The 461,373-nt window shown below is 36.8% G+C and carries 417 protein-coding genes, 3 tRNA genes and 6 pseudogenes (2 of these 426 running past the window's edge); 206 read left to right on the forward strand and 220 right to left on the reverse strand.

Annotated elements, in window-relative coordinates; all coding sequences use genetic code 11:
* The 14 genes from pheS to F1325_RS08425 form a co-directional block, all read left to right on the forward strand.
* A protein-coding gene (gene pheS / locus F1325_RS08360; protein WP_023582383.1) for a phenylalanine--tRNA ligase subunit alpha crosses the window boundary here: on the forward strand, positions 1–140 show its end. Its footprint begins 844 nt before the window's first position; only the last 140 of its 984 coding nucleotides appear in the window; its start codon lies off the left edge, out of view; its stop codon occupies positions 138–140.
* 14 nt (positions 141–154) lie between these two features.
* A complete protein-coding gene (gene pheT, locus F1325_RS08365) occupies positions 155–2,542 on the forward strand; it encodes a phenylalanine--tRNA ligase subunit beta (protein WP_109372455.1) in 2,388 nt (795 codons plus the stop codon).
* A gap of 4 nt (positions 2,543–2,546) precedes the next feature.
* Positions 2,547–2,843, forward strand: a complete 297-nt coding sequence (gene ihfA, locus F1325_RS08370; RefSeq protein ID WP_023582381.1) for an integration host factor subunit alpha — start codon at positions 2,547–2,549, stop codon at positions 2,841–2,843.
* A 380-nt stretch (positions 2,844–3,223) separates the two neighbouring features.
* Positions 3,224–4,234 carry a vitamin B12 ABC transporter permease BtuC gene (gene btuC / locus F1325_RS08375; protein ID WP_109372454.1) on the forward strand — a complete coding sequence of 337 codons (1,011 nt, stop codon included), beginning with the start codon at positions 3,224–3,226 and terminating at the stop codon, positions 4,232–4,234.
* 1 nt (position 4,235) lies between these two features.
* The gene (locus tag F1325_RS08380; RefSeq protein WP_109372453.1) at positions 4,236–4,985 is read left to right on the forward strand and encodes a vitamin B12 ABC transporter ATP-binding protein BtuD; all 750 of its coding nucleotides are present in this window, start codon (positions 4,236–4,238) and stop codon (positions 4,983–4,985) included.
* A gap of 133 nt (positions 4,986–5,118) precedes the next feature.
* The gene (gene arnB, locus F1325_RS08385) at positions 5,119–6,264 is read left to right on the forward strand and encodes a UDP-4-amino-4-deoxy-L-arabinose aminotransferase (RefSeq protein ID WP_109372452.1); all 1,146 of its coding nucleotides are present in this window, start codon (positions 5,119–5,121) and stop codon (positions 6,262–6,264) included.
* Positions 6,265–7,245 carry an undecaprenyl-phosphate 4-deoxy-4-formamido-L-arabinose transferase gene (arnC, locus tag F1325_RS08390; protein ID WP_109372451.1) on the forward strand — a complete coding sequence of 327 codons (981 nt, stop codon included), beginning with the start codon at positions 6,265–6,267 and terminating at the stop codon, positions 7,243–7,245.
* Positions 7,245–9,227: a bifunctional UDP-4-amino-4-deoxy-L-arabinose formyltransferase/UDP-glucuronic acid oxidase ArnA gene (gene arnA / locus F1325_RS08395; protein ID WP_109372450.1), complete on the forward strand. Its 1,983-nt coding sequence runs from the start codon at positions 7,245–7,247 to the stop codon at positions 9,225–9,227. Before arnC ends, arnA begins: the two co-directional genes overlap by 1 nt.
* A 9-nt stretch (positions 9,228–9,236) precedes the next feature.
* Positions 9,237–10,130, forward strand: coding sequence for a 4-deoxy-4-formamido-L-arabinose-phosphoundecaprenol deformylase (gene arnD / locus F1325_RS08400; RefSeq protein WP_109372449.1), 894 nt, complete (start codon positions 9,237–9,239; stop codon positions 10,128–10,130).
* Between the two features lie 7 nt (positions 10,131–10,137).
* A complete protein-coding gene (gene arnT, locus F1325_RS08405) occupies positions 10,138–11,802 on the forward strand; it encodes a lipid IV(A) 4-amino-4-deoxy-L-arabinosyltransferase (protein WP_160230314.1) in 1,665 nt (554 codons plus the stop codon).
* Positions 11,802–12,143, forward strand: a complete 342-nt coding sequence (arnE, locus tag F1325_RS08410) for a 4-amino-4-deoxy-L-arabinose-phosphoundecaprenol flippase subunit ArnE (RefSeq protein ID WP_160230315.1) — start codon at positions 11,802–11,804, stop codon at positions 12,141–12,143. The genes arnT and arnE overlap by 1 nt, the downstream gene beginning before the upstream one ends.
* Positions 12,140–12,538: a 4-amino-4-deoxy-L-arabinose-phosphoundecaprenol flippase subunit ArnF gene (arnF, locus tag F1325_RS08415; protein ID WP_160230316.1), complete on the forward strand. Its 399-nt coding sequence runs from the start codon at positions 12,140–12,142 to the stop codon at positions 12,536–12,538. Before arnE ends, arnF begins: the two co-directional genes overlap by 4 nt.
* Before the next feature lie 149 nt (positions 12,539–12,687).
* Positions 12,688–13,179, forward strand: coding sequence for a C40 family peptidase (locus F1325_RS08420; RefSeq protein ID WP_036937364.1), 492 nt, complete (start codon positions 12,688–12,690; stop codon positions 13,177–13,179).
* Positions 13,180–13,256: 77 nt separating this feature from the next.
* The gene (locus F1325_RS08425) at positions 13,257–14,276 is read left to right on the forward strand and encodes a lipoate--protein ligase A (protein ID WP_109372445.1); all 1,020 of its coding nucleotides are present in this window, start codon (positions 13,257–13,259) and stop codon (positions 14,274–14,276) included.
* Positions 14,277–14,370: 94 nt separating this feature from the next.
* Here F1325_RS08425 and F1325_RS08430 read toward each other — a convergent pair whose 3' ends face one another.
* From F1325_RS08430 to ppsR, 10 genes are all read right to left on the reverse strand, one after another.
* Positions 14,371–14,739 carry a helix-turn-helix domain-containing protein gene (locus F1325_RS08430; protein WP_069369334.1) on the reverse strand — a complete coding sequence of 123 codons (369 nt, stop codon included), beginning with the start codon at positions 14,737–14,739 and terminating at the stop codon, positions 14,371–14,373.
* A 527-nt stretch (positions 14,740–15,266) separates the two neighbouring features.
* Complete coding sequence (locus F1325_RS08435; protein WP_109372443.1) at positions 15,267–16,061, reverse strand: heme ABC transporter ATP-binding protein; 795 nt, start codon at positions 16,059–16,061, stop codon at positions 15,267–15,269.
* Positions 16,058–17,062 carry a FecCD family ABC transporter permease gene (locus F1325_RS08440; protein WP_109372442.1) on the reverse strand — a complete coding sequence of 335 codons (1,005 nt, stop codon included), beginning with the start codon at positions 17,060–17,062 and terminating at the stop codon, positions 16,058–16,060. The genes F1325_RS08435 and F1325_RS08440 overlap by 4 nt, the downstream gene beginning before the upstream one ends.
* Entirely contained in the window at positions 17,062–17,877 is an 816-nt protein-coding gene (locus tag F1325_RS08445; RefSeq protein ID WP_109372441.1) for a heme/hemin ABC transporter substrate-binding protein, read from the reverse strand. The genes F1325_RS08440 and F1325_RS08445 overlap by 1 nt, the downstream gene beginning before the upstream one ends.
* Positions 17,878–17,892: 15 nt before the next feature.
* A complete protein-coding gene (locus F1325_RS08450; RefSeq protein ID WP_160230317.1) occupies positions 17,893–18,942 on the reverse strand; it encodes a hemin-degrading factor in 1,050 nt (349 codons plus the stop codon).
* Between the two features lie 35 nt (positions 18,943–18,977).
* The gene (locus tag F1325_RS08455) at positions 18,978–21,005 is read right to left on the reverse strand and encodes a TonB-dependent hemoglobin/transferrin/lactoferrin family receptor (RefSeq protein WP_160230318.1); all 2,028 of its coding nucleotides are present in this window, start codon (positions 21,003–21,005) and stop codon (positions 18,978–18,980) included.
* 71 nt (positions 21,006–21,076) lie between these two features.
* Positions 21,077–23,251 (reverse strand): TonB-dependent receptor domain-containing protein, encoded by a 2,175-nt coding sequence (locus tag F1325_RS08460; RefSeq protein WP_160230319.1) that lies wholly within the window; start codon positions 23,249–23,251, stop codon positions 21,077–21,079.
* Between the two features lie 81 nt (positions 23,252–23,332).
* Positions 23,333–23,515: a hemin uptake protein HemP gene (hemP, locus tag F1325_RS08465; protein WP_109372437.1), complete on the reverse strand. Its 183-nt coding sequence runs from the start codon at positions 23,513–23,515 to the stop codon at positions 23,333–23,335.
* Positions 23,516–23,775: 260 nt separating this feature from the next.
* Positions 23,776–24,825, reverse strand: coding sequence for a 3-deoxy-7-phosphoheptulonate synthase (locus tag F1325_RS08470; RefSeq protein ID WP_109372436.1), 1,050 nt, complete (start codon positions 24,823–24,825; stop codon positions 23,776–23,778).
* A 121-nt stretch (positions 24,826–24,946) separates the two neighbouring features.
* Positions 24,947–25,813 carry a posphoenolpyruvate synthetase regulatory kinase/phosphorylase PpsR gene (gene ppsR, locus F1325_RS08475; protein ID WP_109372435.1) on the reverse strand — a complete coding sequence of 289 codons (867 nt, stop codon included), beginning with the start codon at positions 25,811–25,813 and terminating at the stop codon, positions 24,947–24,949.
* Positions 25,814–26,031: 218 nt separating this feature from the next.
* Between ppsR and ppsA the strand changes: the two genes are divergently transcribed.
* A complete protein-coding gene (ppsA, locus tag F1325_RS08480) occupies positions 26,032–28,404 on the forward strand; it encodes a phosphoenolpyruvate synthase (RefSeq protein WP_109372434.1) in 2,373 nt (790 codons plus the stop codon).
* Between the two features lie 455 nt (positions 28,405–28,859).
* Here the strand turns inward: ppsA and ydiK are convergent, their stop codons facing one another.
* Positions 28,860–29,972 (reverse strand): AI-2E family transporter YdiK, encoded by a 1,113-nt coding sequence (gene ydiK / locus F1325_RS08485; RefSeq protein ID WP_109372433.1) that lies wholly within the window; start codon positions 29,970–29,972, stop codon positions 28,860–28,862.
* Positions 29,973–30,188: 216 nt separating this feature from the next.
* Between ydiK and ydiJ the strand changes: the two genes are divergently transcribed.
* From ydiJ to F1325_RS08540, 11 genes are all read left to right on the forward strand, one after another.
* A complete protein-coding gene (gene ydiJ / locus F1325_RS08490; RefSeq protein ID WP_109372432.1) occupies positions 30,189–33,245 on the forward strand; it encodes a D-2-hydroxyglutarate dehydrogenase YdiJ in 3,057 nt (1,018 codons plus the stop codon).
* Entirely contained in the window at positions 33,242–33,655 is a 414-nt protein-coding gene (gene menI, locus F1325_RS08495; protein ID WP_109372431.1) for a 1,4-dihydroxy-2-naphthoyl-CoA hydrolase, read from the forward strand. Before ydiJ ends, menI begins: the two co-directional genes overlap by 4 nt.
* Positions 33,656–33,829: 174 nt before the next feature.
* Positions 33,830–34,450, forward strand: coding sequence for a hypothetical protein (locus F1325_RS08500; protein WP_109372430.1), 621 nt, complete (start codon positions 33,830–33,832; stop codon positions 34,448–34,450).
* 418 nt (positions 34,451–34,868) lie between these two features.
* Positions 34,869–35,237 (forward strand): Fe-S cluster assembly scaffold SufA, encoded by a 369-nt coding sequence (gene sufA, locus F1325_RS08505; protein WP_036913225.1) that lies wholly within the window; start codon positions 34,869–34,871, stop codon positions 35,235–35,237.
* A gap of 17 nt (positions 35,238–35,254) precedes the next feature.
* Positions 35,255–36,757, forward strand: coding sequence for a Fe-S cluster assembly protein SufB (gene sufB / locus F1325_RS08510; RefSeq protein WP_109372429.1), 1,503 nt, complete (start codon positions 35,255–35,257; stop codon positions 36,755–36,757).
* A gap of 44 nt (positions 36,758–36,801) precedes the next feature.
* Positions 36,802–37,548 (forward strand): Fe-S cluster assembly ATPase SufC, encoded by a 747-nt coding sequence (gene sufC, locus F1325_RS08515; protein ID WP_023582353.1) that lies wholly within the window; start codon positions 36,802–36,804, stop codon positions 37,546–37,548.
* Positions 37,523–38,830 (forward strand): Fe-S cluster assembly protein SufD, encoded by a 1,308-nt coding sequence (sufD, locus tag F1325_RS08520; RefSeq protein WP_109372428.1) that lies wholly within the window; start codon positions 37,523–37,525, stop codon positions 38,828–38,830. The genes sufC and sufD overlap by 26 nt, the downstream gene beginning before the upstream one ends.
* A gap of 11 nt (positions 38,831–38,841) precedes the next feature.
* Positions 38,842–40,080 (forward strand): cysteine desulfurase SufS, encoded by a 1,239-nt coding sequence (sufS, locus tag F1325_RS08525; RefSeq protein WP_167392476.1) that lies wholly within the window; start codon positions 38,842–38,844, stop codon positions 40,078–40,080.
* 21 nt (positions 40,081–40,101) lie between these two features.
* On the forward strand, positions 40,102–40,530 hold the full coding sequence (gene sufE, locus F1325_RS08530) for a cysteine desulfuration protein SufE (RefSeq protein ID WP_109372426.1): 429 nt from the start codon (positions 40,102–40,104) through the stop codon (positions 40,528–40,530).
* 117 nt (positions 40,531–40,647) lie between these two features.
* Positions 40,648–41,565, forward strand: coding sequence for a L,D-transpeptidase family protein (locus F1325_RS08535; protein WP_109372425.1), 918 nt, complete (start codon positions 40,648–40,650; stop codon positions 41,563–41,565).
* Between the two features lie 106 nt (positions 41,566–41,671).
* On the forward strand, positions 41,672–42,193 hold the full coding sequence (locus tag F1325_RS08540) for a hypothetical protein (RefSeq protein ID WP_160230320.1): 522 nt from the start codon (positions 41,672–41,674) through the stop codon (positions 42,191–42,193).
* A gap of 89 nt (positions 42,194–42,282) precedes the next feature.
* Here F1325_RS08540 and F1325_RS08545 read toward each other — a convergent pair whose 3' ends face one another.
* On the reverse strand, positions 42,283–42,522 hold the full coding sequence (locus F1325_RS08545) for an Lpp/OprI family alanine-zipper lipoprotein (RefSeq protein WP_036913221.1): 240 nt from the start codon (positions 42,520–42,522) through the stop codon (positions 42,283–42,285).
* A gap of 265 nt (positions 42,523–42,787) precedes the next feature.
* Positions 42,788–43,846 carry a linear amide C-N hydrolase gene (locus F1325_RS08550; protein ID WP_160230321.1) on the reverse strand — a complete coding sequence of 353 codons (1,059 nt, stop codon included), beginning with the start codon at positions 43,844–43,846 and terminating at the stop codon, positions 42,788–42,790.
* A 444-nt stretch (positions 43,847–44,290) separates the two neighbouring features.
* On the opposite strand from F1325_RS08550, the gene F1325_RS08555 reads away from it, so the two are divergent.
* Complete coding sequence (locus tag F1325_RS08555) at positions 44,291–45,682, forward strand: glutamate decarboxylase (protein WP_109372422.1); 1,392 nt, start codon at positions 44,291–44,293, stop codon at positions 45,680–45,682.
* A gap of 103 nt (positions 45,683–45,785) precedes the next feature.
* On the forward strand, positions 45,786–47,342 hold the full coding sequence (gadC, locus tag F1325_RS08560; protein ID WP_109372421.1) for a glutamate:gamma-aminobutyrate antiporter: 1,557 nt from the start codon (positions 45,786–45,788) through the stop codon (positions 47,340–47,342).
* A gap of 114 nt (positions 47,343–47,456) precedes the next feature.
* Here the strand turns inward: gadC and pykF are convergent, their stop codons facing one another.
* The 4 genes from pykF to F1325_RS08580 all read right to left on the reverse strand — a co-directional run bounded on the left by pykF (position 47,457) and on the right by F1325_RS08580 (position 51,044).
* Complete coding sequence (gene pykF / locus F1325_RS08565) at positions 47,457–48,869, reverse strand: pyruvate kinase PykF (RefSeq protein ID WP_109372420.1); 1,413 nt, start codon at positions 48,867–48,869, stop codon at positions 47,457–47,459.
* Between the two features lie 470 nt (positions 48,870–49,339).
* Positions 49,340–49,416, reverse strand: a tRNA-Val gene (locus tag F1325_RS08570).
* 29 nt (positions 49,417–49,445) lie between these two features.
* Positions 49,446–49,522, reverse strand: a tRNA-Val gene (locus tag F1325_RS08575).
* Between the two features lie 148 nt (positions 49,523–49,670).
* The gene (locus F1325_RS08580; protein ID WP_160230322.1) at positions 49,671–51,044 is read right to left on the reverse strand and encodes an MATE family efflux transporter; all 1,374 of its coding nucleotides are present in this window, start codon (positions 51,042–51,044) and stop codon (positions 49,671–49,673) included.
* 308 nt (positions 51,045–51,352) lie between these two features.
* Between F1325_RS08580 and F1325_RS08585 the strand changes: the two genes are divergently transcribed.
* Positions 51,353–52,024: a riboflavin synthase subunit alpha gene (locus F1325_RS08585; protein ID WP_109372418.1), complete on the forward strand. Its 672-nt coding sequence runs from the start codon at positions 51,353–51,355 to the stop codon at positions 52,022–52,024.
* Between the two features lie 87 nt (positions 52,025–52,111).
* Here F1325_RS08585 and cfa read toward each other — a convergent pair whose 3' ends face one another.
* A complete protein-coding gene (cfa, locus tag F1325_RS08590; RefSeq protein ID WP_160230323.1) occupies positions 52,112–53,266 on the reverse strand; it encodes a cyclopropane fatty acyl phospholipid synthase in 1,155 nt (384 codons plus the stop codon).
* Positions 53,267–53,571: 305 nt separating this feature from the next.
* Positions 53,572–54,789, reverse strand: coding sequence for a purine nucleoside transporter PunC (gene punC / locus F1325_RS08595; RefSeq protein WP_109372416.1), 1,218 nt, complete (start codon positions 54,787–54,789; stop codon positions 53,572–53,574).
* A 118-nt stretch (positions 54,790–54,907) separates the two neighbouring features.
* Here punC and punR point away from each other — a divergent pair, with 118 nt between their 5' ends.
* Positions 54,908–55,810 (forward strand): DNA-binding transcriptional activator PunR, encoded by a 903-nt coding sequence (gene punR / locus F1325_RS08600; RefSeq protein WP_109372415.1) that lies wholly within the window; start codon positions 54,908–54,910, stop codon positions 55,808–55,810.
* Between the two features lie 26 nt (positions 55,811–55,836).
* Here punR and purR read toward each other — a convergent pair whose 3' ends face one another.
* On the reverse strand, positions 55,837–56,862 hold the full coding sequence (gene purR / locus F1325_RS08605; RefSeq protein WP_023582340.1) for an HTH-type transcriptional repressor PurR: 1,026 nt from the start codon (positions 56,860–56,862) through the stop codon (positions 55,837–55,839).
* A gap of 268 nt (positions 56,863–57,130) precedes the next feature.
* Here purR and F1325_RS19560 point away from each other — a divergent pair, with 268 nt between their 5' ends.
* On the forward strand, positions 57,131–57,214 hold the full coding sequence (locus tag F1325_RS19560; RefSeq protein ID WP_103004765.1) for a YnhF family membrane protein: 84 nt from the start codon (positions 57,131–57,133) through the stop codon (positions 57,212–57,214).
* A 137-nt stretch (positions 57,215–57,351) separates the two neighbouring features.
* Here F1325_RS19560 and sodB read toward each other — a convergent pair whose 3' ends face one another.
* Positions 57,352–57,930 (reverse strand): superoxide dismutase [Fe], encoded by a 579-nt coding sequence (sodB, locus tag F1325_RS08615; RefSeq protein WP_109372414.1) that lies wholly within the window; start codon positions 57,928–57,930, stop codon positions 57,352–57,354.
* A 284-nt stretch (positions 57,931–58,214) separates the two neighbouring features.
* Positions 58,215–59,030, reverse strand: coding sequence for a sulfite exporter TauE/SafE family protein (locus tag F1325_RS08620; protein ID WP_109372413.1), 816 nt, complete (start codon positions 59,028–59,030; stop codon positions 58,215–58,217).
* Positions 59,031–59,533: 503 nt separating this feature from the next.
* Between F1325_RS08620 and F1325_RS08625 the strand changes: the two genes are divergently transcribed.
* Positions 59,534–59,875, forward strand: coding sequence for a Grx4 family monothiol glutaredoxin (locus tag F1325_RS08625; RefSeq protein ID WP_006537039.1), 342 nt, complete (start codon positions 59,534–59,536; stop codon positions 59,873–59,875).
* Positions 59,876–59,997: 122 nt separating this feature from the next.
* Here the strand turns inward: F1325_RS08625 and rnt are convergent, their stop codons facing one another.
* Positions 59,998–60,636, reverse strand: a complete 639-nt coding sequence (gene rnt, locus F1325_RS08630) for a ribonuclease T (RefSeq protein WP_075673239.1) — start codon at positions 60,634–60,636, stop codon at positions 59,998–60,000.
* Positions 60,637–60,731: 95 nt separating this feature from the next.
* Positions 60,732–61,139, reverse strand: a complete 408-nt coding sequence (gloA, locus tag F1325_RS08635; RefSeq protein ID WP_036937247.1) for a lactoylglutathione lyase — start codon at positions 61,137–61,139, stop codon at positions 60,732–60,734.
* A 185-nt stretch (positions 61,140–61,324) separates the two neighbouring features.
* Between gloA and F1325_RS08640 the strand changes: the two genes are divergently transcribed.
* Together F1325_RS08640 and slyA are read left to right on the forward strand one after the other, a co-directional pair.
* The gene (locus F1325_RS08640) at positions 61,325–61,564 is read left to right on the forward strand and encodes a DUF1289 domain-containing protein (protein ID WP_109372412.1); all 240 of its coding nucleotides are present in this window, start codon (positions 61,325–61,327) and stop codon (positions 61,562–61,564) included.
* Positions 61,565–62,015: 451 nt separating this feature from the next.
* On the forward strand, positions 62,016–62,444 hold the full coding sequence (gene slyA, locus F1325_RS08645) for a transcriptional regulator SlyA (RefSeq protein WP_109372411.1): 429 nt from the start codon (positions 62,016–62,018) through the stop codon (positions 62,442–62,444).
* A 310-nt stretch (positions 62,445–62,754) separates the two neighbouring features.
* Here slyA and F1325_RS08650 read toward each other — a convergent pair whose 3' ends face one another.
* Positions 62,755–63,222, reverse strand: a complete 468-nt coding sequence (locus F1325_RS08650) for a glycine zipper 2TM domain-containing protein (RefSeq protein WP_075672187.1) — start codon at positions 63,220–63,222, stop codon at positions 62,755–62,757.
* 221 nt (positions 63,223–63,443) lie between these two features.
* Here F1325_RS08650 and anmK point away from each other — a divergent pair, with 221 nt between their 5' ends.
* From anmK to pdxY, 4 genes are all read left to right on the forward strand, one after another.
* Positions 63,444–64,556 (forward strand): anhydro-N-acetylmuramic acid kinase, encoded by a 1,113-nt coding sequence (gene anmK / locus F1325_RS08655; RefSeq protein ID WP_109372410.1) that lies wholly within the window; start codon positions 63,444–63,446, stop codon positions 64,554–64,556.
* Positions 64,557–64,599: 43 nt separating this feature from the next.
* Positions 64,600–65,253: a pyridoxamine 5'-phosphate oxidase gene (pdxH, locus tag F1325_RS08660; protein ID WP_109372409.1), complete on the forward strand. Its 654-nt coding sequence runs from the start codon at positions 64,600–64,602 to the stop codon at positions 65,251–65,253.
* 132 nt (positions 65,254–65,385) lie between these two features.
* Positions 65,386–66,660, forward strand: coding sequence for a tyrosine--tRNA ligase (gene tyrS, locus F1325_RS08665; protein WP_036913193.1), 1,275 nt, complete (start codon positions 65,386–65,388; stop codon positions 66,658–66,660).
* Positions 66,661–66,782: 122 nt separating this feature from the next.
* The gene (gene pdxY / locus F1325_RS08670; RefSeq protein WP_160230324.1) at positions 66,783–67,652 is read left to right on the forward strand and encodes a pyridoxal kinase PdxY; all 870 of its coding nucleotides are present in this window, start codon (positions 66,783–66,785) and stop codon (positions 67,650–67,652) included.
* Between the two features lie 90 nt (positions 67,653–67,742).
* Here pdxY and gstA read toward each other — a convergent pair whose 3' ends face one another.
* The 9 genes from gstA to pspF all read right to left on the reverse strand — a co-directional run bounded on the left by gstA (position 67,743) and on the right by pspF (position 77,076).
* On the reverse strand, positions 67,743–68,354 hold the full coding sequence (gene gstA, locus F1325_RS08675; protein ID WP_109372407.1) for a glutathione transferase GstA: 612 nt from the start codon (positions 68,352–68,354) through the stop codon (positions 67,743–67,745).
* Positions 68,355–68,567: 213 nt separating this feature from the next.
* The gene (locus F1325_RS08680; protein WP_109372406.1) at positions 68,568–69,272 is read right to left on the reverse strand and encodes a DUF3592 domain-containing protein; all 705 of its coding nucleotides are present in this window, start codon (positions 69,270–69,272) and stop codon (positions 68,568–68,570) included.
* A gap of 181 nt (positions 69,273–69,453) precedes the next feature.
* Positions 69,454–70,242: an enoyl-ACP reductase FabI gene (gene fabI / locus F1325_RS08685; protein ID WP_072067955.1), complete on the reverse strand. Its 789-nt coding sequence runs from the start codon at positions 70,240–70,242 to the stop codon at positions 69,454–69,456.
* Between the two features lie 207 nt (positions 70,243–70,449).
* Positions 70,450–71,259: a putrescine export ABC transporter ATP-binding protein SapF gene (sapF, locus tag F1325_RS08690; protein WP_023582326.1), complete on the reverse strand. Its 810-nt coding sequence runs from the start codon at positions 71,257–71,259 to the stop codon at positions 70,450–70,452.
* The gene (sapD, locus tag F1325_RS08695; RefSeq protein WP_088495738.1) at positions 71,249–72,250 is read right to left on the reverse strand and encodes a putrescine export ABC transporter ATP-binding protein SapD; all 1,002 of its coding nucleotides are present in this window, start codon (positions 72,248–72,250) and stop codon (positions 71,249–71,251) included. The genes sapF and sapD overlap by 11 nt, the downstream gene beginning before the upstream one ends.
* Positions 72,250–73,143, reverse strand: coding sequence for a putrescine export ABC transporter permease SapC (sapC, locus tag F1325_RS08700; protein ID WP_023582324.1), 894 nt, complete (start codon positions 73,141–73,143; stop codon positions 72,250–72,252). The genes sapD and sapC overlap by 1 nt, the downstream gene beginning before the upstream one ends.
* Positions 73,130–74,095 (reverse strand): putrescine export ABC transporter permease SapB, encoded by a 966-nt coding sequence (gene sapB / locus F1325_RS08705; protein ID WP_088496042.1) that lies wholly within the window; start codon positions 74,093–74,095, stop codon positions 73,130–73,132. Before sapB ends, sapC begins: the two co-directional genes overlap by 14 nt.
* Before the next feature lie 3 nt (positions 74,096–74,098).
* Entirely contained in the window at positions 74,099–75,784 is a 1,686-nt protein-coding gene (gene sapA / locus F1325_RS08710; protein WP_109372405.1) for an ABC transporter substrate-binding protein SapA, read from the reverse strand.
* A gap of 296 nt (positions 75,785–76,080) precedes the next feature.
* Entirely contained in the window at positions 76,081–77,076 is a 996-nt protein-coding gene (gene pspF, locus F1325_RS08715; RefSeq protein ID WP_109372404.1) for a phage shock protein operon transcriptional activator, read from the reverse strand.
* Between the two features lie 214 nt (positions 77,077–77,290).
* Here pspF and pspA point away from each other — a divergent pair, with 214 nt between their 5' ends.
* From pspA to tyrR, 8 genes are all read left to right on the forward strand, one after another.
* On the forward strand, positions 77,291–77,959 hold the full coding sequence (gene pspA / locus F1325_RS08720) for a phage shock protein PspA (protein WP_109372403.1): 669 nt from the start codon (positions 77,291–77,293) through the stop codon (positions 77,957–77,959).
* A gap of 36 nt (positions 77,960–77,995) precedes the next feature.
* Positions 77,996–78,229, forward strand: a complete 234-nt coding sequence (gene pspB, locus F1325_RS08725; RefSeq protein ID WP_023582319.1) for an envelope stress response membrane protein PspB — start codon at positions 77,996–77,998, stop codon at positions 78,227–78,229.
* Positions 78,226–78,582: an envelope stress response membrane protein PspC gene (gene pspC, locus F1325_RS08730; RefSeq protein ID WP_109372402.1), complete on the forward strand. Its 357-nt coding sequence runs from the start codon at positions 78,226–78,228 to the stop codon at positions 78,580–78,582. Before pspB ends, pspC begins: the two co-directional genes overlap by 4 nt.
* Before the next feature lie 119 nt (positions 78,583–78,701).
* Positions 78,702–78,956 (forward strand): phage shock protein PspD, encoded by a 255-nt coding sequence (locus F1325_RS08735; protein WP_109372401.1) that lies wholly within the window; start codon positions 78,702–78,704, stop codon positions 78,954–78,956.
* Positions 78,937–80,331 (forward strand): YcjX family protein, encoded by a 1,395-nt coding sequence (locus F1325_RS08740; RefSeq protein WP_160230325.1) that lies wholly within the window; start codon positions 78,937–78,939, stop codon positions 80,329–80,331. Before F1325_RS08735 ends, F1325_RS08740 begins: the two co-directional genes overlap by 20 nt.
* Positions 80,328–81,371, forward strand: coding sequence for a YcjF family protein (locus F1325_RS08745; protein ID WP_109372399.1), 1,044 nt, complete (start codon positions 80,328–80,330; stop codon positions 81,369–81,371). Before F1325_RS08740 ends, F1325_RS08745 begins: the two co-directional genes overlap by 4 nt.
* Positions 81,372–81,906: 535 nt before the next feature.
* Entirely contained in the window at positions 81,907–82,326 is a 420-nt protein-coding gene (locus F1325_RS08750) for a hypothetical protein (protein ID WP_244313560.1), read from the forward strand.
* A 153-nt stretch (positions 82,327–82,479) separates the two neighbouring features.
* Positions 82,480–84,045 carry a transcriptional regulator TyrR gene (tyrR, locus tag F1325_RS08755; RefSeq protein ID WP_109372398.1) on the forward strand — a complete coding sequence of 522 codons (1,566 nt, stop codon included), beginning with the start codon at positions 82,480–82,482 and terminating at the stop codon, positions 84,043–84,045.
* Between the two features lie 68 nt (positions 84,046–84,113).
* Here tyrR and tpx read toward each other — a convergent pair whose 3' ends face one another.
* Positions 84,114–84,617: a thiol peroxidase gene (gene tpx, locus F1325_RS08760; protein WP_109372397.1), complete on the reverse strand. Its 504-nt coding sequence runs from the start codon at positions 84,615–84,617 to the stop codon at positions 84,114–84,116.
* Positions 84,618–84,840: 223 nt separating this feature from the next.
* Between tpx and F1325_RS08765 the strand changes: the two genes are divergently transcribed.
* Positions 84,841–86,460 (forward strand): peptide ABC transporter substrate-binding protein, encoded by a 1,620-nt coding sequence (locus F1325_RS08765; RefSeq protein ID WP_109372396.1) that lies wholly within the window; start codon positions 84,841–84,843, stop codon positions 86,458–86,460.
* A gap of 567 nt (positions 86,461–87,027) precedes the next feature.
* Here the strand turns inward: F1325_RS08765 and F1325_RS08770 are convergent.
* Positions 87,028–87,588, reverse strand: coding sequence for an Ail/Lom family outer membrane beta-barrel protein (locus F1325_RS08770; RefSeq protein WP_109372395.1), 561 nt, complete (start codon positions 87,586–87,588; stop codon positions 87,028–87,030).
* Between the two features lie 304 nt (positions 87,589–87,892).
* Positions 87,893–88,234, reverse strand: coding sequence for a DUF4377 domain-containing protein (locus F1325_RS08775; protein ID WP_109372394.1), 342 nt, complete (start codon positions 88,232–88,234; stop codon positions 87,893–87,895).
* A 378-nt stretch (positions 88,235–88,612) separates the two neighbouring features.
* Here F1325_RS08775 and zntB point away from each other — a divergent pair, with 378 nt between their 5' ends.
* Positions 88,613–89,596 (forward strand): zinc transporter ZntB, encoded by a 984-nt coding sequence (zntB, locus tag F1325_RS08780; RefSeq protein WP_160230326.1) that lies wholly within the window; start codon positions 88,613–88,615, stop codon positions 89,594–89,596.
* Between the two features lie 307 nt (positions 89,597–89,903).
* Here zntB and ttcA read toward each other — a convergent pair whose 3' ends face one another.
* The 3 genes from ttcA to leuE (F1325_RS08795) form a co-directional block, all read right to left on the reverse strand.
* On the reverse strand, positions 89,904–90,827 hold the full coding sequence (ttcA, locus tag F1325_RS08785) for a tRNA 2-thiocytidine(32) synthetase TtcA (RefSeq protein WP_109372392.1): 924 nt from the start codon (positions 90,825–90,827) through the stop codon (positions 89,904–89,906).
* Positions 90,828–91,150: 323 nt separating this feature from the next.
* Positions 91,151–91,699, reverse strand: coding sequence for a 4Fe-4S dicluster domain-containing protein (locus F1325_RS08790; RefSeq protein ID WP_109372391.1), 549 nt, complete (start codon positions 91,697–91,699; stop codon positions 91,151–91,153).
* A gap of 271 nt (positions 91,700–91,970) precedes the next feature.
* A complete protein-coding gene (gene leuE / locus F1325_RS08795; RefSeq protein ID WP_232799478.1) occupies positions 91,971–92,561 on the reverse strand; it encodes a leucine efflux protein LeuE in 591 nt (196 codons plus the stop codon).
* Between the two features lie 349 nt (positions 92,562–92,910).
* Here leuE (F1325_RS08795) and F1325_RS08800 point away from each other — a divergent pair, with 349 nt between their 5' ends.
* The 6 genes from F1325_RS08800 (at position 92,911) to F1325_RS08825 (ending at position 96,337) form a co-directional block, all read left to right on the forward strand.
* A complete protein-coding gene (locus F1325_RS08800) occupies positions 92,911–93,207 on the forward strand; it encodes a putative quinol monooxygenase (RefSeq protein ID WP_109372389.1) in 297 nt (98 codons plus the stop codon).
* A gap of 68 nt (positions 93,208–93,275) precedes the next feature.
* Positions 93,276–93,593: a hypothetical protein gene (locus tag F1325_RS08805; RefSeq protein ID WP_109372388.1), complete on the forward strand. Its 318-nt coding sequence runs from the start codon at positions 93,276–93,278 to the stop codon at positions 93,591–93,593.
* A 483-nt stretch (positions 93,594–94,076) separates the two neighbouring features.
* Positions 94,077–94,613 (forward strand): Ail/Lom family outer membrane beta-barrel protein, encoded by a 537-nt coding sequence (locus F1325_RS08810; protein WP_109372387.1) that lies wholly within the window; start codon positions 94,077–94,079, stop codon positions 94,611–94,613.
* Between the two features lie 197 nt (positions 94,614–94,810).
* Positions 94,811–95,266 (forward strand): GNAT family N-acetyltransferase, encoded by a 456-nt coding sequence (locus F1325_RS08815; RefSeq protein WP_109372386.1) that lies wholly within the window; start codon positions 94,811–94,813, stop codon positions 95,264–95,266.
* 171 nt (positions 95,267–95,437) lie between these two features.
* Positions 95,438–95,719 (forward strand): hypothetical protein, encoded by a 282-nt coding sequence (locus F1325_RS08820; protein WP_109372385.1) that lies wholly within the window; start codon positions 95,438–95,440, stop codon positions 95,717–95,719.
* A 186-nt stretch (positions 95,720–95,905) separates the two neighbouring features.
* Positions 95,906–96,337, forward strand: a complete 432-nt coding sequence (locus tag F1325_RS08825; RefSeq protein WP_109372384.1) for a carboxymuconolactone decarboxylase family protein — start codon at positions 95,906–95,908, stop codon at positions 96,335–96,337.
* 347 nt (positions 96,338–96,684) lie between these two features.
* Here the strand turns inward: F1325_RS08825 and F1325_RS08830 are convergent, their stop codons facing one another.
* Together F1325_RS08830 and cls are read right to left on the reverse strand one after the other, a co-directional pair.
* Positions 96,685–97,014 carry an HI1450 family dsDNA-mimic protein gene (locus F1325_RS08830; protein ID WP_375165166.1) on the reverse strand — a complete coding sequence of 110 codons (330 nt, stop codon included), beginning with the start codon at positions 97,012–97,014 and terminating at the stop codon, positions 96,685–96,687.
* A gap of 95 nt (positions 97,015–97,109) precedes the next feature.
* Positions 97,110–98,570 carry a cardiolipin synthase gene (cls, locus tag F1325_RS08835; protein ID WP_109372382.1) on the reverse strand — a complete coding sequence of 487 codons (1,461 nt, stop codon included), beginning with the start codon at positions 98,568–98,570 and terminating at the stop codon, positions 97,110–97,112.
* 305 nt (positions 98,571–98,875) lie between these two features.
* Here cls and F1325_RS08840 point away from each other — a divergent pair, with 305 nt between their 5' ends.
* Both F1325_RS08840 and tonB read left to right on the forward strand, forming a co-directional pair.
* Positions 98,876–99,058, forward strand: coding sequence for a YciY family protein (locus tag F1325_RS08840; protein WP_036913581.1), 183 nt, complete (start codon positions 98,876–98,878; stop codon positions 99,056–99,058).
* Positions 99,059–99,170: 112 nt separating this feature from the next.
* The gene (gene tonB / locus F1325_RS08845) at positions 99,171–99,884 is read left to right on the forward strand and encodes a TonB system transport protein TonB (RefSeq protein WP_160230327.1); all 714 of its coding nucleotides are present in this window, start codon (positions 99,171–99,173) and stop codon (positions 99,882–99,884) included.
* Positions 99,885–100,030: 146 nt separating this feature from the next.
* On the opposite strand, the gene yciA is transcribed toward tonB, so the two are convergent.
* Both yciA and F1325_RS08855 read right to left on the reverse strand, forming a co-directional pair.
* The gene (gene yciA, locus F1325_RS08850) at positions 100,031–100,462 is read right to left on the reverse strand and encodes an acyl-CoA thioester hydrolase YciA (protein ID WP_006536988.1); all 432 of its coding nucleotides are present in this window, start codon (positions 100,460–100,462) and stop codon (positions 100,031–100,033) included.
* Between the two features lie 424 nt (positions 100,463–100,886).
* Positions 100,887–101,435, reverse strand: a pseudogene (locus F1325_RS08855) (septation protein A); the annotation flags it as partial.
* A 309-nt stretch (positions 101,436–101,744) separates the two neighbouring features.
* Here F1325_RS08855 and F1325_RS08860 point away from each other — a divergent pair.
* Positions 101,745–103,550: a SulP family inorganic anion transporter gene (locus tag F1325_RS08860; RefSeq protein WP_167392474.1), complete on the forward strand. Its 1,806-nt coding sequence runs from the start codon at positions 101,745–101,747 to the stop codon at positions 103,548–103,550.
* 107 nt (positions 103,551–103,657) lie between these two features.
* On the opposite strand, the gene F1325_RS08865 is transcribed toward F1325_RS08860, so the two are convergent.
* Positions 103,658–104,428, reverse strand: coding sequence for a YciC family protein (locus F1325_RS08865; RefSeq protein WP_160230328.1), 771 nt, complete (start codon positions 104,426–104,428; stop codon positions 103,658–103,660).
* Positions 104,429–104,861: 433 nt separating this feature from the next.
* Here F1325_RS08865 and ompW point away from each other — a divergent pair, with 433 nt between their 5' ends.
* Positions 104,862–105,509, forward strand: coding sequence for an outer membrane protein OmpW (ompW, locus tag F1325_RS08870; RefSeq protein WP_109372377.1), 648 nt, complete (start codon positions 104,862–104,864; stop codon positions 105,507–105,509).
* Between the two features lie 674 nt (positions 105,510–106,183).
* Here ompW and F1325_RS08875 read toward each other — a convergent pair.
* The 6 genes and pseudogenes from F1325_RS08875 to F1325_RS08905 form a co-directional block, all read right to left on the reverse strand.
* On the reverse strand, positions 106,184–106,498 hold the full coding sequence (locus F1325_RS08875; RefSeq protein WP_109372376.1) for a BON domain-containing protein: 315 nt from the start codon (positions 106,496–106,498) through the stop codon (positions 106,184–106,186).
* Between the two features lie 274 nt (positions 106,499–106,772).
* A complete protein-coding gene (gene trpA, locus F1325_RS08880) occupies positions 106,773–107,579 on the reverse strand; it encodes a tryptophan synthase subunit alpha (RefSeq protein ID WP_160230329.1) in 807 nt (268 codons plus the stop codon).
* Positions 107,579–108,769 (reverse strand): tryptophan synthase subunit beta, encoded by a 1,191-nt coding sequence (trpB, locus tag F1325_RS08885; protein ID WP_036937130.1) that lies wholly within the window; start codon positions 108,767–108,769, stop codon positions 107,579–107,581. The genes trpA and trpB overlap by 1 nt, the downstream gene beginning before the upstream one ends.
* Positions 108,770–108,808: 39 nt before the next feature.
* A complete protein-coding gene (gene trpCF / locus F1325_RS08890; protein ID WP_109372374.1) occupies positions 108,809–110,164 on the reverse strand; it encodes a bifunctional indole-3-glycerol-phosphate synthase TrpC/phosphoribosylanthranilate isomerase TrpF in 1,356 nt (451 codons plus the stop codon).
* A 4-nt stretch (positions 110,165–110,168) separates the two neighbouring features.
* Positions 110,169–111,762: pseudogene (trpD, locus tag F1325_RS19350) on the reverse strand (bifunctional anthranilate synthase glutamate amidotransferase component TrpG/anthranilate phosphoribosyltransferase TrpD).
* On the reverse strand, positions 111,762–113,339 hold the full coding sequence (locus tag F1325_RS08905) for an anthranilate synthase component 1 (RefSeq protein WP_160230330.1): 1,578 nt from the start codon (positions 113,337–113,339) through the stop codon (positions 111,762–111,764). The pseudogene trpD and the gene F1325_RS08905 overlap by 1 nt, the downstream one beginning before the upstream one ends.
* 306 nt (positions 113,340–113,645) lie before the next feature.
* Between F1325_RS08905 and rnm the strand changes: the two genes are divergently transcribed.
* From rnm to F1325_RS08925, 4 genes are all read left to right on the forward strand, one after another.
* The gene (gene rnm, locus F1325_RS08910; RefSeq protein ID WP_160230331.1) at positions 113,646–114,506 is read left to right on the forward strand and encodes an RNase RNM; all 861 of its coding nucleotides are present in this window, start codon (positions 113,646–113,648) and stop codon (positions 114,504–114,506) included.
* Positions 114,507–114,530: 24 nt separating this feature from the next.
* Positions 114,531–115,151, forward strand: a complete 621-nt coding sequence (locus F1325_RS08915) for an L-threonylcarbamoyladenylate synthase (RefSeq protein WP_023582284.1) — start codon at positions 114,531–114,533, stop codon at positions 115,149–115,151.
* A 434-nt stretch (positions 115,152–115,585) separates the two neighbouring features.
* On the forward strand, positions 115,586–116,509 hold the full coding sequence (gene rluB, locus F1325_RS08920; protein ID WP_088495702.1) for a 23S rRNA pseudouridine(2605) synthase RluB: 924 nt from the start codon (positions 115,586–115,588) through the stop codon (positions 116,507–116,509).
* Between the two features lie 219 nt (positions 116,510–116,728).
* Positions 116,729–117,640: a hypothetical protein gene (locus tag F1325_RS08925; RefSeq protein WP_244185017.1), complete on the forward strand. Its 912-nt coding sequence runs from the start codon at positions 116,729–116,731 to the stop codon at positions 117,638–117,640.
* A gap of 32 nt (positions 117,641–117,672) precedes the next feature.
* Here F1325_RS08925 and cobO read toward each other — a convergent pair whose 3' ends face one another.
* Both cobO and F1325_RS08935 read right to left on the reverse strand, forming a co-directional pair.
* The gene (gene cobO / locus F1325_RS08930; protein WP_109372368.1) at positions 117,673–118,263 is read right to left on the reverse strand and encodes a cob(I)yrinic acid a,c-diamide adenosyltransferase; all 591 of its coding nucleotides are present in this window, start codon (positions 118,261–118,263) and stop codon (positions 117,673–117,675) included.
* A 25-nt stretch (positions 118,264–118,288) separates the two neighbouring features.
* A complete protein-coding gene (locus F1325_RS08935; protein ID WP_196564231.1) occupies positions 118,289–119,050 on the reverse strand; it encodes a YciK family oxidoreductase in 762 nt (253 codons plus the stop codon).
* Between the two features lie 213 nt (positions 119,051–119,263).
* Here F1325_RS08935 and sohB point away from each other — a divergent pair, with 213 nt between their 5' ends.
* Complete coding sequence (sohB, locus tag F1325_RS08940) at positions 119,264–120,310, forward strand: protease SohB (protein ID WP_109372366.1); 1,047 nt, start codon at positions 119,264–119,266, stop codon at positions 120,308–120,310.
* Positions 120,311–120,805: 495 nt separating this feature from the next.
* Here sohB and F1325_RS08945 read toward each other — a convergent pair whose 3' ends face one another.
* The gene (locus F1325_RS08945) at positions 120,806–121,054 is read right to left on the reverse strand and encodes a YciN family protein (protein ID WP_069369238.1); all 249 of its coding nucleotides are present in this window, start codon (positions 121,052–121,054) and stop codon (positions 120,806–120,808) included.
* A gap of 307 nt (positions 121,055–121,361) precedes the next feature.
* Here F1325_RS08945 and topA point away from each other — a divergent pair, with 307 nt between their 5' ends.
* Positions 121,362–123,959: a type I DNA topoisomerase gene (gene topA, locus F1325_RS08950; RefSeq protein WP_109372365.1), complete on the forward strand. Its 2,598-nt coding sequence runs from the start codon at positions 121,362–121,364 to the stop codon at positions 123,957–123,959.
* Between the two features lie 364 nt (positions 123,960–124,323).
* Positions 124,324–125,298 (forward strand): HTH-type transcriptional regulator CysB, encoded by a 975-nt coding sequence (gene cysB / locus F1325_RS08955; RefSeq protein ID WP_109372364.1) that lies wholly within the window; start codon positions 124,324–124,326, stop codon positions 125,296–125,298.
* Positions 125,299–125,359: 61 nt separating this feature from the next.
* On the opposite strand, the gene F1325_RS08960 is transcribed toward cysB, so the two are convergent.
* Positions 125,360–126,190 (reverse strand): hypothetical protein, encoded by an 831-nt coding sequence (locus F1325_RS08960; RefSeq protein WP_109372363.1) that lies wholly within the window; start codon positions 126,188–126,190, stop codon positions 125,360–125,362.
* 218 nt (positions 126,191–126,408) lie between these two features.
* Between F1325_RS08960 and acnA the strand changes: the two genes are divergently transcribed.
* On the forward strand, positions 126,409–129,081 hold the full coding sequence (gene acnA / locus F1325_RS08965; protein WP_109372362.1) for an aconitate hydratase AcnA: 2,673 nt from the start codon (positions 126,409–126,411) through the stop codon (positions 129,079–129,081).
* Between the two features lie 83 nt (positions 129,082–129,164).
* On the opposite strand, the gene F1325_RS08970 is transcribed toward acnA, so the two are convergent.
* Together F1325_RS08970 and ribA are read right to left on the reverse strand one after the other, a co-directional pair.
* Positions 129,165–129,980 carry a MetQ/NlpA family lipoprotein gene (locus F1325_RS08970; protein WP_109372361.1) on the reverse strand — a complete coding sequence of 272 codons (816 nt, stop codon included), beginning with the start codon at positions 129,978–129,980 and terminating at the stop codon, positions 129,165–129,167.
* 247 nt (positions 129,981–130,227) lie between these two features.
* Positions 130,228–130,827: a GTP cyclohydrolase II gene (gene ribA / locus F1325_RS08975; protein WP_109372360.1), complete on the reverse strand. Its 600-nt coding sequence runs from the start codon at positions 130,825–130,827 to the stop codon at positions 130,228–130,230.
* A gap of 265 nt (positions 130,828–131,092) precedes the next feature.
* On the opposite strand from ribA, the gene pgpB reads away from it, so the two are divergent.
* From pgpB to F1325_RS09005, 6 genes are all read left to right on the forward strand, one after another.
* A complete protein-coding gene (gene pgpB, locus F1325_RS08980) occupies positions 131,093–131,812 on the forward strand; it encodes a phosphatidylglycerophosphatase B (protein WP_109372359.1) in 720 nt (239 codons plus the stop codon).
* 219 nt (positions 131,813–132,031) lie between these two features.
* Entirely contained in the window at positions 132,032–132,289 is a 258-nt protein-coding gene (locus tag F1325_RS08985; RefSeq protein WP_232797478.1) for a LapA family protein, read from the forward strand.
* Positions 132,290–132,301: 12 nt separating this feature from the next.
* Complete coding sequence (lapB, locus tag F1325_RS08990; RefSeq protein ID WP_109372357.1) at positions 132,302–133,474, forward strand: lipopolysaccharide assembly protein LapB; 1,173 nt, start codon at positions 132,302–132,304, stop codon at positions 133,472–133,474.
* A 45-nt stretch (positions 133,475–133,519) separates the two neighbouring features.
* Entirely contained in the window at positions 133,520–134,254 is a 735-nt protein-coding gene (pyrF, locus tag F1325_RS08995; RefSeq protein WP_109372356.1) for an orotidine-5'-phosphate decarboxylase, read from the forward strand.
* The gene (gene yciH / locus F1325_RS09000; RefSeq protein ID WP_006536941.1) at positions 134,255–134,578 is read left to right on the forward strand and encodes a stress response translation initiation inhibitor YciH; all 324 of its coding nucleotides are present in this window, start codon (positions 134,255–134,257) and stop codon (positions 134,576–134,578) included.
* A gap of 105 nt (positions 134,579–134,683) precedes the next feature.
* Complete coding sequence (locus F1325_RS09005; RefSeq protein WP_160230333.1) at positions 134,684–135,094, forward strand: hypothetical protein; 411 nt, start codon at positions 134,684–134,686, stop codon at positions 135,092–135,094.
* Between the two features lie 72 nt (positions 135,095–135,166).
* On the opposite strand, the gene F1325_RS09010 is transcribed toward F1325_RS09005, so the two are convergent.
* The 10 genes and pseudogenes from F1325_RS09010 to F1325_RS09055 all read right to left on the reverse strand — a co-directional run bounded on the left by F1325_RS09010 (position 135,167) and on the right by F1325_RS09055 (position 144,848).
* Positions 135,167–135,715 (reverse strand): RNA 2'-phosphotransferase, encoded by a 549-nt coding sequence (locus tag F1325_RS09010; RefSeq protein ID WP_109372354.1) that lies wholly within the window; start codon positions 135,713–135,715, stop codon positions 135,167–135,169.
* A 186-nt stretch (positions 135,716–135,901) separates the two neighbouring features.
* On the reverse strand, positions 135,902–137,848 hold the full coding sequence (locus F1325_RS09015; protein WP_109372353.1) for an exoribonuclease II: 1,947 nt from the start codon (positions 137,846–137,848) through the stop codon (positions 135,902–135,904).
* A gap of 113 nt (positions 137,849–137,961) precedes the next feature.
* Entirely contained in the window at positions 137,962–138,600 is a 639-nt protein-coding gene (gene nth / locus F1325_RS09020) for an endonuclease III (RefSeq protein WP_109372352.1), read from the reverse strand.
* Between the two features lie 12 nt (positions 138,601–138,612).
* Entirely contained in the window at positions 138,613–139,317 is a 705-nt protein-coding gene (locus F1325_RS09025; RefSeq protein ID WP_109372351.1) for an electron transport complex subunit E, read from the reverse strand.
* Between the two features lies 1 nt (position 139,318).
* Positions 139,319–139,945, reverse strand: a complete 627-nt coding sequence (gene rsxG, locus F1325_RS09030; protein WP_109372350.1) for an electron transport complex subunit RsxG — start codon at positions 139,943–139,945, stop codon at positions 139,319–139,321.
* A gap of 15 nt (positions 139,946–139,960) precedes the next feature.
* On the reverse strand, positions 139,961–141,037 hold the full coding sequence (gene rsxD / locus F1325_RS09035) for an electron transport complex subunit RsxD (protein WP_160230334.1): 1,077 nt from the start codon (positions 141,035–141,037) through the stop codon (positions 139,961–139,963).
* A 27-nt stretch (positions 141,038–141,064) separates the two neighbouring features.
* A pseudogene (gene rsxC / locus F1325_RS09040) lies at positions 141,065–143,086 on the reverse strand (electron transport complex subunit RsxC); the annotation flags it as partial.
* Positions 143,079–143,705 carry an electron transport complex subunit RsxB gene (rsxB, locus tag F1325_RS09045; protein WP_109373996.1) on the reverse strand — a complete coding sequence of 209 codons (627 nt, stop codon included), beginning with the start codon at positions 143,703–143,705 and terminating at the stop codon, positions 143,079–143,081. The gene rsxB and the pseudogene rsxC, both read right to left, overlap by 8 nt.
* The gene (gene rsxA, locus F1325_RS09050) at positions 143,705–144,286 is read right to left on the reverse strand and encodes an electron transport complex subunit RsxA (RefSeq protein ID WP_006536930.1); all 582 of its coding nucleotides are present in this window, start codon (positions 144,284–144,286) and stop codon (positions 143,705–143,707) included. The genes rsxB and rsxA overlap by 1 nt, the downstream gene beginning before the upstream one ends.
* 94 nt (positions 144,287–144,380) lie before the next feature.
* On the reverse strand, positions 144,381–144,848 hold the full coding sequence (locus tag F1325_RS09055; protein ID WP_109373997.1) for a DUF2569 domain-containing protein: 468 nt from the start codon (positions 144,846–144,848) through the stop codon (positions 144,381–144,383).
* A 131-nt stretch (positions 144,849–144,979) separates the two neighbouring features.
* Here F1325_RS09055 and F1325_RS09060 point away from each other — a divergent pair, with 131 nt between their 5' ends.
* The gene (locus F1325_RS09060; protein WP_160230336.1) at positions 144,980–146,023 is read left to right on the forward strand and encodes an oxidoreductase; all 1,044 of its coding nucleotides are present in this window, start codon (positions 144,980–144,982) and stop codon (positions 146,021–146,023) included.
* Between the two features lie 22 nt (positions 146,024–146,045).
* Positions 146,046–147,035: a bile acid:sodium symporter family protein gene (locus tag F1325_RS09065; RefSeq protein ID WP_109373999.1), complete on the forward strand. Its 990-nt coding sequence runs from the start codon at positions 146,046–146,048 to the stop codon at positions 147,033–147,035.
* 102 nt (positions 147,036–147,137) lie between these two features.
* Here F1325_RS09065 and F1325_RS09070 read toward each other — a convergent pair whose 3' ends face one another.
* Together F1325_RS09070 and add (F1325_RS09075) are read right to left on the reverse strand one after the other, a co-directional pair.
* A complete protein-coding gene (locus F1325_RS09070; RefSeq protein ID WP_109374000.1) occupies positions 147,138–147,569 on the reverse strand; it encodes a hypothetical protein in 432 nt (143 codons plus the stop codon).
* A 134-nt stretch (positions 147,570–147,703) separates the two neighbouring features.
* Positions 147,704–148,705, reverse strand: coding sequence for an adenosine deaminase (gene add, locus F1325_RS09075; protein WP_109374001.1), 1,002 nt, complete (start codon positions 148,703–148,705; stop codon positions 147,704–147,706).
* Positions 148,706–149,374: 669 nt separating this feature from the next.
* On the opposite strand from add (F1325_RS09075), the gene F1325_RS09080 reads away from it, so the two are divergent.
* Entirely contained in the window at positions 149,375–150,343 is a 969-nt protein-coding gene (locus tag F1325_RS09080; RefSeq protein WP_109374002.1) for a VWA domain-containing protein, read from the forward strand.
* Positions 150,344–150,470: 127 nt separating this feature from the next.
* Here the strand turns inward: F1325_RS09080 and F1325_RS09085 are convergent, their stop codons facing one another.
* Positions 150,471–152,156: a YdgA family protein gene (locus F1325_RS09085; RefSeq protein ID WP_160230337.1), complete on the reverse strand. Its 1,686-nt coding sequence runs from the start codon at positions 152,154–152,156 to the stop codon at positions 150,471–150,473.
* Between the two features lie 581 nt (positions 152,157–152,737).
* Between F1325_RS09085 and fumC the strand changes: the two genes are divergently transcribed.
* Positions 152,738–154,135, forward strand: a complete 1,398-nt coding sequence (gene fumC, locus F1325_RS09090) for a class II fumarate hydratase (protein WP_075673810.1) — start codon at positions 152,738–152,740, stop codon at positions 154,133–154,135.
* Between the two features lie 75 nt (positions 154,136–154,210).
* Complete coding sequence (locus F1325_RS09095; RefSeq protein ID WP_109374004.1) at positions 154,211–154,570, forward strand: hypothetical protein; 360 nt, start codon at positions 154,211–154,213, stop codon at positions 154,568–154,570.
* Between the two features lie 8 nt (positions 154,571–154,578).
* Here the strand turns inward: F1325_RS09095 and tus are convergent, their stop codons facing one another.
* From tus to F1325_RS09110, 3 genes are all read right to left on the reverse strand, one after another.
* Positions 154,579–155,508: a DNA replication terminus site-binding protein gene (gene tus, locus F1325_RS09100; RefSeq protein WP_109374005.1), complete on the reverse strand. Its 930-nt coding sequence runs from the start codon at positions 155,506–155,508 to the stop codon at positions 154,579–154,581.
* A 176-nt stretch (positions 155,509–155,684) separates the two neighbouring features.
* Positions 155,685–155,855 (reverse strand): hypothetical protein, encoded by a 171-nt coding sequence (locus tag F1325_RS09105; protein WP_160230338.1) that lies wholly within the window; start codon positions 155,853–155,855, stop codon positions 155,685–155,687.
* A gap of 109 nt (positions 155,856–155,964) precedes the next feature.
* A complete protein-coding gene (locus F1325_RS09110) occupies positions 155,965–157,248 on the reverse strand; it encodes an MFS transporter (RefSeq protein WP_109374006.1) in 1,284 nt (427 codons plus the stop codon).
* 125 nt (positions 157,249–157,373) lie between these two features.
* On the opposite strand from F1325_RS09110, the gene F1325_RS09115 reads away from it, so the two are divergent.
* The 3 genes from F1325_RS09115 to bioD all read left to right on the forward strand — a co-directional run bounded on the left by F1325_RS09115 (position 157,374) and on the right by bioD (position 160,496).
* Positions 157,374–158,288, forward strand: coding sequence for a LysR family transcriptional regulator (locus tag F1325_RS09115; RefSeq protein WP_109374007.1), 915 nt, complete (start codon positions 157,374–157,376; stop codon positions 158,286–158,288).
* 128 nt (positions 158,289–158,416) lie between these two features.
* Positions 158,417–159,628: a sugar metabolism global transcriptional regulator Mlc gene (mlc, locus tag F1325_RS09120; protein WP_109374008.1), complete on the forward strand. Its 1,212-nt coding sequence runs from the start codon at positions 158,417–158,419 to the stop codon at positions 159,626–159,628.
* 196 nt (positions 159,629–159,824) lie between these two features.
* Positions 159,825–160,496 carry a dethiobiotin synthase gene (gene bioD / locus F1325_RS09125; RefSeq protein ID WP_072068031.1) on the forward strand — a complete coding sequence of 224 codons (672 nt, stop codon included), beginning with the start codon at positions 159,825–159,827 and terminating at the stop codon, positions 160,494–160,496.
* A gap of 280 nt (positions 160,497–160,776) precedes the next feature.
* Here bioD and F1325_RS09130 read toward each other — a convergent pair whose 3' ends face one another.
* The 4 genes from F1325_RS09130 to osmB all read right to left on the reverse strand — a co-directional run bounded on the left by F1325_RS09130 (position 160,777) and on the right by osmB (position 162,750).
* The gene (locus F1325_RS09130; RefSeq protein WP_099075341.1) at positions 160,777–161,013 is read right to left on the reverse strand and encodes a DUF1161 domain-containing protein; all 237 of its coding nucleotides are present in this window, start codon (positions 161,011–161,013) and stop codon (positions 160,777–160,779) included.
* Positions 161,014–161,066: 53 nt separating this feature from the next.
* Positions 161,067–161,384, reverse strand: coding sequence for a DUF1283 family protein (locus F1325_RS09135; RefSeq protein ID WP_244185080.1), 318 nt, complete (start codon positions 161,382–161,384; stop codon positions 161,067–161,069).
* A 139-nt stretch (positions 161,385–161,523) separates the two neighbouring features.
* A complete protein-coding gene (gene ydfG, locus F1325_RS09140) occupies positions 161,524–162,273 on the reverse strand; it encodes a bifunctional NADP-dependent 3-hydroxy acid dehydrogenase/3-hydroxypropionate dehydrogenase YdfG (protein WP_109374010.1) in 750 nt (249 codons plus the stop codon).
* A gap of 255 nt (positions 162,274–162,528) precedes the next feature.
* Entirely contained in the window at positions 162,529–162,750 is a 222-nt protein-coding gene (osmB, locus tag F1325_RS09145) for an osmotically-inducible lipoprotein OsmB (protein WP_109374011.1), read from the reverse strand.
* 239 nt (positions 162,751–162,989) lie between these two features.
* Between osmB and tehA the strand changes: the two genes are divergently transcribed.
* Positions 162,990–163,967, forward strand: coding sequence for a dicarboxylate transporter/tellurite-resistance protein TehA (gene tehA, locus F1325_RS09150; RefSeq protein ID WP_244313561.1), 978 nt, complete (start codon positions 162,990–162,992; stop codon positions 163,965–163,967).
* Positions 163,968–164,068: 101 nt separating this feature from the next.
* On the opposite strand, the gene F1325_RS09155 is transcribed toward tehA, so the two are convergent.
* Positions 164,069–164,362: a hypothetical protein gene (locus tag F1325_RS09155; protein ID WP_109374013.1), complete on the reverse strand. Its 294-nt coding sequence runs from the start codon at positions 164,360–164,362 to the stop codon at positions 164,069–164,071.
* 712 nt (positions 164,363–165,074) lie between these two features.
* Between F1325_RS09155 and F1325_RS09160 the strand changes: the two genes are divergently transcribed.
* The 3 genes from F1325_RS09160 (at position 165,075) to arsC (ending at position 167,210) form a co-directional block, all read left to right on the forward strand.
* The gene (locus F1325_RS09160; protein WP_109374015.1) at positions 165,075–165,410 is read left to right on the forward strand and encodes a metalloregulator ArsR/SmtB family transcription factor; all 336 of its coding nucleotides are present in this window, start codon (positions 165,075–165,077) and stop codon (positions 165,408–165,410) included.
* A 74-nt stretch (positions 165,411–165,484) separates the two neighbouring features.
* A complete protein-coding gene (locus F1325_RS09165) occupies positions 165,485–166,774 on the forward strand; it encodes an arsenic transporter (RefSeq protein ID WP_160230340.1) in 1,290 nt (429 codons plus the stop codon).
* 10 nt (positions 166,775–166,784) lie between these two features.
* Positions 166,785–167,210 carry a glutaredoxin-dependent arsenate reductase gene (gene arsC / locus F1325_RS09170; RefSeq protein ID WP_109374017.1) on the forward strand — a complete coding sequence of 142 codons (426 nt, stop codon included), beginning with the start codon at positions 166,785–166,787 and terminating at the stop codon, positions 167,208–167,210.
* A gap of 181 nt (positions 167,211–167,391) precedes the next feature.
* Here the strand turns inward: arsC and F1325_RS09175 are convergent.
* Positions 167,392–167,898, reverse strand: a pseudogene (locus tag F1325_RS09175) (winged helix domain-containing protein); the annotation flags it as partial.
* Positions 167,899–168,378: 480 nt separating this feature from the next.
* Complete coding sequence (add, locus tag F1325_RS09180) at positions 168,379–169,362, reverse strand: adenosine deaminase (protein ID WP_160230341.1); 984 nt, start codon at positions 169,360–169,362, stop codon at positions 168,379–168,381.
* A gap of 136 nt (positions 169,363–169,498) precedes the next feature.
* Here add (F1325_RS09180) and F1325_RS09185 point away from each other — a divergent pair, with 136 nt between their 5' ends.
* The 4 genes from F1325_RS09185 to F1325_RS09200 all read left to right on the forward strand — a co-directional run bounded on the left by F1325_RS09185 (position 169,499) and on the right by F1325_RS09200 (position 174,438).
* Entirely contained in the window at positions 169,499–170,179 is a 681-nt protein-coding gene (locus tag F1325_RS09185; protein ID WP_109374020.1) for a Crp/Fnr family transcriptional regulator, read from the forward strand.
* A 277-nt stretch (positions 170,180–170,456) separates the two neighbouring features.
* A complete protein-coding gene (locus F1325_RS09190) occupies positions 170,457–172,325 on the forward strand; it encodes an amidohydrolase (RefSeq protein ID WP_160230342.1) in 1,869 nt (622 codons plus the stop codon).
* Between the two features lie 64 nt (positions 172,326–172,389).
* Complete coding sequence (locus F1325_RS09195; RefSeq protein ID WP_109374022.1) at positions 172,390–173,988, forward strand: MFS transporter; 1,599 nt, start codon at positions 172,390–172,392, stop codon at positions 173,986–173,988.
* 159 nt (positions 173,989–174,147) lie between these two features.
* Complete coding sequence (locus tag F1325_RS09200) at positions 174,148–174,438, forward strand: VF530 family DNA-binding protein (RefSeq protein WP_040133173.1); 291 nt, start codon at positions 174,148–174,150, stop codon at positions 174,436–174,438.
* A 31-nt stretch (positions 174,439–174,469) separates the two neighbouring features.
* Here the strand turns inward: F1325_RS09200 and F1325_RS09205 are convergent, their stop codons facing one another.
* Positions 174,470–175,636 (reverse strand): XylR family transcriptional regulator, encoded by a 1,167-nt coding sequence (locus tag F1325_RS09205; protein WP_040133172.1) that lies wholly within the window; start codon positions 175,634–175,636, stop codon positions 174,470–174,472.
* Positions 175,637–175,824: 188 nt separating this feature from the next.
* On the opposite strand from F1325_RS09205, the gene F1325_RS09210 reads away from it, so the two are divergent.
* The 4 genes from F1325_RS09210 (at position 175,825) to xylB (ending at position 181,330) form a co-directional block, all read left to right on the forward strand.
* Complete coding sequence (locus F1325_RS09210; RefSeq protein WP_109374023.1) at positions 175,825–176,994, forward strand: MalY/PatB family protein; 1,170 nt, start codon at positions 175,825–175,827, stop codon at positions 176,992–176,994.
* Positions 176,995–177,000: 6 nt separating this feature from the next.
* Positions 177,001–178,476: a Na+/H+ antiporter NhaC gene (gene nhaC / locus F1325_RS09215; RefSeq protein WP_160230343.1), complete on the forward strand. Its 1,476-nt coding sequence runs from the start codon at positions 177,001–177,003 to the stop codon at positions 178,474–178,476.
* 10 nt (positions 178,477–178,486) lie between these two features.
* Positions 178,487–179,803, forward strand: coding sequence for a xylose isomerase (gene xylA, locus F1325_RS09220; RefSeq protein WP_109374025.1), 1,317 nt, complete (start codon positions 178,487–178,489; stop codon positions 179,801–179,803).
* 72 nt (positions 179,804–179,875) lie between these two features.
* The gene (gene xylB, locus F1325_RS09225; protein WP_160230344.1) at positions 179,876–181,330 is read left to right on the forward strand and encodes a xylulokinase; all 1,455 of its coding nucleotides are present in this window, start codon (positions 179,876–179,878) and stop codon (positions 181,328–181,330) included.
* Positions 181,331–181,456: 126 nt separating this feature from the next.
* Here xylB and F1325_RS09230 read toward each other — a convergent pair whose 3' ends face one another.
* From F1325_RS09230 to F1325_RS09245, 4 genes are all read right to left on the reverse strand, one after another.
* Positions 181,457–181,720 carry a DUF3811 domain-containing protein gene (locus tag F1325_RS09230; RefSeq protein ID WP_040133167.1) on the reverse strand — a complete coding sequence of 88 codons (264 nt, stop codon included), beginning with the start codon at positions 181,718–181,720 and terminating at the stop codon, positions 181,457–181,459.
* A 160-nt stretch (positions 181,721–181,880) separates the two neighbouring features.
* Positions 181,881–182,906: a threonine aldolase family protein gene (locus F1325_RS09235; RefSeq protein WP_160230345.1), complete on the reverse strand. Its 1,026-nt coding sequence runs from the start codon at positions 182,904–182,906 to the stop codon at positions 181,881–181,883.
* Between the two features lie 140 nt (positions 182,907–183,046).
* Positions 183,047–184,399, reverse strand: a complete 1,353-nt coding sequence (gene yegD, locus F1325_RS09240; protein ID WP_160230346.1) for a molecular chaperone — start codon at positions 184,397–184,399, stop codon at positions 183,047–183,049.
* Positions 184,400–184,525: 126 nt separating this feature from the next.
* Entirely contained in the window at positions 184,526–184,933 is a 408-nt protein-coding gene (locus F1325_RS09245) for a DUF6122 family protein (RefSeq protein ID WP_109374029.1), read from the reverse strand.
* Positions 184,934–185,018: 85 nt separating this feature from the next.
* On the opposite strand from F1325_RS09245, the gene mnmH reads away from it, so the two are divergent.
* Positions 185,019–186,104, forward strand: coding sequence for a tRNA 2-selenouridine(34) synthase MnmH (gene mnmH, locus F1325_RS09250; RefSeq protein ID WP_109374030.1), 1,086 nt, complete (start codon positions 185,019–185,021; stop codon positions 186,102–186,104).
* Positions 186,105–186,202: 98 nt separating this feature from the next.
* Here mnmH and F1325_RS09255 read toward each other — a convergent pair whose 3' ends face one another.
* Positions 186,203–186,946, reverse strand: coding sequence for a DUF4184 family protein (locus F1325_RS09255; protein ID WP_160230347.1), 744 nt, complete (start codon positions 186,944–186,946; stop codon positions 186,203–186,205).
* A gap of 294 nt (positions 186,947–187,240) precedes the next feature.
* Between F1325_RS09255 and F1325_RS09260 the strand changes: the two genes are divergently transcribed.
* Positions 187,241–188,413 carry an MFS transporter gene (locus tag F1325_RS09260; RefSeq protein WP_109374032.1) on the forward strand — a complete coding sequence of 391 codons (1,173 nt, stop codon included), beginning with the start codon at positions 187,241–187,243 and terminating at the stop codon, positions 188,411–188,413.
* Positions 188,406–189,380 (forward strand): HTH-type transcriptional regulator YidZ, encoded by a 975-nt coding sequence (gene yidZ, locus F1325_RS09265; protein ID WP_167514941.1) that lies wholly within the window; start codon positions 188,406–188,408, stop codon positions 189,378–189,380. Before F1325_RS09260 ends, yidZ begins: the two co-directional genes overlap by 8 nt.
* An 89-nt stretch (positions 189,381–189,469) precedes the next feature.
* Here yidZ and F1325_RS09270 read toward each other — a convergent pair whose 3' ends face one another.
* The 4 genes from F1325_RS09270 to F1325_RS09285 form a co-directional block, all read right to left on the reverse strand.
* Positions 189,470–191,116 carry a DUF4139 domain-containing protein gene (locus F1325_RS09270; protein WP_160230349.1) on the reverse strand — a complete coding sequence of 549 codons (1,647 nt, stop codon included), beginning with the start codon at positions 191,114–191,116 and terminating at the stop codon, positions 189,470–189,472.
* A gap of 352 nt (positions 191,117–191,468) precedes the next feature.
* Entirely contained in the window at positions 191,469–192,869 is a 1,401-nt protein-coding gene (locus F1325_RS09275; protein ID WP_109374035.1) for an amidohydrolase, read from the reverse strand.
* 139 nt (positions 192,870–193,008) lie between these two features.
* Positions 193,009–193,464 carry a YaiI/YqxD family protein gene (locus F1325_RS09280; RefSeq protein WP_109374036.1) on the reverse strand — a complete coding sequence of 152 codons (456 nt, stop codon included), beginning with the start codon at positions 193,462–193,464 and terminating at the stop codon, positions 193,009–193,011.
* Positions 193,465–193,535: 71 nt separating this feature from the next.
* Positions 193,536–194,411, reverse strand: a complete 876-nt coding sequence (locus F1325_RS09285; protein WP_109374037.1) for an EamA family transporter — start codon at positions 194,409–194,411, stop codon at positions 193,536–193,538.
* A gap of 99 nt (positions 194,412–194,510) precedes the next feature.
* On the opposite strand from F1325_RS09285, the gene F1325_RS09290 reads away from it, so the two are divergent.
* From F1325_RS09290 to F1325_RS09320, 7 genes are all read left to right on the forward strand, one after another.
* The gene (locus F1325_RS09290; RefSeq protein WP_109374038.1) at positions 194,511–194,993 is read left to right on the forward strand and encodes a MarR family winged helix-turn-helix transcriptional regulator; all 483 of its coding nucleotides are present in this window, start codon (positions 194,511–194,513) and stop codon (positions 194,991–194,993) included.
* A gap of 279 nt (positions 194,994–195,272) precedes the next feature.
* Entirely contained in the window at positions 195,273–197,411 is a 2,139-nt protein-coding gene (locus F1325_RS09295) for a TonB-dependent receptor plug domain-containing protein (protein WP_160230350.1), read from the forward strand.
* A gap of 2 nt (positions 197,412–197,413) precedes the next feature.
* Positions 197,414–198,292, forward strand: coding sequence for a heme/hemin ABC transporter substrate-binding protein (locus tag F1325_RS09300; protein WP_196574343.1), 879 nt, complete (start codon positions 197,414–197,416; stop codon positions 198,290–198,292).
* Positions 198,293–198,305: 13 nt separating this feature from the next.
* On the forward strand, positions 198,306–199,652 hold the full coding sequence (gene hutW / locus F1325_RS09305; protein WP_109374041.1) for a heme anaerobic degradation radical SAM methyltransferase ChuW/HutW: 1,347 nt from the start codon (positions 198,306–198,308) through the stop codon (positions 199,650–199,652).
* Between the two features lie 42 nt (positions 199,653–199,694).
* Positions 199,695–200,183, forward strand: a complete 489-nt coding sequence (gene hutX, locus F1325_RS09310; protein ID WP_406588706.1) for a heme utilization cystosolic carrier protein HutX — start codon at positions 199,695–199,697, stop codon at positions 200,181–200,183.
* 6 nt (positions 200,184–200,189) lie between these two features.
* The gene (locus F1325_RS09315) at positions 200,190–200,816 is read left to right on the forward strand and encodes an NAD(P)H-binding protein (RefSeq protein ID WP_109374043.1); all 627 of its coding nucleotides are present in this window, start codon (positions 200,190–200,192) and stop codon (positions 200,814–200,816) included.
* A 227-nt stretch (positions 200,817–201,043) separates the two neighbouring features.
* Positions 201,044–202,642: an ABC-F family ATPase gene (locus F1325_RS09320; RefSeq protein ID WP_151435120.1), complete on the forward strand. Its 1,599-nt coding sequence runs from the start codon at positions 201,044–201,046 to the stop codon at positions 202,640–202,642.
* A gap of 88 nt (positions 202,643–202,730) precedes the next feature.
* On the opposite strand, the gene F1325_RS09325 is transcribed toward F1325_RS09320, so the two are convergent.
* Entirely contained in the window at positions 202,731–205,355 is a 2,625-nt protein-coding gene (locus F1325_RS09325; protein WP_160230351.1) for a hypothetical protein, read from the reverse strand.
* Between the two features lie 469 nt (positions 205,356–205,824).
* Here F1325_RS09325 and F1325_RS09330 point away from each other — a divergent pair, with 469 nt between their 5' ends.
* From F1325_RS09330 to F1325_RS09355, 6 genes are all read left to right on the forward strand, one after another.
* Positions 205,825–206,037 (forward strand): hypothetical protein, encoded by a 213-nt coding sequence (locus F1325_RS09330; RefSeq protein ID WP_160230352.1) that lies wholly within the window; start codon positions 205,825–205,827, stop codon positions 206,035–206,037.
* Between the two features lie 165 nt (positions 206,038–206,202).
* Positions 206,203–208,287, forward strand: coding sequence for a TonB-dependent siderophore receptor (locus tag F1325_RS09335; RefSeq protein ID WP_160230353.1), 2,085 nt, complete (start codon positions 206,203–206,205; stop codon positions 208,285–208,287).
* A gap of 74 nt (positions 208,288–208,361) precedes the next feature.
* Positions 208,362–209,144, forward strand: a complete 783-nt coding sequence (locus tag F1325_RS09340; protein ID WP_109374048.1) for an ABC transporter ATP-binding protein — start codon at positions 208,362–208,364, stop codon at positions 209,142–209,144.
* Positions 209,135–210,055: an iron-siderophore ABC transporter substrate-binding protein gene (locus F1325_RS09345; RefSeq protein WP_109374049.1), complete on the forward strand. Its 921-nt coding sequence runs from the start codon at positions 209,135–209,137 to the stop codon at positions 210,053–210,055. Before F1325_RS09340 ends, F1325_RS09345 begins: the two co-directional genes overlap by 10 nt.
* Positions 210,045–212,012 (forward strand): Fe(3+)-hydroxamate ABC transporter permease FhuB, encoded by a 1,968-nt coding sequence (gene fhuB / locus F1325_RS09350; protein ID WP_160230354.1) that lies wholly within the window; start codon positions 210,045–210,047, stop codon positions 212,010–212,012. Before F1325_RS09345 ends, fhuB begins: the two co-directional genes overlap by 11 nt.
* A 240-nt stretch (positions 212,013–212,252) precedes the next feature.
* Complete coding sequence (locus tag F1325_RS09355; RefSeq protein WP_109374051.1) at positions 212,253–212,480, forward strand: hypothetical protein; 228 nt, start codon at positions 212,253–212,255, stop codon at positions 212,478–212,480.
* Between the two features lie 46 nt (positions 212,481–212,526).
* On the opposite strand, the gene F1325_RS09360 is transcribed toward F1325_RS09355, so the two are convergent.
* Complete coding sequence (locus F1325_RS09360; protein WP_109374052.1) at positions 212,527–213,123, reverse strand: TetR/AcrR family transcriptional regulator; 597 nt, start codon at positions 213,121–213,123, stop codon at positions 212,527–212,529.
* Positions 213,124–213,275: 152 nt separating this feature from the next.
* Here F1325_RS09360 and F1325_RS09365 point away from each other — a divergent pair, with 152 nt between their 5' ends.
* Complete coding sequence (locus F1325_RS09365) at positions 213,276–214,778, forward strand: MFS transporter (RefSeq protein WP_109374053.1); 1,503 nt, start codon at positions 213,276–213,278, stop codon at positions 214,776–214,778.
* Between the two features lie 3 nt (positions 214,779–214,781).
* On the opposite strand, the gene F1325_RS09370 is transcribed toward F1325_RS09365, so the two are convergent.
* Both F1325_RS09370 and accA read right to left on the reverse strand, forming a co-directional pair.
* Positions 214,782–215,669: a LysR family transcriptional regulator gene (locus F1325_RS09370; RefSeq protein WP_160230872.1), complete on the reverse strand. Its 888-nt coding sequence runs from the start codon at positions 215,667–215,669 to the stop codon at positions 214,782–214,784.
* A gap of 78 nt (positions 215,670–215,747) precedes the next feature.
* Complete coding sequence (gene accA, locus F1325_RS09375) at positions 215,748–216,710, reverse strand: acetyl-CoA carboxylase carboxyl transferase subunit alpha (RefSeq protein ID WP_100158242.1); 963 nt, start codon at positions 216,708–216,710, stop codon at positions 215,748–215,750.
* Positions 216,711–217,015: 305 nt separating this feature from the next.
* Between accA and ydeE the strand changes: the two genes are divergently transcribed.
* Complete coding sequence (ydeE, locus tag F1325_RS09380) at positions 217,016–218,203, forward strand: efflux MFS transporter YdeE (protein ID WP_160230355.1); 1,188 nt, start codon at positions 217,016–217,018, stop codon at positions 218,201–218,203.
* A 76-nt stretch (positions 218,204–218,279) separates the two neighbouring features.
* Here the strand turns inward: ydeE and nifJ are convergent, their stop codons facing one another.
* From nifJ to F1325_RS09395, 3 genes are all read right to left on the reverse strand, one after another.
* The gene (gene nifJ / locus F1325_RS09385; RefSeq protein ID WP_160230356.1) at positions 218,280–221,834 is read right to left on the reverse strand and encodes a pyruvate:ferredoxin (flavodoxin) oxidoreductase; all 3,555 of its coding nucleotides are present in this window, start codon (positions 221,832–221,834) and stop codon (positions 218,280–218,282) included.
* A 188-nt stretch (positions 221,835–222,022) separates the two neighbouring features.
* Positions 222,023–222,559 carry a metallophosphoesterase gene (locus F1325_RS09390; RefSeq protein WP_109372336.1) on the reverse strand — a complete coding sequence of 179 codons (537 nt, stop codon included), beginning with the start codon at positions 222,557–222,559 and terminating at the stop codon, positions 222,023–222,025.
* Between the two features lie 131 nt (positions 222,560–222,690).
* Positions 222,691–223,536, reverse strand: a complete 846-nt coding sequence (locus F1325_RS09395) for a helix-turn-helix domain-containing protein (RefSeq protein WP_109372335.1) — start codon at positions 223,534–223,536, stop codon at positions 222,691–222,693.
* Between the two features lie 221 nt (positions 223,537–223,757).
* Here F1325_RS09395 and F1325_RS09400 point away from each other — a divergent pair, with 221 nt between their 5' ends.
* The gene (locus F1325_RS09400; protein ID WP_109372334.1) at positions 223,758–224,315 is read left to right on the forward strand and encodes a GNAT family N-acetyltransferase; all 558 of its coding nucleotides are present in this window, start codon (positions 223,758–223,760) and stop codon (positions 224,313–224,315) included.
* A 65-nt stretch (positions 224,316–224,380) separates the two neighbouring features.
* On the opposite strand, the gene F1325_RS09405 is transcribed toward F1325_RS09400, so the two are convergent.
* The 4 genes from F1325_RS09405 to F1325_RS09420 all read right to left on the reverse strand — a co-directional run bounded on the left by F1325_RS09405 (position 224,381) and on the right by F1325_RS09420 (position 228,094).
* Positions 224,381–225,664: a cystathionine gamma-synthase family protein gene (locus tag F1325_RS09405; protein ID WP_160230357.1), complete on the reverse strand. Its 1,284-nt coding sequence runs from the start codon at positions 225,662–225,664 to the stop codon at positions 224,381–224,383.
* Between the two features lie 283 nt (positions 225,665–225,947).
* The gene (locus tag F1325_RS09410) at positions 225,948–226,748 is read right to left on the reverse strand and encodes a MetQ/NlpA family lipoprotein (protein WP_109372332.1); all 801 of its coding nucleotides are present in this window, start codon (positions 226,746–226,748) and stop codon (positions 225,948–225,950) included.
* A 217-nt stretch (positions 226,749–226,965) separates the two neighbouring features.
* Positions 226,966–227,499, reverse strand: coding sequence for a carbapenem self-resistance protein CarG family protein (locus F1325_RS09415; protein WP_109372331.1), 534 nt, complete (start codon positions 227,497–227,499; stop codon positions 226,966–226,968).
* 217 nt (positions 227,500–227,716) lie between these two features.
* Positions 227,717–228,094 carry a lysozyme inhibitor LprI family protein gene (locus F1325_RS09420; protein WP_244185016.1) on the reverse strand — a complete coding sequence of 126 codons (378 nt, stop codon included), beginning with the start codon at positions 228,092–228,094 and terminating at the stop codon, positions 227,717–227,719.
* Positions 228,095–228,644: 550 nt separating this feature from the next.
* On the opposite strand from F1325_RS09420, the gene F1325_RS09425 reads away from it, so the two are divergent.
* The gene (locus F1325_RS09425; RefSeq protein WP_160230358.1) at positions 228,645–229,733 is read left to right on the forward strand and encodes an alpha/beta hydrolase family protein; all 1,089 of its coding nucleotides are present in this window, start codon (positions 228,645–228,647) and stop codon (positions 229,731–229,733) included.
* A gap of 58 nt (positions 229,734–229,791) precedes the next feature.
* Here the strand turns inward: F1325_RS09425 and F1325_RS09430 are convergent, their stop codons facing one another.
* Positions 229,792–230,058 (reverse strand): hypothetical protein, encoded by a 267-nt coding sequence (locus F1325_RS09430; protein ID WP_167514934.1) that lies wholly within the window; start codon positions 230,056–230,058, stop codon positions 229,792–229,794.
* 62 nt (positions 230,059–230,120) lie between these two features.
* On the opposite strand from F1325_RS09430, the pseudogene F1325_RS09435 reads away from it, so the two are divergent.
* A pseudogene (locus tag F1325_RS09435) lies at positions 230,121–230,687 on the forward strand (DMT family transporter); the annotation flags it as partial.
* 48 nt (positions 230,688–230,735) lie between these two features.
* Here F1325_RS09435 and F1325_RS09440 read toward each other — a convergent pair.
* Together F1325_RS09440 and ddlA are read right to left on the reverse strand one after the other, a co-directional pair.
* Positions 230,736–231,122, reverse strand: coding sequence for a VOC family protein (locus F1325_RS09440; RefSeq protein WP_102086718.1), 387 nt, complete (start codon positions 231,120–231,122; stop codon positions 230,736–230,738).
* A 25-nt stretch (positions 231,123–231,147) separates the two neighbouring features.
* Positions 231,148–232,248, reverse strand: coding sequence for a D-alanine--D-alanine ligase (gene ddlA / locus F1325_RS09445; RefSeq protein ID WP_109372326.1), 1,101 nt, complete (start codon positions 232,246–232,248; stop codon positions 231,148–231,150).
* Positions 232,249–232,712: 464 nt separating this feature from the next.
* Between ddlA and F1325_RS09450 the strand changes: the two genes are divergently transcribed.
* Complete coding sequence (locus F1325_RS09450; RefSeq protein ID WP_160230360.1) at positions 232,713–234,461, forward strand: ABC-F family ATP-binding cassette domain-containing protein; 1,749 nt, start codon at positions 232,713–232,715, stop codon at positions 234,459–234,461.
* A 59-nt stretch (positions 234,462–234,520) separates the two neighbouring features.
* Here the strand turns inward: F1325_RS09450 and yqfB are convergent, their stop codons facing one another.
* The 3 genes from yqfB to F1325_RS09465 all read right to left on the reverse strand — a co-directional run bounded on the left by yqfB (position 234,521) and on the right by F1325_RS09465 (position 236,437).
* Positions 234,521–234,841 carry a N(4)-acetylcytidine aminohydrolase gene (gene yqfB / locus F1325_RS09455; RefSeq protein ID WP_109372324.1) on the reverse strand — a complete coding sequence of 107 codons (321 nt, stop codon included), beginning with the start codon at positions 234,839–234,841 and terminating at the stop codon, positions 234,521–234,523.
* Positions 234,842–234,902: 61 nt separating this feature from the next.
* Positions 234,903–235,751, reverse strand: coding sequence for a bifunctional DNA-binding transcriptional regulator/O6-methylguanine-DNA methyltransferase Ada (ada, locus tag F1325_RS09460; protein WP_160230361.1), 849 nt, complete (start codon positions 235,749–235,751; stop codon positions 234,903–234,905).
* Between the two features lie 77 nt (positions 235,752–235,828).
* On the reverse strand, positions 235,829–236,437 hold the full coding sequence (locus F1325_RS09465; RefSeq protein WP_160230362.1) for a DNA-3-methyladenine glycosylase family protein: 609 nt from the start codon (positions 236,435–236,437) through the stop codon (positions 235,829–235,831).
* Between the two features lie 243 nt (positions 236,438–236,680).
* Here F1325_RS09465 and F1325_RS09470 point away from each other — a divergent pair, with 243 nt between their 5' ends.
* Positions 236,681–237,700 carry a methyltransferase gene (locus F1325_RS09470; protein WP_244185015.1) on the forward strand — a complete coding sequence of 340 codons (1,020 nt, stop codon included), beginning with the start codon at positions 236,681–236,683 and terminating at the stop codon, positions 237,698–237,700.
* 67 nt (positions 237,701–237,767) lie between these two features.
* On the opposite strand, the gene leuE (F1325_RS09475) is transcribed toward F1325_RS09470, so the two are convergent.
* Positions 237,768–238,415, reverse strand: coding sequence for a leucine efflux protein LeuE (leuE, locus tag F1325_RS09475; RefSeq protein ID WP_109372321.1), 648 nt, complete (start codon positions 238,413–238,415; stop codon positions 237,768–237,770).
* 898 nt (positions 238,416–239,313) lie between these two features.
* Between leuE (F1325_RS09475) and F1325_RS09480 the strand changes: the two genes are divergently transcribed.
* Positions 239,314–240,081 (forward strand): GNAT family N-acetyltransferase, encoded by a 768-nt coding sequence (locus F1325_RS09480; RefSeq protein ID WP_109372320.1) that lies wholly within the window; start codon positions 239,314–239,316, stop codon positions 240,079–240,081.
* 53 nt (positions 240,082–240,134) lie between these two features.
* Here the strand turns inward: F1325_RS09480 and F1325_RS09485 are convergent, their stop codons facing one another.
* Together F1325_RS09485 and F1325_RS09490 are read right to left on the reverse strand one after the other, a co-directional pair.
* Positions 240,135–240,734 (reverse strand): sugar O-acetyltransferase, encoded by a 600-nt coding sequence (locus F1325_RS09485; RefSeq protein ID WP_109372319.1) that lies wholly within the window; start codon positions 240,732–240,734, stop codon positions 240,135–240,137.
* Between the two features lie 124 nt (positions 240,735–240,858).
* Positions 240,859–241,584, reverse strand: a complete 726-nt coding sequence (locus F1325_RS09490; RefSeq protein ID WP_167392471.1) for a sulfite exporter TauE/SafE family protein — start codon at positions 241,582–241,584, stop codon at positions 240,859–240,861.
* 143 nt (positions 241,585–241,727) lie between these two features.
* Between F1325_RS09490 and F1325_RS09495 the strand changes: the two genes are divergently transcribed.
* From F1325_RS09495 to F1325_RS09540, 10 genes and pseudogenes are all read left to right on the forward strand, one after another.
* On the forward strand, positions 241,728–242,609 hold the full coding sequence (locus F1325_RS09495) for a LysR substrate-binding domain-containing protein (protein WP_102086704.1): 882 nt from the start codon (positions 241,728–241,730) through the stop codon (positions 242,607–242,609).
* A gap of 364 nt (positions 242,610–242,973) precedes the next feature.
* Positions 242,974–245,157, forward strand: a complete 2,184-nt coding sequence (gene glgB / locus F1325_RS09500; protein WP_160230363.1) for a 1,4-alpha-glucan branching protein GlgB — start codon at positions 242,974–242,976, stop codon at positions 245,155–245,157.
* Position 245,158: 1 nt separating this feature from the next.
* Entirely contained in the window at positions 245,159–247,228 is a 2,070-nt protein-coding gene (gene glgX, locus F1325_RS09505) for a glycogen debranching protein GlgX (protein ID WP_109372316.1), read from the forward strand.
* Between the two features lie 21 nt (positions 247,229–247,249).
* Positions 247,250–248,599 carry a glucose-1-phosphate adenylyltransferase gene (glgC, locus tag F1325_RS09510; protein WP_109372315.1) on the forward strand — a complete coding sequence of 450 codons (1,350 nt, stop codon included), beginning with the start codon at positions 247,250–247,252 and terminating at the stop codon, positions 248,597–248,599.
* Complete coding sequence (gene glgA, locus F1325_RS09515) at positions 248,596–250,029, forward strand: glycogen synthase GlgA (protein ID WP_109372314.1); 1,434 nt, start codon at positions 248,596–248,598, stop codon at positions 250,027–250,029. The genes glgC and glgA overlap by 4 nt, the downstream gene beginning before the upstream one ends.
* A gap of 45 nt (positions 250,030–250,074) precedes the next feature.
* Complete coding sequence (glgP, locus tag F1325_RS09520; RefSeq protein ID WP_109372313.1) at positions 250,075–252,525, forward strand: glycogen/starch/alpha-glucan family phosphorylase; 2,451 nt, start codon at positions 250,075–250,077, stop codon at positions 252,523–252,525.
* 49 nt (positions 252,526–252,574) lie between these two features.
* Positions 252,575–252,940, forward strand: a pseudogene (gene tnpA, locus F1325_RS09525) (IS200/IS605 family transposase); the annotation flags it as partial.
* 195 nt (positions 252,941–253,135) lie between these two features.
* Positions 253,136–253,906: a hypothetical protein gene (locus F1325_RS09530; RefSeq protein WP_160230364.1), complete on the forward strand. Its 771-nt coding sequence runs from the start codon at positions 253,136–253,138 to the stop codon at positions 253,904–253,906.
* A gap of 84 nt (positions 253,907–253,990) precedes the next feature.
* On the forward strand, positions 253,991–254,380 hold the full coding sequence (locus F1325_RS09535) for a RidA family protein (RefSeq protein WP_109372311.1): 390 nt from the start codon (positions 253,991–253,993) through the stop codon (positions 254,378–254,380).
* A gap of 4 nt (positions 254,381–254,384) precedes the next feature.
* Positions 254,385–255,353: a threo-3-hydroxy-L-aspartate ammonia-lyase gene (locus tag F1325_RS09540; RefSeq protein WP_109372310.1), complete on the forward strand. Its 969-nt coding sequence runs from the start codon at positions 254,385–254,387 to the stop codon at positions 255,351–255,353.
* 110 nt (positions 255,354–255,463) lie between these two features.
* Here F1325_RS09540 and F1325_RS09545 read toward each other — a convergent pair whose 3' ends face one another.
* From F1325_RS09545 to F1325_RS09605, 13 genes are all read right to left on the reverse strand, one after another.
* Entirely contained in the window at positions 255,464–256,375 is a 912-nt protein-coding gene (locus F1325_RS09545) for a dihydrodipicolinate synthase family protein (protein WP_160230365.1), read from the reverse strand.
* A gap of 18 nt (positions 256,376–256,393) precedes the next feature.
* Positions 256,394–256,999 carry a dihydroxyacetone kinase subunit L gene (locus tag F1325_RS09550; protein ID WP_241726463.1) on the reverse strand — a complete coding sequence of 202 codons (606 nt, stop codon included), beginning with the start codon at positions 256,997–256,999 and terminating at the stop codon, positions 256,394–256,396.
* 2 nt (positions 257,000–257,001) lie between these two features.
* Positions 257,002–257,997 carry a dihydroxyacetone kinase subunit DhaK gene (locus F1325_RS09555; RefSeq protein ID WP_109372308.1) on the reverse strand — a complete coding sequence of 332 codons (996 nt, stop codon included), beginning with the start codon at positions 257,995–257,997 and terminating at the stop codon, positions 257,002–257,004.
* 134 nt (positions 257,998–258,131) lie between these two features.
* The gene (locus F1325_RS09560; RefSeq protein ID WP_109372307.1) at positions 258,132–259,622 is read right to left on the reverse strand and encodes a tripartite tricarboxylate transporter permease; all 1,491 of its coding nucleotides are present in this window, start codon (positions 259,620–259,622) and stop codon (positions 258,132–258,134) included.
* 18 nt (positions 259,623–259,640) lie between these two features.
* Positions 259,641–260,075: a tripartite tricarboxylate transporter TctB family protein gene (locus tag F1325_RS09565; RefSeq protein WP_109372306.1), complete on the reverse strand. Its 435-nt coding sequence runs from the start codon at positions 260,073–260,075 to the stop codon at positions 259,641–259,643.
* Positions 260,076–260,106: 31 nt separating this feature from the next.
* Positions 260,107–261,051 (reverse strand): tripartite tricarboxylate transporter substrate binding protein, encoded by a 945-nt coding sequence (locus F1325_RS09570; RefSeq protein ID WP_102086691.1) that lies wholly within the window; start codon positions 261,049–261,051, stop codon positions 260,107–260,109.
* A complete protein-coding gene (locus tag F1325_RS09575) occupies positions 261,051–262,295 on the reverse strand; it encodes a PfkB family carbohydrate kinase (RefSeq protein WP_109372305.1) in 1,245 nt (414 codons plus the stop codon). The genes F1325_RS09570 and F1325_RS09575 overlap by 1 nt, the downstream gene beginning before the upstream one ends.
* A gap of 313 nt (positions 262,296–262,608) precedes the next feature.
* Entirely contained in the window at positions 262,609–262,923 is a 315-nt protein-coding gene (locus tag F1325_RS09580; protein ID WP_075673103.1) for an AzlD domain-containing protein, read from the reverse strand.
* Positions 262,920–263,633 carry an AzlC family ABC transporter permease gene (locus F1325_RS09585; RefSeq protein ID WP_244185013.1) on the reverse strand — a complete coding sequence of 238 codons (714 nt, stop codon included), beginning with the start codon at positions 263,631–263,633 and terminating at the stop codon, positions 262,920–262,922. Before F1325_RS09585 ends, F1325_RS09580 begins: the two co-directional genes overlap by 4 nt.
* Before the next feature lie 98 nt (positions 263,634–263,731).
* The gene (locus F1325_RS09590; protein ID WP_109372304.1) at positions 263,732–264,586 is read right to left on the reverse strand and encodes an AraC family transcriptional regulator; all 855 of its coding nucleotides are present in this window, start codon (positions 264,584–264,586) and stop codon (positions 263,732–263,734) included.
* A gap of 82 nt (positions 264,587–264,668) precedes the next feature.
* Positions 264,669–265,679, reverse strand: coding sequence for a substrate-binding domain-containing protein (locus tag F1325_RS09595; protein ID WP_109372303.1), 1,011 nt, complete (start codon positions 265,677–265,679; stop codon positions 264,669–264,671).
* A 63-nt stretch (positions 265,680–265,742) separates the two neighbouring features.
* Entirely contained in the window at positions 265,743–267,149 is a 1,407-nt protein-coding gene (locus F1325_RS09600) for a sucrose-6-phosphate hydrolase (RefSeq protein ID WP_109372302.1), read from the reverse strand.
* Positions 267,150–268,520, reverse strand: a complete 1,371-nt coding sequence (locus tag F1325_RS09605; protein WP_102086687.1) for a sucrose-specific PTS transporter subunit IIBC — start codon at positions 268,518–268,520, stop codon at positions 267,150–267,152.
* 655 nt (positions 268,521–269,175) lie between these two features.
* On the opposite strand from F1325_RS09605, the gene dmsA reads away from it, so the two are divergent.
* From dmsA to dmsD, 4 genes are all read left to right on the forward strand, one after another.
* The gene (dmsA, locus tag F1325_RS09610) at positions 269,176–271,614 is read left to right on the forward strand and encodes a dimethylsulfoxide reductase subunit A (RefSeq protein WP_160230366.1); all 2,439 of its coding nucleotides are present in this window, start codon (positions 269,176–269,178) and stop codon (positions 271,612–271,614) included.
* 11 nt (positions 271,615–271,625) lie between these two features.
* Complete coding sequence (locus F1325_RS09615) at positions 271,626–272,243, forward strand: DMSO/selenate family reductase complex B subunit (protein ID WP_023582154.1); 618 nt, start codon at positions 271,626–271,628, stop codon at positions 272,241–272,243.
* Position 272,244: 1 nt separating this feature from the next.
* Positions 272,245–273,102, forward strand: a complete 858-nt coding sequence (locus F1325_RS09620) for a DmsC/YnfH family molybdoenzyme membrane anchor subunit (RefSeq protein ID WP_160230367.1) — start codon at positions 272,245–272,247, stop codon at positions 273,100–273,102.
* A gap of 175 nt (positions 273,103–273,277) precedes the next feature.
* Positions 273,278–273,889 (forward strand): Tat proofreading chaperone DmsD, encoded by a 612-nt coding sequence (gene dmsD, locus F1325_RS09625; protein WP_160230368.1) that lies wholly within the window; start codon positions 273,278–273,280, stop codon positions 273,887–273,889.
* 54 nt (positions 273,890–273,943) lie between these two features.
* On the opposite strand, the gene F1325_RS09630 is transcribed toward dmsD, so the two are convergent.
* Both F1325_RS09630 and F1325_RS09635 read right to left on the reverse strand, forming a co-directional pair.
* Positions 273,944–274,924, reverse strand: coding sequence for a macro domain-containing protein (locus F1325_RS09630; protein WP_109372299.1), 981 nt, complete (start codon positions 274,922–274,924; stop codon positions 273,944–273,946).
* Complete coding sequence (locus F1325_RS09635) at positions 274,921–275,508, reverse strand: DarT ssDNA thymidine ADP-ribosyltransferase family protein (protein ID WP_109372298.1); 588 nt, start codon at positions 275,506–275,508, stop codon at positions 274,921–274,923. The genes F1325_RS09630 and F1325_RS09635 overlap by 4 nt, the downstream gene beginning before the upstream one ends.
* A 410-nt stretch (positions 275,509–275,918) precedes the next feature.
* On the opposite strand from F1325_RS09635, the gene kdpA reads away from it, so the two are divergent.
* Genes kdpA through kdpE form a run of 5 tightly spaced genes read left to right on the forward strand, consistent with a single transcriptional unit; the run spans position 275,919 to position 283,700 of the window.
* The gene (kdpA, locus tag F1325_RS09640; RefSeq protein ID WP_160230369.1) at positions 275,919–277,622 is read left to right on the forward strand and encodes a potassium-transporting ATPase subunit KdpA; all 1,704 of its coding nucleotides are present in this window, start codon (positions 275,919–275,921) and stop codon (positions 277,620–277,622) included.
* 11 nt (positions 277,623–277,633) lie between these two features.
* Entirely contained in the window at positions 277,634–279,691 is a 2,058-nt protein-coding gene (gene kdpB / locus F1325_RS09645; RefSeq protein WP_160230371.1) for a potassium-transporting ATPase subunit KdpB, read from the forward strand.
* Positions 279,692–279,701: 10 nt separating this feature from the next.
* The gene (kdpC, locus tag F1325_RS09650; RefSeq protein ID WP_160230372.1) at positions 279,702–280,298 is read left to right on the forward strand and encodes a potassium-transporting ATPase subunit KdpC; all 597 of its coding nucleotides are present in this window, start codon (positions 279,702–279,704) and stop codon (positions 280,296–280,298) included.
* A 1-nt stretch (position 280,299) separates the two neighbouring features.
* Entirely contained in the window at positions 280,300–283,020 is a 2,721-nt protein-coding gene (gene kdpD, locus F1325_RS09655; RefSeq protein ID WP_160230373.1) for a two-component system sensor histidine kinase KdpD, read from the forward strand.
* Complete coding sequence (gene kdpE / locus F1325_RS09660) at positions 283,017–283,700, forward strand: two-component system response regulator KdpE (RefSeq protein WP_109372293.1); 684 nt, start codon at positions 283,017–283,019, stop codon at positions 283,698–283,700. Before kdpD ends, kdpE begins: the two co-directional genes overlap by 4 nt.
* 115 nt (positions 283,701–283,815) lie before the next feature.
* Here kdpE and F1325_RS09665 read toward each other — a convergent pair whose 3' ends face one another.
* From F1325_RS09665 to F1325_RS09690, 5 genes are all read right to left on the reverse strand, one after another.
* Positions 283,816–284,118, reverse strand: a complete 303-nt coding sequence (locus F1325_RS09665; protein WP_100158295.1) for a hypothetical protein — start codon at positions 284,116–284,118, stop codon at positions 283,816–283,818.
* Between the two features lie 11 nt (positions 284,119–284,129).
* The gene (locus F1325_RS09670; RefSeq protein WP_160230374.1) at positions 284,130–285,434 is read right to left on the reverse strand and encodes an insecticidal delta-endotoxin Cry8Ea1 family protein; all 1,305 of its coding nucleotides are present in this window, start codon (positions 285,432–285,434) and stop codon (positions 284,130–284,132) included.
* Between the two features lie 894 nt (positions 285,435–286,328).
* On the reverse strand, positions 286,329–287,456 hold the full coding sequence (locus F1325_RS09680; protein ID WP_109372291.1) for an ABC transporter permease: 1,128 nt from the start codon (positions 287,454–287,456) through the stop codon (positions 286,329–286,331).
* Positions 287,457–290,213 (reverse strand): ribosome-associated ATPase/putative transporter RbbA, encoded by a 2,757-nt coding sequence (rbbA, locus tag F1325_RS09685; RefSeq protein WP_196564148.1) that lies wholly within the window; start codon positions 290,211–290,213, stop codon positions 287,457–287,459.
* Between the two features lie 8 nt (positions 290,214–290,221).
* Positions 290,222–291,295, reverse strand: coding sequence for an HlyD family secretion protein (locus tag F1325_RS09690; protein ID WP_160230376.1), 1,074 nt, complete (start codon positions 291,293–291,295; stop codon positions 290,222–290,224).
* 862 nt (positions 291,296–292,157) lie between these two features.
* On the opposite strand from F1325_RS09690, the gene F1325_RS09695 reads away from it, so the two are divergent.
* Together F1325_RS09695 and F1325_RS09700 are read left to right on the forward strand one after the other, a co-directional pair.
* Positions 292,158–293,192 carry an isoaspartyl peptidase/L-asparaginase family protein gene (locus tag F1325_RS09695; RefSeq protein WP_109372288.1) on the forward strand — a complete coding sequence of 345 codons (1,035 nt, stop codon included), beginning with the start codon at positions 292,158–292,160 and terminating at the stop codon, positions 293,190–293,192.
* Between the two features lie 343 nt (positions 293,193–293,535).
* A complete protein-coding gene (locus F1325_RS09700) occupies positions 293,536–294,528 on the forward strand; it encodes a tyrosine-type recombinase/integrase (protein WP_160230377.1) in 993 nt (330 codons plus the stop codon).
* An 87-nt stretch (positions 294,529–294,615) separates the two neighbouring features.
* On the opposite strand, the gene F1325_RS09705 is transcribed toward F1325_RS09700, so the two are convergent.
* The 4 genes from F1325_RS09705 to F1325_RS09720 all read right to left on the reverse strand — a co-directional run bounded on the left by F1325_RS09705 (position 294,616) and on the right by F1325_RS09720 (position 299,137).
* Positions 294,616–296,067 carry an AMP nucleosidase gene (locus tag F1325_RS09705; RefSeq protein ID WP_160230378.1) on the reverse strand — a complete coding sequence of 484 codons (1,452 nt, stop codon included), beginning with the start codon at positions 296,065–296,067 and terminating at the stop codon, positions 294,616–294,618.
* 64 nt (positions 296,068–296,131) lie between these two features.
* On the reverse strand, positions 296,132–297,427 hold the full coding sequence (locus F1325_RS09710; protein WP_160230379.1) for a hypothetical protein: 1,296 nt from the start codon (positions 297,425–297,427) through the stop codon (positions 296,132–296,134).
* 124 nt (positions 297,428–297,551) lie between these two features.
* Positions 297,552–298,460: an AEC family transporter gene (locus F1325_RS09715; RefSeq protein WP_160230380.1), complete on the reverse strand. Its 909-nt coding sequence runs from the start codon at positions 298,458–298,460 to the stop codon at positions 297,552–297,554.
* Between the two features lie 191 nt (positions 298,461–298,651).
* Positions 298,652–299,137 carry a GNAT family N-acetyltransferase gene (locus tag F1325_RS09720; RefSeq protein ID WP_109372345.1) on the reverse strand — a complete coding sequence of 162 codons (486 nt, stop codon included), beginning with the start codon at positions 299,135–299,137 and terminating at the stop codon, positions 298,652–298,654.
* Between the two features lie 143 nt (positions 299,138–299,280).
* On the opposite strand from F1325_RS09720, the gene F1325_RS09725 reads away from it, so the two are divergent.
* The 3 genes from F1325_RS09725 to F1325_RS09735 are packed head-to-tail and all read left to right on the forward strand — an operon-like array spanning position 299,281 to position 303,753.
* Entirely contained in the window at positions 299,281–300,381 is a 1,101-nt protein-coding gene (locus tag F1325_RS09725) for a glycerol acyltransferase (protein ID WP_160230381.1), read from the forward strand.
* Positions 300,375–301,256 carry a phosphatase PAP2 family protein gene (locus tag F1325_RS09730; RefSeq protein WP_160230382.1) on the forward strand — a complete coding sequence of 294 codons (882 nt, stop codon included), beginning with the start codon at positions 300,375–300,377 and terminating at the stop codon, positions 301,254–301,256. The genes F1325_RS09725 and F1325_RS09730 overlap by 7 nt, the downstream gene beginning before the upstream one ends.
* On the forward strand, positions 301,240–303,753 hold the full coding sequence (locus F1325_RS09735) for a PEP/pyruvate-binding domain-containing protein (RefSeq protein ID WP_109372281.1): 2,514 nt from the start codon (positions 301,240–301,242) through the stop codon (positions 303,751–303,753). Before F1325_RS09730 ends, F1325_RS09735 begins: the two co-directional genes overlap by 17 nt.
* A 74-nt stretch (positions 303,754–303,827) precedes the next feature.
* On the opposite strand, the gene F1325_RS09740 is transcribed toward F1325_RS09735, so the two are convergent.
* From F1325_RS09740 to F1325_RS09760, 5 genes are all read right to left on the reverse strand, one after another.
* Entirely contained in the window at positions 303,828–304,307 is a 480-nt protein-coding gene (locus F1325_RS09740; RefSeq protein WP_109372280.1) for a hypothetical protein, read from the reverse strand.
* Positions 304,308–304,488: 181 nt separating this feature from the next.
* A complete protein-coding gene (locus F1325_RS09745) occupies positions 304,489–305,481 on the reverse strand; it encodes an alpha/beta hydrolase family protein (RefSeq protein ID WP_160230383.1) in 993 nt (330 codons plus the stop codon).
* Positions 305,482–305,645: 164 nt separating this feature from the next.
* Complete coding sequence (gene ahpF / locus F1325_RS09750) at positions 305,646–307,211, reverse strand: alkyl hydroperoxide reductase subunit F (RefSeq protein WP_160230384.1); 1,566 nt, start codon at positions 307,209–307,211, stop codon at positions 305,646–305,648.
* A 69-nt stretch (positions 307,212–307,280) separates the two neighbouring features.
* Positions 307,281–307,844, reverse strand: coding sequence for an alkyl hydroperoxide reductase subunit C (ahpC, locus tag F1325_RS09755; RefSeq protein ID WP_006536680.1), 564 nt, complete (start codon positions 307,842–307,844; stop codon positions 307,281–307,283).
* Between the two features lie 294 nt (positions 307,845–308,138).
* Positions 308,139–308,795 (reverse strand): hypothetical protein, encoded by a 657-nt coding sequence (locus F1325_RS09760; RefSeq protein ID WP_244185012.1) that lies wholly within the window; start codon positions 308,793–308,795, stop codon positions 308,139–308,141.
* 251 nt (positions 308,796–309,046) lie between these two features.
* Here F1325_RS09760 and F1325_RS19355 point away from each other — a divergent pair, with 251 nt between their 5' ends.
* Positions 309,047–309,268 carry a hypothetical protein gene (locus F1325_RS19355; protein ID WP_244185011.1) on the forward strand — a complete coding sequence of 74 codons (222 nt, stop codon included), beginning with the start codon at positions 309,047–309,049 and terminating at the stop codon, positions 309,266–309,268.
* A gap of 49 nt (positions 309,269–309,317) precedes the next feature.
* Positions 309,318–309,398, forward strand: a complete 81-nt coding sequence (locus F1325_RS19500) for a hypothetical protein (RefSeq protein ID WP_348272622.1) — start codon at positions 309,318–309,320, stop codon at positions 309,396–309,398.
* Positions 309,399–309,522: 124 nt separating this feature from the next.
* Here the strand turns inward: F1325_RS19500 and F1325_RS09770 are convergent, their stop codons facing one another.
* The 7 genes from F1325_RS09770 to F1325_RS09795 all read right to left on the reverse strand — a co-directional run bounded on the left by F1325_RS09770 (position 309,523) and on the right by F1325_RS09795 (position 318,017).
* On the reverse strand, positions 309,523–311,034 hold the full coding sequence (locus tag F1325_RS09770; RefSeq protein ID WP_109372277.1) for a carbohydrate porin: 1,512 nt from the start codon (positions 311,032–311,034) through the stop codon (positions 309,523–309,525).
* A 658-nt stretch (positions 311,035–311,692) separates the two neighbouring features.
* Positions 311,693–311,848 carry a hypothetical protein gene (locus F1325_RS19175; RefSeq protein ID WP_164996164.1) on the reverse strand — a complete coding sequence of 52 codons (156 nt, stop codon included), beginning with the start codon at positions 311,846–311,848 and terminating at the stop codon, positions 311,693–311,695.
* Positions 311,841–312,647 carry a PadR family transcriptional regulator gene (locus F1325_RS09775; RefSeq protein ID WP_160230385.1) on the reverse strand — a complete coding sequence of 269 codons (807 nt, stop codon included), beginning with the start codon at positions 312,645–312,647 and terminating at the stop codon, positions 311,841–311,843. Before F1325_RS09775 ends, F1325_RS19175 begins: the two co-directional genes overlap by 8 nt.
* A gap of 420 nt (positions 312,648–313,067) precedes the next feature.
* Positions 313,068–314,762: a tyrosine decarboxylase gene (locus tag F1325_RS09780; RefSeq protein WP_244313562.1), complete on the reverse strand. Its 1,695-nt coding sequence runs from the start codon at positions 314,760–314,762 to the stop codon at positions 313,068–313,070.
* 656 nt (positions 314,763–315,418) lie between these two features.
* Positions 315,419–316,444 (reverse strand): NAD(P)H-quinone oxidoreductase, encoded by a 1,026-nt coding sequence (locus tag F1325_RS09785; RefSeq protein ID WP_109372274.1) that lies wholly within the window; start codon positions 316,442–316,444, stop codon positions 315,419–315,421.
* A gap of 128 nt (positions 316,445–316,572) precedes the next feature.
* Positions 316,573–317,457: a 4Fe-4S binding protein gene (locus F1325_RS09790; RefSeq protein ID WP_160230386.1), complete on the reverse strand. Its 885-nt coding sequence runs from the start codon at positions 317,455–317,457 to the stop codon at positions 316,573–316,575.
* 14 nt (positions 317,458–317,471) lie between these two features.
* Positions 317,472–318,017 carry a hypothetical protein gene (locus F1325_RS09795; RefSeq protein WP_244313563.1) on the reverse strand — a complete coding sequence of 182 codons (546 nt, stop codon included), beginning with the start codon at positions 318,015–318,017 and terminating at the stop codon, positions 317,472–317,474.
* 573 nt (positions 318,018–318,590) lie between these two features.
* Here F1325_RS09795 and F1325_RS09800 point away from each other — a divergent pair.
* Together F1325_RS09800 and uspE are read left to right on the forward strand one after the other, a co-directional pair.
* Entirely contained in the window at positions 318,591–319,349 is a 759-nt protein-coding gene (locus F1325_RS09800) for an FNR family transcription factor (protein WP_036912995.1), read from the forward strand.
* Positions 319,350–319,490: 141 nt separating this feature from the next.
* A complete protein-coding gene (uspE, locus tag F1325_RS09805) occupies positions 319,491–320,441 on the forward strand; it encodes a universal stress protein UspE (RefSeq protein WP_109372272.1) in 951 nt (316 codons plus the stop codon).
* A gap of 72 nt (positions 320,442–320,513) precedes the next feature.
* On the opposite strand, the gene pntB is transcribed toward uspE, so the two are convergent.
* Positions 320,514–321,902 (reverse strand): Re/Si-specific NAD(P)(+) transhydrogenase subunit beta, encoded by a 1,389-nt coding sequence (gene pntB, locus F1325_RS09810; RefSeq protein WP_160230387.1) that lies wholly within the window; start codon positions 321,900–321,902, stop codon positions 320,514–320,516.
* 11 nt (positions 321,903–321,913) lie between these two features.
* Positions 321,914–323,443 carry a Re/Si-specific NAD(P)(+) transhydrogenase subunit alpha gene (gene pntA, locus F1325_RS09815; RefSeq protein WP_109372270.1) on the reverse strand — a complete coding sequence of 510 codons (1,530 nt, stop codon included), beginning with the start codon at positions 323,441–323,443 and terminating at the stop codon, positions 321,914–321,916.
* Between the two features lie 386 nt (positions 323,444–323,829).
* Between pntA and ydgH the strand changes: the two genes are divergently transcribed.
* Together ydgH and F1325_RS09825 are read left to right on the forward strand one after the other, a co-directional pair.
* On the forward strand, positions 323,830–324,783 hold the full coding sequence (gene ydgH / locus F1325_RS09820) for a DUF1471 family protein YdgH (protein ID WP_100158325.1): 954 nt from the start codon (positions 323,830–323,832) through the stop codon (positions 324,781–324,783).
* Between the two features lie 263 nt (positions 324,784–325,046).
* Positions 325,047–326,441 (forward strand): basic amino acid/polyamine antiporter, encoded by a 1,395-nt coding sequence (locus F1325_RS09825; RefSeq protein ID WP_109372269.1) that lies wholly within the window; start codon positions 325,047–325,049, stop codon positions 326,439–326,441.
* 252 nt (positions 326,442–326,693) lie between these two features.
* Here F1325_RS09825 and hrpA read toward each other — a convergent pair whose 3' ends face one another.
* On the reverse strand, positions 326,694–330,590 hold the full coding sequence (hrpA, locus tag F1325_RS09830; protein ID WP_160230388.1) for an ATP-dependent RNA helicase HrpA: 3,897 nt from the start codon (positions 330,588–330,590) through the stop codon (positions 326,694–326,696).
* A 233-nt stretch (positions 330,591–330,823) separates the two neighbouring features.
* On the opposite strand from hrpA, the gene F1325_RS09835 reads away from it, so the two are divergent.
* From F1325_RS09835 to F1325_RS09855, 5 genes are all read left to right on the forward strand, one after another.
* Positions 330,824–331,447, forward strand: coding sequence for an FMN-dependent NADH-azoreductase (locus F1325_RS09835; protein WP_109372267.1), 624 nt, complete (start codon positions 330,824–330,826; stop codon positions 331,445–331,447).
* 350 nt (positions 331,448–331,797) lie between these two features.
* Positions 331,798–332,346 carry a fimbrial protein gene (locus F1325_RS09840; protein ID WP_160230389.1) on the forward strand — a complete coding sequence of 183 codons (549 nt, stop codon included), beginning with the start codon at positions 331,798–331,800 and terminating at the stop codon, positions 332,344–332,346.
* Between the two features lie 93 nt (positions 332,347–332,439).
* Positions 332,440–333,141 (forward strand): fimbrial biogenesis chaperone, encoded by a 702-nt coding sequence (locus F1325_RS09845; RefSeq protein ID WP_109372265.1) that lies wholly within the window; start codon positions 332,440–332,442, stop codon positions 333,139–333,141.
* Positions 333,131–335,500 (forward strand): fimbria/pilus outer membrane usher protein, encoded by a 2,370-nt coding sequence (locus F1325_RS09850; protein ID WP_160230390.1) that lies wholly within the window; start codon positions 333,131–333,133, stop codon positions 335,498–335,500. The genes F1325_RS09845 and F1325_RS09850 overlap by 11 nt, the downstream gene beginning before the upstream one ends.
* Positions 335,501–335,522: 22 nt before the next feature.
* On the forward strand, positions 335,523–336,086 hold the full coding sequence (locus F1325_RS09855) for a fimbrial protein (protein ID WP_109372263.1): 564 nt from the start codon (positions 335,523–335,525) through the stop codon (positions 336,084–336,086).
* A 99-nt stretch (positions 336,087–336,185) separates the two neighbouring features.
* Here the strand turns inward: F1325_RS09855 and F1325_RS09860 are convergent, their stop codons facing one another.
* Genes F1325_RS09860 through F1325_RS09870 form a run of 3 tightly spaced genes read right to left on the reverse strand, consistent with a single transcriptional unit; the run spans position 336,186 to position 339,368 of the window.
* The gene (locus F1325_RS09860; protein WP_109372262.1) at positions 336,186–336,518 is read right to left on the reverse strand and encodes a YdbL family protein; all 333 of its coding nucleotides are present in this window, start codon (positions 336,516–336,518) and stop codon (positions 336,186–336,188) included.
* A 10-nt stretch (positions 336,519–336,528) separates the two neighbouring features.
* Complete coding sequence (locus tag F1325_RS09865) at positions 336,529–336,735, reverse strand: YnbE family lipoprotein (protein WP_100159376.1); 207 nt, start codon at positions 336,733–336,735, stop codon at positions 336,529–336,531.
* Entirely contained in the window at positions 336,732–339,368 is a 2,637-nt protein-coding gene (locus F1325_RS09870) for a YdbH family protein (RefSeq protein ID WP_109372261.1), read from the reverse strand. Before F1325_RS09870 ends, F1325_RS09865 begins: the two co-directional genes overlap by 4 nt.
* Positions 339,369–339,517: 149 nt before the next feature.
* Here F1325_RS09870 and F1325_RS09875 point away from each other — a divergent pair, with 149 nt between their 5' ends.
* Positions 339,518–340,516: a 2-hydroxyacid dehydrogenase gene (locus tag F1325_RS09875; RefSeq protein WP_109372260.1), complete on the forward strand. Its 999-nt coding sequence runs from the start codon at positions 339,518–339,520 to the stop codon at positions 340,514–340,516.
* An 89-nt stretch (positions 340,517–340,605) separates the two neighbouring features.
* On the opposite strand, the gene F1325_RS09880 is transcribed toward F1325_RS09875, so the two are convergent.
* The 3 genes from F1325_RS09880 to F1325_RS09890 all read right to left on the reverse strand — a co-directional run bounded on the left by F1325_RS09880 (position 340,606) and on the right by F1325_RS09890 (position 343,888).
* Positions 340,606–342,204 carry a methyl-accepting chemotaxis protein gene (locus F1325_RS09880; RefSeq protein WP_160230391.1) on the reverse strand — a complete coding sequence of 533 codons (1,599 nt, stop codon included), beginning with the start codon at positions 342,202–342,204 and terminating at the stop codon, positions 340,606–340,608.
* Positions 342,205–342,724: 520 nt separating this feature from the next.
* A complete protein-coding gene (locus F1325_RS09885) occupies positions 342,725–343,201 on the reverse strand; it encodes an NUDIX hydrolase (protein WP_160230392.1) in 477 nt (158 codons plus the stop codon).
* Between the two features lie 66 nt (positions 343,202–343,267).
* Positions 343,268–343,888 carry a TetR family transcriptional regulator gene (locus F1325_RS09890; protein ID WP_109372257.1) on the reverse strand — a complete coding sequence of 207 codons (621 nt, stop codon included), beginning with the start codon at positions 343,886–343,888 and terminating at the stop codon, positions 343,268–343,270.
* A gap of 90 nt (positions 343,889–343,978) precedes the next feature.
* Between F1325_RS09890 and F1325_RS19480 the strand changes: the two genes are divergently transcribed.
* The 4 genes from F1325_RS19480 (at position 343,979) to fetB (ending at position 347,615) form a co-directional block, all read left to right on the forward strand.
* Positions 343,979–344,893: a helix-turn-helix domain-containing protein gene (locus F1325_RS19480; protein ID WP_109372256.1), complete on the forward strand. Its 915-nt coding sequence runs from the start codon at positions 343,979–343,981 to the stop codon at positions 344,891–344,893.
* 182 nt (positions 344,894–345,075) lie between these two features.
* Positions 345,076–345,996 (forward strand): alpha/beta hydrolase family protein, encoded by a 921-nt coding sequence (locus F1325_RS09900; RefSeq protein WP_109372255.1) that lies wholly within the window; start codon positions 345,076–345,078, stop codon positions 345,994–345,996.
* A 144-nt stretch (positions 345,997–346,140) separates the two neighbouring features.
* Entirely contained in the window at positions 346,141–346,791 is a 651-nt protein-coding gene (gene fetA, locus F1325_RS09905; RefSeq protein WP_160230393.1) for an iron efflux ABC transporter ATP-binding subunit FetA, read from the forward strand.
* A gap of 50 nt (positions 346,792–346,841) precedes the next feature.
* Entirely contained in the window at positions 346,842–347,615 is a 774-nt protein-coding gene (fetB, locus tag F1325_RS09910) for an iron efflux ABC transporter permease subunit FetB (protein ID WP_109372253.1), read from the forward strand.
* Between the two features lie 83 nt (positions 347,616–347,698).
* On the opposite strand, the gene F1325_RS09915 is transcribed toward fetB, so the two are convergent.
* From F1325_RS09915 to F1325_RS09935, 5 genes are all read right to left on the reverse strand, one after another.
* Complete coding sequence (locus tag F1325_RS09915) at positions 347,699–348,430, reverse strand: DNA/RNA non-specific endonuclease (RefSeq protein ID WP_232797488.1); 732 nt, start codon at positions 348,428–348,430, stop codon at positions 347,699–347,701.
* 620 nt (positions 348,431–349,050) lie between these two features.
* Entirely contained in the window at positions 349,051–349,494 is a 444-nt protein-coding gene (locus F1325_RS09920) for a YcgN family cysteine cluster protein (protein ID WP_088495473.1), read from the reverse strand.
* A 36-nt stretch (positions 349,495–349,530) separates the two neighbouring features.
* On the reverse strand, positions 349,531–350,187 hold the full coding sequence (locus F1325_RS09925; RefSeq protein ID WP_100159367.1) for a fumarylacetoacetate hydrolase family protein: 657 nt from the start codon (positions 350,185–350,187) through the stop codon (positions 349,531–349,533).
* A gap of 53 nt (positions 350,188–350,240) precedes the next feature.
* Positions 350,241–351,368 (reverse strand): lytic murein transglycosylase, encoded by a 1,128-nt coding sequence (locus F1325_RS09930; RefSeq protein ID WP_109372251.1) that lies wholly within the window; start codon positions 351,366–351,368, stop codon positions 350,241–350,243.
* A gap of 24 nt (positions 351,369–351,392) precedes the next feature.
* Positions 351,393–351,680: a YcgL domain-containing protein gene (locus tag F1325_RS09935; protein WP_069369136.1), complete on the reverse strand. Its 288-nt coding sequence runs from the start codon at positions 351,678–351,680 to the stop codon at positions 351,393–351,395.
* A gap of 133 nt (positions 351,681–351,813) precedes the next feature.
* Between F1325_RS09935 and minC the strand changes: the two genes are divergently transcribed.
* The 3 genes from minC to minE are packed head-to-tail and all read left to right on the forward strand — an operon-like array spanning position 351,814 to position 353,623.
* Positions 351,814–352,515, forward strand: a complete 702-nt coding sequence (gene minC / locus F1325_RS09940; RefSeq protein WP_109372250.1) for a septum site-determining protein MinC — start codon at positions 351,814–351,816, stop codon at positions 352,513–352,515.
* A gap of 22 nt (positions 352,516–352,537) precedes the next feature.
* On the forward strand, positions 352,538–353,350 hold the full coding sequence (gene minD / locus F1325_RS09945) for a septum site-determining protein MinD (protein WP_109372249.1): 813 nt from the start codon (positions 352,538–352,540) through the stop codon (positions 353,348–353,350).
* Between the two features lie 3 nt (positions 353,351–353,353).
* Positions 353,354–353,623: a cell division topological specificity factor MinE gene (gene minE, locus F1325_RS09950; protein ID WP_023582089.1), complete on the forward strand. Its 270-nt coding sequence runs from the start codon at positions 353,354–353,356 to the stop codon at positions 353,621–353,623.
* A 356-nt stretch (positions 353,624–353,979) separates the two neighbouring features.
* On the opposite strand, the gene rnd is transcribed toward minE, so the two are convergent.
* From rnd to F1325_RS09975, 5 genes are all read right to left on the reverse strand, one after another.
* Positions 353,980–355,098 (reverse strand): ribonuclease D, encoded by a 1,119-nt coding sequence (gene rnd / locus F1325_RS09955; RefSeq protein WP_109372248.1) that lies wholly within the window; start codon positions 355,096–355,098, stop codon positions 353,980–353,982.
* A gap of 98 nt (positions 355,099–355,196) precedes the next feature.
* The gene (fadD, locus tag F1325_RS09960; protein WP_109372247.1) at positions 355,197–356,885 is read right to left on the reverse strand and encodes a long-chain-fatty-acid--CoA ligase FadD; all 1,689 of its coding nucleotides are present in this window, start codon (positions 356,883–356,885) and stop codon (positions 355,197–355,199) included.
* A 300-nt stretch (positions 356,886–357,185) separates the two neighbouring features.
* Positions 357,186–357,782, reverse strand: coding sequence for a Slp family lipoprotein (locus F1325_RS09965; protein ID WP_109372246.1), 597 nt, complete (start codon positions 357,780–357,782; stop codon positions 357,186–357,188).
* A gap of 87 nt (positions 357,783–357,869) precedes the next feature.
* On the reverse strand, positions 357,870–358,571 hold the full coding sequence (gene tsaB, locus F1325_RS09970) for a tRNA (adenosine(37)-N6)-threonylcarbamoyltransferase complex dimerization subunit type 1 TsaB (RefSeq protein WP_109372245.1): 702 nt from the start codon (positions 358,569–358,571) through the stop codon (positions 357,870–357,872).
* Positions 358,572–358,663: 92 nt separating this feature from the next.
* Entirely contained in the window at positions 358,664–360,607 is a 1,944-nt protein-coding gene (locus tag F1325_RS09975; protein ID WP_109372244.1) for an ATP-dependent DNA helicase, read from the reverse strand.
* A gap of 85 nt (positions 360,608–360,692) precedes the next feature.
* On the opposite strand from F1325_RS09975, the gene F1325_RS09980 reads away from it, so the two are divergent.
* Positions 360,693–361,037: a RidA family protein gene (locus F1325_RS09980; RefSeq protein ID WP_109372243.1), complete on the forward strand. Its 345-nt coding sequence runs from the start codon at positions 360,693–360,695 to the stop codon at positions 361,035–361,037.
* A gap of 138 nt (positions 361,038–361,175) precedes the next feature.
* Here the strand turns inward: F1325_RS09980 and mdtI are convergent, their stop codons facing one another.
* From mdtI to zwf, 3 genes are all read right to left on the reverse strand, one after another.
* The gene (gene mdtI / locus F1325_RS09985; protein ID WP_023582084.1) at positions 361,176–361,508 is read right to left on the reverse strand and encodes a multidrug/spermidine efflux SMR transporter subunit MdtI; all 333 of its coding nucleotides are present in this window, start codon (positions 361,506–361,508) and stop codon (positions 361,176–361,178) included.
* A gap of 2 nt (positions 361,509–361,510) precedes the next feature.
* Complete coding sequence (mdtJ, locus tag F1325_RS09990; RefSeq protein ID WP_075671146.1) at positions 361,511–361,951, reverse strand: multidrug/spermidine efflux SMR transporter subunit MdtJ; 441 nt, start codon at positions 361,949–361,951, stop codon at positions 361,511–361,513.
* Between the two features lie 567 nt (positions 361,952–362,518).
* Entirely contained in the window at positions 362,519–363,994 is a 1,476-nt protein-coding gene (zwf, locus tag F1325_RS09995) for a glucose-6-phosphate dehydrogenase (RefSeq protein ID WP_088495462.1), read from the reverse strand.
* Between the two features lie 351 nt (positions 363,995–364,345).
* Between zwf and F1325_RS10000 the strand changes: the two genes are divergently transcribed.
* Both F1325_RS10000 and pyk read left to right on the forward strand, forming a co-directional pair.
* The gene (locus F1325_RS10000) at positions 364,346–365,188 is read left to right on the forward strand and encodes a MurR/RpiR family transcriptional regulator (protein ID WP_099075468.1); all 843 of its coding nucleotides are present in this window, start codon (positions 364,346–364,348) and stop codon (positions 365,186–365,188) included.
* A 231-nt stretch (positions 365,189–365,419) separates the two neighbouring features.
* Positions 365,420–366,862 (forward strand): pyruvate kinase, encoded by a 1,443-nt coding sequence (gene pyk, locus F1325_RS10005; RefSeq protein WP_088495460.1) that lies wholly within the window; start codon positions 365,420–365,422, stop codon positions 366,860–366,862.
* 80 nt (positions 366,863–366,942) lie between these two features.
* Here the strand turns inward: pyk and lpxM are convergent, their stop codons facing one another.
* From lpxM to znuA, 3 genes are all read right to left on the reverse strand, one after another.
* A complete protein-coding gene (lpxM, locus tag F1325_RS10010; RefSeq protein WP_109372240.1) occupies positions 366,943–367,917 on the reverse strand; it encodes a lauroyl-Kdo(2)-lipid IV(A) myristoyltransferase in 975 nt (324 codons plus the stop codon).
* 105 nt (positions 367,918–368,022) lie between these two features.
* Entirely contained in the window at positions 368,023–369,348 is a 1,326-nt protein-coding gene (gene mepM, locus F1325_RS10015) for a murein DD-endopeptidase MepM (RefSeq protein ID WP_109372239.1), read from the reverse strand.
* A 12-nt stretch (positions 369,349–369,360) separates the two neighbouring features.
* Complete coding sequence (znuA, locus tag F1325_RS10020; RefSeq protein ID WP_160230394.1) at positions 369,361–370,305, reverse strand: zinc ABC transporter substrate-binding protein ZnuA; 945 nt, start codon at positions 370,303–370,305, stop codon at positions 369,361–369,363.
* Between the two features lie 74 nt (positions 370,306–370,379).
* Between znuA and znuC the strand changes: the two genes are divergently transcribed.
* Together znuC and znuB are read left to right on the forward strand one after the other, a co-directional pair.
* Entirely contained in the window at positions 370,380–371,105 is a 726-nt protein-coding gene (gene znuC / locus F1325_RS10025) for a zinc ABC transporter ATP-binding protein ZnuC (protein WP_109372237.1), read from the forward strand.
* Positions 371,098–371,883, forward strand: a complete 786-nt coding sequence (znuB, locus tag F1325_RS10030; RefSeq protein ID WP_160230395.1) for a zinc ABC transporter permease subunit ZnuB — start codon at positions 371,098–371,100, stop codon at positions 371,881–371,883. Before znuC ends, znuB begins: the two co-directional genes overlap by 8 nt.
* Positions 371,884–371,977: 94 nt before the next feature.
* Here the strand turns inward: znuB and ruvB are convergent, their stop codons facing one another.
* From ruvB to aspS, 6 genes are all read right to left on the reverse strand, one after another.
* Positions 371,978–372,985: a Holliday junction branch migration DNA helicase RuvB gene (ruvB, locus tag F1325_RS10035; protein ID WP_099075472.1), complete on the reverse strand. Its 1,008-nt coding sequence runs from the start codon at positions 372,983–372,985 to the stop codon at positions 371,978–371,980.
* A gap of 12 nt (positions 372,986–372,997) precedes the next feature.
* The gene (gene ruvA, locus F1325_RS10040; protein WP_075671063.1) at positions 372,998–373,618 is read right to left on the reverse strand and encodes a Holliday junction branch migration protein RuvA; all 621 of its coding nucleotides are present in this window, start codon (positions 373,616–373,618) and stop codon (positions 372,998–373,000) included.
* Between the two features lie 103 nt (positions 373,619–373,721).
* Positions 373,722–374,243: a crossover junction endodeoxyribonuclease RuvC gene (ruvC, locus tag F1325_RS10045; RefSeq protein ID WP_006536599.1), complete on the reverse strand. Its 522-nt coding sequence runs from the start codon at positions 374,241–374,243 to the stop codon at positions 373,722–373,724.
* 124 nt (positions 374,244–374,367) lie between these two features.
* The gene (locus tag F1325_RS10050) at positions 374,368–375,123 is read right to left on the reverse strand and encodes a YebC/PmpR family DNA-binding transcriptional regulator (protein ID WP_023582074.1); all 756 of its coding nucleotides are present in this window, start codon (positions 375,121–375,123) and stop codon (positions 374,368–374,370) included.
* A gap of 27 nt (positions 375,124–375,150) precedes the next feature.
* A complete protein-coding gene (gene nudB, locus F1325_RS10055) occupies positions 375,151–375,585 on the reverse strand; it encodes a dihydroneopterin triphosphate diphosphatase (protein WP_160230874.1) in 435 nt (144 codons plus the stop codon).
* Positions 375,586–375,588: 3 nt separating this feature from the next.
* On the reverse strand, positions 375,589–377,373 hold the full coding sequence (gene aspS / locus F1325_RS10060) for an aspartate--tRNA ligase (RefSeq protein WP_109372234.1): 1,785 nt from the start codon (positions 377,371–377,373) through the stop codon (positions 375,589–375,591).
* Positions 377,374–377,639: 266 nt separating this feature from the next.
* On the opposite strand from aspS, the gene F1325_RS10065 reads away from it, so the two are divergent.
* The 5 genes from F1325_RS10065 (at position 377,640) to F1325_RS10085 (ending at position 382,704) form a co-directional block, all read left to right on the forward strand.
* Positions 377,640–378,038, forward strand: a complete 399-nt coding sequence (locus F1325_RS10065; protein ID WP_109372233.1) for an MAPEG family protein — start codon at positions 377,640–377,642, stop codon at positions 378,036–378,038.
* A gap of 187 nt (positions 378,039–378,225) precedes the next feature.
* Positions 378,226–378,978 carry a carboxy-S-adenosyl-L-methionine synthase CmoA gene (gene cmoA, locus F1325_RS10070; RefSeq protein WP_109372342.1) on the forward strand — a complete coding sequence of 251 codons (753 nt, stop codon included), beginning with the start codon at positions 378,226–378,228 and terminating at the stop codon, positions 378,976–378,978.
* Positions 378,978–379,952: a tRNA 5-methoxyuridine(34)/uridine 5-oxyacetic acid(34) synthase CmoB gene (gene cmoB / locus F1325_RS10075; protein WP_109372232.1), complete on the forward strand. Its 975-nt coding sequence runs from the start codon at positions 378,978–378,980 to the stop codon at positions 379,950–379,952. The genes cmoA and cmoB overlap by 1 nt, the downstream gene beginning before the upstream one ends.
* 126 nt (positions 379,953–380,078) lie before the next feature.
* Positions 380,079–380,894, forward strand: coding sequence for a hypothetical protein (locus F1325_RS10080; RefSeq protein WP_109372231.1), 816 nt, complete (start codon positions 380,079–380,081; stop codon positions 380,892–380,894).
* A 235-nt stretch (positions 380,895–381,129) separates the two neighbouring features.
* Positions 381,130–382,704, forward strand: coding sequence for an ATP-binding cassette domain-containing protein (locus F1325_RS10085; RefSeq protein ID WP_160230875.1), 1,575 nt, complete (start codon positions 381,130–381,132; stop codon positions 382,702–382,704).
* 50 nt (positions 382,705–382,754) lie between these two features.
* On the opposite strand, the gene cutC is transcribed toward F1325_RS10085, so the two are convergent.
* Together cutC and F1325_RS10095 are read right to left on the reverse strand one after the other, a co-directional pair.
* On the reverse strand, positions 382,755–383,507 hold the full coding sequence (cutC, locus tag F1325_RS10090) for a copper homeostasis protein CutC (RefSeq protein ID WP_109372229.1): 753 nt from the start codon (positions 383,505–383,507) through the stop codon (positions 382,755–382,757).
* A 91-nt stretch (positions 383,508–383,598) separates the two neighbouring features.
* A complete protein-coding gene (locus F1325_RS10095; RefSeq protein ID WP_160230396.1) occupies positions 383,599–384,216 on the reverse strand; it encodes a VOC family protein in 618 nt (205 codons plus the stop codon).
* Between the two features lie 172 nt (positions 384,217–384,388).
* Between F1325_RS10095 and argS the strand changes: the two genes are divergently transcribed.
* A complete protein-coding gene (gene argS, locus F1325_RS10100; protein ID WP_160230397.1) occupies positions 384,389–386,119 on the forward strand; it encodes an arginine--tRNA ligase in 1,731 nt (576 codons plus the stop codon).
* A 142-nt stretch (positions 386,120–386,261) separates the two neighbouring features.
* Here argS and F1325_RS10105 read toward each other — a convergent pair whose 3' ends face one another.
* The 3 genes from F1325_RS10105 to F1325_RS10115 all read right to left on the reverse strand — a co-directional run bounded on the left by F1325_RS10105 (position 386,262) and on the right by F1325_RS10115 (position 389,835).
* Positions 386,262–386,534 carry a hypothetical protein gene (locus F1325_RS10105; RefSeq protein WP_109372226.1) on the reverse strand — a complete coding sequence of 91 codons (273 nt, stop codon included), beginning with the start codon at positions 386,532–386,534 and terminating at the stop codon, positions 386,262–386,264.
* A 1,024-nt stretch (positions 386,535–387,558) separates the two neighbouring features.
* On the reverse strand, positions 387,559–389,094 hold the full coding sequence (gene murJ / locus F1325_RS10110; protein WP_109372225.1) for a murein biosynthesis integral membrane protein MurJ: 1,536 nt from the start codon (positions 389,092–389,094) through the stop codon (positions 387,559–387,561).
* 144 nt (positions 389,095–389,238) lie between these two features.
* Positions 389,239–389,835 carry a TetR/AcrR family transcriptional regulator gene (locus tag F1325_RS10115; RefSeq protein ID WP_109372224.1) on the reverse strand — a complete coding sequence of 199 codons (597 nt, stop codon included), beginning with the start codon at positions 389,833–389,835 and terminating at the stop codon, positions 389,239–389,241.
* 104 nt (positions 389,836–389,939) lie between these two features.
* Here F1325_RS10115 and F1325_RS10120 point away from each other — a divergent pair, with 104 nt between their 5' ends.
* Positions 389,940–390,587, forward strand: a complete 648-nt coding sequence (locus tag F1325_RS10120; RefSeq protein ID WP_109372223.1) for a GNAT family N-acetyltransferase — start codon at positions 389,940–389,942, stop codon at positions 390,585–390,587.
* 95 nt (positions 390,588–390,682) lie between these two features.
* Here the strand turns inward: F1325_RS10120 and rimJ are convergent, their stop codons facing one another.
* Entirely contained in the window at positions 390,683–391,264 is a 582-nt protein-coding gene (gene rimJ, locus F1325_RS10125; RefSeq protein ID WP_160230398.1) for a ribosomal protein S5-alanine N-acetyltransferase, read from the reverse strand.
* A gap of 197 nt (positions 391,265–391,461) precedes the next feature.
* On the opposite strand from rimJ, the gene mdtH reads away from it, so the two are divergent.
* Entirely contained in the window at positions 391,462–392,664 is a 1,203-nt protein-coding gene (gene mdtH, locus F1325_RS10130) for a multidrug efflux MFS transporter MdtH (protein ID WP_109372221.1), read from the forward strand.
* Between the two features lie 42 nt (positions 392,665–392,706).
* Positions 392,707–393,261, forward strand: a complete 555-nt coding sequence (locus F1325_RS10135; RefSeq protein WP_100160210.1) for a lipoprotein — start codon at positions 392,707–392,709, stop codon at positions 393,259–393,261.
* 109 nt (positions 393,262–393,370) lie between these two features.
* On the opposite strand, the gene F1325_RS10140 is transcribed toward F1325_RS10135, so the two are convergent.
* The 4 genes from F1325_RS10140 to ghrA all read right to left on the reverse strand — a co-directional run bounded on the left by F1325_RS10140 (position 393,371) and on the right by ghrA (position 399,047).
* Positions 393,371–393,943 (reverse strand): TorD/DmsD family molecular chaperone, encoded by a 573-nt coding sequence (locus F1325_RS10140; protein ID WP_109372220.1) that lies wholly within the window; start codon positions 393,941–393,943, stop codon positions 393,371–393,373.
* A gap of 215 nt (positions 393,944–394,158) precedes the next feature.
* Positions 394,159–394,767 (reverse strand): 2OG-Fe(II) oxygenase, encoded by a 609-nt coding sequence (locus F1325_RS10145; RefSeq protein ID WP_109372219.1) that lies wholly within the window; start codon positions 394,765–394,767, stop codon positions 394,159–394,161.
* A 237-nt stretch (positions 394,768–395,004) separates the two neighbouring features.
* A complete protein-coding gene (locus F1325_RS10150) occupies positions 395,005–397,908 on the reverse strand; it encodes a hypothetical protein (RefSeq protein ID WP_160230399.1) in 2,904 nt (967 codons plus the stop codon).
* Between the two features lie 197 nt (positions 397,909–398,105).
* Positions 398,106–399,047, reverse strand: a complete 942-nt coding sequence (ghrA, locus tag F1325_RS10155) for a glyoxylate/hydroxypyruvate reductase GhrA (protein WP_109372217.1) — start codon at positions 399,045–399,047, stop codon at positions 398,106–398,108.
* A 317-nt stretch (positions 399,048–399,364) separates the two neighbouring features.
* Between ghrA and F1325_RS10160 the strand changes: the two genes are divergently transcribed.
* Positions 399,365–399,452: transfer RNA gene (locus tag F1325_RS10160), tRNA-Ser, on the forward strand.
* A 578-nt stretch (positions 399,453–400,030) separates the two neighbouring features.
* Positions 400,031–401,731 carry a C4-dicarboxylic acid transporter DauA gene (gene dauA, locus F1325_RS10165; RefSeq protein ID WP_109372216.1) on the forward strand — a complete coding sequence of 567 codons (1,701 nt, stop codon included), beginning with the start codon at positions 400,031–400,033 and terminating at the stop codon, positions 401,729–401,731.
* A 133-nt stretch (positions 401,732–401,864) separates the two neighbouring features.
* Here dauA and F1325_RS10170 read toward each other — a convergent pair whose 3' ends face one another.
* Genes F1325_RS10170 through hemA form a run of 6 tightly spaced genes read right to left on the reverse strand, consistent with a single transcriptional unit; the run spans position 401,865 to position 407,723 of the window.
* Positions 401,865–402,788, reverse strand: a complete 924-nt coding sequence (locus F1325_RS10170) for a TIGR01212 family radical SAM protein (RefSeq protein WP_109372215.1) — start codon at positions 402,786–402,788, stop codon at positions 401,865–401,867.
* A gap of 8 nt (positions 402,789–402,796) precedes the next feature.
* Positions 402,797–403,651 carry a 3-deoxy-8-phosphooctulonate synthase gene (kdsA, locus tag F1325_RS10175; RefSeq protein WP_109372214.1) on the reverse strand — a complete coding sequence of 285 codons (855 nt, stop codon included), beginning with the start codon at positions 403,649–403,651 and terminating at the stop codon, positions 402,797–402,799.
* Between the two features lie 57 nt (positions 403,652–403,708).
* Entirely contained in the window at positions 403,709–404,518 is an 810-nt protein-coding gene (gene sirB1 / locus F1325_RS10180; RefSeq protein WP_167392472.1) for an invasion regulator SirB1, read from the reverse strand.
* Entirely contained in the window at positions 404,502–405,350 is an 849-nt protein-coding gene (gene prmC, locus F1325_RS10185; protein ID WP_109372212.1) for a peptide chain release factor N(5)-glutamine methyltransferase, read from the reverse strand. The genes sirB1 and prmC overlap by 17 nt, the downstream gene beginning before the upstream one ends.
* The gene (prfA, locus tag F1325_RS10190) at positions 405,350–406,432 is read right to left on the reverse strand and encodes a peptide chain release factor 1 (RefSeq protein WP_109372211.1); all 1,083 of its coding nucleotides are present in this window, start codon (positions 406,430–406,432) and stop codon (positions 405,350–405,352) included. The genes prmC and prfA overlap by 1 nt, the downstream gene beginning before the upstream one ends.
* A 28-nt stretch (positions 406,433–406,460) precedes the next feature.
* The gene (hemA, locus tag F1325_RS10195; RefSeq protein ID WP_109372210.1) at positions 406,461–407,723 is read right to left on the reverse strand and encodes a glutamyl-tRNA reductase; all 1,263 of its coding nucleotides are present in this window, start codon (positions 407,721–407,723) and stop codon (positions 406,461–406,463) included.
* Positions 407,724–407,963: 240 nt separating this feature from the next.
* Here hemA and lolB point away from each other — a divergent pair, with 240 nt between their 5' ends.
* The 3 genes from lolB to prs all read left to right on the forward strand — a co-directional run bounded on the left by lolB (position 407,964) and on the right by prs (position 410,509).
* Positions 407,964–408,602, forward strand: coding sequence for a lipoprotein insertase outer membrane protein LolB (lolB, locus tag F1325_RS10200; RefSeq protein WP_109372209.1), 639 nt, complete (start codon positions 407,964–407,966; stop codon positions 408,600–408,602).
* The gene (ispE, locus tag F1325_RS10205; protein ID WP_109372208.1) at positions 408,599–409,474 is read left to right on the forward strand and encodes a 4-(cytidine 5'-diphospho)-2-C-methyl-D-erythritol kinase; all 876 of its coding nucleotides are present in this window, start codon (positions 408,599–408,601) and stop codon (positions 409,472–409,474) included. The genes lolB and ispE overlap by 4 nt, the downstream gene beginning before the upstream one ends.
* Positions 409,475–409,561: 87 nt before the next feature.
* Entirely contained in the window at positions 409,562–410,509 is a 948-nt protein-coding gene (prs, locus tag F1325_RS10210) for a ribose-phosphate diphosphokinase (RefSeq protein WP_036912921.1), read from the forward strand.
* Positions 410,510–410,747: 238 nt separating this feature from the next.
* On the opposite strand, the gene ychH is transcribed toward prs, so the two are convergent.
* Positions 410,748–411,026, reverse strand: a complete 279-nt coding sequence (gene ychH, locus F1325_RS10215) for a stress-induced protein YchH (RefSeq protein WP_072068239.1) — start codon at positions 411,024–411,026, stop codon at positions 410,748–410,750.
* A gap of 344 nt (positions 411,027–411,370) precedes the next feature.
* Here ychH and pth point away from each other — a divergent pair, with 344 nt between their 5' ends.
* Entirely contained in the window at positions 411,371–411,955 is a 585-nt protein-coding gene (pth, locus tag F1325_RS10220; protein ID WP_109372207.1) for an aminoacyl-tRNA hydrolase, read from the forward strand.
* A 183-nt stretch (positions 411,956–412,138) separates the two neighbouring features.
* Positions 412,139–413,230 (forward strand): redox-regulated ATPase YchF, encoded by a 1,092-nt coding sequence (gene ychF, locus F1325_RS10225; RefSeq protein ID WP_023582042.1) that lies wholly within the window; start codon positions 412,139–412,141, stop codon positions 413,228–413,230.
* Between the two features lie 94 nt (positions 413,231–413,324).
* On the opposite strand, the gene F1325_RS10230 is transcribed toward ychF, so the two are convergent.
* Positions 413,325–415,133, reverse strand: a complete 1,809-nt coding sequence (locus F1325_RS10230; protein ID WP_160230400.1) for a pentapeptide repeat-containing protein — start codon at positions 415,131–415,133, stop codon at positions 413,325–413,327.
* A 295-nt stretch (positions 415,134–415,428) separates the two neighbouring features.
* Between F1325_RS10230 and budA the strand changes: the two genes are divergently transcribed.
* Positions 415,429–416,232 (forward strand): acetolactate decarboxylase, encoded by an 804-nt coding sequence (gene budA, locus F1325_RS10235; protein WP_406588709.1) that lies wholly within the window; start codon positions 415,429–415,431, stop codon positions 416,230–416,232.
* A 67-nt stretch (positions 416,233–416,299) separates the two neighbouring features.
* Positions 416,300–417,979 (forward strand): acetolactate synthase AlsS, encoded by a 1,680-nt coding sequence (gene alsS / locus F1325_RS10240; protein WP_160230402.1) that lies wholly within the window; start codon positions 416,300–416,302, stop codon positions 417,977–417,979.
* A gap of 225 nt (positions 417,980–418,204) precedes the next feature.
* On the opposite strand, the gene F1325_RS10245 is transcribed toward alsS, so the two are convergent.
* Positions 418,205–419,278 carry a hypothetical protein gene (locus F1325_RS10245; protein WP_160230403.1) on the reverse strand — a complete coding sequence of 358 codons (1,074 nt, stop codon included), beginning with the start codon at positions 419,276–419,278 and terminating at the stop codon, positions 418,205–418,207.
* Between the two features lie 558 nt (positions 419,279–419,836).
* On the opposite strand from F1325_RS10245, the gene F1325_RS10250 reads away from it, so the two are divergent.
* From F1325_RS10250 to lhgO, 10 genes are all read left to right on the forward strand, one after another.
* The gene (locus F1325_RS10250) at positions 419,837–420,265 is read left to right on the forward strand and encodes a PPC domain-containing DNA-binding protein (protein WP_160230404.1); all 429 of its coding nucleotides are present in this window, start codon (positions 419,837–419,839) and stop codon (positions 420,263–420,265) included.
* Positions 420,266–420,342: 77 nt separating this feature from the next.
* The gene (locus F1325_RS10255; protein ID WP_109372201.1) at positions 420,343–420,924 is read left to right on the forward strand and encodes an ECF transporter S component; all 582 of its coding nucleotides are present in this window, start codon (positions 420,343–420,345) and stop codon (positions 420,922–420,924) included.
* 2 nt (positions 420,925–420,926) lie between these two features.
* Positions 420,927–421,628, forward strand: a complete 702-nt coding sequence (locus tag F1325_RS10260) for an energy-coupling factor transporter transmembrane component T (protein WP_167392470.1) — start codon at positions 420,927–420,929, stop codon at positions 421,626–421,628.
* Positions 421,622–422,464, forward strand: coding sequence for an energy-coupling factor ABC transporter ATP-binding protein (locus F1325_RS10265; RefSeq protein ID WP_109372200.1), 843 nt, complete (start codon positions 421,622–421,624; stop codon positions 422,462–422,464). The genes F1325_RS10260 and F1325_RS10265 overlap by 7 nt, the downstream gene beginning before the upstream one ends.
* The gene (locus F1325_RS10270) at positions 422,451–423,251 is read left to right on the forward strand and encodes an energy-coupling factor ABC transporter ATP-binding protein (RefSeq protein ID WP_160230405.1); all 801 of its coding nucleotides are present in this window, start codon (positions 422,451–422,453) and stop codon (positions 423,249–423,251) included. Before F1325_RS10265 ends, F1325_RS10270 begins: the two co-directional genes overlap by 14 nt.
* Positions 423,252–423,329: 78 nt before the next feature.
* On the forward strand, positions 423,330–423,842 hold the full coding sequence (locus tag F1325_RS10275) for a DedA family protein (protein ID WP_109372197.1): 513 nt from the start codon (positions 423,330–423,332) through the stop codon (positions 423,840–423,842).
* Positions 423,843–424,229: 387 nt separating this feature from the next.
* Positions 424,230–425,264: a TAXI family TRAP transporter solute-binding subunit gene (locus tag F1325_RS10280; RefSeq protein WP_109372195.1), complete on the forward strand. Its 1,035-nt coding sequence runs from the start codon at positions 424,230–424,232 to the stop codon at positions 425,262–425,264.
* A 12-nt stretch (positions 425,265–425,276) separates the two neighbouring features.
* Positions 425,277–427,244: a TRAP transporter permease gene (locus F1325_RS10285; protein ID WP_109372193.1), complete on the forward strand. Its 1,968-nt coding sequence runs from the start codon at positions 425,277–425,279 to the stop codon at positions 427,242–427,244.
* Positions 427,245–427,958 (forward strand): FadR/GntR family transcriptional regulator, encoded by a 714-nt coding sequence (locus F1325_RS10290; protein WP_109372191.1) that lies wholly within the window; start codon positions 427,245–427,247, stop codon positions 427,956–427,958. It abuts the gene before it with no gap.
* Between the two features lie 15 nt (positions 427,959–427,973).
* Positions 427,974–429,176 carry an L-2-hydroxyglutarate oxidase gene (lhgO, locus tag F1325_RS10295; RefSeq protein ID WP_109372189.1) on the forward strand — a complete coding sequence of 401 codons (1,203 nt, stop codon included), beginning with the start codon at positions 427,974–427,976 and terminating at the stop codon, positions 429,174–429,176.
* A gap of 69 nt (positions 429,177–429,245) precedes the next feature.
* On the opposite strand, the gene F1325_RS10300 is transcribed toward lhgO, so the two are convergent.
* Positions 429,246–430,124, reverse strand: coding sequence for a LysR substrate-binding domain-containing protein (locus F1325_RS10300; RefSeq protein WP_160230406.1), 879 nt, complete (start codon positions 430,122–430,124; stop codon positions 429,246–429,248).
* A 172-nt stretch (positions 430,125–430,296) separates the two neighbouring features.
* Between F1325_RS10300 and bla the strand changes: the two genes are divergently transcribed.
* Both bla and F1325_RS10310 read left to right on the forward strand, forming a co-directional pair.
* A complete protein-coding gene (gene bla, locus F1325_RS10305; RefSeq protein WP_109372340.1) occupies positions 430,297–431,193 on the forward strand; it encodes a class A beta-lactamase in 897 nt (298 codons plus the stop codon).
* A gap of 179 nt (positions 431,194–431,372) precedes the next feature.
* The gene (locus F1325_RS10310) at positions 431,373–431,597 is read left to right on the forward strand and encodes a hypothetical protein (protein ID WP_160230407.1); all 225 of its coding nucleotides are present in this window, start codon (positions 431,373–431,375) and stop codon (positions 431,595–431,597) included.
* 103 nt (positions 431,598–431,700) lie between these two features.
* Here F1325_RS10310 and F1325_RS10315 read toward each other — a convergent pair whose 3' ends face one another.
* Positions 431,701–432,165, reverse strand: a complete 465-nt coding sequence (locus F1325_RS10315) for an Lrp/AsnC family transcriptional regulator (protein WP_023582027.1) — start codon at positions 432,163–432,165, stop codon at positions 431,701–431,703.
* Between the two features lie 161 nt (positions 432,166–432,326).
* On the opposite strand from F1325_RS10315, the gene F1325_RS10320 reads away from it, so the two are divergent.
* Positions 432,327–432,938 (forward strand): LysE family translocator, encoded by a 612-nt coding sequence (locus F1325_RS10320; protein ID WP_109372185.1) that lies wholly within the window; start codon positions 432,327–432,329, stop codon positions 432,936–432,938.
* Between the two features lie 56 nt (positions 432,939–432,994).
* Here F1325_RS10320 and F1325_RS10325 read toward each other — a convergent pair whose 3' ends face one another.
* Both F1325_RS10325 and F1325_RS10330 read right to left on the reverse strand, forming a co-directional pair.
* Entirely contained in the window at positions 432,995–433,564 is a 570-nt protein-coding gene (locus F1325_RS10325) for a HutD/Ves family protein (RefSeq protein WP_109372183.1), read from the reverse strand.
* Between the two features lie 114 nt (positions 433,565–433,678).
* Positions 433,679–435,094, reverse strand: coding sequence for a PLP-dependent aminotransferase family protein (locus F1325_RS10330; protein ID WP_109372182.1), 1,416 nt, complete (start codon positions 435,092–435,094; stop codon positions 433,679–433,681).
* Positions 435,095–435,230: 136 nt separating this feature from the next.
* Here F1325_RS10330 and F1325_RS10335 point away from each other — a divergent pair, with 136 nt between their 5' ends.
* From F1325_RS10335 to F1325_RS10355, 5 genes are all read left to right on the forward strand, one after another.
* A complete protein-coding gene (locus F1325_RS10335; protein WP_160230408.1) occupies positions 435,231–436,565 on the forward strand; it encodes a cytochrome ubiquinol oxidase subunit I in 1,335 nt (444 codons plus the stop codon).
* On the forward strand, positions 436,555–437,562 hold the full coding sequence (gene cydB / locus F1325_RS10340) for a cytochrome d ubiquinol oxidase subunit II (RefSeq protein ID WP_160230409.1): 1,008 nt from the start codon (positions 436,555–436,557) through the stop codon (positions 437,560–437,562). The genes F1325_RS10335 and cydB overlap by 11 nt, the downstream gene beginning before the upstream one ends.
* Positions 437,543–437,704 (forward strand): DUF2474 domain-containing protein, encoded by a 162-nt coding sequence (locus tag F1325_RS10345; RefSeq protein ID WP_109372179.1) that lies wholly within the window; start codon positions 437,543–437,545, stop codon positions 437,702–437,704. Before cydB ends, F1325_RS10345 begins: the two co-directional genes overlap by 20 nt.
* 672 nt (positions 437,705–438,376) lie before the next feature.
* A complete protein-coding gene (locus tag F1325_RS10350) occupies positions 438,377–438,760 on the forward strand; it encodes a DUF805 domain-containing protein (protein ID WP_109372178.1) in 384 nt (127 codons plus the stop codon).
* Positions 438,761–439,151: 391 nt separating this feature from the next.
* Positions 439,152–439,997 carry a siderophore-interacting protein gene (locus F1325_RS10355; RefSeq protein ID WP_109372177.1) on the forward strand — a complete coding sequence of 282 codons (846 nt, stop codon included), beginning with the start codon at positions 439,152–439,154 and terminating at the stop codon, positions 439,995–439,997.
* An 88-nt stretch (positions 439,998–440,085) separates the two neighbouring features.
* On the opposite strand, the gene F1325_RS10360 is transcribed toward F1325_RS10355, so the two are convergent.
* The 7 genes from F1325_RS10360 to phoH form a co-directional block, all read right to left on the reverse strand.
* On the reverse strand, positions 440,086–440,778 hold the full coding sequence (locus F1325_RS10360; protein WP_244313511.1) for a fimbrial biogenesis chaperone: 693 nt from the start codon (positions 440,776–440,778) through the stop codon (positions 440,086–440,088).
* Positions 440,779–440,803: 25 nt separating this feature from the next.
* On the reverse strand, positions 440,804–441,142 hold the full coding sequence (locus F1325_RS19370) for a fimbrial protein (protein ID WP_244313512.1): 339 nt from the start codon (positions 441,140–441,142) through the stop codon (positions 440,804–440,806).
* A gap of 46 nt (positions 441,143–441,188) precedes the next feature.
* A complete protein-coding gene (locus F1325_RS19375) occupies positions 441,189–441,893 on the reverse strand; it encodes a fimbrial protein (protein ID WP_244313513.1) in 705 nt (234 codons plus the stop codon).
* A gap of 11 nt (positions 441,894–441,904) precedes the next feature.
* Complete coding sequence (locus tag F1325_RS10370; RefSeq protein ID WP_244185008.1) at positions 441,905–444,418, reverse strand: fimbria/pilus outer membrane usher protein; 2,514 nt, start codon at positions 444,416–444,418, stop codon at positions 441,905–441,907.
* 13 nt (positions 444,419–444,431) lie between these two features.
* Positions 444,432–445,124, reverse strand: coding sequence for a fimbrial biogenesis chaperone (locus F1325_RS10375; RefSeq protein ID WP_109372171.1), 693 nt, complete (start codon positions 445,122–445,124; stop codon positions 444,432–444,434).
* A 50-nt stretch (positions 445,125–445,174) separates the two neighbouring features.
* The gene (locus F1325_RS10380; RefSeq protein WP_100160253.1) at positions 445,175–445,765 is read right to left on the reverse strand and encodes a fimbrial protein; all 591 of its coding nucleotides are present in this window, start codon (positions 445,763–445,765) and stop codon (positions 445,175–445,177) included.
* Between the two features lie 448 nt (positions 445,766–446,213).
* A complete protein-coding gene (gene phoH, locus F1325_RS10385) occupies positions 446,214–446,999 on the reverse strand; it encodes a phosphate starvation-inducible protein PhoH (RefSeq protein WP_109372169.1) in 786 nt (261 codons plus the stop codon).
* Between the two features lie 352 nt (positions 447,000–447,351).
* Here phoH and F1325_RS10390 point away from each other — a divergent pair, with 352 nt between their 5' ends.
* Positions 447,352–447,795: a methyltransferase family protein gene (locus F1325_RS10390; RefSeq protein WP_160230411.1), complete on the forward strand. Its 444-nt coding sequence runs from the start codon at positions 447,352–447,354 to the stop codon at positions 447,793–447,795.
* Between the two features lie 15 nt (positions 447,796–447,810).
* Here the strand turns inward: F1325_RS10390 and F1325_RS10395 are convergent, their stop codons facing one another.
* The gene (locus F1325_RS10395; RefSeq protein ID WP_109372165.1) at positions 447,811–448,794 is read right to left on the reverse strand and encodes an endonuclease; all 984 of its coding nucleotides are present in this window, start codon (positions 448,792–448,794) and stop codon (positions 447,811–447,813) included.
* Between the two features lie 253 nt (positions 448,795–449,047).
* Between F1325_RS10395 and F1325_RS10400 the strand changes: the two genes are divergently transcribed.
* Positions 449,048–449,230, forward strand: coding sequence for a hypothetical protein (locus F1325_RS10400; RefSeq protein WP_064720096.1), 183 nt, complete (start codon positions 449,048–449,050; stop codon positions 449,228–449,230).
* 4 nt (positions 449,231–449,234) lie between these two features.
* Here the strand turns inward: F1325_RS10400 and F1325_RS10405 are convergent, their stop codons facing one another.
* The 7 genes from F1325_RS10405 to F1325_RS10435 all read right to left on the reverse strand — a co-directional run bounded on the left by F1325_RS10405 (position 449,235) and on the right by F1325_RS10435 (position 453,844).
* Complete coding sequence (locus F1325_RS10405) at positions 449,235–449,708, reverse strand: threonine/serine exporter (protein ID WP_196564138.1); 474 nt, start codon at positions 449,706–449,708, stop codon at positions 449,235–449,237.
* Positions 449,699–450,502: a threonine/serine ThrE exporter family protein gene (locus F1325_RS10410; RefSeq protein ID WP_109372161.1), complete on the reverse strand. Its 804-nt coding sequence runs from the start codon at positions 450,500–450,502 to the stop codon at positions 449,699–449,701. Before F1325_RS10410 ends, F1325_RS10405 begins: the two co-directional genes overlap by 10 nt.
* Before the next feature lie 301 nt (positions 450,503–450,803).
* On the reverse strand, positions 450,804–451,217 hold the full coding sequence (locus tag F1325_RS10415) for a hypothetical protein (RefSeq protein ID WP_109372159.1): 414 nt from the start codon (positions 451,215–451,217) through the stop codon (positions 450,804–450,806).
* A gap of 210 nt (positions 451,218–451,427) precedes the next feature.
* A complete protein-coding gene (locus F1325_RS10420; RefSeq protein WP_023582008.1) occupies positions 451,428–451,865 on the reverse strand; it encodes a universal stress protein in 438 nt (145 codons plus the stop codon).
* 66 nt (positions 451,866–451,931) lie between these two features.
* Positions 451,932–452,270 carry a hypothetical protein gene (locus tag F1325_RS10425; protein WP_072064066.1) on the reverse strand — a complete coding sequence of 113 codons (339 nt, stop codon included), beginning with the start codon at positions 452,268–452,270 and terminating at the stop codon, positions 451,932–451,934.
* A gap of 118 nt (positions 452,271–452,388) precedes the next feature.
* A complete protein-coding gene (locus tag F1325_RS10430) occupies positions 452,389–452,817 on the reverse strand; it encodes a universal stress protein (protein ID WP_036912874.1) in 429 nt (142 codons plus the stop codon).
* 142 nt (positions 452,818–452,959) lie between these two features.
* Positions 452,960–453,844, reverse strand: a complete 885-nt coding sequence (locus tag F1325_RS10435; RefSeq protein ID WP_109372157.1) for an NAD(P)H-hydrate dehydratase — start codon at positions 453,842–453,844, stop codon at positions 452,960–452,962.
* 271 nt (positions 453,845–454,115) lie between these two features.
* Between F1325_RS10435 and F1325_RS10440 the strand changes: the two genes are divergently transcribed.
* The 4 genes from F1325_RS10440 to F1325_RS10455 all read left to right on the forward strand — a co-directional run bounded on the left by F1325_RS10440 (position 454,116) and on the right by F1325_RS10455 (position 457,257).
* The gene (locus F1325_RS10440) at positions 454,116–454,337 is read left to right on the forward strand and encodes a DUF2594 family protein (protein ID WP_006536484.1); all 222 of its coding nucleotides are present in this window, start codon (positions 454,116–454,118) and stop codon (positions 454,335–454,337) included.
* A gap of 742 nt (positions 454,338–455,079) precedes the next feature.
* Positions 455,080–455,442, forward strand: a complete 363-nt coding sequence (locus F1325_RS10445) for a hypothetical protein (RefSeq protein ID WP_023582004.1) — start codon at positions 455,080–455,082, stop codon at positions 455,440–455,442.
* A 310-nt stretch (positions 455,443–455,752) separates the two neighbouring features.
* Complete coding sequence (gene hemB / locus F1325_RS10450) at positions 455,753–456,730, forward strand: porphobilinogen synthase (protein WP_072064069.1); 978 nt, start codon at positions 455,753–455,755, stop codon at positions 456,728–456,730.
* A 65-nt stretch (positions 456,731–456,795) separates the two neighbouring features.
* Positions 456,796–457,257 carry an HIT family protein gene (locus tag F1325_RS10455; protein WP_109372155.1) on the forward strand — a complete coding sequence of 154 codons (462 nt, stop codon included), beginning with the start codon at positions 456,796–456,798 and terminating at the stop codon, positions 457,255–457,257.
* A 117-nt stretch (positions 457,258–457,374) separates the two neighbouring features.
* On the opposite strand, the gene F1325_RS10460 is transcribed toward F1325_RS10455, so the two are convergent.
* The 5 genes from F1325_RS10460 to F1325_RS10480 all read right to left on the reverse strand — a co-directional run.
* Positions 457,375–457,722 carry a low molecular weight protein tyrosine phosphatase family protein gene (locus F1325_RS10460; RefSeq protein WP_244313514.1) on the reverse strand — a complete coding sequence of 116 codons (348 nt, stop codon included), beginning with the start codon at positions 457,720–457,722 and terminating at the stop codon, positions 457,375–457,377.
* Positions 457,722–457,940 (reverse strand): hypothetical protein, encoded by a 219-nt coding sequence (locus tag F1325_RS10465; protein WP_109372151.1) that lies wholly within the window; start codon positions 457,938–457,940, stop codon positions 457,722–457,724. The genes F1325_RS10460 and F1325_RS10465 overlap by 1 nt, the downstream gene beginning before the upstream one ends.
* 257 nt (positions 457,941–458,197) lie before the next feature.
* Positions 458,198–459,475, reverse strand: coding sequence for a cytosine deaminase (locus F1325_RS10470; RefSeq protein ID WP_109372149.1), 1,278 nt, complete (start codon positions 459,473–459,475; stop codon positions 458,198–458,200).
* Positions 459,465–460,715, reverse strand: coding sequence for a cytosine permease (codB, locus tag F1325_RS10475; RefSeq protein WP_109372147.1), 1,251 nt, complete (start codon positions 460,713–460,715; stop codon positions 459,465–459,467). The genes F1325_RS10470 and codB overlap by 11 nt, the downstream gene beginning before the upstream one ends.
* 292 nt (positions 460,716–461,007) lie before the next feature.
* On the reverse strand, positions 461,008–461,373 hold the 3' portion of the coding sequence (locus F1325_RS10480) for a TrkH family potassium uptake protein (RefSeq protein WP_109372145.1). The gene runs 1,095 nt beyond the window's last position; the window shows 366 of its 1,461 coding nt (coding positions 1,096–1,461); its start codon lies off the right edge, out of view; the stop codon is at positions 461,008–461,010.

The following is a 461,373-nucleotide window of genomic DNA, read 5'->3' on the forward strand; positions in this document are numbered from 1 at the left end:
ATGTAGGTATCGATCCTGAAGTTTATTCAGGTTTTGCGTTCGGTATGGGTATGGAACGTCTGACTATGTTACGTTACGGTGTCACCGATTTGCGTTCATTCTTCGAAAATGATCTTCGTTTCCTCAAACAGTTTAAATAAGGTGGGATTATCTCATGAAATTCAGTGAACTTTGGTTACGTGAGTGGGTAAACCCAGCGATTAGTAGCGAGGCGCTTTCTGAACAACTGACAATGGCTGGCCTTGAAGTTGACGGCGTTGAAGCTGTTGCCGGTGATTTTCACGGTGTGTTTGTAGGTGAAGTTGTTGAATGTGGACAACACCCTAATGCCGATAAATTGCGTGTAACGAAAGTTAACGTAGGCGGTGACAGATTACTCGATATCGTTTGTGGTGCACCTAACTGCCGACAAGGCCTAAAAGTTGCAGTTGCAACTGTTGGGGCTGTATTACCAGGCGATTTCAAAATTAAAGCAGCAAAACTACGTGGTGAACCTTCTGAAGGTATGCTGTGCTCATTTTCTGAATTAGCTATTTCAGAAAATCATGAAGGTATTATTGAATTACCTGCTGATGCACCTATTGGCATGGATATTCGTGAATACTTAAAATTAAATGATAATGCGATTGAAATTAGCATTACACCAAATCGTGCGGATTGCTTAGGCATTTTAGGTGTTGCTCGTGACATCGCTGTTATCAACAAAATGGAATGCCAAGTACCTGATATGTCGCCTGTTGCGGCAACTTCTTCAGCAACATTCCCTGTGCGTGTTGAAGCGCCAGAAGCGTGTCCACGTTATTTAGGTCGTGTTTTCACTAATATGAATGTGAAAGCAAAAACACCTTTATGGATGCAAGAAAAGTTACGTCGTGGTGGCATTCGCTCTATTGACCCAATTGTTGATATCACCAACTTAATCCTACTTGAAATGGGTCAACCGCTACATGCGTTCGATCTTGATCGCGTTGAAGGTGCTGTTGTTGTTCGTATGGGTAAAGAAGGTGAAAAACTGACTTTACTTGATGGCAATGAAATTACATTAAAAGAAGATGTATTAGTTATTGCTGACGAAAAACAAGCATTAGGTATGGCTGGTATTTTCGGTGGTGAATCATCAGGTGTTAATGAAGAAACGAAAAATGTTTTCTTAGAGTGTGCATTCTTCTCTCCATTATCCATCACAGGCCGTGCACGTCGTTATGGCTTGCATACTGATGCCTCTCATCGTTTTGAGCGTGGTGTTGATTTTGAGCTGCAATACAACGCAATTGAGCGCGCAACTAAGTTACTGTTAGAAATTTGCGGTGGTGAAGTTGGTGAAGTGATTGATGTAACCAATAAAGCACATTTACCAAATATTGCACCAGTTAAATTAACACGTAAAAAATTAGACCGTTTATTAGGTCACGTAATTGATGATGCACAAGTTCTGGATTCATTAACTCGCTTAGGTTTCAACGTTTCTGTTGAAAATGATGGCTGGTTAGCAACAGTTCCTTCTTGGCGTTTTGATGTTCAAATCGAAGAAGATTTGATTGAAGAAGTTGCTCGTATTTATGGTTACAACAATATTCCAGATGTACCATTACGCGCTGATTTGGTGATGACTAATCATCGCGAAGCGAACTTGTCATTAAAACGCGTTAAAACAATGCTAGTAGACAACGGCTTCCAAGAAGCAATTACTTATAGTTTTGTTGATCCTAAGATCCAATCTTTACTACATCCAAATGAAGAAGCATTAATTCTGCCTAATCCAATTTCAGCGGATATGTCAGCAATGAGACTGTCTTTATTAACCGGATTATTGACTACGACTGTATATAATCAGAACCGTCAACAATCTAGAGTTAGGTTATTTGAAGCAGGTCTGCGTTTTGTTCCTGATAATCAAGCAGAATATGGAATACGTCAGGAACTTATGTTAGCTGGTGTGATCGCGGGCAACCGTAATGAAGAACATTGGGGTTTAGAGAAGCAAACTGTTGATTTCTTTGATTTGAAAGGTAATATTGAATCAATTCTGGAATTGACAGGCCAGCTAGATGAAATTACATTTAAACCAGCTAATCATTCAGCACTTCATCCGGGACAAAGTGCTGGGATTTATCTGAGAAATGAATATATTGGCTGTATTGGCGTTGTTCATCCAGAGCTTGAACGTAAACTTGACTTAAACGGTCGTACGGTAGTATTCGAAATACGTTGGAATGCAATTGCAAATCGCAGTTTACCACAAGCAAAAGCAATTTCTCGTTACCCTTCGAATCGTAGAGATATCGCTGTAGTTGTTCCGAATGATGTTGCTGCAGAGGATATTTTAGCCGAATGTAAGAAAGTTGGCGGAAATCAAATAGTTGGCATAAACTTATTTGACGTGTATTGTGGTAAGGGAGTAGCAGAGGGCTATAAAAGCCTCGCTATTAGCATAATCTTGCAGGATATCGAGCATACACTGGAAGAAGATGAGATTGCTGCAACAGTGAGTAACTGTGTAGCAGCATTGAAACAGCGATTCCAAGCATCCTTGAGGGACTAGACCTATGGCGCTTACAAAAGCTGAAATGGCAGAAAATCTGTTTGAAAAACTTGGTGTTAGCAAACGCGATGCAAAAGACCTTGTAGAATCCTTTTTTGAGGAAGTGCGTCGTTCTCTTGAAAATGGAGAACAGGTGAAGCTGTCTGGATTCGGAAACTTTGACCTGCGTGATAAAAATCAGCGCCCAGGTCGTAATCCGAAAACTGGGGAAGACATTCCTATTACAGCTCGCCGTGTTGTTACTTTCCGCCCAGGACAAAAGTTAAAAAGCCGGGTTGAGAGCGCAACACCAAAAGAATAAGATTTAAAAAACATCCAAAACGGCTTTCTTTGAAAGCCGTTTTTTTATCATTATTGTCTGTATTTAATTTTGATGATAAACGCATTAGGATGTTTATATTTATCGATATAGTCTGAATGGATATTTCTATTTGGATGGAAGGTTTTTATTTTTTAGTTATCTTTCTTTTTATTCTCATTTCTTATTTTGACTCTTTCTTTTCATCTCTTGCCTATATCAACACTGTGATAGTTAATCCCAATTTTTTCTTTATTATTAGAGGCTGGCTTACATGTTCTAAATTTAGTTTTTCATCATTGAATACGAACATGTTATGTTGCTAAAAAATTATTTTATAAATAAAAACAGTAAGAGCCGTTGTTGCATGGATAGGGAATGAAATGAATAAAGAAATAAATCCTCTGATTAAATTTACTAAAAGACAACGCATTGACGACAGAAAAAAGCTGTTTCTAATGGCATTTGTATTATGTTTCTTGTTTGTTTTTTCCCTCTCTGTTGGTGAGATTACGTTATTTCCACATCAATGGTTAACAGATGAAGCCCATTTATTTGTTTGGCAGATCCGTTTACCAAGAATACTTGCAGTAGTGACTATTGGTGCCAGCCTAGCAATTGCAGGCGCTATTATGCAGGCACTATTCCAAAATCCACTCGCAGAGCCAGGATTACTAGGAGTAAGCAGTGGTGCGGGAGTGTGTGTTGTATTAATCATTGTTTTACAAATTGGTTTAAGTCCTTGGTTAATAAGTAGTGCGGCGATACTCGGTGCATTAGGGATCACTCTCTTATTAATGTTTTTTACCCGTATAAGAAAGCTGTCTAATGCTCAGTTATTATTAATTGGCGTGGCATTAGGTGTTATGGCAAGCGCGATAATGACTTGGTTGGTTTATTTCAGTTCAGCTTTGGATTTAAGACAATTAATGTATTGGTTGATGGGGAGTTTTAGTGGCATTGATTGGCGTCATCAAATCTTATTTTGGGCTCTTATCCCTATTGTCTTAATTCTTATTCTACAAGCTGATGTTCTTAATTATTTATCTTTGGGGTCATTCAGGGCAAAGCAATTAGGTATATCCGTTAATCAATGGCGAAATTGGTTTATTTTAGCCGTTGGGATATTGATAGGGCTGAGCGTTGCTTTAGCGGGCGCTATAAGCTTTGTAGGGCTTGTTGTACCGCATTTATTAAGACTATGTGGAATAACCCATTATAAAACGTTATTACCCGCGTGCGCGCTTGCTGGTGGTGGATTGTTATTGCTTGCTGATCTGCTATCTCGCTTGATTTTAAATGGTGCAGAAGTTCCGATAGGAGTGATTACAGCAACGCTTGGTGCCCCTTTATTTATCTGGTTATTGGCAACAAAAGAGATGGGGCGTTTGTAATATGGCGTTACTTAAACTTGATAATTTAAGTGTTAATGATCGACTTAACGCATTTACAGAACAAGTAAATTATGGCGAACGTGTTCACTTAATTGGCGCAAATGGCGCAGGAAAGAGCACACTTTTAATGGCAATCGCAGGAGAGCTTCCATTTAATGGTGAAATCATTCTAAACGAAACTTCAATAAGACATTATAAATATGATGATCTTTCTAGAATGCAGAGCATTGTTATACAACAATTGGAAGCTTTGTCATTTATGCCTGTTTTTCATTATCTCTCGCTATATCATAAATTGTCGAAAATGGATGTTCAACAATTAAATATGCTGTTAAATGATTTTAAAATTGACAAATTATTGTCAAAAAACATTCATCATTTATCAGGAGGCGAATGGCAGAGGGTTAGAATTGTTGGCGCATTTATCCAATTATGGTCAAGTTATGATTTAAAAGGAAAATTAATGTTACTTGATGAACCAACGAATAATTTAGATGTCGTACAGTTGGCAATTTTGGATAAATGGGTTGATAAATTTTGCCAACAAGGTGGTGCCGTTATTATGAGTACACATAATTTAAATCATTCTTATCAAAAAGCAGGCAGAGTTTGGCTCATAAAAAATGGATATTTGGTTAATTCTGGCGCATCTGCACTCTTATTGGACGAAAAATTATTATCAACTACATTTAATTCAAATATCAAGTGCATCAATGATGTTGATCATATTGATTGGCGGGTTTTGCAATAATATGGCTATTGTTAAGCTTATCCCCAAGTAATTATTAAGGGTTTTTTAATATTTTCTTAATAAGACGGATGTCGGCGAACAATAGTTTGTATATAATTGTTTTTTATTCATTCATTAACTAGGCTACATTTTTATGAGTCACTTCCTTCCTTTCTCTCGCCCTGCGATTGGCGATGAAGAAATCAAAGCCGTTGAGGATGTACTGCGTTCAGGTTGGATTACAACAGGCCCTCAAAATCATCAATTAGAGCAAGATTTTTGTGAAAAATTTGGTAGCAAACATGCTATCGCAATTTGCTCTGCCACTGCGGGTATGCATGTTGTTTTAATGGCGATGGGAATTGGCGCTGGTGATGAAGTTATCACACCATCACAAACTTGGGTTTCGACGATGAACATCATTACATTACTTGGTGCAGAGCCAGTGATGATTGATGTTGACCGTGATACTTTGATGGTGAGTGCAGAAGACGTCAAAAAAGCGATTACACCTAGAACGAAAGCAATTATTCCGGTTCATTATGCGGGGGCACCTTGCGATCTTGATGCATTAAGAAAAGTTGCACAAGATGCAGGCATTCCTCTTATTGAAGATGCAGCGCATGCTATTGGTACTCGCTATAAAAATGAATGGATTGGTGAAAAAGGAACCTCCATTTTTTCTTTTCACGCGATTAAGAATGTAACTTGTGCAGAAGGCGGATTAGTTGTTACTGATAATGACGAATTAGCCAATAGAGTACGTTGCTTAAAATTCCACGGTTTAGGGGTAGATGCCTTTGATAGACAAATTCAAGGTCGTAAACCTCAAGCAGAAGTTGTTGAACCTGGCTATAAATACAACTTATCTGATATTCATGCGGCGATTGCTGTGGTGCAATTAGGGCGTTTAGATGAAATGAATGCTAAACGTGCTGAGTTGGTTGCACTGTATCGTGAAAAACTCAAAGATTCTCCATTAGAAATGTTGAGTGTCCCTGAATATTCACATTTACATGCAAATCACCTGTTTATGGTGAGAGTTGATAAAAATGCCTGTGGTATCGATCGTGATGCTTTTATGGAGAAATTGAAGCAAAAAGATATTGGTACAGGGCTTCATTTCCGCGCAGCGCACACCCAAAAATATTATCGTGAGCGCTATCCTTCTTTATCCCTTCCTCAATCAGAATGGAACTCTGCAACGTTATGCTCGCTGCCGCTGTTTCCTGATATGAGTAATGAAGATGTTATTCGCGTTGTAGATGCGATCAATGAAATTCTTTCGGAGCATATTTAAGTGTCAACATTTGATAAAATCAAGAAAGTATCGGTTGTAATCCCCGTTTATAACGAGGAAGAGAGCCTTCCTCAGCTTTTAGAACGTACAATTAAAAGCTGTAAACAATTAGAACAAGAATATGAACTGATCCTTGTTGATGATGGTAGTAGTGACAATTCAGCTAAGATGTTAGAAGAAGCGGCTGCCATTGAAGAAAATCACGTTATTGCAATTATTTTAAACCGTAATTACGGCCAACACTCCGCAATTATGGCTGGTTTTAATCAGGCTGATGGTGATTTAGTGATCACATTGGATGCTGATTTACAAAATCCACCTGAAGAGATCCCAAGACTTGTGGCGACTGCTGAAGAAGGGTATGACGTTGTCGGAACTCGTCGTCGTAACCGCCAAGATTCATGGTTTCGCAAAACCGCTTCAAAAATGATCAACTCAATGATCACTAAAGCAACGGGTCGCTCTATGGGAGACTACGGTTGTATGTTGCGTGCTTATCGTCGCCATATTGTTGAAGCGATGTTACAGTGTCACGAAAGAAGTACATTTATTCCAATTCTTGCGAACACATTCGCTCGTCGTACTATTGAAATTGATGTTGCACACGCAGAGCGTGAATATGGCGATTCAAAATACAGTTTTTTAAAGCTGATTAATTTAATGTACGACCTATTAACTTGTCTAACCACGGCACCATTACGTTTATTAAGCATTGTCGGCAGTGTGATCGCTGTATCTGGCTTTGTCTTAGCCTTACTGTTGATTATTTTACGTATTATTTTCGGTGCAATGTGGGCTGCTGAAGGTGTATTCACACTTTTTGCAATCTTATTTATGTTTATCGGTGCGCAGTTCGTTGCAATGGGCTTATTAGGTGAGTATATAGGCCGAATTTATAATGATGTAAGAGCGCGTCCTCGGTATTTTATCCAAAAAGTGGTTGGTATTAATAAACCCAACGAAGATCAGGAAAAAGACTAATGAAAGCAATAGTATTTGCCTATCATGATATTGGCTGTGTTGGTTTAAAAGCACTTGAAAAAGCAGGTTATGATATTCAGGCTGTATTTACCCACACTGACGATCCTAATGAAAATCATTTCTTCTCATCTGTTGCTCGTGTGAGTGCAGAAATGGGATTGACAGTATTTGCACCTGAAAATGTCAATCACCCATTGTGGATTGAACGTATTCGTGAAATGAAACCTGATGTCATTTTTTCTTTCTATTATCGTCACATGTTAAGTGATGAGATCCTGAATTTGGCACCAAAAGGCGCGTTTAATTTACACGGTTCTTTATTACCAAAATATCGCGGCCGCGCACCAATTAATTGGGCGATTGTGAACGGTGAAACAGAAACGGGTGTTACTCTGCATAAAATGACAGCGAAAGCTGATGCAGGTGATATCGTTGCTCAAGAAAAAGTCACTATTGCAGATAATGATACTTCTCTGATTTTACATGAAAAAGTAAGAGAAGCCGCTGATAAGTTACTTTCTAGTGCGTTGCCACATATCGCATCAGGTGATTATTCAACAACTGCACAAGATGAAAGCCAAGCAACTTATTTTGGCCGTCGTTGCGCTGATGATGGTTTAATCGACTGGAATGCAGATGCAAAAACAGTCCACAACTTAGTACGTGCTGTTACAGAACCATATCCAGGTGCATTTACTTTCTTAGGTGAACGCAAAATGATTATCTGGCGTTCACGCGCTATTGCTGATAATCAAGGCAAACGTCCTGGTACTGTCATTTCAACAGAACCTTTAGTGATTGCGTGTGCGAAAGGTGCAATCGAAGTTGTTACTGGTCAAAGTGAAAATGGTCTTTATGTTCAAGGAAGTCGTTTAGCGGCAGAAATGGGCATTGTGACTGATGTTCGCGTTGGACCCAAAGCAACGGCACAAGTAAAACGTCGTAAACGTGTTCTGATTTTAGGTGTGAATGGCTTTATTGGTAACCATTTAACAGAGCGTCTATTGAAAGATGATAACTATGATATTTATGGTATGGATATCGGTTCTTCTGCAATTGAGCGCTTTATTGGTAATCCACGTTTCCACTTTATTGAAGGTGATGTGAGCATTCATACAGAATGGATTGAATACCACATTAAAAAATGTGATGTTATTCTGCCATTAGTGGCTATTGCAACACCAATTGAATATACCCGAAATCCATTACGTGTATTTGAATTAGACTTTGAAGAAAACTTAAAAATTGTACGTTATTGTGTTAAATATAATAAGCGTATTATTTTTCCATCCACATCAGAAGTTTATGGTATGTGTGATGATAAAGAGTTTGACGAAGATAATTCACGTCTGATTGTTGGCCCAATCAATAAACAACGTTGGATTTACTCTGTATCTAAACAGTTATTAGACCGAGTTATTTGGGCTTATGGTGCCAAAGAAGGTTTGAAATTTACGTTATTCCGTCCATTTAACTGGATGGGACCTCGTTTAGATAACTTAAATTCAGCACGTATTGGTAGCTCTCGTGCAATCACACAATTAATTCTGAACTTGGTTGAAGGTTCTCCAATTAAATTGGTTGATGGTGGTGAGCAAAAACGTTGTTTCACTGATATCAATGACGGTATTGAAGCTTTATTCCGTATTATTGAAAACCGTGATAACAAATGTGACGGCCAAATTATCAATATCGGTAATCCAACTAACGAAGCAAGTATTCGAGAATTAGCAGAAATGCTGTTAGATTGCTTTGAAAAACATGAGTTACGTGGTCACTTTCCTCCATTTGCAGGCTTCAAGAAAATTGAAAGTAGCAGTTACTATGGTAAAGGCTACCAAGATGTTGAACACCGTAAGCCGAGCATTAAAAACGCAGAGCGTTTATTGGATTGGAAACCAAGTATTGAAACTCGCCAAACAGTAGAAGAAACATTAGATTTCTTCTTACGTGGCGCAGTTGAAGAATTAGGCACTAAATAGGAATAAATAATGAAGAAAGTTGGTTTGAGAGTTGATGTGGATACTTATCAAGGAACGAAACAAGGTATTCCACAACTGCTGGATGTATTTGCCAGACATAACATTCATGCCAGCTTCTTCTTTAGTGTGGGTCCAGATAATATGGGGCGCCATTTATGGCGCCTTTTAAAGCCTAAATTTTTATGGAAAATGCTGAGATCTAATGCTGCATCACTGTACGGCTTAGATATTTTATTAGCAGGAACAGCATGGCCGGGTAAAAAAATTGCTAAAAATTTAGGTTATTTGATGAAAGAAACCCAAGATGCGGGACATGAAGTTGGATTGCATTCATGGGATCATCAAGGCTGGCAAGCAAAAGTCGGGCGCTGGTCAACAGAAGAATTAATGCAACAAGTTCGTTTAGGTGTTGAAGCACTGGAAAAAGCACTTGAAAACCCTGTAAAATGTTCGGCAGTTGCTGGATGGCGAGCAGATGAACGCGTATTAACAGTGAAAGAAACTTTTCAATTCGATTACAATAGTGATTGTCGAGGAACGCATCCTTTTAGACCCATTTTAGAAAATGGTTCTATCGGTACGGTGCAAATTCCAGTAACATTACCAACTTATGATGAAGTTGTTGGTACAAAGGTAAAGGATGAAGATTTTAATCAATTTATTATTGATGAAATCAAAAAAGACAGTGGAATACCTGTTTATACTATTCATACCGAAGTTGAAGGAATGTCAAAAGCCGCTCAATTTGAGCAGTTACTGGCAATGATTGCAAATGAAGGCATCGAATTCTGTCCGTTAAGCGATTTATTACCACTAGATAAAGAAACGCTTCCGATGGGTAAAGTTGTTCGATCTGACTTTCCAGGTCGAGAAGGCTGGTTAGGGTGCCAACAAGAGGTCTAACGAAACTATGTTGAATAACCGGGCGAGTAAAATCGGGGCCATCCTCTTGGCTCTTTTTTTTGTTCTTACCTACTTATTTCCATTGAACAGCCGGTTATTATGGCAACCAGATGAAACCCGTTATGCGGAAATTAGCCGTGAAATGGTGGTGAGCGGGAACTGGATTGTTCCTCATATGCTCGATATTCGCTATTTTGAGAAGCCCGTAGCAGGTTATTGGATCAATAATGTTAGCCAATTAATTTTTGGCCACACCAATTTTGCTGTACGTTTTGGCTCAGTTATTTCTATTCTCTTAAGCACATTACTTGTCTATTTATTGGCAAGAATGATGTGGCGTAACCGCCAAGTCGCTTTTGTTTCTAGTTTAATCTATTTATCCATGTTCTTAGTGTTTAGCGTAGGTACTTACAGTGTATTAGATCCTATGCTGGCACTTTGGGTTACCGCGAGTATGGTTTGCTGTTTTTGGGCGCTTAAAGCTACCACAGTAAAAACACGAATATTGGCGTGGATAACATTAGGGCTTGCATGTGGTATGGCATTTATGACCAAAGGATTTTTAGCGTTAGCTATTCCGGTCATTGTTATGATACCTATCACGCTGTATCAAAAACAATTTACGCAAATGTTGCTCTATGGCTTACTTGCCGTATTTAGTGCAGCATTAATTAGTTTGCCGTGGGCATTGGCTATTGCTAAGGCAGAGCCAGATTATTGGCACTACTTCTTCTGGGTTGAACATATTCAGCGTTTTTCGGGTGAAGATGCTCAACATAGTTCTCCATTTTGGTACTACATTCCTGTTGTATTACTCGGCGTTATACCGTGGCTTGGTCTATTGCCTGGAGCATTAACTAGCGCATGGAAGAAAAGACGTAAGCGTCCTGAATTATTTTTCTTATTATGCTGGTTTGTCGTTCCATTCTTATTTTTTAGTATTGCGAAAGGTAAGCTACCGACGTATATGCTGCCGTTTATGGCGCCGCTAGCAATGCTAATGGCGAAATATGGCGTAGATTGTGCACGCAAATTTAGAATGAAAGCGCTGCGTATAAATGGTTATATCAATATCTTTATTGGTGTTGCTGTTGTTATCGCTATTTTAATTATCCAACTCGCTTCTTCAAAACCTATATATATGCCATATGAATGGTCTAAATGGGTATTAGCTATAGTGGCATTTTCATTATGGGGCATTATTGGTTATCTTTGCTCTACACTTAATGGAAAACACTGGTTATGGGCGGCGTCTTGTTCGCTAGGTGTTAGCTTATGTATCGGTCAGGCAATACCAAATAGCAGCGTAGATGGAAAGTTACCTCAAGAATTTATTCGCCAAAATATAGAGACATTAAACGCAAGCAAATACATTGTGAGCAATAGTGTTGGTATCGGTGCGGGATTAGCGTGGGAATTACAGCGTAGCGATATTTACCTTTATGAAAGAACAGGCGAATTAACTTATGGTGTTGAAGAGTACCCTGATTCACAGCATAAATTAATTAAACCTGATAATTTTGCTCAGTGGTTAGAAGAAGCAAGAAAAGAGGGGAATGTTTCAGTTGTTATTACCTTTAAAGATCCTAAGAAACTAGCACAATTACCAAGACCTGAAGAGCTGGTGACAAACCATCGAGTTGCTATTTTAACTTATGAGAAGCGTAATTAATGTCATTTGTTTTATTGCTGATCGTGAGCTTTTTGACCTGCATAGGGCAAGTTTGTCAAAAGCAAGCGGTGGTTAGCTGGCAAAGTGACTCATTAACAAAAGCCAGAAAAACGATTTTCTGGCTTTTTATTGCCATTGTAATGCTTGGTTTGGGGATGTTGTTTTGGTTACGGTTATTGCAAATTCTGCCTCTTAGTATTGCTTATCCTATGTTAAGTATTAACTTTATTGTGGTGACGTTAATTGGCCAGTTTGTTTATAAAGAGCCCGTTAATGTAAAACATTGGATTGGTATCGCGTCAATTATGGTTGGTATTATATTGATGAGTATACAAGTATGAAAGGCTATCTATGGGCAATTGGAAGCGCATTATTAGTGACAGCGGCTCAATTGTTGCTAAAGTTTGGTATGTCTGAATTACCAGCTTTACAGCTAGAAAAACAGTGGGTTGATTTCTCATGGTTGTGGGTCAATGTAACGCCACTCGCTATCGTGTTTGTTGGCCTTGTCGGTTATGTTCTTTCTATGGTTTGCTGGCTATTCACTTTACGTACCATTCCTTTAAATAAAGCCTATCCGCTGATCAGCTTGAGTTATGTGTTTGTTTATATTCTTGCAGTGATATTGCCTTGGTTTCAAGAAACACCATCATGGACAAAAACAGCGGGTGTAGCATTTATCATGGTCGGAGTGTGGTTAATAAGCCAAAAAACGAAAGAAGCACAATCACACTAACTTAATGATTGCAGAATTTATTTTCTGATCCCTGTTGTTAATTGTGCGATTTATTCTACCAATCATCACTCATTTATCTTCAATAACTTGTTTTTGCTTAAAAAAGCAGATAGATTTTAAAATCTATGGTAATAACAATGGTGGATGCAATGAGAAAGTCCGTTTTTTATCCTTTCTTACTCTGTATTATTCTGCTGGCTGGGTGTTCATCTAGTCCATCTAAGCGTATTCCACCTGCGCCTCCCTTAAAAACACAACTTTCCGATCCCATCATGGTGATAGTGCAATTAAAATCGCAACTTGAGCAATGGTATGGTACGCCTTACAGCTATGGTGGAATGACGCCTTCTGGTATTGATTGTTCAGGCTTCGTGTATAAAACTTACAGTGATCGTTTTGATATAAAACTTCCTCGAATGACCATTGATCAAACCAAATATGGTACACAAATCAGTAAAAGTGATTTAATGCCTGGTGATTTGGTTTTCTTCAAAACGGGCGGTGGTGAAAATGGGCTTCATGTCGGTATTTATGATACTGATAATACATTTATTCATGCATCAACTAGCAAAGGGGTAACTCGTTCATCCCTTGATAATGTCTATTGGAAAAAGACATTTTGGCAGGCTCGCCGATTGTAGTTTCGTGCCATTTAACAGCCTAATATATTGAGAGTTATGGTATCGTATACCTTATTTTCTTCATATAGGTATTCCTTATGTCAGGCAAATTGCGTCTGTTAATTTCCGAGTCTTATGATCCTTGGTTTAACCTTGCTGTTGAAGAGTGTATTTTTAGACAAATGCCCGCTGATCAACGCGTACTTTTTCTTTGGCGTAACGATAATACGGTAGTTATTGGTCGAGCACAGAATCCATGGAAAGAGTGTAACACCCGTAAAATGGATGAAGATGGTGTGAAATTAGCTCGCCGTTCAAGTGGTGGTGGGGCTGTTTTCCATGATCTTGGCAATACCTGTTTTACCTTTATGGCAGGAAAGCCAGAATATAATAAAACAATTTCAACTCAAATTATTCTTGATGGATTATTAAAAGCAGGCATTAATGCTACGGCATCAGGACGTAACGATTTGGTGGTTCCTCAAGATGATGGTGAAAGAAAGGTTTCTGGATCAGCCTATAAAGAGACTAAAGATCGTGGTTTTCATCATGGTACATTATTAATAAATGCTAACTTATCTAGATTAGCTAATTACCTCAATCCAGATCCGAAAAAACTTCAAGCTAAAGGTATCACGTCTGTTCGCTCTCGAGTGGCTAATTTGATCGAGCTTCAACCTAATATTACCCATGAAAAACTTTGTGAAACTATCACTGAAAGCTTTTTTGAATACTATGGTGAACGAGTAGAAGCAGAGATTATTTCACCGCAAAAATTACCTGATTTACCCGGTTTTGAAGAAACTTTCACTAAACAAAGTAGTTGGGAGTGGAATTTTGGACAAGCACCTGCGTTTTCACATCTTTTAGATAATCGTTTTAAATGGGGGGGCGTTGAGCTACATTTTGATATCGAGCGTGGCAACGTTATTAGAAGTCAAATATATACAGACAGTTTAGATCCTGCGCCATTAGAAGCATTATCAGAGATGTTGGTAGGGCAACGTTACACACCCGAGTCTCTAAAAGCGCTTATTGAGCAACTCACTCAGCGATATCCTAATAATAAAATAGAGCTTAACGAGCTTCAAGAATGGCTTGTGACAGCGATAGCGTAATTTTTATCAACGTTAGAAAACGATAAACAATAAGCATAAAAAAACCAGCTAAAAAGCTGGTTTTTTTATGAAGAATAATGTGATGCGAAATTGATTAGTGATTTTCACATGACATAAAGCAATGAGTGTCTGGCATTTTGCCATTTTCTCTAAATTTAGCGGGTGTAGTATTGAAATGCTTTTTAAAGATACGTGTAAATGTTGCTTGAGAGCTAAAACCATACATTAAAGCGATATCTAAAATAGACATATCTTTTTCTTGTAATGATTTAGCAGCTTCTAATAAGCGACGTTTGCGAACATATTCGCCTAATGTGCAGCCTTTAAAATCTTTAAAAATGCGTTGCAAGTGCCACTTAGAGTAGCCACTTTTATTTGCAATCGTATCGATTTTTATACCTTCGTTACGTTGTAACTGGGTTTCTAACCATTTCAGAATATCATTAACGACATTTTCAGCCATAAAACCTCCCACAAAAATGGTGGGGACACAGTGCCCAAGTAAATAGAATAGTAACGTATGTTATTTATAACCTATTTTAAGCATGAGGAAAATAACAGGTAGGCAAAAAGTGCTTTTCGTGATTGATAATCATTATCACAACGATAGGTGTGACTTATATAGTTTAAGTAAGGTTCAGTTTGCTGAATATTTCTGATTAAAAGTGATATTTTGTATGACTTTTACTTTGTTGAATTTATTGATTTATTTTTTTAGTTTAATAGTTCTGTTATACCTTTTATTTTTCGCTCTGTTATGCTTTTTGGTGCGAAATACAAGCTAATCATTGATTAAGGTGTATTTGAAATTCAATTTATTTGACTGAGTATCGAAAAATTAAAATAAGATTTATTAATCAATCGATGTGATATTACCTTCACCATTTTATTTTCAATTGCTAAGTTTATTGATAATAAATTAACTAAGCCACCTATTAGAAAGTAATGCTAAAAGGTGGCTTGGTAATAAAAATTTAGGTAGTGCTCTTTTTAGGGGCGTAGAAAAACTTGAGGATATATATGTTCTGGATGAGTATTAACACTCACATCTGCACCATACCATTTTTGTATATTTTCTGTTGTGAGTACGCTGTGTGGTGTACCTTCACAAACTAACTTTCCTTGATGCAGTAATAAAATTCTATCAGCATAAAGAGACGCTAAATTAAGATCATGCAAAACACAACACACCATAAGATTTTGTGTTTTTGCCAATTTTTTTAATAAACGTAAGCTGTGTTGCTGGTGGTAAAGATCAAGTGCGGAGGTTGGTTCATCAAGGAACAATACGGCTTCTTGTGGTGTAGGGTGCCATAATTGCGCTAACACTCTAGCAAGTTGTACTCGCTGTTGTTCTCCCCCCGATAATTGACGATAGTCTCTATCTTTAAATTTTAAACAGTCTGTTTGGAGTAGTGCGGTTTCAATTGCCATTTTTTTATGTTGTTGCCCATGAGGTGTTCTTCCCATAGCAACCACTTCTTCGACTGAAAATGAAAATGAGAGCTGACTATTTTGTCGCATAACAGCACGGTTTTGCGCTAATTGCTGGCTATTCCATTGTGAATAGTTTTTTTGTTTAAAATAACATTGACCTTGTGTTGGTGTTGTATAGCCTGTTAATAAGCGTAATAGCGATGATTTTCCTGCGCCATTAGGGCCAATAATGGTAACTAATTCCCCAGCATTAAACGAAAGCGACACATCATCAATAATGGTCTTATTGCCGATTCGGTAAGTTAAATTATTTCCATAGAGTAATGGCGTGTTTTGTTTTTCAATCATGACATTCTTCCTGCGGGTTGTCGTAAGATCAGCCAAAGGAAATAAGGACCACCAATTAATCCTGTAATGAGCCCCACAGGGATTTCTGCTGGAGATACCAATGTTCGTGATAATGTGTCAGCAGCGAGTAATAGTGTCGCACCACCTAAAATAGTGGCAGGTAATAGCCATACATGATTACTCCCAATGCGCATACGAATAAGGTGCGGAACAACAAGTCCAATAAATCCAATAACACCACTCAGTGCGACAGCACAGCCAATTAAAATGGCGCTAAGAAGTAACAAAATAAATTTGGTTCTTCTTACATTTAGCCCTAAGTAATGCGCTTCTTCATCACCAAGTTGTAATAGGTTTAATTTATGGCTTTGCCAACATGCCAAAATGCTAACAGGAATGATCACAAGGGTTGCAATAGATAAGGTTTTCCAGTCAATCTGGCTTAATGAACCCATCATCCAAAGTGAGAATTGACGTAACTGTTGGTCGGTACTGATGTAACTTAATACACCAATAAAAGACATACATAGCGCATTGATAGCAATACCGGCAAGCAATAACCGCGCTAAATTACCATCACTTAATTGATGCAATGAGAAGATAATCATTGCCACAATTAAACCGCCAATAAAGGCGGCAACAATATGACTGTAAAATGCAAAGGCTGGTGAAAAAGAGAACGGTAGAATAATCACAATGGCAACCATTAGTGCTGCACCGCTACTAATACCAAGTAGACCAGGATCAGCTAATGAGTTTCTAAATAATCCCTGCATTATCGCGCCTGATATTGCTAAAGCTCCTCCAACAAGAATGGCTAATAATACGCGAGGTAGACGGATATCTAGCCAAATTTGCCATTCCATATCATCAAAAGAGCTATTCCATAATGTATGAAACGAAAGGGCTAATGCACCGCTATTCACAGAAATTAATGTAACCGTAGTGAGTAAAAAGAGTAAAACTAAAATACTCATCCACGGTGAACGAAAACGAGACATTATTGCTCCAATGCTTGACGAATTTGATGCATGACTTCTGGTGTTGAAAGGGTAAAGCCTAATAATCCCATATCATCAACAATAACATAATGCTTGTTTTTACCCGCTGGTGTGTATTTTATGCCAGGTAACTCCCATAGTTTTTCAATTCCGCCAATACCTTTAATACCTTCTTTGGTTACTAGCAAAATATCAGGTTGGCTTGCAATAACACCTTCTTGAGAAAGTGGGCGATAGCTTGTAAACCCTTGCATGGCATTTTTACCGCCAACCAGTGAAATAATGGTATCCGCAGCTGTATTTTGACCCGCAGCCATTGGAACAACACCACCATGACTCATGATATAAATGACTTTCTTATCGATAGGAGTGGTTGAAATTTGCTTAATAGAGAGGGCGAGTTTCTCTTTTAGTTGATTGCCTTCTTGTTCTTTATTTAAAACTGTCGCAATGGTGTCTATTTTTTCATTAATGGCTTCTAATGAATGTGTACCTGTAATCGTTTTAACAGCAACTCCAGCCTCTTTAATACGACGTAATGCTAAAGAAGGGCGAGCGAGTTCACTGGTAATGATCAACGTTGGTTTGACAGATAAAATTCCTTCTGGGTTTAGCATTCGCATATAACCCACATCAGGAAGTGTTTTCACTTGTTCAGGAACTAAACTGGTGCTGTCTCTTGCAATAACTTGCTCACCTGCACCTAATGCGAAAACAATTTCTGTAATATCGCCACCAATAGTAACGATACGTTCATTGGCCGAAGTGATGGACGATATGACGCTACACAGGATCAAAAGAAGCCATTTTTTCATTAAATCATTCTCCGATTAGGCGATTTTAGTGAGGGTATTCACTTGTTCACGCCACTGTAGTTGCTCAGCAGTACCTTCAGTGCGTTGTCCGTAGAGTTGAGCAATTTGCTGCCCCTTGTTATCAAAGATTTCAAGGCTGGTAACAAACCCATCTTGAGTAGGTTTACGTGTTACCCAACTCTCTGCAATTTCACTTTCAATTAAATGAAGTGTAAAAGCAGGATTGAAAACGTTGATCCAAACTTGCTCACTATTTTCAAATTGATGCGGTACTAGACGATCAATTTGGCCTGTAAAAATTTGTACACAGCCACGGCTACCGACAAATATCATGATCTCGTTTTGCGCTTCTTTAGCGAGCTCTAATAAGGTTTTCAGTGCGTTGTTATCAACTTGATAAGCAAGGTCATCAGGAACCGCTTTGAATGCTTGTTGACGACTTAAGTTATTTTCTTTTAGTAATTTGAAGAATTGGTGAACGTCAGTCATTGAACGCCATTGTTGTTCAAGTTGTTCCGCTAATTCATTACTAACAGGTGTGTTTGAGTATGGTTCAACAGGAGTGATATCTAAAACGGGGTTTTCTTCAGATAAAAATGCTTGAATAAGTGCATTCCATTCATCCATATTCGTGTTATCTGTTGCATAGACTTTATGTAATGCATCACCATGCATATCAAAGAATTGAATGCTATAACGCGTTCCTTTTGATGTTTCTTCGGCAAGTGCAAAAATACTTGACCAATAAGCGAAGAAAAAGCGTAAATCCATTGCACGCGGATTTAAGATTAACCCTGCGTGATCGTTAAAACGGGCATTTGTGTATTCACCAAGGTGTTCATGAACGGCAATATCATTACGAGTAATCGCTTTGACTTCACCTACTTTACTCAATGCTTTTAATAATTCTTGTACATCATTGCGTAGACGCTTTGCATCGTGTCCTACACGGGCATGAGTGAGTTCGGCTTCACTGACATTTAAGTAAGTAGCGAGATCTCGTGCATATGATGCTTTTTTGTCCGCTTTAGCTTGCAGGTAGCTCTCATAAAGAGGTTTATTCACAGAAACTCCTATTATATCGTTGATTTTATTGTTAATTACCACTGATAACTCACAAGTACTTTTGCATTTCGTCCTTCTTGAGGAATACCTGCAGAAGAGTAATACGTTTTATCAAATGCGTTACCCAGTACAAATGAGGTTGTTAATCCTTTTAATGAGGCATTACCTTCATAACGAAGGTAGAAATCATTAACGCCATAACCTGCTTGTTGGCGATTGGTTGGGCGATTAAAACGGTCATGCTTGGTAAAGTCCGTTTTTTTGGTAAATTGACCGACCCAACCCACAGAAAAATCGGTACTTGGTACAGGAACATCAAAGCGACTGGTTAATGTATCTGGCTCAATTGAGGTAATTGAGGCATTTGTCGCATTATCTTTTCCTTTGGTATGGTTATAAGCTAAATCCCAATTAAAGAATTTTGATTGATAGCTCATCGAAACATCCCATCCCCAAATAGTTGCTCTTGGAATATTTGTTGACTGTGTATATCCCTGAAAAATAGCAACATCTGCATCAATATAATCTTTTGCGCGAGTATTGAAATGGGCAGCTTTAATTTTCAGATTATCATTATTAGATAATAAGTCGTCGAATTGAAAACCTAACCCATATTCAGTAGTTGAATTGGTTTCAGGCTTTAAATTAGGGTTTGGACGCCAATAGTTTGTTGGCGCGCCAGGGAAAGGTGCATCAAAATGTTTTGCATCGTTATACATCTCACCTAAAGTTGGCGCTCTAAATGCTTGTGAGTAAGAGGTATACAGCATTGACCAGTCAGTTGGTGTGATACTGATTGCCCCTTTTGATGACCATTTATCCGCAGTAATGTCATCATAACGATCGTTTTGGCTCTTATATTTGTCAAAACGTGTTCCTAAAATTAGGGAGACAGGTAAATCACGTAAAGTGACTTCATCTTGTACCCAACTGGACATAAAACGGATATCGGCTTGTGGGAAGCTTTCTGCATTTTGGCTTGGTGATTGTTTTTGTTTATAAACCTCGCCACCATAAGTCAATCCATGTGATGCAAAGCTGTACGTACCCACTTGTGAGCGGTTTTCGAGTTTTACGCCATAGGTTTTTTGCTCTCGACCTTCAAATCCTTTTTGTACCGTTTTGGCATTGATATCAACTTCACTGTAATAAGCCTGTGTTTTCAAATTAATCCATTGTGAATCTGAAGGATCAAATTGATAGGTTAACTGAACATCTTTTTGTGTTGTGGTGCGATCAGTTTCTACGTTTGCAGGTGTTGGGCCACTGGCAACTTGAGGGTTTTTAGGTTGATTTGTATTGTTATGGTAATAGCGGAATTGTCCACTTAATGTGTTGCTATCATCAATTAGCCAGCGCCCTTTGGAAAGTAGATTGATAATGGTTTCATCATTTTGAGCACGATAACCCCCACCGTAACGAGTATCACCTTTATCACGGGCTGAGAATGCGACGAGTCCATCAAGGTTATCGTGTCGGCCAAAAGCCGTAACACCCATACCTTGACTGTGCTGGGCGGTATTACCAAGACCAGTAACACGTACGCCACCTTGTTCGTGTTTTGAAAGCAGATCGCTTGCATCAACCGTATCGTAAGCGATAACACCGCCAAGGGCACCGCTACCATATAACAGAGCAGAAGGACCTCGAATAACTTCAACTTGTTTTATAAGCAGAGGATCAACAAAAATACTGTCGATATGACCGGTGTCTGTTCCTTGGCGAACGCCATCTACAAGTGTCAGTATTCCATTTTTACTGTATCCTCGCATACTGATGGTTTCACCATTAGTACGACCTGCGCCTGAAATTGAAATGCCAGGCACATGGCGAAGTAATTCAGAAGCACTTCCTGCTGTTTCTGACAACGCATTGTTATTTTTTATAACTGTTGACATCATCGGTAATGTAAAGCTATCACGCTCATTACCCGTCGCATAAACTGTAAGCACTTCTGTTTTTTTCTTCTCATTAGTTTGCGTCTTCTCTTGTGCAGATACACAAGCAGAAGAAACTGCAATTGCCAGCAAACTGAATTTAATCAATAGGGATGACTGAGACATGCAGATGGATCTCCGTTATTTAATGGGCTGTTAAAATACAGCCCTTTGTTATGTAAATTATTGCTCCTCATCTACCAGCGATAACTGATGGACATTTTGATATTTCGACCTTCTTGTGGCACACCTAATGCCGAGAAATGTTCTCGATTAAACGCATTGGCGAGCACTAACGCGGCTTGAATATCTTTATTGTTTTGAGATTGATAACTAATTGAAAAATCGTGAATACCATAGCCCGGATATTGGGTAATAAGTTCTTGCATTCGATTTGTAGTTTTGCCTTTTACATGAGGCGCTTGTCCTCGATGTGTGCCTTTATTCGCGGTAGTACCAGCGAATTTTCCTGACCACCCTAATGAGAATGGGGTTTTAGTAACAGGAAGTTGAATAAAGGTCGTCAGTATTTCAGGGCGAACAGGCGAAATGGTTTCATGTGTGGTTAACTCAAGGGTATGAGTACGGTTATAACTTAAACCTAGAGAAATTAATGGGTGTGAATAACGCAGACTAAGATCAATACCTTCAATCATTGCTTCGGGAATATTAAATGCTTGGAGATTTAATTTACCCGCAAATGAACTTGAATGCCAAGGACCATAAGTAATGTAATCCTTTGATTTAGTATCAAAATAAGCTGCTTTTAAAATGAGTTTATCTTGTTGTGATAAAAGCTGTTTAAATGAGAAATCAGCGCCATATTCCCAAGTGCTATTTCTTTCAGGTTTTAAGTTTGGATTAGGCACCCAATGCGCATTAAAAAAACCCGCTTTAAAATGGAATGAATCATTAAACATTTCATTTAAAGTTGGCGCGCGAAACGCAGTTGAATAGGTAGAATAAAGTTGTAACCAACGTGTTGGTGTGAATGTTAACGTGATATTTTCAGTTGTTCCTCGATAACTCGATGTATGTTTTTCTGCTTGTAATGTTTTAGCCGAAAATTTACTGAAGAAAGGATCAAGCCCTTCACCAGGTATATTTTTGTAATAGTGATAACGTATACCCGTTGTGAGTGTGAGAGGGAGTGATGGTGTACTGAGAGAACTTTGCAACCAACCTGCGATATAATTCATTTTCGCTAAAGGAAAGTTTTTTGCTTCTTCATTTGATTGCATTTTCTGCTGATAAGCTTCTGTACCAATAATCACAGATTGATTGAATGTGTCAAACCAATTGATACTGGCATTATCTTCAAATTTAAGCCCGTAAGTCGATTGTGTACGTGCTTCGTATTTACCTATTTTACCTTGGATATTTTTTTTTAAATCTGACGTTGTTAATTTAGTATCCGTTAAAAAAGTTTGGTTAATATCAAACTGTGAATAGTAAAGATAAGTGGTTAAATCTAACCATGAGTTTGTATCAGAAACATAGTGGTGAGTGAGCGCATAATTTTTTTGCTGAGTGTCGCGCTGCATCTGGTTACTTTCATTCTTGCCAAATCCGCCCATTCGATGCAAAACTTCTCGTTGTTCACCTGAATTATCATAATGGCGAGCTGAAATAATAAGCGTTTGATTTTCAGTTGGATAAAAATAAGCTTTTGCAAAGAAATTTTTAATATGCTCGTGATTTTCTAATTTATCACCATTAGCAAGACGAATAGGACCACGTTGACGTTGGCTATACGCAAATAAACCTTCTACAATATCGTGTCTTGCTGCAATAATGCCACCATAAGAAAAATGGCGATCTGCTGATGAAACTGAGCTAAATAGTTTTGCGCCTAATTTTTTATCCGTACCTAATATGGAACGAGGATCAAGAGTATTAAACGCGACAACTCCTCCCATAGCACCTGCACCATGCAAAGTGGATGCGGAGCCATGTTTTACATCAACACGTCTAATTAAAGAGGGATCAAGAAAGATACCACCTAAATTATTTATGGTGTTCTCTAGTGGTTGATGAATTCCATCAACGAGGATCTTGATACCTTTTTGGTCGTATCCTCGCATCAAAATATTCGAGCCATTCGTGATACCCGTTCCTGATAACGTCACACCAGCAACATCTTTTAATATTTCACCAGTAGTTGATGCGGTTTGTGTTTTAGCCGAAGAAGTATCAATAACAGAGTGAAAGTCTGAGGATCGATCGTCGTTATAGCCAATAACAGTAAGAGAGTCCGTTCCTGTATTTTCAGGGTGTGCAGAGGCAATAGGGGAATACAACAGACAAAGTGCTGTTGCTATACCTGAATATTTGAAATGTTTTTTCAGCATACACATACCATAAATATCCATAAAAAGTCCTTGTATATGGAGTTATTTAGCTGGCTGCCTAGCTGAGTTGATAGGTGGCTTGCACGTTATTGTCAAAAAAGATTATTTAGTCAGGATAAGTTTTCCTGCTTTAGTTTGGCGTAGTTGGTACAACTCTCCGTTATGTTGAATGTAAACCATGCCATCTTTACCTAATAACTCAATACTATTAATCGATTGAATTATTGAAGAATGAGAATTCTGCTTAGTTAAAGAACTATCCAAATTATTAGCTTTTTTATTCATAATACACTAAGAGTAATAAGCGTTATCATTATGATAATCATTATCGTTAACAAAAGTGTTTAGACAAGCTTTTTTTAACGTAAATAAGTAAATTTAAGTCATATTGTGAGTAATAGAGAGGTAGGTGATGAAATTTAAAACAATGGAATAAAATAGGCTGATATTTTACCTGAATATAAAGTCAGGAAGAGGGAAAATCAGGAGGAACATAATGAATATAAAAGATAAAAGGGGATAAGGATATCCCCTTAAAAAAAAGACTATTGAAATCGGCTCTCAACGGCTTGTGCTAATAACTCAAGAAGTTGTTCTGTATCATTCCAGCTTAAACAAGGATCAGTGATTGATTGCCCATAATTAAGAGGTTTATTTTGCACAACTTTTTGGGAGCCTTCTTGTAAAAAGCTTTCAGCCATCACGCCAACAATCGCTTGTGAGCCATCTTTAATTTGTTGACCAACATTTCTGGCTACTTCTAATTGACGACGATGAATTTTTTCACAGTTGCCATGGCTAAAATCGATAATAAGATGCTCTGGTAAATCCACTTGTTTTAGTGCATCAACCGCGTCAGCGATATCGCTTGCGTGATAATTAGGTTTTTTACCTCCGCGCAGAATAATATGACCATACGGATTACCACTGGTTTGGTAAATTGTCATACGACCATTTTTATCTGGCGATAAGAAGGTGTGACCAACACGAGAAGCACGAATAGCGTCAATCGCAATACGGGTATTACCATCAGTGCCATTTTTAAAGCCAACAGGGCAAGAAAGCGCGGAAGCCATTTCACGATGAACTTGGCTTTCAGTCGTTCTAGCACCAATGGCACCCCAACTAATTAAATCTGCAATATATTGGCCTGTGACCATATCGAGAAATTCAGTTGCAGTGGGTAAACCTAACGCATTTATTTCAATTAATAGCTTTCTTGCAAGGCGAATACCTTCGTTGACGTTACAAGAGTTATCGAGGTAAGGATCAGAGATTAAACCTTTCCAGCCAATGACCGTACGTGGCTTTTCAAAGTAGGTTCTCATGACGATTTCTAAGCGGTCATGATAACGTTCTTTTAGCTGATTAAGCTTAGTGGCGTACTCTTTGGCAGCTTTAGGATCATGAATAGAGCAAGGCCCTACAATCACTAATAGTCGCTTGTCTTCTCCGGTAAGGATCGCTTCAATGCGTTTACGTGCTGATGTGATATTTTGGATTATCTCATCAGAAATGGGGAACTCTTTTGCTAAGGTTTCTGGTGTTACCAGACTGTCTAAAGCCTTAGTCCGTAGTTCGTCTGTCTTTAACATAATTCATCTCAATAAATATACAGGGTAAGTCTACCCAGTGATTAAGATCACAATAAACGAAATTCAGCTAATTTCAACAGCGTTCACAGAGAAAAACGAATAAAAAAGTCGCTATAAAGGGTTAAAACATTCTTCTTGCTAATCCCATAGAATCAATTACCTTGGTTGAAATTTCTTCAACAGAATAATTCGTGGTGTTGAGATAAGGGATATTGTTTTTTCTAAAAAGCGCTTCTACTTCGGACAATTCAATTCTGCATTGACGAATAGAGGCATAACGGCTATTTTCGCGGCGTTCACCACGAATAGCGGCAAGACGTTCTGGCGCAATGGTTAAGCCAAATAATTTATGCTGATATTCTTTTAGTTCTGCGGGGAGTTTTAGGAAATCCATATCATCCGCAGTAAATGGATAGTTAGCTGCTTGAATACCAAATTGCATTGCTAAATAGAGGCTGGTGGGTGTTTTCCCGCAACGAGAAACACCAATTAAGATCACTTGTGCTTGATCGAGATTACGTAATGATATGCCATCATCATGGGAAAGAGTGTATTCGATGGCGGCAATACGAGCATCGTATTTACTAAGATTTTTTTCAGTCAGTCCATGAGTTTTATTTAATTTTGGCGATGCCTGGATCCCTACTTCTTTTTCAAGTGGTATTACGAGAGATTGCACAATATCCTGACAAAAACCTTCACTGCTATTTATTATCTGTTTAACTTCAGGGCTGATAATAGAATAAAAAACAAGGGGCTTAGCGCCACTCTTTTTATAAATTTCAGAGATTTTCTGTTTTATTTCTTCAGCTCTTTCCACAGTAGAAACAAAAGGTAGTGTATAACTTTTCATTTTTAATGGAAATTGAGAAAGTACCGCATGGCCTAATACCTCAGCCGTAATCGCTGTACCATCAGAGATAAAAAAGACTGTTCTATCAATGGGTTCATTATTATCACAATTAATAGAATTCAAGCTTAATATCATAACGCTCACCTTTTTTTAGCTGAATTAGCAAATCAAACAATATTATCTAAAGCATTTTTAGTGATTATAAAGGATAAAAAAATAAAGTTTTCTGGTTGATCGATTCACCTTTCTATATTCAGCATCACATTGTGATACGCTTATTTCAGTTGTCGTTTTGACAGCGGGTTTTTCTTTTTTTCTCTCTCTCATAATTGTTTAAAAAAGGATTGTTCTCAATGTCCAGCAATAGCCTCACCCCGTGCAATGTGCTTTGGTATAACCAATTAGGTATGAATGACGTTGATCGTGTTGGTGGGAAAAATGCTTCCCTCGGTGAAATGATCACAAACCTAGCGGAACTGGGTGTTTCTGTTCCTAATGGGTTTGCTACCACAGCGCAAGCGTTTAATGATTTTCTGGAACAGAGCGGTATCAATCAGCGTATTTATGAATTGCTTGATAGCGTTGATGTTGATGATGTTAATCAACTGGCTCAAGCAGGAAATCAAATTCGCCAGTGGGTAATTGATACACCTTTTACGCCTCAGTTTGAAAAAGATATTCGCGATGCTTATCTCACATTAAGTGAAGGTGAATCTGAAGCTTCATTTGCCGTTCGTTCATCTGCGACTGCAGAAGATATGCCTGATGCTTCTTTTGCAGGTCAACAAGAGACGTTTTTAAACGTTCAAGGTATTGATGCCATACTCGTTGCAATCAAACATGTATTTGCCTCGTTATTTAACGATCGAGCAATCTCTTATCGTGTTCACCAAGGTTACGATCATCGTGGTGTTGCATTATCTGCGGGTGTTCAACGTATGGTGCGTTCTGATCTTGCTTCTTCAGGTGTGATGTTTACTATCGATACTGAATCTGGCTTTGATCAAGTTGTCTTTATTACATCAGCTTATGGTTTAGGTGAAATGGTAGTACAGGGTGCTGTTAACCCAGATGAGTTCTATGTACACAAGCCAACTTTAGCAAAAGGTTTACCTTCTATTGTTCGTCGTAATCTTGGCTCTAAAAAGATCCAAATGGTTTACGCGGATAGTGTTGAACATGGTAAACAAGTTCGTATCGAAGATACACCAGAGTCACTGCGCAATCGTTTCTCTTTGACTGATCATGAAGTTCAAGAGCTGGCTAAACAAGCTGTATTGATTGAACGTCACTATGGTCGTCCAATGGATATCGAATGGGCTAAAGATGGACATAATGGTCGTTTATACATTGTTCAGGCACGTCCAGAAACAGTTCGTTCTAACCAACAAGTTATGGAGCGCTATCAGTTAAATGAAAGTGGCTCTGTTATTATTGAAGGTCGTGCTATTGGTCATCGTATTGGTACAGGTGCCGTTAAAGTTATTCATAACTTAAGTGAGATGGATAGAATTGAAGCGGGTGATGTGCTGGTTACTGACATGACAGACCCAGATTGGGAACCTATCATGAAAAAAGCCTCTGCGATTGTAACTAACCGTGGTGGTAGAACATGTCACGCTGCAATTATTGCCCGTGAATTGGGTATTCCAGCTGTTGTAGGTTGTGGTGATGCAACAGAATGTATTGCTGAAGGACAAGTTGTAACCGTTTCTTGTGCTGAAGGTGACACAGGATTTGTTTACGATGGCAAACTGAATTTTTCTATTCAAAGCTCCGCAATCGATAATATGCCTGAATTAGGGCTCAAAATTATGATGAACGTCGGCAATCCTGATCGTGCATTCGATTTTGCGGGCCTACCAAATGATGGTGTCGGTCTTGCGCGTTTAGAATTTATTATTAACCGCATGATTGGTGTGCATCCTCGTGCATTATTAGAGTATGACGACCAAACTGAAGCACTGAAAGCCGAAATCAATGAAATGATGGCGGGCTATGACTCTCCAGTTGAGTATTACATCAGTAAACTAACGGAAGGGATTGCAACATTAGCAGCGGCATTCTGGCCTAAACGCGTTATTGTTCGTTTATCTGACTTTAAATCTAACGAATATGCCAACTTAGTAGGAGGCGATCGTTATGAGCCAGATGAAGAGAACCCAATGCTAGGATTCCGTGGTGCGGGTCGTTATGTTTCTGACGATTTCCGTCGCTGCTTCTCCCTTGAGTGTGAAGCAGTAAAACGTGTTCGTAATGATATGGGCTTAGAAAATGTTGAAGTCATGATCCCATTTGTTCGTACTGTACGCCAAGCTGAAGAGGTGATTGACGAATTAGCGGCAAACGGTTTGAAACGAGGTGAGAACGGCTTAAAAGTCATTATGATGTGTGAAATTCCATCAAATGCCTTATTAGCGGATAAATTCTTAGAACACTTTGATGGTTTTTCTATCGGCTCTAACGACATGACCCAATTAACATTAGGTCTTGACCGCGATTCTGGTGTGGTTTCTGCACTGTTTGATGAACGCAATGATGCAGTGAAAGCCTTATTATCAATGGCAATCCAAGCCGCAAAACGTAATGGAAAATATGTGGGTATTTGTGGTCAAGGACCTTCTGATCATGAAGATTTCGCACAATGGCTAATGGAAGAGGGAATTGATAGTTTATCGTTAAACCCAGATACCGTAATTAAAACTTGGGTAAAATTAGCACAATAGAATTAATATCATCGTTATAAATAAAAAGCTCACAATATTACGTGAGCTTTTTTTATACAATTATTAAATAATAGGCAAAAAAAAAGCCTATCATGGGCTGACAGGCAAAGACTACACACAGCAATATTTTATATTCTTTAATCCCGCCAATTAATCTATTAATATGAACGGCGAAATTATTAATTCGATGAAACATTTGTTTCGTTGATATTTATATTAAGAGAAATGCGTTAATTATGCTCTAAGAATTATCTCAATAAAAAGAATATTGGTTTATTTAAAATTGAATATAACTTGCTGGTAACAAACAGGTTTAAAAAAATGTAATTTGTTTCAAGATGTAAGTTTTAATATAGAAATATAATGATTTATTCCTAAATTGATAATCTTTATTAAACTTTGCTCTGTTATTTTTAGAGCATGTAAGTAGCTACACTTACATGCTCCATTATTATTTATTCTTTTTCGATAAAGTTTTTATTCATAAATTCTACTGTTTCAGTTAAATCAGGATTAGGTTTTGGTACTTCATTAATCCATGCATTTAATAAACTATGTGCAACAGCGAGAACAACAGGACCAATAAATAAACCAATCATACCTAATGTTAAAATCCCACCAATAACGCCTGTGAGAATTAATACCATAGGCAAATCGGCACCCATCTTGATTAAATAAGGTCGTAATACACCATCCATTGTTGCAACAGCACCACCCCAAATCACCATGACAATGCCCCAAGTGGTATCACCCGTCCAAAATAGCCATAAAATTGAAGGGATCAATACTAATAAAGGACCTAATTGAGCAAGGCAGCAAATAAACATAAGGACGGTTAATACCGTAGCATAAGGTACGCCAGATACAGCAAGGCCGATACCACCAACAATAGCCTGAATTAAGGCAGTTAAAACCACACCTAATGCAACGGCGCGAATAGACATAGATGCAAGTAAGATTGCGGCATCACCGCGTTGGCCTGCTAAGCGAATAGCAAAATGACGCAACCAAGATACGACATTTTCACCTTGTAAAAACAGTAAGCCGGAAAATAACAACATCACCCCCAAATGTAGGGCAAATCGACCAATATTTAAGGCTTGAGCAAAAAACCAGTTTGCAGCTTGCCCAACATAAGGTTGGATTTTTGAGATTAACGCATTACCCCCTGAGACAAGAATAGAGTGCCATGTATCATAAAGCTTACTCCCTATCATAGGGATATCGTTAAGCCATAATAATTGCGGTGGCTGAATATTCGACGGTGATTTCGCTAATTCAATTAAGGGGGCACTATTATCAATGACGCTACTAATTAATAAGATAATAGGGATAACGAAGATCAGTAATATCAAAATCATCATTATCATGGTTGATAGCCAACGATATTTTACCCGTTTTTCAATAATAAGAAGTAAAGGCCACGTTGCTACAACAATCATTCCAGCCCAAATAAAACCCACAATAAAGGGATTTAGTATCCAAAAACTGGCGATAATAAAAAAAGAAATAAAAAGAACAGTGAATAAAACTTTGGGTATATCTGTATGGATCTGCGGTTTTTCCATGGTTTTAAATCCCTACACGAATAAAAATGCTAGAAGCAGATGAATAAACATTGCAAATATCACGTTGTTTATATCACTACGCAATTTGCCAGAATTGTATGATAAGGTGAACAGGTATCGGTCTGAAAGTACAAAATGAGGCAAAGTACCTCTTAGCATACATTTCAACATCTAAAATTAAGCAATGTGGACTATTAGATTAAAGAGCTATAACAAATGATCCCACGTATATCGCAAGCACCGCAAGTCAGTGAACTCACAACAGAATTTCTTGATACCCTTCGAAAAAACGGTTTTACCGGTGATGTCTCCAGCAGTTACGCTGACAGACTCACTATGGCAACAGATAATAGTATTTACCAGTTATTGCCACAGGCGGTTGTTTTTCCTCGCTCAACAGCCGATGTAACTATTATTGCTCGCTTAGTTGATGAGCCTCGATTTCATTCTCTTTCTCTGACTCCAAGAGGAGGAGGAACAGGGACTAATGGACAGGCTTTAACAGATGGCATTGTTGTTGATTTATCTCGCTATATGAAACGTATTATCGAGATAAACCCAGAAGAACGTTGGGTAAAAGTGGAAGCTGGTGTCATTAAAGATGAATTAAACCTCTTTTTAAAACCGTATGGCTTCTTTTTTGCACCTGAGCTATCTACCAGTAACCGCGCCACATTAGGCGGAATGATAAATACTGATGCATCAGGGCAAGGTTCAATGGTTTATGGTAAAACCTCTGATCACGTTCTCGGTGTTAGAGCGGTTTTATTAGGTGGTGAACTGCTTGAAACGCGGGCTATGGATACCGCGTTAGCAGAAAATATTGCCCAAGAGAGCTCTGCAATCGGTAAAGTTTATCGTACTGTTTTATCTCGTTGCAAAGAGCAGCGAAAGCTTATTCTTGAAAAATTTCCTAAATTAAATCGCTTTTTAACTGGGTATGATTTACGTCATGTCTTTAGTGATGACATGAAAAGATTTGATTTAACACGAATTTTAACAGGCTCAGAAGGAACACTTGCGTTTATTACTGAGGCAACGCTGGATATCACGCCAATTCCTAAACAGCGCAGTCTAGTCAATGTAAAATACGATTCTTTTGACTCAGCATTACGTAATGCACCTTTCTTAGTTAAAGCGAATGCACTTTCTGTTGAAACTGTTGATTCCAAAGTATTAAATCTCGCTCGTGAAGATATTGTGTGGCACTCCGTTAAAGAGTTGATCACTGATATCCCTGATAAAGATATGCAAGGCCTTAATATTGTTGAATTTGCGGGTGATGATGAAAATCTTATCGCTTCACAAGTCGCATCATTATGCCAACGCTTAGATTTATTAATGAAAGAAGGTCAGGGTGGTGTTATCGGTTATCAAGTCTGTGAAGATCTGGCAGATATAAACCGTATTTATGCCATGCGTAAAAAAGCGGTTGGTTTATTAGGTAATGCAAAAGGGCAAGCAAAGCCAATTCCTTTTGTAGAAGATACCTGTGTGCCACCAGAGCATCTTGCTGATTATATTACAGAATTTAGAGCATTACTTGATAGCCATCAGCTCAATTATGGCATGTTTGGACATGTTGACGCAGGCGTATTGCACGTAAGACCTGCGCTTGATATGTGTGATCCACAACAAGAATTATTGATGAAATCCATCTCAGATGACATTGTCATGTTAACAGCCAAATATGGTGGGTTACTCTGGGGTGAACATGGAAAAGGCTTTAGAGCGCAATACAGCCCCGAATTTTTCGGTGAAACGCTCTATCATGAACTGCGTCAAATCAAAACGGTGTTCGATCCTCGAAATAGACTGAATCCTGGGAAAATATGCCCTCCATTAGAGGTCGATGAACCTATGAAGCAGGTTGATACTATCAAACGAGGTACTTTTGATCGCACAATTCCTTTATCTGTGCGTCAAGATTTCAAAGGTGCATTAGATTGTAATGGTAATGGACTTTGCTTTAACTTTGATGCCAAAAGCCCCATGTGTCCTTCAATGAAAATCAGCGGACAACGCATCCATTCACCCAAAGGACGAGCTGCACTTGTAAGAGAGTGGCTACGCTTATTAACAGAGCAAGGCGTTAGCCCAAAACAACTTGAATCTAGCCTTGAAAATAATAAACCTAGCTTAAGAGGTTTAATTGAGAAAACACGTAATACTTGGAAAGCCAAACGTGGCGAATATGACTTTTCTCATGAAGTTAAAGCAGCAATGAACGGTTGTTTGGCTTGTAAAGCTTGTTCAACGCAATGTCCGATTAAAATTGATGTGCCATCGTTTCGTTCTAAGTTTACTGAGCTTTATCACCAGCGCTATTTACGTCCGTTAAAAGATCATATTGTCGCTAATGTTGAGTTAACTACGCCGATTATGGCAAAAGCACCGGGATTCTTTAACTTTTTTATGAAACAACCGTTGGTGCAATCGTTAAGTAAACACGCTATTGGTATGGTCGATTTACCTTTATTGTCATCACCGACATTAAAACAGCAATTGGCTGGGCATAAAGCGTTAGATATGACGTTAGAAGACTTAGAGCGGTTATCTGAAAAGCAACGTAGTCATCATGTGCTGGTGGTTCAAGATCCTTTCACCAGTTATTACGATGCGAAAGTCGTCGCTGATTTTATCAAACTGATTGAAAAAATTGGATTTAAGCCTGTTTTATTGCCATTCTCACCTAACGGTAAAGCACAGCATATTAAAGGTTTTTTACAGCAATTTAGTAAAACGGCGCAAAAAACCTCAACCATGCTTAATCGTGTTGCAAAATTAGGTATCCCTATGGTGGGAGTCGATCCTGCATTAGTGCTTTGTTATCGTGATGAATATCGTGAAATACTGGGTGATAAACGTGGGGATTTTAATGTTCAACTTGTTCATGAATGGCTAAGTAAATTGGTATCTGAGCCAATAGCAGTTCGCGATGATGCTGAAAAATGGTATCTTTTTGGGCACTGTACAGAAGTGACGGCACTACCACAAAGTATGAAACAGTGGCAGGTTATTTTCCAACGTTATGGGCAGCAACTCGAATTTGTGAGCACTGGATGTTGTGGAATGGCAGGTACTTATGGACATGAACTAAATAATTATGAAAACTCGTTGGGCATTTATCAACTCTCATGGGGTAATGCATTAAAAACGTTACCAACAATGCGTTGTTTAAGCACCGGTTACTCTTGTCGTAGTCAAGTGAAACGTATTGATAATATTGAGCTAAAACACCCACTACAGGCACTTTTGGAGATTATGCCATGATATGGAAACGTGAAACGACACTTGAGCATCTTAATCATATTGGGCAAAATAATATGATGAGTCATCTAGGTATTGAATTGACCTGCCTTGGTGATGATTATCTTGAAGGAACAATGCCGGTTGATCATCGTACTAAGCAGCCTTTGGGGCTTTTGCATGGTGGTGCTTCTGTTGTTTTAGCTGAAACATTGGGCTCTGTTGCGGGTTATCTTTGTACTGAAGGCGAACAGAAAATTGTGGGTTTAGAAATTAACGCTAACCACATTCGTTCTGCTAGAGACGGTAAGGTAAGAGGTGTATGCAAACCTATTCATTTAGGGCGCTCACACCAAGTTTGGTCAATAGAAATATTTGATGATGAAGGTCGTCAAGTGTGTATTTCTAGATTAACAACATCTGTTATTTCTTAAAGAATAAAAAAGACATATGCACAAAGTGAAATACTCGCTTTGTGCGTTTTTTTATGTTTATAGATAATGTCAAAAAGAATAAAAATAGAGAGAGAAAATAGAATTATTTCTTTATTTAGATTTTATTTTTAATGATAATCATTATCTTCATAATAAAAGATAAGACGATCAATAATGTTAACTATTTATAAATTCAACACTACAGTATTATTAATTGCAGGTTTATTAATCAGCGGATGCGATAATAATTCTACCTCTGAAACGAGTAATGATATAAGTAATATTCCAGTACAAACTGTTTCTGGCTTTAATATGGCTTATCCCACTTCATTTACAATGAGCAGAGAAGATACTGAAAATTATTTTAAATCATTACCAGATAATATTCAGGACGTCACAACAGAAATGATGGTTTATAAATCAGAGCCTATTTGTGATTTGACAGAAGTTCGTCTGGTTTATTTTAAAATGATTGATGCAATGAGTTACGATGTGGATGCGGGAGCACAAGGCATAGTTGATAATATTGCGGTAATAGATGGTATGAATGAAATATCCACATTGATAAAACCATTAACTATCCCAAATGTGGAAAGCCGACATGTCTTTTTTGAAGGGAAATACGCAAAAGAGAATGTGAGCTATGAAGGTGTTTTAGCGGCTGATCTTAAAACGAACCGAGTATGGCAACTACAATTGATTAGCAACTTCAATAGCCAATCGAACAAACAAAAAAACAGTCAAATCCTTGAATGTACAAACAAATATATTCAAACCATCACTATCAGTAAATAAGTTCAAAGAGCACACAATCCAATAAGAGGTCATCGCATAAGTGGTGCTATCTTATCCTTCATAATAAGCATAAAAGTGAATGTAAACAGAGCTAATAGGCTGTAATGTAAAAATACATTTTTATGCTTTTTTCTCTAAATTTCAGTGATAACATATAAAGTGTATTTATATTGCAACTTATGTGCGTATTGTGCGAAATATAAGAAAAATTAAAAGTTTTATTTTTTGTAATGAAAGAGCGGAAAAGTGTTATATTACATTGCGTTAACATTAATTGTTAACAAGGTAACCCTAAAAATAGAACAAAAAATACACATTTATAGAATATCCTTTCAAAAGACATGGTTGAAGTGATAAGGGTTATCATTACCATTAGTGTCAGGAAAGATATCAATCTCCTTTCGAAATGAGGTCAGAAATGACAAACAACGTTGAAACTTTTTCTCTTAATGACACAGCTTGGCAAGGCATTGTATTAACGGATAATGCAGCAAAGCATATCTGCCATTTAGTTGAGAAAAACCCAGAAAAACAAGGGCTTTCCTTAAGTATTAAACCCTCTGGTTGTACAGGGTATGGTTATGTTATTGAACTCGCTACTGCCCCAAATGATGATGATCTTGTTTATGAACATAATGGAGCAAAACTCTTTGTCTCATTAAAAGCAATGCCATTTATCGATGGGTTGGTTGTTGATTATGTTCGTGAAGGACTTAATCAAATGTTTAAATTTAATAATCCTAAAGCTCAAAACGTCTGCGGATGTGGTGAGAGCTTCGGGGTATAACATAGTGAAGTCAGATTATGTCTCAGAGCAATGTTGAAATTGGTGATGAAGTTCAGGGATGGCTAAGCGATCACCACTATAAAGAAGGTTTTTATACCGATATCTCAACCGATACCTTAGAAAAAGGATTAAACGAAGCGGTTGTACGTGCAATATCGGCAAAAAGAAACGAACCAGAGTGGATGCTGGAATTTCGTTTAGATGCTTATCGCCATTGGTTAGAAATGGAAGAGCCTCATTGGCTAAAAGCAGATTATCCATCGCTTAATTATCAAGATTATAGCTATTATTCAGCGCCATCTTGTAGTTCATGTTGTGCTAATGGCAGTTGTGCTGGTGGCTCGAATGAAGCTGTTATGAGTGATAAACAAGCCACGCAAGATTATTTAACCAAAGAAGTTGAAGATGCTTTTAACCAACTCGGTGTACCTGTAAGAGAAGGGCAAGCCGTTGCTGTTGATGCTATTTTTGATTCTGTTTCCGTTTCAACAACATATCGTGAAGAGCTTGCTGAACATGGCATTATTTTCTGTTCATTTAGCGAAGCTATTCAAGAATATCCTGATTTAGTGCGCCAATATTTAGGCACCGTTGTATCAAGCCATGATAACTACTTTGCTGCATTAAACGCTGCGGTCGCATCTGATGGTACTTTTGTCTATATTCCAAAAGGGGTTCGTTGCCCAATGGAATTATCGACTTATTTTCGTATTAATGCGGCTCAAACAGGTCAATTTGAACGAACTATTTTGGTTGCTGATGAAGGTAGTTACGTCAGTTATATCGAAGGTTGTTCAGCACCTGTTCGTGATAGCTATCAGCTTCATGCCGCTGTGGTTGAAGTTATTATCCATAAAGATGCCGAAGTAAAATACTCTACTGTGCAAAACTGGTTCTCTGGTGGCGATAGTGAAGGCGGCATTCTTAATTTTGTGACTAAACGTGCTATTTGCGAAGGCGAAAACGCCAAAATGTCATGGACGCAATCAGAAACCGGTTCTGCGATCACATGGAAATATCCAAGTGTGATTTTAAAAGGGGATAATTCAAGCGCTGAATTTTTCTCTGTTGCCTTAACCAATGGCAATCAACAAGCAGATACGGGCACTAAGATGATCCATATCGGCAAAAATACCAAATCAACCATTATCTCTAAAGGTATTTCTGCAGGTAAAAGCCAAAACAGTTACCGTGGACTCGTAAAAGTACTCCCTAGTGCGCAAAATGCCCGTAACTTTACCCAATGTGATTCCATGTTAATTGGTACGCAGTGCGGTGCGCATACTTTCCCTTATGTTGAAGTAATGAACAACTCAGCACAGCTTGAACACGAAGCGACAACGTCACGTATTGGTGAGGATCAGTTGTTCTATTGTCGTCAGCGTGGATTAAGCGAAGATGATGCAATCTCAATGATTGTAAACGGGTTTTGTAAAGATGTGTTCTCAGAATTACCGCTGGAATTTGCTGTGGAAGCACAAAAATTATTAGCAATCAGCTTAGAACATAGCGTCGGTTAACTATTAACCAAATTCTGAGTATAAAGATACCGAAGGCATATATTATGTTAGAGATTAAAAATTTACATGTCAGTGTTGAAGGCAACGAGATCCTAAAAGGATTAGATTTGCAGGTTCGTGCAGGTGAAGTTCACGCGATTATGGGGCCAAATGGCTCGGGTAAAAGTACCTTATCAGCAACACTTGCTGGTCGTGATGAATATGAAGTCGATGAAGGTTCAATCACCTTTAAAAATAAAGATTTATTGGAATTAGAACCAGAAGATCGCGCAGGTGAAGGCATCTTTATGGCATTTCAATATCCTGTTGAAATACCCGGTGTCAGCAATCAATTTTTCTTACAATCTTCTGTAAATGCAGTGAGAGAATATCGTGGTCAAGAGCCATTAGATCGCTTTGATTTTGAAGATTTTATTGAAGATAAAATTAAATTGCTAGATATGCCACAAGATTTGTTAACACGCTCAGTTAACGTGGGATTTTCTGGTGGTGAAAAAAAACGTAACGATATTTTGCAAATGGCTGCGTTAGAGCCTGAATTATGTATTTTAGATGAAACAGACTCAGGACTTGATATCGACGCATTAAAAATCGTTTCTAATGGTGTTAATAGCTTACGTGATGGTAAACGTGCTTTTATTGTTGTAACACATTACCAACGCATTCTTGACTATATTAAACCTGATTTTGTACATGTGCTTTATCAGGGAAAAATCATTAAATCTGGTGATTTTTCATTGGCGCAAAAATTGGAGGAACAAGGTTATGGCTGGCTTATTGACCCTCAATGAAAAGCGTGAAAAACAGCGCCAAGTTGAACTGCGTAATCAACAAGCATTAAAAACGTTTTCAACGTTATATCATCAACGTAAAGGTGACGAAAATCTGAATGCACGTAATCACTGGTTACAAGTTGAAAAAATAGGCTTTCCCGCTTATCGTCATGAAGATTGGCACTATACGCCATTAGAAGAAACGTTAAGCCAAAGTTATCAACAATTGCCGCCTTTTGATGTGCAAAGCTTAATAGCTAAACAAGCTTTATCTTTTGATTGCTATCGTATTGTAATGGTGAATGGCTCATTCTCACCGACAGAAAGCAGTAAAGATTTTGGTCCTTATCAAGTGACGTTACTTGATAATCAAAGTGAATTACCTAAAGCGGTAAATGGTGAAATTTTCCTGCATTTAGTTGAAAGCTTAGCGCCACATCCTTTGTTGATTACCCTGAAAACGGGTGTTATTGCGGATAAACCACTTTATATCCTCAATATTACTCAAGGTGATCAAAGCGCAGAGGTAAATAGTGCAAATTATCGTTTTCACCTTGATGTTGGTGCAAATACTCAGATGCAAGTGGTAGAGCACTATATTAGCAGTGACAACGAAAACCGTCATTTTACAGGGGCAAGATTAACCGCAGCGATTGGTGATAATGCCTTTTTTAACCATATCAAATTAAGTTTTGAGAATGGCGTAAGTCAGCATTTTGCTCATAACGATCTGACAATAGGTCGTGATGCTCGTGTCAATAGTTATGCTTTCTTATTAGGCGCTAAACTTAGTCGTCATCACACGAGTTCGGCACTAAAAGGTGAAAATACAGAGCTTTCAATGAATAGCGTTGTATTACCTAAAGCAGGCGAAATAGCGGACACCCGTACATGGCTGGTTCATAGTGAGAAAAATTGCCAGAGTCGTCAACTGCATAAAAGTATTGCGATGGATGCGGGGAAAGCTGTATTTAACGGTATGATCACGGTGACACCTCAAGCCTTAAAAACAGATGGTCAAATGACTAATAATAATCTGTTGCTGGGTGAGAAAGCGCAAATCGATACTAAACCACAGCTTGAAATCTATGCTGATGATGTGAAATGTAGTCATGGAGCCACTGTGGGGCGAATTGATGATGAGCAACTATTTTATTTGCGTTCACGCGGTATTTCTTTAAGTAACGCCCGTAAAATGATCATCCATGCATTTGCGGCTGAATTAACTGAATCGCTAGAAAATAGTGTGATCAAGGCGCATGTATTAGACAGAATTAATCAGCGCTTATTAGAGGTATAAAATAGGGCATTATGACGCACTCCATTGAAAAAGCGCGAGATGATTTTCCAATTCTTTCACAGCAAGTGAAAGGAAAACCTCTGGTTTATCTCGACAGTGCCGCAAGTGCTCAAAAACCGGCTTGCGTCATTGAACATGAAAAACAATTTGCCTTAACACAATATGCCGCGGTTCACCGCGGCATTCATACCTTGAGTGCAAATGCGACAACCTTAGTTGAAAATGTCCGTAAAAAAGCCAGTGATTTTTTAGGTGCCAATAGCGAAGACGAGATTGTTTTTGTTAAAGGAACAACCGAAGGCATTAACTTAATTGCGAATGTTTATAGCCAACGATTTTTGAATGATGGTGACAATATCATCATCACAGAAATGGAACATCATGCAAATATTGTTCCTTGGTATATGTTGGCAAAACAGTATGGTTTTAATGTTCGTGTGTTACCGCTATTACAAGACGGCACGCTCGATTTAGCTCAATTACCTCGCTTAATCGACGAACGAACTAAATTATTCAGCCTTACGCACCAATCAAATGTATTGGGCACAGTGAATCCTATCGCTCAAATTATTCGTGATGCTCGCCAATATGCTATTGATCAAGGAGGGGAGTTACATATATTGGTTGATGGGGCGCAAAGTGCCATGCATCAAACAATTAATGTTTCACAACTTGATTGTGACTTTTTTGTTTGTAGCGGCCATAAACTTTATGGACCTACTGGCATTGGTTTGCTGTATGGTAAAAAAGCGATACTGGATGAATTACCGCCTTGGGAAGGCGGTGGCGCAATGATAAAACATGTTCATATTAATGGTGATATTACCTACGCAGATGCACCTTGGCGCTTTGAAGCGGGAACACCTAATATAATGGGAATGATTGGCTTAGGTGCTGCATTAGATTATCTTTCACAGTTAGGTATGAATAATATTGCTGAGTATGAAAATAGTATAATGAAGTATGCCCAAGAGCAGTTGCAAAAAGTAAAATCTTTAACGCTTTATGGCAATGATTCTCGACAAGGTGTGATAGCGTTTAATTTAGGTAAACACCATGCTTATGATGTTGGGGCATTTCTTGATAATTATGGTATTGCGATTCGTACAGGGCATCATTGTGCAATGCCAATTATGGATTATTACCAAGTTCCTGCAATGTGTCGTGCATCTCTTGGTTTATATACCAATAAAAATGATATCGATGCGTTGGTTAATGCGCTATTACGTGTTGAAATGTTATTAGGTTAAAGATTAAAAAAGAGGTTATTCATGGCAGTGGCCAATTTGCCAGATGAAGCAAAATTATTACGCAATTTCTCTCGTTGTCAGGATTGGGAACAACGTTATCTCTATATGATGGAGTTGGGCGAGCGCCTTCCACCATTAACAGATGAACAACGCACTTCAGCTAATTTTATTGAGGGTTGCCAAAGTCAAGTGTGGATCGCTGTTGCTCTTAATGAGAATAAGCAACTCATTCTCGCTGGTGATAGCGATGCAGGTATTGTCAAAGGCCTTGTTGCCTTGGTAATTATCTTATTTCAGGGGAAGACGCTCGAACAAGCATTAGCCACAGATGTAAAACAGTATTTTTCATCACTAGCGCTAGAAAGCCACTTAACACCTTCTCGAACTCAAGGCTTGCATGCGATGGTCACGACACTGATTAAGCGTTTTTCAGAATACGCTGTAGCATAAATGTTACCTAATCCCACATTAATGTTCTAAACTGACTTATTATATGAATGGCATAACAATGATAATGTTATCATCATAATAGTCAGTTTATTTTATTTCTAACACACGGGATAAATGATGAATAAATGGTTAACCCTATTGGGAGTATCGCTGTTAGGGATGAACAGCCACTTATCTTATGCGACAGAATACCTGTTACCCACTGATGGTCAGCGTATTATCGGCGAGAATGTTTCGTATATCGTGCCGGATGATAAGCGTTCACTAGAAGCTATTGCGTCTGAATATCAAGTGGGATTGCTTAATATGATGGAAGCAAATCCTGGTATTGATCCGCTTTTACCTGATGCAGGTAAAACATTAAATATTCCATTGCAGATGATTTTGCCTGATACGGTACATAAAGGTATTGTCATCAATCTTGCCGAATTGCGTCTTTATTATTACCCGAAAGAGGGTAGCACCGTTGATGTTTATCCTATCGGCATTGGTCAATTAGGACGAGAAACGCCTGAAATGGTGACGTCCATTTCTCAGTTGATTAAAGATCCTACATGGACTCCGACAGCAAATATTCGTAAAAACTATGCAGCAAAAGGGATCTCGCTCCCTGCGGTCGTTCCTGCTGGCCCTGAAAATCCAATGGGAGCTTATGCATTAAGATTGGCTCATAGTCGTGGCGAATATTTAATTCACGGTACAAATGCAGATTTTGGTATTGGATTAAGAGTGAGTTCAGGCTGTATTCGTTTAAGACCCAATGATATTGAGACGTTATTTAACGTAGTGCCTAAAGGTAGCCGTGTTCAGGTTATCAATAAGCCGATTAAATTTACTGAAACTGCGGATGGTAGACAGTTTATTGAAGTTCATCAGCCATTATCACGTAATGAAAATGACGATCCACAAACCATGCCTCTTACATTCACGAAGCAATTTAATACTTGGTATGAAAGTGGCAAAGTCGATAAAAATAAAGTCGATGCAGAGCTTATTCGTCGTTCTGGTATTCCTGTAGAGGTTACAGCCTACTAAGTTTGGATGATATTTTATAAATAGCAAAAGACCTCTTTATAAAATCAATAGCGTTAAAGATACCTTACTATAAGTCATATTATTTTACTGATAATAAGGAAATTTAGTGAGAGTTGCAGTTAATAATGAAAATCTGATAAAGAGAAATAACACTATCACGCCTAGCATGGCGGATAATTCTGGTTTGCTATTTAATAAGTTATCTCAGGCGAGAAATAGCTGTAAAACGTTTTTAATTGGGGATAAAAAGCTAAAAAGTGAAAATATTCAATTAATGTGCGAGGAGCTTCTTCAACGAGTCATTCCTAAAGAGGGATGCAGAGAATATGAGTTAATTGAAATAGAAACTTTGCCTGATCTGGTTAGCTCAAGAGTATCTTACTCAAAGTATTCAAAGTCAGTGACAGAGTTATTTAATATTCTAGAGAATGAATTAAAAAAAGTCAGTGGCATGGAATATTTTGTACTGACGAGATCTCAACAAAAAAATGTTGATAAAATTAAGGATACATTCAGTCAGATATCTACTCAAACAGATAAAAACATCAGATATAACTCATACCTAGCAACGAATCTTAATTTAAATGAGCGTATAAAAACCCTTGGTATCGACACACTTAACAATTAATAACCTTATAAAAACCAAAGCCCTAACAATGTTAGGGCTTTGTGATTAATGCTTACCTAAAGCTGTTTTCAGCCTATCAGTGAGTCAAATTACTTTTTATAAGTAGTGACTTGGTTATCTAAACGCTGATTTGCGCGAGCTGCTTCGTCGTAAGCTGATTTAGCTTCAGCGCGAGCAGATTGTACATCACCACTTAGTTGCTGAACTTGAGTATTCAGGCGGCTTACATCAGAAGAGATTTGATCTAATTGTGCATTATTACTAGAAGAACAACCCGCTAATAAGCCTGAAGCCAGAATCACCGCACCTAGTACAAGTTTCGCTTTCATAGTTACAACCTCTATTATTAGTTTGTGTAAAGGAACAAGTAGCATTTATATGAAACCATTAATAAGTATGGCACATATATAGGAAAATGCTGGATTTATTTATCACATTCTACGGAGCTATTAGTTGAACAATAGAAAAAATAACACCTAAAACGCAAATATTCAGTACAAAAAATGCGTGTTATTTCACAAAAGATTTTTATTCATAAAAGTCTGATAGAAAAACATTTTATCTACATTGTTCTATTGTTACTTATATTTATAGCTATAAAGCACCACCTAAATTTACTTTTATGAAAATGGGTTCTACTTCATTTCTAAACGATTCAAGTGTAAATTTTTGGAAGTTGAGATCGTTGTATCCCCTAAAGAAGAGTATTCCGCGTTCTAAATCCGTTAGTGTTGTCCATACTGAAAATTCACTAGTATGAAGTGCTTTTAACGTATCGTGACCTAATAGGGGATCAATAGTGGCGTTTTTAGGTCGATCGAATCTATTCATGATATGTGCTAATTCAACTAACTGTGTATCCGGATCAGACACCTTGTGATAGTAGGTTGTGTAGTAAACAGCACGAATAAATCTATCTACAGAAGTGTCAGAATTGGGCAACGAGGCTAAAGCAATTCCACTGTCAGGTTGTTTTATTTTCATATTTCCTAATGTGCTGGTGGAAATATTAACATTCGAAAGATGGGTGTAATTATTTAAATTGGTTAAATGCCATGGAAATAACGGACCATTGGTCATGCAATAAGTAGGATTATCATAAATATGTAATTTTCCATCAGAAACTTCAATAACAATACAAGCTCCTGTTTTGTCATAAAATGCATAATGGAAAGGGCTGGGTAAGTTACGTAAAAGGAGTAGTTTTTGTGACCAAAATACCGTTTTAGGGATCGCGAGTTTTAATTCTTCAACGGTTTTATATTGTGCTAACGCCCATTCACCAATTGCCGCGATAGGCACTGAAGTTGCGTAATCTTGTGGGCTAATATCATCGAGATTTGAATCGGGTAACATATTTAAGCTAAAAGAGAGTCCCTGAGAATTAACACCTTCAAGTACGTCTTTTGTGCCTTCTAAATTGATTGGCGCAACGATCGCCATAAAAGGATATTTGACAGTATATTTTAATCCAAGGGTGCCATCAGGGGCCTTTTGCTGGAAAGTATGTTCTTTAGGATAATATGCAAATATTGAAGCAGGCTTGTCTACTGAAAATTCCATTGTTCTACCATGATAAATACGATTTTTCTTATCTTTAATCGCGAGGGTAGTGCAAGCGAATACTCTACTATCAATGTTATTTTCTGGCATAGTTTATTCCTAATAGAATTAATTCAGTATTTGTAATACATAGTATTGGATATAGCCATTTATATAAGATATTTTTTATATTTGTTTAATATAGCGTTACTTTTGTATTAGACCAAACATAAATCTCATAGGGTAAAAAATAATAATAAGTACTAGATGAGGGCATTTTACTCAGTAAAATGGCGCTGTTTTTTTATGATGTTAATGTTGTTTTTATGATAATGAAATGTTTTTATGATAGGTGTTTGTACTTATAATTTTTGTTATTTCAATGTTTTACATTGAAGTTTGATTTTTTTTTAAAACAAAATCTCGCATTAATTGTAAAGTTCAAAAATTAAATTTGAATTTTATTTCTCACTTTTTATATTGTTGACTATCTTTAATAAATAAGCATTAAGCTTATTCCATGTCTTATAATATTTATTATTGTAGGGTAATAATATGAAAAACAAATCATCAAATTATAATGACCTAGATGATGTATATGCATCTCTCGATCTCTCTCAATCCTTACCTAAAACAAAAATTCCACAGAAAGAAAATAATCCACGTAACGTTTTTGATGCTGTTCGTGATGAATTAATGTTAGATGGAAACTCAAGACAAAATTTAGCGACATTTTGTCAAACTTGGGTTGATGATGAAATACGCGATTTAATGGATCTTTCTATCGATAAGAACATGATAGATAAAGATGAATATCCGCAAACAGCTGAAATTGAAAATCGTTGTGTTCATATGTTGGCTGATTTGTGGTGTTCGCCTGATGCATTAAATACATTAGGTTGTTCTACTATCGGTTCATCCGAAGCCGCAATGTTAGGCGGGTTAGCATTAAAATGGCAATGGCGTAAAAAACGTATTGCACAGGGAAAACCGACTGATAAACCGAACTTGATTTGTGGTCCTGTTCAAATTTGTTGGCATAAATTCGCTCGTTATTTTGATGTGGAATTAAGAGAGATCCCTTTAGAAGGTGATCGTTTAATGATGAGCCCAGAAGAAGTCATTAAGCGTGTGGATGAAAATACCATTGGGGTAGTTCCAACATTAGGCGTTACTTTTACCTGTACCTATGAGCCTGTTAAAGCGGTTCATGACGCATTAGATAAACTTCAAAAAGAAACGGGATTAGATATTCCAATTCACGTTGATGGTGCAAGTGGGGGCTTTTTAGCACCATTTTGCGCACCTGATATTGAATGGGATTTCCGTTTACCACGAGTAAAATCTATTAATGCCTCGGGGCATAAATTTGGTTTAGCACCATTAGGTGCGGGTTGGGTTATTTGGCGTGAAGCAAAAGATCTTCCTGAAGAGCTTATTTTTAATGTGAACTATTTAGGCGGCAATATGCCTACTTTTGCGCTGAATTTCTCACGTCCTGGTGGTCAAATTATCGCTCAATATTATAACTTCTTACGCTTAGGCCGAGAAGGATATGCAAAAATTCATAATGCTTGCTACTCAACAGCACAATATTTAGCAAGGGAAATTGAAAAGTTAGGCCCTTTTGAAATGATATTTAGTGGTGACTGTAAAGAAGGTATCCCCGCATTAGCATGGAAACTAAAAAAAGGGGCTAAAGTCACTTACTCTTTATACGATGTTGCAGATAAATTACGTAGTCGTGGTTGGCAGGTTCCCGCTTACTCTATGCCAGCCAATCGGGAGGATTTAGTGATCCAGCGTATTTTAGTTCGCCATGGTGTAAGTCTAGATCTTGCTTCATTACTAGTGGATGATTTCAAACGTACGCTAGAGTATTTTGATAAGCATCCTGTCTGCAATCCTCTATCAGCAGAAGATGGTAGAGGTTTTAACCATAGCTAAATTCTGTTCGTTTTGAGGTTGAGGATCTTTATCTATTCTCAACCTCTTTCTCGATAATAATTAGACTGTAATTATTTTTCTGAATAAAGTTCAGGAGGATTGTATGACTACATCATCAACAAATTCAGCACCAAAACAACTTACATTAGTTGGTTTTTTTGCTATTACCGCTTCGATGGTTATGGCGGTATATGAATATCCGACTTTTGCCACATCTGGTTTTAGCCTTGTTTTCTTCTTACTTTTAGGTGGATTGCTGTGGTTTATTCCTGTTGCGTTATGTGCAGCTGAAATGGCTACCGTAGAAGGCTGGCAAGAAGGGGGAATATTTGCTTGGGTATCGAATACATTAGGAGAACGCTGGGGGTTTGCCGCCATCTCTTTTGGTTATCTACAAATTGCTATTGGTTTTATTCCTATGCTTTACTTCGTCTTAGGCGCGCTTTCTTATATTCTCAATTGGCCTGAATTAAATACCGATCCAGTAATTAAAACAGTCGCAGCTTTAATTATTCTTTGGGTATTAGCATTTACGCAATTTGGCGGTACAAAATATACGGCATCTATTGCCAAACTTGGTTTTTTTGCAGGTATTTTATTACCTGCTTTAATTTTAATTATTTTAGCTGTTAGCTATTTAATGAGTGGAGCACCATTAGCGATTGAAATAAGCGCAAAAACCTTTTTCCCTGATTTTACCCAAATTGGAACATTAGTGGTTTTTGTTGCATTCATTTTAAGTTATATGGGCGTAGAAGCTTCAGCAACTCATGTTAATGAGATGAAAAATCCTGGACGAGATTACCCCATCGCCATGTTTTTACTCATGATAGTGGCAATTTGTTTAAGCTCTATTGGGGGATTATCTGTTGCAGCAGTGATACCTAATAATGAAATTAATTTATCAGCAGGCGTGGTACAAACGTTCAGTGTTTTAGTCTCCCATTTCAGTAGTACACTTGATTGGACGGTTAGGATTATTGCTACGTTATTATTGCTAGGAGTTTTAGCTGAGATAGCTTCTTGGATTGTAGGGCCTTCTCGTGGCATGTATGTTGCCGCTGAAAAAGGAATTTTACCGAAAGCGTTGGCGAAGGTGAATAAAAACGGAGTACCTGTTGCTTTAGTGATTTCTCAATTATTGATAACAAGTATTGCGATCATTATTCTGACTAACACTGGTGGTGGCGGTAATATGTCATTCTTGATTGCTTTAGCCTTAACGGTCGTTATTTATCTTTGTAGTTATTTCATGCTTTTCTTAGGGTATATGCAACTTACTTGTAAGCAAGTAGATAAAAAACGGGCATTTAGTATTCCTGGTGGTAAAAACGTTAAACTTATTGTTGCAATGGCTGGTTTATTACTCTCTATTATTGCGTTTGTGGTTTCTTTTTTCCCACCAAGCTCTTTGCCAAACGCAAGTAGTGATAAAACGTATGTGACCTTACTGATAGTCGGCTTCTTTGTTATCTTTGCTTTACCCTTTATTGTTTACGCGTGTCGTTCTAAACAAGGTAAAACACTCAGCAACGTGTCTTTAGTTCACATTAAAAGCCATAATGCGCCAGCAGGGCACTTTTTTATTCATCCTCGTGCTCGTGCAACACATTATCTGTTATTAGAAAATAAAGAAGAGACAAATAAGAATAACGTGTAATAAAAAGACGAACAGGTAAAGGAAATTGTCACTAATAAATAAAGCATTAAAAAAACACCACTTCAAATATTGAAGTGGTGTTTTAAATTGTAAAGCGACTAAATGAATAAAGAATTACAGAACGTGAACAGATGAAGTATTTGTTGTACCGCTATCAACTAATGCGCCAGTTACCATAACAACACGGTCACCTGAATGAGCTAAACCACTTGCTAATGCCGCTTCTTTACCAATACGGTAGAAGTCATCAGTAGAAGAGATTTCGTTAACTAATTGTGTTGTTACACCTTTAACTAACAGTAACTGACGAGCTGTTTCTTCGTTGTTTGTTAATGCTAAGATTGGTGCAGTTGGGAAGTATTTACGGATAGAACGAGCTGATTTACCACCGAAAGTTGCAACAACAATCAGAGGTGCATCTAAGTTTTCAGCCATTTCTACCGCACCGCGACAAACTGCTTCAGTTACGCGTAATTTCGCAGCTGTTTGTTTGTAATCAAGGCGAGATTGCATGATACGGTCTGTACGCTCACAGATAGTTGCCATGATAGTCACAGCTTCTACTGGGTATTTACCTTTAGCACTTTCACCTGACAACATAACAGCATCAGTACCATCTAAGATAGCATTCGCAACGTCACCCGCTTCAGCACGAGTAGGGCGTGGGTTTTTGATCATTGAATCTAACATTTGCGTTGCAGTGATAACCACTTTACGCGCAGCGTTACATTTTTCGATCATCATTTTTTGTGCAAAGATAACTTCTTCAACTGGGATTTCAACACCTAAGTCACCACGAGCAACCATGATGCCGTCAGAGGCTTCTAAGATCTCATCAAAATTGTTTAAACCTTCTTGGTTTTCAATTTTTGAGATGATCATAATGTTTTCGCCACCGTGTGCATTTAAGTGAGCACGCATTTCTTCAACGTCAGAACGTTTACGAATAAATGATGCAGCAACGAAATCAACGCCTTGCTCGCAACCAAAGATAAGATCTTGTTTATCTTTTTCAGCTAATGCAGGTAAACCGATAGAAACGCCAGGTAAGTTAACACCTTTGTTTTCACCTAAGTCACCGTTGTTTAAAACTTCACAAACAACTTCTGTATCAGTTACAGCCGTTACTTTCATGCCGATAAGACCATCATCAACTAAAACAGTGTTACCAACAGTTAAGTCTTTAGCGAAACCTTCGTAAGTTACAGCAACGCGGTCTTTGTTACCCACAACAGTTTTGTCTGTGGTGAAAGTGAAAGTTTGACCTGCAACTAAAGTAACATCATTACCACCTTCTAATTTGATGGTACGGATTTCTGGGCCTTTAGTATCTAATAAGATAGCGGCTTTTTTGCCTGTTTTAGCGCAAACGTTACGCAGGTTTTTGATACGGTTGCCATGCTCTTCATAGTCACCGTGAGAGAAGTTTAGACGCATAACGTTCATGCCTGCGTCTAGTAATTGATTCAGTTTTTCTTCAGATTCGGTTTTTGGCCCGATGGTGCAAACAATTTTTGTCTTTTTCATGGCAGTCTATTTAATGGTTGTATTGTAATGGATGAATAAGGATTAATGTCGCCGTTTTCTATTAACTGTATCAACGGTGCAAAACAGGATGTACATACTTATCTCTAATGGAGTAAGTTGCGCAACATGTTAATGGTTCAGCAACATCATAAAAATCTTGTCACTATTTTGTTTCAAGGGTTGGTAGACATCTTACATTATAGTCTATCACGATTCATTTGTTCTGTTTTCTAAAGATGCCCGTAAATCAATACGCTGAAACCTTTCAACAAAATTATGTTTCGTATTATAGAGGTTAATTTCTATGAAGAAAATCGAAAAAAGGTAAATTTAAGTGATGTGATCAAAATACAGCGCTGACTGCTTGTTTTTTAAACAATTTGTTGCGCAATAAAATATTGCAAGCTAGATTAATTATTTTGTAGGGTAGGTAAGATGAACAAAAATAAGAAAATATAGAGAAAGAGAAATGGTGCGTCCAAGTGGACTCGAACCACCGACCCCCACCATGTCAAGGTGGTGCTCTAACCAACTGAGCTATGGACGCACTGTATTGAGATGTTGCCGAAAAATAAATGGTGCGTCCAAGTGGACTCGAACCACCGACCCCCACCATGTCAAGGTGGTGCTCTAACCAACTGAGCTATGGACGCATTATCTATTGGGTGACAACGGGGACGAATATTAACGAGATGATTCGATTCTGGCAAGAGGAAAAACACAAATTTATATTCAACTGCTCGTATTTAAAGCTATTTGTTGATATTTGTGTCATTCCCTTGCCTAAATAACCGTTTATCTTTAACGCTCAGAGCGTAATAACACCACTTCATCAGATTGGCGTTGGATCCACCAAATACGGGAACCCATCATAATTGCTGAGGCAGTTAAACCTAGAATAAAGCCAATCCAGAAACCAGCAGGTCCCATCGCTTCAACAACGTAATTAGTACGCCCTAAGATATAACCAGAAGGCAATCCGATTACCCAGTAGGCAATAAAGGTAATAAAGAAGATAGAGCGGGTATCTTTATAACCTCGTAATACACCTGAACCAATAACTTGCACAGAATCTGATAACTGATAAAGCGCAGCGAATAACATAAGATGAGATGCTAATGTCACCACTTCAATATCATCGTTATACATTAATGCGATTTTTTCTCTAAAGATGATAGAGAAAATCGCAGTACAACTTGCCAACATTAGCCCAACAGCAAGTGCTGTAATGGCTGAAGTGCGGGCTTGTTCTGTGGAGCGTTGTCCTAAGTTATGACCAACACGGATTGTTGCCGCTATTCCCAATGACAGAGGGAACATAAACATCAGGGAACTAAAGTTAAGTGCTATTTGATGACTAGCAACCGCAGTAACGCCTAAAGGTGAAACTAATAATGCAACAACAGCAAAGAGTGTTACTTCAAAGAATAAGGCTAAACCAACGGGTAATCCTAAAAATGTAATACGTTTTATTGTGTGGAAATCAGGACTTACTAAACGTTTCTTTGGCATAACATCACGTTGTGTCGGTGCACGACGCACGTAATAACGCATCATTAAGAACATAGCCCAGAAAACAGAGGCCGTTGCAACACCGCAACCAATACCCCCTAATTGTGGTGCGCCAAATTTACCGTAAATAAACGCATAGTTAACAGGGATATTAATTAATAAGCCAATAAAACCAATTATCATGCCGGGTTTTGTTTTAGATAATCCCTCACATTGGCTTCTTAGTACCTGATAGTAAAGGCAACCTGGCGCACCCCACATAATGGCGTGAATAAATCCAATGGCCTTTTCGGCTAATTCCGGTTCGATATCATGTTGCGCTTCAATAATAAAACGGCTGTTATAAAGAATAGCAATTACCATGATTGATAAGAAAGTGGCGAGCCAAAAACCTTGCTGTGTACGATTAGCAATGTGTTTTCGTTGTCCTGAACCATTTAATTGTGCAACGATTGGGGTTAATGCCATTAATATGCCTTGGCCTAACAAAATCGTTGGTAACCAAATAGACGTACCTACTGCCACTGCCGACATTTCTGTGGCATTTACAGCACCCGCCATGACAGTATCAACTACACCCATTGCTGTCTGGGAAAATTGCGCGATGATAACGGGGATACCGAGAGCAAGTAAGCTACGCGCTTCTCTTATGTACTTCTGCACGCATACACCTTTATTTATTATAAGAAAATGAAAGGAAGAGAACAAACGTCGTATTGTTAAAATGACGTAAAGAGATCCTCAAGACCGCTTATTCTAATGATAAAAGTTTAATTAGCAACGAAAGAAGTTTAGCTTTTCAAGCACAGAATTTTGATAATTTATTAGGTGTTTTTACGTTATATTTAACGGCAATAATCGATAAGGAATAAATGCGATAATTGTTCCTTTGTATTAATACGAGCTATGTTATCCTTAATAGCATAAACATAAATTGAGTTTACCAGTTTATCGATCCAAGGAGATGTAAGATGTTTACAGGTATTGTTCAGGGAAAAGGGCGGGTTATTGCTATCGAAGATAAAGGCGATTTTCGTACCCATATCATTGAATTACCCAGCGAGTTAGTCGGCAATTTAGAAACAGGTGCTTCTGTTGCAAATAATGGTTGCTGTTTAACGGTCACTAAAATTGAAGGTACACATATTAGCTTTGATTTGGTGAAAGAGACATTACGTTTAACTAACCTTGGTGAATTAAAAGTCGGCTCCGAAGTAAATATTGAACGTGCGGCTAAGTATGGTGATGAAATTGGCGGGCATGTGATGTCTGGTCATATTGTAACAACTGCCGAAGTTGCCAAAATCATTACCTCAGAAAATAATCTACAAATATGGTTTCGTATCTTTGATAAAGCATTAATGAAGTATATTTTACACAAAGGTTTTATTGGTATTGATGGAATAAGCTTAACTGTGGGCGATGTGGTGAATAACCGTTTTTGTGTCCATTTAATTCCAGAAACTCGAGATAGAACAACATTAGGTCGTAAGCGCCTTGGTGATAAAGTCAATATTGAGCTTGATCCTCAAACTCAAGCGATTGTCGATACAGTAGAGCGCGTTATGGCACAACAAGCACAGCAACAAGCTTTATTTGCAACACAACAAATTGAAAATAAAGAACAAGCTTCACACAATTAATGATTAATGTTGTTGTTCTTAAAAGAGAACCAAAGAAAAAGCCAGTTTATCAATCAAACTGGCTTTTCTCTTGTTATAAAAAAATAATTAACGAGGGATCTGTAAACCGCCAATATGGCCTTTAGGGCTTAGTACTATTTGCCATAACTGAATATCTCTGGCACGAAATGCGCCAGCACAGGCATTAAGATAATAGCTAAACATACGTTTAAAACGCGGTGTGTAGTTAGATTCAATATTCGGCCAACACGCTAAAAAACGCTGATACCATGCCATTAATGTTTTATCGTAATCAGCGCCAAAGTTATGCCAATCTTCCATCACAAATTTATTGTCCATTGCATGAGCAATTTTTTGAATAGACGGTAAACACCCATTAGGAAAGATATATTTGCTTATCCAGCTATCTACATTCACTTTATCGCGGTTAGAACCAATGGTGTGCAATAAAAACAGACCATCTTCTTTTAAATTATGACGAACTACATCAAAATAAGTTGCATAATTTTTAGGCCCAACGTGTTCGAACATCCCCACTGAAACTATGCGATCAAATTTTTCATGTAAATCACGATAGTCTTCTAAAATAATATTAACATCAAGTCCTTGGCATCGAGCTTGTGCTAGTTTTTGTTGCTCAACAGAAATGGTGACACCCGTAACAGATACGCCAAAGTATTTGGCTGCGTAGCCTGCTAGTCCACCCCAGCCACAGCCAATATCCAATAAGGTCATACCTGGCTTTAAATCTAATTTTCGGCAAATTAAATCTAATTTATGCTCTTGGGCTTGGGCTAAATTATCTGCATTTTTCCAGTAACCACAGGAATATTGCATATTAGGATCAAGCATGGCGGTAAATAGATCATTACCAAGATCGTAATGCTCTTTACCTACCATCCATGCGCGTTTTTGTGTTTGCAGATTAAAAAGGCGGGCTGTCGCAATCTTGAAAATATCACGTAGATTTTGTGGGAGCTTATTTTCAAGACCAGCACGTAAGACTTTATGAAAGAATATATCCAGCCGCTCACAATCCCACCAACCATCCATATAACTTTCGCCGAGACCTAATGAGCCTTGCTGTAATACTCTTTTATAAAAATTCTGATTATGAACCTGAATATCATAAGGTTCTGAACCATTAATTCGAATATCTGTGTGAGCTAACAGTTCTATTACGATCTTTTCATAAGGATCGTTGGAGGTCTTTCGGCCTTCTTCTACACAAGATGTACTCATATACTCTCCGCGTAAACTAAGCGGGTTTTGAAACATAAAGCTAAGAAAGGATGTGTACAGATTGATAGTATTAAAATGGTATTGTGTTCATTATGAATTGAACGAATAGAATTAATAAAACAACTAATCTGACATAATCAGCAAATAATCTGTTTAATGTCTCAAAATCCGAAAGAAAAATAAACAAAACGCTATTACAGCGTATAGGTAAGTATAGAGACGTAGCATATTTTTCTCTAGAAAAGAAAAAGGCCATTTTTTATAAAATGGCCTTTTTAAGATGATTCTTAAAATAAGGAGAGCGATTATTCTGCGGTTTGAATCGTGTGCTTGGTAACAGATTTATTGCGCTGAATAAAGTAGCCAACCGCCATTGGAATTGCTGTTAACGCCATAATTGCAGTGGTGTTAATCAGAGGTTGTTGGCTGATAAATGCGGACACAATAAAACTTGCTAAGCTACAAAGACCCAGTTGAAGTGCATTTTGTAATGCAGCTGCTTTACCACTAATTTCAGGGTAAGCAGATAAAGCATTAGATACTGCGATTGGATATGATGCACCATTCATTGCAGCCATAATACAGAATGGAATTAAAATAGTCGTTAATGTTGGCTCAGTAAATTTAGCAACAAGGTATAACGCAGTCATACTGACAGCATAACCAATTAACAACAGTGGCAGTAGCGTTTTACCTGTCATTTTTGACAGTAAAATACGACAGCCATAACCACCTACCATAAATGCAATAGTTTGTGGAATATAACTTAAACCGATATCCTGTGGAGAGTAGCCCATCTTTTCAAGAATGATTGGTGAGCCAGCTAACCAAGCAAAGAAACCTGCACTACAAGAAGCGTAAACTAATACGTTACCTGTGTAGAGAGGGGATTTTAGTAAAGTCGTAAATGAAGCGGTAGATTGGTTTTCATCAGTGACTGATTTTTGTTTAATGTTTTTTAGCATTAATGTCGGTAACATTAGAACTAATGTTACAGCCATTAACACCATGAAAATCATACGCCAGCCACCGTGATTTAATAACGAAGCACCGATTAAAGGTGCAAGTGCTGGTGATAATGCAACCAGTGGCATAATTAAAGCAAAAACGTGCTGAGCGCGAGATTCATCAAAACGGTCGATGACAAGAGCTTGCCAAATAACAGCGGCAGAGCAAACGCCGAAAGCTTGTAGGAAGCGCATAGCAAGTAAGCCAGTTGCACTCTCAACCCACAGCATACCAAGACAGCCTAAAGAGAAAAGGCTTAAACCAATAAGTAGAATAGGCTTACGACCGACTTTGTCAGAAAGAGGTCCCCAAAGTAATTGAGCAACAGCAAAGCCAAATAAAAAGATACTTAAGCTATTACTAATAGCACCTTCGCTGATAGAGAGTTCACGCTGCATCATACCAAATGCAGGTAAGTACATATCAATAGCTAAGTAACCTAGCATACTCAAACCCGCTAGGTACACCATAAAGCTCATAGGTGTTTTTGATTGTGTGGAAGTTTTAGAATTCATTTTATTTTCTATGCTATGTGATGTAGAACATTTTATGTATTGTAACTAAGACCTATTTTACTTGTGAAACGGGAATATTTGGTTAATGCTGTGAAAAATTTTCAAAGGAATAAACTCTATGTGGTCAGAATACTCTTTAGAAGTTGTTGATGCAGTTGCAAGAACAGGAAGTTTTAGCTCCGCTGCTCAAGAATTGCACAGAGTGCCATCCGCCGTTAGTTACACTGTTCGGCAATTAGAGGAATGGCTTGCCGTTCCTTTGTTTGAGCGCCGTCACCGTGATGTAGAATTAACCGATGCAGGTAAAATTTTCATCAAAGAAGCACGATCTGTTATCAAAAAAATGAATGACACTCGGCATCTTTGTCAACAAGTTTCTAATGGGTGGCGCGGTCAATTTAGTATAGCAGTTGATTGCATTGTTAAACCTGAAAGAACACAACAACTTATTCTCGATTTCTACCGCCATTTTCCTGATATTGAGCTGTATGTCTACCCTGAAGTGTTTAATGGCGTATGGGACTCCTTAGTTAATGGTCGTGTTGATTTAGCGATTGGTGCAACAAGAGCCTCACCAATTGGTGAACGTTATAGTTTTAGAGATATGGGATTTATGCCTTGGCGCTGTGTTTGTCATGTTGATCACCCTTTAGCGAAAGCACAACATCCATTAACGGATGATGAGATGCGACCTTATCCAAGTTTATGCTTAGAAGATACTTCACGCAGTTTACCAAAGCGTGACACTTGGGCGCTAAATAATCAGCGTAGAATGGTTGTTCCGACATGGGATATGGGGCTTGAATGCTTGTTAGCGGGATTATGCGTAGGAATGGTGCCTTGGCATCGTGCTGAACCTTTAATTGAACAAGGTAAGCTGGTTACTTTACAACTGGCACAACCATTGCCAGACAGCCCATGCTGCCTGACGTGGGTCGATAAAAGTGAATCACCCGCTTTGACATGGTTGTTAGATTATCTTGGAGATAGCCAAACCTTAAATGAGGAATGGCTTCGCTAGAAATCAGATAGCCGAATAAATCTGAATTAACGACGGTAGTCAATAAAAGGACCGTCAGCAACTGAACGGCGCTCAACTAATCGTGGATGAACTTCGATTGTTTGGGCGTCTTCGCGTTTGTTGACGATGCGATCAAGCAACATTGACAAAGCCATTTGACCTAAACGCTCTTTTGGCTGGTGGACTGTGGTTAATGCTGGCGTAAAATAACGCGCATTACGAATATTGTCGTAACCCACAATGGAAATATCGAAAGGAACACGTAAACCTAGCTCATCAGCGGCACAAATTGCGCCCATTGCCATCACATCACCACCACAAAAAACAGCAGTAGGGCGATGTTTTTGATTTAGCATCTGATACATGGCTTTATAACCAGATTCTGGCTCAAAGTCGCCTTGTACAATCCACTCATCTTTTACTGTGATTTTTGCTTCTTCCATGGCTTTTAAGAAACCTTGTAAGCGACCACCACCGGTATTACGTTCTAATGGACCAGGGATAATACCAATATCACGATGACCACGTTCAATAAGGTAACGACCCGCAATATAGCCACCATGAAAAGCATTATCGATAATCGTATCGGTAAAGTCACCACGCGCCTTACCCCAATCCATGACAACCATTGGAATATTACGATAGCCTTCTAACAGTGTCAGAAGGTGATCGGGGTATTCAGAACACATGACTAATAACCCATCAACACGTTTTTGTGCCAGCATCGCTAAATAGGCTTTTTGTTTATCGAGGTTATTATGTGAATTACATAAAATCAGTGTGTAGCCTTTGCTATAACAACTATTTTCAACAGCTTCAATCACTTCAGCAAAGTAAGGAGCTTCACTGGACGTGGCTAACAGGCCAATAGATTTGGTGTGATTGACTTTTAAACTACGCGCAACGGCACTAGGCGAATAATTTAATTCTTTTATAGCGGCCCAAACTGCTGCCCGTGTGTTCTCAGCAACAAAACGTGTTTTGTTGATCACATGAGAAACAGTCGTGGTTGATACGCCTGCGCGTTTTGCCACGTCTTTTATTGTTGCCATGGTGTGGAAAACTCCTGACCTTCATTGGTCTCTTTTATCTAATTTTATGGTTTAACTGCCAGTATAGTCATACATAGGGCAAACACTGGCAATAATTTAGCGATTAGCTGTGAATTTTGTATGATCTAGCTCAAAAGTGAAAGTATTAATCAATGTTATAAATTGTGCACTAGTCGCTATTTTAGCAAATTTTGATATGTGATAATAATTAACCATGACAAGGTTATGGTTAAAAAAGTGTATTATAATCATTTTGAGGGAGAAATAGATGGATACGGATCTGAAATTTGGTTTGAGTACAGCAGTAGCAGCGCTTGTTATGATTGTTTTATTTTCGACTATGTTGTTCTAATCACTGCTTTATAGAATATCCGATCAATTTAAATAATAGATTATCGAATATCTGAATATAACAAAGGGCTCAAGGCCCTTTGTTATTTTGTCACCAAAAATGAATCTCAATCACTCACCTTTGATTATCAAGCTCAATTAAGCAAGGTTAGCTTCAACAAATGACCAGTTAACCAGTGCCCAGAACTCTTCTAAATATTTAACGCGCGCATTACGGTAGTCGATGTAGTAAGCATGTTCCCATACGTCTACTGTTAACAGTGGTTTGTCTGCGCCTGAAACTGGAGTAGCAGCATTAGACGTGTTAACAATCGCAACTGAACCGTCTGCTTTTTTAACTAACCAAGTCCAACCTGAACCGAAGTTTTTAGCTGCCGCATCATTAAATTGCTTTTTGAACTCTTCAAAAGAGCCGAATGCTTTGTTGATAGCATCAGCAACTTTACCTGTTGGTGCGCCGCCTGCATTTGGTGCTAAACAGTTCCAGTAGAAAGTGTGGTTCCATACTTGAGCTGCATTATTAAAGATACCACCATCAGTAGATTTGATGATTTCTTCTAAGGATTTGCTTTCTAAATCAGTACCTTTAACCAGGTTATTTAAATTGGTTACGTAAGTTTGGTGGTGTTTGCCGTAGTGATATTCTAAAGTTTCTTTAGAGATGTGTGGCTCAAGAGCATCTAACGCATAAGGTAATTTTGGTAATTCGAAAGACATTGCGTACTCCTTTAAACTATCTATTTCGGGTTTTGTGCCTGAAATCATTCCATCAAAATCATTTGAATTGATAGAATGAGGCAAATGAATCACTAAGTTGTTACTATTTTGCTAATTATTTTAACAAAAATCTGCTGAAATAACAGCTAAATATCTTTTATCTATAGTTATAAGCCATATAGATTAATTATACTCATAAGAGTATATCCCACAGAGCAACTCGTAAAGCAGTAAAATATCGACTGTGTTTAGAGCCTATATCCTCTGATTGTTGCATTTTCTGCTTACTCTATCATCAGTGTATACATCATTTTCACTACGACTAAGAATAGAAATAATGCAAATATTTGGCGAACTCTTGGAATAGGTAGGCGATAAGCAACTTTTACACCGACAGGGGCGAAGAGAATGCTGGTAATGCTTATTCCAATAAAGGCAGGTAAATAAACAAAGCCTAAATAATAGTCATCAATATTTGTTTGATTCCAACCATAGATAATACCCATGATTGTGCCAATGGAAGCGATGATGACACCAATCATTGAAGAGGTTGCAATACATTTGCGTGTATTAAATCCCCAATGACTTAAAAGAGGAATGGTGATAGTCCCACCAGCAATGCCGATAAAGCTGGATATAAAGCCAATTAAAGAGCCACCACTGGTTAATGCCGGTTTTGAAACAACAGGATCTTTCACATTTTCTATGCGTTCTGCTTCTTTCTTTTTGGTTAATAATCCATAGATGGTATATACCATGAAAATACAGAACACGATTTGCAATATCGTGTTTGACATTTTTTGTACCAGAAATGTCCCAACAAGCATACCAATGATAGTGCCGATAGATAATAGAGGAAATTGCTGCCATAAAATGGCTTTATGTTTGTTATGTGAATACGCTGAAGATGCTGTGGAAAATATAATGACAGAGAACGAGGTAGATAAGGCAATTTTCATCACCATATCTGTTGGGATAGCTTGTTGACTCACTACATACATAACTACTGGAACAATGATTGCACCGCCTCCTATGCCAAGTAGTCCAGCAAAAAAGCCAGTGATACATCCCACTAAAAGAAACAGCAAAATCATATCCATAGTTAATACTCATCAAGGTTTATAACAAACTTATTTATATACATTATATCCTTTTAATAAAGTAGCGTTTTATCTTAATGTATAGATTATGAAATTTAATATATTGATTTTGATATAAAAGTGACTTGTTCTTTTCTTCTTGCTTATTCTATAAACCAACACCACCTAAAGCCGTTGTTATTTCATTTCATAATAAAGCAGTGCTTTATATACTTTAAAATCAAGTGAAGAAAAAATGCGCTTAAAATTAAGAAAGGAAAAACTGCAAAAATAAAAAGGGAGCTAATAGGATAAAACACACTCATAACCATCGGTAACGCATTGATTTATTTTTTATGCTTTATTGTGTTTTTTCTCATCAATAATCTCATAGATTAATACCAACTTATTGTTTTATATCGAGAACTAAACTTATATAGAGGTTTCTAATATAAAGTGGTATTCTTCTTTCATGTTTTCCCCTATAAAGCATATCGAATATAAAAGGCTGTAAGGACTTACAAATGACGACTATTGAAAAAATTGAACGCCAGATCAATGAAAACCCAATTATTTTATACATGAAAGGTTCACCAAAATTACCAAGTTGTGGTTTTTCTGCTCAGGCAGTTCAAGCTATCTCTGCTTGTGGTGAGCGTTTTGCGTATGTTGATATCTTGCAAAACCCAGATATTCGTGCAGAACTACCAAAATATGCACACTGGCCAACCTTCCCACAATTATGGGTAGATGGTGAATTAGTCGGTGGATGTGACATTATTTTAGAAATGTATCAGCGCGGTGAATTACAGAAGTTATTAAAAGAGACTGCTGATAAATACCGTGGTGAAGAAGAAGCACAGTAATTAATTTTTATTGTTTCGGTATTGAAACGCATAAAAATAATGAGATCTTCGATAAAAAAGCCAGTTCATCATTGAACTGGCTTTTTTCTGTTATTCATAAATGTATCAGCGAAATCATAGTTTCAAGGTGTAGGCAATGGCCATCCACCAAGCTTTTTCCAACGGTTAACTAATTCACAAAAAAGTAATGATGTGCGATTAGTATCGTATAATGCACCGTGCGCTAATTTGCTATCAAAGGGAATGCCAGCAGTGATGCAGGCTTTAGCCAAAATTGTCTGCCCTAATACCAATCCACTTAAAGCCGCTGTATCAAAGGTGGCAAAAGGGTGAAAAGGATTACGTTTTAATCCAGCACGCTCAGCAGCAGCCATCACAAAGCTGTGATCAAAATTTGCATTATGAGCGACAATAATAGCGCGATTACAATCTGCATCCTTCATTCCTTTACGTACCATTTTAAAAATGGCATGAAAGGCTTCATATTCACTGACTGCGCCACGTAAAGGATTAGTTGGATCAATACCTGTAAACTCTAAGGCTGCTGGCTCTAAATTAGCCCCTTCAAAGGGTTCAACATGAAAATGTAATGTGTTATCAGGTTTTAGCCAACCTTGCTCATCCATTTTTAGTGTAATGGCGGCGATTTCAAGTAAACCGTCTGTTTTCGCATTAAATCCACCTGTTTCAACATCAATGACAACAGGGTAGTAACCCCGAAAACGGTTACAAAGCTTATTGGGATTATTTATATCAGGCATTAAGTTGTACTTATCCGATAAAAATAGAATATCGGAAATTGATAATCAGTAAGGCCAGAAAGATACACATGTTATCTTTCTGGTTTTAATAAATATTAGTTACCTAGAGCGTGACTTGCACTTTTGTTTTCGATGAGCTCGATTTTATATCCATCAGGATCTTCAACAAAAGCAATAATTGTTGAGCCACCTTTTACTGGACCCGCATCACGGGTAACATTACCGCCAGCTTGGCGAATGGCTTCACAGGTTGCGGCAACATCATCAACACCTAATGCTACATGCCCAAAAGCGGTTCCCATTTCGTAGCTGTTTACACCCCAGTTATAGGTTAATTCGATAACCGCACCAGTGCTTTCATCACCATAACCAACAAAAGCTAACGAGTATTTATATTCCTCATTCTCGCTAGTGCGTAGAAGTTGCATACCTAAAACCTTGGTATAAAAGTCGATAGAACGTTGTAAATCGCCCACACGGATCATGGTATGAAGTACTCGCATATAAACCTCTTGTGTTTTTCTAATGATTAAACCCTACAGTTAAACTGATGGCGGAGTACTATAACGCGTTAAAGCCCTAAAGTTCAATTTTACTACGCCTTTAACAGTTCAATAAATCATGTTGTGCAGATAATATCTCTATTAACTATACTCTATTGTAACAAACAATAGGGAGGGAAAATCAAATGCAAGAACAATTAGAATTTTTTGATATTCCTAGTCCTTGTATTGGGCGTTGTGAAATGAATGCGCAAGGATATTGCGTTGGGTGCTATCGCAGTCGCCAAGAGCGGTTTAATTGGTCAACAATGAATCAACAAGAGAAAAGAAATATATTACGACTTTGTCAGCAACGTTATTTAAGAACATTAAAAAAACTGAGTTCTTCAATTGAAAGAGAAAATGATCAACTCAATTTATTTTAAATGTGCTACTTATTTTTTAATATTAAAATAATAATTAACTATCTTTTTAATTCATTATTGTTATTTATTGTAGTTATGTGGTTTATTATTTTTTCTTTATTAATATAAAGTTATAACTTTAAAGTGTTATTGCTCTATTTTTATTTGCAATCAATTGATAAAAATGGTTTTTTTCTTGGTTTTAGTGTTGGATTTAAAATAATAATAATTATTATGTAAAAAAATATAGATTAGTTTTTATAACAAGGTTATTCTTTATGAACTTTCTTTGCTAGAAAGAAAAGCTTTAATTATATCTGGAAAATAATTACTTATCTAATAAATGGGGTTATAACTATATTAGTTATTAAAGGTAATGTTTTAATTAAAAAGAATAGGTAAATATTGTATTAAAAATGAATATCTAAACTTTGTAATAAGTTGACTGAAAATGCTAATTAAGGAGAGATAAGTGGAATCAACATTAGGAGCTGATTTAGCGCGTTTAGTTCGATTATGGCGTGCTTTAATTGATCATCGTCTCAAACCATTAAAATTAACCCAAACCCACTGGGTTACTTTGTACAATATCAGCCAATTACCTCCAGATCAGTCACAAATTCAATTGGCAAAAGCAATAGGGATCGAGCAACCGTCTTTAGTGAGAACCTTAGATCAACTGGAAGAAAAAAAGCTGATATGTCGGCATACATGTGCAAATGATCGTAGAGCAAAACGTATAAAATTAACAAAAGAATCTGAGCCTTTTATTAATGAGGTTTATACTGTTATAGAAAAAACGAGACGAGAAATATTAGGTGGTATCCAACTAGACGAAATCGAAAGGCTAATAGGTACAATCCAAAAATTAGAAAAAAATATAAATAGGTTAAATGACTAATAATTTCAAATTTAATATATATTCTATTTAAATAAGATTAATGACATGATAATAACTATACTCTAAATAATTTGATGTTCAGCTAGATAACAAGTGAATGAGTCACTAGGGATATATAAAATATGTCACTGGTGCGAGTAAACGATGTCAACAATACTGAAATTTGAAATATGACGAGTATATAACAAAAATCATTATATAATCCTAATTGTCATAACTAGATTATATATTCGTTCTCTCTTTAGGTTACTTATTATTGAGTCATAAAATAAAACAGGCAACTTTAATGTTGCCTGTTTTTTGTTGTTCATTAGCGAGGAGAAACAGTTAAGTTATTTCCGTTGCCAATAACTGCAACACGTTGACCTTGGCTATAAACAGTATTATCTGCTTTTTGAACGATAGCGACAGTTCTACCACTATCTAAACGGACTTCAATTTGAACACCCTTAGTGGTATTTAAAGCGCCTTGTGCTTGTTGTCCTGCCATACCACCTGCTATTGCACCCGCGGCTGTTGCAAGATTACGACCTGTACCACCCCCCACAGTGTTACCTAGCATACCACCAAGAACGGCACCACCGATAGCGCCTAAAATATTCTCATCGCTACCCGCTTGAATATTTACTGCACGCACAGAAACCACTGTACCATAAGTAATATTTTGAGCTTGTTTTGCTTGGCTTGCGGTATAAGTGTCACCAGATAGTGAATTTGTATTCACACAACCAGTAAGTACAGTCATTGTAAAAAGACCAATAAGTAAATGCTTAAACATAGTCACTCCTAAAGAAAATCTGAGGTAAATTGTTCAGATTATACCAATGTTATCTAGTATCAGTTATAGCTCGTTTTTTGCGTATGTCGACACTGATTTTAATAATATATAGCTTACTATATAGTAAAGGCCGATCGTAAAAACAGAAGAGATTTCTGAAAGAAGAGAATATAACATTATATGTTAAAAATTTGCATCATCTTGATTATAAGGAAAAGAACATGATAGCAGGGCGGTATATTGGCGTGATGTCTGGCACAAGCTTAGATGGTGTTGATGTTGTATTAGCTGCAATCAATAATAAGTTCGTAGCACAACAAGAAAATCACTTTCTGCCTTATCCACAAAATCTACGCCAACGAATTTTAGCTGTTTGCCAAGGGCAACCTACTACCTTGCATGAAATCGGCCTATTAGATGCCCAACTGGGCGAACTTTATGCGCAAGCAATTATAGAGTTACTCGCAAAAGTAAAACTTAGCGCGAGTGATATTACGGCGATAGGGTGTCATGGACAAACCGTTTGGCATGAGCCAGAAAGTGATATGCCATTTACTATGCAAATTGGTGACAACAACCGTGTTGCTGCACTCACAGGAATTACGACAGTTGGTGATTTTCGTCGCAGAGATATTGCTTATGGCGGACAAGGTGCACCTTTAGTACCCGCTTTTCATCTTGCCGTGTTAGGACACTCTGTTGAAAAACGTGTTATTTTAAATATTGGTGGTATTGCCAATATCTCATTGTTATTACCTGGTATTGCAGTCAAAGGCTACGATACAGGGCCCGGAAATATGCTATTAGATAGTTGGAATTGGATCCATAACCAAACACCCTATGATGATAATGGTAAATGGGCTGCTACCGGCACTGTAAACGCAACTTTATTGAAAGATATGCTTTCAGATCCTTATTTTTCGCGTTCAGCACCTAAAAGTACAGGGCGAGAATATTTTAATACACAATGGCTAAATTACCATTTAGCAAGAGTACCTAATGTTTTTCCTGAAGATGTACAAGCCACTTTAGTTGAATTAACCGCGATAAGTATTGTGCAACAGATCCAATTAAACGGTGGATGTGAACGTTTACTCGTTTGTGGTGGTGGAGCGAGAAATGGACAAATTATGCATCGTTTAGCTTCATTATTACCAGGTACAGAAGTCGCAACAACGGATAAATATGGTTTAAGTGGCGATGATATGGAAGCGTTGGCATTTGCTTGGTTAGCCGCTCGAACTATTGCAAATGAATCAGGGAATTTGCCTTCTGTAACAGGGGCATCAAGAGAAACCGTTTTAGGGGCGATTTACCCTACAAATCCTCGTTAAGCGTGATATGCTGAACGCAGTTTCTCAAAAGAGAGAGTGAAAAATGACAGAACTTGATTTTATTGATGTTGCAGATTTACGCCGTGAATATATGAAAGGCGGATTACGACGTCATGAATTAACAGAAGAGCCATTAGTCTTGTTCGAAAAGTGGTTAAAACAGGCTTGTGAAGCACGTTTAAGCGATCCTACTGCCATGTGTGTCGCCACAGTTGATGAAAATGGACAACCCTATCAACGTATCGTGTTACTAAAACACTTTGATGAGAAAGGGCTCGTGTTCTATACCAATTTGGGTAGCCGCAAAGCCAGTCATTTAGAGCATAACCAAAAAATCAGTCTGTTGTTTCCTTGGTATCCCTTGGAAAGACAAGTTTGCTTTTTAGGTAAAGCAGAGAGGCTCTCTTCACTCGAAGTGATTAAATATTTTCATAGTCGTCCTAAAGATAGTCAAATTGCAGCGTGGGCTTCTCAACAGTCTTCTCGCATTTCCGCAAGAGGCGTATTAGAAAGTAAATTTCTGGAATTAAAACAGAAATTCCAAAATGGAGAAGTGCCATTACCGAGTTTCTGGGGTGGATATCGTGTGACATTTGATTCTGTTGAGTTTTGGCAAGGACGAGAAAATCGTCTACACGATCGCTTTATCTACCAAAAATCACCACAAGGATGGGACATTGAGCGATTAGCACCTTAATGCTGTGTTAATAAATTTGCCTCAAAAAGTCTTTTTCTACTGGTACTTAATGTAGTGGCGCTTTATGCTATACCACTTGTGTTTCACTTATATTTTAATAGACAAAAAAACAATAAACCGATGGAGTCATTGATGTCTAGCAAGAACCTAATCACACAATTGCAGGAGCGTGGGCTAATCGCTCAGGTCACGGATGAGGCAGCTTTAGTAGAGCGTTTGGAGCAAGGTCCTATCGCTCTCTATTGTGGCTTCGATCCTACCGCTGATAGCCTGCACTTGGGGCATTTGGTTCCTTTGCTGTGTTTAAAACGATTCCAACTAGCCGGGCATAAGCCTGTGGCGTTGGTGGGTGGTGCAACGGGTCTAATTGGTGATCCTAGTTTTAAAGCCACTGAGCGCAAACTGAATACCCAAGATACTGTTCACGAATGGGTAGAAAAAATTCGTAAACAAGTGTCACCTTTCTTAGATTTCAACAGTGGTGAAAACAGTGCGGAATTAGCAAACAACTATGACTGGTTTGGTCAAATGGATGTGCTGACATTCCTGCGTGATATCGGTAAACACTTCTCTGTGAACCAAATGATCAACAAAGAAGCGGTTAAACAACGTTTAAACCGTGACGATGTGGGTATCTCTTTTACTGAATTTGCCTATAACCTATTACAAGCTTATGACTTTGCGTCATTAAATACGCATTTAGGTGTTGAATTACAGATCGGTGGCTCTGATCAGTGGGGTAATATCACTTCAGGTATCGATTTAACCCGTCGTTTCAATCAGAAACAAGTATTTGGTATGACTGTACCATTAATTACTAAATCTGATGGAACTAAATTCGGTAAGACAGAAGGCGGTGCGGTTTGGTTAGATCCTAAGAAAACAAGCCCATACAAATTCTACCAATTCTGGATCAATACAGCAGATGCTGACGTTTATCGCTTCTTAAAATTCTTCACATTTATGAGCATTGAAGAAATTAATGCACTTGAAGAAGAAGATAAAAATAGCGGTCAAGCGCCTCGTGCTCAACGTGTATTAGCAGAACTAGTTACTGGTTTAGTTCATGGTGAAGAAGGTTTAATCGCAGCTAAACGTATTACAGAAAGCTTATTCTCTGGTGCAATTGCAGACTTAACACAAGCTGACCTTGAGCAATTAGCACAAGATGGTATGCCAACAATTGAGTTAGAAAAAGGCAGTGATTTGCAACAAGCACTGGTTAACGCAGAATTAGTTCCTTCTCGCGGTCAGGCTCGTACAATGATTGGCTCTAACGCAGTTTCAATTAATGGCGAAAAACAAGACAATCCTGAATACGTCTTTGAAGAAAAAGATTTCTTATTTGGTCATTACTCCATTTTGCGTCGCGGTAAAAAACATTACTGCCTCGTTATCTGGAAATAATTGACAGTAAAGGGCAGCCGGTGAGTTGCCCTTTTTCTTAATAACAATAAATAAACGTATATACCTCGCCTATGATGATAAAGCTTGGGTGTTGTGTGTATTCACAATAATCGGTTTATGTCATGAAAAATATACTCTCTATTCAGTCACATGTTGTTTTCGGTCATGCAGGTAACAGCGCCTCTGAGTTTCCAATGCGTCGTATGGGGGTAAATGTTTGGCCTCTAAATACAGTGCAATTTTCAAATCACACACAATATCCAGAAAAATGGACTGGCTGCGTCATGTCAGCAGAACATATTACTGAGATTGTTGATGGTATTGCCGCAATTGGTAAACTTTCACAATGTGATGCCGTACTAAGTGGTTATTTGGGATCGGCTGAACAAGGTTTACGCATTGTTGATATCGTTAAAAAAGTAAAACAAGCGAACCCTAACGCCTGGTATTTTTGTGATCCTGTAATGGGACATCCTGAAAAAGGGTGTATCGTGCCGCCAGAAGTATCTGGTGTACTGTGTGAAGAAGCGTTACTTATCAGCGATATCATTGCGCCTAATTTGTTAGAACTTGAAACATTAAGTGGTGGCAAAGCCCTTCATAATGTTGATGAATGTGTGAAAGCCGCTCGTGAATTGTGCAAACAAGGTCCAAAAGTCGTATTAGTAAAACACTTATCACGCGCTGGATATCGTCATGATCGCTTTGAAATGCTGCTAGTTACCGCAGAACATAGTTGGCATGTGAGCCGTCCATTAGTTGATTTTGGTGAGCGTCAACCTGTGGGTGTCGGTGATTTAACCAGTGGTTTAATGCTAGTGGATTTACTTAAAGGTGTTGAATTACAAACTGCATTAGAACACGTTGCCGCGGCAGTTTATGAAGTGATGCTAAAAACGAAAGAGATGAATGAGTACGAACTGCAACTTGTTGCTGCTCAAGATCAAATGGTGCATCCAACACACAGATTCTGTGCAACACAGATAGATTAAACCACACAAATCCTAAGAAAAGAAAAAGCGGATATGAATATTGCGTCCGCTTTTTTATTGTATTAAGTTTATTTTTTATTACGTTTTAACTTACTCTTTAATTAACCCTTCAGTGACCAGTGCGCTATGTACATTAGGGCGTTGTGCAATACGCTTTAGGTAATCTTGCAGATGTGTTAAGTCAGTTAAATCTAAACCGACATGCGGTGCCCATTGGCTTAATGTAAACAAATAGGCATCAATAACCGTAAAATGCTCACCACATGCACATTTTTGCTTGCTTAATACATCATTAATATAAGCAAATTTACTTTTTAATTTAGTTTTAATAACAGCCACATAGCTTTCAGGTGTATCTGGTGAAAATAGAGGGCTATAGCCTTTATGTACTTCACTGGCAAGAAAGTTTAACCACTCAATTTGATGGTAACGTTCTAGCGATTTTGGCGGTGCAATTAAATTCCTATCTGGTTTTAAGTCTGCAAGGTATTGAACAATTGCAACACCTTCAGTCAAAATATCACCATTATCTAATTGAAGAACAGGGACTTGGCCTTTTGGGTTGATGGTTAGAAAATCTTTCCCCGATTCTGTTTTCTTAGCACGTAAGTCGATGCGCTCTATTGAAAAATCTAAACCGGTTTCACGTAAAACGATATGAGGGGAAAGCGAGCAACTACCTGGCGTGTAGTACAATTTCATATTGAATAGCTCCCTATCAATGAGGTGGTGAATTAACTTACAGATATCAGAATATCTTCACTAATATAAGATGATAAGAGGTTCTAAGAAATTAGCAAACTCAAATGGTGCGAATAAAAAAGGCTTTTGTAAATCTGTGAACAAGGCAGTTAATTGATGAAAATACACGAAAACAAATGCCCCTTATATTAATAGGATATAAGACGTCTTCAATTATGACTCTTCAAAGGAGGGTAAAAAAGAAATATCAAGGTAATAGATTTTTGGATTTCGTTTATCAACATAGACTGTAACAAGCTCTTTATTAATATAAGGCGTGGGATCAAAAAAGATATAACCACTTTTATAACGAATTAATCGATTGTTTAATGTATCATGATAATCAGCAATAATTTGATAGGGAGAACGGTGATTAAAACGAATATGACTATTAATAATAATTTCGGATATTTTTACATTGATAGGCATCCCATCACGTTTTAGTCGTTGATCCCTTGTTGCTCTTCTTCTGATAAAATACAAAGGGATAAGCCCTGTTGATGCAAATACCAATCCAAAAATACTTAATATAGTACCCGCGCCATATAAGCCTAAAAAATTGTTTATTGTTGCTCTTTGTGGATCACTTGGAAGATAAATAACGTTAATCTTTTCACCAAGATAAAAGCGGGATTGATTGCCACCTTCCGGTGAGCGAAACGTTATTTCTCTATTATCTTCAGTATTAAATCGAATAATAGGGTGATAAATACTTCTATCATCCGAAGATTTACTCACACTTTGGTCAATAACAACACCTGTTGTCTCTATTCCATTTCTTACTACATTTAATTCAGATTTAATAACAAACAACGCCACAACAAAAATAATTGCACCAATAAGAGCAAAAATATAAAACAGAAATCTAAATTTCTTCATACATTAAGTCCTTTTATTAATAGGTGATTATTTTAGCGCTAGTATAAAAAAAGATTATAGGAATAAGCTAAAAAATAGAAGAAAAAAATCAATTAAAAAGTAAGGATAAATAGCAGCATTGTTATAATAAAAAAGCCAGCCTTAACAGTAAGACTGGCTTCTATTTATTTATAGAACAGAATTATTTTAATTCTAATTCATTCATTGCAGCGATGCTGAAACCACCATCTACGTGAATGATTTCACCTGTGATACCACCAGATAAGTCAGAGCATAAGAATGCGGCTGTATTACCCACATCTTCCGTTGTTACAGTACGACGCAGAGGAGTTACTGACTCGCAATGGCTTAACATTTTACGGAAATCTTTGATACCAGATGCCGCTAATGTACGGATCGGACCTGCTGAGATACCGTTAACACGAATACCTTCAGGACCCATAGCATTTGCCATATAACGAACGTTAGCTTCTAAAGAGGCTTTCGCAAGACCCATAACGTTATAGTTAGGGATCGCACGTTCAGCACCTAAATAAGTCAGAGTTAATAGAGCTGAATTTGGATTTAGCATTTCACGGCTTGCTTTCGCCATAGCAACGAAGCTGTATGCACTGATATCGTGAGCAATTTTAAAGCCTTCACGAGTTACGGCATTAACGTAGTCGCCATCTAATTGGTCAGCAGGAGCAAAACCGATAGAGTGAACAAAACCATCGTATTTTGGCCAAACTTTTGCAAGTTCTGCGTACATGGTATCGATGCTTTCGTCTTTTGACACATCACACTCTAATACGATATTTGAGTCTAATGATGCTGCAAATTCTTCAACGCGTGGTTTCAGTTTTTCATTTTGGTAAGTAAATGCAAGTTCTGCACCTTGGTCACGCATAGCTTTGGCAATACCATAAGCAATTGATAATTTACTAGCAACACCAGTAATAAGAATGCGTTTGCCGGTCATAAAGCCCATAGCTGTATCCTTGTTTTTTCGTAAATCGCGATAATAACATCATTCACAGTTTTATTTATCTGTTAGGTTATCACGCTTATTGTTAATAAACGTGGCTGATTCTACCACGACATTTGTAAATTTGTTTAATTTCCCTAGCACCTCCGAGGAGTTAAGGGAAAAGGGTGAAATAATGTGCAATCAACATTATGCTTATATTGTTTACACTTAAGTCAAATCTTGACGCCAAGCTTCTGCTGTTAAGGCTTCACCAAAGTGACTTGCTACCAATCTTCGAGTAACTTCATGTAATGGTGACGCAAGGACTTCTGCTGTATTACCACGTTCAACGACTTCGCCATTATCCATCACTATGATTTTATCGCTAATATGTTTTGTCATGCCTAAGTTTTGTGTCACATAAATATAGGCAATATCATGGGTTTCTTGCAGTTCTAACATCAAGTTTATTATTTGTGAGCGTAAAGACATATCCAGCGAAGCTATTGCCTCATCGGCAATAATGACTTGAGGTTGTAATATCAATGCTCGTGCAAGCGCAATTCGTTGGCGCTGACCTGATGCAAACATATGAGGATAATAGTTTGCATGTTCAGGTAAAAGACCCACTTGGCGTAATGTTTGATAAATTCGTTTTTCACGCTCAATCGCACTTAAGTCTGTATTCAGGCGTAAAGGGATCTCTAATGTTTGACCAATACGCTGGCGCGGGTTTAATGAGTTGGTGGGATCTTGAAATATCATTCTAATTCGCTGACTACGATAAGGGTAATCACCAAAAGTCAGTTGATGCCCATTAATAAAAATATCGCCACCCGTAGGCTCTGTCACACCTGATAACATTCTCGCTAGTGTAGATTTTCCCGAACCATTAGCGCCAATAATAGCTAAAGTTTGCTTGGGTTCTAGCGTAAAACTCACAGGTTTTACGGCTTCTAACTGCTGACGCCGAAATAATCCGGTACGATAGCGAAATGTTTTTGATAGATTTTTCACCTCAAGCAGCTTATCGAACATCAGTTGGCTCCACATTTAACGGAAAATGACAAGCCACGGCATGGTTTTTAAATAAACGTAACCTAGGTGCTTCAATACATTGTCGCTGCGCATAAGGGCAGCGAGGTCCTAAGCGGCACCCCACCGGTAAATGCTCAAGAGAGGGGATTGCGCCGGGTAATGTATTTAAACGGCTCTTATGTGCCAATGAGTTGGTAAAATCGGGAATAGAGCGGATCAAAGCCTGAGTATAAGGGTGATAAGGTGTCACTAATAACTCGTCAGGGGATGCTGTTTCGACGGTTTGACCACAATACATAACCGTAATTTTATTCGCCAATTTGCTCATCCATTGCAAATCATGGCTAATCAACAAAATGGTCATATTGTTATTTTGATTAAGTCGAGTCAGTAAACGAAAAATTTGGGTTTGTGTTGCCGGCTCCATAGCGTTAGTCGGTTCATCCGCAATCAGCAATCGAGGCTGATTTGCAATGGCAATGGCAATCATCACCTTTTGGCATTCACCCTCGGTTAATTCATAAGGATAACTGCGCATAATATCTTTGTGATCTTTAATACCTACACGGTGCAATAGTTCAATTGCGCGACGCTTTCGCCAATGAAAGCGTTGCCACCAATGGCCTTTAAAAGTCCAACCAGGAATTGCCTGTATAAGTTGCTGCTCAATTTTTGTAGCAGGATCAAGACAAGATTGTGGCTCTTGGAAAATCATTGAAACATTATGACCAATGACACGGCGTCTAGCTCTTGGTGATAATTTAAGTAAGTCGATATCATCAAAACGAAAGCGATCGGCTGTCACACTGATATTATCTTTTGTAACGCCACAAATCGCTTTTGCAATTAAGCTTTTACCCGACCCTGATTCACCAACAAGACCTCTCACTTCACCTTCATTTAAGGTTATAGAAACACGATCTACCGCTTTTACTGGACCATCGGGTGTCATAAATTCAATGGTTAAATTGCGTATATCTAATAAAGGCATTATTCAACTCCCTCATTTATTGCACGCTGTAAACCATCACCTAAAAGGTTCACCAGTAAAACGCTTATCATAATTGTGGCGCCTGGAATTAAGACTGTCCAAGGAGCAACATATATTAACTCTAACGAATCACCTAACATCGCTCCCCATTCTGGTGAAGGAAGTTGGGCACCTAAATTGAGAAAACCTAATGCTGTAATATCAAGAATAGCAATTGAGAAAGCGCGTGTTAATTCAGAAACTAATACAGGCGTAATATTAGGCAGTACGGTATACCATAAAATGGAAATGTTCGATGCACCATCAAGTCGAGAAGCAATAACATACTCTTTGTTTAATTCATCATTAACCGCAGAGTAAATCATTCTGACTAAACGCGGTAACAGCGCCAGCCAAATCGCTATCATCGCATGACCAAGACTTGTTCCAACAAAAGCCACAACAATAATAGCAAGCAGTAGGGATGGAATTGATAACAGGGTATCTAATATATGATTGAGAATAGCGGATTTTAAGCCATGAGTCATACCTGCAAAACAACCGATAATTAATCCCATCAGTGTCGCTGCAAAAGTAACAATAAATGCACCACCAAAGGTCATGCTTGTACCAATTAAAATTCGGCTGAATACATCACGTCCTAAATCATCTGTACCAAAGAAATAAGAGACATTGCCGTTTTGATACCAAGATGGTGGAGTGAGTTGATGGCCAAAAAATTGTTGGTCGAGTGCATAAGGCGCAATATAAGGGCCTATAATACTGAGCACTAAGAGAAAAAGAACGCCATAAAACCCTACCATTGAGATAACGTCTTTAGAAAAACATTGCCAAATCACCGCAGCGGGTGTGGGTGTTTTTTTCTCTTTATAAAATTGGCTATCTAAAGGCATATCCCACCTTGTGTTTCATTGGGTTGCTCATTGCGCCCACAATATCTGATAAAACGTTGACAATAATGACCATTGAACCCACCAACATTACACCAGCTGAAATAGCAGAGTAATCTTGTTGACGGATTGCTGTAACCAACCAACGACCAAGCCCCGGCCAGTTAAATACAATTTCTGTTACCATAGTTAGCGTAAGCATGGTGGAGAACTGTAAGCCTAATTTAGGGATGATTGGAGGTAAAGCATTATGAAGAATATGGCGACGAATAATTGTAAAACGTGAAAGACCTCGAGTTGCGGCTGCTTTCACATAGTTCTCTGACATAATTTCTTCCGTACTGTTTCGCATTAATCGAATAACTTCGGTTGTTGGCGCAATAGCCAGAGTTATTACAGGTAAAATTAAATGCTGTAATACATTAATGATCATTTGTTGACGATAAGGTGAATCAGATAACCACGCATCCACTAATGCAATGCCTGTAATAGGCTGCAAGTTATAAAGCAAATCAATACGGCCTGAAACAGGTAGCCAACCCAATTTTAGTGAGAAGAAAAGCGTTAGCAGCAATGCAAGTCCAAATACTGGCACAGAGAAACCTAAAAGCGCGAAGTTACTGATAATAATATCAGCGGATTTATTACGCCAAACTCCCGCAATAATACCAGCAGGAATACCTACAATAAGGGCAAAAAGAAAAGCTAATGTACAAAGCTCCATGGTCGCTGGAAGTGCCTCTACTAATTGCGCTTTGATAGGTTCACCATTGATAGAGGAAATACCAAAATCAAAATGGATCATATTATGGGCATAAAAAAAGTAGGCATCGGTGAGTGATGCACCACTTAACGGGGCATTTGGTGTGTAATAACTTAGGCTAAAGCTCACTAGCGACAAAAAGAACAGTGTCACAAGCAATAAAAGCAATCGACGTATTGAATAAATAATCATGGATTATTTTATAGCCTCTTTCTTGTGATTTTGTTCGTCTACTTCTGCCTCTCGATAAACACCAGCAAAAGACGCATTACCAAAAGTACTCAATACCAATCCTTTAATATCATAACGATATGCTTGCATACGTAAAGAGTTTGCTAAAGGCAACACTGGTAACTCTTGAGCAAGAATATCTTGAGCTTCATGATAATAATCCATTCTTGAAGCAAGTTGCTGACTATAAAGCGCTTTTTTCAAAATATCATCAAAGTTAGGTAAACACCAATGACTTAAGTTAGTTTGTGAGCCAATGGCTGCACAGCTAAAGAGAGGACGGAAAAAACTATCAGGATCGTTACTGTCAGTTGACCAACCAGATAAGGTCATATCATGAGTGCGATCCATCATACTCGTTTCTTGATATCGTCCTTCAATAGGACGAATGCTCATTTGAATACCCACTTGCGCTAAGTCTGCTTGAATAAGTTCCGCCATTTTTAATGGGCTTGGATTATAAGATTGTGAGGCGCTAGGTACCCAAAGATTTAATTTCAGCCCATCAAGGCCTAGCTCTTTAAGAATTTGTTTCGATTTCTCAGGATTATATTCTGTAATTTTTGCTCGGTTATCATAAGCCCAAGATGCGCGAGGAAGCACTGATGCTGCCGTTTCTGCCGTACCATAATAAATAGATTCCATTAAACGTTCGTTGTTAATGGCATAAGCAATAGCTTGACGAACTTTAAGATCATTTAGGGGTGGTTTGCTGGTGTTAAAGGCTAAATAAGCGATATTCATACCAGAACGCAACGTTAATCTTAGTCGTGGATCGTCACGTAAGACTTTTAATTGGCTTGCGGCAGGATAGGCTAAAACATCACATTCACCAGTGAGTAATTTAGATATACGGCCTGTACCACCTGCACCCATATCAATAACAATCTGTTGCATTTTGGGTTGGCCTTTCCAGTAATCTTTATTTCTAAATAAACGAACAAATTGCCCTGGTTGATATTCATCTAAAAAGAAAGGGCCTGTTCCTACTGGTTTCCAATCAAGCTGTGTTTGATCGCCTGATTTTTCTAAATTTTGGGCGTATTCGGCAGAAAGAATAGGGGCGTAATGTGTTGCTAAATGCCATAGAAAAGAGGCGTCAGGCTCTTTTAAGCTAAATTCTACCGTGTATTGACCTAGTCTTTTTATCGATTGGATATTATTGGCAAAACTTAAGCTGTCAAAATAGGGGTATTTCCCGCCATTAATTTGATTGAAAGGATTTTGTGGATTGATCATCCTTTCAAAACTAAAAATAACATCATCAGCGGTAAGTTTACGTGTTGGTGTGAACCAAGATGTTTGTTGAAAGGAGACATTTTTACGTAAATAAAAGCGGTATGTCGCGCCGTTATCTAATGTTTCCCATCGAGCTGCAATTTCAGGGATCAGGCGATAAGTGTAAGGGTCGACATCTAAAAGACGGTCATAGAGCTGTGCAGCTAGAGGATCAATAATTAATCCACTACTTGATAGTTGTGGATTAAAGGTATTTACACTGCCATCAACACAGTAAACAAAGCCATTTTGATTAATTGGAGTTGGCTCAAGCGTTATAGATGGTGCTTGTGTTTTTGGTGCTACATCCGCAATACAAGTTACGCTTGTAAAGGTGAGTAGCAAAGTACCAATAAATAAAATAGGGCGCATAAATAATGTCTTTTAGAGAAACGATTTTGCTATTGTAACTTAAAAAACTTTCTATCCCCAAATAGTCAAAAAAACAAAGTGAGAAAAATTCTCAATAAAATGCTTTACAAATGCTAATGATAAAGATTATCATCCGTATTGTCCTTCGGCGGTAAGAGGTTTTCCGCAGAGGGCACGACATTGCTCACATTGCTTCCAGTATTTTTTACTAGCCAGCTCGGGTGCTGGCTTTTTTTTTTGCCTATTGTTTACACCCCTCCCAGCCTAGGAGTTAAAAAACTATATTTATCAATAAATTAAGTTATTATTTGATGTTTTTTAATTAGCCCTCTAAATTGATCGTAACTTAGTGATAATTTTTCAGCCGCCTCTTTCTGGTTATATAAGCTCTCTTTTAATGCACTATTTACTAATTTTTTTTCTACATCATTTTGCCACTGGCGTAAATCCAACGGTAATATGGGTAGTGAAAAATTTTCTTTTGGTGATTTTTTTAATGTGGGGGTTTTTGGCGACTGAAGGCCAGCAAAGGGATCAATAATAATATTAGTGAGTACGTTGTCGCAGGTTCCATGACGATAAACTGAGCGTTCAACAACATTTTTTAGCTCACGAATATTACCTGGCCATGAATAATCTAAAAGCACTTGGCGCGCACTATCACTAAAACCAGGAAAAAAAGGTAAACCTAACTCTTGGCACATTGAGATAGCGAAGTTTTCAGCAAGCAACATAATATCTGCACGTCGCTCTCTTAATGGCGGGAGTCTAATAACATCAAACGCCAATCTATCGAGTAAATCGGCACGAAATTTACCTTCTTCCGCCATTGCGGGTAAATCTGCATTTGTCGCGCAAATAAGCCTAACATCCACATGCAGAGATTGACTTCCCCCAACGCGCTCTAAATGACCATACTCAATGACGCGCAGAAGCTTTTCTTGCACAAGCATGGGAGCAGTCGCCAGTTCATCAAGAAAAAGAGAACCTCCATCCGCACGTTCAAAACGCCCTTGATGGCGATTTCTAGCACCAGTAAAAGCGCCTGCTTCATGACCAAAAAGCTCAGAATCAAGTAAATTGTCATTGAGCGCAGAACAGTTGATTGAAATAAAAGGTCCTTGCCACCAAGGAGCAAGATAGTGTAATCGATGAGCGATCAACTCTTTGCCTGTACCTCGTTCACCAATAATTAATACAGGCTTTTTTAATTGAGCAAGTGCTGAGGTTTGTTCTAATACATCAATAAATTGACTATCAACGCCGATTATTGTCTCTAAATTCTCATTCATTGGTTAAATTCACCATATAGAGGTATTTTTTACCAGTCTATCAGGTGTTCGAAAAATAGGCGAACAATATAAATTACCTATTATTAATAGCTTAAGTGAATTTTAAAAGTTGGCACGCAAATTGTATTAACTAAAGTATGCCGGCGTTACGACAGTGCGCCATTACTGAAATAATTTAACGTCACTAATTAGCATAGCTATTAAGGATAACATCATGGGTATATTTTCACGTTTTGCTGACATTATTAATGCCAATATCGCTTCTTTATTAGATAAAGCGGAAGATCCTGAAAAAATGATCCGCCTAATGATCCAAGAAATGGAAGATATGTTAGTTGAGATCCGTACAACTTCTGCACGCACTTTAGCTGAAAAGAAAGGATTAGAGCGCCGTATCGAACAAGCTGAAAAACAGATGAAAGATTGGCAAGATAAAGCAGAGTTAGCTCTTATCAAGGAAAAGGAAGATTTAGCTCGTGCAGCATTAATCGAAAAACAACGTGTAGCATCAGTTAATGACACATTGAAACACGAACTGATTATTATTGATGAAACGCTAACTCGTTTAAAAGGCGAAATTAGCGAATTAGAAAACAAGCTAACTGAAACACGCGCAAAACAGCAGTCTTTAGTTGTGCGTCATCAAGCAGCAAATTCATCTCGCCAAGTTCGTCGCCAATTAGACAGTGGTAAAATGGATGCAGCAATGGCGCGTTTTGAACAATTTGAACGCCGTATTGACCATATGGAAGGTGAAGCTCAAAGTTATGGTTTAGGAAAGGAAAAATCTTTAGAGCAACAGTTTGCTGAATTAAAAGCTGATGATGAAATTAGCGCGCAATTAGCGGCATTAAAAGCTAAAATCAATATCAATAAAGAGTAACAGCAAGCGTAATAACCATCTTATAAAGGATATGTAATGGGCTATATATTTCTGGGAATACCACTGACAATTTTCGTTTTATTTATTCTCCCTATTTGGTTGTGGTTGCACTACAACAGTCAGAAAGGTGGAGGTAATGTTCAGTTAACCCATCAAGAAATGCAGCGACTGAGCGCGCTGGTGGATAAAGCTCAGCAAATGCAGGAACGCATTAAGACGTTAGAACAAATACTTGATGCAGAACATCCTAACTGGAGGCAATCACAATGACGATGCAAAGCAAACAATTGTATCGCTTGCCACAAGAGGGCATGATCCGTGGTGTATGTGCTGGGCTTGCCCATTATTTTAATATTCCTGTTTTGCTTATCAGGGTTATTGCGGTGATTGCGCTGTTTGCTGGTTTTTTCGGTTTAACTATTGTTGCTTATTTTGTTTTAAGTTTCTTCATGGAGCCAGCTCCTGCTAATTACCAGCAAGGTGAAAATCAGCAAGAGAGCTTAAAAGACATTTTAAGCGGGGTAGATAATCAATTGATGCAAGGTGAAAAACGTTTACAACAAATGGAACGTTATATTACTTCTTCTACTTATCAGTTAAATAAACGTTTTCGAGATTTGTAATATTTTTGCCATTTAATCTGATAAGACGCTCCATTTTAGGAGCGTCTTTCTTTCAGCCCGTTTATCTTTTTCAACGCTTGTATTGTGAGAGAATAAAATTTCTGATTGAGGAGCCTATTGTGAATTTCAATCAAGTATTCGTTTCTTTAAAAACAAATAAACTCGCCCAATTAGCCAAAAAAGGGTTAACATTTGGGTTAATGTTATTCACTTTATTTGGGCCAGCCGCAATCACAGGCGGTATATTAAAACGAGTAAGTAGCAAACCGTTACGTTGGCTGGTTCTATTGATAGCTGAACCTATTATCAAAGCAGGTTTTAATAAGCTATCGCGTCAAATGTCTTGGGAGAAACATGAAACGCCTACAAAATGAACTTACAGCTTTTATTAATCGTGGTGTTGATAGACATCTTCGTTTGGCCGTAACTGGATTAAGTCGAAGTGGTAAAACAGCATTTATTACCTCTTTAGTTAATCAACTTATTAATGTGCATACAGGCGCGCGTTTACCACTATTTTCGGCTGCACGAAATAAACAACTACTAGGTGTAAAACGCATTCCTCAACATAATTTAAATATTCCTCGTTTTACTTATGATGAGGGAATGGAATCTCTTTATCATACACCGCCAAGTTGGCCCGTTCCTACAAAAGGGGTCAGCGAAATTCGTTTACAACTACGTTATCGCTCGAATGAATCTTTCACACGTTTTATAAAAGAAACATCTTCTCTTTATTTAGAAATTGTTGATTACCCAGGCGAATGGCTATTAGATTTACCTATGCTTGAGCAAGACTATTTTGAATGGTCAGAGCAAATGAATAAGGTCAATCGCCAAAGAACATCACCAGAACAGCATTGGCAATTACTCCTTAAAAAATGTGATCCTTTTGCGCCAGCTGATGAAACGTTATTAGCTGATATAGCCTCCGCTTACACAGACTATTTATTATCGTGCAAGGAAGAAGGGCTTCACTTTATTCAACCTGGACGTTTTGTATTACCTGGTGAATTAGCAGGAGCACCTGTTTTGCAGTTTTTTCCTTGGGCTGATTTGCAACAATATGATATTGCTAAATTAAAGAATGCAGATAAACGCACTAATATTGGTATGCTAAAACAGCGTTATGAATATTATGGACAGCATGTTGTAAAAGGTTTTTATCGTGATCATTTCCAAGGATTTGATAGACAGATTGTTTTGGTTGATTGCCTACAACCTTTAAATCAAGGTGCAGATGTTTTTAATGATATGCGCCAAGCATTAACACAATTAATGCGCAGTTTTCATTATGGAAAAAGAACTTTACTTAGACGCTTATTTTCACCTTGTATCGATAAACTTCTGTTTGCAGCCACAAAAGCCGACCATATCACGGTTGATCAACACGAAAACTTAGTGTCATTGCTTCAACAGCTTATTCAAGACGCTAAACAAAATGCTATTTTTGAGGGGATCAGTATAGATTGCATGGGACTAGCTTCTATTGCGGCAACTGAAAGTGGGATTGTTGATCATCATGGCGAAAAAATACCAGCCTTAAAAGGTTTTCGTTTAAGCGATAACACACCATTAGTATATTTTCCCGGTGAGGTTCCTAAGCGATTACCTGAAAAAACATTTTGGGAAAAACAAGGGTTTAGTTTCGAATCTTTTAGGCCGCAACAAATATCAAGAGATAGTGCGGTTCCTCATATTCGTATGGATAGTGCAATGGAGTTTTTGTTAGGGGATAAATTAAAATGACGGAGCCATTAAAATCACGAATTGATTTTAAAGAACCGATACTTCAAGAAGAAATCACCTTGAAAAAAGGTGTTGGCTTTAATGAAAATGAGCAATTTTTGCCTATTGATCCACAATTGGATGAAGAGAATGAAGGGCAATTAGAAGGTGATGTTCAATCAATTTTAAAACCGAAAAAAAGTCTCTGGAAACGTTTATTAACGATTGCAAGTACCATTTTAGGGATCAGTGTTATTGCCCAAACGGGACAGTGGATTTATGACTCATGGGCAAATTCTGACTGGATTGCGTTGGGTGCAGCCAGTGCGGGTGGGTTAATTGTTGTTGCTGGGATTGGATCAGTGATAACAGAGTGGCGCCGTATTTATCGTTTACGTCAACGGGCAGATGAAAGAGATAAAGCAAAAGAGTTACTTTATAGCCATGCGATGGGGAATGGTCGGCCATTTTGTGAAAAACTCGCTAAACAAGCGGGTATTAGCTCACAACACCCTGCATTAATTCGTTGGCAAAGTGCATTACACGACACCCATAACGACAAGGAAGTATTAGAACTTTATAGTCAACTTGTTCAACCTATTTTGGATAAACAAGCTAGAGCTGAAATTAGTCGTTCTGCAGCAGAGTCAACCTTAATGATCGCTGTCAGTCCGCTGGCAATGGTTGATATGGCTTTTATTGGTTGGCGTAATATTCGTTTAATTAATCGTATTGCAGAAATTTACGGTATCGAATTAGGTTACTATAGTCGTCTAAAACTCTTTCGCCTTGTTCTAGTCAATATCGCATTTGCGGGTGCGACAGAACTGGTTAGAGAAGTTGGAATGGACTGGCTTTCACAAGATCTTGCAGCACGATTATCAACAAGAGCCGCTCAAGGTATTGGCGCAGGTTTATTAACAGCGCGTTTAGGAATAAAAGCAATGGAATTATGCCGTCCTTTACCTTGGATTGACGATAATAAACCTAAGCTAGGCGATTTTAGAAAAGAGCTAATTGGAAAATTAAAAAATACTATTGGTAGTAAGAAAAAAGAATAAATTATTATTTTCACCTTTTAATAATTTTAAATAAAAACCGCAGAAGTCATTCCGCGGTTTTTTTGTATAAAGATTGGCAAAGTGTTATTTATATAAAATAGCCCTAATAAGAAAGATGATAAAATATTATTTTAAAATAAGTCATCAAATGCTATAAAGTATTTTTATAATTTTATTACTAATAATGTTATTGTTTTAAATGGGAACTATCGTGATAAAAAATTTTAAAAAGAGTCAATTTTTACAAAATTTGAGATGGTTGTAACTATTTGTATATAAAGATTAATATGTTTTCCTCTAGTGAAATATTTGTAATTTTAATCAAAATATTCCTTTTTTGAAAGAAAATAGTCTTGAGTTTGGTTTAATAAATAGCGTTAAATGTTACCGCAAGAATGTATCGCAGACCTATTCTATTAATATATTTTCAAACATCTAATTTGTAAGTTATTCGTTATTTAATAAACAGAGACGGTTTTTTATTTATAAAAAATAGAAAATAGTTAATAAATAATTATTCTAAGAAGGTTAAAAAATGAAAGAAATACAAATTTCAGTAATAAAAAAACTCTCTAAATCAAGACGTCAACTCTACCTGAGTTCAGAGTTTAATGTTTCAAACATTGACAACCAATTAAGTATTTTAATCCCTATTCTTGATGAAACGATCAGTGAGATTAAAAAAAGACAATATCAAAAGCAACCTAAGTCATTTCAAATAAAAGAGATATCCCAATTTTTTGAATATCTGACTGAGTCGGATAAGAAAGAAAAGGCAATAAACGCATTAGAGTATCTCCTCTTTTGTTTTGATAATGGATGTAAAACTATCAAAAAGGTGATCCGTCGAGAATTAAGCCCTTTGGTAAAGGACGTGGAATATCTTATCGATTTTGAACTAAAAAAAATAATAAAAACCTCTTCATTTTCGTTATTCGGTTTTTTTAAAGCATAAATAATCTTGCTTAAAAATTAGGAGATTGATTTAGTTGTGTAAAAATAAATGCTAGTGGTGTCAACCTTTGCTGACAATCCTCTTTATTTCGTTGATATTTATGTATAATATCTAGAATTAGTTCAGGGTCACTCAGTATTAAGAAGGTTTATAATGCGTTTAGAGGTCACTTGTGAAGATCGCATCGGGTTAACCCGTGAATTATTAGATCTGCTCGTATTAAAAAATATTGATTTGCGTGGAATTGAAATATTCCCAATTGGTCTTATTTACCTGAATTTCTCACAGATAGATTTTAATATATTTCAGCCTCTTATGGCGGAGATACGTCGAATAAATGGTGTTATTGATGTACGTACTGTTGCATTTATGCCATCAGAGCAAGAACATCGTGCAATTTGGACATTATTAGAATCTGTTCCTGTACCTGTTTTTTCTATTGATACCAAGGGTAAGGTCAAATTACTTAATCCTGCGACAAGACAGCTTTTTGGTTTATCTCCAGATGATCACGCTGAGAAAACATTTAACCAATTTATCCCAAATTTTAATATTCATCGTTTTTTAGAACAAAAAGAGCACTTTATTCAAAAGGTGCCTATTACTGTGAAAAAACAGAATTTTGAAATGGAAATAGTCCCAATTAAACTGACAGACGATAACCAATATAATCATTGCGTTGGGGCTTTTGTTTTACTGAAATATAATGAAATTATTTATAATTACCCTAGATTAGTGACTAACGATCAAAGTGGGTTTGACCAAATTATTGCCGTAACACCTAAAATGAAGCAGCTTATTACTCGTGCAAAGAAAATGGCAATAATGAATGATCCATTGTTATTAGTGGGTGAAACAGGTACAGGAAAAGATTTATTAGCAAAAGCCTGCCATTTACTAAGTAGCCGTTTAAGATATCCATTTCTTGGCTTAAATTGCGCTTCAATGCCTGATGATGTTGTTGAAAGTGAGTTATTTGGCTATGCAGCTGGTGCTTATCCTAATGCCATTGAAGGAAAAAAGGGCTTTTTTGAGCAAGCTAATGGCGGTACTGTTTTACTTGATGAAATCGGTGAAATGTCACCGCAGATGCAGATCAAACTTCTACGCTTTTTAAATGATGGAACGTTCCGTCGAGTGGGTGAAGAAGAAGAAGTGAATGTAGATGTGCGCATTATTTGTGCTACTCAGAAAAATTTGTGGGAATTAGTACAAAAGGGATTATTTAGAGAAGATCTCTATTATCGCTTGAACGTATTAACATTAACATTACCGCCATTAAGGGAAAGAAAGGACGATATCATTCCGTTGGCAACTCATTTTATTAATCAGTACTGCCAAGAACAAAAGGTGGGTGTCCCGTCCATTTCTACTGATTTCTCAAATTATTTAATGCAATATTCTTGGCCAGGTAATATTCGCCAATTACGGAATACTGTTTATCAAGCAATGGCACAGTTAGTCGGAAATACATTGCGTGTTCAAGATATTACGTTACCTGAGCACATGGATGAAACATTATTTGATGAGAATCTATTAGAAGGCTCGTTAGATGAAATGACAAAACGCTTTGAAGCTTCGATTTTAACGCGTTTATACCGTGATTATCCAAGTACACGTAAATTAGCGAAACGCTTAGGTATTTCTCATACCGCTATTGCGAATAAGCTAAGAGAATATAATCTTACGAATAAAAAGAGTGATAAGTCTGAAGAATAATTGAGTAGTAAGATTTTGTGCATAATAAAAATAGACGAGCATAATACTCGTCTATTTTTTTATCAGTATTATTTCAGTGCTTTTAACGCATCATCATAATTGGGTTCAGTTGTAATTTCATCAACCAACTGGGTGTAGATAACCATGTTATTTTCATCTAAAACAATCACTGCTCGGCTTGTTAAGCCAGCTAATGGACCTGATGTAATTGCAACACCGTAGTTTTCTTTAAATTCAGCACCACGCATTGTAGATAATGTCACAACGTTATCTAAGCCTTCCGCGCCACAAAAACGCGCTTGAGCAAAAGGTAAATCAGCTGAAATACATAAAACAACCGTGTTATTCAATTCATTTGCAACTTTGTTAAATTGGCGAACACTTGCAGCACAAACACCAGTATCTACACTTGGAAAAATGTTTAGAACTTTACGTTTACCTGCAAAATTCGCTAAAGAAACATCATTAAGATCTTTACCAACAAGAGAGAAATCCGCAGCTTTTTGACCTACTGCTGGGAAATTACCCGATAGTGCCACTGCATTTCCTTGTAAAGTAACTTGATGTGCCATTGTTGTTCTCCTTTATTAGTTGTCAGACTAACTGTTATTAATACTCAGTATTAACGATAATTCTCGTTAATGCTTAACCATTATTAAAATTTGCCACTATTGGCATAGTCATCACTAAAAACATAAAAATTTATAAAATATTTGTAATCAGTGATTGTGCCTTTTTATCAGGCTCTTATAATTGTGCAGTTTATTCTCATACAGATTACAGGACGAAACAGACATGCGCAAAATATTCGTCATCTCATGTGCACTTGTCGTTCAAGGATTACTCATATCGCAGATAAATGCGGCAGTAGTCCCCGCAGGAACGATACTCGATAAAAAGCAAGAAGTAGTTCGACATTTAAAAGATGAGCCAGCATCACTTGATCCTATTAATGCAGTAGGATTAACAGAAGCTCAAGTGCAACGTGATTTATTTGAAGGGTTGACGATAGAAGATGAGCATGGTCGTCCCATTCCGGGTGTTGCTCAAAGTTGGCGTACAGAAGATAATCGTGTGTGGATCTTCACTTTACGCGATAATGCCAAATGGTCTAATGGTGAGAAGGTAACCGCAACAGATTTTGTCTATAGCTGGCAAAGGTTAGTTGACCCTAAGAATCTTTCACCTTTTGCATGGTATGCATCACTTGCATCTATTGAAAATGCACAAAAGATTATTGATGGAAAATTAAAACCGACATCATTAGGCGTGGAAGCACTTGACGAAAACACGCTAAAAGTGACATTAGAACGACCAGTCTCATATTTTCCAAGTTTAACGACTAATTTTTCGTTATATCCTGTACCTCATCATAGCATTGAAAAATATGGCACTGAATGGGTTAAGGTTGGCAATTTAGTCGGAAATGGAGCTTTTGTTTTAAAAGATAGAGTCGTTAATGAGAAGATCGTATTAACGCCAAATCCTTATTATTGGGATCATAAAAATACAGTATTAACCAAAGTCACTTTTGTGCCGATTAATCATGAATCACATGCGACTAAGCGTTATTTAGCGGGTGATATTGATATTACAGAGTCATTCCCGAAAAATTTATATCATAAATTAATGAAAGATATTCCTAATGAGGTTTATATTCCTGACCAGTTAGGAACTTATTATTATGCTTTTAATACCCAATCGGGGCCAACAAAAGATATTCGTGTACGTAAAGCGTTAGCGATGGCAATAGATAGAAAAATTATCACTGATAAAGTATTAGGAACAGGGGAGAAATCAGCAAACCGTTTTACACCTGATGTAACGGCGGGCTTTACCCCAGAACCTACAATTTATGATGAATACAATCAAGATGAATTAGATAGTCAAGCTAAGATCTTATTAGCGGCTGCGGGATATGGCCCTCATAATCCATTAACACTCTCATTGCTATACAATAATTCAGAGAATCATCAGAAAATTGCTATTGCAGTTGCTTCTATGTGGAAGAAAAAGTTAGGCGTGAAAGTCGAATTACGTAATCAGGAATGGAAAACATATATTGATAGCCGAAATTCTGGGGATTTTGATGTTATAAGAGCATCATGGGTTGGCGATTATAACGAGCCTTCTACTTTTTTAAGCTTATTAGGCTCTAAACACGCTGGTAATATCCCTAAATACCAGAATAAGCAATATGATGAAATATTAACATTGTCTGGTATGACTATTGATACAAACGAAAGAAACAGTCTGTATAACCGTGCTGAGCAAATAATTGCTGAAGATGCACCAATCGCACCTATTTATCAATACACAAATGGACGCTTGATAAAACCGTGGTTAAAAGGTTATCCCATTGAGAACCCAGAAGATGTTGCTTATAGCCATACACTTTATATATTGAAACATTGATTCAATTCTTTATTTTAACATAAACAGAAAACACTCAATTTAATTGAGTGTTTTTTTATAGAAAAAATAAAACGATAGAGATGAAAAAGGTATTTTTACTTAATCCATATAAGATTTTTGCTGAAAATAGATAATGGATAAGTAATAAAAAAAAGAAAAAATAACCCCTTTTAGAAAGGGGCGTAGCAAAATAAAGCAGGGTAACTTATTATCTAAATATAAATTATATTGTTAATACTTTCTTTGCACGCCTTTTATTGTATCTAACTGTTACAGTGATTAATAAAATATTTATAACAAAAAAAATCCCTCTGTTATGAAAACAGAAGGAGACTCAAAAGGAATAAACATTGCAAGTAGGATGTTAATACATTTTTGCGACATTGTTTTGACTAATTGTGCAATTCGCTTGATGTTAAATATCGTATTTTTGTTTATTTGTAGTTATAAATTCTTAATTATAACAACAATTAATGCTTTTGTTATGGTGTTTGATGGTTTTATAAATGAATATATCTGTTTTTCTTTTTGTAAGTGTTAAATGACACTACAGATTGTCAACACGATTTAAAAACGATATCCCAAAGAGAGTTGTAAGGCATTTAATTCAATATGACGTTTATTAGCTGTGGAATCAGAATAAAGATAGCCCAAGCTAAATGAGATATCCTTAACAGGATTATAATCGATGCCAATTTGACCAATTACACTTGTTGTATTAATTACATGGGAATCTGTTGTATTTATTTTAGGATGATATTTATCTTCCTGATGCTTTAATTTATTAGGCCCCATTTGAGCATAAACAGAAATTTCAGGTGTTATTCTATAAGTTGGGCCGATTAATAGTCCTGTGGTTTTAGTTCGGTATTTTATTGTTGAAGGTATGGTAAAACGAGGATCAATAAAATGTTCTTTATGGTTGGCATTTAAACGTAGTAGAGAAATTAATATTCCCCAAGCATTTTCTGTTTCATAACGATAACTGATTATTTCACCTTTTGCTATGTCACCTTTTATTTTGCCATAAATATAGCCACCAGAGAGGGTGTGCGTCTTATCATAGGCATGTAATGTAGAGGAATAAGATAAAGCTAAACTAATTAAAATAAGGACTAATTTATTCATTATGGAGTTTCTATGTTGATGTGTAGAACACCATTTTTAGTAAAATAAATGTCGATTTCAATATTAATTGATTGAAATTACTCTTAAAAAAAGTTTGAGTGCTTATTTTTAAACTCAATAAAAAATCAAACTATTATAAATAGCTAATTATTAAATAGCATAAGATTTATTAATTATTTTAATGATGGTGCAATGAAATGATGAGAAATTACTTAAATAGAAGGGAGTAGAAATTGAGCGTAATAGGTAAAATACTCACAATAAGCTTTAATACCTATTGTGAGCCAGATTTTAGTACGATGTTCTACTTTTTATCTACAACTTCAATCAGTGTATATTTCACACTTGATGCATCTGCTGGTGGGTTAGGAATATCTGTAACATTAACTTTTAATGTGTATTCAGTGCCTGCTTTATATTCAAAACCGTCAATATTTTGATAGAACAGGGACCATTCTCCAGAAGGCAGCTCTTTCACCTTCATACACTTCATTGGCGCGACACCCACACAATCATACAGTTGTGAGTCCACTAGAAGCGTTTTTGTTGTTCCCGTAGATGATGTTGTATTTGCACTTTCAGTTGAAGTTGCATCATTGCATCCAGCCAAAAGCAAAAATAAAGGAATAGCGATAAATTTTTTCATATTGATGACCTTATTTTTAGGGTGCAACAAATGCATTAAAGAATATTTAGTATACACCAGTTAGATAGTTATTATAAATTACAGTAGGTAACTTTTTTCCTGAAAATAAAATAAGTTACCTGCTGTTGTTCTAAGTATTAATATACTAACGCAACTATCAGTATTTAATTTAGTGTAATAATCCTAAAGTAATAAAGATAATTAGATATTTTAGATAAATGAAACAAAAATAGTGCTGATATACAGTTAACTAGAAAAAAAGTATAGAATAATGGTTCAAAACATAGCGTTATAAAATGAAGGTAGATTAATCATATTTGACAGTTGAGTATTTAATTCAAGTATTACTTTTAAAGTAAAAGTTATGGAGGAAGCTAAGTGAAAACAATTAATAACTCTGTTATACAAGATTCAGATGCTATTTATACAGCACAACTTAATGGGCATGGAGGAGCAGCAGAAATCACGGCCGAGACGGTTGCAACAAATGAAAATCCATATTGGGTGCACTTAGATTACCGCAAGCCACAAAGTGCTCAATGGATACAAGAGACAGAATTACTTCCACCTATTGCTAAAGATATATTACTTGCAGAGAACGTCAGACCAAAAGCACAACGCATTGGTGAAGGTATCGTCATCAATTTGCAAACAATTAATAATAATCCTAATGATCGGCCCGATGAGCTTGTCGCTTTTAGAATTTATATTAACAGCCAAACAATTGTTTCAAGTCGCCACCGCCGAGTCAATTCTGTAGATTCTGTTATTCATACATTAGAACTTGGTAATGGTCCTGAAAATAGCGGTGATTGGCTAATTACAATGGCTGATGCAGTGACTGATGAAATAGGCGAATTTGTTGAGACGCTTCATGACCAATTAATTGAATTGGAAGATATGATCCTCGATCAACAAATACCAGCAAGAGGTGAACTTGCATTATTAAGAAAGCAGTTAATTGTTTTACGTCGTTATATGGCACCTCAACGAGATGTATTTTCAAGACTCTCTATTGAAAAATTACCGTGGATGAGTGATAGCGATAGAGTCACGATGTTAGAAATCTCAGAAAGACTTTCTCGACGTTTAGAAGATTTGGACAGTAGTATTTCCCGTACTGCGGTGATTGCAGATGAAATAACATCAATGATGGCAGATGCGATGAATAGACGTACTTATACTATGTCTCTAATGGCGATGTTATTTTTACCCACAACGTTTCTAACAGGGCTATTTGGTGTCAATTTAGGTGGCATACCTGGAAATGAATTTCCTTATGGTTTTACCATTTTTTGTTTATCTCTCTTTGTTTTGATTGTGATTGTTACTTGGTGGTTAAAGCGTAGTAGATGGTTGTAAAATTTCAGCAAATTAATCGTAACTAAATGGATTTAAAAAAGAATTCTCTAACCCTGTTTGAGATATATCAATTTTTTAAAATAGAACATCTGGCATTATAACTCTCGCAGGTGAATACAACGTTGAGCGATGAACGTTGTGCTCCATAATTGTAGTTTTTCTCATATTGAGTTCTTAATACAGAATAATTGACCATTATTACACCGATGTTTATTAACATCGGTTTTTTTTTGCTTAAATTTATTATTGGCGATTATTTAGTCATAAAAATCCTAAGCCCTGAATGCAAGGCTTAGGAGGGAGTGCATTATTTCACTTCAACAATATCGAGTTTGTTTTTGCTAAAGTCAGGGCGTTCATCATCTTCTTCTTGGAACATCACTGGAATGGCTGGAATATCGTCTTTATCAAAAGCTAAGTCGCCACCATTAATGACTTCATCACCATGCTTGATATTCACAAAATCAAATAATTGAGTATCACATAAGTGTGATGGGACAATATTTTGTGTTGCTCTAAACATGGTTTCAATACGACCAGGGTAACGCTTGTCCCAATCTCTTAGCATCTCTTTAATAACCTGACGTTGGAGGTTCGGTTGTGAGCCACAAAGATTGCAAGGGATAATTGGAAACTGCTTTGCTTGTGCAAAACGCTCAATATCTTTTTCACGAGCGTAAGCAAGAGGGCGAATAACGATTTGTTTGCCATCGTCACTCATTAATTTAGGTGGCATACCTTTAAGTTTTCCACCATAAAACATATTTAAGAATAATGTTTCTAAAATATCATCACGATGGTGGCCTAAAGCAATTTTAGTTGCACCAAGTTCTGTCGCTGTGCGATATAAAATACCACGACGTAAACGTGAGCATAAAGAGCAGGTTGTTTTACCTTCAGGAATAATATCTTTAACGATCCCATAGGTATTCTCTTCAACAATTTTATATTCCACACCAAGTTCATTTAAATACTCAGGTAAAATATGCTCAGGGAATCCGGGTTGTTTTTGGTCTAAATTGACTGCAACAAGTGAAAAATTAATTGGCGCACTTTTTTGCAGATTCATTAAGATAGAAAGTAGCGTGTAGCTATCTTTACCACCAGAGAGGCAGACCATGATTTTGTCGCCGTCTTCAATCATATTAAAGTCAGCGATAGCTTGCCCAACATCACGGCGTAAGCGTTTTTGTAGTTTGTTGAAATTATACTGCTCTTTTGGGATGCTCATTTTTTACGGTTCTATATCGTTGCTGATTATTCTGTAACTTGCTAACCAAGGCTTTGTTCTTCGCTGGATTGATGCCTTAACAATATGATAAATATATAAAATATCTTATAGGGTCAAGTAATAAGTTGTGTGAAAAACAAAGTTATTTATGGCAAGAAAATTGATAAGTCGTCAATGATACCAGATGGTAGGGTGGTTTCGATATAGATAACTACAGTTAAGCGATTTCAAGGCGGTAAAAAGTAAGAAGTAATAGCCTTATATAAACTGAATAAGGCTATAAACTTTTTGTATCACGTGGTGATTATTAATAGGTATAGACTTTAATAAGGTATCGTTGGTAGTTCACGTAAAATAGAGTTTTTTCTACGTTCAGCAGTCAATTGTGACAATTCATTATCAGAGACAAAAATTAAGGCATCTTGAGGACAAAACTCAACACAAGCAGGGCCTTGTTCTCTATGATTACATAAATCACATTTAACGATATCAATTTGAAATTGTTGACCAAGATCTAAACAATAAGTAGGTACCGAATGCGCCTTTTTCTCAAGTTCAATGGCGCCAAATGGGCAAGCTAAAAGACAAGCTCTACATCCAATGCAATTTTCAGGGTGTGTTTCGACAAAATTTTCACCACGCACTAATGCTTTTGTCTGACAAGCTTGGGCACAGGGTGCATCTTCACATTGATGGCAAACAGAAGCTGTAAATTGATGCATTAATTTAATAATGCGGATCCTTGGATGAAAATTCTTTTTATTGAGAAAATCATTTCCATCCTTTTCTGATGTATGACCGACTGAACAAACAACTTCACATGTTTTACAGCCAATACATTTTTTAGAGTCAATAACAATTTGGCTATTCATCTCAATACCTATTTATAGGGTTATATAACTTATAATATAATGTTTGATGATTTATTTTAGTAATATTAATCAAGATTATCTCTAATAAATAAGGTCAAATAATAACAACTAAATAAAAAAGGGGTTTTTAAACTTAAAATCAAATGAGAATGAATAGTATTTAATAAAATGATAGGAATAAGACTTTATAATATACGTAAATAATCGTAGATGAAAAAACGGCAATCTTATTTCGATTGCCATTTCTTTAATGGATATCTGTTATTAAAAACTATGATGATAATGTTGCTAATTTAGTTGCGAATCCCATAAAGAAAAGCCCGATAACACCATTACCCAGTTTTGCGATATTTTTACGTGAGCCAAAGAAACGAGCAAGGGCTACACCACCAAATATTAGAAAAGAGAGATAGATAAAACTAAACGCTTCAAGCATGGAAGCGAGAATTAAATAAGATAATCCGGTATGTGCATAATTAAAATCGATAAACTGAACAAAAAATGAAATATAAAATAGGATCGCCTTAGGATTGGTCATACTTAATGTAAGCGCTTTTCTGAAAACGTGTTTCTGTACCGTTGTTGTTTGTTCTGAATGTACTTTTTTGGAGAAAAAAGTCGCATGGATAATCTTTATTCCTAAATACAGGAGATAAAAAGCACCTAAAAAACGGACAATAGTAAAGAGTACTGGAGAGGCTTTTATAACAGATGCGACACCAATAAAGGCGAGAAAAATCAAAATGGCATCACCTAAAAAGACACCAAATGCAGCACGATAACCATCACTGACGCCACCTGATGCGCTTGTTTTTAGCACATAGAGTGTATTAGGGCCAGGAACGAGGATAATAAAAAACATGCCTGCGAGGTATGTCCAGATATTGAGTACACCAAATTGTTCAAGCCACACGTTAACCCCCAATCCTACTTTCTCTGTATTACTTAATGAATTGCTATTATATAAAGAGAATCCGCATTATTTAAATGCATATTTTCACTCATATAGAAGATAAATGTTTGATGCTTACTGCTTTCTGTTTGAAACAGCACTCTGTTATCACTTCAATGGATTACACTCTATTGTTAGCATTTAAAAAAGATGCCATTTTCTTATGTAAAGAGAGTAGATCTCTTAAGTTAACTCGATTATATTTATCTGTGTTTTTATACAGTATTTTGTATTGATCAATTACGGTAAGGGAAATGTGATGTTAAAAGTAATTGCTGAAGATTTTATTAAAACAGAAGCGATAGAAATTGTTTTACCTCTTTATCGCGAACTTGTTGAGGCGACTAAGAAAGAGCCTCTGTGTATTAGCTACAATTTATATGTTGATGAGAAAGATCCTGGTCACTTTGTCTTTATTGAACAATGGCCAGATCATACTGCGCTTGATGTGCATTGTGCTAGTGAACATTTTCAGCGATTAGTCCCTATGATTAATGCATATAAAAAAGCTGAGCCTAAATTTTTACTTATGGCGGATGCTTTTGATGAAAAATAAAGTAATAAAACTAGACTCATTTATAATGGGTACACTAAATAATAAGAAGTAAGGCAAGAGAGAAGGTGATGTTAGCGAAGTATATATCTCAAATTGTAAACCAAGAAGATAGCTATCAAATTTTAAGTACTCAGAATTTTTTGGATAACTTAACAGAAATAACCAGGGCAACTCATACTTGGTTATTTTCTGATGGTGTCATCTTGAAATGCACAGAAGAGATAGAAACAGAACACTATGATAATGACGCTCAATGTCCAGAACATTGGATAACTTGGGAAATTGTAGAGTCGAATAACAAACCGATTTCTCCTTGTAGAAAAGAATTTTTTAATTTATGCCAGCAAAGTTTTTGGTTAAAAATGCAACTTGCTAATAATGTATGATTAGTCGTATAAAAAAGCTACTTTATAAATGGCTTTTTTATACCTATTAAAATTAATAAAATAATTTATTTTAAATACCACTTTAAGCTTTTAATTAAATATTAATCAATGCTCCAGAGGTTAAAGTAAATTAATTTCACTTAGCGAGTGTTTTTTATTTTTGTTATCTCTAAAAATAGAATATCAATCGTGGTTTAAATCATATTTAAACTGCGATTGAAGTTAATGATAAATCAAAATTAGTCTTTTTCATAACGTTATGATCTTAATATTCCATTAATAATAGCAAAAAATAAGGTAAGTTTATTGTTGAGGCGAATGGTGTTTTAATTGTAGCTCTAATCATAAGATTTTCTTTATAAAATATTATAAATAACGTATTATTTATCAATAATTTTTATTGAGTATTGCACTCAATTTAATAAGAGAGCTAAATTCTAATTTAGTTCCATTTGTCTATCCTTTTTTATATAGAGAATAAAGATGAGTCGTAATTTATTTCTTTCTACTTCACTGTTAGCTATTTCTACACTTTCTTTTAATGCACAAGCAGCATTAGATAATACTTTATCCGTAGGTTATGCTCAGAGCTCAATTAAAGTGGGTGATTATAAAATCGATGATAAACCTAAAGGAATTAACTTTAAATACAATCACGAGTTTGATAATGATTGGGGTTTTATTGGATCACTGACGTACACAAAATTGACTTATAATTATTATAGCCGCTGGGGAAAAATTGGTTCAACTGAAATTGATTATGTTTCATTAACGGCTGGGCCTAGCTATCGTTTTAATGATTACTTTAGTGCATATGGTTTAATTGGGCTTGGTCACGTTAGCCAAGAAGATAAATATTATTATGTTAATGACGAATACAGCAAAACGTCTATGGCTTATGGGGTAGGCTTACAAATTAATCCAATCCCAAACGTAGCAATTGATGCATCTTATGAATATTCTAAATTAGATAATGCAAAATTTGGTACTTGGGTATTAGGTGTTGGTTACCGCTTCTAATTTTAAGCTAATAAATAATTTTTTAAAAGGTCACGTTATGTGGCCTTTTTGTGAATACAAATGTAAATGCATCACTATATGTAGGATATTAACTTATCAAAACTCATTTAATATACACTAAATGTGTGTTTTTTATTCGGGTCACTTGACTGTCAATAAAGGATCTTTAAGATGCCATATTTTATGGAGAGAGAATTATGTTAACTGTAATAAAAGCAGAATCTTCACACTATGATGAAATGATAGCAGTTTGGGAATCTTCAGTTAGAGCTACGCATACATTTCTATCTGAAGATATTATCTTCTCGCTTAAAAAAGATATTGTAGAACAGTATTTTCCTATGCTTAATACCTATATCGCGATAGACAATAATAATGTTATTCATGGGATCTTAGGCACAGCAGAAAATAAGTTAGAAATGCTTTTTGTCGATGCGAATTCTAGAGGGCATGGTTGTGGTAAATTACTTACAACTTTCGCGATAAATACATTGCATATTGATGAGTTAGATGTAAATGAGCAAAATCCTCAGGCAATTGGCTTTTATCTTTATATTGGATTTGAGCAAATAGGGCGTTCAGAATTAGATGGACAAGGCAATCCTTTTCCATTGTTACATTTAAGATTAAATAAAAATAAGTATAAATACTAAATAAAGGAATATTAAAGATAAAAAATAAGGAGAAAAGTGAAAGTTCTCTCTTTTTATCTTGTGCAAATAATAATTATTCACCCAAGTTTGATTTATATCGTGATAAACCTTCTGCTTTAATGAAATAATTTTTTCATAATTAAATAGATCTAACACAACATTGGAATAGTTATGAAAAAAGCCTTAATTGTTATTTTATCTTTATTTTTACTACCCGCTTGCTCTGAATCAAGAGAAAATAAATTTATTGAATATTGTATGGATACATTAAGTGTCTATAGTAATGTGAGTAAAGATCAATGTTTGTGTTTTTATAATGAAGCAAGTAATAAATTTTCTTCAACTGAAATAGATAGAATGGTCAAATCACCACCAATAAAACAAGACAGTACACTTACAAGAGAGGGCACAATGTTTTTAACTATTGCTCATCCATCTAAATGCTTTGAGTAACAGATATTACGCGTAATAACTAATAAAGAATAAGTCGTAAATTAAGTTACTTATACTGAAGATCATCGCCTCTAAACGCAAATACCACAAAATTGATAAACCCATCGCTATAAATTGAATATATTATTACTGTTTTTATATACAGTTAGTTGTGGGTTTATCTTTATTGTGAATCGAGAGGAAATTATGTCAAAGCTTCGCTTATCTTACCCAAAACTCAGTCCTAAAGCTTATGCTGGCTTAATTCAATGTAAAACTGCACTAGAAGGTAGTTCACTGGATATAACGTTGATCGAGCTTGTTTATTTAAGAGTGTCTCAAATCAATGGCTGTGCTTTTTGTTTAGAGATGCACAATAATTCGTTGCGTAATCATGGTGTTGCTCAAAATAAGTTAGATGCACTAAATGGTTGGCAAGTGAGTGAACGTTTTACTGATAAAGAGCGAGCTGCATTGCTATGGGCAGAGGTGGTCAGTAATATTTCAGCAAAAAGTACGGATGATAATATTTATCAGCAGGTTAAAGCGTATTTTACAGATACAGAAATGAGTGATCTGACATTGGCAATTGGATTAATGAATGCCTTTAATCGTATCGCTGTGAGTTTGCGTCAGTAATTAGTATTATCTACGCAAATCATATGCCCCAAATAATGATCAAGAGAAAAGCGCGGATAGGGCGCTTTTGATTTTATTTGCTTAATTTTTACCAGAGGTATTGCATGAAAGGTAAATAAGCAAAAAATAAAGCAATGAGTATAAATAAGATACGAAATAACGTTTTTTTTGTTTTTATTGTGGCATAGAGCATGACGATAATAATAGCTACGCAGATATACCAGTAAAAGGCACCCAAGAAAGCTAAGGTAAAAATAGTATCAATAATAAAGTGACTTTCACTCATTTTATTTCTCTCTGAAATAAAAAATCACCTGCTAAAATATAAGCAGGTGAAGATTAAGTGATTATGATTTCCAAATAATATGGAACATAGGTTGTAATGGATCGCGACTAATCAGGACTCGACCAAAAATATCATCAATATCGGAATCATCATCTGGAGCAAGGCCAATAATCACTTCGCTAAAACGGGCTGATGTGACAGGTTGGCCAACAATAAATTGCCAATCATTACCTAATGGAACCACTTCAGCTGCGCCTCTTTCTTCAAATTGCAGGTTAAAGAGTAATTGGTCTGCAACATCTAAATTATCAGCTGCTTGAGCTAAAAATAGATCATAAGCTTGTTCTAAAGCATCGTCTTCACTGATTAAGGTTGGTTCATTCATGGTAATGCCTGTCTATTATTCCAATAATTATCGCGTTGTTTGTATAGCATTTTTGCTCATTTAGCAAAATATTCTATTGCCTATTTTTATTACCTTCTTGATTATAACAGAGGGCTAAAGAAATAGCAGATGCGCTCTAATACACGATTTAAGAAAGGGCGCTTTTCCCATTCGTCTAGTGTCAATTCTGTAGAGCGAGCAATATAATCATATTGCACAATGCTTAAATCACTTCCGAAGCCTTCATCATCAATGACAACAGTGATTTCAAAGTTTAACCATAAGCTACGCATATCAAGGTTAACTGAACCTACCATACTAAGTTGTCCATCAACCATCACGCTTTTTGTATGTAATAAACCATCTTCAAATTGGAATATTTTTACACCAGATTCCAGCATTTCTGTAAAGAATGAACGGCTTGCCCAACGTACTAGGAAAGAGTCATTACTGCGAGGAACAATAATACTCACATTAACACCTCGCATCGCCGCGGTTGAGATTGCATGGGCAAGATCATCGCTAGGTACAAAATAAGGTGTTGTGAGCACTAATTCTTTTCTTGCGGAATAAATGGCTGTAATTAAGGATTGTTGAATAAGCTCGTCAGGAAAGCCAGGGCCTGATGCGATAACTTGTGTTGTATGACCACTTTCTTGCTCACAAGGCATAATATTGTCATCAGGAGGAGGTGGTAAATGGCGTTCACCTGTTTCCATTTCCCAGTCAAAGGCATAAATCATCCCTAATGTGGTAGAAACGGGACCTTCCATTCTTACCATAATATCAATCCATTGACCGACACCGGAATCTTGTTTGAAATAACGAGGATCGACCATATTCATACTCCCTGTGTAGGAAATATAATTATCGATCAATACGATTTTTCGATGTTGACGCAAATCCATGCGGCGCAAGAAGAAACGGAATAAATTAACATGCAGTGATTCAACAAATTCAATACCCGCGGCTCTCATTGCGTCTGGACCTTTGGTACGAAAGAAGTTCCAGCTTCCAGCTGAGTCAACCATAACTCGACATTTTACACCGCGTTTAGCGGCTCTGATTAAGGCGTCGGTTACTTCATCGACTAAACCACCTGATTGCCAAATATAGAAGACCATTTCAATGTTATCACGAGCGTTATTAATATCGCGTGTAATTGAATTTAGTGAATCTTCACAGGTGGTTAAAAGTTCAATTTTGTTACCTTTAACACCTTTAATACCTTGGCGTTTAGCGGTTAATTGGAAAAGAGGAGTCGCAATATCGCTCGTACTTGTAGCAAAAATATGCTTACATTTCCTCAAGTCTTCAAGCCACGCAACAACAGAAGGCCACATCTGTTTAGCATGTTCAACGCGTCGTTTTCCTAGGTGTAATTCACCAAAAGCAAAATACGCAATAACCCCGACTAATGGCAGAATATAGATGATCAATAACCATGTCATTGTTGATGTAACTGGTCGTCGATGCATTAGGACACGAAATGTGACCCCCGCAATTAATAGCCAATAGAAGAAAAAGGTTAGCCAACTTAATACAGTATAAAATGTTGTCATAGTAGAGCTATTTTCCGTTGAAAATGAATTGCATGGATAAGCTGAAGGCAATTTACTAAAAATAGTTCATTATTTTTGTTATTTGCCGAATGTTGCTATTAAATCAGGATTATTATCTCTGTCAAATCTCTTTCTTAAGAGATAAGCATCAAATAAGCAATAAGATACAACTCTTTATTCATTTTTTCTTTGTGAGAAATGCTTAAATAATGGATGAAATTCAAGCAAATCATAAATCACCCCTTGGATCACAAAATGAACGTCTTATAATAGTCCACTTATTCGAAAAAATAGGTGCTGATAGCATGAGACACAGTAGGACTGAAGTAGCTCGTTGGCGGATGATGAGACAAGCTATACGTAAACGACGTCGATGGTTAGAAGGGCAATCTCGTCGTAATTTCCGAATTTATAAACTGCGTAAACTTGATACTTCTAGAAAACATAGAGCACTTTTATTTGTACAACACATAGAATGGAACTCATAATTTCACTTTTTAACAGTTAATATCAATCATTTTGTTAAACGTTATTGAATATGATTGCTATTTGCATTTAAACTAGGGGCATATTTTTTCTTTAGGTGAAATAAGATCAGTTATGCGTTGGAAGCTTTGGGTACTCATATCACTTTGTCTACATGCCTCACTTGTTGCGGCTGCGATGTTATATGTTGTCGAAGATAAGCCAGTTACACCTGAGCCTATCTCTATACAGATGTTGGCATTTGCAGCAGATGAGCCTGCAGGCGAACCAGAGCCTGTGGTTGAAGAAGTCACTCCTCCAGAACCTGAGCCAGTTGTTGAGCCAGAACCCGAGCCAGAACCTATTCCTGATGTAAAACCTATTATCGAAAAACCAATAGAGAAAAAACCAGAACCAAAACCTAAGCCTAAACCTAAACCTGTGGATAAACCGAAACCGCCTGTTGAGCGACCACAACCTTTAGTTGTTAATAAAGGTAATGATCTCAAAAATCTTAACCCGACGGCAAAGCCAAGTGATAAAGGCGATGAAAAACCGGTTGCAGTGGCAAGCAGTGGTGAAGGCAAAGTACCCAATGCAGTACGCCAAGGTTTACCTGAATATCCTCAGAGAGCAAAAGCCGTGGGTATTGAAGGATCTATAAAAGTACGTTTTGATGTTGATGCTGATGGGCGAGTAGATAATGTAGAAATACTTTCTGCTGATCCTAAGAATGTATTTGAAAGAGATGTTAAAAGAGCGATGCGTCAATGGCGTTATGAAAAAATTCCTTATAAAGGAAAAGTGGTTCTCATTGAGTTCAAAATGACAGGGGTATCAGCAAGCTAATTTTTATAAAGTTAGCCGTTAAACAAAGCGATATCACTATTTGATACCAGATAAATAAAAGGCACTTTAATAAGTGCCTTTTTTAGTATTCAATTTTTAATGCTTTCACGCTATTAGCGTCGTAATCGAATTGTCGTAATGGCGTTTTATTCCATAGTACTTGTTAGCGTGAAGTGAGCTTTACCCTCAGGTAAGCGACGAGCAGAATTGTTCTCGTCAACGGCAACGTAGGTAAACACAGCCTCTGTTGCACGATAGCGTTGGCCGACAGGTTCTGTGGCGACTTTTTTAACCCATACTTCAATATTAACAGTAATTGAAGAGTTACCTGTTTTTAAGCAACGCGCATAGCAACAAACGACATCACCAACAGCAACAGGTTTAAGAAAGGTAATGCCTGTTACACTTACAGTAACGACACGACCTAACGCAATTTCTTTTGCTAAAATTGCACCACCGATGTCCATTTGAGACATTAACCAGCCACCGAAAATATCACCATTAGCGTTAGTATCAGCAGGCATGGCAAGGGTGCGTAAAACGAGCTCACCATTAGGCAAAGATTGTTGTTCAGTCATGGAAATAAAGTATCTGTAAAATAATGTTGAAACCAAGGAGATATTTACTCGTATATATCAAGTTTACTCCTCATACTTCAAGTTGTAGCGTTGTTGACTTCGTTCATTCGCACTAGTCACATACTTTTGTATGCTCCTAGCGTCTCATTCACTTGTCGCCTAGCTACACCTCGAATTATCTAGAGTAAGGGGCTCGTCATACTTCAAGCCGTAGCGTTGTTGGCTGCATCTTAAATTATTTAGAGTATCTACAGGCTATACTCTAATAGCTACAACTTAAATTATTTAGAGCACATATCTCCCAATAAAATAAAAATAATTATTCAGATTTTGAATGGGCATCGTGTGATGTCGATTTAGATGCTTGCTTTGTCATATTATCTGATAATTCGTGTTCACTATTTTCTGTAGCTTCATTTTCAGTTTGTTCTTCTGGTAAACGGTTATTCCAGATATAAACCACACTGGCGATAGTAAAGATAAAGGTTAAAATAGTTAAGCCAAAGACTTTAAAATTAACCCAAGTCTCTTCTGCCAAAGAAAATGCCACATAAATATTACCAAGAGCACAAGCAAAAAAGAAAACCACCCATGCAATATTGAGTTTCTTCCAATTTGCAGGCGGCATAGCGAGCTCTTTGCCTAACATTCTTTCCATTAACGTTTTTGGCGTAAATAACTGCATACCAATTAAAACGATAGCAAAAATGGCATAAATAGCCGTCACTTTCCATTTAATAAAATCAGCAGAATGGAAAAATAGGGTTAATGAACCAAAAATAGTGACAACCACAGCGGTAATGAGCGGCGCTTTCTCTACTTTATGGAAAATAAGCCATGTTAAACCGACTGAGATCCACGTCGCGATAATTAATGCACCTGAAGCATAGAAAATATCTTGCCATTTATAGAAGATAAAAAAAACTAATAGTGGAGCAAAATCAAGTAATTGCTTAAGCCAGCCATTTTTCATAACAGATAGGAACCTATGGTAATTAAATTCATAAACTTGGCTATTCTAATGCAAAGCGATAGAAAATGGGTAAACAATTGCATATCTTTAACGACAGAGTGTTAATTTATACAAAAAATGCGAGTTTTGTCTGAAATAACTCAATGAAAAATCAATGTAATTGCATTTATGTAAAATTAAAACTCAAGCTTGAGTTATGAAAGAGGATTTAAATATTACACTAGTATATGATTCATTAACTCATCATTATCACCCGCCACTTTTTGATGAATGCATAAATAAAAAAGTATTTCTGATAAGAGGAAATCAATGAACGGAAAAAGAATAATAAAATGGATGCCAGGATTAGGCTTATTATTTAACTATAAGCGTGAATATTTTGGCTATGATTTAAAAGCAGGGCTTTCAGTGGCTGCCGTCGCACTACCTGTTGCCATTGCGTATACCGAATTATTAGGCATTAATGCTATTGTTGGATTATATGCCTGTATTTTCCCCATGATTATTTATGCATTATTTGGTACTTCTCGACAATTAATTACGGGGCCTGATGCAGCAACGTGTGCCGTTATTGCTGCGGTAGTCATTCCACTATCTGCTGGTGATGAAAATACTCGATGGCAACTTGCGATTATCATGACAGCGATGACGGGGTTTTGGTGTATTTTAGCCAGCCATTTTAGATTAGGGGCTTTTACTGATTTTCTTTCTCGCCCCATTCTTCAAGGGCTTTTAAATGGTGTTGCGATCACCATTATGGTTGGGCAAATTAGTAAAGTATTTGGTTTTGATACTTCCCCAGACCACTTAATTGAAAAACTCATTGAAGTCCCATTTCGATTAATGGATGCACATTTACCTACGTTATTGATGTCAGCGATAACACTCGCCTTATTATTGGGTATTCGCTATTTTCGGAGCCGATGGCCTGCGCCATTAATTGCCATGGTTGTGATGACTTATCTTAGCTGGCAATTTGATTTAGCAAGCTATGGTATTGCTATTGTGAATAAAGAGGCTGGAAATGTTGATCTATTTCTGCCAGTAGTCTCGATGAGTGGATTTCATCCTGGTGTATTACGAGAATTATTAGTTCCATCCATAAACTTGGCTGTCATTAGTTTTGTGAGTTTTATGATGACAGCCCGCAGTTTTGCCAGCAAAAATGGTTATGATGTCGATGCAGACCAAGAATTAAAAGCATTAGGTATTGCCAATATTGCCGCCGCATTGTCTCAAGGGTTCGCTGTAAGTGCGGCAAGTAGCCGTACAGCGGTCAATGACTCCGTTGGGGGGAAAACGCAGTTAGTTTCTATTATTGCCGCATTGATGATTTTGCTCGTGTTGTTATTTATGACCGATTTTCTTGCTTATATTCCACTGTCTTCGTTAGGGATAGTGTTGATAGTTTCTTCTTGGTCACTGCTTAGTATTCGTCATATTTGGTCTTATCGTAAGCGTAATAAACAAGCATTTACATTGGCATCATTTACATTATTAGCTGTGTTATTGACAGGTCTGATTAATGGTATTGGTTTTGCGGTTTTATTAGGTCTATTACAATTCTTACGTATTGTTTTTCGACCTAGCGATCAGTTGTTGGGTGTTGATGAACAAGGAATGGTTCATTCAATGAATAAGGATAATGGCATTGAGCCTATTGATGGTTTAATGATGTACCGTTTTAATTCACCACTGACTTATTTTAATGTGGGTTATTTTAAAAAACGAGTACTACAACTGGTTGATAGCGCACCTCAAAGACCGGCATGGTTAGCGGTAGATGCTGCTGTAAGCTTTACTTATGATGATGTCAGCGTATTTGCTGCCATTGATGAGCTAATAAGAGAATTACGAATAAAAGGCGTTAAATTGGTTCTAGCGGGGCGCAGAACGGAGTTAAATCGTTGGATAGAACGGAATAAAATTTCGCTCAATGAAGATGATTTGATTATTGCCCCAGATCTCTATTTTGTGATCCGCTTGTATCAAAGCCGACAGCAGATCAAAGAAAAACAGAAAGAAGCAAGAAAAGAGGCACTAAAACAAGACGCTGAAAATAATGATGAGAATACAGTAGATGCGCCAACAACGAGTCATACATCTACTCTCTAAGTGTACTGGTTAAACTTTATTGGTACATAATCAATAACAAAATCCCGTGATAAGTGATTAGCTTATACACGGGATTTTTTATAGGTAATGATAACGCTTTGAATAGATTAATGCTGTTGCGTTGTGTATTTGTTTTCAACCAACATAAACAAACGGAACAGATAAATAATCATCCAAGCCGAAGCCATATTTTTTAGGAAGTAGAATAAGAAGTTATGGATAACATCAGGTAGTTGAATTGTAAGATTACTCACAAAACCAATGCCGAACTGCAATAAGATCCAAATACCTAAAGCAGGGATCAGCGCAGCCGATTCACTAAATCCAACCTTCCAACCCAAACGTATTGCACTTCCCATATTTTGTTGACGTACTAAAACAACGGGGGCTAATGCAAAACCAATTAATAAAATGATGCCAGGAATAATCATCACCATAAAACCGGCGCTAATCAAAATAGAGCACAGTACAATCAATAGGAACATTTTAGGTAAGCGAGGTAGGGCTGCATTAAATGTTTGACCTAAGGTGACGTTATGACCTGTGGAAATTGCCATGGCGAACATCAATAAGGTTAGAACCAAGATGCTTTGCTGTAATGTTTCAAATGCATACAGTGATAACACTTTTTTGGCAATACCCACGACACTGTTTGACATTGCTTCTAACTCAGCAGGAGAGGCAGAAGAAAGCTGTGTATTTTTAAAATTAGCCACAAATTCAATCATCAATTGGTATTCTTGAGGATTAGGGCCAATGAAGACATGAATGAACGCTAAAATAATAGCAAGAATAGCGGAAAGAGTAACAATGCTACGTCGTTCATTCTTATAAAAATTAAGACTGTCTCGGTAGATTGTGCGTGCCGTGGTAGGCATGAAACTGCTCCTATAAAAATAGACTGTGTCAATGCGCGCTATTGTACCTTTTACAACAACAAAAAGGGATATTTTCTCTTACTTCTCTTATTTGGATTGTTTCTTGATGTTGATAATCAGAACACCCTCATCACCGAAAATAAAATAAACATTATATTAACACAATAATAACTTTATTTTTAAATATGTCTTTTAAGGATATTTTTTATTCAAAAAATAACAGTAATAATAAATTTAATTATAAGAAAAAATGGTATTAATGGGTAATTTGATGTGGATCAATTATAAATAATAGTATTGATAAATAATAAAAAGAGAAATAACACTTTCTGCAAAAATAATTTCAAAGTTGTGATCGGCATTAGATCATAATTATCAATAAATGGTTATATTTTTAGCGGAGATTTTACTTATTACAGGAATGGGTTAAATAATGAAAAAACTTTCTGCGCTTATTTTAGCGGCTGCAACTCTTGCGCCTTCTATTTCTTTTGCTCACCAAGCAGGTGATTTTTTATTCCGTGCGGGTACTGCAACAGTTCGTCCTAATGCGGGTTCTGATGCAATATTAGGTGGCGACCATTTTGAAGTAAATAATAATACCCAATTAGGTTTAACTTTCGGGTATATGATCACTGATAATATCGGGGTTGAGTTATTAGCAGCAACGCCTTTTGAACATAAAGTATCATTGACGGGTGTAGGTGAAATTGCAAAAGTTAAACATTTACCACCAACATTAATGGCACAATATTACTTCGGTAATGGTGAAGATAAATTACGTCCTTATTTAGGTGCAGGTCTTAACTTTACCACTTTCTTTGATGAGAAATTTAATAATAACCCTGCTGTAGATGGCTTAGGCTTAAATGGTCTTGATCTTAAGGATTCATGGGGCTTTGCGGCACAGGCAGGTTTAGATTATAACCTTGATAAAAACTGGATGTTGAATGCTTCTGTTTGGTGGATGAACATCGAAACAAAAGCAAGATTTAATAGCACTGTTGCGGACAAAGATTTTGACGTTAAAACACGTTTAGACCCATTTGTATTTATGTTTGGTGTGGGTTACCGTTTCTAATTATTCTTTCTTTAAAAGAATATCTCATAATGAAAAAGCGAAGATTACCTTCGCTTTTTTTATCTTTTTGATTTACTAAAAATCTTTCATTTCTAGATTATATACAGCTTCTTTTTTTATTATTAATACCTGAATTATGAGTTATTAAAAGCAACATTAAATAGGTAAATATACATCTGAAATAAGACATTTAGCATTTTAACATTCATTAAAGTGTATTTAATATACATCTTTTATTTATTGATATTATCAAAATAAAAAAGTGTAGTTTTATTTATTAAGAGTTGCTGGCATTTTAATAAGTAAAAGAGTGTATTTTATAGATGTATTTAAAATACATCTTTATATTTGGATTTAGTAAAACGGCTTTATCTATCAATAGATAGAAGAAAATAGAAAAAGAATAAAATGATATCAACAGAGGAGATATTCAGGATAATAAGGTGGTTAACTTATAATCTCAAAATGATTAGTAATATTTCTTATTTGTTCTTTTTATGAGCTAATTCTAGCGTGGAGTAAAAATAGACACTTTTTAGCTTATTTGTTTTTTTTTGCAAAAATTGATCTACTTTATGAAAGATTAAATGATTAAGACAAAAATCTTGGACAAAAAAAGACCACCGAAGTGGTCTAGAAAATTAGGGCTAAAGGAAGACGAGAATAAAAGCGGATCAGCGAATAACCATTGAGTTTATAACCCCTTTTACACCAGTTACTTTACGTGTTGTTTCAATGGCACGATTGGCATCTGCTTGAGAAGAGACGAAACCACTTAGTTGAACTTTACCTTTAAATGTTTCAACGCTGATTTGTGTTGAATTAAGATTTTTTTCACCAATTAGCGCTGTTTTCACTTTAGTGGTGATCACGGAGTCATCAAAATACCCCCCAGTACCCTCTGATGTTGCGGTTGGAGAACATGCAGATAAAGTTAATGCCATCAGTAATGCTGCCATAACAGCGGAGATTTTTGCCCATAGTTTCATCATCAAACTCCTTGTAATTACATTATTGATTGAGTATTTCCGAAAAGAAAATATAAAGTACCTTATAAAGTATGACCAAAAAATAAAATTTCGCCCAATTTTAGATAAAAAAATTATTTGATTAAGAATATGAACGAGGGAATGATAACGCGGTTTATCGCGGTTTCAGCAGTCAATGAGTGGGATTGAATAGATAATAAATTAAGAGTAATCCGCTTAGAAAAATAGCAAATTATTTCTCTAAAGCGGATCTCACTAAGCGTATTTAAAGCAATTAGGCGAGGGTAGCTGCCTTCATCTCTTTCACAAATGTCGTCAGTGCTTTTAACATCACATCGGGTTGATGAAGATTTTTCTCAATAATTTGAACCACTGCCGAGCCTGAAATTGCGCCTTTGGCACCATTGGCAATCGCTTCTTTAACTTGCTTAGGCTCAGAAATGCCAAAACCTTGCAATGCGGGAGGGGCATTATAGGTTTTTAGTTTGTCAGTAAGATGTGTTAGCGATTGTTCTGCTCGTTTATCTGTACCCGTTACACCTGCTCTTGATAATAAATAGGTATAGCCTTTACCTGATGCTGCCAACTCTTGTAAAAGTTCATCATCAGCATTAGGTGGACAAATAAAAATAGGACTGATATTTGCGCGTTGTGCTGCTTCACGGAACTCTTTTGATTCACGTAAAGGTACATCACCAATCAAGACAGAATCCACGCCTGCTTGCTCACATTTACTATAAAAATTATCAATGCCATTACTAAAAACAAGGTTGGCATAAACTAATAGGCCAATAGGAATATTAGGATGTTTTGCACGAATTTTAGTTAAGAGCGCAAAGCAATCTGTTGGCGTTACACCGACATTAAGCGCACGTAAATTAGCCCCTTGGATTGTAGGACCATCTGCAAGAGGATCGGAGAAGGGAATACCAATCTCTAATGCATCTGCGCCACCTTCAATTAACGCATCAATAATTTGTAATGACAGCTCAGGAGAAGGATCACCTAATGTGACAAAAGGAACGAATGCGCCTTGCTGTTTTTGTGCTAATGCTTCAAAGCATACTTGATAACGGCTCATTAGATTTCTCCTCTCGCTGCTAAAATATCGTTTACAGTAAAAATATCTTTATCACCACGGCCTGATAAGTTCACAATTAATAGCTGCTCTTTGTCAGGATTTTGTGCAATTAATTTCAGTGCATAAGCCAATGCATGAGAAGATTCTAAGGCTGGAATAATCCCTTCACGGCGAGAAAGTGCTTTAAATGCTTCTATGGCTTCATCATCAGTAACAGAAACATAATCAGCACGACCAATGCTATTTAAGTGTGCGTGTTGAGGCCCGACAGATGGGAAATCAAGACCTGCTGAAATTGAATATGACTCTTCAATTTGTCCTTCATCAGTCTGCATAATTGGGGACTTCATACCAAAATAGATCCCTAATTTTCCATGCTTCAGTGGTGCGCCGTGTTCACCCGTTTCAATACCTTTACCCGCAGGTTCAACACCAATTAGTTGCACCGAAGTTTCTGGGATAAAGGATGCAAATAAACCGATAGCATTAGAACCACCGCCAATACAAGCGATAGCAGCATCAGGTAGACGACCTTCACGCTCTAGAATTTGTGCTTTGGCTTCATCACCAATCATGCGTTGAAACTCACGGACAATGGTTGGATAAGGATGAGGGCCTGCCGCCGTTCCTAATAAGTAATGTGCGCGATCGTAACAACCAGACCAGTCACGTAATGCCTCATTACACGCATCTTTTAAGGTAGATGAACCACTGTGAACGGGGATCACTTCGGCACCCATTAAGCGCATACGAAATACGTTAGGCGATTGACGTTCGACGTCTTTAGCCCCCATATAGATACGACATTTCATATTAAGTAGTGCGCAGGCTAAAGCTGTTGCAACACCGTGTTGACCCGCACCTGTTTCTGCAATAATTTCGGTTTTACCCATACGTTTTGCTAACAAGGCTTGACCTAATACTTGGTTAGTTTTATGGGCGCCACCATGCAGTAAATCTTCACGCTTTAGATATAAACGAGTTCGCGTGCCTTCTGTTAAATTACGACAAAGGGTTAGTGCCGTTGGTCTGCCTGCATAATTTTTTAATAAATCTTGGAATTCTTGCTGAAAAGAGGGATCGTTTTGCGCATCAATAAAAGCTTGTTCGAGTTGATCCAATGCAGGAATTAAGATTTCAGGTACATATTGGCCACCAAATTCGCCAAAGTAGGGGTTAAGTTTTCTCATTGTGATGTCATCCTGTTTGAAATTTTATTTTTGTGAAATTTAGTTTAGCTGTAATTGTGCAAATACTTGGTTCAGACGTTGCGCATCTTTTATGCCGGGAGCCGACTCTACTCCGGAGTTAAAATCAAGCCCGATACAGCCTGTTTTAACTGCATCCAAACAGTTTTCACTGTTAAGACCACCTGCAAGTAACGCTTTTTCACGTAATGTATTAGGAATTTTTTGCCAATTAAACGTTGTTCCTGTGCCACCAGTGCCGTTATCAAGTACATATTTATTAACGTGTGAAACAGGAGAAATATCTGCGTGAATTGCCATATTTATTGCTTGCCAAATCTCACAGCTAGGTTGAATTCGTTGTCTAAGTTGCTCAATAAACTGAGCATCTTCTTGTCCGTGTAATTGAATGGCAGATAAATTAAGTTTTTCAGCATAGTCACAAATAAGCGTAATGGGTTGGTTTTGAAAAACCCCCACAAAGGCTAAGGGAGCTTGCGCTATCAACTCTTGTGCTTGTGACAATGTCACTTTGCGAGGGGATTTTTCTGCGAAAATCAACCCTGCATAATAAGCACCAGCTTGATAAACCGCTTTTACATCTTGTGTGCGAGTTAACCCGCACACTTTATGCTTTCCCAAAACGAGCGCTCTCACTGCTTGGTCAATATTTTCTTGTGACATTAAGGCGCTACCAACTAGAAACCCATTAGCATATTGGCTTAACTCTTGAACTTGCTGGTGGGTGTGAATACCTGACTCACTGATCACGATTGCATCTTTAGGCAATCCTTGGCTTAACTGCTGGGTACGAGCTAAATCGATAGAGAGATCACGCAAATCACGATTGTTAATACCGATAACTTTGGCATTGAGATTAATGGCACGTTGACGCTCTTCTTCAGTGCTTACTTCCGTTAATACGCCCATGTTTAATTGATGAGCAACGGCTGATAGTGCACGATATTGCTCATCATTTAAGACAGAAAGCATTAATAAAATGGCATCTGCTTGATAAAAACGAGCTAAATAGATTTGGTATTCATCAATAATAAAATCTTTGCACAAAACGGGTTGATGCACGGCTTGGCTAACTTGACGTAAATAATCAAAGCTCCCTTGAAAATATTTCTCATCCGTTAATACCGAAATTGCAGCAGCATAAGGCTGATAAATTTTTGCAATCGTAGCGGGATCAAAATCAGCACGAATTAGACCTTTTGAGGGTGATGCTTTTTTACACTCTAAAATAAAAACAGTATTGGGCTGAGTTAATGCCTGATAAAACGAGCGTGTTGATGGCTCTATTTGGTGCACAAATTCTGATAATGGTTGGCTTGCTTTACGTGCAATTAGATATTCAGCTTTATTTTTTACAATGGCGTTTAATACAGTCATGCTCTTATCCTCTCGTTGCTAACGCAGTTACACGATTTATTGCTTTACCGCTATAAATGGCGTGCATAGCAACTTCAGTATTCATTTTTAAATCTTCTTGCCCATGTAAACGCATTAATAAAGCGACATTAGCTGCAACAGATTCGGTATGTGCTCTTTTCCCTTCACCTTGTAGTAAATCTGCCAATAATTGACGGTTGACTTCAGGTGTACCACCTTCTAAATCAGTAATGGCACAAGGGCGAAGACCAAAATCACTAGGTGTCAGTTGATAACGTGTAATTTCACCATTGTGTAATTCAGCGACTTGAGTAGGTGCATGTAGTGAAACTTCATCCATTCCACCACTATGAACAACAGCAGCACGCTCATAACCTAAAACTTTCAATGTATCTGCGATAGGCATCAATAACTCTGGGCTATACACACCAATTAATGCTAATGGCGGACGTGCTGGGTTGATCAATGGACCTAATACATTAAATAACGTGCGTGTTTTCAATTGTTGGCGAACGGGAGCCGCAAAACGAAAACCACTGTGATACTGAGGTGCAAATAAAAAGCATAAACCCACTTCATCCAGTAATTGGCGCGCATCATCAGCACTTCTGTCTAAAGGGATACCAAATGCTGCTAATAAGTCGGAAGATCCAGAGCGGCTGGATACGCTACGATTACCGTGTTTCGCAACTTTGATACCTACTTCAGCCGCAACAAAGGCGCTTGCTGTTGAAATATTGATACTATTTGCACCATCACCGCCAGTGCCTACGATATCGCAAAAGGTATAATCAGGACGAGGAAATGGCAGTGCATTTTCGAGTAATGCGCGTGCTGCTCCTGCGATTTCTTGAGGATGTTCACCGCGCATTTTCATGCTGATTAATACTGCCGCTAATTGTGATTCTGTTAACTCACCGCGAATAATGGCGCTAAACAGTGTTTGGCTTTCTTCTAACGTCAATTGTTGTGCGCTAAATAATTTGTTGAAGATAGTTTCCATTTTATGCGTCTCCTTTAGGAGTTAATGCCCATGCGATTGTTTGTTCTAAAAGTTGTGCGCCTTTTGTGGTTAAAATTGATTCTGGGTGAAACTGAAAACCACAGGTTTTATGTTGACGGTGACGCACCGCCATAACAGTGTTATCGCACCAAGCATTAATAATGAGTTGTTCTGGAACTTGTTCTCCTGAAAGTGAATGATAACGAGCTACGGGTAAAGGGTTAGGTAAATTCACAAGCATTTCGCTGTTATCGTGTTCAGCTAATGTCGCTTTGCCATGTAAGATCTCTCCACATGAAGAAACTTTGCCACCGTAAGCCTCAATAATGGCTTGATGACCTAAGCAAATACCAATTACAGGCAATGTGCCTAATACACGTTTTAACAGTTCAGGCATGCAACCTGCTTGTGAAGGTGCTCCTGGCCCCGGCGATAACAGTAAAATCGGGTTATCGAGCTCATGTAATTTTTGTTCAATAACATCTGCTGTGACGCTATTGCGATAAATCACAACGTTATTGCCAAGGCTACGTAATTGATCGACAAGGTTATAAGTAAATGAGTCGATATTATCGAGCAGTAAGATAGTCGCCATTAGCAAGCCTCCTGCATTTGAGTATTGGTGTGAGCTTGTAAAATGGCATTGATAACAGCTTGTGATTTATTGCGTGTCTCTTCTGCTTCCATTTTTGGATCTGAATCGAGCACAATTCCAGCACCAACTTGAATAGTTGCAATATTATTTTCAACATAAGCGGAGCGAATAACTATGCAAGTATCAAAATCTCCCGCACCAGTAAAATAGCCAATAGCGCCACCATAACTGCCACGTTTCGTTTTTTCATAACGAGCAATCAATTGCATGGCACTGACTTTCGGCGCCCCAGATAGTGTTCCCATATTCATACAGGCTTGATACGCATGGAAAATATCTAAATCATCACGCAATTTACCGACTACTCTCGATACTAAATGCATCACAAAAGCATAACGATCAACTTTTGTTAATTCAGCGACATAACGGCTACCTGCTTGGCAAATACGCGCTAAATCATTACGTGCCAAATCAACTAACATTAAATGTTCAGAAAGCTCTTTCGTATCAGTGCGCATTTCAAGTTCAATTCGGCTGTCTAAATCTGCATTGATTGAACCATCTGCGTTGCGTCCTCTTGGGCGAGTTCCTGCAATGGGATAGATTTCAATTTGGCGGTCGCTTGTTTGATATTTCAATGCACTTTCTGGTGATGCTCCAAATACCGTGAACAAAGCATCTTGCATATAGAATAAATAAGGGCTTGGATTTTTCTCTTTCAACACTTGATAAGCGGCAAGTGGTGAAGGGCAAGCAACTTGAAAGCGACGTGATGGAACAACTTGGAAAATATCACCACGACGAATATAGGTTTTCATTGCCTCAACGATATCGCCATAACCTTTATCATCCATATTGCCTTGTATTGTTGATTCTGCTGCTGTTAAAGCGCGGCGAATAGGATGTTTTAAAGGTTGTTTAGCCAGTGAAATTAACTCAGATTGGCGTAAAGTGAGGCGTTGACACTCTGTTTTATCATCAGTAAAAGTAATAGAAATTAACTGACTATCTTTATTCTGATGGTCGATCACGATTAACTGTTCTGCTAAATAAAAGCAGTAGTCAGGGCATGAAAAAACGGTGTCTAATTCAGGAATGGGTTCAAATCCACTGACTAAATCATAAGCAAATAAACCGCCGACAAAAATAGCATTAGCATCTTTAGTGTCTTTATTAGCAAGGAAGAAGCGTAAGGCATCAAATACGCTGGCTGATTTTAATTTGCTTTCTTCATCAATATCTTGTGCAGGTGCTGAAAAAGTAAAAACACACTGTTTATCGCTCTCTTGTATTAAGACCGCTTTTTCTTTTAGTGCGATTTTTAATGCGGGTAATAAAGCTTGTCCATTAACGCTTAATGCATCAATAGTGACTTGATTTTTTACTGCGCTGATACGCAATGCGCTATCAACAATTAACAAACTTTTTAAGTTTGCTTTAGTGTCAACTTGTGCAGATTCTAACAATAATGTGTGATGTTTGTTTTCACATAATGTATTGAAAAGTAAAGCCGGTTCACTATGGTAAGGCAGTGGCGTTGCCTTGGTATTAAATGAGAATGCAAGTGATGTATTCATTATTATCGCTCTATATTATTTTTTACTAACTGTTTTTAATGCATAAAAAAACCCGCGTAGGCGGGTTTTAGATATCACTGACGTTAAGCAGGAGATCAAACCGCCCATAAAAGAGTATTGCGCCACCAAAGAGCGATAAGACGTTGATTAATATTCATAAGATCTCCTTACAGCTAACGACAGATAATAAGTTAATAGACTAGCTCGTGTTGTGTACTAGTAAACTGGATTGCATTGGGTTCGTCAAGTACTTTATGGCATACTCTTTAAAAATTATTACCTTGCTAAGATGAAAAGGGAGAAGCGATGACAGAAGTGCTATCTGATTTAAGAGTGATTTATGATTTGCACAGCCACACTACCGCGTCAGATGGCGAGCTTTCACCAAAAGAATTGGTTGAGAGAGCGATAGAGCGTCAAATTAATGTCTTAGCGATTACAGATCACGATACAACAGCGGCGATTACTCCTGCTAATGATTATATTGCAGAAAAAAATCTACCTCTTACCCTGATATCAGGTGTCGAAATATCGACTTTATGGGAGAATATAGAAATCCATATTGTTGGATTGAATATTGATATCAACCATAATGCAATGAAAGCACTCCTTTCGTCACAAAGCCAATGTCGTGAAACACGCGCGATAATGATAGGTGAACGATTAGAAAAAGCAGGTATTTCAAATGCATTTGAAGGGGCAAAAGCCTTAGCACATGGTGGACAAGTTACAAGAGGACACTTTGCCCGTTTTCTCGTGAATGAAGGGCATGTTGCCTCGGTTAATAAAGTATTTAAGCGTTATTTAGCGAAAGGTAAAACGGGTTATGTCCCCCCACAGTGGTGTTCAATAGGTGACGCTGTCACAGCGATTCATGAGGCTGGTGGCGTTGCAGTATTAGCGCATCCGGGACGATATGGTCTATCCTCTAAGTGGTTAAAACGCTTAACGCTTTATTTTAAACAGCTTGGTGGTAATGCAATCGAAGTGGCACAATGCCAACAACCACCACAAGAACGGGAACAACACGCAGCATTAGCGCAACTTTATGGGCTAAAAGCTTCGTTAGGTTCTGATTTTCATCGCCCTTGCTCGTGGATAGAATTGGGGCGTAATTTATGGTTACCCAGTGGTGTAGAACCCGTTTGGTCGCTATGGCAAGAGTAACATTAGAAATTCATTGAGGGATGTATGAGCCAACTTTTTTATATTCACCCAGATAATCCGCAGGCTCGTTTAATTGAACAAAGTGCTGATATTTTACGCAAAGGCGGTGTGGTGATTTATCCAACAGACTCTGGCTATGCTATTGGCTGTTGTTTAGAAAACAAAGATGCAATGACGCGAATTTGTCGTATTCGCCAATTAGATAAAAACCACAATTTCACACTGATGTGCCGTGATTTATCAGAAATCGCCAATTACGCTTATGTTGATAATGTGGTGTTTCGTTTAATAAAAAATAACACCCCAGGTAATTACACCTTTATCTTAAAAGCAACTAAAGATGTACCAAAACGTTTGATGAATGATAAACGTAAAACCATAGGTTTGCGTGTTCCTTCTAACCCTATTGCACTGGCATTGTTAGAAAATATTGGTGAGCCATTAATGTCAACAAGCCTGATTTTACCAGGCAACGATTTTGCTGAATCTGATCCGGAAGAAATCGAAGATTTATTAAGCAAACAAGTTGATTTGGTGATCCATGGTGGTTATTTAGGACAAAAACCAACAACGGTAATTGATTTAACAGAAGATACCCCAGTTATCGTGCGTGAAGGTACGGGTGATATTACGCCATTTCAGTAAGTTATTTAGCTGATTAAACTGAATTGGGAGCCAATGACTCGATAGTAATGACTCGATAGTGAAGAAATTTATTACGAGATAAAGAGATAAAAGGTGAAGGGATTTATCGCTTGTGTTAAATTTATACATTGCGATAAAAATCACGGTGTTTGTTTTTAAAATCGGTTATATCAACGCATATTTTAAACGTTAAACACTATAACTTGATCTGCGAACAAACGGCTAAGCTATCGTTAAGGTTTTGCCAACGTCGTTTTATCGCCACTATTTATCACAATGTTGATGTGAAAAATCATCAACATTGTTCACTATTGAATCAATAAACCTGTGTTTATTTCTTATTTTAATAAACATGGGTTATTTTTATTTAATTGATTTTTAAAAATTAATTCTATTTTTATGACGCCTGTGAAGGCGACACATGAGGTTGTTTCATGAGCGATAAATCGCAACGCACTGAAAAATTACAAAAAATCCTTGCTCGTTCTGGTCACGGTTCTCGCCGTGAAATTGAAGGCTATCTTCAAGAAGGGCGTATCAGCATTGATGGTACAAAAGCGAAATTAGGTGATCGTATTGATGTCACCACTACAGCAAAAATCCGCTTAGATGGCCGTATTCTAAATATTCGTGAAGCACAAAAAGATGTTTGCCGTGTGCTTGCTTATTACAAACCTGAAGGTGAACTGTGTACTCGCAGTGATCCGCAAGGTCGTCCAACCGTTTTCCAACGTCTTCCTCGCCTTAACAGTGCTCGCTGGATTGCCGTAGGCCGTCTTGATGTGAATACCAGTGGATTACTGTTATTTACAACTGATGGTGAATTAGCCAACCGTTTAATGCATCCTAGCCGTGAAGTTGAGCGTGAATACGCTGTCCGTGTTTTTGGTGAAATTGATGATGCGAAAATTCGTCAATTAACGCGTGGTGTACAATTAGAAGATGGTCCTGCTTCATTCCGCTCTGTTTCTTATCGTGGTGGTGAAGGGATTAACCAATGGTACAACGTTTCACTTACTGAAGGGCGTAATCGTGAAGTTCGCCGTATGTGGGAAGCTGTTGGTGTCCAAGTCAGCCGTCTTATTCGTGTTCGTTACGGTGACATCGATTTACCAAAAGGTTTACCGCGTGGTGGTTGGGTTGAACTTGGATTAGATCAAATCAACTATTTACGTCAGTTAGTTGAATTAAACGACGAAACAGTAACAAAAGTTGCAGTAGAAAAAGATCAACGTCGTATCAAAGCGAATCAGATCCGTCGTGCAGTTAAGCGTCATACGAAAGTATCTGCTCGCACTTCAACATCACCAGCTAAAAGAGCATCAAGTCGTCGCCAATCGGCAGGAAATAAAAAGTAATTAGCGAATAATTATTTATTATTTCAAATTAAATTTTCATTTTTAAAAAGAAGCGCTCATGTTTTTATGAGTGCTTCTTTTTTTGATGGCTTTATTTTTATAATAAATATATCTATGATAATTACATTATTACGGTAGAAATATTAATAATTTTTTATTTAACGATAAGGTATTCAAAATAATATGTATCGTTATTTTTATTTAACAACAGTGTTATATATGACTTTTCTGATAGTAGGGTGCGACAACCCCGCAAAACGAGAAAAGCAGAACGGTATTTTTTATATCAGCAATAATCGATTAGAACCTTTAGAGTTTAAAGTTGATAATTCTTATTTCGTAATGGGTAAAGGTGAAGTTAAAAAAATAAAACTTAATAACGGAAAACATTTGTTAGTCGATAGTCATGGTGAACAGAGTGAATTTATGATTTATCCAGGCAATCGAGGCGGAATAATTAATCCGAATAGAGAAATATATTATAGTTTCACTTCGGTATTTAAACCAGATGATACACTTGATGATCTTCATATAGATGAGCGCACAGTATGGATTAACGGCATACTTGTACGTGGCGCCATTAATAGCTCTGACTCTCTTTTTATTGATAATAATATTTTTAATTGTGATATTCCATTAGATGAATCATTACCTACTTACTTATCTGATTGGGACGATAATGAAAAAGTGAATGTATTGACAAAATGTTTTTCAAGAGAGGATTTTTATCAATATATCGCTAAATATCCTTATGGTATTCACTTTTATTCTGAACGTGATTTGTTAACTGAATATTTAGCAATAGATAAGTTTAATTGGATAGATGGAGGGAACACACGAACAGATAATTTAACTCCACTAGAATATAATGTTAAATTTAGTAATGAAAAATTAACCAAAGAAGCAAATAGTATTTATGAAATAATGAAGAAATATTTAGCGTCAAGAGATCCTAAAGAAAAACAAATATTTTATGATGAATATCATAAATATTTAGTAAGAATGGCAATGATTTACAATCAACAAATACAAAATAATATTTTTGTAGATAGAGATGCCTATTTTGAATTTATGAAAAAAAGTGGGAGAATATTTGGTGCTGGCATTTTAGGCGAGCCAATTCTTATTTAAGAAAATATTCATTTTATGATAATCATTATAGGTTACCAATCTATACCTTTTTGCGCTTTTATTCCGCTGTCAAAAGCATGTTTGATAGGACGCATTTCTGTCACCGTATCGGCTAACTCAATTAATTTTCGATGGCAGCCTCTTCCTGTGATAATGACATTTTGGTGAGGTGGGCGAGAGCTAATAGCTGAAATAACTTCATCTAATGGTAAATAGTTAAAGCTAATCATATAGGTAATTTCATCAAGAATGACCAGATCGTACTCTGGATCGTTAAGTAGTTTCAGTGCATATTGCCAAGTATTCAAACAGGCAGCGGTATCTGCCGTTTTATCTTGTGTTTCCCAAGTAAATCCCGTTTCCATTACATAAAATGGTACACCGAATTGTTCTAATAGATTTCGTTCACCGTTTTCCCATGTCCCTTTTATAAACTGCACAACACCGACTTTTTTTTGATGACCAACAGCACGCGTTGCGGTTCCCATCGCCGCTGTTGTTTTGCCTTTACCATTGCCAGTAAAAATTATCAAAATACCTTGCTCGTGTTGAGCTTGCTCAATTCGAGTATCTACTTTCTCTTTTAAACGTTGTTGGCGTTTTTGGTGTTGTGCATCATTCATTTTGCTACCTTAAACTTAAATTATGTTATTCAGCGGGACCTGCTTTACGGCCAGGTTGTGCATCTAAAGATTGTCCTTTCACCTCAATACTGTCATCACTCATAAGGTAGAGATATAACGGCATCAAATCGTGAGGTGTTTTTAATTTCTGTGCATCTTCATCTGGAAATGCACTTGCTCGCATTGCGGTACGAGTGCCACCAGGATTAATGCAGTTAATACGCAAAGTACTTTCGTTATATTCTTCATTAAGTACTTGCATAAAGCCTTCTGTTGCGAATTTAGAGACAGAATAGGCTCCCCAACCATAACGACCTTGGCGACCTACACTAGATGTGGTGAGGATAAGGCTTGCATGAGGCGCTTTGAGCATCAATGGTAGTAGTGCTTTTGTGAGCATAAATGTCGCATTAACGTTGACTTGCATAACGTCATGCCAAAGATTACTCGGTTGATTAATGATAGGTTCAACAACACCTAATAAACCAGCATTTTGTAATACACCATCAAGATGAGGGAAGCGTTTAACGAGAGTATCAGCAAATTGCTGAAAATCGTTCTCTGTCGCTGTAAGTAGATCAAGTGGATATAACATGGGCTGTTGGCCACCTGATGTGATTATTTTTTCTTGAATATCTTCAAGTTTTGATAAAGTACGGCCTAATAAGATAAGTGTTGCGCCATATTGCGCATAAGTTAGTGCGGCTTCTTTTCCTATGCCATCACCAGCACCCGTTACTAGAATAATTTTATCTTTTAGCACGCTATGATCGGGTTGATATTGCAACATATTGATATCCTGTCTAGTAAAAAGTAAATAAAGTGTAACGTCTTATTTGCCTAGCGACCAGTTTAGTCTGACTTTTTGTTTACAATTTATGGCTATTTTCTTTATGGTATTAAACATAATCATGCCTTTGTTGCTGGCGCTAAAGCAGAATTTCGTTAAACTAGGCATATTGGTTTTAGTCAGTGTTATTAACCTTAAAAAGAGGTCTTTGTGGAGTATATTTTGCAATATGGGCTGTTTTTAGCAGAAATTGTCACTGTTGTTGTGGCGATTATCGCTATCGTGTTGTTTTTCGTTGTAATTGGAAATAAAAAGCAAAATCGTAAAGGGACGTTAAGAGTCACAGATCTTGCTGAAGCTTACGAAGAAAAACAGCGCGTTATGCAACAAGCAAAAATGGACGATGCTGAATTAAAAGTCTGGTATAAAGCGTTTAAAAAGCAGCAAAAAAAAGAGAATAAACAGAGTAAAAACAATGCAAAAGAAGGTAAAAAAGGCGTTGTAAAACCTTGTTTATATGTGCTTGATTTTAACGGTAGCATGGATGCACATGAAGTGGGTGCATTACGTGAAGAAATCAGCGCCATTCTTTCTGTTGCACAAGCAGGTGATGAAGTATTACTGCGCTTAGAAAGCCCGGGCGGTATGGTTCACGGATATGGATTAGCCGCAGCTCAATTAACACGCTTAAAAGAAAAGGGTATTAAACTGACAGCGGTTGTCGATAAAGTGGCTGCTAGCGGGGGATATATGATGGCATGTGTGGCAGATAAAATTGTTGCTGCACCATTTGCGATTATTGGTTCGATTGGTGTTGTGGCTCAGATCCCTAACATTCACCGTTTGCTCAAGAAAAACGATATTGATGTTGAGTTGCATACCGCTGGCGAATATAAACGTACATTGACCTTGTTAGGCGAAAATACTGAAGAAGGTCGTCAGAAATTTAAACAAGATTTAAATGAAACGCATCTATTGTTTAAATCATTTGTGCATAAATATCGCCCTCAACTTGATATCGATAGCGTTGCAACGGGTGAGTATTGGTACGGTTCAGAAGCACTAAACAGAGGCTTAATTGATGAAGTTGGTGTCAGTGATGATTGGTTGATCAATCATATTAATGACTTTGAAGTTCTTTCTGTCCAATATGTTACCAAAAAGAAAATGGTTGAGCGAGTTACAGGTGGTGCAATGGAAAGTATTGATAAACTGATGATGCGTTGGGTACAAAGAAGTAAAAAACCGCTGCTATAAGCCAATAAGTACGCAATAAATGATATCAGTGATATGGATTATCGCTGATATCATCCTTCCTTAATCCAGTCACTATTTCTCAGCCTTCTTAATAAATATTCTAACTTTCTATTTTAAAAAGCTTTTATTTTGATAAAACAAAAAAAAGCCAGTGAAAATTTCACTGGCAATCAAAGAAATAATTGATATTGCTTATAACAACAACAGGGTAAATATTTCCTCTTTCTAGGAGGCTTCAATATAGCTGTAAATAGAAAATAAAAATAATTGATATTACTGATTGTATTGATAGGTAAATGTAGTCTTGAGTTGAGATGTGACAGAAAATCTGCATTATAATCAAACTGAATTATTATTCTTTATTTTTGTTTGATTATGCCAGTTATTGGCACCTGAGTGAATGCAATAACTGGCAAGCAAAGTCTCTTTTTTGTTATCGATAAAGAGTAAATTAATTTACTTCAGTGATTAAATAAAAATAATCACGAAGATGACTTATTCTAAATGGTATTTATCAGATAACACATGAGCTAAATGCTTGAACATGTTGAATGCTGCTGTGCTTTTTGCAGTAGGTAAACCTTGTTCATCTAAAAAAAATTCGCCTTTAAATACGAGGACATTACCTTTCTGTTCAACCGAATCAGCACGCATACCTTGTAAATAATCTTCATGTTCACATATGATTTTATTCGCTTTTTCAAGTAGCATCTCTGTTGTAATCGGTGTAGTTTGTGTTGACATAATATGTGCTCCTTAGAAAAATAATTTGTTGCGCCTCACTTTTTATCAGGTAGAGTGTGGCATTTTTAAAAGCTTAGCTACTCTATATGTAGCAAACAATGATTTACCTGTACTCGGTCAAAGTAGTGAGGTGATTAAAATACCTCAAAAAAAGTTATGAGTTTTGAGCTTAAACAAAAGCTTTGAATAAAAACAGGTTGATATATTGCAAAACTAACGCAATATAAAAAAGAGATTTTAAACATTTTTTTAGTTGAAGGTATTAAACGATACCGTCATAACAAAGTTTAATTAGGTAAAGGTAATTATGGGTAAAGCTCTTGTTATCGTGGAGTCCCCGGCTAAAGCCAAAACGATCAATAAATATCTTGGCAATGACTACGTAGTTAAATCTAGCGTGGGTCACATTCGTGATTTGCCAAAGAGTGGTTCTGGCAGCCAGAAGAGCGAAAACTCATCCGCCACGAAAGGCGTGAAAAAAGTTAAAAAGGATGAGAAATCAGCCTTAGTCAGCCGTATGGGAATTGATCCCTATAATGGATGGAATGCGAACTATCAAATTCTACCCGGCAAAGAAAAAGTCGTGGCTGAACTAAAAGCATTGGCTGAGAAAGCTGATCATGTCTATCTCGCAACGGACCTTGACCGCGAAGGAGAAGCTATTGCGTGGCATTTACGCGAAGTTATCGGCGGTGATGATGAACGATTTAGTCGAGTGGTTTTTAACGAAATCACTAAAAATGCCATTACACAAGCTTTCCAAACTCCGGGTGAGTTAAATATAGATCGCGTTAACGCACAACAAGCTCGTCGCTTTATGGATCGTGTTGTGGGTTATATGGTTTCACCTTTACTTTGGAAAAAAGTTGCTCGTGGATTATCTGCGGGTCGAGTGCAATCTGTTGCTGTGCGTCTTTTAGTTGAACGTGAGCGTGAAATTAAAGCCTTTGTTCCTGAAGAATATTGGCAATTGCACGCGTCATTGTTAACGCCTGACGAGCAACCGTTGCGTATGGAAGTCACGCATTATAATGATAAAGCCTTCAACCCTGTTTCATCCGATGAAACACAGGTGGCGGTTAAAGCATTACAAAATGCAACTTTCACGGTAAAAGATCGTGAAGATAGACCAACATCAAGCAAACCAAGCGCACCACTTATCACATCAACCTTACAGCAAGCGGCAAGTACGCGTTTAAGCTTTGGTGTGAAAAAGACGATGATGCTAGCTCAGCGCCTTTATGAAGCTGGTTATATAACCTATATGCGTACTGACTCAACTAACTTAAGTCAGGATGCAATTCAAATGGCACGTGATTATATCAATGAGAATTTTGGCGCTAAATATTTGCCGAAAGAGCCAAATGTTTATTCGAGCAAAGAAAATTCTCAAGAAGCGCACGAAGCTATTCGTCCTTCAGATATCAACGTTATCGCAGAATCTTTAAAAGATATGGATAACGATGCCAAACGTTTATATCAACTGATTTGGAATCAATTTGTTGCTTGTCAAATGACACCAGCAAAATACGATTCAACCACATTAACAGTTGAATCAGGTGATTATAAACTACGAGCTAAAGGTCGTACTTTACGTTTTGCCGGTTGGACGAAAGTCATGCCAGCGATGCGTAACAAAGATGAAGACAAAACCTTACCTGCAGTTGATGTAGGGGCAAAACTGGCTTTAGCTGAATTAGAACCTACTCAGCACTTTACTAAGCCACCAGCACGTTTTAGCGAAGCGACTTTAGTTAAAGAGTTAGAAAAGCGCGGTATTGGCCGCCCTTCAACGTATGCTTCTATCATTTCCACTATTCAAGATCGTGGTTATGTGAAAGTTGAAAACCGTCGTTTTTATGCAGAAAAAATGGGTGAAATTGTAACGGATCGCTTAGAAGAGAATTTTAGCGATTTAATGAATTACGATTTTACTGCGCAAATGGAAGATCACCTCGACCATGTTGCTAATAATGAAGAAAATTGGAAAGAGGTATTAGATGCATTCTTCACCGATTTTAGTCAGCAATTAGATGTCGCTGAAAAAGATCCTGAAGAAGGTGGAATGCGACCAAATCCAATGGTGATCACGTCGATTGAATGTCCAACTTGTTCTCGCCATATGGGAATTAGAACGGCGACAACAGGCGTATTCTTAGGGTGTTCGGGCTATGCTTTACCACCAAAAGAGCGTTGTAAGCAAACCATCAACCTTATCCCTGAAGATGAATTATTAAATATTCTTGAAGGGGAAGATGCAGAAACTAATGCATTACGTGCACGTCGCCGTTGCCCGAAATGTGGTACTGCAATGGACAGTTACCTGATTGATACTCATCGTAAATTACATGTTTGTGGTAATAACCCTGCATGTGATGGTTATGAAGTTGAAGAAGGTGAATTCCGCTTAAAAGGTTATGAAGGTCCAGTTATTGAGTGCGATAAATGTGGTTCTGAAATGCACCTGAAAATGGGGCGTTTTGGTAAATACATGGGTTGTACTAATGATGATTGTAAAAATACCCGTAAAATCTTAAAAAGCGGTGAAATTGCACCACCGAAGGAAGATCCTGTTCCACTTCCTGAATTGCTATGCGAAAAATCAGATGCTTACTTTGTCTTACGAGACGGTGCTGCTGGTGTCTTCTTGGCCGCAAACACGTTCCCTAAATCAAGAGAAACGCGTGCGCCAAAAGTAGAAGAACTGGTTCGCTTTAAAGACCGTTTAGCAGAGAAAATGCGCTATTTAGCAGAAGCTCCGGTAGCTGATCCTGAAGGAAACCCAACTATTGTGCGTTTTAGTCGTAAAACAAAACAGCAATATGTTTCTTCAGAGAAAGATGGCAAGGCAACAGGTTGGTCTGCGTTTTATGTCGATGGCAAATGGGTTGAAAAAACCAAATAACATTGGCATTACGTGATAAATAAAAAAGCGACTAATGAGAGTTAGTCGCTTTTTTGTATTAACACTGATGATCCAAGCTCTTGGTGACGACGGTGCAAGAATGGTATGTAGTGTGATTAAATAATTTAGTGGCACTAATATTATGAAATAGAAGCTGATAGATAAGGTCGGCTTTTTTTATGCTTATTTATAGCTTATAACTATTCGATATAACAAAACCTAAATAACACTATTAATTACGTTAGACCGAAATGAAATAAGTGATATAGTGGTTATATATTACATCTTTATTATTCTTTTTAGTTATATGAATATAAATAGAATAACGGAATAATAAGTCTTTTGTTGAAGGGATAGCCTCTCCATGAAATTACAACAGTTGCGTTATATCGTTGAAGTGGTGAATAACGATTTAAATGTTTCGACCACGGCAGAGCGTTTGTATACATCTCAACCGGGAATAAGTAAACAAATTCGCATGTTAGAAGATGAGTTAGGTATACAAATATTTTCTCGCAGTGGCAAGCATCTAACGCATGTGACACCAGCAGGTGAAGAAATTGTAAGGCTGTCTAGAGAGATTTTGTCAAAAACAGAAGCTATTCGATCAGCGGCGGGTGAGCACACTTATCCAGATAGAGGCTCACTATCGATTGCAACAACGCATACGCAAGCTCGTTATGTATTACCTCCAGTAATAAAAGGTTTTATTGAGCGTTATCCGGATGTTTCATTACATATGAACCAAGGTTCACCAACGCAAATTGCTGAAGATGTATGCAGAGGTAAAAGTGATTTTGCAATAGCGACAGAATCACTGCATCTTTATAACGATTTAGTGATGCTACCTTGTTATCGTTGGAACCGCATTGTGGTGGTTTCTAAAGATCATCCACTGGCACAAAAACGAGAAGTGACGCTTAAAGAGCTCGCAAACTACGATATTGTCACTTATACCCAGGGGTTCACTGGGCGTTCAGATCTTGATGATGCCTTCGGTAAAGTAGGGTTGAAACCTAAAATTGTTTTCACTGCAACCGATGCGGATGTTATTAAAACTTATGTGAGACTGCATTTAGGTATTGGTGTGATTGCCAGCATGGCATTTGATCCTGTACTCGATAGCGATTTAGTTGCCATTGATATGCGTGATAAGTTTAGTTATAGCACCACTAAAATTGCGTTTCGCCGTAGTGGTTTCTTACGTGGCTATATGTATGATTTTATGTGGCGTTTTGCTCCCCATCTTACGCGTAATTTGATTGAGCAAGCTGTTGCGTTGCGAACTAACGAAGAGATTGAAGAGTTATTTAAAGATATCGAATTACCATTAGTGTAATACTGAAAGGCGGGTCATTCCCGCCTTCAAGCGTGTTCATAAATCTAATTTCTGTTATTACTCATTTCAAATAAAAATCCCCACTAAAAAAAGCATCTGATTTTGCAATGCTTAGCTGACGATATTTGTTTAAAAAATCATAAAACTGCTGGTTAATCAGTGGATCATCAAGTGCACTAGCATCAAATACAGAGGTAATTGTGGTGTACTCTAAAGAGAGGGTAAATTTACGACCGATACAGCTGGCGAGTAGCATTTTTGCTGATTGATAAGAAAAACGTAGGCTCAAAATTTTCAGCTTTGGAACAAAAATAAGATGATTATTATGATTGAGTATCTCCGTGATCCCCGCAATAGTTATCGTTTGATAGCTGTCTAATGAGTTTCGTAAGCCGACTTCTATTTTTTGTCCTTGGGTACGTAAAAAATCAATAAATTCTCCAAGTGCAGGAGAGGTGGCATTGATTGCCGCTCCTAGTAATAATTGAATAAACGCTTGAGCAACAGAAAAATCAAAGGTTTGCTTATGAAGTTTTTTTGTTTCTATTTTATTGTGCCCTAGAAGAGGTAAATGGTTGAGCGTATCTAACCAATGCTCGGGGCGATAATAGGCTTCATTATCCTCTTTTTTTAATGCGGCAAGATGGTTTGCCATAATAGAAATGAGTCCAATTTGAATATTTTTAAGTTGTGACATTTTTTCTATTTCGGAAGGCTCAAAAGGTTTTGGTGACGCGATGATAAATTGCACTAAGCCTTCGGTATCTTTTATATTTTGAGAATGTAATGCATTCATCGATAAGGTTTGCGGAAAAGGAGGTGTAATAGGTTCTGCAAAATAGCGATCCGCATTCATAATATTTTTAAGTAAATCAGATTGTTTATTACTCATAAAAGTATCCTTACGTAGTCATACCTCCACCATTAAATCCTAATTAAGCGAAAATCCTGAGATTAAAATTTATTAACACTATGACACCCATAACATTACGTTAACAAATTGTGTGGTCTTTAAGCGAAATTCGGCGTTATATGATATGTTTAATAAATAACCTTACCTATTTTGATGGTTTAAACATGCTGTCAGTATAAAAATAAGAAGGAGGAGCTATGTCGTTACGTTTGAAAAAAGAGAGCCATTCCACGCTCTTAGTCGGATCTCAAGAATACGAGTACTACCGTCTTTCAGAAGTCGCCCGCCAATTAGGCGATATTACCCGTCTTCCTAAGTCTCTGAAGGTGTTACTAGAAAATTTAGTGCGTTATCTCGACAATGATACTGTTGTTGACGAGGATATTAAGGCACTCGTTGAGTGGCAAAAAACAGCACATGCATCACGAGAAATTGCATATCGACCTGCAAGGGTACTTATGCAAGATTTTACAGGTGTGCCTGCAGTTGTTGATTTAGCGGCTATGCGTGAAGCTGTGAAATCTTTGGGCGGGCAAGTGGATAAAGTTAATCCATTATCACCCGTAGATTTGGTTATTGACCACTCTGTTATGGTTGATGAATATGCCAGTAAAAATGCGTTTGCTGAAAACGTGGAAATTGAAATGGAGCGTAACTATGAACGCTACCTTTTTTTACGTTGGGGGCAGCAATCCTTTGAACGCTTTCGTGTCGTGCCGCCAGGTACAGGAATTTGCCATCAGGTAAACTTGGAGTACTTAGGTAAAGCTATTTGGTCTGAGGTGCAAAATGGGCGTCATGTGGCTTATCCTGATACTTTAGTGGGCACAGATTCTCACACCACAATGATAAATGGTCTTGGTGTTTTAGGTTGGGGTGTAGGAGGCATTGAAGCAGAAGCCGCAATGTTAGGACAACCTATCTCCATGCTAATTCCAGATGTTGTTGGCTTTAAATTGACAGGAAGATTACGTGAAGGGATCACGGCAACTGATCTGGTATTAACTGTCACACAGATGTTACGTGCTCATGGTGTTGTGGGTAAATTTGTGGAGTTTTATGGTGATGGTTTAGCGTCATTACCTTTAGCTGATCGTGCAACAATAGCGAATATGTCGCCAGAGTATGGCGCGACCTGTGGATTCTTCCCAATAGATGAGATCACCCTTGATTATTTGCGTTTAACAGGGCGTGAAGAACAAGAAATTGCACTTGTTGAAGCTTATAGCAAAGAGCAAGGTCTATGGCGACATACAGGTGATGAACCTATCTTTACGTCAACATTATCGTTAGATATGGGAACCGTTGAAGCGAGTCTTGCAGGGCCTAAACGCCCTCAAGATAGAGTTAATCTGCCGAGTGTACCTAGGGCATTTAAAGCAGCTGTAGATCTTGAAACCAATAAGAAACCACTGACGCAGTTTCCTCAAGTAAAAATTGATGATTATCCTGCATTTGAGTTAACCGATGGTGCCGTCGTTATTGCGGCGATCACATCATGTACCAACACATCAAACCCTAATGTCTTAATGGCAGCAGGATTACTCGCTAAAAATGCGGTAGAAAAAGGATTACAGCGTAAGCCTTGGGTTAAGTCTTCTTTGGCTCCTGGATCTAAAGTCGTCACGGATTATCTTAATCTAGCAGGATTAACGCCTTATCTTGATGAGTTAGGGTTTAATCTTGTGGGATATGGTTGCACAACATGTATTGGCAACTCCGGGCCTTTATTAGCACCGATTGAAAGTGCGATTAAAGATAATGACTTAACTATTGCGGCTGTATTATCTGGTAACCGTAACTTTGAAGGTCGAATTCATCCCTTAGTGAAAACCAACTGGTTAGCATCGCCGCCTTTAGTGGTTGCTTATGCTTTATCAGGAAATATGAATATTGATCTTACTAAAGAGCCATTAGGTAAAGATAAACAGGGTGCTCCCGTTTATTTAAAAGATATTTGGCCTGACAGTAAAGCTATTGCAGATGCTGTTGAGAAAGTTAAAACAGAGATGTTTCATAAAGAGTACTCCGCCGTGTTTGAAGGTGATAAAACATGGAAATCATTGCAAACACAAGATACACCCGTCTATGATTGGCAACCAGACTCTACCTATATTCGACATCCTCCTTTCTTTGAAGGTATGTCAAAAACACCGGCTCCGATTAAAGACATTCATCAAGCCAGTATTTTGGCTATTTTAGGTGATTCGGTGACAACGGATCATATTTCACCCGCAGGTAATATTAAGGCGGATAGTCCCGCAGGGCGTTATCTGCGTGAACATGGTGTCGAGCCGAAAGATTTTAACTCTTATGGTTCAAGACGTGGCAATCATGAAGTCATGATGCGAGGCACATTTGCCAATATTCGTATTCGTAACGAAATGGTGCCGGGAATCGAAGGTGGTTTTACCAAGCATATTCCAACTGGTGAAATATTGGCTATTTATGATGCTTCAATGCGTTATCAGCAAGAAAATACGCCGTTGGCAATTATTGCTGGTAGTGAATATGGTTCAGGCTCTAGCCGTGACTGGGCGGCAAAAGGAACACGTCTATTAGGTGTACGTGTGGTGATTGCAGGCTCTTTTGAGCGTATTCACCGTTCTAACTTAATCGGTATGGGAGTTTTACCTTTAGAGTTTCCTAAAGGGGTATCTCGTCAAACATTGGGCTTAAAAGGTGATGAGAAAATTGAGATCACAGGGCTTAATGCATTAATACCGAGCCAAGATGTCGCGGTTAATATTACTTTCGCAGATAATCGTACTGAAACTATTATGGCGCGTTGTCGTATTGATACTCAAACTGAATTAGCCTATTTCCAACATGGTGGCATATTGCATTATGTTATTCGTAATATGCTTTAATTAGTTTTGTAACGTAGTTAATAACAATGCCCCATTATAAAAATAATGGGGCATTTTTTTATCTTTTCTTTTTGTAATAACAATCACCAGCCCTGAATTGCACCACCGTTAAAAATGGTTTCGGCAGCCGTGGCAACTTCGGGAGATTGATATGCTTTGATAAAATCACGTACATTATCAGCATCTTTGTTCTCTTCCCTTGTCACAATAATATTGGTGTAAGGAGAGTTTTTATCTTCAATAAAAATACTGTCTTTGGTCGGTGATAAATTAATTTGCTGGATATAAGTTGTACTGATAATAGCGACAGTTACTTTGGGATCGTTTAAAACCCGTGGTAATTGCGCACCTTCTAGCTCCATAATTTTAAGCTTAAGTGGATTATCAATAATGTCGATAGCCGTAGGCAATAAACCACTGTTTGGTTTTAGCGTAATAAGCTTTTCTTTATCTAGTAACAGTAATGCTCGACCTAAATTGGTGGGATCGTTAGGAACTGCAATGGTATCGCCTGATTTTAACTCCGAAGGGTGTTTGATTTTAGTTGAATAGCCCGCCATAGGAAAAACAAAGGTATTACCAACAGCCACTAAATTGTAACCACGAGATTGATTATCTTGGGCAAGAAAAGGGCGATGTTGAAAAACATTGGCATCAAGTTCTTTATTTGCAGTGGGATCATTAGGCAATAAAGAACCGCTGAAACTTACCAATTCAACCTCTAAGCCATATTTTTCTTTTGCGACTTTTTTGGCAATTTCAGCCACATCTTGTTCAGCACCATTAATCACACCAACCTTGATTGAATAGCTGTTTTTATCGCTATTATCACAACCAGTCAATAATGTTCCTGCTAATAAAAGCGCGCCGAAAACCCTACCAGAAAAATGTAATGGCATAATGCATTCCTATCAAAATTTATTTATTAATAAATAACTTAGAATCAGATAGATAGTCAATAAAATCGCATATGACAAATTTTTACATGATATAATTTAATGATAAAAAAGACATAAAAATAAGATGTAAGAGAAGAAAAATAGATAAAGAATAAATTTACAAGGTAATAAAATAAAAAGAATAAATAAAAAATCCGAGCAACTCAGGCTCGGATTTGAAAATAATTAATGTTGTGTTGTTACTTTATTATTGCGCTTTCTTAAATAAAAGATGGCCCATTTTATCGGCTTTAGTATCAAGATAATGTGCATTACTTGGATTACGCCCGACAATCAAAGGAACTCGCTCGATAACATTAATTCCTGCGGCTTTCATGATTTCAATTTTCTTCGGATTATTGGTTAATAACCGAACTTCATGAACACCTAAGAGGTTATACATGTCAGCACAAAGGGTAAAATCGCGTTCGTCAGCTTTAAAACCTAACTCAAGGTTCGCTTCAACGGTATCTAAACCTTTATCTTGTAATGCATAGGCTCGTATTTTATTTAGCAATCCAATATTTCTGCCTTCTTGGCGATGATAAAGTAATACGCCACGACCTACTTTACTTATTTGTGAAAGTGCTGCTTCAAGTTGGAAACCACAATCACAACGTAAACTAAATAGGGCATCGCCCGTTAGGCACTCTGAATGAATACGAGATAATACGGGCTCTGAGCCTGAAATATCGCCATAAACTAGAGCGACATGATCTTTTCCTGTTGCGATTTCTTCAAAACCGACCATTAAAAACTCGCCAAAAGGCGTCGGTAGTTTTGCTTCTGCGATACGTCTTAATTTCATTATTTTTGACTCATAATTTCAGGTGATACTCTCGTCCAAGATTATACACTTTATAACGAGAACAAAGAGAAATAATACACTGAAATATTTCCAGGCCTCATAGGTAAGGAAATGAATAACACACACTTATTAAATCACACTTCAACAAATTATCAGATTTTGATGCCGAGTGCATAATGATTTATTGCTAAACTTGCATCGTTTATACTGATAATCTTTAGCTGTAAATGGATGAGAACATTTGTATTTAAGAAGAGGCAATATATTGAATAAGCAAGTAACAAAGTTGATTCTGTTAGGTAGTATGTTGCTCTTAATCATACCAAGTGCTGTGTTGATATTGGGTTGGAAGTGGCAACCTACTGATCACCCTTTAGGCGGGATAAGCACATTATGGATAGCTGATAGTGCAGCAAAACCTTGGAGCGCTGTGACTATTATTGTTTTGTTAGCATTGCTTTTTATGGTGTTGAAATTAAAACGTAACCGTTTCATTCAATTAGCCGTGATAATTATTGCAACATTATCTATTGGGCAATTAATTAAGGTCGCGGTTAAAAATGCAGTAAAAGAGCCTCGCCCTTATGTTGTTTGGGTTAGTGAAAATTTGCACATTAGCTCTGAAGCTTTTTATCAAGTATCAAGACCTGAGCGAGAACAATTACTCCAAAATGGATTAGCCAACTCACCTGTGGTCCCTGAATGGCAACTTAAATATTGGAAAACTGAAACAGGTTATGCTTTTCCGTCTGGTCATAGTTTATTTTCAGCGACACTCGCATTATTTGTTTTTGTCCTTTTTATGTTGCGCCGTCATTATTTTTTAGCGTCACTCGGGTTATTATGGGGAATTGATGTCACGGTAGGGCGTATTGTATTAGGAATGCACTGGGCATCTGATGTGATTGTCGGTATTCTTATCAGCACCGTGCTGGTTTGGTGTGCATTTAAGGTGATTGAGCGGCGTTTATTACTCAAACCCTGACAATAGCCCTTATTTTTGAGATATAGAATGTCTTTTTCAGTATTTATATGAAAAAATATACGAAAATCAGATGATTCTAAGAAATGACTTTCTTTGTGCGCAGTGAAAATGCTACCTTTATCTGTCTACTAAAGAAAAGAGAATAAAAAAGGAAATAATGTGAAAAAAGTCCTACTTTTTATTTTGGTTATTCTTGTTCTTGCCATCGTGGTGATTGCCATGACTTTAGGCACAAATAACGATCAGGTAGTCACATTCAATTATCTTATCGCTCAAGGTGAATATCGTATTTCTACCTTGTTAGCTACCCTGTTTGGTATGGGTTTTGTACTTGGCTGGATTGTAAGTGGTGTTTTTTATCTACGTGTACGCTTATCACTAGGTCGAGCAAAACGTAAAATTAAACGTCTTGAAAGCGCCCAAACAAAACAAGAAAACCAAGAAAGTCGCCCAACGGTTGCTTCTGCTACGAAATAAGGACGATAGCTGATGCTAGAATTGCTGTTTCTGTTATTACCTGTCGCTGCGGCTTACGGCTGGTATATGGGGCGTCGTGGCGCCCAACAGGACAAACAGCAGAACGCCGATCGCCTGTCACGTGAGTATGTGGCGGGTGTTAACTTCTTACTTTCTGATCAACAAGATAAAGCAGTTGATCTTTTCCTCGAAATGCTTAAAGAAGATAGCTCTGCTTTTGAAGCTCATCTTACTTTAGGTAATCTTTTTCGCTCTCGTGGCGAAGTCGAGCGCGCTATTCGTATCCACCAATCGCTAATGGAAAGTGCTGCACTTTCCTTTGAGCAACGCCTACTTGCTGTTCAACAGTTAGGCCGTGACTATGTGGCTGCGGGTGTTTACGATCGCGCTGAAAATATGTTTCAGCAACTTATTGATGAGCATGAATTTCGCCAAAGTGCGTTGCAATCGCTGTTAGCTATTTACCAATTAACCAGTGATTGGGGAAAAGCCATTGAAACGGCTGAAAAATTAGTAAAATTGGGACAACGCGAGCTTAAAGAGCAGATCGCCCATTTCTATTGTGAATTGGCGTTACAAGAAATGAGTAGCGATAATCTTGAGAGCGCGCTCAATTTCTTACAAAAAGCAGGGCAAACAGACCCGCTTTGTGCTCGTGTTTCAATTATGTATGGTCGTATCTATATTGCTCGTGATGATAAACAAAAAGCTATCGATGTTTTAATGAAAGTTATTGAGCAAGATAAAGAGATGGTCAGTGAAACCTTACCTATGCTTTTTGAATGTTTCCAAGCTCAAGGCGACGATAATGCTCGTTGGGAAACTTATTTACGTCAATGTGTGGATAGTAATTGTGGTGCGATTGCGGAGCTTTACCTTGCTGACATTATTGAAGCTAAAGAAGGTATTGAAGCAGCTCAGTTATACATTAATCGTCAATTAGAGCGTCATCCAACCATGCGCTTGTTCTATCGTTTAATGCGTTACCATTTAGCAGAAGCAGAAGAAGGACGCGCCAAAGAGAGCCTTATCTTATTGCGCTATATGGTTGGTGAACAAATTCGCACGAAACCAGATTATCGTTGCCATAAATGTGGTTTTACCTCTCATGCATTATATTGGCATTGTCCATCCTGTCGTTCATGGGATACCGTTAAACCTATTCGCGGTTTAGATGGTCAGTGACGATGTCACTTTTTTAATAGTCTCTCTATAAATAAAGGCCCTAAAATGTCATTTCATTGTGATAAGAAATCGCCCGAGCTTACCTGCGCGCCCGTTATTGTGGCACTAGACTATGAAGACCAAAAAAGTGCATTAGATTTTGCACAGCGTATCGATCCCTCATCTTGTCGTTTAAAAATTGGTAAGGAGATGTTTACCCGTTTTGGACCTCAGTTTGTGACTCAATTACAAAAAGAAGGGTTTGATATTTTCCTCGATTTAAAATTCCATGATATTCCCAATACTGTTGCAAGAGCCGTTGCAGCCGCTGCTGATTTAGGTGTATGGATGGTTAATGTACACGCGAGTGGTGGCGGTCGTATGATGCGTGCTGCCAAAGAGAGTCTTGCTACCTTTGGTAAAGACGCGCCACTTTTAACTGCAGTGACTGTACTTACCAGTATGGATCAATCTGATTTAATTGAATTGGGAATAACATTGACGCCCGCAGAACAAGCAGAACGTTTAGCGTTACTGACAAAATCTTGTGGTCTTGATGGTGTTGTCTGCTCTGCACATGAAGCAACACGTTTTAAACAAGTTTGTGGTGATGATTTCTTATTAGTTACTCCGGGTATTCGTCCAGCAGGAAGTGATATCGGCGATCAGCGTCGTGTAATGACACCAGAGCAAGCCATTGCGGCAGGCGTTGATTATATGGTGATTGGTCGTCCTATTACTCGTAGCGATAACCCTCATGAAACATTGCAACAAATTAATCGTTCTATACAAGGTATGTAAATGGATAATAACTCTCGTTTGGTTTATTCCACAGATACGGGTCGCATAAAAGAAGAAGAACAAAAGCCAGTACGTCCTGCTGGTGATGGTATTGTGCGTATTCAGAGACAAACTAGCGGACGTAAAGGTAAAGGTGTATGCGTTGTTTCAGGTATTGATCTGGATGATGCAGAGTTAGCGAAACTTGCGGCTGAACTGAAGAAAAAATGTGGCTGCGGTGGGAGTGTCAAAGACGGTTTAATTGAGATCCAAGGTGATAAACGTGATTTAATTAAATCGCTATTAGAAGCCAAAGGAATGAAGGTTAAACTTGCTGGTGGCTGATTTAACTAGCTAGATAGCAATGAAATGAATGATAATGCGCTAATTTTCTATTGAGATTAGCGCATTTTTTATTGTCACTAATAGATGTCTTTTAAAAGGTATTTTATGAAAGCGTACTTGATGATTGTTGCACTATTATATTCTTCTGCGCTTTTTGCAGAAACGACTGCGGATAAAATAATTGTTCATAACAAATATTGTTCTTCACCAGAACAGACCATGGATGAAGTTTATGAGAATGGCGCAATAACACATTGTGTTTATGCTGGGCTTTCAATTGCAGATGCATATAAAAAATATGTCAATGAACACGATGAAGATTATCTTGTAAAAACCATTAAAGTGAACAATAACATCCAAAAAGAATATACAAAAGACGGTGTTTCTGTTGATTATAAATGGGAAAATCTAAAGAAATTAATGATAGAGCAACAGTTTTCAGGTGGTTTTACGGAGTTTGTGTTAGAAGAAGATAAGAAAGGCACTAAAATCACGATCACTGGTCACCCTGATTAATTATTAAGAAAACAGCGAAATCCATAAATATGATTATAGGTGACAATGTCACCTATTTTTTTGCATTTCATTCTATTTTTTCTCGTTGATTTTTAGATACTTCACAGGCACAGCAAGTGTTAGCCAAACACCATTATCTGCGTGATAAAATTCAAATCCATCACTAAACATGTTTTCACTATCAACGGTTAAAACGACTGCTTTTCCATGACGATTGCCAACATTCACAGCTGTTTTATATTCCTGTGAAAGATGAACATATTGACGACCATTAGGAATTAAACCTTGATCAAAAATACTATCGATAAAGCGAGTTGCCGTGCCGTGATAGAGTATTGTTGGTGGCTTTATTGGTTGATAACCAACGGTGGTTTTAAGTGAATGACCTTGCACTGCGCGAATAAAAAGCCCATCTTCTGAAATAGCAAAACGCTTTTTATCATTGGTTTCTACAACGTCTTTAATTAATTCAAGGGTTAGCGGTGTACCATTTTTTTGTGCTAATGGGATTAATTTTGATATTTCTCCCCATCCTTGCTTATCCAATGTTAAACCGATACTTTCAGGGGCATGACGTAAGATATAGCTTAAAAAACGACTAATTTGTATTTTGTCTTTCATTGATTTAATCCATTTATTAATTATTAAATTTATGATGCAAGAGAAAATACCAATGCATCATAAAAGCATTTCCGTTCTTTTTAATGTTCTTTTTTTATCACTAGTTTGACTCTAAATTAGAGATATAAAAAAAGCCGATAGTTCTAAGTGAACTATCAGCCTCATTGTATACCGATTTAAGTCCTATTAGATAGGGCGAGCAACGATATTGCGTGTTTCCAGCTTCACATCTTCAATGCGTACAGGAATGATATCATTGAGCTTATAAGCAGTTTCACCTTTCACAATGACGGTGCCTGTTTCTTGGCTACATTGAATTTCATCACGTACAGCATGTAAGAATGGTGCAGGAATAAAGGCAACAGCACCATTTTCAACTAGACGAACACGAACACCACCACGAGTAATATCGATAATTTCGGCATTAAATGGTGTTTCAGTGCCAGCAAAAGGTTTTAAGAAACGCGCATATAACCAATCACCCACATCGCGTTCGGCCATACGATTAGCGCGGCGACGCTCTGCAATACGAATACCATCTTCTTCTTGTGGTTTTTCAGCACTTTCTTTGCTGATAATCGCTTTGAGCAAACGGTGATTTAAAATATCACTGTACTTACGAATTGGTGAAGTCCATGTTGCGTAAGCTTCTAATCCTAAACCAAAGTGAGGACCTGGCTCAGCTTTGATTTCAGCAAAGTTTTGGAAGCGGCGAATACGGCTATCAAGGAATTGATTTGGCTGATTATCAAGCTCACGACGCAATTGGCAGAAACCTTCAAGCGTTAATAAACTTTCAGATGTAGTTTCAATACCGTTATCTTTTAATGTCTGCACAACTTGATCGATATAAAGTGGATCAAAGCCTGTATGAACGTTGTAAACGCCAAAACCTAAGTTTTTCGCTAGTACTTTTGCTGCACAGATATTGGCGGTGATCATCGCTTCTTCAACAATACGGTTTGCGATACGGCGTTTTTCTGCAACGATATCTAAAACATTGCCGCCTTCATCAAGAATAAAACGGTAATCAGGGCGTTCTTTAAAGACCAGAGCATGTTTTTCACGCCATTCATGACGTTTTTCACACATTTCTTTTAATAACATCACTTGTTCATGAACAATCTCATTTTCAGGTTGCCATTGGGTGTTTTCACCTTCTAACCAATCTGAAATATGGTCATAAACTAGCTTAGCTTTTGATTCTACCCACGCAGAATAGAAGTGAATATCTTCAAGCAATGAGCCATCTTCGGTAATACTCACTTGGCAAACTAATGCAGGACGTTTCTCATTAGGACGTAATGAGCAAACATTGTCTGACAGTTCGCGAGGCAACATTGGGATATTAAAGCCTGGCAGATAGTTAGTTAGTGCACGTTGTGCGGCAATTTTATCTAATTCACTATTAGGCAGAATATAAGCGGTTGGATCCGCAATAGCGATAAAGAGTGTGAGTTGACCGTTCTCTTCTTTACGAATAAAGAGGGCGTCATCCATATCTTCTGTTGATGCACTATCAATAGTGACAAAGGAGAGAGAAGTCAGATCTTCACGAGGTAAAGTATCATGTAATGTGAGCGCTTCGTCACCCATTTCAGGCGCATCACGTTCAAGCTGATGACGCATTAAGGTTACCCACCAAGGCGCAAAGTGATCGTCTTTATCGGTAATATAGTCTGTAATTTCAGCCTGAAAACCTTTATCACCTTTATTAAGTGGGTGACGACGCATTACGGCAACAGCCCAATCTTGATCAACAAAGCTATGTGTTAAGCCTTGAGCAGGACGGCAAGGAATAGCATCTTTTAAGAGAGGGTGATCGGGTACTATCCACAGACGGTTATCACCTTCTTTTTTCTGAATACGACCAACAAAACGCGTTAAGAAAGGTTCAACCAATTCTTCGGGTTCAACCGATTCTTTATCGCCGTTTGTATGAACGGCAGCAATAACTCTGTCGCCGTGCATCACTTTTTTCATTTGCGGAGGGGGAATAAAATAGCTTTTCTGACCATCAACTTCAAGGAAGCCAAAGCCTTTATCTGTTCCCTTTACAAGGCCTTCCACGCGCGGTGTTTGGGCATGGAGTTGCTGTTTTAGCTGTGCAAGCAGCGGATTGTCTTGAAACATATTTTTCCGGAAAGTCGGCAGTTTTAATAATAAAAGTGGGCAATAGTTTTATTCGATTGTGTGTAGTGACGCAAGTAATATCGCATCATAAAAACAGACAAATCGACAAATTTTCACTCGGGATCTGTTTTTTCTTTAAATTCACAAAGATCTTCGATAATACAAGAGCCACACCGTGGTTTTCGTGCAATGCAGGTATAACGACCATGAAGAATAAGCCAATGGTGACAATCAACCTTAAATTCTGCCGGAACAACTTTTAACAGTTTTTGTTCGACTTCATTGACATTTTTACCTGGGGCAAAACCTGTCCGATTACTCACTCTAAAGATATGTGTATCGACAGCGATTGTTGGCCAGCCAAATGCCGTGTTTAAAACGACATTGGCGGTTTTACGACCGACACCAGGTAAGGCTTCTAGGGCTTCTCTGTTTTCAGGTACTTCACTGTTATGTTTATCAACTAAGATTTGACACGTCTTAATCACATTTTCAGCTTTAGTATTATAGAGGCCGATGGTTTTAATGTATTTCTTAAGACCATCAACGCCTAAATTCAGTATTGCCTGTGGTGTATTGGCAACGGGGTAAAGCTTGGCTGTTGCTTTATTTACACTCACATCGGTTGCTTGTGCAGAGAGTAACACGGAGATCAATAGTTCAAACGGAGAGTCAAATTTTAGCTCTGTCGTAGGTTGCGGATTGTCATCACGCAACCGAGTTAGAATTTCAATACGTTTTGCTTGATTCATTATGCTCACAAATTAATTTTTGACGATATGACTACCACAGCCTTGCTCTTTTTCGTAAGTTTTCGTTGTCGAAGTGCTGCGCTTTTTCTGTCTTTCATCGATAAGGTATTTTGCTGCTAACATAAAGCCTAAGCCGATAAAAGCACCGGGTGGTAAAATGGCGAGTAAGAAGGGTGAGTCTAAATGTACTATCTCAACTCTTAATACTTGTGCCCATTCACCTAATAGTAAATCTGCACCATCAAATAATGTGCCGTTACCTAAAATTTCACGCATTGCACCTAAAACAAAGAGTGCTGCTGTTGCGCCTAATCCCATTGCTAAACCATCAATAGCGGAAGGAAAGACTTCATTTTTAGCGGCAAAAGCTTCAGCACGACCAATAACAATACAGTTAGTAACGATCAATGGAATGAAGATCCCTAAAGATTGATATAAGCCGTAGGCATACGCATTGATTAGTAATTGCACAGCACTGACGACAGACGCAATTATCATAACATAAATTGGGATTCGAATTTCAGAAGGAACCCAACGACGTAAACTTGAAACCGCCACATTAGTACAAAAGAGCACTAATGTTGTTGCAAGCCCCAAGCCTAATGCGTTAGTGGCAGTAGAAGAAACAGCAAGTAAAGGACATAAACCCAGTAGTTGAACTAAAGCTGAGTTATTGGTCCATAACCCTTGTGAAAATAGCGTTTTGATAGAGTTCATCTTAATTCGCCTCACAGACAGGAAGTGTATCCAACTTCTCTGGTAAAGATTGTATTAGCCAAGCAGTGCGCTTTGATGAGTTAACAACGGCGCGAGGGGTGATCGTCGCGCCCGTGAATTGATCAAAATCGCCACCATCTTTTTTTACTGCCCAGTGCGGATCGTTTTCACTGGAAATGAATCTATTGCTCAATGTCGTGATCCAATCAGAAATACGTGTTTCAATTTTATCCCCTAACCCTGGCGTTTCATTATGAGCAGTAACACGTACACCAAGGACATTTGCTTTAAAGTCGGCGCCTACAAGAAGCTCAATTGCGCCTGAATATCCATCAGGAGCGGTAGATTCTAATGCGGCTGCAACAGGTTTGCCGTCTAAACGGGCAACATAAAGCTTATGTGGTTTTGTATTCCCTAATTCAGGTGCCGTGAGTAGATAACAATCTTTAGAGAGATCGTTGTTATACATTGATTGTGGGATCACCTGATCTAATAATTTTTGTTTCTCTAAAGCGACTTGTTCTGCAATGGTGTCTGCGGTTAAGTGATAAACCACCGCAGTTAAACCTGTCGTACAGGCAGCAAAGATAGCTAATGTTAACCCATGACGTTTTAAGATTTCGATCATCATTTTCTCCTTGGATTAATGTCCGTAAACACGAGGGCGTGTATAGCTATCAATGAGCGGTACGGCAATATTGGCAAGCAATACAGAGAAGGCGACTGCATCTGGGTATCCGCCATAGACACGGATAATCCAAACTAATAAACCAATCATGCCCGCATAAATTAAACGCCCCTTAGGGGTTGTTGAGGCGCTAACCGGATCGGTCGCAATAAAGAAGGCTCCTAACATTGTTGCACCTGAGAAGAGCTGTAATAGCGGTTGTGAATAACGCGTAGGATCAATACCCCAGCTAATAACCGAACATAGTGCTAATACAGAAATCATCGCAACAGGGATATGCCAGCTAATAATGCGTTTATAAAGCAGGATTAATCCGCCAACTAAATAAGCTACATTCACCCATTGCCAGCCAATGCCTGCAAATTCACCTTGTAAAATAGGTGTCGCTAAGACTTCATTAATTGGGTGAGTTAATAAACCTGTTTTAAAGCTATCAAGAGGTGTTGCTTGTGTAATGCCATCGACAGAACGTCTTAAATCTTCAAGCGTTAAGCCAGAAGAGGTATGCCCTGTAAAGAAGATGCTTAAACTATCCATGACATTGTAAGAGACAGCCTGTAATTCAACGGGAGGCATCCAAGATGTCATTTGTACTGGGAATGAGATCAGCAAAACCACATAACCCACCATTGCGGGATTAAATGGATTTTGTCCTAAGCCACCATAAATATGTTTTGCGATAACAATAGCAACAAAAGTACCTAAAACAATGATCCACCATGGTGCTAAAGGCGGAATACTAATGGCGAGCAATACACCAGTCAACAGCGCTGAATTGTCTTTCAGATAAAGTAAGGGATCTTCTTTTTTGAGCTTTACGCAAAGTGCTTCAGTAACAAGCGCCACGATAATAGCTATCACAATTTGGTAAATGGTTCCTAAGCCAAAGAAATAGATCTGGCTTAAGATCCCAGGAAGTGCCGCTAATGTTACCCATAGCATAACTTGGCTGGTGGACTGTTGATTATGCGTAAAAGGTGAACTCGCAATTTTTAATTTACTATTGTTATTTTGTATTGGTCCGAATTTCATCTGTGATTAATCCAAGGTAACTTCTTCTTTATTAGCTCGACGTTGTTCGGCTTCTTTTTTGGCTTTTACTCTGGCAATTGCGGCAGCGACAGCAGCCTTACGCGGATCGACATCTTCCGCTTCAGCACTTTGAACAGGTGCTTCTACGGTTGATATGGCTTCAGCAGTTTGTTGAGCTTTCTTAGCTTTAACACGAGCCAATGCGGCAGCGACAGCGGCTTTGCGCGGATCGACTTCTTCAGTTTCGATATTTTCAACTGGGGTTTCTACAGTTGATATGGCTTCAGCAGCTTGTTGAGCTTTCTTAGCTTTAACACGAGCCAATGCGGCAGCGACAGCGGCTTTACGCGGGTCAGCATCTTCGCTCTCACTCGCTGTATTCTCACTTGACGCTTCTAGTGCTTTTTGCTGTGCTAATTTAGCAGCCTGTCTTGCTCTGACTTCTTCTTTACGTTTTTTACGTGCGGCAATAGCAGCTGCATTATCTGGCTCTTCACCTGCTTTAACAGAAATAATTTTGCCGATACTTTGTTTCGCTTTTACGCGAGAAAGTGCGGATTGAACTTCACTGTGCTCTTCATCGTCAAGTTTAACTGCGGCACGTTGATGTCTTGCTTCACGTTCAAGTTTTTCTCGCTCCATACGTATTTTTTTCGCTTCAAAACGTGCTTTAGCTTCAGCTGCGCGTTTTGCTTCCGCATTAATTTCACGTATTTCTGCTTTTTCTTGGCGGTAGTATTGAACTAGTGGAATATTACTTGGGCAAACAAACGCACATGCACCACACTCAATACAATCAAATAAATTATGTTGTTGTGCCTTCTCATGCTCTTTACCTTTACTAAACCAGTAAAGTTGTTGAGGTAATAAACCACTAGGGCAAGCATCAACACAATGGCCACAACGGATACAGGCTTCTTCAAGGTTATCTGTATCCATCTCTTCAACTGAAGGGATAAGTAGGCAGTTCGTTATCTTAACAACAGGGGCATTTAAGTCTGGTAAGGTAAAGCCCATTAATGGCCCACCCATAATCACCATTTGTTCAGAGCCTGCTACAAAGCCCGCTTGTTTTAATAACGAGTAAATCGGTGTACCTAAACGTGCCCAGAAGTTACCCGGTGTTTTGGCGCCATTACCTGTAACGGTGACGACACGCTCAATTAAAGGTTCATCATCGATAATTGCGCGTTTTATCGCGACAACAGTACCTACGTTTTGCATCAAAACGCCAATGTCAGATGAACGACCTCCAGATGGAACTTCTTTACCCGTTAAGATCTTGGTAAGTTGTTTAGCACCACCTGATGGGTATTTTGTTGGGATAACACGAATGAAAATACGTTTTTCATCGGGCATCGCGTTTAATGCCTGTTTTAATGCCTCAATGGCTTCAGGCTTGTTATCTTCAATACCAATTAGCACTTCATCAGGAGAGAGAAGGTGAATTAATACCTGACATCCGGCAATCACTTCATCAGCGTGTTCTTGCATTAAGCGATCGTCAGCGGTGATATAAGGTTCACATTCTGCTGCATTGATGATCAGTGTTTTAACGAGATCGCCACCACCTTTTAATTTTGATGCCGTTGGGAATCCCGCACCGCCTAATCCTGCAATACCAGCTTCATGAATACGGCTAAGTAATGTTTCTCTGCTTTCTAACTGGTAATTAATGATAGGTGATTTCTCTCTCCATTCATCTTTACCATCAGATTGGATCCTTACTGCAATTTCAGGTAAGCCAGAAGGGTGAGCACTTGGAAAAGGCTCTATTGCCGTAACGGTACCAGAGATAGATGCATGTACAGGTAATGTTCTGCCAACTCCTTTTGTTAAGGGTTGGCCTTTTAATACATGCTCACCTACGCTGACACAAAGTTGACCCGGTACACCTAAATGCTGATGAATAGGAATAATGACTTCATCAGGTAATTGCGCTATACGCATGGGTGTACGACTTGACTGTAATTTCATTTCAGGAGGATGAATACCGCCTTTAAAATCCCAGATTTTATCTTTTTTAAATAACGAAAAGAGATTAAACATGAGCGCTATCCTCCGCCTTTAATGACGGTTCATCTTCAGGTGTTTCTTCAGGCTCTGCTGGAATGTTTTTAACAGGGATTGTGTTTAAATCCCATTTCCAGTTCGAGGTTGTGACTTTGACAGGAACCAAGGTTATACAATCAGTAGGGCAAGGTGGAACACATAAGTCACAGCCCGTACATAAGTCTTCAATAACGGTGTGCATAGCTCGTGTTGCGCCCACAATGGCATCAACAGGGCATGCTTGAATACACTTAGTACATCCTATGCAATTATCTTCATCGATTAAGGCGACTTTTCTAATTGGATTTAACGCTTCTTCGTCACCATCAAGCGGTTGAGGATCAACACCCATCAACTCAGCGATTTTTAACATCACTTGTTCGCCACCCGGTGCACAACGGTTAATCATTTCACCATTGTTTGCGACTGCATCGGCATAAGGACGACAACCAGGATGACCACATTGTCCGCATTGGCTTTGTGGTAATATCGCGTCAATTTTTTCGACAATAGGATCTTCTTCCACTTTAAAACGACGTGCGGAATAGCCCAAAATTAGCCCAAAGATAAGACCTAGCGCACCCAGTACGCCAATTGCTATCCATAAAGAATTCATTACAGTTTCACCAAACCACTAAAACCCATAAAGGCAAGAGACATTAAACCTGCGGTAATTAAACCGATTGAAGCACCTTTAAATGGCGCGGGTACATTGGCGACCGCTAATCGTTCTCTAATGGCGGCAAATAATACCATTACAAGAGAGAAACCGACGGCTGCACCAAAACCATAAACGGCAGATTGCATAAAGGTGTGGGCTTGATTGATATTTAATAACGCAACACCTAAGACGGCACAGTTTGTGGTAATTAAAGGTAAGAAGATCCCTAACAAACGATAGAGTGTCGGGCTTGTTTTTCTTACGACCATTTCAGTGAATTGTACAACTACTGCAATAACTAAGATAAAGCTCAGTGTGCGTAAATAAAGTAAGTCCAAAGGGACTAAAATAAAATTATCCATCAGCCAAGAACTAATCGAGGCGAGCGTCATAACAAAGGTCGTCGCAAATCCCATACCAATCGCGGTTTCTAATTTTTTTGATACACCCATAAATGGGCATAAACCCAGGAACTTGACGAGTACAAAGTTATTCACCAATACGGTGCCGACGAATAGAAGCAAGTAATCAGTCATTGTTATGCCAAAATTGTTAAACAGAGAAACAAAAAGCCTCCAGAAATAAAGAGGCTAAACAAGCGTATATAATATCAAGGGTAAAGGTGTGAAGTTATCGAAGTTGTGTGAAAGTTTCACGAACACGCTTAGCATACTTGATATAAGGCACAAAACAGACTGTCGAGAAGACCGACCATAGAAGGGATTTTAACGCTGTTTGATCGTCAACAGGAGCAAAACCAAAGCTTTTAATGGCTAAGAGTAAGTTAATCAGTAACCACAAAATAAATAGTCGTGGAAAATTTTGAGCGCGATAAAAAAATTGTCTTAACAGATATAACGTAAAGGCAAACATCACCCATGTTGTTAATGCAGAAAGATACCAACTAGAGATCAAATGAAAAGGAAGCTGGTGGAGGATCGAAAAATCTGAAAAATATTTAATAATATAGAGAACTGACATCAATCCAGAGCCAATAATCGACAAAATCATATACGCCAATGGCGCAAGCAACCATCCTGTAATCGGCGCTTTGCCTGAATGGTTATTCGATGTGTTTGCTTTGAGATCAAATTTCATTAATTAATTATTCCTACCTATGTGTACAGAACTAAACGAGATATTATCACAAACTTTGTTATTATTTATTTAGCTACAAAAGTGAAAGTGATTTTTGTTAATAAAAAAACATATAAAAATAGGATAGGGTGATGACAATTAAACTCAATGTTGGAATTATCGGATATGGCTATGCAAGTAAAACCTTTCATGCTCCGCTAATAACAACAACCGAAGGCTTAAATCTTAGTGCAATTTCAAGCTCTGATGAAAATAAAGTTAAACAAGATTTTCCTCATATTACGGTTTATGCAGATCCTCAAGCACTTATTAATGATCCCTCAATAGACTTAATCATTATTCCAACGCCAAATAATACTCACTATTCGCTGGCTTCACAGGCTCTGGCAAAAGGTAAACATGTTATTGTTGATAAACCGTTTACACTGACACTGGAAGAAGCTGAAAAATTAACTCAGCAAGCAACAGATGCTGGTAAACTTCTTTCCGTCTTTCATAATCGTCGTTGGGATTCAGGCTTTTTAACCGTTAAAAAGCTTTTAGCTGATAAAACACTTGGTGAAGTTAGTGCATATGAAGCACATTTTGATCGTTTTCGCCCAACTGTACGTCAACGTTGGCGAGAAGATGCCGGAATTGGAGGCGGGCTTTGGTACGATCTCGCTCCTCATGTTCTTGACCAAGCGATTTGTCTATTTGGTGAACCTAAAGCGATTACTGCTGATATTGCTCAGTTACGCCCTAATGCAAAAAATGCCGATTACTTTCATGCATTACTAGAATATGAAAATCTTAGAGTTGTTCTTCATGCTTCTATGTTAGTTGCGTCTCCAACACCTATTTTTGCTATTCATGGGACAAAAGGAAGTTATGTTAAGTATGGTTTAGATACCCAAGAAGATGCCTTAAAAGCAGGTTGTCTTCCTAACCAAACATATAATTGGGGAATGGATAATAGTGATGGTGAATTAACAACACTGTCAGATTCTGGAGAGTTAGAGACAACAACACTGGCAACACTCTCTGGTGATTACCCAGCTTATTACCAACAAATTTATCGTGCAATTACATTGGGTGAAGAAAACCCTGTTACGCCAATACAAGCAACAGCCATTATGTGTTTGATTGAAGCTGGAGAAATTTCTAATCGTTTAAAACAAACTATTACGCTATAAGCCAAAGGGAGTGCTAAATCTAATGTCTTGGTGGCAAAAATTAAAACTCGATCCTTTTCTCATGATAATGATTTGTGTGGTGACGCTAGCAACGCTACTGCCCGCACAAGGTGATATTAAAGTCTTGTTCCAATATCTTACGACTGGTGCGATAGCACTGCTGTTCTTCTTGCATGGTGCGAAGCTTTCTAGAGAGGCGATATTAGCAGGACTTGGACATTGGCGTTTACATCTTACCGTGTTTGCTAGCACTTTTATTCTTTTCCCAATTCTAGGGCTGGGTTTACAAGTTATTGTGCCTGAATGGATGTCACCCACTGTCTATATGGGTTTTTTATATCTTTGTGCATTACCAGCGACGGTTCAATCTGCCATTGCCTTTACTTCTGTGGCAGGGGGAAATGTCGCAGCTGCTATTTGTAGTGCATCTGCATCTAGTATTCTGGGTGTTTTTCTTTCACCCGTATTAGTCGGTTTTTTAATGCAAACGCAAGGCTCTGCGAATGATTTTGATACTACTGGGGCGATTCAATCGATCTTACTGCAATTGATGGTGCCTTTTATTATTGGTCACTTATCACGCCCTTTAATTGGTCGTTGGGTTGATAAGCATAAGAAATTAGTGAATAGAACGGATCGTTCTTCTATTTTGCTGGTGGTTTATGTGGCATTTAGTGAGGCGGTTGTTGAAGGGATCTGGCATAAAATTGACGGTTGGTCACTATTAACGATTGCGGGAGTGAGTTGTATTCTGTTAGCGATTGTTATTTTTGTGAACGTGTACAGTGCAAGATTGCTTGGATTTAATAAAGAAGATGAAATCACTATTGTTTTTTGTGGATCTAAAAAGAGCTTAGCAAATGGTGTACCTATGGCGAATGTGTTATTTCCAGCAGCAACTGTTGGGGTAATGTTATTGCCATTAATGATCTTCCATCAGATCCAATTAATGGTTTGTGCTGTGTTAGCGCAGCGCTATGCCAATCAAAGTAAAAGAGCAGAGAAAAAATAATGAATTTAAGCTGGTGGATACAATAACGTTAAGTGAATATTGATTATTGGGTTCATTAGGAAAAACGGCATCGATTTAACAATTAATCGGTGCTTTTTTTATTTATTGTGTTTTTTCTTTATTATCTTTTTTGTCTGATAGCGATTGATATTTTGATTTAAACGGAAGGGCTAAACCCAGTGTAAAAAAGACTAAAAATACAAACCCCATATTTAAATAGTCGGATTTATTATTTTTCACATCAACCTTTAATTCACAATCGATGGGTTCTAACTGATCGTTGATATTATATTTGCCTTGGTAAAGTTCATTAAGCATTGCCTGTGCTTGCTCAAATTCTTTATAGTTAACGAGTAATTTTACCCCCCCAGTCGCTTGAGCATACACTTGGTTATTCCAAACAATATTTTCATCTAAAAGGATCGCATCAATACCTTCTGATTGAAGAAAACCTGCTTCAATAGAAGCATCAATTGGTGATAGATATTGTGCTAATAATTTATATTGACCTCTTGTCGGATGAATATTCCACATAGCTTTTCCTTAATGATTAATAGCCCCTTGAAAATTAATTCTAGCCTAAGAGCCATTAATCATTCCATCCATTTTCAATAAATATAAAAAACCACCTGATAAACAGGTGGTTTTAATCAAAAAGCGATCAAATATTAACGTGAGCTTACTTTTTTAATTAATGCGTCACGTTCTGCTTGGCTAATAAATGCCATTCTTAAGCCATTAATCTGTGTTTGGCGGATTTGCTCTGGCGTTAATCCAGCAGCAGGCGCCGCAACGGTATATTCGTGTTTTAGCTCAATACCCTCAACCGCAGGATCATCGGTATTAAGAGAGGCAATAATGCCATGCTCTAAAAATATTTTTAAAGGATGCTCTGCTAATGAATTGATAGTACTGGTTTGAATATTTGACGTTAAGCAAGACTCAATACCAATTTGGTGCTCGGCAAGGTAATCCATTAAGCGTGGATCTTCAATCGCTTTAACACCATGACCAATACGACTTGCACCCAATTCTTTAATGGCATGCCAGATACTTTCTGCACCCGCCGCTTCACCAGCATGAACCGTAATATTCCAGCCAGTATCACGAGCACGATTAAAATGAGGTTGGAATAAATGACCAGGAAAACCTAATTCATCACCCGCTAAATCAAGCGCTGTAATTTTATCTTGATGTTTTAGTAAGCCATTTAATTCTTGTTGGCAGGCGTTTTCACCAAAGGTACGGCTTAAAATACCGATTAGACGAATATCTACATCGTGTGATTGTCGTGCGCTTTGTACACCATCAACAATGGCTTCCACGACACCTTCAACCGGTAATTGATGTTTCATTGCCATATAATAAGGTGAGAATCGCAGCTCAGCGTAATCGATACCAGCATTAACCACATCTACTACGTTTTCATAAGCAACACGATGACATGCGTCTAAATCAGCTAAAACCGCCACCCCCCAATCTAATTTTTGTAAAAAGCTAACAAGGCTTGGCTCATTTTTTGTAATTTGTACATGAGGGCGCAATGCTTCTAATTCATAAGCTGGTAGCGCAATATTATGTTGTTTTGCTAACTCTAAAATAGTTTGAGGGCGGATATTACCATCTAAATGGCGATGTAAATCGGTTAAAGGCAACTGTGTGTCAATCACGCGTTATTTTCCTTTTAATAGAAATAATGAAAATCTATCGTTTATAGTGATTTTCTTATAATCGGGTAAATATAAATGAGTTGCAGATAATTATGACTGATTTTTATTTTATTCACTAACAAATAAACTTAAATTGGCTATTTTTAAAACTGAAAATGCAGTTTTTTCTCGATTTTAAGTTAAAAAATAAAAAATGGGAAAAAGACATGTTTATTTATTAGCTACAATATTCAATGTAATTGACGTGTATTATCAGGTTAATTGATACATTAAAAATTAAGTTTAAAAATATTTATCATTATAATTGAAATGTCTTATCAGTTATTTTGATAGGTTTTGAAGGGGGAAATCAGTAAAAAAATAACTGAGATATCATTTTGTTATGGTTTTCTTTAATAGGTGGCTTGTTTGTCACGGGTTAAAGCAATTGAATAAAGAATGAAAAGATTATTTTTATAAAAATAACAAAGTTTGTTTTTTCTTGAATTTATTTATATAAATAAAATAGAACTAAAAAATAGAATATCTCTTTTATTAAATAAGGGATAAAGAATAGGGAATTAACGCCATAATAGATTGCTGTTAAATAAATATATTCAGCTGAATGTAATTATTTCCACAATGATTTTTTAATAGAAACCTAATTATTTTAAATTAAGGCATATAAATATGAATGAGAATTCTGATTTTAGTTTCGAAAAGAAAAATAATAATATACAACACCAATTAATGTCTAAAATACTTCCGCCTTCATCCGCAAATAATCTTACTTATGGCTCACAAGTCGTTACGGGTGATGGTACGATTGCGTTAGATTTAGTTGTCGTGATTGATACCAGTGGTTCTATGTCTGATGAGTCGTCAGATTTAAGTAAAGATATTGATATTGCAATACAAAAAGCACTGGAAAATTGCCCATCAAAACTTCGGGTGACTTTTTTAGGTATTGAAGGTACATGGGATGATACTAAATTTGATCAATCAGCTAGTGACTATTTAAAAGCGCTAGGCGTACCTGAAAGTCGCTTACAGGCAAGAAAGCCTTTTAAAGAGGCTGATGGGCGTGATCATGCGGGTAATAAAGAAGATTTATGTCGTGCAGTGATTGATTTAAGTAAGCATTTTGATTGGCGTGATGGTGCTCGTCGTGCTATTTTTGTTTTGGGTGATGAAGGTATGGAAGGTGGCGGAGGTATATTGACCAACGCGGCAAAGATAAAAAATGACGAAGCGATTGCTGTTGCCCAACAAGAAAAAGTCAAAGTATATACCTACCAAGGAACGCCAGACGATAGTGCAACGAACCTCGATCGTTTCCCAAGTGTGGCTGATAGAGATCGCGTAACAAAAGAGTATATACGTTTAGCGGAGCAAACAGGGGGACGCTCGTATATTTACACCACAGGCATTGCGAATTTCTCTTTAGTATTACAAGAAATTCTCTGTGATAGTTTGACACTACCGAACATTCCTAAGCCGAATGAAAAAACATCTAGCTGTAGTCAAGTCTGCGCACAATTCACGTCTATTATGTCAACAGTAAATACGCTTGCTGGAATAGTTAATAAAGCTATTGATTCTTGTTGCAAAGAGGAATGGAATAATCACCATATTCTGGTTAAAGATCGCGATTGTTAATTAAAATACGATGCGAAAAAAACACCCCATTATGTTATTCACAAATGGGGTGTTTATTTATTTTTTACCAGATTCTTGTTTTAACAGATGATTGTTTTAACAACGTACCGTTCTAACAAAAAGTTAATTATTGAGCTTGTGCTGGTTGCTCAGGAATTAAGATTTCTTGTTCTTCGATAATAGCTGGATCTTCAGTGATTTCTTCTTGATAACCTTCTTCTGAATAATCAGAATCATCGTAATCATAAGATGATGCGCCCATACCGAATAACATTGCTGCTAAACCTAACATTTGAGGAGCTTGGGTCACTTCCATAAATTCATCAAAAGTATAAGTTTTACCATTCATGGTAAATTTATCAGCAGCATAGTTCAGTTTCATGTTTAATGCGTTACCATCTTGAGCCAGTAACATCAGAGGTAATGCATCTTTCTCGTCTTGAGAAATTTGGTTGATATTTTGTTGTAGCTCAGTTTTTAACTGTTCAATATCAGCCGCTGTTGTTGCTTCGATCTCTTTTTTATCTTCATCTGTTAATGCGGTTTCTTGGTAACGAGCCGCATCAAGATATTGAGTGGTGTTACGGAATTCAGCTAACATTGGAAGAGATAAATCAACATTGAAATCAATGTTTTTAAACAGATAGTTAAATAACTCTGCTGGTGATTTCTCTTGGCTTTCTAATACTTTAACGTTAAAAGCATTTAAGTCTAAGTTAAAGGCTAACTTACTTGCACCGCTTTTATTTGTTAAAGAGGCTTCATCGATACGGAAAACTAAGCCTTTTTCCAGAACATCACGAACGGCTTGTTCAACCATTTCTGAACTGTCGAAATGATTTTTATTCCACGGTAACAATGAGTTGTTATAAACTTTGGTTAATAACAACATAGCATCTGGATCAGCTTTATCAATTGAATAGCCAAATTTACCTGCACCAAATTCGAGTCCTGCAACATTTAGTGACTTAAAGTAATAAGTTTGAGAGATGTTAAAGAGCTTATCTTTGATATCACTTTTTGTTGTCAGAGAAAAATCTTTCAGCGAGAAATCAGACGCTTTGTCTTTACTGGTATGTGCAATTTCAGCAAAACTTAATAACTGCTCATTAAATAAGTATTGATCGTTATTAACTTTTGTTCCTGCAACAGAACCCGCGATATTTTTAATTGTGAAAGTTTCTTCACCTTCTTTAGTCACAACAACTTGGTCACCTTTAACTTTGGTTGTGAAGTTTGTTGCATCTTTATCTGATGAGAATTCAACCGTTAGAGGCGTCGTTTTAACGGTGTCACCATTTTCAGTAAAATCGATAGGATTTAGTTTCGCTTCACCTGAAACTCCACCATCGAATGCTAAAGAAGTATGGATATCAAAAATAGATTTCTCTTTAGTCAGTTTGAATAATTCTTTCGTTGTATCATTGTTGACCAACGTATTATTCATTGCTGCTAATTTGGGTGCTAAATTAAACTTAGCCAGATCAGAAAGAGGGAATGGACCATGATCAATATCGGTAGTGAAGATAACTTCTTCTACTTTTTTCTCTTGGTCTGCATCACTAGCATCTTTTGAAATCACGACAGCAAAGTCTGCATTAGAGGTAAAAACCCCTTTCTTATAGTCACGAATTTCAAGTTTAACATCAGCGCCAAATTGTGCATTTTTAGCAAGTTGCGCTAATTGGACATTAGCTAGTTTCGTTTCTTCCTGTAAGCGACTTTCAATTTTGCTGCCCATGTACCACGACGCACCAGTCCAAACAACACCCAGTGCGACGATAACACCAACAGCGACAAGCGATTTCTTCATAATTCTAGTCCATCCTCTGTGTACATCCGGCGATGTACGTTATAAAGGCTGTTTTGTAACCCTTAAACAACCCGATAAATTGGTGATAAATTTTACTAAATTTAAATATAGATAATCCACATATGTACATCGCCATCTATATTAACCGTAAATATAGATTTAGTGGAATAAAATCGCAATCAGAACTTACTTAGTTACTCGCTAACATAATGAGTTTAAAGCAAAATGAATATGATTTATAAGGTAAATAAAATAAGCATTAAAAACGTCTTTTTTTACTCTTTTTTCGATTTAGACAATATTTAATTGTGATGTAATTCTATTTATGATGAATAATAAAGGCTCATAATAAGTATGGATATAAATATGAAAGCTTAAATAATAATGTTGGCAACGAAATAAGGTCGCTAACCGTATTTTTCTAAAAAAAATCAACAGATTTCATTCTGTTATAAATTTCATAAGCTCGCTTTAGCTCTCATATTTATTATTCTGTTTATGGCATGATACTGGTATCCGAGTTATTTACTAGAAAGTGATTCGGAATTAATCAATTATTCTGTGTACTTAAGGAGATTGAAATGGCAGCCACTCGCATTGAAAAAGACTCAATGGGGCAAATCGAAGTACCTGCTGACCAGTTATGGGGAGCTCAAACGCAGCGTTCTCTTGAACACTTCCGTATTTCAGTTGAAAAAATGCCTGTTGCACTTATCCATGCACTTGCTATCACGAAGAAAGCAGCCGCTGGTGTTAACATGGATTTAGGTTTATTACCAAAAGAGCGCGCTGATGCAATTATCGCCGCTGCAGATGAAGTGCTTGCAGGTAAACACCCAACTGAATTCCCATTAGCAATCTGGCAGACCGGTTCTGGCACTCAATCAAACATGAATATGAATGAAGTGTTAGCTAACCGTGGTAGTGAGATACTTGGTGGTATCCGTGGCATGGAACGCAAAATCCATCCGAATGATGATGTTAACAAAAGTCAAAGTTCAAATGATGTGTTCCCAACTGCCATGCATGTCGCTGCTGTTATTGCATTACGTCAGGATTTACTGCCAGAATTAAAATCACTGCTGAAAGTATTCAAAGAGAAAGCAGAAGCTTTCCATGACATCGTTAAAATTGGTCGTACTCACCTGCAAGATGCGACACCACTGACATTAGGTCAAGAGATCTCTGGTTGGGCTGCTATGCTTGAGCACAGCATCAAACATATCGATGATTCCGTTCCTCATGTTTGTGAATTAGCGCTCGGTGGTACAGCAGTGGGTACGGGGTTAAATACCCATCCAGAATATGCTGTTCGCGTTGCTAAGCGTATCGCTGAATTATCTGGTCAGCCTTTTGTAACGGCTCCTAATAAATTTGAAGCATTAGCAACTTGTGATGCATTAGTTCATTCACACGGTGCATTGAAAGGTTTAGCTGCATCATTAATGAAGATTGCTAATGACGTGCGTTGGTTAGCTTCTGGTCCTCGTTGTGGTATTGGCGAAATCGCTATCCCAGAAAACGAACCAGGTAGTTCAATCATGCCAGGTAAAGTTAACCCAACACAATGTGAAGCATTAACAATGTTATGTGCTCAAGTTATGGGTAATGACGTTGCTATTAATATTGGTGGCGCATCAGGTAACTTTGAACTGAACGTTTATCGCCCAATGATCATTGATAACTTCTTACAATCAGTCCGTTTATTGGCTGATGGTATGCGTAGTTTCAATGAGCACTGTGCAATTGGTATTGAGCCAAACCGTGAACGTATTAATAAACTACTGCATGAATCATTGATGCTAGTTACTGCGTTAAATACTCATATCGGTTACGACAAAGCCGCTGAAATTGCTAAGAAAGCACATAAAGAAGGCTTAACGCTAAAAGAATCTGCATTGAAACTGAACTATCTGACATCGGAAGAATTCGATAGCTGGGTTCGTCCAGAAGATATGGTTGGTAGCATGAAAAAATAAGTGTTAGATACACTTATTTAACCGATATTAAATCCCGCTATGATGGCGGGATTTTTAGATCTTATAGGAAAAATAATGACTGAAGAAATTACGTTTACTGCGACAGAAGTGAATTGCTATGTCGAAGATGATGTCACCATTATCGGAATAGGGGATGATGCTGTATCTCCTGATCATTTCATTATTCTTTCAAGATTTGATGAAGAAGATGAAGATATAGATAACTCAATTGGTTTAATGACCCATTTATCTGATATTGAAGCCATTAATACGCTCGAAAAAATTACCCTTGATCGAAAAAATATTATCCTTGCATTAAAAAACAATGTGGTGATAACAATCCATTTAGATATTGAAGACAATCATTTTGTTCAGCTTAATGATTATCTTCAGCAAATCCTTCAAGGAAGCTCAATTAAACTTATTGAAAAATAAGATATTCTCTATTTTTCAATATACAAATGCATTCTTGGAATAATTAATTGCAGCTTTTTAGCTTTAGGGCGATGGCGAATTTGAATGTTATCGGCATCATAATCAGGAAGTTCGCCAATAACGGGTTTAAAGTCGCTCTCTTTATCAATATAGAAAGCTAATAAAGGCAAAGGACACGCATATTGCACTTGTTTTTGAAGTTCTGAATACCAAACACGCGCAATAGGTTGCACTTTGACAGGACGCTTTATTTTTAATTTTGTATTTTCAGGTAATTGAGAAAGAGTGATGATCTCTTTATCCAGACGTTCAGCCCATTGTTCACTGGTATAAGGAGGGACTGCTCGATTGGCTTCGCGACTTTTTTCTAATTGAGTCAAAACATCGTTACGCGTTAAATTCTTAATAATATTTTTATTCGCCCAACCAAAACGCACTGTATCTGGATCAGACAATAGAGTGAGGGTACGATAAGCATTGAGCGTAATTAAGCCTTTTAGTTGATTATGGACGAAATCAAAACGCTCTTCCTTCGATATACCAGACTCTTTAGTAACAATATCGGAAAGCTGTTTTTTTAATAAATTAATTTGCTCAACTTGTTTTTTTACAGACTTAAATGTTTGATTATCTGTACTAAAGCAAAGCACTCCGGGTAAACGAATAGCACGCTTACTACTGATGTGCGGTGCATTGTCATAAATAAAAAGATTCGCCATTAGCTTTAAAGTGAGATCTCTAGCTTCCTCATTATAACAAGGTGACACCGTAACGCGAACAACCTCATCATGTTCCTCTTCTTTACTCACTTCAGGTAATTCAAATACTGCTGATGGTAATAAAGTTAAATTTTTCAACACATCAGTTAGCTTTTTAATTTCAATTTCTAATTGCTGAAAACAGAGATTGAATTGCTCAATTAAATCATATCGATTCATCTTAACATCCTTATTTAGTTACAACATACAATTGACCTTTGTTTAAAACAATACATTAGCTTCAGTGAAAAGTACATCGCCTAACAGCGATAAATTCCAAAAGCATGATATACTGTTTATTTATACAGTGTGTCGTAAAAAGGGCATATTTGGATGATATTTTTCCTAAAAAGGGATTATTTGATGGTTTTTGAATCAAAATTAGTTTGTTTTTCATTCGACTGTATTAACGTTCCATCAATAACACTGCAATCTGGTTTTGTTGATGGGCACTGTTCTGTAAATGCATTTGTAAGAGATGTAAAAAAGAGAAATAGCAGGGTAATAGATAGTTTTATAATAGCCATAATCGTAATTCCTTCTTAAAGAATAAGTTTATACCTTAAGAAGGGAGTGCAAAATCGACAACATTAAACCGCGTTAACCTGCTTTTGCACTTTGTTAATTATCAATAAATTATTGGGCAACTTTGTTTAAGTGTAATGCTATTAATAAGGCTGTTAACATTAAAAGGGCAATAAATAACCCTACACCAAGCCAGCCAAAACTCACCCAGAATAATCCGCCCACTGTGCCTGCAAGGCTAGATCCCGCATAGTAAGTAAAAAGATAAAGTGAAGAGGCTTGGGCTCTTCCTCGTTTAGCGCGACGACCAACCCAACTACTTGCGACTGCATGTGCAGCAAAGAAACCTGTCGTTAAGATAAGCATCCCAATAAAGATAACGGGCAGTGATTCAATCAAAGTAATCAATATGCCAATTAACATCATTGAAATTCCAGCAATAAAGACTTTGCCTAAACCGTATTTAGTGGTTAATAAGCCAGCTTTGGATGCGCTATAAGTACCACTTAAATAGACGATAGAAATCAGACCCACAGTAGTTTGACTTAATGAATAGGGTGCGTCTAATAAACGATAGCCAATATAGTTAAATAAAGTAACAAAACCTCCCATTAATAAACCACCTTCAATAAATAACAAAGGCAGCCCTTTATCTCTAAAATGCAATTTAGTCGTTATAAGAAGATTGCGAGGTTTTAATGCTGTCGGTCTAAAGTGCTGTGAAGCTGGTAATATCTTCCAGAAAGTAATTGCAGCAAAAAGGGCAAAAATACCGAGAATAACAACGGATAAACGCCAAGAATAATAATCACTTAGTACCCCTGTAATAACGCGTCCGCTCATTCCTCCAATAGAATTTCCGCTAATATATAAACCCATTGATAATGCGAGATAAGCAGGGTGAATTTCTTCACTTAAATACGTCATTGCTACTGCTGCAACGCCACTTAATGAAAGTCCAACTAAAGCTCGCGTAATTAAAATACCTGTCCAGCTATTCATTGTCGCACTTAATAATGTAAAAAATGCAGCGCAAAACAGTGCGATAACCATGACATTTTTACGACCAAAGGCGTCTGAAAGTGGGCCTGTGATTAATAATCCACATGCCATTAAAGCGGTTGAAAGTGAGAGCGCTAAACTACTGGTTGCTGGGCTGACGGAAAATTCGTTAGATAACACTGGTAATATAGGTTGCACAAAATAGAGTAAGGCGAATGTCGCTAAACCGACCATAAAAAATGACACTGTCACTTTTATATACAGTGCATCATCACGTTGAATATAGTGTTTAGGGTTAGATTGGTGTTGAGCAGGCTTTTCTATACTTGATGTATTGTCTGAAATATCAGTGCCTAAGCTCATACCTTTACTGTCTATTTCGTGAGTATCCATATTGATTAAACTTCCATTACTTAAATTTGATTTATGTCAATGTTAGAAATATTTGATTTTTTTGTCTAATATATTAATCATTAGAAATAATACTTTTAAAGTATCAATGACGACATGAGAGAAATATGAATATTGAACTTAGACATTTACGTTACTTTATTGCTGTTGCAGAAGAGCTTCACTTTGGTAAAGCAGCAGAAAGATTGAATATTTCTCAACCTCCGTTAAGCCAACAAATACAAGCACTTGAAAGCGAAATAGGCGCTAGACTTTTAGAGCGAACAAACCGTTCTGTTTCATTAACACCCGCAGGACAAATGTTTTTAAAAGAGTCGTATCAAATTATGGCGCAGGTCAACGCAGCTGCAATGCGCGCCGCTAGAATGGAAAAAGGTGAATTAGGTGAAATTTCAATTGGTTTTACCTCAACAACGCCTTTTATGCATTTAGTCACCTTGAGTTTGCGACAGTTTAGAGAAAACTATCCAGAAGTCGGTATTCATATGCATCAAATGAATACAAAACAACAGATATCGCCGTTACTAACGGGGCGTATTGATCTAGGGATCATGCGAAACACAACATTACCCGAAAATTTGCACCACCAGCTATTGTTTCGTGAGCCTTTTATTTTAGCGGTTTATGAAGGGCATCCACTGCTTGCTTACAAAGAAACGGGGGTCAATATTCAAGATATTGGGCAATATCCTTTTGTTTTCTTTGAGAGAGATGTTGGTACGGCACTTTATGATGAGATTATTCAGTTGCTTAGTCTGTCAGGAATTACGCCAACTATTGCACAAGAAGCGGGTGAAGCCATGACAATTTTAGGGCTAGTTGCAGCAGGACTTGGTATTTCTATTGTGACAAAATCATTTACGCGAATGAAAGTTGATGGAGTGCACTATCTACACTTTGCAAATTCTCAAGCGTTCTCTGAAGTTTGGTTAGTTTCACATAATAAACGAACTATTCCTGCTGCGGCGAATCGATTAACGCAATTGCTGTTGAAAAATATCTTAGATCACCAAAAATCTTGATTTATCTGTGTTTTTGATCACGCTTTTTATGTAAGTATTGTACAATTATTACAAATTGACGACATAATCGGTAATGAATTATTTGGAGCCTCGAATTAATTATGGCTCTTTAATTAAGGATGCATTCAATGGGGAACCAACCTAGCCATATCGATCACGTAAAACAATTTAATCTTGGCACAGTCTTTCGCTTGATTGATGAACATGGTCCCATTTCTCGTATTTCATTGTCGAAAAAGGCAGAGCTTGCGCCAGCAAGCATTACTAAGATCACGCGAGAATTAGTTGAAGCGCATCTTATTCATGAAACGGAATTCCCAGATGTGGGATTTCGAGGCAGGCCTGCTGTCGGATTAAAATTAGAAAGCCAAGGCTGGCAATTTCTCTGTATTCGCGTCAATAAAGGCAGTTTACTTTTTAGTTTAAGAGAATTAGATAGCAAACTAGTTACTGAAGATACATTCGATTTCCCCAAAGAATACAGCGATGATTTTCTTAATCACTTTTTAGTTGCAATTGATAAATTCTTCGAGCGTTATCAATCTCATGTTGAAAGATTGACGGCAATTAGCATTACAATGAATGCCATTGTTGATCCTATTAGTGGCGTTATTTATAGCTCACCTTATTATGATATTAAAGACATTCCACTTGCCGATAAAATCCATGAAAAAACAGGTGTTTCTGTATTTTTACAACATAGCGTAACTGCATGGACAATGGCCGAATCTTTATACGGTGCGGCAAAAAACAATTCAGACGTTCTACAAATTGTTATCGATGATATTGTTGGTGCTGGCGTAATAAACAATGGAAAAACATTACATTCTAACAGCCATAGCGCCGTCGAAATTGGACATACTAAAGTTATCGATTCTCAAAATAGCTGTTATTGCGGGGCAAAAGGGTGTTTAGAAACAGAAATTGCTATTCCTCAATTAATTAAGAAAGCCCAATTATTAGCTCAAGAAGATCCCACTTCGTTGCTAAACAAATATCCTATAACTGTTGAGACATTGTGTGATGCGATATTAGTTGGCGATAAATCCGCGCTTGAAATTGTAAATTTAGTCGCTCAGCGATTAGGTTTTATTTTGGCTGTTATGATCAATATCTTTAATCCGCAAAAAATATTAATTGGTTCGCCGCTATGTCGCGCTAAATCAGTGCTCTTTCCTTTGATGCTGAATCATATTCAAGATCACGTCATGCCTCGTTATGCAAAGTCACTCATTATTGAAGAAACAGAGTTAAGAAATAAAGGTACATTGCCAGCTGCATCTTTAGTGAAAGAAGCGCTGTACAACGGTTCTTTGTTAATTGAATTGATGCAAGGCTAAATTAAGCTAAATAAAACGTAATAAAACTGTTTTGTATGCGTAAATGCGTCAATTGATCATTAACGAATTCTCTATTTTTGAGCAATTAACTAAAAAATTGAGCTACCTCAAGCAACCAGAAACAGTGTTACCCTAAACTCTAATCTCTGTCATTTTTTATGAACCTGATTTATCTGTCATAACGGAAGTAAATTATATGTTAACACGCTTTTTTGTTACGGGGACAGATACCAACGTGGGTAAAACTGTTGTAACCCGAGCACTTCTTCAGTCATTAAATCGTGGCGGGTCAACGGCAGTAGGTTATAAGCCTATTGCAACAGAATTACATGAAACGGCTGATGGTGAACGTAATCGTGACGCTATGATTATTCATAATTCATCACCAGTTGAAGTTCGCTACGACGAAATTAATCCTATTTTGCTTGATAATTGTTATGTTAGCGAAAATGAAATCGATTTTAATAAAATTTCAAATGAGCTCGACAATTTAAGTAAAAAAGCAGAGTGTGTTGTTATCGAAGGTAATGGTGGTTGGCGTTATCTGCTTGATGATAATACTTTTTATTCTGATTGGGTGGTGAAAGAACAAATCCCAGTTGTTTTGGTTGTTGGTATTCAACCAGGCTGTGTCAATCACTCAATATTAACAGCGCAATCTATTATCAATGATGGTTTGAAATTAGTAGGTTGGGTTGCAAACAGAATAAATCCAGGATTACCTTATTACGCGAAAATTGTGGAAAGGCTGTCTCAGCATATTCCTGCACCACTGATTGGTGAAATCCCGTATTTATTACGTCCTGAAGAACGTGATCTCTCTTGTTACCTCGATTTAAGTCAGTTGGAAATCGCTGTACCTGCTTAAGAGAGAATATAAATAAGTAACGAAGTGGATTGCTATCTGTTTTTAAACGATACCAAACTTGTTACTTTTAAATGCCTGATGAGTAAATTCATTGGGTGTTTTTGTTTTTTCTGATTTAGTTGCAAACATAACTAATGATAAAAATAGCACATAAAATTAAGACTAAATAAGATAGAGCGGATCAGATAAATCAGAAGCGTAGTCATTGATAAACAGTGGAAAGGAAAAGGGCGCTAACATTGCGCCCTTTTTTAATCACAAGATTTTATCAACTTATAGATTAATGACGAGTATAGATGATTTTCTTGCTGTCATTTTCGCAAGTTCCAACAACTTTACCTTCTGTTTGTGCAACTTGGTCGTTTTCAACGACAGTTAAAGTAAAGTTAGCGGCTGGCACACCATTATTAACGATTTTTTGTTGAATAGACTCAACGACTTCATCACAACCCGCATTCGCGGCTAAAGGTGCAAATGCAACCAGTGTGGCCATTACTGCAAATACATATTTTTTCATTTCAATCACTCCTTGTTTTACAAAGCAAAACATCACTGTTTTACACGATTTTCTTATGGGTTAACAGGGCGCCCCGTATTACTGTCTAAACAACGACGAGTTTCAGGCTCCCAATAAGCGTAGACGTTTGCACTTTTCAGACAAGCATCCCGCTCATCAATGGCTTTATCTACTTTATTAAATTCAATTCTTTCTCGCTGATTGACTTGGGTACGTAGCTCACGCTTTTGATCCCAATCCTCTTTCATTTGTCGAGCTTGTTCTTTATCTAAGACATTATCATAGCCATCACCATTAATGGTTACATTAGTGGAAGCGGCAACAGAAGAAAAAGAAGACACTGATAAACCAAGAAATAAGGAGAACACCATTGTTCTGATAACTTGTTTCTTAGTGAGTGTGTTGATCATGGTTGCTATCCTCTAAAGTTATGTCGCTATTACTGTCAATGACTATTATATCTTAATAATTATAGCTGATGCTTTAATAAAATATGAGTTTTCAGTGCGTTTAGCTTTGACGATGAACACTTAAGCCTGCAAATGATTGGCTAACAGGCATCATTTCTAGGGTATTGATATTCACATGAGCAGGCAATGTTGCTGTCCAATATACCGCTTCTGCCACATCTTCAGGTGTTAACGCATTTGCATTAGCATAAGTTTGCTCAACTTTATTACTATCACCTTTAAAACGAACTAATGAGAACTCTGTACCACCAACAAGTCCTGGTTCAATATCGGTCACACGGACTTTTTTACCTTGGAGATCAGCACGTAATCCTAAACTAAATTGTTTAACAAATGCTTTAGTGGCGCCATAAACATTACCGCCCATATAAGGCCAAGATGCGGCAGTTGAGCTGATATTAATAACATGACCTTTGTTTCTTTCTACCATAAAAGGAAGAATAGCGCGGGTGACATGAACCAGACCTTTATTATTTGTCTCGATCATCGTATCCCAGTCATCAAGGTTGGCTTTATCCGCGGTATTTAAACCTAGGGCTAATCCTGCATTATTGACTAACACATCAATTTCGCGCCATTTTTCAGGTAATTGGGTGTAAATCTCACTGACTGCTTTTTTATCTGTCACATCTAACTGCAATGGATAAAATTGTTCACCTAGCTCTTTATGCAAGTTATTCAGTTTATCCAAACGACGGGCTGTACCAATAACTTTGTGTCCGTGGCTGATAAAATGACGAGCAATGGCTTCACCAAAACCAGCAGAAGCACCCGTGATAAAAATAATCATTTAATTACCCTCGATAGTTATAATAATTGAAAGTAAAAGGCTATCACTAGAAAGAGTCAAGTTTAAAAGTAGGGTTTGTGATAAATCAGGCTAAAAACAAGATCCTTTTCTTATATGAAAGATTTTTATCTTTAATAATAAGTAAGATTTTTGTTTTCAACTGTAAGATAAGAGGGATTAGATATAGCAATTAACAATGTTGAGACTGGGCTTATTGAGCAACAAACCCAGCCTAGCTGAATAAGACAATATCAGTTATTTTTTACCAACTTGATGACCAATAACACCACCCAAGACGCCGCCACCAATAGTACCCAATGCGCTACCATCAGTTAAAATAGCACCACCGATAGCACCTGCACCGGCTCCAATTGCTGTATTACGGTCGCGTTTTGTCATGCTAGAACAACCCGCAAGTGAAAAAAGCAGAACAGAAGCGACACACAGTGTTCCAACCTTTTTTAACGTGATATTCATTTTTATAAACTCCGAAATAAAGGACAATATAAAGATATCTTTATCGTATTTATACGAGCATCAGAATATTCGGGAACATAAGGGGAGAAAACTCTTAAAGTGAGTCATAATTCATAACTTATATTTTAAATGCGATTTATCAAAATAATTTTTATTATCTATATTATTATTCTATGTTCAGAAGAAAAGCATCAATGCACTATGTCATTTATATGAGTTAAGATAACAGCATGATATTAATGAATAAATTTAAGATACTCTCTTCACAATTTGCATCGGGCTATTTTGGTGTAGTACTGGGGATGATAGGTACGGGTATGGCATGGCGCTATGCGGCTAAAGAGCATAACTATCCAGCTTATATTGGTGAAATATTTATTAGTGTGGGTTATTTGGTCTGGTTAACACTGACGTTATTTTTATTGGGCAAATGGTTATTCCATCGACAACGTATTCTTGATGAAGTTAAACATCCCGTTGCCAGTGGATTTACCAGTTTATTTCCCGCAACAACAGTCTTAGTATCGATAGGTTTAAGTCCTTATTCACCGTTATTTTCTCTTGTATTATTTAGCCTCGGTGCGATTGCTCAGTTAGCGTATTCCAGTTGGCTGATTGGTTATCAATGGAAGGGTGAATATCCTAAAATGGCAACCACACCTGTATTATATTTACCTACAGTGGCGAATAACTTTATCTGTGCTATGGCATGTGGTGCATTTGGATTTAATGATTTGGGTATTTTATTTTTTGGCGCTGGCGTATTTTCTTGGTTAAGTTTAGAACCTGCTATTTTAAAAAGAATACGTAGTGAAGGGTTAATGGATGAAAAGTTACGGCTCTCATTTGGTATTCAATTAGCTCCTGCTTTAGTTGCCTGTAGTGCATATTTGGCTATCAATGATAATCATATCGACTTCTTCGCTAAAATGTTATTAGGCTATGGCCTATTACAACTTTTATTTATGGTGAGATTAATCCCTTGGTTTGTTAAACAGTCATTTTCATTACCATTTTGGAGTTTTTCCTTTGGTGTCTCTGCGTTAGCAAAAGCATCATTAAATATGAGTATGGCATCTAATAGCCATTTTATGCAGTTATTATCAACGGCACTATTTATCTTTGCTAATTTAATTATCTTACTACTGATTTGGCATTCATTATTATGGGTTTTTAGAGGGCTAAAAAAATTATGTTGTCCATCTAAAGTATTTTAATAACCATAGAAAAAGAGAGCCTAAACAAGATCCTTTAGACTCTTGTTATTTTAAGACGAAAGATAATTCAATAAAATATTAAAATACTTTAATAGGTAGAATTAAATTCTAATAGGCTTTCTACTTAAAATAGCCACGGTATTACCGATAAACATGGCTGAGTAATATAAAGGAACATAAATCAAACCTAAAGCAACCATCATAATACCAATCGATAACATTAATGCGACAGTGCTATCTGGTGATGTTAACTCTAAAAATCCTTTATCTAATCCAGTTAGAAATACCTTTTCTTGTAACCTTGCATATAACCATGATGCACCAACAAGAACGGCACCGAACCAAAAACTTAGCCAACATAATGCCGAAGTAAAAGACATCATATTATTTTTCATTATTTATTTTCCTTGTCAAATATAAAGCACACAATGAGTTATGATATTTTTTATAAAGATAAGCTATTATATCGATAAATAAAAATAGATAAATACATATATGGGTAAGATGGCTAAATTAATATATAAAGAGGGCAAAGTTATTAATTGATTATTTGCTTATGATTTTTTTATTACATACATCCACACATAAAGAAATATCGCGAATAATAATCACCTTTGAGGATAATTCGAGATGATTATTAAATAAGGCATCTAAACGTTGATCATCCTGTTTTGAAAAGCGAAGAAATTCCCAATTATTCACTAACAGCGATGAAAAGAAACCTCATTAACTTTGTTTTTTTCTATGCTTTTTAATTTGATAGATAAAATATCCTATTGCTAACGGTATGATCAATGGAATTAACACCATTATATATAATACACCGCCACCTTTGGCTCCTCCGCCATTAATATACTCATCGAAAATGTGCTTTGAAAAATAATGAAGAAATATGTCGTCGCTGCATTTTTTAGCGAATGGAAGTAAGGGGATACAGATACAGCTATAAATTAAAGTATTAGTGCATTCTCACCCCATTGGTTATTAAGTCAACAGGGTATGCTTTCTGTGTGGAAAGGTGATTGCAAAAGTAATCATTAAAACATATCTGATTTGACAGATATATGTTGTAAGTGTAATTTAGCTAATCTAAAGAGAGGAGCAAATATGGAACCATTGCAATTATTTAAGGTATTAAGTGATCAAACAAGGCTAGATATTGTGTTGCTACTTAAAGCATCTGGCGAGTTGTGTGTTTGTGACATCTATACAGCCCTAAACTTATCCCAGCCGAAGACTTCTCGCCACCTAGCTATGTTGCGGGAAAGTGGGATATTGCTTGATTCTAAACATGGGAAATGGGTTCATTATCGTTTATCTCCCACATTATTACCGTGGGTGAAAAATATTATTGAAATCACCTACGCGACAGAGAAAAATAAAATAGCAGATTTGCTTCGAACTATTGAAAAGAAAGGAGCGGTTAGTTGCTGCTCTGAATAAAATTTTTTTAATTTTATATATACGAAAAAACAGATATGAAAAGCTAGAAGATAAGTCTTCTGAAAGAGGTTTTTATGTTTATTGCAGTATTAATATTTGTCTTAACAATCACTTTTGTTATTTGGCAACCTAAAGGTTTAGGTATCGGCTGGAGTGCAACCGCGGGTGCACTAGTTGCGCTACTGTTAGGTGTCATTCATCTTCAAGATATTCCTGTGGTTTGGAATATCGTCTGGAATGCAACTGCCACATTTGTTGCTGTTATTATTATCAGTCTGATTTTAGATGAAAGTGGCTTTTTTGAATGGGCAGCACTTCATGTTGCAAAATGGGGCGGTGGTAAAGGTCGTCTTTTATTTAGCTATATTATCCTGCTAGGTGCATCCGTTGCTGCACTGTTTGCTAACGATGGCGCTGCACTTATTTTAACACCCATTGTGATTGCAATGTTGCTCGCTCTTGGATTTAGTAAAGGCACAACATTGGCTTTTGTTATGGCGGCAGGATTTATTGCAGATACCGCAAGTTTGCCTTTAATTGTTTCAAATTTAGTCAATATCGTCTCTGCTGATTTCTTTAATATCGGATTTACGGAATATGCCTCAGTGATGGTTCCGGTTGATATTGCCGCTATTATCGCGACATTAATTATGTTGCATTGGTTTTTCCGCAAAGATATTCCTCAGCAATATGACACCTCTAAATTAGCGATGCCTGCGACAGCGATTAAAGATGTGAAAACATTCAAAGCAGGTTGGTTGGTATTGCTTCTTTTATTGCTTGGTTTTTTCATACTGGAACCGTTGGGTATTCCGATTAGTGCCATTGCAGCTGTTGGCGCCGTAATTTTGTGGTTTGTCGCGGCACAAGGAAAGACGATTAATACTCGAAAAGTTTTACGAGGAGCACCTTGGCAAATCGTTATTTTTTCATTAGGTATGTACCTTGTTGTTTATGGATTACGCAATGCGGGTTTGACTCATTATCTATCAGAAGTACTTAACACATTGGCAGAAAAAGGAATATGGGAAGCGACATTAGGAACGGGGTTTATTACCGCATTTTTATCTTCAATTATGAACAATATGCCAACTGTTCTTGTAGGTGCTTTATCTATTGAAGGTAGTAATGCGACGGGTTTAATTAAAGAGGCGATGATTTATGCCAATGTCATTGGTGCCGATCTCGGTCCAAAAATTACACCAATAGGAAGTTTAGCAACTTTATTGTGGCTACATGTATTATCACAAAAAAAAATGACTATTACATGGGGATATTATTTCAAAACGGGCATTATTATGACTATTCCAGTGCTGACAGTAACATTAATTGCTTTAGTACTTAGACTTACGTTAATAAATTGATGGTGACATTATGAGCCATATTACAATCTATCATAATCCAAATTGTGGTACTTCTCGCAATACGCTTGAAATGATCCGAAATAGTGGAATAGAGCCTGAAATTATCCATTATTTAGACACTCCACCATCTAAACAGATTTTAGAAAAACTCATTGCTGATATGAATATTTCGGTTAGAGTTTTATTACGAAAGAATGTTGAACCTTATGATAAATTAGGTCTTGGTCATATTGATGCTACTGATGAGCAACTTATTGATTATATGCTGCAATATCCAATATTAATCAATAGACCTATTGTTGTGACACCATTAGGAACTCGGTTATGCCGTCCTTCAGAAGTCGTTTTAGATATTCTTCCAAAAGCACAGAAAGGTGCCTTTTCAAAAGAAGATGGACAAAATGTTGTCGATGAAAAAGGGAATAGGCTGATATAAAAGAATCTATTAACTATTTTTACGGTATTTTACAGTAATAGAAGCCTCGTTAAGACGAGGTTTTTTTGTTGTAGTTTGTAGTTAAGAAGACAACACCATCTGACTTGAGAAAGAAGGAGGGCGGAAACGACAAAATAAAACACCCGCAAGCAGGTGTTTTATCATATTCAGCAAATATCGCTTATTCTTCGAAGTACCAATATCCTTGATTGATAAATTCGGTTAATTCCGCAACAAAGGCTGGGTTCTTCAATGCTTCACCAAGTTGATCTGCTCCAACTTCTGTAAACTGGCATAATGCATCTGCTCCCTTCGTTTCTTTGGTAGCCCAAGCTTCTGTATTCACAAAGAAACTTTCTCCGATGCGTAGGACGCGCAGTCCGCTTAGTCGGATCAGTTTTTCACCGTCATTCAACGCATTCAGTATTTCTTCTGGCTGATAAGGTGGTTCTGAAGGTGCAATATCTAGCTCATGACGCGGTGTAGTTGCAAAACGGCCTAACCACTGTTCAAAATCACCGGGCTTGTTGATCATCTCAATCATCATGGCGCGCAGGTGTTCAACTTCATGAGCTTCCATTATTCCTGCATTGTCGCGTACTGTCAGGTTTGGATCGCCATAATTGATCCCACCCAGATCTTGTTCTAGTGCATAGTCTGCAAAGCTACTCAGCAAATCACGGCCATTTATAGAAGTAATACATTGTGATATTTTTGTTTGTCGTCAAATGGTAGTTAATAACTGTCAGGGGAATGTTTGTGGCTTTGAAGAAAAAGACAAAAAGCCTATATTCAAGATCTAGAAAAAGCATTGGCAAATAAGCGTTAAGTTAAGAATCAACCAACATTAATCAACCAGCCAAAAACAGAGATTTCAGTGCCTATCCGTATTTAGATACTTAGGTTCGCATAATGTATATTATGTTAAATTGAATTCAATGTATAAACTCAGACTTTGTGAACCTTATTAATACCCCCACATAATGGCCAATTTCGTATCAAACCTTCTCCTTACCTTTTTACATTAAAATACTGAGCAAATATTTTATAGCCTTTTTAGCTGATGGTGACTTCCCTGTATCCTTGATGTCTTATTAACCACCCTTGTAATAGAAAGAACACCTTAAAAATAAAAGTGTTCTTTCTTATGATTATGATGCGTGAATTGCTATTTTGCGTAAAAGTCGTTTAGCTTATCCATTAGTTTTTCACGAACGTTATTGGAAATAAAACTGGCATTAAGAGCATCGATAAAGTCTTTTTCGCTCCAACCAAAAACATCATACAATAACTGATACTCTTTATTTAATGAAGTATTGGCAACCGTTCGCGCATCGGTATTAATATTTAATTTAACACCCTGCTTTTTTAGCTGATTAACTGGGTGTTGGTCTATTTGCTCATATATATTGCAGATAATATTACAGCTTGGACAAACTTCTAATAATATATTCTGAGATCTAAGCCTGTTAATTACTTCACTATCTTCAATACTTCTTACACCATGACCAATTCGAGTAACTTGCAGCTTATCCAATGTTTCAGTAACGCTTTCAGCGCCTTTCGCTTCCCCTGCATGAGCAATTAAATTACCTCCTGCTTTTTTAACATAATCAAAAGCAGCAATATGATTATCTAAAGGGAAACGTGCTTCGTCAGCGGCTAAATCAAGGGCAACCACGCCTTTATGAAGGTATTCCACAACCAATTTAGCGGTTTCCTGACTCTCTAATACACTAAAATGACGTAGTGTGCATAAAATTAATCTAGCTTTAATATCATATTTTTGAGAGGCTTCATTCATTGCAGAAATAACAACTTCAACGACTTCTTTATCTGTTAAGCCTTGTTTTGTGTGTAATAACGGGGCAAAACGTATCTCAGCGTAAATAACATTGTCTGCTTTCAACTGATAAAACAGATCGTCAACAGCCAGTGTAATTGCAGATTTTGTCTGCAAAATATCAATTTGTGGTATGACTTTACTTAAAAAATCGCCCAAATCAAAACAGGGTTTATGAGCAACAAATTGCTGATTAAACTCGTCAATGCTTATTGTTGGATCTAGCTGTTTAATATAAAAATAGCTTAAACAGGTATCTAAATGCACATGAAGCTCAACTTTAGGTAATAAACTAGGATTAAATGTCATCAATATAGACTCTAAATATTAGGAATATCATGATAGTAATAATCTCCACCAGCCTAAAAAAGGACATATGTCATTTTTTGAAAAGTATGCTATTTTCGATAATAAATTGGATCTTAATTACGAAAGGAAAATAAAAGTGAAAATAGTTAATGATGAACAAAAACGTAACGCTTTTATTTTAATGCATCAACTCGATACTTATTTATCTAATGCATTGTTATCTTCTATGCGATTAATGGAAGTGAAAAGAGGAGAATACTTAATAACGCAAAATAGCCAAGCAACACATTTATACTGCTTAGTGGAAGGAAAATTACAGATTGAACGCTACGAAATAAATGGTGAGCATGTGGTTTTTTCTTTTGAACAAGCTTTCTGTGTTATTGGCGATTTAGAGCTTTTCTCAGCCAAAGATGAAATGGTGTTTAGTACTGTACAAGCCTTAGTACCTTCTTATTTATTAGCGTTACCGCTTTCTATTGTCAGACAAAAAGCATTACAAGATGCAAATTTTTTGACCTTTATTTGCCAACAATTAAGCCAAAAACTTTATCAATCATCGTTAAAACACTCTCAATCCCCCTATTCTTCAGAATTTAAATTACGCCGATATTTATTTTTTAAAACTCAGCAAGAAGGACTCTCTTTTCAATTAGAAAAAAGAGATCCATTAGCGGCAATGCTTGGGATCTCAACCAGACAATTAAACCGCGCTTTAGCACATTTAGTGAGTATTAAAGCGATTACATTAAAGAACAAATCGATAACGGTATTAAATTGTGAATGCTTATCCTACATTGATAATTCAAATGAATAAGTTTTAAATAATAGATATTCAATTAAATATCAATTAATTACCTCATCTTTATCTTGTTCATTTTTTTTGATCCCTTAAAGCAAATGTTTTAAATGGTAATGAAATAAACTTAAGCTACAATTTAATAAACCTGCTGGAATAAACATAAAAAACTTGTTTTCTTATCTTTAATTCATTTTGAAAAGAAATAGTTATCTGTATTGCTAATAAAGCGCGGTACGCTCACGCCTTTTATTTAATAAAGGGTTAATTCCTTTTAAATAGGAAATCAAAAATCATGAATAAAACTTTCGCGACTGAAATATTTATCAATGGTGAGATCCATACTCTTGATAGAGAAAATCCTATCGCTCAAGCGATAGCAGTTTATCAAGGTAAATTTCTTTTTATTGGCTCAAATGATGAAGCGATGCAGTTTCAAAATGCAGAAACAAAAATCATTAATCTAAAAAAACACATTATTATTCCTGGGCTTAATGACTCACACCTTCACCTTATTCGTGGTGGATTAAATTATAACCTTGAATTACGGTGGGAAGGCGTACCTTCGCTTTCTATTGCCCTTGATATGTTAAAGGCACAAGCACAAGTGACACCGTCACCGCAATGGGTACGTGTTGTTGGTGGTTGGAGCGAATTTCAATTTGCAGAGCGCCGTATGCCAACGCTAGATGAAATAAATGCGGTTTCTCCTGATACGCCAGTTTTTGTATTACACCTCTATGACAGTGCATTGCTAAACAAAGCCGCTTTACGTGCGATTGGTTATACCAAAGAGACACCAAACCCACCGGGAGGCGAAATTCAGCGTGATGAACATGGCAACCCTACCGGATTGTTGATAGCAAAACCCAACGCTATGTTGCTCTATTCTGCGTTAGCAAAAGGCCCTAAATTACCTCTTGAATATCAAGTGAATTCAACTCGTCAATTTATGAGAGAATTGAATCGTCTTGGTATCACTAGCGCTATTGATGCGGGTGGTGGTTTTCAAAATTATCCTGAAGATTATCAAGTCGTTGATGAGCTTGCCAAGAATAATCAATTAACTATTCGTATTGCTTATAATTTATTTACCCAAAGACCAAAACAAGAATTTGAAGATTTCCAACAATGGACATCAATGGTATCACCTGGTGATGGCAGTGATTTTTATCGCCATAACGGTGCTGGTGAAATGTTGGTTTTTTCTGCGGCTGATTTTGAGGATTTCTTACAGCCAAGACCTGATCTTCCTGAAAATATGGAAGCTGAATTAGAAAAAGTGATCCGTCATTTAGTCGAACATCGCTGGCCATTTCGTTTACATGCCACTTATAACGAATCTATTAGTCGTATGTTAGATGTCTTTGAAAAAGTAAATAAAGACATTCCTTTCGATGGATTACATTGGTTTTTCGATCATGCTGAAACCATCAGTGAGAAAAATATTGAACGCGTTAAAGCGCTTGGCGGTGGATTAGCAATTCAACATCGTATGGCATTCCAAGGCGAATATTTTGCACAACGTTATGGCACAAAAGCACTGAAACAAACACCGCCTATCGCCAAAATGCTAAATGCAGAAGTGCCTGTGGGATTAGGTACAGATGCAACCCGTGTAGCTAGTTACAATCCGTGGACAGCGCTTTATTGGTTAGTTTCGGGGCGTACTGTGGGTGGTCTGCAAATGTATGACGGCGATAATCGTTTAGACAGAGATACAGCGCTTATGTTATGGACGATGGGGAGTTCATGGTTCTCCAATGAACAAGGTAAAAAAGGTCAAATTAAAGCAGGTCAACTTGCCGATTTTATCGCCCTTTCTGCTGATTATTTTCGAGTGCCAGAAAACGAGATCAAAGCAATTGAATCACTTTTAACGGTAGTGGATGGAAAAATTGTGTATGCAAATGGTGATTTTTCATCATTAACACCGCCGTCTATTCCCGTATTACCAAATTGGTCGCCTGTGATCAAAGTGCCAGGTCATTATTCTTACTTACAACAAGAGACAAAAACAGCGGTATTAAATCAGTTACATCAATGCTGTGGTGCCTGCCATGTTCATGGGCATCAACATGATATCGCTCGCCAATCATCTATTCCTATTTCAGATGATAATGCATTTTGGGGTGCTTTAGGCTGTTCTTGTTTTGCATTCTAATTTTTATGATAACGATGGTCGGTAATTTATTTACTGGCCATTTCAAACAAAGAGAGATAAGACGATGGCAACGCAACGCGCCTCTGCATGGTCGCCCTTACGTAATCGTATTTTTTTCGTATTATGGATGGCAACGCTATTTTCTAATATTGGTACTTGGATGAATGATGTGGGTGCTGGTTGGTTGATGACAAACCTAAGCCCTGACCCCGTTATGATTGCCGCTATTCAAGCCATGACGACATTACCTGTTTTCTTATTAGCACTTCCAGCTGGAGCCATTGCTGATATTTTCGATAAACGAAAACTGCTTATTTTCGTCAATATCTTAATGCTCTGTGCTGCCACTTTATTGGCGGTTTTGGTTTATTTCAATGTTATCAGTATTGGCTGGTTATTATTAATTACTTTTGTTTTGGGTTCTGGTGCGGCGTTTTTAGGCCCTGCATGGCAAGCTATTGTGCCAAGTATTGTTGAGCCTCATGAATTAAAATCAGGTATTGCCTTAAACAGTATGGGAATTAATATCAGCCGTGCAATAGGCCCCGCACTTGCAGGTATTTTGATTTCTCAAGTCGGTCTTTATCTTCCATTTTTACTTAATGCCTTGAGCTTTATCGCCATTATCCTTGCTGTCTGGTGGTGGGAAGGTGAGAAAAAAGAAGAAGAGAAACTCCCTGCTGAATCTGTTGTGGCAGCAATGATTTCTGGTTTACGTTATGCGCGTTATAGCCCCGCGTTGATAAAAACGATTATAAGAGCAGCCAGCTTTTTTATTTTTGCAAGTGCCTATTGGGCAATGTTACCACTAGTGGCTCGTGTCTCATTGCAAGGTGATGCGACATTATACGGTTTATTAACGACTAGCATTGGTATTGGTGCTGTCGTTGGCGCATTTAGCTTATCAACATTACGTGAAAAATTTAGCACCAGCACACTCATTGCTTTTGGCACCATAGGTACAGCTTTGGTGTTATTTATTTTTGCCAGTGCAACTTCAAAATATCTCGCTATTTTCGCCAGTATGCTTGCAGGATTTAGTTGGATAATCACCCTTTCCACATTAATGGTCTCTGCACAAACAGCATTACCTAATTGGGTTCGTGCGAGAGGTCTTGCACTCTATTTAACTGTGTTTTCAGGCTCTATGGCGTTAGGATCTCTTGTTTGGGGACAAATCGCTTCACATACTTCAGTGACGATCGCGTTGCTGTGTGCAATGGTTGGGATTATTTTAGTTTGGTTATGTGTTTTGCGTGTCAAATTAGAACACGACAACATCAACTTACAGCATTCAGAACACTTTATTCTTGATGATGGACTTATTGAGATCACAACAGATAAAAGCCCTGTGTTAATTACCGTCAATTATCAAATTGAAGCAATTCACCGTGAGCAATTTCTCAGTTTAATGAATCGACTAAAAACGGTTCGTTTAAGAGATGGTGGTTATTCATGGGGATTATTTGTTTCATCTGATGCGATTACGGAGAATAACGCTCAAACTTATATGGAAACTTTTATGGTGGCTTCTTGGGCTGAGCATCTTCGTCAACATGATCGCGCGACAATGGATGACAAACAGTTGCAACAACAATTAGATAAAATAATTAGCGCTAAAAAAGTGACACACTCTTTCTCTGCTTTTTCACCCAAAAAATAATTACATCAATCGCTCATACACCTTATTTATTTTTATTTCGGTCAATAAGGTGTATGGGCGGTTTTATGTGTTTTATCCTTTCATTGCCTCTCACTCTACTTTCTTGTACTCTGCACCGCTTCTTACCTTTGAAATAACTAAAACGTATTTGAGAAAATCATGACAGGACATATTTCTAAAGATCCGCTACATGGCATCACTCTTGAAATGCAAGTAAATGCACTAGTAGCAAAATATGGTTGGGCTAAATTAGGGCAACTCATCAAAATTAACTGCTTTAGAAGTGATCCTAGCGTGAAATCGAGTTTAAAATTTTTGCGCAGAACACCTTGGGCGCGAGCAGAAGTGGAAGCGCTATATCTTGATTCTCTTGAAGCAGATATTGATGATGTGATTGAAGTTATCGATCACCCAGACTGTGATCCGTGGGCGAATAGTAGGAAGAGATAGGCGTTTTTATTTCCCTTTTGCCATGATTATCTCACTCATCCCTAAACTCTTTCGGCGTCATACCAAATTCTTTTTTAAAGATAGAGTAAAAATATTGCAAGGATGGATAGCCACACATCACGGATATTTCTTGTATCGCAAGTGTTGTGGTGGCTAATAAATTTTGAGCCCGTTTGAGCTTTTCTTCATAAATAACCGTATGAATTGTCTTGCCGATCTCTTTTTTAAAGCGTTGTTCTAAATTAGAACGAGACATATTAACCGCATCTAAAACTTGCTCCGTTTTTATCCCCTTGCAAGCATTGTAATAAATATAATGCATAGCCTGTACAACGGTAGGATCGTTAAATGAATGGAAATCTGTTGAACGACGCTCAACAATTTTAACAGGGGGTACTAATATTCTTTGCTGTTTATCTGTTGAGTGCCCTTCTAATGTTTGATGTAAAAGCTTTGCTGCTAAATATCCCATTTGCCGTGAGCCTTGTACAACAGATGAAAGTGCAATGCGCGATAAATAACGAGTCATATCTTCGTCATCAATACCGATAATGCTTATTTCTTCAGGCACATTAATATTTAAATTATCGCAGACTTGCAGTAAATGACGCGCTCTTGCATCGGTGACTGCAATAATCCCTGTTTGTGGGGGTAATGTTTGTATCCAATCGGATAAACGGTTTTGCGCATGTTGCCAATTTTCTTGGGTAATATCCATGCCGTTATAAACAATGCCTGGATATTTTTCACTGGTAACTAATTGACGAAATGCATGCTCTCGTTCATTAGACCAATGAGGGTGATCTTTGGCTGGTAAACCATAAAAAGCAAAGTGTTTAAGCCCTTTTTGCTTTAAATGTAAAAAGGCTTGCTGGACTAATTCATAATTATCTGTGGCGATATAAGGTACAGATGGATAATTTTCTTCTTGATGATAAGAACCACCCACACCAATAACCGCTAATGGTAATTGGCTTAAATGTTTTGTAATAATGGGATCATCAAAATCAGCAATAATACCATCACAGACCCAACGGTTTATATTATCAAGCCGAGTACGAAAATCCTCTTCAATAAATACATCCCAATGACACTGTGATGCTTGAAGATATTCTCCAACACCCTCAACCACTTGTCGGTCATACACTTTATTAGCGTTGAATAACAGCACAATACGAAAGTATTTATCTTTTTTCATTTTACTCTACCTAATTACCCAGCCAGGCATTAAACCACAGCTTTAATTTTGCTAGAACTTGCTTTCATCGCTATGTGACTACTATCACACAAGCCAAATTTCGTAATAGCAAAGTAAAAAATAGGAATAACCAATGTTAATAACAACGAGTATTTTGTTTTTAAACCCGATTGCCGAGGAGATTTCTCATGTATCAGAATAACTTTAATAAATTAATTTCTAGGCAAAATACCTATAGTGCAAAATGGTGTAATAGTAACGCCAATGTTATCCCGTTATCTGTTGCAGATATGGATATTCCTGCGCCTGATTTTATTATTAATGAACTCACTCAATTTAATCTTAAAGGCATTTATGGCTATACCGACCTGAGCCATGATTGGAATAATGTTGCTGCCAATTGGTTTAAAACGCAATATCAGTGGGTTGTTGCCTCTGAGACGATTGTGTTTTGTCCTCGTATTATTCAAGCGGTTTCGCTTTATATTCAAAACTTTACGCAAATGGGCGATAAAGTCACGACGCTGTCACCAGCTTATCATCCTATTAGCAATGCCGTTTGTGTCAATCAACGTGAACTATTAGAAAGTCCGTTGATTTATCGTGACGGCTATTATGAAATTGATTTTGATGACTTGGAAAGTAAGTTTAAACAGTCTGTCTGCTTTATTTTGCTATCGCCACATAACCCAACAGGAACGGTATGGCAAAAAAGTGACTTATTAAAAATAGCGGAACTTGCGCAAAAATATCAGGTTTTTATTATTTCTGATGATGTGCATGCAGATTTTATTTTTGATGACGCAACTTATCACCCTATTTCATCAGTAAATACATATGTAGAACAACACTCCTTTATTTGCACTTCTCCCGCTAAAACATTCAATTTAGCTGGCCTTGAAGTTGCCAATATTGTTATTGCCAATCCTGAATATCGTGAAAAATTCAAGCAATGCTTAATTGCTGCGGGTATTCATAATCCTGGCTATTTTTCAGTACCCGCTTTTTTACAAGCCTATACCTTACAAGGCCAACAGTGGGTTGGTGAATTAAAAATGTACCTTGCTGATAACCGTCGTTGGGTAAAAGAACAATGTGAACGTTACTTTCCTAATTGGGTTATCACTCAAAGTCATGGCACCTACATGCTATGGATCAACTACCAAAAGATGCAGTTATCTGAAGAACAACTAAAACATTGGTTTGTTTCATTAGCTGAAGTGGAAATGAGTTGGGGGCGTGGTTTTGGTGCGGTTGGGGATGGTTTTTTCCGCATTAATATCGCGACACCTCGTTCAATATTAGAAACCGTTTTCACTCGGCTTATTCGTACCTTACCTCACGCCAGTTTGGAATAAATTACAATGAAAACGCAAACGATAAACAGCCCGAGAACACCTACATTACTCGAATCACTCTTTCCTATATTCACCATGGTGGTGCTATTAGGTGGAGGCTACGCTGCTTTTGATTTACCACCAGAGCCTTTAATGGTGCTATCTACAGTTGTAGCAGCGCTATTAGTAAAACGATTAGGATATCGCTATGACGAGATCTTAACGGCAATCTCACAAAAAATTGCTAAAACCATGCCCGCATTGTTAATTTTAATCAGCGTGGGCTTATTAATAGGCACATGGATGATTGGTGGCACCATTCCACTGATGATCTATTATGGCTTAAAAATGATCAGCCCAGAAATGCTTTATGTTACGGCATTATTGGTTACATCATTAGTGTCAGTCTGTACGGGAACGTCATGGGGTTCTGCGGGAACCATCGGTGTTGCCTTTATGGGCGTTGCCGTCGGTATGGATGCTAACCTTGCTGCAACCGCTGGTGCCGTCGTTGCCGGTGCTTATTTTGGTGACAAATTATCACCATTATCAGGTGATACCAATCTTGCTGCAATGGCAGCGAGGATCGACCTTTATCAGCATATCTGGCACTTACTTTATACCACGCTACCTTCTCTGATTTTAACCGCGATTGTAATGACGGTTTATGGCATGAATGGTGATTTAGCCGGTCAAGGTGTGCCAGAAAAAGTGACATTAATTACAAATGGTCTTGAGAGTGTTTATAACTTCAATCTGATCCTTCTCATTCCTGTATTAGTGATTTTATATGGTTCAGTAACGAAGAAACCCACAATCCCAGTGATGTTAGCTTCTGCTGCAATCGCGATGTTTAACGCCTATCTTATTCAAGGTTTTGGATTACATGACATCGTAAAAAGTGCAGTTGATGGCTTTAATGTCTCGATGATCCAAGATAAAGAAGTCCCTGAATTATTAGGTAACTTATTAAATCGTGGTGGCATGAACTCAATGATGAGCACCTTGCTTATCTGTTTCTGCGCCCTCTCTTTTGCCGGTACTTTATCGTTAAGTGGTGCATTAGAAGTAATTGTCCATGCATTGTTAAAAATGGTTCACTCAACAGGTTCAATGATCTTAGCCACAATTGCTTGCGGGCTAACCATGATTGGCGTGACCTGTAATGGACAAATCTCAATCCTTATTCCTATCGAAATGTTACGCGGTGCCTATATCGAACGAGGATTACACCCTAAAAACCTCGCTCGTACTGTCGAAGACTCCGCCACTATCTTTGAACCTATTTTACCGTGGACAGCCGCAGGGGCTTATATGGCAGGTACGTTAGGTGTTGCAACCTTAAATTACTTACCTTGGGCCGTATTGTGCTGGAGTGGCATCTTCTTTGCCATGTTGTGGGGTTTCACGGGCTTTGGCATTGCCAAATTAACACCAGAAGAGCAGGAAGAAATGACTGCTGAGCTTGAATCACATTCAGAATTACAACTTGATACTAAATAAGGACGGTTCCATGTCTTACTTTGATAAAATTGAACAAATTCAATATGAAGGCACAACAAGCGATAACCCATTAGCGTTTCGTTACTATAATCCTGATGAGATTATTTTAGGTAAGCGAATGGAAGATCACCTAAGATTTGCGGCTTGTTATTGGCATAACTTCTGCTGGAATGGTTCTGATATGTTCGGTATCGGTACTTTTGATAGACCGTGGCAAACGCCGGGTGAAGCCTTAGAGCAAGCAAAACGCAAAGCCGATGTTGCCTTTGAGTTCTTTCATAAGCTCAATGTTCCTTTCTACTGTTTTCATGATGTCGATGTTATTTCTGAAGGTAATAACATCAATGAATATATCTCTAATATGGCGGCAATCACCGATGTATTAGCGAGAAAACAAGAAGAAACCAACGTTAAGTTATTATGGGGAACGGCAAACTGCTTCACTAATCCTCGTTATGGTGCAGGTGCGGCAACTAACCCAGATCCTGACGTTTTTGCATGGGCAGCGACACAAGTCTGTGAAGCGATGGAAGCGACAAAAACACTGGGTGGCGAAAACTATGTATTATGGGGCGGACGCGAAGGCTACGAAACGCTATTAAACACGGATTTACGCCAAGAAAGAGAGCAAATTGGCCGTTTTATGCAGATGGTTGTTGAACACAAACATAAAATTGGTTTCCAAGGCACATTATTGATTGAACCAAAACCACAAGAGCCGACAAAACATCAGTATGATTACGATACTGCGACTGTTTATGGTTTCTTAAAACAGTTTGGCCTTGAAAAAGAAGTCAAAGTAAACATTGAAGCAAACCACGCTACATTGGCGGGACATAGCTTCCACCATGAAATTGCCACTGCCATTGCGCTAGGAATTTTAGGCTCAGTCGATGCTAACCGTGGCGATCCACAATTAGGTTGGGATACAGACCAATTCCCAAATAGTGTAGAAGAAAATGCACTCGTGATGTATGAAATTCTTAAATCAGGTGGCTTTACAACGGGTGGTTTAAACTTTGATGCTAAAGTTCGTCGTCAAAGTAATGATAAATATGACCTTTTCTATGGGCATATTTCAGGAATGGACACGATGGCAATGGCGTTACGCATTGCGGCAAGAATGATCCAAGATGGTGGACTTGATAAATTCACTGCACAGCGCTATTCAGGTTGGAGTGCGGAGTTTGGTCAAAATATCTTACAAGGTAAATTAAGCCTTGAAGATGTGGCGAAATATGCACAAAGCAATACCCTAGCGCCACAGTTGCAAAGTGGACGCCAAGAAATGCTCGAAAGCTTAGTGAATCGCTATATTTTTGGTTAATAGCATCAATGTAATAACACAGCGGGTTTTCCGCTGTGTTTATTAATTAGATACAGGTCATGAGGTAACTTCATGTATTTAGGGCTAGATTTAGGCACATCAAGCGTTAAAGCGATCATAATGAATGAACAAGGTGACGTTGTCACTAGCTATTCAGTTCCTTTAGCAATTTCACGCCTTCACCCTCAATGGTCAGAACAAGATCCACTACAATGGTGGCAAGCGACAGAAGAAGCTATCCTTCAGCTTGGATGTCATTTTCCAATGGATCAAATTGAGGCGATTGGATTAAGCGGACAGATGCATGGCGCCGTTTTGCTTGATGATCAGCAAGCGGTTTTACGTCCTGCAATATTATGGAACGATGGACGCAGTTTTAAACAGTGCCAAATGCTTGAGGCGCAATATCCTCAGTTTAAAAAAATCACGGGTAACTTAGTTATGCCCGGCTTTACTGCGCCAAAACTACAATGGGTTGCTGCACATGAGCCTGAAATCTTTCAACGCATTGCACATGTTTTATTACCTAAAGATTTTTTACGTTGGAAGATGAGCGGTAATTTCGCCAGTGATATGTCAGATTCAGCTGGTACGCTTTGGTTAGATATGCAAAAGCGAGATTGGAGTGATGAGCTTTTAAAGGCAACAGGATTAACGCGTCGTCAAATGCCCACGTTGTTTGAAGGTAATCAAATAACGGGCTATCTATTGGCTGATATCGCTAAAAAATGGCAGATGAAACAAGTACCTATTATTGCTGGTGGCGGCGATAATGCAGCAGGTGCAATTGGCGTGGGTGTTTATCAACCAGGTCAGGCAATGCTTTCTTTAGGTACGTCGGGTGTTTATTTTGTGGTGAGTGAACAGTTTCTCCAAAATAGTGATAATGCCGTACACAGTTTTTGTCATGCATTACCTAATACTTGGCATTTAATGTCGGTGATGCTGAGTGCTGCATCATGTCTTGATTGGGTGTGTCAACTAACAGGTATTGAGAGTGTGAATGCGATGTTTGAAGAAGTTGAACACGCTACTTTTGCTGATAGCCCTCTACTTTTTTTACCTTATCTTTCAGGTGAACGGACACCTTATAACAACCCTAATGCGAAAGGTATCTTTTGGGGATTAACCCATGAGCATCAACGAGCTGATTTATGCCAAGCGGTTCTAGAAGGAGTGAGTTTTGCGTTACGGCAAGGTATTGAAGTTGCTGAAAATGCAGGTCAATCAGCTGATAATATTACATTAATTGGTGGTGGAGCCAGAAGTGAATATTGGCGACAACTGCTTGCTGATATTACAGGAAAAACACTTGATTATCGCCAAGGCGGTGATGTTGGCCCGGCTCTTGGTGCAGCAAGATTGGCTCAATTTGCGGTAAATCCCACACATTCATCACAAGTTATTCTTTCTCAACCTAAGCTTAAAAAACGTCATACACCAAATTTAGAAAAACATAAAATATACGATAAAAAATATCATGCATTTAAAAAGTTATATTCATTAATAGAGACGATGGAAATATAACAATATTGCGTCAATATCAGGGTAAAAAATAGCGCTAACCTTTTAAAGGTTGGCGTTATTTTTTGTGCTCTACTGTATTTAAGGTAACTTCTTGCTAGTAATCGAACTTACTAGCAAGGCAAAAAATTAACGATATCCCCGACTGTGGTTTTTGGCTGACCAACTGTAGGTTTCATCACTCGGGGCTAGTTTTTGTTTTTTCTTGAGGGCTTGTGCTTTTTTGGTGGCTTTTTCAACTTCGAGGGAGATTTCGGTAATAATGGAGTCTTTGACTTTGTTCATTTCAGCATTCGTTAATTCACGCCCTAATTTCTTTCTCTCTTGACCTATTCGGGTTCTTACTCGCATTTGTTGGGCATCTGTCATTTCTTGGAGTGTCAGTTTCTTCATTCTATTACCCTACTTATGTTGAGTGAGGAGTCTTTAATATAGCATTATCCCGTTATTGCATCATCACTATATTCTTAAATTTAGATCGCTATTTTATTGAAGATCCATTACGCCTTAAAAAAGCGCGTAATGGATGAAGTTTAATAACGAACTTAAATAATTAAATTAATTTCAAAAAGGTCACTTTGAATTCATCAATATCTTGTTGTGTTGTTGCCCAAGAAGTACAAAGACGTAAACAACTCAAATTAGGGTCTTCAAGTAAAACACGATGAAAAACAAACTGCTGTGTTAATTTTTCTGCAATCGTGTTTGGTAAAATAACAAAAATTTGGTTAGATTCTGGTGGCGCTAAAAATTCAAAACCTTGTGCAGTAAAGAACTCAGTTAATTGTGATGCCATTTCATTAAGGTGTTTACCTAATTTGAAATAGAGATCATCTTTAAATAAAGCTTCAAATTGCGCGCCTAATAACCAGCCTTTCGCTTGTAATCCACCCTTTTGTTTTAAGCTAAAACGAAAATCAGATTTTAGTGCTGGGTGACAAATCACTAGCGTTTCAGCTGACATTGCACCAATTTTAGTGCCACCAATATAAAAAGCATTGGTTAAGCTAGCGATATCTTCGATAGTCAGATCGCTTTGTGCAGACATTAATCCTGCTGCCAAACGAGCACCATCAAGATATAACCATAAGTTATGCTCGTTACAGAAATCACGCAGTGCTTGCAACTCCGCTTTGCGATAAACCGTACCAATTTCGGTGGCATTCGTAATATAAACAAGCTTAGGTTGAACCCAGTGTTCATCGTTATGTTCAGCGAGAATAGGTTTTAACAATGCGGGCGTTAATTTACCATCTGCCGAAAAAGTGGTGATAACTTTGTGCCCCGTTGCTTCAATAGCACCTGTTTCATGTGTAGCGATATGCCCAGTACTAACAGAAATAACAGCTTGGTGTGGACGTAAAAAATGAGAGATAGCGGTTAAATTAGTAATGGTGCCACCATTAAAAAAGTGAATATCTGCACCAGGTTGTTGAATACGCTGTTTTATTGATTGAGCAGCTTGATGACAAAGCTTATCCATACCATATCCATCATAGCGTTGCCCTATTGTATCAGTGATTGCTTTCATGACCGCAGGATGTGCAATTTCATTATAATCATTTTGGAAGCGGTACATGTGTTCTCCTATCGAATGTTGTGTTTTTATCGTGTTTTATAAAGAAAAACGCCTTACATCTAATCAATACAAAGATTGAATGTAAAGCGCTTTAATATATTGAAAAAGTCAGTTATTTAAAACCGATTATTTGATATTAATTATTTAAAGCAAACCTCGCCCCAACGTGCTAATCCTGCGGTGACAGAGCCAAAATCATTACCTTTAACAATAGGAACATTGGGTAACTGTTGTTCTATTGCTTGGCATAAAATAGGCGAACGAGCCGAACCTCCAGTCATAAAGATAGCGTCCGGTTTTATTCCCCCTTGTTTTACCGCATCATTAACCAATTCAATCATTTTGCTTTTTGGTGATTCAATAGATTCAACCATTTGATCACGTTCAATCGTTAATTCTAAGGTTTCACTTAATAACGCGATATTGGCAATATATTCAGGAGAATCTGATAAGGCAATTTTGGCTTCTTCAGCACGTCGAACAATGCTGTAACCCAAGGTTTCATTATAGACTTCAATAAGGCGTGTTATTTTTTCAGGCTCTTTTGCGTCCCGTCTTAACTGATTTAATACAGCAAGGTTTTGACGAGAATAAAAATCTTTTTGAGCTTCTACATTATTAATCGCAATAGGATCCCAGAACTGTTTCAGAGGTAATTTAATACCTGAAGACGTTAACCCTGTCATACCAAATAATGGCATAAGCTGTTTAAAAGCAAGGTAAATATCAAGATCATTACCACCAACACGTTGTCCACTATGCGCAAGTAATGTGTTTGAACGGTCGGTTTTACCTTGATAACTTGGCCCCATTTGAATTAATGAGCAGTCAGTTGTACCACCACCAATATCAACGATTAATACAGTTTGGTCTTTAGTTAACGTCGACTCATATTCAAGTCCGGCAGCAACAGGTTCAAATTCAAACATAATATTCTTAAAGCCAGCTCTTTTAGCTGCACGGATAAGAATGCTTTCAGCTTGCCTATTTGAAGCATCGCCACCTAACCCATTAAAGTTAATAGGTTTGCCAATAACGGTATCTGTGATCGCTTCTTGTGTGCTTTTTTCTGCTTGGTGCTTAATATTTGCCATCATGGCGCAAACTAAATCTTCAAAGAAGCTAATTTGTATCTCATGTAGGCCTGATGCACCTAAAAAGGATTTAGGTGATTTAACGTAATAGACATCACGAGGATCACGTAGGTATAAACTTAATGCAGATTGTCCGAAAAGAATATCTTCAGGAACTAATTCAATATCTTCTTCTCGATTAAACGCGATCGATTTTCTCAGTAATTGTTCGCCAACTTCACTGGACGGTTTAATATTTAAATGGCGAAATAAGTGCTCAGAAACGGATTCACGGGTTGGCGCACAAAGGGTTGATGGAATATACACATCATTACCTTCTAAAGGCAAAAGAGTGGGTTTTCCCTCTTTCATCATTGCAACAGAACAATTCGATGTTCCGTAGTCAAAGCCAATAAACATTTAGCCTCCCCAATAGACTTCATTAAAAAAAGACTGAGCACTCTACATCAAGCTTTTTGTAATTACCATCAGATTATGTGGCTTGAAAGAGAGAAAATAAGTGAAATTATTCAGCATATTAGAGGCTTAGATAATAGAGTTGCTATTTAGATCGGATATAAAGTAATTTTTATCACAACTCATCGTTATTGTTAAATTGGGTTTTAATCCACCTAAATAACAGTCAACCGAGTCGGTAAATAAATGAAATAAACACCCTACCGCAATGGCTTTTAATTTCCATGAGGGTAAAAACCATATGCCTAAGTAAATTAAAGCTGCCCAACTGGTATGTAATGGGTGAAAACCCACGCTACAACGGTTGGGATCAAAAATAGGTGTTGCTAACAAATGGTCAATATCAATAGCCATTGTTCCTATCATAAGAAGTGAGGCTATCTTCCAATTCTTACGCCAGAAAAGATAGCCTAATAAAATAGGGGCTAAAAAGTGCAAGCTGTAATGTAAAAGCGTTCTAAAAATCTCAAATATCACATAAACCTCGTAACAGTATCCATCACATGCTCTTAAGAGTATAGTAGTCAATCTTTCAGCCAGACTAGATATAACAATTTTTATTATGGAATCAGCGTTTTCTGCTCAAAATATTCGACATATTCTTGCTAATAACACACCTATTATTGATGTGCGTGCGCCTATTGAATTTAATCAAGGCTCGATCCCTAATGCTATCAATTTGCCTTTAATGAATGATGAAGAACGTGCTGCTGTGGGGACTTGTTATAAACAGCAAGGTTCACAAAAAGCGGTTGATTTAGGGCATCAATTGGTGAGTGGTGAAATTCGTAACAACCGTATTGCAGCTTGGCGTGAAGCTTGTGAGCAATTTCCCAATGGTTATATTTGCTGTGCTCGAGGAGGAATGCGTTCTCATATAGTTCAGCAATGGCTTAAAGAAATAGGTATAGATTATCCATTAATAGAAGGTGGATATAAGGCGTTAAGACAGACTGTTATTGAAATGACCAATGAATTGGTTCAACGGCCTATTATCTTAATTGGTGGATGTACCGGTAATGGAAAAACGACTTTAGTGCGTTCATTACCTGAGGGTATTGACCTTGAAGGTATTGCACACCATCGAGGTTCATCTTTTGGCCGCACTGTAGAAGAACAATTTCCTCAAGCCACATTTGAAAACCATCTTGGTGTTGAAATGTTGCAGAAAGCACCGAAATATACACGATGGGTACTAGAGGATGAAGGTCGTGCTATTGGCGCCAATGGATTACCTGAATGTTTACGAGCAAAAATGGTTGAGGCTTCAATAGTTGTTGTTGATGATCCCTTTGAACGACGCATAGAACGTTTGAAAGCAGAATATTTTGATCGTATGACACACGATTTTTTAGATGTTTATGGCGAAAATGAAGGCTGGCAAGCTTATAGTGATTATTTACATCATGGGCTATTTGCAATACGTCGTCGATTAGGCTCTCAAAGAGCCTCTGAATTAACTCAATTACTTGATAAAGCATTAGAAACACAAAAAATGAGTGGTAATACAGAAGCGCATTTTTCTTGGTTAACCCCTTTACTTAAAGAGTATTACGATCCTATGTATCGTTATCAATTAAGTAAAAAGGAAGATAAAATTATTTACCAAGGAAGTTATGAAGAAGTCATGCAGTGGTTTAAAAATTAGTAGATAGCTAAGATTTCTTGTATTAAATGCGTATACCAAAGAAAAGCCCCGTAAATTTATGTTACGGGGCTTTTTTTAGCAATAATCAGCGGTATTACCTATTTCTTAGTACAATATAACCTTATTCCTAAGATAATCATTAAACCAAAGAAAAAAGGAACGGCCAAAGAAAGCTCAAGAAAAATAAACCGATTAATGTTAATTCCCTGCCCCTTATTTGAGAGTTGTAAAGCTAAAGGCAAAGCACATAATCCAGATAGAAAGCCAATTCCAATTAAGCGATATAACTTAGTGCGGTTTTCTTTTTGTGTTGGGTAGTCTTGTTTGTGCTGATATTGAATGTATTTCCAACATAAATAAAGAAGCCCTAATAAAGAGCCTAAATGTTGTAATAATTTATAAATAGCAATCTCTTGGCTATCTGTCATTCCTTGTAATAATTGTGCTTGTAGTACAGAAAAAAGCCTGACAGCGGTTCCTGTTTCGTGGGTAAAAGAATCCCACACAATATGTGTTACCGCGCCAATATACAGGGATAAAACAAATAGACTTAATGCCCGAATATTAGGTTTTATCGGCTCATATAAAGGAACTGGTGATACGCACTTTAATGGAGCTCGCAGTAAATAATTTAGAGTAAAGACCAGTAAACAAAAAGGAAATGCAGTATAAAACCAGCCTAATAAATCATGTGCCGTTGTGGCTGATTGATATAAACCAAAAGAATAAAGTAAATCGGGTGAGGTGCTTCCTACAACGAGTGCGGGTAAATTGAGATATTTACCTATTCGGGACTGTTTTAAAGGGAAAACAATAGCAGGATGTGAAAAAGTCCACGGCATAGGTGTATCTCTATAAAATGGAAAAATAGTGTCGAAATTTAGTGCGAGTATATCAGCAGATTAGCTAAACTTTATCTGATATCACAACGATTATTAAGATTAAAGTAATTCATGGTGGTTAATACAAAAACGCCACTAATGGTGAGAGCATTAATGCTGTAATGATCCTAAACTTTGATAATAAGATAAATATATTATTTCCAAAATGGAAATTAGAGATTGCTTTTTTGTCATTAGGTTTCAGTTTCTTTGACGACTAGAATGCCTCTTCATCAGAATAATTGAGGTGGCAGGATGACAAAATATATCCTTTTTAGCTTTTGTTTAGTGCTGATTTACCCTCTTGGTGTGGATTTACATTTAACAGGTTTAACGGCAATAGCGAATGATTTAGACGCATCAGAAGCGACATTACATCAAGCTTTTTCAATTTATTTAATGGGTATGGTTTCATCCATGTTAGTTGCAGGATGGTGTAGTGATAATTTAGGGCGTAAGCCCATTGTATTGCTTGGAACAGTTATTTTCTTATTGGCATCATTTAATGCGGGAATTTCTGTAACGGAAAATAATTTTTTGATTGCACGTTTTTTCCAAGGTATTGGGGCTGGGTTTTGTTACGTTGTTACTTTTGCGATATTACGAGATACATTAGCTGAAAAACAACGCGCTAAAGTCCTTTCTATGATAAATGGTATTACTTGTATTATTCCAGTATTAGCCCCTGTTTTAGGTTTTCTGATCTTATTAAAATTTAAATGGCCAGTGATGTTTTATGCTATGGCAATCTATGCGCTATTAATCTTTATTTATTGTTTCTTTGGAATAAAAGAAACTAAACCAAAACAGTGGGCTAAAAATAAAAATAACACAATCACTGGTGAGTCTTTCTTAAATAGTTTCTTTTTAAGTCGTTTGCTTATTTCGTGCTTGGGAATGAGCGTGATCCTGACTTATGTTAATATCTCTCCAATCGTGATTATGCAACAAATGCATTACACCACTGGGCAGTATTCAACAGCAATTACATTGCTTTCAATGGTCAGTATGGCAACGTCGTTTATGATGCCTAAAATTTTAACAAAACTTCGTTATGAAACCATTTTATATACTGGCTTATCGAGCTTTTTAGGTGCAGTTATTTTTCTTTTTATTGGAAAAAACAGTGATCCTCGTTGGTTCTTTACTTCATTTTCATTATGTGGTGCGGGGTTTGCGTTGTTATTTGGTATTATAATGAGCCAAGCGCTCTCTCCATTTAGTCAGCGTGCAGGGCTTGCCAGTTCGATTTTAGGGATTTCGCAATTGAGTTTTGCATCTCTCTATATCTGGACTATGGGATGGTTGGGAATATCTGCAATTAATATGCTGATGGTTATATTGTCTGCTAGTTGCCTTATTGGTTTTACCTTTTTGCATCTCTTTCGTTCTTCTGGACAACAACAAAAGGTGAATTGTGATGCATAAGCCATTACATCGAATAGACTTGAATTTATTAGTTATTTTTCAAATTCTTTTACAAGAGCGCAGTGTTACATTAACTGCAAAATGGTTGTCTATTTCGCCTTCAGCAGTAAGTAAAGCATTGGCTAAATTACGGATTTGGTTTGATGATCCCCTTTTCGTTCGTAGCCCTCAAGGATTAATTCCAACACCTTTGACATTAAGTATTGAAGAGTCTCTTTCTGATTTTATTAATATTGGTAACCATATCGCGAGCAAGCAAAATAGCGAAACGCCTAAAGGTGTTCATTTCAGTTTAATATTAGAATCTCCTTTACATCAGGTACTACTTAATCAATTTCCTTTGGAAATATTGAATTATTATCCTCAATCAATGGTGCAAATACGAAATTGGGAATATAACTCGCTATCAAGCATTATTGATGGTGATGCTGATATTGCTTTTTTAGGTCGTGAATATTATTCAGGCTCTAAAGAGGCGTTACATTTATTACCTGAAGTCATCGATTGTGAAGAGCTTTTTCGTGATACACCATTGGTTTATGTTCGAAAAGATCATCCTTTATTAAATGAACCCTGGAATTTAGAGACATTTTTGCACTATTCTCACATTTCAACAGAATATGATAAACGTGCTCATTGGGCACTAGATGATATATTGGCAGAGCATGGGCGTTTACGTAATATAGCGATAACTTACACGTCATTTGAGCAAACTTTATTTACGATTTCTCAACCTAATCATGAACTCATTACTTGTTTGCCTGGATATTGTGTCCATTATATCTCACGAGTTTTACCTAATTTAGTAACATTGCCTATCCCTCTACCACATAGTGTTTCTGAACAACTTGATATTTCATTTATTTTACTATGGCATAAACGCCATGCGTATAATTCTAAAGTGCTGTGGTTAAGAGAAACTATCAAAAATAGTGTTAATCAGTTTATGCAGAAAAATACTCATTAAAAGTTTTACTGCTATTTAAAATAGAAAAAGGTGCAAATGCACCCTCTTCTATTTCTTCTATTTTACTTTTTAAATTTAGATGAGAAAAATCATAACCCCATAATTTGTCTATTTTTAGGATAAGAAAGGGTGTAATTTAGAGGTAATGATTTTTCCTCTTTTGCACCTAATGTGATATTCCATTTAATTTCGCCAGTATCTTTGTCAAGTACGCCATCTTTATAAACCGCATCTGCTACATTGATATTGTTTTCCTGACTCAGTGGTAGCTGATCGTAAATAGTTACTTTTACAGGAGAATTGTAAGTGTTTCTTACTTTAATGGTATAACTCTCTTTTTGTTCAATCGTTGTACCAATAAAGATAGGCTCTTTTCTTATCTTCTCATTGTTAATACGGCTAATTTGAATGTTTTTATCTATTCCAAATGGAATGCTAAGTAACTCTGTTAATTCGTTAGTATTAATATAACTATTACCAACAAAGCTATTCATATAATAGATATTCGCACGACCATTGAGTAAATTTAAATTTTCCCAATCTTTCACTTCAGCTTGTAAATAAACTTCTTCAACTAATTTTGGCGTTGTTAAATAGCGATAATCTGCAACAACTTCTTTTTGATTAATCACTAATGTATTAGGCTCTGTGCTATTTTTTAAGGTGTAAGGTAACGCGATAGCATGGCTTAAATTAATACCATTATTATTGGTTGTTACGTAACGAGTTACACCTTTACTTAATTGCTCTCTTGGTGCTTCATTCATTGCCTCTGACACGGGAGCTGGCATTGCCATCTTCATATCTATATTAGAATTTCTGAATTTCGCAGTGTTATTATAAAGAGATAAATACCAAGGTGATAATGTTGGCGCAGTGATATTAAGTGATGGGTTAGTTGATGTTAAAACCAGTTTGACTTTATCCCAATTTAGGCCTGTATTTTGAATAACATCCGCCTTGTAGGTAAGTAATATCGGCTTATCCATTCCTTGGCTTCGAATATCATAAGCGGGTGACCATCCCGCATCTGGTGTTATATAAGAAATACGCATTTTACTGGTTAGGTTTTTTGATGTGCCTAAAGATAAAACAATTTGTGTTTTCTCTTTTGCAATAATTGGCATATCAATTTCTAATTGTCGGTTTAATTCTTCTAATTTCTCAGTGAGTTCAGCTATCTCTTCTCGAGCAGCTTTTTGTTGATTAAGTATAGATGTCATTTTTTGGCTAATAAAATCAAACTTTTGTGATGAGTGTTCTAATGACTGAGTTTCGCCATAGCCAAAAAATGATTGATCTTTAAGTAATGCAATTTGCTCATCACCCACATTAATATTGATGTTTAATACTTCAATTCTCTTATTGATATCTTTCTGTTTTTCCATCAATACTGCAATTGCAGAGGGATAACTAGGGGCAATAGGAATTTTTTTAACGTTAATGGTGTTAATAATCACATCGTCATTATCAATGCTAATTGACAAGCTTTTAGGATCAATATTGTTTGCAATATTAGATAAAACAACTTCACTCTGCCCAGCGGGTAAATTGAGAGTTACGTTATTATCGAGTTCAGCACCCCGTAGAAAAATAGTTGCTTGATTGAGTTTTATATCATAATTAAGCGGTTTTGTGTGATCTACCGAGTTGATTTCATTAGCAAAAATACTGGTTGAACTAATAATAGATAACGTAATAAGCGATAGTGTTAGTTTGTTGGGTTTAATCATCATTTTCATTCTATCCATAGTTGATGAGCAGTATTAGTAAGAACGGAAAAATAGAGGTGTACTGTTGTACAAGTATATTTAGATAGTATTGCATCTCTAATAAATTAGATAACAGAATAAACTTAAAGATCTAATAGCGTGAAGGTGAAAAGAATAGATAAAACAGTATATTAGTATTTTTAATTAAATGAATATTTAAATAATAAGGATTATCTTAATGATGGGGAAATATTTAGCTTTTATTAGCTTTATCTAGTCTTGTTTAGATAAGAATAAGAGAAAAATTTCAGTAATAAACAATGAAAAAGGCAGTTTAAAAACAAACTGCCTAGGATAAAAATATTGCTATCGATTTTTATTTAACAACTTCACCGCTGTCGATAACAGTTTTACGCACTTTATCAGAGAAATCTTGCGCTTCTTTAATAATGGCTTTTTCATCAACTGTTAATAATTGGCGATCTTCCATTAAGATTTTTCCATCAACAATGGTATGACGAACATTACTTCCATTTGCACCATAAACTAATGCTGCATAAGGGCTATACATTGGTACCATGTTAGGTGATTTAGTATCAACAACGATAATATCAGCAAGTTTACCTGATTCTAAAGATCCCAATTTATCTTCCATATGCAATACTTTCGCCGACCCCATTGTTGCCAGCTCTACAACGGTTAATGGTGGCATAGCAGCACGATCTTTATTCTCTAACTTATGGATTTTACCCACAAGATTTAGCTCATTCATCGTCGTTAGTGTGTTACTTGACATTGGACCATCAGTCCCTAAACCTACACGAACACCTTTTTCTAGCATCGCGACGACAGGCGCCACACCTTTCGCTGATTTAGTATTTGCACTGATATTATGAGCGACACCAACATCATATTTTTTCAGTAAATCAATATCTTTATCATCGACCATAATTGCGTGAGCCGCGATAACTTTATTATTTAACGCTCCGATATCTGCCATATATTGAACTGGGCTTTTACCGCCAGTACGTTTAGCGATTTCTTCTTGTTCACGATCTGTTTCAGCTAAATGGATCATAACAGGAACATCAAGTTCTATTGATAACTTAGCAATTTTCTGAAGGTTTTCTGTGGTATTTGTGTAAGGAGCATGTGGTGCAAATGCTGGGATAATACGAGGGTGATCTTTATATTCTTTAATAAAGTTCACTGCGTATTGAATACCCTCTTCTGGTGTTTTTGCATCGGCAACAGGGAAATTAATAACAGACTCTCCTAATACTGCACGATTACCCATTTTATCAACAGTCTTGGCTACTTCATCTTCGAAATAATACATATCAACGTAAGTTGTTACGCCACCTTTTACCATTTCGATATTTGCAAGATCAGCACCTACTCTGACCATTTCTCGAGAAACCATTTTGCTTTCAAGTGGGAAAATATAACGGTGAAGTCTGTCTGGCACATCATCGGCTAATGAACGAAATACCGTCATCGAACCATGAGTATGGGTATTAATTAAACCCGGCATCACAATATCACCATCAACATCTAATACTTTATTAGCTTGATACTCTTTAGAAAGCTCAGGGCCACCAACGGCAATAATTTTATTTTCTTTTACGACAACAGTACCCTGTTCAATGATTTTATTTTGCTGATCCATAGTCAGAACAGTGCCGTCAACTATCATCAAATCAGCCTGTTTTGCCGCGTAACTAGAAAAGGAGACCGCCATTACAGCCAAAGCAAGCATAGATTTAGAAAATGACATCATTACCTCTCGTCTTGATGGGAAAATTTCCCTAAGATTATAAATAAATTCATTGGTTTTTGATATCAATTGAAAGTGAATGAGATCACCGAATAAATAATTAATTGAAGTTATTATCGCATTTGTTTACTGATTTAAATTAAGCGCGCTTTTTTTGTTGTAAAAGCCACTTATCTAATTCATTCGCAAAAAGTTGGCGGTCACGCTGACTTAAACTTGCGGGTCCTCCAGTTTGAATGCCGCTTGCTCTCATCGTATCCATAAAATCACGTATATTTAAACGTTCACGAATAGTTGCTTCAGTATAACGTTCACCTCTTGGATTCAATGCTACTGCGCCCTTTTCTATGACTTCGGCAGCTAATGGAATATCAGCGGTAATAATCAAATCATCTTTATTGGTGCGGCGAACAATTTCGTTATCAGCAACATCAAACCCAGCCGAAACTTGTAATGTACGTAAGAAAGGCGATGCAGGTACAATTAATCGTTGATTAGCAACAAACGTAATAATCACTTTTTCTCTATCTGCTGCACGATATAACACTTCTTTGATTACTTTTGGACATGCATCAGCATCAACCCATATAGGCATAACAACACTCTCTTTGTTATTTTTGGTATTAAATAGTCTATATTTATGGTGTTTAAAATAACACATTAATACTAACTAAGTGATTGAAGTTTTATTCTTTCTCGTTTTTCTGACCGTTGATTAGCCCAGATACTGAGTAATATCACGATCATCCCCAGTATTTGTAAACTCGTTAATTGTTGTCCTAGTAATGCCCAACCTAAAATAACCGCGCTTAGCGGACTTAAAAAACCTAATGAAGCCACAGAGCTTGGGCCTAATAATGCTAGCCCTCTAAACCAGAAAATATAGGTTAATGCTCCACCAATTAAGGTTAAATAAGCCAAACCTAAAAGGTTAATACCTGTTAATGAAGGTAATGTGGGTTCAAATAATAAGGCAAAGGGTAATAATACAGCACCACCTGCGGTTAATTGCCAAGCTGTAAAAGTTAAAGGTGTAACTGGCGGTTGCCAACGACGACTTAATACAGTACCTGTTGCCATAGAAAATGCGCCCCCTAATCCTGCAATTATTCCGATAGGATCAAGTGCTGCATTTGGTGTCAGAATGAGTATTGCTACACCAAAAATACCTCCTAATGCGGCTGAAATAGATAACCATGATAGGCGCGTTTGTAATAGCCAACGAGATAAAAATAAGACAATTAAAGGCTGCACTGCCCCTACTGTTGCAGCAACGCCACCGGGTAAACGATAGGCTGAAATAAATAATAACCACCAGAACAGTGAGAAGTTTAAAACACCCAAAATAATGACACGTAGCCACCATATACCTTGTGGCAGTTGTCTCATGATAATTAATAATAAAATTCCTGCTGGTAATGCCCGCAATGCAGCTAATGTCATGGGCACATTAGCTGGCAACATTTCCGTTGTCACAATATAAGTGCTCCCCCATACAATGGGAGCCAATGCCGTTAATAGTAATGTTGTGTATCGATTCATAAAATCACTCGTTTAGTTGTTACCAGACTAATTTATCTTGAGGTCAAGATAAATTGATAATACCTTGACGTCAAGATAAATAATTGACATGATAAATGCATGGATAGAATCGATAAAATTACTAAGCAATGGCAGCGTGAGCGCCCTGATCTTGATATTAGCCCGATGGGATTAATTGGACGATTGGGGAATGTTACTTTGCATCTTTCACGCGAAATGGAGAAAGTTTTCTCTCAATTTGGCTTAAATACATCAAGTTTTGATGTTCTTGCTACACTACGTCGTGCAGGCGATCCTTACACCCTTTCTCCAGGTGAAATGCTATCAACCCTGATGGTTACATCAGGCACGATGACAAATCGGATTGATCAATTAGAAAAAGCAGGTTGGGTTATTCGTAAAGTTAATCCAGAAGATGGTCGCAGTTTTTTAGTTTCGCTAACACCTGAAGGTCTGGAACTAATCAATCAAGTAATAGAAGCACACGCTGAGAACCAAAAACGTTTAGTCTCTGGTTTATCACAACAAGAGCAACAAAAATTAAATCAATTACTTAAAGTTTTTCTTAATTCGTTAGAATAGAGTTTTATTTTCTGTCATTAACTTTATCTCTCTTAATAACAAGAATAAGTAAGAATAAGGCTTCCGTATTCTTACTTATCCCCTTTTCTTTATTTGCTTAAAAACCCTTCTTTTTATGCCATTTTTGTTTATTTAAGCATCCATTGTGCATGAAATCACATTTTTACCTTGATCTAAATCAAAGATGTATTCTATTTGCCATTTTTAGGTTGATGAATACCAAAACTTAAATTATAAAGCGAATGATAATAATTACTGATCTCATTAAGGTCTGCAGCTATGTGCATTCAATTTAAATCTTGCTTCGTGTTGTCCGCTTTAACACTCTCACTCTCTCAATATGCTATTGCTGATAATGCCTTACCTAAAGAAGAAACACTTGTTGTGACAACAACACGTAGCGCAGCTTCTTTATGGAACAGCCCTGCTACTATTCAAGTTATTGATAAAGAAACATTAAGCCAATCAAATTCATCTTCTATTGCTGACCAATTACGTGATATTCCTGGTGTTGAAGTTACGGATAATAGCCTTGCTGGTCGTAAACAGATCCGTATTCGTGGAGAAGCATCATCGCGTGTACTTTTATTGGTTGATGGACAAGAAGTGACCTATCAACGAGGTGGTCAAAACTTTGGTGCTGGTATTTTAATTGATGAATCTGCACTAGAGCGTATTGAAGTGGTTAAAGGTCCCTATTCTGTGCTTTATGGCTCACAAGCTATTGGCGGTGTGGTGAATTTAATTACTCAAAAAGGTGGCGATAAGCCTTTTGGGGGAAATGTCAAAGTCGTTTATGACTCAGCAACGATGGGATGGCGAGAGTCTGCATTAATTTCAGGTACTGTCGGTGATTTTGAATATCGCCTTAATGGAAGTTATGCCGATCATGGTGATAGATATACTCCTGATGGGCGTTTACCTAATACGCATTTTAGAAATAACGGTCAAGGTGCATGGTTAGGTTATAAAGTGGATAAACATAAGTTTGGTCTTTCGCTCGATCGTTATAATTTATCAACACGATCTTATTATGCTGATGAAGGAAAATATCAAGAGTTTAGCGTTAAAGTGCCTAAACTTGAGCGTGAAAAAGTTGGTTTATTTTATGACTATGATGCTAATACAGATTATTTCAAAAAACTTCATATTGATGCCTATACACAACGTATAGAGAGAAAATTTGAAAACCGCGTTGGTGTTGTTACCCCAACGGGTAGCCCAATGATTGGTAATTTAACCGTTAAAAACCGAACTCAGTCTGAAGACACTCAAAATACTTATGGAATGACTATGCAGGCTAATTTTACTTTACCTGCAAATAATGAGTTAATTTTAGGGGCTCAATATCAACAAGATAAAGTAAAACAAACGTCCGCAGGGCAGACTTCTTCAAATAGTACAACGGGGTTTCCACCCGCTGTTAATTATGAAAAACAATCTCTTTTGCATAACCGCAGTAAACAAACCAATATCTCTGTTTTTGCCCAAAATGATTGGAAAATAACAGATGATTGGTCATGGACTATGGGCGCCAGACAATATTGGTTGGGATCAGAATTACAAGATGGTGCTGAAACTATTCACCATAATAAAACCGGAACAAGTTATAAGACATTAGCTTATGATTCTGTGAAAGATAACGCTTTTATTGTGTCATCTCATTTGCGTTATTCTGGATTTAAAGATACAGAATTACGTCTCGCGTTTGCACAAGGTTATGTTTTCCCGACACTTGTTCAGCAATTTATGAACACAACTGCTGGCGGTGCGGTGACTTACGGTAATCGCGATCTTGAAGCTGAACATTCTAATAATGTGGAATTTGGTGCGCGTTATAAAGGGAATAATTGGTACATCGATAGCGCGATTTATTATTCTGAAGCCAAAGATTACATCACATCTATTGCTTGTGCAGGAGAACGTATTTGCGAAGGAAATAGTAAAACTGGCCGAGCAAATTATTTTTATTACGACAATATCGATCGCGCCAAAACTTATGGTATGGAAGTGATGGCTCAATACCAAGGTTGGTCAATTACTCCTTATGTTTCTGCCAATGTGATGCGTCGTCAATTTATTGGTTCAACATTGAAAACATGGGATACCGGTGAACCTACATTAACTTCTCGTATTGGTGCTAAGCATTTATTACTGCTCAATAATATGAATCTAATGTCGGACTTATATTTAAGAGCAGCAACAAAAGCGAAAGATCATAGTAACCCCGAAAATAAACAGCACTATGCAGGTTGGACGACGGTTAATCTTTCATTGAGTACGGAATTTGGTCATAACGATCAATACCGTATTAACTTCGATTTAAATAATATTTTAAATAAGCATTATCAAACGGCTCATGAATCTATTCCTGCCGCGGGAATTAATGCTGCAGTTGGTCTGGCATGGGCATTTTAATTATGAAAAAAATAGTAATCGCACTTAGTTTGTTATTGTTGCCTTTTAACTTAATGGCAAAAGAAAACAAAAATAATGAACGTTGGGTTATTGCTGGAGGCTCTATAACGGAATTGGTTTATGCCATAGGTGCTGGCAATAAGGTTGTCGGTGTTGATGAAACAACGTCTTATCCTGAACAAACGCAAGCATTGCCTCATATCGGATATTGGAAACAGCTAAGTACAGAAGGCATTCTGTCATTACGCCCTTCTACTTTTGTGACTTGGGATGATGCTGAACCTAAAATGGTATTACGCCAACTCGCACAACATAATGTAAAGGTTATTTCTTTACCAAGAACACCCGCTACGTTTGAATTAATGCTTAAAAATATTCGTACCTTAGCGGTTTCATTAGATAAACAGACAGAAGCAGAAACTTTGATTAGTTCACTGCAATCTCGTTTAGCGACGATCACAGCTAAAAATAATCACATTAAGCGCAAAGTAAAAGTATTGTTCTTTCTTTCACCAGGAGGGGGAATTCCTCAAGTTGCAGGAAAAAACAGTGTTGCAGATGCCATTTTGGCATTATCAGGTGGCGATAATATCGCCACTCACGAAAATTATCGTATCTATAGCGCAGAAGCCATTATCGCGGCTGATCCAGAAGTTATCGTGATAACCACACAAAGCCAACAAAACCATACTGGCGGTATAAGAGCCTCTGAAGGATTAGCGTCCGTTCCCGGTGTCTCAATGACACAAGCATGGAAAAACCAACGCATTATTGAAATTGATCAATCCCTTATTTTGGGAATGGGACCTCGTATTGTGGATGCCGTGGAGTTATTGCATCAACAGTTTTATCCCGCTGATCCTGTTAATGATAATAAGTAGGAATGATTTAATAATGAAAGAGTTAGTCGCAACACATAGCACGCAATTTTCGACTGAAATCGATCTTACTCCCCATTTTGCACTTGAAGGTGATAGCCCTTTTCGTGATAGACATGCCACAATGCCGTGGCGAGGCTCTGTACCTATTGCGAAAGAAGATCAACAATCTACATGGCAAACACTGTTAAACAGTAAAACGCCTGCGTGTAAACGTTTGTTGTATATTCATATCCCTTTTTGTGCAACGCATTGTACATTTTGTGGTTTCTATCAAAATAACTATCACGAAGCAGCCTGTACGCGTTATACCGACGCATTACTGCGTGAGATATCGGCTGAATCAGATAGCTTACTTTATCAGTCAGCACCAATTCATGCAGTTTACTTTGGTGGTGGAACCCCTTCTGCATTATCAGCAAAAGATCTCTATCGTGTGATCACACATTTACGCCAATCACTCCCTTTAGCACCAGATTGCGAAATTACGATTGAAGGTCGCGTTTTAAATTTTGATGATAATCGAATTGATGCTTGTTTAGATGCAGGTGCAAATCGCTTTTCTATTGGTATTCAAACCTTTAACAGTAAAATACGTAAACGAATGGCAAGGACATCAACCGGTGAAGAAGCCGCTAAGTTTATGAAAGGACTCTGTTTACGAGATAGAGCTGCTGTGGTGTGTGATCTGTTATTTGGATTACCGGGACAAAATGCGCTGAATTGGCAAGAGGATCTGACTATTGCCCATGATATTGGCTTAGATGGTGTCGATTTATATGCCTTGAATTTATTGCCAAATACACCATTAGGTAAAGCTGTCGAAAATCAACGTGTGACAGTACCAACACCGATAGAAAGGAGAGCGCTTTATCTTCAAGGTTGTGATTTTATGGATAACGTGGGTTGGCGTCAGATCAGTAATAGTCATTGGGCTAGAACAACTCGTGAGCGCAATCTCTATAATTTATTAATTAAGCAAGGCGCGGATTGTCTTGCCTTTGGCTCTGGGGCTGGTGGTTCAGTTAATGGTTATTCTTGGATGATTGAACGCTCACTCGATAATTATTATCAAAAAATCACGGATAACCAAAAACCGTTGATGATGATGAGCCGTACAACAGACAGCGGTTTTCGTTGGCGTCATGAACTACAAGCGGGCATTGAATGTGGTCGTGTTGATTTAGCCAAATTAAGTTCGCAAGCGACTCAGCTCTCCCCTTTATTAAATCAATGGTATCAAGCAGGTCTTGTTGAAGATGATTTTCTTTGCATGAAACTGACCAATGAAGGTCGGTTTTGGGCAAGTAATTTGCTGACTTCCTTACAGCAATTAATTTTGCAGTTAAATACTCCTCGTTAATCTCATTACCCTTACTATTAATGAAAAGATGGAAACAACATCATGAATACAGAGTTACAACAATTTTTAATGACAGAGCCTGATGGCACATTGGAAACTATTGCGACGCAATTTAATACAACGTTATTAGACGTTGTAAGACATTTACCATCACGCTCATTAATGGGGGGGGAGCAATTCGATATAGTGTGGGATAACGTCATGAAATGGGGTAATGTCACCACGCTTGTGCATACTCAAGATGTTATTTTAGAGTTTAGCGGTGAATTACCAAGTGGTTTTCATCGTCATGGCTATTTTAACTTACGTGGTAAAAAAGGAATGACAGGTCATATTAAAGCCGAAAATTGCCAATATATTGCGATGATCGAGCGTAAATTTATGGGTATGGATACCGCCTCTATCTTATTTTTCAATCATAAAGGCGTTGCAATGTTTAAGATTTTCCTTGGTAGAAACGAACATCGTCAATTGTTACCAGAGCAATTATCAGCCTTCCGTCAATTAGCACAACAATTAAATAAGGAATAATTGCGCGTGAAAACATGGGTTATTTTTGGCGCTGGCGGTAAAGGTGTTGGCGCACATATTGCAGATATTGGCGTTACACAACGACGCCCTATTGTGGCTTTAGTTCGTTCCGAAGAGGCAGCTAATCGGTTAGAAGAAAAAGGGATCAAAACAGTTATCGGCGATGCGATTGATGCTAAGGCTGTTGAAGCTGTTTTAACATTGGCAGGAAAAGAAGCAGACATCATTTCCACAATGGGCGGTGAAAATGATTATTTAGCTCATCGAACCGTAATTGATACTGCGGAGAAAATGGGTTTTCAGCGTATGTTAATGGTTTCTTCGTTAGGTTGTGGCGATAGTTGGGTCGCGTTATCTGACAGAGCAAAAGCCGCGTTTGGTCAAGCTGTGAGAGAAAAATCATTGGCTGAAGTGTGGTTGCAAACCAGTCGTTTTGATTATGCGATTGTCAGACCCGGTGGATTACTGAATGGTGAAGAAACGGGTAAGGCTCAGCTTTATCAATACGAAGAAACTCATGGTTTAGTTAATCGCCGAGATGTTGCACGCTTAGTGACTCAACTTCTAGACGCTGACCTTTTAGACGATCAAGTCTATGCCGTAGTTGAACCTGGCTTAGTGCCTTCTAAATAAGCACGTTATGTATTAATATCTACTCTATTATTTTTGGAGATAGCACTTTTGTGTTATCTCTTTTTTCTTATTTTTCTCGTGGGCAATAACTCACATTATGATGTGTTTTTCTCTCACAACAAAAATTCCTTTATAGTCATTCGTCACTTTACTGTCTTAATAGGGGTAACTTGTGGCATAATGCCGCCCCATTACCTTTTGTCATTCACTAATAATGAGTATTCGTCTTGTTAATCAGCAATAATATCACTATGCAGTTTGGCTCAAAGCCTCTGTTTGAAAACATTTCTGTCAAATTCGGTGGCGGAAATCGCTATGGTTTAATCGGAGCCAACGGTAGCGGTAAATCAACCTTTATGAAAATTTTAGGTGGCGATTTAGTGCCAAGTAGCGGCAACGTATTTCTCGATCCTAATGAACGCCTTGGTAAACTAAAACAAGACCAGTTTGCTTATGAAGAGTTTACTGTGCTTGATACGGTGATTATGGGGCACACTGAACTTTGGGAAGTGAAGCAAGAGCGTGAACGCATCTATAATTTACCTGAAATGAGCGAAGAAGACGGCTTACGCGTTGCCGATCTTGAAGTGAAATTTGGTGAAATGGACGGTTATACCGTTGAATCTCGTGCTGGCGAATTATTGCTAAACGTAGGTATTCCATTAGAACAACACAATGGTCCTATGAGTGAAGTGGCTCCCGGTTGGAAATTGCGTGTGTTACTTGCACAAGCCCTGTTTGCTGATCCTGATATTTTGTTACTGGATGAACCGACGAACAACTTGGATATTGATACCATTCGTTGGCTTGAGCAAACGCTAAATGAACGTAACAGTACCATGATCATTATTTCCCATGATCGCCACTTCCTAAATATGGTCTGTACGCACATGGCAGACTTAGACTATGGTGCGCTTGCTGTTCATCCGGGTAACTATGATGAATATATGTTTGCTGCAACCCAAGCTCGTGAGCGTTTATTAGCGGATAATGCGAAGAAAAAAGCACAGATTAGTGAATTACAATCTTTCGTGAGTCGCTTTAGTGCTAATGCATCTAAATCACGTCAAGCAACCTCTCGTGCAAAACAAATTGAGAAAATTCAATTAGCAGAAGTGAAAGCGTCTAGCCGTCAAAACCCATTCATTCGTTTTGAACAAGAGAAAAAATTATTCCGTAATGCGCTTGAAGTGGAAAATATCTCTAAAGGCTATGATGATAATGCCCCGCTGTTTAAAAACGTCAATATGATGCTTGAAGTGGGCGAAAAAGTGGCCATTTTAGGTAATAACGGTGTGGGTAAATCGACAATGATCAAAACATTAGTCGGTGAATTAACACCTGATACAGGTCGTTTAAAATGGTCTGAAAACTCAAACATTGGCTATTATGCACAAGATCACGCAACTGATTTTGAAGTCAATATGACTGTGTTTGATTGGATGAGTTTATGGATGAAACCAGAAGACGATGAGCAATCTGTACGCAGCGTATTAGGTCGTTTACTGTTCTCTCAAGATGATTTGAAAAAATCAGTTCAAGTTTTATCTGGTGGTGAAAAAGGTAGAATGTTATTTGGTAAGCTGATGATGCAAAAACCAAACATTTTGATTATGGATGAACCAACCAACCACTTAGATATGGAATCTATCGAATCATTGAATATGGCATTAGAACTTTATCAAGGTACATTGATTTTCGTCTCTCATGACCGTGAATTTGTCAGTTCACTGGCAAATCGTATTATTGAAATTACACCTGAAAAAGTGACTAATTTCCAAGGAACTTATGATGAGTTCTTAGCGAAAAAAGGTGTTGAGGCTTAATCGCGGCCCTATTTATTAAATAGTAGATAACATAAATGAAAAAGGCTTAGTATATTTACTAAGCCTTTTTAGATTTTGATAAATGTTTTTATAGTCTTATTTGATTATAGTTTCCTGAAATTTCCACCTCAGGTTTATTTTTTATTTTTCTATTTATTTTTATCATTATTTCCAAGCCACTGTATAATAGAGGAGTTTCAAATAATAAATCTTCACTGATTTGTTTTTCTTTGACAAACTTATCATTCTCTTTTTTATCCTTTTTATAGTTTAAATTTATTTTTTTATCTGATAATAAAATATCCAACATATTTATATTGCTTAATAATGCTACATTTAACGCACTATCATTGATTATAGACCCATTAGTATCTTTTTCTTGCTTTGCAAATTTGTTTATATTTTGGTTTTTCCTAATTTTTTCTCTTGTATTTTCATACGTTAGCAATAAACCTTTAATAATATCTAAATCTTTTCCATCTGATGTTCTATCAATGAGTTCATTTAAATCTGATATTTTATCATTAATTTCGATCAATAAAGAGTGGTCTATAACTGCTAAATTTAATATTGAATTTACTTTTTTTATTGAATCGCTGAGTTTATTTGCTAGAAAGCTTGCGGGGGATTTTACATATTCTTGAATTGCATTAATTAGAGAGGCTTGTGCATGTTCTTCTGATACTCTAATTTTAATTATCTCTTCATGTTTTTCACTTTTTTTATCTACTTTAATTTCCAATAAATCAGTTATATTCTTAAATTTTCCATCTTTATAGTATGTTTCTATAATTTCATTAAACTTTCCAGAAAATAAGGTGTCGAGATATTTTTCTTTGTTAAGATTTTCTGTGTCAATTTTATTGGAAGATAAAATATTTATTTTATTTTTTTTAGACTCTATTTCTATTTTTTTTAATTTTTCGGCGATGTTTTCTACAACTGTTTTATTTAGCACATCGGAAAACTCTTTGCTAATAGTTTCTTTCTTGTTATTGCCATTTAAAATTAAATTATCGATTTTTGAATTTATTATATATTCATTGCTATTATCAATGTCTTGTAAGTCTAATCTTTTTATAAATAATATATCGTTATAATATTTAAATACTCCGTTTATTTGTTCGACACTATAAATGCCGATACTTTTAGGTAAGTTTTCTATTATATTTTTTTCTTCGGTACTAATTTCAAAAATATTTGTCTTTTTTTCATCCATCAATAAAGGCTCGATTATTTCGCGAAATTCTTTTTCAAATTTTTCTCCATATTCTTTTCCATATTCTTCCTTTAACTCTGAAGGTTTTTCAGAATTATGATAATAAAAGATTTTTAATATGGTTGAGTTTTTATTATACTTATCTAAATTTGCTAATATATTTATTTTGTTTTCAGTGGAAAAGTCGCTATTGTTAAAGTTATTTATATTAAGCAAACCTAAATTATTATCATCATAAGGGATGGTAAGTTTTAATACATTTTCTTTCCCCTTTTCACTAGTTTTAATCTTAAATTTTATTTGTTTTTCTTGAGTTATTTTAATGTCCAGTTTTTTATCTATATTACTATTATTATATTGTTTAGATATCGATTTAATTAAATCTAATTTTCCACCTAATGTTATTTTTTCCGCCTTTAAATTCAATATGTTAATAAAAAGGTCGCCTTTATCTTTTTCATTTAATTTTTCACTTAATGTATCGTAAGTAGATAAAAAATTATTTAAATTTTCTTTGTCTTCCTTTAAGGTTGCATTATTGTATAAGTTTTCATTATTTATGATGTATTCAAATGCTGCAAAGTCTAAATTAAATTCCTTTGTTATATTTGAATGTTCATTGGATATGATTTTATTATTATTTTCATCTAGAAGAAAAAAAGTTACTTTTTCTGGTGTAAACTCTATATCTAATATTTTTCTGTCTTTATTGAGAATTTCTTTCAATCCCAGATAACTATGTATTATATTATAGGTTGAATAAAATTTATCGTTAAAAATATTGTTTAGTAATAAACTGGTATAAGAATCATTATATTCTTCATTACTATTTTCTTTTATTATTTCCCATATTTTATCCATCACATATTTTTTTGTCATTCCACTACAATTTTTTTTTGATGCAACCTCATTTAGTTTTGATTTTCCTTTTTTTAAAGAATCTAGTTCGTTATCTCTATAATTATCATCATTCAATAATAATGATAAACTGCTTCTTATTAATTCTATTTTTTCTTCCGTGTTTTTATTTTCCATTTTATTTATTTTATCTACTTTATCTACTACTATTGATACTATATGATTAATATCATCTTGGGGTAATTGATTAAACAATGATTTAATGCTTTGATTATTAATAATATTCTCATTTTGTTCTTTTGAGCAACCAATTTTAAATATATGTGTACCATCCTGAATAAAATTGATCTCAAAATAAAAAACATTATTATCTATTTTAATGTTAAATGTATCTTTATAATCACTTAGTGATAAATTCCTTAGTTCTTGAAATTTACCTATTTTATCTAAAAATGAAACTTTAGGGTTATAATAAACATCATAAAGTAATGTCATGACTTGCTTTTTATCGCTAATATGGAAAAAATCTTTTATCTTATCCCAGATAGTCATGACTTTATTGACTTTTTCTCCAGATAAAACGCTATTAATCTGAGCTGATGTTAGTTTACTATTTCCTATGGTTATGCTATTCATATTTCGCCTAGTTTGAAAAAATTTAAAGTAAGATAATAATAAATAATAATAAAATTACTTAATGTAAATAAATGTCTTGATTATTTTAATAAAAAATACTTTTCTTTTTATAATGTAGAACATATGCCATTGTATCAATAATACAATTTAAGTATTCTCATCTATAACTTTATTTCTATTTTATATAATGGCTGTTTTTTGATTGTAATATATGCACGCATTAATTTTAAAACTGTCTATTCTTTGTCTTTACTGAAAAAATTATTTATTTTTCAATGAGATGTCATATCCATTTTTTTAGTAGGAATTTTATCTATTTTATTTTTATCAATATCACATTTATTTATATATACGCGAATCATAATAATCCTGAGTAATAAATCGTGTAATATAAAATTAATCTAATTTATCAACTTCAATAAAACACTATAACGGCGCACCCTCAGATAATGGTTATCCTGCTGGATTAATGGATGGTGATTTTAACGCAATAATGGCCGCTGATAATCTTGATGTACCCACGTTATTTAAAGCATTAGGATTATATCCAGCAATAAATCAGCAAGATCACGATCAGGTTTATTTACGAAATTATGGCCAACGCTCTTTAATGCGAGGAGGAGCTTGGTATTCACAGCAATTAGCAGGAATGCGAACTTTATGCTTAAGCCACCATGCATGACATCGCAGCACTTCTGTCGGTGGACGCCTTGCTTGGATTGACATAAGCAGTTAATTAACCCGAAAAATTATCATTTATAGACATTTTTGCATAAATTAATTTACCTTAGTATCGATTACATGAATAATAGTGGTAATAGTAATGATTATTATTCGGTGACTTATTGTGGTTAATTTTTATGCATTTAAATTGAAACCTGTGGCATTAATTTGTTCTGCCACCCTTCCTTTTATTTTGACTACACAGGCTTTTGCTGAAGAAACAGCAAAAACAGAACACGTTGAGAAGCTTGTTGTGAGCGCTCAAGCACTAAAAGTAAATACACGTTTGCAAGAAACACCTAAATCGGTTTCTGTTATTTCTCAACAAGATCTAGAAACACATGCTCCACAAAAATTAGATGAAGCATTGCGTTATACATCTGGTGTTGTCTCTCAACCTTATGGTGCGGATAACGACACAGATTGGCTTCGTGTTCGTGGCTTTGAAGCAGCAACCTATTTAGATGGTAGCCGCCTTTTCCGTGATGGTTATTATACATGGTTATTAGAGCCTTATGGTTTTGAACAAATTGAAGTGGTAAAAGGCGCATCGGCGGTATTATTTGGTGAATCGACACCAGGTGGTGCGGTTAACGTGGTACAAAAGAAGCCTAGTTTTAAACCTCAAAATGAAGTATTTCTTGAGGTCGGAAATAATGACCAACGTGGTTTAGGTTTTGATGTTTCAAGTGCTACCGATGATAAACGTGTGCGCTATCGTCTTGTTGGATTAATGAAAAAATCAGATGGAGAATTATCTCACACTGATAATGAGCGTATTTACCTTGCGCCAAGTGTCGCGATCAACCTGACTGATGATACATCATTAACCTTTATGGCAACCTATTTGCATGATGACGGTACGCCAACTAATCCTTTCTTCCCTGCTGCCGGTACATTAATTTCATCTCCTTTTGGTAAAATAAAGCCTACTACCAACTTAGGTGAACCAGGATACGATAAATATAAACGAACCCAAATTTCAGCTGGTTATTTATTAGAGAGTAATATCAATGATGTTTGGCGTTTTTCTCAACGTTTAAATTATGGTTATAACGATCTGCTTTTACGTAGCGTTTATGCATTTCCTAATTCAGATATAACAGCAACAGAATTGAATCGCGGTGTTGTTTTCCGTGATGGTAAAAATCAAAGTATTACCTTTGATAATAATGTGGTCGGTGAATGGGATACGGATAACTTTGAGCACACATTATTAGCAGGCGCAGAATTGCAATATCACCAAACTAAAGGTGATGAACAAGATAATTATAGTTTTGGCACCATTAATCCTTGGAACCCTATTTACGGAAACTATACCCCACTCAATCCAGCAGATAACGTTAATCGAACTATTGATAAAACCCAATATAGCCTTTATTCACAATATCAAACCAAATTTGATAGTCGCTGGGTTGCCGTTGCTGGTGTACGCCAAGATTGGGTAAAAACAGAAAATACAGCAAAAGTAAAAAATGAGGATAAATCTCGTACTGATAGCGAATTTAGCCTGAATGCAGGATTAATGTATTTAGCGGATAATGGATTATCGCCTTATGTCAGTTATTCCGAGTCCTTTGAGGTAATGAGCACTATCGATCCAGCAACAAAGGATCTGTATAAACCGTTAAAAGGTGATCAAATTGAAGCAGGTGTGAAATATACACCTGATTTTATGGATGGCTACTTTAATATTGCTTGGTTTGATATCACTCAGAAAAATGCGCTTGTTGCAAACCCAACGACATTTGTTTCAACACAAACAGGTAAAGTGACTTCAAAAGGTATTGAAGTAACAAGTGAAATGCAATTAACGGAACGTTTAGCGTTAAAAGCCAATTACACCTATACCGATATGCAAACAGATGACACGGGTAATAGAGGTAAACAACAAGCAGGTTTAATTCCTAAACACACCGCGTCAGCTTGGGGCAGTTACACTATCCCAATAACAGGAACTCAAGATTTAACCTTGGGAACAGGTGTTCGTTATTTAGGTAAATCTAAAGATAATCCTAAGAGCAGTGATTTAACGGTACCAAGTGCAACATTATGGGATATGGCAGCAACCTATAATTTCAATAAACAGTGGCAATTACAGTTAAATATCAACAATATTCTTGATAAAGAATATCTCTCTGGCTGTGATTATTACTGCTATTACGGGCAATCTCGTTCTGTTTTATTAAACGCTAAATATCGCTGGTAATTTTCTTTTTTATTCCGCTTTTTATTGTTAACCATGCAATAAAAGGCGGAATATGATTTTATAAATGAGTGACCATGTTTGAACTCTCAAATATTCAAATGGATCGCGGTGGACGCACTATTCTATCAATACCCTCACTGCGTATTTCAGATTCAGGATTAACCATTGTGCTTGGCCATAATGGCTCAGGTAAATCGACACTCGTCAGTTTGTTATCGGGTCAGCAAATCCCTGATAGTGGATGTCTCACACTAAATAACCGTAATATCTCACAATATAAGCCTCGTGATTTGGCTAAACAAATCGCGTTTCTTCCCCAAAAACTTCCCGCGTCTGCTGGATTAACTGTCAGAGAATTAGTGTGTTTAGGACGCTTTCCTTGGCGTGGAACATTAGGCCGTTGGAATAAAAAAGATGATGAAATTATCACAATGGCGATGGAAAAAGCGGGAGTACTTCCTTTCGCTGACACGCTTGCAGATGATTTATCAGGTGGTGAGCGTCAACGGGCTTGGGTTGCAATGTTACTCGCTCAACAATCACCGATCTTGATATTAGATGAACCAACCTCGGCATTAGACATACATCATCAATACCAATTAATGGAATTGTTGAGTGAGTTAAATCAAACTCAGCACGTTGGTATTATTGTTATTTTGCATGATCTTAACCTTGCCTTGCGTTATGCCACTCATATCATCGCACTTAAAAAAGGGAAAATTGCGTTTGAAGGTGAGGTCTCATTACTTTTTGATGATGAGCGACTCTCCTCGCTTTATGAAACACCCATTAAGCTGATTGAACACCCTGATAATAAAGGCTCACAACAACATAAAGTGGCGGTGGTATGCGTGTAATATTACAAACAATAGTTAATTTACTGTCCTTTTGTTTAGTTATTTTATTAATTACCCCCACAGTAAATGCGGCGCAACATAATAATGAAAAGGCTTCTAACACACCGCAACGCATTATTGTTTTAGACTGGGATTTACTTGAACAAATATTAACACTTGAAGTGAACCCCGTAGGGGCAACTGAAATTGCAGGTTATAACCAATGGGTTGCTCACCCTATTGCACCGAATTCTATTGAAGAAGTTGGTATGCGAGCAGAGCCTAATTTAGAAAAAATAGCGACGTTAAAACCTGACCTTATTTTAGCATCAAGCTCACAACAAGATTTATTACCTGTATTAGAAACCATTGCTCCTGTGGTTTATTTACCTAATTTTTCTCGCCAAGATAATGCGGCACAAGTCGCTCTGGCGCATTTTAATACCCTTGCTTCGCTTTTGGGAAAAGAAGCTCTCGCACAACAAAAGTTAGCTGAAATGGACGCTACTTTTGCGCAATTTAAAGCAAAGTTACAGCAGGCATTTATCACATTACCTGAAGTAGAAGTGATCCGTTTTTCTACGCTCACCTCCATCTTTTTATATACTGAAAATTCAACAACCGAATATGTGATAAATAAGCTGGGGCTGAAATCGGCAATATCATTACCGCCACAACCTTGGGGTATTGATCAACGAAGAATGAATGTATTGCAACAGATTAAACATGGTTATGTCCTTTATATGTTGCCTTTTCCTGATGAAAGTAAACTGCAAAAATCAGTATTATGGAAAGCCATGCCATTTGTGCAAAATGGGCATTTTCATTCAGTCAAACCTGTCTGGAATTATGGAGGAATGACATCATTGACATTAATGGCGCAAGCCATTACTGAAAGCTTATTAGATATGGCACCTAGTAATGAAAATTAAGCAACTTACTTTCTATTTTTTGGTAATTATCTTATTAAGCATTACCAACTTACAAATTGATAATTCTCTTTCTTTATCTCATCAATTGTATTTATTGGCTAATTCAGCCACAACAATTCCTTTTGCTGATGTTTTTTTCTTGCATGCACAATTACCACGTTTAGCTATGACCGTTGTTATTGGCGGGTTATTTGGTGTTGTTGGCAGTTTAATGCAGCAATTAACGCAAAATAATTTAACTTCCCCTTTAACCTTAGGAACTTCATCAGGTGCTTGGCTAGCCTTAGTGATCGTTAATATTTGGTTCACTGGCTGGGTTACAGATTACAGTGCAGTAGCTGCAACAATTGGCGCTTTATTAGCCTTTTCTCTGGTGATTATTATTGCAGGTATTCGCAATATGACCGGCTTACCTTTAGTTGTTTCAGGTATGGTGGTCAATATTTTATTAGGCGCTATTGCAACGGCATTAGTGACATTAAACTCACAATTTGCTCAAAATATATTCATGTGGGGAGCTGGTGATTTAGCACAAGATGGCTGGGATAAAGTTTATTGGTTATTACCACGAATAACACCTGTTTTACTTATTTTTATCTTTGCACCTCGTATTCTCACTTTATTACGTTTAGGGCATGAAGGTGCGGCGGCTCGTGGGCTTTCTGTTTTACCTGCATTTGCCTTTTTTATTATATTAAGTACTTGGTTAGTTTCTGTTTCTATTACGGCTGTTGGTGTAATTAGTTTTATCGGATTACTTGCACCTAATATAGTTAGAACATTAGGAGCTAGAACGGCTAGCCAAGAACTCATTGCAAGTGGATTAATGGGAATATGTTTGCTGTTAATTACCGATAGTCTTGCGATATGGGTTGGTCAGTGGCTCAATACAGTTATTCCTAGTGGTGTTACGGCAGCGGCTATTGGGGCGCCAGCATTAATTTGGTTTAGTCGTAAGAAAATGCGAGCTCAAGATCAGCTTTCTATTTCAATTATTTCTCAAACTAAAAGAATATCGAATTATACGGTCATAGGAATAACGGCATTATTAATACTTGGATTAGCGCTTACCCTGTTTATTCATATTAATGAGCGCCAATGGCTATGGGAAATACCTTCCGTTTATCAATGGGCTTTGCGTTTTCCTCGTCTATTAACAGCACTCTTTGCTGGTGTTGCACTGGCTATTGCTGGCGTTATTTTACAACGTTTAATTTATAACCCGTTAGCCAGCCCAGATATTTTAGGTGTTTCATCAGGTGCAACCTTCGCTTTGGTATTTTCTAGCTTAATTCTGGGAAGCACTTTACAAACATCACAATGGGGAACTGCGTTATTAGGAAGCGGCGTTGTTATGATTATCTTATTAGTGTTGGGTAAAAGGCACCAATATGCCCCTGCCAGTTTAATCTTAACGGGTATTGCATTAACTGCGAGTTTAGAGGCTTTTATTCAGTTTTTCTTAGCGAAAGGTTCGTTAAGTAGCTATAAAATATTATTGTGGTTATCAGGCTCGACTTATCGTGTAACAGGGCAACAAGCTATTTATTTTGCATTAGCTATCATCTTTATTGTGGGCGTTGTTTTATTACTCACTCGATGGTTGGCATTAATATCAATTGGTCGAAACTTTGCTTTAGCGCGAGGATTACATACAGCGCAAGCAAGTATTATTTTACTGATTATTGTTTCTCTGTTATGTGCATTAGTTACGTCAACCGTTGGCCCTATCGCCTTTATTGGCTTAGTCGCCCCTCATATGGCGGTATTAATTGGCGCTCAAAAAATAAAATCACAATTAATTCTTTCGGGATTAATCGGTGCGACTTTAATGGTTTGGGCTGATTGGCTTGGGCAAGTATTGATTTATCCTGCACAAATTGCCGCAGGAACTTTAGTAGCGATTTTAGGTGGTAGCTATTTCCTTTGTTTAATGCTGTTAAATCGTAGTCGCTGATCGAAAAAAGCCTAAGATATCAACATTAATCTTGCTGATATTCTTAGGCTTTAATTATTATTGATTGTGCTTAAATCTTACTGTTGTGATTATTAATACCAATAGGCTACTCATTATTATTAATATTTATTAAATTTTAGGTACTATTGATTAATTAGATTTTATTGTGAGCTGTTCGTCTTTATAAATAAATATTTAAATATATACTCAAGATTCGTTTTTAATATAAGGAAATTTAATATGGCACAGTATTATTATACTGGAAATTTGCAACAAGCATCGAATTCATCAGATTTTGATGTTGAGTTCAAAACATCATCATTTGTTGAATATTCAGGTATTTATAGATGTAAAACATGCGGTTATGAAATAGCACTAAATGCACATGAGGGGAAAGTTCCTCCTCATCAAAGTAATTCACATTGTAATAATAATATATTTAAACTATTAGTTAAAACAAATAATTAAAGTTGTTTAGAATAGGGATATTGAAAATAATCCCTATTCTATGATTTTATTTTAGTAATTGAGTAAATTGCTGATATAGCATATTACCTAATGTTTTTGCGGTATATTCTTCGCTATGACCTAAATTATCAACAGCAGCATGCATACCATGATAAATCAATGTACTGGTTAATTCCGGTTGTGTAACATGCCAAGTTTTATTTTCTGTACCTGAAATTAACAGCGTTTGAATTTGCTGTAATGCTCTATTTTCATGAATATTGCTGCTTTGATGAAATACTTGATGAAAAAGCATGTCGTGTAATTTTTGTTTCTCAACATAAGCAATAACGCTGATTTCACACCACTGTTTTAATTTCTCACGATGATCTTGTTGTGAGCAGGCATCCATGGCGTTATCTATTTTATTTAAATACCAATCCATATAACGTGTTCTGAGCGCATCAAGAACGTCTGTTTTGGCAGAAAAATAGTGATAATACGTTCCTTTTGCTACCCCTGCTTTTTTTACAATATCGCTAACGGTTGTGGCATCAAAACCTTTATCAAGAAATAACGCTTCTGCCGCATTCATTAACTCTTCTAAACGAACCTCTGCGGGTTTTGTTCTTGGTTTATCAGTTATTTGTTCTTCTAATGACATTGCTTATCTCCCTCAAAGTCGCTTGTAAAGAGTACTCTATATTAAAGCGAGTCACAATGATGACAAATGAAACTCATTATCAATATAAATTGACCGACGGTCGGTCGAGTATTATTATGCCATTATTATTCATCATTAAGGCAATAAAGCTTATGACTTATTTAAAACGACTGTCACTTATCTGTGCCATTTGTTTAGGTACTTTTATGGCAACTCTCGATATTAGTATCGTGAATGTAGCTCTGCCAACTATTCAAAATGATATACATGCTGATATGGCAACCTTGCAGTGGATTGTTGATGCTTATGCGCTTTGTTTGTCAGCCTGTATTTTGTCATCAGGTCCTTTGAGCGATCGCTTTGGGCGAAAAAAGGTATGGCTATGGGGCGTGATTATTTTCACGTTAGGTTCAGTAATTTGTGCGATTGCACCGCAACATGAAATATTAATTCTTGGACGTATTATTCAAGGCATTGCCGCGGCTGCACTTATTCCGGGTGCATTGTCTTTAATTACTCATGCTTTTCCTATTGATATTGAACGGGTTCGCATTATCGGTATTTGGTCTTCAGTCAGTGCATTATCGTTAATTATTGGTCCTATTTTAGGGGGTGTTTTAGTTCATGCTAGTGGTTGGGCGAGCATATTTCTTATTAATATTCCTATTGGCATTATTACCGTTTTATTAGGTTGGTATGGATTAAGTGAAAGTGCTGATCCTGATAATGTTGCTTTAGATCCCTTTGGTCAATTAACCAGTATGTTGGGATTAGGATCACTGACTTATGGTTTGATTGAAGCTGGCTCTGTGGGCTGGTCACATTATAGAACAGTATCAACACTGATTGTGGGGATTATATTTCTTGCCCTTTTCTTAATGATAGAAAAACGTGTGGAGCGTCCTTTATTACCACTGGCTTTATTTAAAGATCGCACGTTCTTTCAATATAACCTTTCTTCTTTTACCTTGGGTTTTGCTACATACAGTAATGTATTTTTTATCGCATTCTTTTTGCAAAAAGCACAAGGTTGGAGTGCATTAGAAGCGGGTTGGAGAATGGCACCAGAATTTATTGCAATGGCACTATTTTCTATGTCTTTTGGACGGTTATCTTCTTATTTCTCTGTTAGAAAACTTATGATCTGTGGTTTCTTATTAATCGCTATTTCTTCTTGTTTATTAGCGACATTAGCAACAAATAGCCACTATGGAATAACAGGAAGCTATCTGTTTGTATTAGGTGCTGGAATGGGATTAGCAACACCCGCAATAGGTGCTTTAGTGATGAAAAGTGTGTCACCATCTCGCTCTGGTATGGCGTCTGCAACCATGAATGCATTAAGACAAACAGGTATGACAATGGGAATTGCTTTATTAGGTACATTGATGGTGCAACAAGCAATTCATTATATGGTGATCCAAAGCCAAGTATTGGGAATATCTGTAAATTATATCGATATTGTTAGTTTGGTGACTGAAAATACGACAAATGGTTTAGACAAAGGGTTTATCACTTTGTTACCAGAGGCATTTAATTCGGGGTTTGCTTATGCAATTGCGACTGCGGGGATCTCATGTTTTGTGACTTTATTTATTGTGCTCTTTCCTGTTAAAGCAAAACATAAGGCACTTACTCAACAAACCACAGATTAATGTTTATAAACGCTGAGATAAAAATTCTAGAAAAGACTCTATATTACGTGAGAGTGTGCTACGAGTTGCATATATTGCCACTAAGTTAATCGTTGCGGGTTGTTGAGGAAACTCGATAGCTCGTAACTTCCCTTCTTTAATCATATCAAGGCAGCAATGCTCAGCTAAAATAGCAAATCCCAATCCTTTTAATACTGCTGATTTTGCTAATATGGCACTGTTTACTCGATAATTACTATTAATGGTTACTCTGATTGGCTTTTTATCTTCATCCATAAATATCCAAGGTTGCCCTTCTAGTGCGCTTAAGCTAGAAATACAAGGCATTTTGCTTAATTGTTCAATATGTGTGGGTATTCCTGTTTTTTCTAATAATTCATTAGATGCCACAACAATACTGCGCCATGATTTAATTAAGCGTGAGTGATAGCTACTATCCGCTAAATTTCCACGATGAAAAGTTAACAGTAAATCAATATCATCATCGATGATATTTCTTGGCATTAGTTGGGTATCACATTGAATAAGTAAATTAGGATGAAGTGCAGCAAAATCAGCCAAAATATCACCAAGTAGCTCACTGCCATATTCACTCGGAATAGTTAAACGGAAAGTACCCGTTAATGGTCCATCACTAGTGATATTGCTTACAACATTATCTAATTCAGTTAAGGTTTTTATTCCTTGCTGATAGAGTATTTTGCCTTGTTCAGTAAGGCGCATTTTTCGAGTTGTTCTATCAATAAGTTTACAATTGAGTTGCTGTTCAAGCTGTTTAATTGCACGACTGATATTTGAGGTAGGCATAGATAATAGCCGAGCTGCTGCTGCAAATTGCCCTTGCTCTGCTACGGCAGAAAAAATACGTAATAAATTAAGATCGATTTGCATAAATAATTCACTGCCTACTGTATTTCTATTACTCAATATAGGCAGTGTATCATTCATTTTCTTTTCACTCGTTAATAATTAACAGTAACCATGAGACATGAGTTTTTGATAGCGTTTATCTAAAAGTTCTTCGGTTGAATAGCTTTTTAATAAGGCTAAGTCAGTTAATAACTGTTGTTTAAGAAATTCGGCAGCTTGTTGATGATCTCGATGAGCTCCACCTAATGGCTCTGGAATAATAGCGTCGATAATACCTAATGATTGTAATTTAGGTGCTGTCATTCCCATGGTTTCTGCCGCAATTGGCGCTTTATCAGAACTTTTCCACAGAATAGATGCACAGCCTTCTGGTGAAATTGCCGCATAAGTACTGTATTGCAGCATATTAACTTTATCACCAACACCAATAGCTAGCGCACCTCCAGAAAATCCTTCACCAGTAATAGTGCAAATAATAGGTGTTTTTAATCGTGACATTTCAAGAATATTACGTGCGATAGCTTCAGCTTGTCCGCGCTCTTCAGCACCAACACCAGGGTACGCTCCCGCAGAATCAATAAAAATAATTACGGGTAGATGAAAGCGCTCCGCCATTTTCATTAAACGTAATGCTTTTCTATAACCTTCTGGTGATGGCATACCAAAATTGCGAAGAATTTTCTCTTTTGTATCACGCCCTTTTTGCTGCCCAATCACCATGACTGGCATTTTGTCTAAACGCGCTAAACCCGCAACAATCGCTTTATCATCGGCATAAGCTCTATCACCCGCCAACTCCTGAAAATCAGTAAAAACCGCTTTAATATAGTCAAGGGTATATGGACGCATTGGGTGACGAGCGAGTTGCACAATTTCCCAAGCACCTAAATCAGTAAAAATAGATTTTGTCAGCGAAAGGCTTTTTTGCCTTAAACGTGCGATTTCTTCATCTAAATTAATACCTGTTGGTTCATCTTGAGATTGCTTAAAGGTGAGCAATGCATCAATTTTTTCGTCTAATTCAACAATAGGTTTTTCAAATTCAAGATGAATAAAAGACATAACGACCTCAGATTTAATGCAGTAAATAAAACAATGATTGGCTCAGTTTAGAAAAAATAACAATGTGTTAATAGATTGGAATTTGATAAACACTATTATCAAAAATGGGATAATTGAACATTACAACAAGATCAGCAAGAAAAAAGATAAGATCAAAAAGAGCTTTTTTTCTGACTTTAAGCTATACAGTAATTACTAAGTTATGTATTAATATACAGTGCGAATTTGTTCTTTTTTTCACCCGTAAAAAATCGTACGAATTATAAAACACTCCATAAAATACAAATAATTAGAATAAAGATAATATGTTTTCAAAAAAAACACGCTCAACAGCTGCACTGCTATTTTCATCACTTCTTCTTACAATAGGAAGAGGTGCAACATTACCGTTTATGGCTATCTATTTGTCGCGGGAGTATCAATTACCCGTCGATGATATTGGTATTGCCATGTCTATTGCATTAACAACGGGGATTTTCTTCAGCCTTGGTTTTGGCATGCTTGCTGATAAATTTGAGAAAAAACGTTATATGATCCTTGCAATTCTAACGTTTATTTTTGGATTTGCTGCAATCCCTCTTGTTCATAGCACTATTTTAGTCGTTATCTTTTTCTCTGTGATTAACTGCTCTTATTTAGTGTTTTCAACCGTATTAAAAGCGTATTTTGCCGAAACCTTATCGGTTTCAGCAAAACCTAAAATATTCTCTCTAAACTATACCTTTATCAATATGGGATGGACGGTGGGACCCCCTATTGGCACCTTATTATTAATGTATGGAACACAATTACCTTTCTGGCTTGCGGCTATTTCGGCAACATTTCCACTATTTATGATCCAAGTTTTTGTTCAACGCTCAAAAGCGGTAAATACAGATGAAGAAAATAATGTGAAATGGGATCCGAAAATAATGCTAAAAGATAGAGCATTAAGTTGGTTTGTGCTCTCAACTTTTTTCGGTACATTAACGTTTGGCTCTTTTGCCTCATGTATTTCGCAATATATTTTAGTGGTTTACGATGCAAAATTAGCAGAGTCCGTTATCGCCGTGGTATTACCTGTAAACGCTGCCATTGTAGTCTCTTTGCAATATATTGTGGGTAAACATGTTACCGCAGAAAGGCTACGTAAATTAATGACATTAGGTACGTTATTTTTTATGACAGGCTTACTTGGCTTTATGTTTGCCGGTGACAATTTAATCTTTTGGGCACTAGCTATCGCTGTGTTTACCTTTGGTGAATTAATTTATGCACCAGGCGAGTATATGATGATTGATAACATTGCACCGTTAGGAATGAAAGCAAGTTATTTCTCTGCTCAGTCACTCGGTTGGTTAGGTGCGGCGCTTAATCCACTTGCCAGTGGTTTTATTTTAACTGAATTTCCACCCGCCTCTTTATTCGCTATTTTAATGGTGGTTTCTGCATTGGCTTGGTTTTGTATGATCCAAGGTATGAATGCCAGCCGAAATAAAATGATATCTGTTTAATATATTGGGTATTAATAAAATCATAACCACCCATCTTGCGAGTGGTTATGATTTTTAGCCGAGCAGGATTTATAGTTTATTCAGTCGCTGACTTTATGCTTTTTTCTGCCAATAGATTAAGTAAAGCATATTTCTTCTCAATATTACGTTGTGCTTGATTCGCTAATGCCATTGCTTTATCAGGATAGATTTTAAATAGTCGACTAAAACGTTGCTCTTTATTTAACACCGCAGAAGCGACTTGGTTAGGAGCTCTTGAATCTAACATTAACGGATTTTTGTCCTCTTGTTCACGGCGAGGATCAAATCGATAGAGAGGCCAGAAGCCTGATGCAGTCAGTTGCTTCATTTGTTCATAGCTAAAGGCCAAGTCATAACCATGCTCTTCACAAGGACTATAAGCAATAATCAGTGAAGGTCCTTGATAGGCCTCCGCTTCTTGAATGGCTTTAATAGTTTGGTTCATTTGAGCACCAATAGCGATTTGAGCAACATAAATGTTGCCATACATCATCATGGTGATACCCAAATCTTTGCGAGCTTTGTTTTTTCCATCCTCACCAAATTTAGTAATAGCGCCCATTGGAGTTGCTTTAGATTGTTGTCCACCAGTATTGGAATAACATTGTGTATCTAACACCAGTACATTAACGTTTTCACCGCTACTCAATACATGATCAAGCCCGCCAAAACCAATATCATAAGCCCAACCGTCACCGCCAACCATCCATACAGACTTTTGCATTAAATAGTGCGCATCATGGAGTAACTCTTTGGCTAGTGGATCACTACTGTGACCTAATAAGGTGGATAGCTCATTAATTCCATTGCGTTTATCCTGATTAGAATTATTCGTATCAGTCAACGTTTGATAAAGCGAAGCGGGTATTTCTGTCGCAAATCGATTTAATAAGCGCTCAACACGTTTTTTATGCTGATCTAAGGTGAGACGAAAACCTAGACCAAATTCGGCATTATCTTCAAACAAAGAGTTAGCCCAAGCGGGACCTCTACCTTCTCTGTTTGTGGTATAGGGTGTGGTTGGGAGATTACCACCGTAAATAGATGAACACCCTGTGGCATTTGCAATTAATAATTCATCGCCATAAAGCTGAGTTAATAATTTAATATAGGCGGTTTCACCACAGCCAGAACATGCACCTGAATATTCAAATAGTGGCGTAATTAATTGTGATGTTCTGATATCTATTTTTTCTAATTCAGAAGGATGTAAATCAGGTAATTGATTGAAGAAATTGAAGTTTTGTTTTTCTTGTTCTAATACACCAAGCTTTTCAATCATATTGATCGCCCTGATGTTTGGATCTTGTCTGTCTTTGGCTGGGCAAACTTCATAGCATAAGTTACAGCCAGTACAATCTTCAGGTGCAACTTGTAGAATATAGTCTAACCCTTTCATTTCACGAGATTTTACAGGCAGTTTTTCAAGGGTTGTTGGCGCATTTTCTAACAGGCTAGGCTTGGTCACTTTTGCGCGAATGGCAGCATGAGGACAAGCGGCAACGCAATAATTGCACTGTGTACATAATGACGGTTTCCAGACAGGAATAAATTCAGCAATATTACGTTTTTCCCATTGTGTTGTGCCAGTTGGCCATGTGCCATCAGGTGGAAATGCCGAAACAGGTAAACTATCACCAAGCCCTGCTATCATCATGGCTGTGACTGTTTTGACAAAATCAGGTGCATTATCAGCAACAATCGGGGATTTATAAGGGCTTTCGGTTAATACAGCTCCCACAGGAATGCGCTCTAACGCAGACAATGTTTGTGAAATCGCCATTAAGTTCGCATTAACCAATGCTTCGCCTTTATTTTGATAACTTTTAATAATTGTCTGATGCAGATAATCATTTATCTTTTCGGCAGGGAAAAGTGATGTTAAGTGGAAAAATGCTGTTTGCATTATGGTATTAATTCGTGCGCCTAATTGGCACCCACGCGCAATCTTATAAGCATTAATAACATAGATGCGCGCTTCTTTTTCAATAAGTAGCGCTTGAACTTCTTGAGGTAATTTAGCCCAAACGGTTGTCGCTGAATAAGGGGTATTTAATAGAAGTGTGCCCCCTACTTTTAATTTCTCAACAATTTGGTATTTATCAATAAACTGCCATTGGTGACAACCAATAAAATCAGCCTGTTTAATGAGGTAAGTTGAGTTAATCGGCGTTTGACTGATCCTTAAATGAGAAACAGTTAATCCACCTGCTTTTTTTGAGTCATAAACAAAATAGCCTTGGGCATATAACGGTGTGTTGTTACCAATAATATTAATATTATTCTTAGTCGCAGAAACAGAACCATCACTACCTAATCCATAAAAGAGTGCGCTAATTTTATGATGTTCAGGTAATTTGGCATCCATAGGCATAATTGATAAATGTGTTACATCATCATAGATACCAACAGTGAACCGACGTTTAGGTTTAGATTGCTGTAATTCTTTAAACACAGCCATAACACAATCTGGATCGAATTCTTTTGAAGATAATCCATAACGACCAGAAATAGTCAGAGGCAATATTTCACGTTCACCTTGATGATAGGCTTCGGCAAATGCCGTAATAACATCAAGATAGAGAGGTTCAGCCTGTGCGCCTGGCTCTTTAGTTCTATCAAGAACAGCAATAGACTCAACTGAATTTGGAATAGCATCAAGAAAATGACGCGCCGAAAATGGGCGATAAAGGTGTACGCAAAGTAAGCCGAGTTTCTCGCCTTGCGTATTGAGCATATCAATAACTTCTTTACAAGGACCTGCGGCTGAACCCATTAGAACAATAATTCGTGTAGCTTGAGGATGTCCATAGTATTCAAATGGCTGATAAATACGCCCAGTCACTTTGGCAAATAAATTCATTGCCTCTTCAACATGTTGATAACCACTGTTATACCAAGGATTCGAGGCTTCTCTAGCTTGAAAATAAGTATCAGGATTGGCGGAAGTTCCTCTTATCACAGGCGATTCTGGCGATAATGCACGTTGGCGATGAGCTTCAATCGCAGAGTATGGAATAAGCTGTTTGAGTTCATCATCAGAAATAGACATTATTTTATTCATTTCATGTGATGTTCTAAATCCATCAAAAAAATGAACAAATGGAATACGGCTATTGAGCGTTGCTATCTGCGCTATCACCGCAAAGTCTTGCGCTTCTTGCACACTATTGGCACAAAGTAGCGCACAGCCCGTTTGTCGTATTGCCATTACATCCGAATGATCACCAAAAATAGACAACGCATGTGTTGCGACAGTACGTGCAGCGACATGTAATACAAAAGGCGTTAATTCCCCTGCTATTTTATAAAGTGATGGGATCATTAATAATAATCCCTGCGATGAGGTAAATGTGGTGGCTAACGCACCTGTTTGTAATGCACCATGAACCGTTGCTATCGCACCGCCTTCGGATTGCATTTCCATTAATCGAGGTATATCCCCCCAAAGATTGGGCTGGTGAGCAACTGCCCAACGATCAGCATATTCTGCCATCGTCGAGCTAGGTGTTATGGGATAAATAGCAATAACTTCATTTAAGCGATAAGCGATAGAAGCAACAGCTTGGTTAGCATCTGTTGTGATATAAGGGTGCAGTTTATGACTCACAATAATTACCTTTGTTGTTGATCTTTTTTCTTATGCTTTTGAAATTAGCAGAAATTAATTACAAGGAATTATCGTATTTGTGGCTCAAGAGCGATTTATTTGCCAATTAGATGATTTTAGTCAACATTGACAAATAAATAAAATTGTTATTTAACAATGAATTAAATAATAGTTATATCTTTATAAGATTATTTCGATGTTCTTTTTAGTATGGTTTCAATGCTAATAGGGAAAAAATCGTTGACATCAACACCAACATTAATTGCATTTTTTCCTAAAATATCTAAACGTTTACGTTGAATTGGATCTTTTTGTGAATTGTGTACATGACCATATAAGTGAATTGAATCACGAAAAAAACCAGCCCATTCCAATATAGGATAATGAAACATCACAATTTTTCGTTTTTTATAATCCAATTCAAAGTAATCTTTTACCCATTCAAATGCAGATGCATCAAATTCTGGATCGCCTAGAAACTTGTCATGATTTCCACGGATAAGGTACTTTTTACCTTTTAATCGGCGCAAGATTTGATTGGCATCTCGCCCTGTTCCTCGATAAAGAAAATCACCTAAAATGTAGATTTCATCATTATCGGAGACGTAAGCGTTCCAATTATGAATTAAAGTATCATTCATATGGCTAACACTATTGAATGGACGATCACAAAGATTGAGGATATTTGAATGGCAAAAATGTGTATCAGAAGTAAAATAAATCATAGTAAATTCTTAATAAGTAATAAAAATCTTAACCTAAAGAAAATAGTTTCCCTCGGTCTGTATAGTGATATTTTTTCAACATAATTGCCTCCTTTAGTTAAAATAGAACAATAAATACAATATCATTAGTTTTATTGTCGTTGGTGTTGTTTTCGGTAACCAGATAAAGAATTACCCGTTTCTCTTTTAAAGTATCGGCATAAATAAGAGGGATCATCAAAATGGAGCTTCACTGATAATTCATTTACCGACAGCGAAGTGTGCATTAATAACGCCTTTATTTCAAGGATAACTTGACGATTAATCAAAGTCTTAGGCGCATCATTAAAGAATTGCTTTGTTATTTGAGATAAATAGAACGGTGTAATGTTAAGCTGATTTGCATAAAAAGCCACCTCTCTATGTGCTAAACAATGCTTGCCAATCAATTCCCAAAACTGCCAACAGAGCTTTTCTTTACGAGTAAATTCTTTTTTGGCGATAGAGAAATGAGCGGGTATTGATTCAGTAATAGCAAAAAATAGATTTTGTAAGTGGTTTTTTAACATTAATTTTCTGTGTTCAGAATAACTGTTATCTATATGTATTAGTTGTTGAATCCATCTATTTAAGGCTTCATATTGTTCTTTATGTGGGTGGCAAATAGGGTTGTCATGGAGAAAAGCAAATAAAGTATTAGAAAGAGAATAAGCAATTTCTGAAGCAAAAGATTTATCGAGAAAACAATAGAATAAGCGAAAATTCGCTGATTTTTGACTCAAAACTGCCATCATATCATCGCCTAAGATAAGAATATCATTCGCTTTGATCACCTGTTTTTGAAAACTAATATTGATTACCGCCCTCCCTTCTAAGCAAATCATGACTACGATATAGGATAATGGTAAAGGATAACCTATTTCATTCATCATATTACTTTCACCCATAATGGCATATTGCGGTGAAGTATTAAGTTGTGACAATACTTGGTTCAGCATAAATCCATTACCTCTTTTGCTCCTGACTTAACCCACTTTATGTTTTTATATTTGACGATATTGAATGTAATAACAAGTATCCCCTCTCATTTAGTTGTCAAAAGTACCGATTTTACCTCTTTTATGACATTCGGTTTTTTAGTTGTTTTCTTTAGAATACATACATCTTAAAGACGTAAGATAATTTGCAGAATATTTAAAAACTAAGAGAAGTTATTGAAATGAAAATATTAAAAACAGAGAGACTTATATTACGACCATGGAAACTTTCTGATGCGTCAAGTTTGTATCAATATGCAAAAGATGAACGCGTTGGCCCAATTGCAGGTTGGCCAGTGCATAGAAGTGTTGAAGAAAGTGCCGAAATTATTCGCACTATATTTATGCGTGATGATGTTTATGCCGTTACGTTAATTGATGATGATCTTGTCATCGGCTTAGTTGGATTATCTTTCGCAAATGAGAGTAATTTCCCGATTGGGGATAATGATGCTGAAGTTTCTTATTGGATTGGTGTTCCATTTTGGGGCAAAGGTTTAATACCAGAAGCCGTAAAAGAAATCAGTCGGTATAGCTTTGAAACACTAGAATTAGATAATTTATGGTGTGGCTATTTCGCTGATAATGAGAAATCACAAAAAGCACAAGAAAAATGTGGATTTAAATTTCATCACGTCATTGAAGAACAGTACGCAGAATTTTTAGATGAAGTGAAAATTGAAAATATTTGCCGCTTAACTAAAGATGAGTGGATTGAAATCCAAAAACAGGTCTATTAAAACAAAACACCAGAGTGTGAAATTCACATTATCTGGTGTTTTTTAATATTGACAGGGCAATTTAATTAAGCATTTGCTAATGCTTGGGATAAATCAGCAATTAAATCTTGTGGATTTTCTATCCCAATAGATAAACGAATAGTGGTGTCTTGAATGCCAATGCTATGTCGTAATGTTATTGGCACACCCGAATGCGTTGTTGAACCAGGATGACATGCTAGAGATTCCGTTCCCCCCAGACTTACTGCAAGTTTAAAAATTTTCATTGCATTAAGAAAACGGAAAGCTTCACTTTCTCCACCTACAATATCAAATGAGAAAGTTGATCCCGCACCTGTACATTGTTTAGCAAAAACCTGGGCTTCAATAGAATTTTTATCAGCAAAAGGTAAATAATGAATTGTTTTTACTTTTTCATGATCACGCAGAAACTCTGCAACTAATAATGCATTCTGATTGGCTTTTTCCATTCTAATTTGTAACGTTTCTAAAGAACGGCCTAGCATCCAGCAAGAATGCGGATCCAGTTGTGTCCCTATTGCTCCTCTTAATAATCTGATTTGATTAATAAGTTCACGAGAGCCCATTGCGGCACCAGCGACTAGATCTGAATGCCCACCAACATATTTAGTTAAAGAATAGACTGAGATATCAGCACCTTGTTCTATTGGATGTTGATATACAGGGCCAAGTAATGTGTTATCACAGACAATAATAGGACGATAGCCTTGCGCTTTTTCTAATTGGTCAGCAACGTTTTTTAATGCTTCAATATCGACTAATGAATTAGTTGGGTTTGCAGGAGTTTCTGCAAAAATAACGGACACACGCCCTTTTTGACAGGCTTTATCTGCTTGTTCTTGAATAAGTGAACGGTTTAGCCCATCAGTAAATGGTGTGGCTTGGATCCCAAATTTAGCAAGTGTTTTGGCAATTAACGTTTCAGTTCCGCCATAAAGTGGCTGTGAATGTAAAATAACATCACCGGGCTGCGTTAATGCCATTAATGTTGTGGTAATTGCGGACATTCCTGATGAAAATAATACACAGGATTGCGTATTTTCATAAACCGCCAGTCTGTCTTCAACAATTTCACTATTAGGTTGATTAAAGCGAGAATAAACTAAACCGGCTTTTTCACCTTCTGGTAAAGGTTTTCTACCACTTACGGTATCAAAAAAAGCTTTACCCTCTTCAGCACTTTTAAAAATAAAGGTGGATGTTAAAAATACAGGTGGTTTAACTGAGCCTTCAGAGAGTAATGGATCATAGCCATAACTCATCATTAGTGTTTCTGGTGATAGTTTATGCTCGCCGATATATTGTTTTTTCAGTTGAGAGTCAGTCATTTTTTTATTTCTTATGTTTAATGAAGGATCTTTATCATACTGAAAAAAATTCATGTTGTTAGAATGTTTTATATAGAATAAAAACCAGTAGTTATATAAACATAACGCGTTTAAACATAAAAATAACGTTAAATAAAAGGTTCTATTTGTTGAGTGGTATTTAATCAAGGTAATTTGACTAGATAAAAGTTGATTATTCTAGTTAAAAAGAAGGAAAAAACAGTAGGATAAACTTAAAGATAAAAAGAATGAGCGCCTCTTTTTACCTTTAAGTTAAGGGTGGTTACCAAGCTCTTACCGCATCACCTTTATACATTTCTTTGAATTTTAACTCGATTTGTCTTGAATGCAGAACTGAAACCAGTTTTTTTATATTTTCATCATTTTTGTTATCTTCACGCGTAACAACAACATTAGCATAAGGTGAGTTTTTAGTTTCTAAGATCAGCCCATCACGAGTCGCAATGAGCCCAACTTGAGATGAAAAATTATTGTTGATTATAGCCATTGTGATATTTGGATCATTTAATGCTTCAGTCAGCTTAGGTGTGTCGACTTCAACAAAAGTGATTTCTTTTGCGTTATAGATAATGTCATCTACTGTTGGCGTGAAACCAACATCATCATTAAGAGTAATGAGATTGTTTTCTGCGAGTAATAAAAGGGCACGCCCTTTCATGCTGACTTCATTTGAAATTGCAACGACATCACCAGACTTTAATTCATTTATATCGCTAATTTTTTTAGAGTATGCGGCTAAAGGAAAGATATACGTTTTGCTGGCAATATGAAATTGGTAACCATGTTCTTTTATTTGAGCTTGAAGATAAGGAATTGATTGAAATACATTCGCATCAACTTCTTTATTGTTCAATGCCTTATTAGGCTGAACATAATCATTAAAAGCAACAATCTCAACATCTAACCCTTCAGTTAATTTCGCTAAACGAATTACTTCATCCCAAATCACTTGATCAGGCCCTGTATTAATTGCCACTTTTACTTTATGTGTATCTTCTTGTGAACAAGATACAGTAAATAGTGATATTGAGGCTAGAAGTAAACCTGTAATAATTTCCTTCATATCTCCCTCTTAAACAGACTTTGATAAAACAGCGCCATAAAAATCATTTTGATTAAGAAATATCCTAACAGTAGATTAATAACAAGGAACGAGAAATGATACAAGTACCCAATGCATATAAAGAAAGGAATATTATTTATATTTACACAATGCGTTGTTTTATAAAATAAAAAAATAACACATCATAATATGATGTGTTTGTTATTTAATTGTAGATTTATTCATTAATAATTTTGTTTATACAATTATCAGAATATGCATCTTCTACGCTAAGATAAGATGATTCAGTTACACAATAGCTATTAAATTGCCATTTAAATTGAATTTCATCACCTTTTTTATTTTCTAAAATAGAATAACTTGAAAAGCGGATTGGCGTGGCTTTTTGTAGGTTGTTTCCTACTTTTTCAGCACTTAACAATACAACGTGATTTTTTTTCTCAATAAATTTGAAATCAGAGATGGTGATATCTGTACCTTTAATCTTATTGCTAAAAAGACTCAAAGCATTAGCATATATGGACGGAACAATATAAACCTTTTGATCACTTCCTTTGATATAAACCGTTGCCAGATCAACAGAGGTTGAATCATTTAATGCTCGTCTAGATTTAACGACAACATCAGGAACACCATCACCATTAAAATCGATAAGATTTACTCCATATTTGAGTTTAATATCTGCTGCTGTTGAAGCAAATGGCAACGATAAAAAAAGTAATCCTAGTCCAAGTTTTAATATATTATTCATTGAATTCACTTCTTTTTTTGCTTATTACTTGCACATCAGACTACTTTGTAACAGTGATTAGTCAAGGGGTTTTATGTTTCAAAATAATACAAAATTTACATTTATATCATTTATATCATTTATAAATTATTTTCATGATAACCACTATACTTATTTGACTATTATAAAAAGAATATATTTTTAGTGGTTATATTTTTCTTAGATTAAACATTTTTCTTTAATATAGAGCAATATAATTTTTAAGATCGCTAATTCTTTCTTTTGTTTTATCTTTTAAACAACTGCTATATACCATTGGTGCTAAACTGCCACCTTGATAATAGTCAGCTTCATATTGGCAAGAGAGGTCTCTAAAATTAATCCAAACCAACTGGGCTTGTTTAAGCTGATCTTTTCGAACACCGTCTAATTTAGCATAATATTGTTGATAAATATGGTTAAGTTCTTCATCTTTTTGCTGAAAATCTTGATATACACATTGATTAATTTCAGTCTGAGTCGCCGCATTTCGACAATCAAAATTATCTGCTTGTAAATGTATAGACCAAAATAGTATACCGCCAGATATTGTACCGAATAGGATAAGTTTTTTCATCACACCGTCCATTTTTGATTAAAAATATCGCTAAAGATATTCACTTCATTCCTTTACTACTTAATTTAAAAGATAAAAACAAAGTAAGCTATTTATCATTTTAGCAATATTTCTTATATGACAATTACGTGAAGATAACGAAAAAATACTCTATTTTAGATAATCCAATTTAGACAACAATATTTAACCTTGAGTAATTATACTGATATTTTGTTTAGAGAGAATATCTATTTAATAAAAATTTAAAAAAATGATAACTCAATATCTTTTTTCTTTAACAATAAATGTCATTTGTAAAAAAAACTAAGTAAAATAGTAGTTATATTCTATTATTTGTTTTTTTGTATTGAATCACGTTTATTGAAAATATCTAATCAATTTTACTTTAATAAGTAACTCATCTTACCAGTTCCTATTTAAGCAAATTTTAATAAAATTAATTCAATTAATTAGACTAACTAGTCTAATTGGTACATATTATATAAATAGAGACATAAATGATTTATTTATATTACTCACGGGTCTACACCCATAGTGGATTTTTCAAGATATGAAAAAATGTTTCAAATCAATTTGGTTTTATTTAGGATTTATTGTACTTCTTTTTGTGATTATCATTAGTCGTGGCCAGTATTCTGATTTTGAATTGGATGATCATGCCTTAGCGATAACACCGATTAATTTTACTTCTAAAACAGATACTTTATCTGGAACATTAATTTTACCTAATCAGAATAATATAAAAGCAGTTGCTATTTTTGTTCATGGTGATGGTGCTCAAGATCGCTTTTCAAATAGTGGATATTTGCCATTAATTAATAGCTTACTGGATTCTGGCATTGGTGTGTATACATGGGATAAAGCCGGTGTAGGAGAGAGCCAAGGAAATTGGTTGTTTCAATCTATGCAAGATAGAGCAGATGAAGCACAAATAGCATTAAAAATTCTTCAAAAAAAATTTACTCATACAGATATTAAAGTTGGTTATTTAGGATTTTCACAGGCTGGATGGGTTATCCCTATTGCAGCGACGCAATCTAAACCTGATTTTTCCGTTATTATTGGTGGAGCTGTGAATTGGCGAGCTCAAGGCGTTTATTATCAGCAAGTACGTTTAAAAGCCGACAATATTGATGATAATGAAATTGCTCGAAGAGTCTCAGAGCAACTGCAACAAAATGATCGTGTGTTTGGCATTAATGGTAACCATGATATTTCAGCGCAAAGAGATATGTCTGACGATCGTTTCTATTTTGTTGTTCAAAACTATTTAAGTGATTCATCTCAAGATTTACCGCACATGAATGGGCGGGTACTGGCTATGTTTGGTGAGTTAGATCTTAATGTCGATGCTCCAAAAAACGCATGTTTATATAGAACACTATTAGGAAATCATGTAGATAAAACAGTCACCCTATTCCCCAATGCTTCTCATAGTTTATTAAAAGCGCCTTTCTTTAATTACCAGTTAGATAATCAATGGCCTTGGTGGAAGCAGATGCTTTTCATTTATCAAGGACAAGATAGTTATTCCCCAGATGCTTTAAATTACTTAACATCGTGGATCACTGAAGAGACGACAATATCTTCTGATTTCATTGATTTTAAATGTGAAAATAGGAATACAAATTTAAAATAAAATGTAAATAACGCCTAAATGAGAGTTTTTCCTTAGGCATTAAAGTGTAAAAAATATATTATAAATCAATTTGATACTCAATGATTTCTCTGATTTTTATTAATGCATCACGCAATAAATTAATATCAATTGAAGCTAGTGCAATACGAATTGCATGAGGAATATTGGTCGTTGTGGCATAAGGCTCAGCGGTTGCAACAGATATTTGTAATTGATGTAATGAAGCAACAATTTTATCGGCTCTCACTTCTTCAGGTAAAGGGATCCATAAAAAATAAGAAGTTGGATGATGAATATAAGAAAGTCTTTCAAATATCTCACTCACTATTTTTTATCGCTGCTGTGCATCTTTGCGTAATAAACGCTCTAATTTATCAACAACCTTGTTTTTTAGCTTTATTACCATTATCTACGGCAATTTTTGCGGTAATACGTGGTGGTGAAAAGCCTCGCCCTATTTTTTGGTTTTTTTCTATTATTGGTAGTTTGTTGGTGATGGGCTATGCCCTTTCTCAAGGTGGAGTATCATCAATCAGTGCAGATTTATTAATGATAGCGTCAGTAATTGTTTGTGGTTTAGGTTATGCCGAAGGTGCGAGTTTAACGAAAGCATTAGGCGGATGGCAGGTTATATGTTGTGCATTAATTGTATCTTTACCTCCAATGCTTATTCTTAGCTTTATTCTTATGCCTGAAGAGCTCGCTACAATTAGTGTTTCAGCATGGGTAGGCTTAGGCTATGTCTCGCTTTTTAGTATGTTGATTGGCTTTATATTTTGGTACAAAGGATTATCACAAGGTGGGATCGCGGCAGTAGGACAACTTCAATTATTACAACCATTCTTTGGCTTAGGTTTAGCCGCTGTATTACTTCATGAATCTGTCAATTTATTGATGTTGTTAGTCACCATTGGTGTTATTTTTTGTGTCGCTGGCTCAAGAAAATATGCTTAATTAAAAAGAAACTAAAAAAACACGCTAAATAGGGTTATTTAACGTGTTTTATTCTTCAATTAAATTGGCAACTTCAAGCAAGTTATTATCAGGATCACGTAAATAAACCGACATAATAGCGCCAGTTGCACCCGTTCTAGGAACTGGCCCTTCTTCTATCTCTACACCTTGCTGATTTAAATGCTCAATAATCTCTGATAACGGTGTTTGTGTTAAAAAACACAAATCAGCCGAACCTGCGGTTGGTTTTGCTGCTTTGGGAAGAAATTCCTTTCCTAATTGATGAAGATTTATTTTTTGAGAACCAAAAGTGAGTGCTTTGCGTCCTTCTTTAAACGTAATAACGTTAAAGCCTAATACGCGGTGATAAAAATCACAGGTCATCTGAATATCAGCAACCGTTAATACCAAATGATCAAGGTGTGTAATTTTCATCAAGCTCTCACTTTTTATACATCAATTAAAGTTCACACTTCGTTTTTAAAACAGCTGTTTTTCTATGGTGATCTAGTGCTAACTCAATTAATTTAGTAATTAATGATTGATAGCCTAAACCTGCACTCTGCCATAATTTGGGATACATACTAATATTGGTAAAACCAGGTAGTGTGTTTATTTCATTGATCACAACACGATTATCTTGCGTTAAGAACACATCTACACGAGCCATACCTAAGCAATTAAGAACACGGTATGCTTTTAATGCAACTTGGCGAATATTCACACTCGTATTTTCTTCCATTACCGCTGGGACAACGACTTTAGCACCGTCTTCATCGATATATTTTGTGTTATAGGCATAGAAAGCATCGTTTAATACAATTTCACCACAAGGGCTAACTTCTGGATCTTCATTACCTAAAACAGCACACTCTATTTCACGACCTACAATAGCACTTTCAACAATCACTTTAAGATCGTATTCAAAAGCCATTGCTAATGCAGCGTTGAATTCTTCTTCATTATTAACTTTGCTAATTCCTACAGAAGAACCTAGGTTTGCAGGCTTAATAAATAAAGGAAGTCCTAATTGACGAACCATTTCATTGTAAGGAATATCATTAATTTGATGCGCCATAATAGTAATAAATGGCGCAACCGCTAATCCGGCACCATCAAGTAGGCGTTTAGTAATATCTTTGTCCATACAAGCTGCTGAACTCATGATATTTGGTCCTACATAAGGCATATCAATCATGTGTAATAAGCCTTGGAGCGTCCCATCTTCACCGTACGCACCATGGACAATTGGGAATACAACATCAATTTGAGGTAGTGCCTGGCCATCTTCAAGTGAAATAAATTGGTTTTTTACACTACCAGGAATAATAGCAACCGCTCTTAAAGGTTTGCTTAATGAAATAGTTTTAGGATTATCGCTATTTAGTAAATAATCAGTTTCTGAATATTCATGCCACTGACCTTGTTCATTAATACCGATTAAGCAAAGGTCGAATTTCGTTCGATCTAATTCATTAATAATGTTTTTTGCTGACTGTAATGAAACTTGATGTTCTGTGGATTTACCACCAAAAATAATAGCGACTCTTAATTTACTCATTTTCTAACCTTTTATAGGACAGCTATAGCGAATAGGTAGCAATATATCATGATAAAAACCCCCAATGTAGGTGGATAGTTCTTATCTGCGAAAAATTACGATAAAATGATGAAATTCTATGATTTAGAGTGTTAAAACATCACTATTTCAAGTTATAGAGTTTCCTTAGCGGTAACACACAAAATAACACCTTTTACCTCTTTTATAAGATTGTATGTCGTAACCCTATCTTGATAGAATCACACTACCGATTAACTTTTAAACTTAGAGAAGGAGGCTAATTATGTTTTTGTGTGATCTTATTGAATACTCACACTTCTTTGGTAATCGCCACAGCTCAGGCTTTCACAGTAATTTACTGCGTTAACCTGCCTGAGCGACGTTAACTATTACCTCTCCTCAGCTTACAGGGTTATCGCTTGATATTGCCCAAGGCGTTTTTACGCCTAAAGAATGAGTAAGCTATGAGCACATTATTATCTACACAAAATCTGTCTTTCCATAATAATCACGGTTTATTATTAAATGATATTTCTTTAGCACTGATTAAAGGTGAGAAGATTGGTTTAATTGGTTATAACGGTTGTGGGAAAAGTACTTTATTAAAATTACTTTCACATCAATTATCACCAAGTTCGGGTGTTATTTCTGTCGCTAATCAAACGGTTATGGCGTATATAGAACAACACTTACCCACTGAATTACAGTCAATGACTTTAATGGATGCTGTACTTCATAAATTACCTGAAGAATACAGTTCATCTGAAGGCTGGCGAGCTGAATTATTGCTAAGTGAAATGGGATTTAAACTTCACGAAAAAGATCTCCTTGTCTCGCAATTAAGTGGTGGTCAACACACTCGTTTATTATTAGCGAGAGCGTTAATTATTGAGCCTGATTTATTATTACTTGATGAACCAAGTAACCACCTCGATTTACCCACTATTTTATGGTTGGAAACATTTTTAAAACAGTGGCGTGGTAGCTTCATTCTGGTTTCACATGATAATACGTTATTAGACAACGTAACAAATTGTACATGGATTATTCGTGATAAATCGCTATCTATATTTCGGTTACCCTGCTCTCAAGCTCGAGTTGCACAAGAAGAGCAAGATATCAGTGCACAACATCGCTATGATGCACAGCAAAAAGAAATAGATAGAATAGCCCAAAGTGCGAAACAACTCGCAATATGGGGACACGTTTATGATAACGAGAATTTATCTCGTAAAGCTAAACAGATGGAAAAGCATATTGTTCGTTTAAAAGATGAGCAAACTGAAGTGGCGTCTGGAAATCAGTGGGTATTACAGTTTTCTGGTACGGCATTACGTGCTGATAGGCTCTGCGAATTAAATCAACTTGCTGTTATTCCTGCTGAAAATACACCCGTTTTATATACTGTTGAAAATCAGCGTATAAAAAGTGGTGATCGAGTAGCAATAATTGGGGCTAATGGAACAGGTAAATCATCATTATTAAAGATGATTTGGTCACTTAGTTTAGTTGAGATAAGTGAACAAAATGCAATAAAGCTGCATCCCCGAGTTGAATTGGGTTATTACGATCAAAAAATTGCTCAATTAGTTGATAATGATACCCTTTCTGATGCGTTAAAACCTTTTGCACCAATAACGGATGAACAGAGAAAAATGGCGCTTATTAGTGCTGGCTTTGTTTATACGCGCCACGGGCAGAAAGTGAGTACATTAAGTGGTGGTGAACGAGCGCGTTTATTGTTTGTTGGCCTGAGTTTAGCAAACTATTCTTTATTAATGTTGGATGAGCCAACAAACCATATTGATATGGAAGGCAAAAAGGCATTAGCTGAACAAATTAACCAATTTCCTGGTGGTGTTTTATTAGTTAGCCATGATAGAGAATTGATTGAAAGTAGCTGTAATCGTTTTTGGTATATTCATAATGATGTTTTAACAGAACACCATGATATTGAAGCGATTTATCAGCTTATCTCCGAAGAAGAAATGCCAGAAACTCTGCTAGTGGATAAACTCAATAATTTGCAGAATATCTCATCAGTTCCAGTAGTTTCACATCATGATGATGATGAAAAACTCTTTAAGTTAATTGAGCTAGAAGAGAAATTAGAGGCCGATTTAGCACGTAAAATTAACCATCAAAAACCTGCTTTGCAAGCACAATGGAAATTAGAGATTAACCAGCTAAAGCAAGCACTCAAATTGATATAAAATAAATAAGATTTTGTTTAAGTTAAAAGGATCACGCTGTGATCCTTTTTTATTTATTCTTATTTTACTAATTGATATTCAATAAGATATAAAGATTTCGTTGTCGGATAAATATCTTTGATAAGCGCTTTCAACACGGGAAGTGTCATGCCTTCCTGTTGTGCGTGATACTCATTGATATCATCATAACGTAAAGGTGATACCGCTATGATTTTCAATTTTCCATAATGAGTACGATGTTCATTAGCAAATAATTCAACAATGCTTCCTGGTTTGTAATTACTTTCACTTTCATCTCTGATAGTAATCATTTTTTTTTCTTCAAGAATGGAAGGGATCAAACGTTCAAAAAAAGTAATTTCTGTTGGTATTGCCGACATAATATTGACTCATAAATTTATTGATAAATTGCTGATTATTTTATCATGCAATAACTACTTTTTATTCTTTTTTACCCTCAAGGGTATTATTTAAAGCCTCCGTCTGAAGCAACTTAGCCTTACGTTCAATGCCCCAACGATAACCAGATAATTCACCATTTTGTCGAATAACACGATGACATGGAATAGCAACTGCTAGCTTATTAGCTGCGCAAGCATTAGCGACAGCGCGATATGCCTTAGGTGCTCCAATTTTGTCGGCGATTTCTTGGTAAGTCATCGTGCTACCAAAAGGGATATCTAATAATGCCTGCCAAACTTTTTGCTGAAATACCGTACCTTGGATATCAAGAGGTAAAGATAAGGGTTGTTTGGGTAATTCAATAAAGCCGATTACTTGTGCAATGACTTGCTCAAACTCTTCATTGGCACCAATTAATTCAGCCAAAGGGAATTGTTTTTGCAAATCTTCTAATAACAGCTCTGCATCATCCCCCAACATAATGGCACAAATCCCCTTTTCACTTTGTGCCACAAGAATATTTCCCAAAGAGCATTGAGCGATAGCAAAAAAGATAGCAATATTCTTACCACCTGTACGCCAATTTGTTGGCGTCATTCCTAATATCGCGGTTGCATTTTCATAGAAACGGCTATTCGCATTGAAGCCTGATTGATAAATCGCATCTGTAATACTGCCATCTTGAACTAACGCTTTTTTTATTAATTTTTGACGATAAGCATTAGCATAATCTTTTGGTGTGATCCCCATCGTTGATTTAAATAAGCGATGGAAATGATATGGGCTTGCCATAACATGCTCTGCAATACAGGTAAGCGACACGTCACCGTTATTTTCTTCAATAAAACGGCAGGCTCGCTCAATAAGTTGATTATGTTTACTTTCCATTATGGTAGTCCTTTAAATGCGGGATTATGGCTATTATTGACAAACATAATGAATAAAGAACTCCGTTTGTTGCTCAATTACTCTGGCTCTTTAGATAATGCCCATAGATAAAGCGATGCCGTAGAACCATAGGGTGAATAGCGTTTTCGATAACGTGCAAAGCGTACTTTATTCAATGTTTTATGGCGATAAAGACGCATAATTCCACGTTGAATAGCTAAATCTCCCCAACTTAAAATATCTGGCCGATTAAGTGAAGAGATTAATAGCATTTCTGCAGTCCAAACCCCAATACCTTTTAATTGAATTAACGTATCGATAACCTCTTTATCTGTCATCTCAGGAATTTTATTTAAATCTAATCTTTCTGAAATAACGGCGTCAGCAATACCGATAATATAACTAGCTTTGCGCATAGTCATTCCACACTGCTGTATCTCTTGTTCTGATAATTTTGCAATACGTTCTGGTGTGTAAATCCCCTCACATAATTTGAGTAATCGCAGATTAACGGTTTCGGCAGCAGAAACTGAGATTTGTTGTTCAATAATATTTTTAACTAATGCTGTAAATAAATCAGGAGTAAGAGGCCGTTTAATATCCCCTATTCTTTCAATAAGCGCGGCTAAACGCTTATCACGATTTTTTAAAGTATTTATCTCTTTCTCGCCATACTGAAAATACATAGCTATCTCATATCAAAATATACTAGATAAATGACAGTATAACTTGAAGCTTAAGGTATCACACACCCCGTTTCTTGCTTTTTTATTTTCATGTAATTAATAATAATTATATAAAAAATCACAATTAAAAACGATGAAATTAAATATTTATAAATTTATCTAAACTAAAAAAACATTCTATACTTCATTCTAAATACTTATTTTATAAACCAATATGTATTATATATAATGGGGATTAATATCATGAGCAATAGTTTAGATTTAAATAATAAGTCAGCAGCATTAGAATTAATGAAAAAATCCATGTGCTTTACTATACCAGCAGCTTTAAGAGTTGCAGCTAAATTAAAAATTGCTGATTTATTAAAAGAAGGACCTAAAGATATAAATGAACTTGCAAAAAAAACGAATTCAATTCCCTATGTTCTAAATAGAATATTAAGAATGTTAGCATCTGAAAGTATATTTTATGAATCGGAAGGTTCTCGCTATTCTCTTGCTCCAGGAGGACAGTTTTTATTAAGCGATCATAAATATAGCTTACGTGATGCCGTGCTAATGTTAACAAATGAAACGTTATGGCGCCCAGTAGGTGATGTCATTGAGTCTGTTCAAGGTAATCCCGCTTTTGAAAATCTATATGGCATGTCTTTTTATCAATACTGGCAAGATAATGTAAGAAAAGATCATGATTTTCAAGCGGGTATGAGCTCACTATCAAAAATAGAAAATTATTTTATTATTAAGCATTATAATTTTCCAGAGAATAAAATAGTGACAGACATTGCTGGAGGATTAGGTGGATTATTATTAGAAGTCTTAAAGAATAATCCGACGTTAAAAGGACAGTTGTTTGATCGCCAGCATGTGTTAGAAAGAACCAAATTAGTTGAATTAGGTGATGATAGTCGATGGAAATTAATACCTGGTGATCTATTTGGAGATTATCCTGAATCTGATATCTATTTAATTAAATATATTATCCATGATTGGGATAATGATAGTGTTATTAAAATATTTAAAAACTTCCGTAAAGCTATGAAGAAAGATTCAAAAGTACTTATTATTGAACCTGTTATTTTTAAGAAGAATATACCTGATGTCGCTAAATATATGGATATTCTTTGCATGAGTGCATTCCCAGAATCAGGTGAGCGTACAGAAGATGAATTTATAGCTTTATTGGATAAAGCAGATTTAAAAATAAATAAAGTGATAAAGACAGAAACATATAACTCAATATTAGAGGTTGTTATTAAATAATCTATTGAGATGGTCATTTGTTTGTATTAAAAAAAAGCCACTTTAAGAAGTGGCTTTTTAAATAAAATTATGCAGTTAATGCCAGTTTTGCACCAAAAAGTAAGAATACGGCACCAATACAACTATTTGATAATGAAGCTAACCGTTTGTTATGTTTTACTTTATTAGTAATAGCAACACCGCCAAATATAAGAACTGATAAATAAAGCATACTGCATGTTTCTAAAATCACACCTAATACAAAGAATGGAACACCTGCATTTTCATACTTAGGATCGATAAACTGAATAAAGAAAGAAACATAAAAAATGATCATTTTTGGGTTAAGCATACTCAAAAATAACGCCTTAACATAAAGACCATCTTTTGCTTTTACAGTAACTTCAGACACTTGCTCTGGCGTCTCTTTTTTCTTTTGGAACGTTGCATATAACGTTTTTAACCCTAAATAGGTTAAATAAAGTGCACCAGCATATTTAATGACAATAAAGAAGACGGGTGAAGTCTTGACTAATGAAGCAACCCCCAAAAATGCCAAAAAGATTAATAATGCATCACCCGTAAAAACACCAAGAGCGGCTTTATACCCCCCTTTTACGCCATGCTTCGCACTGGAAGTAAGGACGAAAATCGAGTTTGGACCTGGTACTAAAGTAATAAAAATAACGCCTAAAAGGTATGTCCAAATATTTGAAATACCGATACTTTCTAACATACGACGCCTTTTTTAAAAAAATAACATGCTGAATATGTGAGCTATCATATCTACAATATTTTTTTTGTAAAACAATAATCTTTATACCATCTAAAGATAAGTTAATTACTCTGCTTTTGTGTGTAAAAAGCAGCTTGTAAGTCTCTTTTTATAACTAATTTTAGATTAAAAAACCAGTTTGAATGTGCGTTATAGTATGATGCTGAAATTAAAATTTATACAGACTTAGTGTCTAATTAAAGTTACATATATGGAATTATAAACCACATATTGATTTAAATTTAGATGCAATACCCTATTGTTTGATTTGTGTTATGGTGCATTATTCTTTTTGTGATCTTAGGCGGTATTCTATTTTTAACATTAAAATAGCTTTACTCATTAATTTTATGAAAAATAAGTGTTTTTATTGATATTGAGTGAATTAATTAGCACGAAAAGCGAGGGAATAAAAAAGATTATATTTGCCAAAACCATTATTCTAGGTTGTTTTTTTATTTTTACCTTTATCTTGCATTTATCTTCACACCAGAGATGGAGTTACGCCGCTTTGCTCAAAATGAGATTATTGCAGCTGAAGATTACATTGATAATAGTGATGTACATCACCCTGAGCGTATTGCATGCCACGCATGAGCGACTTTTTATGATAATTTTACACAAACAGGTAAACTAACAATAAAACAGGTTGCTGTCGGTGAAAGGCCTATGCCTAAAGATGAAATGCCAATTATTGGAAGAAATATCTCCTTATCAGAGATTATATCTTGTTACTATGCACGCTACCGTGACATTGTCACCTTTATCATGTGGATTAGTTGCACAAGAACTTATTTACGAAAAAGCGGAACCTCTATTAACGCCTTATCGCGTATCACGATTCAGCTAGAGAACCATTATGGATGCACAACTGTATAAAGAATTTAAAATAGTAGAAAAAGCCTTTTGGTCAGAAATTTGTGAAAATAATATTCGTATTGGTGATCATACTCACTGCTTTATGACACCAATGGATGCAGCCATTTTTAACTTTATTTATTTGCGCCAAGGCGCAACAGAAAGTTCATTCCAGCAAGCCAGCACTCTTTTTACTTCGCAGAAAAAAAATCATATTTTGGTATTACCCGAGTCATTGTTGTCTGAATTTGAAGAAATAATAAAAAATGCAGGTTATACCGGTGATGGTATGACAACCGCAATGTATTTAACATTATCGGAAGCGGTATTCCCATCTTATAGAAATAATCCTTGTGATATCATTTTAACCAATCACAACCTTGAACAGTGGGCGCACCCATTAAAAACGGCGTTTCCAGTGGGGAATGATAGTGATGATACGATTGTTAATGAATATATTCGCTATCATCAGAAAGCATTAGATAATGGCGCAGCTATTTTCCATTACGCGTTATTAGTTGATGGTCAGCCAGTCTCTTCATTAACGTTAACAATACACAATAAATTAGCGCGTTTTGATGATATTGGGACAGATATTGCCTATCAAGGTAATGGTTATGCGACACATTTGATTAAGCATGTTTTAGAGTTTTGCCGTGAGCAAGGCGTTGAACGTTGCTTCTTAGATGCATCAGCCGATGGTTTAGCGCTATACCGTAAGTTTGGTTTTAAATCGCTCTTTAACTATCTTAGTTTTATTAAAGAATAAAAGCAGCTATATGAATAGGCTCAATCATGTTTGTTGAGCCTATTTTTTAAATATTAATAAAGACTAAGCCTTTTCTCAGCATCTTGTTTATCTTTATCGCTAATTTGTCTTATCACTCGACAAGGATTTCCAACAGCAACGCAATTAGCCGGAATAGATTTTGTGACTACACTGCCGGCACCTATAACGCAATTATCACCAATAGCCACACCAGGTAAGATAATACACCCTGCACCTAACCATACTGAATTACCGATAGTAATCGGTAATGCATATTCTAATTCACTGCTGCGTATTTCAGGATCAATCGGATGAGTTGCAGTTAAAATACTGACATTTGGCGCACACATCACATTGTGTCCAATTTTTACTGGAGCACAATCTAATATCGTTAGATTAAAATTAGCGTAAAATGACTCACCAATTTCAATTAACTGACCATAGTCACAATGAAATGGTGGCTCAATAGTAAAATTATTGCCCGTTTTTCCTAAAAGCTGTTTTAAATATGTCTTTCTCTTTTCAACGTCAGAAGGACGCGTCATATTAAAATCATAAATAATTTCACGCGCTTTTACTCTAAGTGGTTCTAAACTGTCATCTTTACTAGCATGGTAAAGATGACCTGATACCATTTTTTCGTATTCCGTCATTGTGATACTCCGAATTTGAAATAAAACAGTTTAGATAAACGTCAATATTGATTTTCTTATTCTAGCGTTAATTAACTTAAATTAGCGGTGTTTTTTTAGCCCATTAAGTGCGGCTTACATTTTATTAAGAATAAATGCCATTAAATAGCAGTGAGCCACCAGCAAAAATTAGCATGGCATCTAATAGCCATTGAAAAAGTTTTGGTGTCAGTTTTAATACCAGTTTTTTACCAAAGTAATTTCCTACGGTTAAGCCACAACCTACTAACACTCCACTAATAAAGATAAAGCTATTAACTGCACCTAGTTGGCTAAATGTCAGGGCTTTAGTGAGATAAATAACAAATGAGGCAGCTGCTTCAGTTGCAAGTAATGGTCCTAATGTCAGACCATATGCAGAGAATATGGGAATAGTTAATGGTCCTGTGGAAAACACAATCCCTGTTAAATAGCCGATAACTGCACCTGCAATAATAACTTGGTAAGTTTTCATTTTGACTTGATGTTTGCGTAATAAGTGGATCACGGGGATCATCAATATAAAAAATATTCCCATACCAATATTTAGCCATTTTTCAGACATTATCCATAATGTATTAGCACCAAGAATAACGGCTGGAATACTGGGTAATAGATAATAAAATAGTGGTTTAAAGCGAATACTGTGACGCCATAAATAAATACGTGATAAATTTCCCATCACTGACGCTAATGCCATAATCGGTACGGCTTCCTTAGCACCAAATACATAAGTCAAAGCGGGAATTAATAAAATAGAAGAGCCCGTTCCTACAACGCCACTGATTACACCAGACAATACTGCCAATAAAATAACCGCGATAAAACTCATTATCATCCTTTAAGTTCAATAAGTTAAAGACGCTTTATCATACCCGTCTTCTTTATTTTTACCTGTGATAAAATATCACGGTATTGTGAGTTTTAATCAGAAAGCCGCTTTATTTATGATGAATAAACTATAATGAGAAAATTATGATGAGAAACCTTCCTCCATTACCTTCATTGCGTGCTTTCTTAGTCGCTTGCCATAGTCAAAGTTATACTGAAGCCGCACAGACATTATGTGTCACTCATGGTGCGATCAGTCGTCATATCCAAGTTATAGAAAAATGGTTTGGTGTCACCTTATTCAATAAACAAGGTTTACGCCGCGTACCCACTCCTTATGCATTGACGCTAGCGCAAGAGTTAAGTGACGTTTTTGATAAATTAAATGATATTGGTTTTCGTTATGGTAATGGTGGAAAAAATGATATTTTAAATATCAGTGTTCCTACAACACTTTGTTTAAAATGGCTTATTCCGCGAATGGAGGATTTTTATCTTCAATATCCTAATGCAAATATCCAAGTTGCTTCTGCAAATAGCGAGCGATTTCATTTGATTAGTCATGATGATCTGATTATTCGCCCTCAACCTCAGCAACAAGAGTATTCATCCGTTGTTTTTTTAGAGGATAAACATTGTTTAATTGCTTCTGAAAAATTCTTAAAACGTTACAACGTCACTAGATTTGAAGATGTTTTTGACTGCCCCGTTATTGATACACTTACCCGCCCAGGTCATTGGCAACAATGGTTAATGGCGACTCATCTTAATACTCAGCGTTCATTCTCACGTCACTATCGCTTTGATCACTTTCATATTTCTCTTCAAGCCATTATTGAAGGATTAGGCCTCGGCATTGGCCCTGTTTCGATTTTGTCGAATGAAATAAATAGCGGTACTTTAAAAGTGTTATTTCCAAATATCCAAATTGTACCGATAAGCTACTACGCTTTAACACCATTAGGTGTACAAAAAACCAAAACACATCTTGATTTTGAACAATGGCTCACCCAACAAAAAAGTTAATTTTACTAATTAAATAAGTGATTTTTTTTCATGGAAATAGCAATTTCAATCCTATTTATTATACTTTTTAAAACTAATTTACAGCCATTTCATTAAAAACATCTAATGATTATCTTCTTTTTGTGAATAGGTAAAAACGCTAATCGTGCTGTTTTTATAATTCGCGATCTTTCTCTACTATATTATTAAACTCATTTAAATTCAATTTATTAAGATCAAAAAATAAGTAAATTAACTTATTTAAATTATTTTGATTTTAAATAATCTGTTATAAACACTTATTGTTTAACTTAAATTAACGTTCTATGCTGATATCTATATATAAAATTTATTAATTTATTTGCTAGCAACGAAGGACGATGAGATGTCTGTAGCTGTGACAAAAAAAGCAATAGAAAAACTAATTAATGGGTATGAATCTGATCCTTTTGCACTTCTTGGTATGCATGAAACATCGGCAGGTTTAGAGGTTCGTGCTTTTTTACCAGATGCAGTTGCAGTCAGTGTCATCGATAGAAAAAATGGCCGAAAAGTAGCAACACTAGAGCGTAAACACCCTAGTGGTTTTTTCTGTGGTGCTATCCCCCGACGTAAACGCCGTTTTAGTTACTGTTTAGATGTAACGTGGGAAAATGCACAAGGTGTCGTTGATGATCCCTATCAATTTGGCATTTTATTGCAAGAAATGGATATTTGGTTTTTAGCGCAAGGCCATCACTCCCGCCCTTACCAATGTTTAGGCGCACACCCTGCAAAACTGGGTGATATCGATGGTATTACTTTTGCAGTATGGGCGCCCAACGCAAAAAGCGTAAGTGTTGTAGGCGATTTCTCATTCTGGGATGAACGTCGTTTTCCAATGCGATTACGCCGTGAAAGTGGAATATGGGAGCTCTTCCTTCCACAAGCTCATCTAGGTGATTGTTATAAATATTCTATTCTTGATGCGAATGGTGAACGTCGATTAAAAGCCGATCCTTATGCTTTTGAAACACAAATACGCCCTGAAACCGCATCAATTATCAATACATTACCACCAATCAAACCAATGCCATTATCGCGTCAGCAAGCGAATCAGCGTAATGCACCTATCTCTATTTATGAAGTTCATTTAGGTTCATGGCGCAGACATACTGACGATCAAAGCTGGTTAAGCTATCGAGAATTAGCTGAACAGTTAATTCCATATGTTAAAGAGATGGGTTTTACTCATATTGAGTTGCTCCCTATTAATGAGCATCCTTTTGATGGCTCATGGGGATATCAACCATTAGGGTTATATTCACCAACTCGTCGCTTTGGCTCCCCAATGGATTTCCGTGACTTTATTGAAGTAGCACATCAAGCAGAAATTAACGTTATTTTAGATTGGGTTCCTGGTCATTTCCCTGAAGATGATTACGGTTTACGTAATTTTGATGGCACATCACTCTATGAATATGCGGATAGACGTGAAGGCTTTCATCCCGATTGGAATACTTTGATTTATAACTATGGGCGCAATGAAGTGCTGAATTACCTTTCTGGTAATTTATTGTATTGGCATGAGCATTTTGCACTAGATGGTTTCCGTTTCGATGCTGTTGCCTCCATGCTTTATCGTGATTACAGCCGAAAAGAAGGCGAATGGATACCCAATAAACACGGTGGACGTGAGAATTTAGAAGCCATTGATTTTATTCGCCATACCAATAAATTACTGGGCACAACTTGCCCCGCTACTGTCACAATTGCAGAAGAATCTACTGATTTTCCAGGTGTTACCTTACCGCCTGATGATGGTGGCTTAGGTTTTAATTACAAATGGAATATGGGTTGGATGCATGACACGTTAGCTTATATGCAACGTGATCCTATCTACCGTAAATTTCACCACAATCAAATGACCTTTGGCATGCTCTATGCCTATAACGAAAACTTTGTTCTACCTCTTTCTCATGATGAATTTGTGCATGGTAAAGGTTCGTTGATTGGCCGCATGGTGGGCGATGATTGGCAAAAATTTGCCAATTTACGTGCATATCTCGGCTTTATGTGGGCTTATCCCGGCAAAAAACTGCTATTTATGGGATGTGAGTTTGCACAATGGCGTGAATGGAACCACGACAGCAGCTTAGATTGGCATCTTCTCGAAGAGCCAAATAACCCACATCAAGGTGTTCAACACTTTGTACGTGATTTGAATCTTTCCTATCAAGCTAATGCTCCGCTTTATGAATGTGATTTTGAACGCGAAGGCTTTGAATGGCTTACCGTTGATGATCACGATAACTCTGTCTTTGCTTTTTGCCGTAAAGATGCGCAAGGCAATGAAATTATTATTATCAGTAATTTCACGCCTGTTGTTCATCACAATTATGTTGTCGGTGTAAATAAAGCAGGTACTTATCAGGAAATTCTCAACAGTGATTCTGAGTTTTATAACGGCAGTAATGTAGGAAATTTAGGTGAAATAGAAACAACCGCAAGTGCATTTAATGGCAAGCCTCACTCCTTGTCGTTGTCACTGCCTCCACTTGCGACGCTATATTTAAGATTGAAGGATTAATATGTCTTTAGATTATGGTCGCCCTTTTCCTATGGGCAGTCATTATGATGGCTATGGAGTAAACTTTACACTCTTTAGTGAAAATGCCACTAAAGTCATTCTTTGCCTGTTTGATAAAGCAGGCAAAGAGATCCGCTACCCATTACCGGGTAAAACGGGCGCAATTTGGCATGGATATTTGCCCGGTGCAGGGCCAGGTTTACATTATGGTTATCGTGTAGAGGGCGAATGGAACCCAGAGCAAGGATTGTTCTATCAACCTCAGCAACTATTATTAGATCCCTATGCAAAACAGGTGACAGGTATTGTTGATAATACATTACCTTACACCTCCCCTGTTTTTAATGCATTAGAGCATGATGATAGTGCGATTACACCTAAAGCAGTTATCACAGATGATAGCGGTTGTTTTTGCCATTCTTATAAAGAAAAAGGCACGTATCAGCGTTTAAATACGCCGTGGTCAGAAACCATTATTTACGAAGGACATGTAAAAGGACTGACAAAACTTCATCCTGAAATACCAGAGAAAATTGCGGGCACTTATGCAGCATTAGGGCATCCTGCCTTTATTGCACATTTGCAAAAATTAGGCATTACGGCATTAGAACTGTTACCCGTTCAATACCATTTAACAGAGCCACATCTTCATAAAATCGGATTAAAAAATTATTGGGGTTATAACGTATTAGCGCCCTTTGCTTTATCGACACAATATTATTCCAACACAGGTCGGAATATTATGGATGAATTCCGAGAAGCAGTAAGGTGTTTACACAAAGCCAATATTGAAGTGATTTTAGATGTGGTATTCAACCATACAGCAGAATTAAGTGATCAATATGAAGGTTATATTGTTTCGCAGCGCGGTATTGATAATCAAAGCTATTATTGGCTAAACGACGAAAATAAAGCACAAAATTGGACTGGCTGTGGCAATACTCTAAATTTAAGTCGCCCTGAAACAGTGCAGTGGGTTATGGATTGCCTGCGTTATTGGGTGACAGAATTTCATATCGATGGTTTTCGTTTTGATTTAGCGACAAGTCTTGGTCGAGTTCCTTATTTTGATACTCAATCACCATTACTGACAGCGATACGACAAGATCCGCTGCTGTCCCGTATCAAACTTATCGCAGAGCCTTGGGACTTAGGCTCTGATGGTTATCAAGTCGGTAATTTCCCTGTTCCATTTACAGAATGGAATGATGGCTATCGCGATGTTATTCGTCGTTTTTGGTTATGGCGTGATGTGGCTATTGCGACATTTGCAGACAATATTACGGGCTCTGCAAAGCTGTATCACAAAAATGGTAGACCTCCCTATTCTAGCGTCAATATGATAACTAGCCACGACGGCTTTACACTACGGGATTTAGTAAGTTATCAGAACAAACATAACGAGGAGAATGGAGAATCAAACCTAGATGGACATAACACCAATTACAGTGTGAATTTTGGTGAAGAAGGTTTGATAGTCAACGAAAAAATAAGTCAACACAGATTGCTTGCAACTCGGAATATGCTTGCAACCTTACTGCTTTCTAGAGGAACACCTCATTTACTCGCCGGTGATGAAGTGGGTAATACGCAATATGGTAATAACAACGCTTATTGTCAGGATAATAAAGTCAGTTGGATCAAATGGTTTCAACAACCTTATGACTTAACTGATTACATTCGCCACCTTATTGAATTACGTCACCAAATTACACCTTTAAGTTCGCTTAAGTGGTGGGAAGAAGATAGCCAAAACGTGGTTTGGTTAAATCAGAATGCTCAGCCTATGAGTCATGAAGAATGGCAACAACTTCCACCCTCACCATTACAACTTCTTTTAGCGCAACAATGGATCTTAATGTTTAACCCATTAAGAAACAACGCTGTTTTTTCTTTACCTGAAGGGTCTTGGTCCTGCTTGCTTGATACGGTTAGCTGGCCTGATTGTCACCCGACACAATCTCAGCATTGTGAAATACAACCTAACAGTATCACCCTTTGGCGAAATAGCGTTTTTTATACTCAGTCTTCTACTGAAAAATTACCCATTATTTCCTCCCAAGTTAAGTAATTTGATTGGAGTGCTATAACTATGATAACAACAGAACAAGGCCAAAAATTAATGTTGGCACAACAACTTCCTAAAGAGGCAATTGCACTCGTTTTAGCGGGAGGTCGTGGTACACGCTTAAAAGCATTGACTTCAAAACGTGCAAAACCGGCGGTTTTCTTTGGTGGGAAATTTCGAATTATCGACTTTACGCTGTCAAACTGCCTTAACTCAGGAATTCGCCGTATTGGTGTAATCACCCAATATCAATCGCACTCTTTGGTTCAACATATTCAGCGTGGTTGGTCATTCTTTAACGAAGATATGAATGAGTTCGTTGATTTATTACCCGCTCAGCAACGTCGTAATACCGAACATTGGTATATGGGTACAGCTGATGCTATCTATCAAAACCTCGATATTCTTCGTAGCTACAAAGCAAAATATGTCGTGATTTTAGCTGGCGACCATATTTATAAAATGAACTATGCGCGTTTATTACTTGATCACGTTGAAAACAAATCAAAATTCACCGTAGCTTGTATTCGTGTTCCTAAAGAAGATGCATTCCAATTTGGTATTATGGATATCGATGAAAATCGTAGAGTGCTCAATTTCTTAGAAAAACCATCAAACCCGCCTTGTATTCCTGATGATCCAGATCACTCATTAGCAAGTATGGGCATTTATGTGGTAGATAGAGATTATCTCTTTGATTTATTGGAAGAAGATAGCCGCGATCCAAATTCACATCATGACTTTGGCCAAGATATCATTCCTAAGATCACAGAACGTGGTGATGTTCTTGCCCACCCATTTGAACTCTCTTGTGTCAGCTCAGATCCTTCAGTACCACCATACTGGCGCGATGTAGGTACTATTGAAGCATATTGGGCAGCTAATCTCGACTTAGCCTCTGTAACACCAGAGCTTGATATGTATGCGAAAGATTGGCCAATCCGCACCTTTATGACACCTTTACCGCCAGCCAAGTTTGTTCAAGATAATCATGGTGAACATGGACAAATGATGAACTCGCTGATTGCTGACGGCTGTATTATCAATGGTTCAACGCTCTATTCATCTATTCTATTCCCATTAGTTCGTGTTGAATCTTTCTGCCATATTGAAGATTCTGTGATTTTACCTGATGTGACGGTGAGCCATCATTGCTACTTAAAACGCTGTATTATTGAACGTAGCTGTACAATTCCAGAAGGCACAGTGATTGGGATGAATGCAGAAGAAGATGCTGCGCGTTTCCACCGCACTGAAGAAGGCATCGTGCTTGTAACAAGAGAAATGCTTGAGCAACTAGCGCGTAAAGAAAAAGAAAATCCAACTGAAACAAGTGCAGAACAAAAACCTCAAAATGAGGAGGCATTTTCGTGAATGTCCTTCACTGTTGTTCTGAATTATTCCCTCTGCTAAAAACAGGGGGATTAGCTGATGTTATGGGCTCTTTGCCTTTAGCTCAGAAAAAAATAGGCTTAGATGCGCGGGTGGTTATTCCCGCATTTCCTGCTATCAAAGATAATATTCCCGATCTCAAATTAGTGACTAATATCGATACGTTTGCAGGTAATGTTTCTCTGCTTTACGGACAATACCACGGTGTTGATATTTATCTTATTGATGCACCTCATCTTTATCAACGTACAGGTAGTCCTTATCACGATCAACATCAACATCCTTATGGTGATAATGTTTTTCGTTTTGCCCTATTAGGTTGGGTGGCAAGTGAACTATCAGCGGGATTAGATCCCTTATGGCGAGCGGATGTTGTTCATGCTCATGATTGGCATGCAGGACTAGCTTGTGCTTATCTCGCGGTTAAACATTACTCCGCAAAATCTGTTTTTACTGTTCATAATCTGGCTTATAAAGGCGAGTTTTCACCCTATCATCTGCATCAGCTTGAATTACCTGATTACAGTTTTTCAATTAATGGACTGGAATATTACGGGCAAATTTCATTCCTAAAAGCAGGTCTTTTTTATGCTAACCACATTACGACAGTCAGCCCAACTTATGCCAAAGAGATAACCACTCACGAGTTTGGTTACGGTTTAGAGGGATTATTACGCCAACGCGCTTATGAACAGCGATTAAGTGGCATCTTAAATGGTATTGATGAGGCCGTTTGGGACCCTGCGACAGACAGCTTAATTACGCGTCGTTACGATGTTAAAAACCTGAATAAGCGTTTAGAAAACAAAACCGCATTACAGAAAAAATGTGGTTTATCTGTTAACAATAGCGCCCTACTTTTTGCAGCTGTCAGTCGTTTAACTTCGCAAAAAGGGCTCGATTTAGTGATTGAAACGCTCCCTGATATCGTTGAACAAGGCGGTCAGTTTATTTTATTAGGTACTGGCGATAGTCACCTTGAAGCGGCATTTTTACATGCACAACAACAGTATCCGCAAAATGTAGTGGTACATATTGGCTATGACGAGAGTTTTTCACACCAAGTTGTCGCAGGTGCTGATGTGATTATGGTGCCTAGTCGTTTTGAACCTTGTGGGTTAACTCAGTTATATGGTTTGAAATATGGAGCCTTACCTTTAGTAAGACACACAGGTGGATTAGCCGACACGGTTAATGATTGTTCATTAGAAAATTTAGCGCATCACCAAGCGACGGGTTTTGTTTTCTATGAAGCGACTCCTGACTCTCTGCGTCAAGCTATAAACCGAGCCTTTACCTTATGGGGTATGCCTAAACAGTGGCAACAGGCTCAAACTGATGGCATGAATCAAACTATTTTTAGTTGGGAAACCGCGGCAAAAACGTATGCGACACTGTATCAAAATTTATAGACATGAAGTCTATTTGAACCAGTGGATAACAAAAAGAGATTTATAATGAAAAATTTATGTGAATTTGATTATTTATCACCCGATAAGGATATTGAATCATTAAAGCGTTCCATTGTTTATAAACTTATGTTTATCGTTGGTACGTCGCCAAAATATGCAACACCAACAGATTGGTTAAATGCAACCTCTTACGCTATTAGAGACCGTTTAGTCGAGCGTTGGTTAAAATCAACCAAAGCGGAGCTTTCACCAAAAGTAAAACAAGTTTATTACATTTCGATGGAGTTTCTCATGGGGCGTTTTTTGACAAACGCCATGCTCTCTTTAGGTGTTTATCACGAAGTCAAAGAGGCATTAAAAGAGTTAGGTCTTGATCTTGAAAAACAAATCGAACTCGAGCCCGATCCAGGTTTAGGTAATGGGGGGCTAGGTCGATTGGCTGCATGCTTCCTTGATTCTTGTGCCACACTAGGTTATCCCGTTACAGGTTATGGTATTCGTTATGAATACGGAATGTTCCGCCAACAAATTAAAAATGGCGAACAACATGAAGTTGCGGATAACTGGCTTGAAAAAGGTAATCCTTGGGAATTCCCTCGTCATGATCTGCAATTTGAAGTGGATTTTGGCGGACGTTTACAACAAGAAGGTGAGAAAAGTTATTGGGTTGATACCTTTAATGTTATGGCACAACCTTATGATTCTATTGTTCCTGGTTATAACACCCAAGCGACAGACACCATTCGTTTGTGGTCAGCCAAATCAAATGTTGCGTTTAACTTAGGTAAATTTAATAAAGGTGAATATCTAGAAGCAACAGAAGCAAAAGATCGCTCTGAAAATATCTCTCGTATTCTCTATCCTGATGATTCAACAATGTCAGGTAAAATGTTGCGTTTACAGCAAGAATATTTCTTAGTGAGTGCTTCTGTTCAAGATATTTTGCAACGTCATTATCATCTGCATCAACGCTTTGATAATTTAAAAGATTTTATTGCAATTCATCTTAATGATACTCACCCTGTTCTTGCTATTCCTGAGTTAATGCGTCAGCTGATTGATAATCATGGATTTAGCTGGGATGAGGCATGGGAACAAACTATTCATATATTCTCATACACCAACCATACATTAATGGGTGAAGCATTAGAGACTTGGCCTGTTGACATGCTAGGTCGTTCGCTTCCTCGCCATTTACAAATCATTTTCCAAATCAATGATAAATTCTTGAAACAAGTTAGAGCTCAATTCCCTAACGATAACGATTTATTGCGTCGTGTTTCTATTATTGATGAAGAGAATGGCCGTAATGTTCGTATGGCATGGTTAGCGGTTATTATTAGTCATCAGGTTAATGGTGTTTCTGAACTTCATAGCCAATTAATGGTGCAATCTTTATTTGCTGATTTTGCGATGTTCTATCCTAAGAAATTCTGCAATATTACCAATGGGATCACACCACGTCGTTGGTTGGCATTAGCAAACCCTTCTCTCTCTAAAGCAATTGATAGCCATATTGGTACAAACTGGCGAACTAATTTAGAGCAATTGGGTGAGTTAATGTCATTGGTAAAAGATAAAAATTTCTTGCACCAATTAAAAGATTCAAAACGTATCAATAAACAAAATCTTGCTCAGATCATTAAGGAAGATTTAAAGATTGATATTAATCCTGATGCACTGTTTGATGTACAAATCAAACGTATTCATGAATATAAACGTCAACTTCTCAATGTGTTAGGTATTATCACTCGTTATAATCGCATTTTAGAAAATCCAGAGAAAAATTGGGTACCTCGCGTATTTATTTTTGGCGGTAAGGCTGCTTCAGCCTATTATAATGCAAAGAAAATTATCAATCTTATCAACGATATTGCAAGTAAGATTAATAATGACGAGCGTATTAAAGATAAACTAAAAGTGATCTTTATTCCTAATTACGGCGTAAGTTTAGCGCAACATATTATCCCTGCGGCAGATTTATCTGAGCAAATATCATTAGCAGGAACAGAAGCTTCTGGTACAGGAAATATGAAATTTGCCCTAAATGGTGCATTGACCATTGGTACACTTGATGGCGCGAATATTGAAATTGGTGAACATGTTGGTTTCGATAATATGTTTATCTTTGGTCACAATGCACAAGAAGTGGCGGAATTAAGACAGCGTTATTCCCCTCGTCGTTATTACGATGAAGATATTGAGTTACACACTGTGCTTAATCAAATCGCTAATGGTTTCTTTAATCCAACGGATCCTGATAAGTACAAATCAATTTTCGATAGCTTAATTGAATTTGGCGATCATTATCAGGTATTAGCTGATTATCGTAGTTATGTTGATACTCAAGATAGTGTTGATGTTCTCTATCAAGATGAAGATGCTTGGTTGAGAAAATCTGCGTTAAATATCTGCCAAATGGGTTATTTTTCTGCGGATCGTGCCGTAACAGAATATATGCAACGAATTTGGAAAGCTTCTGCGATTACATTGTAAAAACTAAGCTAAACTTCTAAGGACAGAACAGTAACCGCGCTTTATTGCGCGGTTTTTGCTTTTTAATAATATTCGTTCAAGTATAGGTGAGATCCTCAGAGACCTTTGTAAGTACAAAGGAGTAGAAATAATCGAAGGACATCTCATGCCAGATCATGTTCATATGTTAGTGAGCATTCCACCAAAGATAGGTGTTTCAAGCTTCGTGGGATACTTGAAAGGTAAAAGCTCACTAATGATCTTTGATAGACATGCCAATTTAAAATATAAATTTGGCAACAGAAAGTTTTGGGCAGAAGGGTTCTATGTCAGTACGGTAGGGCTAAATGAAGTGACAATACAAAAGTATATCAGAGAGCAAGAAAAGTCGGATTTAATCTCAGATAAATTAAGTAGAGACCCCTTCAAGGGGTAGGCCAAAGTAGCAAAGACACTAAGCTTGAACGAAGAGAAAGCAGCGTCATCTAGGCGCAGTCGGTAACAAGCCCTTATAGGGCAAGAGCAAACCACCCGTTTTACGGGTGGTTATGATTAGATTCATTGGTTTTATTTATGAAAGATTTTATTATTTATCCTGTCAAAATTTCTTTTAATGACAAAAGGAGTTTTTATGATAAATATTTTAAATAAATTTGAAAATAAAGTTCAAAATACAAACCCTGTTTTTAATAACGAAAATTTAAAAAACTATTTGAAACTTTTAGATAATATTGATGATATTAAAAACACACCATTAAAAGACATCTCTGGTGGTTATAATGGGAAAAAAACTAGTGTAAATATTGCAAATATCAGCAAAGAATTAATATCAAAAATACGAGTTCTTTATAGCCATGAAGAAATATCCTCTTGCAAGATTAATATAAAAAACAAAGAAAAATCAATAAGATTATTAAATGAAGCTTATGCTAAAGCAGATAATGCTATTTTAAGTTGGTGGGAGAATGAAAGGAGAATATTTCCTTCTTCAATAATTAATCGAAAAATTGACAATTTAAATTTGAATAAAGATGCTAGTGCAAATAAAGAACTTAATATAGATAAAAAACTTAAAGAAATTATATTTATTTTAACATCTAAAAAATTTAATTTAAATTTAGATATTAAAGCGGCTCAAAGTACGATAATCCAACACTTACAAGATATCCCTGACGTCGTAAAAGCAATAGATGAATTAGGAATTTCTAATGATTCATATTCAAAATATGAAACTTATTGTTTAATGGCTGAATATATTTACAATTTTTTATCAGAAAATAAAAATGAAGTTGATTTTTCTAAAATAAAAGATGCCGTTAAAGAAATCGCTGAACGAAATTTGGTTACTCCTAAAGATAGATTAACATCCCTTTATTCTACATATACTCTTATTTTTTTGTGAGAAAGTAAACTATTTATCTAACACTAGACATTATGTACAACAAGGTGTACATTTTATCTACTTTAAGTGAAATAGGAAAACACAATGGCCTCACATCTTATACAACAAAATATTGAAGCACTCTCTTCACCTAGTGGGCATTACTCTCATATCGTTACTGCAAACAATATGTCGTTTGTTTCAGGGTTATTACCCTTAGATAAACAAGGTAAACCTTTAGCAGACAAACCTGTTGAAGAACAAATCACACAAGTCCTTGAAAATTTAGCTGCTTGTCTTCTCGGAATTAATGCAAAGAAAACCGATATTGCTCAAGTTAAAGTCTATGTGACAGATATTAATGAATGGCCTATCGTTAATGAGTTATATGCAAAATGGATTGGTGAACATAGACCAGCAAGATTAGTGGCAGGTGTAAAAGAGCTCCATTTCGGGAGCAAAATCGAAATTGAAGCCGTTGTTATCAAGGAATAATCTTATGAATAAGTTACCTGCTCCCACTTATAAAGATGTTGCTGAAGCTCATCAACGTATTCTGCCCTATCTTAATAAAACGCCTGTTTTAACCTCTCGCACTATTAATGAGCTAACAGGGGCACAATTTTATTTTAAATGTGAAAATTTTCAGCGAATGGGCGCATTTAAATTTCGGGGGGCGATGAATGCGTTATCTCAATTTACCGCACAACAACGTAAAAATGGTGTCGTGACTTTCTCATCAGGCAATCATGCTCAAGCTATAGCTTTATCGGCAAAGCTATTAGGTATTCCTGCAACAATTATCATGCCTGAAGATGCACCAAAGGCAAAAATGGAAGCAACAAAAGGCTATGGTGGTCGAATGATCACCTATAACCGCTATACAGAAGATCGTGAAAAAATTGGACAACAGCTAGCACAAAAAGAAGGTTTAACATTAATTCCACCTTACGATCATCCTCATATTATTGCTGGGCAAGGCACTGCTGCAAAAGAGCTGTTTGATGAAGTTGGTCAATTAGATATGCTATTTGTTCCATTAGGGGGTGGTGGTTTACTTTCTGGCTCTTTATTATCAACCAAAGCCCTCTCCCCAGATTGTAAAATATTTGGCGTTGAGCCTTTAGCTGGAAATGACGGACAACAATCATTACGCAAAGGCGAAATCATTCATATTGATACACCGAAAACAATTGCAGACGGCGCACAAACACAGCACCTAGGCAATTATACTTTTGAGATTATTCGTAACCATGTGAACGATATTTTAACGGCGACAGATGAAGAATTAATTTCGGCTATGCAGTTTTATGCTCAGCGAATGAAAATAATTGTAGAGCCTACAGGTTGTTTAAGTTTAGCGGCCGCTCGTCAATTTGGTGATAAATTAAAAGGCAAGAAGATTGGTATTATTATCAGCGGTGGTAATGTCGATATCGCGCAATATGGTCGATTTTTAGCGCAATGAACTTGCATGTTCTAATATGGAAAAAAGCAGTATAGAAAAACCTATACTGCTTAAAAGAACCAACATACAACCAATCAACTAAAATAACAGGGGCGTTTGTTTAACCATTTTTAATTAAGTGAAAAAGTGATACCTGCTTCTTTACATAATTGAGTCAGATTTTCTTTTAATTGTTGATTTTCTTCAGGCAATAAATCGAGTTGTGGCAAACGCATATGACCACCTTCTAAACCACGCATGGTTAATGCCGATTTAAATATTGCCATATTCGCACCAGACTTAAGTGCATCACTAAATTTCACACAAAATTGTTGCCACTGTTTCGCTTCTTGGTAATGACCTGCGATATAAGCTTTATACATATTCACAAAAGGCTCAGGGAATACGCAAGCACAACCAGAAACCGTACCGTCACAGCCCGCATCTAATAAACCTAGGAATAATTTATCGTAGCCATGAAGGACGGAAAAACCCTCAGCAACTGTAAGGTAGCTTAATGTTGTATTGTTATCAGCAAAACTGTATTTAATACCAATTACATTTTTACACTGTTGTTGTACTTTTGCCGCTAATTCAGGCTTGATGTTATTTGCGGCACATTGTGGAATATTATACAAATAAACAGGGAAATTATCTGGTACGCTATTTGCCACTGTCACAAAATAGTTTTCTAATTCTCTGTCTGTCGCACCAAAAAATTGTGGTGTTACCACACCAATACCATCGGCACAAATTTCAACTGCGTGTTTGGCTAATTCAATGGTTTCAGTTAATGTCATTGCACCAACATGAATAAAGACCGGTAAACGCTTATTCGCTGTTTCAACAACGGTTTTCGCAACATTCTTACGTTCTAATGCAGATAAACGCAACATCTCACCCGTTGTACCACAAGGATAAAGGCAATCAACGCCCTTGGTTACTAGCATTTCAGTTAATGCAGATAACGCTTTAATATCTACTTGATCGTTCGAATCAAACGGAGTAACCATTGCCACTGTAACGCCAAATAATTTTTTCATATAAAGACCTTTATTAAATCAGATTGCTTCAACAATAACTTTAATTGCCAACATACCCGGATCATCTAAACCAATAGATTTTTCTGGAAACATACGGGCTCGACCTAATAAATTAGGTTTTTGGCGAAATTCATTAAGCGTACTATCGACGCTTTGTAAGGCTGCTGCTTTTAAATTATCGATAGCTAAAGTTGGTTTTAGCGCTTCAGATAAATGGTAAAGAATATCGAGTACGGATTTTTGCCCTAATTCCCCTTTTCCCCTTGCCATCATGCTTTGGTATGCAATAGTTAATAGTGGTGAAATGTCAGAGGACGATATTTCTTGAAGTTGATTTTCTTTGCAGTATTTTGCCATTGCCATAAAAGCGGTTGCTTGCAATGTACCAAAAGAAGAAGCACAGGCTTTTTGTAATGATTTACTGCATTGGAAAAGTGCTTTGCTTAGATCTTCAGGCCAATCTTGTGAATCATCTGCAATTTGTCGCCAGCCTTTTTGCATGGTGATCCCTAAATCCCCATCACCTAGACGACTATCTGCTTCACACAGCATTGATTGAGATTGCTCGCAAGCAATAGCGATACGGATCACCGCTTGTTTGAGCATATCAAGCGTAATATTCATCGCTATACCCTCCAGAATGCACAATGAGCTGGTGCATTCATCAAAGCTTCTAGCTCATCATCCAATTTACACAATGTTAAACTTGCACCAGTCATTTCCATGGATGTGGCATAGCGTCCGACTAACGGATGTACAATTGTTGCACCCGTTTTATCAATCAGCTGTGTAATTTTGTTGTATAGAATATAAAGCTCTTCTAATGGTGTTGCGCCTAAAGAGTTAACTAATACAGAGACTTTATCTCCTGTTTTTAATGATAATTCTGTCTGTAAGCGCTCAAACATCTCTTGTGCAATATCATCTGCGTTGCGTAATTTATCACGCCAAATTCCCGGTTCACCGTGAATACCCATCCCCATTTCCATTTCATCTTCGCCAATTTCAAAAGTAGGATGTCCTACTGCGGGTAAGGTACAAGATGTCAGCGCACAACCAATGGTTCGAGTATTTTCCATGGTTTTTTGAGCAACACGCGTGACTTCATCAAGTGTTGCTCCTTCTTCGGCTTTGGCGCCCGCCATTTTAAAACCATAGATCATTCCAGCAACACCACGGCGTTTGTGCGCTTCTTCTGGTTTTGCTGAAGCCACATCGTCAGCAGCTAAAACGGTTGTACAACGAATATCATCTTCAAAATCGACAGTTTCAGTCGCCATATCAAAATTCATGATATCGCCACCATAATTGCCATAAAGTAACAATACACCTAAGCCACTGTTTGCTTCACGAATGGCATCTGCCATTAAATCAGCTGAAGGTGAAGCAAAAACATCGCCTACGGCGGCTGCATCTAATAAGCCCTCACCGACATACCCTGTAAATACAGGTAAGTGACCCGATCCGCCACCCGTTACAATACCCACTTTGGGCTTATTTGCTTTTTTCGAACGAGTAATCAATCTTGGCTGTGGTTGACGATAAATATCACCATGAGCAAGGCATAAGCCCGCTAATGTTTCATCGACATAATTTTCTGGCTTATTTAATATTTTTTTCATGTGATCACCCGATATTTTTATTTATCTGCTGATTTTTATCATCTTAAAAAAACATTTCGTTTATTTAAGATGAGTTTTCCCTGATACTTAAAAAGCATCTCTATTTAAATAATTTTTTATAAATAAACGAGACTTTATTTAGCTTTAAACGCACCTCTAACTTGCATAATAACAATGAATAAAAACACACTGGCTAATACCATCGAAATAGGTCTATTAATAAAATTAATAAAATCACCATCTGACTTCATTAATGATGAAAGTAAATTCTTTTCTAACATGGGCCCTAAGATCATGCCCAAAATAATGGGTGATATTGGGAATTTTCGTTCTTGAAGGAAATAGCCGATAACACCCATTACTAACATAACAACAATAGAAGACATCGTATTAGTAATTGCGTAAGAGCCTACGAGACTAAATAAGATAATTGCTGGATAAATAATTGCATTATCAATAGCAACAATCTTCTTCAATAAATTGACAACAATAAAAGCAATCGGTAATAAAATTAAATTAGCAATAAAGAAAATAATAAAGACAGCATACAATTTATCAGGGTTGAATAAAAACAGTGTTGGTCCTGGTTGCATATCTTTCATATACAAGACACCGATAATAATTGCAGCAGCTGAATCGCCCGGAATGCCAAATACTAAAGATGGGATCCAACTTCCCGCTAAACTTGCATTATTACTTGCTGAAGCATCAACAATACCTTCTTCAGAACCATGACCATATTTTTCTGGGTTTTTAGAGAGTTTCTTTGAAACGGCATAAGAGATCCATGCCGCAATATCGGCACCCGCACCAGGTAAAGCTCCAATTAATGTTCCTATTATTCCGCTACGAAAAATGCCGCCTTTACGCTGGCGAACAACACCGCCAACCCCTTTAAAAATATTGTAAGAGTTATTTTCAGCATTCACTTCACTTAGCGTGATTTGCTTTTCTTTCCAACGCTCAACGTAATATTTAATTGCACCAGAAATTGCAAATAATCCTATCATTGCTGGAATAAAACTTACACCTTGCATTAAAGAGACTTCACCGAAAGTAAAGCGTGCTTGCCCTGTAAATTCATCATAACCAATGGTGGATAATGCAATACCAAAGAACAGTGCTAATAAGCTTTTTCTAATATGTGAACCTGAAACAATAGTTGCACAGCTAAGCCCAATTAAAGACAGCCACATATATTCATAAGAACTAAATTTTAAAGCAAACTCAGCTAAAACTGGCGCTGTTGACGCCAATATAATTGTACCAATAACGCCACCAATCACAGAGCTTGTTAACGACATACCTAATACGCGGTTGGTTTTACCTTCTTTAACTAAGCTGTGTGCATCATTGGTATAAGCCGCTGATGCAGGCGTACCCGGGATATTTAATAAAGCACCTGGAATATCACCCGCAAATATAGAAGACGCGCCGACAGAAATCATTAAGGCTAATGCAGGAATCGGATCAAGAAAAAAAGTAAATGGTACCATTAATGCGATAGCCATTGTTGATGTTAATCCGGGAATGGCACCAACGAATAAGCCAAATAAACAAGCACCAATAACGACAAGTATTGTTGTGTAATCAATATAAGCAAGTGCGCTAATTAATATATCCATACTGTTGTTCTCTATTTATTAAAATAGCTGAGGTAGCGGTACTAACAGTACAGCGGTAAATAAGTAATACACACCTAACACCACACTGGCTGAAATAATAAAACTGTATATCGGTTTTGTTGTTGCATATTTCATCATTAACGGTGCTGTAATAATTAACCCCGTTAAAATAAAACCTAGATAATCTGATGCAAAAACATAAAAAAGAATAATACCAATAATTAATAAAACGAATTTTATTTCACGCCATGAAATTAATGGAATATCACTTTCTTGATTACGTGAAAATATATCTATTAATGAAAATATAATCATGCCGCCGCCAATAATAGAAGGCATAAAAGCGGCGCCATATTCACTAAAATCACCTAATGAATACGCACTATAAACAATAAGAAATAAACCAAAGCAGCAAAATATTAGCGATAGAATATGACGATTTAGCATAGGCATAAAAACGGCTGTTGTTCAGCCGTTTCCTCAGTTATTTCTTTATAATTTCACCAAACTTTTTATCTTCATTAGCCATAAATTGAGTGGCATCATCTCCATATAGCTCGATCACTTCAAATCCTTGTTTATTTGCAAACTCGGCTAATTCACCAGATGCATACACTTTTTTCATTGCAGCCGTAAGTTTATCTTGCACTTCTTTATCTAACCCTTTTGGCGCAACTAGCATATTCCATGCTTGTAAATCCCAGTTATAAGGTGTGGCTTCTTTAAATAATGGTACATCAGGATAAAAAGCCGATTTCTCATTTGACATAATTGCCATGTGCTTTACTAATCCTGCTTTTACCATACTATCCGCCTCACCTAATGAAGAGGTCACAATATCAACACCACCAGAAGCAAGCTCTTGTAATGCAGCACTTGCACCTTGAGATGGGATAAAGCGAATGGCGTTATCAGGCAATCCTGCGGCACGCAACATACCAATAGTATTGAGATGCCAGATTGAATTTAAACCACTGCCAGATGCTTTTAATTTACCCGGATTTGCTTTTGCGTAATCAATAATTTCCTGTGCATTTTTAAATGGTGAAGATTTCCCAACCTGTAATCCACCATAAATAACGGCAAGACGTGTAATCGGTGTGTAATCTTGGTAAGTTAAATTTGTCATGCCTTGATGATGCATCATGGTAATTTCAACCGTTGCAATACCTAATGTGTAACCATCGGGTTTTGCATTTTTAATGGCATCATGACCTACAACACCACTACCTCCAGTTTTATTTACCACATTAACGGTCACGCCTAATTCTTCTTGTAACCCTTTAGCCGCTAGGCGTGCAACAGTATCAGTATTACCGCCAGCAGCCCAAGGAACAATAATAGTAATCGGCTTTTCTGGATATTGAGCAAAAGCAGGAAGTGTAAAAATGGAACTGCATAGGGTAAATGCCAGAAGTGTTTTTTTCATTATATGCACCTTTTCTCATTGCAGATTATTTGTGGTCGAATATCTTCGAGCCTTGATTTAAGGCGAGCCTGAACTTGAGAAAGTACAGGCATTGCTGTTACGCCTTTTTGTTCTATAAATGCAGAGAGGAAAGCACTGGCAAATAATACACTCTCATGCATTGTGCCTCCTGCCGCTATTTTTGAAGCAAATGCGCCATTAAAAGCATCCGTGGCTGCCATCGTATCCACTCGTAACGATGGCATAGGGGGAATATGAAAAGTGGCGCGTCCGTCAAAATAGACCACACCAAGCTCATCCATATAGATAATGACTTTCTTATTTTCATCACCTGAAATAACGTTAATCGCTTGTGTGGCGTCATTAATATCGTTTATTTCAATGTCAGCCCAGTGTGATGCCTGATTTGCATTTAACGTAATAAAATCAAGAGTGGCATAAAGTTGTTTTAAATCTTCGCTATAAGGTGCAACATTAAGCACGATAATTTTATTAACAGACTTTGCAAACATCGCTGCTTTAATATTGGCTTCTATATTAATTTCACCTTGGAGCAATAACACATCTGCCTCACTTACATAAGGCAAAGAAATATCAATCTCTTGCTCAGAGAATGTATTGTTCGCTCCTAAATAAGTCGCTGTAATATTGTTTTGTGTTTTATCTGCTAAATAACTAATTGAACTGCCTGTCGGCTCTATTTCTGTTTGAAAAATAGTAAAAGAATCAATTCCACTTTCTTGTAAATATTTATATGCATATTTACTAAAATGATCTTCACCAACTTTCGTTATCAAATGCACTTTCGCATCAGAAAAACTGGCGGCCATTGCCTGATTTGTTCCTTTACCACCAGGGCCTATCGAATTGCTTTTAGAGTTAATTAACTCTCCGACTTTTGGAAAAGAATCGACATTGGCAATAATATCTACCACAAATGACCCAAGCACACAGACTTTGCCTTCTGGCTTTCTATCTTTACGTTCTCTCACGATTAATAAATCGTGCAATAAACATGAAATATCAAAACTATCACTAAATTTACTTATTTTTTTAATTTCTTGTTTCCCTAGTATGGCGCCACCATGACAACGTTTGATCAACCCTTCTCCTTCGAGGTATTTCAAATCACTGCGAATAGTTTCCAATGTGACACTGAATTTTTCCGCAAGTTGAGCCACTTTAACTTTCTTTTGTTCTCTGATGATGGTGTAAATTTCCTGTCGCCGTTCTTCTGAAAACATATAAAGTGCCTCCGTATCATTGATAACGAGAATAAGGAGATTAGGTCAGTGATTCTGCGATGGTATTCAAAACAAAAAACCAAAAACAGAAGCAAAACCAAATCAAAGCAATTTAGATCACATTTTTTTAACACAACATCAATTGGCATACGTTAAAAATGAGAGGTGAAACGAGTCGAATAATGAATGGAGATTTAGAAAAGAGAGGTAGAATCAGCCGTTCAAGAACGGCTGATAAAATAATAACTTAGATTATTACAGGTGTGATAGTTTTAAAATGTAAATATCATGTTAAATAAAATCACCTTGGTATTTAGTTTAACAAGGCATTAAGCAGATAAAAGCCCACTAATGTCAGCAATACGACCACTAAGGTATTACGTATTTTAAGCGCTAATCCTACACATAATAAGGTTCCCCAAAGATAAGGATTATCTAGAATACCTTTAAATTCACCTTTTTCTAACAGCACAATGGGTGCACAAATTGCAGTTAATAAACAAGGTGCAGAATATCCTAATGCCTGTCTGATCACAGACGGTAATTTGACGGGGATCGCCGGTTCAAGAAAGAAATAACGCAGCATAAAAATGACGAGTGCCAAAATTAATAATAACGACCATGTCATTTTTGTTCTCCTCTGGCTCTAGCAACACAAACAGCAATAAACATGCCTGTTAATCCACCAATCACTACGCCACCTTCTATATTCAACCAGCTGAAAATAATAGATAGGCAAAAAGAGACAATAACACCTACTAATGTACTAAATGTTTTTATTAACGGAATAACAATTGCCAATAACGTGGCAACAATAGAAAAATCAAGATGATAACGAGATAAATCAGAAACTTGGCTTGCCATAATAATGCCAACAATACTAACGGCAACCCACGCTAAATAAAAACATAATCCCGCACCTATCATATAAGCGGGTGTGAGTTTTACTTTAGGTTGTGCTGAAACAGCAAAAAGTTCATCCGTTAATAAAAAACCTATTGTAATACGTTGATACCATTTTAAATGGGCAACATGAGAACGTAAGGTTAGTCCGTATAAAAGATGCTGAGCTGTAATAAAAAAGACAGAAAAAATAATGGTCAGCATTCCCGCACCAGAAGCCACTAATCCTAATGTCACCAATTGCGCCGCCCCTGCAAATATAATTGCAGACATTCCGACACTTTGTGCAAAGGTTAATCCTGCATCAACGGCCATTGATCCCGCTAATATTCCCCAAGGAATAACCGCAAGGCATAAAGGCAAAACATGCAAAGCACCAAGGCCAAAAGCACGCATTACTTGCCTATCTTCATTATTATTTTTGATTTTTTCCATTTACCTGTCTTCACTTCTAATACATTAATTCTATAGAGAATGATTATCAGTCCGTAAAAGTAAATAGGATTGTATAAAATTGCTATTTTGTTTGTTTTTTACGACAACAAAGGGGACTTTAAAGAGGAAGATAATCGGAGCCCTTTTAAATAATTACCTGGTGTAACACCAATGGCATTTTTAAAATGACGATGGAAATGGCTTTGATCTGAAAAACCACAACGTTGTGTTACATCGGTAAGTGTGTGGCCTAAAGAGAGTAACTGCCTTGCTTTACGAATACGGGCTTGAATAAGCCAAGCATGCGGAGTCATACCAATCTCTTTTTTAAATTGGCGTAGAAAATGCCAAGGGCTTAAATTTACCATCTCTGCTAAGGTATTAAGTGAAAATTCATTTTCAGGTGTATCATTCATTAATTCACTCACCCACTGTAACCGTTGCCCTATAGCGCTTAATGGTTTTTCTTGGGTTCTTTTTTTGCTATAACGCAAAATCAACATTGCCATTGTCGAAAGTAATAGCGACTCTTTTAAAAGATAATTATTGGGTTGTTCCAGTAATGAAAAAAGCAATAAAAGTTGCTGGCTTAAACCAGGATCGTGAATAACGGCATCAGGAAACCAAGGCGTTGCACCCTGCTCTTGTTGTAGATCACGCGTTAATGTTTGCAGGTATTCTGGCGTGGGATAAATAGCTTGATAAGCCCAACCTGATTCAACCGCAGAGGAGCCTGTGTGAATTTCATCGGCATTAACAATGATGATATCGCCTTTGGGGGCGATATGTTCTCTTCCTGTGCGATAAAACTGTTGTGCGCCATCATCAATCACACCAATACAGAAGCCCTCATGGGTATGACGTGAAAAAGTCTGATGCAAATATTCAGCTTGCAGATAAGCAAGGCTATTAAGCTCAGGAAGGTGAATAAGTTTAGCCTGCTCTTGTCGCATCGAATATTGATCCCATCAACAGTAAAAATCATCAGCTTGTATCATAAACACTATACTGATGATTGCATGAAATTGCTCAATCTTACTCATGTCGCTGATGAATTTTTGCTGGAACAAAAATTTGGTGAGTTTCTAAATTTGCTTGGTTAATTAATTCCATAATGAGTCGAAAGCAGTGTGAGGCTAATTCAGGATTATTTTGTGCAATAGTATCTATTGGTATCGATAATGAATCATAAAGATAGTGATCATCAAAACCAGCTAAATAAACATCATCTTGCATGATTTTATTTTGGCTTAAATACCGTAATACACCCTCCAGCAAACCGCAGGCTGAAGTAAAAACAAACTTAGGTGGCCGACCTAAAGACGCACATAAAGAGCCGAACATTTCATAGCCTGAACTTGGATGATAGTGCCCGTGAATGATCCACTCTGTTTTTAAATTAATCTTGGCTTGAGAAAGCCCTTGCGTAAAACCTAAAAGGCGATCTTTTGTAGGTGAAATCGTTGATTGTCCACCTAAAAAGTAAAATTCATCAATGCCATTTGTTGAAGCAATCTCTGCAATAAGTTGTTGTGTCGTGGTAGTTGAATCTGTGACAACAAAAGGTAATGTTGTACCGTCAAAATAACGGTCAAATAACACAACGGGAATTTGTTTACTTAAGCGCTGATATTCAAAATCATTTTGTAAACAAGAAGCCACAATCAAACCATCGATTTGTCGTGATAACAAATGTTCTATTGCGAGAGTCTCTTGAGCCGCATTTTCATCCGTACAGGAAATAAGTAGCTGAATACCCGCTTCTCTACATAATATTTCTAGCTCATAAGCCACTGAAGCAAATCCGTAGTTAGTAATATCAGGAATAACCAATCCCAATGCATAACTGCGATTATCACGTAAAGAGCGAGCATGAATGTTAGGTTGATACTGATATTTTTGGGCAATAGAGGTAATACGTGCAATGGTGTCATCAGCAACACGCATCTCTTTACCTCGGCCATTCAATACCAAACTAGCTGTTGTTTTTGATACGCCTGCTAGTTTTGCAATATCTGTAATAGTCGTACGCTTTTGTTTTTTCACTGTTATTTTACTTAAGGCTGCATTTACTAAATTTAAATTAATTTATTGTTTATCTAATCTTATTTAACTAAACAATGCATCATTTAATTGCCAAGTTGTTAGCTTTATTGTGTTTTTACCCGAGAAATTAATGATCTTTTTTGCTGAAGGAAAAAAACGACTACTCATCACACCCAAACCATGATTAAAGAAAATTTCCACGCTCGAACTGTCACATAATATTTGAAGATGTTTTATATCACCAGACCAGAAACGTGATTGCCATTCACCATTTTTAACACTACGACGTTTTAATATTGCTTGATTATTCTCAATGGTTAATTCAAGTGAATCAGAGAATTGAATTAAGAGAGAGTCTATTAGTTCCACCTCTAATTCAACACAAAACCCGTTAATTTCAGGCGCATCATCTGCAATGCCTTGCCAATATTGTACATTTTGTCTGAGTTGCTGTAATTCTTTTACGGGTTGCTGATAAAGTTGCCCTTCTCTTATTTGTAATTCACGAGGACAGGTCATTTGATGTATCCAGCCATTAGCAATGGTCGGTTGATACATTTCCTCTCCATCAGGAACCCCCATCCAACCAAATAATAAACGCCTACCATTAACTTGTGTGGTTTGAGGCGCATAAAACTCAAAACCTGCATCAAGTTCGATTAAATCACCATGTTGAAACTGCAATGTTGAATAATCAAAACTGCCCATTAAATAAGCACTAGAGTGCGAATTTAAAAATCGATATTGCTCTTTTTTTATTCCTTGAGGACAGGTTAATAAAATAAAGTGTCCACTAAGTTCAAAAAGATCAGGGCATTCCCACATATAACCCGCATCATCTAATCCACCTAAATGACTTCCTGCTAACTCGCCTATTAATTGCCATTGATATAAGTGAGATGCACGATAGAGTAAAACCTTACCCTGTTTATCTAACGTTTGCGCCCCTAATACCATGTACCATTTATCGTTGTGTTGCCAAATTTTAGGATCACGAACATGTCCGCTATAACCTTCAGGAAGCCCTAAAACAGGCCCTAACTTATCAAAACCACCCCGCTGATTTTCAACTGCTAAACACTGCCATGCAGTGCGGGAGCCATCATCAAATTTTACATTTCCGGTATAGCAGAGTGTTAATTGCCCTTGGTGGATCACTGCACTGCCAGAATAGCAACCGTCTTTGTCATAAAACTCATCAGGAAGTAAAGCGATGGGCTGATGTTGCCAAGTGATAAGATCCTTTGAACGCCAATGCCCCCAACATTTATTTTTATGCTCACAAGACAAAGGATCCCACTGATAGAAAAGATGATAATACTTACCATCAAAACAAAACCCATTGGGATCATTTAATAACCCAGTTATTGGCGCTAAATGCCAACGCGGATAGTATTTATCTTTTGCAGCTTTAGCGCTATTACGCATAACCGCTTGTAAAATTGCAGATAATCCTTCGCTTTTTGTCATTTATGCAGACTCCACTTTATATTTCAGTAAAAGAGAAAGAACAAAAGCTGTTAAGAATGCGATCACTAAACCAATAACATAATTAATAATTGAACCCGCTTGTACAATCGCAATACCCGGAATAGCGGTAAGACCAACCGCGGTCATATAAACGTGAGAGCCAACAACCCAAGCGCCTCCAGCAGCACCTCCAATTAGTGCAGCAATAAAAGGTTTGCCATAACGCAAATTAATCCCGAAAATTGCCGCCTCTGTAATACCTAACATCGCGGAGAAACCCGATGGGATCGTAATGGCTTTAATTTTCGCATCGTTGGTTTTAAACCAAACAGCAATACAGGCTCCTCCTTGTGCAATATTAGCCATCGCCCAAATAGGTAATAAGAAATTTACGCCAATATTCGGATTCCCTAATAATCCAGCTTCTACTGCATGGAAACTATGGTGTATTCCTGTAATAACAATAACAGAATAAAGACCACCAAAAATAAGCCCTGCAATCCAACCTGCCTGCGTAATTAACGTACTTAGTATTAATGAAATACCATCACCTAAAAGACGACCGACAGGTCCAATCACTAATAATGCAACAAAGCCTGAAATAATAACGGTTAAAAATGGCGTGATAATTAAATCAAGTGCATTAGGAACAACTTTACGTAATTGTTTTTCCAGTACACTCATAAACCAAACAGCCAGTAATACTGGGAAAACAGTTCCTTGATAGCCAATCATGGCGACTTCTAACCCAAAAAAATTCATGGTATTAAATCCAGCCGCAACCCCCCACGCGTTAGTTAAGGCTGGATGCGTTAAAATTCCGCCTAATGTCGCGCCAAGATAAGGATTTCCGCCAAATTCTTTTGCGGCAGTAAAACCAATAAGAATGGGCAAAATAATAAAAGCCGCGGAGCTACACATATCAAGCATGATATAGAGTGCATTATCGGGACTTACCCACTGGTTAGTTTTCATTAATCCCAGCAATCCCATTAATAAGCCTGACGCTACAATGGCAGGAATAATAGGGACAAATATATTAGAAAGCAGTCTAGCTATTCGTTGAAATGGATTGAGCTTTTTAGCTGCAATATTTGCAGCCTCAGATTTACTAGATTCACCAATACCTGCGGCAGCAATAAATGCAGCATGTACTTTATTAACTAACCCTGTGCCGAAAATGACCTGAATTTGCCCAGCGTTACTAAAACACCCTTTTACACCCTCTAATTTATTTATTGCCTCTTTATCTGCTTTTGAGTCATCAACAAGAACAAGTCTTAAGCGCGTAGCGCAATGTGCTGCACTTGCGATATTTTCAGCACCACCTAATAAAGGCACAAGCTGGTGAGCAACTTTTTCAATATTCATCATAGCCTCTTCATTCTTTTTTATTTATGTAGCGAGTATTTAGTTTAATTGAAAACTAAACCGGTTTAGCTAGCTAATTGGATTAAATAAAAATCAATTCAAGATAGCAATAAAAACTCAGGTAAAGGTCTCTTAATTGTGATCTTAATTACAAAAAAGCACGTTTATTAATCACATTTTGACTCTTTTAAATAATTAAAAACAACGAAAAGCTAAACTGATTTTAATTTTTGTTTAGCTAAATAGGTTAATTGGTTATTAGATAATTAAGTATGAATAAAAATGACCATTGAATTAACAAAATCATATAGATATAAACAAGTAAGCAGGCTTAATAAATGTTACTGATAACATCCAAACACTTAATTAATCGTTATATATTTATTTATATAATGGTTGTTAATCAAATGATTAAATATAACCAATACAAAAACTTAAGATAACCTTAAAAACTTGTAACGCTTGTAATAAATCACTTTTCTTTGATGTAAAGCAACTACAACTTTCAGGAAATACGTAGTATCCACATTAACAGTTGGGTTTTATTGCCTACGTTAAAGTGCTTATTTTTTAACAACAATAACAATAATTATTTCTTTATAAGCTTATTAGCTGCTGTTTTTTCTTAAAATTTTAATAATCAAGTGAGTAATGTATGAAAAACATCAAAGAGATGGCGTTACTTTCCACTCCCTTATCTCGCCGTCGTTTTGTAAAAACAGGTGCAGCGGGTGGTTTAGCGATAACCGCAGGTGGATTATCACTCCCCTTTCATCAAGCCATTGCCTCGGAAACAAAACCAACAACTAATAGCGAAAAAGTCGTGTGGAGCGCATGTACTGTAAACTGCGGTAGTCGTTGCCCATTACGTATGCATGTGGTTGATGGTGAAATTAAATACGTTGAAACCGACAACACGGGCAATGATGTCTATGAAGAATTACATCAAGTTCGTGCCTGTTTACGTGGTCGTTCTATGCGTCGCCGTGTTTACAACCCAGACCGTTTACGTTATCCAATGAAACGTGTAGGTAAACGTGGTGAAGGTAAATTTGAACGTATTTCATGGGATGAAGCGTTTGATACTATTTCAGATACCATGAAACGTTTAATCAAAGATTATGGTAATGAATCTATTTATCTAAACTACGGCACAGGAACATTAGGTGGCACCATGACGAAGTCTTGGCCACCAGGTGCAACATTAATTGCACGTTTAATGAATTGTTGTGGCGGTTATCTGAATCATTATGGTGACTATAGTACGGCGCAAATCGCAGCGGGCTTAAATTATACTTATGGTGGTTGGGCAGATGGTAATAGCCCTTCAGATATTGAAAACACTAAACTTGTCGTGATGTTCGGTAATAATCCAGGTGAAACCCGTATGAGTGGTGGCGGTGTCACCTATTACGTTGAACAAGCTCGTGAAAAATCTGATGCACGAATGATTATCATCGATCCACGCTATACCGATACGGGTGCTGGTCGTGAAGATGAATGGATCCCAATTCGTCCGGGAACAGATGCTGCATTAGTTAATGCATTAGCCTACGTCATGATCAAAGAAGACTTAGTTGATAAGCCTTTCTTAGATAAATATTGTGTTGGTTACGATGAAACCACTATGCCAGAGGGTGCGCCAAAAAATGGCCACTATAAAGCCTATATTTTAGGTAATGGTGCAGATGGTCAGCCAAAAACGCCTGAGTGGGCGGCGCAGATCACTGGTATTCCTGCTTCACGCATTGTTAAATTAGCCCGTGAAATCGCAACAGCGAAACCTGCTTATATTACACAAGGCTGGGGTCCTCAACGTCGTTCTAACGGTGAGCTTGCTTCTCGTGCTATCGCAATGCTCTCTATTTTAACGGGTAATGTGGGAATTAACGGCGGTAATACTGGCGCTCGTGAAGGCTCTTACAGTATTCCTTTTGTTCGTATGCCAACCTTTACTAACCCTGTTACCACCAGCATTTCTATGTTTATGTGGACGGATGCCATTTTACGTGGTCCAGAAATGACGGCAACCCGTGACGGTGTTCGTGGTAAAGACAAACTTGATGTACCAATCAAAATGGTATGGAACTACGCGGGCAACTGCTTAGTAAACCAACATTCTGAAATCAATCGTACTCATGACATTTTGCAAGACGATAAAAAATGCGAAATGATTGTGGTGATCGATAACCATATGACAGCATCTGCTAAATATGCCGACATTCTACTTCCTGATTGCACAGCATCAGAACAAATGGATTTCTGTATGGATGCATCAGCAGGTAATATGGCTTATGTCATTTTCGCTGATCAGGCAATCAAACCTCGCTTTGAAAGCCGTAATATCTATGAAATGACAAGCGAAATTGCAAAACGCATGGGTGTGGGTGAAAAATTCACTGAAAACCGAACACAAGAAGAGTGGCTACGTCACCTTTATGAGCAATCTCGTCAAAACTTACCTGAACTGCCGACTTTTGAAGAATTCCGTGCTCAAGGTATCTTCAAAAAACGCGATCCTGAAGGTCATCACGTTGCTTATCGCAAATTCCGTGAAGATCCTGAAAACAACCCATTAACAACGCCATCAGGTAAAATTGAGATTTATTCTTCCCAACTTGCCGACATTAAAGCAACATGGGAACTCGCGTCTGACGATGTAATTGATCCACTGCCTATCTACTCTGCTGGCTTTGAAAGCTATGGCGATCCAGCAATGGAAAAATATCCATTACAAATGACAGGATTCCACTATAAATCACGCACCCACTCAACGTATGGCAACGTTGATGTCTTAAAGGCAGCTTGCCCTCAAGAAATATGGATCAACCCTGTTGATGCTACTAAACGCGGTATCAAACACGGTGATTTAGTGCGTATTTATAACGATCGTGGTGAAGTTCGGATCAATGCGAAAGTCACACCTCGTATTTTACCGGGCGTGGTCGGCTTAAGCGAAGGTGCTTGGTATAACCCAGACAGTAATCGAATTGATCACGCAGGTAGTATTAACGTGTTAACGACACAACGCCCTTCACCTCTCGCTAAGGGTAATCCTTCTCACAGTAATCTTGTTGAAGTCGTCAAGGCGTAAGGAGTCTGGTTATGTCAACGCAATATGGTTTTTATATTGATTCAAGTCGTTGCACCGGCTGCAAAACCTGTGAACTGGCGTGCAAGGATTTTAAAAATTTATCCCCTGAAGTGAATTTCCGCCGTATTTATGAATATGCGGGTGGTGATTGGACTGAGCAAGATGGCGTTTATACACAAAACGTGTTTGCTTATTACCTATCTATTTCGTGTAACCACTGTGACGATCCAGCTTGTGCCAAAGTTTGCCCAAGTGGCGCGATGCATAAACGTGAAGACGGCTTTGTTGTTGTTAATGAAGATATTTGTATCGGTTGTCGTTATTGTCATATGGCTTGCCCTTACGGCGCACCGCAATTTGATGAAGTCAAAGGTCATATGACCAAATGTGATGGTTGCTATGAACGTGTAGCTGAAGGCAAAAAACCTATTTGTGTCGAATCTTGTCCACTGCGTGCATTAGATATGGCACCTATTGAAGAGTTACGCGCTAAATATGGTGATTTAGCTGAAATTGCACCACTTCCTTCAGCAAAATACACCAAACCAAATATTGTCCTTAAATTAAATGCCAATAGCCGTCCTGTGGGTGATACCACTGGTCATCTGGCAAACCCAGAGGAGGTGTAAGATGGTGGGATTGCATGAATGGCCACTAATGTTTTTTACTGTTATCGGCCAAAGTGTTGCGGGTGCCTTTATTATTATGGGGTGCGCTATCCTTTCGGGTAAGCTTTCCGCAGAAATGAACCGAAAAGTGCATTACAGCATGTTTGGACTCTGGGCATTAATGGGTATTGGCTTCTTATTATCCATGATGCATATGGGAACCCCATTACGCGCATTTAACTCATTACTTCGTTTGGGTCACTCATCATTAAGTAATGAAATTGCTAGCGGTTCTATTTTCTTTGCACTGGGTGGTATTTACTGGTTACTGGCTGTATTTAATAAAATGCCTGCTGTATTAGGCAAATTATGGGTCGCACTGGTTATGGTATTAGCTGCATTATTTATTACGGCTATCTCTCGTGTATACCAAATTGATACTGTTCCGACTTGGTATAACAGCTATACCACATTTAATTTTGTGCTAACAGCCTTTATCGGTGGCCCTATTTTAGCGGCACTCTTAATGCGTATTGCAGGTTTTAATCTAAACTGTGTCAGTGCATTGCCATTACTCAGTGTTATCGCCATTCTTGTGAGTGCTATTGTGGCAACATCACAAGGTTTTGAATTAGGTTCTATTCAAACCTCTGTGCAAAAAGCGGTGGATTTAGTCCCTAACTATGGTGCTTTGATGGGTATTAAATTAGTGGCTTTAGTCTTAGGCTTGAGTTGTTGGATTGCCCCACTGTTACGTAAAAATAACCCTTCGATTGCTTTGTTAGCATTGGGCTTTATTTTAGTGTTTGCTGGTGAGTTTATAGGACGCGGTGTGTTCTATGGTTTACATATGACTGTCGGCATGGCAGTAGTGGGTTAATTAATTTCTCACCCTGCTAAACCGCTGTAATAGTTAAAAAGCACACTCTTTTTATCTGTTATGGCGGTTTTCCTTTTATATTACGGTATCGCTCTTTTTTAATCTTCGTCATTATGTTTAGATAGAAAATCGCATATAGTATAGACAATAAATCTAAGCGGATTATAAAAATATTATGGAACAACAACTTATTACTGATATTTCTCTTACGGCCCGTATTTTAGGCGCGGCTTTTTATTATGCACCTACTGAGAAAAGTGACATTGTCGAGCTGCTGTCTAGTCAAAAGTGGGTTGAAGAATGGCCTTATGGCAGTGATGAAGAAAAGCAACGCATTGCTAGCCTTCTTTCACAAACGGCATTAGCGGAAGAAACTTTAGCACAGGCATATCAACGTTTATTTGTTGGCCCTTACGCACTGCCGGCGCCACCTTGGGGCTCTGTTTACCTTGATCATGAAAATGTATTATTCGGTAATTCAACATTAGATCTACGTGAATGGATGCTAGAAAATGGCATTGATATTGCGTTAACTCAAAACGATCCGGAAGATCATTTTGGTTTAATGGTGATGATGGTGGCATGGATTGCAGAAACTCGCCCTGAAAAACTAAATGAGCTATTAGCAGAACACCTTCTGCCATGGGCTTATCGTTATTTAGAGAAGCTATCTCTGCAAGGCGCATTCCCATATTATGAAGGTTTAGCCATGCTGGCGACATTAACATTAAAAAACTGGCAATCTTTGTTAAATGTCAGCCCTGCTGAAAAGCAATTGTTTTGTTAGTGACAAAATAACGTTATTAATAGACCAGCCTTAATGGCTGGTTTTTTTATAATATTACTTCAAATTATAGTTAAATTCATATTGACCTAATATATTCTCTTGGATAAACCCTATATTAATCATTTTTTCGATTATCATTTTTTTAACGTCGTTATTTTCCAAAAGAATGGAAGTAAAAATATCTTTATTAGAAATAATTTCAACTATATTAATTAGTTCTGAAAACTCATCTTTTCCATCTAACTCATTAAGTAATTCAATATAAGTTTTGAGTTTTGGAACTGCTTTTTTAAACTCATTTTCCATTTTTTTTGATATATGAGTATTAATATAATTATCTATAAAAGAATCAAAATTAACACCTTGTTTTTCTTTTAAATTTCTAAGATCATTTGTAATAACATCAAGAGCATTTGAATAAGCTCTACCGTAAACAACACTAAAATTAAAAGAGTTATAACCCGATAGTTTTTGACATAAATAAAATAATGTATTTAAGCTATATCTTTTTTTATCTTTAAGATGAGACATAGCATAGAGTACAATTAAATGTTCTATATTTAATAGAGTTTTATCTTTAGAACCTATATTTTTTGTTATTGGTGCATATAATAAAATATCAACATTTTCTAAATCTGAAAATATATTTATAATGAGTTCTTCTACTCTATTCCAATCCAATCCGCCATTGCCACAACCTAATGGTGGTAATGCTATTGAATTAATTTCTCTTTTTATTATTTCTTCTTTTAAAGTTAACAGCCCTTTTTCGATATATTCATATTGTGATTTTTTGCGCCATTCGTCTTTTGTAGGAAAATTAACAATTAATTTTCCTTTTTCACTAGTAATAAGAATATTGCCAATCTTAAATCTATTTTCATCACAAGCGGTTTTATAATTTATAAAATTTTTCGGGAATTTTTCTTTGAATTGATAGGCAATGCCTTTACCCATTACACCTTGGCAGTTAACCGCATTAACTAATGCGGTTGTATTCGATTCAAAAATATCACCAGAAGAATATATAATCATTTTTTTACGCAGAAATGTTCCATAATATTGACATGTATATTTAACTTATTTTTTCTCAACAAGTCTCTCACAACACCTTCCATAATAGCATCTTTTACATAAATATTGAAAAAAGAACTTGCAAGAACAGTGTCAGGGGAAAGACACTCAGCCATACAAACAAGTTTACACGTTGTATCTTTATAATCTCTTTTATCTAATAACTCCCAATTTATGGCTTCCATACCTTCATCATAGCTCATTATATCCACTCCCTCTGACGCTAAAGGATGTGCCGGAATTATTTTCCAATTATTATTTTTAGCTAAATTACGGTGAACAGTTATAACGCAAAAATCAAGATGTTTATTGTCAACCAATACGCGACCATCAAATGGATTACCAGCAAAAAAGTGGAATGGCACCATTTGTTCAAGTGTTTTTGCCTCTCTACCTTGTATTATATTGCCATCAGCTACATCAATAAAACCATCACGCAGTGAAGCTCTTGAGCGCAATCCTGTTTCTAGGATATTTGGTAAATTATCTAGACATGTCAAATGGTAAAGCAAGGCTTTGTCGCGAATAGAAGTATTTTCAGACATAATAACTCTTTATATAATGGAATAATGAACTTAAATAATTCTTTATTTTATTGAAAATAAAGTCGAGGGCGAAACAATGCATTATAAAAATAATATTGTCATATTAATTAATCTAATTACATTTATATTAATTCAAGTTGTTAATTATCCATTATTTTATATTAAATGAATTATCAAAGTTTATTTGTAATAATTTCTTTCTTATATCATTGTTATGCCCCCCCATTTTTATACTTTTTTTACACTTATCACTGCTCTTTTATCAACATCTTTACAGCCCATTCAGTACGCTCACTCAATCTAAATAGTAAAAGGATTGTTCTGATGCTGATATTCGGTGCTGTGACGTTAGTTGTTTTGCTCACTGCTTATCTTATCTATGTGTTATTTAACGCAGAGGCATTTTAAAAATGGCAACAACGATGTTGATATATCTTGCTATTTTTCTGATCACATTATTAGTGATAGGGAAAATGCTTGGGCATTATTTAGCTCGCCTTATCGAAGGTGACTTACCTCATTGGGTTACTCAAACCGAACATGTTATTTGGCGTTGTTGTGGTTTTAAGCCCGCAGGAAAAACAATCCAGCCGATGAGCTGGTATCACTATATGCTTGCCCTACTTATTTTTAACTTAATGGGCGCAATTCTATTATTTGTCATACTGCTTAACCAAGGCTATTTACCGTTAAATCCTCAATTTGCATCTAATATGAATTGGGATTTAGCGTTAAATACCACAATTAGCTTTATCACTAATACTAATTGGCAAGCTTACAGTGGTGAAACCGCAGTGAGTTATTTAAGCCAAATGACAGGGCTTGCTGTGCAAAACTTCTTATCTGCAACAACGGGCATTGCTGTCGCTTTTGTTTTAATTAGAGCGCTAACACAGTCCTCTTGTACCTCATTAGGGAATGCATGGGTCGATATTGGGCGCATTACATTATATGTCCTACTTCCTTTATCAATTGTTTGGTCACTGTTATTTGTCAGCCAAGGGGTAATACAAAACTTTCACCCAGCGGTATTAAGCCAAGGTCTTGATGGTCAACAACAATGGTTACCTATGGGGCCAGTTGCTTCTCAAGAAGCCATTAAATTATTAGGAACAAATGGCGGTGGCTATTTTGCGGCAAACTCTGCCCATCCTTACGAAAATCCAACATCATTAAGTAACTTCTTGCAGATACTTGCCATATTTCTTATTCCTACTGCCTTATGTTTTGCCTTTGGTCGTTTAAGTGGAGCACAACGCCAAGGTCATACCTTACTTTGGGCTATGACGTTAATTTTTATTGTTGCTGTTATTGTGGTCACTTGGGCTGAATGGCAAGGAAATCCAGAATTTATCTTTGCTGGTACAGATAGCTCACTGAATATGGAAGGCAAAGAAACGCGCTTTGGCATAATAGGTAGTGCTATTTTTGTTGCTGTCACAACAGCAGCATCTTGTGGTGCAGTTAATGCCATGCATGACTCATTAACCGCTTTAGGTGGCATGGTGCCAATGTGGTTAATGCAAACAGGAGAAGTGGTATTTGGTGGTGTAGGATCAGGATTTTACGGCATGATCCTCTATGTTTTATTAGCTGTCTTTATCGCTGGATTAATGGTTGGTAGAGCACCTGAATACCTTGGTAAAAAGATTGGTGTTGCCGAAATGAAATGGGTAGCGGTTGCTATTTTAATTTCTCCTGCCGTTGTTTTATTAGGTACAACCCTCGCCTTATTTACTGATGTTGGTCGTGAAGCCATTTTAAATCCAGGTCCTCATGGCTTTAGTGAAGTGTTATATGCCTTTACTTCTGCTGCTAATAATAACGGTAGTGCTTTTGCCGGACTTAATGCCACCTCACCTTTTTACAATCTATTATTAGGGCTTTCTATGTTAATTGGTCGCTTTGGTGTCATGTTACCTGTTTTAGCTATCGCAGGTAGTTTAGCCGTGAAAAAGCGTCAGCCAGAAAGCTTGGCAACACTCTCTACCACTTCACCGCTATTTATTTTGTTATTGATCCTCACTGTATTAATGATCGGCGCTTTGACTTTTGTTCCGGCATTAGCACTTGGCCCTATTGCAGAACACTTACAGCTGTTCTGGGCTAAATAAGGAAACGTATCATGAAAAAAACTCAACTATTTGACAGAAAAACCGTGATATCGGCTTTCTTTGATGCGATAAAAAAATGTACGCCTCAAGCGCAATGGCGTAACCCCGTTATGTTTATTGTTTATATTGGTGCGCTCTTAACTACCGGAATTTGGATTGCTTCGCTGTTAGGTTATCTTCCTGATGATAATCACTTTACTTCACAAGTCATGTTTTGGTTATGGGTGACATTGCTATTTGCCAATTTCGCTGAATCATTAGCAGAAAGTCGAAGCAAAGCACAAGCTGCTAGCTTACGTGGTGCTAAACAACAATCAAAAGCGATACGTTTACATCATGCAGACATTAATGCCTCGAAAGAAACCGTTGACTCTTTCTCATTGCATAAAGGTGATATCGTTTTAGTCAACGCGGGCGAAACTATTCCTTGTGATGGTGAAGTCATTGAAGGTGGTGCTTCTGTTGATGAAAGTGCGATCACGGGTGAATCAGCACCTGTTATTCGTGAATCAGGTGGTGATTTTTCTTCTGTGACTGGTGGCACTCGAGTATTGTCAGATTGGCTGATTATTCGCTGCACTGCTGAGGCAGGTAATTCATTTCTCGACCGCATGATTGGAATGGTAGAAGGTGCAAAGCGTAGAAAGACGCCGAATGAAGTTGCTTTGACCATCTTATTAACTGCACTGACGCTGATTTTCTTATTGGCTTGTATAACACTCTATCCATTTAGTGTGTTTGCTGTCGAGTTTCAAGGTCATGGTGAGGTTATCTCTGTTGTCACTTTAATTGCTTTGTTGGTGTGTCTTATTCCCACAACGATTGGCGGCTTGCTTTCATCAATTGGTGTGGCGGGAATGAGCCGTATGTTAGATGCCAATGTGATTGCAACCAGTGGGCGTGCTGTTGAAGCCGCCGGTGATGTTGATGTTTTACTTCTTGATAAAACAGGCACGATTACACTTGGTAACCGTCAAGCGTCTCGTTTTATTCCTCTTTCGGGTATTAGCGAAAAACAACTTGCTGATGCAGCGCAATTAAGCTCGCTTGCAGATGAAACACCCGAAGGCAGAAGTATTGTGATCCTCGCTAAACAGCGTTTTAATTTGCGCGAACGTGATTTAGCGTCAATTGGAGCTTCTTTTATTCCCTTCTCTGCAATGACAAGAATGAGTGGTGTCAATTTAGGTGAGCGCTTGATCCGCAAAGGTTCCGTTGATGCTATTCGTCGCCATATTGAAGTCAGTCACGGCCATTTTCCTGATGAAGTCACCGCGATAGTTGAGCAAGTAGCGAGATCCGGAGGAACACCGCTGGTGGTGGTTGAAAATCAGAAAATCTTAGGTGTTGTTGAGCTTAAAGATATTGTGAAAGGTGGAATTAAAGAGCGCTTTGCTCAACTTCGCCAAATGGGTATAAAAACCGTCATGATCACTGGTGATAATCATCTTACAGCGGCGGCTATCGCAGCAGAATCTGGTGTTGATGATTTTCTGGCTGAAGCAACACCTGAAGCAAAACTGGCATTAATTCGCCAATATCAATCAGAAGGTCGATTAGTCGCAATGACGGGTGACGGTACTAATGATGCCCCAGCCTTAGCGCAAGCGGATGTCGCTGTTGCCATGAATTCAGGCACTCAAGCTGCCAAAGAAGCGGGAAATATGGTCGATTTAGACTCTAATCCAACAAAATTAATCGAAGTTGTGCATATTGGTAAACAAATGCTAATGACACGAGGTGCTTTAACGACATTTAGTATTTCTAACGATATCGCTAAATACTTCGCCATTATTCCTGCGGCTTTCGCTGTCACCTATCCACAGCTCAACATGCTTAATGTCATGAATTTACATTCACCAGCATCTGCAATGTTATCTGCGGTTATTTTTAATGCCTTAATTATTGTCTTCTTGATCCCTCTTGCCCTTAAAGGTGTGCATTATCGCCCTGTTTCAGCGCATTCATTATTGCGCCGAAATCTCTCTTTATACGGGATCAGCGGATTATTAGTCCCTTTTATTGGTATTAAAATCATCGATATGCTCTTAGCGTTTATCGGGTTTTAAGGAGTTCTCTATGCATCTATTTCGATCATCATTAGTAATGTTATTATTACTCACACTAATAACTGGGCTGGCTTATCCTTTGCTTGTTACAGGATTAGCTAACCTTATTTTTCCATGGCAAGCGAATGGCTCGCGGATCTATCAAGATAATAAACTTATTGGCTCTGAACTGATTGGGCAACAATTTACGCGAGATGATTATTTTAAAAGTCGTCCATCAATAACAGCAGAAATGCCCTATAACAGCATGGCATCAGGCGCTAGCCAATTAGCATCTTCAAATCCATTATTGCTTAATGAAGTCACGAAACGCGTTCAAATGTGGCAAAAAGCGGTTGATAATGATCAGGCTGTTCCTGTTGATTTAGTGACCGCATCAGGGAGTGGACTTGATCCTCATATTTCATTACAAGCGGCCTATTACCAAGTTGAAAATATTGCACACTCGCGTCAACTCACTAAAGATGAAATTAAGCAATTAATAAAAGAGAATACGATAACACCATTAATCTCATTTTTAGGTAAGCCCGTGATTAATGTCTTTAAGCTTAATCAGGCACTTGATAGATTAAGTGCCGAAAAACACAAAAGAGTGAGTGTTCAATAAAATGGAACATGACCAACAATGGCAACGTCCCTCACCCGATGATTTACTCGCATCAACGCGAACAACAACTCGTGGACGACTAAAAATATTTTTTGGGGCTTGTGCAGGCGTAGGGAAAACTTACACCATGCTGCAAGAAGCTCAGCGCCTCCACCAGCAAGGTATTGATGTGCTTGCTGGTGTTGTCGAAACACACCAAAGACAAGAAACGGCGGCATTACTTCACGGATTACCTTTATTGCCGCCACAACGTATTCATCATCATGGTAGAAAGCTTGTCGCATTTGATTTAGATGCCGCATTAGCCAGACACCCAGCGGTGATCTTAATGGATGAGCTGGCATTTAGTAACCCTCATAAATGCCGGCATCCTAAGCGTTGGCAAGATGTGGAAGAGCTGTTGGATGCAGGTATTGATGTACTTGCCACAATAAATGTGCAACACATTGAAAGTCTTAATGATATCGTGGGAAGTATTACAGGAATTCGTGTCCAAGAGACGATCCCTGACTATATTTTTGATAGTGCTGATGAAGTGGTTATGGTGGATTTACCGCCTGATGATCTACAACAACGTTTGCATGAAGGCAAAGTATATCTAGCTGGACAAGCAGAACGTGCCATCGAACACTTTTTTCGTAAAGGTAATTTAATCGCACTACGAGAATTAGCTTTACGCCGTATGGCAGATAGAGTTGATACACAAGTTAAAGAGTTTCGAGATAGCCAAGGAACAGCTCCTGTTTGGCACACCACAGATAGTCTGATGGTATGCCTTGGTGCTCATGGCGGTAACGACAAATTAGTTCGCACGGCAGCGCGTTATGCTGCCGCCTTTGGTTGCCAATGGCATGCTATTTATGTTGAAACCCCTAAACTTCATCAAATTGGAGAGCATAAACGCCGAGCTATTTTGCACTCGCTAAAACTGGCACAACATCTAGGTGCAAGAACCGCGATCCTTTCTGATAACCAAGCTGAAAAAGCGGTGATCCGCTACGCCAGAGAGCATAATCTTGGAAAAGTGATTATTGGTCAACGTGCTTACCAAAAATGGCAATGGTTAAAACGCTGGATACGGATGCGTTTTGCAGAAAAATTAGCACGTTATGCACCTGATCTCCATGTTATTAGTGTTGTTCTCAATGATGAGGACATTCGTTATAAAACCAAAACAGCACCACTGCAAAACGATAAATGGCGACAAGAAATAAAAGGCTATTTAACAGCGATTGGATTATGTTTAGCGATCACCTTATTCTCTCGCACATTTCTATTAGCACTTGATAAAGCCAATTTAGTGACACTCTATTTATTGGGTGTTGTATTAATTGCACTCTTTTTTGGTCGTCGCCCTTCTATTTTTGCAGCATTAATCAATGTCATTAGTTTTGACTTATTTTTTGTACAGCCCCACTTTTCGCTCGCTGTACTCGACATGCAGTATTTGATCACTTTCACCGTCATGCTTATTGTAGGATTAGTGGTCGGTAATTTAACTGCGGGTATGCGTTATCAAACTCGTGTCGCCCGTTATCGAGAACAACGCACTCGCCACTTATTTGAAATGACAAGAGAACTGGGTCGAGCGGTAACGTTACAAGACGTTGTTCGTACCAGTTACCATTTTTTATCAAGTGCGTTTGATGCCAAAGTTTGCTTATTGCTTCCCAACAAACAAGGTGAATTAACACCTTTTTATGCGCAAGGTATGGGGCATTTGCCTATTGATAATGCAATTGCACGTTGGTGCTGTGATAAAGACCAAATTGCTGGTGCAGGCACAGATACTCTACCAAGTGTGCCTTATCAATTGCATCCGATTACGGCATCTCAACAAGTTTTAGCTATTTTAGCGATTGAACCGAATAATCTTCGCCAACTGCTGATCCCTGAACAACAGCAGCTATTGCAAACTTTTAATGGTTTGATTGCTAATGCACTCGAGCGATTACAACAGGCTGAAATTGCAGAACAATCTCGAATTAACATCGAACGAGAACAATTAAGAAATGCATTATTGGCTGCGCTTTCTCATGATTTAAAAACACCGCTTACTGTTCTTTTTGGACAATCAGAGATTTTACTTCTCGATTTAAGCGCTGAAGGTTCATCTCATACAGAACAAGTTAGCCAAATTCGACAACAGATCCTTACCACCTCACGCTTGGTCAATAATTTACTTGATATGGCACGTATTCAATCTGGCGGCATTCAAGTGAATTTACAATGGAATTCGTTGCAAGAAATTACAGGAAGTGCCATTCGTTCTCTCTCTTATTTACTTGATAAACATCCATTAGAAATTGATATTTCCGCTGATTTATTGCTCTATTGCGATGGTAATTTAATTGAACGAGTTATCACGAACTTACTTGAAAATGCAGTGAAATATACAACATCAAGCACAAAAATTGGAGTAAGAGCCTATATTGAAGCTTCTAAAATTCATGTTGAAGTGTGGGATGAAGGCGATGGTATTCCAACTGACCAACTACAACTTATTTTTAATAAATTTTCACGCGCAGTAAAAGAATCCGCAATTCCTGGTGTTGGATTAGGTCTAGCAATATGTAGCGCGATTATTCGCTTACATGAAGGTGAAATCTGGGCTGAAAACCTTAATTTGTCTGAAAACCATAAAAAAGGTGGAGCAAGTTTCCACTTTGTTTTACCTTTAAAACCACTCCCTGATATTGATGAGATTGAAATAAAACAGTGACTCCATATAACATTTTAATTATTGAAGATGAAAAAGAGATCTTACGCTTTGTTCGGCTTGCTTTAGAGAACGAAGGATTTCGTGTTTATGAAGCCAATGAATGTCAACGTGGGTTAATTGAAGCCGCATCAAGAAAACCTGATTTAGTTATTCTTGATCTGGGTTTACCTGATAAAGATGGACTGTGTTTTATTCAAGACTTTCGCCAATGGAGTAGTACACCCGTTATCGTACTTTCAGCGCGAGATTCGGAACAAGAGAAAGTGAAAGCGCTTGATGCAGGAGCGGACGACTATCTGACTAAACCCTTTGGCATCAGTGAACTACTAGCCAGAGTCAGAGCATCACTACGCCGTTTTGTTAAACAAGAAACACAGAGCACACAATTTACGTTTGGCGATATTACAATTGATTGGGTTAATCGTATTGTTACTCGTCAAAATGAACCCGTTCATTTAACACCAACAGAATTTCGTTTGCTAAGCGAATTGGTTAATAACAGCGGTAAAGTGCTCACTCAACGGCATTTAATGCAACATGTTTGGGGACCTAATTTCGTTGAACATAGTCACTATTTACGTATTTATATGGGACATTTACGCCAAAAACTAGAAACCGATCCCGCATGTCCAGTGCATTTAATGACAGAAACGGGGATCGGCTATCGATTTATGCCTTAACTAAAGGTTATTAGAGAAAAAATTAAGGTTAATCTATCAATTAATCAATTTTCTTGTTTATACAATATATACATACCTAACTCACGTAAGATCTCACCTGACCATCAAGTAAATGCTAATCTAAAATTTCAACGATAGCCGCACCCACTTTGGTATCATCCGAGTTAGTTACATTAACTCTGTAGTAGTAAAATGATCGTTCGGGTGCTTGAACCATAATCGTGTCATTGGGTTCAACCCAATATGTGGTATCGGGATAAAAAACATGTGATGGTGGTGCCCAGTAATTCACAACTTCTAATTTCGTTTCGCCATTATTAGTAACAATTACACTTTTAGTAACTGTTGGAATGATAGGCTCAGCATCGTCCCATACTGTAACTGTTTCCAAAGGTTGAATAACATAATTAGTCGACATAACGCGTATCCTTAACTGTTTTTATATAGACTACTGACATATTGCATCGCAAGTTCATTATTATATATTGCTGAAATCGCTATCCCGCACATTTGATGGCCAGATGATTGTATATATCCTGCAACATCAGAGACCACATACATGGAGTTAATTGAAAATGGGCTGAATAAAGTGACTTCTTGTATAGAGTCATCATCAGGATGCTGACCTGCTACCATTGTATTATTAAGATTAGTGGTAAACTCAATTTGTGAAACAAAAGATTCCGCTCTCACGGACACCTGATTAATAAACTCACCACCATCAACATTAATACTCATTTTGTTTTGTCCAACATTAAATGAGTAATTGTTATTTGGCGTCATACCCATTTCATATTGTTCATCAGACCCACTACAGGTAAACATTAACCCAGTAGTTCGATGTGACACTGACAGGTCTGTATAAACATCGATAAAATTAATATAGCCATCTGGATAAGATGTCGGGTCCTGATATAAAGATCCCTGGATGTTTGTAGAAGGCATCATTGAGTTATCAGCTACTTCAGCAAATGCCATAGGCACTGAGAAATTTTGCCCGTCTAGGCTTATAAGCTTATAGAAAGATCCAGCTGCCATGACTGGAACGTAGTAATTTTCCAGCGGTGCAGGCGCATTATAGTCTTCATAATCCCCTGACCATAATTCATTAAATAAAGACACGCTTGTTTCATAATATAACTTAACACTAAAGTAGGTCTGTATGTTGTTAAGATAAGTACTGCCTATTGCCGAATTTATTGGAGATAAATAACTCTTGGAGCTTTGAACATCAGATTGAAGCAATGACTTTAATTGATTAACTTGATCTCGACTTAATCCTAATTCATTAGAGTATTTAATCCCTTCAAGATATAAGGCAATTTTTAAATTCATAGCGGCGACAAAAAGTGGAGCAAATGCATATTTGAAATTAGTCCCTTTTATTTTGAAGTTTTCTTCAATTCCAATTATATCTACAACCACTGTCATCAGTTCAGGGCCAGCAGTATCATACTGAGCATTAATTAACTGGTCATTGATAAATGATACTTTATCCTGAAGCTCATTTACTGCGGCCACAAGGCGATTCCAGTCGTCCTCTTGAATATCTTCATTAATAAGGCTTTGTACTTCCTGTTTAATCGTGCTCCATATATCTTCCTTATCTGTTGGCCATAAAAGGCCAAAAATGGTGCTTAGCACACCTCCGACCACTGGGATCTGACTGATACCATAATGTATTATCGCACCGATATCAGATAAACCATCATTAAGCTTAAGTGTAGATGACATATTTAACCTCTTAAGTTATAGCAATGATAAAAAAACAGAATGAGTGATTTAATGTGTTTTCTCTCGATTAGTTTCCACCCTTGCCAGAAACTAATAAATTAAAAACCAATAAGAAAATCTTATCTTTTATAGTGCGGATGTACATAACTTTTCAAAGGGAAATGTAATAAATCTAACGCAAGGCAAAGTTTCGCAAGTTATTTCTATTATTTTCTTATGTTTCAGTGACTATTCCTAAAAATAGTCTATGGTTCGTTTAGGCAGTCTCTTAGCATTAAGGTGTCATCAGGGACGCTGTTGGTTAGCCAAAAACCCACCATCATTTTACTGTTCTCTTTGAGTATCACAGATTGACCTTTAGTTGTTGCATTACCATTAGGTTGTGATTCTAAGCGTGTATATCCGACTTTATGTCTATATTTAATAAAACACCATCAGGATTAAAAACAAAATGCTGTTTACTTCTATCTATTGTTAAACCAGTTTTATTATCTAAAAAACGTTGATGCCAAAATAACAAATTATCTCTAATTGGTTTAACATCCATTATATCTATGCCAATTTTTTATTCTTTATTAAATTTCCTTTCTACTATTACTTTTTTTAATATCTTTATTATTCTCATAAAATTAGCCTTATTAAAAATAAATTTAACTCAATCAATAAAAATATATAAACTATGTTATTCAATTAATGGATAAAATCCTTTGTTAATGAATTTTATTTAACGCCTTTCCTTAAATAGATTATTTACCTTCGTGAATATTATTTATGAAATCTCATCGTTAAATAAAAACACCAACATTAAATAATTAAATTAATAAAAAACCTATTCCCTTCTATATTTAATAATAGAAGAAAATAGGTTAATTTATCGATTAATATTTAAATTTATTAAGCCATTGCCGAAATGGTTTTTCTAAAACGTAATAATGCTAATGAAAAAAACACAGAGCCAATAACAATTAAGATAATGAATTGTGGCCACACAATCGAGAAGTCAGCACCACGATATAAAATAGCCTGAGCTAAGCTAACAAAGTGTGTGGTTGGCATTGTTTGCATTACATCCTGTACAAACTGAGGCATACTTTCTCGTGATGTCATCCCTCCTGATAACATAATTAATGGCAACAATACCATAATCATCAATAAACCAAATTGAGGCATTGAACGAGCCATTGTTCCTAAAAAAATGCCTATCGAGGTTGTCGCAAATAAGCTTAAAGCAACACCACACATAAACAATAAAATAGAACCTTCAATAGGCACATGAAGTAAAGATTTCACGACTAATACTAACGACATGGCTGATGCCAATAATACAACCAATCCCATTGACCATATCTTAGAAAGCATTATTTCAAAGGGAGTTACAGGCATAACCAATAAGTGCTCAATAGTGCCATGCTCTCGTTCTCTTATTAATGCTGCTCCTGTTAATACTATCGCTAACATAGTGATATTATTGATAATTGCCATAACAGAACCAAACCAAGATTGTGTCAGATTCGGGTTAAAACTCATTCTAACTTCCAAATCAACAGGCAGTGGATCGTTGGTTCTATTTTTCGCCAAAAAAGTTTTTGCTTCACCCATTACAATACTTTGAATATAGCTATTACCTAAGAAGGCTTGGCTCATTCTCGTTGCATCAATATTAACTTGTATTTCAGGTTTTCGACCCGCTAAGAGATCACGCTGAAAATTAGGCGGAATATCAAGTGCAAAGGTATAAGTTCCTCTATCTAAAAAACCATCAATTTGTTCAGGAGTAATATCGGCAGGAGGTAAGAAATAAGGCATATAAAAACTATTTACAATACGTGCAGATAACTGTGATTTATCCTGATCAGCTACGGCTATCGGTGCGTGATGTAACGAGCCAGGTGTAACAGTCGCTGATGAGTAAATTGATACAGTAAAAGCAAACACAATTAACGCTAGCATAGCTTTATCACGAGATAAACTACGTAGCTCTTTTACACCTAAATTAAACACATTTTGGATTGTTTGCCACATTTAAGCCTCCTGCTTTTTCAAGAAAAAGACACTCAACCCAATAACAATGGGGATAGTGATAAGCAAAGGAATAAAAGACCAAGGTAAATCAAAAAGGTTTAATCCCTTAGAGAATGTCCCTCTTGTGATAGTTAAAAAGTGAGATGTAGGATAAATATGCCCTATCCATTTACCTATACCTTCCAGTGACGAAACAGGATCAATCATTCCTGAAAATTGCGTTGCTGGAATTAAGGTAATAATTGAAGTACCAAAAATAGCGGCAATCTGACTATTCATAAAGCAAGAGATGAGTAATCCCATTCCAGTGGCTATAGTGATATAGAGCAATGCGCCTAAAGAAAGCGTTAACATACTCCCTTTAAAACTCACCCCAAACACAAAGACCGAAAGCGCACAGAGCATAAAAAAGTTAAACATACCCAATAAGATATAAGGAAATTGCTTACCTAACAGAAACTCTGCTTTGGTGACAGGTGTAACATAAAGGTTGATAATAGAACCCAGCTCTTTTTCACGAACGACGCTTAACGCACTTAACATTGCGGGGATCATCATTAATAAAAGAGGAATAACTGCAGGTACAATGGCGGGTAAACTTTTTACATCTGGATTATAACGATAGCGGGTTTCTATATTAATAGGTGACAATTTATCAACCACATTAGTGGGTTGACGCATAGCCATATCAAGCATCCATGTTAAATGCATTGCCTGAATATAACCTCGAACAGTTTCAGCCCGGTTAGGCATTGCACCATCAATCCAGACACCTATTTTTACAGTGTGACCTTTAGCAACATCCCGCGCAAAGTTAGGTGGAATTTCAATCGCAACCGTAATATCACCACTACGCAACCGCTTTTCCAACTGGTCATAATCGGTGATAGGTGCCTTTTCAATAAAATAACGAGAGCCTGAAAGGTTTTGGCTATATGCCTGACTTAACCCTGTTTTATCTCTATCCATAATACCGAAGCGTAGATTTTCAACATCTAAACTAATACCGTAACCCATAATAAACATCAAGATCACCGTACCTAATAGCGCTAAAGTAAGGCGTACCGGATCTCGGCGTAATTCCATACCTTCACGAATACTATAACTAAATAAACGCCGTAAGCTAAATCGTTGCTTTAACGCTTTTTCTGCACTTTCATGACTAGATGCTGGAAGTTGTAGGCTTTTTTCATCAAGTTCAGGTGCTTCTTGTTCACCTGATGCCTTTTTAAGGTAATCAATAAAGACTTCTTCAAGCGTATCAAATTGGCTATTTTTAACTAAATTTGCAGGGGTATCTGTGACTAATACTTTACCAGCATGCATCAGTGACATTCGATCACAACGTGCCGCTTCATTCATAAAGTGAGTTGAGATAAAAATAGTGACACCGTCACGTCTTGATAGGTCAACCATCAAATTCCAGAACATATCTCGCGCAATGGGATCAACCCCTGAAGTTGGTTCATCTAATATCAACATTTCAGGTTTATGGATAACAGCGACTGCGAGCGACAAACGCTGACGAATACCCAATGGCAAACCATCGGGCATCATTTCTTCAACATCCGTTAAATTAAAACGCTCACTCATTTCCTTTACACGTTGAGGAATTTCCTCTTCTGGAATATGGAAAAGCTTAGCGTGTAATTCAAGGTTTTGTCGTACAGTCAATTCGCTATAAAGTGAAAATGCCTGAGACATATAGCCAACACGACGACGAGTTTCGATATCTTTAGGATCAACTTCTTGACCAAATAACCAAGCTCGCCCTTCACTCGCTTCGAGTAAACCTGTCAGCATTTTCATAGTAGTTGATTTACCACAACCATTCGATCCTAAGAATCCAAAAATTTCTCCTTTAGGAATACGAAAGCTCACATGGTCTACTGCAACAAATTGCCCAAAACGCATGGTTAAATCTTGTGCTTCAATGGCGATAGTATCATCGTCACTTTTATCTCTTGGGGGGATAATCACTTTTTGGTGATCTTTCTTTTTTTCTTCTGGCAATAACTCGATAAAAGCAGCTTCTAGTTCATCAGTATGAGTTTGGGCTTTTAATTCATCGGCATGACCTGTTGCTAATATTTTTCCAGCATCCATAGCAACCAACCAATCAAAACGCTCAGCTTCTTCCATATAAGCAGTCGCAACTAATACGCTCATATTTTTTTGACGCTTACGTATACGATTAATTAATTCCCAAAATTGCGCGCGGGATAACGGGTCAACACCAGTAGTGGGTTCATCGAGAATAAGTAACTCTGGATCGTGAATAAGCGCACAACATAAACCCAGTTTTTGTTTCATTCCTCCAGAAAGTTTACCCGCGGGTCTATCACGGAATGGGGCTAAACCCGTACTTTCAAGTAAATCATTTATGCGTTCTGCCCGCTCTTGTTTTGATTGACCAAATAAACGACCAAAAAAATCCACATTTTCAAAAACAGAAAGTGTGTGATAAAGATTTTTACCTAATCCTTGAGGCATATAAGCAATACGAGGACAAACAGCTCTTCGGTGTTCAACATCATTCATATCACCGTTTAAAACAATTATTTGCCCTGTTTGAATTTCTCTCGCACCAGCAATAAGAGAGATCAAGCTCGATTTCCCTACACCATCTGGGCCAATTAGCCCGACCATTTTTCCAGCAGGAATAGCCAATGTCACATCATCAAGCGCTTTGGTATCGCCATAATGTTGGGATACATGAGTCAATTCAATGATATGAGAATGACTTTGCGTTCTCATTGTTTGACTCATTGCGGTAATTTCACCTCTAAATCAGTTGGCCAAGATTGGTTATTATCTAATCTAATATAAGCACGACCCGGTAATCCTGTTTTGACATATTCAAGATGTTTTTCAAGTAATTCAGGTGCAATACGCGCTCTTACACGAAACATGAGTTTTAATCGTTCATTATCAGTTTCAACAGTTTTTGGTGTAAATTGAGCGACACTAGCAACGTAGGTTGTTTTTGCAGGAATAACGATATGAGGTGCCGCATCTAAAATAATGTGAACTTCACTTCCTAATGCAGCTTTACCAGCAGCTTCTGTTGGTAAAAAGAACGTCATATAAACATCACTTAAATCGACCATATTTAATACACGACCACCAGCGCCTAAAACTTCACCAGGCTCTGCGACACGATACTGAACACGACCATTACGCGGTGCTTTTAAAATACTGTCATCCAATTCTGCTAAGATGCGTCTTTCGGTTGCCGTTGCAGCATCCACTTTTGTATTAGCTTGAATGATCCCCGCTTTTGCCGATTCTATTGCAGCAATGGTTGCGGTTTCTTGAGCTTTAGCTGCTTCAACCGCCGCTCTTGCTCCTTCTGTTCTTGCAATATCATCATCTAATTGTTGAATAGAAATAGCATTAGTTTTTACTAATGCACGAGAACGATTAAGTCTTTTTTGTGCAGCATCAAGCTCCGCAATACGTTGACGAACAACTGCCTGAGCTGCAAGTTGTTCACTTTTACGTTGTGATAATGCAGATTGTGCAGTGACCACACTGCTTTTTGCTTGGTTTAATTGAGCTTGAACTTCATGAAGTTGTTCTTTAAGGGTTCGAGTGTCCATGTTTGCTAACACTTCACCCGCTTTAACAAAATCACCTTCTTGAACTAAAATAGAGTCTATTCTTCCCGGACTCTTTGTTGAAATATCGATTTCTGTTGCTTCTATTCTCCCATTACTTTGAGCAAATCCTGAAGGAAGAGTTGGCGCTTGAGATTTCCACCAAAAAATTCCCGCGGCAACAACCGCGATAAGAATGATGCTATAAACAAAAACACGACTCTTTTTTTGATTTTTCATATAAATTATTTAACCTTCCTTTAGCCATAAAAGAATACCAAAAATATGTTTATCCGCTGTATGTAAGAAAATAGTTAAATAATGAGACGTCTTAAATTTTTATTTTTTATTTATATTTAAAAATAGTTCATTTGTATTGATAAAGCTAATGCACTCACTATAAAAAAACAAAATATTAGATGCTAACCTTATGAATTATAAATGTTATGTTATTATAATAGAGCCTTAACTCAAATTAATGTAGTACTTTTATCACATAATCCACCATCTATTTTTGATTATTCGAGGAACCACACAAATTGTATATAGAAAACCTGTTTTCGTTACATTAAAATACAAATGAAATAGTAACATTTAGTTATTACATATTAATCAATATTAAAGTAACACTTAACCTTTTGATGAAATTTCAATTCATAACTGAATTATTACCTAATTTAAAATGATAAAAATTGTATTTTTTATATTATTTAATAAATTTTATATTTTAAATTTCATCATATAAAATAAAAACAAAAAATAAAAATAGCATTATTATTTTTGTTTTTAAAAAACACTATTAGCTACGTTTTATATTTATTCCCTTCATTTAATCAAGAAACATTAAAAATACGCAACACTTTGATTTATCTATTTAAAAGAAATAAGAACAATAATAACAACCGTCTATTACATGATGAAGATCGATAAATTAAAAAGAAAGTTGAGTGTTCAGACCACTTACACTTTAAACTTTTTATATAGTGATTATTGCAGTTAGTTATCAAAGTTCTTTGATGTAGTTAATTAGAATTTAAGATCAAGATCGTAAAATCCATATGATGATACCACGTCAATTTTAATTAAAAAAAAGAAGGGTTATATGAATAATATTAAGTATAAACTCGCTACAATAACACTTTGCACACTGTTTGCTACCTCTGTTTTCGCAAATACTGATACCCCTATTCGCCTTGTAATTCATGGTGGTGCAGGAACAATTACTAAAGACACCATCACACCAGAACAAGAAAAAGAATATAAAGAAAAACTAACCGAGGCATTAAATGCTGGATATGCTGTTTTAAATAGTGGAGGTACCAGCATAGAAGCTGTTCAAAAATCCATTAATGTGATGGAAGATTCCCCATTATTTAATGCAGGGAAAGGTGCCGTTTTTACCCATGATGGTCGTAATGAACTTGATGCTTCTATTATGGATGGTAAAACCCGTAAAGCTGGCGCTGTTGCGGGTGTAACTACGGTTAAAAATCCAATTAACGCAGCCATTGCAGTGATGGAAAAAAGTCCACATGTTATGATGGTTTCTAATGGTGCTGATCTTTTTGCTAAAGAACAAGGACTTACAATTGTTGATCCTTCCTATTTTAGAACTGAACATCGTTGGCAACAACTTCAAAAAGCAATAGAAAAAGAACAAGTCGTTTTAGATCATGATGGTAAAACAGCTGCTCTTTTTGTTGATCCTATGATGTACGATTATAAATATGGCACCGTGGGTGCAGTCGCTCTTGACCAACATGGCAACTTGGCGGCAGGAACTTCTACGGGAGGAATGACAAATAAGCGCTATGGTCGAGTTGGTGATTCCCCAATTATAGGTGCGGGTAATTATGCTGATAATGAAACCGTTGCTGTATCTGCAACAGGATCTGGTGAAATGTTTATCAGAACATTAACGGCATTTAATATTGCGGCCCAAGTTAAATATAAAAACTTACCTTTAGAAGAAGCAGCTCAAAATGCACTTGATGAAGTTAAAGCGATTAATGGAAGTGGTGGTGTTATCGTATTAGATAAATCAGGCAACTATACAATGAGTTTTAATTCTGAAGGTATGTATCGTGGCACAATTGGTAATGATGGAAAGCCAGTTGTCGCCATTTATAAAGAGTAAATTTAAACGATTATTTTTCTATTTCGTACCCAATATTTATGTTTGATCTTCTCCTTTTCTAAAAAGAAAAAAGATAAAAATATTGGGTACGAAACCCATAATATAAGCCTATTCCCCCCTTATTTCCTGCATTCTATCTTAAATCTATTTAACGTTATCTTTATCATTAACGCGTTCCGATTATTATTCACCCTTAAAAAGCTTACTTAATAAACGATACGATGGTAAAACATACAAGATCGATTCTACTTATTAAAATGATCCTTTGAAAAAGTAGCTTTTTTCTTTTTTGGATCTGTTAGAATATTCATCATGGTTATGTTGATTTAATAAGGAAATCACTGTGGAATTTCACCACGACGATCAGGATTTAACACCTGAAACATCGCTAGTGTTGTCTGAAAAACAAGCAATATTGGATCTGAATGCAACATTCACCTCGCCTGCTCATACTAATCCTGCAATGGCATATTTAATGAGTTTAGGTTCAAAACGCAGTCGTCAAACAATGGGATCGTTTCTAACAATTGTTGCCAAGATGATCGGTTTTTCTTCTCTTAAAAATTGCCAATGGGGAGCACTTCGTCGTCATCATATTCAAGCAATTATTGATATGTTGTCTGATGCCAATAAAGCCCCCGCCACTATCAATACTTATCTTGCTGCCTTAAAAGGTGTTGCTTTAGAAGCTTGGGCAATGAAACAAATGGATACTGAAAGTTATCAGCATATCCGCCAAGTTAAATCGGTAAGAGGAAGTCGGTTACCCAAAGGGCGTGCACTAACTAGCAGTGAAATTCGTGCTTTATTTAGAAGTTGTGAAAAAGACAATTCATCGAAAGGTTTAAGAGATGCCGCAATATTAGGCGTGCTATTAGGTTGTGGATTACGTCGCTCAGAAATTGTGGCTCTAAATTACGAACATATTCAGTTTCGTGATCAAGCCTTTATTGTCAGAGGTAAAGGTAATAAAGAACGCATGTCTTATATGCCTGATGATACTTGGGATCGCGTTCAATTATGGATCGATGAAATAAGAGGTACTCAAAATGGTGCCCTTTTCACTCGAATTCGTCGGTTCGATGATGTTACTGATGAGCGAATAACCGACCAAGCCATTTACTATATTTTAGAAATACGCCAACAAGAAAGTGGTATTGATAAATTTGCTCCTCATGATTTGAGAAGAACGTTTGCTTCTGCAATGCTTGATAATGGTGAAGATATCGTCACCGTAAAAGATGCAATGGGACATGCCAGTATTATGACAACTCAGCGTTATGATAGACGCGGAGATGATCGACTAAGAAAAGCAGCTCGACATTTACGTTTTTAGTTTTTATTCTGAAAAATACCCAATTTAATAAATTAAATTGGGTATTTAAATTAAGCTTATTTTTCAAACATTCTGTTTTGTTACAGTTTATCTGAAAGGTGGTTCGTTAAACGTTCTTAACTTGCGAGAATGCAGTTTATCTTCTTCTTCTTTTAATAGCTCAATCGCTTGAATACCAATTTGTAGATGTTCTGATACTGCACCTTCATAAAAATGATTAGCCTGACCGGGTAATTTAATTTCACCATGTAATGGTTTATCTGATACACACAATAAAGTGCCATAAGGAACGCGAAAACGATAACCTTGTGCAGCAATTGTGGCACTTTCCATATCAACAGCGACAGCGCGACTTAAATTAAATCTTCTTGCTGAAACGGAAAAACGTAATTCCCAGTTGCGATCATCCGTTGTAACAACAGTTCCCGTTCTTAATCTCTGTTTTATTTCATGCCCTGGTTTACCACTAATCATTTTCGTCGCATCATAAAGTGCACGTTGTACTTCCGCAATATTGGGGATAGGAATATCAGGAGGTAAAACGTCATCTAAAATATGATCATCACGTAAATATGCATGAGCCAAAACATAATCACCAAGTTGTTGGCTTTCACGTAGCCCGCCACAATGACCAATCATTAACCAAACATGAGGGCGTAAAACCGCTAAGTGATCGCAAATTGTTTTCGCATTTGAAGGGCCAACGCCAATATTCACTAATGTTATTCCGGGACCTTCTTTAGCAATTAAATGATAGGCAGGCATTTGATATTTCTTCCAAGTTAAATCAGAAATTAACTTTTCAGGATCAACGGTTTCCGCCGTAATTTGCTGAAATCCCGCACAAGAAAGTGCGCAATATGCGCTATTCTTATCTGCAACTTGTTCGCAAGCCCAACGAACAAACTCATCAACATAACGATTATAATTTGTGTATAAAATATAGGGCTGAACGTCTTCAGGTAATGTACCTGTATAATGTTTTAAACGCGCCAGTGAAAAATCAGTACGCAATGCATCAAAATGAGAAAGTGGCAACACTTCCCTATCACAAATTAAGCCGTCGGTAATTTCATCACCGATTTTAGACAAGTCAGTTGTTGGAAAATATTTTGCTAAAGAGGCACTCATCTTTCTATCAAAGCCAATGCCTGTTCCATCAATGACAAAAGGATAAGGAATTTCTTGTTTTGAAGCGGTTACTTCAAAAGTAGCATGATAGGCATCAGTAATAAGTTGCAGTTGTTCTGATAAATAATTTTCAAATAAAGCTGGATTAGTAATCGTTGTTGAATAAGTACCCGACCGAGATAAACGTCCATAAGCTCTCGTTTTATCTTCTGTTTTTACTTCCCCTGACCAATATACCGTTAATTGAGGATAGGAAAATAATCCTTCAGCTCTTTGTTTTACATCGGGTAATTTTCCATCTTGAACATAATCAATAATGGCATTGCGTAATGCATCAACAGCATTTTGATATTGTTGTTTTAACTCGATGATAATTTTTTGAATTTCAGGTTCATGAGGTTGTGGCATAAAAAGAGCCTCTTACTTATTATTGGTTTGTCTACATAATAGCAAGAAGCTCTGTTTAGCCCAATTAAGATTTTAACAAGTCATATTCAATTTTACTTTTTTCAGGAATAACGGTCAGTTTTTTTACTGCATTAGGATTGAATTCAAATTGAAGATTTATACATTCTGTTAATAAATTAAACCTTTTTTGTTCATAATTAAATTTATCCCCAATACAATCATCCATTCTTTTGTTTAATTCATTAGAGTATTGACCTAATGCCTTATCCATTTTTTCTTTGGTTAATTTTCCCTCTGTAAAATTTTCAGCGTATAAGTCCATAGTGTCTCTATCAAAGCTATTGATAATATAGCTAGATAATGAATTTATCTCCTCAATATTTTCCTCTGTAATATCATTACTATATTTCACAGTGATAGTATATTTATTGTCATTACTTTCTATATCTACATTCATACGTCCATTAATCGGTGAATACATAGTCGCGATAGGGTCATATTTTTCGAAACTATTTTTTATTATTTGGAAAACACCCTGATTCAATAATTCAAAAATAAACATCTTGTCATCTATATTTAAATTTTCTAATTTTTTATCTAATGACGTAATACTGGTTATATTCTCATTATTATATTTTAATGAGTATCTTGGTATATCAATTTTCACTATATTTATCAATTTATTATAATTATCATTTTTTGAGACACACACTGCATCAGTCAAATTAGAAATCAATTTAGCACTATCTAATTCAACAGAATAATTTTTTCTATTGTTGTTTAAATATTCTAATTTTTCTCCCAATGATTTTTTTTTAAACTCATCAATATAAAATCGATCACTTTTATTTTTATTATCAATACATTCCATAAGAATCGCTCTAAAAGCGATAAATTTTTCTTCATAATTTACATTATCATTTTTTATGGCTGATAACTTCGAATAGTTATTAATGAAGCTTTCCAAGTCTTCATTTCCATAATTTTTCAAATTAAGATTCAATTTATTTTCTATATTCTCGAAAAAAGGTTTGATGTCGAATTCAGTAGCTATGGAGCTATCTTGAAAATTAATTTTATAAACGATATGATCATCAACTACATTAAGTTTAAAGTTGTTTTTATATTGCCCATCAGCTAAGTTACGCAATTCAAAAAAATACTTATTTTTATCTATAATAGATATATCTTTATCAAAATAGATATCACGTATAAGTGTAAGTGCTTTTTTTTCATTACTCAACCCTAGCCAATCTTTTATTTTTTCCCAAATACTCATTGCATCAGATGGTTTATGAGTATCCTCTAGTTTAGTTAGCTTTTCTTGGCTTATTTTTGCATTTGAAACATTTATAATCATAATTATTTACTCCATCCATAAAAAATCAATAAAGAGTAAATATAAGAAAGAAAATAAATTTTTAATATAAAGAAACGACTTTATTTTTAATGAATATTTTCATATAAATACATGCTTTTAGAAATCAAGATGATAAAAAGCTTAATATAATAGGTAATGTAATCGCAGCAAACATTGTTTGAGAAGTAATGATCCCCGCCATAAGTTCAGAATCCCCGCCTAATTGTCTAGTTAAAATATAAGAAGTGGGTGCCGTTGGTATCGAAAAGAAGATAACCAAAAGCATCATGACTAACGGAGATAAATCTAAAAAGTAAGCAACGCTATATGCTACTATCGGCACAATAAGCAAACGAGTAATCGTATTTACTCCAATCATTTTACTTTCAGCTTTTAGCGTCGAAAGATGTAATGCTGCCCCTATACAAATAAGCCCCAAAGGTAAACTGGTTGCAGCTAATAACTTCAAAAACTGATCGCTACCAAAAGGAAGCCCAACTCCTGATAGATTTATTATGATCCCAATAACACAAGAGATAATTAAAGGGTTTTTTATGATAGGTAATATTAGTTGACGCAATGTCACATTTTGCCCAGCGGTTAAACAAAGAACCGAAGTGAAATTTGATAGAGGAACCAGTGTTGCTAATATCAAGGCGGCTATTCCTAATCCTTCAATACCAAATAAATCAGCGACAATTGCTAAACCTAAATAAGTGTTAAATCTAATATTACCTTGAACGATCGCACCAAAGCGCCCAGCAGACCAACCTGTTATCTTTTTCAAAATAACACACAAAATAGTGACAATAATGACTACAGAAAAAATAGCCCCAGCGAGGTGAGATAATTGAGGATCGGATAAAGGAGCATTTGCCAAGCTATTGATCAACAAAGCAGGAAAAAGTAAAAAATAGTTAAGTTTTTCAGCTCCCACCCAAAATGCAGGCTCAAAAGTTTTATTTCTTCTTAAAATTGCACCTAGCGCAATTAACGCAAATAGCGGCCATAACGTTAATAACACATTTTGCATAATATTTATCCTAGAGATATCGTTATACTTTACAATATCGTAACATCATGTGGATTACCATTTTATATAATTAATATAAAAGCTAATTCAAAAAATGATAAAAATAAATTTATACCGCATTTTAAGAATAGCTTTTTTATTATTAGTCTATTATAAAAACCATCCTTTAAAGATGATTAAAATACAAACAGCTAATCTAAATCAATACACATGCGGTAACAAGGTAAATTTGCTTTTGCTAAATCAGAATAGTAATCACGTTCTTCTAATACTTTAAAACCCTGTTTTAAATAAAATAATACTGCATTAGGTGTGGCATCTAAAAACAACTTGGATTGACCTCTCTTAATTGCCTCATGTTTCAGCTGTTTTAAAATTAGTCCTGCAAATCCTTTTCCCATGTATTCAGGTAATGTAAAAATGGCCTCAGCAAAACCAGTTTTAACATCTAAAAAACCTGAAGCAACAGGAATATTGTATTCTTGATAATCAATCACATAAAATGGATTTTCAATAATAGCCTGCCGATATCCTTCAGGCATTTTATCAGGAGTCCAAGCGGCTAAAATCTCTGATGGATAAACATTCTCACAACCAAATCGCAACGCTTGATTTCGTAAATACCATAACCTTCTAGCTTCTTGTGGTTCAGCGAGTCTAAGTTGAATCATACTCATTTCCATCTTATTCATCAGAATTAACCGCCTCAAATTAGTGAAGCAATTTATTCTAGTAATGCTTTTTAAATTTTAATTTTTTAGTGTTACTTTTTTTAAGGGCGTGATATGTTTTTGAAGAAGGAATAATGTAAGGAAATCTTATGCCTAATTCAACATTGCCTTCATCATTAAGAAAAACCTCCTCTTCTGTTGCTGGTTCTCCACTTCCTTTTTATTATCGATTCATCTCGAGTGCAATTAGAGAAATCTACTTTTCCAAAATTTCACTTATTTACCCTAGTAGATCTCAAGCTGAAAATACACATCCAAAGTTAATTCTATGTAGTCATCGGAACAGTGCATTTGATGGTTATGTGGCATTAAAAGCATTTCCCGAAGCTCAAGCTTTAGCATCAATACAATTATTAAATAGTCGGTTAATGAGACTATTTTTTACGGGTATTCCGGTAGTTAGAAAAAAAGATAGACAGCGTTTGGGTATAAATACAAATACTTTTTCAAGTCCTTCAGAGGCCGCGATTGCACATATAAAAGCAGGTGGAGATTTACTTTTATTTCCAGAAGGTAGTAGTGAGTGGGGTTTTCAGCCATTACCCTATCAAAGAGGGGCTGCCAGAATTATCAGAACATTAATCAGTGAGGGAGTGGTATTTGATATTATTCCTATGGGATTATTTTATATAGCCCCCGATAAATTCAGTTCAAACGTTGAGGTTTATATTGGTGAGACCATAAGTATAACATCACAACAAAACAATTTATCGATTAGGGAATGGGAGCAAAATATTCATAATGAGATTTCTATTTCATTAAATAAAGTTTCTGTTAACTGTCCTACCGTTGATATTTTTGAAAAAGCATCAAAGCATGCTTTTATTAAAAATAAAGAGGGATATTCTTACTCAGGATCCTTTATAGAATATCAAAATAACCCATATCAAGCCGATCAAGATAATCAAAATATAGAGAAATCTTCTATTTTAACTTGGCGTTATATTTCATTTTTATTTATGTATATTTTATTTCCAATATTACTATCATCACTTATTGCGTCTCATTTTGCTGATGCTCGTAATACCATTAGCTTTTTCAAAATATTAGGTGGTGCAATAGCAACTGCAATTTGGACTCCCATCTTAGTCATGCTCCTATTCTATTTCCCCATATTTATTGATATAAGTTTAGCCAGTGCACTATTCGGTTTTATCTTAATAAGGAAGAAAGGCGCTCAAATATGTTAACTACAAAAGCCAGGATGCTTTTTAACCATTTATTTTCTCTACAATTATTTATTATTTGGGCTTTGGGAACTTATGGAAGTTGGTTAACTAATGCGACAGAAATGTTGTTCCCCATATTTTTAGGCTTCTTTTTATGGGTATTGCTCATTTTTATTGGATACAAAACACAAAAAGCAACCTCTCATTCTAGATTCTATTGGTTTGGTTTATTACAACTAATTGTTTGTTGGACTATTTTCCCTCTATTTAAATCGATTCGCTATGGTTTATACCAATGGAGTTTTGATGATATTTTATATAATCTAGACAAATTCCTATGGTTTGGAAAAAGTTTGCCCGAATGGGCAATTTCTTTACAGTCTGGCTGGCTAAGTGAATTTCTTTCTTTTTGCTATTTTAGTTTCTACTTTTTGATTATTGGTAGTGCCCTTTTCTTCTTTTTTAGCCGAAATAATACACTGGCTAAAAACTATTTTTTCGGCTTAATGCTAATGTATTTTTGGGGCTTTATTGGTTACTTCTCTATCCCTGCAGCAGGTCCTTACTCTGCTTTTCCTTCTGACTTTAACTATCCAGTTTACCCTGGTGCAATGACATTATTTCTAACTGATCTTGTTGACAAAGGGATTACAGGAATGGATGTTTTTCCTTCATTGCATACAGGGATCACGCTTTATATTGTTGGTTTTTTCTATTTTTCAGGTTATCGAAAAATAGCGTATTGTTTATCTCCTATCTTAATAGGACTTATTTTGGCAACTGTCTATTTACATTACCACTACGGCATTGATGTTGTTGTCGGTACATTACTTGCATTATTAGTGCTTTACATCACTTGTAAAAATAATAAGGTCGAATATGGAACTCATTTATAAAATTAACGAGCCTATTGCTTCTGAAGTATCTATTAGTGGAGGTAAAGGCGCGAGTTTAGCAAAAACAATTCAGTCACTGCCTGTTCCTGATGGTTTAATTCTATCTTGCCAAGCTTATCAGTTATTTATCACGCCATTACTATCTGAAATTAATTGCTTATTATCAGAAAAAAAACAAGAAATTGAAGCCGTTAGTAAAAATATTCGCCATTTAATTTTACAAGCATCTATGCCAGAGGACTTAATTCATTCTTTAAGTTCAAGATTAAATGAGCTCCAATTAAATAATACCGCTTTGGCCGTAAGATCTTCAGGAACATTAGAAGATATGCCAGGAGCCGCTTTTGCAGGGCAACACGATACTGTATTAGGTGTTAAAACACTGCCTAATTTATTAGATGCTATTCGCCAATGCTATGCATCTTTATGGCACACACACGTTATGCTCTATCGTCAGCATTTAAATTTACCCCATACTCAAGCATCGATGGCTGTTGTGTTACAAAGAATGATTAACGTCCAAGAAAATGAAGCAGCAGGAGTCGCTTTTTCTGTTGATCCGGTTCAAGGCTCTCTGTCAACTGTATTAATTAATGCAGCATTTGGATTAGGTGAAACCGTCGTTGCAGGTGAAGATCCTGTGGACGAATTTCTTATTGATAGAAAAAGTTTCGCGTTAAAACAAGAAACAATAGCTCAAAAAATAAATGCCATCGTTATGGTTGATAATGGCACTAAAATCTTACCTCTTGCTTCTGCCCAACAATCCATGTCTTCATTGACAGCAGAACAATGCAAACAAGTTGCGGAGCTTGCTATTTCAGCGGAAAGATATTTTGATTTTCCACAAGATATAGAATGGGCATTTCATGATGGAAAATTGTGGCTTTTACAATCACGCAATGTGACACAAATCGCCCCTATTTGGACAAGAGAAGAATCGGCAGAAAGGTTCCCTAATCCTATCACGCCATTAACATGGGATATGTGTGAAGCTGGTTTTCACTCATCATTAAATTTTAGCCTTAATCTTATGGGGCTCCCTTCATTTAATGGTAAATGGTTCGGGATGCAAGATTATTATATTTATGGCAACCAAAATGCGGTTTCCCTGTATAGTAATCGTCTCCCTACTTCGATGATGAATGATTTACCTACCCTATTAAAATCTTTGCCTGAAATTGCACAAAAATTCAGTTGGGTGCAGGAATTGCCTATTACTTGGATGCGTGACTTAGATAAATATTTAATCTCTATTGGCGCATTGATGAATGAACCATTGCAGGATAAAAGCTTGCCTCAATTATGGGATTATGTGCAAAGAATTAATAAGTTAGGTGCTGATTACTTTTTACCTAATATTGCCATATCCTTAACTCAGCGCTCACTCTATTCCGCATTAATGGCATTGCTAAAACTCTTCTTTAAAGAAGAAAAATATGCACATACAGCATTCGATAATTTAATTGCTATGTCTGAAACTAAAACTGGGCAAGTGAATGCGGAACTTTGGACTCTTTCTCGCTATGTGCGTCAGCACCCTCAACTTCTCAAACTTATAACATCCATTGTTCCTGAAAGCATTATGCAAGAAATTGAGGTATGTGATCCTCATTTCCACCAGCAATTTACCTTATTCTTAGCTAATCATGGTCATAGAGAATTAGATTTTGATGCATATCATCCTACTTGGTTAGATGCCCCACATATTGTATTAACTCAAATTAAAGCAATGGCAGACTTAGCAGATGATAAACAAACCGATGATCCATTAGGTAAAAAAATTCTGCAGTCAGAAACGGAATTTTCAATTATCTCTGATGCACCAGAAGAGTTGCGCTTTTTCTTACAAGAGATTATTCGATTAGCTCGTGTTTATACTGCACTTGATGACTTAGAACATTATCAAACAACTCGATTAGCTTTACCTATGCGTCGCGGATTAAAAGCATTAGGAGAGCGATTGGTTATTCGTAGCGTCTTAGATTGCCCAATGGATATTTATTTTGCTAATGAAAAACCTTTAGCTGATGCAATTCTTGCAGATAATCCTACTGAGTGGAATCAGTTACGTCATCATATATACCAAAATAAGGCGGGATATCTAAAAGCAAAATCAGTCACACCACAATGGATCTATGGTGAAGATAGTTGTAATGCACTAAATACAAATGAGCATCAATTAAAGGGACTAGCTGGTAGTGCAGGTATTGTTGAAGGTGAAGTTTATCTTGTTTATGGCCCAGAGAATTTTGCCGAATTTCCGCAGAATGCCATTTTAGTTGCAAGAACAACTAACCCTGCTTGGACAGCACTTTTTTACCGTGCATCTGGCATTATTACAGAAAGTGGTGGGCCATTATCTCATGGTGCGGTTACTGCTAGAGAATTGGGATTACCCGCAGTAATGGGTGTTCGCAATATCTTAAATATTTTAAAAAATGGGCAAAAAGTAAAGGTTGATGGACAAAAAGGTATTATAGAAATCTTATCTTAATTATTAAGCAGAAAAAGCATCTTTCAGATGCTTTTTCTGCTTAATACTATCAATCTGTCTTTTAACTGATTATTTTATTTTTTACTCTCTTTGGCGTCTTTATTAGTATCAATATCGACTTTATAAGCTGATGGTGCAAATAAAGCAACCAACCCAGCGATTAATAATATAGAAAGCAACACCATTAACATAGATGGTGCATTAAATAATAAATATGGTGTTAATAAAATAGGACTAGCCGTTAAAATAAGTGAAATAATAATAGGATAGCCTATACCTATATCTCTTATTCGTTGAGATAAAATAAGTGTAAATATGTAGACTTGTACTATTAAAAACACCATTTCTATTAGGCCATATGGTGTAAAAGAAAATTGATAGTAAAAATAACTTTCGGTAATTGACTCCATTTTTTCGGGGTAAAGTTCTATATACCATCGATCAGCTAAGTTTTCTGCAATAGAAAAGAAAATTGTCCAAGCAATTTCTAAACCTAAAAAAGAGAGTCTCCCACGTCTTTGTTGTTTCCATTGATAAGCAAGTTTAGCTTGCATAATAAATCCCTTCATTTTTAAATGATAATTTAATCCGTTTAATCATAATACACTTAATATCTTTATCAAAATAATGTATTAGTTTAAAAAATACTGCTCTTTTATCGATTAAATAAAAGAGCGGATATTATTATTAAAAATTAAAACATTCCACTTGAAAGAAAAATTAAATTATCAATAATCATCTAACCTGCTTATTGATCCACTTAATCTCTTCATTTGTGAATCGAATATTGCTTTCTTTAGTTGTATCAGTATCTAACAAGATTTTATCTTTAATTAATTTACTGACAGGCGCAATGATATTGAAATGGTCACCATTTTTAATATTATATATTTTTAATGGAATATTATGCACCATTGCAACCGCTCGTAGTTCATTAAACTCATTCCAAAAATAATCACGTCCTTCAAAATAGAAAGTTGGTGTTTTTATTGATTTAATATAGCGATATACAGAGCGAACATTAAACTCTTCTTCGTTATTTCTATCAAAAGGCAATTCAACTATCATATCACCTTCAGCTCTTAATTTAAGATCAGGTATTCCGCCCAAGGAGAAAATGGCTCTAAATTTGTCACTATATTCACTCGCTAATAATGCTCTAGTTCCTCCCGTACTATGTCCAACGACATAGATACGTTTAGAGTCAATATAAGGCAGTGAGGCTAAATATTCTCTCGCTGATTCTAAATCTTCTAATTCGCCATAAAACATTTCATAACGACCAGGGTTAGTATTTTCACCTCGGAAAGATGGGATCATCAACACCATATTGGGATCACGAAAAGTTGCACCTGTTTGGTCATTATCAACTGGTTTAGGTTGCCAAAAATAATCATCACCACCAATTCCGCCGTAGCCTCCATTTAACCAAATTACAGCAGGTAATTTCATTTTTTTATTTGCTGGAGGTGGTGTTAAATAGGCATACATATCTCCTGGTTTTGCCGAATATTTAATCACATTAAATATTTCTGGTGGTGCTTCCCAAGGCGGATCAATATTATCAAAACTGTCGTTTATAATTTCTGTTTTAAAGCGTTGATGCGCTTCATATAAAGTTTCATCACGCACTTCAATATCTGCGTTGACAGAAAAAGAACTAGCACATAGCAGGGAAAAAAATAGCGCAGGAACAACTTGTCTAAAACATATTTTATTTATATTCATATCAACTTCCCTATAGATTATTAATTTTGCGTGATAATAGCATAGGTTGTTTGGGGTTTATGAATAGGATTTTTAAGGTAAGTGGAAATTAATGCAGAAAAAAGCATCTCGATTGAGATGCTTTAAACGATATAAAATAATTAAATTTTTTAACGTTGATTTACTTATTTTGCAGTCGTACGAATCAAGTAATCAAATGCGCTAAGTGAGGCTTTTGCACCTTCACCAGCGGCAATGATGATTTGCTTATAAGGTACGGTTGTACAGTCACCTGCTGCAAACACACCTTTGATATTAGTTTCGCCACGAGCATCAACAACAATTTCACCCATCTTATTACGCTCAACAGTACCTTCTAACCACTGTGTATTAGGTAATAAACCGATTTGAACGAAAATACCTGCTAATGCAATATCATGCATAGAATCATTAGTACGATCTTTATATTTTAGACCGGTTAACTTAGTGCCATCACCATATACTTCTGTAGTTTGCGCATTTAAGATAACTTCTACATTGCTTAAGCTACGTAATTTTTTCTGTAATACCGCATCTGCTCTCATTTCTGGAGCAAATTCTAATACTGTTACGTGTTCAACTAAGCCAGCTAAGTCAATTGCAGCTTCAACACCTGAGTTACCACCACCAATAACAGCAACTCTTTTGCCTTTAAACAGTGGGCCATCACAATGTGGGCAATAAGTTACACCACGAGTACGGTATTCATTTTCACCGGGAACATTCATATTTCTCCAGCGAGCACCTGTTGCAATAATTAGGCTACGGGTTTTTAAAATTGCACCTGATGCTGTTTCAATTTGATGTAATTCCCCTTCTGATGCACCCGGAATTAAGCGACTAACAGTTTGGCTATCAATCACATCCACTTGGTAATCATCAACGTGAGCTTTTAATGCACCTGCAAGTTTTGCACCTTCAGTTTTTGGTACTGAAATGTAGTTTTCAATATCAACAGTATCAAGAACTTGACCACCAAAACGTTCGCCAATAAGGCCTGTATTTAAACCTTTACGAGCGGAATAAACAGCTGCAGATGCACCCGCAGGACCACTACCCACAATTAATACATCAAATGCAGCTTTTTGATTCAACAATTCTGCAGTACGTTTTTCTGCATTGCTGTCTACTTTGTTAACGATTTTAGCTAAGGTCATACGGCCTTGACCAAACTCGTTACCATTTAAGAATACAGCAGGAACGCCCATGATATTACGTTCCTGAATTTCATTTTGGAACATGCCTCCGTCAATCGCAGTATGTGTGATCTTCGGATTTAAAATCGCCATTAAGTTTAATGCCTGAACAACATCAGGGCAGTTATGACAAGAGAGCGAATAATAGGTTTCGAAATGAAACTCACCGTCTAACTGACGAATTTGTTCAAGTAATTCTTGTGCTTCTTTTGATGGGTGTCCACCAGTTTGCAGTAATGCTAAAACTAATGAAGTAAATTCATGGCCTAATGGTGAACCTGCAAAACGAACACCAGTTCCTTTCCCAGGGTTGGTAATAAGAAAAGATGGTTTACGTACATTTGCATTATTATCTTCACGATAAGTGACTTTATCGGATAATGGTTCGATTTCTTTTAATAGCGCTTGGATATCAGCAGAATGTTTACTGTCGTCTAATGTTGCTACTAATTCAACTGGCTGGGTTAATCGTTCTAAATAAGCTTTCAATTGAGCTTTTAAATTATTATCTAACATTTTTGCACCCTCAATAAAATCGGGTGCCGAAACACCCGATAAATAACTTTTTAGTGGCTTAATTCTTATTTAGATTTTGCCAACTAAATCCAGTGATGGAGCTAAAGTTGCATCACCTTCTTTCCATTTTGCTGGGCAAACTTCGCCTGGGTGGCTAGCTACATACTGAGCAGCTTTAACTTTACGCAGCAGGTCTGATGCATCACGGCCAATACCTTCTGCTGTGATTTCAATTGCTTGGATGATACCTTGTGGGTCAACAACGAAAGTACCACGGTCTGCAAGACCTTCGTTCTCACGCATATTTTCGAAGTTACGAGTTAATGCGCCAGTTGGATCGCCAATCATGCCATATTTGATTTTACCGATAGTTTCTGAGCTACTATGCCATGCTTTATGGGTAAAATGTGTGTCAGTAGAAACTGAGTAAATTTCTACGCCCATTTTTTGGAACTCAGCATAATGATCAGCTAAGTCACCTAATTCAGTTGGGCACACAAAAGTGAAGTCTGCAGGGTAAAAGAAAAAAACGCTCCATTTGCCTTCGACGTCCTTTTCAGTCACTTCTACGAATTGACCGTCTTTAAATGCCATGTTTTTGAATGGTTTGATTGGGGTATTAATTAAAGACATTGTATTTCCTCCTGTTTGGTATGGGACTAATGTACCTATTCCATTTGAGAATAGCTAATACATTCCTGCTATCAGTTCAATAGGTTTCACCTAATGAGTTGAAGAAATTGATAGAGATAGGTTAACGAAATGTAGCTATTAAAGCAAATGGACAACAAGCCAATTACGTCTACCTTTTATTAACCTACTTTCTTAACCTACTCTCTATTTAATATCCTTATCTTCGATAAGGGTATAATTATAACGCCATGAATTATAAAATTAATATTCAATCCAGCATAGATAGATTCAATATTATTGCGCTAATTTGGCAGGTTTAAGAATAGTATAAGTACATTCAAATGCCGCCTTTTGAATACGATAAACATCTTGGCTATCTGTTGTGGATTGCACAATAGCATCGCCCGATTGAAAACGTTGTAATTCTCCCCAAGGAGCCTTCATCGCAAACGCTGGTGTAGATTCAGGTACAATGAAATAATTCATTTCGATACCTTTGGGGATAAAAGGCTGATAGTTATCAGGATAAGACGTTATATTGATTTTGATCTTATTTTTATCTGTTTCGCTATAACGCTGAATAAATTTGTTTTTCCTTACCAGGATTTCCTCATTACCTGTTTCTGGGCAAATATTTTGTACTACCCAATCTCCCTCTTTTGCAGGTTCTGAAACTGTTTCAACCCCTTCACCTTTAATTATCGTTGTGATGATCTCACCTTCTTTGGCTGGTCTTGCTAGGACAGGCTTTGTTTTAATTGCAACACCGGTGATCCCCGCTTGCTGCGCTTGCGTAAAGTAAGCGACACGTTCTTTTTGCGGTAATTGAGAAAGATCATTAGCAAACACAAATGAAGGAATTAAGGCTAAGCCGATTAATAGTGGTTTGGTTCTATTTTTCTTATCGGTTTTGTCACTATTTGAATTACTGTTTTGTATATAAAAAGGCATTGAATGATTTCCTAATAAATATCATTTGCACTTAATACGCTAGTTAAGTGTCTGTAAATATTAAATCGATTATGGCAGGAAATAAAACAATGGCACGAGCAAAATCAGATACCTAGTCGAAAAAGATCAAAAAATCGAGAGATCTCACAACTTAGAAAAGAGAACATGTAATTGATAGGAAAAAGGTTCAAGTCGTTAAATAAAGCGTTAGGATGTTCTTCACAAACCTATTTAATTAAAAGGAATTTCTTATGCAAATAATTTACCCCGATGACTATTCGAAAACAGGAAAACCCGATGAGGCTTTTGAACAAGAATATCATTGCGCCCAAATGCTAAATATTCATTGTTTGTTACTCTCATCAGAAGATATGGCATTGGGTAAATATAAGTTTTCACATCCTTTTAAATCAGACTCTCCTGTTATTTGGCGTGGATGGATGCTAAATAAAGACGAATATCAACAGCTATAATTCCATTGATGTAGTCAAAAATGCAGTAGGAGAATTACGTTTAGTTGAAATTGGTGATGGGCAAGTTTCAGACATTAAAGAGTGGTCAGCTGAAAAGTTAGTTAAGGCTTTTTTCTTATCGGGTATCTGATGTTTTATATCCCAACACTGAGCAAACTATATAAAAATATAAAGACCTCAATTAGCCAACAATACGCTGTATCTTGAAGTCTTTATATAAAATCAATCCCTAACAAGAAGTACTAAAAATAAAATTAAAATAGATACTTAAAGCGAATACGGGCACCGTAACGATCTTTATCACTGCTATTTACATTAATGTCGTCTTTACCATCTATACGTGAATAATAAGCACCTAAATAGGTTTTAAAATTATCCATAGTTAAAATATTAGGCAGTTCATAAGAAGCAAATACAGTGTTGATATTGTACTTACCAGGATTGAGCGTTAAATAGGTGTCATTTTGACCACTGCTATTCCCGTTTTTGTGATAGTAAGTTTTAATATCATTATGAGCATAAATATAACCAAGTTGAAATTTACGCCACAACACATTACTACCAATAGAAAAATCATTTTCATCTTTAGCGTCGAGATAAGCAGCACTTAAATTTGCAACAATACCGTTAATAGGATCATTAGCTAAAGTGTCCCATTTTACAGTTAAGCCATAACCTGTACGTCGCGATTGATCTTGGAATTTTCCATTTTCATCATCATAGCCATAGGCTTTGTTTATCACATTTGCATCTATTGCTCCTGCAATAGTTAAATTATCTTTCTGCCATGCAACAACAGGACGCATATAAATAACATTTTTGCGATTATCAAGTTTACGTCCATGATATTCATTGTCTTTAAAAACAGAAGTTCCATCTTCAACTAAAGCATTTAGCTCAAAATACCAGTCGTTATAGTGTGTGTTAACCATCATACTACCACCGTCACTACTACGACCTCGCCCTTCTTTCATCATATAGATATAGCCAAAACCATCACCATATAAATCATTTGCTGTATTACCTGAATATTCAACAAATGTATCTTGGTTTAGAGGGAACATGTCGTAAGCTTCATAACGACCAATTTTATATTGCCATTTATCGCGTTGACCAAAGTAGAAAACAGCATCATCTAGATTCATTTTACCTGTCATGTCAGCCATAGGCTGAGCACGAAAACCAGCATAATTGCCGTTTTTTAATTCTCGTTCACCATCCACACCAATTAAAATACGCCCGTTAAGTGACCATTTTTCATTATCATCAAAGTCTTTTTGATTACCGGGCATCATTCTCATCGAGGTTAGTTGCCCTTTTTTACTTGCCGCATCGATATTATATTCAACGTCACCATACAATTTGAGATCACCCCAATTTGTATTGGTAGAGAAAAAGCCCGTACCTTCTTTATTTTTCGTACTAGCAAGCTGAGCAGATTGTTTTTGTTGGATTTCATTAAGCTGAGTTTGAGCAATGTTTACTTTTGCTTGAGCCTCATCAGATTGCTTTTCTAATATAGCAACGCGTTGCTCCATGCCGACGGTTTTTACATGATCCGTTTTAGATAGGCTGTTGGAATTAATTAATTGCTCAAGGCGAGCTGCTTTTTGTTCTGCGGCAGCGGCTCTAGCTTCAGCAGCAGTTGCACGTTGTTCAAGTGCATTTAATCTTGCTTCAATAGCACTTATATCAGTTTGTGCATTTGCACATAATGGTGTAGCGAGTATTAAACTTATCACAACAGATAATGCTTTTACTTTCATTCGAATATTCCTAAATTAGCAAATGTTGGTTTAACAGGTACGGCAAATACATAACAATCAATTTAGTTGATTGATTGTTCTATCTGGTGAGCGTATTGTTATTTTTATTCGATAATATTTTTATAAATATCAATCGGTTATTCGCATCATTATTTCTATTCTTAACAAGAAATAAACCGATACCTCATCACTTTGCCATTATTTATGCTGACTAGCGTCCTACATCATAAGTAAGGCTACGTTTGAACTAAGGTACTTATTCTCGTTTAAGTACTTACAAACGCTTATTATTTTGATTCAGTATTTAATTTATTATTTCAAGCATATCTCTGGTTTAAGTTTTCAAATTTTATAATGGGTTCACTAGCTAAATAAAATAATAGTTAATGTGGAACATTTCCACAATCATTTGTGATTTTTTTGAGGTTAGTACAATAACCTAAGAAAAACGATGTAATCCTCATCAAAAAATGATGGTTTACAAATAAATGAAGTTAAGGATTAACTTAGATAGCGATAGAAGATAAAGAGAGTTTTATCAGGAATTAGGGGGCTTTGATATTTAGAAACCATTTATAATGATAACAAGTGGGTAGGAGTAGCTTGATTGAAGGGAAAATAACAGAGGTCATATCATTATAACCTCCGTCCATCATTATCATATTCTGCCAGGTTTACGTAACGCTCTACGAAAATAAGAAACTGGCATTTTAGGGCAAATTTGTTCTTTTACTGCTGGATTGTTTTCCAAATCATCTTTGTCTATTTCATTATTTCTTCTTGAATTTTGTAGCTGAGTATCTGTTTTATTCATCTTCCCTTTCCTCTGAGATCAATGCCTCATTGATAGCTTCAATTTTCTCAACTGCTTCATTAAGAATAGAAGCAATACGTCCTGCTCTTTCCACAGAGAGCTCTTTTAATACTAATTTATGGCGTAAAACTGCTTTTAATTTACCAACAGCAGATTCAATTTCCTCAGAAACACCACCCGCGTTTTGAGATAAATCTCTCGCATAAGCCAGTTTCTTTTGAATATTGGCATCTATATCCTGATGTTCTGCTAAAAATGCAGTGCCTTCGGGTGTAATGCTGTAGTTTTTACGACCTTTTTCAGCAATCGTCGCAACTAATAGCTCTTGCTCTTCAAGTAGTGTTAGCGTTGGATAAATAACACCTGGGCTAGGTACATATAATCCTGAAGATGCCTCATCTATTTCTCTAATAATTTCATAACCATGGCTTGGTTTTTTCGAGATCATGCTAAGTAGCAGAACGCGCAAATCACCATGATCAAACATACGTTTTAACTGGCGACCTTGGCCTTTACCTCTGCCACCGCATCCACGACCATGTTGTTTTCCATGCCCTTCAGAACCATGCTCACCATGACAACACTCACCACGACTTTCGTGTCCATGACCGTGTTCACCATGACGGCATTCACCACGACCTTCGTGTCCATGACCATGTTCACCATGACAGCAATGCTCGCTATGATTTTCTTGGTGCTGGCTATGTTTGCCTTTACCTCCACAACACCCTTTTCCGTGACCATGTCCGCCATTTTCAGCACGCTGTTGATAAAGTGAGTTTAATGCTCGAATCATCATAAATATTCCCTCATTGTTTTAGATATATCGAATTCATAGAGTGTAATATAATCCGATATATCTAAATGATCAAGTTTTAGATATATCTAAATACACATCTAAATTATCTTTCTTATTAACAATATGATTTATCTATGATTATATTTTTCAAACATAGTCTTAATTATGAATGATTATCATTCTCTATCTTGCTTTTACGTGCTATCAATAAAAATAAAAGAAGATAATTAACAATGATGAATAAAAAATAGACACATTTAGCTTTAGATGCTCACAAAAAACAGAACATATTTACAATACAACTAGTGACACCGTCACCTTTAATCCATTTAAAAAAGCGAAGATAATGAGTAACAACCCACTACTTCGCTTTTTAACAAAATTTATTTTAATTGTAGAAAATATAAAAAAGAGATATCGCTACTGGTCTAATGCAGATAAAACCACTTTCTTAATATATTGATATCCAGCTTCAATTTGTTGTTCATCACAAATTTCAGTACTTTTTATAGTAAGCTGCAACAAATTTAAGTGTTTGATGGTTTCCCACTCATTGCTATCAAAACCACACTCAGAACAAAACTGCGCTGGTGCATCATCACTATTACGGGCGCAAAGCGTTAATAAACTTAAATCTTGTTTATGATGACTTTTTATAACCAAGTTTTCATAGATTGTTTTATTAAGATCATTTTGCGTTTCTAAGTCCTTATTTCCTTTCTTTACAATCGCAAAATTTAGTTTATTAAAGTCAGATGCAGATAAAATACGAATATAATAGCGCTCACCTTCTTTTTCGAAAGCTGCGGCTTGATTAAAAAACTGCTCAAGTTTGACCCGCGTTTCCCATTGAATTTGTGCATATTTCCCATATCCAGATGAAGTAAAAGGATAGAGTTGATGCACACTCCACATAGACGCCACTGCTGGTGCAGATTGAATACCATCAATTTCAGGAACGTCATCTGCTTGCTCTGGACATAATCTAGGGGGATTTGTTAAAAAACGACTAATACGCGCATCTTTAATACAGACTATACCCGTAGGATATGGTGAAAATCCAGCTTGAAACGGTTCAAAAGAGACAGAGTCAGCGAGAGAAAGTTGTGTGATGCTTTCATATATTTCAGATGTTAATTCAAGTAATGGGGCTTCTTTCTTTAATTTTCCACACAAAATCTGATAAGGGATAATTTCATAATTATCATCAAGAAATAAGCTTTTCATATAGCCAAATTGCGATGCATCAATATGGATATAAAATGAATTATTGTATTTTTCCTCACACTCTTTTCTTAGCTCAAAAAGTGGTTTTAACTTATCAACACAACCATAAGACGGTGCGCCTAATATTCCTATAACACCAAGAATAGGCTCACCTTGTTCAATCAGGCGAAAAACAATACTGCGTGTTTTTTCAATATCGGTTTTAAATGTTTCATCAATAGGCAATGCAATAAGGTTGTCATATCCCAACCCAAGTATATCCATTGCTTTTTTCCAAAATTCGAAACGGGAAACAGGAACAAGCAGTTTTCCTAAATGCATTGTTTTTGTCATGCCCGTTCCTCGGCATGTTAAATGACTAACATCATCAAAAATCCCACGCTCATTGAGTTGTTCGCTTATTGCTAAAATATCTGTGACAGACATATTGAATAACTCAAAGGCTTTTTTATCTGCAACCAAATCTCGTGATTTTGGATGACGAGCAATTGCCATTGGTAATGTTTTTAAATTTCTAAGTGCCCATAATATTTCATAGCAAGCAAGAGTGTGGCTTGTTGTGATATGACCAAATGCATCTTCTGATGAGAAACCGATTAATTTACAGAGATCATCTGTAATTTTCTTTTCTTGTTCTTTTAGTAAGGGGGAATGGTTATTAAAAACATTATCTGAGTTGTATGCTAATGCAGAAAGATAACCAAATTTCGCCAATTGCATCACTTGTGAATGATGATGGGAAAAATAAGGTTCAATGTCAGATTGATTATAATTATTTTGCTGTTTTAAAGTTTCTAAAATACGTTCATAAGCATTATCTACTGCTTTTTTTTCAATAGTGTTACTTTTTATTTTAGCGTCTAAACTCTCGCTATTATTTCTTTTCATTTTATTTGCTTTAGGAAAAGAATACTCACTATTCATTAGTATTTTTGCCATCTCTCGATGATAACATGTAAGAGTTTCAATGGTTCGGGTATGGTATACACGTTCTGTAGCACTCAGACAGGTTTGTTTGTAATTTGCCATCATCGCACCTATATATAAATTTTTATTATCTGTTTTAATGAGATTTGTGTTTATTAATCGTCAATAATTAATCTTTATTCAAATGATATACTACATGATGAGTAAGAATCTTCTTTATTTTATTGATATCAGTTAATATTTTTCTAATTTGATTTAAGCAAAAGATACTTTAATGATAAATGATTTAGCTTTATTTGTTAGTTTCCTAAATTCACTATCAATTTTGATTTAAGTTATATTTCTGTAAATGTGATATTATTTTTGATAAGGTCAACATTTAAATCCGCCTTAATTAGAATTAACGAATATTTCTATTGCTTAGTGTCTATTAAAAAGAATAGATATTAAATTACTTATCTAAAATAAGAATTTATTTATTTAAATGTTATTCACTTTTTCTTCAATACATAAAAAAACACATGAAATATTTAACATGTGTTTTTCGGAATATTCGCTTTTTAGAAAGTAAAAAAATGCTTACTCTTATATCAAATACGTTTTAAGCACTCTTATTTTTACTCTTTTCCGTTATAAGATAAGATTTCAAGCATCACCTTACCAATTAAATCACCAGACTCCATTAACTCATGTGCTTTACCCACTTCTTTTAATGGAAAAATAGCATTAATGATTGGTTTAATTTTTCCTTCAGCAATAAGTGGCCACACTTGCTGTTTTAATTCTTGCGCTATTTGTGCCTTCTCTTCTATTGAGCGAGATCGCATCGTTGAACCAGTATGAATTAAACGCTTAATCATCATTGGCATCATATTTAAATTTTTAGGCATTCCTTTCATCATGCCCACTTGTATAACGCGCCCAAACTTGCTGGCAACTTGATAATTTTTTTCTACGTAATCCCCACCAATAATATCAAGAATAACATCAACGCCTTTCCCTTCAGTTAAAATAGGAATTTCTTTAGCAAAATCGGCCTGTTTGTAATTGATGACATAATCAGCGCCGAGCGCGCGGGCTGTGGCAGATTTTTCTTCAGAGCCAACTGTTGTATAAACTGTCGCACCTATTGTGTGAGCAAGCATGATGGCAGTTGATCCTATTCCCGATGTTCCACCATGAATAAGAACAGATTCACCTTGTTTTAGTTTTCCTAACTGAAATAAATTAGCCCAGACAGTAAATAAATTCTCAGGCAATGCTGCTGCTTCAATGTCTGTTAAATTCATTGACGGTAATGCGATATCTTCATGCGCAATACAATATTGAGCGTAACCACCACCAGCAACTAAAGCACAGACTCTATCGCCCAACTGCCATTTAGTGCAGTTTTCCCCTAATGCGACAACCTCTCCAGCAACTTCAAGACCTGGAATAGGTGAAGCATCTGCTGGTGGAGGATAACTACCTTGACGTTGAAAAATATCAGGGCGATTTACACCAGAAGCTGCAACTTTGATCAAAAGATAATGTGGAGGAAGTGACGGTATCGGTGATAGTTGGGGTTGTAATTTATCAATACCACCTGGCTCTGTAATGGCAATTTCTAACATATCCGCAGGTAAAACAGTTGTTTTCATCATATGCTCCCATTTTATTTTTTCACTCTCAAAATTCAATAATAAACAAATAAAATCAATATATTACATCTTACCCCAATAAGGGTGTGAGCTTATTAAGCAATAAATAACTTAAGTTTATTTGAGAGAGATTATAACCAACCTTGCTTCTGATGTTGTATGCAAATCGGGCACAATTTTGCTTCTGGAGTCCAAGATAAGAAGGCTAAACGACATTTTTCACAGTGGGCATTATAATAATGGTAGTGTGTTGGTTCGTTATTTTTAGCAACTTGTTCATTAACATGGATAGATTTAGGAAAACAAACCACTTCACAATTCATGCAACCCGTACAACGCTTTTCATCAAGCATGAATATATTGTTTTCAAGTTTAATCGCACCTTCATCACACACTTTGGCGCAGGCAGAGCAAAGAATACAGCTGTCTTTGTCTAACTGAATCTGGAACCAACTATCTTCAGGATAAAGTTGTTTTCTTGCATTTAATCCTGTTCTTACTTGATTTTTATTGAGCGACTTTTCATCTAATTTTTGACGAAAAAGCATAAAACGACGTCCGCTATCAATATCAGTAGGCTCTGTGATAATTAATTGCCAAATAGGCTCTTGTAATGTTTTTAGTTGAAGATTTAAGTTTGCTAAAACAGGAAGCCATTTATCCACTAAAGACTGTGCTATCTTCATTCCTCTAATTTGATATTGGCGATGCCACACTAATAATTCTTCTGTACTTGCTAACGGTTCATCATGATTAACAACAAGGTAATTATCTTGGTGTGTTCTTTCGTGAGGCGCGATATTTTCTATCGCGTCAACGGGACAGGTAAATAGACAATTACCACATTGAAAACAGAGTTCATTGTCTATTTTTACATCTAAGTGAGCAAAAGTGATTGCGCCCACAGGGCAAACTTTGGAACAACTATCACATAGGCTTTGTTTGAGGCGTTTTCTAACACATTTATCATTAATAATCGGTTCAGGAGGAAGATCTACCTTAATAAAACGCCTCATACATCACTACTCCACTACTTAACAATAAAAAATGCAAAACGATTAAGAATTTCTGCAATCAGTATTATTGCGCTACTTGCTAACACCATACGCAATCCTGAAGTAAATACAGCATTACGATATTTCCATACACTGTATCCCATCATTAAAATACCAAGAACTGACATAAGCCATGCAGATATTCTTAATCCGAATGTTTCATTATACGCAATGATAAGCGTGTGAGGGAACGTTATTCCATCATTTGTTGAAATGACTGCTGACATCCATTCCAGATAGAACGGCTGTATCGTCATACGTAATGTTACAGAAAGGAAAACAATTACTAATGCACCTATTACAATCCTTTTTGCTAACTCATCATTCACAAATGCTTTAACACGAAATGCAGTTATTGATAGTGCAATAACTGAGCCTGCTGCAAATAATGTACCTATAAACATAAAATAGGTATTTGCGTGCATCCATGTCAGCATTGAGGTGTTGTAATACAGTAATGCCATACAAAATATATCGATGATGCCAAACAAACCAATAATTGCCAGTATGGTTTTATTCATATGCCCTTTTATCAAAACAACTACAACATAAAGACATAGCGCACTAAGATAAAGTGGTAAACCCTAATTGATGTATATCAATACCACTAAAGAGGTAACAGAATGTTTCAATATTCCGCACTTCTTTGCATATCCCCCACTTTTTATAAGGAAAAGCTAATTCAAGGTAGCATTAAGTTGCATCAAAAATACATCTAGTTAACTTTACCTAATTTTTTGTTATAAAAATAAAGAGTTATGCATAAAAAATACGAATTTAAGGTAGAGACGTAAATAAAATGTCAATATAAAGGTAGAAAATATTGAAGCGCCTCTTCATTTTTGGCTTTTGACAAGGATAATTTAGTAATAGCACTATGACTTCGTTAGAAAATCGAATAATATACCAATTGAGTATAGGGTTAGCGCAAATTGTTCTAAATAGACCTTTAAGCAAAACATTGTTTTTATCAAGATACATGTTTTGTTACATTCAGAATTATTTCCACACGTACCGTTATTCCCCTTACTAATTACTGCAATATGTGTTAAAATTGACGCATATCAATATTTTTATTTGTAATGAGCAAGCTTATGATCCCAGAAAAACGCGTCGTTCGCCGAATCCAATCTGGCGGTTGTGCAATCCATTGTCAGGATTGCAGTATTAGCCAGCTCTGCATCCCGTTTACTTTAAACGAGCATGAGCTTGATCAACTCGATAATATTATCGAGCGTAAAAAGCCCATCCAGAAAGGTCAAACCTTGTTTAAAGCAGGTGATGAGCTGAAATCACTTTATGCCATACGTTCCGGTACAATTAAAAGTTATACCATCACGGAAGAAGGCGACGAGCAAATAACAGGATTTCATCTTGCTGGTGATTTGGTTGGCTTTGACGCCATTATTAATACTGAACATCCAAGTTTCGCACAAGCTTTAGAAACATCTATGGTCTGTGAAATTCCATTCGAAACTTTGGATGACCTGTCAGGCAAAATGCCTAACTTACGTCAACAAATGATGCGCCTAATGAGTGGTGAAATCAAAGGTGACCAAGAAATGATCTTACTGCTATCGAAAAAGAATGCAGAAGAACGTCTGGCTGCTTTTATTTATAACCTCTCACGCCGTTTCGCACAGCGTGGTTTTTCTCCTCGTGAATTCCGTTTAACCATGACTCGTGGTGATATCGGTAATTACTTAGGTTTAACTGTCGAAACAATTAGTCGCTTACTGGGTCGCTTCCAGAAAAGTGGCATGTTAAGCGTTAAAGGCAAATACATTACTATCGAAGATAGTACACTGTTAAGTGAACTTGCAGGAAAACTTCCTTCATCAGTTGAAGTTTAATCTGTTACATTTCACACGCTAATTTTATAACGGGGCACACAAATTTGTGCCCCGTTTTCTATTTTGTACTATTGCATTTTATCTTCTTGGGTTATCTTTAAATTGTAGATGGATAAATCCAGCCCTAAAGAGGATATTACAATGGAAAAATATCAAAACCTTCTCGTTGTCATTGATCCTAACCAAGATGACCAACCAGCACTTCGCCGTGCTGTCTATATCGTTCAGCGTAATGGTGGGCGGATAAAAGCTTTTCTACCTGTTTATGATCTCTCTTATGACATGACAACCCTTTTATCTCCCGATGAACGTAATGCAATGCGTAAAGGTGTTATCAGCCAAAAGGCAGCTTGGATCAAACAACAAGCACGCTATTACCTTGAAGCGGGTATAGAGATTGATATAAAAGTCATTTGGCATAATCGCCCCTATGAAGCCATTATTGAAGAAGTTGTTGCACATCAACATGACTTACTCATAAAAATGGCTCACCAACATGATAAATTAGGTTCACTCATTTTTACGCCTCTGGATTGGCAATTGCTTAGAAAATGTCCTTGCCCTGTTTGGATGGTCAAAGATAAAGAGTGGCCTGAATACGGTACTATCGTTGTCGCTGCAAATTTATCGAATGAAGAATCTTATCATGATGCCCTTAATCTGAAACTGATTGAGCTAACAACCGACTTATCTCATCGCATACAAAAAGATCCTGATGTTCATTTACTTAGCGCCTATCCCGTTGCGCCGATTAATATTGCGATTGAGCTACCTGATTTTGATCCTAATCTTTATAACAATGCACTACGTGGTCAACACCTTATTGCGATGAAGGAACTTCGCCAGAAATTCAGCATTCCCGAAGAGAAAACACATGTTAAAGAAGGATTGCCAGAACAAGTGATCCCTCAAGTTTGTGAAGAGTTAAATGCTGGCATTGTTGTTTTGGGTATTTTAGGAAGGACGGGGCTTTCAGCCGCATTTTTAGGAAATACTGCGGAGCAACTGATTGATCATATCAAATGTGATTTATTGGCTATCAAACCTGATGGTTTTACCTGCCCTATTACTGTTGATAGTGATCACGATTAAACTCTCTGTATACTAAATAAAAAAGCCAGTCAAAATTTTGACTGGCTTTTTGCTATTCGCTATCTGTATCTATTACAGTGCTTTTAAAATTGCATCCACACTGGCTTTAGCATCGCCAAACAACATCTGTGTATTCTCTTTAAAGAATAGTGGATTCTGAACCCCTGCATAACCGGTATTCATTGAACGTTTAAACACAATAACATTTTGCGCTTTCCACACTTCTAATACTGGCATACCTGCAATTGGGCTATTTGGATCATCTTGTGCCGCTGGGTTTACTGTATCGTTAGCGCCAATAACCAAGACTGTATCAGTGTCGGAGAAATCATCATTGATTTCATCCATTTCTAATACAACGTCATAAGGCACTTTAGCCTCTGCTAACAACACATTCATGTGACCCGGTAAACGCCCTGCTACTGGGTGAATACCAAAACGCACTTTCACACCACGCTGGCGTAATTTTTCAGTAATATCATGAACTGGGTATTGTGCTTGAGCAACCGCTAATCCATAACCTGGAGTGATAATAACTGAGGTTGAGTTTTTCAGCATATCAGCCACTTCTTCTGCGGTTGTTTCGCGGTACTCACCCATTTCGCCTTCTTCTGTTGACGCTGAGCCATCAGTACCAAATCCGCCCGCTATTACGCTAATAAAAGAGCGATTCATCGCCTTACACATAATATAAGAAAGGATAGCACCTGAAGAACCCACTAATGCACCCGTTACAATTAACAAGTCATTGCTTAACATAAAACCTGCTGCTGCTGCTGCCCATCCTGAGTAAGAGTTCAGCATCGAAACAACAACTGGCATATCCGCACCACCAATTGACGCAACTAAATGCCAACCAAATGCCAAGGCAATCACAGTCATTATGATGATTAAGAAAACTTGTAAACCAACACTGTCAGTTTTAACAAACCAAACCATCAATAAAAAAGAAACCACTAAAGCTGCAAGATTTAATTTATGACGATTAGGTAATATCATCGGTTTAGATGACATTTTCCCACTTAATTTACCATAAGCGACAATCGAACCCGTAAATGTAACAGCACCAATGAAGATCCCTAAAAAGACTTCTGTTAGATGGATATTCACCATGACAGGATCCATTGCTGTATTGTGGTCAAGATAACTGTTAAAGCCCACTAAAACTGCCGCTAAACCTACAAAGCTGTGTAAGATTGCGACCAATTCTGGCATTTGAGTCATTTCGACTTTTTTAGCTAAACGAATACCAATAACGGCACCGATTACCATTGCAATAATGATCCAACCCACATTGCCAGCATAAGGCCCGAAAATGGTTGCGAACAATGCAATTGCCATCCCTGCAATACCAAAGTAGTTACCTTGTTTAGAGGTTTCATGCTTTGATAAGCCGGCAAGGCTGAAAATAAATAATATTGCGGCGACAATATATGCCGCTGTAACAACTCCGCTGGACATAATTGTCTCCCTTATCCTTTACGGAACATTTTCAACATACGTTGAGTAACAGTAAATCCACCAAAAATATTAATACTCGCAATCAATATTGCGATAAACGAAAATAGGCTAACCCAGCCACCACTACCAATTTGGAGTAAAGCACCAACGACGATAATGCCTGAAATTGCATTTGTCACTGACATTAATGGCGTATGCAATGAATGACTTACATTCCAAACAACGTAATAACCTACAACACAAGAAAGTGCGAATACCGTAAAGTGAGATAAAAACTCTTTCGGTGCAACATTTGCAAGCCATGCAAACAATAAAAAGGCTATCGCTAATAAACTGTATTTCTTCCAAGGTGAAACTGGTTTAGCAACGGGTTTTTCTTGTGGTTTTGCGGCAGGAGCAACTTTAGGTTGTGCTGAAACTTGAATTGGTGGAGCTGGCCATGTTACTTCACCCGCACGAATTACAGTCACACCACGGATGACAACATCATCAAAATCAATATTGATATTACCGTCTTTTTCTTTACACAATAACTTCAATAGATTAACTAAGTTAGTACCATAAAGTTGAGATGACTGTGCTGGTAAACGAGCAGCTAAATCAGTGTAACCAATGATTTTTACACCATGTTCTGTCGTAAAGACTTTATTAGGCACGGTATATTCGCAGTTGCCACCATTTTGAGCCGCAAGGTCGACTACAACACTTCCTGGCTTCATTGAATCGACCATCTCTTTCGTAATTAAACGAGGAGCGGGTTTTCCTGGAATTAATGCCGTTGTAATGATGATATCAACATCTTTTGCTTGTTCTGCAAATAATGCCATTTCAGCATCAATAAATGCTTTTGACATCACCTTAGCATAGCCATCACCACTACCCGCTTCCTCTTTAAAATCAAGCTCAAGGAATTCAGCACCCATGCTTTGAACTTGCTCTTTAACTTCAGGGCGAGTATCAAATGCGCGAACAATTGCACCAAGACTTCCTGCGGCACCAATCGCAGCAAGACCTGCAACTCCAGCACCAATAACCATCACTTTAGCTGGTGGCACTTTACCTGCGGCGGTAATTTGTCCAGTAAAGAATCTTCCGAATTCATGGGCAGCTTCTACAACAGCACGGTAGCCTGCAATATTTGCCATTGAACTTAACGCATCAAGAGATTGTGCACGAGAAATACGTGGCACACTATCCATTGCCATCACGTTAATATTCTTTTCAGCTAACTTTTCGAGTAATGCCGCATTTTGAGCTGGCCAAATAAAACTTACCAGTGTCGCGCCATCTTGTAGCAATGTAATTTCATTATCCAGTGGTGCATTTACCTTCAAAATAATGTCTGATTCCCAAACATCTTGAAGAGCGAGGATCTCGGCACCGGCGTCCTGATAAGCTTTATCTTCAAAGCTTGAGGCAATACCTGCGCCATTTTCAACTGCGACTGTAAATCCTAATTTTATGAGTTGAGTCACTGTAGCTGGTGTAGCTGCAACCCTTGTTTCATTAGAAAGTCGCTCTTTGGGTATACCAATTCGCATAATTTTCCCTTCTTATCCATAGAGTTCTGTTAAAACTTCTCCGTTAACTTCACATTCATGCAAAAAAAATGTTAAAAATAATAATATGCATACCATTAATCGGAGTTCTAATAACCTACTGAAAATAAAACCAATAATCTATATCTGTGTAAAGCTAAAATTGAACTTAATTAGATCATTTTAGTCGAAAAGGCATATTTATGAATTATTCACTATATTCAGGTAAATATCTGGTAACATATACTGGTCATTTGACTCTGTGGTGATTCGCTAAATAAAATAATGCGACAAATGCTATTATTACATGTAATAATTAATCCCTATGTGATAAACCACGACGTTCAGCACATGACCAATATTAATTGCGCAAGGCGGAAGGATTTTGTATGAAGCTGAAAACCTCAGTCATCGCAGCAGCGATGTTGTCTTTAACTAATATCACTGTTGCGCAGGCTGCTCAGGAATTAACACCCGAACAAGCTGCAGAACTAAAACCATTTGAAAGAATTACAGTTATCGGTCGTTTTAACGCTATTTATGAAGCCGCTGATGCGGTATCTCGTCGTGCGGATAAAGTCGGTGCTGATAGTTTCTATATTCAAGGCCTAGATGATATTAGTGATAGCGGCAACATGAGTGTTACTGCTGATCTATACCATAAAGATGCACCCAAAGCAGATCAAGAAAGCTATCGCGTCTTTCATGGCGTGAAAGAACTACCAAAACCTGAAGCAATTCTGCTACAACCATTTGATACAGTTTCTATCCGCGGTTACTACCCTACAACCCCTGATATTAACGATGCAATTGCAAAAGCGGCAGCTAAAAAAGGTGCTGCATCATTCTTTATTGTACGTAACGTATCAACAAATGATGGTGGTAACCAAGAAGTAACAGCTTATATCTACAAAAAAGATGCGCCAAAACGTGCAATTCAAGCACCAGAGGCCGTCGTTCCTTATGACTCAGATGCAGGTCGCGCACTTATAGCAGAAGGCGGAGCCGCTGCCAATAAAGTTGAGAAACCAGGTCTTGCATCAAACACTGATTTTGATAGAAGTGTAGGAACATTTGCTGATACACAAACTTCGGGTGCTAGTGGTCGTTACACTGTCACATTACCTGATGGTACTGAAATCCAAGAAGTCAATAAAGCTGCTGCTGCATTAATGGACCCATTTGATACCATTACATTTAGCGGATACTTTGTAAACTCACCAGAGATTTCTTATCAGGTTGCTAAACGTGCAGCTGCAAAAGGTGCCAAGTATTACCATATTACAAATGAATGGCAAAGTGATGGTGGTACAGTCACTATTACCGCTGACCTATTCAAGTAATAAAACTTCCTAATTAAAAAGCCTTGCTGATGCGAGGTTTTTTTTACTCAAAATATCATCAAAACCAACCTCATTTTGTAAAAGTGCATAATTTTTATGATTTAATGCATAGACAACCAAGTCAACTCTCCGTAAAATCTCGCTGTTTTTTAGTGTTTTTATCTTTATTTAAATTTGAGATATTCATATTTATTCTATTTACTGACCAAAAAACAAGAAAATACGCTATTTATTTACAATTTTAATCACGTAGGTAATTATCCTTGAATAAGAAACTTGGCTTAATATCACTCACCGCGTTAGTATTAAGCTCAATGGTTGGTGCAGGTGTATTCAGTTTGCCTCAAAATATGGCCGAAGTTGCCAGCCCTGCCGCATTGATTATTGGCTGGGTGATAACTGGCATTGGTATCCTCTTTCTTGCTACATCTTTATTACTCCTCTCGCGCCTTCGACCTGATCTTGATGGTGGCATTTTTACCTATGCGAAAGAAGGGTTTGGTGAATTTATTGGTTTTTGTTCAGCATGGGGTTATTGGGTCTGCGCTGTTGTTGCTAACGTTTCTTATCTTGTTATTGTTTTTGCTGCCTTTAGTTTTTTTACAGATACACCAGAGAACGTTATTTTTGGTGATGGGAATACATGGCAAGCATTAATTGGAGAGTCAATCTTGCTTTGGGTTGTCCATTTTCTTGTATTACGTGGTGTTCAAACTGCAGCCAGCATTAATTTAATGGCGACAATGGCAAAACTCCTTCCTTTAGGGTTATTTGTTATTGTCGCCCTATTAGCTTTCAATATGGATATATTTACCCTTGATTTTAAAGGTGTAAATCTGGGTGTCCCTGTTTGGGATCAAGTCAAAAATACCATGTTGATTACACTGTGGGTATTTATTGGTATTGAAGGTGCGGTCGTAGTTTCCGCAAGAGCTAAAAATCGTCGTGATGTTGGTTTAGCAACAGTACTCGCCGTTGTCATCGCATTAGTTATCTATATTCTTGTCACTTTATTATCGCAAGGTTTAGTTAGCCAAGCAGAATTGGCGGCGATGAAAAACCCGTCAATGGCGCCGTTACTTGTTCAGCTTATTGGTAACATAGGCGAGATAATTATTGCAGCGGGTCTTATTCTCTCTGTATGTGGTGCTTATTTAAGTTGGACAATTATGGCAGCAGAAGTACCTTATATTGCCGCACTACATCACTCTTTCCCTAAACAATTAGGGAAGCAGAATAAAAATGATGCGCCTTCATCTTCATTATGGTTTACCAATTGTGCAGTCCAATTCTCTCTAGTTTTAATTTGGTTGACGGGAAGTAACTACAATACATTATTGACCATTGCATCAGAGATGATCCTTGTTCCTTACTTTCTCGTTGGGGCATTTTTATTTAAAGTGGCAATTGCACGCAGTAGTCGTGCTTTATTATTAATAGCCATACCTGCAAGTCTTTACGGTTTATGGCTACTTTATGCATCAGGTGTTATTAATTTATTACTCTCTGTCGTTCTGTATGCACCGGGTATCCTAATGTTTTTATATACACGCAAGCAGTATAAAGATAAAAAACCATTGCATATAAGTGAGCGAATTCTGTTAGCACTGGTCTTATTCGGCGCTATTCCGGCATTAGGCTACTTAACTATTTACTAAAGACAATCTGAGAGGTACTCGAAAAACAGTGCCTCTCTTACCTTTCCCTTACTTCTCTCCAAAAATTTATTTCACTTAAATCAAAAAAAATCCCCTGCTAAGCTGTTTTTTTAACATCGATGGTTAGGTATTTATAAATTAAGAAATACATTGCATGTTGTAACTAATAAATAGCTAGCTATTTATTAGTTAGGCAATAAAAAACCCACAAGAAGCATGAGTTCTTGTGGGTCTGATCATGTCACTATTAAATTAGTTAAAACTAACTTGTTCCATCGCCTGCAATATACGTTTATCTGATATTGGATACGGTGTACCTATCTGTTGAGCGAACAGGCTTACTCTCAGTTCCTCTATCATCCAACGAATATTTTGCACTTCCTCTTGCTGCTTTTGTTTCTCTGTTAGCTTACCTAACCACTGTTGCCACTGTTGAATAACATTTTCAACTCGGCTCATTTGAGCGCGATCGCGATTAGGATCAATGGCCAGTTTTTCCATTCGTTTTTCAATTGCACTCAAATAACGAGGAATATCCGCAAGACGTTTCCATCCATGAGAGGTAACAAAACCAGGGAAAACTAACTGACCAAGTTGAGCTTTAATATCAGACAATGCAAAAGCAACGCTAATATCCACCCGCCCTTTTAAACGTTTATTGATGGCAAAAACTTGAGTCAAAATAGATTCAACTTGTTTTGCTATTTCAACCACAGCATCGTTTAGTTCAGCTCTGACATATTCTTGCAGTTTTTGATACTCATCTTCTTGCCAAATTAAACCACCATAAGACGCCATTAATTTATCAACACCACAAGCAATACAATCATCAATGAGATCTAACACTTTGCCATAAGGGTTAAAGTAAAGACCAAGTTTTGCTTTATTTGGTAATTTCTCATGTAGGTATTTTATCGGTGACGGAATATTTAATAATAATAGTCGTCTTACTCCCTCCCACATTGAAGCTTGCTGCTCAGATTCTGTTTCAAAAAGCTTAATACCCACACTGTTTTTTTCATCAACGAGTGCTGGATAAGCTTTCACTGAATAGCCACCCCGTTTTTGCTCATAACGCTGAGGCAAATCACCAAAACTCCAAATATGTAAATCTTGTTGTTCGATACCATCATCCGCTACTGCTGATAATGTTTCTTGCACTTTTTCCTTTAAGTTCTCTTTTAATTTATTGAGATCTTTACTTTCTGCCAGCGTTTTATTTTTATCGCCAACAACACGGAATGTCATTTTTAAGTGATCAGCAACTTGGTCAAGTTGCCAACTCTCTCTATCAACGGTCACTCCTGTCATTCGGCGTAATTCGTTTTCGAGTTTATCGAGTAAGCCGCCTTCAACTTGAGGGACACGTTCTAAAAAAGCAGAAGCATAATTAGGTGCTGGTACAAAATTACGACGGATAGGCTTTGGTAATGACTTAATTAAGGCCACTATCAATTCATGGCGAATACCTGGAATTTGCCAATCAAAACCTTCATCTTTTACCTGATTTAAAATCGGTAATGGAATATGAACAGTGACACCATCAGCCGCTGTACCCGGTTCAAATTGATAAGTTAAGCGTAATTTTAAATTATCTTGATGCCAATAATTTGGATAATCTAGTGCGCTAACACGTTTGGCATCATCTTTGATAAGCATACTTTTTTCAAAGTTAAGCAGATCAGGTGATGCCTTTTGTGCCTCTTTCCACCACTTATCAAAATGACGTGACGAAACAACATATTGTGGTATTCGTTGATCATAGAAAGTAAACATTGTTTCATCATCGACAAGAATATCTCGACGACGAGATTTATGCTCTAACTCTTCCACTTCAGTCCGTAATTTTAAATTTTCACGGAAAAATACATGACGAGTTTGCCAATCACCTTCTACTAACGCATGACGAATAAAAAGCTCACGGCATAATAACGGATCAATTTGGCTATAATTAATAGGTCGAGAGGAAACAATAGGTAAACCATATAACGTAACTTTTTCATTAGCCATTACAGCGCCTTGCGCTTTTGACCAATGTGGTTCGCTATAGTGATGTTTCACTAAATGTTCGGCTATAGGTTCAATCCATTCAGGTTCAACGCGCGCCGCGATTCGTCCCCATAAACGAGACGTCTCGACTAACTCTGCCACCATTGTCCATTTTGGTGGTTTTTTAAATAAACCAGAGCCAGGATAAATAGAAAAACGAGCATTTCTCGCACCCGTAAATTCTTGTTTATCGGCATCTTTTTGACCAATATGTGACAACAAGCCACTGAGTAGAGCAACGTGAATACTTCTAAAATCAGCGGGTTCGCTATTAACAGGAAAACCTAATTCTTTAACAACTTGTCGCAATTGCGTATAGACATCTTGCCATTCTCGAACACGCATAAAATTTAAAAATTCTTGGCGACATAGCTTTCTAAATTGGGAATGGCTCAACTCTTTTTGTTGAGTTTTTAAATAATCCCACATATTTAAAAAAGACAAGAAATCAGAATCTTTATCTTGGAAGCGTCGATGTTTTTCATCAGAAGCTTGCTGTTTATCCATCGGTCTTTCACGCGGATCTTGAATTGAAAGTGCGGATGTAATAACCATCAACTCTTTTACTGCACCATATTTACGTGCTTCAAGTACCATTCTCGCCAAACGAGGATCAATAGGAAGTTGTGCAAGTTGTTTCCCCATTGGGGTTAAACGATAAGCACCATTGTGGTCGGTTTCGTCTTGTAACGCGCCTAGTTCTTCTAATAAACGAACACCATCCTGAATATTGCGTTTATCAGGTGGCTGTACAAATGGGAAAGCACTAATATCACCTAACCCTATCGACGTCATTTGCAAAATAACAGATGCAAGGTTAGTTCTTAATATTTCAGGATCCGTAAATTCAGAACGAGAAATAAAATCATCTTCTGAATAAAGACGAATACAAATACCATCAGAAACACGACCACAACGCCCTTTTCTCTGATTTGCTGAAGCTTGAGAAATAGGCTCTATTGGAAGTCGTTGTACTTTAGTGCGATAACTATAACGACTAACACGCGCAAAACCGGTATCAATAACGTACTTAATACCCGGCACAGTTAATGAAGTTTCGGCAACGTTAGTGGCTAAAATAATGCGCCTGCCATTATGAGGATGAAAAATTCGGTTTTGTTCACTGTTAGATAAACGGGCAAATAAAGGTAATACTTCAGTATGGCGAAGTTGTAATTTATTCAGCGCATCAGCAGTGTCACGAATTTCTCGCTCACCGCTCATAAAAATAAGAATATCACCCGCACTTTCTCTGCTTAATTCGTCAATAGCATCAACAATGCCATCGGTCATATCCTTATCACTATCAAGTTCGTCACCACCAATAGGACGATATCTCACTTCAACAGGATAAGTTCGGCCAGATACTTCAATAATCGGTGCTTGATTGAAATGCTTGGAAAAACGTTCAGGATCGATGGTTGCAGAAGTAATAATGACTTTTAAATCAGGGCGCTTAGGTAATAACTGCTTTAAATAGCCAAGAATAAAATCGATATTTAAACTACGTTCATGGGCTTCATCAATAATGATAGTGTCATATTGTAGTAACAGCTTATCTTGCTGTAATTCAGCCAATAAAATACCATCTGTCATTAGCTTAACGAGGGTATTATCACCAACATGATCACTAAAGCGAACCTTATAACCTACAGATCCGCCTAACGTACTTTTTAATTCATGAGCGATACGTTCAGCTACTGAACGTGCAGCTAAACGACGAGGCTGAGTATGTCCAATAAACCCCTTGATCCCTCGTCCTAATTCAAGACAAATTTTAGGGATCTGTGTTGTTTTGCCAGAGCCAGTTTCCCCAGCAATAATAACAACTTGGTTATCTCTTATTGCATTATAAATGGCATCTTTCTTTTGACTAACAGGCAGGTTTTCTGGGTAAGTAATTTCAGGACAATTAGCACGACGGCGAATTATCATCTGTTGTGCCGTATTAATATCTTCTTTAATTGCACTTAATACCGCTTGTTTAGACTCTTCATTATTAATTTTAGCGACGCCACGTAGACGTTTTCTTAATCGCTGCTGCTCCCGCAACGATAATTGCTCTATTTCTTGATAGAGCGTGGCAGATGATAATGTCACCTTTTATTATCCTTTTTGAGGTTATTCTAATCAAAACTATTGAGTTCATAATATCACAACAGGCTATTTGCACATAAAGGCTTGATTAAATTTCTTAGTATATGATTTCATATAATCAATAATTTTGAATAGCATATTCAAAGGATTGTGATGTGATATTTTAAAGATTGGGTAAACTACTATTAACTAATAAATTTAAATAAATAGAACATTTTATAGACCACGAGAAAATAATGAAAAAGATCCTTGTACTGAAATCCAGCATTTTAGATAGCTATTCACACAGTAATAAAATGACCGATTACTTAATTGAAAATTGGCAAAAAAACCATAAAGATGACCTGATTACTGTACGTGATCTCGCTAAAGATCCTGTACCTGCTTTAGATCAAGCCACCTTATTTGCCTTTGGCAAAGATGTTTCCATACTCTCTGATGAGCAAAAATCAGCTAGAGCTTTATCAGATGAACTGATTAATGAATTAAAAGCACACGATATGATTGTGATTGCTGCACCAATGTATAACTTCTCAATTTCAGCGCAATTAAAACATTATATCGATTTTATTGCTCGTGCAGGCGAAACATTTACTTATACAGAAGCGGGGGCTGTTGGTTTACTCGAAAACAAACAGGCTGTTGTATTAACAAGTCGTGGTGGTGTTCATAAAGATAAGCCTTCTGATTTGATTGTTCCATTCCTTACACAGTTTTTAGCTTTTATCGGTATCAATGATGTACAATTTATTATGGCTGAAGGTACAGCCTTTGGTGAAGAGTACGCACAGCAATCTCATCTACAAGCACAAAAAGAAATAGATACTGTAATTAGTACAAAAAATATTACCGCAAAATAATTAATTTTATCTTTTTATAAAAGCACCTAACTAGGTGCTTTTTTTATATCTATATTTACCAGTATTATTTTCGTATCAATTCCTCTTTTATAAAAAACACGCTATTAATTTATAATTAAAACACCTTGATAGAGAAAAACACCAAGATTAATCAAACTTTCGAATCAATATCTAAATAAAAATTATTTTTATAGCCATTTTTTATTATTTATTTTTTGATTCATATTAATGATAAATATATTAATTAAAAATCAATTTGATTTATAAAAAGGAAATTAATAACATTTAATTGTTTCAATGAATATAGAAACAATTAAATAGTTTTATTAATCCAATAAATGGAATTTGAAATGAAAAAAAATTTACTCTCAATACTCATTCTATCTACAACTTTTTTATCAGCTCAATCAAATGCGGTTGAATATACAGAGAAAAATGTAGGCACAATTACGATTAATGGTTCTGTTACAGCAAATCCCACTTGTCAATTACAAGATATACAACCTGTTGAATTACCGCCAGTTCAAGCAAATCATTTTGGCGATGACCATATAGCAAAAACAGATGCCCAACCGCTTGCCATTCAATTTTCCAATTGTAATGAGGATCTTGCTAATATTCAGTTAAAAATTCCAAAACAAACAAAAAAATTATTAAAAAATCAAGCAGACAATGGCAGCAATGTTGATATTGCCATTTTTGATGCGGATAAAAATATTATTGAATTAAGCAATGAAAAACCGAAAGCATTTAATTTAAATATTGATAAAGATACTAAGACTGCAGATTTTTTATTTGAAGTTAATTATATGAAACAAAATGGATTAAATGCTACCCCGGGTTTAGTAAGATCTAGCTTATCATTTGATGTTATTTATAGTGATGTTGCTGTAGATTAAGATCTTAAAAATCAACAAAGCTGGTATTCCAGCTTTGTTTTAACATCCCTTATTTATAAATAATAATATAACTTTACCGTACAACAATAGAAAATGATTAGAAAAATAAAAACCGCCATACTATCTCTATTTATAATCCTCTCTACTTATAGTTACGCTTCCATAGAAATAAATAAGGATAAATTTATTTTTATTGAAAGCAAAAACCAGGAGATTATTGAAATAAAAAATAACACGACTAATGACTATTTTATACAAAGCTGGATTTCACATTATGATGAAAGTAATGAGACTGAATTACCTTTTATGATCACTCCCCCACTCTTTAAAATAGAGAAGGATGAAAACTATTCTTTAAAAATTTTCAAAACAGATGAAATAGAAAAAAAAGACCGAGAAACACTGTATAGAATAAACATTAAAAGAATACCATTGCTATCTAATTCAGATGAAAATAAAAATTTATTACATATATCAATGAATTCCGTTTATAACTTAATATATAGACCTATATCAATAGAAAAAGGTGTAAAAGATGCTTATAAAAAGATCGAGTTTCTAAAAAATAAAAATAATGAATTTATTGTCAACAATCCTACGCCTTATTTTATTACTTTACTTAATGTCAATTCTGAAAGTGTTGTATTGATTGAAAAAAGTAAAACTATACCACCATTTAAAAAATATAATACAAAAAAAATAATCAAAAAAGATGGGCTAATTAAATGGAAAACAATTGACCAATATGGTGTGGAAATAAATGCAACAAATAAGGCCATAATAAATGAAGATTAAGTATAAAAAAAAGGAGGTCATTTTCTTTATTTTTATGATTATTTGCACCAAAGATGCTATTGCTCAGAATAATTTCCTCTCTCTTTATTCTAATTCCTTTTCTAATATTAATGATGAGACTATTAAGCTACTTCTTGAAAATAAAAAGCCTGAAGGGTTCTATCATTCTATTATTCATATTAATAATAGAAAAAAAATGGTAAAACTTCTCTATTATAAAGATGTAGAAAATAAATTAACGCCCTCTCTTTCTGTTAAGGATTTAATATCTCTTGGTATTGATACCGATTTTTACACCATCAATAAAGAAAACCCAGACCCAATAATTTTAAGCGATTATTCGATTGATTTTAAGTACCAGTTTTCCAACCAAAAGTTAAACTTGAACATTCCACAAAAAGCATTAATAAAAAAAACAGACTATGTAATCAATGAACAAGACTGGGATGACGGAATTACCGCATTATTTACTCAATATTCCTATTGGATTAAATATCATCAGAAAAAATCACCTGAGCAAAAACTTAATTTGCACTCAGGTATTAATATAGGTGCTTGGCGTGTACGTAGCCAAAGTGGATTTAATTGGAGGAAAGATAGCCATCAATCTAAGCTTTCATCAATTTATGCATATCGACAAATTAATTCTTTTTCTTCTCTTTTTTATGGAGGTAAGTTTTCACCCACAACACGAATATTATCAAATGATAAAATAGTTGGCTTTCAATTAATATCCAATAATTTAATTGCAAATAATACACTTTACGCTAATAGACCTGTTATTGAAGGTATTGCAGATACTCACGCTAACGTTATCATAAAACAAGATGATAAAATCATCTATGAAACAACGGTTCCGCCCGGCCCTTTTCTTTTAAATTCATTACCTTCAATAGGAAGTGAAAAACTCACTTTGGAAATCAAAGAAACAGATGGAAGAGTAAAAGTTTCGACACACTACTTTACATCATTACCGAATCAATTAAATAAAGGAAATTATCAATATAATATTATATCGGGTACATTAACTAACTATCCGAATAATAAAAAACCTCTTTTCCTTTTAGGTGAGTTTTCATATGGGCTTAGTCAAAAAATCACATCTTACAGTGCCATAAAAAAACGAGATAACAGACATAACTATTTATTAGGGCTATCTTTAGACTTAGGTATATTAGGCGGTTTAGCGACAGACATTAATTATGAGAAAAATAACAACGATAAAATTAAATATCAATTTCGTTATCAAAAAAACATGCCAATAACACAAACTTACTTTACTTCTAGAGTATCCTTTTATCATTATTTAGATAGTTTTTTATTAGAAAATAGGATAAAAAAAGAACACTCATTCTCTTTATCTAAAAATATTAATAAAATAGGTTATATATCATTACACTACAATGATAAATTATATGATAACTCATCTAAAACATATGAAATAGGAACATCATTTTCATCTTCAATAAATAAAATAAACTATAATTTAAAATATGATTTTAAAAAAGAAAAAATTTTTTCAGATCATTATTTTTCATTTAACTTTCAGATTCCGATAGGAAGTAATGCACATCATCATTGGATGAATAATCAAACAAATTATCAAGTAAATAATAAACGTTATTCAAACAATACAAACATTGGTGGTACATTACTGAATAATAATTTAGGATATTCAGTAAGCTATCAGCATACACATCATCCTAAAAGAAAATTTGATCAATTTTCTGTTCATGCTCGCTATCAAAATAATTATCAATCTTACCTTTTCTCTGGAAACAAATCAGAAAATAATTACAATTACAATCTTTCAGTTAATGGTGCATTATTACTTCATTCAGAAGGAATTACACTAACCCCCCGTTTAAGTAAGACCTTTGCATTAGTGAACACACAAGGCATTACTGGTATTAAAACATCATTTTCGCCCAATTTAGAAACAGATATCTTTGGTAACTTAATTTTAAATAATATTACGCCCTATCGAATAAATAATATTAAACTCAATGCTACAACACTTCCTCAATCCGCTGAGACTGAATATTATAATAAAAATATTATTCCTACATTAGGCGCAATACCTAAAATTACTTTTCCAATAAAAATTGGCTATCGTATTCTTTTTAAGTCAATAACTCCCCTTCCTTTTGCGTCAAAAGTTACCGTGCTAGATAAAGAGAATAATATTATCTCACAAGGATTAGTGACAGAAAATAATATTATTTTTCTTTCTGCCATTCCTGATAATGGATTAATCAGAGTAAAATGGGGAGAAGATAAACAATGTCAATTTAATTATAATTTGAGTTCCGATGAAAAGAAAAAAAACCTGATAAAAAAAGAAATTAATTGTCTTTAATTCAAAAACAAAAGTACTAAATATGAGAAATAAAAAACATTTCGTTTATTTAATTATAATTTTACTCTATTCATCATTCTCATTTTCATCAATACCAAGACGTGGTGATCACGATATTCCACTAAGCTGTGATATGGGTTATATTTATGAAAATACAAGTGATAGATTTTCTATTAACGGAAATGACTTTTTATCGTATGAAGCGGGTGAGTTAGCAAACACAGATCCTCATATTATTCTTATTTCTATCAAAGATTGTTCCAAAAGTTATGGGGATGTTCGCTTAAAAATTGAAAATACCAGTATTGATCATATAACTGGTTACTTAAAAAATACGATTAATGACAATAATGCAAGCAGTAATATTGCTTTTCAATTATTGTACAATGTGGAAGAAAGACCTATAAATCTCAATAAAGAGAGTGAATTTACTGAAGAACTGATTGATGGAGAGGCTGAGTTTTATTTTTTAGTTAACTATGTAAAAAAGGATAATATGCCACCAGCATCGGGCTATATAGAATCAAACATTCATTTTATTATGACAATAAATGATGATATTGTTTTTTTTAATGAGTATGATTAATTAATAATAAAAAGCAAAAACAAAAGCACGATAAATAATGATAATAAATCGTGCTTTTACAATAACTAAAATGGAGTTAAGTATCTACTTAAGGTTAAGCTACTTCTTTACCCATTTCCCATTGATCCCTTTAACAAATTCACCTTCGTTAGCTCTTGCCACTAATTTTTCACCCGCTAGGCGAGCAACAGATTCTGGTGTCACTTGATTAGTCTTAGCAATTTCAGCATATTTTGCTTTTCTTGCTTGATTTATTTCATCTGCAAGTTGCTGAGCTTGCTTGTTATTAGTTTGCACAAGCTCAATATAACCACTAAAGGTTTCTCCTACCAATCCTTGAGATCTTGCTTCATCAAGCGTTAATGCTATGGCATTTGCACTACCTAAAGCTATCATTAGCGCAAAACTTAAGAGATATTTTTTATAATTCATCATTTATCCTTTAAAAAATGGCGCTGTTATTTTTTAACAGATCTTCTACTTGGCGATCTATTTTTACATTAATTTCATGTTCAATTTTTACATTCATATTAATGTTAATGGGCTTATCCGGTGTGGCGACTTCTAACCGAATACATCCTGTTAATGCTGATATTCCCATCATCAAAGCTGTTAGTAAGAATAGTTTTCTTAAGAATAATGGTTTCACTCTGACTCACTCCCTAAATCTGATAAGCTCTTTTCTAACCACTCTTCCAATTGTGAACCAAATCGTAAACTTCGCCATAATTGGAAGACATTTTCTTCATGTCGATAATTTAAATTAACTTGTCGACGTTTATCTTCTAGAGGATTCGTTCCATTGATTTCTGCTTCTAATACCAACTCACCCAAATTACTTAAATTAACGCGAGTCCAAGAACGACTGATCTCTAAATAGCGCAACCATGCCATAGCAACGCCCGCAGACATATTATTTTCATCAATAGAATCCACAAAATCCTTATCAAGTCTTAACGTTAAATAAGATGAATTAGCCAGCCAACCATCTTTAATAATCCATTGGTTATTATTAATAAAAAACGGGAATTCACCACTAACTTTACCTGATGCCGCAAACTGCGTCACTTTTAACAAAGTAAAAAGATGACTTAATTGAATGTTATCAAGAGAAATAATCGCTGCATCATGTTGTGGAATTGTGAGTTTTGCCAATGAAATGGTTCCATCAAGCATAGCTACATTCACATTAGATAGAACTAACGGTTTATTTTCTGTTGCAGGGTAAAAACCTTGAAGATCAGCCGTAATATCCGTCATGTCAAAAAGATTATTAACACGCTTTATCCGTAACTGGACAGGCTGTTTAACACCTAATTGCCATTCGTCGCCATTTAAACGCCAAGGCAAAATAAAATCTAAACCTTCTAAAACACCATCTTTAAGCCACATTCCACCTTGTTTAACAACAAGATGCCCTCCTGCTACTAATCCTTGTTCTGGTGCAATAGAAAAGTCTGCTTGTGTGTAGAGTTCACCTTTATCAAGAGTGATCCCTAAATCTTCTGGCAAGAGCGATTGAAAAACATTAATAGGTTGTGAAGGCCAACGCATTTGACCTCTTAATCTTGCGCCATCCCAACGCGTATTTATTGCAATAGGTCCTATATTGGGTTTAGCACTTAATTCGCCTTTTACATTAAAATTAAAAGGCGAATCACCATTGACTGTGGCAATAAAATCGGCCTTATCTAAAAAACCACCAGCAGAGAAATCAATACGTTGACTCGTTAACTTTAGTTTTCCATTAAATAAAGGCTTTTTATCATCTCTTACCCAACGAAACGGACTTTCTAAAGATAATCGAGGTGCAGTCATCGTAGTATGTTGATATTTTAAAACATCAAAACCTGTATTGAGTTTCTCAAAACTAACCACTTTATCAGCCCAGTACCCTGTTCCTGCGATATCCCAACGTGCTTTTAAAGGCAATAAATCCCCTTCTCCCCAATAGCGCCATTGCCAAGTCCCATTGTCAGGTAAAAAATCAATCGCCTTACCTTGAAAATGAATACGGTAATCCCCCCAAATACTATCTTGGGCAACAACTATCGCATTTAAACGACCATTAAAACCATTTGATGAAAGTGTGGTTCCAGCTAAAGGTAAACGAGCATCTGTGATGGTAAGCGTTTCAGTAAGTGGTCCTTTAAAACGAAACAAAGAGCCAGATTGAAATTCAACAGTAGGATCGGTCAACATGCCAGTGACTTTAACAGGTAATTGCGCACTGGCTTGCATTAATTCTTTATTAACAATACCAGTGATTTGAATAGGGATTTGTGCATCTAACCAATTTACTGCGGTTTCAGGGATCGATATGACTAAATTCCCTTTTCCCGCTTTGCCTTCTGTCATCACGTTTAATCGTGCAGTTAGTCTTAAATCCGTCAATCCTTTTTGCCATTGAGCGATATTAATATTTACACCGCCTCGCAAAGGTTGATCCAATCCAAACCATTCCCAACGACCTTGTTCAATCACTATATTTTCGGGTGTCACTTTCCAAGGTAATAAAGCCAATGCATGGCCACCACCTTGTTCAGCAAGCGAAATCGTGCCAGATTTTCCTACCCATTCAAGAATAACAACCAATGGGTAAGCGTAGTGAGACGTCAATAGTGTCGCATCAATGGTTCCTTTTTCTGGTAATGAAGCAACATCAAGAGGAAGCGCTATTTCAGCAGCAAGTTCAATGTTATTGTCATCAGGCAAATTCACTTTGAACCGTTTAATATCAAGCCATTGGTTATCTCTAATAAAAATACCAAGTTGTACATTTTCTCCTTGGTAAGTCATTAATCTTCCATTATTTTGTGTTCTTAATTGCAAAGAACCTTGATAACGTGCATTTTCTTTTAAGAGTACATTTTCGATGCTGACAAATAAATGAGGTATTGAAGTTAGTAGTGAATTTATCTCAAGAGGAACGGTTGCAGTTTCTTCTTGCTTACTTACAGGCATCATTGAAAAACATTGTTCATCAATGGCAAGTTGCTGGCTATTAAATCGCAGTTTATCAATCTGTTCTTTTTGATAAGAGAAAACAAAGTTATCAAGATTAGCTAAAGTGCAGCTCTCTGTCTTAAATACGATGTTTTCAATTGAAACACCCATACGCTGTAATTTGGGCTGTGATAAAGAAAGAGTTACACCTTCAGGTAAGTAATAATGAGCAACAACAGGTAACCAACGAGGAATAGACACCCATAAAGCAGTGCCTATTAGACCAGTGCCTAGTAGTATCGTCCCTGTCCATTTGATTGTTTTTCTTAACAACACATTATATTCCTTTTAAACAAACCTGAATCATCCACTTACCTCGTTAAATTGTTTATAATGATAGTATTAATTTCTTTCATATTGGGGCTGGATAATTCTTGTTTTTCCAGCCTCTGAATAAAAATTTAATCGAGAGTAGAGAAGACTGGATGAAAATCGTTTCCTATAGTACTAAACATTATGATCGTAAGCACATGGAATGGGTCAATCAACATAATGGATATCATTATGATATTGAATATTTCGATTTTAATTTAACAGAACAAACTGCAAAAAATGCCGTTGGCGCTGATGCTGTCTGTATTTTCGTCAATGACGATGCAAATCGTGCGGTTTTACAAGAACTTGCTAGCCTTAATATACGCATTCTCGCATTACGCTGCGCGGGTTTTAATAATGTTGACTTAGAAGCCGCCGCTGAATTAGGTATAACTGTTGTCCGTGTTCCTGCTTACTCACCAGAGGCTATTGCAGAACATGCTGTTGGTATGATGCTGTCACTTAATCGTCGTATACACAGGGCTTATCAACGTACTCGTGATGCTAACTTCTCATTAGAAGGCTTAACTGGCTTTAATATGCATAATCGTACTGCCGGTATTATTGGTACAGGTAAAATAGGATTAGCGACATTACGCATATTAAAAGGCTTTGGCATGAAGCTACTTGCTTATGATCCTTATCCAAATCAAGCCGTACTTGATTTAGGTGCCGAATATGTTGATTTGGCGACGATTTACGCAAACTCCCATGTAATTTCATTACATTGCCCATTAACCGCAGATAATCATCATCTATTAAATGAAACTGCTTTTTCACAGATGAAAGATGGTGTGATGATTATTAACACCAGTCGTGGTGCATTGATTGACTCTGCGGCTGCGATTAATGCATTGAAACAAGGAAAAATTGGTGCACTGGGAATGGACGTTTATGAAAATGAACGCGATCTTTTCTTTGAAGATAAATCAAATGACGTTATTCAGGATGATATTTTCCGTCGTCTTTCTTCTTGCCATAACGTGTTATTTACTGGACATCAAGCATTTTTAACAGAAGAAGCCTTAATCAGTATTAGTGAAACAACTCTGCACAATATTAAAGAGATTGCTTCAGGTAATGAGTGCGTTAATCAGATCAAAGCTTAATTCTAAGCATTAAGAATAAATGTAATAAAAAGCCCTCTTAGCCATAGATTAGCCAAGGGGGCTTATTTTATTTATCACCGATATGACACTTATTTTTCTTGAGTATCGATAACTTCTGTTGATTGTGTTGAATCAAAACGTGAAAGGATTTCGCTCTCTTCATCTACTGTAAATTGTGAAACCAATTTAGCTAATTGATGAGCTTCATCATCCATATTTGCTGTGATAGCTGCTGATTCTTCAACCAATGCTGCATTTTGCTGAGTAACGGTATCCATTTCACTGACAGCCAACGCGATTTGGTTAATACCCATGCTTTGTTCATTAGAAGCAAGGGCAATCTGTTGCATAAAGTCATTTACCTGATTAATGGTTGTAACGATCTCTGACATTGAACGTCCAGCTTGAGCAACCTGTTGCGAACCAACATGCACTTTATTAACAGAGTGCGTAATCAAATCATTGATCTCTTTTGCAGCTTCGGCACTGCGGCTAGCTAAACTGCGCACTTCAGACGCAACAACGGTAAATCCTCTACCTTGCTCACCTGCTCTTGCTGCTTCAACTGCCGCATTCAGTGACAAAATATTCGTTTGATTGGCTATGCTGTTAATAATGTCATTGATATCTGCAATTTTTTTCGCACTTTCAGAGATTGAAGACATGGTCTCTACCACGCTATCCATCACATTTTCGCCATTTTGAGCAGATGCCGTTGCTGTTAGTGCTAATTTGCTAGCTTCACGCGAGTTATCCGCATTTTTCTCAACTGTTGTTTTAATTTGCTCCATGCTCGCAACAGTTTCTTGTAATGCACTAGCCTGCTCCTCAGTACGGGAAGATAAATCAGTATTTCCTGTCGCAATTTCACTTGCACTTACACTGATGGTATTCACTGCATTTTTGACAGATGCGATCATATGGCTTAATGAATTTTTCATCTTATTCATTTCATTGAATAACTGACCAAATTCATTAGTACCATGATTCTCTACACGCATACTTAAATCGCCTTGGCTCATCTTACTAAAGATGTTGATTAAGATTTTGATATTGCCAATAAACGTATGAGAGAACCAACGTAATATAAAGATAAATAAGAGAATAACGACAGTGCCAATAGAAATCGACACCAACATCAAGCGTTCTTGGGATGTTTTTGCAATATCGATATAGCTATTCTCAATGCCATTAGCGACAGCATAATATTGCATAGTAATATCATTTAGCTCATCCATTTTAACACTGGCAGAGTGTGTTGTTAGCTCACCTTTACGCAGTTTATCTAGTGCGCCAGTGAAGATATCCAGCAGTTCATCAAAACGCTTTGTCATATCATCGGCTAATGCTCGCCCTTCTTGGGTGAGCTTTTCCGTATCTGACCAACGATAGATCTCTTCACGCGTTATTTCAATATACTCTGCGGTTTGGTGAAAGTATTTTGCTGAGGGTTTTTCATTAACGCGTAATTGTCCATCTAACCCATTAATATTTGCCCTGATCACAGCCATTTGATATCGCGCTTTGCCCATAAGTAACATTTGCTGACTGAGGCTATTTGATGAAACGAAATTATTGTAGGATCGAGTGGATGCATCATAACTAAAATAAATAATGCTCATAATCAACGCAAACAAAATGGCCAGCATGACCTTAACGGTCTTTTCTATACTGATATTTTTAAACATGGTCATATTCCATCAAAATATACAGAGTTTTTTATCTGTACATTTGTAAGATATCAGAATGCACTCTTTTTCTGGTAAAGAGCATATTCCCTAGTGTCAATAAAATAAGGCTAAGATTTATTCATTAGAATATAAAGGCACGTAGGATCTACCTTTGTTTATAATGTCGGTAATAATGAGAGAAAACTTTAGAGTACAGTGAAAACCATTTCTCATTTATGAAATAAACGATTGTTTTATCCATCCAGATACAAATTAATTATATAATATCTCGCAATGAAGGTTATTTTACTCAGAAAAAGATAATTTATTAATTATATTTTAGTTTTTTTGATTTTATTTATGTATTTTCATATTAAGTTTTAATAGGTATATTTACCTATTAACATTAATTAATTTAATTCTGAGATTAATTTATAGTGAGTTTTAAAAGTGTTTTATTTCCAATAAAAATAAAGCAGTTTCTAAAAACTGCTTTTATTGTTTATTTATTATGAGTAATTTAGCTTTATTAAGAAATTTAAATAATTTTTTCTATTAATAGTTTTTCAGTTAGTTCAATAAGTCTTATCACATTCAATGGGGTTTCTATTTTTCTAACTTCTTTCAAAGAAAGCCATTGGAAAGAATTATTTGTTAATCGGCTATTTTTTAGCGGCTTGCAAAGGTAAATCATATCAATGTGATAATGAAATCCTTGTTTTTTATCGTGGATGGGTTCTTTTAAAATGGCGAGAGGTTTTACAAGCTCAATAACATCATTGTTATTGAGGTTAAGGCTAAATTCAGGTTGATAGCAAAGACACTCACACAGTAAGCCTGTTTCTTCTTCTATTTCTCTTAATACTGCATCTTGCGGCTCTTCATTTTCTTCTATATGACCACCAGGTGGTAACCAACAACCTATTTTAGAGTGTAAATGGAGAAGGAATTTGCCCTGTTCATTGAATACAATGCCCGTTGCGGTGAAATGACTCTTAGGCACTTCTATTGTCATAATATTCTGATCCTTTGCTCTATTTATTTTTACCCAATGTACATCACACCTATCATTATTTTTGTGCTATTTATGGTTTTTCACATTTATTGAAGATTGTTTCATTCCCATTAAAAAATCAGAAAATATCGTTTTAAAGTCCTTACAAGCATTTTCAGGTAATGTAGTTTCATTTTTTAAATTAATCGCAATATGCGTAACAAATCCATAAATTAAATTAACGACAATATCAGGAGAATAGGTACAAATTTCTTGTTTATCATAAAGCGTATCTACACATTTTTTTATTCGAGGAATAAGAATTTGTGAATCAATTTCATCCCATTCCTTCCAACCTAGAACGGAAATTATTTCTTGTAGGGGAATAAGCTTATCTTTATGTTGATAAATATGATCAACACAGAAACTAAAAATAGCCTCTAACTCTTGCCATTGATCATCATAGGTAGGAATTTGAACCAGTTTTTCAACAACTTTATCAACCTGAAAAAGATAGCACTCTTTTAATAGGGCTTTCTTATTACTAAAGTGGTGATAAAACGCCCCTTTCGTTACTCTTGCGTGACGTGATATTTCATCAACAGAAACATCACAATAGTTCTGATTTATAAATAGTTCTTGTGCAGCTTCACGTAACGCAGAACGCGTTTGCTCTGAATTCTCTTGTTGCCGTGATTTTATTTTCATGATAAAATCCTTAAAACATACCATAAGTATGTAATAATATATGGGTATCAGTTTCGTGTAAACTGAACAAAATATTTTCAGGAAATCATCATGTCATCTCAGTACAATGGGCTTATCCCCTCCAATACCTTATCCTCATTTAATATAGAAATTATCAAAGAACTCCTTCTCTGGATTGAGGTGAATCTGGAAAAACCGTTGTTACTTGATGATGTGGCAATTAAATCAGGTTACACAAAGTGGCACTTACAACGTGTATTTAAACAAGCAACGGGTTTAACGCTTGCTTCTTATATTCGAGGAAGACGTTTAACAAAAGCCGCAACGGAGTTGCGGTTAACAAAATTACCTATTCTCACTGTTGCATTGCGTTATCAGTTTGATTCTCAACAGTCATTTACTCGTCGCTTTAAAGCAACATTTGGTGTTACACCAACGGAATATCGTAAACTTGATAACCTTTGTGGTAATAATTTCCAGCCTCCCATTAATTTTGATGTTATTGATTTGCCTATTCCTAAAATTATGGAATTACCAGACAGTTATGTTTACGGCATGCAATATCAATATTTTTGCTCTATAGAAGATATTGGCAAATTACATGAAGATATTCGTCATCAATTTTGGAATGATTTTTTACTGTATACTGATAAAAATTTTACGGAAAGTACGGTGCTTATCTCATACCAACCCAATACTTTACGTAAAAATAAAATCCAAATTGACTATGAAATTGGCTTGAATAACTTAGATCATTTTACAAAAACCAGTGGTTTTAGAAAAAGAGTGATAGAAGGAGGACGTTATGTCCGATTTCAATTTAAGGGAACATTAGAAGAATATAAGCAGTTTGCGATGAAAATTTATTTTTATACGCTACCTGCGTTAGGTTTATGTCGTCGCTTAGGCGCTGATATTGAAAGGTATGTCAGTATAGAAACTGATGTTGATTTAATGGAGTTACCAAAAACCTTAGAGATTGATTATTTCGTTCCTATCCATTGATGGTCCTCAAATAGCTTGAATTTTCAGGCTATTTTATTAATAGCAGATTAATTTCATAGTGGCTATCTGTGCGATAAATTTTTCATCACTTGTTTCTGTACAATAATTCACTAAATTAGCTGTTTACTTATTATTAAAATAAAATTTCGTATTACCTCCCTACAAAAACAAATAAGGTGATTATGCGCATTTCACTTCTATTTTTACTCTCTACTTTTTTGCTTCCTTCTTTTGCAAGTTATGCAGAAATATCGACACATCTACTCCCACGGAAAGATGGTAGTGAAATTAGCTATTACTTGGATAAACGAGCTGAAAAAAACCAAACTCTATTAGTATTAATGCAAGGCTCTGACTGTAACAGCATTAAAAATAACATGTTTATCCAAGAAACCTTTGGTCAGTGGTTACCAAATAGTGATGTTCTCATGGTAGAAAAATACGGTATTACAGCCCTATTACCTTATTCACAATATGATGGCGAACGTGTTGATTGCCCTAAAAGCTATAAGCGTCATGATAATCCCAAGCAACGAATCGAAGATTATGAGGCTGTGTTAGATAAATTATCCTCACAGTATCCAAATATTATTTTAATTGGTGGAAGTGAAGGCGCCACGATGGTGCATTTAGTGGTAACTAAGCGCAATGATATTAAAGCAGCTATTGCGTTAAATGGCGGGGGGCGTTTTTTTCTTGATGATGTTCTTTATAATATCCGTCATACCACACCGAAAGAACACGTTGAAGATGCTCTAAATGGCTTTCAGCAATTTGCTGACGCAATAAAAAATAATCAAATAGATGATGAACAATTTATAAGCGAACACAGTAAAATATGGTGGCAACAATTTTTTACTATCGATTTACTCAAAGTCATTAAAAGTAATCAACACACCCCTGTATTAATTATTCAGACACTTAATGACACTAATGTAAATGTCGATGCATTTCATCAATTAAGCCAAGATATCAATCAGCCTAATGTGAAATTTATAAAATACAATAAGCTAGATCATGGGTTTTATAATGAACAAGGCGAGCGTTTAACGAATGAAATAATCAGCGATATACAGCAGTGGTACTCTCAATATACAAAATAATTTTATCTTTTTTATTGGCTCGCATTCTTATTATCCTATACTTCAATAGTAACAAATTTGCTTACTAACTGATTTAAAGCAGGATCTTTATATCGTTAATTCTGTATAATAATTATTATTCTCTCTTTTAAGTTTGGGATAAGAATGGAAAGCACGACTGCACTTTTACGTCTTGATAAAATAAGTTATCGAGTCGATAACAAAACTATCCTCGATGATATCAATTTTGAACTTCAACCCTCTGAATTTAAACTTATCACAGGCCCTTCAGGTTGTGGTAAAAGTACCTTACTCAAGATTGTCGCTTCTCTATTATCACCTACCAAGGGTTCAATTTTCTTTGAAAATAAAGACTATTTAACGTTGTCACCCGAAGAATATCGTCAACAAGTTTCTTATTGCACTCAAACGCCTATGTTATTTGGTGAAACTGTTTACGATAACCTTAAATTTCCTTATTTCTTACGAAAACTCTCAGTGGATGATAAGAAACTAGCACATAATTTGGATTATTTTTGTTTACCTGAATCCATTATGAAAAAAGGAATTAATGAACTTTCGGGCGGTGAAAAGCAGCGTATTTCACTGATAAGAAATCTGCAATTTATGCCAAAAATCTTATTACTTGATGAGATAACAAGTGCATTAGATGAAGATAATAAAACAAAAGTGAATGATGTTATTCACCACTACGTTAAAGATCAAGATCTTGCTGTGTTGTGGGTTACTCACGATCAAAATGAAATAAAACACGCTGATGATGTGATCTTATTACCTTCTCACAATGATGCCTGATTTTTTATTTCTTTCTCAGTCACCCTTTTGTTATGAGCGAACATAATATTATGAACGAACATACGATAAGCAATGAATCTCTAATTTTCTCGCTTTTATTAGTTCTCGTGGCTATTTTTATTAGTCGTAAAGAAAAACTAGCTTTAGAAAAAGATATTATTTGGAGTACAGCAAGAGCCATTATTCAACTATTAATTGTTGGCTATGTCTTGACCTATATTTTCCATGTTGACCATTTTATTCTCACCTTCTTAATGGTGTTATTTATCTGCTATAACGCAGCTCATAATGCCAAAAAGCGAAGTAAATACGTTAAAGATATTTTTCTGATCTCATTTACTGCTATTACAACTGGGGCACTATTAACTTTAACTATTTTATTGCTCACCAGTTCTATTGCTTTTACACCAATTCAAATTATTCCTATTACGGGGATGATTGCGGGTAATGCGATGATAGCAACAGGGCTTTGTTACAATAATTTGGGTCAACGTTTTCAAAATCAACAACAGCAATTGCAAGAGATGTTAAGCCTTGGTGCGACACCTAAATTAGCCTCAATGAGTATTATTCGAGATAGCATTAAATCTTCATTGATCCCGACCGTTGATGCAGCAAAAACTGTGGGTATTGTAAGTTTACCGGGTATGATGTCAGGGCTTATTTTTGCCGGTGTTGATCCATTACAAGCTGTTAAATATCAAATTATGGTGACTTTTATGTTGATGGCAACAGCCAGTATTTCAACCATTATTGCTTGCTATTTAACCTATAAGAAGTTTTTTAATCAGCGCCACCAGCTTATTAATCTTGAAAACCGCTAAATTATAGCCATTTAACTATATTGATAAAGGTCACTCAATTGAGTGACCTTTTTTATTACTTACTAAGAAATCGGTTTAAAATCTTATTTTAATACCGTACATCCCATTTTTTTGACTAACTCACCAGATTGAGATTTCACACCTTGAGCGCTTTCAGGTAATTGACTCCAGAGTGTTAGACCTGTACGTGCTTCCACTTCTGCCGCAGTTACTTGGAATTCACAGAAATTTGCTTTTTTCGGTGTTTGTTGATCCATAATAAACGCTGCATAAGAGGAGTTTTCAGGTGAATCATTTAGAAAAACCACTTTAAAATAAGCACTTGGAATTGTGTGATCTTTATCTGTACTTGGCAATTTACCCATATCTCTTTCGTAGATAGGACCAGTAACTGTAAAGACTTTATGACCTTCTTTTGCCAAATTACGCTCTTGATCTTCTAATCGCACCCACGCACCTTGGTTTAAATCTGCTTTTTGTGGTGTGATATTCGAAAGATAGTTAAGTGCATTCCAACCAGGCAACGCAGCCAATGAAGCTAAAGGCGCCTGATGACCACGGTCAACTTTTAATGTGGCATTGGCATTTTTGTAATCCGTTGGCGATAAGGTTTCATCATTACCTAAAGCTGGGTCTTTTTTCCAGTTACGTGCTTTACCACTACCAATACTGTCTTTAGTCACTAAATAAGCAACCCAGTCCGCAAACTTGGTTTCGCTATTATTATTTAATGTATAAACATCACGTTGAATTGTGGTTTCACTGCCTCCTAATGGACAACCAATACCACAGTTTTCATCATTCATTGCACGCATTGAAGTATCACGCGCAACGGCAGATGGTTGTGTTTCAAGATCAGGCCCTACCATCGTCTCTGAATTGGCATAGCTAGTTGAAACCATAAGAAGCGATAAAATAATCGGGGTAATACGTTTCATATAAAATTCCTTTTTATAAAATGAAGAAACAAAAAAACTCGCCTAAGCGAGTTTTAATGTTTTAGATAAGAGAAAATCCATTCTTCTCTTTTAGTGAATTCTGGTAATAAACGATAAAGAAAAACGCATCATTTTAATATTAATGTGCTTTTCAATGACTGAATACGACTCAGAATTTTGCTATAAAATATGGCGGGAATTTTCACAGCACTAGAATGCAAAAAGCCCCGCATAAGCGAGGCATTTATTCATTTAGTTGGTGAAATTCAAATTTCCCACCATGAGAGTAATCATGGACTATATTTCCCATCTCGTCAATAAATTTTCTTAAAAAGATTATTTGATGAATATTTTTTCTCTTATTGGCATCAAATCAGGAATTTTTTATCATTGACATCATGTCAATCGGTATAGCTGACCCAGCAATATCTATTGTCATTACTTAGCTCCCTTAACAAAAAGCGCCTATAAAGGCGCTTTTTAATGAAAAGAAGTAATTAACCACGCCCTTTCGGACGATTAAGAATATGATCTTCCCAATCTTCAACTTCCGTTTCTGGCACCGCAATATATCTTACGGAAATATTGCCTTGGTGCATTTTTGCTTTATTACCTGCAATAAGTGGATGCCAACTTTGTAACGTCTTACCCTCTGCTAACAGGCGATACGCACATGTCATTGGTAGCCACTCAAATGTTGGTAAATTATACCGTGTAAGCTTGATACAATCTGGCTCATAACGGAAACGATCTTCGTAATTGCTGCATTGGCAAGTTTTAATATTTAGCTGATTACAAGCGACATTGGTAAAATATATCTCATCAGTATCGTCATCCATTAACTTGTGTAAACAACACTGTCCACATCCGTCACAGAGCGATTCCCACTCATCATCACTCATTTCATCTAATGTTTTAGTCTGCCAAAAAGCCTGTGTCATCTCTACGTTATTACCTTATTGCTCATCTAATACGAATTAAATAACCCGCGTTGTCAGCTGATGTTCATTAACACTTAATACCAACATATCGCCTGATTCTAGAGGACCAACACCTTCAGGTGTCCCCGTTAAAATCACATCACCAGGACGTAGGGTAAAAAAGCGAGACATATAGCTGATAAGGGGTAAAACAGGGGTTAGCATATCACGACTGTTACCCTGCTGACGAATCTCGTCATTAACACGTAACATTAAATCCGCATTTTGCGGGTCGCCAAATGAATTGACAGGGATAAAACCTGATAATGGTGCAGAGCCATCAAATGCTTTACTTTTTTCCCATGGTTGCCCTGCTTTTTTCAATTTACCTTGTAAGTCACGTAATGTGAGATCAAGACCAAGACCGAAACCCGCAATTGCACGATCAACCCTATCTTCATTAGCTTGCTTAAGTGGCTGACCGATAAGTACCGCTAATTCAATTTCGTGATGAACCGCTCCCATATCTTTTGGGATAGCAATAGGTTGGCGAATATCACACATTGCTGTTTCTGGTTTGATAAAAATCACAGGCTCTTCTGAGCGAACGGATCCCATCTCTTTAATGTGATTTGCATAGTTACTGCCAACGCAAATCACTTTATTGACAGGAAAATCAAGTAACGCACCTTCCCAATCACGATGTTGATACATAATGTGTTCCTTTTAGGTAAATTGCTGTGTTTTATTTCACTATAAAAACGCGATTAGCTCGCGTTAGGTAGTGAATTTATTTTATTAGCAACGCCATCAGCCATTGTGACAATGCTGAGGGCAAAAAAGTAAGAGCTGTTCCAATGCATAATCGTACGGAAGTTCTGTGTTACTAAATAGCTTCTGTGCAAATCATCATCAGGAATGATTAACCATACAGTCATAGCATCGTTCAATTGGCTATTTACAGGTAATTGAACACCCAACGCTTTCCATTGAGCGACCGTTTTTTTCTGTTCGGTCTTAATTCCTTCAAGCTGTTGGTTAAAATCTACCGATAAAGTAACCTGTTCTCCCCAAGGAAGTCCACTTTTCCAACCTTCAGTCGCTAAATAGTTAGCAGCCGAAGCAAATGCGTCTTCTTGAGTATTCCAAATATCGATTTTTCCATCACCATTGCCATCTGCGGCATAAGTTAGGAAGGAAGATGGCATAAACTGAGTTTGCCCCATAGCACCCGCCCAAGAGCCTTTGAGACGCTGTCCTTGAGGGATATGTCCTTCTTCAATAATTTCTAATGCTGCCATCAATTGACGAGCAAAAAGTTCTTCTCGACGGCCTTCAAACGCAAGCGTTGCAAGTGCAGAGACAACATCTTCTTTGCCTTGCACCTTACCAAAGCCACTCTCAAGTCCCCATAACGCAACAATATAGTTTGCAGGCACACCATATTTTTTGCTGATTTGTTCTAGGGTATCTTGATTCTCTTGATAAAGCTTAGCCCCTTGGTTTAAACGCCCATTGGTGACAATGCGCGGTAAATAAACATCGAGTGTGATTTTCTTTTCCGGTTGATTACGGTCTGATTTAATCACTCGTTCAATAAAATGTGCTTCTGAAAAAGCAAAATCTATTGTTTCTTGTTTATATCCCAATTGAGCTGCTTTCAATTTTAACGCTTCAACATAAGCAGGAAATTGTGCAGAAGTGCGAGTTTCTTTAGGAAACGCTTGTTCTAACGATGCAACATTCACTTGTTTCCATCGAGGCATTTTTTGTGTTTCAACTGCCTTTTCCTCTGGTGCAGTAATTTGCCTTTCAGCCAATTTTTGTTGGCTATGAGTACACGCAGATAACATTAAACCGGAAACAATCACAGCGATGAATGAATATTTGAACATTTATGCTCCTTTTATCTCGATGATTTATTCAGTTTTTTCTGATTTTTTTAATTCATCTAAATAAGCATTTAACATACTTTCGACAGGGGGTGGTACTTGTAAGTAAAAACCCTGTTCAACTAATGCTTTTTTGACTTTTTCAATGTCAGCATGCGCTAAACGCTGTCTATCCGCGAGATTAAGCAACATTGAAAACTGTGGTTCGCCAAAACTTTGTAATAATTCGTCCGGAATTCGAGAGAAATCATCCTTTTTTTCGATGTATAAATAAGTTTGATCACGTTTGGTACTACGGTAAATTGCACAAATCATTTTCATTAAACTCTAATTATTAAAATAAGCGACTTGCCTGAATATTTTAGTAAATATAACATGCTTATATACTTTCGTAATATCGTCTCTGGTTTTTTGTGCCAGATTATAAAAAATTTACTGAGTCAGATAGATGTCAAACACGCCCATTGAGTTAAAAGGCAGTAATTTTACCCTTTCAGTACTCCATTTAAACGATGGAACACCGAAAGTTATTCGTCAGGCTATTTCAGAAAAAATTGCACAAGCGCCTCAATTTCTGAAAAACGCACCTGTGGTTATCAATGTCTCTGCTTTAGCAGATGAAAATATTGATTTTAAAAAACTGAGGCGAATTGTAGAAGATGCTGGCTTACGAGTCGTGGGAATTAGTGGTAGTTCAAACGCTCAACAGAAAGAAGCGATAATTGCCGCACAGTTACCTATCTTAAATGAAGGTAAAATAGTTAAGCCAAGCACTCAGGCAAATAACGATAAAACGAATGAAGCACCGACAGTTGTTCGTCAAAAAACAAAAATCATCCATACACCTGTGCGTTCAGGTCAGCGTATTTATGCTCAAAATAGCGATTTAGTCGTTATCAGTAATGTAAGTGCAGGCGCTGAATTAATTGCTGATGGTAATGTTCATGTCTACGGTGTGTTGCGTGGACGTGTGCTTGCAGGAGCATCGGGTGATCAAGAGAGTCATATTTTTTGTACACATCTGTCTGCTGAACTTGTTTCTATTGCTGGTCAATATTGGCTAAGCGACCAAATTCCTACAGACTTTGTTGGTAAATCAGTACAACTGAGTTTGCAAGAGAATGAATTAACAATCGAGAACTTAATTTAGAGCATCGACAAGGAATCACTCCATGGCACGCATTATTGTTGTTACGTCAGGTAAAGGTGGGGTTGGTAAAACAACTTCCAGCGCGGCCATTTCTACCGGCCTCGCTCAAAAAGGTCATAAGACGGTTGTTATCGACTTTGACATTGGGTTGCGTAATCTAGACCTTATCATGGGTTGTGAACGTAGAGTTGTTTATGATTTTGTTAATGTTATTCAGGGTGATGCTTCTTTAAATCAAGCATTGATTAAAGATAAGCGTACAGAAAATCTATTTATTCTCCCTGCTTCACAAACAAGAGATAAAGACGCGCTCACTCGTGATGGTGTCGAACAAGTATTAGATGAACTTGATGAAATGGGTTTTGATTTTATTATCTGTGACTCACCTGCGGGTATCGAAAGTGGCGCTTTGATGGCTCTTTATTTCGCAGATGAAGCTGTTATCACCACAAACCCTGAAGTGTCATCAGTACGTGACTCCGACCGTATTTTAGGCATTCTTGCCTCGAAATCACGTCGTGCTGAACGTGGTGAAGAACCAATTAAAGAACATCTGCTATTAACACGTTATAACCCCGGTCGTGTTAACCGTGGTGATATGTTAAGTATGGAAGATGTCCTTGAAATTCTATGCATTCCACTCTTGGGTGTTATTCCAGAAGATCAATCTGTTTTACGTTCATCTAACCAAGGTGAACCTGTTATTTTAGATAGCGAGTCTGATGCGGGTAAAGCCTATTCAGATACAGTAAATCGTTTGTTAGGTGAAGAACATCCATTCCGTTTTATTGAAGAAGAGAAAAAAGGCTTTCTGAAACGCCTTTTTGGGGGGTAAAAGATGGCTTTACTAGATTTTTTCCTGTCGCGTAAAAAGTCGACAGCTAATATTGCCAAGGAGCGTCTACAAATTATCGTAGCAGAACGCCGCCGTGGTGATAGCGAGCCAGCTTATTTACCTGATATGAAAAGAGATTTATTAGGTGTCATCTGCAAATATGTGCAGATAGATCCAGAGATGCTTTCAGTTCAATTTGAACAAAAAGGTGATGATATCTCTGTATTAGAGCTAAATGTGACTTTACCTGAGAGTGAAGAACCTACAAAGTAAATCATATTTTACGCTTTATATAAGTCATTATTCACAGAGCCAGCCATGAACTATAATTAATTTGATTGGCTCTGTGTTTAATTATATACAAATTGAATACACCTGAATGCGCAAATAGCGCTATATCTCGTTGCTATTTTGATCATTGGTGATAAGTCAAAGGAGTTTTTTTATTCCGTTATAACGTTTATTTTACGTCCTGTTTATTTAGCTTATTAATCCGTATCACCTATTTTTTATAGGCGGTTTTTTTGTGCGCAAAAAATAAGAGCCTCAAAAGAGACTCCTATTTGTTGAACTAATGATACCGACTTCATTTCAGGTATTTGCTATTAGAAAATAAGCCGTTAACAAATTTAGGAATATTGTGCCAAAATTTCAGTGACTTTTTCTTCTAATAAGGCTTTACGCCAGCGCGAAGTGAGCTCAGGTTGCCCTTCTTTTATTTTCCAATGAACACTCAATAATTGATTTATTTGTCTTCTTGAGGCTAATAATTCAGGGTTATAACGCTTATCTTCACTAATTTCTTGAATAACCGATTTGATTGCTTTAAACGCTTTTTTATAATTTGGTTGTTCAATTAAATTGCCAATAGGCTCTGGGCAATCTTCATCTTTAATTTCTTTTGCTTTAGCAACAAAATCTAATAAGCGACGACCATGACAACGAATTTCTTGACCAGAAAGCGATAACGCATCTAATTCTGCTAGTGATGAAGGAAAATAACGAGCAACAGACCATAAATGTTCTTCTCTTACAACGAAGTTTAATGCCATATCACGAGATTTAGCTTGATTTAAACGCCACTGAGCAAGCATTTGTAAGCATGCTAGCTGTTGGCCTTTTAATTGCCATGCATTGCTAATATCACGATAAGCAAGCTCTGGTACAACCGTTTCTTGTCGACGTTCTGCAATCATGTTGCATTCATCTGCAATGGCATCCATATAGCCTGCTTCTTCAGCTTCTTTAATTAATTTTTCAGCTAAAGGTAGCAAATAGAAAACATCACCACTGGCATATTGGCACTGTTTTTCAGTTAAAGGTCGCGCTAGCCAATCTGTTCGAGATTCACTTTTATCGAGTGCAACATTTTCGTATTTCTCGACTAATGTCGCAAAACCACAAGAAATGGGATGACCTAAGAATGCAGCAACAACTTGAGTGTCAATCATAGGTGTTGGAACACAGCCAAACTGGTGAGAAAAGACTTCGAGATCTTCACTTCCCGCATGGAGAAACTTCATAATGTCTGAGTTTGTTAGTAGCTCAACAAAAGGAGCCCAATCCTTAATTGCTAACGGATCAATAAGAGAGATCTGCTTACCGTCATACATCTGGATCAAACCAAGATGTGGGTAATAGGTTCGTATGCGGACAAACTCTGTATCTAAAGCTATTTGTGAAGCCTCAGAAGCGGCTTTACAGGCGGTATCTAATGCAGTGTCTGTCGTAATCAATTGATAATTCAAAACAGGTTTCTCTTATTTTTATGTCTAATGACTTTTTATGTAATCACAAAAACGCCGGTATAAACCGGCGAAATTGAAAAAGGTTATTGAGTGTTGTATCAAGATTCAGTTGAGGTTTTCAACTCTTTTTCTTCATTTCTTAACTCTCTGCGTAAAATTTTACCAACATTTGATTTTGGTAATTCATCGCGGAACTCAATAATTTTAGGTACTTTATAACCTGTTAGGTAACGACGACAGTGTGTTTTTATCTCATCTTCTGTTAATGATGGATCTTTTTTCACAATGAAAACTTTAACTGCTTCACCTGAGTTTTTACTCGGTACGCCAATTGCAGCTGATTCTAAAACCTTAGGATGCGCCGTGACAACTTCTTCGACTTCATTAGGGTATACATTAAAGCCTGAAACTAAGATCATATCTTTTTTGCGATCAATGATACGAATAAAGCCTTCGTCATCCATTGTAGCAATATCACCAGTTGCAACCCAACCATCATGTAAAACTTCATCCGTTGCATCAGGACGATTCCAATAACCTTTCATTACTTGAGGGCCACGAACCCACATTTCACCGCCTACAGTGCGGTCAACTTCGTTACCTTCATCATCCATAAACTTCACATCCGTTGAAGGTACAGGTAATCCAATACTACCACTGTATTTTTTCAAATTATAAGGGTTACCTGTGACTAAAGGAGAACATTCAGTCAAGCCATAACCTTCTAACAAATGTTTACCCGTTAACTCTTCCCACTCTTTAGCAACACTACTTTGAACAGGCATACCACCGCCAACAGAGAGGTTTAGTTTGGAAAAATCAAGCTGACGGAATTCTGGATTTTGTAACCAAGCATTAAATAAAGTATTTACGCCAGTAATTGCCGTGACAGGGTAACGTCCTAGCTCTTTAATTGTGCCTTTCACATCACGAGGGTTGGTAATAAGTAAATTTTTACCACCAATTTCAATAAAGAGCAGACAGTTTACGGTTAAAGCAAAAACGTGATATAGCGGTAACGCTGTAACCACCAGCTCTTTACCTACATTTAGTGCAGGTACATAAGCCGCTTTTGCTTGCTCAAGATTTGCCAACATATTGCGGTGCGTTAACATAGCACCTTTAGCAATACCTGTTGTTCCCCCTGTGTATTGCAAGAAAGCTAGGTCACTTCCTGTAATTTCAGGTTTGATATATTGCATACGATAACCAAAATGCATTGCTCTACGGAATGAAATGGCATCAGGCAAGTTATATTTAGGCACTAATCGTTTGATATATTTAACAACAAAGTCGACTAATGTTGCTTTAGGACGAGATAGCTGATCACCCATTCGGGTTAAAATAACGTGTTTAATACTGGTATTAAATACGATTTTTTCGAGCGTATGCGCAAAGTTAGAGACTATTACAATGGCATTTGCACCACTGTCATTTAATTGATGTTCAAGTTCTCTTGGTGTGTAAAGTGGGTTTACGTTTACGACAACCATGCCCGCACGAAGAATACCGAAAAGCGCGATAGGATATTGCAGTAAATTGGGCATCATTAAGGCAACACGATCACCTTTTTTTAATCCTAAGCCGTTTTGCAGGTATGCTGCAAAAGCACGGCTACGCTCTTCAAGTTTGCGATAAGTCATGACCTCGCCCATATTGATAAAGGCGGGTTGATCTGCGTAATTTGCGACAGCGTTTTCAAGCATCTCAGCAAGGGATGCAAAACGGTCCGGGTCAATTTCAGCCGGAACATCTGCCGGATAACGTTTAAGCCAGACTTTTTCCAAAGTAGTACTCCTGATTAATCGCACTTCTTGGGTTAATATTATGTTTCATTTTAACAAAGTATTAACTCATCCTACCAGCACAAACAATTTTCTGTTGTGAAGATGCGAAGTGTGTCACTAAATATTTTATTTTTAGATTAACAAAAAAGAAGGCGGTCAAAACCGCCCTCTCTTTTATTTTTATTCAACTTTAATAACTCTATTAGATAGTTACCTAATATATTATAGATATTGATTATACACCGTTTCACACAAATGGAGATGAAATATTATTTTGTCATGGAATCTAATACCCATTTTTTATTCTAAAACGGGCACAACCTGACCTGTTCCATATGGATATCCACCGTAACCGCCATATCCATAATGATAACCCCAATATGGGCCATCTCCATAATATCCCCATGTCATAACAGGTGCTGGCATAATGACTTGTTGTGTCAGCGTCCAACGTTTCATGCCCGTCACATCAATACGTAAAAATGGATAACTCGCTTCACCGACTTTGCCAGTTTCAACACCTTTAATAGTACCAACTACTGTTACATACTGATTTTTATAATCGGTAGGATCTAAGAAATGCATAACATTCGCATAGAGACGACCAATAGAAGGCTGTTGCAATTCGGGCGCAGCATCATATTGAGAAAGAGGCATAACAGCAATTTCTAGCCGTGTTGATGATTGAAGATTTTTAACATCAATCACACGTCCACCAAAACGCCCTTCTTGGCCAATATAAAGTTCAGGTGCAACAAAAACTCCATTTAAATCAGTAACAGGCGTTGCTGATGTACCTTTTATTGATTCAGGTATAGAGACGCATCCCGCCAGAAACAAAGCACCAGATAGAAATAGCGCTTTGCTTACCAAACGGTAGTTTAATTGTCTGTTCATAAACCACCTCATTGCAAGTCATTATTGACGTTACTCTATAGTACTATTATAGCTTTACTCTTCGATTTCTAATAGATGCTCACAAATCTATTCACGACCGGGCAATTTTTTCCACGTCACTTCATTACGTAAATACACAGGCTCAGCGTCTTCAACTTTGGTTGCTTTACCTTCATGCCAAGCGGTTACAGCAAGGGGTAACATATCTTGTGCGGCAGGTAATGTAATCTCAGTTTCAACAACAGTGAAAGACAACGCTTTTTTTAAATCAGGATAAGCTTGCCAGCCTGTACCTGCCATTGCCCATGTTCCTGTTGTTGATTGTAATGCTTCAATAAACTGCTCAGGTTTCATCACCGCTTCAGTGTCTTCCCCCACCCAAGCACCTGCATCATTACGCTGATATTGAGCGCAATAGATTTCACCCATACGCGCATCAATTGCCACGAGAACTTGTTTAATACCCGTTGTTCTAAAGACACCTTCAGCCATTGTGGCAAGTGATGAAATACCAATCATGGGCAACTCAGCACCTAACGCAATACCTTGTGCAACACCAACACCAATACGAACGCCAGTAAAGCTCCCTGGGCCTCGTCCAAAAGCAAGTGCATCTAATGATTGCAATGTGATGTTTGCTTCTTCTAAGGCGCTTTTCACCATAGGTAAAATCTTTTGTGTATGTTCACGAGGTGAGATTTCAAAACGTGAAGCAACAACGCCTTCATTCCAAACTGCAACTGAACAAGATTCTGTTGCAGTATCAATTGCTAAAATTCGCAGTGACACGCCATAACTCCGGCAAATTCGATAATTAAAAGAGGAATAATAATATCATAATAGTGTTCAACAGAATAAACACACATTCTGTGCGATCGCTATTATGAATCCGATATTTCTTGTATTTCATTCTGCTGTGCGCGTTGGCTCAAAAATTTCATTGTTTTTTCGAGTGAACGCGTTCGTGGTGATGGTGGCAGACTACTTAAAAAAACCTCGCCATATGCACGAGAAACCAATCTATCATCACAAACTATAATTGCACCATAATCGTGTACATCACGAATTAATCGCCCGACACCTTGTTTTAAACTAATAACAGCATCAGGAATTTGGACATCTTTAAAGGCATCTCCGCCCCGCAACTCACAATCTTCAATACGTGCTCTTAATAAAGGATCATCAGGTGCTGTAAAGGGTAATTTATCAATAATCACACAAGACAATGTATCTCCACGCACATCAACACCTTCCCAAAAACTTTGAGTCGCCACTAAAAGCGCATTTCCTGATGAGATAAATTTTTGCAGTAATTGCGTTTTACTCATCTCACCTTGCATCAATACGGGTAATGGCAAACTAGCTTTGAATTCTTCGGCAAGTCCACGCATCATGGCATGTGAAGTACAGAGGAAAAAACAGCGACCTTGGTTTTTTAAAATAACAGGCGTGAGCATAGCGGCTAAACGTTTCGCCGTATAAGATTGATTTAATGGTGGCAAATAACGAGGTACACAGAGTAGTGTCTGATGTTGATAATCAAACGGACTGTTTAAAATCAGTGTTGTCGCATTTTCTAAACCGAGCCTGTCTGTGTAATAAGACATCTGTTCATTTACAGAAAGTGTTGCAGAGGTAAACACCCAACTACTTTTATGTGATTTGATAAGCTCACGAAATTTATCAGCCACAGAGAGTGGCGTAATGGCCAGTAAAAAATGGCGACCATAACTTTCAAACCAGTAGCTATAACCCGGAATTGTGGTATCAATCAGGCGTTTTAAGCGATTGCGATAAACGGTGGCGCGTTCAAAAGCACTATCAAGTAATTGGCTTCGCCCTAACGAAAGTTTCATTACGTCATAACTCAGTTCTAAGGCATCATCCAGTAACGTAAGAAAACGTTTTGTTTCACCACCTTGCAATAGCTCACGTAAATTTCCACGATACCCCGTATCACCTAACGCTAAGCGAAAATCCATCACCATTTGCGTTAATCTATCAGCGCTTTTTTGCAACTGAACTTGATCACGGACTTCTGTGCGATAAGCAACTGTCATGTCTCTAGCGAGATCAAAAAGCTGTCTACTGGTAAGTTGTTGACCAAAATAGTGGCTAGCGATATCTGGAATTTGATGGGCTTCATCAAAGATCATAATTTCAGCTTCCGGAATTAGCTCACCAAAACCAGTATCTTTAACGACAGTATCCGCCATAAATAAATGGTGATTAACCACCACAATATCCGCATCCATTGCTTTTTTACGTGCACTTAAAACATAACACTCTTTATAGCGAGGGCAATCACTGCCTAAACAGTTATCGTTAGTACTTGTGACTAAAGGCCAAACACGACTGTCTTCAGCCACGCTATGACAACGGCTCACATCACCATCTTCTGTCTGCGTTGACCATTGACGCACATACATTACATCAGACAAAACTTCGGCTTCGAGATCACCACCACTCAGCATTTGCTGATCAAGCCTTTCCAAGCAAAGATAGTTAGAACGCCCTTTTAATAACGCCGTATTACCATCATAATTAATCGCTTCAATGATCGTGGGTAAATCTCGACTATATAATTGATCTTGCAAGGCTTTAGAGCCTGTTGAGATAATCGTTTTTTTACCCGAACGCAACGCGGGCACAAGATAAGCATACGTTTTTCCTGTCCCTGTACCCGCTTCAGCGATAAGTACACCTTGCTTATCAATAGTTTCCTCTATTGATTTCGCCATTTGTCGTTGAGCTTCACGGGGATGAAATCCTGGAATAGTTCGGGTTAAAATCCCGTTTTCTGCAAAATCGTCTGACACAGGCATACTCTTTTTATAAAATAAGACGTAAATTATGCCAGTGGATAACCAAAAGTACCACCTATGCCGTTAATACAAAGGAGAACTCATAATGACAATTAAACGTATCGACCCTGAAGATCGCTGGTCTGAAGCTGTTATTCATAACGACACAATTTATTACACTGCGGTGCCAGAAAATTTATCGGGCGATATTATTGAACAAACAGCAAACACATTAGCGGCAATTGACGTTTTGTTACAACGTGTAGGTTCTGATAAAACTAAAATTCTTGATGCAACAATTTTTTTAGCTAATAAAGAGGATTTTGCAGGAATGAATCAAGCGTGGGATGCATGGGTTGCCAAAGGTAGCGCACCAGTGCGTTGTACTGTACAAGCACAATTAATGCACCCTGAATATAAAGTTGAAATTAAGATTATTGCGGCTATGTAAATAGGTATTATTTATTAACCTGTTACGTTTATATAAAAAAGCTGAATTCATAAGAACTCAGCTTTTTAATGTCACTTATTTGCTGTAATAATTAGATTTTTTGTTTTATCAATATCTCATTTATTAAGTTAATTAGATTTAGGCAAATTTAATCATTACCATACCAACCAGTAATAATATAATTCCACCCCATCCTTTATAATTGAGTCGTTGATTAAATAAGATCCAACCCGCGGCAATGGTTGCAATAATTCCGAATGCTCCCCAAAGTGCATAAGCAACAGAAAGCTCTATCCCTTTGACTGCCATTGCCAGTGCACTAAAGGCACCTAATACACAAAACAGTGATAATATTCCTAATCCCATTCGGCTAAAACCGTTAGACATTTTTAAGAATATATTCGCGACAATCTCGAGCACTACGGCAAGTATCAGAAACGCACCATGCCACCATTCAAATTGAGCTAACATAATTAAGCCTCCTTGATATTGGCAGGAATTGGCTTATTCGCTCCTTTTACAGCACTGGCAACGTGCTTGGCTTTACCGGCAATACTTTTTACCGATTCTGTTGTTTTCTTAGCAACAGCCGATTTTTTAGTACCTGATTTTATAAGCGTGATCCCTGCAATTAACATTGCTAGACCACCTAATTTTAATGGTGAAAGTGATTCACCAAACCACAGAACGCTGAATGTCGTAATAATGACAATTCCAATACCTTCCCACAGTGCATATGCTACACCTAATGCCACTTTTTTAACGGCTATGGCTAAAAAGATATAGGAAGTGGCAATCATTAACCACATCACTATCATACCTGTGTAACCACCGCTTACACTGGCGTACTTCATCGATAAAGTACCGATAACTTCACAAACAATAGCTAATGCTAAAAATATCCAATAAATCATTTTTTCATCTCTCATACACATTTGAAATACGCCGAAACGTTTCTTGCGCAGAAGATAGAGAATATGTAGATAGTCTTTCTGGCGGCAACAGTAGCCGAACGTTAAGGCAACGTCATTTCCTGATAACTCAGGGATTAAGATGAGAGATTTCTATAATGCGCCACACCAGTAGTGTTCGCTGGATAAAATAGCAGAAAGGAATAACTTATAGGTAGAACGTTTAACTTTGACGCTTTTGGCGCTAGTCATGATTATTTATTCTTTCATCGCACAGACCATCCGCACGATATACTCCGAACCCTCATATAAGATGGTTAAATGTTACATGATATTTCTATCACGCCAAATTATTTAAAGCAATGCTTTTGAGGAAAATTTTTTAGTTAATTGGTTGGTTTTGTTTAAGTTTTAGTTTCCAACTTAAATTAGATTGCATAGTTAATCAGTAGTTTTACGATCCTTCAGCGGTTTTATTCATCTAAAGTGCTGTATCTATGCTTAGAGGTAAAAAATACCCAGCAAAGCTGGGTATCTTAATCGTCGAATAAACAATAAAGACGTTATTGATTATTCAATTTCATTCCAAGAACGACCATCACGGGTGATCATTGCAACAGATGCAACAGGCCCCCATGTACCAGCTTGATAGGGTTTAGGTAGCTCATTATCGCATTCCCATGCATTGATAATTGAATCAACCCATTTCCATGCTTCTTCCACTTCATCACGACGCACGAATAGCGCTTGAATGCCACGCATGGCTTCTAACAATAAACGCTCATAAGCATCCGCTAAATGCGTTTGGTTGAAGGTTTCAGAGAAACTCAAGTCCAGCTTAGTTGTTTGTAAACGGTGTTTATGATCAAGACCGGGTGCTTTGTTTAGCACTTCAATATCGATACCTTCATCTGGCTGTAAACGGATAGTCAGCTTATTTTGTGGTAACTCTTGATAAGTCTCACTGAAAATATTCAGCGCAGGCTTTTTAAAATAAACCACAACTTCTGAACATTTACTTGGTAGGCGTTTACCTGTTCTTAAATAGAACGGAACACCGGCCCAACGCCAGTTATCGATATCAGCGCGGATTGCCACAAATGTTTCTGTATTGCTGGTTTTATTGGCACCTTCTTCATCAAGATAACCAGGTACTTTTTTACCTTGTACAAAACCACCCGTATATTGTCCACGAACTGTTTTTTCACGAATATTTGTGTTATCAATACGACGCAGTGAACGTAAAACTTTCACTTTTTCTTGACGAATACTGTCAGCTGTTAAGTCAGCTGGCGGTGACATTGCAATCATAGTCAGGATTTGTAATAGGTGATTTTGCACCATATCTCGCATTTGACCTGCTTGATCGAAGTATCCCCAACGCCCTTCAATGCCCACTTCTTCTGCAACCGTAATTTGGACATGATCAATCGTTTTATTGTCCCAGTTGTTAACAAACAGTGAGTTTGCAAAGCGCAATGCTAATAGGTTTAAAACGGTTTCTTTACCTAAATAGTGGTCAATACGATAAATTTGAGTCTCTTTAAAGTATTTCGCCACGCTATCGTTAATAGAAACAGAAGACGCTAAATCTGTCCCTAATGGTTTTTCCATTACGACACGATTAGGCTCTTTATTTAATTTGGCATGACCTAGTCCTTGACACATCGCGCTAAAGGTACTTGGAGGCATAGCAAAATAATAGATAGCGGGTAATTTATCTTGTTTTAGATGCTTTGATAACTCAATGAAATGGTCGGTTTCATTAACATCAAGATTACAAAAATCTAAGCGATCACTTAAACGCTGCCAAATTTCAGGGTTAATTTCTTCTTTCAAAAAGGTTTTTAACGCTTCATGAGCGACATTTTTATATGCCTCAACATCCCAATCAGCACGACCGACACCAATAATGCGAGAGTCAGGGTGAATATATCCTGCTTTCTCCAACTGATATAATGATGGAATGAGCTTACGGCGTGCTAGATCCCCTTTCGTACCGAAGATAACCAGATCACAGGCCTGAGCAGTCGATATCGCTGCCATAGAACGTCTCCTCATGATGAGATTTTGTAATTTTGTTACAGAATTTTGTATTAATGTACTCTTTTGGATGTATTCAGTAAATACACTTGCACATATTAGTCTTTAACTTACCACACATATTGTAATGCTTCATTTTATGCCTAGCGTTTTATCCTTTCTTGTAACTTTACAACAGTTTTGTTTCTTGTTTTCAGCTTTGAAAGTTAGACACACGTCATACTTTAACGAAAAAAGCCCTGTTTACCGATGGTTTACACTGCAAGCCTTGTTCTTTGCGTAGTATATTTTCATAAAACCGTTATAGATTTCTCCTTTTATTGAAATTGGCAAAGCCAAGGATCTGTATATTTAATGAATATATTGGAAAGGGTTCAGTCTAATCTGGACATCTTGAGCAAATCAGAAAAAAAAGTCGCAGAAGCTGTTTTAACTGCGCCACAAACAGTTATTCATTCAAGCATTGCCTTAATGGCTAAAACGGCGGATGTCAGTGAGCCGACTGTTAATCGATTTTGCCGACGTATGGCAACAAAAGGATTTCCTGATTTCAAATTACAATTAGCACAAAGCATTGCCAACGGTACGCCTTATGTAAATCGTAATATTGATGATTCCGATACTGTCTCTTCTTATACCAATAAAATTTTTGAATCCGCAATGGCAGGACTTGAAAACGTTAAAAACAATATTGATATCGCAGCGATCAATCGTGCAGTTGATATTTTGACGCAAGCTAAAAAAATCTCTTTTTTTGGTTTAGGTGCATCAGCAGCCGTTGCTCACGATGCCATGAATAAGTTTTCTCGTTTTAATATTCCTGTCACTTATTTTGATGATGTTGTTATGCAACGTATGAGTTGCATAAATAGTACTGATGGTGACGTGGTCGTTATTATTTCACATACAGGACGTACTAAAAATTTAGTTGAAATTGCCAAAATCGCACGCGAAAACGATGCAGCGGTTATTGCTATTACAACTCCGGGCTCTCTTTTAGCCTCTGAAGCAACCCTTCCCATCTTGCTTGATGTGCCTGAAGATACTGATATTTACATGCCAATGATCTCCCGCCTTGCACAACTCACTATTATTGATGTTCTTGCAACAGGATTTATTTTACGCCGAGGACCAAAATTCAGAGATAACTTGAAGCGCGTCAAAGAAGCTTTACGTGATTCACGGTTTGATAAGTAACCGTTTTTAATTATTCTGTTAGTATTGTCACACTTCCAATTGTGCCCCTGACTAGATAAGTTTTTGAAAAATGGTAGCATATCTGCGAGCTAACTCTCGCATATAATGAAAACAGTAGTGTATGTTGCAATTAGCTTGAAGCGTTTCACTTAACATATTGGGTAAAACACAGTCTGATTTCTGTTTTATCCAATTGCCAACACCTTTCGTTCAAGGTCAACGGAGTAATACATGTCCAGACGGCTCAGAAGAACAAAAATTGTTACCACCTTAGGCCCAGCAACAGATCGTGATAATAACTTAGAAAAAATTATTATTGCTGGCGCGAATGTTGTTCGATTAAATTTCTCTCATGGTTCTGCGGAAGATCATCTTGCTCGTGCTAATCGCACGCGTGAAATTGCAGCAAGATTAGGTCGCCATGTTGCTATTCTCGGGGATTTACAAGGCCCTAAAATCCGTGTATCTACCTTTAAAGACGGAAAAGTTTTCCTAAATGTCGGTGATAAATTCTTGCTTGACGCGGCGCTAGAAAAAGGCGAAGGCAATCAAAATCAAGTGGGTATTGATTATAAAGGCTTACCAGCCGATGTGGTTCCAGGCGATATTTTACTTCTTGATGATGGTCGCGTTCAGTTAAAAGTCCTTAAAGTGGATGGTTTAAAAGTCTTTACTGAAGTGACTGTGGGCGGTCCTTTATCTAACAATAAAGGGATTAACAAACTGGGTGGTGGTCTCTCCGCTGATGCGTTAACAGAAAAAGATAAGCAAGATATCATCACTGCTGCAAAAATCGGTGTTGATTACCTTGCCGTTTCATTCCCAAGAACTGGCGAAGATCTTAACCTTGCCCGCCGTTTAGCCCGTGATGCTGGCTGTGAATGCCAAATCGTTTCAAAAGTAGAACGAGCTGAAGCGGTTGCTAATGATGAAATCATTGATGAAATCATCCTAGCTTCGGATGTGGTGATGGTTGCTCGTGGCGATTTAGGCGTTGAAATTGGTGATCCTGAGTTGGTTGGCGTACAGAAAAAATTAATTCGTCGTGCTCGTCAGCTTAATCGTGTCGTTATCACTGCGACTCAAATGATGGAGTCCATGATAACAAATCCAATGCCAACTCGTGCCGAAGTAATGGACGTTGCTAACGCCGTATTAGATGGTACTGATGCTGTTATGCTTTCAGCAGAAACAGCTGCTGGACAATATCCAGCAGAAACAGTCGCTTCAATGGCGCAAGTCTGCTTAGGTGCTGAGAAAATGCCAGCTGCCAATGTTTCTAAGCACCGTTTAGATATGGTGTTTGATACAGTGGAAGAAGCCATTGCAATGTCTACAATGTATGCAGCTAACCATATGAAAGGCGTTAATGCGATTATTGCGATGACTGAATCAGGTCGTACTGCACGCATGATGTCTCGTATCAGTACAGGCTTACCTATTTTCTCAATGTCTCGTCATGAGAAAACATTGAATCAGACTGCACTTTATCGTGGCGTAACCCCTGTTTATTGCAGTACTCACACTGACGGTATTGCCGCTGCTAATGAAGCAATTGGTCGTTTGCGTGATAAAGGTTTCTTAGTTTCAGGTGATTTAGTGCTAGTCACTCAAGGTGACCAAATGGGCACAGTCGGTAGCACCAATACATGCCGTATTCTAACTGTTGAATAACTCAGAGTCTTAAATATTAATAACAAAACGGGCGCTGAATTTAGCGCCCATTTTTTATTTGGTTATTTTTTGTGCAAGAACTAGTCTAGGATATTCTCACGAGCGTAAGGCTCTATTTCACCCTCTTTACGTGTCTTCAGTAATTTTAAGATCCACGTATATTGCTCTGGCGTTGGTGTCACTAGTGCTTCTAACTCTTCATTCATTCTGCGTGCAATGTACGCATCATCTTTATCTTCAATATCATCCATTGGTTCACGAACAATAATACTAAGCTGATGTGTTTTATGACAATACACTGGGAACAACGGTACGATAGCTGCTCGGCATACTTTCATTAACCGCCCAATCGCAGGTAATGTCGCTTTATAAGTACCAAAAAAATCGACAAATTGGCTATGTTCTGCACCGTGATCTTGATCGGGCAGATAATAGCCCCAGTAACCTTGTCGCACAGAAGAAATAAAAGGCTTAATACCTGCTTCGCGTGAATGTAACCGACCATCAAAATGATGACGTGCTTTATTCCATAAATAATCAGCAACAGGATCTTTTTGGTGGTGAAACATCGCGGCCATCTTCTGACCTGTTGATGCTAATAGCATTGCAGGGATATCAACTGCCCAGCCATGAGGCACCATAAAAATGACATTACGGCCTTGTGCTTTAAAACGCTCAATAATTTCTAGCCCCTGCCAAGATGTGCGTTTTAATATACGCTCAGGGCCTCTTAAACAAAGCTCTGCTAACATCACAAAGGATTGGGGGGCAGTTTCAAACATACTGTCGAGTACATTTTCACGTTGCGTTTTATTCCATGTTGGAAAACAGTATCTCAAGTTGATATCTGCACGACGTCTTGCGCTTTTCGCTTTACGTCCAACAAAACGGCCAATAGAAGCAAGAAAGGGATCACGCCATTTTATTGGCATATAAGCCAATGCACTTAATACACCTGCACCTAGCCAAGTTCCCCAATGACGAGGATGCAAATATGCACGGTGAAAAGTGGGCACATAACCCGCTTTGCTATCTGTATCTTTTTCTTTATTCATCAGATAATTCTCTGAATTGATACCCCTAATAGGCGTAAAAAACATTAAAACAAAAACGGATGATATCAATCATCCGCTTTTATGTCTTTAAAATCGTGTTTATTGTCAATCGGCTAGCACTAACTGAGGTTTAATCTCTTTTACTTTAGCAAGATATTCTTGTTTATCTTTACCTGTTAAACCGTCAGCGCGAGGCAATGTTGCCGTTAATGGATTGACTGCTTGTTGGTTGATCCACATTTCATAGTGTAAATGAGGTCCCGTAGAACGCCCTGTATTTCCTGATAACGCAATTCTATCGCCACGCTTAACACGCTGTCCTGGTTTTACCAATAATTGACGTAAGTGCATATAACGTGTTGTGTATTGGCTACCATGACGAATAGCGATAAAGTTACCTGCGGCACCACTGTATTTAGCCACAATAACTTCACCATCTCCTGTTGCTAATACTGGAGTACCTACTGGCATCGCAAAATCAACACCTTTATGTGCAGCTAAACGCCCCGTAACAGGGTTAATACGACGAGGGTTAAATTGAGAGGAAACTCTAAATTGCTTCACAGTTGGGAAACGCATAAATCCGCGTTCTAATCCACCCGCTTGGCTATCGTAGAAACGACCATCTTCAGCAAGGAATGCATAATAATCTTTACCCGCACTACGTAAACGGACACCAACTAGCTCACTTTGCTCGGTACGCCCATCAAGCACTTCACGAGAAAATAGTGCCGCAAATTGGTCACCACTTTGTAATTTTTTAAAGTCCACTTGCCACTGTAATGCTTTGGTAACGGCGCGTGCTTCAGCATTGGTTAAACCTGCATTTGTTGCACTGACAGAAAAACTCCCACGAATAACACCCGTGGTTACACTGTTCTTCCATTCACCTTTTTGAAACTCTTTTGTTTCTTTAAAACCCGTTTCGGTACGGGTATAAACGCGAGTTTCGCGGCGGGAAACACCCCAGCTTAATTCTTGAAGCAATCCATTATCATCAAGTTCCCAGCTAATAGGTTGCCCTATTTTGAGGTTTCTAAGATCTTTATTTTGATTAGAGATAGTCGCGATATCCGCAGAATCAATACCAAACTGAGTCAGAATTGAACTTAATGAATCGCCACTAGAAACAATATAAGTATGGGGAACTTGCGCAACCGCAGTGCTTGTATCAGTGCCATCATCAGTATCAACTAATCCTTCATTGGTAAGCTGATCGCTACTATCAGTGATAATGTCATCGGTATTTTCGCCTTGATTGGCAAGAGGCATTTGAATGCTGACTGGAACTTCTCGGCTTTGCTCATTTTGAAGTACCACAGGCCGCCAAATTGCGACGGCCAAGGTTGCTGCAGTTAACGAACCAAGCATGATCTTATGTGGGAGTGGTAAACTTAAATATACCTGTGCAATGGATTTCTTCTGCTGCACGCTCTTAATTCCTTATTGTGTTTCATTCAGGCAGCTCGCATATTGGTTAGCTAGTTGGGTAAGGAATTTTACATAGCTCTCTTGAGTTAGAGCAATCCCACTTCCTAGGGGGTCTAATACACCCATTTTAACCCCAGTGCCTTTCGCCACTGTTTCTATTACTGTCGGCCTAAATTGTGGCTCAGCAAAAATGCAGGTTGCTTTTTGCTCAACCAACTGTGTTCGTATTTGATGTAATTTCTGCGCACCTGGCTGTATTTCAGGGTTGATCGTAAAATGACCTAACGGCTTTAAATTATAATGTTTTTCGAAGTAGCCATAAGCATCATGAAAGACAAAATAACCCTTATTTCTCACAGGCGACAGAATATTAACAAGATTCTTATCAGTTTGCTTGAGTTGTTCGCTGAATTTACCTAGGTTTACGTCCAGAAGTTCTTTTTTATCTGGATAGAGTGTAATTAACCTTTGGTGGATCTGTTTTGCAGACAACAACGCAATTTCTGGTGATAACCAGATGTGCATATTATAATCACCGTGAGAATGATGTTCGTGATTTTCCTCATGTTTATGCACATTGTCATCATCATCTTTCAATAAAAGCGACTTTATTTCGTCAGTTTCCGCTAAAGCCAACTTATGATTGTCAGTAAGTCTGTTTAATGGCTTATCTAAAAACACTTCCATATCAGGCCCCACCCATACCATCAGGTCTGAGGAAGTAATTTTTTTCAAATCAGAGGGTTTTAATGCATAATCGTGTGGAGATGCCCCATCTGGTAATAAAACCTCCGTTGGTGTTACTCCATCAGCGATAGCTGCAGCAATAAATCCTAATGGTCTGATGGAAACGACAACATCAGCCTGCACTGAAGCACTGAATGAGCTTATCATCGCTGTCGCTAAAAATGATTTCAATAAAAAACGATGCGCAAATTTGTTGTTTTTATGTAACATAGGAAGAATTCTCGTGAATCATCATTGGAAATGTTATATTATAACGTTTCAATGATTCTGCAAGTGCTAATTTTATGTCTGACTTGATTTGTTTAAAATCGGTTTGTGTTTCTTTTGGTGAAAGAGAAATTTTAAAAAATATCTCTTTTGATCTAAAAGCAGGCCGTATTCTTACTTTACTTGGCCCTAATGGTGCAGGTAAATCTACGGTTATCCGTTTAGTTCTTGGTTTATTAAATCCAACCTCAGGAAAAGTTGAGCGTCAAAACGCGCTACGAGTGGGCTATGTCCCACAAAAACTTTATCTTGATCCCACAATGCCACTCACCGTTAAACGGTTTATGACACTAAAACCGGGTGTTCATGATAAAGATATTCTCCCTGCTTTAGAACGCGTTAATGCGGCTAAATTAATCGATCAACCTATGCAGAAACTTTCTGGTGGTGAGTCTCAACGTGTATTGTTAGCAAGAGCGTTGCTTAATCAGCCCCAACTTTTAGTTTTAGATGAACCCACTCAAGGTGTTGATGTTAATGGTCAATTAGCACTTTATGATTTAATTAATCAGCTTCGTCATGAATTAGGTTGTGCCATATTGATGGTTTCTCATGATCTTCATCTTGTGATGGCAAAAACAGACGAAGTCCTCTGTTTAAATGGTCATATTTGCTGTTCAGGTACACCTGACGTTGTTTCTTCTCACCCTGAATTTATTGCCATGTTTGGAAGCCGTGGTGCTGAGCAACTTGGTATTTATCGTCATCATCACCAGCATAGTAAGGAGTGTCGTCATGATTGAGTTGCTGTTACCGGGTTGGATTGCCGGTATGCTCTTAGCAATGGCGGCGGGCCCTTTGGGCTCTTTTGTCGTTTGGCGTCGTATGTCTTATTTTGGTGATACTTTAGCTCACGCCTCACTACTTGGTGTTGCTTTTGGTTTGCTGTTTAACATCGAGCCTTTTTATGCTGTTATTGCAGTCACGCTTCTCCTCGCTATTTTGTTGGTCTGGTTAGAATTAAAACCTCAGCTTTCTGTTGATACTCTTTTAGGGATCATGGCACACAGTGCGCTCTCTTTAGGGCTTGTGGTTGTTAGTTTAATGTCGAATGTGCGTGTTGATTTAATGGCTTATCTGTTTGGTGATTTGCTGTCTGTAAACTATCAAGACGTTATCAGCATTTTTATTGGTGTTGTGATTGTTTTATTTGTGATTATTCGATCATGGCGCCCACTGCTTTCCATGACAATTAATCAAGATATGGCATTTGTTGATGGTGTGAATATTCAGCGAGAACGCTTAAAGCTAATGATGATCACCGCGTTAACCATTGGTTTAGCTATGAAGTTTGTCGGTGCGCTGATCATTACCTCTTTACTGATTATCCCTGCCGCAACGGCACGTCGTTTTGCTCGTTCTCCAGAACAAATGGCTCTGATTGCAATCGCGGTTGGTATGTTAGCCATTACAGGCGGTTTAACCTTCTCAGCTTTCTATGATACTCCAGCTGGCCCGTCTGTAGTTTTAGCAACGAGTTGCCTATTTATCTTGAGTTTATTTGCACCTACTAAACAGTAAAATAACAAATTAAGTTTGGATAAAAAAATACCCCTCGTTGTTAATTATTTCACCGAGGGGTATTTTTTATCTATTTTCTAATGATGATAAGAAATTAATCTTCCATAATTCGATTAAAATGACGGTAGGCATGATTAGTGGCAACACGGCCTCGTGGTGTGCGCTGAATAAAACCTTGCTGAATCAAATAAGGCTCTAATACATCTTCTATAGTTTCACGCTCTTCACCAATAGCTGCCGCAAGGTTATCTAATCCTACGGGGCCACCCATAAATTTATCAATGATGGCAAAAAGGAGTTTACGATCTAAATAATCAAAGCCTGCCGCATCCACATTCAACATATCAAGCGCTTTAGAAGCAATCTCTTCATCAATGGCACCATTGCCCTTTACTTGGGCAAAGTCTCTTACACGACGTAATAATCGGTTAGTAATACGCGGTGTGCCTCGCGAACGCATAGCAATTTGACGAGCACCTTCATCTGTCATCTCTAGTCCCATAAAACTGGCACTACGAGAAACAATGTGTTGAAGATCGTCAACATTATAAAACTCAAGACGCTGAACAATACCAAAACGGTCACGCAATGGAGATGTTAAAGAGCCCGCTCTTGTTGTTGCACCCACTAAAGTAAATGGAGGTAGGTCAATTTTAATTGAACGAGCCGCAGGCCCTTCACCAATCATGATATCAAGTTGATAATCTTCCATTGCTGGATAAAGAATTTCTTCAACAACGGGTGAAAGACGATGAATTTCATCAATGAATAATACGTCGTGAGGCTCAAGATTAGTTAGCATTGCAGCTAGATCACCCGCTTTTTCAAGCACAGGACCTGATGTCGTGCGTAAATTAACCCCCATTTCATTAGCAATGATATTTGCCAATGTGGTTTTACCTAATCCAGGAGGTCCAAAGATAAGCAAATGATCGAGCGCATCATGACGCAATTTAGCCGCCTGAATAAAAATCTCCATTTGTTCACGAACTTGCGGTTGCCCAACATATTCGGCAAGAGATTTAGGACGTATCGCCCTATCAATAATTTCTTCTTCAGGTTGTTGAATTTCTGCTGAAATCAGGCGATCTGCTTCAATCACAATGTGTTACTCCTAAATAGCCGCGCGCAACGCTTCTTTGATAAGCGTCTCGCTATCTGTACCCAGTTTTGCCACTTTGCTGATCATTTTTGCAGCTTCTTGTGGTTTATAGCCTAATGCGATTAATGCGGCAGAGGCTTCGGCTTCAATATCTGCCGCTTTTGGTGCTTTAGGTGAAGTACTTTCTGGTAATTCGATATCACTATTTTCGAATAAGTCACCATTAAGACCTTTAAAGCGATCTTTCATTTCAACAACTAAACGCTCAGCTGTTTTCTTACCTACACCCGGTAATTTCACTAGTGAAGTGATAGATTCATTTTCAATCGCGGTGACAAATTGGCGAGCAGACATGCCAGATAGAATGGCTAATGCGAGTTTAGGCCCTACACCATTCACTTTAATTAATTCACGAAAGAGTGCGCGCTCTTGTTTTTGGTTAAAACCATAAAGTAATTGAGCATCTTCACGTACGATAAATTGCGTGTAGATAATGGCTTCTTGACCAATATCAGGCAATTCATAAAAACAGGTCATTGGCATATTGATTTCATAACCCACACCATTACCTGCCTCGATCAGCACCACTGGTGGCTGTTTTTCAAGAATAATTCCTCTGATACGACCTATCACCCTAACGCCTCCGCAAATATAATTACGTCAAGTTTATAACATAAAAAAAGCTGGACGTATATCCAGCCTGTAAAAAACCAAAGACATTTACCAAGATAACAACTTATCTTAACCGACCTCGCGTTAACACTAATCGAGGATCGCCCACACGTAATAAATTTTGGTTAAAATGACAATGCGTGATAGCAATCGCCAAGGCATCAGCAGCATCTGATTGCGGTGCCGCAGATAGTTTTAGTATTGAGCGCACCATATGTTGTACTTGGCTTTTTTCAGCGGCACCCGTACCCACAACGGTTTGTTTAACTTGGCGAGCTGCATATTCAAAAACAGGTAAATCATTGTTTACTGCTGCGAGTATTGCAACACCTCGCGCTTGCCCCAGTTTTAATGCAGAGTCAGCATTTTTAGCCATAAACACTTGTTCAACGGCAAACACATCCGGCGAAAATTGAGTAATAATTTCGCTAACACCAGCATAAATGCGCTTAAGTCGATTGGGGAGATCGGGAACTTGTGTACGAATACAACCGCTTCCCAAATAGATAAGTTGACGCCCTTGCTGTCGAATTACGCCATAGCCTGTAACACGCGAACCAGGGTCTATACCTAGAATGATAGCCATATCAATTCCTGTTGCCGATATGGTCGATGGCGAGAGAAAAGAGCAAAAAAATCTGCTCTGCTCTTCTCTTCGCACTTTTAATAACAGCGTTAAACACCGTTATTTTCGATAATCGTTAGAACGATTACAGGATATCTTCCAGTTGTTTTGCAACTTCGTCTGAGATATCACCGTTGTGATATACTTCTTGCACGTCATCACTGTCTTCTAACATATCGATAAGACGCATTAACTTTGGTGCTGTTTCAATATCTAATTCAGCTTTAGTCGATGGGATCATTGAAACTTCTGCTGATTCAGCAACAAAACCTGCTGCATCCATTGCATCTTTTACTTCACCAAAAGATTCTGGTGTGGTGTAAACATCAATAGCGCCATCATCAAAGGTTTCAACGTCGTCAGCACCTGCTTCTAACGCAGCTTCCATAACGGCATCTTCATCAACACCTGGTGCGTATGAAATTACACCTTTTTTGGTAAACAGATAAGATACAGAACCATCAGTTCCTAAGTTACCACCTGTTTTGGTAAATGCATGGCGAACATCGGAAACAGTACGGTTACGATTATCACTTAAGCATTCAACCATCACAGCAGTGCCTGCTGGGCCATAGCCTTCATAAATGATGGTTTCCATATTATCGTTTTCATCATTACCCACACCACGTGCAATTGCACGATTTAAGGTGTCACGAGTCATGTTGTTCGATAATGCTTTATCAACTGCCGCACGTAAACGCGGGTTAGTTGCAGGATCACCACCACCTAAACGTGCTGCTGTAACTAGTTCACGGATGATTTTAGTGAAAATTTTACCGCGTTTCGCATCTTGCGCTGCTTTACGGTGTTTTGTATTGGCCCATTTACTATGACCTGCCATGAAATATCTCCAAACGTGGTCTAATCATTAAATAACAAATTCTTCAATCGCTTGCTGATTACTGGTGGATTTTGTTAATTTTGCCGCCAGTGACGCGTCTAACCATTGGTATTGCGAATGCTCAGTTAGCACAATATCTCGCTCTGCGGGCAGTGCTAACGTAAACCAATGTTCCTGACAGTGAGTAACACCTGGTGCATAACGATGCCGAAAATGTGCAAAAATTTCAAAAAGAATTGAGCGATGGCAATCCACCAGCTCAAGATTTTCTTTTATGATATCAATTCCAACTTCTTCTTGCACTTCGCGCAACGCCGTTTGAAAAGGCGTTTCACCCTCTTCTAAACTGCCAGTCACAGATTGCCAGAAATCAGGATCATCTCGACGCTTTAGCATAAGCACCCGTTTGGTCTTTTTTGCATAAATAACAACTAAAACGGATATCGGGCGCTTATATTTCATCATTTACTCTTTATCTTCGCTAACTTCTTTTTGAGTGACTGCAATCGCTAACTCTTTTAAAGAATCTTCATTAGCAAAGCTTGGTGCATTAGTCATTAAACACGCAGCGGCTGTTGTTTTAGGGAAAGCAATAACATCACGGATGTTATCAGTACCTGTTAACAACATCACTAAACGGTCTAAACCAAATGCTAAACCTGCATGTGGTGGAGTACCAAATTTAAGTGCATCTAATAAGAAACCAAATTTCTCTTGTTGCTCATTCGGTGTAATACCTAAAATGCTAAATACCGCTTGCTGCATTTCATTACGGTGAATACGCACTGAACCGCCACCCACTTCATAACCATTAATCACCATATCATAAGCATTTGCCACAGCACCTACTGGATGTGCAGTCAATTCAGCTGGTGATAAGTCTTTTGGTGAAGTAAATGGATGGTGCATCGCACTTAAGCTACCGGTTTCTTCATCTTCTTCAAACATTGGGAAGTCGATGACCCACAATGGTTTCCATGCATTTAAATCAGTCAGTTCAAGATCACGACCGACTTTTAGACGCAGAGCGCCCATCGCATCACTCATTGTGCCTTTACGCCCCGCGCCAAAGAAGATTAAATCGCCATCTGTTGCGCCTGTTGTTTCCAAAATAGCATTAACAACATCGTTAGTCAGGAATTTAGCGATAGGGCTTTGTACACCTTCAATGCCTTTCGCGCTTTCGTTGACTTTCATCCACGCAAGACCTTTAGCGCCGTAAATACCAACAAACTGTGTATATTCGTCAATATTTTTACGGGTTAATGCTGCACCACCCGGTACACGCAATGCGATAACACGACATTTTTCATCGTTGGCAGCTTGTGCAAATACGCTAAACTCAACATCTTTGACTAAATCAGCGATGTCTTTAAGTTCCATTGGGTTACGTAAATCTGGTTTGTCTGAACCATAACGACGCATTGCTTCAGCAAAAGTCATTACTGGGAACGCACCTAAATCGACATTAAGAATATCTAACCATAATGCATGGATCATACGCTCCATCACTTCGCGCACTTGATCTGCACTCATGAAAGAGGTTTCAACATCGATCTGGGTAAATTCAGGCTGACGGTCAGCACGTAAGTCTTCATCGCGGAAGCATTTTACGATTTGATAGTAACGATCAAAGCCAGACATCATTAACAGCTGTTTAAAAAGCTGTGGTGATTGTGGTAATGCGTAGAATTTACCTTTATGTACACGACTTGGCACTAAATAGTCACGCGCACCTTCAGGTGTCGCTTTAGTCAGCATAGGGGTTTCAACATCAAGGAAACCTTCACCATCCATAAAACGGCGAACAAAGCTTGTGATTTTAGCACGGGTTTTTAAGCGATCTGACATTTCAGGGCGACGCAGGTCTAAATAACGATATGTTAAACGACGCTCTTCGGTATTTGTTTGATTGCTATCTAACGGTAATGGCTCTGAACGGTTAAAAATAGACAGAGATTCTGCCGCTAACTCAATTTCACCTGTTGCCATATTTTTATTAACTTGGCTATCAGGACGAGCGCGTACTGTTCCTGTGACTTGAATACAAAATTCATTACGCAGTTCTGAAGCCTGAGAAAATGCCTCTTTCTGCTCTGGGTCAAAGAAGACTTGAACAATACCTTCGCGATCTCGCATATCAATAAAGATAAGTCCACCTAAGTCACGGCGACGGTTAACCCAACCACAAAGAGTCACTTTTTGGCCCACATGGGCGCTATTCAACTGCCCACAATAATTAGTACGCATACAATATCCTTTTACTCAGCTTGTTGTGCTTTCTGCTGCGGAAATTTTGGCAATAGTCTTTTTCGAGTAGTGTCAAAAAAAAGGCAGACATTATAACGAAAATTCTTCCTGGAGATAAGAGTATAGACCTAGTTTATATGATACATCTTTTCAAGGATTTGCTAATCCCCAAACAATTAATTAATAATAATTATTTATAGCGACAGAAGTCGCTTTGAGGTTTATCATTAAATTCGCCGTTTTTTGGCTTTGGCAATGGAGAAAAGATGGTTAGCTCGCTTTACATCGTACTGGGCGCACTATTATTGATTAAATTGTCCCTCAATGTCGTAAAACTCAGAACACAATATCGGGTTGCTTATGGCGATGGTGGCTTTTATGAATTACAAACAGCCATCCGTGTTCACGGCAATGCGGTAGAATATATTCCGATTTCCATGATCTTATTACTGGTCATGGAAATGAATGGTGCTTTTGTTTGGATGGTGCACATCTGTGGCTCAATTTTAATCGCAGGTCGCTTTTTACACTCTTATGGATTAAAACACCGTGAACTTCGCTGGCGCCGTTCAGGTATGGCAGCCACTTATTTATCGATGGCATTGATGATCATTGCTAATATTTATTTCCTTCCTTGGATACAAATCTTTTCCTTTTATTACTAAGTCCTCGCGGGAATAACATGATCATCCATGATCAAAACCGACATCCTTGCTGTTGTGTCTAATAACGGCAAGGTATCAAAAAGGTTTATTTATTTTTTCCAATTTCTTTCTAAATAATGCAACTTTGTGAGCACCGTCGCTTCTGGTAGAATGCTTGCTTCTTTTATTCCTTAAATCTATTTTAGTTATGTCGAATTCAAAATCATCACAACAAGACAGCTTATTTGCGACACCTATTGCTAACCTTGGTGACTGGCGCTTTGATGAAAAAGTCGCTGAAGTGTTTCCTGATATGATAAAACGCTCAGTACCAGGTTATTCTAATATCATCTCCATGATTGGTATGCTTGCAGGTCGCTTTGTTACGCCCAACAGCCAAGTCTATGATTTAGGCTGTTCTTTAGGTGCAGCAACCCTTTCCATGCGTCGTAATATTGATGCTGCTGGCTGTAAAATTATTGGTGTTGATAATTCACCTGCCATGATAGAACGCTGTCAGCGCCATATTGATGCCTATAAAGCAGATACACCCGTTGATATTATTGAAGGTGATATTCTTGATATCGAAATTAATAATGCCTCAATGGTAGTGCTTAATTTCACCTTACAATTCTTAGCGCCGAACGATCGCCAAATATTATTAAACCGAATTTACCAAGGTCTTAATCCCGGTGGCGTGTTAGTGCTTTCTGAAAAGTTCAGTTTTGAAGATAAAGAAATTGGTGAGTTGTTGTTTAATATGCACCATGATTTCAAACGTGCTAACGGTTACAGCGAATTAGAAATTAGCCAAAAACGTAGCATGTTAGAAAATGTTATGCTGACCGATTCTGTTGAAACGCATAAAGCTCGCTTACATAATGCAGGTTTTCCACATGCAGAAGTTTGGTTCCAATGTTTTAATTTCGGCTCTCTTTTAGCGATTAAAGGCAATAATTAATGATTAATTTTGGCTCGTTTTATCAACTTATTGCGCAAGATGAGCGCTTATTTCATTGGTTAGATACATTACCGGCTCAATTATCAGAATGGCGATCAAATGCGTTACACGGTCACTTTTCTTCTTGGGAAAGAATGCTCGATGGTTTGCCAGAAATTACGCCTACTGAGATTGATTTGAAAAATGGTGTGATAGCTCAACACACTCCAGCATTAAGTGCTGGCGAGCAACTAGGATTAAGTAACGTTTTAAAAAATTTAATGCCGTGGCGTAAAGGTCCATTTTCACTTTATGGCGTCAATATCGATACAGAATGGCGCTCTGATTGGAAATGGGATCGTGTTTTACCCCATCTTTCACCGCTTGAAGGCCGTTTAGTATTAGATGTTGGTTGTGGCAGTGGCTATCATATGTGGCGGATGTTAGGTGAAGGCGCAGAATTTGTTGTAGGGATCGATCCTACTCAACTTTTCTTATGCCAATTTGAAGCTGTCAGAAAATTATTAGGTAATGACCAACGCGCACATTTAATTCCTGTTGGTATTGAGCAAATGCCAGAATTAAATGCCTTCGATACTGTATTCTCAATGGGTGTACTTTATCATCGCCGTTCACCACTTGATCATTTATGGCAATTAAAAAACCAATTAGTTTCTGGTGGCGAATTAGTGTTAGAAAGCCTTGTTGTTGATGGTGATGAATTTCAATGCCTGATCCCTGGTGAGCGTTATGCACAAATGCGTAACGTGTACTTTATTCCATCTGCAAAAATGCTAAAGGTTTGGCTAGAAAAATGTGGTTTTAAAGATGTGCGTATTGTTGATGAAAATACGACATCACTTGATGAGCAACGTAAAACAGATTGGATGGTAACAGATTCATTAGATGCTTTTTTAGATGCTGATGATAAAACAAAAACTGTTGAAGGTTATCCCGCACCAAAACGTGCCATATTAATTGCCACTAAGCCTTAATTTTTTATCTAAATTTAAAGGGGTATCAAGTTATTAAATATCCCTTTCTTTCATAATATTCATCTTGTTTTTTATTAAAGACACTTTATACGCCCCTTATTTGCAGATGAACGATTAAAGAAAATTATGGCAAAGACACCAAAGAGCAAAGTTGCTACCCAAAAGGAAATAACACAAAAAAAACAACACGCTCTTTTGCAAAAAAATAAGCGTCAGCAATATGATGATCCTATTTTTTCGTCCTTTATAGAAACCACATCAGCAAAACGCCCTCCACTAACGCCATTACAACAAGGGGTACAACTCTTTTTTTCATTATTTGACTATGCCACACAGCTTTTATATATCGCTTTTATTATTACCGTTTGGTGGTTTCCTGAACATTTCTCAGTTCAAACAATTTATAATCTAACCGTTTTATTTTTATTTGAATTTATTCTCGTGCATTCAGGTGTTTTTATGGCTGCATTTGCTCGTACTAAGCTTGTTTTTGCTCTTATTCCTTTTTATGGGATATTCGCTCTTATTATCAATAGTATGATTATGGGTGATGAAAACCTGATTATTTGGCTTTATGCTGTAATTGTTGCTAATCGAATTATCAGTGGTTATCAAGTGAAAACTAAAGAAGAAATGGGAAAGAATTTATTCTATTCTGCACTATTAGTTTTAAATTTTATGCTGTGCCTTTTTTCTGTCATGATTTTTAAGTTTCTAGTCCCTTACGGTGGATTAACGCCCCAATATTTAAATGAAATTAACTATCTCTATTTAATTCCACAGCACAGCGATTATTTTAATGTTCCACATATTGGTATGGCTTACGGCACATTATTCTACGGTATTCCTTTAGCTTGCATTGCCTATATTAATATATCATCGATTTATAAACGTATAATGTTTAGAATAAAAGCACATAAAATAAGAACCACACAAAGATAACCTTATTCGGCGCTTGTTGTTTATCTTTATTCATGTTTAAATACGCGCGTTATCACTCCAATTATTTCTCTTTTTAAGAAGGCACTTCCCTACGATGAACTAAATTCTGCCAGAAAATTATTTCAAATACCTTTTCGGTATTCATTTTCTGTTACTGGCAGACAATAATTTATTTCGTCGCATCTAGAAAAAAGATCTCGGCTGTCTGCCACCTATTTCTCTTAGGAGGTCGATGATGACAATAGCCTGTCATTTTTCACAACTTACTATCGAATTTAATCAACAAGCTCTTTTTCCACCATTAACTCGCTCACTGACTTGTCAGCAAAATGCATTAATTGGCCATAACGGTAAAGGAAAGTCTGTACTATTAAGATTATTAGCACAAAAAATATTACCGACTTCAGGTCAAATTAATTGGAATATGCCTTTTGTTCACGTTGATCAATTAACGCGATTACAGGGTGATACACTTGCTCAAGCGTTAGATATTCATGAAATTTATCAAGCATTCCAACGTGTTGATGCCGGTATTGCCACATTAGAAGATATTGAGTTACTCGATGGCAAATGGCAACTCCCTGTCATGTGGCAGAATTTATTAGATTCGGCACAACTTCCAGTCGCATTAGATACCCCTATTGCGCATCTAAGTGGTGGAGAACAAACACGTTTAGCACTTTGTCGCGCTTTTTTATGTGAAGAGAGTTTTCTGCTGTTAGATGAGCCAGATAACCACCTTGATTATCAAGGACAACAATGGCTAATAAAACAATTAGCTCAGCATAAAGCGGGCTCTCTTATTGTTAGCCACAATCGAAACCTGCTCTCGTATGCCGATACTATTATTGAATTAAGTGAGAAAGGCTTATCTGAATATGGTGGAAATTATACATTATATGAGGCACAAAAAAGTGCGGAAATAACATCATTGGAAGCCGCAAGTGATCGACTAAACAGCCAAATAAAAAATGAGAAACGCCAGCAACAAGCAACATTACAAAAAACAGCGCAACGGAAACGACAAGGTGAATCAATTAGGCAAAGTGGCTCTCAGTGCCTACTTTTACTGGATATGCAAAAAAACAGAGCAGAACAACGCCAATCTGCCGTAGCAAAACGGCATCAACGCGTAATTGATGATATGCAATCTCAAAAGCAAGGTATCGATGAGGAAAAAGCACATGTTCATCAGCAAAAAATGGTATTGAATTATCAAAGTGATGGCCATCGTTTAAATGTATTTGTTAATAATCTTCAACTTCCATATGGTTATCAGCACCCTATTTCATTTTCAGCTTACGGCAATGAACATTGGCATATTAAAGGTAAAAATGGCTGTGGAAAATCAACATTACTAAAATGCTTGATCGAACAATTTGTACCACTTTCTGGTGAGTTTCGTCTCAACAAAGACTATTGTTACCTTGACCAACATCTTGCTTTACTTGATAAAACATTGCCAGTTGCACAAGCACTACACCAATATCAATCCGCGATTTCTGTCGAGCAATGGCGAACGCGTCTTGGAATGTTGAGAATTAGAGGTGATAAATCTTTACTACCACTTGAAAAACTCAGTGGTGGCGAGCAATTAAAAGCAACGTTATTGGCTTTAACACACAGCCCAAAACCACCAGCAGTATTATTACTTGATGAGCCAGATAATCACCTTGATATCGAATCCAGACAACTATTGGAAAATCTACTTGTTGAATATCAAGGCACATTGTTACTGGTTTCGCATGATGAAGCCTTTGTTGAACGCTGTGGTATTACACATACGCTGTTATTAGGCGAACTTATATAAAAAAACTGCGCCATGAAAGGCGCTGTTTTAAAATATTTAATCCGTATCAATCAAGATGCTAATGGCGCATAAATACTCATAATATCTTTCATCGCTTCAACTGTATCTTCATCCACACAGTAATGCGTAAACTCATCAACCTCACTATCAGAGCTCATAGTTACACCCGCTTTTCGATAAATCATGGTTGAAGGTGCCACTTTTCCTGCTGAGCTATGAATTTCTTTCAATCCTGCATCTAGGAATTTTTGGATATTGCTGAGTCTTACACCAGCGCCCGCCATAATTATAGGGCCTTGTGTTTTTTCATTTAACGTGCGTAATAATGGCAAACCTAATTCTGCATTCGCCTGCTGTCCTGAGGTTAAAATACGAGCAACACCTAGCTGAGTTAGTTGTTCTAACGCTAATAATGGATTAATACACATATCAAAAGCACGATGAAAAGTAATGGCTAATGGACCTGCAAGCTCCATTAAAATTTCCATTTTAGGCAAATCAATATGCCCTTCTTCATTTAAAAGACCAACAACGGCACCTGAAAATCCCATATCACGGATCAAACTAATATCATTTTTCATTGCTGAAAAATCAGCTTGTGTATAACAAAAATCACCACCACGCGGGCGAACGATAGGATGAACGGGAATACGAACCAGATCCCTGACTTGTCGTAGCATTCCAAAGCTTGGTGTAATACCACCTTCTGCTGGACTCGTGCACAGCTCTATTCTGTCTGCGCCTGCTCGTTCTGCTACCAACGCACATTCAGCGCCAAAACAACAAATCTCCAATGTAGCCATATCATCCCTCTCCATCCTTAATAAAGAAAGTAATCAGAAAATAAATATCATTTCTTAGCGATTACTAACAATAGTTGTCGAATCTTGTAATTCATTCAATTCTGCCATCAGAATTTTGTGCTGACACAAGCAAACTATTTCCTGAAAGTGTCGAACAACACTCACTTTCAACGATTTCAAGTAACGAATAAGGATGATACTTCACTGTGACTTTTCCATTAGAAATAGCCACCGTTGGATTGGGTACACGTTCTTTCTCACCTTTAGGTTCGCTGATTTTTAAGCTAACACTCTCAGGTAACGTTTCGGGTAAAAAAGACATCACTTTATCCACTAAAAAAGCGGGTTCAACGGAGATCACTTGCTCAATATGCTCCCAACCTTGGTATTCATATTTTTTATTTGTGGGAAAAGGCAATTCAACAATCGAAACAGATTGATTTAGAATAGTTAGCGGTATTTCTAATTGAAATAGATATATTGGACGCCCATTAATCACATTATCAGAAATACACTTTCCACACTGGCTTAATCCTGTTCGCCACTGCTCCGCTAATGCTAAATCGTGACAACGTAACGATACGTGATCAGTGTGATAGATGGATAAATCTATGCCCAAACTATTGGCAAATAGTGTCATATTTTCTTCAAACAAAGAAAGCTCGTGAGTTAAATCATTTAATTGAGGAATTGAAGAAAATAACACCATTTTGAATAACCTTAATGAAAAAACAGAGAAAAAACCTTAAAGATAAGACCTAGATGGTAGCATGTTCTAGCCGGAATATGTTATAAATTCAAGGTTAATCCTAATTCTTTATAAGAAACCTGTCAGACTTTAGTCGTCAGGTTTTATTTTCTCAATAATTTAAGGTAACCCGGTGAATATTCAGGCTTTTCTTTCAGAAAAAATCAGTGTGGCAATGTGTGCTGCTGGCGCACCCGCTGATAGCGAACCTCTTGTCCGTCAGTCAGCCAAAGTACAATTTGGTGACTATCAGGCAAATGGTGTCATGGGAGCTGCAAAAAAAATGGGGATCCCACCCCGACAACTCGCAGAAAAGATCCTAGAAAAGCTCGATATTACAGATGTTGCAGATAAAGTTGAAATCGCAGGCCCAGGTTTTATCAATATCTTTTTATCTCCACAATGGGTTGCAAAGCAAGCTGAAGACGCATTAGCAGATGAACATCTAAACGTAACACCTGTTGAACCTCAAACTATTGTTATCGACTATTCATCTCCGAACGTTGCAAAACAGATGCACGTTGGTCACTTACGCTCAACCATTATTGGTGATGCAAGTGCGCGTACTTTATCTTTCTTAGGTCATAATGTTATTCGTGCTAATCACCTTGGTGATTGGGGTACGCAATTTGGTATGTTGATTGCGTATTTAGAGAAAAAACAGAATGAAAATGCGGCAGATATGGCGTTATCTGATCTCGAAGAGTTCTATCGTGAAGCGAAAAAACACTATGATGAAGATGAAGTATTCGCAGAGCGTGCCCGTAATTACGTTGTGAAATTACAAAGTGGTGATGAATACTGCCGTACAATGTGGCGTAAATTAGTTGATATCACCATGCAACAAAACCAAGTGACTTATCAACGCCTTAACGTCACATTAACCGAAGACGACATTATGGGTGAAAGTCTTTATAACCCAATGTTGGCAGGTATTGTTGCCGATTTAAAAGCAAAAGGTCTTGCGGTAGAAAGTGAAGGCGCAACGGTTGTTTTCCTTGATGAATATAAAAACAAGGAAGGCGAACCTATGGGTGTTATCGTTCAGAAAAAAGACGGTGGCTACCTATATACAACGACAGATATTGCTTGTGCAAAATACCGTCACGAAACATTACATGCTGACCGTGTGCTTTATTATATCGACTCTCGTCAGCACCAGCATTTAATGCAAGCTTGGACAATCGTTCGTAAAGCAGGCTACATCCCTGATTCAATGTCACTCGAACACCATATGTTCGGTATGATGTTAGGTAAAGATGGTCGTCCGTTTAAAACTCGTTCTGGTGGCACTATTCGTTTAACCGACTTGCTGGACGAAGCTCAAGAAAGAGCCCGCGCATTAATCGCTGAAAAAAATCCAGATATGGATAAAGACGAATTAAATAACGTTGCTCGCGTTGTGGGCATTGGTGCTGTTAAATACGCTGATTTATCTAAAAACCGTACCACAGATTACATCTTTGATTGGGATCTGATGTTAAGTTTTGAAGGTAACACAGCACCTTATATGCAATATGCTTATACTCGTGTTGCTTCAATCTTCAAACGTGCAGAAATTGATGAAAATGCGTTAACTCAACCTATCGCACTAACCCAATCTCATGAAAGACAGCTTGCATTACGTTTAGTCCAGTTTGATGAGACGATTATGCAAGTTTCTCGTGAAGGAACACCTCACGTTATGTGTGCTTATCTTTACGATCTGGCACAAGCTTTCTCTGGCTTTTATGAAAACTGCCCTATCTTATCTGCTGAAGATGAAAACACTCGCCAAAGTCGTCTAAAACTAGCTCGTTTAACCGCAAGAACCTTAAAACAAGGTTTGGATACTTTAGGTATTGAAACAGTAGATAGAATGTAATTCATCTCTATTTTCAAATAGTAGTGATAAAAAAACCGATGGTATTAACCATCGGTTTTTTATTATGCGTTAAATTTTAATTCAAGATAGCTAAAAAACACTACAAACAATGGCTTAATAAACTTCCAATGCTATTTAATCATTAATCTTCGTTAGCAGTTATAACATCCTGACACAATAGCCCTCTAATATCTTTTGCCTCAATCCAACCATCGACACTGTCTATTGGCTTACTAGGGCTGTATAAGCGGTCATTGACGTCTTTAGCGGTGAAAGCAAGCTTCTCATTAGTTTTGTCGAATACGCCAATACAGTTAACTGGAGTGAGTCTTGAGGTATTAATTTTTCCGTCAGCAGTACAACCTGCAAGAAATAACGTAGCTAATGATACAGAAATGATAATTGCTTTTTTCATAGTAGCTCCTTGACACTCTTATTTTTATTTTTACCAAAAATCACGCAGTGATTATTTAGTGGTCTTTAAACTAGAAATACCTAATGATTTATAACTGCTTTGAGTATAACGAATAAATAGAGAAATATTTGAGTTATTGAGCTATTAATAAAAAAATAAGAAATATTGAGAAGGTATAGAAAAGAGAGGGAAAAACAGAAAACAACGGCGGATAAATGAAAATAATAATTAGTGTACCATACTGAATTTTCAGTAATCTAATTATCTATTAATAATAGATTTAGCATTAATTTCATTATTCACGCGACTTATTGTTTACTGCTTATCCCCAGCAATCGTGTTACCTATTTGAAGCGCAGACAAAATAGATATGATCACTTTCAGTAGTACTGAACGATAACAAGCAAATAACTTTACAGTCACGGTTAATCTACCTGAATAAAGAAATAATAATATGTCTTAAATCAAAAAAATTAAATGTTTTAAAATATACTGCAATATTTTGAAATATTTGCAATATCTCATCATTAAGTAAGAAATATTTAACAGATGTGTCAATTTTTAAACCTATTCGACATAAGAGAGTTTATCTAAAAAAAGATAATTCGTCAAACCGTAAGTGCTTAGAATATAGTGTCTATTTTTTTACTTTATGTAGAATCCCACTGTTAGTAAACAAATTGTCTAAAGATATTCGATATGATTAATGTTTAGATAAACTTATCAATAACGATTAAAAAATACTTTCAGATGCCGAAAAACTGTATAAATCATTTAGAAATTGGAAAAAAAATTTAATAAAAAAAAGAGTGAGAAAAAAGATTTTTGCTTTTTTTCTCACTCTTTTTTCTTTCTAAGGGTAGCCAGATCCGCGTAACTAAATGCGAGAAGTGTGATCTATATAGCATTATAAATAGTCTAAAAATAGAGAAAGGATCTAAATGAAGAGAATTACATTGATAAAAATATTGTTAATTTTGCAACTCCTCGCTTTTATACAAAAGCGAGGAGTCCATGTTATCAGTTATAAAGCACGTAGTGAGAAATGGCGAGGTCTAAACCCTAGTGCATACAGCGCAACAAAATAACTTCCTGCTCCAGCTACTACAACTAACAACAAGCGTAAGATGCGCATTAGCATATTGCCGGTATCCCAACTTGGCATGATCCACAACATTCCAACTAATACAGCCCCCATTACGGCAAGCGCAATAACAAGTTTTAATAAGAACACTGGCCAGCCAGCCAAAGGTTGATAGATATTTTTCTTACGGATCTGCCAAAACAACATAGAGGCATTAAAACAAGCCGCAATACCTATTGAAAGTGCAAGCCCCACATGTTTCAAGCTACCAATGAATGCAAGGTTCATTAATTGTGTGAGAATTAATGTCGCAATCGCAATTTTTACTGGTGTTTTAATATCCTGACGAGAATAAAAACCTGGTGCTAAGATTTTTATGATAATCAGTCCCATTAACCCAACACAGTAAGCGATTAGCGCTTGTTGTGTCATTAGTGCATCATGAGCATTGAAATTACCATACTGGAATAAAGACGCGGTTAAAGGCCCAGATAATACCGCTAAACCAATAGTACAAGGCAGTGCTAATAAGAAGCACAGTCTTAATCCCCAATCCATTAATTTTCTATATTCTTCAGTATTACCACTGGCAAAACTCTTAGATAATGAAGGAAGTAAGATTGTACCTAATGCAACGCCTAATACCCCGGTCGGTAGTTCCATCAAACGATCTGCGTAATACATCCAAGAAACTGAACCAGAGACTAAGAAGGAAGCAAAAATAGTATTGATAATTAACGATATTTGGCTAACCGAAACCCCTAAAATAGCAGGCCCCATCAGTTTCATCACACGCCAAACACCGCTATTTTTAAATGAAATACGCGGCAAAACAAGCATACCGATTTTTTTCAAATGCGGTAATTGATAACCCAGTTGTAATATTCCCCCAGCAACAACCGCCCACGCCAATGCCATAATAGGAGGATTACAATAAGGTGCGACCACTAAAGCAAAAAAGATCATGCTGACATTGAGTAGCGTTGGTGCAAAAGCGGGTACTGAAAAACGATTCCAAGTATTTAAAATAGAGCCCGTCAATGAAGCCAGTGAAATAAGAAAAATATAAGGAAAGGTGATCCGTAATAAATCGGTCGTTAATTGAAATTTATCAGGTGAACTACTAAAACCCGGTGCTGTAACATAAATCACCCAAGGCGCAGCAATAATACCAATCACGGTGACCACGGCTAAAATAAGCGTCAGCATACCCGAAACGTAAGCAATAAAGGTACGCGTTGCCTCCTCACCTTGCTGATTTTTATATTCTGCCAAGATCGGAACAAATGCTTGAGAAAATGCCCCTTCTGCAAAAATACGCCGCAATAAGTTTGGCAATTTAAAAGCAACAAAAAAGGCATCTGTTGCCATACCTGCGCCAAAAATACGCGCAATAATTGCATCACGAATAAATCCCAGTACCCGTGAAAATAAGGTCATAGAACTCACCGCAGCAAGTGATTTAAGTAAATTCATAAAGTCATTCTAATTTTTGTTGAATGGAATAAAAAGAAAGGGACTATACTCCGTCTCTAACATCGAAAAATCAATCTTCAATTAGCTAAGAATATGCTGACTCTGCTTATCTTCGACTAATCCAAGCGATTAAAAAATAGCTATTTATGGCTTTGTAAGCATTTTTCTCAACATCGATTCCAACATAACGTGATCCTCACCCTCATTAAATTCAGGATCGATAATATTTCTTCCCATAGAGCCATCTGCGATGACTAACAGCCATGTTGCAATTTCCTCTGGCTCAAGTGTTGAGTCTATCTGCCCTTTTTTAATACCGTTTTTCAGCATCGTAATCAAACGCTGTTTGTTGTTTCTTTCATTTTCAATAAAAATCTCGTGAATGCTCGCATTACGCGATGCTTCAGCAAAAATTTCAATACTAATGCGCGCATATTCGGGGTGATTATAAAGCGCTATAATTTCCTTCATTAAATCGATGATTGCTTGAATACACTCTTCTTCGGCTTCATAGCGACAAAAGATATCGTCAAACAGTTGTGCATCTTCTAATGCAATCGCCTCAATAATCGAATTCTTATTCGGAAAGTAATGAAATACATTCCCAGGACTCATACCTGCTTCATGACAGATTTCTGCTGTTGATGTGGAGTGAAAACCTTTTACAGCAAAGCAACGTATTGCAGCATCAATAATATGCTTCATTTTCGCTTTTTGTTTTTCAGTAACAGTCTTGTTCATAACATTAAAAATCTCTGGACAAAATAAATTAGACTGATTAGTCTATAATCAACTAGACCAAACAGTCTAAAAAGTTAACCCTATTATTGCAGAGTAACGATATCATGCAATTACTTAATGAACACTATCAGCTTCGTGTGGCAGAACCTTCAGATATTCCTGAAATTATTCAATTATTTACACAAGCATTTCGTTTTAAATTGAACGCATTTAATATTGATAGCACTAATCCTAACCAACGTCGGCAATTAGAGGCTATTTGGAATTCATTAGCATGTAAAAAAAATAGCCAACAATTTGTTGTCACTGATGATGGAAAGATAATTGCAACATTTTGCTTAGTGATAAAAGAAAACGACTTTATTTCAAATCCCTTTACTAAAACACCTTTCTTGGATTATTGGCGTTTTGGTATCGCTCATTATATTAAGCAAAAGATTTTCTTTTCTTTATTTGATTATATGCCAAATGAAAATGAGGCTTATTTGGCACATATTGCCGTTTTATCATCATATCAAGGACACGGTATTGCTTACGCTATACTTGATTGGATAACCCAATATAGTAAAGATATTCTGAGAAAAGCGTTTTTATCACTGTATGTCGATATTCATCATCAAGGTGCACTTTATTTGTATCAAAAGAATGGGTTTTATATTGAAAAAGAGGAATCATCACGCTTAACACAGTCTATTTTCCATATTCAACATTGGTACTATATGTTGAAAAAAACCGACTTAATGACCTATTAAATATCTCTATTATCATTAAAGAGTGGCTAAAAGCACTGAAATAAGGCATTTTTAATATAATTATAAACAGTGCTTTTCTTCCATGATGACCAATATTAACGTTTAAAATAAGTTCGCGTTGTTAATGCAGTTAATACGTGATCTCGCCACTCTTGATTAATTTGTAGATAGTTTTTGGCGTAGCCTTCCCGTTCAAAACCATGTTTAGCTAATAGGTTTCCACTGCGTAAATTATGAGGCATATAATTCGCCATAATACGATGCATCCCTTGCTGTCGTTGCATATAACGAAGTGTTTCCGTTAAGGCTTCCGACATATAGCCCTGACCTTGCCATTTTTCACCCACTGAATACCCCAGAAAACAGGCATTAAAAGCGCCGCGCATAACATTGCTGTAATTAGCAACACCAATAATTTCATCTTCATTTTGTGTTAATAACAGAAAATGAAAAGCACTTTCTTGTCGGTGCAGTTCGTTCATATATTGTAAGCGGTGTTCCCAACCAGCGGGTAGGTAATGTGTTTTATCTCTTACGGGTTCCCACGGAATTAAAAAGCGACGATTTAATGTATAATAATCGGCCAGTCTTTCAGCATCTCTCTCATATGCTAAACGAATTACCATTCTTTGTGTTTCAAAACGAATTTTAGGAATTCCGCCACGATAACCAAACATTACGATCTCATTATCCTTTGATATAAATAAGTCTAATTCTGAAGCAACTCTTCTTATTCTGCCACTAACCTTAATAAAAAAATATCATCTTTAATTTACTAGGAATTATGCACATTTAGAGACAGAATAGTCGAAGAAATAAATTATTTCATTCCCCCCTTATTTTATTTAAATTATTTGCTTATTGATGGTGAGTAATGGCGCTGGTAACACAAGCCCGTACTTTGGGTAAATACTTCCTCCTAATTGACAATATGTTAGTTGTCTTAGGTTTTTTCGTCGTTTTTCCGCTTATTTCTATTCGTTTCGTCGAACAATTAGGTTGGGCTGGTGTTATTGTCGGCTTTGCTTTAGGGCTTAGACAATTAGTACAACAAGGCCTTGGTATTTTTGGTGGTGCTATTGCAGACCGTTTTGGTGCAAAACCAATGATAATAACGGGTATGTTATTACGAGCTTCAGGTTTTGCTTTAATGGCAATGGCAGATCAACCTTGGATACTTTGGTTATCTTGCATTTTATCTGCATTAGGTGGGACTTTATTTGATCCACCTCGCACAGCGCTAGTTATCAAATTAACCCGTCCTTATGAACGCGGTCGTTTTTACTCTTTATTATTAATGCAAGATAGCGCCGGTGCCGTTATTGGTGCACTCATTGGTAGCTGGTTATTACAGTATGATTTTCATTTAGTCTGCTGGGTCGGTGCTGGTGTTTTTGTTATCGCCGCCTTATTTAATGCTTGGTTATTACCCGCTTACCGTATATCCACAACCCGAACACCAATTAAAGAAGGGTTAAAACGCGTATTTCTTGATAAACGCTTTGTCAGTTATGTCTTAACGTTGACGGGTTATTTTGTATTATCCGTTCAAGTCATGTTGATGTTTCCTATTATCGTCAATGATATTGCGGGTACGCCAACTGCCGTAAAATGGATGTATGCCATTGAAGCCCTGCTTTCTTTAACGTTGCTTTATCCTATTGCGCGATGGAGTGAGAAACGCTTTAAATTAGAACAACGTTTAATGGCGGGCTTATTTTTAATGAGCATCAGCATGTTCCCTGTTGGTATGATCCATTCATTACAAAGCATTTTCTTGATTATTGGACTGTTCTATCTTGGTACTATTACCGCAGAGCCTGCTCGCGAAACATTAAGTGCATCACTTGCAGATCCTCGCGCTCGTGGTAGTTATATGGGCTTTAGCCGATTAGGCTTAGCATTTGGTGGTGCAATTGGATATACCGGTGGTGGATGGATGTATGATTTAGGTAATCAATTTGATATGCCTGAATTGCCTTGGTTCTTACTAGGAACCGTAGGTTTAATAACACTTTATGCGTTACATCGCCAATTTAATCGTAAAAAAATAGAAACAGCCATGCTTACTCCCTAAAGATCGGGTAAACTCTTAGTTATCAATGATCAAGGAGTGTTTATGAAAGCAATTTTTCTAACAGCTATATTAGTATTAACAAGCTTAGTCACAGGGTGTGATCAGCTCAAGCAATTTGATGTAAGTGAAAATCTTATTAATGACTATATCAGCCAAAAAATAAATCTCCAGAAACATATTGGTGAAGATGAAGTTGTATCCGCTGATATTAAATTGAGCAATCTTTCCATTCAAATTGGTCGTACTGAGCCGGGTAAAATTAGTCTTTCTGGTACAACCGACCTAACAATTAATTCATTCTTTGGCAAGACAAACGCTAAAGTTGAGCTTACGTTATCAGGCCAACCTTCTTATCAAGCTGATAAAGGAGCGATATACATAAAATCAATGGCTATTGATAGTTACAAAGTCTCTCCAGAAAAAATGGATGCAGTGGTTGTAGCATTAAAACCTTATTTAGAGACAACCATCGCAACTTACTTTGATAATCAACCTGTTTATGTTCTTAATCCGGAAAAAAACAGTGCTGAAGCAGCCGCGTTTAAACTGGCTAAAGGAATTGAAGTTAAACCAGGTAAATTTGTGATCCAACTCTAATAGTTACGCGGGTTGATTAAAAATATTTATCGTCATTAATGAGAAAGGCAAACCTAATGGTTTGCCTTTTTTATGAATAATAAAATGCTTTTACAAAGAAATATTTATATTACTCTGCTTCTGCCTCATCGCTCTCTTCATTATCAGAGAGTTCTTCGCGTAACGCTGATAATGCACCACGCGCAACACCTGCTAGTGTACGATAAAAGCCACTGGTTGCATGAGCTTCAACCTTACCTAAAAATGTTCCAGCCCAAGGCAGCAGATATTCATCAAATAATTGTATTTGTGCTAATACTTCATCTTGCGCAGAATTATCTTCAAGCCATGAAGCAGCAAGTAATAAAGAACCAAAACTGTCTGTTGCATTGTCAGTAACAGGCATCCCTCTTGTGACTAGGAATTGACGAATATCGTCTTCTTTAATTTCTTCATAATCATGGGCATAAATAGATACCGCTGGCGCATCACCACCAAAAAGAGATTGATAATCAGCTTCAACAATAGCCAAATCTTTAACACTATTTTTTAAGGTGTTAAATAGCTCATCTTGCTCTAATGGCCATAACTGGCTCAGTTTCCCTTCGCCAATCATTTTTATAATTGGCGCTAAGATAGGATCATTGGGTTCACGTTGAAATAATGTGCCTAAAAGACGACAAACAATCGAAAATTCATTCATTCTATTTTTACCCCATAAAGTTTCGCGTTATTGTGCTTTTAATGGTAAGAAAATCAACTTTTTTCGTCATGTCTCTTTTATTGTTAATATTAATCTTACTATCTCTAATCACTTAAAACAGAAAAAGCGCGCTCTTATTATTAAGTCTTTTACTTAATATAAGAAACGCGCCTAATCCCATGCTATTTTTCAACAGCAATTATTTTGCCAATTAATTAGCTGGCGATATCTAAAAAGTTGTCTCGCACACCGTTTACTCTAAACCAACCAGCAATACTGACTCTCTCTTTATTAGTAGGAAGGACTTCATGAGGAAATTGCTCCGAAAGAAAAACAACCAAACGCCCACCCTTTGGTGCCACAGTCGCCAGTTCTTTATCTTCAAGATCGTAAATCACTAATTCACCACTATCTTCTTTTGTCCAAGCTTCATTAAGATACAACACTGTAGTTAAACGGCGAGTGACATTTTCTTTAAATGCATCAAGATGTTTTTTATAAAATGCACCTTTCTCATAACAGGCAAAATGTGCTTCGTATTCAAAAAGACCTAAATAGAATTCTCGATTAACGGCACGCTGAATAGACTCCATTTGCATTAAGTAATGCTGAACGGGTGTTCCCATTTCAGGTTCTAGCCAACGTATTTTATCACTTCGAATTGTTGTTTCTGCAAGTCGATTCTCATGACGACCAATACGCGCTTGTTGTGCATTACCATCAAAACAAGCGCGCAATTGTTGAACAGCCTCTGGTGTGAGGAAATCATCCCATACACACCATCCTTTCTCTGCTATTTGCTCAAGAAGTTCTGCTATATTCATTAAGTATATTGTCTGATAAACATGGGAAACTACTTTATATCACCAAGTTAAGTAAAATTACAATTTAATAAACTTATCTTTTCGATAACATCAATTAATTAGAGATAAATCTTATAAAAATCAAAAATAAAAGATCAAACAAGATTTAACACTACTGATGCTTTTAAAAGCCTCATTTTTACAAGGGTCATTTTATAAGTTGCATCACATTAACAATAAGCAAAATGAATGATTTGTTTAGTAATAATAATTTGTCGATATTTTATCCACACTCCCTTCACCTTCATTATAAATATAATTAATATTCCCTTTAACTTGAGTATGTATAATCGCTTTTTTATTTCCTAATCGCACAAATCCTGTCGGTAATGTCTTCTTTTTGTACGAAAGTTCACTAACAGACATAAGATCTGTAGAAGCAATTTGATATTCAACATGGGCAAACTGCTGTTTATATTTAGTATATAAATCATCCAGCTTTTCTTTGAGCTTATTTAAATCAATCTGTTCAGAATTTTTACTCTCTTCAACAAATTTATTTATTTCATTTTGTAAATCAGAACGCAGTGAGCGCCCCTGTCTATTTAGCTGATAATTTGCTGTAAAATAAGGCTTAAATTTTTCATTCATATTATCTTTTGTTTGAGAAGACAATGTCTCTTTTCTTTCCTTTAATGAGGATAAAAAACGATCAATGTTATATTGTCTATTTTCTTTTGTTATTTTCTCCTGAAAAATATCTTCTTTGCTTTGAAATGGAGTAGTCATTAAATTTTTATTAATACTATTTTTTAATTTATTTATTGCCTTTTTATCTGATGATAAATTTAAATAGATGCTATCTAATTTAGATATACTATTAGAAAGATGATATTTCTCTGGATATTTTTCTAATAATCTATTTATTTTTAATACTCTTTTATAAATGCCTTTTATATCTTTTTTATCTTGATCCAATTTTTCTGCGCTTATTAATTTCTCACTTTTAAAAAGTGTAAAACTTAATAAGCTATTTATTCTTTTTTTCACCATTAATTCGAAATCTTTTACAGACGTTAATGGATACCACTGAATAACATTATCAGAATTGCTCGTAGAAGGCATAAATTTCAAATCACGATAAATATCAACACCAAGTTCTAATAAATTGAGATCAAGCCTTTTTGTTTTTTTTGTCACATCTGTTTTACCATAGTCGATAAATTTATTAATATTTAAATTTAATTTTAATAAATTTAAAATAAAGTTTATACCAATAGCATTTCTGGGTACGGTGAGTTCCATATTGGGATTAATCATTACATCGACATCAAAACTGGCTTCACTTCTTACCTCAGTTCCTAACGAAAGACTTATATTGTGATCAATTTCAAGGGTAGAATTATTGATTAATTCATTTTCATTTTGATTTAATCCTTGATTAATAAAATTTGGGATATCATTAATATCAAGGCTAAATGAGAAATTAGATTTTTTAGCATAAGTGGCACCTAATAAAGCACTTGCCATGACAGGAGTAACAAAACCATAGTCAACATTTCCTAAATCCCATCTTTTTTCATATCCACCAATCCCCGCTGATAAACCCGCAACCAAAAGATTCTTATTATTATTAATAAAAGAGAAAGTAATCTTATTATCTTCACTTTTTGATAATGTGATAGAGTGCGATTTTACATAAGAAGCTAATAAAAAGGCGTTAACCCCTATATTATTTGGTAGTTGAAAAGCATTAATACCGAAGAAGGCTCGAATATCATTATGGTGATTAATGGTAATATTTTCTTTATCTTTTAGCGAATTAACCAACGAATAAATCACCTCACCTTGTGTTGTACTATTTTTTATACCTTTAACAGCACGATTTAACACATCATAGCTTTTCCCTATATTTTCTTTAATACCATATAATGCCATCGGCTTGCTGTTATATACAGAAGTCGAAGAGTTAATAAGTTGCTTTATATTACAAAATAATCCTCTAAATCCAGGATCAACAGCTTTTGCAATATTTTTCACCATTGCCTTATATTCTTTTAATGCATATTGCTCTTTAGCTTTATTAATATTTAATCGAGCATTATCAATAAAAGAAGAGAAAAAAGGGATATTTCTACTACTAAAATTGCCAACTGTTTGAGTAGAGAATGGTTGTCCTGAATGATAATTTTTATAATTATTTTCACCTATCACTGAGTAAAAAGATAAAGGAGGTTCTTGCTTTAAACGAGTAACTTCATATTGATAATCTTTAATAGCAAAAATATTCAAAGGATCAAGGTAATATATTTTTATTTTATTTCCTTTATCTACAACGAGTTGTACTTGATTTAATATTGGTTTGATTGCTAATATTTTATCTGTATTTTTTAATGGAATTTTTATTTTATACTCTTCCATTTCTATGGAAGCACCATCAACTCCATCAACTTGATCTCCAGAAGAAATTTTATTAGGTAGTCCTTGAGCATAAAGCGCATTATCTTTAAGCTTAATGGTTAAATCTAATCCTTCACGATTAATTTTAATTATATTATTTTCTTTTAATTCCACAACATTATTAATGTTTGATAAATCTTGATTTAGATTATCATCAACTATATATTTTTCATATTCAACAGAAAAGTTACTACTAATAGCATTTGATGAGGTATTATTTAAACTATATTCTTCTTCTACTTTGTTAAATTTAATTTTATAGAGATCACTACTATTATCTATATTGTTACATTTATTTCCAATCAAAAAACCATTATGATCAACATAAAGTTCTTTAAACTTCATATTGTCACCATCTTGGGACTCTATATTAAAAAGATTATATTTAAATCCTCCTTTAAAGTGTTTTTGATATATCCCCGTAAATAAGTCATGTGTTTTACCTTTAATTAAGGTCAAGGAGCCATCATCTGAAAGTGTGATCCCCATATTATTAAGTGAAGGTGTATTTGTTGATCCTAAGTATACATAGTTATTCGCATTATTTAGGCTAAATTTTTTTTCTTCTTTCTGTTTATCATTGTTTTTATGATAAATGTTATTACTATTAGCCAGCCCTTCTACTGGATATTTTTCTTTTTTTCCATCAAAAACACCTATATGTGTTAGTTTACTAGGAATCATCCCTACTTTATTAGTCATGTATGCCTCATTGTTTTCAAATCATGAAGCAATAATCAATAAGATAATCTGCAAACGATATCTTTTTACAACCAGATTTTTATGACAATATATAAAAATTAAAAAAAGTACCTTTTTTGAAAACTCAGGCAAAAAAATAGGCAGCAAACTAAAGTTTGCCGCCTATTATCTAAAATTAAAATATAAATAAAATAGACTTAGTAACCACTCTTCATATCAACCACGCCCAAAGGTGCTTCTCCTTTTTCAATTCGTTGGATATTTTCAACAATCGTATCCATGGCAATATTCGGAATGGTAAAAGCAGCAATATGTGGCGTAATAGAAACACGAGGGTGCGTCCAAAATGGGTGCATTCCCGCTAAAGGCTCTTGCGCAAAAACATCAAGTGTTGCATCAGCAATATAGCCTTGATCTATAGCTTCCAATAAATCTTGATCGACTAAATGCGCACCTCGCGCCAAATTTATTAAATAAGAAGAAGGTTTAAGTTGCTCAAAGAGTGAAAAATTCAAGATGCCATGCGTTTCTGGTGTATAAGGCAATAAGTTAATCAGTAAATTACACTCGCTTAGAAAATCACTGAGTTGCTCTTTACCATAAAAACTTTCAACATTTTTAATTTGTTTTTTACTGCGACTCCAGCAACGAACGTTAAAGCCAAGTTCGGCAAGTTTACTTGCGACACTTCCACCTAAAGCGCCAGCCCCTAAAACACCAATCACAAAATTATCATAAGAGTGTGCAGGAAGCTGTTTCCATAAACGTTGTGATTGTTGACGTTTATAATCATCCATACGGCGAAAGTAATACATCACTTTAGCAATGGCATATTCTTGCATTTGAAGCCCCATACCCGTGTCTTCTAAACGCATAACAGGAACACCTGTTGGCAATGTGCCGGGCTTTTGCTGTTCTTGTTTTAAAATAGCATCGACACCTGCTCCTAACGCAAAAATACCTTTAAGGTGATTACGACTTGCAAGCATTTCATAAGGAGGAAGCCAAACCATGGCGTAATCAGCAGGTTGATTATCGCTAGGTTCCCAAATGCGTATATTGGCATCAGGCAAACGCGCCTTCATACCGTTGATCCATGTTTCTGCGTCAAAAAAAGGATGATAATAAATAATATTCATTTTGCCTTCCTCCAGCATTTTTATCATAGGGTGCGAGGGTTACGTTCTGATTTCAAGTCTCTTTGAATAAGTTGTTAATAAAAATGTTGAGAATGTTAACCAGTTAACGAAAATCTACATTCTTTTTTCAATACGCCAATCTATACGCGTATTGGTTTACTGCATAATTTGTCTAGCATTTGTGCATATTGTTTTTTATTTGACTGCTTGATACAAAAGTTAAAGGAAAAATGCATTTAGCTGTTGACGCTTATGCTCCTTTTCCCTATAGTAGCGCCCCGTTGAGAGATGTTAAGTACATATCCAACAAACAATACGGTGAGATGTCCGAGAGGCTGAAGGAGCACGCCTGGAAAGTGTGTATACGGCAACGTATCGAGGGTTCGAATCCCTCTCTCACCGCCATATTCTAAGATAGAGCCTAGTTTTTTAGCTAGGCTCTATTTTTTTGTTCAAGAAATATACATTTCTAGTCTCGTTTTTCTTCACTGAGTTATTTATATCCATCACTCTTCTTTTTTTGATTAGATTATTGTTAGTATACAAGCATTTTTTATTTTGCTTTTTTGCTTAATCGTTTTATTTAATAATTTCTTATCACTTAACAATCTCTGATAATTAATTTTAATGAAACAAAACAACTTATCTAGTTGTTATTTATGTCTATCCGATTTTTATGACATAAAAAGGTTTTTATTATCCCATCTATAAACGACATTTATTCTAAAATAAAACGCTTTTTATAATTTTAAAATAAATTTAAACTTTATTTTCAAGCAAGCAACAGAATAAATACAATAAGATACATTGCATTATCTATTTAGGTTAACTTATTAGTTTAATTGATTTTATTTCTACTAAGCTTTAAGATATGCATTAATAATTTGATGTATCACATTATTATCAGCGAATAAAAGCGATATCCTCTCTTTTCCTTATCGCCGTTATTCGGCATCTGACTTCTTATTTTGGTTTGATCCTAAATGAAAACTCATAAAGTTAACCGGGTTCGTCCCTTTAGTGCATTTATTGATGCATGTGTAAAAGAGCCTTACTCTTTTGCACGTTTATTAAAAGATATTATTGCAGGGATCACCGTCGGGATTATCGCGATACCTTTAGCCATGGCATTGGCAATTGGTAGCGGTGTTCCCCCGCAATACGGTCTTTATACCGCAGCGATTGCCGGTATAGTTATTGCTGTTTCTGGTGGCTCTCGATACAGCGTTTCAGGGCCTACTGCCGCATTTGTTGTGATCTTGTATCCTGTATCGCAACAATTTGGTTTGAGTGGCTTATTAATTGCTACGCTTATGTCTGGCGTGATCTTAGTGGTTATGGGATTAGCTCGCTTCGGTAAGCTTATTGAGTATATTCCTGTTTCTGTAACACTTGGATTTACCTCAGGGATTGCTATTACAATTGCCACGATGCAAGTAAAAGACTTTTTTGGTCTTGAATTAGCACATGTGCCAGAAACCTATATCGATAAAGTTATTGCTTTAGGCTCTGCATTACCGACTATTCATATTGGTGATACGCTTATTGGTCTGACAACTCTGTTTGTTTTAATTTATTGGCCTAAGCTGAATTTACGTTTACCTGGGCACCTACCTGCTTTAATCGCAGGTACTGCGGTAATGGGTATTGTGAATATGTTCGGTCATGACGTTGCAACAATTGGCTCGCAATTTAGCTATATGCTGCCTAATGGTACAACAGGACAAGGTATTCCACCTATTTTGCCCCAATTTGTTTTACCTTGGAATTTACCAAGCTCCGGTACATCACTTGAGTTAAATTGGAGCACTGTCTCTGCTTTATTACCCGCCGCCTTTTCAATGGCAATGTTAGGTGCAATTGAATCGTTATTATGTGCGGTTGTACTTGATGGCATGACAGGCAAAAAACATCACTCTAATGGTGAATTAGTGGGACAAGGGATTGGTAATATTGTCGCACCTTTCTTTGGTGGTATTACAGCGACTGCCGCTATTGCACGTTCAGCAGCTAACGTGCGTGCGGGCGCAACATCACCCGTTTCTGCTATTGTTCACTCATTGTTGGTGTTGCTAACTTTACTTGTATTAGCGCCTTTTCTTTCTTATTTACCTTTAGCCGCAATGTCAGCATTGCTGTTAATTGTTGCATGGAATATGAGTGAAGCACGTAAAGTAATTGATCTGATCCGACATGCCCCTAAAGACGATATTATTGTCTTAGTATTATGCTTATCTCTCACCGTTCTCTTTGATATGGTAATTGCAATTACTATCGGTATTGTGTTGGCGTCACTGTTATTTATGCGTCGTATTGCCAATATGACCAAAATAACAGAATCTCCTTATACTGATGATGATAAACAGTTATTAGTTGTGCGTGTTAATGGTCCATTATTCTTTGCCGCTGCTGAACGTATCTTTAATGAGTTACGTGAACGTAGTAAAGGTTATAAAACCGTTATTATGCAATGGGATGCTGTTCCTGTATTAGATGCGGGGGGATTACATGCGTTCCAGCATTTCGTTACGGATGTAAAACATGATACCCATGTGATTGTGTGTGATATACCTTTCCAGCCATTAAAGACTCTGGCTAGAGCAAGAGTCATACCAATTGAAGATACACTGAGTTTCTACCCTTCATTACAAAAAGCACTAGATGATTTGGAATTAATTCAGTAGTTTTTTAGTTAAAAAAATAACGCCTTTAATTAATATTAAATAAAGATTAAAGGCGTTTTTAGTTATAGTTAAGAATAAAGGTTTAACTTGAGATATTATTAATATTAACGTTACTCTTAATACAAAAATTCACTTAGTAAGATATAAATGCTTTACCTATTCCACTTCCTTGCACACCCTTTTTTAATAAATCTTGATAAAGTGCATTCATACCCAGCCAATGATTTTCACACCATTCTGGGGCTAATAAAGTGGGTTTTCTGGCACTGGCACATACGCGGTGATAAATAATGTCAGGAGGAGTATGGCGGATCATCTCACCCGCGGTATAGACATATTGTTCTTGTGTTAATGCGTTTATTCGCCCCGCTTTCCACGCTTTAGCTATCGTACTTCCCTCAACAATATGCAATGGATGTAATTTAAGCCCATCAGTGCCTGTCTCAACCACACGCTCTAATGTTTGCATATTAAGCAGATGATCTTCTCGTGGCAGTCCAACAATAAGATGTGTGCATACTTTTAAACCACGACGGCGAGCTTCGCGAGTCGTCGCTTGATAACATTGAAAATCATGCCCACGATTAATATGCTTTAATGTTTTATCATGAGCCGTTTGTAAGCCGAGTTCTAACCATACTTCATAGCCTTTATCGCGATAACTCTGCAATAAATCTAATACGCTAACGGGGACACAATCTGGTCGAGTTCCCACACATAACCCCACCATATCCGCTTGTAATAATGCGGTTTCATATAAGGTACGTAAGTATTCTACTTCAGCATAAGTACTGGTATAGGCTTGAAAATAAGCAAGATAACGGTGTGCACGGTTGATATTTTTAGCTTGTAATGCAATTTGTTCTTCAATGGAGTGATATTGTGTTTGCTCATCAGCAAAAGAAGAGACATTACAAAAAGTACAGCCACCCCGCCCCAATGTGCCATCTCGATTAGGACAGTTGAAACCGCCATGAAGGGTAATTTTATGAATTTTTTCGTGATAACGGCGCTGAAGATCAGCGCCGAACATATTAACAACCGTATGAAGTTGCATAATGCATTTTATTTGCTGGTATCTAGCTCTGGGAAACTTTTTACCACTTCATCAATCGCTTTAATTTGCGCTAGGAAAGGCTCTAATTTCGCCAGTGGTAACGCTGATGGGCCATCACAACGAGCATTATCTGGATCTGGATGAGCTTCAAGGAATAGACCTGCAAGACCAACCGCCATACCTGCACGAGCTAATTCTGCAACTTGTGCACGGCGTCCACCTGATGCTGCGCCAAATGGGTCACGGCATTGCAGTGAATGTGTTACGTCAAAAATAACGGGTGCGCCTTGAGAAGCCTGCATCATAACGTGGAAACCTAACATATCAACCACTAAGTTATCGTAGCCAAAGTTACTGCCGCGATCACATAGAATAACTTGGTCGTTGCCGCCTTCTTTAAATTTATCGACGATATTCCCCATTTGACCAGGGCTTACAAACTGAGGTTTTTTCACGTTGATCACAGCACCCGTTTTTGCCATCGCTTCAACAAGATCAGTTTGACGAGCTAAAAATGCAGGTAATTGAATAACATCGACAACTTCTGATACAGGCTGAGCTTGCGCCGCTTCATGAACGTCAGTAATAATTTTAACGCCAAAAGTTTCTTTTAACTCTTGGAAAATTTTCATCCCTTCTTCTAAGCCCGGACCACGGTAAGAGTGGATTGAAGAACGGTTTGCTTTATCAAAAGAGGCTTTGAATACATAAGGAATATTCAGTTTTTGAGTGACAGTGACGTAATGCTCACAAATGCGCATGGCTAAATCGCGCGATTCTAATACATTCATGCCACCAAAAAGCACAAATGGCAGGTCGTTTGCTACCTTGATATCACCAATATTCACCACTTTATGTTGCATATTTATCCCTATACTGTTTGTAATGTACTGTGTTAATTAAGTACGCTTCTTAAATTTTTAATGGAGAACAATAGGATTTTGTTCTATCGAATGAATTTGGATTTTGATCATCTCTGAAATAGGATCTTCAGGGCATTGCTCAACAAAATAGTTTAGGTCAGATATTGCCACATGGTTGCACTCTAACTGAGCAAAAATAAGTCCGCGATCACGTATTTCGTAAGGATCTTCAGGATCAAACATTAATACCGTTTCACTGGCTTTTAATGCTTGCTCCATATTCTTTTCTTCCATTAAAGAAACTTTCAATGTATCCAAAAGTTTACGAATAATAGAACTATATTCTGATTCTTCTAAATCTGCCTCTAATAATACAGAAGAGCCACCTACATTCCCTTTTAACCAAACTTCTAAGGTATGTTGCGATAGATATTCACCATTTATTGGATTTAAAAATAGCGGTTGTTCATTAGGAATATCTATTCTGATAATAAGTTGTGTAGGAAAGATAACCGGCACTAACGGTAAATTTAACGCTTGTGCGATATAAATAAGAATCGAACCCAGTGAAACAGGAGAGCCAACATGAGTTGCTAATACTTTATCTAACCATAAAGTATCAGAAAGGCAATATTTGCCACTTGCACCACTAAAATGCCACTGCTTATAAAACAGTTTTAGCAGTGCTTCTATCTGCTCTTTAGTATTTCCTTGTTGAGGAATTTCAGCTTCTGCTTGTTCAACTAACTGCGCCAGTTGATAACCAACAGAAGTGGTTGGAAAATCAGGTCGAATAGCCTGAGAGATAAGGATCATGCCCTTAACTAAAGGGGCTTTATTAAATTCGTAATCAGCTATGGTTTCTATCATAATTCCAACGACCTACTGTCACTCGCTCATTACCGCCATAATCACGGAAAGTTTCCACACAGCAGTAACCCTTATCAATAAAAATATTGCGTACACCTTCGCCTTGTTGCCAGCCGTGTTCCAGTAATACCCATCCATTATCAGTTAAAAACTGTCTAGCAGTTTCAATGATAATTTCGATATCAGCAAACCCATTTTTGCCAGCAACTAATGCAGTTAAAGGTTCAAAACGAACATCCCCCTGATGAATATGCTCATCATTTTCATCTATGTAAGGAGGATTACTGATTATCATACCAAATTGATACCCAGAGAGTGAACTAAACCAACAACTTTCCATAAATTCTGTGTTGGTTAATGCTAAGTTGGTCGCATTCTCTTGCGCTAATGCCACGGCTTCAGCTTGAAAATCCACACCAATAATATGACAATCTGGGCGCTCAGATGCCATTGCGAGCGCAATAGCACCTGTTCCTGTTCCTAAATCAAGAATTTTTGTTGGTTCCAATGGGAGTTTTTCTAACGCTTTTTCAACAAGACATTCGGTATCAGGACGGGGGATTAATGTTGCGGGTGACACTTTTAACGGCAATGACCAAAACTCTCTTTCACCCACTAAATACGCGATGGGCTCACCTTTAATGCGTCGAGTAAGTAATTGTGACAATTGTGCTAACTCGTCTGACGAAAGTACTGTTTCATTAAAGGCAATTAAATAAGTACGGGTACGTTGTGTTACGTACCCAAGTAAAATCTCAGCATCGCGTTTAGGGCTGTCACTTTCAATTAATTGCAAGGCTGCTTCACGCAGCCATTGTTCATAATTCATTAATTCAACTCAGAAAGTGCAGAAAGCTGATCCGCTTGATATTCGGTCACGATAGGCTGAATTAATGGATCTAATTTTCCTTCCATCACTTCATCTAAGCGATAAAATGTGAGGTTGATACGGTGATCAGTTACACGACCTTGCGGGAAGTTGTACGTTCTGATTCTGTCAGAACGGTCACCAGAACCCAATAAGTTACGACGTTCAGAAGCTTCTGCTTCTTGGCGTTTTTGCATTTCAGCCGCACGAATACGTGCACCTAATACAGACATCGCTTTAGCTTTATTTTTGTGCTGTGAACGTTCATCCTGACATTCCACCACAATTCCTGTTGGAATATGCGTAATACGGATAGCAGAATCAGTGGTGTTAACGTGCTGACCACCCGCTCCTGAAGAACGGAATGTATCTATACGTAAGTCACTTGGGCTGATTTCAGGTAATTCAGCTTCTGGCACTTCAGCTAATACGGCAACCGTACAAGCAGAAGTATGAATTCGACCTTGAGATTCCGTTTCAGGAACACGTTGAACGCGGTGACCGCCTGATTCAAATTTCAATACACCATAAGCGCCATCACCCACGACTTTTGCAATGACTTCTTTATAGCCACCATGCTCACCTTCGTTAGCATTCATGACTTCAATACGCCAGCGACGTGATTCTGCATAACGGCTATACATACGGAATAAATCACCCGCAAATAATGCTGCTTCATCGCCGCCTGTTCCTGCACGAATTTCAAGGAAACAGTTAAATTCATCATCAGGATCTTTAGGTAACAACAGTACTTGTAACTGTTGTTCTAAATCATCATTTAATGCTCGCGCTTCTTTCAGCTCTTCTTGTGCCATCTCTTTCATTTCAGGATCATCAAGCATCATTTCTGCTGCTTCGATGTCGTCTTGCACTTGTCGCCATTGGCTAAAACAAGCCGTGACGTCAGTTAATTGAGAGTATTCTTTTGAAAGCGCACGAAAACGCTCCTGAGAGGCAATAACATCAGCTTCTGACAGAAGTGCCTGAATTTCTTCATAACGCTCTTGCAGAGCTTCCAACTTAGCGACAATAGAAGGCTTCATTCGTAGATTAAGATCCTGTTAGACAAAGTTAATTATGGGTAATACCCAAACTTTCACGTAATAGATTCAGGCGTTCAATATCACCATCACTGGCAGCCTGTTGAAGAGATTTTGTTGGTGTGTGAATAAGGCGATTCATCAATTGATGAGAGAGCTGTTGGATAACTTTTTCTGCATCCGCTCCGTTTTGTATCAATGTGATAGCTTTTTCTGTCATTTCTGCACGTAACATTTCAGCGCTGTCTCGATATTCTCGAATCGCACCCACAGCACCTTGTGCCCGTAGCCAATCCATAAATTGCCCACTTTCTTGCTGGACAATATGTTCTGCTTGAATTGCAGCTGCTTGGCGTTGTTCTCGGTTATGTTGAATAATCGCTTCTAAATCATCAACGCTATAAAGATAAACGTTATTTAGCTTTTCAACATCTTGTTCAATATCACGAGGAACTGCAATATCCACCAGCAACATTGGCTGATTACGACGTTTTTTAAGCGCCCTTTCAACCATTCCTTTACCAATAATGGGTAATGGGCTTGCCGTAGAACTAATGACAATATCAGCTTGTGAAAGACATTCATCAATCTCTGATAATGTAATCACTTCGGCATCAACTTCATTCGCTAAACGTTGAGCGCGCTCTTTTGTTCGATTAGCAATAATGATTTTTTTGACTTGATGTTCACGCAGATGACGAGCGACTAGCTCTATTGTCTCGCCTGCGCCCACTAATAAGATCGTCAAAGAAGATAACGACTCAAAGATTTGACGCGCGAGCGTACAAGCTGCAAAAGCGACAGAAACCGCATTGGCACCAATTTGTGTCTCTGTTCTCACTCTTTTCGCAACTGAAAAAGATTTCTGAAACAAACGTTCCAGCTCTGAAGAGAGTGAGTGATAGCTTTGAGAATCGGCAAAGGCTTTTTTAACTTGCCCTAATATTTGAGGTTCACCTAATACTAGAGAATCTAAGCCACTTGCCACTCGCATTAAATGGCTGACAGCTTGATTATCTTGATGCCAATAAACACTGCTTTTCAGTTCATTTGGCTCTATTTGGTGATATTGACATAACCAGCGAATAAGCTGTTCATGGCTATTTTCTTTGTCTTCCATACTCAGATAAAGCTCAGTACGGTTACAAGTAGACAGCACAACACCGCCTCTGACAGCGGGTTGCTGTAAGAGGTTATTTAAGGCATCACCCATGGTATCGGGAGAAAAAGAAACTTTCTCGCGTAAAGCAACGGGGGCTGTTTTATGATTAATACCTAATGCTAATAACGTCATATCAACTATATCGAGTTATGAATAAATACCGCCTCGCGACTTGACTTAGTATAAACCTAAAACAGCGCATTTAGTATGGACTCTTCATTTCCGCCATTCTACTTGATGAACAGATTCAATAAAAGAGCTTACTTGAGTGATAGGAGATTTCTATACACAATTTAACGAAATATCGTTATATCATAAGGTTTATGATACTCTTTTTTTTAACTAATAACGAATTAAAGGAATGTCTCAGCTATGCGTTCACGCTTTTTTTCAACCAAACAACTCCTGCGCCTTATCCCGCTAACGGCGTTGTTGCTGAGTGCCTGTAATCTAAATCAGATAAAGACTCAAGGTTCGGCATCTGATAATGATGTGCAATGGCAAGCTCGCCAACAAGCATTAAAGAAAATTTCACAATACGAAACCCGAGGCGCTTTTGCCTATATTGAAGATACTAATAAAACCTATGCCCGATTCTATTGGCAAGACAAAGCGGATGAGCGTTATCGCTTATTGTTAACCAATCCTTTAGGTACAACAGAACTCGATTTAAATGTTATGCCTGGTGTAATTGAAGTTACTGATAATAAAGGAAAAAAATATTATAGCGATAACCCTGCTGAGATGATCTACCAACTTACAGGTATGGTTATTCCACTGAAAAATCTGCGTGCTTGGCTTGTGGGTTTACCAGGTGATGCAACTGATTTCGAGTTAGATGCTAATCATTTATTAAAATCTGTCACATTACCTGCACCTGAAGGCGATTGGATTGTGACTTACCAAGCTTATGATTCAAGTACCACACCCAACCTGCCACAACGCCTTGAGCTAAAACAAGGTGAACGCACTATTAAATTAAAAATGGATAACTGGGATATACAGCAATGACACTAAGTTGGCCTTCTCCTGCCAAATTAAATCTTTTTCTCTACATTACGGGGAAACGCCCTGATGGTTATCACAATCTGCAAACGTTATTTCAGTTTTTGGATTATGGCGATACATTAACCATTACACCTCGTGATGATACCCAGTTAACTATCTTGACGCCGATTGATGGCGTAGAAGATAAAGATAATTTAATTATTAAAGCCGCTAAATTACTGCGTGATTATTGTCAGCAACATAATATTGCTTTGCAATATCACGGTGCAGATATCAGTGTTGATAAAAAACTGCCTATGGGAGGTGGTTTAGGTGGAGGCTCCTCTAACGCGGCAACCACCTTAATTGCACTTAATTACCATTGGCAAGCCGGTTTAAGTGATGAAACGTTAGCTGAATTAGGCGTTAGTCTAGGTGCAGACGTCCCTGTTTTTGTAAAAGGTCATGCAGCGTTCGCCGAAGGCGTTGGTGAAATTTTGACCCCCGCAGAGCCAAAAAAGCAATGGTATTTAGTCGCACATCCCGGAATTTCCATTCCAACACCGACAATCTTCACAGATCCAGAATTAAAACGTAATTCTCCTATTCGCTCTCTTGGCGCATTATTAAAGGCTCCGTTTGCAAATGACTGTGAAATGATCGCAAGAAAACGTTTTCGTGAGGTTGAATATCTGCTTTCGTGGCTGTTAGAATATGCACCGTCACGCTTAACTGGGACAGGTGCCTGTGTGTTCGGCGAGTTCGACTCACAAGTTGCCGCCAGTGAAGTGTTAATTAACGCCCCTGAGTGGGTGCATGGATTTGTAGCGCAAGGCGTCAACATTTCTCCTTTGCATTTATTCCGCTCAAGGATACCTGTGTTATTGCACCCGTAAGATGATGTTTACAAACCCTATGTTCATAAACACGTTCTTTACAGGTCAACAATATCTCTCTCTGGACGCAAGCCTGAGGTTTTTCTCGTGCCCGATATGAAGCTTTTTGCTGGTAACGCAACCCCGGAACTGGCTCAACGTGTTGCCAACCGACTCTACACTAGCCTAGGAGACGCGGCTGTAGGTCGTTTTAGCGACGGTGAAGTCAGTGTGCAAATCAACGAAAACGTACGTGGTGGTGATGTATTTATCATTCAATCAACCTGCGCACCTACTAATGATAATTTAATGGAATTAGTGGTCATGGTTGACGCATTACGTCGAGCTTCCGCTGGTCGTATCACTGCTGTTATTCCTTACTTCGGTTATGCCCGTCAGGATCGCCGTGTTCGTTCAGCCCGTGTTCCTATTACGGCAAAAGTTGTTGCGGATTTCTTATCTAGTGTAGGCGTAGACCGTGTTTTAACCTGTGACTTACACGCAGAACAAATCCAAGGGTTCTTTGATGTACCGGTTGACAATGTCTTCGGCAGCCCGATTCTTTTAGAAGATATGCTTCAAAAAGATTTGGACAACCCTATTGTTGTTTCTCCAGATATTGGCGGTGTTGTTCGCGCTCGTGCTATCGCTAAACTTCTGAATGACACTGATATGGCTATCATTGATAAACGTCGCCCTCGCGCTAACGTTTCTCAAGTTATGCACATTATTGGTGACGTTGCTAACCGCGACTGTATCCTTGTTGACGATATGATCGACACAGGCGGTACATTGTGTAAAGCAGCTGAAGCGCTGAAAGAACGTGGTGCTAAACGTGTATTTGCTTACGCAACTCACCCAATCTTCTCTGGTAATGCTGTTGAGAACATCAAAAGCTCTGTTATTGATGAAGTGGTTGTCTGCGATACAATTCCGTTATCAGCAGAAATCAAAGCATTAAATAAAGTCCGCTCATTGACCCTTTCTGGCATGCTGGCTGAAGCAATTCGTCGCATTAGCAATGAAGAGTCAATCTCTGCAATGTTTGAACATTAATTTGTTATAACATTCATTGCAATTTGAGATAACTAAACCCGCTATAGCATTTGTTATAGCGGGTTTTTTGATGTTTTTTTCTAGATTAAGATAATTTTAGGCAACAAAAAACCCGTTATCATTAAACGGGTCTATAGGTGTGTATTACAACGCATAATGGCAACTATTATTCACTTAACATCAGTTTTTAATTTCTTGTTATTTTTATCTATTCTGATATTCATTTGTGATAATAACATTATGGATAACGGTGATTGTCATGACGACGATAACGTTCATCATGGTTACGTAACCACCAATATCTTTCTGCTATTGTTTCTCTACCACCAATACGGGCGCCTGCTAACCAAACTAGAGCACCAATAAAGATCCCCATTAAAGAGATATCCGCTAGAAATTCAGGGAGCCCTAATGGGAAAATATGGCTAAGAAGCGTATAACCAAGACTACCGAGCATCACAACCATCCCCGTAGCCATACATAAATTACCAACTGCAAATGCATGTTTATATTTCATGTTGCACCTCCAAGCGCGTCGTCAGACGATTCAACAACAAAATACATCGAATAACCTTTTATTCTTTGCAGTTATTATAGCCATAAATACTAAGAAGTTATTGTCGAAGGGATCACATCGCTCCGAAATTTATTGATAATTCTTAACAAAAAATGTGTTTTTTTCTTTCAAAAGAATAAAACAGCACCGATTTTGTTATATTCGCTCTTTTTGTTAAATCAAAAAGTTAACATTTCCTCTGCTTATCATTTCAAAAAACATTCTATGTAATCTATTTTGTGCTTCTGAGCTTAGACAGGTAAACTATGGGCTTTCTTTTAAGACGATAACAGTGAAAGGCTATTGTGAGTAAAATTAAACTTATCGTCGGGTTAGCAAACCCCGGTGCAGATTATGCCCAGACTCGTCATAATGCGGGTGCTTGGTATGTTGATTTATTGGCTCAACGTCATCAACAATCTCTAAAAGAAGAGAGTAAATTCTTTGGTTATACCGCGCGTATTAATTTGAATGGTAATGATGTTCGATTATTAGTGCCTACCACTTTTATGAATTTAAGTGGTAAAGCGGTACAAGCAATGGCAAATTTCTATCGCATTGAACTTGATGAAATTTTAGTTGCACATGATGAACTCGATTTACCACCTGGTGTTGTCAAAATGAAGTTAGGTGGTGGTAATGGCGGTCATAACGGATTAAAAGATATTCAAAGTAAGTTTAGCAATAATCCAAATTTCTATCGTTTACGCATTGGCATTGGTCACCCGGGTGATAAAAATAAAGTGGTTGGCTTTGTATTAGGCAAACCGCCAATAAGTGAACAAAAATTAATTGATGATGCTATTGATGAAGCACTTTCGTGTACAGATATTTTAATGCGTGATGGTTATGAGAAAGCAATAAACCGCTTACATAGCTTTAAAGCATAATCATTACATTGATAGATTAAACAATTTCAATATTCAGAGGGTAAAATGCCCTCTTCTTTTGCGCGATTAATCCCTGATGATTTAATCAAACAGGGATTTGTTCTATAATAGCGCCAAATTTTTTTAACAGCACACAACAGGAATACTCCCTCCTGTTGTTTTTATGTGACAAGGTGAACGTTTATGGGATTTAAATGTGGTATCGTCGGTCTGCCTAACGTAGGAAAATCTACACTGTTTAATGCCTTAACTAAGGCAGGTATTGAGGCAGCCAACTTCCCATTCTGTACTATTGAGCCAAACACAGGTGTTGTTCCAATGCCTGATCCTCGCTTAGATAAATTAGCTGAAATTGTTAAGCCGCAGCGTATTTTACCTACAACAATGGAATTCGTTGATATTGCGGGTTTAGTAAAAGGCGCATCTAAAGGCGAGGGTTTAGGTAACCAATTCCTAACTAACATTCGTGAAACTGAAGCGATTGGCCATGTGGTTCGTTGTTTTGAAAACGATAATATCATTCACGTTGCAGGCAAAGTTGATCCTGCTGAAGATATCGAAACTATCAATACTGAATTAGCTCTTTCTGACTTAGATACCTGTGAACGTGCAATGCACCGTAATCAGAAAAAAGCCAAAGGTGGCGATAAAATTGCTAAAGCAGAAATGGAAGTGTTAGAAAAATGCTTACCGCATTTAGAAAACGCGGGCATGTTACGTGCTTTAGATTTAACTGAAGAAGAAAAAGCGACTATTCGTTATTTAAGCTTCTTAACGTTAAAACCAACAATGTATATTGCAAACGTGAATGAAGATGGTTTTGAAAATAACCCTTACCTTGAAACCGTTCGCAAAATCGCAGAAGCAGAAGGCTCTGTGGTTGTTCCTGTTTGTGCCGCTATTGAGGCTGATATTGCTGAATTAGAAGATGCTGAGCGTGAAGAGTTTATGCAAGATTTAGGCATCGAAGAGCCAGGTTTAAACCGTGTTATCCGTGCAGGTTACGCATTACTGAACTTACAAACTTACTTCACTGCGGGCGTTAAAGAAGTTCGCGCATGGACAATACCAGTAGGAGCAACAGCACCACAAGCTGCAGGTAAAATCCATACTGACTTTGAGAAAGGCTTTATCCGCGCTCAAACTATCGCTTATAACGATTTTATTACTTATGGCGGTGAGCAAGGCGCAAAAGAAGCTGGTAAAATGCGCGCAGAAGGTAAAGAGTATATTGTTCAAGATGGCGATGTGATGAACTTTTTGTTTAATGTGTAAGTATCTTAATTACAAAAGCGACATTTTCTTAAATAAAAACCCAAAAGTTGATCTCCAGCTTTTGGGTTTTTTATGCTTTTGCATTAAATAAGTATTATCTCCACTGTGGTGGTATCATCTTATTAAAAACAGAGCCACAGTATTGTTCTCCATATGCTCTCATTTGGAAAAAAAGACCGGTTGTTTCATGACCATTTGTCAATAAATCAGATATAAATTCATAATAATGATTGCCCATTAAATTTTTATTTAATTCATTAGCTTTACGCACTAATGCATAAGCATAGAGTTTCAATGATAGAGGCGACACGTTCCCTATACCAAATACATCGTTAGATGCATATTTAACAAATATAATTGCAAGGCACAGTAAGTAATTAGACTTTTCGCTATCCGCTAATCCATTCAATTCAAAAATGTCACATATTTGTTGATAATGTTCATTTTTGAGTGATGTCATGAAAAGATTGCTCTTTTGTCTATCTATTAATTCATCTAAAACCGAATAAATTTTAACGTTCTCATTATTATGAATATCACTTAATTTGTCTTCAAACTGAATTGGATTACCAACAAAAGCAGAATAGAATTTTTCAGCGTAGTCGCCAAATTTTGATGCTAGTTTGTTAAATTTCTCAGTAAGAGCAAAAACACTATAATTCTCTTTGAAGATCTTAAAGTCATCATTAAATAAAACACCATTATTGATTTTATTAACCTCCTGACGCTTTTCATTGATATAAAGAAAAAATGAATTCCACTGTGTATCTGCTTTTTTAATGTCAGCAAATAGCATTTTATTTAATTCGTTATAGCTCGTCACCATCGTTTTATTTTCATTAATAATAATTATATTATTAGCGTCTTTATTATCCCAATCAACCTTTTCATCATTAACAGTTTTATGCTTTTCATAAAAGGATCTTACCCTTTCTAATTTAAGATATTTATCATATAAAGTTCTAGATTTTTCTTGAATATCTAATTCTTTATGATAAAGAGCGACTGCCATTAAATTAATAAATTTTTTATTATTTTTCAATAGGAAATCATCCTGTTCTTGATCATTAAAAAACTTGGAAATAATATCCAGATATAACGATACGTGCTTTAGTGCTATATGTTTTTTATTATTATTAGTTATAGTTAATTGATCAAGCAAAGATTTAACAGAATCTCTAATCTCTTTATCTTCCAAATAATATTCTTTTGAAAAAATGTAATCCAGAAATGAGTCAATATGTTGTACATTTACATAATTTTTATCCCAATAATGCACTGCTTTGATTAATTCCTTGACGAGATTTATTTTAATATCAGAATATTTATCATCAATACTTCTGAGAGTATTAAGTATTGCTTTCTTAGCCGGATCATCAATTATTTTTCCACCTACACACGCTCTATCCATATATTTTATATTTTTAAATTTTATTTGCGCATCATCAAGCTTGGCATTCGAAAAATCAGCATCATTTGCCTTGATTTTAGTTCCACTCAAATCACTATTTGTAAATTTCGATCCCTCCAAAAAATAACTACTTAAATCAACATCGGAAAGTTCATAATTTGAAAAATCCATATTTCTTTTAGAGAATTCATAATGAAATTTTTTTAAAGTTTCAAAACCTTTATGCCTAATATCTTTATCTTGATATGTTTTTCTTTGCTCAATTCCAGCTAATTTTCCAAGCAGTTTTTTGTATTTAATGGCTTTATTTATATTAAGTTCTTTATCCTTCTCTTTATAACAGAAATTACACTCAGCAGTTGTTAATTTTATATTCAATATCTTTCTTGCGAAAGATAAGTTCTTAAAAGAAGGATGATAATCTGCCAGATCAACAGCGGCTGTAGTATCCTTAGCCAAATGAGCCTTTAGATATGTAAATACTATATTCATAATGGTAACCTATATAATTAACTATGTATCATAAGTGACGATAACAATTATTTATGATTTCTACTTTTATAAAGCAACCACCATCAAAATAACTTAAAAGAAACCATTCAAATAACTTTATAAAATAATCACCATACACATCTAAAAAATAGTAAATTATCATTAGTATTTTAATAACAATAAAAACATTTGAATTTTTTATTCACTAGACTAATAATTAAATTGATAGTCAATTAATGACCATCTTTATCAAATAAGGATCAGTTGTATTATGAATTATAATTTAAGCCATAATATGCGAGATAATAGCGATATAGCCCCCAATAAAAGCGATAGTTGTCAATGTAACCAAGAAATAATAACAAATCTAAATAATTATATTAATAATCATCCCGAATGTACTATTTATCAGAATTCATTAATGAGCAGCTTAATTGCCGGCGTTTATGATAGTGATGTGACTATTGCTGATTTATTAAAACAGGGTGATTTTGGTTTGGGCACCTTTAATCAACTTGATGGTGAATTAGTTGCTTTTGATAACAACGTTTTCCAATTACGTTCTGATGGTAGTGCCCGTAAAGCATTAGACTCTCAAAAATCCCCTTTTGCTGTGATGACCTTTTTTAATTCTGATATTGAGCATTCGTTTTCTTACGGCACCTCACAACAAGAAATACATAATACAATCAATCAGTATGTTCCTTCCGATAATCTTTTTTGTGCAATTAAAATTGAAGGCGAATTTGAATTAGTCAAAGCACGTACTGTTCCTCGCCAAGAGCCTCCTTACCTTCCCATGTTAGAGGCAATAAAAAATCAACCTATTTTCACGTTTCATAACGAAACCGGTATTATTGCAGGCTTTCGTTCACCACAATTTACTCAAGGAATAAATGTTGCTGGTTTTCATGAACATTATATAAATCAACAACGCCAAGGTGGTGGTCACGTTCTCGATTACTACTTAAAGAAGGGCACATTACAAATCAGTATCATTTCCCGCCTTACCATTGGATTACCCAGTCAATCCGCTTTCCTTCAAGCTAACTTAATGCCAGACGATCTCCATCATGCAATAGAACAAGCCGAAAATTAATTCAAAAACACTTCACTTTATTCTCAAGACAATTTTTTTATTCACTTGCAAAATCAAAGAAGGTTATATGAATACTCCTCATTGGAAATGTGGTGCAGATTTAGTCGTCAAACAATTAGAACAACATGGCATTAAACAAGTATTTGGTATTCCGGGTGCAAAAATCGATCGTGTATTCGATTCGCTTGTTGATTCAAATATTGAAACTGTGGTTGTTCGTCATGAAGCGAATGCGGCATTTATGGCAGCCGCAGTTGGACGTTTAACGGGTAAAGCGGGAGTCGCTATCGCTACATCAGGGCCAGGATGTTCTAATCTTGCAACAGGCATTGCAACGGCAACTTCTGAAGGTGATCCGTTAGTCGCATTAGGCGGTTCAGTAAAATCGGCGGATAGATTAAAACTGGTTCATCAGAGTATGGATACAGTTACCATGTTTAATCCTATTACTAAATTTTGTGCTGAAATTGATTCCTCAAAATCAATCTCTGAAACAATGGTCAATGCGTTTCGTCATGCAGAATCAGGAAGACCTGGCTCTGCTTTCTTAACATTTCCAATGGACATTTTAAATAATGCTGTTGATAGCCCAATATTAGTGCCTAAATCTAAATTTAATCTGGGTGGAGCAAACAATGATGCAATAAAAGAAGCGGTTACCTTATTATTAATGGCAAAAAACCCTGTCATTTTATTAGGTTTGCAGGCGAGTTATCCTGATAATGCATTATCACTGCAAAAACTACTCGATATTTGCCCTCTCCCAATTGTGGGAACTTATCAATCAGCAGGCGCTATCGCTCAACGCCATTTTCCTTTATTTGCTGGTCGCATAGGTTTATTTAATAATCAGCCAGGCGATGAATTACTTTCCCATGCTGATTTAGTCATTACGTTAGGTTATAGTCCAATCGAATATGAACCTTCATTATGGAATCACAATAATGCCAATATTATTCATATTGATGAAATTCCAGCTGAAATAGATCTAGCTTATTGCCCTGATTTAGAATTAACCGGCAATATCAAATTAACTCTCGATAATTTAACTCAGCGTTTCGCTAAACAATCCACATCTCAAATTACACTCTCAAATAACACTCGTCAGGTTTTAGAAAAAATTCGCCAGCAAAGAGAAACGCTGCAACAAAATAGTTATTTTAGGCAAGGTAGTCCTATTCACCCTTTAACCATTATTCATGAGATGCAAGATATTATTGATAACGATGTCACTCTCTGTATTGATATGGGAAGTTTTCATATCTGGTTAGCTCGTTATCTTTATAGTTTTAGAGCAAGACAAATGCTGATTTCTAATGGCCAACAAACTATGGGTGTTGCATTGCCGTGGGGTATTGGTGCTTCTTTTGTTCGTCCTTCTGACAAAATTATTTCTGTTTCTGGTGATGGTGGCTTTATGCAATCATCCATGGAATTAGAAACTGCGGTTCGTCTAAACACCAATATCTTGCATATAATCTGGGTTGATAACGCTTATAATATGGTTGAGATGCAAGAGCAGGAAAAATATGGTCGTTATTCAGGTGTGAAATTTGGCGCAATTGATTTTAAACGTTACGCGGAATCCTTCGGAGCTAAAGGGTTTTCTGTTGAATGTGCATCTCAGTTACGTTCAATATTACATGAAGCAATGGCTGTTGATGGCCCTGCTGTTCTTGCTATTCCTGTCGATTATAGTGATAACGCTAAATTAATGGAACATATTGATTATAATTTGATTATTTAGCATGATACGGAACTAATCACAAAGAAGCCCCCAATAAGAATTAAATCAAAACACAAAGCCACTACAAATGAGCTTTGTGTTTTTTTAACGAAAACTTCTCATATTTGGCTTCCAGCCATATTCTAAATTTAAAAATATTTCTTATTTAAATCGAGTCCAATATATTGTCACATATCGATTAAATATTATATCTAATTCCTATGTTTAATAACGGCAATAACTTATCTAACTTCTCTTTGTGTGGAGTGCATTATAACTATCTTTAAACATTTCAAAGTCTTTGTTAAATAATTCATAATAATTGGTTTGTTCAATAAGTTTACTTTTATCTTTGATATAAAGAGAAAATTTATTCCAACTTGCATTCATCCCCTTCTCATCAGAAAATAACATATTTATTAGATTTTCATGACTAATCATTATCGTTTTATTACCACTTACAATAATATAATTGATATTTTTCTTATCGCTCCAGTCAACTTTTTTATTATTCCCAAAATTTTCTTTTTTAACAAAGCCTTTTATTCCTTCTATTTCAAGATACTTATTGTATAAGGATCTCCCTTTTTCCTGAATAGCTAAGTCATTATGATAAACAGTCAATGCCATCAATTTAATGAAACAACCATTTTTTCTCACCATGTATTCTTTGATTTTTTCATTATCAAGTTCACTGATTAGATCTAAAATAAAGGATAAAGCACCAGAAGAGAGCTTATTAGAATACATGTTAAACCCATCCCTTAAATACTTAATATCTAATAACTTTTTAGCAAAATCTTTAATAACTCCATCTTCCAAATAATATTTCTTAGATGTTATATTATCGATTATTGAATCAATAGGAAATGATTCTAATTTCATCTCACCACTATTATTTATTGACTCTATAATCTGTTTTACAAGTTTTATTTTTATTTTTTTGTATTTATCATTTATTGTATTTAATGTATGAAATAATGTATTACCACTTAACTTTTCGTTTAAGAGATAATCACTTTCAATTTTATTAAAAGATTTAGCTTTAAAATTAAATTCGACACCATCGAGATTGGCATTTGTAAAATCAACATTACTTAGATTAGAAACTGAAAAATCAAATTGAGTATCTTTGAATTCTCTATTTTTAAAATCTTTATTTCTATTACTCAATGTGATGGCCGTATTTTTTATTTCACAACTTAATAAGTTACGTGAAAAAGAAATATTATTTAAAGATGGATTGTTATGTGTCAAATCAGGCGCAGATAATGCTCTATTAGATAAATGTGATTTTAAATATTGCAATACATTAACCATGATGTTCCCCTATGTGATTATATCAAAGTGGATTAAATAGTTTTAATCTGTTTTATATTGATGTCATAAACACTATAAAAATCATTAATCAAATAAGCTATAATAAAAGGAACAACATTAAGATTTAAAAATATTATAAAATCATTGTTGTTTATAGTTACCGCGCTAACCATCAGCTTATCAACAGCACAGGCAGCAAACCCGCCTTGACAAAATTCCGTACAATACAATAGTAAACATGAAATGTTGGAAATCACACCGAGCCAAATTTGATATGTATGCCAATGAAGTTGCAGGTACCGCCCTATATTACAGAAAGATCCTCGTCTTCAAATAGTTGGAATGCTACTACTTTAGTTAGTAGTACTGATGTTGCATTCCATAGCGATTATAGAGATCAATATTGTAAAATGGAGTTTAAATATAAATTAGGTTATATCCTCTTGTTTATCTTATAAACAGAATAAATTGTATTTACTCTTGTCTAGCCTAATAATAACAACATTTAGAATCATCCAACTCACTAATACAGTGCAATTAATCACAAGGTGAATCATCATGTCACAATTACCACTTCCTTCTTCTCATGCTCGATTTATTGCTCTTCGCCTTCCCCCTAATGAGGATGTGATTATGGCATTACGACAGATGATTAAAGAACAAAACCTGAAATCGGCATTTATTGCAGGTTGTGTGGGTAGTTTAACAGATGTGGTATTACGTTTTGCAGGACGTGAAGAAAATCGCTATCTTACGGGTAAATTTGAAATTGTTTCACTAATTGGAACATTAGATGACCAAGGTGAACATTTGCATTTAGCGGTTTCAGATGAAAATGGATTAATGTGTGGTGGACATATGATGCCAGGTTGTACAGTGCGCACAACGCTAGAACTCGTTATTGGTGAGTTAGAGCAAGTGACTTTTAGCCGTCAGCCTTGTGAACACTCTGGTTATAAGGAGTTGGTCATCACACCGCGTAAATAGCCTTTTTATAAAAAGAGCGTTATTGATGCAAAATAATAAAACCAATAGTCACTATCCTTTGTAAAGGTTTTTAAACTATGTCTACAACTCCTCTAATTTCGAGCCGTACTCTTGTGCTCATTGTTGTTTCTATTGCAATAAATATGATCGGTGGTCAAATCACCTCAATGGTCAAACTTCCTATCTTTTTAGATTCCATCGGTACGCTTATCTGTGCCTTATTAGGTGGTCCATGGGTTGCATTATTTACTGGATTATTAACCAACCTGTTATGGGGATTAATTAGTGGCCCAATGGCTGCTGCATTTGCACCTGTTGCCATGATGATAGGATTAAGTGCAGGTTTATTAGCGCGTGCTGGTGGTTTTCGTTCATTAACTCGAGTTATTGGCTCAGGTATTATTATTACTTTAGCGTTAATGATTGTCGCTGTTCCAATTCGGACTTATTTATTTGGTGGTGCCACAGGCAGTGGCGCAGATTTCTTTGTCGCTTATTTTCATGCGGTTGGTGAAGGGCTTATTGAATCTGTTGCAATTACTGTTTTAGGTGCAAATCTCGCCGATAAAATATTATCAGCAATTATTGCTTGGTTATTAGTACGTCAATTACCACAAAAAACACAACGCAACTTTCCTGCAATGGCTAAGGTTCGCTAATAATGCATCCCTTTACCTCATTGGCATTATGGCTTTGGCTAAGTGCCAGTGTGCTGTTTTTATCATTAAGCTTACCACTGCTGATAATTAGCAGTGGTACTTTTATTAGCTTATTACTTTGGAAAGCCTCTCGCTGGCGTTGGCGCCTTATTGCATGGTTGATGATCCCTATGGCGATAGGCCTATGGTTAGTTCATAGCGGTTGGCTTGCTTATTGGTTAACAGGTGGCATTTTAGATACCAGTAAACAAACTATGGCAATAACGCTATGGCTAAGATTATTAGCAATAATAAGCGGTGCTCAATTGTGGTTGCAGTACACTTCAACCGAACAATTTATTAGGGCCTTATTTGCTAGCCGTCTACCTATGAGTCTTTCCTATTTATTAGCAGGGCCTTTGTTACTTGTCGAACAATTACGCCAACAGTTACACAATATAAGAGAAGCACAATTAGCACGAGGTGTACCTCTTGATGGTTCATTCTGGCAACGTCTAATAACATTGCCTGCTATTGTCTTGCCACTTATTAGCCATGTATTAAGTGATTTAACTATTCGTAGCGCTGCATTAGATATGCGAGGATTTCGTATTATTGCAAAACGTACCACGCTTTCTCCTCCTGTCGATACACCACTACAAGAGATGTTACGCTATTTTATTTTACTGCTTATCTTTGTTGAAGGAGCTATTTGGCTATGGTAATAAATCTTCAGCAATTTAGTTTTACCCCTAAAGACGATGAGCAACCTATTATTGGCCCTATTGATCTACAATTAAAGCAAGGAGAATGGCTTGTTGTTTTGGGAGGAAATGGCAGTGGAAAAAGCCTTCTTGCCCAACTACTAGCAGGTTGGCATCCCGATTTATTAACAGGCTCAGTGCAAGGCTTGGGAATTGTACAAAATATTGCTCTGGATAAAAGCCGATTAGTGTCACTAGCCCCTGGTAGACAACTCGTTCAACAATCTCCTCAATTACAACTTTCAGGTTGTGCTTTTACAGTAGAGCAAGAGATTGCTTTTGGCCCTGAAAATTTAGGGTTAAGTGATAATGAAGTTCGATTTCGCGTAAAAGAAGCAATGATATTAACGCAATGTGACAGCCTTCGTTTCCGCCACCCTTCTACACTGTCAGGCGGAGAAGCACAGCGTGTTGTCATTGCAAGCGCCCTTGCCATGCACCCTAAATTATTATTGCTTGATGAAGCATTTAGTCGTTTAACACCAAATGCAACACAACAATTACAGCAACGCATTAAACGGTACGCACAAGAGCACACATGCAGTGTGATTATTTTTGAACGCAATTTATTGCCTGCAATAACACTTAGTGAACAATTTTTATTGTTAGAAGCGGGAAAAACAAAAGCAGCAGGTGCTTTAGAAGATATATTTCCTTTCTTATTTACAACAATTAATGCTCCTGATGCATGGCTAGCTTTAAATTGGTTAGTCGAAAACCATCATTGGAAAAAAAATATTGTAAATAACGATAAAGCTTTACTTAAGGCTTTTAAGGAGTTTTATGTTACAGCTTGATAAAGTGACTTATCGTTGGAGTGAAGATGTTCCACCGTGTATTTCTCAATTATCTTTAACATTAAATCAAGGTGAATGGATAACACTCGTTGGTGATAATGGTGCGGGTAAATCAACACTATTACGTTTAATTGCAGGGTTGTTAACGCCTAATAAAGGTGAGATAAAACTCAATAATCAGTTATTATCTCAAATGAAAGCACAGCAACGTGCTCAATATATTGGTGTATTATTCCAAGAGCCTGAACGACAAATATTTCATAACACCGTAGAAAAAGAAGTTTCTTTTGGCTTGAAACAACGCAAGTTTTCTAAAAAAGAGATTAAAAAACGTTTGGATGAAACATTAATGCTTTGCGGTTTAAGCAATGTCGCTGATGTTCATCCTTTAGATTTACACGCAGGTCAACGTAGAATGGTTGCCGTTGCAAGTTTGAGTATTCTATCCCCCCAAATATTACTACTTGATGAACCGACTCGCGATTTCGATGCACATTGGCTAACATGTTTTGAGAACTGGCTTCAGGTACAAAAAACATTAGGTACATCTGTTCTTGCTATTAGCCATGATCTTGATTTTACGGCACGTCATTTTCAGCGGGTTATCCATTTATCCTCAGGAAAATTAATTGCTGATGGCGCTCCTGAAAATGTATTAATGAGCTCAACGTTGCAATCCCTTTCAGATATACCCGCACCTACGTTATACTCATTAAGTCAGAAATTAAAATTACCAATAAAAAACAGCCCTGTTGAATGGGCTAAAATGTTAATTAAGAATAAATAGAAATCATAATATTAGCTCATAATAATCTTAAGACTTATTTCTATTATTATCATTTATTTTGCTGCTGGAGATAATTAAATGGAAATCTTTCACATGGTATTAAACTCATTGAGTCACTTATCTCCTATTACCCTATTCTTATCTATTATCTTAATCACGGCTGGAAAATCGACCATCGGTATTTCTTCATTTTTGCCGCCAGCATCTTTGATGTTGATCTTTATTTTCGGTGCCTGTTTACCACTTTACTCCCCGATATTTCTTTGGTTAGCAACCAGTCTTGGTGCCTTATTAGGTTCAATTTTAAGCTATGAATTGGGGTGTTCAATTTATCGTTTTCCTCGTCTTAAATTGTGGGTTAAGCGTTATCAATCAAAAATAAATCGAGTTCAACAGTTATTAAAAAATAAAACGTACTATATTTTGTTTATTTCTCGATTCTTAGCTGTCTTTCGTTATTTAACACCCTTTAGTGCAGGCTTATTAAAATTGCCTGCTTATGGTATTTATATCACTAGCGCTATTTCTGCATTGGTGTGGTCTGCAATGTTTATTCTAATTGCAACAGGAGTGCTCTCTATTGCATTATAAGAATACTGATTAATCCTTAATTTTACTTATTTTCTTAATTCTCAAACTCATCTATTTTCACTTTTTTTCGCAAAATTATTTAAATTTCTACCAACTTCTCTTTTTTCATTTTATTTTTTATTATCGATAAATAGGCTATTTTTTAGCTCATTTTATCGTTTTCCTAGCAAGTTATTGATATTTTCTTTTGTGTTTTATGACTATCACCATAATTATGATTAAAAATTGCATAATTACTACGTTGATCACAAATTGTTATTTTCTTGTTTTAATTTCATTACGTCACTTCACAATTCTTTAACTTTCTTGTTTTCTATAAAAGTTGTCATGTTGTATACAAGTTAGTGTGAAACATTCACCTGCGTTTTTATGTACAGGAACAACATCATGAGAATAAGAAAAACAAAGCTTGCCATCGGTATTGTTGCTGTTATTGCTGTTGTCTCATTAGCAGTAATCGGCAAAAAAGAGAATGCGAATAAACAATTTCTCTCTGTAGCAACCGCTTCAACAGGAGGAACGTATTATCCGATGGGAGTGGGTTTAGCAAACGTATGGAGTACACATCTTAAGGACAGAGGTGTTCAAGTAACAGGACAATCTTCAGCAGGATCGATAGAAAATATCTATTTAATGCAGAAAAATGAAGCTCAACTTTCAATTTTACAAAGCCTTTTAGCCGTAGAGGCTTATGAAGGGGTGCGTAATTTTGAAGGCAAACCAGAAAAAGATCTGCGTTCAATTTCTATGTTATGGCCTAATGTTGAGCACTTTGTTTTAATGGATAACAAAGTAAAAACGGGCACATTAGAAGATATTCGCGCGACTAGCTTTTCTGTGGGCCCTCAAGCCAGTGGCACTGAACAATCCACGATTATTATTCTTCAAGGCGTGAATTTAACTAAAAAAGATATCACACCTGAATATCTTGGATATGGCGATACCGTTTCTGCCATGCGAGATGGCCGCCTTGATGGTGGTGCATTACCTGCTGGGGTGCCAGCTTCTGCGGTAACTGATATGTACGCAAGTGGTGTCAGTGCAAAATTACTCGAAGTCACGGATAAGCAACTTGATGATATCAATCATGTAGCGAATTCATGGTTTCGTTTTGAAATCCCCGCCAACACCTACCCTCGTCAAACTGAAATGGTCAATACGATTGCTCAACCTAATATCTTAATGACCACAACCAGCATTGATAATGATCTAGTTTATGAGTTGACAAAAACCATGTTTGAGAACCTTCCAGAGGTTCACCAAGTTCACAGCGCAGCCAAGTACATCACCACAGAAAATGCATTAAAAGGTGTTTCTGTACCATTACATTTAGGGGCTTACCGCTACTACAAAGAAATCGGATTAGAGATCCCTGATTATCTTATTCCACCAGAAGCTCAAACGCAGACTAATAATAAATAACAGGAGTGAGTTATGACTAACAATGACCACCTAACTCCGGTAGAGCCACCTGCATTAGATAAAGAAGCAAGCTCCGGCAATCGCCAACTTGCAGGTATTTACCTGAAAATTACCACGACTCTTGCAATTTTAATTTCACTTTACGCTATTTATTCCAACGCATTATCAAATACTCAAGAATTTTACCGTAATACTATTTTTCTTAGTGGTATTTTAATTTTAGGCTTTATTTTGTTTCCATTCTCTAAGCGTTTTTCAACGCCTAAATTTAATGGGTGGGATTATCTTTTTATTGCTTTAACATTAATCAGTTATGGATATTTTTTCTTTAATTACGTCGATCTTCATGTTGTAAGAAAAAGTATTCCAAATACTACCGATTATGTCATGGCAATACTGGGTATTATTGTACTGTTTGAAGCAGCAAGAAGAACCACTGGGTATTTCATTCCAGGGCTTGCAACTTTTGCCATTATATATGCTTTATTTGGTCAATATTTTATGGGTATTTTCGGTCATGCCGGATTTTCTGTAGAAAGATTGTTATACCGTTTATTTATGACCAGTGAAGGTATTTTTGGGATCACCCTTTCAACAGCCTCGACAGCGATTGTTGTCTTTATTCTTTTTGGATCGTTCTTAAGTGTCAGTGGCGCAACAGCCCTGTTTAATGACTTAGCACTTGCTCTTGCGGGTCGTCGCCGAGGTGGTCCTGCTCAAGTCGCTGTTATTTCATCTGCATTAACAGGTTCATTAAGTGGAAGTGCTGTCGCCAACGTAGCAACAACGGGGACTTTTACCATTCCTTTAATGAAAAGCATTGGATTAACGCCTCGCTTTGCGGGTGCCGTAGAAGCAACAGCATCAACAGGCGGTATGATAATGCCACCTATTATGGGTGCCGCCGCATTTATTATGGCGGGCTTTTTAGGTATTTCTTATACCACCATTGTTATTGCAGCGATTATTCCAGCGTTGTTATATTACGCAGCTTTAATTATGGCGATTGATATCGAAGCCAAAAAACAAGGATTAAAAGGTTTAAGTAAAGAGAATATTCCACAAGTTAAAGCGGTATTAAAAGCGCGGGGTTTATTATTACTACCTTTAGTTATTGTTATTGGCACCTTATTAGTGGGTAAAACACCTATTTATGCAGGCTTCTTAGGTATTCTGACCATTATTGTCGCAAGTTGGATAACGCCTGATAAATCAGTCCGTATGACATTAACTAAAGTAGCTGACGCCTTAGCGGAAGCGGCTCGTGGATCTGTTCAAGTGACTGTCGCTTGTGCTGCAATCGGTGTCATCATCTGTGTTGTAACAATGACAGGTATCGGTGCAACATTGGCATTCAATATCGTCTCAATGACAGATAACACATTATGGATGATCTTATTAGTCGTTATGCTAGTGTGCATTGTATTAAGTATGGGTTTACCTTCAACGGCGTTATATATTGTCGTAGCCGTTACAGTGTCACCTATCTTAATTAAAGCGGGTGTTATGCCTTTAGCGGCTCACTTCTTTGTTTTCTGGTTCGGAGCTTTATCCAATATTACACCACCCGTAGCATTAGCGAGTTATACCGCGGCCAGTATTGCTAGAGCTGATCCAATGCAAACATCATGGGATGCGGTTCGTTTAGCACTTCCCGGTTTTATTATTCCGTTTATTTTAGTCTATAACCCTGCTTTACTGATGCAAGGTGATAATTTAGGTGTACTTTCAATTGGATTAATGATTATTAGTGCATTAATCGGAATTTATGCACTCAGTATCGCAACGGCAAACTTCTGGATGATTAAAACAACATGGTTTGAGCGTATTGCATTTGCAGCAGCGGCAATTCTAATGATTAAACCGGGCTTATATACCGACCTTTTAGGTGTCGCCTTGATCCTATTAACGGGTGCATTCCATTTATTACGGTCTAAAAAACAGTTAGCCAATATGGAGCATGCATCTGGAGAAAACTAGATGATACAAAAGATCTCACGCCAAAAAGCGTCGCATCAAATTCTTGAGCAGATAAAGCAAAATATTAGTAACGGGACTTACCCTATTGGTGAAAAGTTACCCTCTGAAAATGTACTTGCTGACGCCTTTGGCGTCAGTCGAGTTCCCATCAGAGAAGCATTAGGTGTCTTAGAAGCCAGTGGCATAGTAACTTCACGCCAAGGGGGTGGTCGCCGTGTAATTGACCATTCTATACTCAGTAAATATGAACCATTGGTAATGGAAATTGCTTGCCCTGAAGAGATAGATTCACTGCTAGAAATGCGTGAGGTCATTGAACATGAAGCGGCAGCTATTGCCGCTTTACGTCGAACACCAGAAGAATTACGCGCTATCGAAAACGCCCACGATGCCTTTGTTTTAGCAACAAGACAAAACAAAAGTATTGGTCATAAAGAGGACTATCAATTTCATCGTTCTATTATGGTTGCCTCTCATAACTCTTTTTTTGTCCAGATCTTAGATAACTTACACGAACTCTACCTTGGCGTATTAATGTATTCGCTAAGTAAAAACAAAGGACGAGATACTGAAATTGAGCGAGTGATTGCGGAACATGAGGCAATTGTTGAATCAATACGCCAACAAGATCACGATGAAACAAGCCATAGAATGCGTCTTCATTTAACCAATGTACGTGGCAAATTAAAGCGATTACAACAAGAACCCTGTTAATTTAAAATTTATAAAATGGATAATATTATGGCTTATGACGTGATTATTATTGGTGCGGGATTAGTTGGATTAGGGGTTGCAAGTGCGCTACAAGAGAGTCAACCTGAGCTGAAATTGCTAGTGATTGATAAAGAGTCAGGCCCTGCTGCTCACCAAAGTGGGCATAACAGTAATGTTGTTCATTCAGGTATTTATTACACACCAGGGAGCCTTAAAGCAAGGCTGGCAAAACAAGGCAACATTACGACATATGCGTTTTGCCAACAACATAATCTCTATTATGATCGTTGTGGCAAAGTTATTGTTGCTACCAATGAAAAAGAGTTAAAAGCGTTAGAAAATATCTATCAACGTGGCATTGAAAACGGGCTTGAAGTTATCAAAATGACTGAGTCTGAACTTAAAGTCAGAGAACCTTATGTCAATGGTATCGCGGCTCTATTAGTTCCTGATGCAGGTATTGTGAATTACCCTGAAATTGCAGCGAAACACGTTGAAATTATTCAATCACGAGGCGGTGAATTTGCATTTGGACAAACGGTGACAGCAATTAATGAAACCGATGATACTGTTACTGTCACAACATCCAATAATCAATTTACAGGTAAATGGTTGATTAATTGCGCCGGCTTATTTAGTGATCGTATTGCTAAAATGGCAGGTTATGACACAGGTATGAAAATAGTCCCATTCCGTGGTGAATATTTTATGCTTAATGCTAATAAAAACTACTTAGTAAACCATCTTATCTACCCTGTTCCTAATCCTGATTTTCCCTTCTTAGGTGTACACTTTACGCGCATGTATAACGGGCATCGTGATGTTGGACCTAACGCAGTATTAGCATTTAAGCGCGAAGGCTATAAAAAAAGCGATATTAACTTAAAAGATCTCACTGAAGTGCTGACTTATAAAGGATTTTGGAAAATTGCTGGAAATTATTTAGGTGAAGGAATGGCAGAGCTTCGCCGCTCATATTCACGTAAATTATTTACTGCAAATGCACAGAAACTCATTCCTGATTTACGTGAAGCAGATATTCATCCAGGTCCTGCGGGTGTTAGAGCCCAAGCGTTAACTCGTGAAGGGAAATTAGTAGATGATTTTCATTTTGTAAAAGGCAAACGCTCGCTGCATGTTTGTAATGCTCCATCACCTGCTGCAACCGCATCTATTGAAATAGGCAGAGAAATAGTAAAAGAGCATTTTTCTTTGTAATTGAAAAAATATATGCAAGTAAAAACAACAAATGGCACTGAGATTAATCAGTGCTTTTTTATTTTTACATCATTCACTGATTTCTTTTAGCGCTTCATTTATTAGCCATTGTTGAAATATTTCCATTGATGCTGTCATTGGCTTTGATTTTAAATATGTTAGCCAATATTTTCCCAATTCAACTTCTATTTTAAAGGGTTGTACTAACTGACCATTTTTAATTTCTCTTGAAAACATTTTTGCTGGTGCTAATGCAACTCCCCCTTCATAAATTGCGCTTTCAATCATTAAGCGTGAAGAGTCAAAAATAGAGCCTGTTATTTTTATCGGCGGCATTTCTGCTTTTTCAAACCATTGTAACCACTCATCTTCTCGATAAGAGCGATATAAGTTTTCATTTATTAAATCTGTCGGATGTTGTAAACGTTTCGCTGTATCTGATGAACATAACACCGTTAATGGCGCAGAAAATAACGCTTTATTATGTGTTAATGGCCATAAACCTTCACCAAATCGAATCGCAAAATCTAATCCTTCAGTAGCCAAATTAACCACATTATTATTTGTTCTTAAATTTAATTCTATTCTTGGATATAACTGCCTAAATTCAGCCAATCTAGGTAATAACCATCCCACAGCAAATGTGCCAACAGCCGCAATTGAAACAACATCGCGATATTCACCACGTTCAAATTGCTTAAATACACGCTCAATATCACTAAAAGCTGTTGTTAACACAGAAAATAAAATCTGGGCATCATCCGTCATTTCTAAGCCACGGGGTAAACGCTTAAAAAGAATAACGCCAAGTCGCTCTTCTAACATTCTCACTTGTTGGCTAACAGCACCTTGAGTGACATACAGCTCTAATGCCGCTTTGGTGAAATTAAGGTGCCTTGCTGAAGCTTCAAATGCACGTAATGCATTTAGGGGAAGATGAGTTCGCATAAATATTTTTAGCCATTAGATTTTCTATAGGCTAAGGTGATTTATTATCGATTGTCAATAAATCAATTAAATAGGATATTGCAGCTCATAAATAAACGGCTCTATATCTACTCAATAACTGTCTATTTATATTGATATTTTCTTTATTAACTTAATATGAGCAACAATGACTATGTTTAAAAAAACATTTCGCCAAAAAGCGACGATTGCAGTTTCATTAATATCTTTATTGGCATCTCCAATGTTATGGGCTAACACCAATAATACGATTGAAGAGCAATTAAGTACGCTTGAAAAATATAGCCAAGGTCGTTTAGGTGTTGCTTTAATCAACACGGAAGATAATTCACAAATAACATACCGCGGTGAAGAACGTTTTGCGATGGCAAGCACAAGTAAGGTCATGGCTGTTGCGGCAGTTTTAAAAGAGAGCGAAAAACAAGCGGGATTATTAGATAAGAATATTACAATTAAAAAATCCGACTTAGTTGCTTACAGCCCTATTACAGAAAAACATTTAGTAACAGGAATGTCTTTAGCTCAATTAAGTGCTGCTACGTTGCAATATAGCGATAATACAGCAATGAATAAAATCTTAGATTATTTAGGCGGTCCAGCCAAAGTCACTCAATTTGCACGTTCAATTAATGATGTAACTTATCGCCTAGATCGTAAAGAGCCTGAATTAAATACAGCAATTCATGGTGATCCTCGTGATACGACTTCTCCAATTGCTATGGCTAAAAGCCTTCAAGCATTGACATTAGGTGACGCATTAGGTCAATCTCAACGTCAACAGCTTGTTACTTGGTTAAAAGGCAATACAACAGGTGATCACAGTATTAAAGCGGGTTTACCAAAACACTGGATTGTTGGGGATAAAACTGGCAGTGGTGATTATGGTACGACTAATGATATCGCTGTTATTTGGCCTAAAAACCATGCGCCATTAATTTTAGTGGTCTATTTCACACAACAAGAACAAGATGCAAAATACCGTAAAGATATTATTGTGAAAGCCACAGAGATTGTAACAAAAGAATTTTCCAATTTATCTCAAAAAAAATAAACTTCTTTATTGATAATCTAAATAGGAAATTAAATATAATAGAGCTAGTTATTAGCTCTATTATTACAAGAGTACACGGAACAATATAAGTAAAATAACTTAAGGATAAAAAATTAGACTGTAATAAATAAGCCTAATATACTTACCTCTATTAAATGGATTTATTTTAAGGAAGTAAGATGTCCGATTTTTTTGAATTGATTGGTGAGTTATTATCGTGTGCGGGTCAAATAACTCTTACACAGATCAGTCTTTGTATCGTCATTCTTACAATATTAATGTTAATTATCTTCTCTTTATGTACTTGGTCATTTGATATCTATTTTGTTGGTGCATCATTATTTATTTGTATGTTGCTTTATACACCAGAAATATATCGTTTTATTAAAAGCTGGATAATTTAACTTATAGTTATAAAAAAGCCTCCGTTAACTTTAACTAGAGGCTTTCTTGACTAAGAATATCGTGTGATAATTTAAAATCAACTAAACCTAACTGTTTAGAAAATTAAAGTGGCAAAGCAAAACTCACTTTTACCGTTTCCATTGGTACTTCTGTTTTTATACTTTGGATGCTTGGAATTTGTGTTAAATAATCGGCATGGAAGCGACGATACGTTGCTAAATCTTTCGTCACAATTCGAATTAGCGCATCGCATTCGCCTGCCATTAAATGACACTCAACCACTTCAGGTAATACCTTGATAGCCTTTACAAATTCTTCAATAGTTTCAGCATCTTGTGCTCTAAACCAAATTCTTGCAAATAAAGATAACCCTGCATCAACCTTACTACCATCTAATACAGCAACATAACGAGTGATCACACCAGATTCTTCAAGTAAACGCACGCGACGAAGACAAGGAGAAGGTGAGAGTCCAACCTCTTTTGCCAGCTCAATGTTCTGGATTTTGCCATCACGCTGAAGCACCTGCAAAATATGTTTATCTATTTTATCTAATTTTATTGACATCAAAGATTAACCTTAATTCTATTTGTGGAATTTTATTGCCAATTAATTCTTTTTGTTAGCAACAAAGCAACCCGATTTTTTCGAAAACATCATATAATCTTTCCGCTAAATTTCACAGCAAAAACGATATTTCTCTTAAACTATCTCTATCAGGTAAAAAGATGGAATTTAACACTTTATTATTATTCGCACTAACGGTTCTACCGCTTATCTGCACACCTGGGCCCGATATTCTTTTTATCTCATCTCAAGGACTATCAGGCGGTATGAAATCTGCATGGGTTGCCAACGCTGGCGTTATATCAGGCTATTTAACCCATGCATTACTGAGCGCATTAGGGCTTGCCGCCTTAGTGTCAGCATCACCCATTTTATTTCATTTACTCAAATGGGTTGGTGTGTTTTATATCAGTTATCTTGCAGTCAAAATGTTGATATCCGCCTGCAAAAAAGGTCAATTAGCCCTCGATGCCTCAAAAACCTCACACTTATTTCGTAAAGGTTTTTTAACCAGTTTTCTTAATCCTAAAGGGCTATTAGTTTATCTCGCTATTTTACCAAACTTTATTGATAATCATAATGATATCGCAACACAATCATTGCTGTTATCTGGGATATTTATCACGACTTGCTTAATTATTTATGGTTTGCTCGGTACATTTTTTGCCTATATTGGCTTAAAAGGCGGTTTAAGTGAAAAACGTCGCCGCTATAACGATGGCATTGCGGGTGGATTACTCACATTAGCGGCAATTAATCTGGCTTTAAATTAGCCTTAATCCTAAGCACTATTTATTATTCTAATCAGAATTTGACCACAAGAATGCCTCTATTTAAGTGGTCGAATATCTGCCCATAATAATTGACAATTCGCGGTTAACGGTCTTATTTCACCTTCTCGAATATCAGGTAACCACCAAGCCCCCTGTCCTTTTGATATACTCTGACAAGTAGCGCCAATTAAAGTCCATTCACCTTGGGTGACATAAATTAATCCTGCATGAGAACTAGGTAAAATAAGCGGTTGTGTTATTAAGGTCGTCTCTGCTTTCCAACATGTCCGACGCACCATAATATTTAGACATTTTACGCTGCCTTTAATAAGTTCAGATTTAACAGGAATATCACCTGAAAAATCAAAAGGCTGATAAAAGTCAGTAACGGAATGATTAAGAAAACCAGGGCTATTTAAATTGATGCCATTACCTTCTAATAGCACTATTTGCCGTTCAATGTCAGGAAACTGTCCTAATGAGCTATTCTCTTCGATAGAGGTTAAACACGCTCGCCATGAAAAATCATTATTAACTGGCCAGCACACAATTTCTTGCGTTGTGCCTTTTTGATTATTCCATGATATAAACGGTAACTCTTGTTGATCAAAACAACGTAGCTTCATTGTATCCTCCTTCAATATCTGGCTATCAGTCTGATAATGAGGTTAAGGATCAATCATTGGAGATTACCGTCAATAAATCAATAGTTAACTTTTAAAAATGTGCGCTGACGTCAGCTATTTACGTCGTAATTTTCTGCACCCTTCTCCAATAATTTCCATTCCTTTTTCAGTACGACTATTCCATTGAAAAGAAGAGTTTAAACGAAATGCATGATTAAATTGAGAGCTGGTGGAAAACATTGAACCTGGCGCAATACTGACACCTCTCTCTAATGCAAAATGATAGAGTTTATTCGCATCAAATGTTGATTCAAATTCTAACCAGAGAAAATATCCTCCTGATGGAATATTCACTTTTACATCTTCTGATAAATGCGTTTGTATCGCTTGTAACATACGATAACGCCTTTGTTCTAATAATAATCTTAATCGGCGAAGATGCGTATCATAGCCACCTTGTGACAAATAATCGGCAATAGCTTGTTGTGTTGGCATACTCGCAGATACTGTACTCATCATTTGCAACTGCTGTATTTTTGTTGCATGTTTTCCAGCTGCAACCCAACCCACACGAAATCCCGGTGCAAGGCATTTAGAAAAAGAAGCGCAATGTAAAACGCTATTTGTTTTATCAAAACCTTTTACTGGCATAGGTGCTTTCTGGCTGTTATAGAGTTCGCCATAGACATCGTCTTCGATTAGCGTTATCTGTTTCTTCGCTAATATATCCACCAGCTTTATTTTATTTTCATCAGGAATTGTTCCACCTAATGGATTTTGACAATGACTCATCAACCAACAGGCTTTAATATCGTATTGCTCAACCACTTTTTCGAGTTCATCTAAACAAATTCCTGTTACTGGGTCTGTTCTAATGGCAATCGCTTTTAATCGTAAACGCTCAATGGCTTGTAATGCACCATAAAATGCAGGTGATTCAATCACGACCCAGTCACCCGGTTCGGTAACGGCTTGCAAACTAAAACTGAGTGATTCCATTGCACCAGCAGTAATCACAATTTCATCTGGAGAGACATGAATTCCTTGTAATGCATAGCGTTGTGCAATGTTACGGCGTAACTTTTCATTTCCCGGTGGTAGATTGATCACTGAACTCTGAGGCGCTAAATGCCTTGCAGCAGAAGCCAATGCGCTACTTAATTTAGGCTGAATAAATAGGCTGGGATCGGGAAAAGCGGAACCAAAAGGAATAATTTCAGGATCTTTACATGCTTGAAGTACATTGAAAATAGAGGTGCTAATTTCAACATTTTCACTCATGTGTAGCCCTTTGCTAGCGGTTACTTGACCGAAACGGTTATTACGATGTGCAACGTAATAACCTGATTGTGGCCGCGCTGTTATCCATCCTTGGCTTTCTAATAACTGGTACGATTGTAAAACAGTCATTAAACTTAAACCTGATTGTTTCACCGTATCCCGCAATGAAGGTAAACGGTCGCCAGATTGCCAGATATTATCTTCAATTTGTTGGCGTATTTGCGATGCAAGCTGTTCATATCGAGTCATATAAAACTGTTTACCTCAAAACTGTTATAGTCATTTTTAAACTTATTGTCACTATTATAGCTTACTGTCATATGGTCTACTAATCCACACGTTTTACCTGCAATTTACATTTTTATATCAATAAAACGAGGTTTTTATGCTTGGGTTAAGTGCCTTTGATTTGGCGCGTATCCAGTTTGCGTTCACAGTTTCTTTCCATATTATCTTTCCTGCAATTACTATCGGACTGGCTAGCTTTTTAGCCATATTGGAAGGTTTATGGTTAAAAACTCGCAATAAGGATTATTTAGCGCTATTCCATTTTTGGTCAAAAATATTCGCTGTCAACTTTGCTATGGGCGTTGTCTCTGGTTTGGTTATGGCCTATCAATTTGGAACCAACTGGAGCTTTTTCTCTGATTTTGCTGGCTCAATTACAGGCCCTCTACTCACTTATGAAGTACTTACCGCATTCTTTTTAGAAGCCGGTTTCTTAGGTGTGATGCTGTTTGGCTGGAATAAAGTAGGCGAAAAACTTCACTTTTTCGCAACCTGTATGGTGGCATTAGGTACATTAATGTCTACGTTTTGGATCTTGGCTTCAAATAGCTGGATGCAAACACCGCAAGGATTTGAAATTATAAATAACCAAGTCGTTCCCGTAGATTGGGTAGCCGTTATTTTTAACCCATCATTCCCTTATCGCCTTGCTCATATGGGTGTTGCCGCTTTCCTCGCTTCTGCCTTCTTTATTGCTGCATCTGCTTCATGGCATCTGCTCAAAGGTCATAAGACATCTGCAATGAAAAAGATGCTTTCAATGTCTTTATGGATGATCTTAATTTTAGCACCAATTCAAGCACTCATTGGCGATGTCCATGGTTTAAATACCTTAAAACATCAACCCGCTAAAATTGCCGCAATTGAAGGTCACTGGGAAAATGAACCAGGAGAAGCAACACCGTTAATTCTCTTCGGCGTGCCTGATATGGATGCTGAAGAAACAAAATATAAGATAGAAATTCCTTATCTTGGCAGCATGATCTTAACTCACAGCTTAGAAAAACAAATTCCAGCATTAAAAGAGTTTCCTAAAGAAGACCGACCGAACTCACTTATCGTTTTCTGGTCTTTCCGCGTTATGGTTGGTCTGGGTATGTTAATGATTTTAGTGGGTGTATGGGGAACTTGGCTGCGATATAAAAAGAAACTTTATGAATCTAAAGCTTTCTTACGCTTAACTTTTTTAATGGCACCTTCAGGTCTTATCGCTATTCTTGCCGGTTGGTTTACAACAGAAGTAGGACGTCAACCTTGGGTTGTTTATGGCATACAACGAACACAAGATGCCGTATCTGCACATGGTGAAATGCATATGAGTATAAGCCTGCTGATCTTCTTAGTTGTTTATGGCTCTGTATTCGGTGTTGGATATGCCTATATGTTAAAACTGATCCGTAAAGGTACACCGGAGGTTCATCATGGGAATTGATTTACCAGTTATTTGGTTCATCATTATCGTATTTAGTACTTTAATGTATATCGTAATGGATGGTTTCGATCTTGGTATCGGTATGCTTTATCCATTTATTAAAAGTGACCAAGATCGTGACTTAATGATGAATACTGTTGCCCCTGTATGGGATGGTAACGAAACATGGTTAGTCCTAGGTGGAGCTTCATTATTTGGTGCCTTCCCATTAGCTTACTCGGTTATTCTTGATGCCTTGGCAATGCCTTTAACCTTAATGCTTGTCGCATTAATTTTCCGTGGTGTCGCTTTTGAATTTCGTTTTAAAGCAGATGACAGTCATAAAGGCTTTTGGGATAAAGCATTTATCTTTGGCTCTATCTTAGCCACCTTTATGCAAGGTGTTGTCGTGGGTAGCGTTGTTCAAGGTTTGCCGGTTGTTAATCGCGCCTTTGCGGGTAGCTATTTTGACTGGTTATCCCCTTTTGCACTCTTTTGTGGATTTGGATTAGTTATCGCCTATTCATTATTAGGATGTGGCTGGCTGATTATGAAAACCGAAGGTCATTTACAACAGAGTCTATATAAGGTCGCTAAACCTCTCACACTCATTATGCTTGCAGTCATTGCAGCCGTCAGTGCATGGACACCATTAGCGCAACCTGCAATTGCTGAACGTTGGTTCACATTACCAAATCTGTTCTTCTTTTTACCTGTTCCTCTTTTAGTGTTGTACAGCACTTGGTTAATTTTACGCTCAGTGAAAAAACAAGGACATTACCTTCCTTTCTTTGGTGCGCTAGCTTTAATTTTCTTAGGCTTTGCAGGATTAGGGATAAGCATTTGGCCTAACATTATTCCACCTGCAATTAGTTTTGTAGAAGCATCTGCACCACCAGAAAGTCAAGGATTTATGCTAGTTGGCGCATTGTTTATTATTCCAATTATTCTCGTTTACACATTCTGGAGTTATTACGTTTTCAGAGGAAAAACAAATTATGAAGAAGGTTATCACTGATCCACAAATACAAAGTAAACCCTCATTATTAAAAAAATGGGGATGGTTGATTACAATTTGGTTTTGTAGTGTTTTAGCCTTATTTGCTGTGTCTTCCCTCTTCCGTTTTTTAATGACGTTAGCCGGAATGAAAGTCAAGTAAAGGCAAAGTACATACAGCAATATAATTAACTAGCGCCGAATACGGTAAGCTATAAAATAGAAATGAAGTAAATAAAGAGCTGAAGTTATCTTCAGCTCTTTTATCTTTATTTAAGATCGTGGGTTACCGTTTAATGTCATTAAAACTTAACCTATTCTTATTAGATTGCTCTTTTAACAGCTAATTTCATATAAATAATTTTTTTATAAAAGAAAATACAAAAACAAATATTTTTATTCTTCCATGATTAACTAAATTTAAATCAAACTCCTTGATAAAATCATTTTAAATACATCATTTTTGATTAACAATAAGAGATAAAATCTTTTTTATGCATGTATTACGATAAATAAAAATATAAATAATCCTATAAAAAGCCTTCTTCTCTAGAAATAAGATAGAATGAATGTTGAATTAGGCTTCCAAAGTAATTATGATATCGCCGCCTAGAGGATCCATATCTGTATTATTCTATAGAGACACGCTAAATGTGTCATTCAGGTATGCTCATATGATTAACTCAAGAATTAAATCCACACCCTATTAAAAGTGTGGATATGGATAATGTCTGTTCAAAATACATATTTTGATAATTTAGATTTATCTTAATTGCTAAGAAAGATCTCTTACACTAGGCTTACGTATTGTTGCTACTAAATTAAGGATGAAGTCATGAATTGGTATTTGGAAGTCATTAAAAATAATTACGCTAACTTTTCAGGCCGTGCTCGCAGAAAAGAATATTGGATGTTTACTCTAGTAAATACCATTATTATTGCTGTTCTATACGCTATTTTAATTTCATCAGTAGATATGAATACAGGTGAAATGAGTTCACTGGGTTCAATTGCAGGCATTATTATAGGTATTTATTCTTTAGCTATCATCGTGCCTAGCCTTGCAGTGACTATTCGTCGTTTCCACGATCAAGATAAATCAGGTTGGATGTTCTTACTTGCATTTATTCCTGCTGTTGGTGGATTAATTGTTTTTGTCTTTATGTGCCTTGAAGGTACTAAAGGTGACAACAGATTTGGTCCAGATCCAAAAGCTTAATCTAGTACTGAATTAATATGACAATACAGTGAGTATACCTTTATTAAGTTTACTCACTGTATTAATTGATTTTCCTACCTTTGTTACAACCATCTGAAAATATTCCTTCGTTAAAAAAAGAACACCAATTCACCTCCCTCCGTATTGTAATTTAGTATTTTTATTTATCTCTGACTTTTTAATTAATGCCTTAGAGTTATTACATTAAGCTTATTGCATTGATTTTTAAGTTTTTTTCTTTATTGTTAATTTGAACCTAATCACTAGACATAAGTAAAAAACACGCATTCCTTTACTAAATCAACGTTAATTTTGATAATGACTATCATTATTAATTGAAAATGATAATATCTACGCCAATAAAACAATTAAATGAGTCAGGTAAAAAAACGTGAGTAACAAAAAAACACCTCAAGAAAAGAGTATTTATAAACCAGCACCTCCTCGCCTAGTTCAAGTAAAGCGCATTACTGATGTTACACCGGGAATGCGTTGTATCACCTTTACGAGTGATGATTTAGATACTTACCCAACAGATACTGCGGGGGCACATTTAAAAATATTCTTACCTTTAGAAGGCCAAGTTAAACCAACAGTCCCAGGGTTTTCTGAAAAAGGCCCTAAATGGCCTGAAGGCGAACCAAGATCGATTGTACGTACTTATAGTGTTCGCGCTATTCGCCCTGAACAAAAAGAGTTAGATATTGAATTTGCAGTACATAACGATGCAGGCCCTGCTATTCATTTTGCGCTAAATGCTAAGCAAGGCGACTATATTGGGATCACTAATCCAGGTGGCCCTGAGCCTTTATTAGCACCAGCGTCACATTACTATATGGCAGCAGATCCAAGTTCATTACCTGCTTTAATGGCTTTAATTGAAGCCATGCAGCCTAATGTTGAAGGGAAAGTCGTTATACGAGTAGAAGACGAAACGCATCGCCAAGAAATTAAACGTCCTAGTGGCTTAGAGATAATCTGGTTAATTGGTTCTGTTGAAGAACAAACTCAAAACTTAATTAATGAATTTATGTCTTGGGAATTACCTGCTGAAAATGTGGCATTTTGGATTGCAGGTGAAGACAAAATTATTCGTGCATTAAGACGCCATATTCGTCGTGATAATGGTTACGATCGTAGCTTGATTTATGCCGTTCCTTATTGGCGTTTTGGTTATGACGAAGAAGGCTATCACGCTGAACGTCACCATGTTATGGATAACGAAGACGTAAGCTAAGCGATAAATTAAAGACTAAGCGTTGGCTGTACAGGCTGCATATTAACTCCCTTAATAATATGCAGCCTTTCTTATTATTCAAATATAATTAATGTATATTCTTCTTATCTTGTTGATAATTTCCATCATCATCTATATAGATAACAGTAATTACTTGGTTCATATCAGCTTGCTTTTGATATTGAATGTGCTGTTTTGCAAAAGGAGCAACCATAATGGCATTTGTTAAAAGCTCTTCTTTATCATCAAAATAAATCTTTGAAATTGTAAAGTAATAAGCTGTAGGATTATTTATTTCTAAATATTCGCCATTATGAGTTATCCCTATTTTTTTAAAAACGTCCTCGGTGGTTAACTTAAGTTGTGCTGGACGATAAAAAAGTTTAATTCGTGTTTGCAATGCTAATTGTAATGTACTGAGGTTTTCTTTATTTTCTGGTTTAGGTGCAATATCTAATACATTTAAATAAAAAACAGATTCTCTATCTTTGGGTAACCGGTTTTCTAATTGTTGTATTTTTAATTGTAATCCACCATTTGCAGTTATTTTTGCCATAGGTGGAATAACAATAAAAGGTGCTGTTGTCGTTTCTGGTGTGGACGCAATATTCCCTTCATCTACCCAACTCTGTATTAATGTCGGCTGTTCACTTCGATTAAAAACTTGCAACGATATTATCGATTTATTGGTAGAAAGTATTAAACGAGTGCGCTCAAGTACCACACTTGCATGAGTAAAATGTGTTATCAACGTGAATAATAGAATTAAAACACCTTTCATTTTCGCTTCCATTTTTTATGGCTTATTAATCGTAAGACATTACAAGTGTTGCCGCACTTGTCATTTTTCCTTGAGTTACTGAATTAATATTATAAGGATAATAATAAGCGCCCATATTTATCGAAAATGCAGAGGATATGGTGCCACCTTGATTAACACTAAAAATACTAGTCGCACTACCTTGTGTATTAATATTGTCAGATAAAATAAGCGGGCTTGCGGTGTTATCACTTTTTACGACACGGAACCCGACACCATTCGCACCTTGCGTTGTTGTGTTGGTTAATACGGTTTTATCCGTTGCCAATAAATTTTGGCTTGATAAAAACATATTAATATTACGTGATGCTTTTGAACCGCTCAAAAAATCTTGGCAAGTAAAGTTTAATGTAAAAGGGGTATATCCTGCTTTATCTACCGTTATCTACCGTTTTTGCATCTTTTACGCTAATTAACGGCAATGAAACAATTAAACCTGCATTAGAAAAATTACATGTTGTCATTACAGGATTATATGTAATTTGCATCGGCTGTAAGAAAATATCGTTTTGATCAACCGGCCACTGCCACGTTAATAAAAATTGAACTAATTTAGTGACAATAGTCAATAACCATTGAACAAGCCCCAAACTTGATGCATCAGAGGCTAAAATAACGGGTGTAACAATTGCTGTACTGCCACTGACTTCAGTGTAGTTGGTCGAAGGTTTACTACTTAATAACGTAAATTTCAATGTAAAGTTAGTATCTAAATCTGAAGCAGGATGTGTTCCCGCTGGAATATTCGTTACGTTATCTTTTTCTAATGACGTTAACGTAATAGAAACAAACTGCTTACCACCATTAAAACCAATTGTTCCCGTCCGTCCATCATTAAAAGGTGAGGCGATACCCACTGTATTAGGAAATAATAATCCTCTTGCTGTACATTTATATGTACCTGGAAATGTTGTTCTACTCGATTTTGTGATCGTTGTTGAAGTACTATTTAAATCCGCAGATAAATCAAAATTAACGTTGGGTGCAGTAATAGTGCTATCGGGTTTACAGTTAGCGATTGCCTGATGGCTTATTGTTCCTAATAGCATTAAAAATATAAAGGCAGATGATTTCATAAGACTTTCCTTTATCGACAGATATTACTATTTTTATCCATCGTATTAACTAAATGATTAATCACACACTCTGTTTTTCCTGCCTCATTTAATTTAATTGAGACAGAAGAAGGTAACGCATCACTTTTTAAATAAAGTACACTCGATTGCCCAACATAACCGATACTCTGTTTCTTATTATTTAAAACTTCAGTACCAAAAGGTAAGCTTTCATCATTTTCTAAAGAAGCTCTGATAATGAACGTTTTACGCTGATCCGTGGTTAATGTGAGATGATTAACAGCACCTAAATAAGGCGTAACATGCGTTATATTTCCTAAAACTTCTGCATTCGATGGGTATTCTGTATTTGTTAATATATAAGTATTCGTTCGATAAGGGATCGTATTCGCGACTAAAACAACACCTTGATTATTGGTTAATGTCGATTTATTCCCATTAACCATCATATTATTCGCCATAGGCGCTTCAATAATAGTATAAGTTTTTCCAGTATCCCCAGAAAATGCAATATGACTAGGTATAGCAACAATAGTTCCTCGGGTTCCCAGTCCACCTTGACGATAATTATTTGCTTCAGTATAAGAGGCAGATAAAGTGCTATAAGGATGGCGATAGCTCACATTAGCACCGACTAAATTATTCCCACCCGTCTGATTAGAGCCTGTTAAGGTATAATTAACCAAGTCATCTTTACCTGCTGTTCCGCTCATACTCAATGTAGATTGCTGATAGCGTGAATCAGTGGCATAAACCGAAGTATTAATATTTGCTCTTTTATCAAAGAATGAAATGGGCACACTGACATTTAAATAATAACGAGTTTCTTCTTTATTATCGTAATTTCTTAATTTTGATACCGAAAGATTATAAGCAATATCTTTATAGTTATTTGAGTAACCTAGTTGATACTCTCGATTACTCTCATCAGTATTCCAATAATTTCGATGCGTTCCTGAAAGGAAAATAACACCTCGCTGGCCGCCTAAATATTGATTAAGGTTTATGGTAAACGTATTTTTTGCTCTAGAGCCGCGTAGTGCATCAAATGTTGTGAGATCCAAATCAGATGCAGCATTATTATTTCCCTGCTGTTGAGCAAGATCATTTTGATAATCTTTCCAAGCTTGGTAATTATCATGAGAGTAAATTGAGTCCACAAAGCTATAATAATCACGGGTAGAGTAACGATAAGCCGCCAGTGTTAAATTAGTTAGTGTGGCATCCATATATTTGCTATATGCAAGACGAAAACTTTGCCCTGTTTTTTTGCCTGTTTGTAGATCTGCACTTGCATGAGTTATATCGGCTGAAATCGCCCCAAATTTGAAATTCCAACCGCTACCAATCAATGCCGAATAATAGTCTTCACTGGCAATTCCCCCTGCATAAAGCGTAACAAGGTTATTGACACCATAATGGAATTCACCTTGTGCAAATTTAGGTCGATAATCAGTATTATTAATACGTGACTCCCCCACCATCACGTTATAGCGATATACACCTTCTTTTAGCATATCGGGAACGGCTGAAAATGGCACAGTAAATGACTCTCTTCTGCCATCCGCTTCTTGAACCACCACTAACAGATCACCACCACCAGCTGTTGGCTGAATATCACGAAAAGAAAATTCACCAGGGGGCACATTTTCCTGAAAAACTAAGTTTTCGTTTTGATAAACACTCACTAATGCGTTTGTTTGTGCAACACCACGAATAATAGGTGCAAACCCTTGACTTGAATTAGGTAGCATTCCCATTTCGGTCGCCAATGAAGCGCCTCTAAATGAAATACTGGTAAAGAGTGCGGCTGGTGTATAAAAATCACCTATCGTTAATCCTGCTGTTATCTGGCTTAATGCTTTATAGATATAGCGAGTATTATTTTTCCATTGGCTTTTACCATGAGAATAATAAGTATAGTTAGACTCGTCTCTAAACTGCCATGCCCCTAAGTTAATTCCTGAATTAATATTGGCAAAAAAGCTCTCGTTATTACTTTTATTTCCTTTTTTTTCTTTGTAATTATAGTAATTTAAGTTGTAAGACAAAATCAGAGCTGAAATACCCTGTTCCCAATAACTGGGATCAACATATCCCACTTCTGATTGTTTAACAGAAATCTGAGGTGCTGTGATATCCAGTCTTAATCTATTAATATCTAATGTTGAAGCAACTCCCGTCGCCAATTCATTAGATAAAATTGTTTTTTGCTGTGCTATTTTTTGCTTTGCCGACAAAGATAAATTTAAACCTAGCTTATTCACATCATCCGACTCAAAACTAATCCCCGCATTATTCCCTAGCACATTGACTTCAAATTGCCCTTTCCACACCTGATTGACATACACATCAACAAGTTGCTTTCCTTCAGGTACTTTATCATCAATATAAAATCGTGAAATATCGCCATGCTTTGATTTTCCAACTAATAAAGATGTGTCAAATCCCTCTGCATACAGATTTTGAGTATAATTTTGTATTCCTAAAAAAATAAGAACCGAGAGGTATTTTGAATTATTCACGATGTTATCTCTATTAGAGTTTAATATTCTGTGATTTATAGACACCAAAATCATCAACATAAATAACAACAGCGGAATTACTTTTTAATTTATTAATTAAAGGTAACTCACGAGAAGATAACGGCGGGATCATCTCAGAATCGACAAGCGTAACACGGGGTGTCTCTTGTGTAGAAATCGAGGCTATCGTGAAATGATACTGTGAGTTATTTTTAACTAAAACTTTATCACCATTTAATTGATAAGTTATTTTCTCATTAACAAGTTCTGGCTTATCAGTTAAATCTTTAGGACGATAAAAAACTTTAATTCTTGTTTTCATCGCTAATTGCAAATAGCTTTTTCCTTTTAACGCTTCGGCATTTTCTGGAATGTCGAGAATATTTAAATAGTATACTTGTTCAACATTTCCTGATAATTTTTCATTAGAATTTTTTATTCTTAATGTTTGTCCTTGCCTACCTGCTATTTTTACAATTGGTGGGTATAAATAAAAAGGAGAGTTTGCATCTTCAGGTGTGGAGTTTATATCACCATCATCTATCCAACTTTGCACGAGTGAAGCTAAATCACCATTGTTGGTTAATTGAAGATTAACACTATCGGTTCCTTCATAATAAATAACCCGTGTACCATTAATAATAATATTAGCAAATACACTCGTTGGTAACATCAATGCCATTAAAAAAACGATTAACTTTTTCATTATAAACATCCTAAAAAACCAGACCCAATATTGAGTCTGGTTTTTTTATATTATAAATAAGAAACAGTATAGATAACGTTAGAGTGTACTGGCCCTGTTTTAGCGGCTGTCGCATTTGTTTTATAGTAACTGGCAATTAAACGTAAAGTATCTGAATCAGGGGCGGTTTTGTCGCCTTTAATACCTGTATCAAAAGTTGCGTTCAATGGTATAGCAACTGTTGGCGCCGCAGGTGTTGATAAACTAAAGCCAACATTCTTTGCCACTAATGGATCATTTTCATTCGCGGTATCATTGACTAAATATAATCCACTGGTGGAAATAGTATTTGCAGATGAGAAATGTATCTTTAAATTACTTCCACTTGGCGTAGATGCAGGAGCACAATCAGAGAATGTCAAAGCAAACTCTTTTTGGTTTTTGGCAATAACAGTACTCGCCGTTGTTCCAGCATCTGTTACGGTAATAGGATCTAATAAAATAGAAAAGTCCGCACTGTTTCCTCCATTAATTGTACAGGTGGTATCACTAATAGCACCAGAGAAAGAGATTATTCCACCAGCGCTGTTGGTTGCAGCAAATGCCGACGTCGACAATATAGCCACTGATAATAATGACAGTGGGAGTTTATTTTTAAGCATATATAACCCCAAGAATAGACAAATATTTAATTAGCAAAAATAAGCTTCTATTATTGCCATCATTAACTAAAGGTGATGAAAGGAGACCCTAGTCAATTTGATATTAGTCATAATTTAAAAAACCAACAAATGAATTTATCCGCTTTTTTAAATCTGTGACTTAAGTCAAACTAAATCCAGCGTTATATTTAGTTAATATATAAATGTATTAATATTTAGCATTACTATCCAATTAAAAAATCATAAATAAAAGAACAATAACAATTAATTTATTAATAACAAGTCATAAAAAGAATAATCATGGATTTATTTATTTTGGAATTTTTTATTCAAATTAAATATTCCACAATTAATAAAAAGATAAATCACATCAAGAAAAATCAACAAATAAAAAGGCCACATTAGTATGCAGCCTTTTTAAATGTATACAAAAATTCCCATGCTCTATTTAATCATTATAAGCAGCTAATACATGTTGGCATAATGTAGAGCGTACACAATCTTCTTGCATAAATTTAATCACGCCTACACGATTATTGGCTTCAAATCGAATAAGAGCATCTGCTAATCCTGAATTTACATTTGAGGGTAAATCACACTGGGTAATATCTCCATTGACAACCACTGTAACATTTTCACCCATACGAGTTAGAAATAACTTCATTTGATTTACCGTCACATTTTGCGCTTCATCTAAAATAACAAATGCATTTTCAAAAGTACGGCCTCGCATATAAGCAAAAGGCGCAATTTCGACTTTACCGATTTCAGGTCTTAAACAGTATTGTAAAAATGAAGCACCTAAACGTTTGACTAATACGTCATAGACAGGACGAAAATAGGGTGCAAACTTTTCAGCGATATCACCGGGTAAGAAACCAAGATCCTCATCAGCTTGCAACACAGGTCGAGTAACAATGATACGTTCTATTTCTTTATTAATTAAGGCATCGGCAGCCATTGCAGCGCTGAGAAAGGTTTTACCACAGCCCGCTTCCCCTGTGGCAAAAATAAGATTCTGGTGTTTAATTGCATTTATATATTGGCGTTGTGCTTCGTTGCGAGGAGATAACACCCTCTCATCACGCTTTTCTCTGGCCATACCAATTGTATTGATATCCCCAAATCCTGGTAAGACCATAACATTATCTCGATGTGCCCCATTACGTTGCTCTTTACGTGAGGTACGTTTATTTTCTCGGCGTAAACGTGTTGCTGCTTTTTGTCTACTCATAGTGGAATTTATCCTTGTTAGTCTTCAAAAAGTCATCGACATCTCTGTTTATATTCCATTCACTTACCGATGAGTCCCCTTCAGACCCTGTTTAGTCGCAAAAAACAAAAAAACCGGTCACAATCCTGAACATTAAACATCAATGAACGGTTGTTGCCGGTTTTCTGTGAGTAACGAGATATTTCCATTGCTTCTGTCATTCATATTCCCCATCATGGAGTTAGAGTGAAAATTAACGAAGCTTTATGACAGTATAATGACAAAAGAAAAATATTTTCAATACTGAAATGATTTATAACGAGATGGACTTAACATAAAAATAACAATTAAGTGTTATTTTAGGGGGAAGTAAATGAATTTCTTGCGATTACCTTTTGTTTATTGGTTATTACTTAACCTAATTCCATTTATTGGTTTTGAACTTCACTCTGGCTCTCTCAAAATGGGCTTCTTTTTTTACCTCGGTTTGCTCACCATTACGACTTCAGGGATCTGGCTTTTTTATTGCCTCTCATTTTTTATTAAACAAAAAACCTCTCCTAACCCCAATCACACCCCTCGACAATTAGTAATAAGTGGCCCTTATAAAATAAGTCGCAATCCTATGTATCTCGGTTTCTTAGATATTAGTATTGGGTTATTTTTTATTTTTGGTAATTGGGGATTTTTGGGCGCGGCAATTGCGTTTTACTTTATTACTGATCGCTATACGATAGTGCGTGAAGAGAAAATCTTAAGTGAATTATTTCCACAAGCGTGGCAACAATATTGTCGCCACGTTCGTCGTTGGATGTAATCTAAATAATTACGATTAAGGCTGTTTACAGTTATTAGCTAAACGGTAACCTGCCTTAATGGCCTCACTCTCTGTTTTAAATAAAACCGCATTTTTATCTGACATTGTTTTATAACCTGAGCAATGTGCAAAATGGTAGATCTTGCTATTTACATTACCCTTAATGTCTCCCGATTGTGGTGTACTGGCTTGTTTCGGTGTTTCCACTTTGGCTCTAGTCACTGGCGTACTATTTGTTGCAGATAATCCTGCACCACTATTTTTATGCCCTAATTGCCATTTCATTTCACCCGTTACAAAAGGATTATGATATCCAACAATACGAGCAATACGGCTATCACGCTCTTTTTCCCATGCGGTTGGTGGATACGCATTATCCCAAGCCATTAATAACTGTTGCTGCTGACGTGACATTGAGAGGTTATAACGGTCGTGTAAATAGAAATAAACTCTTGCCACTTGGCCTTTGACTTCATTACGAGGTTCAAAAGTGCGAGAAGCAAAGTCAACACGACTACGACACTGCCCATATTGATAAGGTGCTTGAGCGGGTAATTGTCCAAAACTAAAATTGCTACGATCACCGTTAACTTCACCAATAGATGGCGCTAAGTTATGTAAATCGGCTTCGATTTTGCCAAAAACAGGATCGTTTTTCACACAGTTAGTTCGACCTCCATTTTGCCAACATTGACGTTGATGCCCAAAAACCCATGCTGGAACAATATGTTCCCACTCAATACGAGCCGCTCTTGTTTGCTGTGTTCTCACTTGATAACCACAACTGGCTAAATCAACACGACCTCCCGATTTCCCTACCCATTCCCAATCACAACCACAATAAATCGTTCCTTGTGATTTTTGATTCTGATCATAATAAATACGTTCTTTTGCTATCTCTTTCGCTTTCGTGAAATTTTCAGGGGCTTGTGCTTGAACATTTAGCCCAATAACAAATAAACCCAACACAACCGCGGTATAGTGTAATATTTTTCTCAAAGTGGTATCTGCCTTACTCTTTATTTTATTAAACCCAATAAGAATTATCTTTAATAACCAACTGATAATCTTATTTTTATTTTGCCTAATATTATCTTTTTTTGATTTATTTTGGGCAATCTTTCTTGCTATTTTTTGTATAAAAAATAAAACAATAAGTGTGAATGGTGATAGAAAAAGCCGTTATTCTCGACATTAACGCAAAAGGGATTTGCTATGGTTTACTCCATCAATGATTTGGAGAAATTTAAAAATGAATGAGAATATGCTGAATTTGATGGACGAATTAGTCGAGATAACAAAAAAGCATGCGAATAACGAAGATGTTAAAGCGCATGCCAGTTTAGAATCTGAGAATAAATTACGAATTCAAATTATTATTTCCGACAAAAATGAGCTAGATATTACATTAAATTCGCTACAACACGCCGTATAAGCTTTTATACACTCGGACGCTTGCGATACAACCATAATCCCGGCAAGGATAGCCCGATAGAGAGCGCACCGACAATAAATGAAGCTTTAAGGAAATTAGTAACTAAAGCTTCAAAAATTTCCGCGCTATAACCAATTTGCGTTAACTTCACCACTGAGATCATCGCTATATATGCATTTATTCCAGGGAACATAGGAATAACCGCTGCAACAGTAAAGACTTTAGGGTGTGCAAGCCACCAGCGTGACCATTGAATACCTATGCACCCCACTAAAATAGCAGCACAAAAACTTGCCCACTCAATGTTCATACCACTCATCACTAAAATAGTACGAAAGCCGTGGCCTATTGCGCCTAATAATGCGCAATATTTTAATGCCCTTGAAGGTACATTAAATACCATTGCAAAACCCACCGCAGGAATAGCAGCTAAAATCATATCTTCAATCAGGGTAAGAATTATCGTTATTATGCCCAATCTCTTAACCCCCATACTGCCATGGCTAAAATAACGCCTAGACAGGTTGCCAATGTTAACATTGTTGCCATTGCCCAACGCGCTAAGCCAGTATTAACATGCCCTTTAAACATATCAGCAACGGCATTAATTAAAGGAAATCCGGGAACCAACAATAAGACGCTAGCAGCCATTGAAATAGTCGCTGTAGTTTGAAAATAAGAGAGCTTTAATAATAGCCCTGAAACTGAAGTCGCTACAAATGCCGTAATACAGAAATTAATTAATGGATTCATTTGGCGATGTGTTAATGCTTGGCGTACAAACATACCAAGACCACCACCAATGGCAGAAACTAAAAAGCCATCCCAATTACCACCATTTAATTTAGAGAAACAACCACAAGATAAGGCAACCATAAAAATAATTGTCCAACGTGGATAACGTAATGGTTTTATATGCTCAAAGCGTTTTCTGGCTTCATGAATATCTGCAAGATGATGTTCAACCAAAATAACAATATGCTGAACTTCTGTCACAACATGCATATTAATGCCACGGTCGACTATCTTTCGTGTTGATGTTTGGCAATGCCCGTTAACAATCGTGGTTAATACAACTGCATTAGCAGAAATTGCGCTTTCGACTTGATGTACACCTAAAGCTAAACCTAGACGGGTTGAAAGCTGTTCAACCAGCATACTTTCTGCGCCATGTTGCAATAGCAACAACGCAGTTTGAATACATAACTTGGTAATTTCACGCTGTTTATCTTGTGAAATGGCTGTGCACTCCGCCATTATCTCATTATCCATACTATGCCTTAGTTTTAATCAAAAACGAGCCATTGCTAATATAAAGTTTATCAGCATAGCTCGTTTCTCGCTCTATTATCTTTCAATACTATTATGAACAAATAAAATATTTTAGGCTGTAGGTAGATCAATTTTATCGATGGATAGCCATAAATATTGGCATAGGAAAGTACAATACAATGATAAATACCCATTCTTGTTTTTAAATCGCATCATCAAATAGCTATCGCTATTTTAATAAAAAAGCACTCATACAAGTGCTTTATAAACTAATTTAATGCAGGAAATTAATAAGATTTAATTACTTCATTAATTCATCAGCTTGGATATACGATCCATCCAGCGTTTCTGCAACAAATACAGAAACACCATAAACAGCAGAAATAACAGAAGAGAGTTGTACTAATTGCTCTTTATCATTTTTTTGTGGATCGGCGGTCATTATCATGCCAGCGCAATATTCACTAAGAAGCGTTTTCCCCTCTTTAAGCCAGCGCCTAACCGCTTTCATCCCCTCCATATCTTCTTTTTTATGCTCTTTATCCTTTTTGTTGATAGATGGGTAAACCAAGACAAATTTTCTTTTTTCGTTTAGTACAACATCCATTTCTGCAGTCCAGTTATTTGCATCTTCCAATGTTTCTGGAAAAATTTTCATCGTAATAACAGGAAATTGTTCAACATCCATAACAACAAAATTTTTATTATTCAACATAATACTCATCTCTAATTAATAATAATCACCTCAATTTAGAATGACTATCATTCTCAATCAATAAAGATCCGAGTATTTAAAATAAAACCGCATTAATAAGCAATCACAAGCGCAAATCAATTTAAAATGGCAATGCTTAAATGCAAAAATAAAAAACCCCTAAATAGATATCTAGGGGCTTCATACTATTTTCTAATATTTATAAAGATTTTAGCGAACAACTAATACGGATTGTTTAGCATAAGCGACAATACCTGATGCATTTGAGCCTAATAGGTGTGTTGAAATACTTGGACGACGAGAGCCTATTACAATCAAATCAGCATGAATTTTTTCAGCCAGCTCTAAAACTTTATCTCTCGCAGAACCAAATACAGCTGAAAATTCAACTTGTTCATTTGGCAAATCAATACCATTAGCTAATTCTTGCAGTTGTTCTTGTACACGCTCAAGTGCTTTATTTGCAAAAGAACTGAGCATGTCATAATGGTAACTATAACTAATAGAGAAACGTGAAATATCAGGAATAGCATGGAAAAGATGTAGTTTTGCGCCTTCTAATTTAGCAATATAAACAGCGTGTTGTAAGGCTTTAGTCGTTAACTCATCTTCTGAAATATCAACAGGTACTAGAATTGTCTTGTACATAGCAACTCCTCATTATCAGATTATTGTCTGTTTATTATTGTAGCGTTAAACCCACAGCTTGCTTATTTAATCTTCCTCAAGATGCCATTTATGCAATTGTCGATGAATAAAAGGTGTCACTACAAGCCCAATCGATAAAATAAAAACACACTGAAGAAATAAACCATAGATTGCAATAAAAAAGCGCCCTGTTGGGGTTGCAGGTGCTGGCTCTACTGGCTGACCACTTAACATAGAGATTGCATTTAATGAAGACTCCATAAAGGTATGCCCTTCAATTAAATAAAACCCTAATACGCCGGGTAATAATCCTAAGAAAAAGAAAATAGAGCCTATTACATAATAGCGTAAGATGCGTAGAATAAAATGATCGAGCCTTAAAAGTTCTTCGGTAAATTTTTCCATTCTTATCCACTTTCTAGACTGTTTATTCAATAAACTGCTTATTGAATAAATAAGATAAGCTACGCAAAAAAACTAAAATATATGCTATGAGGGATGCTCATAGCATATTAGTAATATATTAACGAACAACTAACACTGAAATTTCAGCATAGCGAACAACACCCGCTGCCGTTGAGCCTAATAAATGAGTACTAATATTAGGTCTACGTGAACCAATCACAATTAAGTCTGCTTGAATATCTTTTGCTGTGACCAAAATTTCATCACGAGGTGAGCCAAAAGTAACCGTATAAGCGACCTTTTCAGCAGGCAAATCCACCGAATCTACCAACATTTGCATATCATTCTCTGCTTTCACTGTCGCTTTATCTTTAATTTCTGGATAACCCAATGAATAAGCATTAATGATTGCTGAAGAGATAGGAAGAACATGAATTAAATGTAAATTAGCTCCTGTTTCTTTGGCTAAATACACAGCATGTCGTACCGCTTTACTGGTTAACTCTTCTTCCACAATATCAATAGGCACTAAAATCGTTTTATACATAATAACTCCTCTTAACTCTCCATTTGCCTTAATCCTATCGCAATAACCCAAAGATTACTGTGAGTGAATTAACTAAAAACAACCTAATCTTAATATAAACCTACTTTAATTATTAATACGTTAAGCTAAAAAATAAAAGCGATTATTCAAAATAGTTTGCATTATGTTGTTGTGATAATGTCCATATTTGATTGCGAATATTCCGGATAGTATCAATCAATTCTGATGCAGTTAATCCGATTGGTCCAATACCTTTTTTAACTAAAATATCCGCCGACATTCCATGTATCCAAACAGCACTTCTCACCGCATCCGCCATTGTCATTCCTTGTGCTAAAAAACTTCCCATAATGCCTGTTAGCACATCACCGCTCCCTGCGGTTGATAATCCACTATTACCAGTTGTATTAATTGTGATTTCCCCTTTCGGAGAAGTCACTACGGTATGTTGACCTTTGATAATTGCCCAGCAATGATAAATCTTCGCAATTTCTTTCGCCGCTTCTTCTCTATTATTTTGAATATCATTTAGCGTGCAATTAAGCAAAATAGACGCTTCTTTAGGGTGTGGTGTTAATACACAGTGCTGATTAAGTGAGAGTTCTGATTTAAGCTTAGCCATTAACACTAATGCATCCGCATCAAAAACATAAGGTCTATTTTCATTACGCTGAGCTAAAGCTATTGATAAGATTTCTTCAGAATTTGCAGATAATCCTAATCCACACCCAATCGCCCAAGCAGAAATATCTTGCTGATTTATCAACGCTTGTGCTGTTTTAAGCATAAGCTCTGGTGCACTATCAATAAAAGGGATAGGAAGTTGTGATTGAGCAAAACCAAGAAATACCTTTCCACACCCTGCTTTCAATGCACTTTTACCTGCTAACACAATAGCACCGCTCATTCCTTCTGAGCTGCCTACAATGCCTAATGTGCCGAATGTTCCTTTATGTGTATTTCCTGATTTGCGCTGATAAAGTGCGGGATAATGAGTGATAGCCTGTAATAATTGTTCTTCATTCATATTATTTTCCCTTTTTCTGCATTTTTCTTATTACTCGCAATGGTTGCTCTACCACATTTTGTTTGTATTAACGTTAAAAGCATAACGTTCAAAGTATAGCCTGATTTCGACTAATAAATGGGATCACTGGCTATTTTGTCTTTTTATCATGCTAACAAATTCAATATGATAAAATGCTTTCATTATCGCTATTCATACCTTGCTGAGACTTTGCTATTCTAATGACCTAGCCTGATATGATTTATAAATTAAAGACAAAGGAACGTAGATAATGAACGAGAAGTTTAAAACACAAGCAGATGTAGAAACATTGGCAGAAGAAGTGGCTTGCTTAAAAACACTAGTCACCTATATGTTAAAAGCATTAGGTCAAGCAGATGCTGGACGTGTTATTTTAAACATTGAACGTGCTATTGCAGAAGTTGATGATGAAAAACAAGCAGAAACATTCCGTAATACGATTAGCCAAATTAAGACAGCCTATCGTCAATAATACATTTATTTTCGAATTGAGTACTCGTACATATTTTTATTCTATTTTCTAATCTTTTTGTGCTGCACAAATAAACAAATTTTGATTTCAAATTTCCTATATACTTAATCTCGAAATAAACCATTCTTTATTCATTTAGCTACCCCTCTATCTTTATAGAGGGGATTTTTTTCTTTTACCCACCTCAATATTTCTATTCAAATTATTTTCATATCATCCAAATGATAATGAGTTTGTTTTCTTTTGGTGTATTTAACCAATAGTCACTATCAAAACTTATTTTTGTTTAAAAATTTTAATGTTATTTGGATTAAATAATAGAATTAGAAATCTTGCCATCATTGCCAACACGAACATAAATTAACTTATTAAATACAATGTATTAAAATTATCTCAATGATAACTGATAATCACTTAACTTTTTTATTCTGTTTTTTATATTTAAAGCGCACATTTTGTTACTTTTAACACAAATAAAAATTAATCGTATAAAATGTAAATAAAGATAAATCCTAATATTATTGTATTTTGAGTTATTTTATATATTGTAAATTGTAAAGTTTTATTAAGTCAAAATTTGCTAGCTTATTGTCCCTAAACACAATTATAGCGAAAGCAGCTAAAACCAATAGGATTAAAAATATTAACTATTTATATTTTTACACTTTTTCTGATTTATCGTCACTCCTGTTTATATGTTACACTCAATAAATATGTACTAAAAAATAAACATGAGGCTAAAATGAAACCACTTCTCTTATCTCTGCTATTATTACCTGCTGTTGCTTTTGCAAACCCAACAAAAATGGCTGATGATTACTGCGATACTTTTAAAGATATCTCAATTAAAGCTTATGATACAAAAGAGCCAGCAGAGAAAATTGCTAAAGATGCAATGGCCTCTCTGAGTGCAAAGAAATTTGATTTTGCAAAACTGGAAGCAACTGAAGCACAATTCACTGAAGGTGCTATTGAGGTTGTTAATTCTTTACGTGAAGCCAAATCTGAAATTGGTTCTCGCGCAGAGTTCCAAGATGGTTTAACTCAAATTGTTGCAGCTTGTAAAATTCAAATGGTTGCAGCATTAGAAGAGCCCAAAAAATAATCTTCTCATCAAAGAATGGGTAAAAATCAATATAAAGAGTAGAAATTATCCTGCTCTTTTTTATTTTCCCCTCACCTATTCCTCTATTCCTCTATTCTATAACTAACTTTCTATACTCTAAATAATTCAAAATGTAGCTAGGCGACAAGTGAATGAGTCGCTAGGAGCATACATAAGTATGTGACTAGTGCGAATGAACGTAGCCAACAACGCTACAACTTCAAATATGACGAGTATTCTATCTATGGATATTAAGGTCTATAATACCTCGGTAAATACTTGTTAGTACTGGCCATAAAAAGGAGATATTGTGAGCAACGAACAATCCATCCAGCGTTTAAGAAGACTACGCCAGTCAGAAAACCTGCGCGCGCTCTTTCAAGAAACAACTCTGACTAAAAATGATCTCGCTCTGCCTATCTTTGTAGAAGAAGGGCTTGATGATTACCAACCGATAAAAAGCATGCCAGGTGTCGTTCGTATTCCTGAAAAACGCCTTGCTTATGAAATTGAACGCATTGCAAAAGCAGGCATTAAAACTGTTATGACTTTTGGCGTATCACATCACCTTGATGAAACAGGAAGTGATGCTTGGAAAAGTGACGGTTTAGTTTCTCGCATGTCTCGTATTTGTAAAGATGCCGTACCAGAAATGATTGTCATGTCTGATACCTGTTTTTGTGAATACACATCACATGGTCACTGTGGTGTTTTACATGGTGAACATGTTGATAATGATGAAACTATCTATAATTTAGGGCTTCAAGCTGTTGCTGCTGCACAAGCGGGTGCTGATTTTATCGCGCCATCAGCGGCAATGGACGGCCAAGTCGCTGCTATTCGTGCCGCACTTGATAAAGCAGGATTTAGCGACACAGGTATTGTTTCTTACTCGACTAAATTTGCTTCTGCCTTATATGGTCCTTTCCGCGATGCAGCAGGCTCTCGTTTAATTGGTGATCGTAAAACTTATCAAATGAATCCAATGAACCGCCGTGAAGCGATCCGTGAATCATTAATTGATGAGCAAGAAGGCGCTGATATGCTGATGGTAAAACCAGCAGGCGCTTATTTAGATATTATTCGCGATGTGCGTGAACGTACTTTATTACCTTTAGCAGCTTATCAAATCAGCGGTGAATATGCGCAAATTAAATTTGCGGCATTAGCGGGTGCAATCGATGAAGATCGTGTGGTAATGGAGACTTTAGGCTCAATTAAACGTGCAGGTGCAGATTTAATTCTATCTTACTTCGCACTTGATTTAGCAGAAAGAAATCTACTTTAATCACCTTATACGCTAAGTAATTCAATAAGTTGAAGTATGTAGAATATAGATATGAGGCTACAACTATGGATAACTGTATTTTCTGCCAAATCGTTGCGGGTAAAGCGCCTTGCCATAAAATTTGGGAGGATGATCATCATCTTGCTTTCCTCTCTATTTTTCCCAATACCAAAGGTTTTACCGTTGTTATTCCCAAAAAGCACTACCCGAGTTATGCGTTTGATTTAAACGATGAAGCTTTAGCATTATTGGTTATCGCGACAAAAAAAGTAGCAAAAATCTTAGATAAAACATTTCCCGATGTTTCACGCTCAGGAATGTTTTTTGAAGGGTTTGGGGTTGATCATGTTCATAGTAAACTTAGCCCGATGCACGGCACAGGTGATATGACAAAATGGGCGCCTATTGAAAATAAACAAAAGATTTTCTTTGAGAAATACCCTGGATATCTTTCATCGCATGATTTTGAACGCGCGAGTGATGAAGAACTGGCTCAATTAGCTGCGCTGATTAGAAAAAACAGCTGATAAATATAAGAAAATAGAAATTTAAACTCACTCTTCTTATACACAGAATATTCAAGGCATAAAAAACGCCCAGTCTTAATTTTTAAGCTGAGCGTTTTTTTATCAAGATTAAAAGCATTATTTCGTTGAAAGTTGAGCTTCCATCGGTAAATAAGGCTGAATTTTCTGTTCGAGAAGTTCAATTAATGCCGGATCGTTAAAGCGATAATTATCAGGTATTCCTAATACATGTGCTTTTTTATAGCGCATGGTCGTCGGAAAATGAGCAGATAATCGATTTAAATGTTTAGATTCCATGACAAGCACTAAATCAGCCCATTTTAGTAATTCATTATCAACCACACATAGCGCATCTTTGCGCATACCTGCCGAAAGTGTATTAATGCCTTCTCTATCTGCAAACAACAGTTCTGCGGTTGGGCTTCGCCATTGATTTTTACTGCAAATAAATAAGATATTCATCATTACTCACTATCAGATAACGCATTTAATCGACGCTGACTACGAGAAATTCTTGGGTATTCAATTCCAAGTTGCGCAGCTCTGGTCATTTTTAGTGATCGAGTATATAAATTAGACCATTTTTTTTCTGGTTTAAACATCACTCGAGAACAACCCATTTCTTGATGTTTATTTTTGCGGTTAACACATTGGCGCCAACCACGATCTCTTGGTATAGACATAAAAAACCTCTCAGATTAAAGGGATAGCAGCCGCAGTAATACGGAGAGGATCTAACCATGCGTTATTCTAGTTGAATCGAATAAATCTGCAATGGTTTATTTTTACACAAATATGAATAAGCGAATTTTTATTTATCTAGCAAAATATTTAGCAAAATAAAAAGAAAACAGGTATTAAATCTTTATAAAAAAATAACGGATAAGTGATTAATCGACTTATCCGTTTTATCTGTTATTCGAAAATCCAACTTGTTAGATTATTTATAATTAATCGCTGTTGGCTTATCTAACATAATTTCTGTTTTCGCCGGCTCTGTTTGTGCAATCACTTTACCGTGGCGAATTGAATAACGTACAGGTACTTGACGGCGTAAGGCATCAAATCCATTATCTGCGGGCAAAATAATAAAGTTTGCACTATTTCCTATTTCAACACCGTAGTCCGTTAAGGCCAATGTTTTCGCACTATTATGACTAATTAACTGTAACCCATTATCAATTTGACCATAGCCCATTAATTGGCAAACATGCAGTCCCATATGTAAGACTTGAAGCATATTTGCTGTGCCTAATGGATACCAAGGATCAAAAACATCATCATGACCAAAGCAAACATTAATATTACTTTCTAGCATCTCTTTTACACGAGTAATACCGCGACGCTTTGGATAAGTATCAAAACGACCTTGCAAGTGAATATTAACTAAAGGATTCGCCACAAAGTTAATACCAGACATTCTTAATAAACGGAATAAACGCGAAGTATAAGCCCCATTATAAGAATGCATTGCGGTTGTATGACTTGCTGTTACTCTTGAGCCCATATTTTCTTTATGTGCTAAAGCGGCAACAGTTTCAACAAAGCGAGATTGTTCATCATCAATTTCATCACAATGAACATCAATTAAGCGATCATATTTTTGTGCTAATGCAAAGGTTTTATGCAGTGATTCAACACCATATTCACGCGTAAATTCAAAGTGAGGAATAGCACCGACAACATCAGCACCTAATTTTAATGCTTCTTCTAATAAAGCTTCACCATTAGGGTAAGACAAAATACCTTCTTGTGGAAAAGCAACAATTTGCAAATCAATCCAAGGTTTAATTTCTTCTTTCACTTCCAGCATGGCTTTTAATGCTGTCAGCGATGCATCCGAAACATCAACATGGGTTCTAACATGTTGAATACCATTAGCAATTTGCCATTGAAGCGTTTGCCATGCACGTTGTTTAACATCATCATGAGTTAACAGCGCTTTTCTTTCAGCCCAACGCTCGATACCCTCAAATAACGTTCCCGATTGATTCCAATTCGGTTGTCCTGCTGTTTGTGTTGTATCTAAATGAATATGAGGTTCAACAAAAGGAGCGTGAACTAAACCACCTTGCGCATCTAATGCTTCAGGATGAAAGTTATTTTCAGGTTGTGGCTCTATCGCTTCAATTTTATTGTTTTTAAGCGTAATGCGCCACAAACCCTCTTTTCCAACGAGACGAGCATGATTAATTTGTTCGATATTCTTACCCAGCATGACTTATCTCCGCTTGTCGAGCTGTACGACGATTTAATATTGGATTTAACACAGCGTAACTAATTGCACCACCTAATACTGCGTTAACAGGTACGATGCCTGGTAACCAGTGCCCCGCGGCAATACCAATTGCAACAGCCAGTAATGCGACCCAGTTAACTGATTGCATTTTATCTGCATTGAAGGTGTTATAACGATCTTTATTCATCAGATAATCTGCAATGATAACACCACCTACTGGTGGAATTGCGGCAGATAAAAAGGTTAACCAGCCAACAAAGTTATTATAGAGCCATAATGCACACAGTGTACCGACAATGCCATTTATCACTGAAAGCTTTTTGCTTGATAAGCCTGTAATATTGGCAAATCCTAATCCAGAGGCATATAACGCATTATCATTGGTTGTCCAAATATTTAAGCCTAATACGACAATCGCTGGAAGTAATAATCCTTGCGCAATCATCACATCAGAAATATCTGCCATTCCCAATGAAGCGGCACCTGCTGCACCAAAGACAAACATCAATGTATTGCCTAAAAAGAACGCAACAATTGCGACAACCACTGCAACTTTAGGGTTTCGTCCAAAGCGGACAAAGTCAGCTGTAAGCGTTCCCGCACTAATAAACGATCCGACAACCATCGCCAGCGCTAAATTAAAATCTAATGGCTGAGCGGGCTTAACACCCATTAACGTTGAAAGCCCGCCCATATCATGTATGGCAAGATAAACAGAGTAACTGCCAAGGATAGCGATTGCTGGAACAGCAATGATAGAGAGAACGGTGAGAGCGGAAATGCCGAAGAATACAGTGATGGTCATTAAAATGCCGGAAACGGCGATGAGGAGATTAATATCAATACCAGTGGCTTTTCCTACCGGGATGGCAAACATTGCCACACCCACACCAAACCAACCAACTTGAGTACCACCGAGTAAAAATGAGGGAAGCCAAGAACCTTTAATACCGAAAGAGTAACGCGCGAGGAGATGAGTAGTAAGACCTGTTTTTGAACCAATAAAACCAAGAAATGCGGTGTAGATACCAAGAAGAAGATTACCAATTAGAACTGCGAGGAAGAAATCATTGAAGGAAAGACCAGTACCAAGAGCGCCGCCAGTCCACATACTGGCTGAAAAAAACGTTAATCCCAACATCACAAAGGTTAACGCCAATCCACCCTTTCTTGCGGATATGGGCACAGGGCCCTGACTATAATTGTTGTCCTGAGACACTTTAACCTCCTATTCATTTCACCTAGCCAAAAAAATCTGACGAATTCTATCTACATAAAAATATTATGCAAACGTTTTCGTTGTCTGTTTATTATAATTAATGGAACGCTTCATTTAAGGAGAGTTGATGTTCATCACAAAAATAGGAGAAAAATCGTTATTGTATTTGAAGTTATCTAATTTTATAGAATGGATTTTTAAGAAAGAATTTCTTTAGAGAAATTAATGATAATATTCTTCATCTTTTAAACCATGTTCATTTTTAAATCATAACGTTTATTTTAGTCATATTTTAATTACGCCAAAAGGAAGCAGATAATAAAACAAGTAGCGTATAAATTTCTAATCGACCAAGTAACATAGCAAGACACATTAAATATTTTGCACTGTCGGTAATTTCACCAAAACCAGCAACTGTTTCACCAAATCCCAATCCCATATTATTTAAACATGCCGCCACCGTGGCAAAAGCTGTAATTAAATCGTAGCCCATCATGCTTAAACACCAAATAAAAAAACAAGCGCAGAGTGTATAAAGAAAAAAGAAACTCCAAACGGAATTAAGGAGTCGAGAAGTTATAATACTGTCGCCGACACGAACGGAACTCACTGATTTTGGATGAATTAATTGATGAATTTCTTGGCGACTCTGTTTATA

This window comes from Proteus columbae (assembly GCF_009914335.1).
Lineage (GTDB): Bacteria > Pseudomonadota > Gammaproteobacteria > Enterobacterales > Enterobacteriaceae > Proteus.

Coding starts and splice junctions, on each gene's coding strand:
- F1325_RS08435 (WP_109372443.1), bottom strand. CDS start 16,061: ATGATTGAAAAACAAAACACGCCATTACTCTATGGAAATAATTTAACT.
- F1325_RS09710 (WP_160230379.1), bottom strand. CDS start 297,427: ATGATTATAAATGTTTCAAATGCAAAAATAAGCCAAGAAAAGCTAACT.
- F1325_RS08875 (WP_109372376.1), bottom strand. CDS start 106,498: ATGAAACTATGGGCAAAAATCTCCGCTGTTATGGCAGCATTACTGATG.
- kdpB (WP_160230371.1), top strand. CDS start 277,634: ATGAAAAAAACTCAACTATTTGACAGAAAAACCGTGATATCGGCTTTC.
- F1325_RS09725 (WP_160230381.1), top strand. CDS start 299,281: ATGCCTAATTCAACATTGCCTTCATCATTAAGAAAAACCTCCTCTTCT.
- F1325_RS10265 (WP_109372200.1), top strand. CDS start 421,622: ATGGTAATAAATCTTCAGCAATTTAGTTTTACCCCTAAAGACGATGAG.
- F1325_RS09730 (WP_160230382.1), top strand. CDS start 300,375: ATGTTAACTACAAAAGCCAGGATGCTTTTTAACCATTTATTTTCTCTA.
- glgX (WP_109372316.1), top strand. CDS start 245,159: ATGTCTTTAGATTATGGTCGCCCTTTTCCTATGGGCAGTCATTATGAT.
- menI (WP_109372431.1), top strand. CDS start 33,242: ATGATATGGAAACGTGAAACGACACTTGAGCATCTTAATCATATTGGG.
- F1325_RS09580 (WP_075673103.1), bottom strand. CDS start 262,923: ATGACATGGTCGTTATTATTAATTTTGGCACTCGTCATTTTTATGCTG.
- F1325_RS09665 (WP_100158295.1), bottom strand. CDS start 284,118: ATGTCGACTAATTATGTTATTCAACCTTTGGAAACAGTTACAGTATGG.
- F1325_RS09165 (WP_160230340.1), top strand. CDS start 165,485: ATGTTTATTGCAGTATTAATATTTGTCTTAACAATCACTTTTGTTATT.
- tyrS (WP_036913193.1), top strand. CDS start 65,386: ATGTCTAGCAAGAACCTAATCACACAATTGCAGGAGCGTGGGCTAATC.
- yqfB (WP_109372324.1), bottom strand. CDS start 234,841: ATGTCGGCAATACCAACAGAAATTACTTTTTTTGAACGTTTGATCCCT.
- fetA (WP_160230393.1), top strand. CDS start 346,141: ATGGAAAGCACGACTGCACTTTTACGTCTTGATAAAATAAGTTATCGA.
- F1325_RS09545 (WP_160230365.1), bottom strand. CDS start 256,375: ATGAAAAAATTATTTGGCGTTACAGTGGCAATGGTTACTCCGTTTGAT.
- kdpA (WP_160230369.1), top strand. CDS start 275,919: ATGGCAACAACGATGTTGATATATCTTGCTATTTTTCTGATCACATTA.
- F1325_RS10330 (WP_109372182.1), bottom strand. CDS start 435,094: ATGACTCGATATGAACAGCTTGCATCGCAAATACGCCAACAAATTGAA.
- dmsA (WP_160230366.1), top strand. CDS start 269,176: ATGAAAAACATCAAAGAGATGGCGTTACTTTCCACTCCCTTATCTCGC.
- F1325_RS09470 (WP_244185015.1), top strand. CDS start 236,681: ATGAGCAATAGTTTAGATTTAAATAATAAGTCAGCAGCATTAGAATTA.
- cmoB (WP_109372232.1), top strand. CDS start 378,978: ATGATTAATTTTGGCTCGTTTTATCAACTTATTGCGCAAGATGAGCGC.
- F1325_RS19480 (WP_109372256.1), top strand. CDS start 343,979: ATGTCATCTCAGTACAATGGGCTTATCCCCTCCAATACCTTATCCTCA.
- rimJ (WP_160230398.1), bottom strand. CDS start 391,264: ATGTTTGGTTATCGTGGCGGAATTCCTAAAATTCGTTTTGAAACACAA.
- F1325_RS09555 (WP_109372308.1), bottom strand. CDS start 257,997: ATGAAAAAAATATTAAATAAGCCAGAAAATTATGTCGATGAAACATTA.
- kdpC (WP_160230372.1), top strand. CDS start 279,702: ATGCATCTATTTCGATCATCATTAGTAATGTTATTATTACTCACACTA.
- F1325_RS10170 (WP_109372215.1), bottom strand. CDS start 402,788: ATGCAACTTCATACGGTTGTTAATATGTTCGGCGCTGATCTTCAGCGC.
- F1325_RS08825 (WP_109372384.1), top strand. CDS start 95,906: ATGTCAAAGCTTCGCTTATCTTACCCAAAACTCAGTCCTAAAGCTTAT.
- F1325_RS08865 (WP_160230328.1), bottom strand. CDS start 104,428: ATGCCTACCACGGCACGCACAATCTACCGAGACAGTCTTAATTTTTAT.
- sapA (WP_109372405.1), bottom strand. CDS start 75,784: ATGCGCCCTATTTTATTTATTGGTACTTTGCTACTCACCTTTACAAGC.
- F1325_RS09780 (WP_244313562.1), bottom strand. CDS start 314,762: ATGAAAAGAAATAATAGCGAGAGTTTAGACGCTAAAATAAAAAGTAAC.
- F1325_RS09365 (WP_109374053.1), top strand. CDS start 213,276: ATGACTTATTTAAAACGACTGTCACTTATCTGTGCCATTTGTTTAGGT.
- F1325_RS09060 (WP_160230336.1), top strand. CDS start 144,980: ATGACAATTAAACTCAATGTTGGAATTATCGGATATGGCTATGCAAGT.
- F1325_RS09600 (WP_109372302.1), bottom strand. CDS start 267,149: ATGACAAAAAGCGAAGGATTATCTGCAATTTTACAAGCGGTTATGCGT.
- pntB (WP_160230387.1), bottom strand. CDS start 321,902: ATGTCCAGCGGAGTTGTTACAGCGGCATATATTGTCGCCGCAATATTA.
- F1325_RS10335 (WP_160230408.1), top strand. CDS start 435,231: ATGCTTGGGTTAAGTGCCTTTGATTTGGCGCGTATCCAGTTTGCGTTC.
- cydB (WP_160230409.1), top strand. CDS start 436,555: ATGGGAATTGATTTACCAGTTATTTGGTTCATCATTATCGTATTTAGT.
- F1325_RS09465 (WP_160230362.1), bottom strand. CDS start 236,437: ATGTATTTTCAGTATGGCGAGAAAGAGATAAATACTTTAAAAAATCGT.
- tyrR (WP_109372398.1), top strand. CDS start 82,480: ATGCGTTTAGAGGTCACTTGTGAAGATCGCATCGGGTTAACCCGTGAA.
- F1325_RS08790 (WP_109372391.1), bottom strand. CDS start 91,699: ATGAATAGCCAAATTGTTATTGACTCTAAAAAATGTATTGGCTGTAAA.
- trpB (WP_036937130.1), bottom strand. CDS start 108,769: ATGAGAAAACTTAACCCCTACTTTGGCGAATTTGGTGGCCAATATGTA.
- F1325_RS08445 (WP_109372441.1), bottom strand. CDS start 17,877: ATGAAAAAATGGCTTCTTTTGATCCTGTGTAGCGTCATATCGTCCATC.
- arnD (WP_109372449.1), top strand. CDS start 9,237: ATGAAGAAAGTTGGTTTGAGAGTTGATGTGGATACTTATCAAGGAACG.
- mdtI (WP_023582084.1), bottom strand. CDS start 361,508: ATGTTAGCTCAATTTGAATGGTGGCATGGTGCGTTTCTGATACTTGCC.
- F1325_RS09775 (WP_160230385.1), bottom strand. CDS start 312,647: ATGATGATTCGAGCATTAAACTCACTTTATCAACAGCGTGCTGAAAAT.
- F1325_RS09495 (WP_102086704.1), top strand. CDS start 241,728: ATGATGAGAAACCTTCCTCCATTACCTTCATTGCGTGCTTTCTTAGTC.
- F1325_RS10230 (WP_160230400.1), bottom strand. CDS start 415,133: ATGAATATAGTATTTACATATCTAAAGGCTCATTTGGCTAAGGATACT.
- F1325_RS09255 (WP_160230347.1), bottom strand. CDS start 186,946: ATGCCGTGGACTTTTTCACATCCTGCTATTGTTTTCCCTTTAAAACAG.
- F1325_RS08470 (WP_109372436.1), bottom strand. CDS start 24,825: ATGTTAAAGACAGACGAACTACGGACTAAGGCTTTAGACAGTCTGGTA.
- F1325_RS09285 (WP_109374037.1), bottom strand. CDS start 194,411: ATGAATCGATACACAACATTACTATTAACGGCATTGGCTCCCATTGTA.
- ghrA (WP_109372217.1), bottom strand. CDS start 399,047: ATGAATATTATTTATTATCATCCTTTTTTTGACGCAGAAACATGGATC.
- aspS (WP_109372234.1), bottom strand. CDS start 377,373: ATGCGTACTAATTATTGTGGGCAGTTGAATAGCGCCCATGTGGGCCAA.
- F1325_RS09790 (WP_160230386.1), bottom strand. CDS start 317,457: ATGAGGCGTTTTATTAAGGTAGATCTTCCTCCTGAACCGATTATTAAT.
- F1325_RS08985 (WP_232797478.1), top strand. CDS start 132,032: ATGACTTTAGGCACAAATAACGATCAGGTAGTCACATTCAATTATCTT.
- F1325_RS09670 (WP_160230374.1), bottom strand. CDS start 285,434: ATGTCATCTACACTTAAGCTTAATGATGGTTTATCTGATATCGGTGCG.
- prfA (WP_109372211.1), bottom strand. CDS start 406,432: ATGAAGCCTTCTATTGTCGCTAAGTTGGAAGCTCTGCAAGAGCGTTAT.
- purR (WP_023582340.1), bottom strand. CDS start 56,862: ATGGCAACAATAAAAGACGTGGCAAAACGCGCAGGCGTATCAACCACG.
- F1325_RS09575 (WP_109372305.1), bottom strand. CDS start 262,295: ATGTTTTCAGAAGAACGGCGACAGGAAATTTACACCATCATCAGAGAA.
- lhgO (WP_109372189.1), top strand. CDS start 427,974: ATGGATAATATTATGGCTTATGACGTGATTATTATTGGTGCGGGATTA.
- F1325_RS09605 (WP_102086687.1), bottom strand. CDS start 268,520: ATGAATATTGAAAAAGTTGCTCACCAGCTTGTGCCTTTATTAGGTGGT.
- znuC (WP_109372237.1), top strand. CDS start 370,380: ATGTCTGACTTGATTTGTTTAAAATCGGTTTGTGTTTCTTTTGGTGAA.
- cobO (WP_109372368.1), bottom strand. CDS start 118,263: ATGAATGATGCACAACACCAAAAACGCCAACAACGTTTAAAAGAGAAA.
- F1325_RS09615 (WP_023582154.1), top strand. CDS start 271,626: ATGTCAACGCAATATGGTTTTTATATTGATTCAAGTCGTTGCACCGGC.
- F1325_RS08805 (WP_109372388.1), top strand. CDS start 93,276: ATGTTAGCGAAGTATATATCTCAAATTGTAAACCAAGAAGATAGCTAT.
- ydeE (WP_160230355.1), top strand. CDS start 217,016: ATGTTTTCAAAAAAAACACGCTCAACAGCTGCACTGCTATTTTCATCA.
- F1325_RS09935 (WP_069369136.1), bottom strand. CDS start 351,680: ATGATTTGTGCAATTTACCGTAGTACCAAACGTGATCAAACTTATTTA.
- F1325_RS09875 (WP_109372260.1), top strand. CDS start 339,518: ATGAAAATCGTTTCCTATAGTACTAAACATTATGATCGTAAGCACATG.
- hutX (WP_406588706.1), top strand. CDS start 199,695: ATGAATACAGAGTTACAACAATTTTTAATGACAGAGCCTGATGGCACA.
- F1325_RS09900 (WP_109372255.1), top strand. CDS start 345,076: ATGCGCATTTCACTTCTATTTTTACTCTCTACTTTTTTGCTTCCTTCT.
- F1325_RS09855 (WP_109372263.1), top strand. CDS start 335,523: ATGAGAAATAAAAAACATTTCGTTTATTTAATTATAATTTTACTCTAT.
- F1325_RS08550 (WP_160230321.1), bottom strand. CDS start 43,846: ATGCCAGAAAATAACATTGATAGTAGAGTATTCGCTTGCACTACCCTC.
- F1325_RS09635 (WP_109372298.1), bottom strand. CDS start 275,508: ATGTCTGAAAATACTTCTATTCGCGACAAAGCCTTGCTTTACCATTTG.
- yidZ (WP_167514941.1), top strand. CDS start 188,406: ATGCATAAGCCATTACATCGAATAGACTTGAATTTATTAGTTATTTTT.
- hemP (WP_109372437.1), bottom strand. CDS start 23,515: ATGAATAAAAAAGCTAATAATTTGGATAGTTCTTTAACTAAGCAGAAT.
- leuE (WP_232799478.1), bottom strand. CDS start 92,561: ATGTTTTTTATTATCCTCGTTCCTGGCCCTAATACACTCTATGTGCTA.
- pdxY (WP_160230324.1), top strand. CDS start 66,783: ATGAAAAATATACTCTCTATTCAGTCACATGTTGTTTTCGGTCATGCA.
- F1325_RS09135 (WP_244185080.1), bottom strand. CDS start 161,384: ATGGTGTTCTCCTTATTTCTTGGTTTATCAGTGTCTTCTTTTTCTTCT.
- pykF (WP_109372420.1), bottom strand. CDS start 48,869: ATGAAAAAGACAAAAATTGTTTGCACCATCGGGCCAAAAACCGAATCT.
- ddlA (WP_109372326.1), bottom strand. CDS start 232,248: ATGAGTAAATTAAGAGTCGCTATTATTTTTGGTGGTAAATCCACAGAA.
- mdtH (WP_109372221.1), top strand. CDS start 391,462: ATGGCGCTGGTAACACAAGCCCGTACTTTGGGTAAATACTTCCTCCTA.
- F1325_RS09260 (WP_109374032.1), top strand. CDS start 187,241: ATGACAAAATATATCCTTTTTAGCTTTTGTTTAGTGCTGATTTACCCT.
- sufA (WP_036913225.1), top strand. CDS start 34,869: ATGACAAACAACGTTGAAACTTTTTCTCTTAATGACACAGCTTGGCAA.
- F1325_RS10375 (WP_109372171.1), bottom strand. CDS start 445,124: ATGAAAAAGTTAATCGTTTTTTTAATGGCATTGATGTTACCAACGAGT.
- F1325_RS08905 (WP_160230330.1), bottom strand. CDS start 113,339: ATGAATACATCACTTGCATTCTCATTTAATACCAAGGCAACGCCACTG.
- xylA (WP_109374025.1), top strand. CDS start 178,487: ATGTCTTACTTTGATAAAATTGAACAAATTCAATATGAAGGCACAACA.
- sufD (WP_109372428.1), top strand. CDS start 37,523: ATGGCTGGCTTATTGACCCTCAATGAAAAGCGTGAAAAACAGCGCCAA.
- fhuB (WP_160230354.1), top strand. CDS start 210,045: ATGAAAATTAAGCAACTTACTTTCTATTTTTTGGTAATTATCTTATTA.
- F1325_RS10360 (WP_244313511.1), bottom strand. CDS start 440,778: ATGAAAGGTGTTTTAATTCTATTATTCACGTTGATAACACATTTTACT.
- arnT (WP_160230314.1), top strand. CDS start 10,138: ATGTTGAATAACCGGGCGAGTAAAATCGGGGCCATCCTCTTGGCTCTT.
- F1325_RS10065 (WP_109372233.1), top strand. CDS start 377,640: ATGGTTAGCTCGCTTTACATCGTACTGGGCGCACTATTATTGATTAAA.
- F1325_RS09770 (WP_109372277.1), bottom strand. CDS start 311,034: ATGAAAGTAAAAGCATTATCTGTTGTGATAAGTTTAATACTCGCTACA.
- F1325_RS19175 (WP_164996164.1), bottom strand. CDS start 311,848: ATGAATAAAACAGATACTCAGCTACAAAATTCAAGAAGAAATAATGAA.
- ruvC (WP_006536599.1), bottom strand. CDS start 374,243: ATGGCTATCATTCTAGGTATAGACCCTGGTTCGCGTGTTACAGGCTAT.
- F1325_RS08455 (WP_160230318.1), bottom strand. CDS start 21,005: ATGTCTCAGTCATCCCTATTGATTAAATTCAGTTTGCTGGCAATTGCA.
- pspF (WP_109372404.1), bottom strand. CDS start 77,076: ATGAATGAGAATTTAGAGACAATAATCGGCGTTGATAGTCAATTTATT.
- F1325_RS10105 (WP_109372226.1), bottom strand. CDS start 386,534: ATGAAAAAAGCAATTATCATTTCTGTATCATTAGCTACGTTATTTCTT.
- F1325_RS09975 (WP_109372244.1), bottom strand. CDS start 360,607: ATGCCTGTGTCAGACGATTTTGCAGAAAACGGGATTTTAACCCGAACT.
- F1325_RS08500 (WP_109372430.1), top strand. CDS start 33,830: ATGTTAACTATTTATAAATTCAACACTACAGTATTATTAATTGCAGGT.
- F1325_RS10085 (WP_160230875.1), top strand. CDS start 381,130: ATGACAATAGCCTGTCATTTTTCACAACTTACTATCGAATTTAATCAA.
- F1325_RS10390 (WP_160230411.1), top strand. CDS start 447,352: ATGAATTTCTTGCGATTACCTTTTGTTTATTGGTTATTACTTAACCTA.
- F1325_RS10095 (WP_160230396.1), bottom strand. CDS start 384,216: ATGGTGTTATTTTCTTCAATTCCTCAATTAAATGATTTAACTCACGAG.
- F1325_RS10145 (WP_109372219.1), bottom strand. CDS start 394,767: ATGAATATAGCAGAACTTCTTGAGCAAATAGCAGAGAAAGGATGGTGT.
- arnA (WP_109372450.1), top strand. CDS start 7,245: ATGAAAGCAATAGTATTTGCCTATCATGATATTGGCTGTGTTGGTTTA.
- F1325_RS08535 (WP_109372425.1), top strand. CDS start 40,648: ATGAATAAATGGTTAACCCTATTGGGAGTATCGCTGTTAGGGATGAAC.
- dauA (WP_109372216.1), top strand. CDS start 400,031: ATGAAAACTCATAAAGTTAACCGGGTTCGTCCCTTTAGTGCATTTATT.
- F1325_RS09540 (WP_109372310.1), top strand. CDS start 254,385: ATGAATAAGTTACCTGCTCCCACTTATAAAGATGTTGCTGAAGCTCAT.
- cysB (WP_109372364.1), top strand. CDS start 124,324: ATGAAATTACAACAGTTGCGTTATATCGTTGAAGTGGTGAATAACGAT.
- rnt (WP_075673239.1), bottom strand. CDS start 60,636: ATGCCTGATATAAATAATCCCAATAAGCTTTGTAACCGTTTTCGGGGT.
- F1325_RS09355 (WP_109374051.1), top strand. CDS start 212,253: ATGGCACAGTATTATTATACTGGAAATTTGCAACAAGCATCGAATTCA.
- minE (WP_023582089.1), top strand. CDS start 353,354: ATGGCTTTACTAGATTTTTTCCTGTCGCGTAAAAAGTCGACAGCTAAT.
- F1325_RS10455 (WP_109372155.1), top strand. CDS start 456,796: ATGGATAACTGTATTTTCTGCCAAATCGTTGCGGGTAAAGCGCCTTGC.
- F1325_RS09325 (WP_160230351.1), bottom strand. CDS start 205,355: ATGAATAGCATAACCATAGGAAATAGTAAACTAACATCAGCTCAGATT.
- tus (WP_109374005.1), bottom strand. CDS start 155,508: ATGAATCGATATGATTTAATTGAGCAATTCAATCTCTGTTTTCAGCAA.
- yegD (WP_160230346.1), bottom strand. CDS start 184,399: ATGTTTATTGGCTTTGACTACGGAACATCGAATTGTTCTGTTGCAATG.
- ahpF (WP_160230384.1), bottom strand. CDS start 307,211: ATGTTAGATAATAATTTAAAAGCTCAATTGAAAGCTTATTTAGAACGA.
- gstA (WP_109372407.1), bottom strand. CDS start 68,354: ATGAAATTGTACTACACGCCAGGTAGTTGCTCGCTTTCCCCTCATATC.
- sapF (WP_023582326.1), bottom strand. CDS start 71,259: ATGTTCGATAAGCTGCTTGAGGTGAAAAATCTATCAAAAACATTTCGC.
- leuE (WP_109372321.1), bottom strand. CDS start 238,415: ATGTTAGAAAGTATCGGTATTTCAAATATTTGGACATACCTTTTAGGC.
- alsS (WP_160230402.1), top strand. CDS start 416,300: ATGAATACTCCTCATTGGAAATGTGGTGCAGATTTAGTCGTCAAACAA.
- tehA (WP_244313561.1), top strand. CDS start 162,990: ATGAATAAATTTAAGATACTCTCTTCACAATTTGCATCGGGCTATTTT.
- hutW (WP_109374041.1), top strand. CDS start 198,306: ATGAAAGAGTTAGTCGCAACACATAGCACGCAATTTTCGACTGAAATC.
- F1325_RS10465 (WP_109372151.1), bottom strand. CDS start 457,940: ATGTCTATACCAAGAGATCGTGGTTGGCGCCAATGTGTTAACCGCAAA.
- ribA (WP_109372360.1), bottom strand. CDS start 130,827: ATGAAATTAAGACGTATCGCAGAAGCAAAACTACCGACGCCTTTTGGC.
- F1325_RS10275 (WP_109372197.1), top strand. CDS start 423,330: ATGGAAATCTTTCACATGGTATTAAACTCATTGAGTCACTTATCTCCT.
- F1325_RS10400 (WP_064720096.1), top strand. CDS start 449,048: ATGAATGAGAATATGCTGAATTTGATGGACGAATTAGTCGAGATAACA.
- F1325_RS09565 (WP_109372306.1), bottom strand. CDS start 260,075: ATGCCTATGCTAAATCGTCATATTCTATCGCTAATATTTTGCTGCTTT.
- rsxD (WP_160230334.1), bottom strand. CDS start 141,037: ATGAAATTCGGACCAATACAAAATAACAATAGTAAATTAAAAATTGCG.
- F1325_RS09025 (WP_109372351.1), bottom strand. CDS start 139,317: ATGAACTCTATCAAAACGCTATTTTCACAAGGGTTATGGACCAATAAC.
- F1325_RS09850 (WP_160230390.1), top strand. CDS start 333,131: ATGAAGATTAAGTATAAAAAAAAGGAGGTCATTTTCTTTATTTTTATG.
- mnmH (WP_109374030.1), top strand. CDS start 185,019: ATGGAATCAGCGTTTTCTGCTCAAAATATTCGACATATTCTTGCTAAT.
- F1325_RS10270 (WP_160230405.1), top strand. CDS start 422,451: ATGTTACAGCTTGATAAAGTGACTTATCGTTGGAGTGAAGATGTTCCA.
- pspC (WP_109372402.1), top strand. CDS start 78,226: ATGACGATGCAAAGCAAACAATTGTATCGCTTGCCACAAGAGGGCATG.
- F1325_RS09485 (WP_109372319.1), bottom strand. CDS start 240,734: ATGACGGAATACGAAAAAATGGTATCAGGTCATCTTTACCATGCTAGT.
- F1325_RS08440 (WP_109372442.1), bottom strand. CDS start 17,062: ATGTCTCGTTTTCGTTCACCGTGGATGAGTATTTTAGTTTTACTCTTT.
- cls (WP_109372382.1), bottom strand. CDS start 98,570: ATGACAACATTTTATACTGTATTAAGTTGGCTAACCTTTTTCTTCTAT.
- glgC (WP_109372315.1), top strand. CDS start 247,250: ATGATAACAACAGAACAAGGCCAAAAATTAATGTTGGCACAACAACTT.
- F1325_RS09840 (WP_160230389.1), top strand. CDS start 331,798: ATGAAAAAAAATTTACTCTCAATACTCATTCTATCTACAACTTTTTTA.
- F1325_RS09195 (WP_109374022.1), top strand. CDS start 172,390: ATGGCAACGCAACGCGCCTCTGCATGGTCGCCCTTACGTAATCGTATT.
- F1325_RS08970 (WP_109372361.1), bottom strand. CDS start 129,980: ATGCCATTACATTTTTCTGGTAGGGTTTTCGGCGCGCTTTTATTAGCA.
- F1325_RS09735 (WP_109372281.1), top strand. CDS start 301,240: ATGGAACTCATTTATAAAATTAACGAGCCTATTGCTTCTGAAGTATCT.
- F1325_RS09705 (WP_160230378.1), bottom strand. CDS start 296,067: ATGCCACAACCTCATGAACCTGAAATTCAAAAAATTATCATCGAGTTA.
- kdpD (WP_160230373.1), top strand. CDS start 280,300: ATGGAACATGACCAACAATGGCAACGTCCCTCACCCGATGATTTACTC.
- F1325_RS09400 (WP_109372334.1), top strand. CDS start 223,758: ATGAAAATATTAAAAACAGAGAGACTTATATTACGACCATGGAAACTT.
- F1325_RS09800 (WP_036912995.1), top strand. CDS start 318,591: ATGATCCCAGAAAAACGCGTCGTTCGCCGAATCCAATCTGGCGGTTGT.
- prmC (WP_109372212.1), bottom strand. CDS start 405,350: ATGAATTATGAACAATGGCTGCGTGAAGCAGCCTTGCAATTAATTGAA.
- F1325_RS09405 (WP_160230357.1), bottom strand. CDS start 225,664: ATGACTGACTCTCAACTGAAAAAACAATATATCGGCGAGCATAAACTA.
- nhaC (WP_160230343.1), top strand. CDS start 177,001: ATGAAAACGCAAACGATAAACAGCCCGAGAACACCTACATTACTCGAA.
- F1325_RS09330 (WP_160230352.1), top strand. CDS start 205,825: ATGGATGGTGATTTTAACGCAATAATGGCCGCTGATAATCTTGATGTA.
- F1325_RS08765 (WP_109372396.1), top strand. CDS start 84,841: ATGCGCAAAATATTCGTCATCTCATGTGCACTTGTCGTTCAAGGATTA.
- F1325_RS09210 (WP_109374023.1), top strand. CDS start 175,825: ATGTATCAGAATAACTTTAATAAATTAATTTCTAGGCAAAATACCTAT.
- yciA (WP_006536988.1), bottom strand. CDS start 100,462: ATGACTGAACAACAATCTTTGCCTAATGGTGAGCTCGTTTTACGCACC.
- F1325_RS09370 (WP_160230872.1), bottom strand. CDS start 215,669: ATGCAAATCGATCTTAATTTATTACGTATTTTTTCTGCCGTAGCAGAG.
- F1325_RS10435 (WP_109372157.1), bottom strand. CDS start 453,844: ATGAATGAAGAACAATTATTACAGGCTATCACTCATTATCCCGCACTT.
- F1325_RS09085 (WP_160230337.1), bottom strand. CDS start 152,156: ATGAAGAAATCGCTTGTCGCTGTTGGTGTTATCGTCGCACTGGGTGTT.
- phoH (WP_109372169.1), bottom strand. CDS start 446,999: ATGAGTAGACAAAAAGCAGCAACACGTTTACGCCGAGAAAATAAACGT.
- F1325_RS10425 (WP_072064066.1), bottom strand. CDS start 452,270: ATGGAAAAATTTACCGAAGAACTTTTAAGGCTCGATCATTTTATTCTA.
- fumC (WP_075673810.1), top strand. CDS start 152,738: ATGGCAGCCACTCGCATTGAAAAAGACTCAATGGGGCAAATCGAAGTA.
- rnm (WP_160230331.1), top strand. CDS start 113,646: ATGACAGAAGTGCTATCTGATTTAAGAGTGATTTATGATTTGCACAGC.
- F1325_RS09785 (WP_109372274.1), bottom strand. CDS start 316,444: ATGATGAAAACAACTGTTTTACCTGCGGATATGTTAGAAATTGCCATT.
- bioD (WP_072068031.1), top strand. CDS start 159,825: ATGTTAACACGCTTTTTTGTTACGGGGACAGATACCAACGTGGGTAAA.
- F1325_RS19355 (WP_244185011.1), top strand. CDS start 309,047: ATGCAAATAATTTACCCCGATGACTATTCGAAAACAGGAAAACCCGAT.
- ydiK (WP_109372433.1), bottom strand. CDS start 29,972: ATGGAAAAACCGCAGATCCATACAGATATACCCAAAGTTTTATTCACT.
- F1325_RS09965 (WP_109372246.1), bottom strand. CDS start 357,782: ATGAACAGACAATTAAACTACCGTTTGGTAAGCAAAGCGCTATTTCTA.
- F1325_RS08680 (WP_109372406.1), bottom strand. CDS start 69,272: ATGAAGAAATTTAGATTTCTGTTTTATATTTTTGCTCTTATTGGTGCA.
- ppsA (WP_109372434.1), top strand. CDS start 26,032: ATGTCCAGCAATAGCCTCACCCCGTGCAATGTGCTTTGGTATAACCAA.
- F1325_RS09410 (WP_109372332.1), bottom strand. CDS start 226,748: ATGAAGGAAATTATTACAGGTTTACTTCTAGCCTCAATATCACTATTT.
- F1325_RS10430 (WP_036912874.1), bottom strand. CDS start 452,817: ATGTATAAAACGATTTTAGTGCCTATTGATATTGTGGAAGAAGAGTTA.
- arnF (WP_160230316.1), top strand. CDS start 12,140: ATGAAAGGCTATCTATGGGCAATTGGAAGCGCATTATTAGTGACAGCG.
- btuC (WP_109372454.1), top strand. CDS start 3,224: ATGAATAAAGAAATAAATCCTCTGATTAAATTTACTAAAAGACAACGC.
- F1325_RS09695 (WP_109372288.1), top strand. CDS start 292,158: ATGAATAATATTAAGTATAAACTCGCTACAATAACACTTTGCACACTG.
- glgP (WP_109372313.1), top strand. CDS start 250,075: ATGAAAAATTTATGTGAATTTGATTATTTATCACCCGATAAGGATATT.
- F1325_RS09680 (WP_109372291.1), bottom strand. CDS start 287,456: ATGTGGCAAACAATCCAAAATGTGTTTAATTTAGGTGTAAAAGAGCTA.
- F1325_RS10280 (WP_109372195.1), top strand. CDS start 424,230: ATGAGAATAAGAAAAACAAAGCTTGCCATCGGTATTGTTGCTGTTATT.
- pspB (WP_023582319.1), top strand. CDS start 77,996: ATGGGCTATATATTTCTGGGAATACCACTGACAATTTTCGTTTTATTT.
- F1325_RS09630 (WP_109372299.1), bottom strand. CDS start 274,924: ATGATTATATATTCTTCTGGTGATATTTTTGAATCGAATACAACCGCA.
- F1325_RS19375 (WP_244313513.1), bottom strand. CDS start 441,893: ATGAAATCATCTGCCTTTATATTTTTAATGCTATTAGGAACAATAAGC.
- arnB (WP_109372452.1), top strand. CDS start 5,119: ATGAGTCACTTCCTTCCTTTCTCTCGCCCTGCGATTGGCGATGAAGAA.
- F1325_RS09295 (WP_160230350.1), top strand. CDS start 195,273: ATGTGCATTCAATTTAAATCTTGCTTCGTGTTGTCCGCTTTAACACTC.
- anmK (WP_109372410.1), top strand. CDS start 63,444: ATGATAGCAGGGCGGTATATTGGCGTGATGTCTGGCACAAGCTTAGAT.
- lapB (WP_109372357.1), top strand. CDS start 132,302: ATGCTAGAATTGCTGTTTCTGTTATTACCTGTCGCTGCGGCTTACGGC.
- F1325_RS10415 (WP_109372159.1), bottom strand. CDS start 451,217: ATGTTGAATAATAAAAATTTTGTTGTTATGGATGTTGAACAATTTCCT.
- F1325_RS08420 (WP_036937364.1), top strand. CDS start 12,688: ATGAGAAAGTCCGTTTTTTATCCTTTCTTACTCTGTATTATTCTGCTG.
- gloA (WP_036937247.1), bottom strand. CDS start 61,139: ATGCGAGTACTTCATACCATGATCCGTGTGGGCGATTTACAACGTTCT.
- F1325_RS09110 (WP_109374006.1), bottom strand. CDS start 157,248: ATGGATACTCACGAAATAGACAGTAAAGGTATGAGCTTAGGCACTGAT.
- murJ (WP_109372225.1), bottom strand. CDS start 389,094: ATGAATTTACTTAAATCACTTGCTGCGGTGAGTTCTATGACCTTATTT.
- ydiJ (WP_109372432.1), top strand. CDS start 30,189: ATGATCCCACGTATATCGCAAGCACCGCAAGTCAGTGAACTCACAACA.
- F1325_RS08770 (WP_109372395.1), bottom strand. CDS start 87,588: ATGAATAAATTAGTCCTTATTTTAATTAGTTTAGCTTTATCTTATTCC.
- pyk (WP_088495460.1), top strand. CDS start 365,420: ATGTCCAGACGGCTCAGAAGAACAAAAATTGTTACCACCTTAGGCCCA.
- F1325_RS09585 (WP_244185013.1), bottom strand. CDS start 263,633: ATGGAAAAAATCAAAAATAATAATGAAGATAGGCAAGTAATGCGTGCT.
- dmsD (WP_160230368.1), top strand. CDS start 273,278: ATGGAACAACAACTTATTACTGATATTTCTCTTACGGCCCGTATTTTA.
- F1325_RS09720 (WP_109372345.1), bottom strand. CDS start 299,137: ATGAGTATGATTCAACTTAGACTCGCTGAACCACAAGAAGCTAGAAGG.
- F1325_RS09795 (WP_244313563.1), bottom strand. CDS start 318,017: ATGAATAAAACCATACTGGCAATTATTGGTTTGTTTGGCATCATCGAT.
- rsxG (WP_109372350.1), bottom strand. CDS start 139,945: ATGATCGAAATCTTAAAACGTCATGGGTTAACATTAGCTATCTTTGCT.
- pdxH (WP_109372409.1), top strand. CDS start 64,600: ATGACAGAACTTGATTTTATTGATGTTGCAGATTTACGCCGTGAATAT.
- F1325_RS09590 (WP_109372304.1), bottom strand. CDS start 264,586: ATGCGACAAGAGCAGGCTAAACTTATTCACCTTCCTGAGCTTAATAGC.
- pheT (WP_109372455.1), top strand. CDS start 155: ATGAAATTCAGTGAACTTTGGTTACGTGAGTGGGTAAACCCAGCGATT.
- F1325_RS10050 (WP_023582074.1), bottom strand. CDS start 375,123: ATGGCAGGTCATAGTAAATGGGCCAATACAAAACACCGTAAAGCAGCG.
- F1325_RS09395 (WP_109372335.1), bottom strand. CDS start 223,536: ATGCTGAACCAAGTATTGTCACAACTTAATACTTCACCGCAATATGCC.
- yciH (WP_006536941.1), top strand. CDS start 134,255: ATGGATAATAACTCTCGTTTGGTTTATTCCACAGATACGGGTCGCATA.
- cmoA (WP_109372342.1), top strand. CDS start 378,226: ATGTCGAATTCAAAATCATCACAACAAGACAGCTTATTTGCGACACCT.
- F1325_RS09095 (WP_109374004.1), top strand. CDS start 154,211: ATGACTGAAGAAATTACGTTTACTGCGACAGAAGTGAATTGCTATGTC.
- pspA (WP_109372403.1), top strand. CDS start 77,291: ATGGGTATATTTTCACGTTTTGCTGACATTATTAATGCCAATATCGCT.
- F1325_RS08555 (WP_109372422.1), top strand. CDS start 44,291: ATGAAAAACAAATCATCAAATTATAATGACCTAGATGATGTATATGCA.
- sufB (WP_109372429.1), top strand. CDS start 35,255: ATGTCTCAGAGCAATGTTGAAATTGGTGATGAAGTTCAGGGATGGCTA.
- F1325_RS09550 (WP_241726463.1), bottom strand. CDS start 256,999: ATGAATATTACGCTTGATATGCTCAAACAAGCGGTGATCCGTATCGCT.
- rbbA (WP_196564148.1), bottom strand. CDS start 290,213: ATGAGAACGCAAAGTCATTCTCATATCATTGAATTGACTCATGTATCC.
- F1325_RS09415 (WP_109372331.1), bottom strand. CDS start 227,499: ATGAATAATATATTAAAACTTGGACTAGGATTACTTTTTTTATCGTTG.
- F1325_RS08740 (WP_160230325.1), top strand. CDS start 78,937: ATGAAACGCCTACAAAATGAACTTACAGCTTTTATTAATCGTGGTGTT.
- F1325_RS09885 (WP_160230392.1), bottom strand. CDS start 343,201: ATGACAATAGAAGTGCCTAAGAGTCATTTCACCGCAACGGGCATTGTA.
- F1325_RS08815 (WP_109372386.1), top strand. CDS start 94,811: ATGTTAACTGTAATAAAAGCAGAATCTTCACACTATGATGAAATGATA.
- F1325_RS08625 (WP_006537039.1), top strand. CDS start 59,534: ATGACGACTATTGAAAAAATTGAACGCCAGATCAATGAAAACCCAATT.
- F1325_RS09390 (WP_109372336.1), bottom strand. CDS start 222,559: ATGATTTATTTTACTTCTGATACACATTTTTGCCATTCAAATATCCTC.
- bla (WP_109372340.1), top strand. CDS start 430,297: ATGTTTAAAAAAACATTTCGCCAAAAAGCGACGATTGCAGTTTCATTA.
- F1325_RS10325 (WP_109372183.1), bottom strand. CDS start 433,564: ATGAAGCTACGTTGTTTTGATCAACAAGAGTTACCGTTTATATCATGG.
- F1325_RS08745 (WP_109372399.1), top strand. CDS start 80,328: ATGACGGAGCCATTAAAATCACGAATTGATTTTAAAGAACCGATACTT.
- F1325_RS10470 (WP_109372149.1), bottom strand. CDS start 459,475: ATGCTGGGTAAGAATATCGAACAAATTAATCATGCTCGTCTCGTTGGA.
- F1325_RS10150 (WP_160230399.1), bottom strand. CDS start 397,908: ATGACTAATAAAGTAGGGATGATTCCTAGTAAACTAACACATATAGGT.
- sufC (WP_023582353.1), top strand. CDS start 36,802: ATGTTAGAGATTAAAAATTTACATGTCAGTGTTGAAGGCAACGAGATC.
- F1325_RS09360 (WP_109374052.1), bottom strand. CDS start 213,123: ATGTCATTAGAAGAACAAATAACTGATAAACCAAGAACAAAACCCGCA.
- fetB (WP_109372253.1), top strand. CDS start 346,842: ATGAACGAACATACGATAAGCAATGAATCTCTAATTTTCTCGCTTTTA.
- F1325_RS09340 (WP_109374048.1), top strand. CDS start 208,362: ATGTTTGAACTCTCAAATATTCAAATGGATCGCGGTGGACGCACTATT.
- F1325_RS09290 (WP_109374038.1), top strand. CDS start 194,511: ATGGATAGAATCGATAAAATTACTAAGCAATGGCAGCGTGAGCGCCCT.
- F1325_RS10245 (WP_160230403.1), bottom strand. CDS start 419,278: ATGGTTAATGTATTGCAATATTTAAAATCACATTTATCTAATAGAGCA.
- F1325_RS08775 (WP_109372394.1), bottom strand. CDS start 88,234: ATGAAAAAATTTATCGCTATTCCTTTATTTTTGCTTTTGGCTGGATGC.
- add (WP_160230341.1), bottom strand. CDS start 169,362: ATGACATTTAATCCTAGTTTATTACCTAAAGTTGAGCTTCATGTGCAT.
- zwf (WP_088495462.1), bottom strand. CDS start 363,994: ATGGCAGCGATATCGACTGCTCAGGCCTGTGATCTGGTTATCTTCGGT.
- F1325_RS09105 (WP_160230338.1), bottom strand. CDS start 155,855: ATGGCTATTATAAAACTATCTATTACCCTGCTATTTCTCTTTTTTACA.
- F1325_RS09235 (WP_160230345.1), bottom strand. CDS start 182,906: ATGTACCGCTTCCAAAATGATTATAATGAAATTGCACATCCTGCGGTC.
- topA (WP_109372365.1), top strand. CDS start 121,362: ATGGGTAAAGCTCTTGTTATCGTGGAGTCCCCGGCTAAAGCCAAAACG.
- F1325_RS09745 (WP_160230383.1), bottom strand. CDS start 305,481: ATGAATATAAATAAAATATGTTTTAGACAAGTTGTTCCTGCGCTATTT.
- F1325_RS09440 (WP_102086718.1), bottom strand. CDS start 231,122: ATGAAAATTACACACCTTGATCATTTGGTATTAACGGTTGCTGATATT.
- ppsR (WP_109372435.1), bottom strand. CDS start 25,813: ATGATATTAAGCTTGAATTCTATTAATTGTGATAATAATGAACCCATT.
- F1325_RS09015 (WP_109372353.1), bottom strand. CDS start 137,848: ATGTTTCAAGACAATCCGCTGCTTGCACAGCTAAAACAGCAACTCCAT.
- arnE (WP_160230315.1), top strand. CDS start 11,802: ATGTCATTTGTTTTATTGCTGATCGTGAGCTTTTTGACCTGCATAGGG.
- F1325_RS10410 (WP_109372161.1), bottom strand. CDS start 450,502: ATGGATAATGAGATAATGGCGGAGTGCACAGCCATTTCACAAGATAAA.
- pyrF (WP_109372356.1), top strand. CDS start 133,520: ATGTCATTTCATTGTGATAAGAAATCGCCCGAGCTTACCTGCGCGCCC.
- rsxB (WP_109373996.1), bottom strand. CDS start 143,705: ATGAATTCTTTATGGATAGCAATTGGCGTACTGGGTGCGCTAGGTCTT.
- F1325_RS09160 (WP_109374015.1), top strand. CDS start 165,075: ATGGAACCATTGCAATTATTTAAGGTATTAAGTGATCAAACAAGGCTA.
- F1325_RS08380 (WP_109372453.1), top strand. CDS start 4,236: ATGGCGTTACTTAAACTTGATAATTTAAGTGTTAATGATCGACTTAAC.
- F1325_RS10000 (WP_099075468.1), top strand. CDS start 364,346: ATGAATATATTGGAAAGGGTTCAGTCTAATCTGGACATCTTGAGCAAA.
- F1325_RS09205 (WP_040133172.1), bottom strand. CDS start 175,636: ATGAAAAAAGATAAATACTTTCGTATTGTGCTGTTATTCAACGCTAAT.
- tpx (WP_109372397.1), bottom strand. CDS start 84,617: ATGGCACATCAAGTTACTTTACAAGGAAATGCAGTGGCACTATCGGGT.
- F1325_RS10350 (WP_109372178.1), top strand. CDS start 438,377: ATGAATTGGTATTTGGAAGTCATTAAAAATAATTACGCTAACTTTTCA.
- cfa (WP_160230323.1), bottom strand. CDS start 53,266: ATGAGTACATCTTGTGTAGAAGAAGGCCGAAAGACCTCCAACGATCCT.
- F1325_RS08810 (WP_109372387.1), top strand. CDS start 94,077: ATGAGTCGTAATTTATTTCTTTCTACTTCACTGTTAGCTATTTCTACA.
- cutC (WP_109372229.1), bottom strand. CDS start 383,507: ATGGCTACATTGGAGATTTGTTGTTTTGGCGCTGAATGTGCGTTGGTA.
- F1325_RS09270 (WP_160230349.1), bottom strand. CDS start 191,116: ATGATGATTAAACCCAACAAACTAACACTATCGCTTATTACGTTATCT.
- F1325_RS08820 (WP_109372385.1), top strand. CDS start 95,438: ATGAAAAAAGCCTTAATTGTTATTTTATCTTTATTTTTACTACCCGCT.
- F1325_RS08925 (WP_244185017.1), top strand. CDS start 116,729: ATGACTTTTCTGATAGTAGGGTGCGACAACCCCGCAAAACGAGAAAAG.
- F1325_RS09715 (WP_160230380.1), bottom strand. CDS start 298,460: ATGCAAAATGTGTTATTAACGTTATGGCCGCTATTTGCGTTAATTGCG.
- F1325_RS09115 (WP_109374007.1), top strand. CDS start 157,374: ATGAATATTGAACTTAGACATTTACGTTACTTTATTGCTGTTGCAGAA.
- znuA (WP_160230394.1), bottom strand. CDS start 370,305: ATGTTACATAAAAACAACAAATTTGCGCATCGTTTTTTATTGAAATCA.
- sapC (WP_023582324.1), bottom strand. CDS start 73,143: ATGCCTTTAGATAGCCAATTTTATAAAGAGAAAAAAACACCCACACCC.
- glgB (WP_160230363.1), top strand. CDS start 242,974: ATGTCTGTAGCTGTGACAAAAAAAGCAATAGAAAAACTAATTAATGGG.
- F1325_RS09345 (WP_109374049.1), top strand. CDS start 209,135: ATGCGTGTAATATTACAAACAATAGTTAATTTACTGTCCTTTTGTTTA.
- fabI (WP_072067955.1), bottom strand. CDS start 70,242: ATGGGCTTTATGACCGGCAAACGCATTCTTATTACTGGTGTTGCTAGT.
- F1325_RS08800 (WP_109372389.1), top strand. CDS start 92,911: ATGTTAAAAGTAATTGCTGAAGATTTTATTAAAACAGAAGCGATAGAA.
- F1325_RS09480 (WP_109372320.1), top strand. CDS start 239,314: ATGGATGCACAACTGTATAAAGAATTTAAAATAGTAGAAAAAGCCTTT.
- F1325_RS09155 (WP_109374013.1), bottom strand. CDS start 164,362: ATGAAAAATAATATGATGTCTTTTACTTCGGCATTATGTTGGCTAAGT.
- gadC (WP_109372421.1), top strand. CDS start 45,786: ATGACTACATCATCAACAAATTCAGCACCAAAACAACTTACATTAGTT.
- F1325_RS10315 (WP_023582027.1), bottom strand. CDS start 432,165: ATGTCAATAAAATTAGATAAAATAGATAAACATATTTTGCAGGTGCTT.
- tonB (WP_160230327.1), top strand. CDS start 99,171: ATGCGTTGGAAGCTTTGGGTACTCATATCACTTTGTCTACATGCCTCA.
- F1325_RS10420 (WP_023582008.1), bottom strand. CDS start 451,865: ATGTACAAGACAATTCTAGTACCTGTTGATATTTCAGAAGATGAGTTA.
- F1325_RS08430 (WP_069369334.1), bottom strand. CDS start 14,739: ATGGCTGAAAATGTCGTTAATGATATTCTGAAATGGTTAGAAACCCAG.
- mlc (WP_109374008.1), top strand. CDS start 158,417: ATGGGGAACCAACCTAGCCATATCGATCACGTAAAACAATTTAATCTT.
- nudB (WP_160230874.1), bottom strand. CDS start 375,585: ATGAAATATAAGCGCCCGATATCCGTTTTAGTTGTTATTTATGCAAAA.
- ydfG (WP_109374010.1), bottom strand. CDS start 162,273: ATGATTATTTTTATCACGGGTGCTTCTGCTGGTTTTGGTGAAGCCATT.
- sufS (WP_167392476.1), top strand. CDS start 38,842: ATGACGCACTCCATTGAAAAAGCGCGAGATGATTTTCCAATTCTTTCA.
- sufE (WP_109372426.1), top strand. CDS start 40,102: ATGGCAGTGGCCAATTTGCCAGATGAAGCAAAATTATTACGCAATTTC.
- F1325_RS08960 (WP_109372363.1), bottom strand. CDS start 126,190: ATGAGTAATAAACAATCTGATTTACTTAAAAATATTATGAATGCGGAT.
- F1325_RS09690 (WP_160230376.1), bottom strand. CDS start 291,295: ATGAAAAATCAAAAAAAGAGTCGTGTTTTTGTTTATAGCATCATTCTT.
- punC (WP_109372416.1), bottom strand. CDS start 54,789: ATGAATTCTAAAACTTCCACACAATCAAAAACACCTATGAGCTTTATG.
- F1325_RS09200 (WP_040133173.1), top strand. CDS start 174,148: ATGACAGGACATATTTCTAAAGATCCGCTACATGGCATCACTCTTGAA.
- trpA (WP_160230329.1), bottom strand. CDS start 107,579: ATGAGCCGTTATCAAGTATGCTTTGAAGCATTAGCACAAAAACAGCAA.
- F1325_RS10310 (WP_160230407.1), top strand. CDS start 431,373: ATGTCCGATTTTTTTGAATTGATTGGTGAGTTATTATCGTGTGCGGGT.
- F1325_RS10120 (WP_109372223.1), top strand. CDS start 389,940: ATGCAATTACTTAATGAACACTATCAGCTTCGTGTGGCAGAACCTTCA.
- osmB (WP_109374011.1), bottom strand. CDS start 162,750: ATGAATATCACGTTAAAAAAGGTTGGAACACTGTGTGTCGCTTCTGTT.
- ychH (WP_072068239.1), bottom strand. CDS start 411,026: ATGAAATATAAACATGCATTTGCAGTTGGTAATTTATGTATGGCTACG.
- F1325_RS10250 (WP_160230404.1), top strand. CDS start 419,837: ATGTCACAATTACCACTTCCTTCTTCTCATGCTCGATTTATTGCTCTT.
- F1325_RS10255 (WP_109372201.1), top strand. CDS start 420,343: ATGTCTACAACTCCTCTAATTTCGAGCCGTACTCTTGTGCTCATTGTT.
- F1325_RS09070 (WP_109374000.1), bottom strand. CDS start 147,569: ATGTGGAATATTCATCCGACAAGAGGTCAATATAAATTATTAGCACAA.
- F1325_RS09230 (WP_040133167.1), bottom strand. CDS start 181,720: ATGAAGAAACTGACACTCCAAGAAATGACAGATGCCCAACAAATGCGA.
- F1325_RS09980 (WP_109372243.1), top strand. CDS start 360,693: ATGACAATTAAACGTATCGACCCTGAAGATCGCTGGTCTGAAGCTGTT.
- ttcA (WP_109372392.1), bottom strand. CDS start 90,827: ATGAGCATCCCAAAAGAGCAGTATAATTTCAACAAACTACAAAAACGC.
- ispE (WP_109372208.1), top strand. CDS start 408,599: ATGACACTAAGTTGGCCTTCTCCTGCCAAATTAAATCTTTTTCTCTAC.
- F1325_RS10080 (WP_109372231.1), top strand. CDS start 380,079: ATGGCAAAGACACCAAAGAGCAAAGTTGCTACCCAAAAGGAAATAACA.
- F1325_RS09920 (WP_088495473.1), bottom strand. CDS start 349,494: ATGACACAGGCTTTTTGGCAGACTAAAACATTAGATGAAATGAGTGAT.
- F1325_RS08425 (WP_109372445.1), top strand. CDS start 13,257: ATGTCAGGCAAATTGCGTCTGTTAATTTCCGAGTCTTATGATCCTTGG.
- acnA (WP_109372362.1), top strand. CDS start 126,409: ATGTCGTTACGTTTGAAAAAAGAGAGCCATTCCACGCTCTTAGTCGGA.
- F1325_RS08640 (WP_109372412.1), top strand. CDS start 61,325: ATGCAAGAACAATTAGAATTTTTTGATATTCCTAGTCCTTGTATTGGG.
- F1325_RS09860 (WP_109372262.1), bottom strand. CDS start 336,518: ATGAATTATAAAAAATATCTCTTAAGTTTTGCGCTAATGATAGCTTTA.
- F1325_RS09925 (WP_100159367.1), bottom strand. CDS start 350,187: ATGTATCAACATCGTGATTGGGAAGGTGCGTTACTTGATTTTCCTGTC.
- sapD (WP_088495738.1), bottom strand. CDS start 72,250: ATGCCTTTATTAGATATACGCAATTTAACCATTGAATTTATGACACCC.
- F1325_RS09915 (WP_232797488.1), bottom strand. CDS start 348,430: ATGCGTGCAATGAATGATGAAAACTGTGGTATTGGTTGTCCATTAGGA.
- F1325_RS10135 (WP_100160210.1), top strand. CDS start 392,707: ATGAAAGCAATTTTTCTAACAGCTATATTAGTATTAACAAGCTTAGTC.
- F1325_RS10380 (WP_100160253.1), bottom strand. CDS start 445,765: ATGCTTAAAAATAAACTCCCACTGTCATTATTATCAGTGGCTATATTG.
- F1325_RS09280 (WP_109374036.1), bottom strand. CDS start 193,464: ATGCCTATATGGGTTGATGCTGATGCATGTCCAAAAGTAATCAAAGAA.
- xylB (WP_160230344.1), top strand. CDS start 179,876: ATGTATTTAGGGCTAGATTTAGGCACATCAAGCGTTAAAGCGATCATA.
- pntA (WP_109372270.1), bottom strand. CDS start 323,443: ATGCGAATTGGTATACCCAAAGAGCGACTTTCTAATGAAACAAGGGTT.
- F1325_RS19560 (WP_103004765.1), top strand. CDS start 57,131: ATGGATACGGATCTGAAATTTGGTTTGAGTACAGCAGTAGCAGCGCTT.
- F1325_RS09890 (WP_109372257.1), bottom strand. CDS start 343,888: ATGAAAATAAAATCACGGCAACAAGAGAATTCAGAGCAAACGCGTTCT.
- nth (WP_109372352.1), bottom strand. CDS start 138,600: ATGAATCAAGCAAAACGTATTGAAATTCTAACTCGGTTGCGTGATGAC.
- rsxA (WP_006536930.1), bottom strand. CDS start 144,286: ATGACTGATTACTTGCTTCTATTCGTCGGCACCGTATTGGTGAATAAC.
- F1325_RS08750 (WP_244313560.1), top strand. CDS start 81,907: ATGAAAGAAATACAAATTTCAGTAATAAAAAAACTCTCTAAATCAAGA.
- F1325_RS09425 (WP_160230358.1), top strand. CDS start 228,645: ATGAAAAAATGTTTCAAATCAATTTGGTTTTATTTAGGATTTATTGTA.
- F1325_RS09570 (WP_102086691.1), bottom strand. CDS start 261,051: ATGAAAAAAACACTTCTGGCATTTACCCTATGCAGTTCCATTTTTACA.
- F1325_RS08860 (WP_167392474.1), top strand. CDS start 101,745: ATGAACGGAAAAAGAATAATAAAATGGATGCCAGGATTAGGCTTATTA.
- kdsA (WP_109372214.1), bottom strand. CDS start 403,651: ATGCAACATAAAGTGGTGAATATTGGTGATATCAAGGTAGCAAACGAC.
- F1325_RS10140 (WP_109372220.1), bottom strand. CDS start 393,943: ATGAATGAATTTTCGATTGTTTGTCGTCTTTTAGGCACATTATTTCAA.
- F1325_RS10300 (WP_160230406.1), bottom strand. CDS start 430,124: ATGCGAACTCATCTTCCCCTAAATGCATTACGTGCATTTGAAGCTTCA.
- lolB (WP_109372209.1), top strand. CDS start 407,964: ATGCGTTCACGCTTTTTTTCAACCAAACAACTCCTGCGCCTTATCCCG.
- ychF (WP_023582042.1), top strand. CDS start 412,139: ATGGGATTTAAATGTGGTATCGTCGGTCTGCCTAACGTAGGAAAATCT.
- F1325_RS09620 (WP_160230367.1), top strand. CDS start 272,245: ATGGTGGGATTGCATGAATGGCCACTAATGTTTTTTACTGTTATCGGC.
- F1325_RS08460 (WP_160230319.1), bottom strand. CDS start 23,251: ATGGATATTTATGGTATGTGTATGCTGAAAAAACATTTCAAATATTCA.
- uspE (WP_109372272.1), top strand. CDS start 319,491: ATGGAAAAATATCAAAACCTTCTCGTTGTCATTGATCCTAACCAAGAT.
- lpxM (WP_109372240.1), bottom strand. CDS start 367,917: ATGAATAAAGAAAAAGATACAGATAGCAAAGCGGGTTATGTGCCCACT.
- F1325_RS08620 (WP_109372413.1), bottom strand. CDS start 59,030: ATGGATATGATTTTGCTGTTTCTTTTAGTGGGATGTATCACTGGCTTT.
- accA (WP_100158242.1), bottom strand. CDS start 216,710: ATGTCTTTTATTCATCTTGAATTTGAAAAACCTATTGTTGAATTAGAC.
- minC (WP_109372250.1), top strand. CDS start 351,814: ATGTCAAACACGCCCATTGAGTTAAAAGGCAGTAATTTTACCCTTTCA.
- F1325_RS09420 (WP_244185016.1), bottom strand. CDS start 228,094: ATGAAAAAACTTATCCTATTCGGTACAATATCTGGCGGTATACTATTT.
- rluB (WP_088495702.1), top strand. CDS start 115,586: ATGAGCGATAAATCGCAACGCACTGAAAAATTACAAAAAATCCTTGCT.
- sodB (WP_109372414.1), bottom strand. CDS start 57,930: ATGTCTTTCGAATTACCAAAATTACCTTATGCGTTAGATGCTCTTGAG.
- F1325_RS09080 (WP_109374002.1), top strand. CDS start 149,375: ATGAATGAGAATTCTGATTTTAGTTTCGAAAAGAAAAATAATAATATA.
- ompW (WP_109372377.1), top strand. CDS start 104,862: ATGAAAAAACTTTCTGCGCTTATTTTAGCGGCTGCAACTCTTGCGCCT.
- F1325_RS09055 (WP_109373997.1), bottom strand. CDS start 144,848: ATGAAATTTGATCTCAAAGCAAACACATCGAATAACCATTCAGGCAAA.
- F1325_RS10440 (WP_006536484.1), top strand. CDS start 454,116: ATGAACGAGAAGTTTAAAACACAAGCAGATGTAGAAACATTGGCAGAA.
- F1325_RS09930 (WP_109372251.1), bottom strand. CDS start 351,368: ATGTTCAAATATTCATTCATCGCTGTGATTGTTTCCGGTTTAATGTTA.
- F1325_RS09450 (WP_160230360.1), top strand. CDS start 232,713: ATGAGCACATTATTATCTACACAAAATCTGTCTTTCCATAATAATCAC.
- F1325_RS09065 (WP_109373999.1), top strand. CDS start 146,046: ATGTCTTGGTGGCAAAAATTAAAACTCGATCCTTTTCTCATGATAATG.
- F1325_RS10345 (WP_109372179.1), top strand. CDS start 437,543: ATGAAGAAGGTTATCACTGATCCACAAATACAAAGTAAACCCTCATTA.
- F1325_RS10460 (WP_244313514.1), bottom strand. CDS start 457,722: ATGATGAATATCTTATTTATTTGCAGTAAAAATCAATGGCGAAGCCCA.
- F1325_RS08650 (WP_075672187.1), bottom strand. CDS start 63,222: ATGTTTAAGCATTTACTTATTGGTCTTTTTACAATGACTGTACTTACT.
- F1325_RS09845 (WP_109372265.1), top strand. CDS start 332,440: ATGATTAGAAAAATAAAAACCGCCATACTATCTCTATTTATAATCCTC.
- F1325_RS09880 (WP_160230391.1), bottom strand. CDS start 342,204: ATGTTTAAAAATATCAGTATAGAAAAGACCGTTAAGGTCATGCTGGCC.
- F1325_RS09005 (WP_160230333.1), top strand. CDS start 134,684: ATGAAAGCGTACTTGATGATTGTTGCACTATTATATTCTTCTGCGCTT.
- mdtJ (WP_075671146.1), bottom strand. CDS start 361,951: ATGATTTATTGGATATTTTTAGCATTAGCTATTGTTTGTGAAGTTATC.
- F1325_RS10290 (WP_109372191.1), top strand. CDS start 427,245: ATGATACAAAAGATCTCACGCCAAAAAGCGTCGCATCAAATTCTTGAG.
- F1325_RS09190 (WP_160230342.1), top strand. CDS start 170,457: ATGAATAAAACTTTCGCGACTGAAATATTTATCAATGGTGAGATCCAT.
- trpCF (WP_109372374.1), bottom strand. CDS start 110,164: ATGACTGTATTAAACGCCATTGTAAAAAATAAAGCTGAATATCTAATT.
- ahpC (WP_006536680.1), bottom strand. CDS start 307,844: ATGTCTTTAATTAATACCCCAATCAAACCATTCAAAAACATGGCATTT.
- F1325_RS09835 (WP_109372267.1), top strand. CDS start 330,824: ATGAAAAAGATCCTTGTACTGAAATCCAGCATTTTAGATAGCTATTCA.
- F1325_RS08585 (WP_109372418.1), top strand. CDS start 51,353: ATGTTTACAGGTATTGTTCAGGGAAAAGGGCGGGTTATTGCTATCGAA.
- F1325_RS10320 (WP_109372185.1), top strand. CDS start 432,327: ATGGAATTTAACACTTTATTATTATTCGCACTAACGGTTCTACCGCTT.
- ydgH (WP_100158325.1), top strand. CDS start 323,830: ATGAAGCTGAAAACCTCAGTCATCGCAGCAGCGATGTTGTCTTTAACT.
- F1325_RS09530 (WP_160230364.1), top strand. CDS start 253,136: ATGATAAATATTTTAAATAAATTTGAAAATAAAGTTCAAAATACAAAC.
- sapB (WP_088496042.1), bottom strand. CDS start 74,095: ATGATTATTTATTCAATACGTCGATTGCTTTTATTGCTTGTGACACTG.
- minD (WP_109372249.1), top strand. CDS start 352,538: ATGGCACGCATTATTGTTGTTACGTCAGGTAAAGGTGGGGTTGGTAAA.
- F1325_RS08840 (WP_036913581.1), top strand. CDS start 98,876: ATGAGACACAGTAGGACTGAAGTAGCTCGTTGGCGGATGATGAGACAA.
- znuB (WP_160230395.1), top strand. CDS start 371,098: ATGATTGAGTTGCTGTTACCGGGTTGGATTGCCGGTATGCTCTTAGCA.
- punR (WP_109372415.1), top strand. CDS start 54,908: ATGTGGTCAGAATACTCTTTAGAAGTTGTTGATGCAGTTGCAAGAACA.
- ada (WP_160230361.1), bottom strand. CDS start 235,751: ATGGAAAGTAAACATAATCAACTTATTGAGCGAGCCTGCCGTTTTATT.
- arsC (WP_109374017.1), top strand. CDS start 166,785: ATGAGCCATATTACAATCTATCATAATCCAAATTGTGGTACTTCTCGC.
- F1325_RS10260 (WP_167392470.1), top strand. CDS start 420,927: ATGCATCCCTTTACCTCATTGGCATTATGGCTTTGGCTAAGTGCCAGT.
- budA (WP_406588709.1), top strand. CDS start 415,429: ATGCGAGATAATAGCGATATAGCCCCCAATAAAAGCGATAGTTGTCAA.
- F1325_RS08545 (WP_036913221.1), bottom strand. CDS start 42,522: ATGAAAGCGAAACTTGTACTAGGTGCGGTGATTCTGGCTTCAGGCTTA.
- F1325_RS09560 (WP_109372307.1), bottom strand. CDS start 259,622: ATGGATATATTAATTAGCGCACTTGCTTATATTGATTACACAACAATA.
- F1325_RS08945 (WP_069369238.1), bottom strand. CDS start 121,054: ATGTCAACACAAACTACACCGATTACAACAGAGATGCTACTTGAAAAA.
- F1325_RS09535 (WP_109372311.1), top strand. CDS start 253,991: ATGGCCTCACATCTTATACAACAAAATATTGAAGCACTCTCTTCACCT.
- F1325_RS09275 (WP_109374035.1), bottom strand. CDS start 192,869: ATGTCATTTTCTAAATCTATGCTTGCTTTGGCTGTAATGGCGGTCTCC.
- F1325_RS09010 (WP_109372354.1), bottom strand. CDS start 135,715: ATGAAAGACAAAATACAAATTAGTCGTTTTTTAAGCTATATCTTACGT.
- F1325_RS09490 (WP_167392471.1), bottom strand. CDS start 241,584: ATGAGTTTTATCGCGGTTATTTTATTGGCAGTATTGTCTGGTGTAATC.
- F1325_RS09130 (WP_099075341.1), bottom strand. CDS start 161,013: ATGAAAAAATATGTATTTGCAGTAATGGCCACACTGGTTGCATTTGCA.
- F1325_RS10445 (WP_023582004.1), top strand. CDS start 455,080: ATGAAACCACTTCTCTTATCTCTGCTATTATTACCTGCTGTTGCTTTT.
- F1325_RS09760 (WP_244185012.1), bottom strand. CDS start 308,795: ATGCCTTTTTATATACAAAACAGTAATTCAAATAGTGACAAAACCGAT.
- F1325_RS09740 (WP_109372280.1), bottom strand. CDS start 304,307: ATGCAAGCTAAACTTGCTTATCAATGGAAACAACAAAGACGTGGGAGA.
- ihfA (WP_023582381.1), top strand. CDS start 2,547: ATGGCGCTTACAAAAGCTGAAATGGCAGAAAATCTGTTTGAAAAACTT.
- hemA (WP_109372210.1), bottom strand. CDS start 407,723: ATGACGTTATTAGCATTAGGTATTAATCATAAAACAGCCCCCGTTGCT.
- F1325_RS10285 (WP_109372193.1), top strand. CDS start 425,277: ATGACTAACAATGACCACCTAACTCCGGTAGAGCCACCTGCATTAGAT.
- F1325_RS10115 (WP_109372224.1), bottom strand. CDS start 389,835: ATGAACAAGACTGTTACTGAAAAACAAAAAGCGAAAATGAAGCATATT.
- F1325_RS09300 (WP_196574343.1), top strand. CDS start 197,414: ATGAAAAAAATAGTAATCGCACTTAGTTTGTTATTGTTGCCTTTTAAC.
- F1325_RS08915 (WP_023582284.1), top strand. CDS start 114,531: ATGAGCCAACTTTTTTATATTCACCCAGATAATCCGCAGGCTCGTTTA.